The sequence below is a fragment of the Streptomyces sp. NPDC003635 genome (assembly GCF_053587635.1).
Genome location: NZ_JBSFOK010000003.1, coordinates 1 through 337,922, shown reverse-complemented (window position 1 = coordinate 337,922; position 337,922 = coordinate 1). Strand labels below are relative to the sequence as shown.

Annotated in this window: 310 protein-coding genes, 3 tRNA genes, 2 pseudogenes and 1 riboswitch; of the genes and pseudogenes, 177 read left to right on the top strand and 138 right to left on the bottom strand. The window is 70.6% G+C overall.

All coding sequences use genetic code 11. The annotated features are described in order from the left end of the window. Positions 1–443: pseudogene (locus tag ACWDRW_RS05290) on the bottom strand (IS5 family transposase); the annotation flags it as partial. A 38-nt stretch (positions 444–481) separates the two neighbouring features. Between ACWDRW_RS05290 and ACWDRW_RS05285 the strand changes: the two are divergent. Next, on the top strand, positions 482–1,345 hold the full coding sequence (locus tag ACWDRW_RS05285) for a class I SAM-dependent methyltransferase (protein WP_451720341.1): 864 nt from the start codon (positions 482–484) through the stop codon (positions 1,343–1,345). On the opposite strand, the gene ACWDRW_RS05280 is transcribed toward ACWDRW_RS05285, so the two are convergent. Genes ACWDRW_RS05280 through ACWDRW_RS05265 form a run of 4 tightly spaced genes read right to left on the bottom strand, consistent with a single transcriptional unit; the run spans position 1,337 to position 5,240 of the window. Beyond that, complete coding sequence (locus ACWDRW_RS05280) at positions 1,337–2,113, bottom strand: succinate dehydrogenase/fumarate reductase iron-sulfur subunit (RefSeq protein ID WP_451720338.1); 777 nt, start codon at positions 2,111–2,113, stop codon at positions 1,337–1,339. The genes ACWDRW_RS05285 and ACWDRW_RS05280 overlap by 9 nt on opposite strands. Continuing rightward, positions 2,110–4,059: a fumarate reductase/succinate dehydrogenase flavoprotein subunit gene (locus ACWDRW_RS05275; protein WP_451720335.1), complete on the bottom strand. Its 1,950-nt coding sequence runs from the start codon at positions 4,057–4,059 to the stop codon at positions 2,110–2,112. The genes ACWDRW_RS05280 and ACWDRW_RS05275 overlap by 4 nt, the downstream gene beginning before the upstream one ends. Continuing rightward, entirely contained in the window at positions 4,059–4,892 is an 834-nt protein-coding gene (locus ACWDRW_RS05270; protein WP_451720332.1) for a hypothetical protein, read from the bottom strand. The genes ACWDRW_RS05275 and ACWDRW_RS05270 overlap by 1 nt, the downstream gene beginning before the upstream one ends. Positions 4,893–4,940: 48 nt before the next feature. Next, the gene (locus ACWDRW_RS05265; RefSeq protein ID WP_451720329.1) at positions 4,941–5,240 is read right to left on the bottom strand and encodes a hypothetical protein; all 300 of its coding nucleotides are present in this window, start codon (positions 5,238–5,240) and stop codon (positions 4,941–4,943) included. Between the two features lie 287 nt (positions 5,241–5,527). Here ACWDRW_RS05265 and ACWDRW_RS05260 point away from each other — a divergent pair, with 287 nt between their 5' ends. From ACWDRW_RS05260 to ACWDRW_RS05230, 7 genes are all read left to right on the top strand, one after another. Further along, positions 5,528–7,567 carry an ABC transporter family substrate-binding protein gene (locus ACWDRW_RS05260; RefSeq protein ID WP_451720327.1) on the top strand — a complete coding sequence of 680 codons (2,040 nt, stop codon included), beginning with the start codon at positions 5,528–5,530 and terminating at the stop codon, positions 7,565–7,567. Between the two features lie 218 nt (positions 7,568–7,785). Next, the gene (typA, locus tag ACWDRW_RS05255) at positions 7,786–9,693 is read left to right on the top strand and encodes a translational GTPase TypA (protein ID WP_451720324.1); all 1,908 of its coding nucleotides are present in this window, start codon (positions 7,786–7,788) and stop codon (positions 9,691–9,693) included. 662 nt (positions 9,694–10,355) lie between these two features. Continuing rightward, entirely contained in the window at positions 10,356–11,390 is a 1,035-nt protein-coding gene (locus ACWDRW_RS05250; protein ID WP_451720321.1) for an ABC transporter permease, read from the top strand. A gap of 107 nt (positions 11,391–11,497) precedes the next feature. Further along, positions 11,498–13,306: an ABC transporter substrate-binding protein gene (locus tag ACWDRW_RS05245; RefSeq protein WP_451720319.1), complete on the top strand. Its 1,809-nt coding sequence runs from the start codon at positions 11,498–11,500 to the stop codon at positions 13,304–13,306. 90 nt (positions 13,307–13,396) lie between these two features. Further along, positions 13,397–14,377: an ABC transporter permease gene (locus tag ACWDRW_RS05240; protein WP_451720317.1), complete on the top strand. Its 981-nt coding sequence runs from the start codon at positions 13,397–13,399 to the stop codon at positions 14,375–14,377. 19 nt (positions 14,378–14,396) lie between these two features. Further along, positions 14,397–15,458 (top strand): ABC transporter ATP-binding protein, encoded by a 1,062-nt coding sequence (locus tag ACWDRW_RS05235; RefSeq protein ID WP_451720314.1) that lies wholly within the window; start codon positions 14,397–14,399, stop codon positions 15,456–15,458. A gap of 17 nt (positions 15,459–15,475) precedes the next feature. After that, positions 15,476–16,594, top strand: coding sequence for an ABC transporter ATP-binding protein (locus ACWDRW_RS05230; protein ID WP_451720311.1), 1,119 nt, complete (start codon positions 15,476–15,478; stop codon positions 16,592–16,594). 135 nt (positions 16,595–16,729) lie between these two features. On the opposite strand, the gene ACWDRW_RS05225 is transcribed toward ACWDRW_RS05230, so the two are convergent. The 5 genes from ACWDRW_RS05225 to ACWDRW_RS05205 form a co-directional block, all read right to left on the bottom strand. Next, positions 16,730–17,776 carry an ABC transporter ATP-binding protein gene (locus tag ACWDRW_RS05225; protein WP_451720308.1) on the bottom strand — a complete coding sequence of 349 codons (1,047 nt, stop codon included), beginning with the start codon at positions 17,774–17,776 and terminating at the stop codon, positions 16,730–16,732. Positions 17,777–17,802: 26 nt separating this feature from the next. After that, a complete protein-coding gene (locus ACWDRW_RS05220; protein ID WP_451720306.1) occupies positions 17,803–18,840 on the bottom strand; it encodes an ABC transporter ATP-binding protein in 1,038 nt (345 codons plus the stop codon). A gap of 50 nt (positions 18,841–18,890) precedes the next feature. Next, positions 18,891–19,871 carry an ABC transporter permease gene (locus ACWDRW_RS05215; protein WP_451720303.1) on the bottom strand — a complete coding sequence of 327 codons (981 nt, stop codon included), beginning with the start codon at positions 19,869–19,871 and terminating at the stop codon, positions 18,891–18,893. A 126-nt stretch (positions 19,872–19,997) separates the two neighbouring features. Further along, entirely contained in the window at positions 19,998–21,761 is a 1,764-nt protein-coding gene (locus tag ACWDRW_RS05210; RefSeq protein ID WP_451720301.1) for an ABC transporter substrate-binding protein, read from the bottom strand. A gap of 85 nt (positions 21,762–21,846) precedes the next feature. Then, positions 21,847–22,875, bottom strand: a complete 1,029-nt coding sequence (locus ACWDRW_RS05205) for an ABC transporter permease (RefSeq protein ID WP_451720299.1) — start codon at positions 22,873–22,875, stop codon at positions 21,847–21,849. A gap of 472 nt (positions 22,876–23,347) precedes the next feature. Here ACWDRW_RS05205 and ACWDRW_RS05200 point away from each other — a divergent pair, with 472 nt between their 5' ends. Genes ACWDRW_RS05200 through ACWDRW_RS05180 form a run of 5 tightly spaced genes read left to right on the top strand, consistent with a single transcriptional unit; the run spans position 23,348 to position 28,890 of the window. Then, complete coding sequence (locus ACWDRW_RS05200) at positions 23,348–24,976, top strand: peptide ABC transporter substrate-binding protein (protein WP_451720296.1); 1,629 nt, start codon at positions 23,348–23,350, stop codon at positions 24,974–24,976. A 9-nt stretch (positions 24,977–24,985) separates the two neighbouring features. Beyond that, positions 24,986–25,909 carry an ABC transporter permease gene (locus ACWDRW_RS05195; RefSeq protein WP_451720294.1) on the top strand — a complete coding sequence of 308 codons (924 nt, stop codon included), beginning with the start codon at positions 24,986–24,988 and terminating at the stop codon, positions 25,907–25,909. Further along, positions 25,902–26,882 carry an ABC transporter permease gene (locus tag ACWDRW_RS05190; protein ID WP_451720291.1) on the top strand — a complete coding sequence of 327 codons (981 nt, stop codon included), beginning with the start codon at positions 25,902–25,904 and terminating at the stop codon, positions 26,880–26,882. The genes ACWDRW_RS05195 and ACWDRW_RS05190 overlap by 8 nt, the downstream gene beginning before the upstream one ends. A 3-nt stretch (positions 26,883–26,885) precedes the next feature. Then, positions 26,886–27,860 (top strand): ABC transporter ATP-binding protein, encoded by a 975-nt coding sequence (locus tag ACWDRW_RS05185; RefSeq protein WP_451720289.1) that lies wholly within the window; start codon positions 26,886–26,888, stop codon positions 27,858–27,860. Then, positions 27,853–28,890, top strand: a complete 1,038-nt coding sequence (locus ACWDRW_RS05180; protein WP_451720287.1) for an ABC transporter ATP-binding protein — start codon at positions 27,853–27,855, stop codon at positions 28,888–28,890. The genes ACWDRW_RS05185 and ACWDRW_RS05180 overlap by 8 nt, the downstream gene beginning before the upstream one ends. Before the next feature lie 120 nt (positions 28,891–29,010). Here ACWDRW_RS05180 and ACWDRW_RS05175 read toward each other — a convergent pair whose 3' ends face one another. Continuing rightward, positions 29,011–31,125 (bottom strand): prolyl oligopeptidase family serine peptidase, encoded by a 2,115-nt coding sequence (locus ACWDRW_RS05175; RefSeq protein WP_451720285.1) that lies wholly within the window; start codon positions 31,123–31,125, stop codon positions 29,011–29,013. 187 nt (positions 31,126–31,312) lie between these two features. On the opposite strand from ACWDRW_RS05175, the gene ACWDRW_RS05170 reads away from it, so the two are divergent. From ACWDRW_RS05170 to ACWDRW_RS05155, 4 genes are all read left to right on the top strand, one after another. Further along, positions 31,313–31,507 (top strand): hypothetical protein, encoded by a 195-nt coding sequence (locus tag ACWDRW_RS05170; RefSeq protein ID WP_186280602.1) that lies wholly within the window; start codon positions 31,313–31,315, stop codon positions 31,505–31,507. Between the two features lie 33 nt (positions 31,508–31,540). Next, positions 31,541–32,437 (top strand): N-acetyl-1-D-myo-inositol-2-amino-2-deoxy-alpha-D-glucopyranoside deacetylase, encoded by an 897-nt coding sequence (gene mshB / locus ACWDRW_RS05165; protein ID WP_451720283.1) that lies wholly within the window; start codon positions 31,541–31,543, stop codon positions 32,435–32,437. Continuing rightward, positions 32,434–32,835, top strand: coding sequence for a DUF6113 family protein (locus tag ACWDRW_RS05160; RefSeq protein WP_451720280.1), 402 nt, complete (start codon positions 32,434–32,436; stop codon positions 32,833–32,835). Before mshB ends, ACWDRW_RS05160 begins: the two co-directional genes overlap by 4 nt. A 158-nt stretch (positions 32,836–32,993) precedes the next feature. Further along, positions 32,994–35,225 (top strand): hypothetical protein, encoded by a 2,232-nt coding sequence (locus ACWDRW_RS05155; protein ID WP_451720278.1) that lies wholly within the window; start codon positions 32,994–32,996, stop codon positions 35,223–35,225. 109 nt (positions 35,226–35,334) lie between these two features. Here ACWDRW_RS05155 and ACWDRW_RS05150 read toward each other — a convergent pair whose 3' ends face one another. Beyond that, positions 35,335–36,186, bottom strand: a complete 852-nt coding sequence (locus ACWDRW_RS05150; RefSeq protein WP_451720275.1) for a transglutaminase family protein — start codon at positions 36,184–36,186, stop codon at positions 35,335–35,337. Between the two features lie 30 nt (positions 36,187–36,216). Beyond that, positions 36,217–37,227: a GNAT family N-acetyltransferase gene (locus ACWDRW_RS05145; RefSeq protein ID WP_451720272.1), complete on the bottom strand. Its 1,011-nt coding sequence runs from the start codon at positions 37,225–37,227 to the stop codon at positions 36,217–36,219. Between the two features lie 140 nt (positions 37,228–37,367). On the opposite strand from ACWDRW_RS05145, the gene fdxA reads away from it, so the two are divergent. Next, positions 37,368–37,688 carry a ferredoxin gene (gene fdxA / locus ACWDRW_RS05140; protein ID WP_003985062.1) on the top strand — a complete coding sequence of 107 codons (321 nt, stop codon included), beginning with the start codon at positions 37,368–37,370 and terminating at the stop codon, positions 37,686–37,688. 99 nt (positions 37,689–37,787) lie between these two features. Continuing rightward, the gene (locus ACWDRW_RS05135) at positions 37,788–38,879 is read left to right on the top strand and encodes a bifunctional succinyldiaminopimelate transaminase/glutamate-prephenate aminotransferase (protein WP_451720269.1); all 1,092 of its coding nucleotides are present in this window, start codon (positions 37,788–37,790) and stop codon (positions 38,877–38,879) included. A gap of 91 nt (positions 38,880–38,970) precedes the next feature. Here ACWDRW_RS05135 and ACWDRW_RS05130 read toward each other — a convergent pair whose 3' ends face one another. Then, positions 38,971–39,423, bottom strand: a complete 453-nt coding sequence (locus ACWDRW_RS05130; protein ID WP_451720267.1) for an ATP-binding protein — start codon at positions 39,421–39,423, stop codon at positions 38,971–38,973. Between the two features lie 313 nt (positions 39,424–39,736). After that, complete coding sequence (locus ACWDRW_RS05125; RefSeq protein WP_451720264.1) at positions 39,737–40,702, bottom strand: heavy metal transporter; 966 nt, start codon at positions 40,700–40,702, stop codon at positions 39,737–39,739. A gap of 92 nt (positions 40,703–40,794) precedes the next feature. On the opposite strand from ACWDRW_RS05125, the gene dapE reads away from it, so the two are divergent. Both dapE and ACWDRW_RS05115 read left to right on the top strand, forming a co-directional pair. Beyond that, positions 40,795–41,874, top strand: a complete 1,080-nt coding sequence (gene dapE, locus ACWDRW_RS05120; RefSeq protein ID WP_451720262.1) for a succinyl-diaminopimelate desuccinylase — start codon at positions 40,795–40,797, stop codon at positions 41,872–41,874. 103 nt (positions 41,875–41,977) lie between these two features. Beyond that, entirely contained in the window at positions 41,978–42,736 is a 759-nt protein-coding gene (locus tag ACWDRW_RS05115; protein ID WP_451720259.1) for an LOG family protein, read from the top strand. A 28-nt stretch (positions 42,737–42,764) separates the two neighbouring features. Here the strand turns inward: ACWDRW_RS05115 and folP are convergent, their stop codons facing one another. Further along, a complete protein-coding gene (folP, locus tag ACWDRW_RS05110) occupies positions 42,765–43,625 on the bottom strand; it encodes a dihydropteroate synthase (RefSeq protein WP_451720256.1) in 861 nt (286 codons plus the stop codon). Positions 43,626–43,747: 122 nt separating this feature from the next. Here folP and ACWDRW_RS05105 point away from each other — a divergent pair, with 122 nt between their 5' ends. Continuing rightward, the gene (locus ACWDRW_RS05105) at positions 43,748–44,092 is read left to right on the top strand and encodes a DivIVA domain-containing protein (protein WP_451720379.1); all 345 of its coding nucleotides are present in this window, start codon (positions 43,748–43,750) and stop codon (positions 44,090–44,092) included. After that, positions 44,089–44,670: a DNA-3-methyladenine glycosylase I gene (locus ACWDRW_RS05100; protein WP_451720253.1), complete on the top strand. Its 582-nt coding sequence runs from the start codon at positions 44,089–44,091 to the stop codon at positions 44,668–44,670. Before ACWDRW_RS05105 ends, ACWDRW_RS05100 begins: the two co-directional genes overlap by 4 nt. Positions 44,671–44,686: 16 nt before the next feature. Here the strand turns inward: ACWDRW_RS05100 and chcB are convergent, their stop codons facing one another. Beyond that, positions 44,687–45,478: a 2-cyclohexenylcarbonyl CoA isomerase gene (gene chcB, locus ACWDRW_RS05095; RefSeq protein ID WP_451720250.1), complete on the bottom strand. Its 792-nt coding sequence runs from the start codon at positions 45,476–45,478 to the stop codon at positions 44,687–44,689. A gap of 368 nt (positions 45,479–45,846) precedes the next feature. On the opposite strand from chcB, the gene ACWDRW_RS05090 reads away from it, so the two are divergent. Further along, complete coding sequence (locus ACWDRW_RS05090; protein WP_003966491.1) at positions 45,847–46,014, top strand: DUF3117 domain-containing protein; 168 nt, start codon at positions 45,847–45,849, stop codon at positions 46,012–46,014. A gap of 86 nt (positions 46,015–46,100) precedes the next feature. On the opposite strand, the gene ACWDRW_RS05085 is transcribed toward ACWDRW_RS05090, so the two are convergent. Beyond that, positions 46,101–46,799 (bottom strand): O-methyltransferase, encoded by a 699-nt coding sequence (locus tag ACWDRW_RS05085; protein WP_451720376.1) that lies wholly within the window; start codon positions 46,797–46,799, stop codon positions 46,101–46,103. Positions 46,800–46,961: 162 nt separating this feature from the next. On the opposite strand from ACWDRW_RS05085, the gene sigE reads away from it, so the two are divergent. The 5 genes from sigE (at position 46,962) to ACWDRW_RS05060 (ending at position 52,122) form a co-directional block, all read left to right on the top strand. Further along, the gene (gene sigE / locus ACWDRW_RS05080) at positions 46,962–47,732 is read left to right on the top strand and encodes an RNA polymerase sigma factor SigE (RefSeq protein WP_451720247.1); all 771 of its coding nucleotides are present in this window, start codon (positions 46,962–46,964) and stop codon (positions 47,730–47,732) included. Beyond that, complete coding sequence (locus ACWDRW_RS05075) at positions 47,729–48,703, top strand: zf-HC2 domain-containing protein (RefSeq protein WP_451720245.1); 975 nt, start codon at positions 47,729–47,731, stop codon at positions 48,701–48,703. Before sigE ends, ACWDRW_RS05075 begins: the two co-directional genes overlap by 4 nt. Positions 48,704–48,844: 141 nt before the next feature. Beyond that, positions 48,845–50,662 carry a trypsin-like peptidase domain-containing protein gene (locus ACWDRW_RS05070; protein WP_451720243.1) on the top strand — a complete coding sequence of 606 codons (1,818 nt, stop codon included), beginning with the start codon at positions 48,845–48,847 and terminating at the stop codon, positions 50,660–50,662. A 153-nt stretch (positions 50,663–50,815) separates the two neighbouring features. Further along, the gene (locus ACWDRW_RS05065) at positions 50,816–51,226 is read left to right on the top strand and encodes a sec-independent translocase (protein ID WP_451720240.1); all 411 of its coding nucleotides are present in this window, start codon (positions 50,816–50,818) and stop codon (positions 51,224–51,226) included. Positions 51,227–51,465: 239 nt separating this feature from the next. Continuing rightward, positions 51,466–52,122, top strand: coding sequence for a hypothetical protein (locus ACWDRW_RS05060; protein WP_451720238.1), 657 nt, complete (start codon positions 51,466–51,468; stop codon positions 52,120–52,122). Between the two features lie 78 nt (positions 52,123–52,200). On the opposite strand, the gene ACWDRW_RS05055 is transcribed toward ACWDRW_RS05060, so the two are convergent. The 3 genes from ACWDRW_RS05055 to ACWDRW_RS05045 are packed head-to-tail and all read right to left on the bottom strand — an operon-like array spanning position 52,201 to position 55,253. Further along, positions 52,201–53,334, bottom strand: coding sequence for an Mrp/NBP35 family ATP-binding protein (locus ACWDRW_RS05055; RefSeq protein ID WP_451720235.1), 1,134 nt, complete (start codon positions 53,332–53,334; stop codon positions 52,201–52,203). A 43-nt stretch (positions 53,335–53,377) separates the two neighbouring features. Further along, a complete protein-coding gene (locus tag ACWDRW_RS05050; RefSeq protein WP_451720232.1) occupies positions 53,378–53,965 on the bottom strand; it encodes a DUF1003 domain-containing protein in 588 nt (195 codons plus the stop codon). Further along, entirely contained in the window at positions 53,955–55,253 is a 1,299-nt protein-coding gene (locus ACWDRW_RS05045) for a magnesium transporter MgtE N-terminal domain-containing protein (RefSeq protein WP_451720229.1), read from the bottom strand. Before ACWDRW_RS05045 ends, ACWDRW_RS05050 begins: the two co-directional genes overlap by 11 nt. A gap of 211 nt (positions 55,254–55,464) precedes the next feature. On the opposite strand from ACWDRW_RS05045, the gene ACWDRW_RS05040 reads away from it, so the two are divergent. Further along, positions 55,465–56,154 carry a hypothetical protein gene (locus ACWDRW_RS05040; RefSeq protein ID WP_451720374.1) on the top strand — a complete coding sequence of 230 codons (690 nt, stop codon included), beginning with the start codon at positions 55,465–55,467 and terminating at the stop codon, positions 56,152–56,154. Here ACWDRW_RS05040 and ACWDRW_RS05035 read toward each other — a convergent pair. Both ACWDRW_RS05035 and ACWDRW_RS05030 read right to left on the bottom strand, forming a co-directional pair. Then, positions 56,151–56,672: a hypothetical protein gene (locus ACWDRW_RS05035; protein ID WP_451720227.1), complete on the bottom strand. Its 522-nt coding sequence runs from the start codon at positions 56,670–56,672 to the stop codon at positions 56,151–56,153. The genes ACWDRW_RS05040 and ACWDRW_RS05035 overlap by 4 nt on opposite strands. Before the next feature lie 34 nt (positions 56,673–56,706). Further along, the gene (locus tag ACWDRW_RS05030; RefSeq protein ID WP_451720224.1) at positions 56,707–57,837 is read right to left on the bottom strand and encodes a magnesium and cobalt transport protein CorA; all 1,131 of its coding nucleotides are present in this window, start codon (positions 57,835–57,837) and stop codon (positions 56,707–56,709) included. 464 nt (positions 57,838–58,301) lie between these two features. On the opposite strand from ACWDRW_RS05030, the gene ACWDRW_RS05025 reads away from it, so the two are divergent. Further along, positions 58,302–58,886, top strand: coding sequence for a suppressor of fused domain protein (locus ACWDRW_RS05025; protein WP_451720221.1), 585 nt, complete (start codon positions 58,302–58,304; stop codon positions 58,884–58,886). Between the two features lie 30 nt (positions 58,887–58,916). Here the strand turns inward: ACWDRW_RS05025 and ACWDRW_RS05020 are convergent, their stop codons facing one another. Continuing rightward, positions 58,917–60,140 carry an MFS transporter gene (locus tag ACWDRW_RS05020; RefSeq protein ID WP_451720218.1) on the bottom strand — a complete coding sequence of 408 codons (1,224 nt, stop codon included), beginning with the start codon at positions 60,138–60,140 and terminating at the stop codon, positions 58,917–58,919. Positions 60,141–60,312: 172 nt separating this feature from the next. On the opposite strand from ACWDRW_RS05020, the gene ACWDRW_RS05015 reads away from it, so the two are divergent. The 3 genes from ACWDRW_RS05015 to ACWDRW_RS05005 all read left to right on the top strand — a co-directional run bounded on the left by ACWDRW_RS05015 (position 60,313) and on the right by ACWDRW_RS05005 (position 62,670). After that, a complete protein-coding gene (locus tag ACWDRW_RS05015) occupies positions 60,313–60,954 on the top strand; it encodes a DUF6758 family protein (protein WP_451720215.1) in 642 nt (213 codons plus the stop codon). Positions 60,955–61,156: 202 nt separating this feature from the next. Next, positions 61,157–62,014: a PHP domain-containing protein gene (locus ACWDRW_RS05010; RefSeq protein WP_451720212.1), complete on the top strand. Its 858-nt coding sequence runs from the start codon at positions 61,157–61,159 to the stop codon at positions 62,012–62,014. Positions 62,015–62,064: 50 nt separating this feature from the next. Beyond that, positions 62,065–62,670, top strand: coding sequence for a MarC family protein (locus ACWDRW_RS05005; protein WP_451720209.1), 606 nt, complete (start codon positions 62,065–62,067; stop codon positions 62,668–62,670). A 77-nt stretch (positions 62,671–62,747) separates the two neighbouring features. Here ACWDRW_RS05005 and ACWDRW_RS05000 read toward each other — a convergent pair whose 3' ends face one another. Next, positions 62,748–62,900 carry a hypothetical protein gene (locus tag ACWDRW_RS05000; protein ID WP_015658004.1) on the bottom strand — a complete coding sequence of 51 codons (153 nt, stop codon included), beginning with the start codon at positions 62,898–62,900 and terminating at the stop codon, positions 62,748–62,750. A gap of 175 nt (positions 62,901–63,075) precedes the next feature. Between ACWDRW_RS05000 and ACWDRW_RS04995 the strand changes: the two genes are divergently transcribed. After that, complete coding sequence (locus tag ACWDRW_RS04995) at positions 63,076–63,966, top strand: NYN domain-containing protein (RefSeq protein WP_451720206.1); 891 nt, start codon at positions 63,076–63,078, stop codon at positions 63,964–63,966. On the opposite strand, the gene ACWDRW_RS04990 is transcribed toward ACWDRW_RS04995, so the two are convergent. After that, positions 63,963–64,832, bottom strand: a complete 870-nt coding sequence (locus ACWDRW_RS04990; RefSeq protein ID WP_451720203.1) for an alpha/beta fold hydrolase — start codon at positions 64,830–64,832, stop codon at positions 63,963–63,965. The two genes, ACWDRW_RS04995 and ACWDRW_RS04990, sit on opposite strands and share 4 nt — an antisense overlap. 676 nt (positions 64,833–65,508) lie before the next feature. Then, positions 65,509–68,220, bottom strand: coding sequence for a DEAD/DEAH box helicase (locus tag ACWDRW_RS04985; protein ID WP_451720200.1), 2,712 nt, complete (start codon positions 68,218–68,220; stop codon positions 65,509–65,511). 469 nt (positions 68,221–68,689) lie between these two features. Between ACWDRW_RS04985 and ACWDRW_RS04980 the strand changes: the two genes are divergently transcribed. After that, entirely contained in the window at positions 68,690–69,427 is a 738-nt protein-coding gene (locus ACWDRW_RS04980; RefSeq protein ID WP_451720197.1) for a ferritin-like fold-containing protein, read from the top strand. A gap of 89 nt (positions 69,428–69,516) precedes the next feature. Here ACWDRW_RS04980 and ACWDRW_RS04975 read toward each other — a convergent pair whose 3' ends face one another. The 4 genes from ACWDRW_RS04975 to ACWDRW_RS04960 form a co-directional block, all read right to left on the bottom strand. After that, positions 69,517–69,786, bottom strand: a complete 270-nt coding sequence (locus ACWDRW_RS04975) for a hypothetical protein (protein WP_451720194.1) — start codon at positions 69,784–69,786, stop codon at positions 69,517–69,519. A gap of 192 nt (positions 69,787–69,978) precedes the next feature. Beyond that, the gene (locus ACWDRW_RS04970) at positions 69,979–70,206 is read right to left on the bottom strand and encodes a DUF3107 domain-containing protein (RefSeq protein ID WP_361527432.1); all 228 of its coding nucleotides are present in this window, start codon (positions 70,204–70,206) and stop codon (positions 69,979–69,981) included. Positions 70,207–70,352: 146 nt separating this feature from the next. Next, on the bottom strand, positions 70,353–70,997 hold the full coding sequence (locus ACWDRW_RS04965; protein ID WP_451720191.1) for a TetR/AcrR family transcriptional regulator: 645 nt from the start codon (positions 70,995–70,997) through the stop codon (positions 70,353–70,355). Positions 70,998–71,194: 197 nt separating this feature from the next. Next, positions 71,195–71,419, bottom strand: coding sequence for a hypothetical protein (locus ACWDRW_RS04960; protein WP_451720188.1), 225 nt, complete (start codon positions 71,417–71,419; stop codon positions 71,195–71,197). A 221-nt stretch (positions 71,420–71,640) separates the two neighbouring features. On the opposite strand from ACWDRW_RS04960, the gene ACWDRW_RS04955 reads away from it, so the two are divergent. From ACWDRW_RS04955 to moeZ, 7 genes are all read left to right on the top strand, one after another. Then, positions 71,641–72,654, top strand: a complete 1,014-nt coding sequence (locus ACWDRW_RS04955; protein WP_451720185.1) for an alpha/beta fold hydrolase — start codon at positions 71,641–71,643, stop codon at positions 72,652–72,654. A 7-nt stretch (positions 72,655–72,661) separates the two neighbouring features. Further along, positions 72,662–74,155 carry a DUF3152 domain-containing protein gene (locus ACWDRW_RS04950; protein ID WP_451720182.1) on the top strand — a complete coding sequence of 498 codons (1,494 nt, stop codon included), beginning with the start codon at positions 72,662–72,664 and terminating at the stop codon, positions 74,153–74,155. A 201-nt stretch (positions 74,156–74,356) separates the two neighbouring features. After that, positions 74,357–76,183 (top strand): DUF3492 domain-containing protein, encoded by a 1,827-nt coding sequence (locus ACWDRW_RS04945; RefSeq protein ID WP_451720179.1) that lies wholly within the window; start codon positions 74,357–74,359, stop codon positions 76,181–76,183. Beyond that, on the top strand, positions 76,180–77,604 hold the full coding sequence (locus tag ACWDRW_RS04940) for a hypothetical protein (protein ID WP_451720176.1): 1,425 nt from the start codon (positions 76,180–76,182) through the stop codon (positions 77,602–77,604). The genes ACWDRW_RS04945 and ACWDRW_RS04940 overlap by 4 nt, the downstream gene beginning before the upstream one ends. 114 nt (positions 77,605–77,718) lie before the next feature. Beyond that, on the top strand, positions 77,719–78,678 hold the full coding sequence (locus ACWDRW_RS04935) for an NAD-dependent epimerase/dehydratase family protein (protein ID WP_451720173.1): 960 nt from the start codon (positions 77,719–77,721) through the stop codon (positions 78,676–78,678). Between the two features lie 94 nt (positions 78,679–78,772). Next, positions 78,773–79,522, top strand: coding sequence for a spherulation-specific family 4 protein (locus ACWDRW_RS04930; RefSeq protein ID WP_451720170.1), 750 nt, complete (start codon positions 78,773–78,775; stop codon positions 79,520–79,522). A 63-nt stretch (positions 79,523–79,585) separates the two neighbouring features. Further along, a complete protein-coding gene (gene moeZ / locus ACWDRW_RS04925; protein ID WP_451720167.1) occupies positions 79,586–80,764 on the top strand; it encodes an adenylyltransferase/sulfurtransferase MoeZ in 1,179 nt (392 codons plus the stop codon). Between the two features lie 62 nt (positions 80,765–80,826). On the opposite strand, the gene ACWDRW_RS04920 is transcribed toward moeZ, so the two are convergent. The 3 genes from ACWDRW_RS04920 to ACWDRW_RS04910 all read right to left on the bottom strand — a co-directional run bounded on the left by ACWDRW_RS04920 (position 80,827) and on the right by ACWDRW_RS04910 (position 86,958). Further along, complete coding sequence (locus ACWDRW_RS04920; RefSeq protein ID WP_451720164.1) at positions 80,827–82,380, bottom strand: alpha/beta hydrolase; 1,554 nt, start codon at positions 82,378–82,380, stop codon at positions 80,827–80,829. Between the two features lie 134 nt (positions 82,381–82,514). Further along, on the bottom strand, positions 82,515–84,059 hold the full coding sequence (locus ACWDRW_RS04915; RefSeq protein ID WP_451720161.1) for an alpha/beta hydrolase: 1,545 nt from the start codon (positions 84,057–84,059) through the stop codon (positions 82,515–82,517). A 73-nt stretch (positions 84,060–84,132) separates the two neighbouring features. Further along, complete coding sequence (locus ACWDRW_RS04910; RefSeq protein WP_451720158.1) at positions 84,133–86,958, bottom strand: lysylphosphatidylglycerol synthase transmembrane domain-containing protein; 2,826 nt, start codon at positions 86,956–86,958, stop codon at positions 84,133–84,135. 186 nt (positions 86,959–87,144) lie between these two features. On the opposite strand from ACWDRW_RS04910, the gene ACWDRW_RS04905 reads away from it, so the two are divergent. From ACWDRW_RS04905 to ACWDRW_RS04880, 6 genes are all read left to right on the top strand, one after another. Continuing rightward, a complete protein-coding gene (locus ACWDRW_RS04905; RefSeq protein ID WP_451720155.1) occupies positions 87,145–87,573 on the top strand; it encodes an MGMT family protein in 429 nt (142 codons plus the stop codon). A gap of 257 nt (positions 87,574–87,830) precedes the next feature. Next, entirely contained in the window at positions 87,831–91,196 is a 3,366-nt protein-coding gene (locus ACWDRW_RS04900) for an ATP-dependent helicase (protein WP_451720152.1), read from the top strand. A 91-nt stretch (positions 91,197–91,287) separates the two neighbouring features. After that, on the top strand, positions 91,288–94,908 hold the full coding sequence (locus ACWDRW_RS04895; RefSeq protein WP_451720149.1) for a UvrD-helicase domain-containing protein: 3,621 nt from the start codon (positions 91,288–91,290) through the stop codon (positions 94,906–94,908). 10 nt (positions 94,909–94,918) lie between these two features. After that, a complete protein-coding gene (locus tag ACWDRW_RS04890) occupies positions 94,919–96,331 on the top strand; it encodes a dipeptidase (RefSeq protein WP_451720147.1) in 1,413 nt (470 codons plus the stop codon). A 156-nt stretch (positions 96,332–96,487) separates the two neighbouring features. Then, entirely contained in the window at positions 96,488–97,432 is a 945-nt protein-coding gene (gene nudC / locus ACWDRW_RS04885; protein ID WP_451720144.1) for an NAD(+) diphosphatase, read from the top strand. A 1-nt stretch (position 97,433) separates the two neighbouring features. After that, positions 97,434–97,622, top strand: coding sequence for a hypothetical protein (locus tag ACWDRW_RS04880; RefSeq protein WP_451720142.1), 189 nt, complete (start codon positions 97,434–97,436; stop codon positions 97,620–97,622). Positions 97,623–97,681: 59 nt separating this feature from the next. On the opposite strand, the gene ACWDRW_RS04875 is transcribed toward ACWDRW_RS04880, so the two are convergent. Beyond that, on the bottom strand, positions 97,682–97,924 hold the full coding sequence (locus ACWDRW_RS04875) for a mycoredoxin (RefSeq protein ID WP_451720140.1): 243 nt from the start codon (positions 97,922–97,924) through the stop codon (positions 97,682–97,684). A gap of 216 nt (positions 97,925–98,140) precedes the next feature. On the opposite strand from ACWDRW_RS04875, the gene ACWDRW_RS04870 reads away from it, so the two are divergent. The 5 genes from ACWDRW_RS04870 to ACWDRW_RS04850 all read left to right on the top strand — a co-directional run bounded on the left by ACWDRW_RS04870 (position 98,141) and on the right by ACWDRW_RS04850 (position 102,050). Further along, on the top strand, positions 98,141–100,336 hold the full coding sequence (locus ACWDRW_RS04870) for an ATP-dependent DNA helicase UvrD2 (protein WP_451720137.1): 2,196 nt from the start codon (positions 98,141–98,143) through the stop codon (positions 100,334–100,336). Between the two features lie 164 nt (positions 100,337–100,500). After that, positions 100,501–100,839 (top strand): hypothetical protein, encoded by a 339-nt coding sequence (locus ACWDRW_RS04865; RefSeq protein ID WP_451720135.1) that lies wholly within the window; start codon positions 100,501–100,503, stop codon positions 100,837–100,839. Positions 100,840–101,012: 173 nt separating this feature from the next. Continuing rightward, entirely contained in the window at positions 101,013–101,381 is a 369-nt protein-coding gene (locus tag ACWDRW_RS04860) for a WhiB family transcriptional regulator (protein ID WP_019072119.1), read from the top strand. Then, the gene (locus tag ACWDRW_RS04855; protein ID WP_451720133.1) at positions 101,378–101,704 is read left to right on the top strand and encodes a hypothetical protein; all 327 of its coding nucleotides are present in this window, start codon (positions 101,378–101,380) and stop codon (positions 101,702–101,704) included. The genes ACWDRW_RS04860 and ACWDRW_RS04855 overlap by 4 nt, the downstream gene beginning before the upstream one ends. A 136-nt stretch (positions 101,705–101,840) precedes the next feature. Further along, positions 101,841–102,050, top strand: a complete 210-nt coding sequence (locus ACWDRW_RS04850; protein WP_451720130.1) for a hypothetical protein — start codon at positions 101,841–101,843, stop codon at positions 102,048–102,050. A gap of 73 nt (positions 102,051–102,123) precedes the next feature. Here ACWDRW_RS04850 and ACWDRW_RS04845 read toward each other — a convergent pair whose 3' ends face one another. Together ACWDRW_RS04845 and ACWDRW_RS04840 are read right to left on the bottom strand one after the other, a co-directional pair. Beyond that, the gene (locus ACWDRW_RS04845; protein ID WP_451720127.1) at positions 102,124–103,491 is read right to left on the bottom strand and encodes an ABC1 kinase family protein; all 1,368 of its coding nucleotides are present in this window, start codon (positions 103,489–103,491) and stop codon (positions 102,124–102,126) included. Further along, entirely contained in the window at positions 103,484–104,704 is a 1,221-nt protein-coding gene (locus ACWDRW_RS04840; protein ID WP_451720123.1) for a TOMM precursor leader peptide-binding protein, read from the bottom strand. The genes ACWDRW_RS04845 and ACWDRW_RS04840 overlap by 8 nt, the downstream gene beginning before the upstream one ends. Positions 104,705–104,944: 240 nt before the next feature. Here ACWDRW_RS04840 and ACWDRW_RS04835 point away from each other — a divergent pair, with 240 nt between their 5' ends. From ACWDRW_RS04835 to ACWDRW_RS04820, 4 genes are all read left to right on the top strand, one after another. Then, positions 104,945–105,541 (top strand): M48 metallopeptidase family protein, encoded by a 597-nt coding sequence (locus tag ACWDRW_RS04835; protein WP_451720121.1) that lies wholly within the window; start codon positions 104,945–104,947, stop codon positions 105,539–105,541. Positions 105,542–105,673: 132 nt separating this feature from the next. Next, positions 105,674–107,359 (top strand): TerD family protein, encoded by a 1,686-nt coding sequence (locus tag ACWDRW_RS04830; RefSeq protein WP_451720118.1) that lies wholly within the window; start codon positions 105,674–105,676, stop codon positions 107,357–107,359. A gap of 13 nt (positions 107,360–107,372) precedes the next feature. Beyond that, positions 107,373–108,053, top strand: coding sequence for an AIM24 family protein (locus ACWDRW_RS04825; RefSeq protein ID WP_015657951.1), 681 nt, complete (start codon positions 107,373–107,375; stop codon positions 108,051–108,053). Between the two features lie 17 nt (positions 108,054–108,070). Beyond that, positions 108,071–108,826, top strand: a complete 756-nt coding sequence (locus tag ACWDRW_RS04820; protein WP_451720115.1) for an AIM24 family protein — start codon at positions 108,071–108,073, stop codon at positions 108,824–108,826. A 51-nt stretch (positions 108,827–108,877) separates the two neighbouring features. Here the strand turns inward: ACWDRW_RS04820 and ACWDRW_RS04815 are convergent, their stop codons facing one another. Together ACWDRW_RS04815 and ACWDRW_RS04810 are read right to left on the bottom strand one after the other, a co-directional pair. Next, on the bottom strand, positions 108,878–109,393 hold the full coding sequence (locus ACWDRW_RS04815) for an NUDIX hydrolase (protein ID WP_451720112.1): 516 nt from the start codon (positions 109,391–109,393) through the stop codon (positions 108,878–108,880). Beyond that, positions 109,390–110,826 carry a zinc-dependent metalloprotease gene (locus ACWDRW_RS04810; protein ID WP_451720110.1) on the bottom strand — a complete coding sequence of 479 codons (1,437 nt, stop codon included), beginning with the start codon at positions 110,824–110,826 and terminating at the stop codon, positions 109,390–109,392. The genes ACWDRW_RS04815 and ACWDRW_RS04810 overlap by 4 nt, the downstream gene beginning before the upstream one ends. A gap of 193 nt (positions 110,827–111,019) precedes the next feature. Here ACWDRW_RS04810 and ACWDRW_RS04805 point away from each other — a divergent pair, with 193 nt between their 5' ends. The 4 genes from ACWDRW_RS04805 to ACWDRW_RS04790 all read left to right on the top strand — a co-directional run bounded on the left by ACWDRW_RS04805 (position 111,020) and on the right by ACWDRW_RS04790 (position 114,221). Then, positions 111,020–112,132, top strand: coding sequence for an SDR family oxidoreductase (locus ACWDRW_RS04805; RefSeq protein ID WP_451720108.1), 1,113 nt, complete (start codon positions 111,020–111,022; stop codon positions 112,130–112,132). 207 nt (positions 112,133–112,339) lie between these two features. Beyond that, positions 112,340–112,801, top strand: a complete 462-nt coding sequence (locus tag ACWDRW_RS04800; RefSeq protein ID WP_451720105.1) for a molybdenum cofactor biosynthesis protein MoaE — start codon at positions 112,340–112,342, stop codon at positions 112,799–112,801. 130 nt (positions 112,802–112,931) lie between these two features. Further along, positions 112,932–113,090, top strand: coding sequence for a hypothetical protein (locus ACWDRW_RS04795; protein ID WP_451720103.1), 159 nt, complete (start codon positions 112,932–112,934; stop codon positions 113,088–113,090). 36 nt (positions 113,091–113,126) lie between these two features. Continuing rightward, positions 113,127–114,221 (top strand): YlbL family protein, encoded by a 1,095-nt coding sequence (locus ACWDRW_RS04790; protein WP_451720101.1) that lies wholly within the window; start codon positions 113,127–113,129, stop codon positions 114,219–114,221. 61 nt (positions 114,222–114,282) lie between these two features. Here ACWDRW_RS04790 and ACWDRW_RS04785 read toward each other — a convergent pair whose 3' ends face one another. Next, the gene (locus tag ACWDRW_RS04785) at positions 114,283–114,825 is read right to left on the bottom strand and encodes a PPA1309 family protein (protein WP_451720099.1); all 543 of its coding nucleotides are present in this window, start codon (positions 114,823–114,825) and stop codon (positions 114,283–114,285) included. Positions 114,826–114,989: 164 nt separating this feature from the next. Between ACWDRW_RS04785 and ACWDRW_RS04780 the strand changes: the two genes are divergently transcribed. From ACWDRW_RS04780 to ACWDRW_RS04765, 4 genes are all read left to right on the top strand, one after another. Then, positions 114,990–117,923, top strand: coding sequence for a UPF0182 family membrane protein (locus tag ACWDRW_RS04780; RefSeq protein WP_451720371.1), 2,934 nt, complete (start codon positions 114,990–114,992; stop codon positions 117,921–117,923). 41 nt (positions 117,924–117,964) lie between these two features. Beyond that, a tRNA-Met gene (locus tag ACWDRW_RS04775) sits at positions 117,965–118,038 on the top strand. Between the two features lie 207 nt (positions 118,039–118,245). After that, positions 118,246–120,054: a tetratricopeptide repeat protein gene (locus ACWDRW_RS04770; protein ID WP_451720096.1), complete on the top strand. Its 1,809-nt coding sequence runs from the start codon at positions 118,246–118,248 to the stop codon at positions 120,052–120,054. Positions 120,055–120,225: 171 nt separating this feature from the next. After that, a tRNA-Met gene (locus ACWDRW_RS04765) sits at positions 120,226–120,299 on the top strand. Positions 120,300–120,445: 146 nt separating this feature from the next. On the opposite strand, the gene ACWDRW_RS04760 is transcribed toward ACWDRW_RS04765, so the two are convergent. Continuing rightward, positions 120,446–120,865 carry a Fur family transcriptional regulator gene (locus ACWDRW_RS04760; protein ID WP_451720093.1) on the bottom strand — a complete coding sequence of 140 codons (420 nt, stop codon included), beginning with the start codon at positions 120,863–120,865 and terminating at the stop codon, positions 120,446–120,448. A gap of 153 nt (positions 120,866–121,018) precedes the next feature. Here ACWDRW_RS04760 and ACWDRW_RS04755 point away from each other — a divergent pair, with 153 nt between their 5' ends. Continuing rightward, a complete protein-coding gene (locus ACWDRW_RS04755) occupies positions 121,019–122,473 on the top strand; it encodes a catalase (RefSeq protein ID WP_451720091.1) in 1,455 nt (484 codons plus the stop codon). Positions 122,474–122,545: 72 nt separating this feature from the next. Here the strand turns inward: ACWDRW_RS04755 and ACWDRW_RS04750 are convergent, their stop codons facing one another. Together ACWDRW_RS04750 and hisN are read right to left on the bottom strand one after the other, a co-directional pair. Further along, the gene (locus tag ACWDRW_RS04750; RefSeq protein ID WP_451720088.1) at positions 122,546–122,938 is read right to left on the bottom strand and encodes a CBS domain-containing protein; all 393 of its coding nucleotides are present in this window, start codon (positions 122,936–122,938) and stop codon (positions 122,546–122,548) included. Between the two features lie 124 nt (positions 122,939–123,062). Then, positions 123,063–123,863, bottom strand: coding sequence for a histidinol-phosphatase (gene hisN / locus ACWDRW_RS04745; RefSeq protein ID WP_451720086.1), 801 nt, complete (start codon positions 123,861–123,863; stop codon positions 123,063–123,065). A gap of 179 nt (positions 123,864–124,042) precedes the next feature. Here hisN and ACWDRW_RS04740 point away from each other — a divergent pair, with 179 nt between their 5' ends. After that, positions 124,043–124,651 (top strand): TetR/AcrR family transcriptional regulator, encoded by a 609-nt coding sequence (locus tag ACWDRW_RS04740; protein ID WP_451720083.1) that lies wholly within the window; start codon positions 124,043–124,045, stop codon positions 124,649–124,651. Positions 124,652–124,669: 18 nt separating this feature from the next. Here ACWDRW_RS04740 and ACWDRW_RS04735 read toward each other — a convergent pair whose 3' ends face one another. The 4 genes from ACWDRW_RS04735 to ACWDRW_RS04720 form a co-directional block, all read right to left on the bottom strand. Next, positions 124,670–124,993, bottom strand: a complete 324-nt coding sequence (locus ACWDRW_RS04735) for a DMT family transporter (RefSeq protein WP_451720080.1) — start codon at positions 124,991–124,993, stop codon at positions 124,670–124,672. A gap of 120 nt (positions 124,994–125,113) precedes the next feature. Then, positions 125,114–126,124 (bottom strand): ribosome small subunit-dependent GTPase A, encoded by a 1,011-nt coding sequence (gene rsgA, locus ACWDRW_RS04730; RefSeq protein WP_451720077.1) that lies wholly within the window; start codon positions 126,122–126,124, stop codon positions 125,114–125,116. Between the two features lie 16 nt (positions 126,125–126,140). Continuing rightward, the gene (gene aroA, locus ACWDRW_RS04725) at positions 126,141–127,457 is read right to left on the bottom strand and encodes a 3-phosphoshikimate 1-carboxyvinyltransferase (RefSeq protein ID WP_451720074.1); all 1,317 of its coding nucleotides are present in this window, start codon (positions 127,455–127,457) and stop codon (positions 126,141–126,143) included. A gap of 66 nt (positions 127,458–127,523) precedes the next feature. After that, a complete protein-coding gene (locus ACWDRW_RS04720) occupies positions 127,524–128,237 on the bottom strand; it encodes a M50 family metallopeptidase (protein ID WP_451720069.1) in 714 nt (237 codons plus the stop codon). A 50-nt stretch (positions 128,238–128,287) separates the two neighbouring features. Here ACWDRW_RS04720 and ACWDRW_RS04715 point away from each other — a divergent pair, with 50 nt between their 5' ends. The 10 genes from ACWDRW_RS04715 (at position 128,288) to ACWDRW_RS04670 (ending at position 138,243) form a co-directional block, all read left to right on the top strand. Beyond that, positions 128,288–129,103, top strand: coding sequence for an SOS response-associated peptidase (locus tag ACWDRW_RS04715; protein WP_451720067.1), 816 nt, complete (start codon positions 128,288–128,290; stop codon positions 129,101–129,103). A gap of 1 nt (position 129,104) precedes the next feature. Continuing rightward, a complete protein-coding gene (locus ACWDRW_RS04710; protein ID WP_451720064.1) occupies positions 129,105–129,734 on the top strand; it encodes an alpha/beta hydrolase family protein in 630 nt (209 codons plus the stop codon). Positions 129,735–129,991: 257 nt separating this feature from the next. After that, entirely contained in the window at positions 129,992–130,687 is a 696-nt protein-coding gene (gene sigR / locus ACWDRW_RS04705) for an RNA polymerase sigma factor SigR (RefSeq protein WP_451720369.1), read from the top strand. Further along, complete coding sequence (gene rsrA / locus ACWDRW_RS04700; protein WP_451720061.1) at positions 130,684–130,986, top strand: mycothiol system anti-sigma-R factor; 303 nt, start codon at positions 130,684–130,686, stop codon at positions 130,984–130,986. The genes sigR and rsrA overlap by 4 nt, the downstream gene beginning before the upstream one ends. A gap of 124 nt (positions 130,987–131,110) precedes the next feature. Beyond that, positions 131,111–132,433, top strand: a complete 1,323-nt coding sequence (locus ACWDRW_RS04695) for an HD-GYP domain-containing protein (protein WP_451720058.1) — start codon at positions 131,111–131,113, stop codon at positions 132,431–132,433. After that, positions 132,430–133,671: an HD-GYP domain-containing protein gene (locus ACWDRW_RS04690; protein WP_451720055.1), complete on the top strand. Its 1,242-nt coding sequence runs from the start codon at positions 132,430–132,432 to the stop codon at positions 133,669–133,671. Before ACWDRW_RS04695 ends, ACWDRW_RS04690 begins: the two co-directional genes overlap by 4 nt. 117 nt (positions 133,672–133,788) lie before the next feature. Further along, positions 133,789–134,769: a tetratricopeptide repeat protein gene (locus ACWDRW_RS04685; protein WP_186284740.1), complete on the top strand. Its 981-nt coding sequence runs from the start codon at positions 133,789–133,791 to the stop codon at positions 134,767–134,769. Between the two features lie 74 nt (positions 134,770–134,843). Continuing rightward, positions 134,844–135,494, top strand: a complete 651-nt coding sequence (gene def, locus ACWDRW_RS04680; protein WP_451720052.1) for a peptide deformylase — start codon at positions 134,844–134,846, stop codon at positions 135,492–135,494. Between the two features lie 290 nt (positions 135,495–135,784). Continuing rightward, positions 135,785–136,870 carry an epi-isozizaene synthase gene (cyc1, locus tag ACWDRW_RS04675; RefSeq protein WP_451720049.1) on the top strand — a complete coding sequence of 362 codons (1,086 nt, stop codon included), beginning with the start codon at positions 135,785–135,787 and terminating at the stop codon, positions 136,868–136,870. Further along, positions 136,867–138,243 carry a bifunctional albaflavenone monooxygenase/terpene synthase gene (locus tag ACWDRW_RS04670; protein WP_451720046.1) on the top strand — a complete coding sequence of 459 codons (1,377 nt, stop codon included), beginning with the start codon at positions 136,867–136,869 and terminating at the stop codon, positions 138,241–138,243. Before cyc1 ends, ACWDRW_RS04670 begins: the two co-directional genes overlap by 4 nt. Before the next feature lie 4 nt (positions 138,244–138,247). On the opposite strand, the gene ACWDRW_RS04665 is transcribed toward ACWDRW_RS04670, so the two are convergent. The 9 genes from ACWDRW_RS04665 to ACWDRW_RS04625 form a co-directional block, all read right to left on the bottom strand. Then, positions 138,248–139,213 carry a GlxA family transcriptional regulator gene (locus tag ACWDRW_RS04665; protein WP_451720043.1) on the bottom strand — a complete coding sequence of 322 codons (966 nt, stop codon included), beginning with the start codon at positions 139,211–139,213 and terminating at the stop codon, positions 138,248–138,250. A gap of 241 nt (positions 139,214–139,454) precedes the next feature. Next, positions 139,455–140,468, bottom strand: coding sequence for a ribonucleotide-diphosphate reductase subunit beta (locus ACWDRW_RS04660; protein WP_451720041.1), 1,014 nt, complete (start codon positions 140,466–140,468; stop codon positions 139,455–139,457). Then, positions 140,468–142,819: a ribonucleoside-diphosphate reductase subunit alpha gene (locus tag ACWDRW_RS04655; protein ID WP_451720039.1), complete on the bottom strand. Its 2,352-nt coding sequence runs from the start codon at positions 142,817–142,819 to the stop codon at positions 140,468–140,470. Before ACWDRW_RS04655 ends, ACWDRW_RS04660 begins: the two co-directional genes overlap by 1 nt. Before the next feature lie 122 nt (positions 142,820–142,941). Further along, positions 142,942–143,065, bottom strand: a riboswitch (cobalamin riboswitch). Positions 143,066–143,118: 53 nt separating this feature from the next. Next, positions 143,119–143,625: a GNAT family N-acetyltransferase gene (locus ACWDRW_RS04650; RefSeq protein ID WP_451720036.1), complete on the bottom strand. Its 507-nt coding sequence runs from the start codon at positions 143,623–143,625 to the stop codon at positions 143,119–143,121. A gap of 73 nt (positions 143,626–143,698) precedes the next feature. After that, the gene (gene mctP, locus ACWDRW_RS04645; RefSeq protein ID WP_451720033.1) at positions 143,699–145,294 is read right to left on the bottom strand and encodes a monocarboxylate uptake permease MctP; all 1,596 of its coding nucleotides are present in this window, start codon (positions 145,292–145,294) and stop codon (positions 143,699–143,701) included. Beyond that, on the bottom strand, positions 145,291–145,548 hold the full coding sequence (locus tag ACWDRW_RS04640; protein WP_451720031.1) for a DUF3311 domain-containing protein: 258 nt from the start codon (positions 145,546–145,548) through the stop codon (positions 145,291–145,293). Before ACWDRW_RS04640 ends, mctP begins: the two co-directional genes overlap by 4 nt. Before the next feature lie 110 nt (positions 145,549–145,658). Further along, entirely contained in the window at positions 145,659–145,856 is a 198-nt protein-coding gene (locus ACWDRW_RS04635; RefSeq protein WP_451720028.1) for a CstA-like transporter-associated (seleno)protein, read from the bottom strand. Further along, positions 145,831–147,966, bottom strand: coding sequence for a carbon starvation CstA family protein (locus ACWDRW_RS04630; protein ID WP_451720025.1), 2,136 nt, complete (start codon positions 147,964–147,966; stop codon positions 145,831–145,833). Before ACWDRW_RS04630 ends, ACWDRW_RS04635 begins: the two co-directional genes overlap by 26 nt. A gap of 140 nt (positions 147,967–148,106) precedes the next feature. Continuing rightward, the gene (locus ACWDRW_RS04625; protein ID WP_451720022.1) at positions 148,107–148,871 is read right to left on the bottom strand and encodes a GntR family transcriptional regulator; all 765 of its coding nucleotides are present in this window, start codon (positions 148,869–148,871) and stop codon (positions 148,107–148,109) included. Between the two features lie 307 nt (positions 148,872–149,178). Here ACWDRW_RS04625 and ACWDRW_RS04620 point away from each other — a divergent pair, with 307 nt between their 5' ends. The 4 genes from ACWDRW_RS04620 to ACWDRW_RS04605 all read left to right on the top strand — a co-directional run bounded on the left by ACWDRW_RS04620 (position 149,179) and on the right by ACWDRW_RS04605 (position 153,836). Then, entirely contained in the window at positions 149,179–150,456 is a 1,278-nt protein-coding gene (locus tag ACWDRW_RS04620; protein ID WP_451720019.1) for an extracellular solute-binding protein, read from the top strand. Between the two features lie 75 nt (positions 150,457–150,531). Then, positions 150,532–151,524, top strand: coding sequence for a carbohydrate ABC transporter permease (locus tag ACWDRW_RS04615; RefSeq protein WP_451720016.1), 993 nt, complete (start codon positions 150,532–150,534; stop codon positions 151,522–151,524). Then, positions 151,521–152,351, top strand: a complete 831-nt coding sequence (locus tag ACWDRW_RS04610; protein ID WP_451720013.1) for a carbohydrate ABC transporter permease — start codon at positions 151,521–151,523, stop codon at positions 152,349–152,351. Before ACWDRW_RS04615 ends, ACWDRW_RS04610 begins: the two co-directional genes overlap by 4 nt. Positions 152,352–152,360: 9 nt before the next feature. Then, positions 152,361–153,836 carry a glycoside hydrolase family 3 protein gene (locus tag ACWDRW_RS04605; protein ID WP_451720011.1) on the top strand — a complete coding sequence of 492 codons (1,476 nt, stop codon included), beginning with the start codon at positions 152,361–152,363 and terminating at the stop codon, positions 153,834–153,836. Between the two features lie 62 nt (positions 153,837–153,898). Here the strand turns inward: ACWDRW_RS04605 and nagB are convergent, their stop codons facing one another. Continuing rightward, positions 153,899–154,684, bottom strand: a complete 786-nt coding sequence (gene nagB / locus ACWDRW_RS04600) for a glucosamine-6-phosphate deaminase (RefSeq protein WP_451720009.1) — start codon at positions 154,682–154,684, stop codon at positions 153,899–153,901. Positions 154,685–154,863: 179 nt separating this feature from the next. Continuing rightward, positions 154,864–155,617, bottom strand: a pseudogene (locus ACWDRW_RS04595) (SDR family oxidoreductase). A 92-nt stretch (positions 155,618–155,709) separates the two neighbouring features. On the opposite strand from ACWDRW_RS04595, the gene ACWDRW_RS04590 reads away from it, so the two are divergent. After that, positions 155,710–156,360, top strand: coding sequence for a TetR/AcrR family transcriptional regulator (locus ACWDRW_RS04590; protein ID WP_451720006.1), 651 nt, complete (start codon positions 155,710–155,712; stop codon positions 156,358–156,360). Positions 156,361–156,697: 337 nt separating this feature from the next. Then, entirely contained in the window at positions 156,698–158,164 is a 1,467-nt protein-coding gene (locus tag ACWDRW_RS04585) for a sensor histidine kinase (RefSeq protein WP_451720366.1), read from the top strand. A gap of 150 nt (positions 158,165–158,314) precedes the next feature. Here ACWDRW_RS04585 and ACWDRW_RS04580 read toward each other — a convergent pair whose 3' ends face one another. Both ACWDRW_RS04580 and ACWDRW_RS04575 read right to left on the bottom strand, forming a co-directional pair. Further along, entirely contained in the window at positions 158,315–158,572 is a 258-nt protein-coding gene (locus ACWDRW_RS04580) for a WhiB family transcriptional regulator (protein ID WP_016639615.1), read from the bottom strand. 318 nt (positions 158,573–158,890) lie between these two features. After that, positions 158,891–159,859 (bottom strand): diacylglycerol/lipid kinase family protein, encoded by a 969-nt coding sequence (locus tag ACWDRW_RS04575; RefSeq protein WP_451720004.1) that lies wholly within the window; start codon positions 159,857–159,859, stop codon positions 158,891–158,893. Positions 159,860–160,005: 146 nt separating this feature from the next. Between ACWDRW_RS04575 and ACWDRW_RS04570 the strand changes: the two genes are divergently transcribed. Then, entirely contained in the window at positions 160,006–160,446 is a 441-nt protein-coding gene (locus ACWDRW_RS04570) for a hypothetical protein (protein WP_451720002.1), read from the top strand. Between the two features lie 15 nt (positions 160,447–160,461). Here the strand turns inward: ACWDRW_RS04570 and ACWDRW_RS04565 are convergent, their stop codons facing one another. The 3 genes from ACWDRW_RS04565 to ACWDRW_RS04555 all read right to left on the bottom strand — a co-directional run bounded on the left by ACWDRW_RS04565 (position 160,462) and on the right by ACWDRW_RS04555 (position 162,498). Continuing rightward, complete coding sequence (locus ACWDRW_RS04565; protein ID WP_451719999.1) at positions 160,462–161,547, bottom strand: RNA polymerase sigma factor SigF; 1,086 nt, start codon at positions 161,545–161,547, stop codon at positions 160,462–160,464. 17 nt (positions 161,548–161,564) lie between these two features. Next, positions 161,565–161,978, bottom strand: coding sequence for an ATP-binding protein (locus tag ACWDRW_RS04560; protein WP_004925829.1), 414 nt, complete (start codon positions 161,976–161,978; stop codon positions 161,565–161,567). 259 nt (positions 161,979–162,237) lie between these two features. Beyond that, entirely contained in the window at positions 162,238–162,498 is a 261-nt protein-coding gene (locus tag ACWDRW_RS04555) for a UBP-type zinc finger domain-containing protein (RefSeq protein WP_451719997.1), read from the bottom strand. Positions 162,499–162,584: 86 nt separating this feature from the next. Between ACWDRW_RS04555 and ACWDRW_RS04550 the strand changes: the two genes are divergently transcribed. Beyond that, positions 162,585–164,180: a Na+/H+ antiporter gene (locus ACWDRW_RS04550; protein ID WP_451719994.1), complete on the top strand. Its 1,596-nt coding sequence runs from the start codon at positions 162,585–162,587 to the stop codon at positions 164,178–164,180. A gap of 16 nt (positions 164,181–164,196) precedes the next feature. On the opposite strand, the gene ACWDRW_RS04545 is transcribed toward ACWDRW_RS04550, so the two are convergent. Both ACWDRW_RS04545 and ACWDRW_RS04540 read right to left on the bottom strand, forming a co-directional pair. Then, on the bottom strand, positions 164,197–165,090 hold the full coding sequence (locus ACWDRW_RS04545) for a 1-aminocyclopropane-1-carboxylate deaminase/D-cysteine desulfhydrase (RefSeq protein WP_451719992.1): 894 nt from the start codon (positions 165,088–165,090) through the stop codon (positions 164,197–164,199). A 46-nt stretch (positions 165,091–165,136) separates the two neighbouring features. Continuing rightward, complete coding sequence (locus ACWDRW_RS04540) at positions 165,137–165,727, bottom strand: N-acetylmuramoyl-L-alanine amidase (RefSeq protein WP_451719989.1); 591 nt, start codon at positions 165,725–165,727, stop codon at positions 165,137–165,139. A gap of 293 nt (positions 165,728–166,020) precedes the next feature. On the opposite strand from ACWDRW_RS04540, the gene ACWDRW_RS04535 reads away from it, so the two are divergent. The 9 genes from ACWDRW_RS04535 (at position 166,021) to ACWDRW_RS04495 (ending at position 172,875) form a co-directional block, all read left to right on the top strand. Next, positions 166,021–167,427, top strand: coding sequence for a family 2B encapsulin nanocompartment shell protein (locus ACWDRW_RS04535; protein ID WP_451719986.1), 1,407 nt, complete (start codon positions 166,021–166,023; stop codon positions 167,425–167,427). A 64-nt stretch (positions 167,428–167,491) separates the two neighbouring features. Then, complete coding sequence (locus tag ACWDRW_RS04530) at positions 167,492–168,658, top strand: family 2 encapsulin nanocompartment cargo protein polyprenyl transferase (protein WP_451719983.1); 1,167 nt, start codon at positions 167,492–167,494, stop codon at positions 168,656–168,658. A 199-nt stretch (positions 168,659–168,857) separates the two neighbouring features. Then, entirely contained in the window at positions 168,858–169,460 is a 603-nt protein-coding gene (locus ACWDRW_RS04525) for a GNAT family N-acetyltransferase (protein ID WP_451719981.1), read from the top strand. Positions 169,461–169,617: 157 nt separating this feature from the next. Further along, positions 169,618–170,202 carry a dihydrofolate reductase family protein gene (locus ACWDRW_RS04520; RefSeq protein ID WP_451719979.1) on the top strand — a complete coding sequence of 195 codons (585 nt, stop codon included), beginning with the start codon at positions 169,618–169,620 and terminating at the stop codon, positions 170,200–170,202. Between the two features lie 19 nt (positions 170,203–170,221). Next, positions 170,222–170,563: a hypothetical protein gene (locus ACWDRW_RS04515; RefSeq protein ID WP_451720382.1), complete on the top strand. Its 342-nt coding sequence runs from the start codon at positions 170,222–170,224 to the stop codon at positions 170,561–170,563. A gap of 94 nt (positions 170,564–170,657) precedes the next feature. Continuing rightward, a complete protein-coding gene (locus ACWDRW_RS04510; RefSeq protein ID WP_451719976.1) occupies positions 170,658–171,071 on the top strand; it encodes a YciI family protein in 414 nt (137 codons plus the stop codon). Positions 171,072–171,094: 23 nt separating this feature from the next. Further along, positions 171,095–172,294: an RNA polymerase sigma factor gene (locus ACWDRW_RS04505; RefSeq protein ID WP_451719974.1), complete on the top strand. Its 1,200-nt coding sequence runs from the start codon at positions 171,095–171,097 to the stop codon at positions 172,292–172,294. Positions 172,295–172,303: 9 nt separating this feature from the next. Further along, positions 172,304–172,621, top strand: coding sequence for a DUF952 domain-containing protein (locus tag ACWDRW_RS04500; RefSeq protein WP_451719972.1), 318 nt, complete (start codon positions 172,304–172,306; stop codon positions 172,619–172,621). Between the two features lie 32 nt (positions 172,622–172,653). Then, entirely contained in the window at positions 172,654–172,875 is a 222-nt protein-coding gene (locus tag ACWDRW_RS04495) for a hypothetical protein (RefSeq protein ID WP_451719969.1), read from the top strand. Here the strand turns inward: ACWDRW_RS04495 and ACWDRW_RS04490 are convergent. The 4 genes from ACWDRW_RS04490 to sodN all read right to left on the bottom strand — a co-directional run bounded on the left by ACWDRW_RS04490 (position 172,872) and on the right by sodN (position 174,918). Beyond that, positions 172,872–173,603, bottom strand: a complete 732-nt coding sequence (locus ACWDRW_RS04490; RefSeq protein ID WP_451719966.1) for a VOC family protein — start codon at positions 173,601–173,603, stop codon at positions 172,872–172,874. The two genes, ACWDRW_RS04495 and ACWDRW_RS04490, sit on opposite strands and share 4 nt — an antisense overlap. A gap of 28 nt (positions 173,604–173,631) precedes the next feature. Then, positions 173,632–174,045: a VOC family protein gene (locus ACWDRW_RS04485; RefSeq protein ID WP_451719964.1), complete on the bottom strand. Its 414-nt coding sequence runs from the start codon at positions 174,043–174,045 to the stop codon at positions 173,632–173,634. 17 nt (positions 174,046–174,062) lie between these two features. Beyond that, positions 174,063–174,455 carry a helix-turn-helix transcriptional regulator gene (locus tag ACWDRW_RS04480; protein ID WP_451719961.1) on the bottom strand — a complete coding sequence of 131 codons (393 nt, stop codon included), beginning with the start codon at positions 174,453–174,455 and terminating at the stop codon, positions 174,063–174,065. A gap of 67 nt (positions 174,456–174,522) precedes the next feature. Next, positions 174,523–174,918, bottom strand: a complete 396-nt coding sequence (gene sodN, locus ACWDRW_RS04475; RefSeq protein ID WP_020123534.1) for a superoxide dismutase, Ni — start codon at positions 174,916–174,918, stop codon at positions 174,523–174,525. Positions 174,919–175,063: 145 nt separating this feature from the next. Here sodN and sodX point away from each other — a divergent pair, with 145 nt between their 5' ends. Next, positions 175,064–175,498, top strand: a complete 435-nt coding sequence (gene sodX, locus ACWDRW_RS04470; protein WP_451720363.1) for a nickel-type superoxide dismutase maturation protease — start codon at positions 175,064–175,066, stop codon at positions 175,496–175,498. Here the strand turns inward: sodX and ACWDRW_RS04465 are convergent. Beyond that, complete coding sequence (locus tag ACWDRW_RS04465; RefSeq protein ID WP_451719959.1) at positions 175,402–176,031, bottom strand: CGNR zinc finger domain-containing protein; 630 nt, start codon at positions 176,029–176,031, stop codon at positions 175,402–175,404. The genes sodX and ACWDRW_RS04465 overlap by 97 nt on opposite strands. Before the next feature lie 100 nt (positions 176,032–176,131). Here ACWDRW_RS04465 and ACWDRW_RS04460 point away from each other — a divergent pair, with 100 nt between their 5' ends. Continuing rightward, a complete protein-coding gene (locus ACWDRW_RS04460) occupies positions 176,132–176,890 on the top strand; it encodes a class I SAM-dependent methyltransferase (RefSeq protein ID WP_451719957.1) in 759 nt (252 codons plus the stop codon). 60 nt (positions 176,891–176,950) lie between these two features. Here ACWDRW_RS04460 and ACWDRW_RS04455 read toward each other — a convergent pair whose 3' ends face one another. From ACWDRW_RS04455 to ACWDRW_RS04445, 3 genes are read right to left on the bottom strand one after another with little or no spacing between them, the layout of a single operon-like run. Beyond that, positions 176,951–177,712, bottom strand: a complete 762-nt coding sequence (locus tag ACWDRW_RS04455; protein ID WP_451719954.1) for an amino acid ABC transporter ATP-binding protein — start codon at positions 177,710–177,712, stop codon at positions 176,951–176,953. Beyond that, positions 177,709–178,671 carry an amino acid ABC transporter permease gene (locus ACWDRW_RS04450; protein ID WP_451719952.1) on the bottom strand — a complete coding sequence of 321 codons (963 nt, stop codon included), beginning with the start codon at positions 178,669–178,671 and terminating at the stop codon, positions 177,709–177,711. The genes ACWDRW_RS04455 and ACWDRW_RS04450 overlap by 4 nt, the downstream gene beginning before the upstream one ends. 30 nt (positions 178,672–178,701) lie before the next feature. Then, entirely contained in the window at positions 178,702–179,670 is a 969-nt protein-coding gene (locus ACWDRW_RS04445; RefSeq protein ID WP_451719949.1) for an ABC transporter substrate-binding protein, read from the bottom strand. Positions 179,671–180,276: 606 nt separating this feature from the next. Here ACWDRW_RS04445 and ACWDRW_RS04440 point away from each other — a divergent pair. From ACWDRW_RS04440 to ACWDRW_RS04425, 4 genes are all read left to right on the top strand, one after another. Continuing rightward, positions 180,277–181,500: an NAD(P)-dependent malic enzyme gene (locus ACWDRW_RS04440; protein ID WP_451719947.1), complete on the top strand. Its 1,224-nt coding sequence runs from the start codon at positions 180,277–180,279 to the stop codon at positions 181,498–181,500. Positions 181,501–181,699: 199 nt separating this feature from the next. Then, on the top strand, positions 181,700–182,665 hold the full coding sequence (locus ACWDRW_RS04435) for a zinc-binding dehydrogenase (RefSeq protein WP_451719944.1): 966 nt from the start codon (positions 181,700–181,702) through the stop codon (positions 182,663–182,665). Between the two features lie 114 nt (positions 182,666–182,779). Continuing rightward, complete coding sequence (locus ACWDRW_RS04430; RefSeq protein WP_451719942.1) at positions 182,780–182,989, top strand: helix-turn-helix domain-containing protein; 210 nt, start codon at positions 182,780–182,782, stop codon at positions 182,987–182,989. Next, positions 182,989–183,546 (top strand): Clp protease N-terminal domain-containing protein, encoded by a 558-nt coding sequence (locus ACWDRW_RS04425; protein WP_451719939.1) that lies wholly within the window; start codon positions 182,989–182,991, stop codon positions 183,544–183,546. Before ACWDRW_RS04430 ends, ACWDRW_RS04425 begins: the two co-directional genes overlap by 1 nt. Positions 183,547–183,620: 74 nt before the next feature. Here ACWDRW_RS04425 and ACWDRW_RS04420 read toward each other — a convergent pair whose 3' ends face one another. Together ACWDRW_RS04420 and ACWDRW_RS04415 are read right to left on the bottom strand one after the other, a co-directional pair. Beyond that, the gene (locus tag ACWDRW_RS04420) at positions 183,621–184,682 is read right to left on the bottom strand and encodes a helix-turn-helix transcriptional regulator (RefSeq protein ID WP_451719936.1); all 1,062 of its coding nucleotides are present in this window, start codon (positions 184,680–184,682) and stop codon (positions 183,621–183,623) included. Between the two features lies 1 nt (position 184,683). After that, entirely contained in the window at positions 184,684–185,652 is a 969-nt protein-coding gene (locus ACWDRW_RS04415; protein ID WP_451719934.1) for a DUF4097 family beta strand repeat-containing protein, read from the bottom strand. A 146-nt stretch (positions 185,653–185,798) separates the two neighbouring features. Between ACWDRW_RS04415 and ACWDRW_RS04410 the strand changes: the two genes are divergently transcribed. After that, positions 185,799–186,608 carry a hypothetical protein gene (locus tag ACWDRW_RS04410; protein WP_451719931.1) on the top strand — a complete coding sequence of 270 codons (810 nt, stop codon included), beginning with the start codon at positions 185,799–185,801 and terminating at the stop codon, positions 186,606–186,608. A 69-nt stretch (positions 186,609–186,677) separates the two neighbouring features. On the opposite strand, the gene ACWDRW_RS04405 is transcribed toward ACWDRW_RS04410, so the two are convergent. The 5 genes from ACWDRW_RS04405 to ACWDRW_RS04385 all read right to left on the bottom strand — a co-directional run bounded on the left by ACWDRW_RS04405 (position 186,678) and on the right by ACWDRW_RS04385 (position 193,652). Continuing rightward, positions 186,678–186,857 (bottom strand): DUF6104 family protein, encoded by a 180-nt coding sequence (locus ACWDRW_RS04405; RefSeq protein WP_003992906.1) that lies wholly within the window; start codon positions 186,855–186,857, stop codon positions 186,678–186,680. Positions 186,858–186,924: 67 nt separating this feature from the next. Then, positions 186,925–190,722, bottom strand: a complete 3,798-nt coding sequence (locus ACWDRW_RS04400; RefSeq protein ID WP_451719928.1) for a multifunctional oxoglutarate decarboxylase/oxoglutarate dehydrogenase thiamine pyrophosphate-binding subunit/dihydrolipoyllysine-residue succinyltransferase subunit — start codon at positions 190,720–190,722, stop codon at positions 186,925–186,927. 281 nt (positions 190,723–191,003) lie between these two features. Continuing rightward, entirely contained in the window at positions 191,004–192,107 is a 1,104-nt protein-coding gene (locus ACWDRW_RS04395) for an ATP-binding protein (RefSeq protein WP_451719925.1), read from the bottom strand. Continuing rightward, positions 192,104–192,841, bottom strand: a complete 738-nt coding sequence (locus tag ACWDRW_RS04390; RefSeq protein ID WP_451719922.1) for a response regulator transcription factor — start codon at positions 192,839–192,841, stop codon at positions 192,104–192,106. Before ACWDRW_RS04390 ends, ACWDRW_RS04395 begins: the two co-directional genes overlap by 4 nt. Positions 192,842–192,974: 133 nt before the next feature. After that, positions 192,975–193,652, bottom strand: coding sequence for a spermine/spermidine synthase domain-containing protein (locus tag ACWDRW_RS04385; protein ID WP_451719919.1), 678 nt, complete (start codon positions 193,650–193,652; stop codon positions 192,975–192,977). Between the two features lie 430 nt (positions 193,653–194,082). Between ACWDRW_RS04385 and lon the strand changes: the two genes are divergently transcribed. After that, positions 194,083–196,497, top strand: coding sequence for an endopeptidase La (gene lon / locus ACWDRW_RS04380; RefSeq protein WP_451719917.1), 2,415 nt, complete (start codon positions 194,083–194,085; stop codon positions 196,495–196,497). A gap of 67 nt (positions 196,498–196,564) precedes the next feature. On the opposite strand, the gene ACWDRW_RS04375 is transcribed toward lon, so the two are convergent. Continuing rightward, positions 196,565–197,374: a lysozyme gene (locus ACWDRW_RS04375; protein ID WP_451719915.1), complete on the bottom strand. Its 810-nt coding sequence runs from the start codon at positions 197,372–197,374 to the stop codon at positions 196,565–196,567. Positions 197,375–197,655: 281 nt separating this feature from the next. On the opposite strand from ACWDRW_RS04375, the gene ACWDRW_RS04370 reads away from it, so the two are divergent. Next, complete coding sequence (locus tag ACWDRW_RS04370) at positions 197,656–198,165, top strand: MarR family winged helix-turn-helix transcriptional regulator (protein ID WP_451719912.1); 510 nt, start codon at positions 197,656–197,658, stop codon at positions 198,163–198,165. A 911-nt stretch (positions 198,166–199,076) separates the two neighbouring features. Here the strand turns inward: ACWDRW_RS04370 and ACWDRW_RS04365 are convergent. Further along, complete coding sequence (locus ACWDRW_RS04365; RefSeq protein WP_451719909.1) at positions 199,077–199,862, bottom strand: hypothetical protein; 786 nt, start codon at positions 199,860–199,862, stop codon at positions 199,077–199,079. Positions 199,863–200,232: 370 nt separating this feature from the next. On the opposite strand from ACWDRW_RS04365, the gene ACWDRW_RS04360 reads away from it, so the two are divergent. The 5 genes from ACWDRW_RS04360 to ACWDRW_RS04340 are packed head-to-tail and all read left to right on the top strand — an operon-like array spanning position 200,233 to position 205,838. After that, positions 200,233–203,058 (top strand): sensor histidine kinase, encoded by a 2,826-nt coding sequence (locus ACWDRW_RS04360; RefSeq protein WP_451719907.1) that lies wholly within the window; start codon positions 200,233–200,235, stop codon positions 203,056–203,058. Continuing rightward, positions 203,055–203,555, top strand: a complete 501-nt coding sequence (locus tag ACWDRW_RS04355) for a roadblock/LC7 domain-containing protein (protein WP_451719904.1) — start codon at positions 203,055–203,057, stop codon at positions 203,553–203,555. The genes ACWDRW_RS04360 and ACWDRW_RS04355 overlap by 4 nt, the downstream gene beginning before the upstream one ends. After that, entirely contained in the window at positions 203,552–203,968 is a 417-nt protein-coding gene (locus ACWDRW_RS04350) for a DUF742 domain-containing protein (RefSeq protein ID WP_451719902.1), read from the top strand. The genes ACWDRW_RS04355 and ACWDRW_RS04350 overlap by 4 nt, the downstream gene beginning before the upstream one ends. Further along, entirely contained in the window at positions 203,949–204,575 is a 627-nt protein-coding gene (locus ACWDRW_RS04345) for a GTP-binding protein (RefSeq protein ID WP_451719899.1), read from the top strand. The genes ACWDRW_RS04350 and ACWDRW_RS04345 overlap by 20 nt, the downstream gene beginning before the upstream one ends. Before the next feature lie 15 nt (positions 204,576–204,590). Next, entirely contained in the window at positions 204,591–205,838 is a 1,248-nt protein-coding gene (locus tag ACWDRW_RS04340) for a styrene monooxygenase/indole monooxygenase family protein (protein ID WP_451719897.1), read from the top strand. Here ACWDRW_RS04340 and ACWDRW_RS04335 read toward each other — a convergent pair. From ACWDRW_RS04335 to ACWDRW_RS04320, 4 genes are all read right to left on the bottom strand, one after another. After that, complete coding sequence (locus tag ACWDRW_RS04335; protein ID WP_451719894.1) at positions 205,762–206,958, bottom strand: NlpC/P60 family protein; 1,197 nt, start codon at positions 206,956–206,958, stop codon at positions 205,762–205,764. The two genes, ACWDRW_RS04340 and ACWDRW_RS04335, sit on opposite strands and share 77 nt — an antisense overlap. Before the next feature lie 102 nt (positions 206,959–207,060). Beyond that, positions 207,061–207,363, bottom strand: a complete 303-nt coding sequence (locus ACWDRW_RS04330; protein ID WP_451719891.1) for a hypothetical protein — start codon at positions 207,361–207,363, stop codon at positions 207,061–207,063. A gap of 10 nt (positions 207,364–207,373) precedes the next feature. Then, the gene (locus tag ACWDRW_RS04325) at positions 207,374–208,027 is read right to left on the bottom strand and encodes a TetR/AcrR family transcriptional regulator (protein ID WP_451719889.1); all 654 of its coding nucleotides are present in this window, start codon (positions 208,025–208,027) and stop codon (positions 207,374–207,376) included. A gap of 96 nt (positions 208,028–208,123) precedes the next feature. Beyond that, on the bottom strand, positions 208,124–209,062 hold the full coding sequence (locus ACWDRW_RS04320) for an AurF N-oxygenase family protein (RefSeq protein ID WP_451719886.1): 939 nt from the start codon (positions 209,060–209,062) through the stop codon (positions 208,124–208,126). Between the two features lie 127 nt (positions 209,063–209,189). Between ACWDRW_RS04320 and ACWDRW_RS04315 the strand changes: the two genes are divergently transcribed. Further along, positions 209,190–210,296, top strand: coding sequence for a ferritin-like domain-containing protein (locus ACWDRW_RS04315; protein WP_451719884.1), 1,107 nt, complete (start codon positions 209,190–209,192; stop codon positions 210,294–210,296). A 1-nt stretch (position 210,297) separates the two neighbouring features. On the opposite strand, the gene ACWDRW_RS04310 is transcribed toward ACWDRW_RS04315, so the two are convergent. From ACWDRW_RS04310 to ACWDRW_RS04280, 7 genes are all read right to left on the bottom strand, one after another. Then, positions 210,298–210,798, bottom strand: a complete 501-nt coding sequence (locus ACWDRW_RS04310) for a DUF3291 domain-containing protein (protein ID WP_451719881.1) — start codon at positions 210,796–210,798, stop codon at positions 210,298–210,300. A 45-nt stretch (positions 210,799–210,843) separates the two neighbouring features. Further along, a complete protein-coding gene (locus ACWDRW_RS04305; RefSeq protein ID WP_451719878.1) occupies positions 210,844–212,301 on the bottom strand; it encodes a penicillin-binding transpeptidase domain-containing protein in 1,458 nt (485 codons plus the stop codon). Beyond that, positions 212,298–213,665: an FtsW/RodA/SpoVE family cell cycle protein gene (locus ACWDRW_RS04300; RefSeq protein ID WP_451719875.1), complete on the bottom strand. Its 1,368-nt coding sequence runs from the start codon at positions 213,663–213,665 to the stop codon at positions 212,298–212,300. Before ACWDRW_RS04300 ends, ACWDRW_RS04305 begins: the two co-directional genes overlap by 4 nt. Positions 213,666–213,708: 43 nt before the next feature. Next, positions 213,709–214,074: an SH3 domain-containing protein gene (locus tag ACWDRW_RS04295; protein ID WP_451719872.1), complete on the bottom strand. Its 366-nt coding sequence runs from the start codon at positions 214,072–214,074 to the stop codon at positions 213,709–213,711. Between the two features lie 112 nt (positions 214,075–214,186). After that, positions 214,187–215,434 (bottom strand): ATP-binding protein, encoded by a 1,248-nt coding sequence (locus ACWDRW_RS04290; protein ID WP_451719869.1) that lies wholly within the window; start codon positions 215,432–215,434, stop codon positions 214,187–214,189. Continuing rightward, positions 215,431–216,162, bottom strand: a complete 732-nt coding sequence (locus tag ACWDRW_RS04285) for a hypothetical protein (protein WP_451719866.1) — start codon at positions 216,160–216,162, stop codon at positions 215,431–215,433. The genes ACWDRW_RS04290 and ACWDRW_RS04285 overlap by 4 nt, the downstream gene beginning before the upstream one ends. Positions 216,163–216,242: 80 nt before the next feature. After that, a complete protein-coding gene (locus tag ACWDRW_RS04280) occupies positions 216,243–216,749 on the bottom strand; it encodes a protein-tyrosine phosphatase family protein (protein WP_451719863.1) in 507 nt (168 codons plus the stop codon). A gap of 103 nt (positions 216,750–216,852) precedes the next feature. Here ACWDRW_RS04280 and ACWDRW_RS04275 point away from each other — a divergent pair, with 103 nt between their 5' ends. After that, complete coding sequence (locus tag ACWDRW_RS04275) at positions 216,853–217,656, top strand: nuclease-related domain-containing protein (protein WP_451719860.1); 804 nt, start codon at positions 216,853–216,855, stop codon at positions 217,654–217,656. Positions 217,657–217,669: 13 nt separating this feature from the next. Here the strand turns inward: ACWDRW_RS04275 and ACWDRW_RS04270 are convergent, their stop codons facing one another. Continuing rightward, positions 217,670–218,947: a vanadium-dependent haloperoxidase gene (locus ACWDRW_RS04270; protein WP_451719857.1), complete on the bottom strand. Its 1,278-nt coding sequence runs from the start codon at positions 218,945–218,947 to the stop codon at positions 217,670–217,672. Positions 218,948–219,164: 217 nt separating this feature from the next. After that, the gene (ligD, locus tag ACWDRW_RS04265) at positions 219,165–220,052 is read right to left on the bottom strand and encodes a non-homologous end-joining DNA ligase (protein WP_451719854.1); all 888 of its coding nucleotides are present in this window, start codon (positions 220,050–220,052) and stop codon (positions 219,165–219,167) included. Between the two features lie 72 nt (positions 220,053–220,124). Between ligD and ku the strand changes: the two genes are divergently transcribed. Together ku and ACWDRW_RS04255 are read left to right on the top strand one after the other, a co-directional pair. After that, complete coding sequence (ku, locus tag ACWDRW_RS04260) at positions 220,125–221,177, top strand: non-homologous end joining protein Ku (RefSeq protein ID WP_451719851.1); 1,053 nt, start codon at positions 220,125–220,127, stop codon at positions 221,175–221,177. A 75-nt stretch (positions 221,178–221,252) separates the two neighbouring features. Beyond that, positions 221,253–222,146 carry an arginase family protein gene (locus ACWDRW_RS04255; protein ID WP_451719848.1) on the top strand — a complete coding sequence of 298 codons (894 nt, stop codon included), beginning with the start codon at positions 221,253–221,255 and terminating at the stop codon, positions 222,144–222,146. 1,853 nt (positions 222,147–223,999) lie between these two features. Here the strand turns inward: ACWDRW_RS04255 and ACWDRW_RS04250 are convergent. Then, positions 224,000–224,071 (bottom strand) — tRNA-Arg (locus ACWDRW_RS04250). 103 nt (positions 224,072–224,174) lie between these two features. Between ACWDRW_RS04250 and ACWDRW_RS04245 the strand changes: the two genes are divergently transcribed. The 26 genes from ACWDRW_RS04245 to ACWDRW_RS04120 all read left to right on the top strand — a co-directional run bounded on the left by ACWDRW_RS04245 (position 224,175) and on the right by ACWDRW_RS04120 (position 252,171). Then, complete coding sequence (locus ACWDRW_RS04245; protein ID WP_451719845.1) at positions 224,175–224,681, top strand: response regulator; 507 nt, start codon at positions 224,175–224,177, stop codon at positions 224,679–224,681. 165 nt (positions 224,682–224,846) lie between these two features. Continuing rightward, complete coding sequence (nrtL, locus tag ACWDRW_RS04240; RefSeq protein ID WP_451719842.1) at positions 224,847–226,187, top strand: ArgS-related anticodon-binding protein NrtL; 1,341 nt, start codon at positions 224,847–224,849, stop codon at positions 226,185–226,187. Between the two features lie 16 nt (positions 226,188–226,203). Beyond that, positions 226,204–227,595 (top strand): diaminopimelate decarboxylase, encoded by a 1,392-nt coding sequence (gene lysA / locus ACWDRW_RS04235; protein WP_451719839.1) that lies wholly within the window; start codon positions 226,204–226,206, stop codon positions 227,593–227,595. A 156-nt stretch (positions 227,596–227,751) separates the two neighbouring features. After that, complete coding sequence (locus ACWDRW_RS04230; protein WP_451719836.1) at positions 227,752–229,044, top strand: homoserine dehydrogenase; 1,293 nt, start codon at positions 227,752–227,754, stop codon at positions 229,042–229,044. Positions 229,045–229,050: 6 nt separating this feature from the next. Further along, positions 229,051–230,109 (top strand): threonine synthase, encoded by a 1,059-nt coding sequence (gene thrC / locus ACWDRW_RS04225; RefSeq protein WP_451719833.1) that lies wholly within the window; start codon positions 229,051–229,053, stop codon positions 230,107–230,109. 225 nt (positions 230,110–230,334) lie between these two features. Beyond that, positions 230,335–231,252: a homoserine kinase gene (gene thrB / locus ACWDRW_RS04220; RefSeq protein ID WP_451719830.1), complete on the top strand. Its 918-nt coding sequence runs from the start codon at positions 230,335–230,337 to the stop codon at positions 231,250–231,252. 405 nt (positions 231,253–231,657) lie between these two features. Further along, positions 231,658–233,670, top strand: a complete 2,013-nt coding sequence (rho, locus tag ACWDRW_RS04215; RefSeq protein WP_451719828.1) for a transcription termination factor Rho — start codon at positions 231,658–231,660, stop codon at positions 233,668–233,670. A 123-nt stretch (positions 233,671–233,793) separates the two neighbouring features. After that, positions 233,794–235,563, top strand: a complete 1,770-nt coding sequence (locus ACWDRW_RS04210) for a trypsin-like serine protease (protein ID WP_451719826.1) — start codon at positions 233,794–233,796, stop codon at positions 235,561–235,563. Between the two features lie 203 nt (positions 235,564–235,766). Then, the gene (locus ACWDRW_RS04205) at positions 235,767–236,906 is read left to right on the top strand and encodes an LCP family protein (RefSeq protein ID WP_451719823.1); all 1,140 of its coding nucleotides are present in this window, start codon (positions 235,767–235,769) and stop codon (positions 236,904–236,906) included. Positions 236,907–237,053: 147 nt separating this feature from the next. Next, positions 237,054–237,278 carry a 50S ribosomal protein L31 gene (gene rpmE / locus ACWDRW_RS04200; RefSeq protein WP_019753312.1) on the top strand — a complete coding sequence of 75 codons (225 nt, stop codon included), beginning with the start codon at positions 237,054–237,056 and terminating at the stop codon, positions 237,276–237,278. Between the two features lie 106 nt (positions 237,279–237,384). Then, the gene (gene prfA, locus ACWDRW_RS04195) at positions 237,385–238,461 is read left to right on the top strand and encodes a peptide chain release factor 1 (RefSeq protein ID WP_451719820.1); all 1,077 of its coding nucleotides are present in this window, start codon (positions 237,385–237,387) and stop codon (positions 238,459–238,461) included. Between the two features lie 32 nt (positions 238,462–238,493). Next, positions 238,494–239,339: a peptide chain release factor N(5)-glutamine methyltransferase gene (gene prmC / locus ACWDRW_RS04190; protein ID WP_451719817.1), complete on the top strand. Its 846-nt coding sequence runs from the start codon at positions 238,494–238,496 to the stop codon at positions 239,337–239,339. Between the two features lie 49 nt (positions 239,340–239,388). Beyond that, positions 239,389–240,036: an L-threonylcarbamoyladenylate synthase gene (locus tag ACWDRW_RS04185; protein WP_451719815.1), complete on the top strand. Its 648-nt coding sequence runs from the start codon at positions 239,389–239,391 to the stop codon at positions 240,034–240,036. Next, positions 240,033–240,713, top strand: coding sequence for an arsenate reductase/protein-tyrosine-phosphatase family protein (locus ACWDRW_RS04180; RefSeq protein WP_451719812.1), 681 nt, complete (start codon positions 240,033–240,035; stop codon positions 240,711–240,713). The genes ACWDRW_RS04185 and ACWDRW_RS04180 overlap by 4 nt, the downstream gene beginning before the upstream one ends. A gap of 66 nt (positions 240,714–240,779) precedes the next feature. Continuing rightward, complete coding sequence (locus ACWDRW_RS04175; protein WP_451719810.1) at positions 240,780–242,018, top strand: serine hydroxymethyltransferase; 1,239 nt, start codon at positions 240,780–240,782, stop codon at positions 242,016–242,018. Between the two features lie 129 nt (positions 242,019–242,147). After that, complete coding sequence (locus ACWDRW_RS04170) at positions 242,148–243,479, top strand: MraY family glycosyltransferase (protein WP_451719807.1); 1,332 nt, start codon at positions 242,148–242,150, stop codon at positions 243,477–243,479. A gap of 297 nt (positions 243,480–243,776) precedes the next feature. Further along, the gene (locus ACWDRW_RS04165; protein WP_451719805.1) at positions 243,777–244,214 is read left to right on the top strand and encodes a hypothetical protein; all 438 of its coding nucleotides are present in this window, start codon (positions 243,777–243,779) and stop codon (positions 244,212–244,214) included. A gap of 273 nt (positions 244,215–244,487) precedes the next feature. Further along, complete coding sequence (gene atpB, locus ACWDRW_RS04160; RefSeq protein WP_451720360.1) at positions 244,488–245,258, top strand: F0F1 ATP synthase subunit A; 771 nt, start codon at positions 244,488–244,490, stop codon at positions 245,256–245,258. 77 nt (positions 245,259–245,335) lie between these two features. Next, a complete protein-coding gene (locus tag ACWDRW_RS04155; protein ID WP_250075997.1) occupies positions 245,336–245,578 on the top strand; it encodes an ATP synthase subunit c family protein in 243 nt (80 codons plus the stop codon). A 38-nt stretch (positions 245,579–245,616) separates the two neighbouring features. After that, complete coding sequence (locus ACWDRW_RS04150) at positions 245,617–246,165, top strand: F0F1 ATP synthase subunit B (RefSeq protein WP_451719802.1); 549 nt, start codon at positions 245,617–245,619, stop codon at positions 246,163–246,165. Continuing rightward, positions 246,162–246,977, top strand: a complete 816-nt coding sequence (locus tag ACWDRW_RS04145) for a F0F1 ATP synthase subunit delta (RefSeq protein ID WP_451719799.1) — start codon at positions 246,162–246,164, stop codon at positions 246,975–246,977. Before ACWDRW_RS04150 ends, ACWDRW_RS04145 begins: the two co-directional genes overlap by 4 nt. A gap of 126 nt (positions 246,978–247,103) precedes the next feature. Continuing rightward, entirely contained in the window at positions 247,104–248,711 is a 1,608-nt protein-coding gene (atpA, locus tag ACWDRW_RS04140; RefSeq protein ID WP_451719796.1) for a F0F1 ATP synthase subunit alpha, read from the top strand. 21 nt (positions 248,712–248,732) lie between these two features. Next, positions 248,733–249,650 carry a F0F1 ATP synthase subunit gamma gene (locus ACWDRW_RS04135; protein WP_451719793.1) on the top strand — a complete coding sequence of 306 codons (918 nt, stop codon included), beginning with the start codon at positions 248,733–248,735 and terminating at the stop codon, positions 249,648–249,650. Beyond that, on the top strand, positions 249,650–251,086 hold the full coding sequence (atpD, locus tag ACWDRW_RS04130) for a F0F1 ATP synthase subunit beta (protein WP_451719790.1): 1,437 nt from the start codon (positions 249,650–249,652) through the stop codon (positions 251,084–251,086). The genes ACWDRW_RS04135 and atpD overlap by 1 nt, the downstream gene beginning before the upstream one ends. A 112-nt stretch (positions 251,087–251,198) precedes the next feature. Beyond that, positions 251,199–251,573, top strand: coding sequence for a F0F1 ATP synthase subunit epsilon (locus ACWDRW_RS04125; RefSeq protein WP_186284963.1), 375 nt, complete (start codon positions 251,199–251,201; stop codon positions 251,571–251,573). Between the two features lie 151 nt (positions 251,574–251,724). Continuing rightward, positions 251,725–252,171: a DUF2550 domain-containing protein gene (locus ACWDRW_RS04120; RefSeq protein WP_451719786.1), complete on the top strand. Its 447-nt coding sequence runs from the start codon at positions 251,725–251,727 to the stop codon at positions 252,169–252,171. Between the two features lie 13 nt (positions 252,172–252,184). Here ACWDRW_RS04120 and ACWDRW_RS04115 read toward each other — a convergent pair whose 3' ends face one another. From ACWDRW_RS04115 to ACWDRW_RS04105, 3 genes are all read right to left on the bottom strand, one after another. After that, positions 252,185–254,011: a glycosyl hydrolase family 18 protein gene (locus ACWDRW_RS04115; RefSeq protein ID WP_451719783.1), complete on the bottom strand. Its 1,827-nt coding sequence runs from the start codon at positions 254,009–254,011 to the stop codon at positions 252,185–252,187. Positions 254,012–254,158: 147 nt separating this feature from the next. Further along, complete coding sequence (locus tag ACWDRW_RS04110; protein WP_451719780.1) at positions 254,159–254,800, bottom strand: response regulator; 642 nt, start codon at positions 254,798–254,800, stop codon at positions 254,159–254,161. Next, positions 254,797–255,981, bottom strand: a complete 1,185-nt coding sequence (locus ACWDRW_RS04105) for a sensor histidine kinase (RefSeq protein WP_451719777.1) — start codon at positions 255,979–255,981, stop codon at positions 254,797–254,799. The genes ACWDRW_RS04110 and ACWDRW_RS04105 overlap by 4 nt, the downstream gene beginning before the upstream one ends. A 152-nt stretch (positions 255,982–256,133) precedes the next feature. On the opposite strand from ACWDRW_RS04105, the gene ACWDRW_RS04100 reads away from it, so the two are divergent. After that, the gene (locus ACWDRW_RS04100; RefSeq protein WP_451719774.1) at positions 256,134–256,757 is read left to right on the top strand and encodes a hypothetical protein; all 624 of its coding nucleotides are present in this window, start codon (positions 256,134–256,136) and stop codon (positions 256,755–256,757) included. Here ACWDRW_RS04100 and ACWDRW_RS04095 read toward each other — a convergent pair. Genes ACWDRW_RS04095 through ACWDRW_RS04085 form a run of 3 tightly spaced genes read right to left on the bottom strand, consistent with a single transcriptional unit; the run spans position 256,674 to position 258,799 of the window. Next, positions 256,674–257,246 (bottom strand): cob(I)yrinic acid a,c-diamide adenosyltransferase, encoded by a 573-nt coding sequence (locus ACWDRW_RS04095; RefSeq protein WP_451719771.1) that lies wholly within the window; start codon positions 257,244–257,246, stop codon positions 256,674–256,676. The genes ACWDRW_RS04100 and ACWDRW_RS04095 overlap by 84 nt on opposite strands. A gap of 13 nt (positions 257,247–257,259) precedes the next feature. Next, the gene (locus tag ACWDRW_RS04090) at positions 257,260–258,009 is read right to left on the bottom strand and encodes an ABC transporter permease (protein ID WP_451719768.1); all 750 of its coding nucleotides are present in this window, start codon (positions 258,007–258,009) and stop codon (positions 257,260–257,262) included. A 7-nt stretch (positions 258,010–258,016) separates the two neighbouring features. After that, the gene (locus tag ACWDRW_RS04085; protein ID WP_451719765.1) at positions 258,017–258,799 is read right to left on the bottom strand and encodes an ABC transporter ATP-binding protein; all 783 of its coding nucleotides are present in this window, start codon (positions 258,797–258,799) and stop codon (positions 258,017–258,019) included. Between the two features lie 79 nt (positions 258,800–258,878). Here ACWDRW_RS04085 and ACWDRW_RS04080 point away from each other — a divergent pair, with 79 nt between their 5' ends. The 4 genes from ACWDRW_RS04080 to ACWDRW_RS04065 all read left to right on the top strand — a co-directional run bounded on the left by ACWDRW_RS04080 (position 258,879) and on the right by ACWDRW_RS04065 (position 263,771). Next, positions 258,879–259,520, top strand: coding sequence for a TetR/AcrR family transcriptional regulator (locus ACWDRW_RS04080; RefSeq protein ID WP_451719762.1), 642 nt, complete (start codon positions 258,879–258,881; stop codon positions 259,518–259,520). A 126-nt stretch (positions 259,521–259,646) separates the two neighbouring features. Continuing rightward, positions 259,647–260,495, top strand: a complete 849-nt coding sequence (locus ACWDRW_RS04075) for a 3-hydroxyacyl-CoA dehydrogenase family protein (RefSeq protein WP_451719760.1) — start codon at positions 259,647–259,649, stop codon at positions 260,493–260,495. Positions 260,496–260,652: 157 nt separating this feature from the next. Beyond that, on the top strand, positions 260,653–260,976 hold the full coding sequence (locus ACWDRW_RS04070) for an STAS domain-containing protein (RefSeq protein WP_451719757.1): 324 nt from the start codon (positions 260,653–260,655) through the stop codon (positions 260,974–260,976). 254 nt (positions 260,977–261,230) lie between these two features. Next, complete coding sequence (locus tag ACWDRW_RS04065; RefSeq protein WP_451719754.1) at positions 261,231–263,771, top strand: ATP-binding protein; 2,541 nt, start codon at positions 261,231–261,233, stop codon at positions 263,769–263,771. A 105-nt stretch (positions 263,772–263,876) separates the two neighbouring features. Here ACWDRW_RS04065 and nucS read toward each other — a convergent pair whose 3' ends face one another. Next, complete coding sequence (nucS, locus tag ACWDRW_RS04060; RefSeq protein ID WP_451719751.1) at positions 263,877–264,548, bottom strand: endonuclease NucS; 672 nt, start codon at positions 264,546–264,548, stop codon at positions 263,877–263,879. Positions 264,549–264,791: 243 nt separating this feature from the next. Here nucS and ACWDRW_RS04055 point away from each other — a divergent pair, with 243 nt between their 5' ends. Next, on the top strand, positions 264,792–265,184 hold the full coding sequence (locus tag ACWDRW_RS04055; RefSeq protein WP_015657788.1) for an SCO5389 family protein: 393 nt from the start codon (positions 264,792–264,794) through the stop codon (positions 265,182–265,184). A 104-nt stretch (positions 265,185–265,288) separates the two neighbouring features. Here the strand turns inward: ACWDRW_RS04055 and ACWDRW_RS04050 are convergent, their stop codons facing one another. Further along, a complete protein-coding gene (locus ACWDRW_RS04050) occupies positions 265,289–266,317 on the bottom strand; it encodes an LLM class flavin-dependent oxidoreductase (protein ID WP_451719748.1) in 1,029 nt (342 codons plus the stop codon). A 223-nt stretch (positions 266,318–266,540) separates the two neighbouring features. Here ACWDRW_RS04050 and ACWDRW_RS04045 point away from each other — a divergent pair, with 223 nt between their 5' ends. After that, entirely contained in the window at positions 266,541–266,882 is a 342-nt protein-coding gene (locus ACWDRW_RS04045; protein ID WP_451719745.1) for an ATP/GTP-binding protein, read from the top strand. A 2-nt stretch (positions 266,883–266,884) separates the two neighbouring features. Here ACWDRW_RS04045 and ACWDRW_RS04040 read toward each other — a convergent pair whose 3' ends face one another. From ACWDRW_RS04040 to mce, 7 genes are all read right to left on the bottom strand, one after another. Next, on the bottom strand, positions 266,885–267,757 hold the full coding sequence (locus ACWDRW_RS04040) for an ABC transporter permease (protein WP_451719742.1): 873 nt from the start codon (positions 267,755–267,757) through the stop codon (positions 266,885–266,887). Further along, on the bottom strand, positions 267,754–268,977 hold the full coding sequence (locus ACWDRW_RS04035) for an ABC transporter ATP-binding protein (protein ID WP_451719739.1): 1,224 nt from the start codon (positions 268,975–268,977) through the stop codon (positions 267,754–267,756). Before ACWDRW_RS04035 ends, ACWDRW_RS04040 begins: the two co-directional genes overlap by 4 nt. A gap of 157 nt (positions 268,978–269,134) precedes the next feature. Next, complete coding sequence (locus ACWDRW_RS04030) at positions 269,135–269,905, bottom strand: ABC transporter permease (RefSeq protein WP_451719736.1); 771 nt, start codon at positions 269,903–269,905, stop codon at positions 269,135–269,137. Between the two features lie 3 nt (positions 269,906–269,908). Beyond that, a complete protein-coding gene (locus tag ACWDRW_RS04025; protein WP_451719733.1) occupies positions 269,909–270,868 on the bottom strand; it encodes an ABC transporter ATP-binding protein in 960 nt (319 codons plus the stop codon). A gap of 85 nt (positions 270,869–270,953) precedes the next feature. After that, positions 270,954–271,889 (bottom strand): cellulose-binding protein, encoded by a 936-nt coding sequence (locus ACWDRW_RS04020; protein ID WP_451719730.1) that lies wholly within the window; start codon positions 271,887–271,889, stop codon positions 270,954–270,956. Positions 271,890–272,072: 183 nt separating this feature from the next. Further along, positions 272,073–275,954: a polarized growth protein Scy gene (gene scy, locus ACWDRW_RS04015; protein ID WP_451719727.1), complete on the bottom strand. Its 3,882-nt coding sequence runs from the start codon at positions 275,952–275,954 to the stop codon at positions 272,073–272,075. A 210-nt stretch (positions 275,955–276,164) separates the two neighbouring features. After that, positions 276,165–276,605: a methylmalonyl-CoA epimerase gene (gene mce, locus ACWDRW_RS04010; RefSeq protein WP_451719725.1), complete on the bottom strand. Its 441-nt coding sequence runs from the start codon at positions 276,603–276,605 to the stop codon at positions 276,165–276,167. Positions 276,606–276,753: 148 nt separating this feature from the next. On the opposite strand from mce, the gene ACWDRW_RS04005 reads away from it, so the two are divergent. Together ACWDRW_RS04005 and meaB are read left to right on the top strand one after the other, a co-directional pair. After that, a complete protein-coding gene (locus ACWDRW_RS04005; RefSeq protein ID WP_451719722.1) occupies positions 276,754–277,947 on the top strand; it encodes an acetyl-CoA C-acetyltransferase in 1,194 nt (397 codons plus the stop codon). Between the two features lie 30 nt (positions 277,948–277,977). Continuing rightward, on the top strand, positions 277,978–278,934 hold the full coding sequence (meaB, locus tag ACWDRW_RS04000) for a methylmalonyl Co-A mutase-associated GTPase MeaB (RefSeq protein ID WP_451720357.1): 957 nt from the start codon (positions 277,978–277,980) through the stop codon (positions 278,932–278,934). 61 nt (positions 278,935–278,995) lie between these two features. Here meaB and ACWDRW_RS03995 read toward each other — a convergent pair whose 3' ends face one another. Beyond that, positions 278,996–279,613, bottom strand: coding sequence for a PepSY domain-containing protein (locus ACWDRW_RS03995; RefSeq protein ID WP_451719719.1), 618 nt, complete (start codon positions 279,611–279,613; stop codon positions 278,996–278,998). 118 nt (positions 279,614–279,731) lie between these two features. Here ACWDRW_RS03995 and ACWDRW_RS03990 point away from each other — a divergent pair, with 118 nt between their 5' ends. Together ACWDRW_RS03990 and ACWDRW_RS03985 are read left to right on the top strand one after the other, a co-directional pair. Continuing rightward, positions 279,732–280,397 carry a response regulator transcription factor gene (locus ACWDRW_RS03990; protein WP_451719715.1) on the top strand — a complete coding sequence of 222 codons (666 nt, stop codon included), beginning with the start codon at positions 279,732–279,734 and terminating at the stop codon, positions 280,395–280,397. Further along, positions 280,394–281,788, top strand: coding sequence for an ATP-binding protein (locus ACWDRW_RS03985; protein WP_451719713.1), 1,395 nt, complete (start codon positions 280,394–280,396; stop codon positions 281,786–281,788). The genes ACWDRW_RS03990 and ACWDRW_RS03985 overlap by 4 nt, the downstream gene beginning before the upstream one ends. 3 nt (positions 281,789–281,791) lie before the next feature. Here ACWDRW_RS03985 and ACWDRW_RS03980 read toward each other — a convergent pair whose 3' ends face one another. From ACWDRW_RS03980 to ACWDRW_RS03965, 4 genes are all read right to left on the bottom strand, one after another. Further along, positions 281,792–282,268: a MarR family winged helix-turn-helix transcriptional regulator gene (locus ACWDRW_RS03980; RefSeq protein ID WP_451719710.1), complete on the bottom strand. Its 477-nt coding sequence runs from the start codon at positions 282,266–282,268 to the stop codon at positions 281,792–281,794. A 95-nt stretch (positions 282,269–282,363) separates the two neighbouring features. After that, entirely contained in the window at positions 282,364–283,158 is a 795-nt protein-coding gene (locus ACWDRW_RS03975) for an AIM24 family protein (RefSeq protein WP_451719708.1), read from the bottom strand. After that, a complete protein-coding gene (locus ACWDRW_RS03970) occupies positions 283,155–283,805 on the bottom strand; it encodes an AIM24 family protein (protein WP_451719706.1) in 651 nt (216 codons plus the stop codon). The genes ACWDRW_RS03975 and ACWDRW_RS03970 overlap by 4 nt, the downstream gene beginning before the upstream one ends. Position 283,806: 1 nt before the next feature. Next, a complete protein-coding gene (locus ACWDRW_RS03965) occupies positions 283,807–284,439 on the bottom strand; it encodes an AIM24 family protein (RefSeq protein WP_451720354.1) in 633 nt (210 codons plus the stop codon). Between the two features lie 192 nt (positions 284,440–284,631). Between ACWDRW_RS03965 and ACWDRW_RS03960 the strand changes: the two genes are divergently transcribed. The 5 genes from ACWDRW_RS03960 (at position 284,632) to ACWDRW_RS03940 (ending at position 287,502) form a co-directional block, all read left to right on the top strand. After that, positions 284,632–284,979: a DUF3817 domain-containing protein gene (locus tag ACWDRW_RS03960; protein ID WP_451719703.1), complete on the top strand. Its 348-nt coding sequence runs from the start codon at positions 284,632–284,634 to the stop codon at positions 284,977–284,979. Further along, positions 284,976–285,275, top strand: coding sequence for an MTH1187 family thiamine-binding protein (locus ACWDRW_RS03955; RefSeq protein ID WP_451719701.1), 300 nt, complete (start codon positions 284,976–284,978; stop codon positions 285,273–285,275). The genes ACWDRW_RS03960 and ACWDRW_RS03955 overlap by 4 nt, the downstream gene beginning before the upstream one ends. Before the next feature lie 144 nt (positions 285,276–285,419). Continuing rightward, positions 285,420–286,181 carry a hypothetical protein gene (locus ACWDRW_RS03950; protein WP_451719698.1) on the top strand — a complete coding sequence of 254 codons (762 nt, stop codon included), beginning with the start codon at positions 285,420–285,422 and terminating at the stop codon, positions 286,179–286,181. Next, positions 286,178–286,858 (top strand): DUF4166 domain-containing protein, encoded by a 681-nt coding sequence (locus tag ACWDRW_RS03945; protein ID WP_451719696.1) that lies wholly within the window; start codon positions 286,178–286,180, stop codon positions 286,856–286,858. Before ACWDRW_RS03950 ends, ACWDRW_RS03945 begins: the two co-directional genes overlap by 4 nt. Further along, on the top strand, positions 286,855–287,502 hold the full coding sequence (locus ACWDRW_RS03940) for a TetR/AcrR family transcriptional regulator (RefSeq protein WP_451719693.1): 648 nt from the start codon (positions 286,855–286,857) through the stop codon (positions 287,500–287,502). The genes ACWDRW_RS03945 and ACWDRW_RS03940 overlap by 4 nt, the downstream gene beginning before the upstream one ends. Here ACWDRW_RS03940 and ACWDRW_RS03935 read toward each other — a convergent pair. After that, on the bottom strand, positions 287,482–287,760 hold the full coding sequence (locus ACWDRW_RS03935) for a hypothetical protein (protein WP_451719690.1): 279 nt from the start codon (positions 287,758–287,760) through the stop codon (positions 287,482–287,484). The two genes, ACWDRW_RS03940 and ACWDRW_RS03935, sit on opposite strands and share 21 nt — an antisense overlap. Continuing rightward, entirely contained in the window at positions 287,706–287,945 is a 240-nt protein-coding gene (locus ACWDRW_RS03930) for a hypothetical protein (protein WP_451719688.1), read from the bottom strand. Before ACWDRW_RS03930 ends, ACWDRW_RS03935 begins: the two co-directional genes overlap by 55 nt. Before the next feature lie 421 nt (positions 287,946–288,366). On the opposite strand from ACWDRW_RS03930, the gene ACWDRW_RS03925 reads away from it, so the two are divergent. From ACWDRW_RS03925 to ACWDRW_RS03915, 3 genes are all read left to right on the top strand, one after another. Continuing rightward, on the top strand, positions 288,367–288,651 hold the full coding sequence (locus ACWDRW_RS03925; RefSeq protein ID WP_451719685.1) for a helix-turn-helix domain-containing protein: 285 nt from the start codon (positions 288,367–288,369) through the stop codon (positions 288,649–288,651). Positions 288,652–288,755: 104 nt separating this feature from the next. Beyond that, positions 288,756–290,540, top strand: coding sequence for a glycosyltransferase family 2 protein (locus ACWDRW_RS03920; RefSeq protein WP_451720352.1), 1,785 nt, complete (start codon positions 288,756–288,758; stop codon positions 290,538–290,540). 3 nt (positions 290,541–290,543) lie between these two features. Continuing rightward, positions 290,544–292,499, top strand: a complete 1,956-nt coding sequence (locus tag ACWDRW_RS03915) for a galactose oxidase-like domain-containing protein (RefSeq protein ID WP_451719683.1) — start codon at positions 290,544–290,546, stop codon at positions 292,497–292,499. A gap of 4 nt (positions 292,500–292,503) precedes the next feature. Here the strand turns inward: ACWDRW_RS03915 and ACWDRW_RS03910 are convergent, their stop codons facing one another. Both ACWDRW_RS03910 and ACWDRW_RS03905 read right to left on the bottom strand, forming a co-directional pair. After that, a complete protein-coding gene (locus ACWDRW_RS03910; protein WP_451719680.1) occupies positions 292,504–293,505 on the bottom strand; it encodes a glycoside hydrolase family 6 protein in 1,002 nt (333 codons plus the stop codon). Between the two features lie 78 nt (positions 293,506–293,583). Then, positions 293,584–293,724: a hypothetical protein gene (locus tag ACWDRW_RS03905; protein ID WP_451719678.1), complete on the bottom strand. Its 141-nt coding sequence runs from the start codon at positions 293,722–293,724 to the stop codon at positions 293,584–293,586. A 112-nt stretch (positions 293,725–293,836) separates the two neighbouring features. Between ACWDRW_RS03905 and ACWDRW_RS03900 the strand changes: the two genes are divergently transcribed. The 3 genes from ACWDRW_RS03900 to ACWDRW_RS03890 all read left to right on the top strand — a co-directional run bounded on the left by ACWDRW_RS03900 (position 293,837) and on the right by ACWDRW_RS03890 (position 296,567). After that, the gene (locus ACWDRW_RS03900; RefSeq protein WP_451719676.1) at positions 293,837–294,346 is read left to right on the top strand and encodes a MarR family winged helix-turn-helix transcriptional regulator; all 510 of its coding nucleotides are present in this window, start codon (positions 293,837–293,839) and stop codon (positions 294,344–294,346) included. Between the two features lie 63 nt (positions 294,347–294,409). Beyond that, positions 294,410–294,748, top strand: a complete 339-nt coding sequence (locus ACWDRW_RS03895; RefSeq protein WP_451719673.1) for a DUF3817 domain-containing protein — start codon at positions 294,410–294,412, stop codon at positions 294,746–294,748. Positions 294,749–294,866: 118 nt separating this feature from the next. Beyond that, entirely contained in the window at positions 294,867–296,567 is a 1,701-nt protein-coding gene (locus ACWDRW_RS03890; protein ID WP_451719671.1) for an acyl-CoA mutase large subunit family protein, read from the top strand. 31 nt (positions 296,568–296,598) lie between these two features. On the opposite strand, the gene ACWDRW_RS03885 is transcribed toward ACWDRW_RS03890, so the two are convergent. Beyond that, positions 296,599–297,222, bottom strand: coding sequence for a TetR/AcrR family transcriptional regulator (locus tag ACWDRW_RS03885; RefSeq protein WP_451719668.1), 624 nt, complete (start codon positions 297,220–297,222; stop codon positions 296,599–296,601). A 218-nt stretch (positions 297,223–297,440) separates the two neighbouring features. On the opposite strand from ACWDRW_RS03885, the gene ACWDRW_RS03880 reads away from it, so the two are divergent. The 4 genes from ACWDRW_RS03880 (at position 297,441) to ACWDRW_RS03865 (ending at position 301,692) form a co-directional block, all read left to right on the top strand. Next, a complete protein-coding gene (locus tag ACWDRW_RS03880) occupies positions 297,441–298,418 on the top strand; it encodes a tetratricopeptide repeat protein (protein WP_451719665.1) in 978 nt (325 codons plus the stop codon). 652 nt (positions 298,419–299,070) lie between these two features. Then, positions 299,071–299,709 carry a DUF6230 family protein gene (locus ACWDRW_RS03875; protein WP_451719662.1) on the top strand — a complete coding sequence of 213 codons (639 nt, stop codon included), beginning with the start codon at positions 299,071–299,073 and terminating at the stop codon, positions 299,707–299,709. Positions 299,710–299,840: 131 nt separating this feature from the next. Further along, a complete protein-coding gene (locus ACWDRW_RS03870) occupies positions 299,841–300,407 on the top strand; it encodes a DUF6114 domain-containing protein (protein ID WP_451719659.1) in 567 nt (188 codons plus the stop codon). Continuing rightward, complete coding sequence (locus ACWDRW_RS03865; protein ID WP_451719656.1) at positions 300,397–301,692, top strand: hypothetical protein; 1,296 nt, start codon at positions 300,397–300,399, stop codon at positions 301,690–301,692. Before ACWDRW_RS03870 ends, ACWDRW_RS03865 begins: the two co-directional genes overlap by 11 nt. A gap of 95 nt (positions 301,693–301,787) precedes the next feature. Here the strand turns inward: ACWDRW_RS03865 and pyk are convergent, their stop codons facing one another. From pyk to pta, 3 genes are all read right to left on the bottom strand, one after another. Further along, the gene (pyk, locus tag ACWDRW_RS03860; protein WP_451719653.1) at positions 301,788–303,218 is read right to left on the bottom strand and encodes a pyruvate kinase; all 1,431 of its coding nucleotides are present in this window, start codon (positions 303,216–303,218) and stop codon (positions 301,788–301,790) included. Between the two features lie 74 nt (positions 303,219–303,292). Then, positions 303,293–304,516 (bottom strand): acetate kinase, encoded by a 1,224-nt coding sequence (locus ACWDRW_RS03855; RefSeq protein WP_451719650.1) that lies wholly within the window; start codon positions 304,514–304,516, stop codon positions 303,293–303,295. Beyond that, complete coding sequence (pta, locus tag ACWDRW_RS03850) at positions 304,513–306,621, bottom strand: phosphate acetyltransferase (protein ID WP_451719648.1); 2,109 nt, start codon at positions 306,619–306,621, stop codon at positions 304,513–304,515. Before pta ends, ACWDRW_RS03855 begins: the two co-directional genes overlap by 4 nt. Before the next feature lie 213 nt (positions 306,622–306,834). On the opposite strand from pta, the gene ACWDRW_RS03845 reads away from it, so the two are divergent. Then, complete coding sequence (locus ACWDRW_RS03845) at positions 306,835–307,860, top strand: ATP-dependent 6-phosphofructokinase (protein WP_451719645.1); 1,026 nt, start codon at positions 306,835–306,837, stop codon at positions 307,858–307,860. 142 nt (positions 307,861–308,002) lie between these two features. Next, on the top strand, positions 308,003–309,340 hold the full coding sequence (locus tag ACWDRW_RS03840; protein ID WP_451719643.1) for a DUF3500 domain-containing protein: 1,338 nt from the start codon (positions 308,003–308,005) through the stop codon (positions 309,338–309,340). A 57-nt stretch (positions 309,341–309,397) separates the two neighbouring features. On the opposite strand, the gene ACWDRW_RS03835 is transcribed toward ACWDRW_RS03840, so the two are convergent. Further along, entirely contained in the window at positions 309,398–310,123 is a 726-nt protein-coding gene (locus tag ACWDRW_RS03835; RefSeq protein ID WP_451719640.1) for a helix-turn-helix domain-containing protein, read from the bottom strand. A gap of 525 nt (positions 310,124–310,648) precedes the next feature. Between ACWDRW_RS03835 and ACWDRW_RS03830 the strand changes: the two genes are divergently transcribed. Continuing rightward, entirely contained in the window at positions 310,649–312,739 is a 2,091-nt protein-coding gene (locus ACWDRW_RS03830) for an ATP-binding protein (protein WP_451719638.1), read from the top strand. On the opposite strand, the gene ACWDRW_RS03825 is transcribed toward ACWDRW_RS03830, so the two are convergent. From ACWDRW_RS03825 to ACWDRW_RS03805, 5 genes are all read right to left on the bottom strand, one after another. Next, positions 312,729–313,556: a carbohydrate ABC transporter permease gene (locus tag ACWDRW_RS03825; RefSeq protein ID WP_451719635.1), complete on the bottom strand. Its 828-nt coding sequence runs from the start codon at positions 313,554–313,556 to the stop codon at positions 312,729–312,731. The genes ACWDRW_RS03830 and ACWDRW_RS03825 overlap by 11 nt on opposite strands. Positions 313,557–313,564: 8 nt before the next feature. Beyond that, positions 313,565–314,437 (bottom strand): carbohydrate ABC transporter permease, encoded by an 873-nt coding sequence (locus tag ACWDRW_RS03820; protein WP_451719632.1) that lies wholly within the window; start codon positions 314,435–314,437, stop codon positions 313,565–313,567. Between the two features lie 10 nt (positions 314,438–314,447). Next, the gene (locus tag ACWDRW_RS03815) at positions 314,448–315,803 is read right to left on the bottom strand and encodes an ABC transporter substrate-binding protein (RefSeq protein ID WP_451719629.1); all 1,356 of its coding nucleotides are present in this window, start codon (positions 315,801–315,803) and stop codon (positions 314,448–314,450) included. Between the two features lie 69 nt (positions 315,804–315,872). Beyond that, positions 315,873–317,810 carry a tetratricopeptide repeat protein gene (locus ACWDRW_RS03810; protein WP_451720349.1) on the bottom strand — a complete coding sequence of 646 codons (1,938 nt, stop codon included), beginning with the start codon at positions 317,808–317,810 and terminating at the stop codon, positions 315,873–315,875. Between the two features lie 82 nt (positions 317,811–317,892). Then, the gene (locus ACWDRW_RS03805) at positions 317,893–318,747 is read right to left on the bottom strand and encodes a 5'-methylthioadenosine/S-adenosylhomocysteine nucleosidase (protein ID WP_451719627.1); all 855 of its coding nucleotides are present in this window, start codon (positions 318,745–318,747) and stop codon (positions 317,893–317,895) included. A gap of 46 nt (positions 318,748–318,793) precedes the next feature. Here ACWDRW_RS03805 and ACWDRW_RS03800 point away from each other — a divergent pair, with 46 nt between their 5' ends. Together ACWDRW_RS03800 and ACWDRW_RS03795 are read left to right on the top strand one after the other, a co-directional pair. Then, the gene (locus tag ACWDRW_RS03800) at positions 318,794–319,366 is read left to right on the top strand and encodes a hypothetical protein (protein WP_451719624.1); all 573 of its coding nucleotides are present in this window, start codon (positions 318,794–318,796) and stop codon (positions 319,364–319,366) included. A gap of 20 nt (positions 319,367–319,386) precedes the next feature. After that, on the top strand, positions 319,387–321,834 hold the full coding sequence (locus tag ACWDRW_RS03795; protein WP_451719622.1) for a tetratricopeptide repeat protein: 2,448 nt from the start codon (positions 319,387–319,389) through the stop codon (positions 321,832–321,834). Here ACWDRW_RS03795 and ACWDRW_RS03790 read toward each other — a convergent pair. Together ACWDRW_RS03790 and ACWDRW_RS03785 are read right to left on the bottom strand one after the other, a co-directional pair. Beyond that, positions 321,804–322,496: a response regulator gene (locus tag ACWDRW_RS03790; RefSeq protein WP_451719619.1), complete on the bottom strand. Its 693-nt coding sequence runs from the start codon at positions 322,494–322,496 to the stop codon at positions 321,804–321,806. The two genes, ACWDRW_RS03795 and ACWDRW_RS03790, sit on opposite strands and share 31 nt — an antisense overlap. Continuing rightward, complete coding sequence (locus ACWDRW_RS03785; protein WP_451719616.1) at positions 322,493–324,151, bottom strand: ATP-binding protein; 1,659 nt, start codon at positions 324,149–324,151, stop codon at positions 322,493–322,495. Before ACWDRW_RS03785 ends, ACWDRW_RS03790 begins: the two co-directional genes overlap by 4 nt. Positions 324,152–324,272: 121 nt before the next feature. On the opposite strand from ACWDRW_RS03785, the gene ACWDRW_RS03780 reads away from it, so the two are divergent. Beyond that, complete coding sequence (locus ACWDRW_RS03780; protein ID WP_451720347.1) at positions 324,273–325,676, top strand: cation:dicarboxylate symporter family transporter; 1,404 nt, start codon at positions 324,273–324,275, stop codon at positions 325,674–325,676. A gap of 168 nt (positions 325,677–325,844) precedes the next feature. On the opposite strand, the gene ACWDRW_RS03775 is transcribed toward ACWDRW_RS03780, so the two are convergent. Then, the gene (locus tag ACWDRW_RS03775; RefSeq protein WP_451719613.1) at positions 325,845–326,285 is read right to left on the bottom strand and encodes a MarR family winged helix-turn-helix transcriptional regulator; all 441 of its coding nucleotides are present in this window, start codon (positions 326,283–326,285) and stop codon (positions 325,845–325,847) included. A gap of 103 nt (positions 326,286–326,388) precedes the next feature. Between ACWDRW_RS03775 and ACWDRW_RS03770 the strand changes: the two genes are divergently transcribed. Next, the gene (locus ACWDRW_RS03770) at positions 326,389–326,976 is read left to right on the top strand and encodes a maleylpyruvate isomerase family mycothiol-dependent enzyme (protein ID WP_451719610.1); all 588 of its coding nucleotides are present in this window, start codon (positions 326,389–326,391) and stop codon (positions 326,974–326,976) included. A 120-nt stretch (positions 326,977–327,096) separates the two neighbouring features. Further along, positions 327,097–327,738, top strand: coding sequence for a TetR/AcrR family transcriptional regulator (locus tag ACWDRW_RS03765; protein WP_451719608.1), 642 nt, complete (start codon positions 327,097–327,099; stop codon positions 327,736–327,738). Positions 327,739–327,790: 52 nt separating this feature from the next. Here the strand turns inward: ACWDRW_RS03765 and ACWDRW_RS03760 are convergent, their stop codons facing one another. Continuing rightward, positions 327,791–328,687 carry an aldo/keto reductase gene (locus ACWDRW_RS03760; protein ID WP_451719605.1) on the bottom strand — a complete coding sequence of 299 codons (897 nt, stop codon included), beginning with the start codon at positions 328,685–328,687 and terminating at the stop codon, positions 327,791–327,793. A 1-nt stretch (position 328,688) separates the two neighbouring features. Beyond that, a complete protein-coding gene (locus ACWDRW_RS03755) occupies positions 328,689–329,600 on the bottom strand; it encodes an NAD-dependent epimerase/dehydratase family protein (RefSeq protein ID WP_451719602.1) in 912 nt (303 codons plus the stop codon). A 111-nt stretch (positions 329,601–329,711) separates the two neighbouring features. Between ACWDRW_RS03755 and ACWDRW_RS03750 the strand changes: the two genes are divergently transcribed. The 4 genes from ACWDRW_RS03750 to ACWDRW_RS03735 all read left to right on the top strand — a co-directional run bounded on the left by ACWDRW_RS03750 (position 329,712) and on the right by ACWDRW_RS03735 (position 333,279). Beyond that, complete coding sequence (locus tag ACWDRW_RS03750; RefSeq protein WP_451719599.1) at positions 329,712–330,155, top strand: Lrp/AsnC family transcriptional regulator; 444 nt, start codon at positions 329,712–329,714, stop codon at positions 330,153–330,155. 29 nt (positions 330,156–330,184) lie between these two features. Then, complete coding sequence (locus tag ACWDRW_RS03745; protein ID WP_451719596.1) at positions 330,185–330,574, top strand: MerR family transcriptional regulator; 390 nt, start codon at positions 330,185–330,187, stop codon at positions 330,572–330,574. Between the two features lie 14 nt (positions 330,575–330,588). Next, complete coding sequence (locus ACWDRW_RS03740; RefSeq protein WP_451720344.1) at positions 330,589–330,903, top strand: thioredoxin family protein; 315 nt, start codon at positions 330,589–330,591, stop codon at positions 330,901–330,903. A 165-nt stretch (positions 330,904–331,068) separates the two neighbouring features. Beyond that, a complete protein-coding gene (locus tag ACWDRW_RS03735; protein WP_451719593.1) occupies positions 331,069–333,279 on the top strand; it encodes a HelD family protein in 2,211 nt (736 codons plus the stop codon). Here the strand turns inward: ACWDRW_RS03735 and glgB are convergent. The 3 genes from glgB to ACWDRW_RS03720 all read right to left on the bottom strand — a co-directional run. After that, on the bottom strand, positions 333,276–335,906 hold the full coding sequence (glgB, locus tag ACWDRW_RS03730) for a 1,4-alpha-glucan branching enzyme (RefSeq protein WP_451719591.1): 2,631 nt from the start codon (positions 335,904–335,906) through the stop codon (positions 333,276–333,278). The genes ACWDRW_RS03735 and glgB overlap by 4 nt on opposite strands. After that, on the bottom strand, positions 335,903–337,321 hold the full coding sequence (locus ACWDRW_RS03725; protein WP_451719589.1) for a maltokinase N-terminal cap-like domain-containing protein: 1,419 nt from the start codon (positions 337,319–337,321) through the stop codon (positions 335,903–335,905). Before ACWDRW_RS03725 ends, glgB begins: the two co-directional genes overlap by 4 nt. A gap of 85 nt (positions 337,322–337,406) precedes the next feature. After that, positions 337,407–337,922, bottom strand: a 516-nt coding sequence (locus ACWDRW_RS03720; RefSeq protein WP_451719586.1) for an alpha-glucosidase C-terminal domain-containing protein, incomplete at its 5' end; no start/stop codon positions are given.

The window sequence follows — 337,922 nt, the reverse complement described above, 5'->3', positions numbered from 1 at the left end:
GAGCGGGCGCCCGAAGGCATCGCAGGCCAGGTGAATCTTGCTGGTCAGGCCGCCCCGCGAGCGTCCGAGGCCCGGATTGCGCTGCCCCCTTTTCGAGCCCCGGCAGCGTGCTGGTGGGCCCGCACCACGGTGGAGTCGACCGACACCAGCCAGTCGATGTCTCCGGCCGCGTCCGCCTGTGCCTGCGCGGCCCGCAGCATCTGCTCAAAGGTCCCGTCCAGGGCCCACCGGCGGAAGCGGGTGTGCAGCGTCTGCCACGGCCCGTACCGCTCGGGCACATCCCGCCAGGCTGTACCAGTGCGGAACTTCCACACGATCCCATTGAGGACCCTTCGGTCGTCCAACCGCTTCCGGCCCCGCAGGGACGCGGGCAGCAGCGGCCGGACGAACTCCCACTCTGCATCAGACAGTTCATGGCGACGAATCACCCGACCATGATCCACTAAGCAAGATCAATTGAAGACACGACCTAGTGCAGCTGATGGACCAGCGGATCGAACGCGAGGTCCGCCGCCACATCGAGATCGCCTCGAAGGACGCGCTCCAGAAGGAGCTGCGGACGCTGCGCAACCGCCAGCGCCCCCTGGAACTCTTCTTCGACGGCACCGGACGCGGCGCGTCCCGGCTGCCCTCCGCGCCCCATCTCAACCGCACGATCACGGAGCTGGAGCAGGCCGCGGGCGTCGACCGGCAGGCCGCCGAGCGCAACGTCGCCCAGGCCTTCCGGCTGCTGATCGCGATGGAGGCGCTCGGCGTCGGCCGGATCGCCGGCGGCACGATGAACATCGTCGGCAAGCTCTCCGCCGTCCCCCTGCTCGACCCGCCGAACGACGAGATCCTCGAGATCGGCACGCTGTACGGCATGTTCGGCGCCGCGCTCATCCGGATGATGGAGCGCGCCGGGCGGGCACCGAGCCTGACCATCGTCGACCCGCTCGCCGGCACCCAGCTCCAGCCCGGCGCGAGCATGGGCGCCGACGCCTCCGGCACCCCGGTCGACCTGGCCGCCGTACGCACCAATCTCGGCCTCGCCGGAGCGGCTGGCCAAGCCGCCCGCATCCAGCAGGGCTTCTCCGAGGACCCCGAGGTGCGGGCCCTGGTCGCCGATCGTTCCTACGGAGTGGTCGTCGTTGACGGCGACCACTCCGCCGCCGGTGTCGCGGCCGACCTGGAGTGGGCCGAGCAGATCGTCGCGCCGGGCGGCATCGTGGTCCTGGACGACTTCGGGCACCCCAAGTGGCCCGGTATCAAGGAGGCGTTCGAGAAGCACATGACCACGGGCACCCGGTTCACGTTCCTGGGCCAGGTGGCCCACTCGGGGTACCTGCGGGCCGCCTCAGCCTGATCCCGACCGCCTGCGGATCCTGGATCCCAGCCACACCAGCGGGTCGTACTTGCGGTCCACGGCCCGCTCCTTCAGCGGGATCAGCGCGTTGTCCGTGATCTTGATGCCCTCGGGGCACACCTCCGTACAGCATTTGGTGATGTTGCAGTAACCGAGGCCGTGTTCGTCCTGGGCGGTGCTCTTGCGGTCCAGGCCGGACTCGGCGGCGGCGTCCAGCGGGTGCATGTCCAGCTCGGCCACCCGCATCAGGAAGCGCGGACCGGCGAACGCCTGCTTGTTCTCCTCGTGGTCGCGGACCACATGGCAGGTGTCCTGGCACAGGAAGCACTCGATGCACTTGCGGAACTCCTGCGAGCGGTCCACGTCCTCCTGCATCATCCGGTACTCGCCGGGGCCCAGCTTCTCCGGCGGGACGAACGAGGGGACCTCCCTGGCCTTCCGGTAGTTGAAGCCGACGTCCGTGACGAGGTCCCGGACCACCGGGAAGGCGCGCAGCGGAGTGACGGTGATCGTCTCCTCCCGCCCGAACACCGACATCCGCGTCATGCACATCAGCCGCGGGCGGCCGTTGATCTCCGCCGAGCACGAACCGCACTTGCCCGCCTTGCAGTTCCAGCGGACGGCCAGATCGGGCGCCTGGGTGGCCTGGAGGCGGTGGATGATGTCCAGGACCACTTCGCCGTCGTTCACCTCGACCTCGAAGTCCTCCAGGCCGCCGCCGCCGACGTCACCCCGCCACACCTTGAAGCGGGCCTCGTAGCTGCTCACTCGTACAGCTCCTCTTCGGCGAGGTACTTGACCAGCTCCTCCTTGTCGAAGAGGGCGAGCAGGTCAGAGCGGATGGGGTCGGTGGTCTCCCGGGTGAGGTCGATCTGGCCGCGCACCGGGTCGGTGGCCGCGAGCCCGCCGGTGGGATCGGCGAGTCGGCACAGCAGGTTGACGTTGCGCCAGGTGCGCTCCATCGTCGGATGGTCCTCGCGGGTGTGGCCGCCGCGCGACTCGGTGCGCTCCAGGGCGGCCCGTGCCACGCACTCGCTGACCAGCAGCATGTTCCTGAGGTCCAGCGCCAGATGCCAGCCCGGGTTGAACTGCCGGTGCCCCTCGACCCCGGCCCTGCGGGCCCTGACCCGCAGCTCGGCCAGCTTCTCCAGCGCGTGCGCCATCTCGCCCTCGCGACGGATGATGCCGACCAGGTCGTTCATGGTCTGCTGGAGCTCCTGGTGGAGGGTGTACGGGTTCTCCGGCGCGGCCTCGTCGGGGCTCTCCGCGGAGAAGGGGCGCAGGGCCTCGGCCGCCGCCGTGTCGACCTGGACGTCGTCCACCTCGGGCCGCTCGGAGAGGGCCGCCGCGTACTCGGCCGCGTGCCAGCCCGCCCGGCGCCCGAACACCAGCAGGTCGGACAGGGAGTTGCCGCCGAGCCGGTTCGAGCCGTGCATCCCGCCCGCGACCTCACCGGCCGCGAACAGGCCCGGCACGCCGCGCGCGGCCGCGGTGTCCGACTCGACCGCGATCCCGCCCATCACGTAGTGGCAGGTCGGCCCGACCTCCATCGCCTCCGCGGTGATGTCGACGTCCGCCAGCTCCTTGAACTGGTGGTACATCGACGGCAGCCGGCGCTTGATCACCTCGGCGGGCATCCGCGTCGACACGTCCAGGAAGACCCCGCCGTGCGGGGAGCCCCGGCCCGCCTTCACCTCGGCGTTGATGGCGCGGGCCACCTCGTCGCGGGGGAGCAGCTCGGGGGGCCGCCGGTTGTTGTCCGGGTCCTCGTACCAGCGGTCCGCCTCCTCCTCGGACTCGGCGTACTTCTCCTTGAAGACGTCCGGGACGTAGTCGAACATGAACCGCTTGTCCTCGGAGTTCCGCAGCACCCCGCCGTCGCCGCGGACGGACTCCGTGACGAGGATGCCCTTCACCGACGGCGGCCAGACCATTCCCGTGGGGTGGAACTGGACGAACTCCATGTTCAGCAGGGGCGCTCCCGCGAGCAGCGCCAGCGCGTTGCCGTCGCCGGTGTACTCCCAGGAGTTCGACGTCACCTTGAAGGACTTGCCGATGCCACCGGTGGCGATGACGACGGCAGGCGCTTCCAGGACGAAGAAGCGGCCGGTCTCACGGTCGTAGGCGAAGACACCGGAGACGCGACCCGCGGCGGAACCGCTGTCGGATGCCGTGTCCTTGAGGACCCGGGTGACGGTGCACTCCTGGAAGACCTTCAGGCGGGACTCGTAGTCGCCGGTCTCCTTGAAGTCCTCCTGCTGGAGGGCGACGATCTTCTGCTGGAGCGTGCGGATGAGCTCCAGTCCCGTGCGGTCGCCGACGTGCGCGAGGCGCGGATACTCGTGGCCGCCGAAGTTGCGCTGGGAGATCCGGCCGTCCTTCGTACGGTCGAACAGGGCGCCCCAGGTCTCCAGCTCCCACACCCGGTCCGGGGCCTCCTGCGCGTGCAGTTCGGCCATCCGCCACTGGTTGAGGAACTTGCCGCCGCGCATGGTGTCGCGGAAGTGCACCTGCCAGTTGTCGTGCTCGTTGGCGTTGGCCATCGCGGCCGCGATCCCGCCCTCGGCCATCACCGTGTGCGCCTTGCCGAACAGCGACTTGCAGATCACCGCCGTACGGGCGCCCCGCTCGCGCGCCTCGACAGCCGCGCGCAGGCCCGCGCCGCCCGCGCCGACCACGACGACGTCCCACTCCTGCCGGTCCACCACGGACATCAGAACAACCTCGGATCGTCGAAGGCACCGGACGCGACGAGATAGACGTAGAAGTCGGCGAGCGCCACGCTCACCAACGACGACCAGGCGAGCAGCATGTGCCGGGCGTTGAGCTTCCCGACCCACTGCCACATCCGGTAGCGCACGGGGTGCTTGGAGAAGTGCTTCAGCTTGCCGCCGACGATGTGCCGGCAGGAGTGGCAGGAGATCGTGTAGGCCCAGATCAGCACGATGTTGACGAGGAACACGAGGGTGCCGAGGCCCATGTGGCCCCACTCGTAGTGCTCATCGCGGAAGGCCAGCACGGTGTCGTAGGTCAGGATTCCGGCGACCGGGATCGCGGCGTAGAAGAAGTACCGGTGGATGTTCTGCAGGATCAGCGGGAAGCGGGTCTCGCCGGTGTACTTCTTGTGCGGCTCGGCCACCGCGCAGGCCGGCGGGGACGCCCAGAAGCCCCGGTAGTAGGCCTTGCGGTAGTAGTAGCAGGTCAGCCGGAAGCCCAGCGGGAAGATCAGGATGATGATCGCGGGCGAGATGCCCCACCAGCCGCCGAAGATCTCCCAGTTGGGGCCGCCCCGCATCGGCTCGCAGTTCTCCGCGAGACAGGGGGAGTAGAACGGCGAGACGTACGGGGCCGCGTAGTAGTCGGCGTTGGCGAAGGCGCGCCACGTCGAGTAGACGATGAAGGCGAGCAGCCCGGCCGCGGTGGCGGCGGGCGCCAGCCACCAGCGATCGGTTCGCAGATGCGGGGCGCTGATGGCGGCGCGCGTAGGCGTACGCACGCCGCCGGGCGGATGGGGGTCGGTGTCAGGGGGTTCCGTACCAGTGGCCAACTTTTGACTCCGGTCGGTTCGGCTGAGGGTCAGTCGCCGGACAGACCCTCAGGGGGCTCGCCGGTCGCGGGCGCCGAGGCCCTCGTCGTCCGTGTCGATCCAGAGCGAGCCGTCGTATGGGGTGTCGGGGATCGTGACGAGGTCGGGGCGCCGCTGGGTCTGCTGGGCCCCGGGAGCCGAGGCCGCCGCGCGCAGCAGCGCCACGCTCTCGCGCAGGTGATCGCAGTCGGTACGGACGCGGCGGATGTCCAGACCGCCGCTGCCGAGCTGCTGTTCCAGACGGCTCACCGACCGGTTCAGATCGTCGAGACACCGCTGGACTGCCGTCAGGTCGTCGTGCACGGACATGACGTGACCTCACTTCCGTCGGCTCTGCGGCCGTGGGCGGCAACGTTCATGCGCCTGCGAGTGTTGCGCGTCACACCTGTCGCTGTGAAGGGACGTGCACCGATTGGCCGAGGCGCGTAGGTGCATCCCGTGGTGCGTTGCGCCGCACGGGTGGGCTTCCCGGCGTCCCCCGCCGTGTCGCCGCCCGCTGCCGAACCCTTTCCTCTTCAGTGGCCGCATAGATGTGATCAGCTCCATATACCGCCAAAAGTGATCATAACCCCCGCGGCTCCCGGAGGTAAGCAGAGATGTCCTACGACGGCCCCGGACCACGTGCTGTGACGCGTTCGGTCCTCTTCCTCACCGCCGGCGCGCTCGCGTTGGCCGGATGTGCCACCGAGGACCCCGCGGGCAGGCCGCTCGCCGAGCAGGACATCGCCCCCGCCGCCCGCTCCCTGGTCGCCGACGGCGGCTCCCTGCGCTGGGCCGTGGACGCCGTACCGGACACCCTGAACACCTTCCAGGCCGACGCCGACGCCACCACCACCCGCGTCGCCCAGGCCGTACTGCCCTCCCTGTACCGCCTCGACGGGACCGGGCGGCCGGAGCTGAACCCCGACTACCTGGAGTCCGCGAGGGTCGTCGAGACCGAGCCGAAGCAGGTCGTGCTGTACAAGCTGAACCAGCAGGCCGTCTGGAGCGACGGCCGGGAGATCGGCGCCGCCGACTTCGCCGCCCAGTGGCGGGCGCTGTCCGGCAAGGACTCGGCGTACTGGACCGCGCGCAACGCCGGTTACGACCGCATCCAGCGCATCGAGCGCGGCGAGAACGACCTGGAGGTCAAGGTCACCTTCGCCCGGCCCTACGCCGACTGGCGCTCGCTGTTCTCGCCGCTGTACCCGAAGGACGTCATGGGCACCCCGGACTCCTTCAACGACGGCGCCCGGCGCAAGCTCAAGGTCACCGCGGGACCCTTCGCCGTGCGCAAGGTCGACCGCAAGGACGACGAGATCACCCTCGCCCGCAACCCGCGCTGGTGGGGCGCCGCGCCCAAGCTGGACGAGATCGTGCTGCGCGCGGTGCCGCGTGACGAGCGGGCCTCGGCGCTGGCCGCCGGAAAGCTCGACCTCGCCGAGATCGACCCCGGGACGGTGCACCGCATCGGATTCTCCGGGCGGGCCGGGGGCAAGGGCACGGCCGCCCCGCTGCCCGGCCCCGCCAAGGGCGCCAAGGCCAAGGACCCCGCTTTCCGCGATGTCGAGGTGCGCCGCTCCCTGGAACCCGCCTTCACCCAGCTCGCCCTCAACGGCGCGGACGGTCCGCTCGCCGACGAGCGGGTCCGTCGGGCGGTGGCCCGGGCCCTGGACCGGGACAAGCTCGCCGCGGCCGTACTGAAGCCGCTGGGGCTGCCCGCCGAACCCGTCGGCAGCCACCTGGCGCTGGCCGGGCAGGCCGCCTACGCCGACAGCAGCGGGGCGCTGGGCGACCAGGACACGGCCGAGGCGCAGGCGCTGCTCGCCGACGCCGGGTGGGTGCTCGGTGGCCCGGTGAAGGAGAAGGGCGAGAAGGCGGCCGGGTCGGAGGGGGAGAAGGAGAAGAAGAAGGGCTCCGAGAAGGAGTCCGAGGGCGGCGAGGACGGCACCTACATCGTCGGCGAGGACGACAAGGCGCCCGCGGAGGCGGACCGGGAGAAGAAGCGGCACGACCTGAAGCAGGGCGGGGCGCCGGGCGCGTACGCGCCGAAGGGCACGGCCGCTCCCGCGGCGGCGGCGCCCGCGGCGCTGGCGAAGGACGGCAAGCCGCTGACGCTGCGGTTCGTGCTGCCCTCGGGGCCGGGCTCGGAGACGCTGCGGACGGTGGCGGAGCGGATCCGGCGGATGCTGGACCGGGTCGGGATCCGCACCGAGCTGTCGAAGGTCTCGGACGAGAGCTACTTCAAGGACCACATCGCCTCCGGCGAGTACGACCTGGCGCTGTACTCCTGGCCGGCCTCCGCCTTCCCGGCGACCGACGCGCGGCCGATCTACGCCAAGCCGGTCCCGGCGGCGGACGGCTCCCTGAACGTCGAGCAGAACTACACCCGGGTCGGCACGGACCAGGTGGACCAGCTCTTCGACCAGGCGATCTCCACCCTGGACGAGGGCGAGACCAGGAGCCTGATCCGCAAGGCCGACTCCCGGATCTGGGCGGCGGCGGGCTCCATCCCGCTCTACCAGCGCCCCCAGCTGACGGCTGCCAGGAAGAGCCTCGTCAACGCGGGCGCCTTCGGCTTCCGTACCCCGGTCTACGAGGACATGGGCTTCCTGAACAAGGGCGCGCGCCCGGCGGCGGGGCCCAGCAAGAAGTAGCGAGGCGGCCGGACGGCTCCAGGGGGTCCCGGGCCGGTCCGAGGGATCCCTCGGGTCCGCCCAAACCCCCTCCGACCTGCGCAGAAGGGACCCGGCGCGCCCCCGCTCCCGTAGCCCCGTACCATGGGGTGAGGCCGTGGCATGTCAAGCCCGGCAGGGCCCGCGTAGACACAGACGTACGCGCAGGCCGTCCTCACACTCCGGGAGAACGCCGCAATATGGCCACGCGCCACGACATTCGCAACGTCGCCATCGTCGCCCACGTCGACCACGGCAAGACCACCATCGTCGACGGCATGCTGAAGCAGGCCGGTGCCTTCGCCGCGCACCAGCTCGACTCCGTAGACGACCGCATGATGGACTCGAACGACCTGGAGCGTGAGAAGGGCATCACGATCCTCGCCAAGAACACGGCGGTGAAGTATCACCCCAAGGACGGCGGGGACCCCATCACCATCAACATCATCGACACCCCGGGCCACGCCGACTTCGGTGGCGAGGTCGAGCGCGGTCTGTCGATGGTCGACGGCGTGGTGCTCCTGGTCGACGCCTCCGAGGGCCCGCTCCCGCAGACCCGCTTCGTGCTGCGCAAGGCGCTCCAGCAGCGGCTGCCCGTCATCCTGTGCATCAACAAGACGGACCGCCCGGACTCCCGGATCGACGAGGTCGTCAACGAGACGTACGACCTCTTCCTGGACCTGGACGCCGACGAGGACCAGATCGAGTTCCCGATCGTCTACGCCTGCGGCCGCGACGGTGTCGCCTCGCTGACCAAGCCGGAGGACGGGACCGTTCCCGCGGACTCCACCAGCCTGGAGCCCTTCTTCTCGACGATCCTGGAGCACATCCCGGCCCCGAACTACGACGAGGCCGCCCCGCTCCAGGCCCACGTCACCAACCTGGACGCCGACAACTTCCTCGGCCGTATCGCGCTGCTCCGCGTCGAGCAGGGCGAGCTGCGCAAGGGCCAGACCGTCACGTGGATCAAGCGCGACGGCACCATGTCCAACGTCCGCATCACCGAGCTGATGATGACCGAGGCGCTCACCCGCAAGCCCGCCGAGATGGCCGGCCCCGGTGACATCTGCGCCGTCGCCGGTATCCCGGACATCATGATCGGTGAGACCCTCGCCGACCCCGAGAACCCGATCGCGCTCCCGCTGATCACGGTCGACGAGCCCGCCATCTCCATGGTCATCGGCACCAACACCTCGCCGCTGGTCGGCCGTGGCGCCACCGGCAAGGGCGCGGACGCCAAGGCCGTGGTCAAGGACCGCAAGGTCACCGCCCGTCAGGTCAAGGACCGCCTGGACCGCGAGCTGATCGGTAACGTCTCCCTGCGCGTGCTCGACACCGAGCGTCCGGACGCCTGGGAGGTCCAGGGCCGTGGTGAGCTCGCGCTCGCCATCCTGGTCGAGCAGATGCGCCGCGAGGGCTTCGAGCTGACCATCGGCAAGCCCCAGGTCGTCACCAAGGAGATCGACGGCAAGACCTACGAGCCCGTCGAGCGCATGACGATCGACGTGCCCGAGGAGCACATGGGCGCGGTCACGCAGCTCATGGGCGTCCGCAAGGGCCGGATGGACAACATGTCCAACCACGGTTCCGGCTGGGTCCGCATGGAGTTCGTCGTGCCCTCGCGCGGTCTGATCGGATTCCGGACGGAGTTCCTGACCCAGACCCGCGGCACCGGCATCGGCCACTCCATCCACGAGGGCTTCGAGCCCTGGTTCGGCACGCTCCAGACCCGGAACAACGGCTCGCTGGTGGCCGACCGGGCCGGCGCCGTCACCGCGTTCGCGATGACGAACCTCCAGGAGCGCGGTGTGCTGTTCACCGACCCCGGCACCGAGGTGTACGAGGGCATGATCGTCGGCGAGAACTCGCGCTCCGACGACATGGACGTGAACATCACCAAGGAGAAGAAGCTCACGAACATGCGGTCGTCCTCGGCCGACTCGTTCGAGGCGATCGTCCCGCCGCGCAAGCTCTCGCTGGAGCAGTCCCTGGAGTTCTGCCGCGACGACGAGTGCGTCGAGGTGACCCCGGAGGCCGTTCGCATCCGCAAGGTCGTACTCGACCAGCGGGACCGCGCCCGTACCGCGAGCCGCGCCAAGCACGGCTGATCCACCGCCAGGCGCACGCCTGGCACCGGCACTTGAGCCCGGGTCCCCTCATGGTGAGGGGATCCGGGCTTTTTGCAACCGGTTTTCCGACCCCTCAGTGTCCGAAATGCGGAGATCCTCGCCCGATAGCCATGTAACACGTCCGTTTCGCGCCCTTCTCGGGGCGAACAGTTTGTCCAGATTTTGGAAGGTCTACGCGCCAGCTGTGACTGAATTGAGATTTAAAGACAGTGGTCGGTAGTTGGCACATGGCAGATAGTTAGCCGCGTAGCGCTCGGGTCAATGGGTCTCGCGCTGTGGGGACAGCGCCGGCTCACGAGCACCAGGGGGTGTCTGACCCTCCGTCAGGGGTGTCGGAGGAAAGACACGTTTCCCCTCCAGTCGGTGAACGCGTTGAGTCACGAGGAGGAACCCATGTGCGGTGTCCTGTGCACCAGGTGGGTCATGCCGTCCGTTTTCGTCGCACCACGCTCCGCTCGGGGCAGTTGCCGCTGACATGGCCGTCGGCGGGCTAGAGCCGCCGCTCGCCTACGCGCGTCCGGCTGCGGATTTTCCGCAAGCCCCGGGGTGCCCCGACGTTTCTTCATGATCCGATCCGCGACCACGCACACCCTGCGCCGGTCGTGGGTTCGGCACACCCACACCTGTGAAACGGACGAACTGTGACAAGTCCTATCGACATCGAGGGCGGCGGGAGTTCGGTCCTCGTCGACGGCGAACCAGAGCCGAAGACGAAGCCCGAGGACGAGCAACTCGTCGGCCGTTCCCCCGGCCAGCTGATGTGGATCCGCTTCAAACGCGACCGCACCGGCGTGATCTCGGCCTACGTGGTCATCTTCTTCTTCGTGGTCGGACTGCTCGCCCCGCTGATCTCCAAGCTGTACGGCAAGGACCCGTACACGGTGTTCGCCGACGAGCGTCCGGAGCTGTTCGACAGCGCGGGTGTGCCGGTGCAGCCCAACGGCGGCATCAGCGGCGAGTTCTGGTTCGGCCTCGAACCGGGCAACGGCTACGACGTCTTCACCAAGCTGCTCTACGGCATCCGCAACTCGCTGGGCATCTCGCTCGCGGTGACCCTGGCCACCGTGCTCACCGGCATCGTCCTCGGTGTCGCGGCGGGCTACCTGGGCGGCAAGACGGACTTCTGGATCAGCCGGGTGATCGACTTCCTGCTCGCCATCCCCTCCCAGCTGTTCTTCATCGCGAGCATGCCGGTCGTGGTCTCCCTGTTCGTCAGCCCACGCGACGAAACCCCGGTCTACGTCCGGGTGGTGGCGCTGATCGCGGTGATGTGGGTGCTCGGCTGGATGAGCCTCGCGCGCATTCTGCGCGGCACCGCGCTCGCCCTGCGAGAACGGGAGTTCATCGAGGCCGCCAAGGTGAGCGGGGCGCCACCGGGCCGCATCATCCGCAAGGAGATCCTGCCCAACCTGGTCACCCCGATCCTGGTGCAGGCCACCTACATGCTGCCCAACTTCGTGACCGCGGAGGCGGGTCTGTCCTTCCTCGGAGTGGGACTCGTCGAACCGACCCCGGACTGGGGCCAGATGTTCTCCAAGGCGGCCACCGAGCTCGTCATGCAGAACGACATCACCTACATGTTCTTCCCGGGCATCTCGATGATCATCTTCATCGTGGCCTTCAACCTGCTCGGGGACTCGGTCCGGGACGCCTTCGATCCCAAGACGGCCCGCTGACCGAGCAATTGAGGGGCGTCCTCGCCCGAACCGGCCGACGGCACGACCGTCGGCGGGACAGCACTTCATCGGCACTGGTGAACACAAAGATGGGTGGGAATTGAGTGATGGGTAAGGGTGGACGCCACGCGTACGCCGCGATCTCCCTGCTCGCGGCGGGAGCTCTTGTGCTCACCGGCTGCAGCGAGGGCGGCAGTGAAGGCACCAACAACGACAAGCAGGACAAGGAGAACGCCGAGCGGCAGCAGTCCGGCATCGAGTTCGGCGACGAGAAGGCCTCGACCGGGCCCGCCGAGGAGGTCGCGGGCGCCAAGCCGGGCGGCACCATCACGGTGCTCCAGCGCGACAGCTTCGCGCACCTCGACCCCGGCCAGATCTACGTCTCCGACGAGATGGCGCTGTCGCAGCTGATCCACCGAGGGCTCACCGGCTACAAGGCCACCAGCGACGACGGCAAGGAGCACGAGGTCGTCGGCGACCTCGCCACCGACTCCGGTACCACCACGGACGGCGGCAAGACCTGGAAGTACACGCTGAAGGACGGGATCAAGTGGGCCGACGGCTCCGCGATCACCTCCGCCGACATACGGCACACCTTCGAGCGCCTGTTCGCGCCGTTCATCTCCAACGGCCCGACCTACATCCAGCAGTGGCTCGCCGACACCCCGGGCACCGACTACCGCGGTCTGCTCAAGGACGGTCCGTACAAGGGCAAGCACCTGCCGGACACCATCCTCGAGACCCCGGACGACAAGACGATCGTCTTCAAGTTCAAGACCGCCAAGCCTGACCTGCCGTACGCGCTGGCCATGGCGGGCTACTCGATCGTCTCGGAGAAGAACGACACCAAGGAGAAGTACGACAAGGAGCCGATGACGGCCGGTCCGTACAAGATCCAGGAGTTCAAGTCCGGCAAGTCGATGACCCTGGTGAAGAACACCAACTGGGACGGCAACACGGACCCGATCCGCCGGCAGTACGTCGACCAGTTCAACTTCCAGTTCAACAAGCAGTACGAGGACTCCACCAAGGCCATCCTCGACGACTCCGGCAGCAACGCCACCGCGGTCAGCTTCAGCAACCAGGTCGACGCGGGCAACCTGTCCAAGGTGCTCGGGGACGCCTCGCTGAAGAACCGTACGATCTCCGGCTACCAGCCGTACGTGGGCCAGATCAACGTCAACCTGTCCCAGAAGGAGATGCAGGACAAGACGGTCCGCGAGGCCATCGCCTACGCCCTGCCGATCACGCCGTTCGTGCGGGCCTACGGCGGCACCGACGCGATGGAGGTCGCCGGCGGTCTGATCAGCCCGACCGTCTCCGGCTACGACGCGAGCTTCGACCCCTTCGGCAAGAAGAAGAAGCCGGCCGGTGACCCGGAGAAGGCCAAGGAGCTGCTGGAGAAGGCCGGCAAGAGCGGTATGAAGCTGACCTTCGGCTACATCAACACCCCTGAGGGCCAGCAGTACTCCACCGCCATGGCGGCGGGCCTGGAGAAGGCCGGCTTCGACGTGCAGCGCCAGGACATCCCGGCCGAGACCTACTACGACCAGGTCTCCAAGGTGAAGAACAACTTCGACATCTTCCACACCGCGTGGGGTGCCGACTGGCCGAGCGCCTCGACCGTCATCCCGCCGCTGTACGACGGCCGCCAGATCCAGGACGGCGCCTCGAACTACTCGCACATCGACGACCCGAAGGTCAACGCGGACATCGACAAGGCCGGCACCATCACCGACCCGGTGAAGGCCGCCGAGGCGTGGAACGCGATCAACGAGTACATCGTCAAGGACGTCGTCTCCAACATCCCGACGGCGTACTACAAGCAGACCCAGATCGCCGGTTCCAAGATCGGCGGCTTCGTCTACGACGACGTCATCGGCGGCGTCGACCCGCGCCGGCTGTTCGTGAAGTAACCCCTTCCCGACCGCGGTGCCCGGTGCGCCCCGTCCCGTGACGGGGCGCACCGCGCCGCACGGCCTTCGAGTTCGAAAGCTGCCACTGAGATGCTGCGCTTCCTCTTCCGCCGGATCCTCGGCTCGATCGTGATCCTGATCCTGCTGACCGTCGTCGCCTTCCTGCTCTTCTTCGGCATGCCCCGAGACCCGGCGCTGCTGATGTGCGGCAAGACGTGTACGCCCGAGGCCCTGGAGAACATCCACCGCACGCTCGGCATCGACAAGTCGATCCCCGAGCAGTTCTGGATCTTCATCTCGGGGGTCGTCATGGGCCGCGACGACTTCTCCCAAGGCCCCTGCGACGCCCCCTGTTTCGGCTACTCGTACCACACCAACGAGCAGGTCTGGTCGACCCTGCTGGACCGGCTGCCGCTCACCGCCTCGCTCGCGCTCGGCGCCACCGTGGTGTTCCTCTTCGTCGGGCTCGGCACCGGCATGATCGCCGCCTGGCGGCGCGGAACGCTGGTGGACAAGTCGTTCACGGCGGGCTCCATGGTGCTCAGTTCCATGCAGATCTACTTCCTGGGCCCGCTGGCCATGGCCGTGCTGGTGTACCAGACCCATATCTTCGACGAGCCCCGCTACACCGAGCTCACCAAGGATCCGATCGCCTGGTTCACCGGGCTGATCATCCCCTGGGTCGTGCTGTCCACGATCTTCGCGGCGCAGTACACCCGTATGGCGCGCTCCTCGATGATCGAACAGCTCCAGGAGGAACACGTCCGCACCGCCCGCGCCAAGGGCATGAGCAGACGGTACGTCTTCTTCCGCTACGCCTGGCGTGGCTCGCTCATCCCGATCGTCACCATCCTCGGTATCGACCTCTCCTCGATGCTGGGCGGCGCGATCATCACCGAGTACACCTTCGGACTGCCCGGACTCGGACATCTGGCGGTGGAGTCGGTGCAGTTCAGCGACCTTCCGCTGCTGCTGGGCGTGATGCTGTTCGCCGCCACCATGATCCTGCTGTGCAACATCATCGTCGATGCCGTGTACGCCGTGATCGACCCGCGCGTGCGGCTTTCCTAGCCGCCCTTAGGAGCACTTCGTGACCACTTTGACCAAGGAGGCCGGGGCGCCCGTCCCGGCCGGCGCGGGCGCGTTCCTCTCGGTGCGGGACCTGCACGTCAGCTTCAAGACCGAGGACGGCGTCGTCCGGGCCGTCGACGGGCTCTCCTTCGACCTCGAACGCGGCCGCACCCTCGGCATCGTCGGGGAGTCGGGATCCGGCAAGTCCGTCACCAACCTGACCGTCCTGGGCCTGCACAACCCCATGTTCACCACCGTCGAGGGCGAGATCCTGCTGGAGGGGCAGGAACTCACGACGGCACGCGAGTCGGAGCTGGAGAAGCTGCGCGGCAACAAGGTCGCGATGATCTTCCAGGACCCGCTGACCGCGCTCTCCCCGTACTACACGGTGGGCCGGCAGATCGCCGAGCCGTTCATGAAGCACCGGGGCGCGTCCAAGCGGGAGGCCTGGGACCGGGCCGTGGAGATGCTCGGCAAGGTCGGCATCCCCAACCCCAAGGAGCGGGCGAAGGACTACCCGCACCAGTTCTCCGGCGGTATGCGCCAGCGCGCGATGATCGCCATGGCCCTGGTCTGCGACCCGGACCTCCTGATCGCCGACGAGCCGACCACCGCCCTGGACGTGACGGTCCAGGCGCAGATCCTCGACCTGCTCAAGGACCTCCAGCAGGAGTTCGGCTCGGCGATCATCTTCATCACGCACGACCTCGGGGTCATCGCCGACATGGCCGACGACATCATGGTGATGTACGCGGGCGGCGCGATCGAGCGCGGCTCGGCCCGCGAGGTGCTCCGGGCGCCGCAACACCCGTACACCTGGGGTCTGTTGAACTCGATGCCGCGGATCAGCTCGGACATCGGCGCACCCCTCGCGCCCATCCCCGGCTCGCCGCCCTCGCTGCTCAAGCCGCCCCCGGGCTGCCGGTTCCATCCGCGCTGCACCTTCCAGGGCCGGGTGGGCGGCAACCGCTGCGTCACCGAACGCCCGCTGCTGGGCCCGGACCGGGCCTCCGCCTGTCATCTGACGGCGGACCAGAAGCGGACCATCTTCATCGAAGAGATCAAGCCCCGGCTGGGCTAGGGCCAGGAGGACACGTCATGACAGAGGACCTCGTCCTCCCCGCTCCCCGGCAGGCCGTGACGGCCGGGGAGCCCCTGCTGAAGGTGGAGGGGCTGACCAAGCACTTCCCGGTCAAGGGCGGGTTCCCGATCCGCCGGACGGTCGGCCATGTGCAGGCCGTCGACGGCATCGACCTGACCGTGAACGTCGGTGAGAGCTTCGGCCTGGTGGGGGAGTCGGGCTGCGGCAAGTCGACGACCGGTCGGCTGATCACCCGCCTGATGGAACCGACCGCGGGCTCGATCGCGTACCGCGGCCAGGACATCACGCACGCCAACCGCAAGCAGCTCGCCCCCATCAGGTCCGAGATCCAGATGATCTTCCAGGACCCGTACTCGTCGTTGAACCCCCGACAGACGGTCGGCAAGATCATCGCGGGTCCGATGGAGATCAACGGCATCAACCCCGAGGGCGGCCGGGAGAAGCGCGTGCGCGAACTCCTGGAGATCGTCGGTCTCAACCCCGAGCACTACAACCGCTTCCCGCACGAGTTCTCCGGCGGCCAGCGCCAGCGCATCGGCGTGGCACGGGCCTTGGCGCTGGAGCCGAAGCTGATCGTGGCGGACGAGCCGGTCTCCGCCCTGGACGTCTCGATCCAGGCCCAGGTGGTGAACCTGCTCCAGAAGGTGCAGCAGGAACTCGGCATCGCGTTCCTGTTCATCGCCCACGACCTGGCCGTCGTACGGCACTTCTCGCAGCGCGTCGCGGTCATGTACCTCGGCAAGGTGATCGAGGTCGGCGACCGCGATTCGATCTACGCCCGTCCCCGTCACCCGTACACCCACGCCCTGCTCTCCGCGGTGCCCGAGGTGAACCTCGCGGAGGAGGAGGCGGCCCCCCGGGAGCGGATCCGCCTCGCCGGCGACGTCCCGTCGCCCATCTCCCCGCCCTCCGGCTGCCGGTTCCGCACCCGCTGCTGGAAGGCGCAGGACAAGTGCGCGGCGGAGGAACCCCCGCTGGTCCGCCTCTCCGGCAACCACGAGGGCCACCTGACGGCCTGCCACTTCCCGGAGGACCCGACGACCGAGGCGAGGGCGGAGGACATCGTCCTGGACCCGGCGCTGGCGGCGCTGGAGGAGCAGCTGGAGGAGGACTGACACCGTCCGGAGACGACAACGGGGCCCGTGCCGGGGAGGCACGGGCCCCGTCCCCTTGGAGCGGACGTTCGCGGGCTCGGGTCAATGGGCCATGCAAAGTCCGTTCCGGGGGCGACGGTTGACGAAAGGGGTGTGTCAGACCGCCGCCTCGGGGTCCTTGGACAGACGGGGCGCGGGAATGGTTCCCTCCGTCTCCGGGTAGTGGCACGCGGTCAGGTGACCGGGCTTGTTGCCCTCGACCTGGACCAGCGGCGGCGCCTCCGTGGCGCACTTCTCGGTCGCCTTCCAGCAGCGGGTGCGGAAACGGCAGCCGGTGGGCGGGTTGATCGGGGAGGGCACGTCGCCGGTCAGGCGGATGCGCTCGCGGGCGGGCTTGTCGTCCGCCGACGCCTCCGGTACGGCGGACAGCAGGGCCCGCGTGTAGGGGTGGCGCGGGTTGCCGTACAGGTCATCGCGGTCGGCGATCTCGACGATCTTACCCAGGTACATGACCGCGACGCGCTGCGAGAAGTGCCGTACGACGGCCAGGTCGTGGGCGATGAAGACGAACGCGATGCCGAGTTCGCGCTGCACCTTCTGGAGCAGGTTCACCACCTGGGCCTGGATCGAGACGTCCAGGGCGGAGACCGGCTCGTCCGCCACGATCAGCTTCGGCTCCAGCGCGAGCGCGCGGGCGACGCCGATGCGCTGGCGCTGGCCGCCGGAGAACTCGTGCGGGAAGCGGTTGTAGTGCTCGGGGTTGAGCCCGACGATCTCCAGGAGTTCGCGCACGCGCTTCTCCCGGCCGCCCTCGGGGTTGATGCCGTTGATCTCCATCGGACCCGCGATGATCTTGCCGACCGTGTGTCGCGGGTTCAGCGAGGCGTACGGGTCCTGGAAGATCATCTGGATCTCGGAGCGGACCGGCGCCAACTGCTTGCGGTTGGCGTGGGTGATGTCCTGGCCCTGGTAGGAGATCGTGCCACTGGTCGGTTCCAGCAGGCGGGTGATCAGTCGGCCGGTCGTCGACTTGCCGCAGCCCGACTCGCCGACCAGACCGAGGCTCTCGCCCTCGTGGACCTGGAAGTCCAGGCCGTCGACGGCCTGCACATGGCCGACGGTCCGACGGATCGGGAAACCGCCCTTGATCGGGAAGTGTTTGGTCAGCCCGGAGACGTCCAGGAGGGGAGTGGTGCTGCTCATGGTGGTGAAATCCCGTCTTGAGTACGTCAGTTGGCGCGGCTGCCGGCGAGGTCGGTGAAGAACTCACGGCGCTGTTCGGCGGTCAGGTGGCAGGCGGAGCCGCGTCCGTCGACGATCTCCAGCGTGGGCCGCTCGGACGAGCACAGCCCGCCCTCGACCTTCTCGGTGAAGGCGCACCGCGGGTGGAAACGGCAGCCCGACGGCGGGTTCAGCAGTGAGGGCGGCGAACCCGGGATCGGGTTCAGCGGTACGTCCACCGGACCGTCCAGGCTCGGCATCGAGCCCAGCAGACCCCAGGTGTAGGGGTGCTGCGGGTTGCGCAGCACCTCCTCCTTCGTACCGCGCTCCACGCACCGGCCGCCGTACATCACCAGCACGTCGTCGGCGACGTCGGCGATGACGCCCAGGTCGTGCGTGATGAAGATGATCGCGGTGCCGAACTCCTTCTGGAGGTCCTTGAGCAGGTCCATGATCTGGGCCTGCACGGTGACGTCCAGCGCGGTGGTCGGCTCGTCGGCGATCAGCAGCTCGGGGTCGCAGACCAGGGCCATGGCGATCATCGCGCGCTGGCGCATACCGCCGGAGAACTGGTGCGGGTAGTCGTCCACACGCACGTCGGGCTGCGGGATGCCGACCCGGGTCAGCATCTCGATCGCGCGCTTGCGCGCTTCCTTCTTGGAGCAGCCGGTGTGCTTGCGGTACGTCTCACCGATCTGCTGGCCGATGGTGTGGTACGGCGACAGCGAGGTCAGCGCGTCCTGGAAGATCATCGACATCTTGTTGCCGCGCAGCTTCTCCAGGGTCTTCTCCGGCGCCCCGTTCAGCTCCTCGTCGTCGAGGACGATCGAGCCCTCGACCTTGGTGCTGTCCGGGTTGTGCAGACCCAGGATGGTCAGGTTGGTGACCGACTTGCCGGATCCCGACTCACCCACGATGCCGAGCGTCTTGCCGCGTGCGAGGTCGAAGGAGAGACCGTCGACGGCCTTGACGGTGCCGTCCTCGGTCGAGAAGTGCACCTTCAGGTCCTTGATGGACAGGAAGGGCTGCTGTTCGGTGCTCGTCACGGGGACGCTCCAGTGAGGGGTGATGCGGGGTAGCTGGTGGGGGCGGCGGGTCAGGCGAGCCTGATGCGCGGGTCGATGAGGGCGTAGCAGGCGTCAACCAGGATGTTGGCGATCACCACGAAGGACGCGGTGAGGACCATGACACCGAGCAGCATCGGAAGGTCGTTGGTGAACACGGACTTCACCGCGAGCATGCCGATGCCCTGGAGGCTGAAGGTCTGCTCGGTGATCATCGCGCCGCCGAGCAGGACGCCCATGTCGATGCCGAAGATGGTGACGATCGGGCCCATCGCGCCGCGCCAGGCGAAGCGGAAGAACACGGTGCGCCGGGACAGGCCCTTGGCGCGGGCGGTACGGACGAAGTCCTCGTTGAGCGTCTCGACCATCTGGGAGCGCGTCATACGGGTGTAGTTGGCGGTGAAGATCAGAGCGAGCACCAGCCAGGGGAGCAGCAGTCCGCTGAACCAGGCGCCCGGGTTCTCGGAGAACGGCGTGTAGCCGGGCTGGTCCAGGATCTGCCACTGGTACACGAAGAAGTAGAGGGCCAGGGTGCCGACGAAGTAGATCTGCATCGAGGAGGCGACCAGCGAGGCGCCGGAGGCGAACTTGTCGATGGCCTTGCCCTGGTGGCGCGCGGCCAGCATGCCCATACCGACACCGAACACGACGAAGACCACGGCGGCCCCCATGCCCAGGGAGAACGTCGTGGGGAAGCGGTCCAGCACGGTCGCGAGCACCGGCTCGCGGTTGACGAAGGAGTAACCCAGGCACGGCGCTTCGCAGTTGCCGAAGCCGGGGTAGTTGCGGCCCATGAAGATGCCGGCCAGCCAGTCCCAGTACTGCTGCGGAAGCGGGTCGGAGATCCCCATGTTGTGGCGGATCAGCTCAAGCGTCTCCGGCGTGCACAGCTTGCCGCAGGCCATCCGTGCCGGGTCGCGCGGCACCGAGTAGAACAGCATGAACGTGACCGCGCTGATGATCAGCAGCGTGATCACGGCGCCGAGGAGCCGGCGCGTGAGGAAGCGAAGCATGGGGAGTGGCTTTCCTGGGAGGGCCGTCGTGCGGATCGGGCCGGGCCGGGGGTGACCGGTGGCCCGGGGGACACGTGCCGAGGGTGGGGGGCGGGGTGAACCGCCCCCCACCGCTCAGGTGCTGGATCAGGCCTTGACGTACATCTTGTAGAGCATGCTGCCGTCGAAGTTCGGGTCCATCTTCACGTTGCCGAGCTTCGAGCCGTGCAGGTAGATGCGCTTCATGTAGACGTCGGGGATGAAGGCACCGGTCTCCGTGACCTGCTTGTCCAGGGCGGCCCACATCTTGTTGGCCTTGTCCTGGTCGACCTCGGCGGTGGCGGCCTTGATGGCGGCGTCCACGGCCGGGTCCTTCAGGTGGGAGTAGTTCTGGCCCTGGTCCTTGACCTGGGTGGACTCGAACAGCGGCTGGAAGACCGAGTAACCGGTCGGCCAGTCGGAGGACCAGCCGCCCCAGTAGATGTCGAAGCCGTTGTCGAGCTTGCCGACCTGGTCGTACCACGTGGTGGAGTCGACCGCCTTGGTGACGACGTCGAAGCCGGCCTTCTTCAGGGCCTGCTCGACGACGACCTTGACCTTCGCGTTGGTCGGGTCGTTCTGGTAGGCGTAGACGACCTTGTAACCGGTCTTGCCGGCCTTCTCCAGGACCTTCTTCGCCGCGGCCGGGTCACCCGCCGGGTTCTTCAGCTTGCCCCAGACGTCCTGCGACTCGTAGCCGGCGACGAGCGGGCTCATGATGCCGGTCGCGTAGTCACCGCGGTTGGCGCCGCCCTGGAGCTGACGGATCTGGGCCGTCGGCCAGGCGCGGATGATGGCCTCGCGGACGGGCAGGTCCTTCACCCGGGTGGTGTTGATCCAGTAGACGCTGGTGCCGTTGGACAGGCCGGAGATGACCCGGTCCTTGGCCTCGGTGGTGGCCTTGGCGACGCGCTCCACCGGGACGGTGCGCCAGGAGGTGGCGTACTGGTCCTTGCCCGCGTCCGCGAGCAGGCGGTCGGCGGCGGTGAGCTGCTCGATGCCGAAGGTGAAGTCGAACTGGTCCGGGTAGGCGTTGCGGATCGGGTCCGTCGCCGGGTCCCAGTGCTCGTTGCGGACCAGGACCATCGACTTGTCGGTCGTGTGGCTCTTGATCTTGTACGGGCCGTTGGAGACCGGCTTCTTGTCGTAGTCCTGCTTGGTGTCCTTCTTCTCCGGGGTCGGCGCGTAGGAGTGCATCGCGAGGACGTAGTTGAAGTCCGGACGAGCCTCGGAGAGGTGGAAGGTGATGGACTTGCCGCTGGTCTCGATCGACTTCAGGTGCTTGCCCTTGTACGGACCCGTGTACGACTTGCGGTAGTCCGTGGAGCCGGTCAGCCAGGTCTGGACGTAGAAGGCACCCTCGGTGATGAAGGTGTCGAAGGCACGCTCGATGCCGTGGCGGACGTCATCGACGGTGACGTCGGAGCCGTCCTCCCACTTGACGCCGTCCTTCAGGGTGAAGGTCCACTTCTTGCCGCCGTCCTCCATCTTGCCCGTGTCGGTGGCGAGGTCGCCGACGAGGGTCTGGGAGCCGTCGTCCGCGATCTTGTAGCCGGTCAGGGTGCGGGACAGCACGACCGCCGCGAGCGAGTTCCAGGCGTAGTAGATGCGCTGCGGGTCGAGGTGCGAGAAGTCGTCGTCGTTCAGAAGGTAGACCGTGCCGCCCTTCTTCGCGCCGGAGACCTCGGGGGCCGGGCCCTTGGAGTCCTCCGCGGTGCCGATCTTGACCGTGGTCGCGTTGGCCTTGGCGGCCTCGGCCTTCCCGCCGCCGGAGTTGCTGGTGGAGTCGCCGCTGCTGCACGCGGTCAGCACGGAGCCGGAAGCGGCGGCCACACCGGTGGCTATCAGGAAGTTTCTACGCGAGAAGGACATCGCAATCCTGCCTAGGTAAGTGAGTGGATGAGAGAGAGGATCCGGCACCCCGGCACCTTCGCCGTGGTCCTGAAAAGGGCCGGAGTCAGCGCTTGGTCTTCGGGTCGAGCGCGTCGCGTACCGAGTCACCGAGCAGGTTGAACGCCAGTACGAAGATCACCATGGCCACGCCCGGGAAGAGCAGGAAGGTGATGTCGTCCTGGTAGAACTTGGCGGCGTAGCCGATCATGACGCCCCAGTCGGGGGTCGGGTCCTGAAGGCCGACGCCGAGGAAGGCGAGACCCGCCTCCGTGGTCACCATCGCCGGGAGCGTGAGGGTCGCCTGGATGAGGATCGGCGTCCACAGGTTCGGCAGCAGCTCCTTGAAGATGATGCGGGCCGGCGAGGCGCCGGTGACCTTGGCGGCCTCCACGAACTCGCGCTCACGCAGGGCCAGTACCTGGCCGCGCAGCAGACGGGCGATGGAGGACCAGCCGAAGAGCGTGAGCAGACCGATCAGACAGGTGACGGTCAGCCAGACCGGCGTGTTCTCGTCGGCCCCGACGAACAGGGCGATCACCACGGGGGTGAAGGCGACGAAGAACAGCTGGGACGGGAACGCCAGCAGGATGTCGATGACCCGGCCCAGGAACCAGTCCGTCTTGCCGCCCACGTAGCCCGCGGTCACGCCGATCACCACACCGACGATCACCACGAGGAGCGTGATGGCGGTGGAGATCAGCAGCGAGTTGCGGATCGCGTAGAGCAGGAAGGTGAAGACGTCACGGCCGAGCTGGGGGTCGATGCCGAACCAGAACTCGCCGCTCATGCCGCCGTTGGGGCCGACGGGGAAGCCGTTGTCCCCCAGCAGGCCGGGCGTGTTGATGCCGTACGTCTCGTACGGATTCTTCCCGTACAGCTTGGCGATCAGCGGGGCGCACAGGGCGACCACGAAGAACGAGATCACGATGCACGCGGAGGCGACGCCCGCGCGGTCCCGCTTGAAGCGACGCCAAGCGAGCTGTCCCGGGGACCTGCTCTCGTTGGCCGCCGGTGCGGGAGAAGTGATCGACTTCTCGACGCTCTCGTCGGTCGCCTCGAGCGGGGCAGCCGCTGATGGAGTTGGGGGGGTCATGGTGCTCCTGGCCCAGGGAGGGTCTGAATGACTCCGCAGGGCACTCCCCTACGGGCTACGCCGGACTTTTTCAACGCAATTCATTCAAGGTCAATAAATTCTCGGTCGGCTTGGTTGTCTCTTTACCTTCTTTACTCTGCCTTGACTGTCTCGTAGCTACGCGGGTAGCTCAATGTGATCGAGTTGTGCCTTGACTCGGACCAACTGGACTAATCGGGCAAGGAGTTCGTTATGCGGACGCCGTAGTGTCGAAATGCGTACATCGGCGCGTCCCAATCCAACGGTTCGGCATCGGATGCCAAAGATCCATTGCGCTCCACCGTGAAGATCCATTCGCGCGGGTCCGAATGGGTAACCGCGGCCCCCGAACGGGGGGCTAGGTGTGCGGATTGCCGCTTTTGCCTCGATATTTGCCGGTAACGGATCAGCGCCGCGGCGCTGGAGGCACAGCGCAGTCATGAGGAGGCACTCCATGCGTGGAGCCACGCACGCCAAATGGGCCGCTTGCGCGGCGGCGGTAGCGCTCGCGGCGACGGCCTGCGGAGGCGGGGACGGCGACAGCGGAGGTGACACCAGCGCGGTGCTGAGCTCCTCCTGGGGCGATCCGCAGAACCCGTTGGAGCCGGCGAACACCAACGAGGTGCAGGGCGGCAAGGTCCTCGACATGATCTTCCGCGGGCTGAAGCGCTACGACCCGGAGACCGGCGAGGCGCTGGACATGCTCGCCGAGAGCATCGAGACGACCGACTCGCAGAACTTCACCGTCACCATCAAGGACTGGACCTTCAGCAACGGTGAGAAGGTCACCGCCCAGTCCTTCGTGGACGCCTGGAACTACGGCGCGAGCCTGAAGAACAACCAGAAGAACGCGTACTTCTTCAGCTACATCGAGGGCTACGACAAGGTCCACCCCGAGGACGGCTCCAAGCAGAGCGCCGACACGCTCTCCGGTCTGAAGGTCACCGGCGACAAGACGTTCACCGTCAAGCTCAACCAGAAGTTCTCGACCTTCCCCGAGACGCTCGGCTACCCGGCCTTCGCCCCGCTGCCGCAGTCCTTCTTCGACGACCACGACGCCTGGCTGAGCAAGCCCGTCGGCAACGGCCCGTACACCATCGACTCCTACGCCAAGGGCTCGCAGATGTCCCTGCGCGCCTGGGACGGCTACCCCGGCGAGGACAAGGCCCAGAACGGCGGGGTCGACCTCAAGGTCTACACCGACAACAACACCGCCTACACCGACCTGCTGGCCGGCAACCTCGACCTGGTCGACGACGTCCCCGCCTCCCAGCTCAAGAACGCCCCGGCCGACCTCGGCGACCGCTACCTCAACACCCCCGCCGGCATCATCCAGACGCTCGCCTTCCCCTTCTACGACGACGACTGGGACAAGCCCGGTTCGGAGAAGGTCCGCACCGGCCTGTCCCGGGCCATCGACCGCAAGCAGATCACCGAGACCATCTTCCAGAAGACCCGCACCCCGGCCACCGACTGGACCTCCCCGGTGCTCGGCGAGGACGGCGGCTTCCAGGACGGTCTGTGCGGGGACGCCTGCGAGTACGACCCCGCGGCGGCCAAGCAGCTCATCGAGGAGGGCGGTGGACTCCCCGGCGGACAGGTCAAGATCACGTACAACGCTGACACCGGCTCGCACAAGGACTGGGTGGACGCCGTCTGCAACTCCATCAACAACGCCCTCGACAACGAGAAGGCCTGCGTCGGCAACCCGGTCGGCACCTTCGCCGACTTCCGCAGCCAGATCACCGACCTGAAGATGAGCGGGCCCTTCCGGGCCGGCTGGCAGATGGACTACCCGCTCATCCAGAACTTCCTCCAGCCGCTCTACTACACCAACGCCTCCTCCAACGACGGCAAGTGGTCGAACAAGGAGTTCGACGACCTGGTCGACCAGGCCAACGCCGAGACGGACACCACCAAGGCCGTCGAGACCTTCCAGCAGGCCGAGGAGGTCGTCCGGGACAACATGGCCGCGATCCCGCTCTGGTACCAGAACGGCAGCGCCGGCTACTCGGAGCGGCTGTCGAACGTCAAGCTCAATCCCTTCAGCGTGCCGGTGTACAACGAGATCAAGGTCGGCTGAGGCGGCGCCATGGGACGGTACGTCGTCCGGCGGCTGCTTCAGATGATCCCGGTCTTCATCGGGGCGACCCTGCTGATCTTCCTCATGGTGAACGTGATGGGCGACCCCATCGCGGGACTCTGCGGTGACCGGCAGTGCGACCCGGCGACGGCCGCCCAGCTGGAGAAGGAGTTCGGCCTCGACAAGCCGGTGTGGCAGCAATACCTGACGTACATGGGGAACGTCTTCACCGGCGACTTCGGGACCGCCTTCAACGGGCAGCCGGTCACCGAGCTGATGGCCTCGGCGTTCCCGGTGACCATCCGGCTGACGATCGTCGCCATCCTCTTCGAGATCGTGATCGGCATCACCCTGGGCGTCATCACGGGCCTCAAGCGCGGCCGGCCCGTCGACACCGGGGTCCTGCTGATCACCCTCGTGGTGATCTCGGTGCCCACCTTCGTCACCGGTCTGCTGCTCCAGCTGCTGCTCGGCGTCGAGTGGGGCTGGATCAAACCGTCGGTCTCCACCGACGCCACCTTCGACGAGCTGATCGTGCCGGGTCTGGTCCTCGCGTCCGTGTCGCTCGCCTACGTGACCCGGCTGACCCGTACCTCGATCGCGGAGAACAAGCGCTCCGACTACGTCCGTACGGCCGTCGCCAAGGGCCTGCCCCGGCGCCGCGTGGTCACCAGGCACCTGCTGCGCAACTCACTCATCCCCGTGGTCACGTTCATCGGCACCGACATCGGCGCGCTGATGGGCGGCGCCATCGTCACCGAGCGGATCTTCAACATCCACGGTGTGGGCTACCAGCTCTACCAGGGCATCCTGCGGCAGAACACCCAGACGGTGGTCGGCTTCGTCACCGTCCTGGTCCTGGTCTTCCTGGTCGCCAATCTGCTCGTCGACCTTCTCTACGCCGTACTCGATCCGAGGATCCGCTATGCCTGAACCACCTCGCGAACCCGAGGGCGTCATCGCCTCGACCGGCATGGGAGGCGCCATGGATCTGGCGACGTCGGAGGGGGAGAGCCTGGAGAAGACGCCCGGTGGGCCGGAGGGCACCGGCCCCCAGGAGAAGCCCCGCTCCCTGTGGTCCGACGCCTGGCGCGACCTGCGCCGCAACCCGGTCTTCATCATCGCCGGCCTGGTCATCCTCTTCCTGGTCTTCATCTCCCTGTGGCCGGGCTCCATCACCTGGATGAGCCCCCTCAAGTGCGACCTGGCCAAGGCCCAGCAGGGCTCCCAGCCCGGTCACCCGTTCGGCTTCAACGGCCAGGGCTGCGACGTCTACACCCGGACCGTCTACGGCGCCCGTACGTCCGTGGCCGTCGGCGTCTGCGCCACGCTCGGGGTGGCGATCCTCGGCAGCGTGCTCGGCGGGTTCGCCGGATTCTTCGGCGGGGCGTGGGACTCGGTGCTGTCCCGGATCACCGACATCTTCTTCGCGATCCCCGTCGTCCTCGGCGGACTCGTGCTGCTGTCGGTCGTCACCAACAACAGCATCTGGCCGGTCATCGGGTTCATGGTGCTGCTGGGCTGGCCGCAGATCTCCCGGATCGCCCGCGGCTCGGTCATCACCGTCAAACAGAACGACTACGTCCAGGCCGCCCGCGCCCTCGGCGCCTCCAACTCCCGGATGCTGCTGCGGCACATCACGCCCAACGCGGTCGCCCCGGTGATCGTCGTGGCGACCATCGCGCTCGGCACCTACATCTCCCTGGAGGCGACCCTCTCCTACCTCGGCGTGGGCCTGAAGCCGCCGAGCGTCTCCTGGGGCATCGACATCTCCTCGGCCTCCCCCTACATCCGCAACGCGCCGCACGCCCTGCTCTGGCCCTCCGGCGCCCTGGCGATCACCGTCCTGGCCTTCATCATGCTCGGCGACGCCGTACGCGACGCCCTCGACCCGAAGCTGAGGTGAGTCGTGCTCCTCGAAGTGCGTGATCTGCACGTGGAGTTCCGGACCAGGGACGGTGTCGCCAAGGCGGTCAACGGCGTCGACTACGCGGTCGACGCGGGGGAGACCCTCGCCGTGCTCGGTGAGTCCGGCTCCGGGAAGTCGGTCACCGCGCAGACCGTGATGGGCATCCTCGACATGCCGCCGGGCCGGATCACCGGCGGCGAGATCCTCTTCCAGGGCAAGGACCTGCTGAAGCTGAAGGAGGAGCAGCGGCGGAAGATCCGCGGCGCCGAGATGGCGATGATCTTCCAGGACGCGCTGTCCTCCCTGAACCCGGTGCTCTCGGTCGGCGACCAGCTCGGCGAGATGTTCACCGTGCACCGGGGGATGTCGAAGAAGGACGCCCGCGCCAAGGCCGTGGAGCTGATGGACCACGTCCGCATCCCCGCCGCCAAGGAGCGGGTCAAGCAGTACCCGCACCAGTTCTCCGGCGGGATGCGCCAGCGCATCATGATCGCGATGGCGCTGGCCCTGGAACCCGCCCTGATCATCGCCGACGAGCCCACCACCGCCCTGGACGTCACGGTCCAGGCCCAGGTCATGGAACTCCTCGCGGAGTTGCAGCGCGAGTACCACATGGGGCTGATCCTCATCACCCACGACCTCGGCGTGGTCGCGGACGTCGCGGACCGGATCGCCGTGATGTACGCGGGGCGGATCGTGGAGACGGCCCCCGTGCACGACATCTACAAGTCGCCCGCCCACCCCTACACCCGCGGCCTGCTCGACTCCATCCCGCGCCTGGACCAGAAGGGCCAGGAGCTCTACGCCATCAAGGGCCTGCCGCCGAACCTGATGCGCATCCCGCCGGGCTGTGCCTTCCACCCGCGCTGTCCCATGGCCCAGGACGTGTGCCGCACCGACGAACCTCCCCTGTACGAGGTCGACGAGGAGCGGGGCAGCGCCTGCCACTTCTGGAGGGAGTGCCTGCATGGCTGAGCCGATCCTCCGGATCAACGGTCTGGTCAAGCACTATCCGCTGACCACGGGCATCCTCTTCAAGAAGCAGGTCGGCGCGGTGAAGGCCGTGGACGGCGTGGACTTCGAGGTGGAGCAGGGCGAGACGCTCGGCATCGTCGGCGAGTCCGGCTGCGGCAAGTCGACGGTGGCGAAGATGCTGGTCAACCTGGAGCGCCCGACGGCGGGTTCGATCCAGTACAAGGGCGAGGACATCACCACGCTCTCCGGCAAGGCCCTGAAGTCGGTGCGCCGCAACATCCAGATGGTCTTCCAGGACCCCTACACCTCGCTCAACCCCCGGATGACCGTGGGCGACATCATCGGAGAGCCCTACGACATCCACCCCGAGGTGGCCCCGAAGGGCGACCGGCGCCGCAAGGTGCAGGACCTGCTGGACGTGGTCGGCCTCAACCCCGAGTACATCAACCGCTATCCGCACCAGTTCTCCGGCGGCCAGCGCCAGCGCATCGGCATCGCCCGGGGACTGGCGCTGCGCCCGGAGGTCATCGTCGCGGACGAGCCGGTCTCCGCGCTGGACGTCTCGGTGCAGGCCCAGGTGATCAACCTGATGGACCGGCTCCAGAACGACTTCGACCTGTCCTACATCTTCATCGCCCACGACCTGTCGATCGTCCGGCACATCTCCGACCGGGTCGGCGTGATGTACCTGGGCCGGATCGTGGAGATCGGCAAGGACGCCGAGATCTACGACCATCCCACCCACCCCTACACCCAGGCGCTCCTCTCCGCGGTCCCCGTCCCCGACCCCGAGGCCCGGGAACACCGCGAGCGGATCATCCTCGCCGGAGACGTGCCCTCCCCGACGAACATCCCCTCGGGCTGCCGCTTCCGCACCCGGTGCTGGAAGGCGCAGGAGCGCTGTGCGGTGGAGGTCCCCCTGCTCGCGGTCCCGCCCCACCTGCGCACCCTGAAGGGTCCGGCGGCCCATGACTCGGCCTGTCACTTCGCGGAGGAGAAACAGGTGGTCCCGCCGGAGGAGCCGGAGTAACACGGCGGCAACTCCCCTGTCGCCGTTCCGATATACGGACGCGCCAGTCTGAACACCGTACGGCCGTGCGGGTGCCGTAAACGGGCCGGGGGCGCCATGTCTCCCGGCCCGTTGCCGTGTCTACATCCGCAACGACCGCTTCAGGAAGTCCACTTGGAGCAGCAACAGGTTCTCCGCGACCTGCTCCTGGGGCGTCATGTGGGTCACCCCGGTCAGCGGGAGCACCTCGTGCGGGCGGCCCGCGGACAGCAGGGCCGAGGACAGGCGCAGGGCGTGCGCGACCACCACGTTGTCGTCGGCGAGGCCGTGCACGATCATCAGCGGGCGGTGCTGCTCGGCCGGCTCCGCCAGCCCTTCGTCGGTGACCAGGGAACTCCTCGCGTACGACTGCGGACGCGTGGCCGGGTCGCCCAGGTACCGCTCCGTGTAGTGGGTGTCGTACAGCCGCCAGTCGGTGACCGGGGCGCCCGCGATGCCGGCGTGGAAGACGTCCGGGCGGCGCAGTACCGCGAGGCCCGCCAGCCAGCCGCCGAAGGACCAGCCGCGGATCGCGACGCGGGACAGATCGAGCGGGTACGTCTTCGCGAGGTCGTGAAGGGCGTCGATCTGGTCGTCCAGCGTGACCGTCAGATCGTGGTGGATCTCCTTCTCCCAGGCGGGCGAGCGTCCCGGCGTGCCCCGGCCGTCCGCCACGATCACCGCGAACCCCTGATCGGCGAACCACTGGGAGGTCAGGAGCGCGTTGTGCGCGGCCACCACCCGCGGACCGTGCGGACCGCCGTAGGGGTCCAGCAGAACCGGCAGGGAGGTGTCACCGCGGTAGTCCGTCGGCATAAGCACGGCGCACGGGACGCGCCGTGCGCCCCCCTCGGTGAGCGTCACGCGCGGGGACAGACCGGGATCTTCCGCGTACGAGGGGACAGTCGCGAGCTGCTTGCCGTCCCGGAAGACGCGTACCCGCGCCCCCGGCCGGTCCAGTGACGCGGAGACCAGCACGGTCACGCCCCCGGCGCGCACCGCCGAGTGCACGCCGGGCTCCTGCGACACGCGCTCCACCCCGAGCTCGTTCACCCGGTAGACGTGCACCTCGCCGATCTCCGGCTCCGCCGCCCTCTCGCCGGCCGAGGCCGAGACCAGCACGTCGTGGTCGGAGACGTCCAGCACCGCGCGGACGTGCAACTGCGCCCCGGTCAGCGGGCGTTCCCCCACCGCGAGCACCCGCGCCCCGCCCTCGTCGGCGATGCGCACCAGGCGTCCCGAGGGGGTCCAGCACGGCACCCCGGCGAAAAGTTCCAGCCAAACTGGATCTTCGTCCGCGTGCACCATCCGGGTCGCCCCCGACTCCGGGTCCACGGCCAGGAACAGCTGGCTGCGCTGGTCGCGCGCCTGGACGAGCAGAAGCGGGGCCCCCGCCGCTGACCAGTGCACATGCGCCAGATACGGATAGCGGGCGCGGTCCCACGCAACCTCCGTGCGCCCTCCGTCGAGGCCGATCACGAACAGCCGTACATCCGCGTTGGGGGTGCCCGCCGCCGGGTACGGCACGTGCTGTGGGTCACGTTCCGGATGGGCGGGGTCGGAGATCCACCACCGGCTCACCGGCGTGTCGTCCACCCGCGCCACCAGCAGCCGGTCCGACTCCGGGCCCCACCAAAAGCCCCGCGAACGCCCCATCTCCTCGGCCGCGATGAACTCGGCGAGCCCGTAGGAGACTTGCTCCGAGTCCTCCTCGGCGAGCGCGCGGTCACCCTCGCCCTCGGCACCGACCACGTGCAGGGCGCCCTGGGTGACGTAGGCGACATGACGCCCGTCGGGGGAGGGGCGCGGGTCGATCACCGGGCCCTGCACAGGGAGTTCACGCGCCGTCCCGGCCCGCAGCTCGGCCACGAAAAGCCGCCCTGACAACGCGAAAGACGCCAACTCCACGGCGGCGTCGGTGGCGTAGCCGACGATGCCGGCGCCACCCTCGCGGCTGCGTTCGCGCCGGGCGCGCTCCTGCGGGGAGAGACGCTCCGCCGTGCTCCCCAGGAGGGTGCGCGGGTCTGCCGCCACGCGCTCCCGGCCGCTGTCGGGGTCGAGCACCCACAGCGCGCCCGCCCGGTCGGTGCCGGAGGAGGAGCGCAGGAACGCGACTCGCGAACCGTCGGGCGCCACGGTGAAGGCCCGCGGCGCGCCGAGCGTGAAACGCTGGGTGCGGGCGTGCCGTCGGGGGAAGGAGTCAGACCTCGTCGTCATGCCCCGACCATATTGGCCATGCGCCCCCTTGTGCGGCCGTGCGCCGATCGATGCGCGCGTACGGATAGTTATGATCGTTAGCGCATAGTGGGTATGAACCTGCTGGCCGTTGTATGGATTTATCTGCCCCCTTAGTTCCGTCCTGTCCGACCCCCCACGTCCCTGGGTTCTTTGGAGGTGAGCCGCCGTGGCACTCTCGATTTCGGCGGTGGTGCTGCTGGCGATCATCGTCTTCCTGCTCATCAAGAAGTCAGGACTGAAGGGCGGGCACGCGGTCGTCTGCATACTGCTCGGCTTCTATCTCGCCTCGTCCACGATGGCGCCCACGATCAGCGACCTGACCACGAGCGTGGCCAGCATGATCGGCAGCATCAAGTTCTGATCACCCCCGGGCCTCACGTTTAGGGTGGGGCCCATGACGGAACTGCCTGCCCGGCGTCTGCTGCTCGTGCACGCGCACCCGGACGACGAGTCGATCAACAACGGCGCGACGATGGCCGCGTACGCCGCCGACGGTGCCCACGTGACCCTCGTCACGTGCACGCTCGGCGAGCGCGGCGAGGTCATCCCGCCCGGCCTCGCCCACCTGTCCGGCGCGGCTCTCGGAGAGCACCGCCTGCGCGAGCTCACCGCCGCCATGCGTGCCCTCGGCGTCGACGACTTCCGTCTCCTCGGCGGCCCCGGCCGCTACAGCGACTCGGGGATGATGGGACTGCCCGACAACGACGACCCCGACTGCTTCTGGCAGGCCGACGTCGACGAGGCCGCCGGTCACCTCCTGGAGGTGATCCGCGAGGTCCGCCCCCAGGTCCTGATCACCTACGACGACAACGGCGGCTACGGCCACCCCGACCACATCCAGGCCCACCGGGTCGCCATGCGCGCCGCCGAGCTGGCCGCCGACGCGGGCCTGCCGATCGCCAAGGTCTACTGGAACCGGGTCCCGCGCACCGTCGGCGAGCAGGCCTTCGCCCGTCTGCGGGCCGCCCTGCCCGACCTGCCGTTCACCACGGCGGCCGCCCTCGACGACGTCCCCGGAGTGGTCGACGACGAGCGGATCACCACCGTCGTCGACGGCACCGCGCACGCCGCCGCCAAGACCGCGGCGATGGCCGCCCACGCCACCCAGATCACGGTGTCCGGCGAGTACTTCGTCCTCTCCAACGAGCTGGCGCAGCCCGTCTTCACCACCGAGTACTACGAGTTGGCGCGCGACGAGCGAAGCGAGAGGGGGGTCCCCCCGGCCGAAGGCCCAGGGAGGGCCGCGGCGCCCGAGACCGACCTGTTCGCGGGAATCGAGGACATGCCATGAAGACCGACCTCGCCCAGCCCCTGGCCCTGCCCTCCGCCGCCCGGATCGCCCTGTTGTTCGGGCTCCTCGTGCTCGGCGCGGTCGTCGGCGCCGCGGGCGCGCTGATCCAGAGCGCCTGGTTCCCCGGCGGGCTGCTGCTCGCGCTCGCCGGCGAGATCGGGCTCTGCCTCGGCGGCGCCCTCCTCGTCCGCGGCCGGGCCGGGGCCGTCGCTCCGGCCGGCGGCTGGATGGTCGCCGTCATCCTGCTCACCGCCAGCCGACCCGAAGGCGACTTCGTCTTCGCCTCGGACGGCGGGTCCTACCTCTTCCTGCTCGGCGGGATGGCCGCGGCTGTGATGTGCGCCACCCTGGCACCGACGCGGCAACCGGACGGCGACGGCGTCCGACTTGGCAAGTGACGTACCACTTCTCCGCGCCGCGCACGTGCGAGTCCCGTGTGGGTTTCCCCGGCGGTCGTGGGATACGCGCCAGAAGTGGCCAGTATGGTGGTGCGCGCCGCCGCCGCCCGAAGCAGTGAGGTCGAAACGGGCGGCGGAGCCAACCGGGAGAACCTGCCTTGAGTCGTGAAACTGAGAGTCCGTCCTCCGGGCCCAACGGGCGCGGCGGAGCCGCATACCCCTCGGGCACGCCGCCGTACGGGACGCCCGCGGTTCCCGACGGCGGTACGGATGCGGGCCGTTCGGCCGCGCGGCCGGAGGAGCGCAAGACCGAGACCACGCTGACGACCCGGATCCGGATCAACATCCCCGGATCACGGCCCATTCCGCCGGTCGTCGTGCGCAAGCCCGTCGGGGACGCCGACAGTTCCGAGGGCACCTCCGACAAGGAGCCGCCCGCGCCGGGCGCCGCCACCGCCACGCGCGCCCCCGAGCCGTCCCCCGAGGCGGCGGCACCGGCCGCTCCCGCCGAGGAGAAGCCCAGCGACTGGTTCGCACCGCGCAAGTCCTCGGCCCCCAAGGCCGGTCCGGGCGGCGGCCAGAGCAACGGCGCCGGGACGCCGGGTGGTTCGGGCCCGGCACCGGCGGGCGCTTCGGGCGCCGCTCCCTCGGGTACGGCGCCGTCCGGCGCGCGTCCGGGCGCCGCGCCCTCGGCTCCGCGACCCGGCGGGGTCGTCGGCTCCATGAACACACCGGGCGGCTCGCGCCCCGGCGCCGGCAACGGCTCGGGCGTCGCGGGCGCGACCGGCGGACCCGTGGCGCCCGGACACGGCGGCGGCACCGGCTCCTTCGATGTCACCGAGGCGCTGGCCGCGGGCCCGCTGAGCGGCGGCTCCCGCCCCGGCGACGAACCGCGCCGCGACGACCTGCCGTACTTCTCCGAGAACTTCCCCGACAACGGCGGGCCGAACGGCTACGGCGGCCCGGGCCTCCCCGGCGGGCCCAACGGCGGACCCGGTGGCCCGGGCGGTCCCACCGGCTTCAACGGCCCGGGCGGACCCGGTGGTCCCGGCGGCCCGGGCGGCCAGCACGGGCCCGCGGGCCCGACCACCGGTCCGGTGACCGGGGACGGCCCGCTGGTGCCCCCGGTCGGCGGCGGCCCCGGCCCGATGGGCGGCCCCGCGGTTCCGGGTGCGCCGGGGATGCACGCCCCCGGTGGGGGCCTGAGCGACGACACCGCCATCCTCACCCCGCAGAAGCCGGCCCCCGAGCCCGGCACCCCCGGCTACGGCAATCCCGCGGACAACGTCTCCGGGCACACCGTCACCAGCGGTATCCCCGTCGTGCCGCCCCCCGCGCAGAACGCCCCGTTCGGGCCGGGCGCGCACCCCGAGGGCCCCCTGCCGCACACGCCCCCGAAGCTCCCCGAGCCGGTCGCCCGGCCCGCGGCTCCCGCGCCGAAGAAGAAGGGCCGCGGCAAGCTCGGCCTGCTCACCGGCGGAGTGATCGTGCTGGCCGGCGGTCTCTACGGCGCCGGGCTGCTGATGAACCACTCCGACGTGCCCAAGGGCACCACCGTGCTCGGCGTCGACATCGGCGGCGGCACCCGCGACGACGCGGTCAAGAAGCTCGACGACGCCTTCGAGAAGCGGATCAACCAGGAGCTGAAGCTCTCGGTCGCCGGTGAGACCGTCGCGCTCAAGCCGGACCAGGCCGGGCTCCAGTTCGACGCCACGGCCACCGTCAGCGAGGCAGCGCAGAGCGACTACAACCCCATCTCCGTGGTCGGCTCGCTCTTCGGCCAGGAACGCGTCGTCGAGCCGGTCATGCCGGTCGACGAGGAGAAGCTGCAGGCCGCGCTGAAGAACGCCGCGGGCGGCTCCGGCTCGGTCACCGAGGGCACGGTCTCCTTCAAGTCCGGCAAGGCGGTCGCCGTCTACGGCAAGCCCGGCCAGGGCATCGACGTGGCCAAGTCGACCGACGCGGTCGAGGAGGCGTACCGCGCCCAGGTGGAGACGGGCACGGCCGCCCCGGTGAAGGTCGCGACGACCGCCCAGCAGCCGACGGTCTCCGACGCCGAGGTCGACCGGTTCATGAAGGAGTTCGCCGAACCGGCGATGTCCCAGAACGTCACCGTGCAGACGGACGCGGCGCACAGCATCCCGTTCGGCTCCCTGTCCCTGCCGAAGATCCTCGGCGTCAAGGCGGTCGACGGAAAGCTCGTCGACACCTACGACCTCGACGCGCTGAAGAAGGCGTACGGCAGCACCTTCGACGGCGTGCTGATCACCCGGGCCACCGGGGACAAGACGCCCGTCACCCCGCAGGACGTCGCCGGGGCCCTGAAGCAGGCGCTGCGCGGCAAGACGGCGGCGGAGCGCGTCGGAGTCATCGACACCGACCCGAGCTGACCCGGCCCGCTGTGCCGCATGACATCTGCCGTGCGGCACAGCGGTCGCCCGATAAGGAGTGCGGGCGCGACCAGCCGTGGCGCACCCGCAGACCCCTGCGGTCGGTCGGTCAGTTCAGCATCGCCCGCGCGGCCTGAGCCTGCTGCCGGACGCGAGCCGAGGTCGCCTCGTCCACCGCGTCGACCACCTCCGCGTACGCCTCCAACTCCACCGCACCCCGCAGGAAATCCCCCCGCTGCACGAGCAACTGAGCCCGCTCGTACCGCAGCCGAGCCGGATGCGAGGGCAGCAGCAACGCCAGCTCGACCGCCCACAGAGCCACATCCGACCGCTCGGGCCGAGTCGCGGCCCAGGCCCGGATATTGTTGAGGATCCGCGACACCACCTCCAGCGGCGTCGCGGGCACCAGCATCGACGGCTGCAGCGCCGCCCCCGTCGCCCCGGCCACCAACAGCTCCGCGTCCGCCCCGGTCAGCGCGCGCCCCCCGTTGAACGGATCCGCGAGCACCTGCTCCTCCGGCTCCCCGAACCCGACCACGAAGTGCCCCGGCAGAGCCACGCCGTACACCGGAGCCCCGGCCCTGCGCGCCACCTCCACCCACACCACCGACAGCAGGATCGGCAGCCCGCGCCGCCGTCGCAGCACCTCGTGCAGCAGTGAGGACTCCAGCCGCTGGTAGTCGCCCGGCGCGCCCCGGAACCCGAGCCGGTCGCCGAGCAGTTCCCGCAGGGACACGGCCCAGGAGCGCGGCCCGCCCGGCCGGAACGGCAGCTGCCCCGCCAGCCGGTCCAGTTCCATCTGCGCCGCGTCCATGCCCGCCTCGTCCAGCGAGCCGTCCGCCTCGGCGCCCACCAGCAGGCACAGCGTCGACAGATCGGGCCGCTCGGAGCGGGCCTCCTCGGCGAACCTCAGGCGCAGTTCGGTGGAGCGTTCGGGAGACGGGGGATTGGGGGGAGGCATAGCAGGCTCGTGCCCTCTCACGGCGATCGGTTACCGGCCGGAGCCGGAGTTCCCCGGCGCGCGGTAGTGGTGGTACGCGTGGTGCGCGGCGAAGCCCATCCTGGCGTACAGCGCCCGTGCTCCCGCGTTGTCCGTCTCGACCTGGAGCCAGGCCGCCGACGCGCCCTCCTCCAGGGCCCGCCCCGCCAGCGCGGCCATCACGGCGGAGGCGAGCCCCCGTCGCCGTAGCGCCGGATCGACCTCGACCGCGGCGAAGCCCGCCCAGCGTCCGTCGACGACACACCGCCCGATGGCCGCGGGCATACCGCCCTCACCGGGGACGCTCGCGAACCACACCGAGGCCCCGCTGCCCAGCACCTTCAGGGCCACCTCACCGACGCCCTTGCGCTGGTAGCGCGCGAGCCACGCCTCGTCCGCCGTCCGGGCCAGCACGACCTCGGCCGGCTCCTCCCGGTCGGCGAGCGGGGCCAGCGCCCCGACCCACAGCTCGGCGGACACCTCACGCGTCCAGCCCCGCCGCTCCAGCTCCGCGCACAACAGCTCCTGCGTGCCCTCGGCGCCGGTCGCGGTCTGGATGTACGCGGGCAGCTCGCGTGCGTCATACCAATGGCGTACGGCGGACAGGGCCTCGTCCAGGGGGGTGCCCGGGTCGCCCAGCGGGAGCACGGAGTTGGCGCGCCGGGTGAACCCGGCGGCGGCCCGCAGCTCCCAGTCGCCGAGCCGCTCGCTCTCCACCGGCCGCCAGGCGCGCGCGGTCACCCGCGCCAGTTCCTCGTAGGAGGCGGCGGGCCCCCGGCGGCGGGCCGGAGCGCTCGGCACCACCTTGCCCGCCACCAGCGAGGATTCCGAAATACGGACGGTCTCGCCACTCTTCCGTGTGATCAGCAGCACACCGTCGTCCCATGATGCGAGAACACCCACCGTGTCGGTGAACTTCTCACCCCCGCGCGCCGGATCGTTCAGGCGTCGCACCGATACCCGTTTGCCCACGTCAGCAGCGGTGATACGGACCTCAAGGCGCCCCGTCGCAGAGATTTCCACAGGTCAGTTCACCCCTCCTGTTCGGATCATGCCCAAGAACGGAGATACTAGGGGCGGGCATCGACGACGCCGCGCTCCCGCGCGCCAGGCGGCGGAGCCTGTGGAGGCCCGCCAGCGCCCTATCGAGGAGGAACGACAGCGTGACCTACGTCATCGCGCAGCCTTGTGTCGACGTCAAGGACAAGGCGTGCATCGAGGAGTGCCCGGTCGACTGCATCTACGAGGGCTCCCGGTCCTTGTACATCCACCCGGACGAATGCGTCGACTGCGGTGCCTGTGAGCCGGTCTGCCCGGTCGAGGCGATCTTCTACGAGGACGACACTCCGGAGGAGTGGAAGGACTACTACAAGGCGAACGTCGAGTTCTTCGACGAGCTCGGCTCCCCCGGCGGCGCCAGCAAGCTCGGTCTGATCGAGCGGGACCACCCCTTCATCGCCGCGCTGCCGCCGCAGAACGGCTGAGAGCGGCCTGCATCATCGCGCCGCCTCGGTCCCGCACGGCCTGATCGCCTGCGGGACCGGGGCGTTTGCCGTACGGACGAGAAAGAGAGCCAGATCCCCGTGTCCGCAGTCTCCGACCGTCTCCCCACGTTTCCCTGGGACAAGCTGGCGCCGTACAAGGCGACGGCCGCAGCGCACCCGGGCGGCATCGTCGACCTGTCCGTCGGCACGCCGGTCGACCCGGTACCCGAGCTGATCCAGAAGGCGCTGATCGCGGCGGCCGACTCGCCGGGCTATCCGACGGTCTGGGGCACGCCGGAACTGCGTGACGCGATCACGGGCTGGGTGGAGCGCCGGCTGGGCGCCCGCGAGGTCACCCACCGGCACGTCCTCCCGATCGTCGGCTCCAAGGAACTCGTCGCCTGGCTCCCCACCCAGCTGGGCCTCGGCCCCGGCGACCGCGTCGCCTACCCCCGCCTGGCCTACCCGACCTACGAGGTCGGCGCCCGCCTGGCCCGCGCCGAGTACGAGGTCTACGACGACCCGACCGAGCTGGACCCGAGGGGCCTGAAACTCCTCTGGCTGAACTCCCCGTCGAACCCGACGGGCAAGGTGCTGTCGAAGGAGGAGCTGACGAGGATCGTCGCCTGGGCCCGCTCCCACGGCATCCTGGTCTTCTCCGACGAGTGCTACCTGGAGCTGGGCTGGGACGCCGACCCGGTCTCGGTGCTCCACCCGGACGTGAACGGCGGATCCTACGACGGTCTCGTCACGGTGCACTCGCTCTCGAAGCGCTCGAACCTGGCGGGCTACCGCGCGGCCTTCCTGGCAGGTGACCCGGAGGTGCTGTCGCCCCTCCTGGAGATCCGCAAGCACGGCGGCATGATGACCTCCGCCCCGACCCAGGCCGCCGCGATCGCGGCCCTGGGCGACGACGAGCACGTCAGGATCCAGCGCGAGCGGTACGCGGCCCGCCGCGACGCCCTGCGCACGGCGCTGGTCCACCACGGCTTCCGTATCGAACACAGCGAGGCCAGCCTCTACCTCTGGGCCACCCGCGGGGAGTCCTGCTGGGACACGGTCGGCCACCTGGCCGACCTGGGCATCCTGGTGGCCCCGGGCGACTTCTACGGCGAGGCGGGCGGACAGCACGTCCGCGTGGCCTTCACGGCGACGGACGAGAGGGTGCGGGCGGCCGTTGCCCGCCTCTGACCGGCGCCCGGCGCCGGACACGGACCCAGAAACGCCGACGGGACGCAGGGAGCTGCGAGCTCCCTGCGTCCCGTCGGCGTTCAAGCGGGCGTCAGCCGCCCAGCGGGAGGCTCCCGACCGGCAGGGACTCCGCCGCCGGCAGCCCGCCCTTGGTGAGGGACTCCGTCGGCAGCCCACCCTTCGTCGCGGTGGACGTCGTGTCACCCACGATGTCCCCGGCCGAACCGGCCGCGTCACCCGCGGTCCGCTGCGCTGCCGGAGCCGCCTTCTTGACGGCCTTGCCACCGGTCTTGCCCGCGGCCGGCACCGACTTCTCGACCGCCTTGCCGCCGGTCTCGCCCGCGAGCTCGCTGACGTTCTGCGCCGCTCCGTCGACCGTGTTGCCCATGTTCGCCGCGTCCAGGGCGGTCAGACCGCCGAGGTTCTTGGCGGCGGGCAGTTCGGGGGCCGCGCTGGCGGAGCCGGCCGCACCTACCCCGGCGGCCGCTCCCGCAGCTACGAGCAGCGCGGCACGGGCGATCCGGCGGGTCAGGGGGAGGGTCATGATGCTCCTTCGACGGGTCTGTTGGGTGAGAACGGTGTTTCCGTCCGACCGGAGGTGATCTCCGGCCTCGGACGCAGTGACTACCGCTCGAAGTCCGCGAAGGTTGCGGCGGAGTAACGTAAAGAGTTGGTAATGCGTCGCATTATCGGCTGTGGATAAAAACGGGCAAAGAGTCCGGGCCCGGAAAGCCTGCCGAATCCTTACAGCCCTTTGCCGGCAAGGGTTTTGCGCGATGAGGGGACGTGGGCCCCAAAACCCCTGTACATCGTCAGGCGCCGCAGCCGCCGGTAACCCTCGCGGAGGACCTCCCGCACTACTGCGCGGTGACGATCCGGACGGACCCGGTGTTCTTCTCCGCCCCCGACGCGCCCTCGGACTCGCTCTGGCGCCACTGACTGTCCGTGTTCCCCGCGGTCCACTCACGCCCGGCGTACGCCACGCGTTCGATGCGCAGGGCGGAGGCATTGGCCACGGCCCAGTGCGCGAGCTGCCAGCCGCGCTGGGTGACGCCGAGCTTGCCGGAGCCCCCGGTCACCGGCAGCGTGAGGCTCCGCCCGCCGCTCGCGGTGCTCGGGGAGGGCGTGGCGGCGGACTCCCGCTCGCCCACGACCGCACCCGCCGACTCCAGCACGTCCTGTCCGAAGTCCCGCGCGAGCGCGGTGCGCACCGCGTCCGGCCCCGCCACCGCGGCCGCGCCCGGGCGGCCGTCGCAGGTCAGCGTGGCGGCCGCGCGGCCGGTCAGAGCGGCGGCGAGCAGTGCGGCGTCCGGCTCGTGCTTGGCGTACGCGTCCGGGAAACCGCTGCGCTGCACGCGCTGCGCGGCGACGGTGAGCGGCAGCTCCGTGTAGCCGTCCACCTTGACCAGGTGGTCGTAGAAGATCCCCGCCGAGTAGGTCGGGTCCATGATCTCCTTCTCGGTGCCCCAGCCCATCGAGGGCCGCTGCTGGAACAGGCCGATCGAGTCCCGGTCGCCGTGGTCGATGTTGCGCAGCGTCGACTCCTGGAGCGCGGTGGCGAGCGCTATGGTCACGGCCCGCTCGGGCAGGCCGCGGCCGGTGCCCACGGCGGCGATCGTCGCCGCGTTGACGGCCTGCTCCGGCGTGAACTCGTACCTCGCCCCGTCCTCCTCGGCCGAGACGACCTCACAGCCCGGCGCCCCCGCGCCTCCGGTGACGTACTGCACCACGAGATAGCCCGCGACGGCGAGCAGGACCACGAAGGCCGCCCCGAAACGGAAGAGGCGGCCACGACGTCGGGAAGTGGGGGACGGCTCTGGCACGCGTACAAGGTACTGGAGAGTAGAGCGCTCTCCGAGACCGGTGGGGAAACTGGTTCGAGGGCCCACGACCCAGGAGCGCTAGGGTCGAGGACATGCCCGATACCGCGCTTGACCTCACCCTGGACGCCGCGCGCCTGACCGCGCGGCTCGTCGACTTCCCCTCCGAGAGCGGATCCGAGAAGCCGCTCGCGGACGCGATCGAGACCGCCCTGAGGGCCCTGCCGCACCTGACGGTCGACCGGTACGGCAACAACGTCGTGGCGCGCACGAACCTCGGCCGCGCCGAGCGGGTGATCCTCGCCGGCCACATCGACACCGTCCCGATCGCGGACAACGTGCCCTCCCGGCTCGACGACGACGGCGTCCTGTGGGGCTGCGGCACCTGCGACATGAAGTCCGGGGTGGCGGTACAACTGCGGATCGCCGCGACCGTCCCCGCCCCCAACCGGGACCTGACCTTCGTCTTCTACGACAACGAAGAGGTCGCCGCACACCTCAACGGCCTGCGGCATGTGGCCGAGACCCACCCCGACTGGCTCGCCGGTGACTTCGCGGTGCTGCTGGAGCCGTCCGACGGCCAGGTCGAGGGCGGCTGCCAGGGCACCCTGCGGGTGCTGCTGAGGACGAAGGGCGAGCGGGCGCACTCGGCGCGCGGCTGGATGGGCTCCAACGCGATCCACGCGGCGGCCCCGATCCTGGCCCGCCTCGCCTCGTACGAGCCGCGCTGGCCGGTGATCGACGGTCTCGAGTACCGGGAGGGCCTGAACGCGGTCGGCGTCTCGGGCGGGGTGGCGGGCAACGTGATCCCCGACGAGTGCGTGGTGACCGTCAATTTCCGGTACGCCCCCGACCGGACGGAAGCGGAGGCGCTGGCCCACGTCCACGAGGTGTTCGCGGACTGCGGGGTGGAGGAGTTCGTGGTGGACGACCACAGCCCCGGCGCGCTGCCCGGCCTCTCCCACCCCGCGGCCGCGGCCTTCATCGAGGCGGTGGGCGGGACGCCGATGCCGAAGTACGGCTGGACCGACGTGTCCCGGTTCTCGGCCCTCGGGGTTCCGGCGGTGAACTACGGCCCCGGCAACCCGCACCTGGCGCACAAGCGCGACGAGCGGGTGGAGACGGCGAAGATCCTCGACGGCGAGGAGCGCCTGCGGTCCTGGCTCACGGCGTAGGGCGCTTTCGGGGCCGGGGAACGCCGGTCACGCCGATGTCCCCCGTCCGTAACCCGCGTAGATCTACGCTGAGGTGGAACAAACGCAAGCGGAGGGAGCGCACATGGCTACCGGGAACCCCGAGGGCAAGAAGCAGCCGCCGGAGGAGCAGCGCCTGGGACCGGTCCTCCGACGGCGGGACCAGGTCACGGCGAGCACCACGGACCAGCGGCTGCTGGACGCGGGCGGTCCGTCGGACTGGGTCCACACGGACCCCTGGCGCGTCCTGCGCATCCAGTCGGAGTTCATCGAGGGCTTCGGCACGCTGGCCGAACTGCCGCCCGCGATCAGTGTGTTCGGCTCGGCGCGGACGCCGGTGGACTCCACCGAGTACGAGGCGGGGGTGCGGCTCGGCCGCGGCCTGGTGGAGGCCGGCTTCGCGGTGATCACGGGCGGTGGCCCGGGGGCGATGGAGGCGGCGAACAAGGGCGCCTGCGAGGCGAAGGGCATCTCGGTCGGGCTCGGCATCGAGCTCCCCTTCGAGCAGGGCCTCAACCCCTACGTCGACATCGGCCTGAACTTCCGCTACTTCTTCGTCCGCAAGATGATGTTCGTGAAGTACGCGCAGGGCTTCGTGGTCCTGCCCGGCGGCCTCGGCACCCTGGACGAGCTCTTCGAGGCCCTGACGCTGGTCCAGACCCAGAAGGTCACCCGCTTCCCCATCGTCCTCTTCGGCACGGAGTACTGGGGCGGCCTGATCGACTGGCTCCGCAACACCCTGGTGGCCCAGGGCAAGGCCTCGGAAAAGGACCTGCTCCTCTTCCACGTCACGGACGACGTGGACGAGGCGGTGGCCCTGGTCTCGAAGGAAGCGGGCCGCTAGCGCGGGGCCCCGGCGGGGGGGGGAGGGCCTACGCCAGCCCCCGCCGGGCGACCGCCGGAGGGCGATGGCCGGCGATGGACGCCACCATGTCCACCACCTGCCGTGTCTCCGCGACCTCGTGCACCCGGTACACCTGCGCCCCCAGCCACGCCGACACCGCCGTCGTGGCCAGGGTCCCCACCACCCGCTCCTTCACCGGCCGGTCCAGCGTCTCTCCCACGAAGTCCTTGTTGGACAGGGACACCAGCACCGGCCACCCCGTCGCGACCATCTCCGACAGCCGCCGCGTCGCCTCCAGACTGTGCCGCGTGTTCTTCCCGAAGTCATGCCCGGGATCGATCATCACCGACTCCCGGGGAACCCCCAGCGCCACGGCCCGCTCCGCCAGCCCCACGGTCACCCGGAGAATGTCCGCCATGACGTCGTCGTACGTCACCCGATGCGGCCGCGTACGCGGCTGGGCCCCGCCCGCGTGCGTACACACCAGACCCACCCGATACCGCGCCGCCACCTCCGCGAGCCGGGGATCCACCCCGCCCCACGCGTCGTTCAGCACATCCGCCCCGGCCTCGCAGACCGCCTCGCCGACATCGGCCCGCCAGGTGTCCACCGAGATGACGACGTCGGGAAACCGCCGCCGCACCTCCGCCACGAACCCCACGGTCCGTCGCGCCTCCTCGGCCGCTGACACCTCTTCCCCGGGCCCGGCCTTGACCCCACCGATGTCGATGATGGCGGCCCCCTCCGCCACGGCCTGCTCCACGCGCGCGAGGGCCGGTTCGTCCTGGAACGTGGCCCCCTGGTCGTAGAAGGAGTCCGGGGTCCGGTTCACGATCGCCATGATCACCGGCTCGTGCGTGTCGAACTCACGCCTGCCCAGCCTGAGCATCCCCTGTGAACCTCTCCCGTACGTCCTGATCATCGGCCGCCTGCGACCCTAACCGTCAGAGTCGCATGGCACGATCGGACCCTGACACAATCGCACCGACCGTGGGGACCTCAGCGATGGTTATGTTCTTGTTCCTGGTCGTCGCGCTCGCCGTCGTGGTCGCCGCGGTGACCCTCGCGGTGGTGGGCGGCGGCGAGGGCGGCGGCCCGCTGCCGGAGGCCGCGCCCGAGCGCCTCCAGGACCCGCTCCCGCTCGACCGTCCGGTGAGCCGCGCCGACGTCGACGGCCTCCGCTTCCCCCTCGCCGCCCGCGGCTACCGCATGGCGGATGTCGACGACGCCCTCACCCGCCTCGGCGCGGAGCTCGCCGAGCGCGACGCCCGTATCGCCGACCTGGAGTCCGCCCTGGCCGGTGCCCGGGCGGGAGCCCACGTCTCCATGGAGAAGCGCGCCGAGGAGGACCAGTGACCGACGGCACGGCCCTCGCGGGTCCGGACGGCGTCCTGCGCTGTCCCTGGGCCCTGTCCACGCCGGACTACGTGACGTACCACGACGAGGAGTGGGGCCGCGCGGTCCACGGCGACGACGCCCTGTTCGAACGCCTCTCCCTGGAGGCGTTCCAGTCCGGCCTGTCCTGGATCACGATCCTGCGCCGCCGCCCCGGCTTCCGCGCCGCCTTCGCCGAGTTCAGGATCGAGAAGGTCGCCGCCTTCACGGACGAGGACCGTGAGCGCCTGCTCGCCGAGCCGGGCATCATCCGCAACAGGGCCAAGATCGACGCCACCCTCGCCAACGCGCGCGTGCTGGCCGACTGGGCCCCGGGCGACCTGGACGACCTGATCTGGTCCCACGCCCCCGAGCCGGGCCCGGCCCCGAAGTCCCTCGCGGACGTCCCGGCGGTCACTGCCGAGTCGACGGCCCTGTCGAAGGCCCTGAAGAAGAAGGGCCTCCGATTCGTGGGCCCGACGACGGCGTACGCGCTGATGCAGGCCTGCGGCCTGGTGGACGACCACCTCGCGACCTGCGGGGCCAGAAACCGGTCCTAGCGGCTCCTCGAAGCCCCTACCGCCCCAGGTACTTCGGCTTCTCCTTGTTCACGAAGGCCTGCACGGCGATGGCGTGGTCCTCGGACGCCCCCGCCCGGGTCTGGAGCTCGTCCTCCTTCTCCAGGGTCTCGGCCAGCGAGTGGGAGAAGCCGAAGGCCACCGCCTCCTTGATCGCCGCGTACGCCACCGTCGGCCCCTCGGCCAGGGCCCGGGCCACCTTCTCGGCCTCGTCCCGCAGCTCGGCGCTCGGCACGACCCGGTTGGCGATGCCCAGCTCGTACGCCTCCTGAGCCTTGACGCTGCGGGGGAAGAGCAGCAGGTCGGCGGCCCGCCCGGGGCCGACCACGCGAGGCAGCGTCCAGGAGATGCCCGAGTCCGCGGTCAGCGCCACCCCGGCGAAGGACGTGTTGAAGGCGGCCGAGTCGGCCACGACCCGGTAGTCCGCGGCGAGGGCGAAGCCGAACCCCGCGCCCGCCGCGACTCCGTTCACCCCGGCCACGACCGGCTTGGCCATCTCCGTCAGCGCCCGGGCGATCGGGTTGTAGTGCTCACGCACCGTGCTCATCACCTGTCCGGACCCCTCGGCCAGCAGTCCGATGTGCTCCTTGAGGTCCTGCCCCACGCAGAACGCCCGGTCACCGGCCGCGGTGAGCAGCACGGCCCGTACCGAGGAATCCGCGCCCGCCGCCGTCACGGCCTCCCGCAGCGCGACCTTCGTCTCGATGTTCAGCGCGTTCATCGCCTCGGGGCGGTTGAGCGTGATCGTCGCGAGCCCGTCGCTCACCTCGTAGAGCACGGTGTCGGCCATGGCGTATCCCCTCCGGTGTCGCGGTTGACGTCCGCGGCCGCTGTCCGGCCGCCGCCTGAGGAACAGCATGGCGGAGATCGCCGGGAGCGCTCGTGTGACCTGCGTCTAAGAAATCGGGCCCGTTTCCGTTCGGCGGACATGCGAGCGGCGGCGCAGTATCGCAGTCACATCGCCGAATTGAGTGGTTTTGCTCGCGCGCGTTGCCCAAGCGATGCCGACCGATGTTGGTCATCGGGTCCTGCGATGCGGGATAATGGCTTGGAAGCAATGTGTTCGATGCCGGTGTCGCGTGTCCTTCCGGGACCGCGCATGCCCTCCATGGGGCCGTCGGCTTTGACTATGAGCTGGTTTCAGGAAGGGGAACGAGCATGGCGGCCATGAAGCCGCGGACGGGCGACGGCCCGCTCGAGGTGACCAAGGAGGGGCGGGGCATCGTCATGCGCGTTCCGCTCGAAGGCGGCGGTCGGCTCGTCGTCGAGCTGACCCCTGACGAGGCCGACGCGCTCGGCGACGCCCTCAAGAAGGTCGTCGGCTGACGCGCAAGCGACCATACCCTTTCAGCTGCCCCGGCATCCCATGAGGTGCCGGGGCGGCTGTTTTCCCGGGTGTGTGCCCTAATGGCTCAGCGCTTGACCGCGCACAGCAGCCCGTCGCCCACCGGCAGCAGCGACGGCACCAGGTCCTGGCTCTCGCGCACCGCGCGCAGCAGCTCGCGCAGCCGCAGCACCTCGGTCGGCTGCGGGCCCGAGTCGACCGTACGGCCGTTCGCGAAGACGCCCTCGAAGACCACCAGGCCACCCGGACGCAGCAGGCGCAACGATTCAGCGAGGTAGTCGAGGAACTCGAGCCGGTCGCCGTCGCAGAAGACGAGGTCGTAGCCGACGTCCGCGAGCCGGGGCAGGACCTCCAGCGCCCGGCCGGGGATGAACCGGGCCCGGTTGCTGGCGAAGCCCGAGGCGCGGAAGGCCTGCCGGGCGAACTGCTGGTGCTCCGGCTCGGGGTCCACGGTGGTCAGGACGCCGTCCGGGCGCATGCCGTGCAGGAGGTGGATGCCGGAGACACCGGTGCCGGTACCGATCTCCGCGACCGCCTTCGCGTCCACGGTGGCGGCGAGCATCCGCAGCGCGGCGCCCGTGCCGGGGGACACCGAGCGCAGGCCCGCCTCACGGGCCCGGTCCCGGGCCCAGCGCAGGACGTCGTCCTCGGCGACGTAGGCGTCGGCGAACGCCCAGCTCGTCTGCCGGTTGCCGGTAATGACCCTCTCCTGTCCCCGTGGTTGCCTGGGCGTGACTGTATCCGTTGCGCCCGGGAACCCGCAGATGGGACCAGGCGTTTAGAAGGGTGGGAGACGCGAGGGGGGACACGGTTGGATCACGACGGCGGGCCGGAGGACGAGCACATGCTGACGCAGTCGCATGAGCCGTATCAGCCCAGATCAAATTCTCGTAAAACCGCTTATCCGGAGCTAACGGGCGAGGTGGCTATGGTAGGGGCTCCACTGGACACCACCAGAGCCGACAGGGGAGGTGCGGCTGCGCCTGTGGATCGGGGAGGAGTGCTGAGGCGCTTTCTCGGATCGGCGGGCAGGCCGAAATCCGTGAACGACACCGCTGCTGACCACCACGCCGACGACTACGCCCAGACCGCGACCTTCTCCACCGACGCGGACGGGCAGGCGTGGACTCCGCCCACGTGGGAGGAGATCGTCAGCACGCACAGCGGCCGCGTCTACCGCCTCGCGTATCGCCTCACCGGCAACCAGCACGACGCCGAGGACCTCACCCAGGAGGTCTTCGTCCGCGTCTTCCGCTCGTTGTCCACCTACACGCCGGGCACCTTCGAGGGCTGGCTGCACCGCATCACCACCAACCTCTTCCTGGACATGGTCCGGCGCAAGCAGCGCATCCGCTTCGACGCCCTCGGCGAGGACGCGGCCGAGCGCCTGCCCAGCCGCGAGCCGTCCCCGCAGCAGGTCTTCAACGACGCGCACTTCGACGCCGACGTCCAGCAGGCCCTCGACACCCTCGCGCCCGAGTTCCGGGCCGCGGTCGTCCTGTGCGACATCGAGGGCCTGTCCTACGAGGAGATCGCCGCGACCCTCGGCGTCAAGCTCGGCACCGTCCGGTCCCGGATCCACCGCGGCCGCTCGCAGCTGCGCAAGGCCCTCGCGCACCGCTCCCCGGAGGCCCGGGCCGAGCGCCGGTCCTTCGTCCCACGGGTGCCCGCCCTGGGGGGAGGGGGCGCGACCGCGTGACTGGATCCCGACCCGAACCCGCCGAGCGACGCCTCGCGGAGCAGCATCTTGGGGACCGACTCTCCGCCCTGGTGGACGGAGAGCTCGGTCATGACACGCGCGAGCGGGTCCTCGCCCACCTGGCCACCTGCGCCAAGTGCAAGGCGGAGGCCGACGCCCAGCGCAGGCTGAAGAACGTCTTCGCGGAAGCGGCCCCGCCGCCTCCCTCCGAGAGCTTCCTGGCCCGCCTCCAGGGGCTGCCGGGAGGCGACCCCGGCAGCGGCTCGGCGCTGGGCGGGGGCCCGTTCGGCGGGCTCTCCGACCAGCCCGCCGCCGGCGCCTTCGGAGTGAAGCGGGGCGAGCGCTTCGAGTTCGGTTACGTCCCCGCCCGCCCGCACACCTCCGCGCTCACCGGCTCCCCGGCCGGCGGCGGCTTCCGTGTGCACCCCGTGGGCCGCACCGACGCCGACCGGCCCTCCTCGCGGGGGCTGCGGTTCGCCTTCGTCGCCGCCGGAGCGGTGTCGCTGGCGGCCATCGCGCTCGGCGGCGTCACCACCGGTGTGCCGACCGAGACCGACGCGCGCGGCTCGGGCGCGGGCAGCAAAGTGACGCCGACGCGCACTCAGGGCACGGGTGCCGCGACAGCCCCCGAGAACCAGCGCCGTCGTGGCGTCGGGCCCCTGCTCGTCCAGGGCCAGGGCCAGCGGGCGCTCGGTGACACCCCGGCCGCCGCGACCTCGGTGTCCGCGCCGCTGCTGCCCGGAGTGCCCGCGTCGGGCGCCGGTCGGCTCCAGGAGTCGGCCACGCCGGTCGTGGCGGGAGCGACCGTCACGTCACCGCTCATACGTCCGCTCAGCGCGACCCCGCCGCTCACCCTGACCTCCTGGCACACCGCCCCGGAGGTGGCCACTCCGGGCCTGCTCGCCGCACCCGTCCCCGACCCGACCGCGTCCCCGTCCGCCTCCGCCACCTCGTTCACCACCGGCCGCTGACCGGGCCTCTGCGCGGCGGCCCACGAACCTGGTTGAATCCAGGGTGGGCCGCGCCCACGGCAGAAGCCGGGTGCGGCGGCGGAGTTCGAGGAGCCGTGGCCACCGCCGATGAGTCGTGCCGCGGCCGGCTGTGGGGAGAGCATGGACGAGGGGAAGCCCACGAAGGCGAAATGGTGGAGCCGTCCTCGGCTCCAGGGGCCTTCGGGCCGGACGGACGGGGCGACGACGGAGGCGCCGCCGCCCGGACCCACCCCGGCCCCGAACGCCGACGGTGACTTCGAGCTGGAGCGGCCCCTCGCGGACGGCGCCGCCACCGAGGGCGACTACGAGCTGAGCCGACCGACGGACCAGAGGGCACCGAAGGCCCCGGCCGACTCCGGTGCAGGGGACGCGCTCGCGGTTGCCGAGGTCCCGCCGGTTGCCGACTCCGGCGCCGCGCCCGCCGTGGACACCGTTACGTCCGCCGCCGCCGAGGAGGCCGCGGCGCCCCCCGAGCGCCCGCGCCCGCTGCACGACCCCGACCCCTACAGCACCCCGCCCTACGGCGAGCCAGGCCCCTGGGCCCCCGCCCCTCCGGTACAGCACCCGGCGACGACCCCGGCCCACGGCACAGCCCTACCGGCGCCTGCCCCGGCACCAAACCCGGCCCCGGTGCCTGCGTCCGCGCCGCCCTCAGGAACCGCCCCGGCGCACACCCCGCCACCTGGGACCGCGCCCGCCCCCACCCACGGCCCCCTGCAAGCGGCTGCCCCCGCCCCCTGGCAGAACTACGACCCCTGGGCCCCGGGCCCCCTCGCCGGTCCCCTCCAGCAGAACGGGGCCGTCGTGCCCAGTGAGGGGCAGCGGCGCAAGCGGGCCAAGAAGCTGCTGCTCGTCGGGGTGCTGCTGCTCGCGGTCGTCTCCGGTGGCGTCGGAGGCGTCGTAGGGACGTATCTGGAGCGGAACGGCGGGGTGGGGGACGTGGAGCTGCCGCAGGCCGCCGCCGAGCCCGCCGGGCGGGCTCCGGACAGCGTCGCCGGGATCGCCGCGCGGGCGCTGCCCAGCGTGGTGACCCTGCATGTCTCCGGCGGCGGGGAGCAGGGCACCGGCACCGGCTTCGTGCTGGACGACCGGGGCCACATCCTGACCAACAACCATGTCGTGGAGCCCGCCGGATCCGGCGGCGAGATCTCCGTGACCTTCCACAGCGGCGACACCGCCAAGGCCACCGTCGTCGGACGGGACAGCGGCTACGACCTCGCCGTGGTGAAGGTGAAGGGCGTCAGCGGGCTGACCCCGATGACGCTCGGCAACTCCGACAACGTCCAGGTCGGCGACCCCGTCGTCGCCATCGGCGCCCCCTTCGACCTGGCCGGCACCGTCACCTCCGGCATCATCAGCGCCAAGGAACGGCCCATCACGGCCGGCGGCGAGAGCGGGGACGCCAGCGATGTGTCCTACGTCGACGCCCTCCAGACCGACGCACCCATCAACCCCGGCAACTCCGGCGGGCCCCTGCTGGACGCCAAGGCCCGGGTCATCGGCATCAACTCCGCGATCCGCTCCGCCGACAGCGGCTCCGAGCCGGACGGCGGACAGGCCGGTTCCATAGGACTCGGGTTCGCCATCCCGATCAACCAGGGCAAGCGGGTGGCAGAGGAGCTGATCAACACCGGCAAGGCGACCCATCCGGTCATCGGCGTCACCCTCGACATGGACTACTCCGGCGACGGCGCGCGGGTCGGCACGAAGGGCAGCGAGGGCGGCTCGCCGGTCACCTCGGGCGGTCCCGGCGACAAGGCCGGTATCGAGCCCGGGGACGTCATCACCGCGATCGACGGCCAGCGGGTGCACTCCGGCGAGGAGCTGATCGTCAAGACCCGCGCCCACCGCCCCGGCGACCGGCTGGAGCTGACCCTGCGGCGGGACGGCGAGGAGCTCACCCTCTCGCTGGTCCTCGGTTCCTCGGCCGGCGACTGACAGAAACCTCACAGGTGCGGGCGCGTACCGCCTCCCACAAGGCAAACAACCGGAAAACCCTCGATCCGCGCACACTCGGAACCGGCGGGACAGTACCGGTCGTACGGGAACGGCAGGTACCGTGGACCCGGCCCGGATCGCAAGGAGCTTCAGGTGTTCAATGACATAGGACCGCTCGAGCTGGTGACGCTCATCGTCCTCGCCGTGCTCGTCTTCGGTCCGGACAAGCTCCCGAAGGTCATCCAGGACGTGACGCGGACGATCCGTAAGATCCGCGAGTTCTCGGAGAGCGCCAAGCAGGACATCCGGCAGGAACTCGGCCCGGAGTTCAAGGACTTCGAGTTCGAGGACCTCAACCCCAAGACGTTCATCCGCAAGCAGCTGGACAACGACGAACTGGGGCTCAAGGAGATCCGCAACGGCTTCGACCTGAAGAAGGAGATGGCCGAGGTCACCGACGCCGTCCACGGCCGCGACTCCGACTCCTCCTCTTCCTCGGGCGACCGCGTCGACATGACGAAGAAGCCCGACGAGCGTCCGCCCTACGACGCGGACGCCACCTGAGCCGTACGCGAGACACGCGACGCACGCGTGCGGACGTGACGCGTTTCATAGCCTTCACAGGCGCCCGAGCGGCCTGAACGCGTCGCTCGGGCGCCTCGTGCGCCGGGCGCTTTCCCGGCTGCTCTCAGCGGTGTGGATATGCTGCCGTGTTGTTGTGCGGACCGTACGCCAAAAAGCGAGGCCGCCCGAAGGGGGGCGGGCCGCCCCGGTCCGCCGAGAGCGAGGAGGCGTCCGGGCACATGGAGACGACGAGTCAGGCGGTCGCGCAGGCGCCGGCCGCGGAGGGCGGACAACAGGTCCCCTCCGCCCGGCGTACGGTCGACGGCTACCTGCTGGCGCCCTTCCCTTGGTACGGCCTCGACGAGGCGTTCACGGGACCGCGCTGGCTGATGCAGGTCGGTACGGCGGCCGACGGGGCCGTCGAGCACGGGTCGATCGGACACGGCGACGAGCCTTCGGTGCGCAACGAAGCCACGGAGGACCGGGAGAAGTTCGCGGTCGTGGTGACCGTCGCGGCCAGTCCGTCCCGCCGCAGCGCCGACGGCACGGGGCTGCTGGAGGCCACGTCCGTCTCCTCGGCGGCCTGGCTTGCGGGGGTGGGGCTGCTGTCCTTCACCTGGCCCGGGCAGATGGACCACTCGCTGCGGGACGACTGGCTGGAGCAGCAGACGGAGACCGCGTGGGCGCTGGCCGACGACCTGGAAGGGGCCGAGTGGTCGACGCTGTCCCTGCCCGTCGACGGGGTGCCCACGCCCTTCCACTACCGGGAGTCCGAGTTCGGCTGGGTGCTCGCCGGGTCCACGCAGGAAGGCGTGCACGTGGGGGCGTACGGCAGAGGGATGAGCGCCTACGGTCTCGGCTTCGCCATGATCAAGGACATCGCCGAGTACGCGTGATCGCCGCGTACGCATGACAAAGGGGCGCCGCACGGAAGCGGCGCCCCCCACGCCTTGATCGCGTTCTTCGGAGCGGGACTAGAACTTGTTCTTCGGAGTGATTCCCAAGGACAGTCCCGAAAGGCCTCGCTGCCGACCGCCCAGCTTGCCGGCGATCGCGCGCAGCGCGCTGCCGGCCGGGCTGTCCGGGTCCGTCAGGACCACCGGCTTGCCCTCGTCGCCGCCCTCGCGGAGACGGACGTCGATCGGGATGTTGCCGAGGACGGGGACCGTCGCGCCGGTGGTGCGGGTCAGGCCGTCCGCGACCAGCTGGCCGCCGCCCGTGCCGAAGACGTCGACCATCTCGCCGCAGTGCGGGCAGGGCAGGCCCGACATGTTCTCGACCACGCCGACGATCTTCTGGTGGGTCTGCACGGCGATGGAACCGGCCCGCTCGGCCACCTCGGCGGCCGCCTGCTGCGGAGTCGTCACGACCAGGATCTCGGCGTTCGGCACCAGCTGGGCGACCGAGATCGCGATGTCACCGGTGCCGGGCGGCAGGTCCAGGAGCAGGACGTCCAGGTCACCCCAGTACACGTCCGCCAGGAACTGCTGGAGCGCGCGGTGCAGCATCGGGCCGCGCCACACCACGGGTGCGTTGCCCGGCGTGAACATGCCGATGGAGATCACCTTCACGCCGTTCGCGGACGGCGGCATGATCATGTTCTCGACCTGGGTCGGACGGCCGTCGGCGCCCAGCATGCGGGGCACGGAGTGGCCGTAGATGTCGGCGTCCACGACACCGACCTTCAGACCGTCCGCGGCCATCGCCGCCGCCAGGTTGACCGTCACCGACGACTTGCCCACGCCGCCCTTGCCGGAGGCGACCGCGTACACGCGGGTCAGCGAGCCCGGCTTGGCGAAGGGGACCTCGCGCTCGGTCTGGCCGCCGCGCAGCGCGGTCGCCAGCTCCTTGCGCTGCGCGTCGCTCATGACGTCCAGCGTGACGTCGACCCGGGTGACGCCCTCCACGCGGGAGACCGCCTCCGTGACGCGCTGCGTGATCGTGTCCCGCATCGGGCAGCCGGACACGGTCAGGTACACGGTGACCGCGACCGCTCCGTCCGCGCCGATCTCCACCGACTTGACCATCCCGAGTTCGGTGATGGGGCGGTTGATTTCGGGGTCGTTCACCGTCGACAGTGCTTCGCGCACCGCGTCTTCCGTAGCCATAAGGACGATGGTACGGCGATTCCGGGGGCCTTCGGGATGCCCGTCAGCGGTCGTCTGCGTCACGTCCGGTGGACCGTTCTGCCGGGAATACGACATGGCCGTCCGCGCGGTGGCCGTCCAGTTCCTTGAGCACGTCCTGGAGCTCGGAGCGGATCCAGTCGCGGGTGGCGACCTCGCCGAGGCCGATCCGCAGGGCGGCGATCTCCCGGGTCAGGTACTCGGTGTCCGCGATCGACCGCTCGTTCTGCTTGCGGTCCTGCTCCAGGTTGACGCGGTCGCGGTCGTCCTGCCGGTTCTGGGCGAGCAGGATCAGCGGGGCCGCGTAGGAGGCCTGGAGCGAGAGCATCAGGGTCAGGAAGATGAACGGGTACTCGTCGAACTTCAGGTCCTTCGGCGCGAACACGTTCCACAGCACCCAGACGATGATGACGACCGTCATCCAGACGATGAACCGCCCGGTGCCGAGGAAGCGCGCGATCCGCTCCGAGAGCCGTCCGAAGGCCTCCGGGTCCCATTCGGGCAGGATCCGCCGGCGCGGCGGCCGCGGCTGGTCCAGCCGGGCGCGCGGCCGGGTGGCGGCCGTCGCCCCGGACACCGCGCGCTCGCGTCCGCCCTCCCGCTCAGGAGCCATGCGCCGCCCCCTCGCCCGCGGTCTCGTCCTCGTCGAGGTGGAACTCCGTCTCCCGCCAGTCCTCGGGCAGCATGTGGTCCAGTACGTCGTCCACGGTGACCGCGCCCAGCAGCGACCCGGACTCGTCGACGACGGGCGCCGCGACCATGTCGTACGTGGCGAAGAACCCGGCGACCACCGGCAGCGCGGCGTCCGGGTCGAGGGCCTGGAGGTCGTCGTCGATGATCGCGCTGACCAGCGTGTACGGCGGATCGCGCAGCAGACGCTGGAAGTGGACCGTGCCGAGGTACTTGCCGGTGGGTGTCTCGTCGGGCGGGCGGCAGACGTAGACCTGGGCGGCGAGCGCGGGGGAGAGGTCGGGGTTGCGGACCCGGGCCAGGGCGTCGGCGACGGTGGCGTCGGGCCGCAGCACGATCGGCTCGGTGGTCATCAGACCGCCGGCGGTGTGTTCCTCGTACGCCATCAGCCGCCGCATGTCGGCCGCGTCGTCCGGCTCCATCAGGCTCAGCAGCCGCTCCTGGTCGTCCTCGGGCAGCTCGGAGAGCAGGTCGGCCGCGTCGTCGGGGTCCATGGCCTCCAGGACGTCGGCGGCCCGTTCCTCCTTCAGCTTGCCGAGGATCTCGATCTGGTCGTCCTCGGGCAGTTCCTCGAGCACGTCGGCGAGGCGGTCGTCGTCGAGGGCGGCGGCGACCTCGGCGCGCCGCTTGGGGGAGAGGTGGTGCAGCACGTTGGCGAGGTCGGCGGGGCGCAACTGCTCGAAGGTGGCGAGCAGGCTCTCGGCGCCCTGGCCCTTCTCCTCCAGCGAGAACCCGGTGACGGCGGACCACTCGACGGTCAGCGACTCGCCCCGGGCGCGCCGGAGCGGCCCGCTCTTGCCGCCCTTGCGGACGAACACCCGGTCGATCTCCCAGTCCCGCCGGGCCGGCAGCTGCTGCACCGACAGATCCAGGACGGTGACCTCCTCGCCGGTCTCGACGAGCGTGACCCGGCGGTCCAGCAGCTCGCCGAAGACCAGCCGCTCGGTGGGCCGTTGCTCGAAGCGGCGGACGTTGAGCACGCCGGTGGTGATGACCTGGCCCGACTCGATGCTGGTCACCCGGGTCATCGGCAGGAAGATGCGGCGCCGGGTGGCGAGTTCGACGACCAGACCGAGCAGGCGTGGGGGACGGCGGCCCACCCGCAGCATGACGACCAGGTCGCGGACCCGCCCCACCTGGTCGCCGTTCGGGTCGAAGGCGGCGACGCCGGACAGGTGCGAGACGAAAACCCGGGGCGTGCCCCCTGCCATGACCGCACCTCCTTGTCCGCCTTAGCCTGTTCTGTCCCGCTCGGATGGGCTTCAGGCTAGCCCGTCCGGATCCGATACGCCCTGGTGAGCGGTCCGGACGGACTGACTCCGCCGCGCTCTCCGGACCCCGGTACGCTGCCGTACGCCGGTCAGGACCCCCGTCAGAAAGGCAGCGCCACCTGTGACTGCGAGCACCCGCAGGGCTGTGCTGATGAGCGCGCTGTGCGCCCTGGTCGTGACGGGCCTGACGGGATGCAGCAGCGAGGATCCCGACGCGGGGACGAACGGGGTCGGCAAGCTGTCCGCCGACCAGATCCAGCGCAAGACGCTCACCGCCGCCGGGGCCGCCGACGCCGTGCACCTCGCGGGGAACGTCGTCACCAGTGGCCGCACCTACAAGCTCGACATGCGGCTGAAGGCCGACGGCGGCATGGGATCGGTCACCGCCGAGGGGGCGACCTTCCGGCTGCTGCGGATCGACGAGCAGCTGTTCCTGATGGCGGACGCGGACTTCTGGAGCGACGGGGACGCGGACGCGGCGGCGGCAGCCAAACTCAACGGCAAGTACGTGAAGGTGCCCGCGGGGGATCCCTCGTACAAGAAGTTCAGCGGGTTCACGGACATGGACGTGCTCCTCGACGGGCTGCTGACCCTGCACGGCAAGGTCGAGACCGACGGACGTCATGAACAGTCCGGCGTCCGCACGGTCCGCATCACCGGCGACCAGGGCTCCGGCGGCTCGCTCGACGTCTCCCTGGAGGGCACGCCGTACCCCCTGCGCCTGGTCCGCGGCGGCGGCGCCGGCACCCTGACCTTCTCCTCCTGGGGCGAGAACTTCACCCTGGAGGAGCCGAAGAAGGACGAGACGGTCGACTACGGCAAGCAGCTGCCGACGTCCTAGGCGTTCTTCTTCCGCCCGCGCCCCTTGAACAGCAGCTTCGGCAGACCCGCGGGGATCGGGCGGCGGGTGGTCGCCGGGGACGGCAGCGGCGCCGCGGACAGGTCGGCGTCCGGCAGCGGAGCGGTGGACCCCGTCGGCTCCAGGCGCAGCACCCGGCACTCGCGGCCCCAGCGCTCCGGCATGGCCTCGCCGTCGGGCGCGTTGAGCCGCTTGCCCTTGAGCTCCGCGACCGTCGCCTGCCACTGCTCGGACCCCGAGGCCAGCTCCACGACCTTCGCCGACCACGAGACCAGCCGGCCGCCTTTGTCCTTGCTGCGGACGGTGACCTCGGCCGCGCCGCCGTCGGAGAGCCCCGGCAGCGGCTGTTCGCCGGGCCCGTCGCCGACGACACAGGCCGCGCCGTCGTGCCACACGTGCCACAGCGCCCGGGCGGGGACCGAGGGCCCCTTGACCCAGATCAGCCCGGACTTCTTCGTGGCCTCCTCGACGAGGGCCTGATCGAGCAGCTCACTTGTCATGAGCCCAGCCTAGCCAGCGCCGCTAGAGCCGCCCCTAGAGCCAGCCGTTGCGCTTGAGCGTGCGGTGGATGCCCAGACAGATCGCCACCGTCACCCCGAGCACCAGCGGATAGCCGTACTTCCAGTGCGTCTCGGGCATGTGGTCGAAGTTCATGCCGTACACACCACAGACCATCGTCGGTACGGCGATGATCGCGGCCCACGAGGTGATCTTCCGCATGTCCTCGTTCTGCGCCACGGACGCCTGCGCGAGGTTGGCCTGGAGGATCGAGTTGAGGAGCTCGTCGAAGCCGACGACCTGCTCCTGGACGCGGGCCAGGTGGTCGGCGACGTCCCGGAAGTACTTCTGGATGTCCGGGTCGATCAGCCGCATCGGCCGCTCGCTCAGCAGCTGCATCGGCCGCAGCAGCGGCGACACCGCCCGCTTGAACTCCAGGATCTCGCGCTTGAGTTGGTAGATCCGGCCGGCGTCCGTACCGCGCGGGCTGCCCTTGCGGCCCGGCGAGAAGACGTCCGTCTCCACGTCGTCGATGTCGTCCTGGAGCGCGTCGGCGACGGCGATGTAGCCGTCCACGACATGGTCGGCGATGGCGTGCAGCACCGCCGAGGGGCCCTTGGCGAGCAGCTCCGGGTCGTCCTGCAGCCGGTGCCTGAGCGCCCGCAACGAGCCCTGCCCGCCGTGCCGGACGGTGATGAAGAAGTCCCGGCCGGTGAAGCACATGACCTCGCCGGTCTCCACCACCTCGCTGGTGGCGGTGAGTTCGTCGTGCTCGACGTAGTGGACCGTCTTGAACACGGTGAACAGCGAGTCGTCGTAGCGCTCCAGCTTGGGCCGCTGGTGGGCCTGGACGGCGTCCTCGACGGCCAGCGGGTGCAGCCCGAACTCGGCGGCGATACCGGCGAATTCGGCCTCGGTCGGCTCGTGCAGGCCGATCCAGACGAACCCTCCGTCGCGCCGCACATGGCGCATCGCCTCGTGCGGGCTGAGCTGCCGTCCGCTCTCGACGCGCGCGCCGTCGCGGTAGACGGCGCAGTCGACGACGGCGGAGGGCGTCGCGGGGTCACGGGTGGTGTCGTACGGGCCGCTGCTGTCCAGGTGGATCCCCTTGCGCAGCGAGGTACGGGTCGGGCGGACCGCGGCACGCAGGTCACGGATCATCGACATGGCAGGCTCCTTCGCGAGCAGGCAACGAAAGGCCGCTGCGACGGGTGGAACTACCCGGAATGGGGACGTCCAGGCCTTTGATGTTTGGCACGTCCACAAAGCGGGGAGCACCGCACCGTCGCGGTGGCGAGCTTCGCTGCTGGTTCAGCTACTGCTGCTGACTGACAGATCAGGCGAAACGAAACGAAGGCTCTTCCACGGTGAAAGGCAGGCGAGAGGTGGCAGCCGGCTAGAAGCAGAGCAGCTACGTCAGCGGCGGGAAGAGCGGGTGCTACTGCACGGGCGACTTCGATCCATTGCAGCCCCACCTCCTCCGGCCGGTCCCCCGTAGGGGAGTGTCGTCGGCGTCGGGGCCTGACCGCTACGCTTCTGCGTGCTGCCCCGAACCACCGGGCAAGAGTATCAGCCGACTGAAGTGTCAAGGCGCTGCTTTGCCCGGTACTGACGAGTTCTATGCTCGCCGCATGGCTGATGTTCTTCCTCTGGTCGAGGCCCGGTTGCGCTCCGCGCTGGGCGAACCGGACGCCCGCGCCGCGGTCACCTTCCTCGGCACGGACCGCGTCGAGGTACTGCGTTTCCACGAGGACGACATCGTCCGCTACGCCACCCTCGGCATGTCCGCGCACCCCATGACCGACCCCACCGCCATGGTCGCCGATCCCGTCAAGGGCCCTCGCGCCGAGCTGGTCATCTCGGTCCGCGCGGGCCTCGCCGACACCGACAAGGTGCTCCGCGCCCTCGCGGTACTGGCCGCGTCCCCGCAGGTCGAGGGCGTCGTCGTGGCCCCCGGCGCCTCGCTCGACGTGGGTGAACCCCTGTGGCCCGGGGCGCCGTTCACCTCGGTCCTGGTCGCCGAGCCCGGCGGTCTGGTCGAGGATCTGGAACTGGACGAGCCCATAAACCCCGTCCACTTCCTGCCGCTGCTCCCCATGACGCCGAACGAGGCCGCCTGGAAGCGCGTGCACGGCGCCCAGGCGCTCCAGGAGCGCTGGCTGACCCACGGGACGGACCTCCGGGATCCGTCCCGCGCGTCGGTCTCCCTGGCGTGAGCAACGTCACCAATCAGCCACCGCCACAGGTCAGTTGGCAAAGACGGCGACACCGTCCTCGATCGCGTGCCGCGGCTCCGGCTCCTCGGCCTCGCTCGTGAGCGCCTTGCGCCGTACGACGACCACGCCCGCACCCAGGACGGCGGTGACCGCCGCCACCACGAACGGCATGTGGACGTCGGTCCACTCCTCGATCTTCGGCGCGAAGTAGGGCGCCGCGGCGGCGGCGAACCAGCGCACGAAGTTGTAGCCCGCGCTCGCCACCGGGCGCGGGGCGTCCGACACGCCGAGCGCCAGCTCCGTGTAGACGGTGTTGTTCACCCCGATGAAGGCGCCGGACAGGATCGTGCAGACGACGGCGGTGGTGTGGTCTCCGTAGCCGAGGACGAGGACGTCGGCCGCGACCAGCACCAGCGAGCCGCCGAGCACCTTCAGCGAACCGAACCGCTTCTGCAGCCGCGGTGCCACGAGCACCGAGAAGACGGCGAGCAGCACACCCCAGGCGAAGAACACCGCTCCCGACTTGTACGGGGTCATGTCCAGCACGAACGGGGTGAAGGCCAGCACGGTGAAGAACGTGTAGTTGTAGAAGAACGACGAGACCGCGGCGGAGGCCAGGCCGCCGTGGCCGAGTGCCTTGACCGGGTCGAGCAGTGAGGTCTTCCGGGCCGGCTTGGGCTGCTCCTTCAGGAACGCCGTGATGCACAGGAAGCCGACCGCCATCAGGAAGGCCGTGCCGAAGAACGGGTAGCGCCAGCTGGCGTCGCCGAGCAGGGCGCCCAGCAGCGGGCCGCAGGCCATGCCGAGGCCGAGCGCGGACTCGTAGAGCAGGATCGCCGCCTCGCTGCCGCCCGCCGCCGCGCCGACGATGACGGCGAGGGCGGTGGAGACGAAGAGCGCGTTGCCGAGGCCCCAGCCCGCGCGGAAGCCGACCAGTTCGGCGACCGAGTCCGAGGTGCCCGCCAGGCCCGCGAAGACCACCACGAGGGCGAGGCCGAGCAGCAGTGTCCTGCGGCCGCCGATCCGGCTGGAGACGAAGCCGGTGACCAGCATCGCCACGGCCGTGATCAGGAAGTACGAGGTGAACAGCAGGGAGACCTGGCTCGCCGAGGCGTCCAGGCCCCGGGCGATCGACGGCAGGATCGGGTCGACGAGGCCGATGCCCATGAAGGCGACGACGGACGCCCCGGCCGTCGCCCACACGGCCCTGGGCTGCCGCAGGAGACCGCCGGTTCCCGCGTTGAAGGGGTCCATGGTGACTCCAATCCCGGAGATTCCCCGGGTCGAGATGGTTGGTGTTTACACATGATAAGTTAGCTCGGCTAATTAATGTAAACTACATCTAGTTTGGCGTCGGTCCGGCGGTTCCGTCCGGACGGGTGATCGTCCTTGACGTGGCGGAGAAGGGGTAGGACCGTGGAGCCCTATGAGGGGCGAACCCAGTTGCCCGAAGTGTGGTGGCCGGGTCAGGGCTCCCGGACTCTTCGCCGATTCCTGGCAGTGCGATGTGCACGGCACTGTGCATCCGCTGCAGCCCGTGATCCCGCCCAGCGTCGAGGCCCTCAGCGTCGTCGTGCATCGCACGCAGGTTCCGGTGTGGATGCCGTGGCCGCTGCCGGTCGGCTGGCTGTTCACGGGGGTCGCGTGCGCGGGGGACGACCGCAGCGGGGGCCGCGCGACGGCGGTCGCCTGCACCGGTCCCGGCCCGCTCGGCGGGATGGGCGAGCTGATCCTGGTGGCCGAGGAACTGGGCGTCGGGCTCGGCGCGCGGTACGCGGGGATCGACGGGCCGGATCCGGGTCCGTACATGAACGTCGAGAAGCCGCCCCAGGCGAAGGTGCTCGCGGCGGGCCGGCCGACTCCGCTCTGGCATGTCACCGGCTCGCCCGACGACCGGGCCGTGTTCGCCGGTGAGGCGCGAGGGCTGTGGCTGTGGGCCGTGGTGTGGCCCGAGCAGACGGGCCTGCTGATGTACGACGAACTGGTGCTGACGGATCTGCGCGACGCGGGGGCGGAAGTGGATCTGGTGCCGTGCGGTGCCTTGTCGCCGCGCTTGCTCGAGCCGTAGAAGCCCTGGCGGGTGGGGGCGCGCGGCGTCGGGCGGGGGCGGGCTCGTCGTGGCTGCTCGCGCAGTTCCCCGCGCCCCTGCCGGAGTCTCACACGGCGAGTTCGTAAGAACCGAAACCCCATGACGGGTGTGACAGGACCCCTTCCTTTTGACGCTATCCTTGGCGTGTCCGCTTTCCGTCCGTCCCCGTTGGAGTCCGCGCGTGCGTATCGATCTGCACACCCACTCCACCGCTTCCGACGGCACGGACACGCCCGCCGAGCTGGTGCGCAATGCCGCCGCTGCCGGGCTCGACGTCGTGGCGCTCACCGATCACGACACCACCCGTGGGTACGCCGAGGCCGTCGCCGCGCTCCCCGAGGGGCTGACGCTGGTCACCGGGGCCGAACTGTCCTGTCGTGTCGACGGGATCAGCATGCACATGCTGGCCTACCTCTTCGACCCCGAGGAGCCGGCGCTGCTCGCCGAGCGCGAGCTCGTGCGGGACGACCGGGTGCCGCGGGCCAAGGGCATGATCGCCAAGCTGAACGCGCTGGGCGTGCCGGTGACCTGGGAGCAGGTCTCGCGGATCGCCGGTGACGGCTCCGTCGGACGGCCGCACGTCGCCTCCGCGCTGGTCGAGCTGGGGGTCGTCCCGACCGTGGGCGACGCCTTCACCCAGGACTGGCTGGCCGACGGCGGGCGGGCCTACATGGAGAAGCACGAGACGGATCCGTTCGAGGCGATCCGGCTGATCAAGGGCGCCGGCGGAGTCGCCGTGTTCGCGCACCCGGCGGCCGCCAAGCGGGGCCGTACCGTGCCCGAGTCGGCCATCGCCGAGCTCGCCGCGGCCGGACTCGACGGCATCGAGGTCGACCACATGGACCACGACCCGGACACCCGGGCCCGGCTGCGCGGCCTCGGCAAGGAACTCGGGCTGCTGACCACCGGCTCCAGCGACTACCACGGCAGCCGCAAGACCTGTGTCCTCGGCGAGTACACCACCGACCCCGAGGTGTACGGCGAGATCACGCGCCGCGCGACCGGTGCCTTCCCCGTCCCGGGGACCGGCGGAGCCTGAGCCCTCACCCTCGCGCTCACCCGTACGTTTCTCAGCAAGGCCCTTCACTGATGTTCGACGTTGCCGTCTTCGGCTCTCTCTTTCTGACCCTTTTTGTCATCATGGATCCCCCTGGGATCACCCCGATCTTCCTGGCGCTCACCTCCGGCCGGCCCGCCAAGGTGCAGCGGCGGATGGCGTTCCAGGCCGTCTGTGTGGCCGGCGGTGTGATCACCGTCTTCGGGCTGCTCGGGCACCAGATCCTGAACTACCTGCACGTGTCCGTGCCCGCGCTGATGATCGCGGGTGGGCTGCTGCTCCTGCTCATCGCGCTCGACCTGCTCACCGGCAAGACGGATGAGCCGAAGCAGACCAAGGACGTCAACGTCGCCCTCGTACCGCTGGGCATGCCGCTGCTCGCCGGACCGGGTGCGATCGTGTCCGTCATCCTGGCCGTGCAGAAGGCCGACAGCGTGACCACGCAGGTCTCGGTGTGGACGGCGATCCTCGCCATCCATGTCGTGCTGTGGCTGGTCATGCGGTACTCGCTGCTGATCATCCGGGTCATCAAGGACGGCGGCGTGGTGCTGGTGACCCGGCTCGCGGGCATGATGCTCTCCGCGATCGCCGTGCAGCAGATCATCAACGGCGTCACGCAGGTGATCCAGGCGAGCTGACCGCCGCCGCGGACACGCGCAGGGCCCCGTACGGCGTTTCCGTACGGGGCCCTGAAGCTTGGTGGGTGGGATCCGGGTTACGAGGCGGAAACCTCGGCCGGGCGGATCCACAGCCGCTGTCCGATCGCCGCGGCCTGCTGAACGATCCGGTTGACGGAGGCGGCGTCCACGACGGTGCTGTCCACGGTCGTGCCGTTGACCTCATCCAGTCGCATGATCTCGAAGCGCATCGCTTCTCCCTTCGTCTGGTTCCTTGGTACGTACGAGTCAACGGTTTGCTTGTTACAAACATTCCCTACGCTAAGGAAATTTTTCGAACGACTAATTACTGACCGGTAAGCGGTGGTCGTGAGACCGAGCGGGACCGGTTGTGTTCGCAGCGTGACCGCCGGGACAATGGAGCTGATGAACGACGACCTCGCGGCGCTCGGCGCCCGTATCGACCGCACCAACGAGTTGCTCCAGCGCATGCTCGCCGAGGTGGCGAAGACACCCTCGACCCATGCGATCTTCGTCGACGCGGGATATCTGTACGCGGCCGCGGGCCGGCTCGTCGCCGGCACCGAGGACCGGCGCGCCTTCGACCTGGACGCGGAGGGACTGATCGAGGCGCTGATCGACCGCGCCCGCACGATCTTCGCGGACAGCAGACTGCTGCGCGTCTACTGGTACGACGGCGCCCGGCGCCGTATCCACACCGCCGAGCAGCAGTCGATCGCCGAGCTGCCGGACGTGAAGGTGCGGCTCGGCAACCTCAACTCCAACAACCAGCAGAAAGGCGTCGACTCGCTGATCCGCACTGACCTCGAGTCGCTCGCCCGGCACCGCGCCATCAGCGACGCGGCGCTCCTCGGCGGCGACGAGGACCTGGTCTCCGCGGTCGAGGCGGCCCAGGGGTACGGCGCCCGGGTCCATCTCTGGGGCATCGAGGCCCCGGAGGGGCGCAACCAGGCCGAGCCGCTGCTCTGGGAGGTCGACAGCCAGCGCACCCTCGACCTCGACTTCTTCAAGCCGTACGTGTCCCGGCGCACCGCCGCCTACGAGGTGCCGGTGGCCCGGCCCACCCGCGAGGACGTGCGGTTCGTCGGCGCCCAGATCGCGGCGAAGTGGCTCGCGGCGAGGGGCCGGGAGTCACTGGTGGAACTGCTGCCGGGGCATCCGTACCTCCCGGGCTCCGTCGACCAGGACCTGCTGGTGGAAGCGGAGGGCCTGCTGCAGTACTCGCTGCGCGGCCAGGCGGATCTGCGGCGGGCGCTGCGGGACGGGTTCTGGGAGCACTTGCAGGCGCAGTACTAATTCCGGTCCCAGAAGTCGGCGAGGGCTTCGGCCGTGGGGCCGGGGCGGTCCGTGTTGGGGGAGTGCTCGGCGCCGGGGACGACCGTGCGGCGCGCGTGCAGCCGTACGGCCATCTCGTCCAGGATGCGCACCGGCCACGTGTCGTCCTGCTCGCCCGACAGGACGTGGAACGGCAGGGGTGCGGCGGCCAGTTCGGCGACGCGGTCCGGCTCGGTGCACAACTGCCGACCGGTCGCTTTGAGTTGGGCGGGTTTGTTGCCCAGCCAGCGGCGGCGCAGGTGGTCGAGTCCGCCGAGTCCGCGTGCCGGGCCGCCGACCTCCTCGGGCGGGCCCATGGCCAGGATCGCGTCCCAGACCTCCGGCATCGTCATCACGGCGAGCGCGTCGCTCAGCAGCTTGACGCGCTGCTGCTGGGGGACGGAGATCTCGGCGGGGCCGGACGCGACGAGGGTGAGGGACCGGAAGGGGGAGGGGTCGAGCAGGACGGCGGCGCGGGCGATCTGACCGCCGAGGGAGTGCCCGACGAGATGGACCGGGGCGCCCAGGGCTTCCGTCTGCGCGAGCACGTCCTTCGCCAACTCCCCTTGAGCGTAGGCCGATTCGTCATCGGCGGGCCCGTCGGACTCGTACTGTCCCCGCCCGTCCACGGCGACCGTACGGTACCCGCGTGCGGCGAGCGGCACATGCAGCAGACCGAAGTCCTCCTTGCTGCCGGTGAACCCGGGCAGCAACACGGCGACACCCCGCCGCGCGACGCCGTCCGGCACGGGACAGTCGACGACGGCGAACTCCCCGCGCGCGGTACGCAGAGAGTAGGCGCGGGCGCCGGGGGGCGGGGTGAGCGGGGCGGGGGCGGGGGTGGTCACGGGGGTGAGGGTAGCGGGGGACGGGGAGAGGAGGGCGACCGGCCGGTGCGCGGTGCGCGGTGCGGGAGGTGGGCGGGGTGGAAGGGGTGCCGGGCGGGGGTGCTGGGCGGGCCTGGAGGGTGGGTTTGGGCCGGGCGGCAGGGGTGGGTGGGGTGAGGAGTCCGGGGTCCGGGCGGTCGTGGGTCGTGGCGCGTGGGGTGGGCGGGGTGGAAGGGGTGCCGGGCGGCAGGGGTGGGTGGGGTGAGGAGTCCGGGGTTCGGGCGGTCGTGGGTCGTGGCGCGTGGGGTGGGCGGGGTGGAAGGGGTGCCGGGCGGCAGGGGTGGGTGGGGTGAGGAGTCCGGGGTCCGGGCGGTTGTGGGTCGTGGCGCGTGGGGTGGGCGGGGTGGAAGGGGTGCCGGGCGGCAGGGGTGGGTGGGGTGAGGAGTCCGGGGTTCGGGGTCCGGGCGGTTGTGGGTCGTGGCGCGTGGGGTGGGGGCCGGGATCCGAGCTGGGCCGGGGCGCGTCGGGCGAGTGGTCCGGCGGGCCGGGCAGGGGTGTCGGGGCAGATCCGACGGGTGGTTGTGGGCCTGCGCGTCGGGGGCGGCTCGTCCTGGAGGCGGGCAGGGTGTTGGGCGGGTCCTGAGACGGCGAACGGCCCGTCCCCCTGTGGGTGGGAACGGGCCGTTCGGTGCGGAGATCAGCTCTCCGTGGGCTCTGCGGCGACCGTGGCCTTGCGGGTGCGGCGCGGCTTGGGCTCCGCCGCCTCCTCGGTGGCTGCCGTCGCCTTCCGGGTCCGGCGGCGCGGGGCCGTCGGCTCGTCCGCGGCCTGGGCCGGGATCTCGGCGGTCGCGGCGGTGGCCGCGGCCTTGCGCGTCCGGCGCGGCTTGGCCACGGCGGCGGCCTCCGTCGACTCCGGCGTCGGCTCCGCCGTCTTGCGCGTCCGGCGCGTCTTCGGCGCGGCCTCGGCGGTGTCGACCGCGGTCTCGGCGGGCGCCGCAGCCTTGCGGGTGCGGCGCGGCTTGGCCTCGGTCGCCTCCGACTCCGGCGCGGCCTCGACGGCCTTGCGCGTCCGGCGGACCTTCGGCTTCGCCTCCGTGCCCTCGGCCGTGTCGACCGCGGCCTCGGCCGCGGCGGTCGCCTTACGGGTCCGCCGGGGCTTGGCCTCGGCGGTCTCCGGCTCCTGGGCCGCCTGGGCCGGGATCTCGGCGGTGGCCGTGGCCTTGCGGGTGCGGCGCGGCTTGGTCTCGGCGGTGTCGACCGCGGTCTCGGCCGGTGCCGTGGCCTTGCGGGTGCGCCGGGGCTTGGCCTCGGTCGCCTCCGCGGTGTCCACCGCGGCCTCGGCGGCCTTGCGGGTCCGGCGACGCGGCGCGGCCTCGACGGCCGCCTCCGTCGACTCCGGCGTCGGCTCGGCGGCCTTGCGGGTGCGGCGCGTCTTCGGCTTGGCCTCTACGGCCTCGGCCGTGTCGACCGCGGCCTCGGCGGCTGCCGTCGCCTTGCGGGCGCGCCGGGGCTTGGTCTCGGCGGTGTCGACGGTGGTCTCCGTCGCCGCCGTGGCCTTGCGGGTGCGGCGCGGCTTGGCCTCGGTCGCCTCCGCGGTGTCCACCGCGGCCTCGGCGGCCGGCTCGGTCGCCTTGCGGGTGCGGCGGCGCGGCTTGGCCTCGGTTTCCGTGGGCTCCGCCGGCGTCTCCACGGCGTGCTCGGCCGCGATCTCCGTCGGCTCGGCCGCCTTAGGCGTACGGCGGCGCGGCCTGGGCTCGGCCTCCGTGGGCTCGGCGAGCGGCGCGGGCGTCTCGGCGACCACCTGCTCGGCCGCGATCTCCGTCGGCTCCGCGGACTTGCGGGTACGGCGGCGGCGTGGCTTGGCCGGGGCCTCCAGGGACTGCGGGGCCGCCTCCGCCGTAGGAGCCGTGCCCTCGGCGGTGTCGACGGCGGCTTCCGCCCACTCCGTCGCCGTGGGAGTCGTCGCGACCGACTCGGGCGCGGCTCCGCCGCGGGTGCGACGGCGGCGGCGCGGGGTGCGGGTCGTGGCGGACTCGTCCGTGGCCGACTCGGTGGTCTCCGCGGCCGGCGCCGTGGTCGCGTCCAGCGCGGCACCGCCACGGGTGCGGCGGCGGCGGCGAGGCGTGCGCGCCGGGCGCTCGCGCTCGGCCGTACGGGACTCGTCGCGGCCGTCGCCACGACCGCCCCGGCCACCGCGACCGCGCGCACCGCGGCCACCGGTCTCGCCGAGGTCCTCCAGCTCCTCCGCGTCCAGACCCGCGCGCGTACGCTCCGAGCGCGGCAGGACACCCTTGGTGCCCGCGGGGATGCTCAGCTCCTCGAAGAGGTGCGGGGAGGTGGAGTACGTCTCCGGCGGATCGCTGAAGTTCAGCTCCAGCGCCTTGTTGATCAGCTGCCAGCGCGGGATGTCGTCCCAGTCGACGAGCGTGATCGCCGTACCCGACGCGCCCGCGCGGCCCGTACGGCCGATGCGGTGCAGGTAGGTCTTCTCGTCCTCGGGGGACTGGTAGTTGATGACGTGCGTCACGCCCTCGACGTCGATGCCGCGGGCGGCGACGTCGGTGCAGACGAGGACGTCCACCTTGCCGTTACGGAAGGCGCGCAGCGCCTGCTCACGGGCGCCCTGGCCCAGGTCGCCGTGGACCGCGCCCGAGGCGAAGCCACGCTGCTTGAGCTGGTCGGCGAGATCGGCCGCGGTGCGCTTCGTACGGCAGAAGACCATGGCCAGTCCCCGGCCGTCGGCCTGCAGTATGCGCGCGACCATCTCGGGCTTGTCCATGTTGTGCGCGCGGTACACGTGCTGCGCGATGTTGGCGACCGTCACGCCCTCGTCGTCCGGCGCGGTGGCGCGGATGTGGGTGGGCTGGGACATGTAGCGGCGCGCGAGACCGATCACCGCGCCGGGCATGGTCGCCGAGAACAGCATGGTCTGGCGGCGGGCCGGAAGCATGGCGATGATCTTCTCGACGTCGGGCAGGAAGCCCAGGTCGAGCATCTCGTCGGCCTCGTCGAGGACGAGCGCCTTGACGTGCTGGAGGTTGAGCTTCTTCTGGCCCGCGAGGTCCAGCAGTCGGCCCGGGGTGCCGACGATGACGTCGACGCCCTTCTTCAGGGCCTCGACCTGAGGCTCGTAGGCCCGGCCGCCGTAGATCGCGAGAACGCGGACGTTCCGCACCTTGCCGGCGGTCAGCAGGTCGTTGGTGACCTGGGTGCACAGCTCGCGGGTGGGGACGACGACGAGCGCCTGCGGGGCGTCGGTCAGGTCCTCGGGCTTGGCGCGGCCGGCCTCTACGTCGGCGGGGACGGTGACGCGCTCCAGGAGCGGGAGACCGAAGCCCAGCGTCTTGCCGGTACCGGTCTTGGCCTGGCCGATGACGTCGGTGCCCGAGAGGGCGACGGGGAGCGTCATCTCCTGGATGGGGAAGGGGTTGACGATGCCGACGGCCTCCAGGGCCTCGGCGGTCTCGGGAAGGATTCCGAGCTCTCGGAAAGTCGTAGTCAGGGTGCTGCCTCTTCTGTGAGCGCGGTGCGAGGCGAGCGCGGGGGTCTTGACGGACCGTGCCGGGGACGTCGGCTGCCTTACGGGCGAAGCCGTAGGGCACGGGACCACTGCCGACGCTCTAGCGCTCGTACCGCTGAGGGTGTCCCCCCGGGAATCCGTACGCACAGTGCCGTACGGACGAGGGGCTGTCGGGTCGGAGCCGATCGGGCCACCGACCGGGCATCCTCATACGTGCGGCCCGTCGAATACTCGGCAGGCGCATTACCACCATACCCCGGAATCACGCACACGTGATGGCCGATTTGGTCACGTAGCCGTCGTCACACTGATTGACCAGGGACTTCCGTGGCACGGCGAGCGGACTATTGTGCGCTTCATGACGACGCCTGACAACACCTCTGACGCACCCGCCGAGCACACCGGAGTGGCCGCCCGGGACTGGGCCCAGGCCTCCGCCGACCCGCAGTACCAGGCCGCGGTCGTCGATCTCCTCGGCGCGCTCGCGTACGGCGAGCTCGCGGCGTTCGAGCGGCTCGCGGAGGACGCCAAGCTGGCGCCGACGCTGGCGGACAAGGCGGAGCTGGCGAAGATGGCGTCGGCCGAGTTCCACCACTTCGAGCAGCTGCGCGACCGGCTGACCTCGATCGGTGAGGAGCCGACGGCCGCGATGGAGCCGTTCGTCGCCGCGCTGGACGGCTTCCACAAGCAGACGGCGCCGTCGGACTGGCTCGAAGGGCTCGTCAAGGCGTACGTCGGCGACTCGATCGCCAGCGACTTCTACCGGGAGGTCGCGGCTCGCCTCGACTCGGACACGCGCGAGCTGGTCCTGGCGGTGCTGGACGACACCGGCCACGCGGGGTTCGCGGTGGAGAAGGTGCGGGCCGCCATCGACGCCGATCCGCGGGTGGGCGGGCGGCTCGCCCTGTGGGCCCGGCGGCTGATGGGCGAGGCGCTGTCGCAGTCCCAGCGGGTGGTCGCCGACCGTGACGCGCTGTCGACGATGCTGGTCGGCGGGGTCGCCGACGGTTTCGATCTCGCCGAGGTGGGGCGGATGTTCTCCCGGATCACCGAGGCGCACACGAAGCGGATGGCCGCGCTGGGCCTGGCGGCGTAGCGCTTCCCGAGGGCGGCTCGGGGCGTTGCGCGGCTCGCGGTCGTGTGTGGCCGGTCGCGCGGTTCCCCGCGCCCCGGGGCGTTATCGCTTCACGCCGTCGCCCGACGGCCCAGTCTGCCCCCCGAAGGGCGGAGCAGGAGCGAGAGGGATGCCGCCGAGAGCGCCGCGGCTCCCACGAGGATCAGGAACAGGTTGCCCAGGTCCAGCGCCGTGTGGGTGACGAAGGCGCCGAAGAGGGCCCCGGCGACTCCCGTCGCGAAGACGAGGGAGCGGGCGGGCAGACGGTGTGGCAGTCGGGCCGTCGCCGCCCATGACAGGGCCAGGCCGAGGATCGCGGCACTCAGCGCTTCCAAGAGCATGTTGGGGTCCCTCCCAATGGCCGGCCTGCTCGGTACGGTCGTCGTCCGTCATACCCCTGACCTGCGGAATCCAATCCTCCCCTGTGTTGGACTTGTGCTCCATCCGTGAAGGAGGGCGGGTGGGGACGGAGTCGAGGAACGACGAAGGGCCCGGCGGTTCGAAACCGCCGGGCCCTTCTGTGCAGCTGCCGCTTACAGCGCGCCGAAGCCCACCTTGCGCGGGGCCGCCTCGCCGAGCTCGACGTACGCGAGACGGTCGGCCGGGACGAGGACCTTGCGGCCGTGCTCGTCCACGAGGCTCAGCAGCGCCGACTTGCCGGCCAGCGCCTCCGACACGGCCCGCTCGACCTCCTCGGCGCTCTGACCGCTCTCCAGAACGATCTCGCGGGGCGCGTGCTGCACGCCGATCTTGACCTCCACGGCTATGTCCCTCCGACGGTCAGTGAAGTGCGCGACAGTCCGCGCCGTACCCAGCACACATTAGCCCGGTGAGGGGACGTACACGCTCCGCCCGGGAACGCCAGGAGCGAACACCGGGTGGGAACAGAACGTCGGGGAGCCGCTTCTCAGTGGTGCTGGTCGGTCCCGTGCAGCGGGAAGCCCGCGATGCCCCGCCAGGCGAGCGAGGTCAGCAGCTGCACCGCCTGGTCGCGCGGGACGCTGCGGTCGCTGTGCAGCCACGAGCGGGCCACGACCTGGGCGAGGCCGCCGAGTCCGGAGGCCAGCAGCATCGACTCCGCGCGGGACAGGCCCGTGTCCTCGGCGATGACGTCGCAGATCGCCTCGGCGCACTCGTTCGTGACCTTGTCCACGCGCTCGCGCACGGCGGGCTCGTTGGTCAGGTCCGACTCGAAGACCAGCCGGAAGGCGCCGCCGTCGTCCTCGACGTAGGCGAAGTAGGCGTCCATGGTCGCGCGGACGCGCTGCTTGTTGTCCGTCGTCGACGCGAGCGCGTTGCGTACCGACTGGATCAACGACTCGCAGTGCTGGTCCAGCAGGGCGAGATAGAGGTCGAGCTTGCCCGGGAAGTGCTGGTAGAGCACGGGCTTGCTGACGCCGGCCCGCTCGGCGATGTCGTCCATCGCGGCCGCGTGGTAGCCCTGCGCCACGAAGACCTCCTGCGCGGCGCCCAGCAGCTGATTGCGTCGGGCACGGCGCGGCAGGCGCGTCCCTCGCGGGCGTGCCGCCTCTGTCTGCTCGATGGCTGTCACGCCGCCTCCCAAAGTCGTCCACATGCGGTGTGCGCCGCGCCGCCATCGTACTTTTCGGTAACCCGGGTGTGCGCGGTGCGAGCGCAGAATTTCACGGACCGGACGGTGACGAAAGCCGTGCGGAAGGTTTCAAAGCCGGGTGAGCGGGGCAAAAACCGGCCTCCCTTCTGCTCAGTGGTGCCCTTCGGCATCACCGGTCACCGATAGTCGTCCTCGTCGTGCGAGACGACCCGGGCCTGTTCCGCCAGGTCGGCGACGTTGGCGCGGTCCTGGTTGAGGTCGGTCAGCGGGTCGTCGCGGTTCGGCGCGATGTCGGCGTGCTGCTCGGCGGCGTCCGCCGGCGGCGCCTCGACGTCGAACTCCTCGGCTTCCTCGGTCTCCTCGGCCTCGAACGTCTCGGGGTCGGTGGGGTCTACGGCCATGGTGGGCTCCCTTCCTTCGAACGTCCCTGGGGAAAGCAGGGGCCACATCCGGGTGCCCTCTGTATGAGGTTAGGAGACACCCGATTCGGACGCTATGCGATCCGCGTCCGTGACGTCACTCCCCGCGCACCCGCCCCCGTAGCGTCAACCACGGGGACACACGGCCCTCTTGTGACGGCGAACACATGAACCACTGCGTGATCGTCTCGTAACATTGCCGCATGTCTTCGACCGAGCTGCCGTCCGCCGCACCGGCGGCCAACGTCCTGCCGAAGGTAACGCCCGTCAGGGTCGCGGAGGGCGAGCGGCTGCGCTCGGTCGGGCTGCCGGGGATCACCCTGACGGTACGGTCCAGGCCGCCGGCCCGCGAAGGGCTGCCGCCCGCGCTGTTCGTCCATGGACTCGGCGGTTCGTCGCAGAACTGGTCGGAGCTGATGCTCCAACTGGAGGCCGTCGTCGACGGCGAGGCGGTTGACCTGCCCGGCTTCGGGGACTCGCCGCCGCCGGACGACGGCGACTACTCGATCACCGCCCACGCACGGGCGGTGATCCGTTATCTCGACGCCTCGGGGCGCGGCCCCGTCCATCTCTTCGGCAATTCGCTCGGTGGCGCGGTCGCCACGCGCGTCGCCGCCGTACGGCCCGATCTCGTCCGTACCCTCACGCTCGTGTCGCCCGCCCTTCCGGAGATCCTCGTCCAGCGCACCGCCGTGCCGACCGCGCTGCTGGCGCTGCCCGGAGTGGCCACGCTCTTCACCCGGATCACCCGCGAGTGGTCGGCGGAGCAGCGGGTCCGCGGGGTGATGGCGCTCTGTTACGGCGACCCCGGGCGGGTGACCCCCGAAGGGTTCCGCAACGCCGTCGAGGAGATGGAGCGGCGGCTGCGACTGCCGTACTTCTGGGACGCGATGGCGCGCTCCGCGCGGGGCATCGTCAACGCCTACACACTCGGCGGCCAGCACGCCCTCTGGCGCCAGGCCGAGCGGGTCCTCGCCCCGACGCTCCTCGTCTACGGCGGGCGGGACCAGCTCGTCGGCTACCGCATGGCGCAGCGGGCGGCCCGCGCGTTCCGCGACTCCCGGCTGCTGACCCTGCCGGACGCGGGACACGTGGCGATGATGGAGTACCCGGACGTGGTGGCCCGGGCCTTCCGTGAACTGCTCGCGGAGAGCGAGGGCGGTGCCGATGCCGTCCCCGAGGACAGAGGAACCCTGACCGAGACCACGGGGAGCTGAGGCGCGCGTGGGACGCCACAGCCGGCGCGGGCCCGCGCCCAAGGCCCCCAAGGGCGACGCCGCCGCCCGGCGCGGCACTCCGGCCCCGCAGCCGATTCCCCGTCCCCCTGACGGGACGCCCGCGCGCGGGGGCCCCCGGTTGCCGGACGGGACTGCGGCGCATGGGTTTCCTCGGTTGGCGGACGGGACCCCGGCTCATGGTCTTCCGCTGCTTCCCGATGGGACACCCGCGCGCGGGGTTCCCCGGTTGCCGGACGGGACTGCGGCGCATGGGTTTCCTCGGTTGCCCGAGGGGACTCCGGCGCATGGTTTTCCACGGTTGGCGGACGGGACCCCCGCTCATGGCAGCCCTCGCCTTCCCGACGGGACGCCCGCGCACGGCTTCCCGCCGGTGCGTGGGGGGCACCCCGAGCAGCGTGAACGCGGTGGTGGCTGGGGGGAGTTGAGGCGCGGGCCGGTGGCGCCGGGTGCCGAACCGGCGGGGGTCGGGATACCGCGTCCGCGGCCCGCCGGGCTCAGGAGCGGACCCCGGCAGGAGTATCTCGACGCCTTCGGTGCGGACGTCGACGTCTTCACGCCCCGTACCTCCGCCGATCCGTACGCCTCCGTCACCGACTGGTCCGCCGATGGTGCCGGTGTTCCCAGCCGGACGGGGTACGACGATGCGCCGCCAACGGGTGCACCCGCCGTGGGCAAGGGCTCCAAGGGGCGCGCCTTCGCCGGTATCGCGGCCGCCGCCGTCACCACCGTGCTCGCGGTCGTGGTCGCCGGGCAGGTCACGTCCCGCGGCGACGACGCCGACGTACAGCCGCAGGCCGCCACCGACCAGGCGCGGGACGCGCGTGACCCCGCCTCGCGGAGCGACGGGCGGCCGACGCCGTCCGAGCCGGCGGTGGTGCCGCTGACGTACGAACAGAAGATCGGCCAGAGGTACGAGCTCAGCGCCACGCTCGACGGCTCGGGGGAGTTCGACGCGGTGAAGGGTGTCGACAAGGCGCCCGGCAAGGGGCAGAAGTTCACCTACCGCGTGGACGTGGAGCAAGGGCTCGGCCTGGACGGCGAGCTGTTCGCGCAGGCCGTGCAGAAGACGCTGAACGACGACCGGAGCTGGGCGCACAACGGCGCCCGAACCTTCGAGCGTGTCTACTCGGGCAAGCCCGATTTCGTGATCACTCTGGCCAGCCCGGGGACCACCGCCGAGTGGTGCGCCAAGTCGGGCCTGGACACCACCGTGGACAACGTCTCCTGCGACTCGGCCGCCACCGAGCGGGTGATGATCAACGCCTATCGGTGGGCGCAGGGGGCGGAGACGTACGGCGACGAGATCCACGCCTACCGGCAGATGCTGATCAACCACGAGGTCGGCCACCGGCTCGGCTTCAGCCACGTCACCTGCGACAAGGACGGCGACCTCGCGCCGGTCATGCAGCAGCAGACCAAGTTCCTGGACCACGACGGGATCAGCTGCCGTCCCAACCCCTGGGCCTACCCGGGGAGCTAGCCGCCTCCTGACGAAGCGTGATCGCTTGATCCCGTAGCGCGACCGAACGTTACCCGCGCGGGAAAGTTACGACCGTTCACCCCTTTTGGTGGCGCGATGGACAACCGTCCGTCGCGCCACCGCCTTGTCCGCATACGTTCGTCCCGCTGCGAGCCGCCGGCCCAACGGCGGCTCCCCTTACGGGAGATCGGGGGTGCACTCGTGCGGATCGGACTGCTTACGGAGGGTGGCTATCCGTATGTGAGCGGTGACGCCAGGCTCTGGTGCGACCGGCTCGTGCGCGGGCTCGGGCAGCACGAGTTCGACGTCTACGCGCTCAGTCGCAGCGAGCGCCAGGAGGACGAGGGCTGGGTTCCGTTGCCGTCGCAGGTCAGGCGGGTGCGGACGGCGCCGCTGTGGAGCGCCCCCGATGACGGGGCGGTGTTCGGGCGGCGGGCGCGCCGGCGTTTCGTGGAGCATTACGGCGCACTGGTGGGGGCGTTGTGCGCCGGAGCCGATGACGGGCGTGCGGATGCTGTCGCGGCTCGCGAGGGTGCGTCGTCCGCCGGTGCGTTGTCCGCGGGTGCGTTGTCCGGGGGTGCGTCGTTCGGGGGTGTCGCGGCCGCGGGTGTGTCGTCCGCGGCCCCGTCCGATGATGTGGCGGACCGTTTCGGCAGTGCCCTGTACGGGCTCGCCGAGCTCGCCCGCGACGAGGGCGGCCTGGCGGACGCACTCCGCTCCGAGACCGCCGTACGGGCGCTGGAGCGCGCCTGTCGTGCGCCGGGCGCCCTTCGTACGGCGCGCGAGGCGCGCGTGCCTGATCTGCTCACCGTCGCCGCGCACCTGGAACGCGCGCTGCGCCCCCTCTCGCTCGACTGGTACGAGGACGACGGCCTGGGCGAGGTCGACCTCTGTCACGCCGCATCCGGCGGCACGGCGGCCCTGCCGGGGCTGCTCGCCCGGCACTTCTCCGGCGTGCCCCTGCTGGTGACGGAGTACGGCGTGCGGCTGCGTTCGCACTACCTGGCGGCCTCCGACGCCCCGCCCGCCGTACGGGCGCTGCTCGCAGCCTTCCACGGCCGGCTCGCCGCCGAGATCTACGGCCGGGCCGAGATCGTCACCCCCGGCAACGCCCATGCCCGCCGCTGGCAGGAGCACTGCGGCGCCGACCGCGCCAAGCTGCGCACCGTCTACCCCGGGATGGACGCCTCCCGGTTCGCGGAGGTCGGCGAGGCGCCACAGGGCGCGGACCCGGACACCGTTGTCTGGGTCGGCCGGGTGGAACCCGCCAAGGACCTGGTGTCCCTGCTCCACGCCTTCGCCGAGATCCGCAAGGAGGAGCCGAAGACACGGCTGCGCGTCGTAGGCGCCCCCGCCGGTGCCGAGGGCGAGGCCTATCTCGGCCACTGCAAGGCGCTGGCCGCGCAGCTCTTCCCCGACGAGGCGGACGGGCTGCACACCGTCGGCGACAACCCGGTCTCCTTCGAGGAGATCGGCGGTCCGGAGCTGCCGACGCTCGCCGAGGCGTACGCCGCGGGCGCCCTGACCGTCCTGTCCAGCGTCGTCGAGGGGTTCCCGATCAGTCTGGTCGAGGCCATGTTCTGCGGCCGTGCCACGGTGTCCACGGACGTCGGGGCGGTGGTCGAGGTCATCGGCGGCACCGGGCTCGTCGTGCCCCCGCGCAACCCGCGGGCTCTCGCGGAGGCGTGCGTGGCGCTGCTGCGCGACCCCGAGCGCCGTGCGCGCCTGGGCGCGGCGGCACGCGCGCGTGCCCTGGAACTCTTCACCGTCGAGCAGAACATCGCGGCATTTCACGGCATTTACCTGGAGATCGTCGCGCGCTGCCCGGTGCGCCGGGTCGTCCTCGACGAGACCGGCGAGCCCCTGCCGTTCGCCGTCCCCGCCGAGGCGCATGTACCCGGCCGCTGGACGGGTCCTGTCGCGCGGCTGATCGGTCGCGGTGGGCCCGGCGGACCCGGCGGACCCGCTTGGGCCGCGGGCCCGCCTGTACGGGCCACTCCCCACGTGGCCGCGGAGGGAGCGCGATGAGCGGACTCGGCGAACTGGACCACCCCGGCACTCCGACCAGCCCCGGGGGCTGGGACGCGCGGTCGCAGGGGTGGCTGGGGGCGGAGACGGACGGCTCGGGGGTGGGGGAGTCGGACGTGCGGAAGCCGGACGTACGGAAGCCGGTCGTAGGGGAGTCAGGGGTACGAAAGCCGGTCGTAGGGGAGTCGCCGGAGTCGGAGTTCTCGGCGCCGGAGTCGGGCGGGCCGGATTCCCTCGTACTGGAATACGGCGTACCGGATTCACCCGCCCCCGGGGCGGACGCGCCGGGTTGTGCGCCCTCGGTGGAGCGGACGCGCCAGGCCTCCGCGCCCGCGCGCCGAACCGCCGTGGACCCCGTGAAGGCGCTGATGCATCGTCATCGCGAGCTGTGCGAACGGGCCGTGGACCCCCTGGAGATCGCCGCCGGACTGGAGGCGCACGGTGTCACCGACCGCACCGCGGCCCGCTTCCGGCACCGGGACGTCTTCTCCCTCGCGGAGGAGATCTACGCGCGCGTGCCCCGCGACCGGGACACCGAGGCGCCCACCACGACCCCGGCGCCTCCCCGCGCGCGGGCCGACTGGGCCGTACTCACCCTGCTTCCCGGAGTCCTGTGCGCCGCCGCCGTCACCGCACTGCGGCACACCGACGGGCAGGCGCGCCTGGCCGTCGCCGTCGTGGGCACCGTGGCCGTGGCCGGGGCGGTGCGCGCGGCCCTGTCGCGCGGACCCCTGCGCGGCGCGGACCGCGGCCGGCGCCCCACCGCCGTCTGGGTCTGCTGGCTGATCGCCTACGCGGCCCTGGGCGACGGACTGCTCCGCTCGGCCCTCTCCGGCGGCCCCGACACCCTGCCCACCGGGTCGCCCGACGACGGCTGGCCCCTGGCCACCGCCGCGGTCCTGGCCCTCGCCCTCGCCTGCGCCCCCGCCGCCTGGTGTGCCCACCTCTTCGCCGTCCGCGCCCGCCGCAGACTCGCGGCCAGCCGGGGCCTGCAGGAGTACGCCACCTCCGTACAGCCCCTGCTGCTCGGCGTGTTCGCATTGTTCCTGGGCTCCCTCACCGCCCTGCTGGCCCTGTCCGCCGTCACCCTGGACGAGCCCGCCGCCCCCGCCCAGGTCCTCTCGCTGGGCGCCCTCCTGCTGCTCGCCCGCCTCCTCGCCGCCCACGGCTTCACCCACGCCCCCGCGGCCGTGCTCGCCGTCGCGGCGGCCGCCGAGGCCGGTGCCCTCGCCTCGGTGTTCGCCGCCCGTCTGCCCGGGTGCGGCTTCCTGGCCGGCCCCGTGGAGTCCCTCGTCAGCGCGTGGGGCTCGGGGGCCGTCCCCGCGCTCGTCTGCGGGACGGGCGCACTGACCCTGATCGTCCATTCCTCCCGCACCCTCACCCGGGCCTCGGCCCACGCCACGCCGGACGCGCCGTGCTGACCCGGCGAGCGAGCGCGGGCTCCCTCCCCGCGCCGAGCCTCCCGACCAACCCTTCGAAGGAGAACCGCACATGATCACCTCCCGACCCGAGACCTCGGCCCCGGGAGCCGCGCGATGAGAGTCCTGCTGATCGGAGCCAACGGCTACCTGGGCCGCTTCGTCGCCGACCGCCTGCTCGCCGACCCCGCCGTCCAGCTCACCGCCCTCGGCCGCGGCGACGACGCCGACGTCCGCTTCGACCTCGCGTCCGGCAGCCCCGGCGCCCTCACCCGCTTCCTCGACGCGGTCCACCCGGGCGTGGTCGTCAACTGCGCCGGTGCCACCCGCGGCGGGGCCCGTGAACTCACCCGTCACAACACCGTCGCCGTCGCCACCGTCTGCGAGGCGCTGCGCCGCAGCGGCTGCGGAGCGCGTCTGGTGCAGATCGGCTGCGGCGCCGAGTACGGCCCCAGCCAGCCCGGCTCCTCCACGGCCGAGGACGCCGTCCCCCGCCCCGGCGGGCCGTACGGCGTGAGCAAACTCGCCGCCACCGAACTCGTCCTCGGCTCCGGCCTGGACGCCGTGGTGCTGCGCGTCTTCTCCCCGGCGGGCCCCGGCACCCCCGCCGGATCGCCGCTCGGCCGGCTCGCCGAGGCGATGCGCCGCGCGATGCAGTCCGGCGACGGCGAGCTCAAGCTCGGCGGGCTCGGCGCCCAGCGCGACTTCGTCGACGTACGCGATGTCGCCCGCGCCGTCCACGCGGCCTCCCTCTCCGCCGCGCAGGGCGTCATCAACATCGGCTCCGGCCGCGCCGTCCGGTTGCGCGACGCCGCCGCGATCCTCGCCCGCGTGGCCGGGTACGGCGGCGCCCTCCACGAACTCGACGGCCCTCCAGGACCGCTGCGGGCGTCCATCGGCCACCCCCGCACCGATTCGGACCACGCCGCCCCCGTCGCCTACCCGTACCCGGACGGCTGCGGCAGCTGGCAGCAGGCCGACGTGCGCACCGCGCGCGACCGACTCGGCTGGCGCCCCCGGATCAACCTCGAGGAATCACTCGCCGACATCTGGATGGAGGCGGCATGCCGCATCTGACCAGCGCCAGCGTCAGCACTGGGACGAGGGGCGGGGGCGGCATGCCGCGCCTGCCCGGCACCGGCACGCGAACCGGGACTAGGACGGAGGCGGGATGTCGCGGCTGACCAGCATCGAACTCGGCACCGCCCACACCGATCTGCGGACCGGTCTCGGTGTGCCCGGTTTCGCGCACCCGCTCGTCGCCCCGGCCGAGTGGGCCGAACTCACCCGTCCCGGCACCCCCGTCCACTGGGCCGCCCTCGACGTCGCCGACGGTCCCGGCAGCCGCCCCGACCCGCACTGCCTCCAGGCGGCGGCCCGGCTGCGCACCGCCGGGGTCCGGGTCCTCGGCCGGCTGGACACCACCTACGGCGCCAGTGCCTTCGGGGAGGTGATCTCCGAGGCCCACCGCTACCTCGACTGGTACCAGGTCGACGGCTTCCTGGTGGACCGCTGTCCCACGGAGCGGACAGCGCTCGCCGAGGTGCGGCGCACGATCACCGCACTGCGCGCGCTGCGTGACGACGCCCACATCGTCCTCGGCCACGGCACCCACCCCTACCCGGGTTATGCCGAGCACGCCGACCAACTGGTCACCTTCTCCGGCCCGTGGAGCGACTACCGCTGGTCGCAGGTGGCGGAGTGGACGGCCGAGTATCCGCCCGACCGCTTCTGCCACTTCGTCCACGGCCTGCCCCGCGGCCATCTGGAGGAGGCGCTGCGGGTCGCCCGCTGGCAGGGGGCCGCCACGATCTGGTTCACGGACCGTACGGACGACGGCGGCCGGACCGATCCCTGGGAGACCATGCCCGGCTACTGGGACGAAATCGTCTCGCGGATCGGAACAGGTGTCTCGGAATGAAAAAGGCCATGGCACTGTTACGGAGAGAACAACCGTAGTGATGAACCGACCAACGGAGCCCCCGTGTCGCTGCCACCCCTGGTCGAGCCAGCCTCTGAGCTCACCGTAGACGAGGTCCGCAGGTACTCCCGCCACCTGATCATCCCCGACGTGGGGATGGACGGGCAGAAGCGGCTGAAGAACGCCAAGGTGCTCTGTGTGGGCGCCGGCGGCCTCGGCTCGCCCGCGCTGATGTACCTGGCCGCCGCGGGCGTCGGCACCCTCGGCATCGTGGAGTTCGACGAGGTCGACGAGTCGAACCTGCAGCGGCAGATCATCCACAGCCAGGCCGACATCGGTCGGTCCAAGGCCGAGTCCGCCCGTGACTCCGTCCTCGGCATCAACCCGTACGTGAATGTGATCCTTCACGAGGAGCGGCTCGAGGCCGACAACGTGATGGACATCTTCAGCCAGTACGACCTGATCGTCGACGGCACGGACAACTTCGCCACGCGCTACCTGGTGAACGACGCCTGTGTGCTGCTGAACAAGCCGTACGTCTGGGGTTCGATCTACCGCTTCGACGGCCAGGCCTCGGTCTTCTGGTCGGAGCACGGTCCCTGCTACCGCTGCCTCTACCCGGAGCCCCCGCCGCCGGGCATGGTCCCCTCCTGCGCCGAGGGCGGCGTCCTCGGCGTCCTGTGCGCCTCGATCGGCTCCATCCAGGTCACCGAGGCCATCAAGGTCCTCACCGGCACGGGTGAGCCCCTGGTCGGCCGTCTGATGATCTACGACGCCCTGGAGATGCAGTACCGTCAGGTCAAGGTCCGCAAGGACCCGAACTGCGCGGTCTGCGGCGAGAACCCGACCGTCACCGAGCTCATCGACTACGAGGCCTTCTGCGGCGTCGTCTCCGAGGAGGCCCAGGAGGCGGCGGCCGGCTCGACGATCACTCCCAAGCAGCTCAAGGAGTGGATCGACGACGGCGAGAACCTCGAGATCATCGACGTCCGTGAGATCAACGAGTACGAGATCGTCTCGATCCCCGGCGCCAAGCTGATCCCCAAGAACGAGTTCCTCATGGGCACCGCCCTGGAGGGCCTGCCGCAGGACAAGAAGATCGTCCTGCACTGCAAGACGGGTGTCCGCAGTGCCGAGGTCCTCGCGGTCCTGAAGTCCGCGGGCTTCTCCGACGCCGTCCACGTCGGCGGCGGCGTGATCGGCTGGGTCAACCAGATCGAACCGCACAAGCCGGTCTACTGACCTCAGGTCTCCCTCGCGTCGGGGGCCGTGTGCACCAGGGGTGCGCGCGGCCCCCGACGTCGTCAGGAGCAGACCTTGCCGTCCTTCGGGACCGTGCCCGACAGCAGGTAGTCGTCCACCGTGGAGTCGACGCAGTCGCTGCCGCTGCCGTAGGCGCCGTGGCCCTCGCCCTTCCAGGTCAGGACCACACCGACGTCCTCGCCCAGTTCGTCCGCCATCTTCCGGGCGCCCTCGTAGGGGGTCGCCGGGTCGCCGGTGTTGCCGACCACCAGGACCGGCTCCGCGCCCGGCGCGCTCACCTCCGCGGTGTCGTGCTGACCGGGTACCGGCCAGTCGTGGCACCAGCCGGCCGTGTCCCAGCCCAGGAAGGTGCCGAACACCGGCGAGATCTTCTCGAACTCGGGCAGCAGCTTCTTCGTCTCCTCGGCGGTCGGCCGCTGCTTGGCGTCCAAGCACGATATGACGCGCTGCGAGTGGGTCGTCGTGCCGTAACGCCCGGACGCGTCACGCTCGTTGTAGCCGTCGGCCAGCGTCAGCAGCTCCGAGCCGTCGCCCGACTCCGCCGCCTCCAGCGCGCTGGTCAGCGTCGGCCAGCTGGACTCGCTGTACAGGGGCAGCACGATGCCGGTGACGGCCAGCGTCTGCGTGAGCTCGCGCTCCGAGGACGTCGGCAGCGGGTCCGCGTCGATCCGCTTCAGCAGGTCCGCGATCTTCCGCGTGCCCTCCTGCGGGTCCTGCCCGGTGGACTTCAGGTAGTTGTTCAGCGCCCGCTGGAACCCCCGGGCCTGGTTCTTGGCGTGGGCCACGGTGTCGGCGGAGGGGTCGACGACCGCGTCGAGGACCAGTCGGCCCACCTTCTCGGGGAACAAGTGGGCGTACACGCCGCCGAGTTCGGTGCCGTAGGAGATGCCGAAGTAGTGCAGCTTGTCGTCGCCGAGGACCTGGCGCATCAGGTCCATGTCGCGGGCGGTGTCGGTGGTCGAGACGTGGGCCAGCAGCGGCCCCGCCGCCTTTTCGCAGCCCTTGCCGAAGGCGGCGGCGTCCTTGAGGTACGCCGTCTCCTCGGCCGCGGTGTCCGGGGTGGCGTCCACGGCCTCGGCGGCCTGGATCTCCTTGTCGCTGCGACAGCGCACGCCCTCGCTGGCGGCGACCCCGCGCGGGTCGAAACTCACCAGGTCGTAGCGCTCGCGCAGGGCGGACGCGGTGGAAGCGTAGTAGGGCATCATCGACACCCCCGAGCCGCCCGGGCCGCCGAAGTTGAACAGCAGCGAGCCGATGCGGTCGTCGCCGGTCGCCTCGGCGCGGATCAGCGCGATCCCGAGCGTCTCGCCCTCGGGCCGTGCCCAGTCCAGCGGCACCTCGAGCGTCGCGCACTGCCAGTCACCGCCCGGTGCGGCGGAGTCCTCGGTGGCCTCGCACTCATCCCAGTCGAGCTTCTGCGAGGTCAGGTGGGCGGGCAGCGGCGCCGCCGCGTCGGAGGAAGCGGCTGACGGGCTCTTGCTGCCGCTCTTCTCGCCGCCCTTGCCGTCACCGCCTTCGTCGTCTCCCGAGCTGCACCCCGTCACCAGGAGTGCGGTGGCGGCCGTCAGAGCCGCCCACCGTACGAAACGCGCCATGTGCCTACCCCCTCGTATGCCGTCCGCGCCGTGCAGCGGATGGCGGTCAGGCCATAGTAGGCGGAGTCCACGTGCCCTGCTCCGGCCTGTGGATAACCCTCTGACCTGCGGTTTTGTGAAGGGTTGCGCAGGTGTCAGGAACAGACGGTGCCGGCCGCGGGCACCTTTCCGTCCAGGAGATAGCCGTCCACCGCGTTCTGCACGCACTTGTTCTTGCTGTCGTAGGCCCCGTGCCCCTGCCCCTTGTACGTCAGCTCGACGCCCACCCCCTCGCCCAGCGCCTCCACCATCTTCCGGGCGCCCTCGTACGGGGTGGCCGGGTCGCCGGTGTTGCCCACGACGAGGATCGGCGCCGATCCGGGGGCGCTCACGTCGGGGTGATCGGCGGCGCCGGTCACGGGCCAGTCGGTGCAGCTGATCATGCCCCAGGCGAGGAAGTCGCCGAAGAGGGCCGAGGCCCGCCGGAATTCCGGCAGCTTCGACTCGACGAACTCGGCGGTGTAGCGCGGCTTGTCGTCGGCGCAGTTGATGGACACGTTGGCCGCGGTGATGTTGCTGTACTCGCCGTTCTCGCTGCGGCCGTTCATGGAGTCGGACAGCAGCATCAGGATCCTGCCGTCACCGTCGTACGCCTGCTGCAGGCCCTCGGTGAGGTACGGCCAGAAGTCCTGGGAGTACAGGGCCTGCGCGATGCCGTTGGTGGCGGCGGTCTGGGTCAGGTCGCGCGGGAAGATGCCCGGCAGCGGTGTGCGGTCGAGCTCCGTCAGCAGCGCGGCGATACGGTCCTTCACGTCCTGCGCGCTGTCGCCGATCGGGCAGTCCTCGACCTGTGAGGTGCAGTCCTCGGCGAAGTTGTCGAGCGCCCGCTGGAAGCCCTTGGCCTGACCGAGCGAGCCCTGTTCGGGGGTCTGCGTCGGGTCGACGACCGCGTCGAAGACCGCACGGCCGACGCGCCGGGGGAACAGATGCGCGTACACGCCGCCGAGTTCGGTGCCGTAGGAGATGCCGAAGTAGTGCAGCTTGTCGTCGCCGAGGACCTGGCGCATCAGGTCCATGTCGCGGGCGGCGTCGGTGGTCCGTACCCGCGGCAGCATCTTCTCGGAGTTCTTCTCGCAGGCCGCGTTGAACTCCTTGGTGTTGTCCAGCAGCTCGGTGCGCTCGGCGGCGTCGTCGGGAGTCGCGTCCTGCTGGAAGTAGGCGTCGAGCTGCTGGTCGTTCTCGCACCGCACGGGTGCGCTGCGGCCGACCCCGCGCGGGTCGAAGCTGACCAGGTCGTACCGGGTGCGCAAGGTGGCGTAGTCCTCGCCGAAGGCGGGCAGCGTGGTGACGCCCGAGCCGCCGGGGCCGCCGAAGTTGAACAGGAGCGAGCCGATGCGCCGGCTGTCGTCGCCGCTTGCCTCCGCGCGGATCAGCGCGAGGCCGATCGTGTCCCCTTCGGGCTCGTCCCAGTTCAAGGGCGCCTTCATGGTGGCGCACTGCCACTCGTCGCCGTTCGGCAGCGGAGAGGGTGGGTTGCCGCCGCCCTCCGCCTGGGAGGGGGCCGGGCAGTCCTTCCAGCTCAGCTTCTGGGCCGTCAGATCCTCGTCCTGGGAGTCGTCGGAGCACCCCGCCAGCAGCGAGGAGAGCAGCAGGGCGGTGGCGGCGAGGACGGCGGTGCGCAGGCGGGAGGGGTTCGGCATGATCCCATCCTGCGGTCGCGCACGACGGGACGCTCGGGGCACGGGCCGTACGAGGTACGGGCCGTGCCCGTCGCTACAGCGCGCCCTTGCGGGTGAGCTGGTTGAAGGCCAGCCAGCCCGGCAGGACGGGCAGCCACAGGGTCAGCAGCCGGAACAGCAGGACCGAGGGAGCGGCGACCTCGCTGGGCAGGCCGACGGCGATCAGACCGACCGTCAGCGTGGCCTCGACCGCGCCCACACCGCCCGGTGTCGGGGCGGCCGAGCCGAGCGCGTTGCCCGCGAGGAAGACGACGGCGACGCTGGCGATGCTGATCGACGTCTGCTCGTCGCCGAACGCGCGGATCGACGCGTCCAGGCACATCACGAAGCACGCCGTCAGCAGCAGCATGCCGCCGATGCCCGTGATCAGCTTCTGGGGCCGCTGGAGCACGTCGAGCATGCGCGGCACCACGCCCGCGAAAAGTGACCGCACGCGCGTGACGACGAACTTGCGCAGGAACGGCACCGAGGTCACCACGAGCATCAGCACCGCGACCGTCAGCAGACCCGCGATGACCGTCCGGGACGGCGACAGCGACGGCGTCTTCTCCGTACCGGTCAGATAACCGAAGGACAGCAGCATCAGGATGTGGCAGCCGAGCCCGAACAACTGGCTCGCGCCCACACTCGCCACCGCGAGCCCCGGCCGTACGCCCGAGCGTTGCAGGAAGCGCGTGTTGAGGGCCACACCGCCCACCGCGGCGGGCGCGACGATCTTCACGAAGGATCCGGCGACCTGCGCCCCCACGGTCCGCATGAACGGCACCCGCTCCGGCACGAACCCGAGCAGTGCCATCGCCGCCGCGAAGTAGCTGGCCGCCGAGAACAGCACGGCCGCGGCGACCCAGCCCCACTCGGCGTTGGCGACGAGCGGACCGAACTCGATGTGGGTGAGCTGGGTCAGCAGGAAGTACGCGCCGATCGCGCCGGCGATGAAACTGATCAGCGTGCGCGGCCGGACCCGCTCCAGACGGGCCGGCTCGACCGGCGCCTGCGGCCTGATCAACAGCACCTCGTGCCGGATCTGGGTGAGCAGATCCTCCTCGCGGGCTTCCTCGATGGCCTCGTCGATGGCCCGCTTCTCGGCCCGCGCCTGCGCGCGTACGGCCTTTTTGGCGGCCTTCTCCAGCACTACGGGCGTCCCGGAAGCCTCCTCCGCCTTCTCCGAAGCGGCCTCCGCGCGCGCGTGCTTGGCCTGCCGGGAGGCCTCCAGGACCGCCTCGCGCTCGCGTTCCGCCCGCTCCCGGGCCAGTCGGCGCAGCGTCGCGCGCGTGGAGCGCGTCAGCGCGATGGGCTGGAGCATCGGCAGGCAGTCGGCCACCGTGTCGGGGCCGAGGACGGCGACCGCGGAGGCGACGGCGCGCTCGGCGCCCACCCGGAGCCCGAGCGTGGTCACGAGCTGGGCGATGTCCATGCGCAGCAGCAGTTCGCCGGCCGCGATCTCGCCGCCGCGCAGATCGGTGAGGATCACCGTGCCGGAACGATCCACCAGAATCGCGTCACCCGCGAGCCTGCGGTGCGCGATCCGGCGGGACTGCAGCGCCCGCACCTGGTGCCAGGTGTTGTGCAGCAGTTCGTCGGTGATCTCCTCGTCCGCGAGCGAGTCCAGCGTGCGTCCGCCGCTGTGCTCGTAGACCAGCATCACCGCGTCGGGGCCGAGCTCGGAGGTCGCGATCAGCTTGGGCGCGTTGGCGCCGGCCGCGATGGCCGCGTAGGCGAGCAGCGCCTCCTGCTCCAGGGCCTGGCGCAGCGACTGCAGGCTGCGGCGGGTGGCGATGCCGCGCAGGGTCAGATTGCGCCAGACACGGTAGAAGAAGCCCTGCGCCTGCTGTTCACGGTCGACCACCGTGACGTCCAGCGGTGGGCCGTCCTCCAGGGTGACGAAGTAGCGTCGGCCGCGGTCGCCGCTGTCGCCGTGGTCCCCGGTCTCGTCGCGGGCCGCGCTCACCGGGCGGAATCCGACGGTCCGCAGGCCCGCCATCAGCGTCCGGCCGGTGGGCCGGACGTTGGGGGAGCCGACCGCGTACAGCGTGCCGTAGGCCACCGTCCAGCCGATCAGCACTGTCAGGATGATCGAGAACGGGGTGGTGTACCCCGTGACGAGCATCGAGAAGGCGTCGAGCAGCAGCACGATCCACAGCACGGCGCGCCATCTGGGTCGGCGGGACATGCCGACGGCGGTCATGTACGCGATGACCGGGGCCAGGTAGCCGTGCACAGGGTCGGTGAGCGCCGCGATGTCGCCGGGGGAGGGCTGGGTGAGCGCCTCCTGGATCGAGTCGGGCGCGGCCTCGGCGACCCAGAGGTCGGTGGCGAGCGTCACACCGTGCGCGAGGACAGCCGCGAGCACGCCGTCGGCGATGCGCAGCCCGTCGCGTTTGATCAGCCGTTCGATCGCGAAGGCGACCGGGACGAGCAGGATCGCGATGCTGGAGGCCAGCCCCGCGATCTTGATGAGAAGGTCGGGCGCCTGTCCGGTGCCCTTGTTGATGTCCTGTTCGAGGCCCGAGGTGGTGCCGTGCGCGAAGGCGGCGACGGCGAGCAGCACGGCCACCGCGAGCACGCCCACCAGCAGGCGCATGAGGTCGGAGGGGCGGTGCACGCGCGCGGGGAGCAGCGGTTCGTCGCCCTCCACCTCCTCGGTGTACACCTCGTCGGGGTCCGGTTCGGGAACCTGCCCGACGGGCTTGTCCGCGTCGTTCGTGTCCCCGCCCTTCCGGTCGGTGGCGGCGCCCTGCGCGTCCTCGGAGACACCGGGAGTGCCCTCGGAGGCGCCTGGGGTGCCCTCGGCGGCGTCCGGGCGCGACGAAGCCTCAGAGGTGCTCTCCGCATCCTCGGGGTGCACACCCTGCTGCTTCATCGTCTCTTCTTGATCTCGTATCAACGGTCACCGCCCGCATGATGGTGGCATGCCCCACCGACACGCGGGGGCGTCAGGGTGCAGGTGCGGGGGCGCACAGTCTGCCGGAAGCGCCGCCCGGGGGCGAGGGCCACGCACCGTCGCGGGCCCGTCACATTGTCGGTGGGGTGGGGCAGGATGGGGCGGATGAGCGAGGAGAGCCTGCCGGAGGACGCCCGCCCGGAGTACCCGGACGCCCGCCCGGAGTACCCGGATGCCCGCCCGGAGCACGCGGACGCGCTGCCCGAGTACGCCGAGCGGGTCCTCGAGGTCGCCGAACTGATCCCGCCCGGACGCGTCATGACCTACGGCGACGTCGCCGAGTGGCTTCAGGAGGGCGGCCCGAGACAGGTCGGCCGCGTGATGGCCCTGTACGGCGGGGCCGTGCCGTGGTGGCGGGTCGTCCGCGCGGACGGCGCGCTGCTCCCGGGCCATGAACTGCGGGCGCTCGGGCACTATCGCGCGGAGGGCACGCCCCTGAAGGAGGCCGGCCGGTCGACCGAGGGGCACCTGCCACGCCTCGACATGAGACGGGCGCGATGGGACGGCGACGAACGCGCGGAAGGTCACACCTGACAGCTTCCGCCATCCGACCGGCCGCCGTGTGACCTGTGATCCGTACGGGGGAAGAAGGGCACGTCCGTGGCATGACGTACGTTCGTGAGTCGAGGGACGCAGGTGACGTGTGCGCCCCGAGGGATGAATCGGAAGCCCTGCTTCCGCTGGATCCGTCGGCGTAGCGTCGGCTGAACGCGTCCCCCTCATCCCGCCGCCACCGCCCTCCACACGCGGTGGCCACTCAACCAGCACACCCACCAGGACCGGCGAACCACGTGAGCTCCTCTTCCTCCACCAGGCGCCTGCCGCACCCCCAGGTGCGGCAGGGGAGTCGTGGCGCTTACCGACTGGTCCGTACCCCGCCGGCGAGGGTGGACCCCCCTCGTCTGGACGCCACACAGCGCTCCGTGGTTGACCACGGCACCGGCCCGCTGCTCGTTCTCGCAGGTCCGGGCACCGGGAAGACCACCACGCTGGTGGAGTCCGTGGCCCGCCGGATCGCCCGTGGCGGCGACCCCGCGCGCATCCTGGTGCTGACGTTCAGCCGTAAGGCGGCCGTCGAGCTGCGCGACCGCATGGCTCTGCGCACGGGCGCCGCGCGTGCCCCGCAGGCGACCACCTTCCATTCGTTCTGCTACGCCCTGGTCCGCGCCCACCAGGACAGCGAGCTGTTCGTGGAGCCGCTGCGGCTGCTGTCGGGGCCCGAGCAGGACGTCGCCGTACGCGAACTGCTCGCGGGCCAGCCGGACCTGGAGCGGCTCGGCCTCGCCCATGTGCGCTGGCCCGACGAACTGCGCGCCTGCCTGACCACACGTGGCTTCGCCGACGAGGTCCGGGCGGTCCTCGCCCGCAGCCGCGAACTGGGCCTCGGCCCCGAGGCGCTGGACGCCTTCGCCCGCCGGATCGGCCGCCCCGACTGGCGGGCCGCGGCCGCCTTCCTCGCGGAGTACCTCGACGTCCTCGACCTCCAGGGCGTGCTCGACTACGCCGAACTCGTCCACCGCGCGGTACTGCTCGCTCACCGCCCCGAGGTCGCCCGGCAGCTCGCCGACCGGTACGACGCCGTCTTCGTCGACGAGTACCAGGACACCGACCCCGCCCAGGTACGGCTGCTGCACGCGCTCGCCGGCGGCGGTCGCACCCTGGTCGCCTTCGGCGACCCGGACCAGTCGATCTACGCGTTCCGGGGCGCCGACGTGGGCGGCATCCTGGAGTTCCCGCGGGACTTCCCGCGCGCGGACGGCCGCCCGGCGCCCGTCGCGGTGCTGCGTACCTCCCGCCGCTCCGGCGGCGCCTTGCTGGCCGCGACCCGGCTGCTGACCCAGCGGATGCCGCTGACCCGGCTCCCGGCCGACAAGGTCCGTGCCCACCGTGAACTCGCTCCGGTCCGGGACGGCGGCCGGGTCGAGGTGTACACGTACCCGACGCCCGGCACCGAGGTGGACAACATCGCCGACATCCTGCGCCGGGCCCACCTGGAGGACGGCGTCCCGTGGCGTGAGATGGCCGTCCTGGTCCGCGCGGGCTCCCGCACCATTCCGACGGTCCGCCGCGCGCTCACGGCCGCCGGGGTCCCCCTGGACATCGACGGCGACGACCTGGCCCTGCGCCACGAGCCGGCGGTGGCACCCCTGCTGACGGCCCTGCGGGCGGTCGCGGAGGCGGAGGCGCGGGGCAGCGAGGGCGGGCGTACGGCCGTACAGGACGCCCAGGAGCCCTTGGAGGAGTCCCTGGAGGCGCGGCAGGACGAGCGGGTGGCCGACGGCGGATGCTGGCTCGACACCGAGACCGCTCTGACCCTCCTTTCCTCCCCCCTCGCCGGCATGGACGCGGCCGATCTGCGCCGTCTCGGACGCGCCCTGCGCGACGAGGAGCGGGCCGCCGGAGTCGCCCTGCCGGCGCCCTCGGACGACCTGCTCGCGCGGGCGCTGGCCGAGCCGGAGCGGCTGGTCGCGCACGACCCCGCGTACGCGCGTGGCGCGCAGCGGCTCGGCGCGCTGCTGCGCAAGGCCCGCGAGCGCCTCGCCGGCGGTGGTACGGCCGAGGAGGCGCTCTGGGACCTGTGGGAGGGCACGCCGTGGCCCACGCGCCTGGAGCGGGCCGCCCGGCGCGGCGGCGCGGCGGGCCGCAACGCCGACCGCGACCTGGACGCCGTGTGCGCGCTGTTCGCGACCGCCGCCCGCGCCGAGGAGCGCACCGGCGGCACGGGCGCCCTGAACTTCCTGGCGGAGATCGAGGCCGAGGACATCGCCGCCGACACCCTCACCCGGCGCGCCCTGCGCCCCGACGCCGTCCGCTTGATGACCGCGCACCGCTCCAAGGGTTTGGAATGGCGGCTGGTCGTCGTCGCCGGGGTCCAGGAGGGCCTGTGGCCCGACCTGCGCCGCCGCGGCTCCCTGCTGGAGGCCGACCGGATCGGCCGTGACGGACTCGCCGAACCCCTCACCCCCGGCGCGCTGCTCGCCGAGGAGCGCCGTCTGTTCTACGTGGCCGCCACCCGCGCGCGGGAACGCCTCGTCGTCACCGCGGTGAAAGCCCCCGCGGACGACGGCGACCAGCCCTCCCGCTTCCTGACCGAACTCGGCGTCGAACCCAAGGACGTGACGGGCCGGCCCCGGCGCCCGCTGTCGGTCGCGGCGCTGGTGGCCGAGCTGCGCGCCACGACCGTCGACCCGCGCGTGTCCGACGCCCTCAGGGAGGCGGCCGCCCGCCGTCTGGCCCGGCTCGCCGCGCTCACCGACGACGGCCGCCCCCTGGTCCCGTCGGCCCACCCCTACCGCTGGTGGGGCATGTTCGAGCCGACGGAGAGCAAGGTTCCGCTGCGCGACCGCGACCAGCCCGTCGTCCTCTCCGGCAGCGCCCTCGACCAGCTCGCCAACACCTGCGCCCTGCAGTGGTTCCTGGGCCGTGAGGTGAAGGCGGACGCGCCCGCTACCGTCGCCCAGGGCTTCGGCAACGTCGTGCACGTCCTCGCCGACGAGGTCGCCTCCGGGCACACCCCGGCCGACCTCGCCGTCCTCATGGAGCGCCTGGACTCCGTGTGGAACGCGCTCGCCTTCGACGCGCCGTGGAAGTCGGCGCAGGAGAAGGAGCACGCGCGCGTGGCGCTCGAACGCTTCCTGACGTGGCATGTCACGGAACGCGCCGGCCGTACGCCCGTCACGAGCGAGCACGACTTCGACGTCACCCTCGAAGCGGGCGACTACGAGGTCCGCATCCGCGGTCAGATGGACCGCGTCGAGGCCGACGGCGAAGGCCGCGCCTACGTCGTCGACTTCAAGACCGGCAAGCACGCTCCGACCGCCGCGGAGGTGGCCCGCCACCCGCAGCTCGCCGTCTACCAGCTCGCCGTCCGCGAGGGCGCCGTGGACGAGGCCTTCGACGGCGAGCGCCCCGAGCCGGGCGGCGCCGAACTCGTCCACCTGCGCCAGGGCGCGGCCAAGCGGGACGGCGGGGAGACCCTGCCCAAGGTGCAGGCCCAGGAGCCGCTCGAAGGCGAGTGGGTCGGCGACTTGCTGGCCACCGCCGCCGGCAAGGTCCTCGACGAGCGGTTCACGCCGACGGCCGGGCAGCACTGCGCCCACTGCGCGTTCCGCGCCTCGTGCAGCGCACGTCCCGAGGGGCGGCACGTGGTGGAGTGACGCACGGCACCACAGGTGCTGACCTGCGCTTCCTCCTTCCCGACAGTCGATTCGGCCACCGCTGTCAGTGGCCGCGGCTAGCCTCTCTGAGGTGTCACCACGCATCACCGATCCCGAGCAGCTCAAGGAGCTCCTCGGCATCCCCTTCACCCCGGAGCAGACGGCCTGCATCATCGCGCCGCCCGCCCCGCAGGTGATCGTGGCCGGAGCCGGGTCGGGCAAGACCACGGTGATGGCCGCGCGCGTGGTGTGGCTGGTCGGCACCGGCCAGGTGGCCCCCGAGCAGGTCCTCGGCCTGACCTTCACCAACAAGGCCGCGGGAGAGCTCGCCGAGCGGGTCCGCAAGGCGCTGGTCAAGGCGGGCGTCACCGACCCCGACGTCATCGACCCGGACCACCCGCCGGGCGAACCCGTGATCTCCACGTACCACGCCTTCGCGGGGCGCCTGCTGACCGACCACGGCCTGCGCATCGGCCTCGAACCGACCTCCCGGCTGCTCGCCGACGCCAGCCGCTACCAGCTGGCCGCGCGGGTGCTGCGCGAGGCCCCGGGCCCGTACCCGGCACTCACCCGCTCCTTCGCCGACCTGGTCAGCGACCTCCTCGCGCTCGACGCCGAACTCGCCGAACACCTCGTACGCCCCGAGGCCCTGCGCGCCCACGACGCCGAGCTGCTGCTGACGCTGCGGGGCGTCAAGCTCACCAACGCCGATCTGCGCAAGATCCCCGAGACGGCCGCCGCGCGCCGTGAACTGGCCGACCTCGTGGTCCGTTACCGCGCCGCCAAGCGCGAGCGCGACCTGCTCGACTTCGGCGACCAGATCGCCCTGTCGGCCCGGCTCGCCGGGATTCCCGAGGTGGGGCGCGTTCTGCGCGAGGAGTTCCGGGTGGTCCTCCTCGACGAGTACCAGGACACCTCGGTCGCCCAACGGGTCCTGCTGGCGGGGCTGTTCGGCGCCGGTACCGGCCATCCGGTGACCGCCGTCGGCGACCCCTGCCAGGCGATCTACGGCTGGCGCGGGGCGTCCGTGGCCAACCTGGACGACTTCCCCGAGCACTTCGCGCGCGCCGACGGCCGCCCGGCCACCCGGCAGGCCCTCAGCGAGAACCGCCGCAGCGGCGGCCGCCTCCTCGACCTCGCCAACGGCCTCGCCGAGCCCCTGCGCGCCCTGCACGCGGGCGTGGAGGCGCTCCGCCCGGCCCCGGGCGCCGAGCGCGACGGCACGGTACGCTGCGCGCTGCTGCGCACCCACGCCGAGGAGATCGACTGGATCGCCGACTCCGTGGCCCACCTCGTGAACAGCGGCAAGGCGCCCGGCGAGATCGCCGTCCTGTGCCGTACGGCCACCGACTTCGCCGAGATCCAGGGCGCGCTGGTCGCCCGGGACGTCCCCGTCGAGGTGGTGGGGCTGTCCGGGCTGCTCCACCTGCCCGAGATCGCCGACCTGGTCGCCGTCTGCGAGGTCCTCCAGGACCCCGGCGCCAACGCCTCCCTGGTGCGCCTGCTGACCGGCCCGCGCTGGCGCATCGGCCCGCGCGACCTCGCCCTCCTGGGCCGCCGCGCCCGGCGTCTGGTGTTCCACGCGCGCGTGGACGGCGACGACGACCCGGACCGCCGGCTCGCCGAGGCCGTCGAGGGCGTGGATCCCGCCGAGGTGGTCTCCCTCGCGGACGCCCTCGACACGTTCCTGGAGACACCCTTCGACGGGGCGGGGGACGACGACGGGCTGCCCTTCTCGCCGGACGCGCGCGTGCGCTTCGCCCGGCTGGCCACCGAACTGCGCGACCTGCGCCGCTCGCTGTCCGACCCGCTGATGGACGTCCTGCACCGCGTCCTCGCCGTCACGGGCCTGGAGGTCGAGCTGTCGGCGTCCCCGCACGCCCTGGCGGCCCGCCGCCGCGAGACCCTGTCGAACTTCCTGGACATCGCCGCCTCCTTCGCCGCCGGCGACGGCGAGGCGAGCCTGCTGGCCTTCCTCGGCTTCCTGCGCACCGCCGCGCAGTACGAGAAGGGCCTCGACAACGCCCTCCCGGGCGGCGAGAACACCGTCAAGGTGCTCACCGCGCACAAGTCCAAGGGTCTCGAATGGGACGTCGTCGCCGTACCGGGCCTGGTCACCGGCACCTTCCCGAGCGCCCAGGGGCGCGAGAAGTGGACCTCCCAGGGCAAGGTGCTGCCGCACGCCCTGCGCGGTGACGCCGACACCCTGCCCGATGTCGCGAGCTGGGACTCACGCGGCCTGAAGGCCTTCCACGAGGCCATGAAGGAGCACCAGCACACCGAGGAACTCCGCCTCGGCTACGTCACCTTCACCCGCCCCCGCTCCCTGCTGCTCGGCTCCGGCCACTGGTGGGGTCCGAGCCAGAAGAAGCCCCGCGGCCCCTCCGACTTCCTCCAGGCCCTCTACGAGCACTGCGCGGCCGGGTACGGCGAGATCGAGGCCTGGGCGGACGAGCCGGCGGAGGACGAGGAGAACCCCGCGCTCCACGCGACCGCCGCCGACCAGGTGTGGCCGCTTCCCCTCGACGACGCCGCCCTGGCCCGCCGCAGGGCGGCCGCCGAGACGGTCCTCGCCCACCTGGAGGACCTCGCCTCGCACGTGGACGCCCACCCCTCGGCAGCGCAGGACCCGGACTGGCCCGCGCCGCCGGACGACGAGGACCTGGAGGCTCCGTACGACGTCCTCGACGAGGACCCCTTCGCGGACGAAGCCGACATCGCGCACGAGGGTGACGGGGTCCCGTTCGAGGACGACCCGACCGACTGGGACTCCTGGACCGCGGACCGCCCCACCGTCCCCCACCAGGCGCCGCCGCCCACGGTCCCTCACCAGCCGCCACCCGAGGCCGAACCGGCGCACACGCGCCTCGGCCCCGAGCCTGCGCACCCGCGCCTCCACCCGGAGCCCGAACCGGCGCGCACGCGCCGCGGTCCCGAGCCTGCGCACCCGCGCCTCGACCCGGAGCCCGCGCACCCTCGCCTCACTCCGGAGGAGGCTCGCACCGTCGCCTCCTGGGACCGGGACCTCGACGCCCTCGCCGGAGAGCTCCTCCGCGCGCGGGACAGCGTCACCGAGGTCCCCCTGCCGGCCTCCCTGACCGCCTCCCAGGTGCTGCGCCTTGCCGCCGACCCGGACGGCCTGGCGCAGGAGCTGGCCCGCCCCATGCCCCGCCCGCCGCAGCCTGCGGCCCGCCGCGGCACCCGCTTCCACGCGTGGGTGGAGGCCCGCTTCGAGGCGCTGACCCTGCCCCTGCTGGAGCCGGACGAGCTGCCCGGCAGCGAGGCCGAGATCGCCGACGAACGCGACCTGGAGGGGCTCAAGGAGGCCTTCGAGCGCACCGAGTACGCCCACCGCACGCCGTACCGCGTCGAGGCGCCCTTCCAGCTCACCCTGGCGGGCCGTGTCGTCCGGGGCCGGATCGACGCCGTCTACAAGGACGGCGAGGGCGAGCGGGCGACGTACGAGATCGTCGACTGGAAGACCAACCGCGCCCACGACGCCGACCCGCTCCAGCTCGCGGTGTACCGGCTCGCCTGGGCGGAGCAGCAAGGGGTGCCGTTGGAGTCGGTGACGGCCGCCTTCCTCTACGTCCGGGGCGGTGAGGTCGTCCGTCCCGAGGATCTCCCCGACCGGGCGGCGCTGGAGCGGCTGCTGGCCGGGGAGCCGTCGTGTGACGAACCGCCCAACGAGGATGTCGGTGCGGGCCGATAGGCTCGTGACCATGAGCCATCCCGTTGACAGCGTCGTCAGCGACGTCCGTACGTACGTCCAGCAGCACCGCGCCGCCTTCCTCGACGACCTCGCCGAATGGCTGCGCATCCCGTCCGTGTCGGCCCAGCCCGACCACGCACCCGACGTACGGCGCAGCGCCGACTGGCTCGCCGCCAAGCTCACCGAGACCGGCTTCCCGACCGTCGAGGTCTGGCCCACGCCAGGCGCCCCGGCCGTCTTCGCCGAATGGCCCTCCGAGGACCCCGAGGCCCCGACGGTCCTGGTCTACGGCCACCACGACGTGCAGCCCGCCGCCCGCGAGGACGGCTGGGACAGCGACCCCTTCGAGCCCGTCGTCCGGGACAACCGCCTCTACGCGCGCGGGGCGGCCGACGACAAGGGCCAGGTGTTCTTCCACACACTCGGCGTCCGCGCCCACCTCGCGGCGACCGGCCGCACCGCCCCGGCCGTCCATCTGAAGCTGCTCGTCGAGGGCGAGGAGGAGTCCGGCTCACCGCACTTCGACGCCCTCGTCGCCGAGCGCGCGGACCGGCTCGCCGCCGACGCCGTGATCGTCTCCGACACCGGCATGTGGTCCGAGGACACCCCCACCGTGTGCACCGGCATGCGCGGCCTCACCGAGTGCGAGATCCGGCTGTACGGCCCCGAGCAGGACATCCACTCCGGCTCCTTCGGCGGCGCCGTGCCCAATCCGGCCACCGCCGCCGCCCGCCTGGCCGCCGCCCTGCACGACGACCACGGGCGCGTGGCCATCCCCGGTTTCTACGACGGCGTGGTGGAGCTGACGGACCGGGAGCGGGAGCTCTTCGCCGCGCTGCCCTTCGACGAGGGACGCTGGCTGCGCACCGCGAAGTCGCACGCCCCGAGCGGGGAGGCCGGGTACTCCACCCTGGAGCGCATCTGGGCCCGCCCCACCGCGGAGGTCAACGGCATCGGCGGCGGCTACCAGGGCCCCGGCAGTAAGACGATCATCCCGTCGAGCGCCATGATGAAGCTGTCCTTCCGCATGGTGGCCGGCCAGGAGCCCGAGCACATCGAGAAGGTCGTCCGCGCGTGGGCCGCCGAGCAGGTGCCCGCCGGAATCCGCTGCGAGGTCGTCTTCGGCTCGGCCACCCGACCCTGCCTGACGCCGCTGGACCACCCCGCCCTCCAGTCCGTCGCCCGCGCGATGGGCCGCGCCTTCGAGCAGCCGGTCGGATTCACCCGCGAGGGCGGATCGGGGCCCGCCGCCACGCTCCAGGAAGTCCTCGGCGCCCCCGTCCTCTTCCTGGGCATCTCGGTGCCCTCCGACGGCTGGCACGCGCCGAACGAGAAGGTCGAGCTCGATCTCCTGCTCAAGGGAGTGGAGGCCACCGCGTACCTGTGGGGTGACCTGGCGCAGAACTGGCGCCATGCGCCCTGAGCACCGCGTACCGTCCGGAGCGGTACCCCGCGCGGGGCACACTGGTAGGGCCGCCCCGCACCGCGCCGCCCCACCGGACCCGGTCCCCTCCCGTCCCACGTCCCGCTGAACCGCCCGCCGAAACCAACCGTTCCACCGGGGGAGTTGGAAGCACCCGTGACCACCTGGACCGACCACACCGCCGATCGCCCCATCTCGCTCACCGCCCCGAGCGGCATCGACCGCGCCGCCCACCACCGCCTCGACGAGGCGTGGCTGGCGGCGGCATGGAGCCACCCCACGACCCGCTGTTTCGTGGTCTCCGGCGGCCAGGTCCTGATCGACGAGACGGCGGACGGCCGTACCGAACTCGTCATGACCCCCTCCTTCGAGGCGCCGCTCACCGAGGCGCACCGCTACTTCCTCGGCAACGACGAGGACGGCGTCAGCTACTTCGCCCTCCAGAAGGACGCCCTGCCCGGCCGTATCGACCAGTCGGCGCGCCCGGCCGGGCTGCGCGAGGCGGGCCTGCTGCTCTCCGCGCGCGACATCGGCCTGATGGTGCACGCGGTCGGCCTGGAGAACTGGCAGCGCACCCACCGCTTCTGCTCCCGCTGCGGGGAGCGGACCGTGATCGCCGCGGCCGGTCACATCCGCCGCTGCCCGGCCTGCGGGGCCGAGCACTACCCGCGCACCGACCCGGCCGTGATCATGGCTGTCACCGACGAGGACGACCGCATCCTGCTGGGCCGCCAGGTCCACTGGCCCGAGGGCCGCTTCTCCACGCTCGCCGGATTCGTCGAGCCCGGTGAGTCCATCGAGCAGACGGTGCGCCGCGAGGTCTTCGAGGAGGCCGGCATCACCGTCGGCCAGGTCGAGTACGTCGCCAGCCAGCCGTGGCCCTTCCCGTCCAGCCTGATGCTGGGCTTCATGGCCCGCGCCACCTCGACCGAGGTCGACGTCGACGGCGACGAGATCCACGAGGCCCGCTGGTTCTCCCGAGACGAGCTGGGCGCCGCCTTCGAATCGGGCGAGGTGCTGCCGCCCTACGGCATCTCGATCGCGGCTCGCCTGATCGAGCTCTGGTACGGCAAGCCGCTGCCGACGAGGACGTTCGTCTGACATGGCGGACGACGACACGGCGCGCGACTACGACCTGGAGTTCGCCCTCCAGGTCACCGGCTTCGAACTGGCCACCGAGCCACCGGCCCCCGACACCCCGCTCGGCCGCATCCGGGCCTTCGTCGCCGAGCACGGGTACGAGGCACTGACGGACGAGCACTTCGAGGCGGCGATCCGCGGCACGCTGTGACGCCAGGACATACGAAGGCCCCCGACCGGTCGGTCGGGGGCCTTTGGCGCGCTCCGGGGTCAGACCGCGATCTTCTGCTTGACCTGAGCCAGCGACGGGTTGGTGAGGGTCGAGCCGTCCGCGAAAAGCACGGTCGGGACCGTCTGGTTTCCGCCATTGGCCTTCTCGACGAACGCCGCGGACTGCGGGTCCTGCTCGATGTTGATCTCGGTGTACGCGATGCCCTCGCGGTCCAGCTGCTTCTTCAGCCGCTGGCAGTAGCCGCACCACGTGGTGCTGTACATCGTCACAGTGCCCTGCATGTCTCGCGCGCTCCTTCGATGACTCGGGGACGGGGGTCTAGCGGGTCGTCCAGAGGGGGAACGCACGCGATCGGGCGGCCATTCCCGCCGGGGGTATGCCGGGCGACGTGATGCCTGCCTCATCAGGACGTGATGCCTGCCGCATTAGTACGACTGCGAGACCCTGCCTGTGGACAACCGGCTCACCCGTCTCCGGCGACCTGGCAGCATGGCGGGGTGACAGCAGCAACGCACTCCCCGCTCTTCCCGCAGGCACCGGACTCGGCCGACGCGGTGCTCGACGGGCTCGACCCCGAGCAGCGCGAGGTGGCCACCGCCCTGCACGGCCCGGTGTGCGTGCTGGCCGGAGCCGGTACGGGCAAGACGCGGGCGATCACCCACCGCATCGCCTACGGCGTGCGCGCCGGCATCCTCCAGCCCTCCAGCGTGCTGGCCGTCACCTTCACCAACCGCGCGGCCGGCGAGATGCGCGGCCGGCTGCGCCAGCTGGGCGCCACAGGCGTTCAGGCCCGGACCTTCCACTCGGCGGCCCTGCGCCAGCTCCAGTACTTCTGGCCGAAAGCGGTCGGTGGCTCCATGCCCCGGCTCGTCGACCGCAAGATCCAGCTCGTCGCGGACGCGGCCGCCGCGTGCCGGATCCGCCTGGACCGGGGCGAGCTGCGGGACACCACCGCCGAGATCGAGTGGTCCAAGGTCACCCAGACCGTCCCCGCCGACTACGCCCTCGCCGCCGTCAAGGCCGGCCGCGAGGCCCCCCGTGACCCCGCCGAGATCGCCCAGCTCTACTCCGCCTACGAGGACCTCAAGCGGCAGCGCGGCGTCATCGACTTCGAGGACGTCCTGTTGCTGACCGTGGCGATCCTCCAGGACCGCCACGACATCGCCGAACAGGTCCGCGCCCAGTACCAGCACTTCGTGGTCGACGAGTACCAGGACGTCAGCCCTCTTCAGCAGCGGCTGCTGGAACTGTGGCTCGGCGAGCGCGACAACCTGTGCGTGGTGGGCGACGCCAGCCAGACGATCTACTCGTTCACGGGAGCAACCCCCGACCATCTGCTCGACTTCCGCACCCGCCACCCCGGCGCCACGGTCGTCAAACTGGTCCGCGACTACCGCTCCACCCCCCAGGTCGTCCACCTCGCCAACGGTCTGCTCGCCCAGGCCCGGGGCCGCGCCGCCGACCACCGGCTGGAGCTGATCTCCCAGCGCGAGGCGGGCCCCGATCCCGTCTACACCGAGTACACCGACGAGCCCGCCGAGGCCGAGGGCGCCGCCCGGCGCATCCGCGAGCTCCTCGACTCCGGCGTGCCGGCCAGCGAGATCGCCGTCCTGTTCCGCACGAACTCCCAGTCCGAGACCTACGAGCAGGCCCTCGCCGACGCCGGAATCCCCTACCAGCTGCGTGGGGCGGAGCGCTTCTTCGACCGGCCCGAGGTGCGCAAAGCCGGTATCGCCCTGCGCGGAGCGGCCCGCTTCGGGGGCAACGACTCCCTCCTCGACGACGCCGTCGACCTGCCCTCCCAGGTGCGTGCCGTGCTCTCCGGAGAGGGCTGGACGTCCGAGCCCCCGGCCGGCTCCGGCGCGGTCCGGGAGCGCTGGGAGTCATTGGCCGCCCTGGTCAACCTCGCCCAGGACTTCGCCGCCGCCCGGCCCGGCGCCACCCTGGGCGACCTGGTCGCCGAACTCGACGAACGGGCCGGCGCCCAGCACGCCCCGACCGTCCAGGGCGTCACCCTCGCCTCCCTGCACTCGGCCAAGGGCCTGGAGTGGGACGTCGTCTTCCTCGTCGGAGTGGCCGAGGGCATGATGCCGATCACCTACGCAAAGACCGACGAACAGATCGAGGAGGAGCGCCGCCTCCTCTATGTCGGTGTCACCCGGGCCCGGGAGCACCTCCATGTCTCCTGGTCCCTCTCCCGTTCACCCGGCGGCCGCGCGAACCGGCGCCCCAGCCGCTTCCTCGACGGACTGCGCCCCGGCTCCGGCGCCGGCGCGGGCCGAGCCGTCGCCGGGCGCTCCGGGGGCGTCGAGCGCGGCTTCACCAGCAGACCCGACGCCGCCCCCAGCCGCACGCAGCGCACCGTCGCGCGCTGCCGGGTCTGCGGACGCACCCTCACCGACGCCGGTGAGATGAAGCTGATGCGCTGCGAGGACTGTCCCTCCGACATGGACGAGGGACTGTACGAGCGGCTCCGGGAGTGGCGCGCGGAGCAGGCGCGGCGCAGCGGGCAGCCCGCCTTCTGCGTCTTCACCGACAAGACCCTGATGGCGATCGCCGAATCGAGCCCCGACGAGGAGGGGGACCTCGCGCGGATCCCCGGTGTCGGCGTGCGCAAGCTCAACCGCTACGGAGCCGATGTCCTGGCCATCTGCGCAGGCCGGGAGCCCGGGGGAGAGAAAGACGGGGACTGATGCGAACTCGTCGAAAAAATAGTTTGCGCATGCCCCAGCAATCCCCATAGGTTCTTAAGCACGGAAACGGAGGCCTTCCTGAGGCCCCGATTCCGTGTTGTACTTGCATACCCGTCGGACTGGCTCACCCCAGTCCCCTTAGACGCCGAGAGGAGGCGAGTCCAGTGATCAGCATCTACACCAGCTCCACCGTCAGCACCGTGAAAATGACCGATCCCTCGGTCGTCGCCTCCCTGTGCCTGCTCGGCGCCTCTGACCAGGGCACCGGTCTGTCCGGCATCCGTGCCGTCCGTCCGGCTGCCTCCCTGTCCCTCGCGGGTCTTCCCATCCGTGAGCGCGACGAGCGCAATGAGCGACCGACCAAGGCACTGGAAGCGGCAGTAGTGGCACAGGCGAAGGCCTATGCCTTTACGGCGACCGGTGCCGGATTCCGGAAGCAGACGACGCAGCACCACCAGATGTGGGCCTTCCGTGGGCCAGAACCCTGGAGTGATCCAGCCTGATTGATCAGGCCGGCGCCTTCAGGGCCGCGGAACCCCATCCGGGATCCGCGGCCCTTCTGTTTGTCCCTGAACCGGGGACAGACGGGCGAAGGGGCCTCGGGACAAGAAAAGAACCCGGTACCACCGCCACCCGGTCCAACCGGACCGGAACGACCAGACGAGGAAGACCAACCGTGCAACTCGAAGCGCACGCCCCGTCCGTACCGCCTTCCGAAACGATCCCCCCGCCCGGCCTCACGGAGGACTCCACCTTGACCCCGCTCACCGCGCTCACCGCGCTCGACGACGCCATCGAGAACCTCGGCGTACCCGTCCCCTGCCGCTCCTACGACCCGGAGGTCTTCTTCGCCGAGTCGCCGGCCGACGTCGAGTACGCCAAGTCCCTCTGCCGCACCTGCCCGCTGATCGAGGCCTGCCTCGCCGGCGCCAAGGAGCGGCGTGAGCCCTGGGGCGTCTGGGGTGGCGAGCTGTTCGTCCAGGGCGTTGTCGTCGCCCGGAAGCGGCCGCGTGGCCGCCCGCGCAAGAACCCGGTCACGGCATGAACACCCCAGGAACGATCGACCGCCCCCTCACGCACGACCCCAAGAAGCAGGCCCCGATGAAGCCGTCCACCAACGAGCACGCAGCAGGCACCACGCCTGAAGACTTCACCACCACCGGCGTGATCGACTCGCGCCAGAACAGGACCCGCGAAATGCAACTCATCCCAGAAGCCCTGGCCCGTGCGCATATGCACGAGCGCCTGCATGAGGCCGAGCGGGAACGCCGGGCGCTGCGCCTGGTGACCGCGCGCCGGATGCAGCGCCGCGCCGAGCGCGCCTCGCTGCGCGCCCGCCGTGCCATTGCCATGGCGGTCATGCAGTAATCCACCCGACTGAGGCGACGGCCTCCCGCCGAGGGAGGAAAACAGCTTCCCCGCGGGGGCCGGTCCGGCCGAACGGACCGGCCCCCGCGGTGCGTTGTGCGCGCGAGGACGCGGACGACGGCGTTATCGTCACGAGGTGACGAGTCTTCCCGGAGGCAGTGAGGACGCCGACTCCGCCTCGGAGCCGCAGATCCTGGTGTGCGCCGGCTGCGGCGCCAAGGCCGAGGGCCCGCGGCCCACCTGGACCTGTTCCGTGGAGAACGGCGAGCGCCGCTACTTCTGCGACACCTGCTCCCGGGAGAACCTCAGGGCGATCGAGGGCCGGCTCGACTCGGCCTGGTGGTAGCCCCGCCGCCCGTCACCCCGTCGCCCGTCACCCCACCGACCCTCAACCCACCGACCCTCCGGGCCTCCGCCTCTCAGGCCTCCGCGACGGACTCCTCCGGGTCCTCCTCCTCCGGGACGAACCCGGGCAGCCACTCCTCCAGCTCCTCCCGCAGCCCGACCGTCGCTCCCAGCTGGCACAGGACACCGATGGTGCTCAGCGTCACGCGGTGTATCAGCAGATAGGCGGGCGGCAGATTGAGCTGCTTGCCGAGCTGGTAGGCGGGGGAGCGGGGGTCGGCGACGCGGGCCGCCTGACTGCGCATCCAGCCCCGGGTGAAGGTGAATGCGTCGACCTGGGCCGGTTCGATGATCGGCAGGAGGTAGTCCAGAACGGCGTCCGGGTCCAGCGCGATGGACTCCTTGACGAACCCTTCCCGGCACAGCAGCTCGTAGACGGCCTCGGCGTCGCCGTCGAGGGTCATGCGCAGCGACTCGCCGATCGGGGTGGGCAGACCACCGGGGAGGCGGTCGACCGTGCCGAAGTCCAGGACGCCGAGGCGCCACTCCTCCTCGTCGTCCGGGCCGCCGGGCAGAAGCCGGAAGTTGCCGGGGTGCGGGTCGGCGTGGAGCAGGCCGGTGCGGGCCGGGCCCGAGAAGAGGAACCGGGCCAGCAGCTGGCCGGCGCGGTCGCGCTGCTCCTCGGTGCCGTCGGCGATGATCTCCGACAGGGGGATCCCGTCGATCCACTCGGTCACCAGGACCTGGTCGCACTGGTGGACGACGTCGGGCACCACGAAGTCCGGGTCGTCCGCGAACTCCTCCGCGTGGACCTGCTGGGCCTGCGCCTCCAGGGCGTAGTCCAGTTCCTCGGAGACCCGGTCCTTCAGCTCCGTGATCAGCGGCTTGATGTCCATGCCGGGGACCAGCGGACCCAAGAGCCGGGCGAACCTGCTCAGTTGGTTGAGGTCGGAGAGCAGGGCCTCGCCGGCGCCCGGGTACTGGACCTTGACCGCCACCGCACGGCCGTCCTGCCACACCGCCCGGTGCACCTGGCCGATGGAGGCCGCCGCAGCGGGCTTGTCGTCGAACTCGACGAACAGCTCGCGCCAGTCCTGCCCGAGCCGCTCGGCCAGCACGGCATGCACCGAGCGGGTCGGCATCGGCGGCGCCGCCTCCTGGAGCTTGGTCAGTGCCGCGCGGTAGGGGCCCGCGACCTCTTCGGGCAGCGCCGACTCGAAGACGGACAGGGCCTGCCCGAACTTCATCGCGCCGCCCTTGAGCTCGCCGAGCACCTTGAACATCTGCTCGGCGGTGCGCTGCTGCAGCTCTCTGCCGACGAGCTCCGCGGACTCGCCCACGATTCGCTTGCCCAGTCCCCAGGTGGCCCGTCCGGCGAAGCCGAGCGGGAGCGCGGCGAGCTTGGCGGTCCGGGTGACCGCCTTCCGGGGAAGATCAGACATGCGCCCTCCAGGTCCCAACGGGACGAGCGTTCGCCTGACGGCGTGACGTTCTCGACGGCCGTTGTTCCGCCATTGTCTCGTGCCCCTCCCCGTCCTTGGAGGTGGTGTGTCCTTCCTTACCTTTCTCCGCGGCCCCGCACGGACATGCGGGATGCGCCCAGACCGGACGCGCGTGCCAGGTCAGACCGGGCAGCGACACCTCCCAGCGGGCGCCCGCGCTGGACGGGGTCCGGCCGTCGAGGAAGGCCAGCGCGTGTGCCGCCGCCAGTCCGGCGACCGTCGTGGCCAGCGCCAGATCGCAGGCCGGCACCGGCCGCGCCCTGCCCGCGCCCGAACGCCATTGGGCGACCAGGCGTGGCCAGACCGGATCGCGGTCGGCGCGGCCCTCCTGAAGACAGCCGGCGCAGCTTGTCTCGCCCGGCAGGACGAGCGGGCCCACGACCCCGGTTCCCTCGACCACCCCGGCGTACAGATGAGGGGTGCCGGAGGCGATGAGGTCATCGGCGGCGGACGGGACGGGTGCGTGGACCGAGACATCGTCCCGTGGGGCGAGGACCACCAGGGAATGGCCCGGGTCGGCGTCGTCGGGCGGTGACTGGGGGCCGCGGCGGGGCGGGCGGGCCGGGGCGGCACGCCGCACGGCCCGGCGGGCGGCCTCGTCCCGGCGCTCGCCCACCGCCTCCGCGGGCAGTCCGCCTGGTGCCACGTCCCACGGCTCGACCCGGCCGCCGTCGCGGACGTCGATCTCGCCGACGCCCGCGCCCGCCAGCAGCGAGGCCAGCACGGCGCCCACCCGGCCCGCGCCGCGCACCTGTACCCGCAGGGAGCGGCGGGCGGACAGCCGGTGCATGGCCTCGCCCGGCTCGGACGTGGTCAGGGAGAGCGAGGCCAGATCCGGGCGGAGCCGGTCCAGGACCTCCTTGTCGGCACGCAGTTCGGCCCCGCGCGGCCCGCCCCCGCGCGCGTCGTCGAGCAGCCCCGCCCGGGACAACCGCGTCACCAGCGCGTCGACATGGCCGTCGGGCAGCCGCATTCGGCGCCCCTCGGCGCGCAACAGGTCAACGCCCCGGGTGCCGTTGAGCGCGTCGAGGAAGCTGCCCGTCGCCGTGTCCATCGGGCCGAGCGTCATGGCGTGCGCGGGAGTCATCCCGAACTGCACGGTGTTGAGGTCGCGCCAGCCGCGCCTGAGCGCCGGCTTCACCATCGGATGCATGACAGACCCCCGTGAATAAGTCATGGTTCGTCCCCGTTCGCCGGAGTGGTCGGGCGCGACCTCGTGGCGTCGGTCACGGCTGCCCCGGCGAGAGCCAGCATGCCCGGATGCGCGGTCCGGCGCCGAAAGTTGTCCACAGGCCCACGAATTATTCGTACAAATCAAACGCATGGTGGGGTCTGGGCGCCGAACCGTACCGGAGGCGGGACTTCCCCCGTGTGCAGCGGGTAACGTCGGGGCGTGTCCGTCGACCCACTGCACCGCGCCGGAATGCCACAGCGCAGTACGACGAGCCCGCCGCCGAGCGGTTCGGGGGCGAGCGCGATCGAGGTGCGCAGAAGTGCCCGTCGCCGCAGGACGGTCTCCGCCTACCGCGAGGGGGATCGGACCGTCGTCCTCATCCCCGCCCGGATGTCCGAGGCGGAGGAGCGGCGCTGGGTGAGCGTCATGCTGGACAAGCTGGCCGCCCAGGAGAGCAGGCGGGTCCTCGGTGACACCGAGTTGGCGGAGCGCGCCGAACGCCTCTCGGCCCAGTACTTTGACGGCCGTGCCCGGCCCAGCTCGGTCCGCTGGGTCACCAACCAGAACACCCGCTGGGGCTCGTGCACGCCCGCCGAGGGCAGCATCCGTCTCTCGCACCGCCTCCAGGGCATGCCGGAGTACGTCGTCGACTACGTCCTGCTGCACGAGCTCGCGCATCTGCTCGTGCCCGGACACGGGCCCCGCTTCTGGCGGCTGCTGGAGGCGTTCCCGCGCACCGAGCGGGCCCGGGGCTACCTCGAAGGAGTGGTCGCCGCCGACCGGTTGCCGCATCTGCCCGGCGCACGCGGAGAGTGACCGCTTCCCGACCTTGCGGTACCGCGGGGCACTGGTTCTGTACCGGCTCTGTACCGACGTCGTTCGCTGTCGGGGTTTGCCGTTAGCCTGGCGCGACGCACTCGCATTCGGGATGGGGGACGGTCGTTACGCATGGCCAGGGAATTCCAACGCGGCCACAAGGCCAAGATCAGTGACCTCACCGCGGGCACGGATCTGTACGTAGGTGTGCAGATCGCCGCCCCCGGACTGACGTTCGACATCAGCTGCTTCGGCCTCGACGCCGACGAACGGCTCTCGGACGACCGCTACTTCGTCTTCTTCAACCAGCCGAAGTCCCCCGAGGAGTCCATCCAGCTCCTGGGCGCCCAGGCAGGCGACACGGAGTCCTTCCGGATCACGCTGGACCGGATCCCGCCGCAGATCCAGAAGCTGTCGTTCACCGCGACGATCGACGGCGCCGGGCAGATGTCGCAGGTCAGCCCCGGATACATCCGTATCGTCGCCGGTGGCGAGGAAGTCGCCCGCTATGCGTTCAACGGCTCGGAGTTCACCACCGAACGGGCCGTCATGCTGGGTGACTTCTATCTGAAGGACGTCTGGCGGTTCGCCGCGGTCGGACAGGGGTTCGACGGCGGCCTCGAGGCGCTGCTGAGGAACTTCGGCGGCGAGGTCGCCGAGGAGGAGGCGCCCGCAGCGGCTCCGCAGCAGCCGCAGCCCGGCGCCACCCCCGGTTTCGCGCCCCCGGCGCAGGCCGCCGCGCCGCCCGCCTTCGGCGCCCCGGCGCCCGCCCCGCAGCCCGCCCAGGGCTTCGCGCCCCCGCCGGGGTCCACGCCCCCGCCGGCCCCGGCTCCCGCGCCCTCCGTGCACGCCCAGCCGACGATCATCGCCCCGATGACCCCGCCGGGCGGCACCTCGGTGCCCCCGCCGGCCCCGGCACCCGCGCCCTACGGCCAGCCGCCCCAGCCGCAGCAGCCCTACGGCCAGCCCCCCGCCCCCAGCGCGCCGATGCCCCCCGGCTACGGCCAGGCACCGACCGCGCCGCCGGGTTACGGCCAGCCGACGCCGCCCCCCGGCTACGGCCAGACCCCGCCCCCCGGCTACGGCCAGCAGCCCGCGTACGGGCAGGTCCCGGGCCAGCCGGCGCCCTACGGCGCACCCCAGGGCGCGTCCCAGGCCCCCGGTGTGGCCGCCGCGCTGGAGCAGTTCCGGGAGACGCCGACCGGGCAGCGCTGGACGCAGCAGAACAAGAAGATGGTCCGCGTCGACCTCGGCATCGGCGGCCAGCCCGTGCTCGCCCGGCAGGGCAGCATGGTGCTCTACCAGGGCAAGGTCGACTTCAGCTACAAGGGCGCCGGGTTCGCCGGCCGGGTCGTGGGCAACGCCACGGGCCAGGAGATGCAGCTGATGCGCTGCACCGGCCAGGGCCAGGTGTTCCTCGCCGAGAACTCCACGATGCTGCACCCCATCGAGCTCCAGGGCGACGGAGTGTGCGTCTCCGCGGAGAACGTCCTCGCCTTCGACGAGAGCCTCCAGCACGAGGTTCGCCGCATCGAGGGCCACGGCATCCCCGGCGGCGCGCTGTTCACGATGCAGTTCACCGGCACCGGCACGATCGTCGTCAAGACGCACGGCACGCCCGTCGTCCTGCCGGTCACGCCGACCACGTTCGCCGACTGCAACGCCGTGGTCGCCTGGTCGGCCGCCTCCCAGGTGGTCGTCTCCAGCCAGGTCCGGATGCGGCGCAACGCCTACCCCGGCGACACCGGAGAGAGCGTCAACCTGCAGTTCCGTGGCGCTCCCGGCAACTTCATCGTCGTCCAGCCGTACGAGATCTGAGGGAGAGCCCGTCATGAACCAGCCGCTCGCGGGCTACGCTCCCGCCCCCGTCACGGCCCGCATGGAGAACCACGGCAACCACATGCTGAAGGTCGCCATGCAGACCGGGAACGACCTCCTCGCGCGCGTGGGGTCGATGGTCGCCTACGAGGGGTTCGTGCAGTACGAGCCCAACCCGCCCGCCGTCCGCCAGATCGCCAAGGACTGGATGACCGGCGAGGGCGCGCCCCTGATGAAGTGCTCCGGGGACGGACTGCTCTACCTCGCCGACTACGGCGCCAATGTCGTCGTGATCAACCTCAACGGCGACGGCATCTCCGTCAACGCCACCAACCTGCTCGCCTTCGACGCCCACCTCACGTGGGGCGTGGAGCGGGTGAAGGGCCTGGCGAAGTTCGCCGGGCAGGGCCTGTGGAACACCAAGATCTCCGGGCAGGGCTGGGTCGCGCTGACCTCCCGGGGCAAGCCGATCGTCGTGGACTGCGGCGGCGGCGAGAACGAGACGTACGTCGACCCCGACGCGCTCGTGGCCTGGTCCCCGAACCTCAAGGTGAAGGGCAAGCGCAGCTTCAAGGCGCAGTCGCTCATCGGCCGGGGCAGTGGTGAGGCCTACCAGATGGCCTTCTCAGGCCAGGGCATCGTCGTCGTCCAGCCCAGTGAGGACAGCACCGACCGCCTCCGGGTCCGGGGCTGAGGGGGAGCCAGAACGCCATGCAGAGTCCGCTTTTCGCCTACAACGACCAGCAGACCCAGGACCGCTGGAGCCTGCAGAACAAGCAGATGCTCCGGCTCACCCTGGAAGGTCACGACGACATCCTCGCCCGCAAGGGCACGATGGTCGCCTACCAGGGCCTGGTCGAGTTCGACGCCGAGTTCCAGAGCAACAACCAGGGACGCGCGCGTGCCCACACCGGTGAGGGCCTGGACCTCATGCGCTGCCACGGGCAGGGCACGGTCTACCTCGCCAACCTCAAGCAGCACATCCACCTGATGGACGTCGACCAGGACGGGCTGACCGTCGACAGCAGCTATGTGCTGGCGATGGACTCCTCGCTGCACCACGAGGTCATCGCCGTGGACAGCCTGTACGGCATCTCCGGCTCCGGGAAGTACCAGCTCAACATCACCGGCCGCGGCAAGGTCGCCCTGATGACCTCCGGCATGCCGCTGATGATGCAGGTCACGCCCGACAAGTACGTCAACTGCGACGCCGACGCGATCGTCGCCTGGTCCACCGGCCTGCGCGTCCAGATGCAGGCCCAGACGCACTCCTCCGGGGTGTGGCGCCGCCGGGGCAACACCGGCGAGGGCTGGGAGCTCAGCTTCATGGGCAGCGGCTACGCGCTCGTGCAGCCCAGCGAGCTGCTGCCGCCGCAGAACGCCCAGATCGGCTCGGGCCTCGCCGCCCAGTACGGCATGGGTCAGCAGGGCGCGCGTGCCCAGAACCAGGGCAACGTCTGGAGCTGACGGACCGGACCGGTAAGGGGCGAGCACCATGGGTGATCGCCCCTTACGCGTTCACAGCCGCGCGCGGGTCGCGTCGAGCAGTCGTACGACGGACTCGTCGGCGACCTCCGCCACCTCGTCGTAGGCGAACCAGCGCAGGTCCAGGGACTCGTCGCTGATCGCTTCCAGCGCGCCGGGACGCGCCACGGCGGCGTACTGCACGTCCAGGTGCCAGGCGCACGGCGTCAGGTGGCGGTCCAGGCGCACCGGGCCGCCGGGCAGCAGGGTCAGGCCCGCGATGCCCGACTCCTCGGTGCCCTCGCGCAGGGCGGCCGCCGCCAGCGTCTCGTCCACGGGCTCGCAGTGACCGCCCATCTGCAGCCACATCCGCAGCTTCTTGTGGAGGGTCAGCAGCACCCGCCCGCGCGACGGGTCGATCACCAGGGCGCTCGCCGTGATGTGCCCGGCCTCGCAGGCCTTCCACATGCCGTCCGGATGGGCGGCGAGATGGTCCAGGTAGACCTGGCGCAGGTCGGCCTGGTCCTCGTAGCCCTTCAGCACGAGGACCGCGTCGTCGTACAGGCTCACTCGGTCTCGTCGTCCTCGGAGTCGTCCTTCTTCTTCAGATCGGGCTTGCCCGCCGCCTCGCCGAGCATCTTGTCCAGCTCGGAGAAGTCCAGCTGTTCGCGGTGGACGAAGCCGTCCGGGTCGTCCAGGTCGGTCGCCGTCGGCAGCATGTCCGGGTGGGCCCACAGGGCGTCCCGGCCGTCGACCCCGCGCGCGTCGGTGAGCGAGGCCCACAAACGCGAGGCGTCGCGCAGGCGGCGCGGGCGCAGCTCCAGACCGATCAGCGTGGCGAACGTCTGCTCGGCAGGACCGCCCGAGGCGCGGCGGCGGCGCAGGGTCTCGCGCAGCGCGTCGGCGGACGACAGCCGCGGCTTCGCGGCCGCGTGCACCACCGCGTCCACCCAGCCCTCGACCAGCGCGAGCGCCGTCTCCAGACGGGCCAGGGCGGCCTTCTGCTCGGGCGTGTCCTCCGGCTGGAACATGCCCTGCTGAAGGGCGTCCTGCAGCTGTTCGGGGTTCTGCGGGTCGAACTGGCCGACCACGTCCTCCAGCTTGGCGGTGTCGACCTTGATCCCGCGCGCGTAGCCGTCGACCGCGCCGAACAGGTGCGAGCGCAGCCACGGCACGTGCGCGAACAGGCGCTGGTGGGCGGCCTCGCGCAGGGCGAGATACAGCCGCACCTCCTCCTTGGGCACGCCCAGGTCCTTGCCGAACGCCTCGACGTTGACCGGCAGCAGCGCGGCCTTCCCGGCCGGGCCGAGCGGCAGGCCGATGTCGGTGGAGCCGACGACCTCGCCCGCGAGCACGCCGACGGCCTGCCCGATCTGCGTGCCGAACATGGCGCCGCCCATGGAGCGCATCATGCCGATCAGCGGGCCGGCCATGGCCTGCATCTCCTCCGGCAGGACGTCACCCATGGCGGTGCCGACGCGCTCCGCGACCGGGTCCACGAGCTCCTTCCAGGCCGGCAGGGTCGCCTCGACCCACTCCGCGCGGGACCAGGCCACGGCGGAGCCGGCGCCGGACGGCAGCGAGGTGGCGTCGTCGAGCCACAGGTCCGCCAGGCGGACGGCCTCCTCGACGGCGGAGCGCTCGGCGGGCCCGACGCTCGAGTCCTTGGTGCCGTCCGACGTGCCCTGGGAGACCGTCTGGCGGGCGATCTGCTTGGCCATGTCCCAGTTCACCGGGCCGCCCTCGTACGAGAGCATCTGGCCCAGCTGCTGGAACGCGGCGCCCAGGTCGGTGGGGTTCAGGGAACCGAACATGGCGGCGAACGGGTTGTCGGCGCCCGGACCGCCGGGGCCACCGAAGCCACCGGCTCCGGGCAGCCCGCCGAAACCGAACGGGTTGGCCGGGCCCTGACCACCACCGCTCTGCTGGTCCTTCTTCTTGCCCTCGTCGCCGTCGTCCGGCTCCTCCGGCGGAAGGCCGAATCCGAATGGGGTGTCACTCACGGGATTCCTCGGCTGGTAAGGCCGCCGGTTTCACTCCGGCGGCGCGACTGCCCGATAACACCACCCAGCGTAGACACCACGGGCGCTCGGGGCCTCGGTGCTTCGCCGACAGTCGGCCTGCGGCAGGATGGATGCCACCTGGTACGTACGCGTCACTCGCGTCCGTACTGAAGACAACCGCTGGAGACGCCCGGTGAGTTCCCCTGATCCGCAGGTTCGCGCAGCGCGAAACCAGTCAACCAGTCCCGCCCCCCGCGGGCCCGTCGTGGCGGTCACCGGTGCCGCGTCCGGCGTAGGAGCCCTGCTCACCGAGCGGCTGGCCGCGTCGGAGGAGATCAAGCAGGTCATCGCCATCGACGAGCGGCGCGGCGAGTGCGCGGGTGCGCAGTGGCACATCCTGGATGTGCGGGATCCGGCCATCGCGGAGAAGCTGCGGGGGGCCGATGTGGTGGTCCATCTGGCCCTCGACCTCGATCTGGAGACCGACGGTGCCGCCCGGACGGCGTACAACGTCCGGGGGACCCAGACCGTGCTGACGGCCGCGGCGGCCGCCGGCGTGCACCGGGTCGTGCTGTGCACGTCCTCCATGGTCTACGGCGCCCTGCCCGACAACGAGCTGCCGCTGTCGGAGGACGCCGAGCTGCGGGCGACTGCCGAGGCGACGGGCGTGGGGGACCTGCTGGAGGTCGAGCGGCTCGCGCGGCGGGCTCCGCGGGCGCATCCCGGGCTGAATGTGACCGTGGTGCGGCCCGCGGTGCTGGTGGGCGGCACGGACACCGCGCTGACCAGGTACTTCGAGTCTCCCCGGCTGCTGGTCGTGGCCGGTTCGCGGCCCGCGTGGCAGTTCTGCCATGTCGAGGACCTGGTGAGCGCTCTGGAGTACGCCGTCCTGGAGAAGGTCGACGGCGAGCTCGCCGTCGGGTGCGACGGGTGGCTGGAGCAGGAGGAGGTCGAGGAGCTGAGCGGGATCCGCCGGATGGAGCTGCCGTCCGCGGTCGCGCTGGGCGCGGCGGCTCGCCTGCACCGGATCGGGCTCACTCCGTCTCCGGCCGGGGATCTCGCGTACACGATGTACCCCTGGGTGGTGAGCGGGAGCCGGCTGCACGACGCGGGGTGGCGGCCGCGGTGGACGAACGAGGAGGTGCTGGCCGAGCTGCTGGAGGAGGTGGCCGGGCGGCACACGGTGGCCGGGCGGCGGCTGGGTCGGAAGGACGCGACGGCTGCGGGTGCCGCGGGTGCGACGGTGGCGCTGCTCGGCGCGGCGGCGGTCGTGCGGCGGGCCCGGAAGGCACGGCGCCGGATCTGACGGGGCCGGATCGGGCTGGGCCGGGTCTGTCGATCGGGGCCGGGTCGGTCGAGGCCGGGTGGTGCGGGGCTGGGTGGGACGGGACCTGGTGGGGCCGCACGGCGCCCGCAGCCACGTGGGTCCTGTAGGAGGCTCCAAAGCCGCACGCGTGTGTGCCGGGTGATTTCGGTATTCCCCGCCGTCGCGCGCGTGCGGCACGATGGAGGCATGGCACCCATGAACGATCACCCCGGTGAGCAGGCCGCGCAGGATCCCATCAAGCTGCTCTCCATCAGGGAGACCGCGCTCTCGCTCGACGAGGTCTTCCGTGCCGTGGGGGACGATGCCGCCGGGGGGACCGCCCTGTTCGTCGGGACCGTGCGGAACCACGACGGGGGTGCCGACGTCGACGAGCTCGGATACTCCTGCCATCCCAGTGCCGAGAGCGAGATGCGGCGGATCGCCGAGAAGGTCGTCGCGGAGTTCCCGGTGCGCGCCCTCGCCGCCGTGCACCGCGTCGGGGACCTCGGGGTCGGCGATCTCGCCGTCGTCGTCGCCGTGTCCTGTCCCCACCGGGGCGAGGCCTTCGAGGCCTGCCGGAAGCTGATCGACGATCTCAAGCACGAGGTGCCGATCTGGAAGCACCAGAAGTTCTCCGACGGCACCGAGGAGTGGGTCGGGGCCTGCTGACGGGACCCCGCCGGGTACCCCCACCCCCCTCCGGTTGCGTAACCGCACCCCTGGGCCGAGCGTTGTCAGTGCGGATGGTTAATCTGCTGATCAGTCAGTTGCGGTCGCTCAATGGGGTTGGGAGGACGGCATGGCGGCGCTCGCCTGGTTGCTGATTCCGCTTGTAGCTGCGATCGGCGCCGGTCTGTGGGGCAGTTGGGCCAACCGGACCCGCAGGGTCCGCGGCGACGGTCCCGAGCTGGACGGATACGCCCGCTTCCGTGCCGCCATGGAGAAGACGCGGCCCTGACGGGACGCTGACAGGACCGTCCCGTACTGTCGAGGCATGCCACGCCGCACCGCGACGATGCTCGCCTCCACCCTGATGCTGATCGCGCTTCTGTGCGCGGGAGTGTTCATCCCCGTGCCGTACTCGGAGATGTCCCCGGGGCCGACGGTGAACACGCTCGGGGACCACGACGGCGAGCCGGTGCTCCAGATCTCGGGCCGCAAGACGTACGCCACCAGCGGCCACCTGAACATGACCACGGTCCGGGTGACCAGCGCCGACTACAAGATGAACCTCGTCGAGGCCGTCTACGGCTGGCTCGCGCACGACAACAAGGTCGTCCCGCACGAGACGCTCTACCCGGACGGCAAGACCGAGGAGCAGTCCACCCAGGAGAACGCCGAGGAGTTCAGCCAGTCCCAGGAGAGCGCGAAGGTCGCGGCCCTGGAGGCGCTGGACATCCCCGTGCAGTCCTGGGTGATCGTCTCCACCGTCGTCAAGGACTCCCCGGCCGAGGGCAAGCTGCACGCCGGCGATGTGATCAAGGCGGTCGACGGCACCGCAGTGAAGGAGCCGGCGGACGTGGCCGAACTGGTCACGAAGCACAAGCCCGGCGAGGACGTGCGGTTCACGATCGTGCCCGCCAAGGAGCAGGCCGCGGCCGAGAAGGAGCAGCGGGCCCCGGTCAAGACGGAGAAGGTCACGATCACCACCGCGACCTCCGACGACGCCGGCGAGAAGCGGGCCATCGTCGGGATCTCCGCCGGGACCGACCACACCTTCCCGTTCACCATCGACATCAAGCTCGCCGACGTGGGCGGGCCGAGCGCGGGTCTGATGTTCGCGCTCGGCATCTACGACAAGCTCACCCCGGGCAGCCTGACCGGCGGCTCCTTCGTGGCCGGAACCGGCACCATCGACGACGACGGCAAGGTCGGCCCCATCGGCGGCGTCGAGATGAAGACCGTGGGCGCCCGGGACAAGGGCGCCCAGTACTTCCTGACGCCGGCCGACAACTGCGCGGCCGCCGCCAAGGACACCCCCGACGGGCTCACCCTCGTCAAGGTCGGCACCATCGACGACGCGCTCGGCGCCCTGGCGGACATCCGCTCCGGCGACACCGCCGACCTGCCGAAGTGCTCCGCGAGCTAGTGCCTGACGCGGCACTAGCGGCCCGTCCGGCGGATCACGCCGCAGCCGCCCGCACCCGCGACTACTCCTCGAACGTCGCCGCCAGCGCCTCCGCCAGCCCCGGCACCAGGTCCGAGCCGGTGAGGACCTCCGTCGGCGAGTCCTTCTCCCGCAGCCGCAGGGCCGACTCGCGAGTGCCGTCCCGCAGGACGGCGACGGTCATCCGGACCTCCTGACGCTCCGGGTGCCGGGCCACCCACTTCGTCAGCGCGGCCTCGTCCAGGTCCTTCGGAACCTGGGCCTCCGCCGACGGCGGCAGCATCAGGCGCTCCACCGTGAGGGCGCAGCCGACGACCGCGTCGGGCCAGGCGATGGTGCCGAGGAACTCGTCGAGCGGCTTGCCCGTTGGAATCTCATCCTGCTCGATGGGGGTCAGGCCGGAGTTCTCCTGTTCGCCCTCCAGGCCGAGCTGGGCGGCGAGGCCGGGTTCCTGGGCCCGCAGCCGTGCGGTGTCTACGAGGGCGAACAGACGGGCGGGCTGGTCCCAGCCGAGGCCGGAGGCGTACTCGTCGATCTCGAGCACGGCCCGGGTGAGCGGGCTCGCCGCCATGGGAGTGTTGGACATGGTCACAATCCTGCCTCGTTCCCACCCGGAATCGGGAACCGAGTAAAGCGTGAGTAAGTTGCATAGGTGTGGGCCTACGATCACGAGGCCCCCCGGAGGGCCCGAAAAGGCAAGGGCCTGACGGATCGACAGCGAACTTCGAGGTGCGCACCTTGGCTTTCCAGATGCCGGACCGCGGCGGAGGCCCGACGGGGCCACGGATCAGAGTGGGCCGCCCGTCCCGGCGTGTCCGGACCCTGCTCATGACGCTGGGCGTCCTTGCCGTACTCGGCATGGCGTTCACCATGTTCGCGGGCTTCTGGACGGACTGGCTCTGGTACCGCTCGGTGAACTACTCGTCCGTCTTCACCACCACCCTGTGGACGAAGATCGGTCTCTTCTTCGTCTTCGGCCTGCTCATGGCCCTCTCGGTCGGCTTCAACATCTGGCTGGCCCACCGGCTGCGCCCGCCGCTGAGCGCCATGTCGATGGAGCAGCAGAGCCTCGACCGGTACCGGATGGGCATCGCGCCGTACAAGAGGTGGCTGCTGCTCGGGATCACCGCGCTGGTCGGGCTGATCGCCGGTGCCTCCGCGTCGGGGCAGTGGCGGACCTGGCTGATGTGGGTCAACGGCGTGTCGTTCGGGCAGAAGGACCCCCAGTTCGATCTGGACGTCTCCTTCTACGCCTTCGACCTGCCCTGGTACCGCTTCCTGCTCGGGTTCGGCTTCGCCGCCGCGATCCTGTCCCTGATCGCCGCCGCGCTGACCCACTACCTGTACGGCGGGCTGCGCATCACCAGCCCCGGCGCGCGTGCCACCGCCGCGGCCACCGGGCATCTGTCGGTGCTGCTCGGCATCTTCGTCGCGTTGAAGGCGGTCGCCTACTGGCTCGACCGGTACGGCCTGGCCGTGAAGTCGAGCGACTTCAAGGCGACGGACAACTGGACGGGCCTCAGGTACGTCGACGCCAACGCCTATCTGCCGGCCAAGACGATCCTGTTCTGCATCGCGGTCATCTGCGCCCTGCTGTTCTTCGCCACCCTGTGGCGGCGCACCTGGCAGCTGCCCGTCATCGGCTTCGGCCTGATGGTGCTCTCGGCGATCCTCATCGGCGGTCTGTACCCGGCGATCGTCCAGAAGTTCCAGGTCCAGCCGAACGAGCAGGCCAAGGAAGCGCCGTACGTCAAGAAGAACCTCGAGGCGACCCGCAAGGCGTACGGCATCGACGACGCCAAGGTCACCGAGTACTCGGGGCAGAGCAACACCGACGACAAGACCAAGCTGCGGGACGACGTCGACAAGACCGCGTCCATCCGCATCATGGACCCGAACGTCGTCTCGCCGACCTTCCAGCAGCTCCAGCAGATCCGGAACTACTACGGCTTCCCGACCAACCTGGACGTCGACCGGTACAGCAAGGACGGCAAGGACCAGGACACCGTCATCGGTCTGCGTGAGCTGAACCTCAACGGCATCCCGAAGAACAACTGGATCAACGACCACTTCCGCTACACGCACGGCTACGGCGTGGTCGCCGCCGAGGGAACCAGCGCCGACTCCCAGGGCCGCCCGGTCTTCACCGAGTCCGACCTGCCCTCCAAGGGCGACCTCGGCCAGTACCAGCAGCGTGTCTACTACGGTGAGAAGACCACCGAGTACTCGATCGTCGGCGGTCCCCAGAAGGAGATCGACTACTCCGACGACAGCGGCGAGAAGACCTACAGCTACGAGGGCAAGAGCGGGGTCAACCTCTCCAACCCGATCAACCGCGCCGCCTACGCGGTGTCGTTCAGCGAGCCGCAGATCCTGTACTCCGGGGCGATCGGCGAGGGTTCGCGGATCCTCTACAACCGCACGCCCAAGGAGCGGGTCGAGGCGGTCGCGCCGTGGCTGACCATCGACGGTGACGCCTACCCGGCGGTCGTGGACGGCAAGATCCAGTGGATCGTCGACGCCTACACGACCACCAACGGCTATCCGTACGCCTCGCGGACCACCCTCGGGGACACGACGGCCGACTCGCTGACCGCGACGAACGACTCCCGCGCGGTGGTGGCCCAGCAGAACCAGGTCAACTACATCCGCAACTCGGTGAAGGCGACCGTCGACGCGTACAGCGGCGAGGTCAAGCTCTACCAGTGGGACACCCAGGACCCGGTCCTGAAGACCTGGATGAAGGCCTTCCCGAACACGGTGGAGCCCAAGAGCGACATCTCCGAGTCGCTGATGGCCCATCTGCGTTACCCGCAGGACCTGTTCAAGGTGCAGCGCGAGCTGCTCACCCGCTACCACGTGGACGACGCGAACACCTTCCTCAGCGGCAGCGAGGTGTGGCAGGTGCCGGACGACCCGACCAACAAGGCGGGCGACGCGGTGCCTCCGTACTACCTGAGCATGAGGATGCCCGACCAGCAGTCACAGGTGTTCTCGCTGACGACGACGTTCACGCCGAACGGCCGGGACAACCTCAGCGCGTTCATGGCCGTGGACGCGGAAGCGGGCACCAGTGACTACGGCAAGATCAGAATCCTGAAACTGCCGACGAACACCACCGTCAACGGACCCAAACAGGTCCAGAGCCAATTCAACTCCGAACAGGACATCGCCGAGACGATCAGTCTCCTCAGCAGAGGCGACTCGAACGTCGAGTACGGCAACCTGCTCGCGGTGCCACTGGACGGCGGGCTCCTGTACGTCGAACCCGTCTACGTCCGCGGTGGCGGGCTCAAGTACCCGCTGCTGCGCAAGGTGTTGGTGACCTACGGCGGCAGTACCGCCTTCGAGGACACCCTCGACCAGGCCCTCAACAAGGTGTTCGGGGCCGAGGGAACGACCCCCGAGCCACCGGAGGACGGCGAGGACGGCACCGACAAGCCGACGCCACCGCCGACGACCGACGACCCCACGGTCCAAGAGGCGTTGAACGACGCCCAGAAGGCCTTCGAGGACGGTCAGCAGGCGCTGAAGGACGGCGACTGGGAGGCGTACGGCAAGGCCCAGGAGGAACTGGAGGACGCCCTGCGCCGGGCCGAGGACGCGCAGGCCGGCGACTCCGGTGACGGTGGTGACGGCGGCGGCGCGAGTCCCAGCCCCACCTCCAGCCCGGACAGCGGCTGATCAAGCCCACCCCGCGCCGTGATACGGTTGCAACACAACGGCGCGGGGTGGAGCAGCTCGGTAGCTCGCTGGGCTCATAACCCAGAGGTCGCAGGTTCAAATCCTGTCCCCGCTACTGATTGCGAAGGCCCGGATCCTGATCAAGGATCCGGGCCTTCGTGATGTGCGAACGCATGTGCCGGGGGGCGGTACCGCCGCGCCCCTGTGGGGAGTTGGGGGAACTGTGTTTGACTTGTCTCTCTGTGGGCATGTCGACAAAACGCTGAAGTGACCTCACTGGCTGCGGTATACCAGGTGTACCCAGGTTGCAGGTGGTGCGACGATGGACGTTATGGGGGACAAGGCAACTCTGTTGGAGACAGGGCCTTTTGTGCAGTCTTCCGACCCGGACGAGGCCGGTGAGGCTGCCGAGGAGCTGCGCCTGCGACTTGCCGCCGAGGCCGGTGACGCCGAGGCGATGAGCGTCCTCGGCGCGATGCTGCTGCGCCGCGGTGATCTCGACGGAGCCGAGCCCCAGTTGCGTGCCGCCACCGCCGCGGGCGACCGGGCCGCCGCCAACAATCTGGGAGTCCTCCTCCATCAGCGCGGGTACGCCGACGAGGCCGCGGGCTGGTGGCGGATCGCCGCCGTCGCCGGATCGGCCGCGGCCGCGCACGCGCTGGGCCGGCATCACCGTGAGCGCGGCGACGAGCCGGCCGCCGAATACTGGCTGCGCCAGTCCGCCGAACAGGGACACGCGCTCGGCGCGTACGCGCTCGCCGATCTGCTGGAGCACCGCGGCGACGCCGGAGCCGAGCAGTGGATGCGGGCGGCGGCCGAGCGGGGGCACCGGGAGGCCGCGTACCGGCTGGCGCGAGCGCTGGACCGGCGGGCCGCGGGGGAGGCCGACGGTGACAACGGTGTCGAGGACGCGGACGACTCCGTGGCGGAGGCCGAGCAGTGGTACCGGCAGGCCGCCGCGCGCGGTCACCGGCGGGCCGCGTTGCATCTCGGCGCGATCCTGGAGCGGCGCGGGGAGCTCAAGGAGGCCGGCCGCTGGTACCTGACGTCCGCCAAGGACGGCGAGGCACGGGCCGCCTGCGCCCTCGGGTTCCTGCTGCGGGACGCCGGGGACGAGGAGAGCGCCGCCGTGTGGTGGCTGCGGGCCGCTCAAGAGGGCGACGGGAACGCGGCGAACGCGCTGGGCGCGCTGCACGCCGAGCGGGGCCAGACCCAGACCGCCGAGCGGTGGTACCGGGCCGCGATGGACGCCGGTGACGTGAACGGCGCGTACAACCTCGGGCTGCTCTGCGCCGAGCAGGGACGGACCGCGCAGGCGGAGCAGTGGTACCGCCGGGCCGCGTACGCCGGGCACCGGGAGGCAGCGAACGCGCTGGCGATCCTGCTGCTCCAGGGCGGCGACGCGGGCGGCGCCGAGCCCTGGTTCTCCAAGGCCGCGGAGGCGGGGAGCGTGGACGCCGCCTTCAACCTCGGGATCCTGTTCGCCGGGCGGGGCGAGAGTGCCGTCGCGCTGCGCTGGTACGAGCGGGCGGCCGCCGCCGGACACACGGAGGCCGCGCTCCAGGTCGGTATCGCCCTGCTGCGGGACGGTGACGACGCCGAGGCCGAGCGGCATCTGCGGTGCGCGGCGGGAGGCGGCAGCGCGGAGGCGGCGTACCGGCTGGCCACCGTGCTCGACGCCCGGCGCCCCGCGGAGCCCGCTCACGAGTTGGGGGAGCCGGTGCACTGCCCGAAGACCGAGTGCGAGGAGTGGTACGAGCGGGCGGCCGGGCAGGGGCACCGTCGGGCGCAGGTGCGGGTGGGGATGCTCGCCGCCGCGCGGGGCGATGTCGTGGAGGCGGCCCGCTGGTACCGGGAGGCGGCGGAGGCCGGCTCCCGCAACGGCGCCTTCAACCTGGGACTGCTGCTCGCCCGGGAGGGGAGCGAGCCGGAGGCGGCCGTGTGGTGGACACGGGCCGCCGACGCCGGTCACGGTCGGGCGGCGTTGCGGCTGGCCCTGGTCTACGCGCGTCGCGGCGAGCTGGCGGAGGGGCAGAGATGGGCGGACCGCGCGGTGGCCCTGGGGCCCGGGGAGGTCACGGAGCGCGCGGCACGGCTGCGGGACGCGCTGCGGGAGGAGCTGTCGGCGTAGGGCAGGGCGGGGGCGGGATTCCGTGTGGCGGACCGCGTGGAGTCCCCGCTGGTGAGGCGGACCGACCTGCTACCGACCTGCTTCTCTGCCAGTGGTCCGGGGGCGTCCCCAGGGAAAACGCAGCGCGATTTGCCTCCGTCCGCGTCCTTGACGTAACGTTGCATTCACCGACGCGGGGTGGAGCAGCTCGGTAGCTCGCTGGGCTCATAACCCAGAGGTCGCAGGTTCAAATCCTGTCCCCGCTACTGAAGGCCAAGGGCCGGAATCCGAAAGGGTTCCGGCCCTTGGTGTTTCCCGTGCGGTGTCCCCACGCGCCGGCAGAAGCCCAAGCAAAAGCCCCGGCACCGATTCGGTCGGTGCCGGGGCTCCTCGCGGGCGTCTGTGGGGGTGGTTACGCGGCCGCCGCGCAGTTGGGGCAGAGGCCCCGGTAGGTCACCTCGACGTCCGAGACCGTGAAGCCGAAGCGCTCGGAGGAGGGCAGGTCGGCGAGCGGGTTCCCGGTCGGGTGGACGTCCCGGATCGCGCCGCACTGGGCGCAGACCAGGTGGTGGTGCGGCCGGTGCGCGTTCGGGTCGTACCGCTTGGCGCGCTTGTCGGTGGCGACCTCGAGCACCTCGCCGAGGGAGACCAGCTCGCCCAGCGTGTTGTAGACGGTCGCCCGGGAGATCTCGGGCAGTTTGGCGACAGCCCTGGCGTGGACCTCGTCGGCCGTCAGGTGGACGTGTTCGCCGTCGAGGACCTCGGCCACGACGCGCCGCTGCGCGGTCATCCGCCATCCACGTCCGCGCAGCCGTTCCAGAAGGTCACTCATGCGCTACAGCCTAACAGCAGGGGGACCAGGTCCCGAATGGGTGTGACTTTGGAACCTTATTTGACTTAGACATTGTCCATTGTAGGATCGGGAACGGCTTTAGCCAAGGGACAGGAACGGCTTCAGCCGTGGAACAGCAAGCAGGAGGCGCACGTGACGCAGGGACCGCTCACTACGGAAGCCGGTGCACCGGTGGCCGACAACCAGAACAGCGAGACCGCGGGCGTCGGTGGCCCCGTGCTCGTGCAGGACCAGCTCCTTCTGGAGAAGCTGGCCCACTTCAACCGTGAGCGCATTCCGGAGCGTGTGGTGCACGCCCGCGGCGCCGGTGCCTACGGCACCTTCACGGTGACCGCCGATGTCACGCCGTACACGCGTGCCGCCTTCCTCTCCGAGGTGGGCAAGCAGACCGAGACCTTCCTGCGTTTCTCCACGGTCGCGGGCAACCTCGGTGCGGCCGACGCGGTGCGCGATCCGCGTGGCTGGGCGCTGAAGTTCTATACCGAGGAGGGCAACTACGACCTCGTCGGCAACAACACCCCGGTGTTCTTCATCAAGGACGCCATCAAGTTCCCCGACTTCATCCACACCCAGAAGCGCGACCCGTACACGGGCTCGACCGAGGCGGACAACGTCTGGGACTTCTGGAGTCTGAGCCCTGAGTCCACCCACCAGGTGACCTGGCTGTTCGGCGACCGCGGCATCCCGGCGTCCTACCGCCACATGGACGGCTTCGGCTCGCACACGTTCCAGTGGAACAACGAGGCCGGTGAGGTCTTCTGGGTCAAGTACCACTTCAAGACCGACCAGGGCATCAAGAACCTCACCCAGGCCGAGGCCAACCGGCTCGCCGGTGAGGACCCCGACTCCCACCAGCGCGATCTGCGCGAGGCCATCGAGCGGGGCGAGTTCCCGAGCTGGACCGTGTACGTCCAGATCATGCCGGCGGCCGAGGCGGCGAACTACCGCTTCAACCCCTTCGACCTCACCAAGGTGTGGCCGCACGCGGACTACCCGCGCATCGAGATCGGCAAGCTGGAACTCAACCGCAACCCGGAGAACGTCTTCGCCGAGGTCGAGCAGTCGATCTTCAGTCCGGCGCACTTCGTGCCCGGCATCGGCCCGTCCCCGGACAAGATGCTCCAGGGCCGTCTCTTCGCCTACGGCGACGCCCACCGCTACCGCGTCGGCATCAACGCGGACCACCTCCCGGTGAACCGCCCGCACGCCACCGAGGCGCGCACCAACTCCCGTGACGGCTTCCTCTACGACGGCCGCCACGGCGGGGCGAAGAACTACGAGCCGAACAGCTTCGGCGGCCCGGCGCAGACCGGCCGCCCGCTGTGGCAGTCGTACGACGGTTTCGGCGGCGGCACGGGCAACCACCCGGCGCCGGTGCACGCCGAGGACGACGACTTCGTGCAGGCGGGCAACCTGTACCGGCTGATGTCCGACGACGAGAAGGAGCGCCTGATCGACAACCTGGCGGGCTTCATCGCCAAGGTCTCCCGGACGGAGATCGTCGAGCGGGCGATCGGCAACTTCCGCAACGCGGACGAGGACTTCGGCAAGCGGCTGGAGGCCGCGGTCCAGGCCCTGCGCGGCTGATCATCACACCAGCACTGGATCGCTTGCCGAAGCGGGCCGGACCCCGGGACACGGGGTCCGGCCCGTTCGCGTCTACGCCGGGATCCGCTGCCGCAGGGGTGCCCAGCAGCGGATGATGTCGCGGACCGAGACGATGCCGACGGGTTCGTCGTGGTCGAGAACGATCAGATGGCGGAAGCCGCCGTGCGCCATCGCGTGGGCCGCCTCCTCCAGCGTCCAGGCCGGGGCCGCGAACACCACGTCGGTGGTGGTGTGGGCGTGGGCGCACTCCGAGTCCGGGTTCTGGCCGAGGCCGACGGATACCAGGATGTCGCGTTCGGTGATGATGCCGATCCCGCCGGCGTCGGGATCGAGGACGACGGCGGCGCCCACCCTGCGGGTGGACATCAGCGCGGCGGCCTGGCGAAGGGTGTGGGTGGGGCCGATGGTGAGGACCACGGTGCTCATGGCGTCGCGGACGAGCATGGATGCAGCCACCTCCTGAGGGGGGGGTTCCCGGGCCCCCTTGTTCACGGTTTCACAAGTTCACAAGGGGCGGGACTCTCAGAGTGGCAGGCAAAGAGAGGGTCAACAAGGGGGCGCGTGAGGCTCAGTAGCGCGCGTTCAGGTAGCCCAGGAGCTCGTCGTGGAGGAGGCCGTTCGAGGCGGCCGCGTTGCCGCTGTGCGGGCCCGGGCGACCGTCGAGGCCGGTGAAGGTGCCGCCCGCCTCGGTGACGACGATGGCGGTTGCGGCCATGTCCCACAGGGAGAGTTCCGGTTCGGCGCAGAGGTCGACGGAGCCCTCGGCGACCATCATGTACGGCCAGAAATCGCCGTACGCGCGCGTGCGCCAGACCTCGCGGGTGAGGTCGAGGAAGCCGTTCAGGCGCCCCCGCTCCTCCCAGCCGCTGAGAGAGGAGTACGCGAAGGAGGCGTCGCTCAGCTTCGAGACGCCGGAGACCTTCAGCCGGGTCGCGGAGGACAGGCTGCGGCCGGTGAAGGCGCCGTGGCCCTTGGCGGCCCACCAGCGCCGGCCGAGGGCGGGGGCGGAGACGACACCGACGACCGGCTGGAAGCCGCCTTCGGCCGCCTCCATCAGCGCGATGAGGGTGGCCCAGACGGGGACGCCCCGCACGTAGTTCTTGGTGCCGTCGATGGGGTCGATGACCCAGCGGCGGGGTCCGGTGCCCTCCACGCCGTACTCCTCGCCCAGGATCGCGTCGCGGGGGCGGGCGCGCTGGAGCTGGCCGCGGATGAGCTCCTCGGCCGCCTTGTCCGCTTCGCTGACCGGGGTCATGTCCGGCTTGGTCTCGACCTTGAGGTCGAGCGCCTTGAAGCGGTCCATGGTGGCCGCGTCGGCGGCGTCCGCGAGGACGTGGGCGAGGCGGAGGTCGTCAAGGTAGTCCGGCATGTGACGAACGGTATCCGCCGGGGGTCACGCGGGGCCACCGGGGCCGGAGTGTGGACCGCGGGCGGGACAGGGGGCGCCCTGGGGCGAGCCGGGCGCCGGGGCAGTGCGCTCGCGAACCCTTGACAGTGCCGTCATGCGCGTCAAATCTGGGCGCAGAGCCGGGGCCCTGGGAGGCGACGATGCCTGCAGCACGGGAATCTCTGCTGGATGCCGCTTATACGGCGCTCGCGCGTCGGTCTTGGTCTGCCGTCCGGATGGTGGACGTGGCCGCGGCGGCCGGGGTCTCGCGGCAGACCCTCTACAACGAGTTCGGGAGCAAGGAAGGGCTCGCCCGGGCGCTGGTGCGGAGGGAGGCCGACTCCTATCTCGCCGGTGTGGAGCGGGCGTTGAACACCCAGTCCGACGCCCGGGACCGGCTCACCGCCACCGCCGAGTGGACCACCACGGCCGCGCGCGACAACGCCCTGGTCCGCGCCATGCTCACCGGCTGCTGGAGCGAGCGGCTGCCCGCGCCCACGCTGTCGGCCGTCCCGTCCTCCTCCGCCGTACCGGCCCAGCGTCGCGCGGACGGCCCGCTGCCCTCGCCCGGTGACTTCGTGGCCATCGTCCGCGACCGTGCCGTGGCCGCGCTGGCGGGACCGGGCGCCAACAAGGACGGCGGGGAGTTGGCCCGGTCCTGCGAGTTGGTCGTCCGGATCGCGCTGTCCTGCGTGGTCGCCCCGCCCGGTGAGGGAGGCGTCGCCGATCTCGTGCGCACGGCGCTGCTCCGGCAGTTACCGGTCGGCTGATGGTCGGGCCGTCGCCGCCTAGTGCGCCGAGCCCGACAATTGGAGTCCGACGACCCCCACGATCACCAGGCTGATCGACACGATCTTCAGCGTCGAGACGATGTCGCCCAGGAAGATCATCCCGTAGATCGCGGTGCCGGCGGCGCCGATGCCGGTCCACACCGCGTACGCCGGGCCGACGTCGAGCTTCTTCAGCGACAGGGTCAGCAGTCCGAAGCTGCCGAGCGCGAAGATGCAGAACGCGATCGTCGGCCAGAGTCTCGTGAAGCCGTGGGAGAGTTTCAGACACACCGCGAAGCCGGTTTCCAGGAACCCCGCCACGATGACCAGCAGCCACGCCATGTGCTGTCCTCCCGTATCCCCACGAACTGTGACCGCTTCATCAGGCTTTGGTCAGGCTTGGTTCCGGCTCGGTGCGATTATGCCCTTACCGGACTCGTGCGGAGTCAAACAACGCGGAGGTCAGTCGCCTTCCTTGCGCTCCCGGGTGGCCAGCAATCGCCGCAGCGAGTACAGCCGCGCGGGGTCCGCGTGACCCTCGGCGACCCAGTCGTCGAGAGCGCAGTCCGGCTCGTCATGACTGCACGCGCGCGGGCAGCCCTCGGTTCCCGCTTCCAGGTCCGGGAAGGCGTGGATCACCCGGGACGGATCGATGTGGGCGAGGCCGAAGGACCGTACGCCCGGGGTGTCCACGACCCAGCCCTCGGCGCCGTCGAGGGGGAGGGCCAGGGCGGAGGTGGTGGTGTGCCGGCCGCGGCCCGTCACCGCGTTCACATGGCCGGTCAGCCGGCGGCGCTCCTCGGGCACCAGCGCGTTCACCAAGGTCGTCTTGCCGACTCCCGAGTGGCCGACGAACGCCGTTACCCGGCCGTCCAGTTCGGCGCGCACCCGCTCCGCCGCGTTTCCGGTCTCCAGCTCCGCGCGGCTCGTGACGACGAACGGGATGTCCAGATCGCCGTACAGCTCAAGGATCTTGTCGGGCGGGGCGAGGTCCGACTTGGTCAGCACCAGCAGCGGTTCGAGACCGCCGTCGTAGGCCGCCACCAGGCAGCGGTCGATCAGTCGCGGGCGCGGTTCGGGGTCGGCGAGGGCGGTGACGATGGCCAGTTGGTCGGCGTTGGCCACGACCACCCGCTCGTACGGGTCATCGTCGTCCGCCGTGCGCCGCAGCACCGACGTGCGCTCCTCGATGCGGACGATCCGCGCGAGGGTGTCCTTCTTGCCGGACATGTCCCCGACGAGGGCCACCCGGTCGCCGACCACCGCCGCTTTACGGCCGAGTTCGCGGGCCTTCATCGCCAGTACCACCCGGTCCTCGACCAGGCAGGTCAGCCGGCCCCGGTCCACGGTGAGCACCAGCCCCTCGGCCGCGTCCTCGTGCTTGGGGCGGATGTTCGTACGCGGCCGGTTGCCCTTGCGATTGGGGCGGCTGCGGATGTCGTCCTCGTCGGTGTGCTTGCCGTAGCGGCGCATGATCCTGGTCCGCCCGTCAGTTCCCGAGCATCCCGGCCCACAGTTCGGGGAAGTCCGGCAGCGTCTTGGCCGTCGTCGCCACGTTCTCGATCTGCACGCCCTCCACGGCCAGGCCGATGATCGCGCCGGCGGTGGCCATGCGGTGGTCCTCGTAGGTGTGGAAGATCCCGCCGTGCAGGCGGCGCGGGCGGATGTGCAGTCCGTCGGCGGTCTCGGTGACGTCACCGCCGAGTTCGTTGATCTCCTTGGTGAGCGCGGCCAGCCGGTCCGTCTCGTGCAGCCGCAGATGCGCGACCCCGCGCAGGGTCGAGGGGGAGTCCGCCAGGGCGGCGACCGCCGCGATGCCCGGGGTCAGCTCGCCGACGTCGCCCAGGTCCACGTCGATGCCGTGCACGGCACCCGATCCGGTGAACTCAAGGCCGTACTCGGTGAGTTCGCAGGAACCACCCATCTCGGTGAAGATCTCGCGCAGCCGGTCACCCGGCTGGGTGGTGCGGGACGGCCAGTCGGGGATCAGCACCTTGCCGCCGGTGACCAGGGCGGCCGCCAGGAACGGCTGGGCGTTGGAGAGGTCCGGCTCGATCGTCAGGTCCCGGCCGAGCAGGGCGCCCGGGGTGACCCGCCAGACGTTCGGCTCGCCGCCCGACTCGGGGGTGTCCACCTGGGCGCCGACCGCGCGCAGCATGTCCACCGTCATGCGGATGTGCGGCATCGAGGGCAGGGTGGAGCCGGTGTGGCGGACCTCGACGCCCTGGTTGAAGCGCGGGCCCGAGAGCAGCAGCGCCGAGACGAACTGCGACGAGGAGGAGGCGTCGATCTCGACCGGACCGCCGTCCAGGGCGCCGCCGCCGTGCACGGTCAGCGGCAGCGCGCCGCGCCCGTCGTCGTCGATCCGGGCGCCGAGCACACGCAGCGCGTCGATGACGCCGTTGAGGGGGCGCTCGTACGACCTCGGGTCGCCGTCGAAGCGGATGGGGCCGTCGGCGAGGGCGGCCACGGGGGGCAGGAAGCGCATCACGGTGCCGGCGTTGCCGACGTCCACGGTGGCGGGGCCCCGCAGGCCCGTGGGCAGGACGCGCCAGGCCTCGCCGGAGCCGTCCGGGCCGACGCCCTCCTCGATCTCGACGCCCATGGCGCGCAGGGCGCCGAGCATCAGGAGGGTGTCGCGAGAGCGGAGGGGACGGCGGAGCCAGCCGGGTTCACTGGCGAGGGCCGCGAGCACGAGGGCTCGGTTCGTGACCGACTTGGACCCGGGCACGTGGACGGTCGCGTCGACGGCACCGCGCGCGTGAGGGGCGGGCCAGAGGGCGTTTTGTGCGTGGTTCGGGGCCATGGACCCACTCTATAAGCAGGCCGTCGTCCGAGTGCGGCGCCGTTGTGGCTGGTCGCGCCCGGCTTCTCACACCTCCAGGAGCCACCGTCCGCCGCCTATCAGCGAACAGAGCGACACCGCGTGGAACAGAAACAGCCACAACCCCGCCGGCACATGCGTCAACCTCGACAACTGGTCCGCGTCCGAGTCCCCCGCCCCGCCCCTCGACCTCTTCGCCTGGAGTTCGAAGGCGGGGCGCACTCCGCCCAGCAGGAGGAACCACACCACCGCGTACGCGAAAGCCGCCTGTACCTGAGGGCCCGCCAGCCACGACACCACGACGAAGGTGCTGCCCGTCAGGACGACCGTCAGGGCGCCGTACGCGTTGCGGATCATCACCAGCATGGCCAGCAGCAGGGCGGTCGCCAGCCACAGCAGGAGCGTGATGCGGCCCGCGCCCAGCAGTGCCGCGCCGCCGAGGCCCAGCAGTGGGGGAGCCGTGTAGCCGGCCGCCGCCGTGAGGATCATGCCGAGGCCGTGCGGCTTGCCGCGGCTCACGGTGAGGCCGCTGGTGTCGGAGTGCAGCCGTATGCCGGTGAGCTGACGGCCGGTGAGCAGGGCGACCAGGCCGTGCCCGCCCTCGTGGGCGATGGTGATCGTGTTGCGGGCGATCCGCCACAGGCCCTGCGGGACGACCACCACAAGGGCGGCGACCAGGGTCGCGATCACGATCCACAGGTCGGGATCGCTCTGGGTGCCGACGAGTTCGTCCCAGAGAGAGGTCGCGGTGCTGCTGTCCATGTTTTCGGGGTGCTCCCTCTCGTCCTGCGGAGTCTGGCAGTGTGGCACGTATGTGCGGACGGTATGCATCGAGTCGTAGGCCCGAGGATCTCGCAGGAATCTTTGAGATCGAGAAGTGGGAGCCCGAGGAGACCCTGGAGCCCGACTACAACGTGGCCCCGACCAAAGAGGTCTACGCGGTCCTGGACCGTCCTGTGAAGGACGCCGACGACAAACGGCCGGTTCGCCAGCTGCGCAAGCTCAAGTGGGGGCTCGTCCCGTCCTGGTCCAAGACGCCCGAGGGCGGCGCCCGGATGATCAACGCGCGCGCCGAGACGGTCCACGAGAAGCCCTCGTACCGCCGCGCCTTCGCCGCCCGCCGCTGCATCCTGCCCGCCGATGGCTACTACGAGTGGGTCACCGGCACCCAGGAGCGGGACCTGGAGGTCGAGGGGAAGAAGAAGCGGCCCCGCAAGCAGCCGTACTTCGTGCTCCCCGCCGACGGCTCGGTCTTCGCGATGGCCGGTCTGTACGAGTTCTGGCGGGACAGGACCCTGCCCGACGACCATCCGCGGGCCTGGTGGGTGACCTGCTCGGTGATCACCACCGAGGCGGAGACGAGTCCGCTCGCCGTGTCCCCTGCCGAGGGTCCGCACGCGCTGGCCGAGATCCACCCCCGGATGCCGCTGATGCTCACCCCGGACCGCTGGGACGCCTGGCTCGACCCCGCCCGCACCGATCCCGACGGCCTCCGCGAGCTGCTCGCCCCGCCGCCCGCCGGACTGATGCGCGCCTACCCGGTGACCACCGCCGTCAGCAACGTCCGCAACAACGGCCCGGAGCTGCTGAAGGAGCTGGAGGGGCCCGAGGAGGGCACACTCTTCTGATGTGACAGAAGAGATCATCGGCACCGAGGCCGGAGACGCCCGCATCACCTGGCACCGTGCGAGGAAGCCACGGTTCGTGCTCGCCGTGAGCCATGGCGCCGGCGGCGGGATCGGCGCCCGCGACCTCCAGGCCCTGGCCCACGCCCTCCCCGCGCACGACGTGAGCGTGGCGCTCGTCGAGCAGCCCTGGCGGGTGGCCGGGAAGAAGGTCGCCCCCGCCCCGAAGACCCTCGACGTCGGCTGGCGGGGCGTGTGGGCCGCCCTCGCCGGGGCCGGGCTGCCGGTGATCTCCGGCGGCCGCAGCGCGGGCGCCCGCGTCGCCTGCCGTACCGCCGCGGAACTCGGCGCGCACGCCGTTCTCGCGCTCAGCTTCCCGCTCCATCCGCCGGGCCGGCCGGAGAAGTCCCGCGCGGGGGAACTGCTCGGATCCGGGGTGCCCACCCTCGTCGTCCAGGGAGGCAACGATCCCTTCGGGAAGCCGGAGGAGTTCCCCGAGGGCGACTACGAGCTGGTCGAGGTCCCTTACGGCGACCATGGCTTCGCGGTGCCCAAGCGGGCGGACGTCACCCAGGAGCGGGCCGTGGCGATCGTCACCGACGCGGTGGTCAAGTGGGCCGGGTCACTGGGGTGAAGGCTCGGGAATGTTGCGCCCCGGACCACTGTTGTGGCGGACAGAAGTGCTGAGCCACCAGCACCGACGTCGTAGGAGAGGAAGTCCGCCGCATGGGTTCGACCATCTGCGCGAGCCGCAGCAGCCGCACTGACCTGGACTGGACGGTGCTGCACGCGGCGAAGACCGCTCCTATTCGAGCGGCGGGCGGACCGGAGGTTCGTCTATCCTCCGATTCTGGTGACACCGGCTTCGGTGGCACCCGGAATCTTGAGGAGGTGGGTCCGGTCACCGGTACCGACGCAGGGACCGACGACGGCCAGGCGGAGCTGCCCGAGGGCCAGGGCACGAGCACGGACACGTCCGCGGAGTCCACCGCGGAGCGCAGCGCGCGCTTCGAGCGGGACGCGCTCGAATTCCTCGACCAGATGTACTCGGCCGCGCTGCGCATGACGCGCAACCCGGCCGACGCCGAGGACCTGGTGCAGGAGACGTACGCCAAGGCGTACGCGTCCTTCCACCAGTTCCGCGAGGGCACCAACCTCAAGGCCTGGCTGTACCGGATCCTCACCAACACCTTCATCAACTCGTACCGCAAGAAGCAGCGTGAACCCCAGCGCTCCGCGGCCGAGGAGATCGAGGACTGGCAGCTGGCGCGTGCCGAGTCGCACATGTCGACGGGTCTGCGCTCCGCGGAGTCCCAGGCGCTCGACCACCTGCCCGACTCGGACGTGAAGGAAGCCCTCCAGGCGATCCCCGAGGAATTCCGCATCGCCGTCTATCTCGCGGACGTCGAGGGCTTTGCGTACAAGGAGATCGCGGACATCATGGGGACACCCATCGGTACGGTGATGTCCCGGCTGCACCGGGGCCGCCGTCAACTGCGCGGAATGCTGGAGGACTACGCGCGTGAGCGCGGGCTGGTCCCGGCGGGCGCCGGAGAGTCGAACGAAGCGAAAGGCTCGGGCTCATGAGCTGCGGAGAGCCGCACGAGACGGACTGCAGTGAGGTCCTGGACCATCTGTACGAGTTCCTCGACAGTGAGATGCCGGACGTCGACCGCGACAAGTTCAAGCAGCACTTCGACGAGTGCTCGCCGTGCCTGGAGAAGTACGGCCTGGAGCAGGCCGTGAAGAAGCTGGTCAAGCGGTGCTGCGGGCATGACGACGTGCCCACCGACCTGCGCGCCAAGGTGCTCGGACGGCTGGACCTGATCCGTTCGGGTCAGGCCGTGCCCGAGCACGATGTGACCGCGACCCCGCAGGAGTCCTGAACTCCCGCCTCGGTAAGGGGCAGTCGTCACTCGAACGTGCTAATCAGCGGGTGATACGCCCGCACCTTCCCCCTGGTCCTCCTAGGCTCCGGAGCCTGGACAGGCATGGTCAGGGGAGGGGCACATGGAGGGGATTCCCGCGCGGGCGCGGGTCTACGTGGCCTGCGCCGCCCTCGGTGCCCTGCTCTGTCTGCTGCCGCTGCCGGCCGTCCGCACGCCCTGGTGGGCCCTCGCCCTCCTGGCCGCGCTGTACGCCGGCTGCGAGCAGATCGCCCGTCGGCGCTTCGCCGGCACCTGCTATCCGGTCCTGCTCGCCGGCGCCTTCCTGCTGCCCCCGCCCGCCGCGGCGCTGGTGGCGGTGCCCGGCGCCCTGCTCTCCCAGGGCGCGCCCGTACGGCGGATCTGGCGGGCCGCCCAGCTGGCGCTCGCCGTCTGGGCCGCCGCCCGCGTGCACTGGGCGCTCGACGGCCGGGACGCGGTCGTCGCCTCGGACTTCCCCTACGCCCTGCTCCCCGCCGGAGCCGCGGTCCTGGCCTTCTGCCTGGCGCTCACGCTCCTCGACGGGGGCATCCTCGCCCTCGGCGTCGGGGCACCTCCCGCGCCTTCGGGGCAGCGGGGGAGGGCGCCCGTCCGCCGGGCCTGGCGCGGGCTGTTCCTGCGCTCGCTCGCCCCGGTCGCCGTGCACGGGCTCGCCGGGCTGATGATGGCCGTCCTGTGGCGCAGCCCGTACGGTCCGGTCGCCGCGCTGCTGGTGCTCCTGCCGATGTGCGTCTCCTGGTGGGTGTTCGCCCAGGTCCACCGGGAGCGGGCCGCCCATCAGGCGACCATCCGGGCGCTGGTGCAGGCCGTCGACATCAAGGACGGCTACACCCGCGGGCACAGCGAGCGCGTCGGACAGGCCTCGATGATGATCGCCCGCGAGCTGGGCATGGACGCCGAGCGCGTCGAGGTGCTGCGGTTCGCCGGGATCCTGCACGACGTCGGCAAGCTCGGGGTGCCCACCCGGCTGCTGCGCAAGGACGGACCCCTCACCCCGGAGGAACGCCGGATCATCGAGCTGCACCCGGAGTACGGGCACGAGATGGTGCGCGGCATCTCCTTCCTCGGCGAGGCCCGGGCCGCCGTCCTGCACCACCACGAGCGGCTCGACGGCAGCGGGTACCCGTACGGCCTGGTCGGCGGGCAGATCCCGGAGTCCGCGCGGGTCGTCGCCGTCGCCGACGCCTTCGACGCGATGACGTCCACCCGGTCCTACCGGCGGGCCCGGCCGGTCGCGGTCGCCCTGGCGGAGCTCGAGCGGTGCGCGGGCTCGCAGTTCGACCCACGGATGGTCACGGCCCTCGCACGCGTCATCGAGCGCGGCGGATGGCATCCGGCGGTCACCGCCGACGAGGTGCCCGCGCCGCCCGTCCCGTCCGTGCCCAGCCGTCCGGGGGCGCGCCGATGAGCCGTCCCCGGTCCCTCCACGTCCTCATCCATGCCTCGGCCGCCCTGCTGGCCGCCGTCGCTCTCCTCGGCACTCTCCGGCACGGTCTGGAGGAACGTCCCGTCGCGCTCGCGTTCGGGCTCCTCATCACCGTGGGCGAACTCACCCGGTGGACCGGCGCCGAGGTCCGCGAGGCCGCGCCGCTCGGGGCCGCGGGCGCGCTGTCGTACGCCCTGCTCGGCGAGGACGCGGGTCAGCCCACCCACCACGGCGTGCTCCAGGTCGTCACCGTCGTGCTCCTCGCCGGTCTGCTCGGCGGGGCCCCGCACATCGCCCGCGGCCGCGGCCCGGACCCCGACCATCTGGTCCGGCGGCTGCTCACCGTCGGCTTCGCCGCCGTGTGCTTCCAACCCCTGTACAACCGGGGTGTGTTCGACGAGTGGAGCGGCGCCGCCTACGCGCTGCTGCTGCTGGCGCTGCTCGCCCTCACCGCCCTGTGCGACGCCGTGCTCGTCGCCGCGCTCGCGCACTCCAGGACCGGCTGGCCGTTCGGCCCGCTGCTCCGGGACGAGCTGCGGGCGCTGCTCGGGATCGGTTCGGCCGTCTGCGCCACGGGCGCGGTCATGGCGCTCGCGGTGGCCGTCGTCGGCCTGTGGGCGCTGCCCGTGTTCTGTCTGCCGCTGCTGCTCACCCAGATCTCCTTCCGCCGCTACGCCGCCGTCCGCGCCACCTACCGCCAGACCATCGCCTCCCTCGCCCGCGCCACCGAGGTCGCCGGATACACCCCCGCGGGGCACGCCCGGCGGGTCGCCGCGCTCAGCGTCGCCGTCGGCCGCGACCTCGGCCTGTCCGGTGCCGACCTCACCGTCCTGGAGTACGCCGCCCTCATGCACGACATCGGACAGCTCAGCCTGGTCGACCCGGTCCCGGGGGGCGCCACCGCGGACCTGCCCGCCGCCGAACAGCGCAGGATCGCCCTGCTCGGCGGTGCCGTCGTACGGCAGACCGGGGTGGACGGCGCGGTCGCCGTGATCGTCGAGCGCCAGGCCGACCCCTGCCGGGAGCAGCCGCGGGCCGCGCGGATCGTCCGGGCCGTGAACGCCTACGAGGAGAAGGCCCAGGGCGCGGGGCCGGGTGGCCCGCTGAAGGCGCTGGAGGAGCTGCGCCTGGCCACCGCGGGCGACTATGCGCCGGATGTTGTCGAGGCCTTGGCCAGGGTGCTGTCAAGAGACTGTCTGACCTTGGGGCGAGTGGGGTAACCCATGGGTAATGAGCGCCCCTCCAGCGGTACGTGGTTGGATGCGAAGGGAGAGGGTCTCCGAGAGGTTGTCCGGGGGCACAGCCGGCCCACTCCACGGAACTGGCAGGCGGGAATCGTGAGGATCTTCGGCAAGGGACGGCACCGGCCCTCCGCCTCCTGGCGGCAGGCCACCGATCGCGCGTTCACGCTGATCGGCGACGGTCGGTACGAGGACGCGGGCGCGCTGCTGACACGCGCCGCCGATCTGGAGCCCTGGCTGTCCGAGTCCTGGTTCAACCTCGCCCTGCTGCACAAGTTCCGGCACGACTGGGAGCAGGCGCGGGCGGCGGGTCTCCGGGCCGTGGCCCTGCTCGACCGGGAGACCGGGGCGCCCGACTGGTGGAACGTCGGCATCGCGGCCACCGCCCTGCAGGACTGGCCGCTGGCCCGGCGGGCCTGGCAGGCCTACGGGCTGCGGGTGCCGGGCGGCGCGACCGACTCCGGGGAGCCGGTCGGCATGGACCTCGGCAGCGCGGCCGTACGGCTGTCCCCCGAGGGGGAGGCGGAGGTCGTGTGGGGGCGGCGGCTCGATCCCGCGCGGATCGAGGTGCTGTCGATCCCGCTGCCGTCGTCCGGACGGCGCTGGGGCGAGGTCGTGCTGCACGACGGTGTCCCGCACGGCGAGCGGACCACGGCCGCCGGGCACGCCTACCCCGTCTTCGACGAGATCGAGCTGTGGGCGCCCTCTCCGGTGCCGACCTGGGTGGTGCTGCTGGAGGCGGCGACCGAGGCGGACCGGGACGCGCTGGAGCAGCTCGCCGCGGACGCCGGGTTCGCCGCGGAGGACTGGTCCTCGTCGGTCCGGCTGCTGTGCCGGACGTGTTCCGAGTCGCGGATGCCCTCGGACGAGGGTGACGGGGAACACCTGGACCCGCACGACCACAGCGAGCCGGGCCACCCCGGGCCCCTGGGGCACCGGACGGACGGGCAGCTGTGGGTGCCGGAGCGGGAGTGCGGGGTGGCCGCGCCGGCTTCGCTGGTACGGGGGCTGCTGGACGGGTGGGTCGCCGACTCGCCTGATTCGAGGGACTGGCGGGACCTGGAAGAGGTCTGCTAGGCCGTCGCCCGGCCGCGGCTTTGTACCCTGTATTCGCAGAAATTCACTTGGTTGCAGGAAGGCATACGTCGGTCATGGCGCAGCAGGACACCGATCAGCAGCACGCGGGCGTGCTCCCCGTGGACGACGAGGGCTTCGTCATCGACACCGAGGAGACCGAGGAGCGGGAGAACGCCTGGCGTGCGCGGGGCACCTCGCGGCCGATCACCGTCGTCGGGAACCCGGTCCTCCACAAGGAGTGCAAGGACGTCACCGAGTTCGGTCCCGAGCTCGACCAGCTGGTCGCGGACATGTTCGCCTCGCAGCGCACCGCCGAGGGCGTGGGCCTGGCCGCCAACCAGATCGGCGTGGACCTGAAGGTCTTCGTCTACGACTGCCAGGACGACCAGGGCGAGCGGCACGTCGGCGTGGTCTGCAACCCCAAGCTGGTGGACCTGCCCGCCGAGCAGCGCCGGCTGGACGACAGCAACGAGGGCTGTCTGTCGGTGCCGACCGCGTACGCGCCGCTGGCCCGCCCCGACTACGCCGAGGTCACCGGGCAGGACGAGAAGGGCAACCCGATCAGGGTGCGGGGCACCGGCTACTTCGCGCGGTGTTTGCAGCACGAGACGGATCATCTCTACGGCTATCTCTACATCGACCGGCTCTCCAAGCGGGAACGCAAGGACGCGCTGCGGCAGATGGCCGAGAACGAGCCTCGCTACCCGGTGGTCGCGAACAACTGAAGCCGACTGGTTTCCCTCAAGTCACATACGGACGGCGTCTGTTCAGGAACCCCTTCCTGACCAGGCGCCGTTCGTCTGTACGTCGTATGTTCGATCCCCTGTGCGCAGCTGCTGATCCATAATCAGTCACACAAGGGGAGATTCTCGGCACTGTGGGGTAGTGAATGGAGCAAATCCGTTCCCAGATCGGTCAGTTGTAGGGCTGAATGGGAAGTGCGGGGATACGCAACGGCGCACGCCCGGCACGGCGGGAGGGGTGTGCGCAACTGGCGGCTGAGAGGGGTTTGTTCGTGCATGCTTTCTCACACAGCACCACATCGACGCCGACGGCGGTCGCGGTCCCACCATCACTGTCTCTCCCGGTGATCGAGGCGGCGTTTCCCAGGCAACTCCATCCGTATTGGCCCCGGCTTCAGGAGAAGACCCGCACCTGGCTGCTGGAAAAACGGCTCATGCCGGCGGACAAGGTGGAGGAATATGCCGACGGCCTTTGCTACACCGACCTCATGGCGGGCTACTACATTGGCGCCCCCGACGAGGTGCTGCAGGCGATTGCGGACTACAGCGCGTGGTTCTTCGTCTGGGACGACCGCCACGACCGTGACATCGTGCACCGCCGCCCGTCCGCCTGGCGGCGGCTGAGGTTCCGGTTGCACACGGCACTCGACGCACCCGAGGACCACCTGCACCACGAGGATCCGCTGGTGGCCGGGTTCGCGGACTGCATGACGCGGCTGTACGCCTTCCTGCCGCAGACCTGGAACGACCGGTTCGCCCGGCACTTCCACGCGGTGATCGAGGCCTACGACCGGGAATTCCACAACCGCACGAACGGAATCATCCCCACCGTCGAGGATTACCTGGCCCTGCGCCGCCTCACCTTCGCGCACTGGATCTGGACCGATCTGCTGGAGCCGAGCGCCGGCCGTGAACTCCCGGACTCGGTGAGGAAACACCCGGCATATCGGCGGGCGGCGCTGCTGAGCCAGGAATTCGCCGCCTGGTACAACGATCTCTGCTCGCTGCCGAAAGAAATAGCGGGCGATGAGGTGCACAATCTCGGAATCAGTCTCATCAAGCACGAGGGACTGACCCTCGAAGAATCGGTGGTGGAAGTAAGGCGGCGCGTCGAGGAATGCATTTCCGAATTCCTGGTCGCGGAACGGGCCGCCCTTCGACTGGCCGACGATCTCGCCGACGGCACCCTGCGGGGAAAAGAACTGAGTGCCGCCGTACGGGCCTGTGTCCGCAATATGCGCAACTGGTTCAGCACCGTCTACTGGTTCCATCACGAGTCCGGCCGGTACATGGTCGACAACTGGGACGACCGGTCCACGCCCCCGTACGTCAACAACGAAGCGGCAGGTGAGAAATGACCGTCGAGTCTGTGAAGCCCGACGCGCAGATATATGCGGAATCCGGGCTGCGTGAGCCGCCTTGCGCGGGCGGCGGTGTTCCGCTTCTGGGGCACGGCTGGAAGCTGGTGCGCGATCCGCTCTCCTTCATGGCGGGGCTGCGCGAGCACGGCGACGTCGTCCGGCTGAAGCTCGGCCCGAAGACCGTGTACGCGGTCACCACTCCCGCCCTCACCGGCGCCATGGCGCTCAGCACCGACTTCAAGATCGACGGACCGCTGTGGGAGTCCCTCGAAGGCCTGCTCGGCAAGGAGGGCGTGGCCACCGCGAACGGCCCCCGGCACCGGCGCCAGCGGCGCACCATCCAGCCCGCGTTCCGGCTCGACGCCATCCCCGCCTACGGGCCGATCATGGAGGAGGAGGCACACGCCCTCACCGAGCGCTGGCGGCCCGGCGAGACCGTCGACTGCACCTCGGAATCCTTTCGGGTGGCCGTCCGGATCGCCGCCCGCTGTCTGCTGCGCGGCGACTTCATGGACGAACGGGCCGAACGTCTGTGCATCGCACTCGCGACCGTGTTCCGTGGTATGTACCGCCGCATGGTGATTCCGGCCGGACCGCTCTACCGGCTGCCGCTTCCGCCCAACCGAAAATTCAACCGAGCCCTGGCCGATTTGCATCTCCTGGTCGACGAGATCGTCGCCGAGCGCCGGGCATCTGGTCAAAAGCCGGACGATTTGCTGACGGCCTTGCTGGAGGCGAAGGACGAGAATGGCGAGCCGATCGGGGAACAGGAGATCCACGACCAGGTCGTCGCGATACTCACCCCCGGAAGCGAAACCGTGGCGTCCACGATCATGTGGCTGCTGCAGGTGCTCGCGGAACATCCGGAGCACGCCGACCGGGTGGCCGCAGAGGTCGAAACCGTGACCGGCGGGCGGCCCGTCGCATTCGCGGATGTGCGCGCGCTGAGGCACACGAACAATGTCGTCGTCGAGGCCATGCGTTTGCGCCCGGCCGTCTGGATATTGACGCGCCGGGCGGTGACCGACACCGAGCTCGGCGGGTATCGCATTCCGGCAGGCGCCGACATCGTATACAGCCCGTATGCGATCCAGCGGGACCCGAAGTCCTACGCGGACAACCTCCGGTTCGATCCCGACCGCTGGCTTCCGGAACGCGTGAAGGATGTGCCGAAATACGCCATGAGCCCCTTCAGTGTGGGCAACCGCAAGTGCCCGAGCGATCACTTCTCCATGGCGCAGCTGACGCTGATCACGGCGGCGGTGGCCACGAAGTACCGCTTCGAGCAGGTGTCCGGATCCAACGACGCCACCCGGGTGGGCATCACCCTCAGGCCGCACAACCTGCTGCTCAGGCCGGTGCCCCGGTGACGGCTCAGGCCGCCTCCGGGCCCCGGAAGGTGCGCCGGTAGGCGTTCGGAGTGGTCCCCAGCGCCCGTACGAACTGGTGGCGCAGTGCCGCCGCGGTGCCGAACCCGGTCCGGCCCGCGACGGCGTCCACCGTCTCGTCCGTCGTCTCCAGCAACTGCTGCGCCAGCAGGACGCGCTGACGCAGGATCCAGCGGTAGGGAGTGGTGCCCGTCTCCTGCTGGAAGCGGCGGGCGAAGGTGCGCGGTGACATGTGCGCGAGGTCGGCGAGCTGTTCGACGGTGACCTCCTCGGCGAGATGCCGCTCCATCCAGGTCAGGACGTCGCCGACCGTGTCGCACTGGGAGCGGGGCAGCGGGCGGTCGATGTACTGCGCCTGCCCGCCGTCCCGGTGCGGCGGCACCACCATGCGCCGGGCGATGGCGTTGGCGACCTCCACACCGTGCTCCTTGCGCACGAGGTGCAGGCTCGCGTCGATCCCGGCGGCCGTGCCCGCCGAGGTGATCACCGGGTCCTCGTCCACGTACAGCACATCGGGCTCGATGGCCGCGCGCGGGTGGCGCCGGGCCAGCTCCTCCGCCTGCCGCCAGTGCACCGCGCACCGTCGGCCGTCCAGCAGCCCGGCCGCGCCCAGCACGAAGACGCCGGAGCAGACGCTGAGCACTCGGGCCCCGCGCTCCACGGCCCGCACCAGGGCGTCGAGCAGCGCGGGCGGATAGTCCCGGTCGATGTAGTCGCTGCCCGCCGGTACGGCGATCAGGTCGGCCTCGTCGAGCCGGTCCAGGCCGTAGGGCGTGGAGACCGTGAACCCCGGGACATGGGTGCGCAGCGCGGGGCCTTCCGCCGAGACGACCGCGAAGTCGTACACCGGAAGCCCCTCGTCACCGCGGTCGAGTCCGAAGACCTCGCAGACGACACCGAGTTCGAAGGGGTGCACGCCGTCGAGCAGGGCGACGGCCACGTTCTTCAGCATGCCGCCAGTGTGGCACGGTTCTGGCAGTAAATCGATGGTGCGCGGCAGTCCTGCCACTGTCCGTCAGGAGTGTTCAGCGCGACAGTGGTGACATGACCAGTGAACAGACAGAAGCACTCATCGGAATGACCGTCGTCCTCGGGATCCTCGTCCTTCTCGTCCTCCCGTCACTGCTCGGCATCGCGCACGACCGGCGCATCGACCGTCAGCTCCGGGAGGCCGAGGAGGGGCGGCCCGAGGCTCAGAAGTCCTCGTCCAGGTCCACCGTGCCCTCCACCGCGACCTGGTACGCCGAAGGGCGCCGCTCGAAGAAGTTGGTGAGTTCCTGAACTCCCTGCAGCTCCATGAAGGAGAAGGGGTTCTCCGAGCCGTACACCGGAGCGAAGCCGAGCCGGGTCAGCCGCTGGTCGGCGACACACTCCAGGTACTGGCGCATCGAGTCGGTGTTCATGCCCGGGAGGCCGTCACCGCACAGGTCGCGCGCGAACTGCAGCTCGGCCTCGACGGCCTCCCGCAGCATGTCGGTGACCTGCTGCTGGAGCTGGTCGTCGAACAGCTCCGGCTCCTCCTTGCGGACGGTGTCCACGACATCGAACGCGAAGCTCATGTGCATGGTCTCGTCCCGGAACACCCAGTTGGTGCCGGTGGCCAGGCCGTGCAGCAGACCCCGGCTGCGGAACCAGTAGACGTACGCGAAGGCGCCGTAGAAGAACAGGCCCTCGATGCACGCGGCGAAGCAGATCAGGTTGAGCAGGAAGCGGCGGCGGTCGGCCTGGGACTCCAGGCGCTCCAGCTTCTCGACCTCGTTGATCCACTTGAAGCAGAACCCGGCCTTCTCACGGATCGAGGGGATGTTCTCCACGGCGTCGAAGGCCGCCGCCCGGTCCTCCGGATCGGGGAGGTAGGTGTCCAGCAGCGTCAGGTAGAACTGGACGTGCACGGCCTCCTCGAAGAGCTGACGGCTCAAGTACAGCCGCGCCTCGGGGGAGTTGATGTGCTTGTACAGCGTCAGCACGAGGTTGTTCGCGACGATCGAGTCGCCGGTCGCGAAGAAGGCGACCAGCCGGCCGATGAGGTGCTGCTCGGCCGGGCTGAGCTTGGCGAGGTCGGCGACGTCCGAGTGGAGGTCGACCTCCTCCACGGTCCAGGTGTTCTTGATGGCGTCCCGGTAGCGCTCGTAGAAGTCGGGGTAGCGCATGGGGCGCAGGGTCAGCTCGAAGCCCGGGTCGAGGAGATTCTGGTTACGGCTGGTCATTACTGGCATGCCTCGCAGGACTCGGGGTTCTCAAGGGAGCAGGCGACGGCCTCTTCGGAGGTCACCTGCTGGACGGGGACGGAAGCCTGTGCCGCGCGGGCGATGCGGGTCGCCGGGCGCGAGCGCAGGTAGTACGTCGTCTTCAGCCCGGACTTCCAGGCGTACGCGTACATCGAGGAGAGCTTGCCGATGGTCGGCGTCTCCAGGAACAGGTTCAGCGACTGGGACTGGTCGAGGAACGGGGTCCGCGCCGCCGCCATGTCGATCAGACCGCGCTGCGGGATCTCCCACGCCGTGCGGTACAACGCCCGTACGTCCGCCGGGATCCACGCGAAGTCCTGCACCGAGCCGTTCGCCTCGCGCAGCGCCTCACGGGTGCGGGCGTCCCACACGCCGAGCCGCTTCAGGTCCTGCACCAGATAGGAGTTGACCTGGAGGAACTCGCCCGACAGCGTCTCGCGCTTGAACAGGTTGGACACCTGCGGCTCGATGCACTCGTACACACCGGCGATGGAGGCGATGGTCGCCGTGGGCGCGATGGCCAACAGCAGCGAGTTGCGCAGGCCCACCTCGGCGATACGGCTGCGCAGTGCCGCCCACCGCTCCGGCCAGGTGAGTTCGGCGTCGTAGTGGTCGGGGTGCAGGACGCCCCGGGCGGTACGGGTCTTCTCCCAGGCCGGCAGCGGGCCCTCGCGCTCGGCGAGGTCGGCGGAGGCCTCGTAGGCGGCGAGCATGATGCGCTCGGCGATCCGGGTGGACAGCGCCCTGGCCTCCGCCGAGTCGAAGGGCAGCCGCAGCTTGAAGAACACGTCCTGAAGGCCCATCGCGCCCAGGCCCACCGGCCGCCACTTGGCGTTGGACCGGCCCGCCTGCTCGGTCGGGTAGAAGTTGATGTCGACGACCCGGTCGAGGAAGGTGACGGCCGTGCGGACGGTCGCGTCGAGGCGCTCCCAGTCGATGTCACCGTCCGCGACGAACGAACCGAGGTTCACCGAGCCCAGGTTGCAGACCGCCGTCTCCCCGTCGTCGGTGACCTCCAGGATCTCCGTGCAGAGGTTGGAGGAGTGCACGACATGGCCCGGCAGGGCCGTCTGGTTCGCGGTGCGGTTGGCGGCGTCCTTGAAGGTCATCCAGCCGTTGCCGGTCTGCGCGAGGGTCCGCATCATCCGGCCGTACAGATCACGGGCGGGGATGGTCTTGCGCGCGAGTCCGGCGGCCTCGGCCTTCCGGTAGGCCGCGTCGAACTCCTCGCCCCACAGGTCGACCAGCTCGGGCACGTCGGCCGGGGAGAAGAGGCTCCACTGCTCGTCGGCGTTGACCCGGCGCATGAACTCGTCCGGGATCCAGTGGGCGAGGTTCAGGTTGTGCGTCCGCCGGGCGTCCTCACCGGTGTTGTCGCGCAGCTCCAGGAACTCCTCGATGTCGGAGTGCCAGGTCTCCAGGTACACCGCGGCGGCACCCTTGCGCCGGCCGCCCTGGTTCACGGCGGCGACCGAGGCGTCGAGGGTCTTCAGGAACGGGACGATGCCGTTGGAGTGCCCGTTGGTGCCGCGGATCAGCGAACCCCGGGAACGGATACGGGAGTACGAGAGCCCGATGCCGCCGGCGTGCTTGGAGAGCCGGGCGACCTGGTGGTAGCGGTCGTAGATGGAGTCCAGCTCGTCCAGCGGCGAGTCCAGGAGGTAGCAGGACGACATCTGGGGGTGCCGGGTGCCGGAGTTGAAGAGCGTGGGGGAGGAGGGGAGGTAGTCGAGGCGGCTCATGAGCCCGTAGAGCGCGGCGACTTCGTCCACCGACCTGGTGGTGTCGTCCTCGGCGAGACCGGCGGCGACGCGGAGCATGAAGTGCTGCGGCGTCTCGACGACCTTGCGGGTGAGGGGGTGCCGGAGCAGGTAACGGCTGTGCAGGGTACGCAGGCCGAAGTAGCCGAAGCGGTCGTCGGCGTCGGTGTCGATCAGCGCGTCGAGCCGGACGCCGTGGATCCGGACGAACTCGGCGGTCCGGTCGGCGATCAGGCCCTCCCGGTGCCCGACCGCGACGGACTCGGTGAAGGACGTGACGCCCTGCGAGGCGGCCTCGGCCGCGACGGTGACCGTCAGCAGCCGGGCGGCCAGCCTGCTGTAGGCGGGGTCCTCGGAGATGAGCCCGGCCGCGGCCTCGGTGGCCAGCTCGCGCAGCTCCGCCTCGTCGGCCCGGGCGGACCGGCCGCGCAGCGCGGCGGCGGCGACCCGGCCGGGGTCGGCGTCGGGGAGGTCGGCGGTCAGCTCGGTCAGGGTCCGCAGCAGGGCGGTGCCCGGGGCGTCCTCGGCGGTCGGGACGGCTGAAGCCGGATCGGCTGGCGCGATGGTCACGTGGGGCTCTCCCTCGCTCGGCACAGGGCCTTGCGGAGGGCAGGCGGCAGCTCACGAGCGCACGGGGCGTCGCGTCCACCGGCCCACTCCACGAGGCCCGGACGTCAGTCACCCGGACCGGACGGCCGGGCGCACTGTCGGCAGGTCCTCGGACTGACCATGTGCACAGACGTGCACAAGTACACCGTTGCGGGACAGTTCCGGATTCGCACCGGATTCCCCTGCGGCGACAGCGAGCATGAGCATACATCTTGTGCCGGGCCGCGGTGACACCCCCAGATGTTGTGTCGGAGTCGACTTCAGAGCGTCAACTCGTAGGTGAGGAGAGTGAACTCGGGGTGGTCCGGAATCGGGTTCCAGTCGCGTTCCGGGGCGCGTCGGAAACCGAGGCGTTCGTAGATGCGGTGGGCGCTGTGCATCAGGGGCTGGGTGGACAGGACGATGCCGGTGCGGTCGCCCGCGGCGCTCGAGCGGTCGACGCACGCCTGCACGAGGGCTTGTCCGACGCCTCTGCCCCGGGCCTCGTGGGCCACCGCGAGCATGCGGACCTCGGCCTCGCCGGGGCGGGCGAGGTCGGCCATGGGGCCGGGAGAGGGGACGTAGGTGACTCCGCCGAGGAGGCGGCCTTGTTCCACGGCGACGAGCACGTCGGCGGCGGCCGCCCGCTTGGCCACGTCTCTCAGTTCGCCGAGGTACCAGTCGGCTTCGCCGAAGGCGAGAAGGCCGTCCTGGAGGTAGGCCTGGGCGGTGATCTCGCCGAGTTCGTCGTATTCGGTGGGTTCCGCCGCGCGGATCCGGAAGTCCATACGGATGAGTGTGTACGACGGCGGGCCGCCGACAGTCCTGCATGTCGGCGGCCCGCTGCGGAACGGCCCGGTATCAGTGGAGGGGCGACAGTTCCTTCTGCACACCCGGGTCGCCCGCGTCCGCCGTGTAGTCCTCGGGGCTGGTCTCGTCGATGCCCTCGGGGGCCTTCGCCGCCTTCAGGACGAAGGTCAGGACCACCGTGACGACCAGGTTCAGCACGAACGCCGTGAGGCCGATGTAGCCGATCTCCCCGATGCCGGGGATCTCCTTCGAGGAGCCGCCGAAGTGCTTCTGCGTCGGCGAGGCGACGCCGTACGCCGCCACCGTGCCGTAGATCATGCCGACCGCCCAGCCCGCCAGCAGCGCCCAGCGGTGGAACCAGCGGGTGAACAGGCCGCCGACCAGGGCCGGGAAGGTCTGCAGGATCCAGATGCCGCCGAGGAGCTGGAAGTTGATGGCGACCGTCTTGTCCATGGTCAGGACGAAGGCCAGCGCGCCCACCTTCACCAGCAGGGAGACCACCTTGGAGACCTTGGTCTCCTCGGCCGCCGTCGCGTCCGGCTTGATGAAGTCCTTGTAGATGTTGCGGGTGAAGAGGTTCGCCGCCGCGATCGACATGATCGCCGCCGGGACGAGCGCGCCGATGCCGATCGCCGCGAAGGCCACGCCCGCGAACCAGTCCGGGAACATGTTCTCGAACAGCTGCGGGATCGCCAGCTGGCCGTTCTCCACCTTCACCCCGGCCGCGACGGCCATGAAGCCCAGCAGCGCGAGCAGGCCGAGCATCAGGGAGTACAGCGGCAGGATGGTGGTGTTGCGGCGGATCACGTCACGGCTCCTGGAGGAGAGGGTCGCGGTGATCGAGTGCGGGTACATGAACAGCGCCAGCGCCGAGCCCAACGCCAGCGTGGCGTACGTCCACTGACCGGCCTCCGCCGGAATCAGACCGCCCGCCCCGGTGGTGGTGAACTTCTCGTTCGCCTCGGCGAAGATGTCGTCGAACCCGCCCAGCTTGATCGGGATGTAGATGATCGCCACCGCGATCACCAGGTAGATCAGGGTGTCCTTGACGAAGGCGATCAACGCCGGGGCCCGCAGACCCGAGGAGTAGGTGTACGCCGCCAGCACACCGAAGGCGATCAGCAGCGGCAGGTCCTTGATGAACCAGTTCGTGTTCTCGCCGCCGCCGACGCCCATCACGTCCAGCACCGCCTGGATGCCGACGAGTTGCAGCGCGATGTACGGCATCGTCGCCAGGATGCCGGTCACCGCCACGGCGAGCGAGAGGCCCTTGGAGCCGAACCGCCCGCGCACGAAGTCCGAGGTCGTCACGTACCCGTGCTTGTGCGAGACCGACCAGAGCCGGGGCAGGAAGGTGAAGATCAGCGGGTAGACGAGGATCGTGTACGGCACCGCGAAGAAGCCCGCCGCGCCGGCCGCGTAGATCGCCGCCGGGACCGCCACGAAGGTGTACGCCGTGTAGAGGTCGCCGCCGAGCAGGAACCAGGTGACCCAGGTGCCGAACGACCGGCCGCCCAGGCCCCATTCGTCGAGGCTGTGCTCGTTCTCGGCCTTGCGCCAGCGCGCGGCCAGGAAGCCCATGACCGTGACGGCCAGGAAGAAGAAGATGAAGACGGCGAGTGCGACGCCGTTCACGCCGTCGTTCACTTGGCGCCCTCCGACTTACGGGCGCGCTGGTCACGCTGCCACAGCTTGTACGCGATCATCGTCAGCGCGGTCGACAGGAGCACCCAGGCCATCTGGTACCAGTAGAAGAACGGAATGCCGATGAAGGCCGGGTCGGCCTTCGCGTAGGACCCCACCCACAACATCGCCACGAAGGGCGCGAACAGGCAGAGGGCGATGACGACCCGAACAGGCGTCACCACCGGTTCTCTGCGCACTTCCGGGGCTTCTGACATCCGACGGCTCCGTCCCCTTGCCGATCACCTGGTGTAATGCGCAGGCAATCTAGGTCACGGCGTCGCGTAAACGGAACCCCTCGTCCGCATATCGGTCCCGGAAGATCCGCTCAGCAGCAGCGGAACCCCTGGCGGGGGTCCGACTCCTGGCGGTCCGTCCGCATCCGTTCGAAGGCGCGCCTGGTCGGCACGGGTGCCAGGGGGTGGTCCCGGCGCAGGTGCGCGACATAGCGGTCGTAGGCCGATTCGTCGGTCAGTTCACGGACGTACCACCGCACCGCCCTAGCCACCCGCCGCAGTGACCGCATTGCGCTGCTCCTCCTTCTCCTCGCGGGTCGGGAACAGGCCCGCCGGGGCGACGAGTTCGGACTCGACGTAGGGTGCCTCGCTCAGGGTGGACAAAGCGGGGCGCCGGACGTGCCGGACGCAGACCCGGGCCGCGTCCACGATGACCACGACGATGAGCAGGGCCAGCACCGCCGTGAGGACGCCGTCCACCGTGGAGTTGGTGACCACGGTGTGCATGTCGTCCATGGACTTGGCGGGCGGCAGGACCTTGCCCTCGTCGATCGCGTCCTGGAACACCTGGCGCTGCTTGAAGAAGCCGACCTTGGGGTCGCTGGAGAACACCTTCTGATAGCTGGCGGTCAGCGTGACCGTCGCGTCCCAGGCGAGCGGGATCCCGGTGATCCAGGCCCACTTGAGGCGGCCGGACTTCACCAGCAGGGTCGTGCAGACCGCGAGGGCGACGGCGGCCAGTAGCTGGTTGGAGATGCCGAAGATCGGGAAGAGCTGGTTGATCCCGCCGAGGGGTTCATGGACGCCCACCCACAGGAAGTACCCCCACAGCCCGCACACGAGCGCGCTGCAGATGACCAGTCCGGGCTTCCAGCTGACGTCCTTGAACGGCCGGTAGACGTTGCCCAGGGTGTCCTGGAGCATGAAGCGCCCCACGCGCGTGCCGGCGTCCAGCGCGGTCAGGATGAACAGCGCCTCGAACATGATCGCGAAGTGATACCAGAAGGCCCGCAGACTGTCCCCGGTGATCTGGGAGAAGATGTCGGAGATTCCGACGGCGAGCGTGGGCGCCCCGCCGGTGCGGTGCAGCAGGGACGCCTCCTCGACGTTCTTCGCGGCCTGGGCCAGGTCCTCCGGGGAGATCTGGTAACCCCAACTCCCGACCACCTGGGAGGCGTTCTGCACGGAGTCACCGATGACCCCCGCGGGGGCGTTCATCGCGAAGTACAGGCCCGGGTCGATGACGCTCGCGGCGACCAGCGCCATCACGGCGACCGATGACTCCATCAGCATGGAGCCGTACCCGATCATCCGGACCTGCGTCTCCTTCTGGATCATCTTCGGCGTCGTACCGCTCGATATGAGCGAGTGGAAGCCGGACAGGGCACCGCAGGCGATCGTGATGAAGACGAAGGGGAACAGGGAGCCCGCGAAGACCGGGCCGTCGCCGCGGGAGGCGAAGTCGGTGACCGCGTCCATCCTCAGCGTCGGCAGCGCGATGACGACCCCGAGGGCGAGCAGCAGGATCGTGCCGATCTTCATGAAGGTGGAGAGGTAGTCGCGGGGCGCGAGCAGCATCCACACGGGCAGAATCGAGGCGACGAAGCCGTACGCCACCAGCCAGACGACCAGCGTGGACGGCGCGAGGGTGAAGGCCTCGGCCCATGAGGACTCGGCGACCCAGCGGCCCGCGACCAGCGCGAGCAGCAGCAGGCCGACGCCGATCAGGGAGACCTCGCTGACCCGGCCGGGGCGCAGCACGCGCAGGTAGAAACCCATCAGCAGGGCGATGGGGACGGTCATCGCGATGGAGAAGGTGCCCCAGGGTGACTCGGCCAGGGCGTTGACGATGACGAGGGCCAGCACCCCGAGCAGGATGATCATGATGGCGAAGGCCGCGAGGAGGGCCGCCGCGCCGCCGAAGGGGCCGATCTCCTCGCGGGCCATCTGGCCGAGTGAACGGCCGTCGCGGCGGGTGGAGAAGAACAGCACCACCATGTCCTGGACCGCGCCCGCGAAGATGACGCCCGCGATGATCCAGATGGTGCCGGGCAGATACCCCATCTGCGCCGCGAGGACCGGTCCGACGAGCGGTCCGGCGCCGGCGATGGCCGCGAAGTGGTGGCCGAGCAGGACGCGGCGGTCGGTCGGGTGGAAGTCGATGCCGTTGTCGAGCCGTTCCGCCGGGGTGGCCCGGGTCTTGTCGACCTTGAGGACCCTGTACGCGATGAACTTGGCGTAGAAGCGGTAAGCGATGGCGTACGAGCCGAGGGCCGCCGCGACCATCCAGGCGGCGGAGACGTCCTCGCCGCGGGCCAGTGCGAGCACCGCCCAGCCGGTGGCGCCGATCAGCGCGACGAGGGTCCAGATGACGATGGTTCGAGTGTTCGCGGTGCGCACCGGGTCGTCCTCCCGTCCATGCGATGACGGGAGGACCGTAGAACAGGAATGTGAGCCGCGCTACACCACGTGCACCACCACTGTCGAACCTTCAACAGGCCTACTCCTGCGACCGCTTCGGTCTTGCTCCTCGGCCGGCCTCAGCCCTGTGGCCGCTTCAGCCTCGCCACGAACTTGTAGCGGTCCCCGCGGTACACCGAGCGCACCCACTCCACCGGCTGGCCGTCCCGGTCCAGGGAGTGGCGGGAGAGCATCAGCATCGGCAGGCCCACGTCCGTGCCGAGCAGGCCCGCCTCGCGCGGGGTGGCGAGCGAGGTCTCGATGGTCTCCTCGGCCTCGGCGAGGTGGACGTCGTAGACCTCGGCCAACGCGGTGTACAGCGAGGTGTACTTGACCAGCGAGCGGCGCAGGGCCGGGAAGCGCTTGGCGCTCAGGTGGGTGGTCTCGATCGCCATCGGCTCGCCGTTGGCCATGCGCAGCCGCTCGATGCGCAGCACGCGCCCGCCCGCGGTGATGTCGAGCAGCCCGGCGAGCCGGTCGTCGGCCGTGATGTAGCCGATGTCCAGCAGCTGGGAGGTCGGTTCGAGGCCCTGGGCCCGCATGTCCTCGGTGTACGAGGTGAGTTGGAGCGCCTGGGAGACCTTCGGCTTGGCGACGAAGGTGCCCTTGCCCTGGATGCGTTCGAGGCGGCCCTCGACGACAAGCTCCTGGAGGGCCTGGCGCACGGTGGTGCGGGAGGTGTCGAACTCGGCCGCCAGGGTCCGCTCGGGCGGAACCGGAGTGCCGGGCGCCTGGGTCTCCGTCATGTCGAGCAGGTGCTTCTTCAGGCGGTAGTACTTGGGCACGCGCGCGGTACGGACACTCGCCCCGCCCTCGTTCTCAGCACTGCTGACGTCGGTGCTCATGGTCTGCCTTCCCGGCTCCGGATGCGGGTCACATCGTGATCCCCTCTGTATACCGTCGCCACTTGTTTTGGTCTAGTCCATAGGCCCAAGTGGTCTAGTGGAAGAGACTACTCCGGTGGCGCCCTTTTCGCTGGCTTCTTACTTAAAGGTTCTTGCATATGTACGTCGGATAACACCTGGTCAGAGCCTTTCCGAGCACCCTTGACACGGTTCATGGTCTGGTCCAAGCTCCCGGTACTGGTCTACACCATTGGTCCAGGTCCCGGCCCATGGGCAGGGGGGTGTGGGCATCCCTGAGGAGGGTGGCGTGAAGCGCAAGCTGATATCCGCGATCGGTGTCGCGGCAATGATGGTCTCCATCGCGGCGTGCGGGGGCGACGACGGCGACGAGGGCGGCAAGGCCGGCGCGGACGGTTACGCGGGCCAGACCCTCACCGTCTGGGTGATGGACGGTTCCTCCCCGGACCAGTGGCAGAAGGACGTGGCCGCCGCCTTCGAGAAGAAGACCAAGGCGAAGGTCAAGTTCGAGGTCCAGCAGTGGAACGGCATCCAGCAGAAGCTGACGACCGCCCTGTCGGAGGAGAACCCGCCGGACGTCTTCGAGATCGGCAACACCCAGACCCCGGCCTACGCCAAGACCGGCGGCCTCGCCGACCTGGCCGACCTCAAGACCGAGATCGGCGCCGACTGGACCGAGTCCCTGAACAACTCCTCGGTCTTCGAGGGCAAGCAGTACGCGGCGCCCTGGTACTTCGCCAACCGTGTCGTCCTCTACAACAAGAGCATCTGGGCGGACGCGGGCATCAAGGACACCCCCAAGACCCGGGACGAGTTCTACGAGGACCTGAAGACGATCGGCGAGAAGACGGACGCCGAGCCGATCTACCTGCCCGGCCAGAACTGGTACCACTTCGTCGGCCTCACCATCGCCGAGGGCGCCGAGCTGGTGAAGAAGGACGGCGACAAGTACGTCTCCAACCTCGACGACCCCAAGGTCGCCGCCGCCATGGAGACGTACAAGAAGTTCCAGTCCCTCTCCAAGGCCCCGAAGGACAAGGACGAGGCCACCCCGCAGCAGGGCGAGGTCTTCGGCAAGGGCAAGGTCGGCGCCTTCATCGGCATGGGCTGGGAAGCCGGCATCGCCATCGAGGCCAACCCGGAGATCGAGAAGGAGATCGGCTACTTCACCATCCCGGGTGCCACGGCCGACAAGCCCGAGGGTGTCTTCCTCGGCGGCTCCAACCTCGCCGTCGCCGCGGGCAGCAAGAAGCAGGAGCTGGCCAAGGAGTTCCTGCGGATCGCCCTGAGCGACAAGTACGAGGGCCAGCTCGCCAAGGAGAACGGCGTCATCCCCAACAAGGAGTCGCTGCAGAGCAACCTCAAGGGCAACGCCGTCGCCGAGGCCGCGGCTCCCGCCGCCGCCGGTGGTGGCACGACCCCGCTGATCGCCGAGTGGGCCGCCGTCGAGAACGCGCCCAACCCGATCAAGACCTACATGACCGCCGTGCTGAACGGAAAGTCCCCGGCCGAGGCCGCCGCCCAGGTCGAGGAAGAGTTCAACAAGCGCCTTTCGCAGCAGCAGTAAAGGCACCGGGCTGGGGGTCGCGTCGGCGGCCCCCCGCCCGTGTTCAGGCAGGTCTAGGAGGAAGAGAACGCGAGCATGACCGTGCAGACCGAACGGCCGCCCTCGGGCCCGACGGACGTCCGCAAGTCGGACCCCTCAGGAGCAGGGCCCGCCCCGAGAGCCGCGTCCCGCCTCGGCGCGCTCGCCCCCTACCTTCTGCTGCTTCCCGCCGTCGCGGCCTCCGTGCTGCTGCTCGGCTGGCCGCTGCTGAAGGACGCGCTGCTGTCGTTCCAGAACCTCAACATGGCGCAGCTGATCCAGCACGTCACCGAGTGGAACGGCGTCGACAACTACACCGAGGTCCTCGGCAGCGAGGACTTCTGGCGCGTCACCCTGCGCTCGATCCTGTTCACGGCGGTCAACGTCGCCCTGACCATGGTCATCGGCGCCCTCGTCGGCCTGCTCCTCGCCCGCCTCGGCCGACGGATGCGGTTCACCCTGCTGATCGGCCTGGTGCTGGCCTGGGCCATGCCCGTGGTCGCCGCCACCACCGTCTACCAGTGGCTCTTCGCCCAGCGCTTCGGCGTCGTCAACTGGGTGCTGGACAAGCTCGGCTGGCACTCGATGGCCGACTACAGCTGGACCAGCGGCCAGATGTCCACGTTCTTCGTGGTCACCATGCTGATCGTGTGGATGTCGATCCCGTTCGTGGCGATCAACCTCTACGCGGCCACCACGACCATCCCCGTCGAGCTCTACGAGGCCGCCGCGCTGGACGGCGCCGGCGCCTGGAAGAGCTTCATGACGGTCACCTTCCCGTTCCTGCGGCCCTTCCTCTACGCGACCACGTTCCTGGAGATCATCTGGATCTTCAAGGCGTTCGTGCAGGTCTACACGTTCAACCAGGGCGGCCCGGACCGGCTCACCGAGATCCTGCCCGTGTACGCCTACATCGAGGGCGTCGGCAACCAGCACTACGGCATGGGCGCGGCCATCGCCCTGCTGACCATCCTGATCCTGCTCGGCCTCACCGCCTACTACCTGCGGATCGTCCTGAAGCAAGAGAAGGAAGAGGAGGCCGGGCTGTGAAGCGCTCGCTCTTCGGCCGCATCTGGCCCAACGCCACGGCCGTCATCCTGTTCATCGGCTTCGTCTTCCCCGTGTACTGGATGTTCGCCACGGCCTTCAAGCCGACCGGCGACATCATCTCGGAGAACCCCGTGTGGTTCCCGACCGACATCACCTTCGAGCACTTCAAGACGGCGACCGGCGTCGACAACTTCTGGACCCTGGTCGCCAACTCGCTGACCGTGACGGTGTGCGCGGTCGTCTTCTCCCTGACCATCGCGCTCGCCGGCGCCTTCGCCCTGGCGCGGATGAAGTTCAAGGGGCGGCGCGGCTTCATCATCGGCTTCATGCTGGCCCAGATGGCGCCCTGGGAGGTCATGATCATCGCGATGTACATGATCGTCCGGGACGCCGACATGCTGAACAGCCTCGTCCCGCTGACGGCCTTCTACACGATGATGATCCTCCCCTTCACCATCCTCACCCTGCGCGGCTTCGTCGCCGCCGTACCGGCCGAGCTGGAGGAGGCGGCCATGGTCGACGGCTGCACCCGCGCACAGGCCTTCCGCCGGGTCATCCTGCCGCTGCTCGCGCCCGGTCTGATGGCCACCTCGCTGTTCGGCTTCATCACCGCCTGGAACGAGTTCGCGCTCGTCCTGGTCCTGAACAAGGAGGCCGAGGCACAGACCCTGCCGCTGTGGCTGACCAGCTTCCGCACGGTCTTCGGCGACGACTGGGGCGCCACCATGGCGGCCTCCTCCCTCTTCGCCGTCCCCATCCTCATCCTCTTCGTCTTCCTCCAGCGCCGGGCCGTCAGCGGTCTGACCGACGGTGCCGTGAAGGGATAACGCTCACCGATGACGACATTCGCCAGCGACACCCTGACGCGGAACGCGCTGACCGTCCTCCAGCCCGGCTTTCCCGGCACCACCGCCCCCGACTGGCTGCTGCGCCGGATCGGCGAGGGCCTCGCCTCCGTCGGCCTGTTCGGCCGCAACATCGCCGGCCCCGAGCAGGTCGCCGCGCTCACCGCGCAGTTGCGCGCCGAGCGCGAGGACGTCCTCGTCGCGATCGACGAGGAGGGCGGCGACGTCACGCGCATGGAGGTGCGCACCGGCTCCTCCTTCCCGGGCAACCACGCCCTCGGTGCCGTCGACGACGTCGACCTCACCCGCGAGGTCGCCCGGGAACTCGGCCGCCGGCTCGCCGCCTGCGGGGTCAACTTCAACTGGGCCCCGTCGGCCGACGTGAACTCCAACCCCGCCAACCCGGTCATCGGTGTCCGCTCCTTCGGCGCCGACACCGCGCTGGCCGCCCGGCACACGGCCGCCTACGTCACCGGCCTGCAGGCCGCGGGCGTGGCCGCCTGTACCAAGCACTTCCCCGGCCACGGCGACACCGCGATCGACTCGCACGAGGCGATGCCGCGGATCGAGGTGGGCCGCGAGGTGCTCGCCGAGCGTGAACTGACCCCGTTCCGCGCGGCGATCGCCGCCGGCACCCGCGCGATCATGACGGCGCACATCCTGGTCCCGGCCCTGGACGCCACCCGCCCGGCCACGCTCTCCCGCCCGATCCTCGGCGACCTGCTGCGCGGCGAACTCGGCTACGACGGCCTCATCGTCACCGACGGCATGGAGATGCAGGCCATCGCCGCCACCTACGGCATCGAACGCGGCAGCGTCCTGGCCCTCGCGGCGGGCGCGGACGCGATCTGCGTGGGCGGCGGTCTGAACGACGAGCAGACGGTACGGCGCCTGCGCGACGCCCTGATCACCGCGGTCCGCACCGGCGAACTCGCCGAGGAGCGCCTCGCGGACGCCGCGGAACGCGTCCGCGCCCTGGCCCGCTGGACGGTGAGCGCGACTCCGGCGCGGGACACGGCCCCCTCGGACATCGGCCTGGTGGCCGCGCGCCGAGCTCTGCGGGTGACGTCGACCGAGGCCCACACCCCGCTGACCGAGCCCCCTTACGTCGCCGCCCTCACCCCGGTCGCGAACATCGCGGTGGGCGACGAGACCCCCTGGGGCCTGGCGGCCGAACTGACGGAACTGCTCCCCGGCACGGAAACGGCCACCTGCACCGACGACTCCGCGGCCCGGGCCGTCCTGGACGCGGCAGGCACCCGCCGCATCGTGGTGGTGGTCCGCGACGAGCACCGCCACGAGTGGATGGCGAAGACCCTGGACACCCTCCTGTCGGCACGCCCCGACACGATCGTGGTCGAGATGGGCGTCCCGCAGTCCGCCCCCCGAGGCGCCCTCCACATAGCGACCCACGGAGCGGCAAGGGTCTGCGGCAGGGCGGCGGCGGAAGTCATCGCCGGGAAGTAGGAGGTACGACGACGAAGGCGCCGGTCCCAGGCGGGGGACCGGCGCCTTCGTGCGGTTCGCCGCTAGATCCCCTGCCAGGCGGGCTTGTTGGCGTAGGTGTGCCGGAAGTAGTCCGCGAGCTTCAGCTTGGAAGCCGCGGCCTCGTCCACGACGACCGTCGCATGCGGATGCAACTGCAACGCCGACGCCGGACACACCGCCGCGACCGGCCCCTCGACGGTCGCCGCGACCGCGTCGGCCTTCCCCTCGCCGGTGGCGAGGAGCACCAGGTGCCGGGCCTCCAGGATCGTGCCGATCCCCTGAGTGATCACATGGTGCGGCACCTGCGCGATGTCCCCGTCGAAGAAGCGCGCGTTGTCCACCCGGGTCTGCTCGGTCAACGTCTTGATCCGCGTACGGGACGCGAGCGAGGAACAGGGCTCGTTGAACCCGATGTGCCCGTCCGTGCCGATCCCGAGCAGCTGCAGGTCCACGCCCCCGGCCCGCGCCAGCGCCGCGTCGTACGCCGCGCACGCCGCCTGGACGTCCTCGGCCGTGCCGTCCGGCCCCATGAACGCGTCCATGCCGATCCCGAGCGGCTCCAGCACCTCGCGCCGCAGCACCGAGCGGTACGACTCGGGGTGCTCGGCCGGCAGCCCCACGTACTCGTCGAGCTGGGCGATCCGCGCCCGTGAGGCGTCCACGGCACCGGAGCGCACCTTGGCGGCCAGCGCCTCGTAGATGGGCAGCGGGGTCGAGCCGGTGGCCACGCCGAGCACGGCGTCGGGCCTGCGCCGCAGGAGCTGTGCCATGGCCTCGGCGATGAGCTCGCCGCCCGCCTGGGCGTCCGGAACGATGACAACTTCCACGCTGGGCCTGCCGATCTGAAGAGGGGACTCAACCGGTTCCCGAGAGGGCTATGTGGTTTAGACCAATCTAACAGAGGAGGGCTCTCGCTCCCAGGTGAACCCGGAGGCCGGGACCGTAGCCGGAGCCCGCGCCGAAGCCGGTCCGGGACCCATGCCCGAGACCCGCGCCGGACGCGGATCTACTGAAGGCTCAGCAGCGAGCCTCCCGTCGCGTCCACGTGCTGCCCGGTCACCCAGCGGGAGTCGGGGGAGGCGAGGAAGGCCACCACGTCGGCGACCTCGGCCGCCCGTCCCCACCCGGCCGAACACCGAGAGTGCCTCGGCGTGCGCCCTTATCCCCGGATCCGCCAGGACCGCGCTGGTGAGATCGGTGTCGATGAACCCGGGCGCGACGGAGTTGGCGGTGATCCCGCGCGGCGCCAGCTCGACCGCGAGGGAACGGGTCAGGGCGGTGACCGCGCCCTTGGCCATGTGCGTGGCCGCGATGCCGGGTATCCCGGCGTCCGTGGCCGCCGTGACGTTGATGATCCGGCCGTCGTCGCGCAGGCGGCGCAGACCCTGCCGGACGATGAAGAACGGTGCCTTGGCGTTGAGCGCGTGCGCCCGGTCGTAGAGCTCCTCGTCCGTCTCGCCGATGGTCGCGAAGGTGGCCGCGCCCGCGTTGTTGACCAGGATGTCCACCCCGTCCGCCTGCCGGTCGAAGGCCTCCCAAAGGGTCCGCGCGTCCCCCGGCACCCCCAGCTCCGCCCGGAGGGCGAAGGCGCTCCCGCCCGCCGCCTCGATCCCCGCGACCGTCTCCTTCGCCGCCGCCTCGCTGCTGCCGTAGTGCACGGCGACCCGCGCCCCGTCCCGCGCCAGCCGCTCGGCCACCGCCCGTCCGATCCCCCTGCTCGCCCCCGTGACCAGTGCCGTCCTGCCCGTGAGCACACCCATGCCACACCCCCGCATTTGTTTATCGAGCGTTACAGAAAGAACGTACAACAACGCCGGGAAGTTTCTCTAGTGCCCGCTATAAAATGCACTCCATGGTGAGCACCGAGGACCCGCGGCCGGCAGGGCCGCCCCCCACCACCGCACGCCGTGGCCGCCCCCGCTCCTTCGACCGGGAGACCGCGCTGGAGAAGGCGATCATGGCCTTCTGGGAGCACGGCTACGAGGCCACGTCCGTCTCCGACCTCACCCGGATCATGGGCATCGGCGCCCCGAGCCTGTACGCGGCCTTCGGTGACAAGCGGGCCCTGTTCGACGAGGCCGTGGACGCGTACGGCAAGCGCTACGCGGCCTTCGGTGAGCGCGCCCTGGCCGAGGAGCCCACCGCGCGGTCCGCCGTGGAGCGCATCCTGCGCGAGGCCGCCGTCCGGTACACCACCCCCGGCCGCCCGCCCGGCTGCCTCTACGCCCACGCGGCCACCAACTGCACCAGTCCCGAAGTGGGGGAGGCGCTGCGGGACCGGCGCAACGCCACCATCGCCGCCGTCGAGAGCCGGATCCGCGCGGGCATCGCCGCAGGTGAGCTCCCGGCCGACACCGACGCCCGCGCACTCGCCCGGCACACCGGCGCCATCGTCCACGGCATGTCGCAACAGGCGCGCGACGGCGCGAGCCGCGCGGAACTGGCGGCGCTCGCCGAAATTGCCCTGTCCATCTGGCCCCGCGCGGGAACCCACCCGGGTTAGGCTGCGTGCTGAATGAACACCTCTCAACACATGGACACACCGAGTGGTCTAGTCCACAATGGTGGTGCGAGACCATGTGATACGAGGACGCCAGACTTCCGCCTTCCCCGCACAGGAGGGCGGACCGAGGAACCGAGGCTCTCTGCCCTGACTGCCCCGGCTCCTCATCCTTCGGCCGACCGGGACCGCACACCCCACGGCCGATATTGCTCCGGGCTGCGGTGCCGGGAGGGTTGAGGGTCCCTCTCAGGCGCCGCGGCCCGCGGGTGTTTCCGGCCACCGCGGGTGTATTTAGGTCACCCACATACCCCCAGGTACGCTCACACTCGTGCCCTCCATGAACGAGCTGGTCCACCAGCACACCGCCCTCGACGAGTCCGACCTCGAGTGGCTCCATCTGCTGGTCTCGGAGTGGCAGCTGCTCTCCGACCTCTCCTTCGCCGACCTCGTTCTGTGGGTCCCCACCCGTGACGGCACCCGCTATGTGTCGGTGGCCCAGATGCGCCCCAACACCGGCCCCACCTCCTACCAGGACGACATGGTCGGCCACCTTGTCCCGCGCGGCCGCCGCCCCATGCTGGACGCGGCGCTCGACGAGGGCCGCATCGTGCGCGAGGGCGACCCGGAGTGGCGCGAGGAGGTCCCGGTCCGGGTCGAGTCGATTCCGGTACGACGGGACGGGCGCGTCCTCGGAGTCATCGCGCGCAACACCAACCTGCTGACCGTGCGCACCCCGAGCCGGCTCGAACTGACGTATCTGCAAAGCGCCTCGGACCTCGCGCAGATGATCGCGGCCGGCTCCTTCCCGTTCGCGAACCAGCAGGTCGACATGGACGCCTCGCCCCGCGTCGGCGACGGACTGATCCGCCTCGACGCGGACGGCACCGTCCAGTACGCCTCGCCGAACGCCCTGTCCGCCTACCACCGGCTCGGCCTCGCCGCCGACCTCGTCGGCCACCACCTGGGCAAGACCACCGCCGAACTCGCCCCGACCCACGGGCCGGTGGACGAGGCGCTCGCCAAGGTGGCCAGCGGCTGGGCGCCCCGGGAGTTCGAGATCGAGTCCGACGACGGGGTCATCCAGTTCCGGGCGATCCCGCTCAAACCCAAGGGCACTCGCATCGGTTCGCTCGTCCTGCTCCGGGACGTCACCGAACTGCGCCGCCGCGAACGCGAGTTGATCACCAAGGACGCCACCATCCGGGAGATCCACCACCGGGTGAAGAACAACCTCCAGACGGTCGCCGCCCTGCTGCGCCTCCAGGCCCGGCGCATCGAGTCCGACCGCGGCCGGGAGGCCCTGGAGGAGGCGGTGCGCCGGGTCGGCTCGATCGCGATCGTGCACGAGACGCTCTCCCAGAACCTCGACGAGCGCGTGGAGTTCGACGAGATCGCCGACCGGGTGCTGGCCATGGTCGCCGAGATCTCACCCGGCAAGGTCACCGGCCGACGCACCGGCCGCTTCGGCATCCTCGACGCCGAGGTCGCCACCCCGCTCTCGATGGTGCTGACCGAGGTGCTCCAGAACGCCCTGGAGCACGGCTTCCGGCAGGGCGAGACCGGCACGGTCGAGGTCTCCGCGGTTCGCGGCGGCACCACCAAGGAGGCCCGACTCCTGGTCACCGTCCAGGACGACGGCGTAGGACTGCCCGAGGGATTCGACCCGCACACCGCCGGAAATCTGGGTCTGCAGATCGTACGGACCCTGGTGGAAGGGGAGTTGGGCGGTACGTTCGACATGGTCCCGGCGCCGGAGCGCGGGACGCAGGTCGTCCTCGACATTCCGGTGCGGGCGCAGAAGTGAGGCGCAGAAGCAAAGCAATGAGCCCCGGACCAGGAAGGTCCGGGGCTGAAAGCTCGTGCTATGCGCATCGGGGGTACTGCGCGCTGCGGCTCGGGGGCGGGAGATGCGTACTCGCTGTACGCGCCGCCAAGCTCAAGCGGGGTGGGTGTGTCAGGCGGAGGCCTGACGGGCCCGGTTGCGGGCGGCACGGCGCTTCATCGCGCGACGCTCGTCCTCGCTGAGACCACCCCAGACGCCGGAGTCCTGACCGGACTCGAGCGCCCACTGCAGACACTGCTCCATAACCGGGCAGCGACGGCAGACGGCCTTGGCTTCCTCGATCTGCAGCAGCGCAGGACCGGTGTTGCCGATGGGGAAGAAGAGCTCGGGGTCTTCCTCGCGGCAAACGGCGTTGTGACGCCAGTCCATGGCTGCTACCTCTCCTTGTATGACATGCAGGTTGCTTGTGAATGTGAACGCTTTCACGAATCCCTCAACAAGTGAAGGGCCGACCGTCAGGTTTCCCTGGCGTGGTCCTGGGTTTTGAAGAGGGGTTCCGGTGATCTGTGGAGCCGGTGTTGCGGGCTGTCCCGATCGCCACGTAGAGACTCGCAAACCTCAGCGGCGGATACAACCCCTTCCGGAAAGTTTTTTTTGATTCCTCGGTGTCGACTAGGTCACAGCCGTACTTCCATGGGGTGGATCCTGGTCTAAACGTTCGAGTGAAAGGACTTTGGCCCGTTCTGCTCACACAATCACACGCAGTGCACGGCGTACGCCTGTGAACGTCACGCTCGTACGCAGCCCCAGGTGGTCACCGTCCATCTGGAGGGGCAGCGGGGCCTTCGAATGCAAGGTGAACTGGTCAAGGTCGTGCAGTGAGGCGGCGTGCTTGCCATGGGGGCCCCGCTCGGGGGACGAAGTGAGCAACTGGGTCGCATACCGGGCAACCGACACGGTGGACATACGGCTGAGACCGAGTACGTCGAGCCCCGTATCGAACGAGGCCTTAGGTGCCGCGTACACCGGGCGATTGCCCAGATACGTCCACGGAGCGGTGTTGCAGACTATGGAAAGCACCAAATCGGTCACCGGTTCGGCGCCCGGCCGCTCCAGGGTGATCGTGCCGTGCCGGCGGTTGGGCTCCTGGAGGAACTGGCGCAGGGCCTGACGCATGTAGAGGGCGTGGGTGGACCGCTTGCCCCGCTCGCGCTGCTGTTCGACCCGGCCGACCACGCCCGCGTCGAAGCCGAGTCCCGCGCAGAAGGTGAACCATCGCGCCGGCACCCCCTCGTCCTCGGTGCCCGGCGTACCGGCGGCTATGCCCATGCCGACCGTCCGCTCACTGCCCTCGCGCAGCGCGTCCAGCAGGGCGCCGGTCGCCTCGACCGCGTCGTTGGGCAGGCCCAGGGCGCGGGCGAAGACATTGGTGGAGCCGCCGGGGACCACCGCGAGGCGCGGCAGCCGCTCGGGGTCGGGGCCCGCGTGCAGCAGACCGTTGACCACCTCGTTGACCGTGCCGTCGCCGCCGAGCGCCACCACCAGGTCGATGTCCTCGCTGTCCGCCGCCTGCCGGCCGAGGTCGCGCGCGTGGCCGCGGTACTCGGTGGTGACCGCCTCCAGCTTCATCTCACTGGCCAGCGCGTGGATCAGGACATCGCGCGTACGTGCGCTTGTGGTGGTTGCCGCCGGATTGACCACGAGAAGTGCACGCATGGACTGCAGAGTACCTACTGGGGGGTACTGGGCCCACATCGAACAGGGATCCAGTATGAGAATCGGTGCGTGAACCTCGCCACGAGTGCCCCGGCCGCGCCCCGGGTGCCCGTGGGCGCCTGCCGGGCGAGGGCTACTCTTCAGGGGTGAGCGCTGAGCAGAACCCCGCCCCGGAGACCGGACCCCGCCCGCGGCGGCTGACCTACGCGGCCGGGCTGGCCGCGCTGGAGGGGCTCGCCCTGCTGGTCGGCGGGGTCTGGATCCTCGTCCTGGGGCTCACCGGCGACCCGGACGACCGGCAGCAGGCCGTCACCGGTGGAGTGACGCTGGTGGTGCTCGCGCTGCTGCCGCTGCTCGCCGCCCGCGGACTGCTCGCCCGGCGCAGCTGGTCCCGCGGTCCGGCCGTGATCACCCAGATCATGGCGCTGCCGGTGGCCTACAACCTGCTCCAGGCCGACAGCATGGCCATCCCGGCCGGGATCGCCCTCGCGGTGGTGGCCGTCGCCGCGCTGGTGCTGCTGGTGAACGCCGAGACCACCCGGGCCCTCGGGATCCGGGGGCCCGGCAGCGTGCAGGACCAGAAGTAGCGTCCGGCGGCGGACTCACTCCTCGACGAGCAGCTTCTCCCGCAGCTGGGCCAGGGTGCGCGCCAGCAGGCGCGACACGTGCATCTGGGAGATGCCGACCTCCTGCGCGATCTGCGACTGGGTCATGTTGCCGAAGAACCGCAGCAGCAGGATGCGCTTCTCGCGCGGCGGAAGATCCTCCAGCAGCGGCTTGAGCGACTCGCGGTACTCGACGCCCTCCAGCGCCTCGTCCTCCGCGCCCAGGGTGTCCGCCACGGCCGGCGACTCGTCGTCGGTGTCGGGCACGTCCAGCGACAGCGTGGAGTACGCGTTGGCGGACTCCAGGCCCTCCAGGACCTCCTCCTCCGAGATGGCCAGCTTCTCGGCGAGCTCATGGACCGTGGGGGAGCGGCCGTGCAGCTGGGACAGCTCCGCCGTGGCCGTGGTCAGCGCCAGGCGCAGCTCCTGCAGCCGGCGCGGCACGCGCACCGCCCAGCCCTTGTCCCGGAAGTGCCGCTTGATCTCGCCCACGACCGTCGGGGTCGCGTACGTGGAGAACTCCACCCCGCGCTCCGGGTCGAACCGGTCGACCGACTTGATCAGGCCGATGGTGGCGACCTGGGTGAGGTCGTCCAGCGGCTCGCCGCGGTTGCGGAAGCGGCGGGCGAGGTGCTCGACGAGCGGCAGGTGCATCCGGACCAGCTGGTTGCGCAGCTCCGCGTACTCCGGGCTGCCGTCCTTCAGCTTGCGCAACTCGACGAACATGGCGCGCGCGCCGCTGCGGTCCTGCGGCTCGCGGTGCTGCCCCTCGTGCTGCGTGGCCGGCACGGCCTGATCGTCGTCTCGCTCGTGCTCGCTCATCGTCCCGCCCGTCGCCCTCTGTCGAGCCCTTGTCTCAGCCCGGCCGGGGGTGCCCCCGATCCGCCTCTGTCGAGGCGAGCCCTGCGCGGCGCTGTCCGGGAGACCCGCCCGCGCCGAGGCCGCGTCGTCCTCAGGGTGCGGCCTGGCCTGCTCGGGAATCCCGTCGACGCCGTCCGCCAAGTGTCGGGAACCGCCCGGAGCGACTGCCTCGTCGGCGTTCTCGGCCGGCAGCTCCCGTGTGCCGCGCTCTTCGTCCCGCACCGGCCCGTCCCCGTTCCTCACGCCGGCCCGGGTCCCGCGCCGCGCTGTTTGTAGAGGCTGATCGAAACGGTTTTGTCCTCGTCCACGGCGGAGGAGACCTTGCCCGCGAGGGCGGACAGCACGGTCCAGGCGAAGGTGTCCCGTGACGGTGCGTGACCGTCCGTGGTCGGCGCGGAGACGGTGACCTCCAGCGAGTCGTCGACGAGCCGGAAGACGCAGCTGAGCACCGAGCCGGGCACGGCCTGCTGAAGCAGGATCGCGCAGGCCTCGTCCACCGCGATGCGCAGGTCCTCGATCTCGTCGAGGGTGAAGTCCAAACGGGCCGCGAGTCCGGCAGTGGCCGTACGCAGCACCGACAGGTAGGCACCCGCGGCCGGCAGCCGGACTTCCACGAAGTCCTGGGTCGCGGGCTCGCCTGCGATCTGGGACACCCTCACCTCCAAGGTGGTACAAGCTTTACGGGGCCGAGGGTCGCCCCCCGGGGTAACGCGATGAGTGGTTCAGCGGTGACGCTATCGCGCTCCGAACTGTCCTGTCCCCGGGACCCCAACCCCCTGCTGTCACTCATAGTAAACCTTCGGATACGCTCCGTGGCTAGGGGTTCGGCGGGCCCAAATGGGAAGAGCGCGCGCCGGGTTGACGTACCCACGCGTCAGACGGTCGAACCGTCCGGATCCGCAGTGGCGCCGGTCACACCAGGACGTGATCCACGAAGCACCACCGCCAGCTCTCGCCGGGCTCGAAGGTCCGCATCACCGGATGCCCGGAATCCTTGTGATGTGCTGTCGCGTGCCGTCCCGGCGAGGAGTCGCAGCAGCCGACGTGACCACAGATGAGGCACAGCCGAAGCTGTACCGGATGGCTGCCGTCCGCCAGGCACTCCAGACACGTCTCGCTCAGCGGGTCGGGCTCCGGGTGGGGCAGCACGTCGGCATGCGTGCACTGTTTCATGATTGCCAGGTTACGACGGCCGCGCGGAAGGCCGCGCGGAAAAGCAAGGGTGGGCGAGCAGTGATGAGTGAGGGCGGGCGAGATCCATGGACGTGATGCCGCTGCTGTTGTTGGTGGCGGGCAGCGCCGCGGTCGCCGCGGCCGCGAGACGCACCCCGGTGCCCGCGCCCCTGCTGCTGGTCGCGGCGGGCCTCGCCGTGTCGTACGCGCCCGGCGTGCCCGACTACACGCTCGACCCGCACATCGTGCTGCCGCTCATCCTGCCGCCGCTGCTGCACACGGCCGCCACCGACAGCTCCTATCTCGACCTGCGCGCGCAACTGCGGCCCGTCGCGCTGCTGTCGGTCGGGTACGTGCTCTTCGCGACCTTCGTGGTGGGCTGGGCCGCGTACATGATCGTGCCGGGACTGCCGCTGACGGCGGCGCTGGTTCTGGGTGCGGTGGTGGCGCCGCCCGACGCGGTCGCCGCCACGGCCGTCGCCCGCCGCGTGGGGCTGCCGTCGAGGATCACGACGATCCTCCAGGGCGAGTCCCTGGTGAACGACGCGACCGCGATCACCGCCTACCGGGTGGCGCTCGCGGCCGCGGTCGGCGAGGGCGCCACCTGGGCCGGCGGGATCGGCGAGTTCCTGCTCGCCGCCTTCGGCGGCATCGGCATCGGAGTGCTGCTGATGGTGCCGATCCACTGGCTGCGCACCCATCTCAAGGAAGCGCTGCTGCAGAACACGCTGTCGCTGCTCATCCCGTTCGTCGCCTACGCGGTCGCCGAACAGGTGCACGCCTCCGGGGTGCTCGCGGTCGTGGTCGTCGCACTCTGGCTGGGGCACCGCGCGTGGGAGGTCGACTTCGCGACCCGCCTCCAGGAGGAGGCCGTGTGGAAGATGGTCGCCTTCGTCCTGGAGTCGGCGGTCTTCGCGCTCATCGGACTCCAGCTGCCGGTTGTCCTCAAGGGCCTCGGGCAGTACGAGGGAGGCCGGGCCGCCTGGTATGCGATCGTCGTGTTCCTGGTGGTCGTCGTCTCGCGGTTCGTGTGGGTCTATCCGGCGACGTTCCTGCCGCGCCTGATGTCGGCGCGGATCAGGGAACGGGAGCCGAACCCGACCTGGAAGGGGCCGTTCATCATCTCGTGGGCCGGGATGCGCGGGGTGGTCTCCCTGGCCATCGCCTTCTCCATCCCGCTCACCGTGCACGGCGGCGAGGAGTTCCCCGAGCGCAATCTGATCCTCTTCCTGACCTTCACCACGGTCATCGGCACCCTCGTCATCCAGGGCGTGACACTGCCGCCGCTGATCCGCCTGCTGAAGCTGCCGGGACGCGACGTGCAGGCCGAGACCCTCGCCGAGGCCAATGCGCAGGCGCAGGCCTCCCGGGCCGCCGAACGGCGCCTCGACGAGCTCCTGTCCGACGAGCGCAACGCCCTGCCGCCGCCGCTCGCGGACCGCCTCCGCACGGTCCTGGAGCGCCGCCGCAACGCCGTCTGGGAACGCCTCGGCCAGGTCAACCCGGTCACCGGGGAGACGGTGGACGACACCTACCGACGGCTGTCCCGGGAAATGATCAGCGCCGAGCGCGAGGTGTTCGTCAAGCTCCGGGACGGCCGCTACATCGACGACGAGATGCTCCGCACCCTGCTGCGCCGTCTGGACCTGGAGGAGGCGGCCGCGTTCCGGGAGGCGGCGTGAGCGACGTCGGCCGCCCCTACGGGAAGGGGCGGCCGGTGACGACGGCCGCGATCGTCGTCCCGCGCGGGAAGGCTCCCTCGTCCGCGAGGGCGACAAGTCCGTACAGCAACTTGGCGACATACAGACGCTCGACGGGTACGCCGTGCCGCTCCTCGAAGTCCTCGGCGCAGGCTTCCAGTTCGGGGGTGGTGCGGGCGTAGCCGCCGAAGTGGAAGCGGTCGTCCAGGGTCCAGGTGCCGCGGGGGCCGCCGAAGGCCCGGCGTTGCAGCGCCTGTATCTCGGCCGCCAGGAACCCGCCCTTCAGCACGGGGATGCCGAGGGCCCGCTGGCCCGGGGCCAGTCCGGCGGCGAGGCCCGCGAGGGTGCCGCCGGTGCCGCAGGGCAGGGCGACCACGTCGGCCTGGCCGCGCAGCTCCCGGCCGAGGTCCTGGCAGCCGCGCACGGCGAGGGCGTTGCTGCCGCCCTCCGGGACGACATGCGCGCCCTCGGCGCCGGCCGCGCGGAGAACGGCCGCCAGAATGTCGGGTTCGGACTTGCGGCGGTACGTCGACCTGTCGACGAAGTGCAGGCGCATGCCGTCGGCCGTGCACCGCGCGAGGGAGGGGTTGAGGGGGCGGTCGGCCAGTTCCTGACCGCGGACCACACCGACGGTCTCCAGGCCGAGGAGGCGGCCCGCGGCGGCCGTGGCGCGCAGATGGTTGGAGTAGGCGCCGCCGAAGGTGAGGACGCTCCGGCCGGCCGCCGCGGTGAGGTTCGGGGCGAGTTTTCGCCACTTGTTGCCGATGAGCTCCGGGTGGATCAGATCGTCCCGCTTGAGCAGCAGCCGGACACCGGAGCGGGCGAAACGGTCGTCGACGAACTCCCGGAGCGGCGAGGGAAGCCGGGGCTGGAGGGCGTCGAGGCTGGTCACCGCACCATTGTCGCCCGGCCCCGGGTGGCTGTCGCCGCTGGTCGGATCAGTTCAGACGGCCCGCGATCCGGTCCCTCATCGAGGCCATCGTGAAGCCCTTGGGGTCCACCTTGCCCGGCTGCCATTCCAGGTGGCCGATGACCGAGCGCTCGGTCCAGCCGTGGTGGCGGCAGATGGCCGCCGAGACGCGCTCGATCGCCTCCAGCTGAACCTCCGGCCAGGGGTCCAGGCCGTCGCCCAGGTTCTCGCACTCGAAGCCGTAGAAGTGGCGGTTGCCGTCCGTGTTGGCCTCGTTGTCGGCGGGGAGGGGGCCGTCGTCGATCACCGCGCGCAGGACGTCGTCGTCGCCCTTGCCCGCGTGGTTGGCGCGGCCGTAGCCGACCAGATGGACGGTGCCGTCCTTCGTGATGACGCCGTGGCACAGGGGGCCCGGAAGGTCCGCGTGGCCGTCGCGGCAGAGTTTCACGGTCAGCCGACTGCCTTTGGTCACGGTGTGATGGATCATCACGCCGTGGACCGGGCCCCAGGGCCCTTTGTGATCGCGGTTGTGGTTCTCCCAGTCGCCGACCTCGACGACCGTGACGCCTTCGTCCCGCAGCCGCTCCAGGAATCTCGCCGCGGGCATGGGTGAGGCCATGACCGCCTCCTTCGTGCTGTGCGTCGGCCGCCGACCGCGGCCGCCTCGTAGTCGCAGCTTCTATCGAAAAGGGACGATCGTGGACCAACCGTTCGTACAGTGTGCGAGCGGTTTCGGACAACAAGCGGAATGGGCGTCGCGGTCCGGGGCGCCCATGTGCCCAGACCCTTCGTGATCCATTCCCGCTCGTTCGTGTAATAGCACCGGCACACTCCGTGAGGAAGGCTTGGTCGTGCGAATCGATGCCCGGCGCAACAAGCGGTGCCGGTGCATGACCGGGAGGGCAATTCCTTATGTCGGTAGGCGAAGAGATCCGCACTGACGAGAGCAGGCCGCAGCAGAGCCTCGGTACTGCCGCCGCGCGGAACCTGGCCACCACGACCAAGTCCGCACCCCAGATGCAGGAGATCAGCTCGCGCTGGCTGCTGCGCATGCTGCCGTGGGTGAACGTGCAGGGTGGCACATACCGAGTGAACCGCCGCCTGAGCTACGCCGTCGGGGACGGCCGTATCACCTTCGTCAAGACCGGTGACCGAGTCGAGGTCATCCCCGCGGAGCTGGGCGAACTGCCCACGCTGCGTACGTACGAGGACCAGGACGTGCTCGCCGAGCTCGCCCGGCGCTGTGAGCAGCGCGAGCTCGCCGCCGGTGAGGTGCTCGCCTCGTTCGGCAGCCCCGCCGACGAGGTCTATCTGCTGGCGCACGGCCGCGTGGAGAAGGTCGGCACCGGCCCTTACGGCGACGACGAGTCCCTGGGTGTGGCCGCCGACGGCGCCTACCTCGGCGAGCAGGCGCTGCTCGCGGAGGACGCCATCTGGGAGTACACCGTCCGCACGGTCACCGCCTGCACGGTGCTCGTCCTGGCCCGCCAGGACGTCGAACAGGTCGCGGAGCGGGCCGACTCGCTGCGCGAGCACCTTCAGGAGCAGCGCGCGATCCCCGCCCAGCGCGCCAACAAGTACGGCGAGAAGGAGATCGACCTCGCGGCCGGCCACAGCGGCGAGGCGGACATCCCGCACACCTTCGTCGACTACGAGGCGCGCCCCCGTGAGTACGAACTGAGCATCGCCCAGACCGTGTTGCGGATCCACTCGCGCGTGGCCGACCTCTACAACCAGCCGATGAACCAGACCGAGCAGCAGTTGCGGCTGACGGTCGAGGCGCTCAAGGAGCGCCAGGAGCACGAGCTGGTCAACAACCGCGAGTTCGGGCTGCTCAACAACTGCGAGTACGACCAGCGGATCCAGCCGCACGACGGAGTGCCCGGGCCGGACGACATGGACGAACTGCTCAGCAGGCGCCGCGGCACCAAGCTGTTCCTGGCCCATCCGCGCGCGATCGCCGCGTTCGGGCGTGAGCTCAACAAGCGCGGACTCGTCCCCGAGACCATCGAGATGGCCGGAAATCGGATCCCCACCTGGCGCGGGGTGCCGATCTTCCCGTGCAACAAGATCCCGGTCTCCGACGCCCGTACGACCTCGATCATCGCCATGCGTACCGGCGAGGCCGAGCAGGGGGTCATCGGGCTCCAGCAGTCCGGGATCCCCGACGAGATCGAGCCGAGCCTGTCGGTGCGGTTCATGGGCATCAACGAGCAGGCGATCATCAAGTACCTGGTGACCGCGTACTACTCGGCCGCGGTGCTCGTGCCGGACGCGCTCGGCGTGCTGGAGAACGTCGAGATCGGGCGCTGGCGGTGAGCCACCCTCGGCCTTGCGGTGTCCCCGCCCTGCCGGGCGGGTACATCCTGGGGGTACGCGCCTTGTGGGCGAGTGCATGACAGACATGGCTCAGCCGCGGCAACTCCCCGCGGGGAGGCGGCGAGCGACCGAGACGCGTGAAAGGCGGAGGCCCATCGGGACCCAGACACACGCCGGACCGGGTTCGCTCGACGGGCAGGAGGCGATGGCGATCCTGGAGCGCGCGCGGGGGGCCGTCGACCCCGAACTGCGTGCCGCCATCGATTCGTTGCCCGCCGCCATGCGCCGCGTCGCGCTGTACCACTTCGGATGGCAGCACGCGGACGGCTCACCGGCGGAGGGCAGCACCGGCAAGGCGATCCGTCCCGCGCTCGTCCTCGCGGCGGCCGAGGCGCTCGGCGGTCCGGCGGCTCGCAGGGCCGCCGTACGGGCCGCCGCGGCGGTGGAGCTGGTGCACAACTTCACGTTGCTGCACGACGACGTGATGGACCGGGACCCCACCAGGCGGCACCGGCCCACCGTCTGGACCGTCTTCGGTGACCCGGCCGCGATCCTCGTCGGGGACGCCCTCCAGGCGCTCGCCCTGCGACTGCTCGCCGAGGATCCGCATCCGGCGGCCACCGCGGCCACCGCCCGGCTCACCGCGTGCGTCGTCGAGCTGTGCGAGGGTCAGCACGCGGACACGGCCCTGGAGACACGCCCCTGCGCCGACATCGGCCTCGACGAGACGCTCGCCATGGCCGAGGCCAAGACGGGGGCACTGCTGGGCTGCGCCTGCGCCGTCGGCGCGTTGTACGCGGGCGCGGCGGGGGAGGACGTCGAGGCGATGGACTCCTTCGGGCGGGAGGCCGGGCTCGCCTTCCAGCTCATCGACGACGTGATCGGCATATGGGGCGACCCCCGGCGCACGGGCAAGCCGGCCGGCGCGGACCTGGCCGCCCGGAAGAAGTCGCTGCCGGTCGTCGCCGCGCTGACCTCCGGCACCCCGGCGGCGGCGGAGCTGGCCGAGCTGTACGAAGTGCCGTACGGAAAGGGCGGGTTGACGGCGGAGGAGGAGACCGCGCGCACGGCACTCGCCGTGGAGCAGGCGGGCGGGCGGGACTGGGCGCAGGTCCAGGCCGCCGACCGAATGGCCCGCGCGATGCAGGAGCTGGCCCGAGCGATTCCCGACCCGGAGGCAGCGGGTGCCCTGCTGGCCCTGGCCGAGTTCGTCACCCGCCGCAGCACGTGAAGACCCCGGACCGGTGGCCGTGCGGCTCCTGACCCCGCACGGTCGCCGGCTCCGGTTCAGCGGGTCCCGCACATCCCCACGGTGTGCGGGGCTCGCGCATTCCCACGACGGAACGTAATCCCGTCAATGTCCGGGCGCCCCCGCCACGCCACCCCCAACCCCCTTACGATCAAGGCCGATTGCGACGAAGGGGCGGAACATGGGTGTGGCGATCCGGACGGCGACCGCGGCGGACCGGGAGCTGGTGGTGCGGCTGCTGGACGAGGCCTTCCAGGACGATCCGGTCAGCGGCTGGGTCTTCCCCGGAGCCGAGTACCGCAGGGCGACCCACCACCGGCTGATGGCGGCGTTCACCGACATCGTGCTGGCCGACGGCCGCATCGACGTGACCGCGGACGGCTCGGCCTGCGCACTGTGGCTGCCGACCCCCGCCGGGGACGGGGACCACGACGCCGACGACGGGGCCGCCCAGGTCCGCGAGGCGGTGGACCCGGAAAACGAACGCGTCGAGCTGATAGCCAGGCTCACCGCCGAGATCCACCCCGCGGACCGCGCCCACGAGTACCTGTGGATGATCGGCGTCCGTCCCGACCGGCAGGGCGAGGGCCTCGGCACCGCGCTCATGGGCGCGGTGCTCGACCGCTGCGACAGCGACGGTGTGCCCGCGTACCTGGAGGCGAGCAGCGACCGCAGCCGCAGGCTGTACGAGCGTCTCGGCTTCGCGCTCCTCGGCGGTGCGCTCGACCTGCCCGACGGCCCGCAGATGTACCCGATGTGGCGGGAGCCGCAGGCCGCGCGCTGAGCCGCAGACCGCGCGCGCTGAGCCGGGGCCGCGCGCTGACTCGTAGCGGAATGGTCTCTCCCACTTCAAGCCCGCCCTCGATATGGGCTTGCGACCACTACAACCGAAGTACTACAACTGAAGCACTTCACTTCGCAGCCCACGAAAAGAGACCCGCTTGCGCAAGCTCACGTACTTCGTCGCCTGCTCCATCGACGGCTTCATCGGAGACCCGGACGGCGACGCCACGTCGATGTTCACCTATTTGGACGAGGAGTTCGTCGGTTACCTCGCCTCGACCTGGCCCGAGACCATCGCCGTCCACGGCCGGGACCAGCTCGGCCTCAAGGGCGCCGAGAACCTGCACTTCGACACCGTGATCCAGGGCCGGGGCAGTTATCAGCTCGGCCTCGACGCGGGCATCCCCAGCCCGTACGGCCATCTGCGCGAGTACGTCGCCTCGAGCACCCTCGGCGCCTCCCCGGACCCGAACGTCACCGTCATCGAGGGCGACCTGGTCGCCCGGATCAAGGAGCTGAAGGCCGAGGACAGCGAGCTCGGCATCTGGCTCTGCGGCGGCTCCCAGGTGGCGGGCGCACTGCTCGACGAGATCGACGAACTGGTGATCAAGACCTACCCCCAGGTGTACGGCGCGGGCATGCCGATGTTCGGCACCGACTTCTCCGCCACCGACTTCACCCTGGAGGACGTCCGGACGTTCGGTAACGGAGTGCTGGTCCGCACCTACGCACGGAAGCGCTGACCGGCCTACCCTGGATGGCATGGACAGCGAAGAACACGCCTGTCCCGTCTGCGGACAGTCCGTCGAAACGGTCGTCCGGCGCCACAAGACGCTGGGCACGTGGGTACCGCGCTGGGTGGCCGGCCCCTGCCACAACCCCAAGTGCGAGGCCTTCGTCGTGGAGGGCGCCGAGGAAGAGATCCAGGATCACCACTCCCACTACCACCACCGGCGCCGCCTCCACCGCGAGCGTCTCGCGGAGCTGGGGGGTCACGCGGCGCCCGAGCGCGGAGAGGAGTCCGGGCGTCCCGAGGAGGCCGGGCGCCCGGAGGAGCCCGCGCCTCGGGAGGAACCCGAGGAACCCGCCGCGAGCAGTCCCTGAAACTCCGACCCGAACCATGTCGAGAACGCGGGCCCGGCTCCGACGTCCCCTGTGAGAGCCGCCCCAACGGCGGCGCGAGACGAAGGAGCGAGTCATGAAGTACTTGGTCATGGTGCAGGGCAGCCAGGTGGACTACGAGGCGATGAAGGGCCGGGCGTCCGAGAACTCCCCGGCCTGGACCGAACAGGACGTCCAGGCGATGTTCGCGTTCATGGGCGCTCTCAACGACGAGCTCGCCGAGAGCGGCGAAATGATCGACGCCCAGGGCCTGACCGAGCCCGCCCGGGCCCGGCACGTCAATCTCGGCGCGGACGGCAAGCCTGTCATCACCGATGGCCCGTACGGCGAGACCAAGGAGCTGCTGGCCGGCTACTGGGTCCTGGACTGCGCGAGCCTGGAGCGCGTCACCGAGATCGCCGCCCGGGTCCTGGAGTGCCCCCAGCCCGAGGGCGCCCCGGTGTACCCGGTCGTCATCCGGCCGATCGGCGAGGACGCCGGAGACGTCTGAGCCCGGCGAACGACACGACTCCCGTGAGCGACTCCGTCGAGGACCTGCTGCGCCGTAACGCGCCGCAGGTCCTCGGCGCGCTCGTACGGCGGTACGGCCATTTCGACACCGCCGAGGACGCCGTACAGGAGGCGCTGCTCGCTGCGGCCGGGCAGTGGCCGTCGGCCGGGGTGCCCGGCAATCCGCGCGGCTGGCTCATCCGGGTGGCCTCGCGGAAGCTGGTCGACGCGCTGCGGGCGGAGGACGCCCGGCGGGCGCGGGAGGAGCGGGCGGTGGCCCTCGGCGAGCGCCTCGCCTCCGGTGCCGACCGAGCTCCCCGCGAGGACGACAGCCTGTCGCTGCTGTTCCTGTGCTGCCATCCCGATCTGACCGCGCCCGCGCAGGTCGCGCTGACCCTGCGTGCGGTCGGCGGTCTCACCACGGCGGAGATCGCCCGCGCGTACCTGGTGCCCGAGGCCACCATGGCCCAGCGCATCAGCCGGGCCAAGCAGAAGGTGCGCGGGGTGAGCTTCGGGCGCCCCGACAACTGGGCCGAGCGGCTGCCCGCCGTCCTGCACACCCTCTACCTGATCTTCAACGAGGGCTACACGGCGACCTCGGGCCGGAGTTTGCAGCGCCGCGAGCTCGCGGGCGAGGCGATCCGGCTGGCCCGGATGGTCCACCGGCTGCTCCCCGACACTGGCGAGGTGACCGGGCTGCTCGCGCTGATGCTGCTCACCGACGCCCGCCGTGACGCCCGCACCGGCCCGCACGGCGACCTCGTGCCCCTCGACGAACAGGACCGGGAGCGCTGGGACAAGGCCGCGATCGAGGAGGGCGTCGCGCTGGTCACGCGGGCGCTCGGCTCGGGCCCGGCGGGGCCGTACCAGCTCCGCGCGGCCATCGCCGCGGTGCACGACGAGGCGCCGACCGCGGACGCCACGGACTGGCGGGAGATCCTCGGCCTGTACGACGTCCTGGTGGGCCTCGTGCCCGGTCCCGTGGAGCGCCTGAACCGCGCGGTCGCCGTCGCCATGGTGCTCGGACCGGAGGCGGGGCTCGCGGAGGTGGACGCGCTGGAGGGGGAGTTGGGGCACCGGCGGGATGCCGTACGGGGACATCTGCTGGAGCGGGCCGGGGCCCACGACGAGGCCCGCGCCGCCTACGAGTCGGCGGCCGCGCAGACCATGAGCCTGCCGGAGCAGCGGTACTTGCGCGGGCGGGCGGCGCGGCTGACGCCGTAACGTGAACACATGAGCGAGCCGATCCTGCATCTCACCCGGCGCTCCCAGTGGGACGCGGCCCGGGCGACGGGCACCTACGAGATCTCCACGCGCGGGCGGACCCTCCGGGAGGAGGGGTTCATCCACTGCTCGACGCGCGTCCAACTCCCGGGAGTGGCGGCGTCGTTCTTCTCCGATCTCGACGATCTCGTGGTCCTGGTCGTGGACCCCGACCGCCTCCGCGTGCCCGTGCGCTACGAGGCCGCCGAGCCCGGCGGCGAGGAGTTCCCGCACGTGTACGGGCCGATCCCGGTCGACGCCGTGGTGGGGGTGGAGCCGTGGGCGTGACACGGTGGCGCCGGTTATGGCGGTGGGCCGTTGTGCTGTGGGCGGTCGCGGTGGCCGTCGCCGGCGGGCTCACGCTGTGGCTCCAGGACACCGGGGAGCCTCAGGGGCCGTACCAGTGGCAGGAGGCGGAACACGACCCCGCGGACGCACACGACCCCGTGCACGACGACTCCGACTGCCCGGGGCCGGACGAGACACCGTCCCCCCGGCCGGACGGGACAGTGGTGCTGTGCGCCTACTCGACGGCCCGCTAGGGCAGGCCGCCCGTGTGCGGGTCGCGGCCGGTCAGGCAGTACGTGCCGCCCGCGGGGTCGCGCAGCACCAGCCAGTGGCCGCCGCGGCGCACCAGCCTGGCGCCGAGCTCCTCGTGGGCCGCCCGGGTCGCCTCCAGGTCCGCGCAGGCCAGGTCGAGGTGGGCCGAGGCCGGGCGTTCCTCGCCGAGTCGCTGGAGCAGGATGCGGATCGGCAGTCCCGGCGGCGGCTTGACCACGTGGAACTCCGGGAGGGAACCCGGCGCCGACTCCCACTCGGGCAACAGGACGTTCCAGAAGGCGACTTCGGCGTCGTAGCGCGAAGGCGGGGTGTCGAGGCAGACCTGGTCGAGGCGGGTGCCGCGCACCACGGGCGGCCGTACCGCCTCCCCGGCCCAGGGCACCGCGCAGAACAACTGCCCGGCCGGGGAGCGCAGCACGGACCAGCCGTCGTGCTCGGCGACCTGTTCCGCGCCGGTGCGCAGCGCCCGTTCCACGAAGCCCGGCACGTCCTCCACGGCGAAGTCCAGATGGGCCCCGCCGTCCCCCTCGGCGACCCCTTGGACCTTGACGCAGGGGTCGGCCGATGCGGGCAGCAGGGTCACGAACTCGCCCTGATCGCCCCGGAGTCCGGACAGGCCGGTGTCCGTGACGACGGTCCAGAAGTCGCAGGCGGGGCCGAAGGCGGCGACCGGGCGGTCGACGAAGGCGTACGTCCAGCGGATGGTCATGGACGCGATCGTAGATCAGTTGTTCGGGTCAGCCGTTCGGTTCCATGAACCGCAGCATGTTCCCCGCGGGGTCCCGGAACGCGCAGTCGCGCATGCCGTACGGCTGGTCCATCGGCTCCTGGATGACGTCGGCGCCGGCTTCCCGCACCCGGGCGAAGAGGGCGTCGCAGTCGTCGGTGGTGAAGTTGACCCCGTGCAGCACCCCCTTGGCGAGCAGGCCGGCCATGGCCTCCCGGTCGGCGGGGGAGATGTTCGGGTCCGCGCCCGGCGGCTCCAGCACGATGTCCACGTCGGGCTGGGCCGGCGAGCCCACGGTCACCCAGCGCATGCCCTCGAACCCGACGTCGTTGCGGACCTCCATGCCCAGCACGTCCCGGTAGAAGGCGATCGCCTTGTCGTGGTCGTCGACGGCGAGGAAACAGTTCTTGAGCTTGATGTCCATGGCAGCAGGCTAGGCCGCTACGAGCGTTTCGGCCGGGTGAAGCGGCGGGCCACACAAGGGGGGATCTGCGCGCTGTCCTCATGGGAGCGGGCCCGGTACGCGCTCGGCGTCTCGCCCACCAGCTCGGTGAAGCGGGCGCTGAAGGAGCCGAGGGAGGTGCAGCCGACCGCCATGCACACCTCGGTCACGCTCAGGTCGCCGCGCCGCAGCAGGGCCTTGGCCCGCTCGATCCGGCGCGTCATGAGATAGGCGTACGGGGTCTCGCCGTACGCGGCGCGGAAGCTGCGCTGGAAGTGGCCCGGCGACATCAGCGCGGTCCGGGCGAGCGCGGTGACGTCGAGGGGCTCGGTGTACTCCCGGTCCATACGGTCACGCGCGCGCCGCAGGCGGACCAGATCCTCGGTGTTCACCCCGCCAGCATGACAGTCGAGGGGCCCGGCCGGCCGGCCGGACCCCTCGACCGAGACCTTGTGACGCTCAGGCCTTCTTGGTCTCCCAGAAGATCTTGTCGATCTGGGCGATGTAGTCCAGGGCCTTCTGACCGGTGGCCGGGTCGGTGGACGCCTTCGCGGCCGAGAGGGCCTTCAGGGCGTCGTTGACCAGCTGGTGCAGCTCCGGGTACTTCTCGAAGTGCGGGGGCTTGAAGTAGTCGCTCCACAGGACCGACACGTGGTGCTTGGCGAGCTCGGCGCGCTGCTCCTTGATGACGGTCGCACGGGCCTGGAAGTGCGGGTCGTCGTTGGCGGCCATCTTCTCCTGCACGGCCTTGACCGACTCCGCCTCGATGCGGGCCTGGGCCGGGTCGTACACACCGCAGGGCAGGTCGCAGTGCGCGCTGACCTTGACCTTGGGGGCAAACAGGCGGGAAAGCATGGAGCATTCCTTCCTCGTGATCGTCTTCTCAGGTGGGACATTACTCCCTGCGGGACTGGTTTTCGCGAGTGCCCCCATGGGCTTAGGACAAAAGTCCAGGGTCAGACTGAGACTGGTGGAGGATAGGACCGGGGAGGTGCCGGTGATGCCGGAACTGTCGCAGGAGACCGAGCGCGGGCGGCCGTTGCTGCCCTTCGGGCCGGCCGAGGTGACCGGGCCGTCGATGGTGCCCACGCTGAACCACGGGGACCGCCTGCTGGTGCACTACGGGGCCCGGATCCGGCCCGGTGACGTGGTCGTCCTGCGTCATCCGTTCCAGCAGGACCTGCTGGTCGTCAAGCGGGCGGCGGAGCGCCGCGAGGGCGGCTGGTGGGTGCTCGGGGACAACGCGTACGCGGGCGGGGACAGCACCGACTACGGCACGGTGCCGGCCGAACTGGTGCTGGGCAAGGTGCGGATGAGGTTCCGGCCGCGCAAGGCGGCTCAGCGATCGCCGTTCGCGCTGGTGCTCTGGGCACTGTCCGCCGTCCGGCCCGTGCTCTCCGACCGGTCCGCCTCCAGGCGCTTGCGGGCGCGGTAGGCGGCCACGTTCGCGCGGGTGGCGCAGCGGTCGGAGCAGTAGCGCCGAGAGCGGTTGGTGGAGGTGTCGAGGTAGGCGTTGCGGCACGGCGCCGCCTCGCACAGGCCGAGCCGGTCCACGCCGTACTCGGTGAGGTGGAAGGCGAGGCCCATCGCCGCGATGGCCGCGTAGCCCGCGGTCACGTTCGACGGGTGGTCCGCGAGGTGCATGTGCCACAGCGGGCGGCCGTCGTCGTCCCGGAAGTCGTGCCCGGAGATCTGCGGGCTGACCGGGAACTCCAGCAGCAGTGAGTTGAGCAGGTCGACGGCGAGGGTCTCGTCCCCGGTGTCCGCCGCCTCGAAGACCGCGCGCAGCCGCGCCCGGACCGAGCGGAACCGGGTCACGTCGGCGTCCGTGGCGCGGCGGGCCGCCGACTGGTTCACGCCGAACAGCTCGCGGACGGCCTCGACGGACGTCAGCGTGTCCTTGCCCCGGGCCGGGTCCTCGCTGTTGACGAGACGTACGGCGTAGTCCGAGTAATAGGCCAGTTCCACTTGTAGTCCTTACGGAGGCGTTCTATGGTCGTGGTGCGGTCGGGGTAACAGACGATCGTGCTTCCAGGGTATTACGTACGCGTCCGCGGAGGGGGCTTCCATGACCACGAGTACCGGAACCGACTGGCAGGCCTGGCAGGAGAGCTGGGACCGGCAGCAGGAGTGGTACATGCCCGACCGGGAGGAACGCTTCCGGATCATGCTCGACATGGTCGAGGCGCTCGTCGGGCCCGCGCCCCGGGTGCTCGACCTGGCCTGCGGCACCGGCTCGATCACCGCCCGGCTGCTCGCCCGGTTCCCGGACGCGGTGAGCACGGGCGTCGACCTCGACCCGGCTCTCCTCGCCATCGCCGAGGGCACCTTCGCGGGCGACGAGCGGGTCACCCTCGTCACCGCCGACCTCAAGGACGCCGACTGGCCGGCGAAGCTGCCGTACGACTCCTACGACGCCGTGCTGACCGCGACGGCCCTGCACTGGCTGCACAGCGAACCCCTCGCGGATCTCTACGGCCAGGTCGCGGACCTCGTACGCGACGGCGGTGTCTTCCTCAACGCGGACCACATGATCGACGAGTCGACGCCCCGGATCAACGCGGCCGAGCGGGCGCAGCGGCACGCCCTCATGGAGCGGGCCAAGCGGGACGGGGCCCTGGACTGGGCCGAGTGGTGGGAGGTCGCCGCGCAGGACCCGGTTCTCGCCGCCCCGACCGCCCGCCGCTTCGAGATCTACGGCGAGCACGCCGACGGCGACACCCCCTCGGCGCAGTGGCACGCGCGCGTACTGCGCGAGAAGGGGTTCGGGGAGGCGCGGCCGGTGTGGTGCTCGCCCTCGGACACCCTGCTGCTGGCGCTGAAGTAGCCCGCGCAGCGAGAAGGGGCGGTACGGGAGACCCGTACCGCCCCTTCGTCGTGTTCCGCGTCAGAGGACCTTCGACAGGAACGCCTTCGTGCGCTCGTGCTGCGGGTCCGTCAGGACGTCGCGCGGGTTGCCGGACTCGACCACCACACCGCCGTCCATGAAGACGAGGTTGTCGCCCACCTCGCGGGCGAAGCCCATCTCGTGGGTGACGACGACCATCGTCATGCCGGACTCGGCGAGGTCGCGCATGACGTCGAGGACGTCACCGACCAGCTCCGGGTCCAGCGCCGAGGTCGGCTCGTCGAACAGCATCAGCTTCGGCTCCATCGCCAGCGCGCGGGCGATCGCCACGCGCTGCTGCTGACCGCCGGAGAGCTGCGAGGGGTAGTTCCCGGCCTTGTCACCGAGGCCGACCTTCTCCAGCAGCTCCCGCGCCCGCTCCCTGGCCTGGGTCTTGCTCACTCCCTTGACCTGGATCGGCGCCTCCATGACGTTCTCCACGGCCGTCATGTGCGGGAACAGGTTGAACCGCTGGAACACCATGCCGATGTCCCGGCGCTGGAGCGCGACCTCGCTGTCCTTGAGCTCGTACAGCTTGTCGCCCTTCTGGCGGTAGCCGACCAGCTCGCCGTCGACGTACAGCCGACCGGCGTTGATCTTCTCCAGGTGGTTGATGCACCTGAGGAACGTCGACTTGCCGGAGCCGGAGGGGCCGATGAGGCAGAACACCTCGCCGGTCTGCACCTCCAGGTCGATGCCCTGGAGGACCTTCACGGCACCGAAGGACTTGTGGACGCCCTCGGCCTTCACCATGGCGGTCATGCCGCACTCCTTCCGCGGCTGAGCGTGCCCAGGTTCGCCTTGATCTTCTGCCACGGCGTCGGCGGCAGGCTTCGGGTCGAACCACGGGCGTAACGGCGCTCCAGGTAGTACTGGAAGACGCTGAACACGCTGGTCATGACCAGGTACCAAATGCACGCCACGAACAGCATCTCCATCACGGCGTAGCTCGTGGAGCCGATCGTGGAGGTGGCGCGCAGCAGTTCGTTGTACGTCACCGCGTACACCAGCGACGAGGTCTTCAGCATGTTGATGAACTCGTTGCCGGTCGGCGGCACGATCACCCGCATCGCCTGCGGGATCACGATCCGGCGCAGGGTCTTCGCGTGGCTCATGCCGAGCGCGTGCGAGGCCTCGGTCTGACCCTCGTCGACGGCCATCAGGCCGGCGCGGCAGATCTCCGCCATGTAGGCGGCCTCGTTCAGACCCAGGCCCAGCAGGGCGGCCATGAACGGGGTCATCACGTCCACCATCTCGTCCTTGTAGAACGGACCGAGATTCAGGACCGGGAAGATCAGCGCCAGGTTGAACCACAGGAGCAGCTGGACGTAGACCGGCGTCCCGCGGAAGAACCAGATGTAGACCCAGGCCACCCAGCTCGTCACCGGGTTCTTGGAGAGCCGCATGACGGCCAGGATCACGCCCAGGACCACGCCCATGATCATGGCGAGGACGCTGATCAGCAGGGTGCGGCCGGCGCCCGCGAGGACCGTGGAGTCGAAGACGTAGTCGCCGACCGCGCTCCACTGGATCTTCTCGGCGGTCGCGAACGCGTTGACCAGCAGGGCCACCAGGGCCAGCACGACCACACCGCTGACCCAGCGGCCGTAGTGGCGGACCGGGATCGCCTTGATCGCCTCGGGCGGGAGGGCCGAGCCCTCCTTGGAGACCCCGGCCGACGGCTTCGCGTCGGCCGGCTCCTTGTCGAACTTGTCAGTCACGGTGACTGCCCTTCAATGGTGCTCGGACCGTCACTTGCCGCCGTTGACCGTGGCCTTGTCGATGGCACCGGTCTCGGCGCCCCACTTCTCGAGGATCTTCGTGTAGGTGCCGTCCTCGATGATGGCGTTGACGGCCGCTTCGAGCGCCTCGGTGAGCTGCTTGTTGTCCTTGTTCACGGCGATGCCGAAGGGGCCGGCGTCGATCTGCTCGCCGACGACCTCGAAGGCGTTGCCGCCGTCGGCCTTGCGGGCCAGGTCGACAGCGACCGGGTAGTCGTTGACGCCCGCGACCGCGCCGCCCGACTTCACTCGGGTCTGGGCCTCGGTGTCATTCTCGAACGACTCGATCTTGATCGCCTTGTCGCCGCCGTCCGTGCACTTCTTGGACTGGTCCTTCAGCGCCTGCTCGTACGTCGTGCCGCGCTGGACGGCCGCGGTCTGGCCGCAGAGGTCCTCGATCGAGTTGATCTTCTTCGGGTTGCCCTTCTGGACGTACACGGCCGTGCCGGCGACGAAGTAGTCGACGAAGTCGACACCCGGGCCGAGCTTCTTGCCCTTGTCGTCCAGGCCCTCCTGGCGCTGCTTGTTGTCCGTGATGGAGGACATGGCGATGTCGTAGCGGCCCGAGTTCAGGGACGTGATCAGGCCGTCGAACGATCCGGAGGTGAACTTGAACTCGACGCCCAGCTGCTCGCCCAGCGCGGCGGCGATGTCGGGGTCGACACCGACGATCTTGCCGCCCTCCTGGTACTCCATGGGGGCGTACTCGGCGTTGGTCCCGACCTGGATCTCGCCGGCGTCCTGGATCTTCTTGGGCAGCTTGGAGAAGAGGGGAGCGGTGCTGGACTTCCCGGTCTCCTTCGACTCCGAGCTGTCGCTGCCGCTGTCGGTCTGGTCACCGCAACCGGTGAGAATCAGTGCGCCTGCGACCGCGATCGAGCCGACCGCTGCCAGCCGGCGGCGCGTGGCGGTCGTACGACGGGTGGAGCTTGCGGTCATGGTGGGTTCCTCCGGCGGATGGGTGGAGTTGCCGATGGGTCGACGAGAGCACACGTCTTCGAGTGTCGCGACCTCGTGTGATTACGGCATCTTGCCATTCGGACTGAGCGATTCAGGGGGCCAGCTATGTCAAAATCGGATAACGGGTTACCCCCGAACCCCACCAGGTCGGTACATCGTGACCGCATCATCTGCGGGAATCCCCGCTTCCGGCCGGAAGATCTTCGGCGCATCTCAGTATGCGGATCACCGGACGGCCCCGCCCTCATCGCACCTGAGTCCGAGTGGCGCGCGCGTCAAGGGGGTTCGGGCAATTGTCCTTATGACATCGCATGATTCATGTCACCGGTATGCGGTGATCGATGATCGTTCTTCGTTCCGCCATGTGAGCTTGCACGTATTGGACTCGTCCCCGACGCCGTCCGTCCGGTAAGAAGGTGCTTTACACCCCTCATCCGGGGCTCAGGGCGCGTGTGCGGCGCGCCCGTCGCGTATGTGCCCTCAAGTGACCGTACGTATCGGTAACTGGGCTGTGCGCGGTGCCCGCCCACCCCTCACCTGGGAGTGGTCACCCTCAAACCATGAATACTTAAGGGGTCAGACAAAGTGGCAGCGGAGATCGTCAATCCTCGCAGCGACAGCGATACGGGTCAGGACGGCGGGGCGGAGCCCCTGGATTCCTTCGACCCCGCGTTCGCGCTGCACCGCGGCGGCAAGATGGCAGTGCAAGCCACCGTGCCGGTCCGCGACAAGGACGACCTGTCCCTCGCGTACACGCCCGGCGTGGCGAAAGTGTGCAGCGCCATCGCCGAGCAGCCCGAGCTCGTGTACGACTACACGTGGAAGTCGTCGGTCGTCGCCGTCGTGACGGACGGTACGGCCGTGCTGGGACTCGGTGACATCGGTCCTGAGGCCTCCCTTCCGGTGATGGAAGGCAAGGCCATCCTGTTCAAGCAGTTCGGCGGCGTGGACGCGGTGCCGATCGCGCTGAACTGCACCGACGTCGACGAGATCGTCGAGACGGTGGTCCGTCTCGCGCCCTCCTTCGGCGGCGTCAACCTCGAGGACATCTCGGCGCCCCGGTGCTTCGAGATCGAGCGGCGGCTGCAGGAAGCCCTCGACATCCCGATCTTCCACGACGACCAGCACGGTACGGCGGTCGTGACGCTGGCGGCGCTGCGGAACGCGGCGCGGCTGAGCGGGCGGGAGATCGGGCAGCTCCGGGCGGTCATCTCGGGCGCCGGTGCGGCCGGGGTCGCCATCGCCAAGATGCTGGTCGAGGCCGGTATCGGCGATGTCGCGCTGGCGGACCGCAAGGGCATCATCTCGGCGGACCGTGCGGATCTGACCGACGTGAAGCGCGAGGTCGCCTCCTTCACCAACAAGGCCGGGCTCACCGGGTCGCTCGAGGACGCCCTGGCCGGCGCCGACGTCTTCATCGGCGTCTCCGGCGGCACGGTGCCGGAGCCCGCGGTGGCCTCCATGGCGGAGGGTGCCTTCGTGTTCGCGATGGCCAACCCGAACCCCGAGGTGCACCCGGAGGTCGCGCACAAGTACGCGGCGGTCGTGGCGACGGGCCGGTCGGACTTCCCGAACCAGATCAACAACGTGCTGGCGTTCCCGGGCATCTTCGCGGGCGCGCTCCAGGTGCGGGCCTCCCGCATCACGGAGGGCATGAAGATCGCGGCGGCGGAGGCGCTGGCGTCCGTGGTCGGCGACGACCTGGCCGCCGACTACGTCATCCCGTCGCCCTTCGACGAGCGGGTCGCTCCGGCGGTCACGGCGGCGGTCGCCGCCGCGGCGCGTGCCGAGGGTGTGGCTCGGCGCTGAGTGAGCGCTGACCGAGGTGGCCCCGGCCGGGATCTTCGGCCGGGGTCATTTTTTTACCCGGGGGTTGGGCCGGTCGGGTGGTCTGGGGCCATGGGCCTGCGACGGGTGGAGTGACGCGGACCCCTGTCTGCCGCAAGAGGGCATGTGTCACACGGTCCCTCGGTTCCCCGCGCCGCCGCCGGAGCCTATCGTCAAGGTCATGTTCGCCGTCTACGCCGCCCGCATCGACCGCGACCAGCCGCTCACCGGGCTCGAGTTGGGGGAGCGTCCCGCCCCCGAGGCCCGTTCCGGCTGGAGTGTCGTCAATGTCAGGGCCGCCTCCCTCAACCATCACGACCTCTGGTCCCTGCGGGGCGTCGGCCTCGCCGAGGACAAGCTGCCGATGATCCTCGGCTGCGACGCCGCCGGCGTCGACGAGGACGGCAACGAGGTCGTCCTGCACTCCGTCATCGGTCAGAGCGGGCACGGGGTCGGCCCCAGGGAGCCCCGCTCCATCCTCACCGAGCGCTACCAGGGCACCTTCGCCGACCAGGTCGCCGTACCGACGTGGAACGTCCTGCCCAAGCCGAAGGAGCTGTCCTTCGAGGAGGCCGCCTGTCTGCCCACGGCCTGGCTGACGGCGTACCGGATGCTCTTCACCAACGCGGGCGTACGGCCCGGTGACTCCGTCCTGGTGCAGGGCGCCGGCGGCGGGGTGGCCACGGCCGCGATCGTGCTCGGCAAGGCGGCGGGGCTGCGGGTCTTCGCCACCAGCCGGGACGAGGCCAAGCGGAAGCGAGCCCTGGAGCTCGGCGCCCTGGAGGCGGTGGAGTCGGGTGCGCGGCTGCCGGAGCGGGTCGACGCGGTCATCGAGACCGTGGGCGCCGCGACCTGGTCGCACTCGGTGAAGTCGCTCAAGCCCGGGGGCACGCTGGTCATCTCCGGTGCCACCAGCGGCGACCGGCCCTCGCACGCCGAGCTGACCCGGATCTTCTTCCTGGAGCTGAAGGTCGTCGGCTCCACGATGGGGACCAAGGACGAGCTGGAGGACCTCCTCGCCTTCTGCGCCGCCACGGGTGTGCGGCCCGTCATCGACGACGTGCTGCCGATGGACCGGGCGCGTGAGGGCTTCGAGCGGATGGCCACGGGAGAGCTGTTCGGAAAGATCGTGCTCACCAACTCCTGAGCGCGGTTCGGGGTTCGGCCAGGCGGGTCCGGGTGTTGTCCGGGCCCGCCTTTCGCGTCCCGGGTGTGTCAACTCTGGTTGACATACCTCGGGCTGTCAACGTAGGTTGACGTCATGAGTGAGGCAACGGATCTCGCCGAGCGTGCGGGTGACCACGACCCCCGGGTCGGCCTGCGGGCCGTCGCCGCGCTGCGCCGGCTGCTGGAGCAGCTGGAGGCGGTGCAGGTGCGCAGTGCGCGCAATCAGGGGTGGTCGTGGCAGGAGATCGCCGCGGAGCTCGGTGTCAGCAGGCAGGCCGTGCACAAGAAGTACGGGAGGCATTGATGTTCGAGCGGTTCACGAAGGATGCCCGGGCGGTCGTCCTGGGCGCGGTCGAGCACGCGGAACGGTCAGGGGCCGGCACGGTGGACGCCGAGCATCTGCTGCTCGCGCTGCTGGACCGGGAAGGCAGCCGCGCCTCCTTCGCGCTGGCCGCGGCGGGACTCGCGGAGCGCAAGGAGTCGGTGCGGGAGGCGCTCGGCGCGGCCCGGCGGCGGGCCGGTCTGTCCCGGGCCGACGCCGACGCCCTGGCGGGTCTCGGCATCGACGTCACGGAGATCGTCGCCCGGGTCGAGGAGGTGCACGGCGTCGGGGCGATGTCCGGGGGCCGGAAGGGCAAGGGACGCCCCTCGTTCGGCCGGGAGGCCAAGAGGACGCTGGAGCAGTCGCTGCGGATCGCTCTCGCCCACAGCGACCGCCACATCGGCGACGAGCACATCCTCCTCGCCCTCACCGCCCGTCCCGGAGTGGCGGCCGAGACCCTGGCCGACCACGGCGTGACCAACCTGTCCCTCACCCGGGTGCTGTACGGAGAGGGCGGGGGCCAGGCCAAGGCCGGGTGACCGGCCGGTGCCTTCCGGGCAGACCTTCCGGGGGGACCTCAGTGCCCTCCGGGTTCGGTCTTCGGGGCCGGGGGTCAGGCCTTCGGTGTCTTGAGCAGTGCCGCTATGTGGGCCGCCGCTGTCGACAGATGACGGCGGGCGTCGCGGAGCTGGTCCGGGGTGACACCGTGGTCGCGGGCCGCGTCGCGGATGTCGTCCCGGAAGCGGTCCAGGAGGCGGTCCAGGTCGCGGGCCGGGTCGGCGGTGGGGGCCTCATGGGCCCAGGACGGTTCGTAGGTCCCGGGGAAGTCCTCCGGGGTGTCCGTGTACTCCGGGGTGTCCGAGGGCTGGGGCTTGGGCGCGGTGGCGGGGCGGCCGAAGCCGAAGTCCCAGTCCCTGCCGAAGCCCTTGCCGTAGTCCTTCCCGAACTCGCCGAACTCCTTGGCCAGTTCCGTCAGGCCCTCGCGCACACCGGTCGGCCAGTCGCCCCGGGTGAAGTGGTCCTGCACATGCTCCTGGACCCGCTTGGCGATGCGCTGCATCTCCTCCTGGGCCTGGGCGCGGGCCCGGTCCTGCGCCTCCTTGGCCTGGCGCCGGGCGCGCTGGGCCTCCTCGCGGGCACGGCGGCTCTCGTCCTTGGCGCGCCGGGCCTGCTCCTTCCACTCCTGCTTGGCGCGGCGCATCTCCTCCTTCGCCGCCCGCCAGGCCTCCTTGTCGGTGTACTCCGTGAAGTCACCGAAGGGGGCGTCCCCCTTGGCGCCGTTGCCCTGGCGGGCCTCGGACGCCGCCTCCCGCATCTCGCGCCGCAGATCCCCGGCGGCGCCACGCACATCGGCCCGGATCTCGGCGGCGAGCTCCGCGACCGACTCCCGGATCTCCAGCTCCAGGTCGGCCAGTTCGCCACTGCGGTCGGCCAGTTCGGCCCGCCCCGCGTCCGTGATGGCGTACACCTTCCTGCCGCCCTCGGTGGTGTGCGTGACCAGCCCTTCGCTCTCCAGCTTCGCCAGCCGGGGGTAGACCGTGCCCGCCGAGGGGGCGTACAGGCCCTGGAAGCGCTCCTCCAGGAGGCGGATCACCTCGTAGCCGTGGCGCGGGGCCTCGTCCAGCAGCTTCAGCAGATACAGGCGCAGGCGGCCGTGGGCGAAGACGGGAGGCATGTCAGAGCACCTTCTTGTCGGTCGTGCCGTCGGCCCGGTCGTCGCCCGAGTCGGCTTCGGTGGAGGGCGTCGTACCCGCGCCGGAGTCGGAATTCTCTCCCGCGCCGGCCGGTGTGCTCTCCACCGGGGCCTCCTCCCAGCCCTCCGCGTCCCAGGGTTCCTCCTCGCGGGGTGGTCTGCGCAGCAGGGCGATGGAGCCGGAGACGGTGGTCGCCCGCAACTTGCCGTTGCCCGCGCCCAGTCGGCCGGTGATCTTGTGGGCGCCCCACTGGCCGTGCACCCGGAGTCCGTCGAAGGCGTTGGAGATGGTGCCGCTCGCGGTGTTGGCCTCGACGTCGGCGTCGGCCGGCTGGGGCAGCCGGATGGCGATCTCGCCGGAGACGCTGGTGAGCCGGACGTCCGTCGGGCCGTCCGGGTCGAGGTCGACGATCATCGAGCCGCTGACCGAGTCCGCCCGCACCGAGGACCCCGCCCCCTCGACGACCGTCAGATCCCCGGAGACGGAGTTGAAGCGGAGGTCCCCGGTGACCGCCTGCGCCTCCAGATTCCCCGAGACAGTGTCGGCCCGCACCGGGCCGGAGAGCCCCACCAGGGTGGTGTCGCCGGTGACTCCCTTCACCACCGAGGGACCGCGCACCCCGGAGACCACCGCCCCCGCGCCGACCACGCCCACCTCGACGCGGGTGTCGGCCGGCACCGCGAGCGAGACCACGGCACTGCGCCGCCAGCCCTTGCGGTCCAGCCACTTCAGGAAGCCCTTCCAGGGCAGGTCCTCGTAGGCGACCGTCAGGGTGCCGCCCTCCTGCGTGACCAGCAGGGGAGGGCCTTCGAGCCGGGAGACCTCCAGGCGGGCGGAACCCTCGTCGGTGCCCACCACGTTCACCGTTCCATTGACGATCCGTACGTGCAGTTCCCGCACCGGTTCGTCGAAGGTGAGCTTTTGCGGCTCCTCGACCGACCACTCGGACATGGTGACGACCTCCCCTGACAACACGCCATATCGCGTCTCCTGTCAATCACGATATATCGCGCGCACGGAAAGTCAAGACACTCTTTCGGGGAGCATGAGGGCCTTCGAATATGACGAACCACGACAAAACGCCCTAGCGTGTGACCATGTCGACTCCCGGAGCCCTGCTGCTCTGCCGGGCGGTGCCGGATTACGTCGCCCCCGCCGCCCACCTGCTGCGCGAACGCATGCTGCTCACCCCGGCGGGTGAACAGTGGAGCGTGCTCGTCCCCGAAGGCAGGCCGTGGACGGACGGCGGCGAGCCGGTCGACCGTGTGCTCACCGGCTGGGCCACCGCCCTCGCCGTCGGCGCCCCCTGGCCCGTCGTCGCCCTGTGGTGGGACGAGGACCGCGCCGGCTACCTCCTGGCGTCCGGCTTCCGCCGTCCCGTCGGCTACGTCTGGCTCACCAACGGCACCCCGGTCGGCGAGGACGAGGCCATGCGCACCTTCGCCGCGCGCCTGGGCCTCGATCCCGTCCTGGACATGGAGTCCCTGGAGGCGCTCACCAAGCCGGACCCCCAGGCCGACGCCCGCGCCCGCCTCGGCGGCCTGCTCGCCGTCCTCACGCGCGCGGGGGTCTCCCTGCCGCCCGGCCTGATTCCGGGCGACCCCGCCGACAGCCTGCGCCACGCCGCCCGCCTCCAGCCCCACGCGCGGGCGGTCGAGTGGCCGGGCTGGCGGCAGACGGTCCGCACGGAGCTCGACGCGGTCGACGCGAGCCGTCTGGGCCCCTGGCTCCCCTGGTCCGGCACCCCCAAGGCCCGCCTGCTCGCCGCCGTCCAGCTCGCCGCGGGCCTCCCGCTCGCGGCCCTCGGCCTACGGCGGCGCAGCGCGGGCTGGACCGCGGCGGGGGTGCTGCTGCTGGCGCACGGCGCGCTGGGGCTGGCGTACGACGTGACGCGCCCGCGGGACTGAGAGGCCCGCGGGACCGACGAACGGGGCGCCCTCAGGGCACCCCGCTCAGTACGGCCGTACAGCCGACGACTACTCGTCGTCCTCGTCGTCCAGCCGCGCCAGCCACGTCGCCAGCCGCTCCACCGGGACCTCGAAGTCCGGGTTGAGGTCCACGAACGTCCGCAGCTGCTCGGCGAGCCACTCGAACGTGACCTCCTCCTCGCCGCGCCGCTTCTCCAGCTCTTCGATGCCACGGTCCGTGAAGTACATGCCCACCAGGATAAACGGCAGGGCCGCACCCCCCTCGGGGTGCGGCCCTGCCACGTACGGGACAGGCTTACGCCTCGAACACCTCACGCACCAGCTGCTCCTGCTCGGCCTGGTGGCGCTTGGCCGAACCGACCGCCGGGGACGAGCCGTGCGGGCGGGAGATGCGGCGCAGGCGCTCGCCGTGCGGGACGTCCGCGCCGACCGCCAGGTCCAGGTGGTCGATGAGGTTCAGGGCGATGAACGGCCACGCGCCCTGGTTCGCCGGCTCCTCCTGGGCCCACAGGTACTTCTCGGCGTTCGGGTACTTGGCGATCTCGGCCTGGAGCTCGGCACCCGGCAGCGGGTACAGGCGCTCGATGCGGATGATCGCGGTGTCCGTCACGCCGCGCTTCTGACGCTCGGCCTCGAGGTCGTAGTAGACCTTGCCCGCGCAGAACACGACCTTCTTGACCGCCGCCGGGTCCACCGACGCGTCGCCGATGACCGGGCGGAACTGGCCCGTGGTGAACTCCTCCGCCTTCGATGCCGCGGCCTTCAGACGCAGCATCGACTTCGGGGTGAAGACGACCAGCGGCTTGTGGTGCGGGTTGTGCACCTGCCAGCGCAGGAGGTGGAAGTAGTTCGACGGGGACGTCGGCATCGCGACCGTCATGTTGTTCTGGGCGCACAGCTGCAGGAACCGCTCCGGGCGCGCGGACGAGTGGTCCGGGCCCTGGCCCTCGTAACCGTGCGGGAGGAGCAGGGTGACGCCGGAGGTCTGGCCCCACTTCTGCTCCGCCGAGGAGATGAACTCGTCCACGACCGTCTGGGCGCCGTTGACGAAGTCGCCGAACTGCGCCTCCCACATCACGAGGGACTCGGGGCGGGCCAGCGAGTAGCCGTACTCGAAGCCCATCGCCGCGTACTCGGAGAGCAGGGAGTTGTAGACGTTCAGCCGCGCCTGCTCCTCGGAGAGGTACATCAGCGGAGTGAACTCGTCGCCCGTCTCACGGTCGATGATCACCGCGTGCCGCTGGCCGAAGGTGCCGCGCTGGGAGTCCTGGCCCGCGAGGCGGACCGGCACGCCCTCCAGGAGCAGCGAACCGATGGCCAGGGTCTCGCCCATGCCCCAGTCGATCGTGCCGTCCTCGACCATCGCCGCCCGGCGCTGCAGCTGCGGCAGCAGACGCGGGTGGACGGTGATGCTGTCCGGGATGTTGACCTGGGACTCGGCGATCCGCTTGACGACCTCGGCGGTGACCGCGGTGTTCACCGCGACCGGGAACTCGGCCTGCGGGTCCGACGGCTCGGCCGTGGCCGGCTGCGAGGTGGCCTCACGGACCTCCGTGAAGACCTTCTCCAGCTGGCCCTGGTAGTCCTGCAGCGCCTGCTCGGCCTCTTCCAGGGTGATGTCGCCGCGACCGATCAGGGACTCGGTGTAGAGCTTGCGCACCGAGCGCTTCTTGTCGATCAGGTCGTACATCAGCGGCTGGGTGAAGGCCGGGTTGTCCGACTCGTTGTGACCGCGGCGGCGGTAGCAGATGAGGTCGATGACCACGTCCTTGTTGAACGCCTGGCGGAACTCGAAGGCCAGCCGGGCCACCCGGACCACGGCCTCCGGGTCGTCGCCGTTCACGTGGAAGATCGGGGCCTCGATCATCCTCGCCACGTCCGTCGCGTACATCGACGAGCGGGAGGACTCCGGCGCGGCCGTGAAGCCGACCTGGTTGTTGATGACGATGTGGACCGTGCCGCCGGTGCGGTAGCCGCGCAGCTGCGACATGTTCAGGGTCTCGGCCACCACGCCCTGGCCCGCGAAGGCCGCGTCGCCGTGGATCGCCACCGGCAGGACCGTGAAGTCCGTGCCGCCCTTGTTGATCACGTCCTGCTTGGCGCGCGCGACGCCCTCCAGGACCGGGTCCACCGCCTCCAGGTGCGAGGGGTTCGCGACCAGGGAGACCTTGATCTGCTCGCCGTCGAGGCCCGTGAAGGTGCCCTCGGCGCCCAGGTGGTACTTCACGTCACCGGAGCCGTGCATCGACTTCGGGTCGAGGTTGCCCTCGAACTCGCGGAAGATCTGGGCGTACGACTTGCCGACGATGTTCGCCAGCACGTTCAGCCGGCCGCGGTGGGCCATGCCGATGACGACCTCGTCCAGCCGGGACTCGGCCGCCGAGTCGATGACCGCGTCCAGCAGCGGGATGACGGACTCGCCGCCCTCCAGGGAGAAGCGCTTCTGGCCGACGTACTTCGTCTGCAGGAAGGTCTCGAAGGCCTCGGCCGCGTTCAGCCGGCGCAGGATGCGCAGCTGCTCCTCGCGCTCCGGCTTGGTGTGGCCGCGCTCCACGCGGTCCTGGATCCACTTGCGCTGCTTCGGGTCCTGGATGTGCATGAACTCGATGCCGGTGGTGCGGCAGTACGAGTCGCGCAGGACGCCGAGGATGTCGCGCAGCTTCATCAGGGACTTGCCGGAGAAGCCGCCGACGGCGAACTCCCGCTCCAGGTCCCACAGGGTGAGGCCGTGCTCGGTGATGTCCAGGTCGGGGTGCTTGCGCTGGCGGTACTCCAGCGGGTCGGTGTCGGCCATGACGTGGCCGCGGACCCGGTAGGAGTGGATCAGCTCGAAGACGCGGGCGGCCTTGGTGACGTCGTCGTCGTGCGACGCGTCGATGTCCTTCAGCCAGCGGACCGGCTCGTACGGGATCCGCAGGGCCTCGAAGATGTCGTCGTAGAAGCCGTTCTCGCCCAGCAGCAGGTTCGCGACCTGGCGCAGGAACTCGCCGGAGGCGGCGCCCTGGATGACCCGGTGGTCGTAGGTCGAGGTGAGCGTCATGACCTTCGAGATGCCGAGCTTGTTCAGGGTGTCCTGGGAGGTGCCCTGGAACTCCGCCGGGTAGTCCATGGAGCCGACGCCCATGATCACGGACTGGCCGGGCATCAGACGCGGGACCGAGTGGACGGTGCCGAGGCCGCCGGGGTTGGTCAGGGAGACCGTGACCCCGGTGAAGTCGTCCATCGTCAGCTTGCCGTCGCGGGCGCGGCGGACGATGTCCTCGTAGGCCTGCCAGAACTCGAAGAAGTTCAGCGTCTCGGCCTTCTTGATCGCCGCGACGACCAGCTGGCGGTCGCCGTTGGGCTTGACCAGGTCGATGGCGAGGCCGAGGTTGACGTGCGCCGGCTTGATCAGCGTCGGCTTGCCGTCCTTTTCGCCGAACGCGTAGTTCATGGCCGGCATGGCCTTGATGGCCTGCACCATCGCGTAGCCGATCAGGTGCGTGAAGGAGATCTTCCCGCCCCGGGCGCGCTTCAGGTGGTTGTTGATGACGATGCGGTTGTCGAACAGCAGCTTCACCGGGACCGCGCGGACCGAGGTGGCGGTCGGCAGCTCCAGCGAGGCGTTCATGTTCTTCGCGACCGCGGCGGCCGGGCCGCGCAGCGTCACCAGCTCGGGGCCCTCGGGGGCTGCGGCGGCGGGTGCGGCCGGAGCGGCCTTCGCGGCCGGCTTGGCGGCGGGAGCGGCCTTGGCCGCCGGCTGAGCGGGCGCCTGTGCGGGCTGCGCCGGCTTGGCCGGGGCGGGGGCCGCGGCCTGCGCCGCGGGAGCCGGGGCGGGAGCGGCGGGCGCCGGAGCCGCGGGGGCGGCCGGAGCCGCCGGCGTGGCCGGAGCGGCGGCGGGCGCCGCCGGAGCCGAGGCGGCGGGCGCTCCCGGCTTGTAGTCGGCGAAGAAGTCCCACCAGGCGCGGTCTACCGAATTCGGGTCCTGGAGGTACTGCTGATAGATCTCGTCGACGAGCCACTCGTTCGGACCGAACGCGGCAGCGGGATTCTTACCCGCTTGGTCTGCGTCGGTCGAGATGCTCGATGCGTTACTGGGGGACTGTGGCGACACGGCGGCAACCGCCCTCTTCCGCTTCACAAGGTGATGGACAGCGGGAATAAAGGCTACGCCTCCATGGCCGGGTAGGTCAGGCTGAGCAAGGTCATCGTCGCGTAAGTCACATCAAAGAGCGTGTTTCGTGCCGGGAAATGGCGGGAAACAAGCGTGGTTCCGCTCTCCGAGGTACGGGTCGCCCCAGGCCGGACGCGCTGACAGCGCGGGCCTCTGCCTGATCACACGTGTCCGGCTGCGCGGACGTCCGTGGATCTTGTGGCTCCGGTTCGAACCCTACGTCAACTCGACGCGGAAGGCTCTCCCGGAAGAGTGACAAGAATCCGGCAACCCCGCTGGGATTCGGCCACTCCGATCCGGCCGCCGTGCAGATCCACCGCCCAGCGGGCGATGGCGAGCCCCAGACCCGTGCCGCCGTCGCTGCCCGGGCCGTGCGGCGCCGACACGGCACCGCGGTTGAACCGCTCGAACACCCGGTGCCACTCCGACCGGGGGATGCCGGGACCCTCGTCCAGCACCTCCAGCTCCAGCGACTCGGGCAGGGCGCCCCGGCGGGCCTTGACCGTGACCCGGCCGTGCGGCGGGCTGTGCTTGACCGCGTTGTCGATCAGGTTCGCCACGACCTGGTGGATGCGCTCGGGGTCCGCGTTCGCGGTGAGCTCCGGCGGCGAGACGTCGAGGTGCAGATGGACGTCCGTACGTGTGTGCCCGCCCGAGCCGGAGGCGATCCCCGCGCGCGTGGAGGCGACCATGTTGGCCTCCTTCAGGACGCCGGAGAGGTACGGCCACACCTCGAAACGGCGCTTCCTGAGCGGGACGACGCCGTTGTCCAGGCGGGACAGGTCCATCAGGGTGTCGACCAGCCGGCCGAGGCGCTCGGTCTGCTTCAGCGCCGTACGCATCGTCTCCGGGTCGGCCTCGGTGACCCCGTCGACGATGTTCTCCAGCACCGCGCGAAGGCCCGCGATGGGGGTGCGCAACTCGTGCGAGACATTCGCGACCAGCTCTTTTCGCTGCTGGTCCTGCGCCTCCAGCTCATCGGCCATGACGTTGATCGTCTCGGCCAGGTCGCCCAGCTCGTCCCTGCGGTTCTCGCGCACCCGGCGCGAGTAGTCCCCGTGCGAGATCGAGCGGGCGACCGTGTTCATCTCGTCCAGCGGCGCGGTGAGGGAGTGCGCCACGAACTGGGTGATCAGCAGGGTGGCGATCATCGAGAAGACCGTGATGAAGCGCAGCTCGGTCTTGGTCTGCACGGCGATCATCGACAGACCCGTGGTGATCAGGACCGAGATGACGACCAGCGCGCCCAGCTTGGTCTTGATCGAGAACGGACGTACGCCGCCCCAGGGCTCCCCGGGGCCTCTCCGCGCCGGCCCGTCGCTCATGGCGTCGGGGTCTCCAGGGCGTAGCCCACGCCGTGCACCGTACGGATGCGCTCGGCGCCGATCTTCCGGCGCAGCGCCTTGATGTGGCTGTCGACGGTCCGGGTGCCGGAGGCGTCCGCCCAGTCCCAGACCTCCGCGAGCAGCTGCTCACGGGAGAGCACCGCGCGCGGGGTGTTCGCCAGGCACACCAGGAGGTCGAACTCGGTGGGCGTGAGGTGGACGTCCTCGCTGCGGACGCGCACCCGGCGCTGGGCGTGGTCGATCTCCAGCTCGCCGAGGCGCAGGATGCCCGAGCGCGGGGTGGACGCGGCGATCGCCGCCCGCTCCACCCGGCGCAGCAGCACGTGCACGCGGGCCGCCAGCTCGCGCATCGAGAACGGCTTCGTCATGTAGTCGTCGGCGCCCACGCCGAGGCCGACCAGCATGTCGGTCTCGTCGTCGCGTGCCGTCAGCATCAGCACCGGCACCGGCCGCGCCGCCTGGACCCGCCGGCAGACCTCCAGGCCGTCGAAGCCCGGCAGCATGATGTCGAGGATCAGCAGGTCGGGCTGCCAGGCCTCCGCGGTGTCGACCGCCGCGGGTCCGTCGCCCGCGGTCTGCACGAGGAATCCCTCGGCGCGCAGGCGGGCCGCGATGGCGTCCACGATGGTCGGGTCGTCCTCGACCACGAGGACCCGGCGCTGTGCGCCCGGGGTCGCCGCCGTGCCGTTGTGGGAGGTGTGTGTCTGCTCCATCGCCCGCCCCTGAAGTTGCTTTCCGGAATCCGTGGGGTGATCCGTTTACTGGCACATGCCTGCGCATGCTTGCGATTGACGCTTGAATGATCCGCGCCAGGGAAGCAGCGTACGGGGAGTCACCGCAGCTCGGCTATCCAGGTCCGACGGCGAGGTGCACGACGTCGGGAACGCCCCGGGCAACGGGGATCTCTTCGGTACGCACCTGTTTGAACCCGGCATTCCACAAGGTTTCTTCGAATTCCGGAGAGGGCCGCGCGGACCATACCGCGAGTACCCCGCCGGGGTTCAACACCCTTGCGCAGCTTGCCAGTCCGGGCGCCGAGTACAGGCTGTGGTTGCCCTCGGTGACGGTCCAGTCGGGGCCGTTGTCGATGTCCAGGCAGAGCGCGTCGAACGTGGCGGAAGTCTCATTGACGTACTCGATCAGATCACTCTCGACAATCTCGGTACGGGGGTCCGCGAGAGCTTGTTCGGTGAGGTCGTGGAAGGGTCCCGCGCGGTGCCAGTCGATGACCGCGGATTCGCGTTCCACGACGGTGATGCGGCCCCAACGGCCGTCGGCGGCGGCGTGTGCGAGCGAGAACCCGACGCCGAGACCTCCGATCAGCACCGTTGGCTCCGGGCGGTCGTCGAGGGCGTCCCGGGCCGCGTCGACGAGCCGTCGCTCCGAGCGGCCGTCCGAGGTGTCCATCAGGAAACAGCCGTTGGCGATGATCTGGAGCAACTCGCCGTGCCGGCGCAGCACTACCTCGCCGTGGGGTCCCTCGCGACGGTCCAGGACTTCGGGGATGTCGTACGAAGTGGGCATCCGTTCATCTTGGCAGGTCCGGCACCGGAAAACCGTTGGGTGCGCGGACCCGGCGGCTGGCAGGACCCCTTGTGGCGAGGGGGAGTTCGGGCCGTGTTCCTGTGCGCCGGGTGCGGGACGACGCCGACGGCACCGGTTGGGCGGGGCGCGCCCGGCAGGTGGTCGCACCGGTTGTGACCGAGCTTGCGATGCGTGCCTGTGGGCGTTGTCGCGGAACGGCCGCGGGAATCCCGCGACCGCCGCCGAGGCGTGGCTCGCCCCCGGCCCCGCCCGGGAATGGTGTGGCCCCCTCGCCTGGTTGACCGGGAAAAGCCCCAGTTCACCGCAGGGCGTCCGGCTGATCGCTCAGAGCGAACGACGGTCGGGGAACATTCAAGGACTCCCGTGCATTGAGTCGGCATAACTCAACTTGACTGCCGAAGGGGAGATCATGGCTTCGACGTCTACCTCGCTCACCCTGCCTGTGCTGCCGCTCGACGACGAGGTCGTGCTGCCCGGAATGGTGGTCCCGCTGGACTTGAACGACGCCGATGTACGCGCCGCCGTGGAGGCCGCCCAGGTCGCCGCCCGGTCCCAGCCGGGAAAGCCCCGGGTGCTGCTGGTACCGCGGATCGACGGCACCTACGCGAGCACCGGTGTGCTCGGTACCGTCGAGCAGGTCGGCCGGCTCGCCGACGGTGACCCGGGCGCCCTGATCCGCGGCCGCGGCCGCGTGAAGATCGGCGCCGGGACGACCGGCCCGGGCGCCGCGCTGTGGGTCGAGGGCCTGCGGATCGACGAGAGCGCGCCGGACCCGCTGCCGGGTCATGTCGCCGAACTGGTGAAGGAGTACAAGGCCCTCGCCACCGCCTGGCTGCGCAAGCGCGGCGCCTGGCAGGTCGTGGACCGGGTGCAGGCCATCGACGACGTCTCCGCGCTCGCCGACAACTCCGGCTACTCGCCCTTCCTCACCACCGAGCAGAAGGTGGAGCTGCTGGAGACCGCCGATCCGGTGGCCCGGCTGAAGCTCGCCACCCAGCAGCTGCGCGACCACCTCGCCGAGCAGGACGTCGCCGAGACGATCGCCAAGGACGTCCAGGAGGGCGTCGACAAGCAGCAGCGCGAGTTCCTGCTCCGCCGCCAGCTGGAGGCCGTGCGCAAGGAGCTGCGCGAGCTCAACGGCGAGGCGGAGGGGGAGGAGTCCGACGACTACCGCGCCCGCGTCGAGGCCGCCGACCTGCCCGAGAAGGTCCGCGAGGCGGCCCTGAAGGAGGTCGACAAGCTGGAGCGGTCCAGCGACCAGTCGCCCGAGGGCTCGTGGATCCGCACCTGGCTGGACACGGTTCTCGAACTGCCGTGGAACGAGCGGACCGAGGACGCGTACGACATCCAGGGCGCCAAGGGCGTGCTGGACGCCGAGCACGCCGGTCTCGAGGACGTGAAGGAGCGGATCACCGAGTACCTGGCGGTGCGCAAGCGCCGCAGCGACCGCGGCCTGGGCGTCGTCGGCGGACGGCGCGGCGGCGCGGTGCTGGCCCTTGTGGGGCCGCCCGGCGTGGGAAAGACGTCGCTCGGTGAGAGCGTGGCCCACGCCATGGGCCGCAAGTTCGTCCGCGTCGCCCTCGGCGGCGTCCGCGACGAGGCGGAGATCCGCGGCCACCGGCGTACGTACGTCGGCGCGCTGCCCGGGCGGATCGTGCGGGCCATCAAGGAGGCCGGGTCGATGAACCCGGTGGTCCTGCTCGACGAGATCGACAAGGTGGGCTCCGACTTCCGGGGCGACCCGGCGGCGGCCCTGCTGGAGGTCCTGGACCCGGCGCAGAACCACACCTTCCGGGACCACTACCTGGAGGTGGAACTGGACCTGTCGGACGTCGTCTTCCTCGCGACGGCCAACGTCCTGGAGGCCATCCCCGAGGCCCTGCTCGACCGTATGGAGCTGGTCCGCCTCGACGGCTACACCGAGGACGAGAAGGTCGTCATCGCCCGGGACCACCTGCTGCCGCGCCAGCTGGAGCGGGCGGGCCTGAGCACCGACGAGGTCGTCATCGACGAGAGCGCGCTGCGCAAGCTCGCCGGCGAGTACACCCGCGAGGCGGGCGTCCGCACCCTGGAGCGCTCGATCGCACGGCTGCTCCGCAAGGTCGCGGCCCAGCACGAACTCGGTGAGCGGGAACTGCCCTTCACCGTGACCGACGGCGATCTGCGCGGTCTGATCGGGCGCCCGCACCACGTGCCCGAGTCGGCCCAGGACCCGGCGGAGCGCCGTACGGCGGTGCCGGGCGTGGCGACCGGCCTCGCGGTCACCGGAGCGGGCGGCGACGTGCTCTTCGTGGAGGCCTCCCTGGCCGACCCGGAGACGGGCGCGGCGGGTCTGACGCTGACCGGCCAGCTGGGTGACGTGATGAAGGAGTCGGCACAGATCGCGCTGTCCTTCCTGCGCTCGCACGGCGCCGAACTGGAGCTGCCCGTCGGCGACCTGAAGGACCGGGGCGTGCACATCCACTTCCCGGCGGGCGCGGTGCCGAAGGACGGGCCGAGCGCGGGCATCACGATGACGACGGCACTGGCGTCGCTGCTGTCGGGCCGCCTGGTCCGCACGGACGTCGCCATGACGGGCGAGGTCTCCCTGACCGGCCGGGTGCTGCCGATCGGCGGGGTGAAGCAGAAGCTGCTGGCCGCGCACCGGGCGGGCGTCACGACCGTCATCATCCCCAAGCGCAACGAGCCCGACCTCGACGACGTCCCCGCCGAGGTCCTGGACAAGCTCGACGTCCACGCCGTGACGGACGTCCGCCAGGTCCTCGACCTGGCCCTGTCCCCGGCCACGAACGGCGCGACGCCGGAGGTTCCGGTGGCGGCGTGACGGACGCTGCCGGACAACGGCGAAGGCCCGGCTCCCCGTGCGGGAGGCCCGGGCCTTCGTCGTGCGCTCAGCCGTAGGCCAGGGCCTGGACCCGGTCCAGGGCGCCGTTGAACTTGTCGTGGTCACCGACCGTCGGCCCGGTCGAGGTGTACTGCCACATCGTGTGGTAGCTCCAACCGGCGGGCAGCGTTCCCACCGTCGTCGCGTAGCGGGCGATCCACAGGGGGTTGACGGCCCCGAAGCCGGAGTAGTTGCCCGTGCACTGGGTCCACCAGCTCGTGGCCGTGTAGATCACGGCGTCGCGGCCCGTGCGGGCCTTGTACTGGTTCAGGAAGTCACGGATCCAGGCGACCATGCCGGTCTGGGTCTTGCCGTAGCAGGCGGCGCCGTAGGGGTTCCACTCGATGTCCAGCGCGCCGGGGAGGGTCCTGCCGTCGCGGGACCAGCCGCCGCCGTGGTCGACGAAGTAGTTCGCCTGGGTCGCGCCGGACGTGGTGTCCGGGGTGGCGAAGTGGTAGGCGCCGCGGATCATGCCGACGTTGTAGGAGCCGTTGTACTGCTGGCCGAAGTAGGGGTTCGTGTAGTACGTGCCCTCCGTGGCCTTCGCATAGGCCCACCTCACCCCGCTGCTCCAAAGGGTGGACCAGGCCACGTTGCCCTGGTGGGAGGAGACGTCGACGCCCTCCGTCTGGGTGGCGCGGGTCTCCCGGGGCAGACCGTGGACGCCGTCGTGGGCCGGGACGCCCACACCCATGTAGGCGGAGCCCCGGGCCGGGGAGTCGGCGGCCGGAGAGGGGGTGGCGAGTACCAGCGAGAGCGCGGTGAGCAGTGCTCCGACGAGGAGGAGACGGAGCGGGCCGGGTCTGTGCACGGGCATGACGTGCCTCCGAAGGCTCGGTAGATGCGCTGAGACGCACGGGTGCGCGAGGGACGGATGCCGGTCGGGTCGTCGTTGGCCCGCTGTTGGTCCACCGTCCGAAGATGCTGGCGTGGGCATGCCAGGCAGTGCCTGTTGAAGACGCTACGGACGGGGACCTGCGGGTGGAAGAGGGCCTGGAGGCTGCCGTTGGTCTACGCCTGAGAAATACTGACGGAGCTGCGGCGATGACGCCATTTGACGGAAACTTTCAGAGCTGGGAAACCGAGGCAGGGGCTGACGTGCGCGAAGAGGGAAACGGCGACGGACGTCGAGTCGGCTCCGGGGTGCCCGCGGGGTCGCCCGGACCCGGTGTGGAGCAGCCCGAGTTCCTGTCCCTGGAGCGGGAGTTGACCGTGCTGCTGCGCCGGGCCCGGGCCAGTCAGGGGGAGATGGCCCGGGAGGTCCATCCGGACCTGGAGTCGGCGGCGTACGGGCTGCTGATCCGCCTCGACGAGTGCGGGCGGCAGCGCGCGACCGAGCTGGCCGCCTACATCGGAGTCGGCAAGGCCACCATGTCCCGTCAGCTGCGCGCCCTGGAGGACCTCGGCCTGGTCGCCCGCGAGCCCGACCCCGCCGACGGCCGGGCCTGGCTGGTCCATCTCACCGAGGAGGGCCGCGGGCGGGTGAGCAAGGTGCGGGAGGCCCGGCGGGCGCGGTACGCCCGCCGGCTCTCCGGCTGGGACCCGCGTGAGGTCTCGGAACTGGCCCGGCTGCTCAACCAGCTGAACCAGGAGATGGAACAGGGCTGAGCCCTGCTTGCCCCGGACCGGTCTGGGACCGGCTTGTCGTGCCGGGCTGAGGCGTGTGCCGGGCGGGACTGGGATCGCGTGTCGGTGCCGGGCTGAGCCTTGTCTCGGGCCGGCCTGATGTCCGTTAACCGGTACCGGTCTGAGATCGCTTGTCCGCCCCCACGGTGATCCGCTTGTCCGCCTCCCCCACGGCGATCCGCTTGTCCGCCCTCCACGGTGATCCGCGGCCCGCGCCGCACGGTGATCCGTGGCCCGCGCAGCAGGGGGGTCCCCGGCCCGTCGTCCGCCCGCATGGTGATCCGTGGCCCGCGCAGCAGGGGCCCCGGCCCGTCGGCCCGCACGGTGATCCGTGGCCCGCGCCGCAGGGGGCCCCGGCCCGTCGTCCGCCCGCATGGTGATCCGTGGCGCGCGCCGCACGGGCCCGGGCCCGTCGGCCCGCACGGTGATCTGCGACCCGCGCCGCACGGTGATCTGTGACCCGCGCCGCACGGCGATCCCCGGCCCGTCGGCCCGCACGGTGATCCGTGGCCCGCCCCGCAGGGGGTCCCCGCCCCGTCGGCCCGCACGGTGATCTGTGACCCGCGCCGCACGGCGATCCCCGGCCCGTCGGCCCGCACGGTGATCCGTGGCCCGCCCCGCACGGCGATCCCCGCCCCGTCGGCCCGCACGGTGATCTGTGACCCGCGCCGCACGGCGATCCCCGGCCCGTCGGCCCGCACGGTGATCCGTGGCCCGCGCAGCAGGGGGTCCCCGACCCGTCGTCCGCCCGCATGGTGATCCGTGGCCCGCGCCCCACGGCGATCCGCGGTCCGCGCCGCACCGTGATCCGTGGCCCGCGCCGCACGGGCGTCCCCGGCCCCTCCGCCCGCGCCGCGCGGTGATCCGGTTGTCCGGACCCCGAAGGCGTCGGGCTAGAACTCCACGAACACCACCGTCGCGTCGTCGTGCGTCTTGCTCCGTCGCAGGAACCGCCGCTCGGTGTCCGCCAGCTCCAGCGCCCGCACCCGGTCGACCAGCGCCTGCGCTCCCTCCTTGCGTACGACGCCGAAGAGGTCCCCCCAGTCGCCGGCGCCGAACCTCTCCACCCATCGCGTCGCGCCGTCCGTGAAGGAGGCCAGGGCGCGGACGCCGGAGCGGGGCAGGGTCCCGGTCACCGCCCTGGCCGCCACCGAGGGATCGGCGGCGGCCGTGAAGAAGCCACCCTCCTTGTTGCGGAGGTTCGCGTCGACCATCGCGTCGGTGGCCAGGGCGGAGCGGGGCAGCCGGGAGAGCCGGTCGTCGAGGTACGGCGTCACGGTGCCGTCGGGCGACTCCACCAGGAGGGCCGAGTCCGACAGGATCAGGTACTCGACGGTCTCGGGTGACCAGCGGACCGTGACGACCGTTGCCTGCGGCGTCCGAGGGTGAGAAAGGTCACAGGTTCCCCGGTGCGCCTCGGCGGTACGCGCGAGGGCGAGTGACAGGGCGTCGGCGAGAGGAACATCCGGGAGTGAAACGGTCAGTTCGGTCAGCGCCCCGCCGAGGCGCGCGGTGAACCAGGGAACGGAATGCAGACAGCCGGTGCCCGTCCGGGGCGGGGTCACCCCGTCCAGGAGGACCACCGTTCCGCCCTGTCCGGAAGCGGGCAGTCCGACACTTGCGAAGTCCTCGTTAGGGCGGGCGGGATCGCCGGGCTCCGAAACAAGTTCAGTACGCATCCGGCCAGTCTGCACGAGCCCTTCACAACGTTCGTCAAAGGCTGGCAACCGTCCCGGAATTGGCGTGCTTCCGCAGGTCAGCCGCCTGGTTTGGGCGGTAATGATTCACTCCGGGCATACGTGGTGGCGAATCCTGCCACCGCCCGCCGCAGACGTCCAACCGGCCCGCCGGACACGGTCGTCGCAAGCGCCACGGGAACTTGCCCGCCAACTTCCCTTCGAGGTTCACTCCTTCGGGTGGCGGGTCAGGTGATGGGAGAGAACCGCCCACCGGCACTGGGAGGGTCGGGAAGCGTACCGGGCGTATGCGCCAGTTGACGGAGCGTCACCCGGGCCCATGGGTATCACGAGTTCAGGAATGCGAGCACCGGTGCAGATGACGCGGCCTCGTCGCTCAGGCAAGCAGAAGGCCTCCGCTGGGGGCCCGGAGCACACGCCCGGCACCACGACAGGGACCGGCACCACCTCGGCCGGCAAAGGGCGGCCCACCCACGTACGCAACCGGCTCATCATCGCCGTGGCCGTCGTCGCCGCCGCCATCGCCGCGGCCGGCGCCCCGTCGATCGTCACCGCCTCCGCGCAGCTGCACGACACCCAGGAGCTGGTGACCCTCTCCGAGCAGACCGAGGACGCCCTCGCGCTCGCCCACTCGCTGGCCGACGAACGCGACGAGGTCACCGTCTACGTCGCCGCGGGCCGCACCAAGTCCAAGGCCCCCTCGGAGCAGCGCAGCGCCCGCGTGGACCGCCTGGTCGAGGAGCTGCGCGCCGACCCCGACATCCCGGCCTCCCTGCGCGCCGACCTGGACGACATCGCGGCCCTGCGCAGAGCGGCGCTCACGGGCAAGAGCGGCGCTCTCGACACGCACAAGGCGTACTCCGCCGCCCTCACCGAACTGCACGGCCTCGCCGAGCGGCTGGCCGAGGAGATGCCGCCCCGCGCGGGCTCCGGCGCGCACGCCCTCACCGAGCTCGACACCGCCGTGCAGCAGGCCGCCTCCACCCGGGGCCTGCTGCTCGCCGCACTGAGCGTCCCGCGCTCCACCCAGACCGTCATCGACCCGATCACCGGTCTGCCCAGCACGGTCACCTCCTCCTCCGACGCCGACCGCAAGCAGCGTGACGCGCTCGCCGCCGCCGCCCAGGAGGCCAGGCTGCGGTCCGACGCGGCCCTCGCCGACTTCCGCGAGACCGCGCCGAAGAAGTCGGTCACGTCGTACGACTCCACGGTGACCGGGCCGGATGCCGAGGCCGCCGAGAAGTACCTCGCCTCCCTCACCGACCAGCCCACCCTGTCCGACGCCGAACTCGCCACGAACGTCAAGAAACTGGACGAGGCGCTCTCCGCCCGCGTGGAGATGATGCGCGGGGCCGAGTCCGCCCTGCACGACCGGCGCACCAAGGACCTGGCCCTCCTCCGGGACGACGACGTCACCGAGCTGGAGATCCGGATCGCGATCCTCGGCGTCCTGGTGCTGCTCGCGATCGGCGTCGCGACGGGGATGGCCCGCAGCCTGACGCGACCCCTCGCGGTGCTGCGGCTGGGCTCCGCGCGGCTGGCGGGAGCGGAGGAGCCGGCGGCACAGGAGCCGGTGCGCTTCACGGGCCGCAAGGACGAGTTCGCGAAGGTCGTCGACTCGGTCAACAGCCTCCACGCCCAAGCGGTGGGCCTGCACGAGCGCATCGCGACGCTGGAGTCCGACCGCAAGCACCTCGTGGGCCAGCGCCAGAAGATGGCCGAGGCCAGGGACGAACTGCGCGCGGAACTCGCGGAGTCGACGGCCCAGCTGGAACGCCTGCGCACGAGCATCGGCTCGACCTTCGTGAACCTCGCCCTGCGCACGCTGGGCCTGGTGGAACGCCAGCTGGCGGTGATCGAGGGCCTGGAGGAGCGGGAGCAGGACCCGGAGCGCCTGGCCACGCTCTTCAAGCTGGACCACTTCGCCACGGTGATGCGCCGCCACAGCGAGAACCTCCTGGTGCTGGCCGGTACGGAACACGTCCAGCACAGCGCGGGTCCGGTCCCGCTGGTGGACGTGGTCCGGGCGGCGGTGAGCGAGATCGAGCGCTACGAGCGGGTCCGCATCGCGGCCCTCCCTCCCCACGCGCACATCGCGGGCTTCGCGGCGGACGACCTGTCGCACCTGCTGGCCGAACTGATGGAGAACGCCACCTCGTTCTCCCCGCCGGACCTGCCGGTGGAGGTCTCCGGCTGGCTCCTGGAGAACGGCGAGGTGATGCTCTCCGTCCAGGACGAGGGCATCGGCATGACGGACGACCGCATGACCCGCCTCAACGCCCGCCTGACCGACTTCGACCCCGAGGCCTCCTACGACCAGGAGGGCGAGGAGGGGCTGGGTCTCGGCCTGTACGTGGTCGCCCGCCTGGCCCACCGCCACGGAGTCCGGGTCCAGTTGCGCGAGCAGAAGCAGGGCGGCGTCGCGGCGGTGGCGGTCCTGCCCCAGCAGCTGCTCTCCCCGGCCCCGTCCACAGCGGTTCCGGCCCCGGCCGCTCCCACCCCCGGCGCCACCCACACCTTCTCCCTCCCCGGCGCCGACGCGGAGGCCAACTCCAACGTCCTCCACGGCGCCAGGGGCCACGACGACCACTTGGTCGCTCTGGCGGAGAGGGCGGTCCGCGAGTCGGAGGAGCAGCAGCAGGAATCCCCGGAGGAGAACCCGACGGCAGCACCCGCGGGTGCGTCGGCTCAGGCTCAGGCCGTCGCGGCAACCCCGGCGGACACGTCGGCGAAGGCCCCGCGCCCGACCGAGACTCCGGCGGAGACGACGATGGAGCTCCTGATCCCGGCCCAGCCCGAACCCTCCTCCGAAGCCGCACCCGCCGAGCGCGCCCCGCACGCGACCTCGACCACCGAACCCGAGGGCGCCGAACCCGAGGGCGCCGAACCCGAGGCCGCCGAACCCGAGGGCGCCGAACCCGAGGGCGCCGACGCAGAACACGCACGCGCCGACGACGAGGACCAGCTCACCGCGAAGGGCCTCCCCAAGCGCACCCCGAAGATCACCGCCCCCACGGAGCCGCCCCGCCAGCGCGGCGGCTCCGTGGACGCCGACGCCCTCCGCCGGAGGCTCGGCGGCTTCCGCCGGGGGGCGGAGGCCGGCTACCGCGAGGTACAAGCCGAAATCGCAGAATCCGAAGAAGCCACGGGGGGCACAGTCGAGGAGGCAAGCAGTTGACCGCGCCCAGTACCTTCGGACTGAGCAGTGAGGCCCGCAACCTGCACTGGCTGCTGACGAACCTGGTCGAGGAGGTGCCGGGCATCGAGTCGGTCGCCGTGGTCTCCTCCGACGGCCTGCTCCTGCTCTCATCGGACCCGGGAAGAAACGAAGAGGCCAAGGCAGCCAAACCCACCCGCACCGGCCCGCGGGGCTCCTCCGCCGACCTCGCCACCATCGTCTCCGGCATCGGCAGCCTCACCGTCGGCGCCGCCCGCCTCATGGAGTACGGCGGAGTGAAGCACACGATGGTCGCCATGGACGAGGGCAGCCTCTTCGTGATGTCGATCAGCGACGGCTCCCTGCTCGGCGTCCACGGTTCCGCCGACTGCGACATGAGCGTCGTCGCCTACCACATGGCCCTGTTCGTCGGCCGCGCCGGCCATGTGCTGACGCCCGAACTCCGCAGCGAGCTACGAAAATCCCTGGAAGCCGAGTCGACCGGGAGTCCCCGATGAGCAGCAGCGCACCGAAGAAGCTCCCCGTCCGCGGCGGCGACCGCAAGCCCGCGCGGGTCCGCCCCTACTCGCTCACCGGCGGCCGTACCCGGTTCGGCCACGTCCTCCTCGTGGAGACGTTCGTGGCGGCCCTGGAGGCCCCCCCGGAGCGCAAGGAACTGACTGGGGGAGGTGCCCTCAGCACCCGGGTCATGCCGGAGATGCGGGCCATCGTCGAACTGTGCCGCCGCATGCGCACGGTGGCCGAGATCGCCGCGCTGCTGAAGATGCCGCTCGGCGTGGTCCGGGTGTTGCTCAGCGACCTCGCGGACCAGGGAAAGATCCGTGTGTACGGCACCGGCACCGGTCACGGCACCGGTCGCCCGGACCGCGCTCTGCTCGAAAGGGTGCTGAGTGGACTCCGTCGTCTTTGAAGACACCGATGTTGCGGACCCGGATGAGGACCTGAAGTCCTGGCAGACGGACCGCACCCGGGCCCCCATAGCCACGAAGATCGTCGTGGCGGGCGGGTTCGGCGTCGGCAAGACCACGCTGGTCACGGCCGTCTCGGAGATCACGCCTCTGCAGACCGAGGCGCTGATGACCGAGGCGAGCGAGGAGACCGACGATCTCACCGCCACGCCGCAGAAGCTGACCACCACCGTGGCCATGGACTTCGGCCGCCTCACGCTCGACGACGACCTGGTGCTCTACCTGTTCGGCACGCCGGGCCAGCAGCGGTTCTGGTTCATGTGGGACGACCTGGTGCGTGGGGCGATCGGCGCGGTCGTGCTGGCCGACACCCGGCGCCTGAAGGACTGCTTCCCGGCCCTGGACTACTTCGAGAGCTGCGGGCTGCCGTACGTCGTCGCGGTCAACCACTTCGACGGCAGCGAGCGGTTCGAGCCCGAGGACGTGCGGGAGGCGCTCACCATCCCCGCCCACATACCTGTCATGATCATGGACGCGCGGCGCCGGATCTCGGTCATCGAGACCCTCCTGTCCCTGGTGGGACACGCGCTGGACGAAACACCCGAGTAGGAGATCAGACCCCGTATGCGGAAGATACTCGTCGTCGGAGCCGGCCAGTCCGGACTCCAGCTCGCCCTCGGACTCCAGTCGCACGGGTACGAGGTCACCCTCATGTCCAACCGGACCGCGGACGAGATCCGCACCGGCCGGGTCATGTCGACGCAGTGCATGTTCCACACGGCTCTCCAGCACGAGCGCGATCTCCAGCTGAACTTCTGGGAGTCCCAGGCCCCGAAGATCGAAGGACTCGGTGTCTCGGTGGCGGCGCCGGGCTCGTGGGCCGAGGGTCCCGCGGCCCGCGCGATCGACTGGGTGGGGCACCTCGACGGGTACGCGCAGTCCGTGGACCAGCGGGTGAAGATGGCCGGCTGGATGGAGACCTTCGCCCAGCGCGGCGGCCAGCTGGTCATCCACGGCGCGGCCGTCGGCGACCTCGACTACTTCTCCCGTACGTACGACCTGGTGCTGGTGTCGGCCGGCAAGGGCGAGCTGGTGTCGATGTTCGCCCGGGACCCGGAGCGCTCCCCGTACAGCGAGCCGCAGCGCGCCCTCGCGGTGGCCTACGTGCACGGCCTCGGCCCGCGCCCGGAGCACCCGGAGTTCGACGCGGTGCGCTGCAACCTGGTCCCCGGTGTCGGCGAGCTGTTCATCATGCCGACGTTCACCACCTCCGGCCGCGCGGACATCCTGTTCTGGGAGGGCATACCCGGGGGCCCGCTGGACGTCTTCAACGGCGTCAAGGACCCGGCGGAGCACCTCTCCCTGACCCTGGAACTCATGGAGCGGTACACGCCCTGGGAGTACGCGCGGGCGACGAAGGTCGAACTGACGGACGCGGGCGGCACGTTGGCGGGCCGCTACGCGCCCACGGTCCGCAACCCGATCGGCCGGCTGCCCGGCGACGGGCTGGTGCTGGGCGTGGCCGACGTGGTCGTGGCGAACGACCCGATCACCGGCCAGGGCTCCAACTCGGCGTCCAAGTGCGCCGCCGCCTACCTCGCGTCCATCGTCGAGCACGGTGACAAGCCGTTCGACGAGGAGTGGATGCGGTCCACGTTCGACCGCTACTGGGACACCGCCCAGCACGTCACCAAGTGGACGAACGCGATGCTGGCCCCGCCGCCGGAGCACATCCTCAACCTCATCGGCGCGGCGGGCCAGATCCAGCCCGCGGCGGACCGCTTCGCCAACGCCTTCAACGACCCGGCGGACTTTGAGAACTTCTTCTACGATCCGGCGAAGACAGAGGCGTATCTGGCGTCCTTGGCCTGATCGGGTCCGGGCGTACGGCTCCCAGGATCGGGTGGGACGCGATCGGCGAGATCTTGATCCGCTCGCCGGTCCTGGGAGCCTCGACCACCTCGCCCTTGCCCAGGTACAGGGCCACATGCGTGGCGTCGCGGTGGTAGATCACCAGATCGCCGGGGCGCAGCTCCTTCAGTGGCACCCTCGGCAGTCGGGCCCACTGTTCCTGGCTGGTGCGGGGGATGGGGGTGCCGGCGTCGTTCCAGGCCTCGGAGGTGAGGCCTGAGCAGTCGTACGTCCTCGGGCCCTCCGCGCCCCACTCGTACGGCTTCCCGAGCTGCCGCAGGGCGTAGCGCACCGCCCGTTCACCGCCGCGCGAGGGTTCGCGCTCACTGCTGAGGGCGCCCGAGGTGACGAGGTTCCGCTGGGCCCTGGCGACGCCCTGGTTCTCCAACTCGGCGATCGCGGCCAGCTGTTCGGCGCTGAGCGCGACCAGCATCTCCTGGACGTTCTTGAGCCGTCCCGTCACCTCCGCCCGGTCCTTCTTCTGCCGCTCGGCCAGCGCGAGTTGTTTGTCGAGGGCCGCGCGGGCCTTGCGGGCGAGTCCGTCAGCCCTGCGTTCGCTGCCGGTCAGCCGTCCCACCGTCTCGGCCCGCTCACGCGCCAACTGACCGATCACATGCCCCTGGTCGAGCGCGTGCTGGGGATCGCGGGCGAGCAGCAGCCGTACGTACGAGGAGATCTCGCTGCTGTTCTGGTACTGCTGCCGGGCCAGCCGTCCCGCCGCGCCCCGGCTGTCGTGCAGCGAGAGGCGGACGCGGGCGAGTTCACCGTCCAGGCGCCTGACCTCGGCGCGCTGCTTGTCGAGCTTCTCCTCGGTGGCGTTGTAGGTCTCGGAGGCGCGCTCGGCGTCCCGGTAGAGCCGCTGAAGCTCCGTCAGCAACTCGGCGACGGACGGCTGCTCGGCGTCGGACGACGGGTCGGAGACGGCGGGCTCCTCGGCGTCGGACGGCTGCTCGGACAAGGCCGGCTGCTCGGACATGGACGGCTCACCGGGTTCGGGTACGGCGAGGGCGGGGGCGGGCGCGAGGGCGGTGCAGGCGGCCACCGCCGCCGTACACGCCAGACGCAGAAGCCTTCCTGACACGTCATCACCTCCGGTGCGGGCAGCCTCTCTGCCCCGCACCGCGAGCATCAGGCGGGCGCGCGACCCGCGCGCGCCGAATGTGCGCGGTTCGGCGCAACCACGTCACCCGTCCGCGTCGTCCGGCTTGCCGCCCGGCGTGGCGTCTGGCTTCGACCACGGCCACTTGCGCTTCGGGGCCAGGAGCCCGTCGGGGTCGTACGCGTACTTCCAGCGGCGGCTGAGCCCGACGGGCCGGCCCTCGACGCGGGGGACGCGCCGGTAGACCAGCACGGTGGGCGGGCCGCCGTCGGGGGCCGGGACGGGGATGCGGTACGTCTTGGGCGGGTGCCCGGTGATCCCCAGCAGCACGGGCAGGACGCGCCCGTCCATGGGCCCGCCCTCGAAGGGGGTGTCTTCGCTCTTCACGGCACCAGTGTCAGCCATCTCCGGCGAGCGCCCGGACCAGCGCGTCGGTCTGCGGGTCGCGGGCGCCGGTCACCGAGAGCACGGCGACGAACTGGTCGACGAGCCAGTCGCGGAGCTCGTCGACCGGGGGTTGCTTGCCCTCGTCCAGCCACAGGAGGGAGGCGGCCTCGACGGCGGTGATCCACACCTTGACGGTCATCCGGAGCCGCAGCCCGGGATCGGTGACGCCGAGGTGGCGGAGGATGTGCTCGGCGGCGGCGCGCCGGACTCCGTCGACGATGCTGGTGGTCCGGGACGTCTCGACGACACTGCCGCCCTGCAACAGCGCGCTGAACCCGGCGTCGTGCTCGTCGACGAAGGTGAGATACCGGTCGAGTGCCCGCCCGAGCCGGGGCAGCAGGGGCCCTTCCCGAGGCTCGTCGAAACAGAGCCGGAGTTCCTCGGCGGCGGACCGCAGCGCGGCCTCGTAGAGCTGCTGCTTGCCCCCGGGGAAGTACCGGTACACCAGCGGCCGCGACACCCCGGCGGCCTCCGCCACGTCATCCAGCGACACCTCTTCGGGCGCCCGGTGCGCGAACAGCGACAAAGCGGCGGCGAGCAACTGACTGCGCCGCTCCTCGACACTCAGACGGCGATAAGCGGGCGTAGGGGCCGGGGGGCTCATGACGTGCAGCGTAACCGTTCTCGCCCCCGCCGGTCCCAGCCCTCGGCCCCAGACCCCGGAGCCCGGCCCCAGTCCCCGCCCGGCCCCAGCCCTCACCTACGCCAGCAGCCCCGAGGACTTCCACAGTCGTCGCCCGACACCCCGCAGCACGCCGATGTCGTCCAGGAAGTCCGTCAGCCGCTTCGCTCCCGTCTGCATGACCTCCCGCCGGTGGCCGCTCGCCCGCACCTGGGCCATGGCCTCACGCTTGTCGAGGCCCACGTTCGTGTAGACCTCGGGGTTCACGAAGGCCACCGAGAACACCCGGGCGAACTCCCCGGACGTCACGCGCGTGAACTCCTGCGACCACTTCGGCGCCGTCACCATCTGCCGTCGCAGCTCCTCACGGGCGTACCGGACATGCCGGGCCTCCTCCACGACATGGATCCGCGTCACGCCCCGGATCAACGTCTGCACCCGCTCGTCCGGGAACGTCAGCCGCTGCATCCAGTCCAGCACCTCCTCGCCGAGCAGCGTCGCCGTGAAGGAACCCGGAGTGGTGGAGATCGTCTTGAACAGCCGGCCCAGCTGCTGGTGCGACCGGCTCACCGGGTACCACGGCGTCTCACCGCGGGAGATCAGCCGCGCGAACATCTTCGAGTGCCGGCACTCGTCCTCGATCTCGGTCAGCGCGTACCGCACATGCGCGCTCGTCGCCGCCTTGTCGTAGATGTGCCGCACCAGCAGCTGCATCAGGATCAGCTCGAACCAGATCCCCAGCGACGCCAGCGCCGCCGACTCGTGCTGCGAGAGCAGAATCCGCTGCTCCTCGCCCATCCGCTTCCACAGGGGCGTGTCGTACAGCGACACCAGCTCCGGCGGCCAGAACCACTTCCCCTCCTCGAAGGGCGCGTCCCAGTCGAGCTCCTTGTCGGGATCGAAGGAGTGCTTGGCGGACGAGTCGAGCAGCCGCTCGGCCACCTGCTCCCGGTCCTTGAGCAGGCCCAGCGCGTCGCGCAGGCCCGCGAGCGCGTCGGCTTCCGTGAGCGTCGTCATGGTTCTCCCAACCTGTTACCCGGGGTCACATCGTCCGTAGTCTTATGAGACTGCTTGTCAGCAAGCTCGTCAATCCCTCACGCGCCACTTGTTGACCCCGCGTCTACCGCGCGGGAGCCTGCGAGACATGCCGACACACGACCTGTACGCCAACCCCCCGGGAGATTCCCTCTGGCAGGTACCGGCCACCGGCCAGGCGCGCTTCTCCTGGGAGTACGACGACGGCCGCGACCGCCTTCTCGCCCTCTACCAGAAGGGCAAGGACAAACAGTGGGACGGGCGCAAGCGCATCGACTGGGACCTGGAGGTCGACCCCTACGACCCCCTCGGCGTCCCGGACGAGTCCATCTCCCTGTACGGCACCAGGTATTGGGCCAGGTTCAGCGACCGGGACAAGGCCGAGCTGCGCCGGCACCTCGCCTCCTGGCAGTTCAGCCAGTTCCTGCACGGCGAACAGGGCGCGATGGTCTGCGCCGCGCGCATCGTGGAGTCCGTCCCCGACCTGGACGCCAAGTTCTACTCGGCCACCCAGACCATGGACGAGGCCCGGCACGCGGAGATCTACGGCCGCTTCCTGCACGAGAAGATCGGCATGCTGTACCCGATCAACGACAACCTCCGGTCGCTGCTCGACGACACCCTCCGCGACTCCCGCTGGGACATGCCGTACCTCGGGATGCAGGTGCTGATCGAGGGCCTCGCTCTCGCCGCCTTCGGCCTGATCCGCGACACCACCGACAAGCCGCTGCCGAAACAGATCCTCGCCTACGTCATGCAGGACGAGGCCCGCCACGTGGCCTTCGGCCGCATGGCCCTGCGCGACTACTACCGGCAGCTCACGGACGCCGAACTGCGCGAGCGCGAGGAGTTCGTCATCGAGGGCTGCCACCTGATGCGCGACCGCCTCAGGGGCGTCGAGGTCCTGGAGAACTTCGGCATCCCCACCGCCGAGGCCGAGGAGTACACCGAACAGTCCGAGTTCCTGGCCCTGTTCCGGCAACTGCTCTTCTCCCGCATCGTTCCCTGTGTCAAGGACATAGGCCTGTGGGGCAAACGCCTCCAGCAGGCCTATGTCGACATGGGCGTCTTCGAGATGGGCGACTCCAACCTGGATCTCCTCATGGCCGAGGACGAGGAGATCGCCGAGAAGCTCGACGCCGAACGCTTCGCCGCGGAGGAACGGGACCGGATGGCGGAGGTGAGCCGGGCGATCGAGGACGGTCGCCGGGCCTGACCTACACCGAGCAGCCGAGGTCCTCCGGCACCTCGCCGAGCAGCGGCTTCGACTCGCCCGGCGGGAAGGACGTGCGCAGGGTGAAGGCGTACGGCGTCGGGCCGTTCGTGCGCAGGTGCAGCAGCCGGGACTCCGCCTCCGCCACCGACGGGCGGTGCCCGGCCGGGACCCACCACATCGCCACCATCGCCTCCTGGACCTTCTCGAACCACTCCCGGCGGCGGGCCAGCATCTCCCGGTGCCGGCCCTGGTACATGTACGCCGCCAGCGAGTCGGTGTCCCGCCACACCGACATGTTGATGATCAGCCACTCGTCCCCGAGGACGGGGATGTCCGTCGCGTCGCCCCCTTCGGACTGAAGGCGCCACACGAATCCGTCCGCGCTGTCGGCGTCGGCGTTCACGGGGTCCAGCGCGTCCACGAAGTCCTTCAACTCCGGTGAGTCCAGCGGGAATCTGAGGCGGGCGATGTTGACTTCGGCGAGTTCGAATGCGGCAGTCATGGACCGAACGTTAGGTCGGTCGCCCCTACCGTGGAACCCCCCGTCTCACCCATCGAGCACCGCTCGCATCACCGCCCGCGCGATCGGCGCCGCGTCCCCGCCCCCGCTGATCTCGCCCCGGTCCGCCTCCGCGTCCTCCACCACGACCGCGACCGCCACCTTCGCCTCCAGGTCCCGCTCGCCCTGCGCCCACGACACGAACCAGGCGTAGGGCGTACCGGAGTTGCCGATGCCGTGTTGGGCGGTGCCGGTCTTGCCGCCGACGGTCGCCCCCGGGATCGCCGCGTTGGTGCCGGTGCCCTTGCGCACCACGTCCGTCATCAGCTCCCGCAGCTGCAGCGCCGTCGACGGGTGCATCGCCTGCCGGACCGGACGGGAACCCGCCGTGGCGATGGTCGCGCCGCCCGGCCTCGTCGTCCGCTCCACCAGATACGGCTCACGCACCTGGCCCCCGCTCGCCACCGCCCCCGCCACCATCGCCATCTGCAACGGCGTCGCCCGCGTGTTGTACTGCCCGATCGCCGACAGCGCGAGCTGCGCCCGGTCCACCGTCGTGTCGAAGGTGCTCGGCGCCACCGAGTACGGGATCCGCACTCCCGTGTCGTTGAACCCGAAGGCCTGCGCGGTGGCCGCCAGATCGGTCACCCCGACCCGCACCCCCAGCTTCGCGAACACCGTGTTGCACGACCACTCGAACGCGGCCCGCAGGGAGGCGTCCGCACAGCCCTTCGCCTCGTTGGTCAGACTCGTCGAGGTACCGGGCAGGGTGTAGGGGTCGGGGGAGTCGGTCGGTTCGTCGAGGTCCGTCACCACCCCCGCGTCCAGCGCCGCCGCGGCGGTCACCACCTTGAAGGTCGACCCCGGCGGATAGGTCTGCCGCGCCGCCCGGTTGAGCATCGGCTTGTCCGGGTCCTCGTTCAGCCCGATCCAGGACCGGGACACCGCCGGACCGTTCCCCGACAGCGCCTCCGGGTTGTAGGAGGGCGTGGACACCAGCGCCAGGACGCGTCCGGTGGACGGTTCGATCGCCGCCACCGCGCCCTTGCGGCCGCCGAGTCCGTCGTAGGCCGCCCGCTGTGCCCGCGCGTTGAGCGTGGTCACCACGTCGCCGCCCGGCGCGCGGGCCCGGGTCAGGTCGCCCAGGAGCGGGAACGGCGACAGCATCGGATCCGTGCCCGACAGCACCCCGTCCTCGGTGTGCTCCAGGAACGTCGTGCCGTACACCTGCGAGGCGAAACCGGTCACCGGCGCGTACAAAGGGCCGTCCAGGTAGGTGCGTTCGTGCCGCAGCTGCTCACCGGTGTCCTTGGACCCGGTGACCGGCCGGCCGCCGACCAGGATGTCGCCGCGCGGTGCCGCGTACCGGGCGATGGTCTGCCGACGGTTGGCGGGGTTCTCGTCGTAGGCGCCGGACTCCACGACCTGCACGCGTGCGGCGTTCACCATCAGCGCGGCCAGCAGCAGCGCGCAGAAGACGGCCGCCAGCCGGATGTGCCGGATCACCGGGTGTCCTCGGCGGGAGTGTCGTACTGCCGTCGCGCCGAGTCGCTCACCCGGACCAGCAGCGCCACGATCGCCCAGTTGGTGACGACCGAGGAGCCTCCCTGGGCCAGGAACGGCATCGCCATCCCGGTCAGCGGGATCAAGCCGGTCACCCCGCCCGCGATCACGAAGACCTGGAGCGCGACGATGGAGGCGAGCCCCACCGCGAGCAGCTGCCCGAAGGGGTCGCGCAACGCGAGCCCGGCCCGGTAGCCCCGCTCCACCAGCAGGCCGTAGAGCAGGAAGATCGCGGACAGGCCGGCCAGGCCCAGCTCCTCGCCCGCCGTGGCCAGGATGAAGTCCGACTTGGCGGCGAAGCCGATGAGCACCGAGTGGCCGAGCCCGAGGCCGGTGCCGAGCATGCCGCCCGCCGCGAAGGCGAACAGGGACTGGGAGAGCTGGTTCGGGCCCTGGCCCGCCTCGATGGACGCGAAGGGGTGCAGCCAGTCCTCGACCCTGCTGTGCACATGCGGCTCCAGCCACCCGACGGCCACCGCCCCCAGCGACGCGAGCAGCAGCCCCACGGCGATCCATCCGGTGCGCCCGGTGGCGACGTACAGCAGGACCACGAACAGGCCGAAGAACAACAGCGAGGTGCCGAGGTCGCGTTCCAGGATCAGGACGCCGACGCTCAGCAGCCAGATGGCGACGATCGGGCCCAGCACCCGTCCCGTCGGCAGTTGCAGCCGCCAGACCCGGCGGCCCGCGTAGGCCAGCGCCCCCCGGTTGGCGGCCAGATAGGCGGCGAAGAACACCGCCAGCAGCACCTTCGCGAACTCGCCCGGCTGGATGGAGAATCCGGCGATCCGGATCCAGATCCGGGCGCCGTTCACGGCGGGGAACAGGATCGGCAGGATCAGCAGGGCCAGGGCGGCGACCACGCTGACGTAGGCGTAGCGCTGGAGCACGCGATGGTCGCGCAGGAGCACCACCGTCACGATGAACAACGCCACCCCGAGCGTGGACCAGACGAGTTGGGCGGGGGCCGCCCGGTCGCCCGGTGTCTCCAGGTCGAGCCGGTAGATCAGGACCAGGCCGAGGCCGTTGAGCAGCACCCCGATCGGCAGCAGCAGCGGGTCCGCGCACGGCGCCCGCAGCCGCACCGCCAGATGGGCGACGAGCGCCAGCACACCGAGCCCGGCGCCGTAGCCGACGGCGCCGGGCGGGACCGTGCCGTCCTGGGCGAGGCCGACAGCGCAGTAGCCGTACACGGAGAGCAGGACGGCCACGACGATGAGGGCCAGTTCGATGCCACGGCGCCGGGGGAGGCGTACGGCGGGAGCGGGGGTGTCCGCTCGTGCCACGGTGGTTCCGGCCTTGCTCATGTCCGGAACTTACCCAAATAGGGCGTCTTGTGTGCCTTGCGGCTCAGCACCAGCGTGGCGCGGGCCCGATGTTGTCGATGTACCGGGCGGCGCCCCAGGCCCAGGTGCCGTCCGTGAGGAGGTACCAGAGCGGGTTGCCCTGGATGTTCTGGCCGACCGTCTTGCAGAAGATCTTGACGATCTCCCCGCGGTGCGCGGTCCGGATGACCTGGCCGCCCCGGTTCGGAGCGCTGCGCAGCAGCAGGGTGTTCGCGGTGACCACGCCCTTGTACAGGCGCTGCTGGCTCTGGTGGTGGCCGCTGTCGCCGCGGTGGTTGCCCCAGTCGTCGTTCGCGACGGCGGGGGTGGCGGCCGCGGCCACGAGGGCGCAGGCGGCGACGGATATGGAGAGGCGGGAGCGCAGGGACATGGGAGAACCTCCACGAAGGGGGCGAACTTGACTATTCGCCACATTAGGAGCGACTCCGGCCCGGCGCCCCTCACAGTGCGCCATCAGGGACGCGGGCCCCGCCGGTGCTGCCTCAGGCCGGGCCTTGAGGAAGCGTCAGTACGGCCAGGGCGCCGCCGTCGGGCGCGTTCCTGAACTCCAGTCGCGCGCCCAGCACCTCGGACTGGCCCAGCGCGATGGTGAGGCCGAGGCCGTGCCCCTTCGTCCCGCCCTCGGTCCGGAACCGCTGCGGCCCGTGCTCCACCAGGTAGTCCGGGTACCCGTCCCCGTGGTCCCGCACGGTGACGACCGGACCGTCGACCGTCAGCACCACCGGCGCCCGCCCGTGCCGGTGCGCGTTCGCGACGAGATTCCCGAGCACCCGCTCCAGCCGCCGGCGGTCGGTCTCCACCGTCACATCCCGCTCGACCACGACCTGCGTACGGTCCCCGGCCGCCCGCACCGCCCGCTCGGCCAGCGGTCCCAGCTGCTCGGCGTCCACGTCGAGGCGCTCGCGGCCCATGTCCAGCCGGGAGATCTCCAGCAGGTCCTCGGTGAGCGTCCGCAGCGCCGCCACCCGGTCCCGCACCAGCTCCGTGGGCCGCCCCGCGGGCAGCAGCTCCGCCGCCGCGTGCAGCCCCGTCAGCGGGGTGCGCAGCTCGTGCGCCACGTCCGCGGTGAACCGCTGCTCGGCCTGGAGCTTGCCCTGCAACGAGGCCGCCATGGAGTCCAGCGCGGCGGCCACCGCGGCCACCTCGTCCTGAGGGCGCGTCGGATCCTTCGTCCGGGGGTCGTCGACGCGCGCGTCCAGGTCGCCGCCGCTGATCCGCCGGGCCACCTGGGCCGTGGTGTGCAGCCGCCGGGTCACCCGGGTCACCGCGAGGGCGCCCACCAGCAGCGTGGCCCCGATCGCCAGCGCCGAGGACCACAGGATCGCCCGGTCCAGGCCGTCGATCGTGCGGGCCTGCTGCGAGTAGTCCACCCGCACCGCCAGCGCCCGTCCACCGTCGGCCGGGCCCGCCGCCCACATCGTCGGCCGGCCCTCGTGATCGGCGACCATCGTGCCCCGGTCCCCGGCCACCGCGAGCTCCCGCAGCGACCCTGGCAGCCCCGCCGGATCGACGCCCGCCCCCGGCATCAGCCGGTCCCCGGCCTCGAAGGCCGTCGTCGCGTCGGTCAGCCGGTCCAGCGCCTCGCCGCGGGCCCGCCCCACGGTCTGGTTGGTGACCGAGACATGCACCAGCACACCGAGCAGCGCCGTGAGCGCACAGCACATGACGGTGATGAACACGGCGGCCTTGGTGAAGAGCGTGCCGGCCCAGCGGGGCAGCGCGAGCCTCATCGGCCGCTCACGGACTCGGACGGCCGCGCGCTCGCGGAGGGCGACGGCTTCACCGAGCTCTTGTGCTCCCCGGTGCGCAGCATCTCGTCGTGGGTCAGCAGCATCGCGTTGGCGTCGGCGTCCCAGGTCCACTGGAGCCGGTACTCGTACCCGGCGACCTCCGAGGGCGCGCGGACGATGACGGACCGCCCGGCCAGCTCGACCGCGCTGACGGCGTCGTCGTAGGACATGACCCGCACCAGCCGGTGCTTCTGGACGGTGTAGACGCGGATGGCGGTCAGCTCGTCCGGCAGCAGCCGGAAGCCGAGCGTCAGGTCCTCGCGGCCGTTGCCGTTCAGGTCGCGGTAGTACGGCGTGAGCACGGGGCAGCGGGCCCTGTCGCCGCCCGGGTCGCAGTCGGCCATCCGGTCGGCCGTCTGCCGGTACGGCGCCTTCGCCCCCGCGTAGTCGTCGGGGTGGTCGGCGATCTCGGCGCGCACGACCGCGACCGGGTCCACCTTGCGGATGTCGTCACCGGGCACCTCGACGCCCTTGACGACCTCGGTGGTCACCTCGCCGATCTCGAAGGCGGGACTGGACGCCGGGGTCAGCTCCGGCCACAGCCGGGCCGGACTGACCGCGGTCGGGGTGGCGCCCGCGCCCTGGAGTCCGCCGGCGTCACCGCAGCCCGCCGCGGTCGCCAGGAACAGGGCGACGGCGACGGTCGTACGGACACGGCTGAGGGGCACGGTGCTCCTGTGGTTCTGAGGTGAGCGGCGGCCCCGTACACCTTATTCGGAGGGAAGTCCCTTTTGCCCGTCCAGGTCGATCACTCCGTGAGCTCCTCCAGGAGGCGGGCGGTCGAGAGCCCGGCGCGCAGATACTCGACGAAGAGGTCATTGTGCAGGGCCCAGGGCGAGCGCCGGGACCGTATCAGCCGGATCGCCTCCTCCGCGGAGTGCCCCCGCCGCACCAGCGTCTGGGCGATGACGAGCCCCGACCGGTTGTAGCCGTGGAAGCAGCGCACGAGCACGGACCGCCCCGCGTCCAGCGCCTCTCCCGCGGCCTGCGCGAGGCGTATGACCCCCGCGAGCTGCGTCCCGTCCAGCGGCCCGTCCGGGATGGGCCACACATGGTGCTCCACCTCGCTGTCGGGCCCGTGCCCGGGCAGTCGCAGCAGGGTCTGCACGAGATCGAACTCGTCCCGCACGACGACGAACTCCACCTGTCCCGACACCGCCCGGAACTCGTGCCCGCCCATCCACAGGCCGGGCACGATCTCGTCCCACGGGGTGTCCGGAGCAGGAACGTCGGGTTGCTTCCCGCGGGTACGCAATTGGCGCCTCCCCCAACTTCCCCTCCCAACTCCTCTCAAAGGTAACCGGGTTCTTGCCCCTGGAGCACCCCGCCTGTTCCCATGGTCAAAGGGGTGATGGTGCATGAGCGGACTGCGTGTCGTGCCGGCCTGGCGCCACGGTCAGGAACGTTTGTACGTCTGCCTCACGGACGGCAGGAACATCGCGTGGTACGACCGTGAGGCGGCCAGGGTCAACCTGCTCAGCGACGAGCGCAGAGAGGACGTCCTGGAGGCCCTGGGACCCTTCCTGACCGGCCCGGTGACCGTGGGCCCGCCACCGGTCCCGACCCCGGCGGAGCTGGCCCGCCTCACGCTCCACCCGGACGACGACCTGGCGCCCAACCGCCCCGGCGAGGCGCTCCTGGTCGCCCTGGAGCGGGACCCGGGCCCGGCCCGCCGCCTGCGCACGGACCCCAGGCGCCACGCGCTCACCGCCGAACAGACGGTCGGCGAGGCCCTGGACCGCCTGGACGGCGCGGGCTGGCACACCCTTCACTCGATCCCGCTGCCCGGCGGCGCCCGCATCCACCATCTGGCGATCGGCCCGGCGGGCCTGTTCGCGATCCACGCGCTCTACGCCCGCAAGCAGCGCGTGAGGGTGGCGGACCCGGTGGTCACGGCGGCCCGACGGGACCCCCAGCCGCTGCTGCGCCGGCTGCGCGCCGAGGCGGACCGGGCCTCCTACGCCCTGACCGCCGAGGTCCACCCGGTCCTGTGCCTGGTGGGCCCGGCGGACGTCTCCGTGACGACCCCGGTCCGCGAGGTCCGCATCCTCCAGGACACGGGCCTCGGCGAACTGGCGAGGCAGGGCGGGGTCCTCAAACCGGCGGACGTGGAGGCGCTGCACGCGATGGCGCGGGACCGGAACACGTGGGGCAGGGTCTAGGTCCAGGCCTGGTCTAGGCCCTGTCCTCGTGCAGCGGCTTGAAGTAGTGGGCGACCGCGAATCTGCCGATCTTCCGTCCGACCCGGTTGCCCACCACGTCCGCGGTCCGGAAGTGGATGCCCTCCCACACCCGGGCGTCGATCGCGTCCCGGTTGAAGTCGGCCGAGTTCTTGTACGTCCTCGTGGTGCCCGTCACCGCCGAGTGGACCCGCAGATCGATGTCACCGCCGGTCAGCCGGTCCAGTACGGCCATCACGGCCCCGTCATTGGCACAGTGCCCGCCCATGTACTCGGGGTACGGCGGCGTGTTGGTCAGCGGCAGCCACGACGGGTCGGCCTCGGTGGCCGGGTTCCCGTCCGTGTCCGCCAGCCGGATCGCGCTGATCGGCCGCCACAGCGCGTAGGTCAGCTTGGAGTTCCAGGTGGTGATCGTGGCGTCCACGGACGCGGTGTTCGCCGCCGCGAACAGCCGGGCCGCCTCCACGATGTCCATGTTCCGTCGGGTGACGCGCTCGCGGTACGCGGCCTGCAGCTGCTGCGGCAGCGGATCCGTGAAGAACAGCGCCGTCTCGGTCTGCTCGGCCGTCCGCACGGTGCTGTCCTTCGCGCCCATCGCCCGCACCTCGGCGAGATCCCGCGCGTACCGCCTGGAGGTCAGCTCGGGTGGCGGCCCCGGCATGAAACGGTCGGGCGAGTCGGCCAGCATCGGCTGCATCCTCGCCATCCACGGGTTGGCGAAGGGGCGGTAGCCGGGCAGCTCGGGCCGCCACACGCCGGGCGCGGGTGTCCGGTCGTACGTCAGCGTCGCGTCCCGCCCGTCGCCCCGGCGCAGCTCGACGAGGCGCTCGGCGGCCCGCTCCCCGAAAGCCACGCCCTCCTCCTCGGCGCTCCCGTCGGGGATCTTCGCCAGCGAGGCGGTGTAGGCGGCCTCGATCCGAGCCCCGGAGTTCGGGAAGTACGTCAGCAGCACCCGGCGGGCGGCAGCGGCGGCAGCGGCCTCCGAGGAGGCGTGCCGCGGCCCCCGCACGTCCCACTTGTACGGCGTGTAGCGGCCCTCGATGCCGACGACCGCGTTGTACACGGCGGCGGAGACGAACCCGTACCAGACGAACGGCTCGGCCGCGGGCCGTTGGGCGTCACCGCTGACCACCTCGACGGCGGTCCGGTTCCAGTCGGTGATCACTTCGGCGTCCGGGACGGGCGGGGTCGCTTCGCGGGCCGGGGCGTGGGGGAGCGCGGCACCGAGGGTGAGCGCTGACAGCCCGACGAGGAGGGTGCGACGGACAGGCATGGTGCTCCTTCGTTACTCGTGTGATGGGGGAGGGGTGGGGGGTCGGAGGTCGTGTGATGGGGGATGAGCCGGACGGTCGGAGCTCGTGTGATGGGGGATGGGCGGGGAGTCGGAGCTCGTGTGCTGGGGGATGGGCGGGGAGCGGAGTTCGTGTGATGGGGGATGAGCCGGACGGTCGTAACTCGTGCGACGAGGGATGAGCGGAGGGTCGGACCGGTCAGCGCTGGGGGAGTGCCGAGGCCCGGTCCGGGTCCAGCAGCGGCGCCAGCAGGTCGCCGTAGTCCTGGATCCGGGGGGCGAGGTCCGGTGCGGTGAAGGCGAGCTGCGCGGGGGAGCCGCACTGCTCGACCTCGGCCCAGGTGACGGGCGCGGAGACCCAGGGCTCGGGGCGGGCGCGCAGGGTGTAGGGGGTGGCCGTGGTCTTCCGGGCGGCGTTCTGGCTCCAGTCCACGAAGACCTTCCCTGGCCGCAGGCTGCGGGTCATCCGGTGCAGGGCGAGCCGGGGCATGGCCTGCTCGGCCTCCACGGCGAGCTCCTTGGCGTACTCCGACACCTCGTCGGAGGACGAACCCCGGACCGCGGCCAGCAGATGCAGCCCCTTGGAGCCGGAGGTCTTCGCGTGGGCCTCGATCCCGTCCGCCGCGAGCCGTTCGCGCAGCCACAGGGCGACCTCGCAGCACTCCACGACGGTCGCGGGGGTGCCGGGGTCCAGATCGAGGACAAGCCGGTCGGCGGTGCCGGGCGCCTGGGCGACCCACTGGTGGGTGTGGAACTCGGTGACCAGGTTCGCGGCCCACATCAGGCTCGGCAGATCCTGCACGAGGACCATCCGGGCGGGCCCCTCCGAACGGGGGACCTCGGCGGTGGTGACCCACTCGGGCGTACCCGGCGGCACGTTCTTGGTGAAGAAGACCTGTCCGTCCGGTCCGTCCGGGTAGCGCAGGAAGGAGACCGGCCGGTCACGCAGATGGGGCAGCAGCACCTCGGCGGTGGTGGCGTAGTAGTGCAGCACCTCGCCCTTGGTGAAGCCGGTCGCCGGATACAGCACCTTCTCCAGGTTGCTGAGCGCGAGCCGTCGCCCCTCCACCTCTGTGATCGGCGTCATACGATGAGAATCCCATGGAAATGGGATGAAGATATCTTGAGTTGCCCCAAACCTGGCGAAAGGGTGCTGCACGTGAGATCCATCTGGAACGGCGCCATCTCGTTCGGTCTGGTCAGCATCCCGATCAAGGTGGTGAACGCGACCGAGAGCCACGCGATCTCCTTCCGCCAGATCCATACGGAGGACGGCGGCCGCATCCGGTACCGGAAGTTCTGCGAGCTGGAGGACCGGGAGGTCACCCAGTCGGAGATCGGCAAGGGGTACGAGGACGCGGACGGCACGATCGTGCCGATCACCGACGAGGATCTGTCCCAGCTGCCGATCCCGACGGCGAAGACGATCGAGATCGTGGCGTTCGTGCCGGAGGACCGGATCGATCCGCTCCAGATGGACGCGGCGTACTACCTGGCGGCCAGCGGGGCCCCGGCGGCGAAGCCGTACACGCTCCTGCGGGAAGCCCTGAAGCGCAGCAACAAGGTGGCGATCGCGAAGTTCGCCCTGCGGGGCCGGGAACGCCTGGGCATGCTCCGGGTCGTGGGCGACGCGATCGCCATGCACGGTCTCCTCTGGCCGGACGAGGTCCGCGCCCCGGAAGGCGTGGCGCCGGACGTGGACGTGACGGTCCGCGACAAGGAACTGGACCTCGCGGACGCCCTCATGGACACGCTCGGCGAGGTGGACCTGGAGGACCTCCACGACGAGTACCGCGAGGCGGTGGAGGAGGTCATCGCGGCGAAGGCCGCCGGCGAGACCCCGCGCGAGACCCCCGAACCGGCCAAGGGCGGCAAGGTCCTGGACCTGATGGCGGCCCTGGAGAAGAGCGTCCGCGAGGCCAAGGAGTCCCGGGGCGAGGAACCGGCGGAGGTACGACAGCTCCCCCGCCGCAAGTCCACCCCGAAGGAGCCGGCGGGCAAGAAGTCGACGGCGAAGAAGACAGCGGCGAAGAAGACGACGTCGGCCAGGAAGTCGACCTCGAAGTCGGCGTCGAAGTCGACCTCGACCTCGACCTCGACCTCGAAGTCGGCCCAGTCGGCCAAGAAGACGACGGCGAAGAGCACGACGGCGAAGAGCACGGCGAAGAAGACGCCGGCGAAGAAGACGACGTCCCGAAAGCGCTCGGCGTAGGTTCCGGGGCGGGGCGGGGCGGGGCGGCCGCCTTCTTCCTGCGGCCGCACGTACCCCTTGCCCGAGGAGACGACCGTGCAGAGCCTGGCGATCATCGAGGCACCGTCCGTACTCGGCCTGCGCCCAGGTGGTGTGTCCCATCTGCCGACGGCCCTACGGCGGGCAGGACTGCTGGACGGCTTCCGGCCGGTCCTGGAGCAGCACCTCGAACCCCCCGAGTACGACCCCGTCCGCGACCCGGAGACGGGCGTACTCAACCCCACCGGAATCACACGCTATGCGACCGAGCTGGCCGACGCCGTGACCACCGCCCTCGACCAGGACCTCTTCCCCGTGGTGCTCGGCGGCGACTGCACCGTCCTGCTGGGCAACCTCCTGGCCCTGCGCCGCCGCGGCCGACCCGGCCTGCTGTTCCTGGACGGCCACACGGACTTCTACCAGCCGTCCGCCGAGCCGAACGGCGAGGCCGCGTCGATGGCACTGGCCCTGGCCACCGGCCGGGGCCCGGCGGTCCTGACGGACCTGGAAGGCCGGGGCCCGCTGCTCCGGGACGAGGACGCGGTGGCCTTCGCCTTCCGGGACGAGACGGAGTCGGCGGAGGCGGGCATGCAGCCGCTGCCCCCGGCCCTGCACGCGATGAACCTGACCGAGGTCCGCGCACTGGGCATCGAGGCGGCGACGGCCCAGGCCCTCACCCACCTCACCACCCCCTACTGGACCCACCTGGACGCCGACGTCCTGGACGACACCCTCATGCCGGCCGTCGACTACCGCCTTCCCGGCGGTCTGAGCTGGGCGGAACTCGGCCACGTCCTGACCACGGCACTCGCCGACGACCGCTGCTGGGGTCTGGACGTCACGATCTTCAACCCCCACCTGGACCCCACCGGCACGATCACGGCCCGCTTCACGGAGTGCCTGCGCGGGGCGCTGGCCACGAGGGCGGTGAGTCGGCCCGAAGGGGCGTGAACGGCGGTAGTGGCTCAGTCTGCGGGGGCGCCGCCCTCGCGCGTAGGCGGGCCAACAGTGCGGTGCTGGCCTCATTCCGTGACTACTGAGTCCGCAGCTACTGAGGCGGAACCCCGCCACTTCCCCAACGGCTGTCCATGGGTTCCTCGGTCACCGCGCAAACTACGGAGGCATCCTCCGCCGAATTCGCACCATTCAGACACAGCGGCTTCAACGCAGTGTTGACCAGGGCTGTCCAAACGGTTTGGGCAATGTCGAAGTTGATATTCAGACCTTCGCCGCTCCCACCCGCGCCGATCGGTTCGTCGGCGGAAGCCGACGGCGCCGGGGTGCCCAGGGCGAGCACGGCAGTGGTGAGCAGAGCGGCGACTCGGGCGCAGTTCCGCTTGCGTGTGCTTGGCGACATTCTTGTCCGTTCGATAGGACGGGCTGGCCTGTGACTTCTCCAGCAGGACGTTGATCGTTTCCGTGGGTGATCATGTCCCGGCACCCTCAGGCATCCCCGCCCACGACATGCGGCCGAACAGGTAATGATTATCGAGCCGCTGATCAATGGACTGAATCTCGGTTTCTTCCGGGCGGGTTACGCGCGACGCAATCCCGCAGCAATTCGCGTTCCGAGATCTTGCGAAACCGAGACAACGCGACACGACAGCTAGAGGCTGTCCAGGATCCTCGCGACGGCTCTCAGCAACCCGAATTTGCGGCGGTGCTCTTTGGAGCAGTAGCGCCGCGTGCGCCACCGCCGTCGCTGCGGCACCGGCGTGCCGCACCACCGGCACGGCACCGACTCCGCTGATTCCCCACTCACGCCGCTCACCGTAACGGCCGCTGTTGGGGTCGGCCGCTCACCTCCTACAGCGTAGGCCGGGCCCACCCTCCCCGAGAGAAGGAAGCCCAGTGAAGCATCCCGACGACGATCACGAAGGGTTCAACCGGCTGGAAGCCGAGATGGCCGCCGACTCCGGCGGCGAGGTGGTCGACCCCGCCCCGACTTCCGGCCGACCGAGTCGGCCATCCCGAGCGGCGATCGGCCGGTCGACGGTCCGTCCCCAGCCGCCGGGCTACGGACCGGCTGAAGTCGGGACAGCGGCGCGAGGTGATCCCGGCGTGAGCCAAGTCCAAGCTAGAGTTCCTCACCGCGCTCGGCCGACTCGGCGGGTACGCCCGCACACCACCGCCTATGACCCGGTGCTCCTGCCCTGGTACCCCGCACCGTTGGTCCGCCAGGCCCCCCGGGCGTGGCGAAGTTCATCGCTGGCACCATGCGCTGGGTCGCCAACGCCGAGGGCGAGCCGCTGCGGCAGGTCGCCGCGCGCCGCGAGAACGTCGAGGAACCTGAAGCTGTCGCGGCAGCGCGACCACCGGGCGCCGACCTATTGGGAGTTCTCTCGCGAATACATGGGCGTGCGTCGGCGCACGGCCGCGGCCAAGACCTGTGAAGGGCTGGCGGACAGCCTTGCCACCGCAGCACTCGGCATGCCGGGGGAGGGCCCTGGAACACCGGACCCGGAACACGTACAGCGCGCCTCAGGGACGGCAGCTCCTCACGGCCGTCTCCTATGTCGGCTCGGTGACGTCTTTCACGTCCACGGGCTGTGGGCTACTCAGATGTGCGAGGCGCTCGTCAACAGGACCACGCAGCCCGCCCCGGATGGGCTGGACGACAGTCGAGAGCGGTTCTAACGCCATGCTGGGACGATCATCAAGGACGCCTCGGCTTGATCCACACGCTCTCACACGCGAACCGTGAGAGACAACGAGAGAGGGCGGGAGTCAGTAAGACTGACTCCCGCCCTCTTCTGCTGACATCCGCCCTGGTCAGCGCTTGATTTCTGCTGTTCCTAGGCGAGTGCCCCCGGCAGGATTCGAACCTGCGCACACGGCTCCGGAGGCCGTTGCTCTATCCCCTGAGCTACGGGGGCGTGTCGGGCGCCTTGCTTGGCGGCGACGGGTAGAACCCTACCAGCTCTGACAGGGTGTTCATGAACGGTTTCCGGGGGGTCGGGTCGCCCGCACGGGGTGGAAGTGGGCAAAACCCGGACGCGGTGGCCGGTCCGGACCTACTCTCGACTTGTGCCAGGCGCGTCGGGCCGGGTGCTTGTTGTGGACGACAACAAGGTCATCCGGCAGCTGATCAGGGTCAATCTCGAGCTGGAGGGCCTCGAGGTCGTGACCGCGGCCGATGGTGCCGAGTGTCTGGATGTGGTGCATCAGGTGCGTCCCGACGTCGTCACCCTCGACGTCGTCATGCCCCGGCTGGACGGACTCCGCACCGCCGCGCGGCTCCGCGCCGATCCCCGTACCCGGGACCTGCCCCTCGCCATCGTCAGCGCCTGTACCCAGTACGAGGTCGACAGCGGCCTCGATGTCGGCGTCGACGCCTTCCTCGCCAAGCCCTTCGAACCCGCCGAACTGGTCAGCCTCGTACGCAAGCTGATCGAGCGGAAGCGGAGCGGGAGTGAGGACTCCGAGGGTGAGGGGGACGGGCCCCTCTTCGGAGGTGTTCTGGGGGCCGCCGCCGATCGGCGCTGACGTGTGGCTCGCGCCGGTCGGGCTCCTGTGGCGGCTGCCGACGTCTTCACGCCTGGACTGCCCCGTCCATCGTCCAGTCACCCGCCTCTCCACATCAGTCCACATCCCGGACCATCGTCCAAACCCGCTCGCTTACCCACCCCCCTTCTCCCATACGCTTGTCCCGTGACCCCCGTCGAGCTCTCCCGCACCGTGCTGCGCGCGGTGCGTCGTGCTGTCGATGACGGGGAGCTGGACGTGGCCGTGCCGGAGCGGGTTCTCGTGACCGTGCCCGGGGCCGGTGGCTGTGGGGACTACGCCACCAACGTCGCCCTTCAGCTCGCTCGGTCCGCCGGGCAGCCGCCCCTGCGCGTCGCCGAGATCCTGCGCCCCCACCTCGTCGGGGCCGACGGTGTCGCCGACGTCGTCGTCACCGGGCCCGGCTTCATCAACTTCAGCATCGACGGCCATGGCACCCAGGGCGCCGGACTCGTCGAGGAAATCCTGCGGCGCGGACCGCGGTACGGGTTCGTCGAGCGGCCCACGGGGAAGGTCGTGCAGCTCCACTGTCCCCATGAGGTCCGGGCCGTCGTCGTCATGGAGGCCTGCGCACGGTTGCTGCGGGCTCAGGGCACCCTCGTACGTACCAGCTGCGTGGCCCCTCCCGAGGCCGCCTGGGAGGACGTGCTCGGTGTGCGCGTCGACGCGTTCGGACGGCCGCCGGACGCCCCCGCGCCCCTCGACGTCAACGTACGACCCGTTCCCGCCCCCGCTGATCCGCTCCCGCTCGGGCGGGACGCCGCCCGCTGGGCCCTGCTCCACCCGGCCGCCCACGACCGGCCCCGCATCACCGACGAGCACCTCGTCCAGCGCGAGGCCAACCCCCTCTTCCGGGTCCGTTACGCCCACGCCCGCACCCGGGCCCTGACCCGCAACGCCGCCGACCTCGGCTTCACAGCGGAACCCGGGCCGACCGACGCGGAGACTGAGCCGGCCCAGGCCGAGGCCCACGTCCCCACCGGACCGGTGGATGCGGTGACTGGGTCGGCCCGGGCCCAGGTTCCCACCGGACCGGCCGACGCCACGGCCAGGGCGGCAGAAGCCCGGGCCCTCACCCGGCCGGCCGACGCCGTGACCCGGGTGACCGGGGCGGCCGAGGCCCATCCCCTCACCGACCCGCCCCGGGGCAAGACCGGGGCGCCCCCGGCCCAAGCCCTCACCGCCCTCACTGCACCCCCCAACGCCCCCGCCGCCCCCAACACCCCCACCACCCCCCTCCTCACCCTCCTCGCCGACCACCCCCGCGTCCTCGCCCACGCGGCCGCGCACCGCGCCCCCGATCGTCTCGCCCGGCACCTCGTCAGCGTTGCCGATGCCGTGCTCGTCCTTCTGCCCGCCGTGCTGCCGCGTGGGGCGGAGAAACCCTCGGCCGCCCACCGTGCCCGGCTCGCGCTCGCCGAAGCCGCCGGGGCGGTGCTGGCCGGTGGCCTGTCCCTGCTCGGCATCGACGCACCCGAACACCTCTGAGGAAGCCAGAAGAGTCATGAGCCGTTCCGCACACCCCGCCGGGCCCCGGCACGCCGATGTCCTGCCCGAGGGGCACTACTCCGCGCCGCCGGCGGACCTCAACGCCCTCGACGCCAAGGTGTGGGCCCAGACCGTCACCCGCGACGAGAACGGCGTCGTCACGGTCGGCGGCATCGACGTGAACACCCTCGCCGAACAGCACGGCACCCCCGCCTACGTCGTCGACGAGGCCGACTTCCGGGCCCGGGCGCGGGCCTGGCGCACCGCGTTCGGTCAGGACGCGGACGTCTTCTACGCAGGCAAGGCCTTCCTCTCCCGCGCCATCGTGCGCTGGCTGCACGAGGAGGGGCTCAACCTCGACGTGTGCTCGGGCGGTGAGCTCGCCACCGCCCTCTCCGCCGGGATGCCCGCGGACCGCATCGCCTTCCACGGCAACAACAAGTCCCCCGAGGAGATCCGCCGGGCGATCACCGAGGGCGTGGGGCGGATCGTCCTCGACTCCTTCCAGGAGATCGTCCGCGTCGCCCACATCGCCCGCGAGCTCGGCAAGCGGCAGCGCGTGCAGATCCGTATCACCGTCGGCGTCGAGGCCCACACCCACGAGTTCATCGCCACCGCCCACGAGGACCAGAAGTTCGGCATCCCGCTGGCCGGGGGACAGGCCGCGGAGGCCGTGCGGCGGGCGCTTCAGCTCGACTCGCTGGAACTGATCGGCATCCACTCCCACATCGGATCGCAGATCTTCGACATGAGCGGGTTCGAGGTCGCCGCGCACCGCGTGGTCGGGCTGCTGAAGGACATCCGCGACGAGCACGGTGTCGAGCTGCCCGAGATCGACCTCGGCGGCGGTCTCGGCATCGCGTACACCAGCGACGACGACCCCCGCGAGCCCCACGAGATCGCCAAGGCGCTCACCGAGATCGTCACCCGCGAGTGCGAGGGCGCCAGGCTGCGGACTCCGCGGATCTCCGTCGAGCCGGGGCGCGCCATCGTCGGTCCGACGGCCTTCACGCTCTACGAGGTCGGCACCGTCAAGCCGCTCGACAACCTTCGTACCTACGTCTCCGTCGACGGCGGCATGTCCGACAACATCCGTACGGCGTTGTACGACGCGGAGTACAGCGTCGCCCTCGTCTCGCGCACCTCCGACGCCGGGCCCATGCTGGCCCGGGTCGTCGGCAAGCACTGCGAGAGCGGGGACATCGTGGTCAAGGACGCGTTCCTGCCGGCCGACCTGGCACCGGGTGACCTGATCGCCGTACCGGCGACCGGGGCGTACTGCCGGTCCATGGCCAGCAACTACAACCACGTGCTCCGGCCGCCCGTCGTCGCCGTGCGCGACGGCGAGTCCCGGGTGATCGTCCGCCGGGAGACGGAGGAGGACCTCCTGCGTCTCGACGTCGGCTGAGCGCCGTGGTGAGCACGGGGGAGAGCGGCGGAAGATCTTCCGGTCACCGCCCTCCAACATACTGAAATAGACGTCTCACGATCCGGACCGGGCATAGAAACTCCGGTCCGGTGAGTGAGACTGGTCCAACCGCAGAAGTAAAGGAAACGAGGTCGGATGATGCGTACGCGTCCGCTGAAGGTGGCGCTGCTGGGCTGTGGAGTGGTCGGCTCAGAGGTGGCGCGCATCATGACGACGCACGCCGACGACCTCGCCGCCCGCATCGGAGCTCCGGTGGAGCTCGCCGGGGTGGCCGTGCGGCGGCCCGACAAGGTGCGCGAGGGCATCCGGCGAGAGCTGATCACCACCGACGCCACCGCGCTCGTCAAACGCGGCGACATCGACGTCGTGGTGGAGGTCATCGGCGGTATCGAGCCCGCCCGCTCCCTCATCACCACCGCCTTCGAGCACGGCGCCTCCGTGGTCTCCGCGAACAAGGCGCTGCTCGCCCAGGACGGCGCCGCCCTGCACGCCGCGGCCGAGGAGCACGGCAAGGACCTCTACTACGAGGCCGCCGTCGCCGGCGCCATCCCGCTGATCCGTCCGCTGCGCGAGTCCCTCGCCGGCGACAAGGTCAACCGCGTGCTCGGCATCGTCAACGGCACCACCAACTTCATCCTCGACAAGATGGACAGCACGGGGGCCGGCTACCAGGAGGCCCTCGACGAGGCCACCGCCCTCGGCTACGCCGAGGCCGACCCGACGGCCGACGTCGAGGGCTTCGACGCCGCCGCCAAGGCGGCCATCCTCGCCGGAATCGCCTTCCACACGCGCGTGCGCCTCGACGACGTCTACCGCGAGGGCATGACCGAGGTCACCGCCGCCGACTTCGCCTCCGCCAAGGAGATGGGCTGCACCATCAAGCTGCTCGCCATCTGCGAGCGGGCCGGGGACGGCCAGTCCGTGTCGGCCCGGGTGCACCCGGCCATGATCCCGCTCACGCACCCGCTCGCCTCCGTGCGCGGCGCGTACAACGCCGTCTTCGTCGAGTCGGACGCCTCCGGGCAGCTCATGTTCTACGGCCCCGGCGCGGGCGGCTCCCCGACGGCCTCCGCCGTCCTCGGCGACCTCGTCGCCGTCTGCCGCAACCGGCTCAGCGGCACCACCGGACCCGGCGAGTCCGCCTACGCCGCCCTCCCGGTCTCGGGCATGGGCGAGGTCGTCACGCGCTATCACATCAGCCTTGACGTCGCCGACAAACCGGGTGTTCTCGCCCAGGTGGCGACCGTCTTCGCCGAGCACGGTGTCTCGATCGATACGGTTCGGCAGCAGGGCAACAACGGCGAGGCGTCCCTCGTCGTCGTGACCCACCGAGCGTCCGACGCGGCCCTCGGCGGCACCGTCGAGGCGTTGCGCAAGCTCGACACCGTGCGCGGTGTCGCCAGCATCATGCGGGTTGAAGGAGAGTAACCAGCAATGACCCACCAGTGGCGCGGAATCATCGAGGAGTACCGGGACCGGCTGCCGGTATCCGACACCACGCCGGTCGTGACGCTCCGCGAGGGCGGCACGCCGCTCGTGCCCGCGCAGGTGCTCTCCGAGCGCACGGGCTGCGAGGTCCACCTGAAGGTGGAGGGCGCGAACCCCACGGGTTCCTTCAAGGACCGCGGGATGACCATGGCCATCACCCGGGCCAAGGAGGAGGGCGCGAAGGCGGTCATCTGCGCCTCCACCGGCAACACCTCGGCCTCCGCGGCCGCTTACGCCGTACGCGCGGGCATGGTTTCGGCCGTTCTCGTACCGCAGGGCAAGATCGCGCTGGGCAAGATGGGCCAGGCGCTCGTCCACGGCGCGAAGATCCTCCAGGTCGACGGCAACTTCGACGACTGCCTGACGCTCGCCCGCGCGCTGAGCGACAACTACCCCGTGGCGCTGGTCAATTCGGTCAATCCGGTGCGTATCGAGGGTCAGAAGACGGCCGCGTTCGAGATCGTGGACATGCTCGGGGACGCCCCCGACATCCACGTCCTGCCGGTCGGCAACGCGGGCAACATCACCGCGTACTGGAAGGGCTATACGGAGTACGCCGCCGACGGCGTGGCGACCCGCACCCCGCGCATGTGGGGCTTCCAGGCCTCCGGTTCCGCGCCCATCGTGCGCGGTGAGGTCGTCAAGGACCCGTCGACGATCGCCACCGCGATCCGGATCGGCAACCCCGCCTCCTGGCAGTTCGCGCTCGCGGCCCGGGACGAGTCGGGCGGCCTCATCGACGAGGTGACGGACCGTGAGATCCTGCGCGCCTACCGGCTGTTGGCCTCCCAGGAGGGTGTCTTCGTCGAGCCGGCGTCCGCCGCGTCCGTCGCCGGTCTGCTGAAGGCCGCCGAGCTGGGCAAGGTCGACCCGGGCCAGAAGATCGTGTGCACCGTCACCGGCAACGGCCTGAAGGACCCCGACTGGGCCGTCGCGGGCGCCCCGCAGCCCGTCACCGTCCCCGTCGACGCGGCCACCGCGGCCGAGCGGCTGGGCCTGGCCTGATCAGCAACGGCACGGGGGTGCACAGGGGGCTTACGACACGCATCGTGCGCCTCCTGTGCGCCCTATGTCGCCACAGAACCTTCCTTCGATAGGCTGTACTGAACCCGCCCGCTGCATATGCCTCCGCGTATGGCGGGGTGTCGCGCCGTCTCCACGGCCCGCAGGGTCTTCGTACGTCATCGAATGTCTTCGACAATCACGCAGCTCAAGGAGAGTCATCGAGCGATGGCCGGTCCAGCCTTCCGCGCCGCCGCCGTCCGGGTGCGCGTCCCCGCCACCAGCGCCAACCTCGGCCCGGGCTTCGACGCCCTCGGCCTCTCGCTGGGGCTCTACGACGACGTCGTCGTCCGGGTGGCCGACTCCGGGCTGCACATCGACATCGCGGGTGAGGGCAGCGAGACGCTGCCGCGTGACGAGAGCCACCTTCTCGTACGCTCCCTGCGCACCGCCTTCGACCTGCTGGGCGGACAGCCGCGCGGTCTGGAGATCGTCTGCGCCAACCGCATCCCGCACGGCCGCGGCCTCGGTTCCTCCTCCGCCGCCATCTGCGCCGGCATCGTCGCCGCGCGGGCGGTGACCATAGGAGGCGAGTCCCGTCTGGACGACGCCGCGCTGCTGGAGCTCGCCACCGAGATCGAGGGCCACCCCGACAACGTCGCGGCCTGTCTGCTCGGGGGTTTCACGCTCTCCTGGATGGAGTCCGGCGCCGCCCGGGCGATCAGGATGGATCCCGCCGATTCCATCGTTCCGGTGGTTTTCGTGCCTGGAAAGCCGGTCCTCACCGAGACCGCGCGCGGCCTTCTCCCGCGCACTGTGCCGCATGTCGACGCCGCCACCAACGCGGGCCGTGCCGCCCTGCTCGTCGAGGCCCTGACCCGGCGCCCCGAGCTGCTGCTGCCCGCCACCGAGGACCGTCTGCACCAGGAGTACCGCGCCCCGGCCATGCCGGAGAGCGCCGCGCTGGTGGAGCGGCTGCGCGCCGACGGGATCCCCGCGGTGATCTCCGGAGCGGGCCCCACCGTGCTGGCGCTGGCCGACGACGACAGTGCCGACAAGGTCGCTGATCTGGCAGGCGAGGGCTGGGCCGCGAACCGGCTCGAGCTCGACGCCCAGGGAGCGAGCGTGCTGCCGCTTGCGCCCTGACACACGGTTGCCGGATTTCGAGAGGGGGAATGTTTGTTGGATCCGGTAGTGTTAACCTCAAGTCTGCACCCGACCCCACCATGGCGAGGTGCTTTGTGTCCCCGTCCGGGACAGACATTCTTCCGGGAGCCTCCCAAGCCGCACTGTGTTCCGTACGACGTACGCGGGCAGTACCTCGTACACGAGCACTGAGCGACTCGCCGGGCACGCTCCGGAACCGGTGCGACCAAGCCACGTGACACGGACACTCGGTGCCACGGCTTTGGGAAGCGCCATCACCAGATATCTCTTCCGCCGCTTTGGCGGACCACCGCCCCGGCCGGTCCACGACAAGGACCGAAGCCGGACAGCACAACCGGTCGCCGAGCCAGACAGGCCGACGTCCGCTCCAGGGAAGGACCCTTCGTGAGCGACACCACCGATCTGATGGGCGCACGTGTCGAGGAGACCGCTGCCGCGCCCGCCACGGACGCCTCCGCGCCTGCCACCGGTGCCGGCTCCCGGCGGCGCCGCGGTACCGGCCTCGAGGGCATGGTGCTGGCCGAGCTGCAGCAGGTCGCATCCGGCCTCGGCATCAGGGGCACCGCGCGCATGCGCAAGAGCCAGCTGATCGAGGTCATCAAGGAAGCGCAGGCCGGAGGGGGTGCCGCGGCCCCGAAGGCTGCATCTTCCCCCGCCGGGGACGCCACCGAGACCAAGCCGAAGCGTCGGGCCACCTCCAAGGCCCGTACCGGCGATGACGCGCCCGCCAAGAAGGCGGAGAAGGCCGAGGCGCCCGCCGAGAAGGCCGTGGCGCAGCAGCAGATCGAGATCCCCGGCCAGCCGGCCTCCGACGACGCGCCCGCCGAGCGCCGTCGTCGCCGCGCCACCGCCGAGGCCGGCGCCCCCGTGGCCGCCGCGCCGGAGACGGTCGCCGCCGAGGCCAAGAGCGAGCCGAAGGCCGAGACGCCGGCGCAGCCGCAGGGCGACGCCGGTGAGGGCGGCGAGGGCCGCCGCCGGGACCGCCGTGAGCGGGGCCGGGACCGTGACCGCGGCGACCGCGGCGACCGCGGCGACCGCGGCGACCGCCGCAAGGGCGACGACCAGCAGGGCGGCCAGCGCGGCCAGCAGCAGGGGCAGCAGCAGGGCGGCGGTCGTCAGGACCGTGGTCAGCAGCGGGCCGACGAGGACGGGGACGACTTCGAGGGCGGCCGTCGCGGCCGTCGCGGGCGTTACCGCGACCGCCGGGGCCGTCGTGGCCGCGACGAGATCGGCCAGGAGCCGCAGATCGCCGAGGACGACGTCCTGATCCCGGTCGCGGGCATCCTCGACATCCTCGACAACTACGCCTTCATCCGTACGTCGGGCTACCTGCCCGGCCCGAACGACGTCTACGTCTCCCTCGCCCAGGTCCGCAAGAACGGCCTGCGCAAGGGTGACCACGTCACCGGTGCCGTGCGTCAGCCGAAGGAAGGCGAGCGCCGCGAGAAGTTCAACGCGCTGGTGCGGCTGGACTCCGTCAACGGCATGGCGCCCGAACACGGCCGTGGCCGACCGGAGTTCAACAAGCTCACCCCGCTGTACCCGCAGGACCGGCTCCGTCTGGAGACCGACCCGGGCGTGCTGACGACCCGCATCATCGACCTCGTGTCGCCGATCGGCAAGGGCCAGCGCGGTCTGATCGTGGCCCCGCCGAAGACCGGTAAGACCATGATCATGCAGGCTATCGCCAACGCGATCACGCACAACAACCCCGAGTGCCACCTGATGGTCGTCCTGGTCGACGAGCGGCCGGAAGAGGTCACCGACATGCAGCGGTCGGTCAAGGGCGAGGTCATCTCCTCGACCTTCGACCGCCCGGCCGAGGACCACACCACGGTCGCCGAGCTCGCCATCGAGCGCGCCAAGCGTCTGGTGGAGCTGGGTCACGACGTCGTCGTGCTGCTCGACTCGATCACGCGTCTGGGCCGTGCGTACAACCTCGCCGCCCCGGCCTCCGGCCGCATCCTGTCCGGTGGTGTCGACTCGACCGCCCTGTACCCGCCGAAGCGCTTCTTCGGTGCGGCCCGCAACATCGAGGACGGCGGCTCGCTGACCATCCTCGCCACCGCGCTGGTGGACACCGGGTCCCGCATGGACGAGGTGATCTTCGAGGAGTTCAAGGGCACCGGCAACATGGAGCTCAAGCTCGACCGGAAGCTCGCCGACAAGCGCATCTTCCCGGCGGTGGACGTGGACGCGTCCGGTACCCGTAAGGAAGAGATCCTGCTCGGCAACGAGGAGCTCGCGGTCGTCTGGAAGCTGCGCCGGGTGCTGCACGCGCTCGACCAGCAGCAGGCGATCGAGCTGCTGCTCGACAAGATGAAGCAGACCAAGTCGAACGTCGAGTTCCTGATGCAGATCCAGAAGACGACGCCGACGCCCGGCAACGGCGACTAGTCGCCGCCGCTTCTCGAAAAGCCGATCCCCGTCACAGCAGTGACGGGGATCGGCTTTTCGGCGCTGAGAGGAAGGGGTGCATCAGGCGCCTCTTCCGACTCATGCACCTCTGGGGGGACTTCCTTGTCCACGACCCGGTCCGGCAGTGGCCGTCACAGACGCCGGATACGTATCGCGCTTCCCGTCGCCGCCGCAGGCATTGCCGCGGCCGTCGGCGCCGCGCTGCTGACCTCGACCGCGGGCGCCGCCTCGGCGGAGCCGAACCCGCCCGCCGTGCCGACCGCCGGCTCGCCCACGCTCGCCGAGCTGGAGCAGCGCGTCCTGGGGGCCGCCGCCCACGACGACACCAGGGACTCGGCCAAGTCGTCCTACAGCAGCTCCTCGACGATCGACGCGAAGATCATCGGCGGCACCACGACGACCATCACGAACGCGCCGTGGATGGCCCAGCTCTGGTACCAGGACGAGACGAACGGGATCTACTTCTTCTGCGGCGGCACCGTCGTCTCCCCGACGAAGATCCTCACCGCCGCGCACTGCGTCCAGGGCTACAACTGGAAGGCGTACGGCGCCGTCGTCACCGGCACCGCGCAGCTGCCCGACACCGACCTGAACGGCGGCACCGCCACCGCGGTCCGGCGCCAGTGGAACCACCCGTCCTACAGCTCGCGGACGATCGACAACGACATCGCGGTCCTCACGCTGGGCAGTCCCGTCACGGTGTCCCCGATCCGGATGGCGACCTCCACCGAGACCGCCGCCTACACGGCCGGCACCAGCGCCAAGGTCTACGGCTGGGGCCGGACCAGCTCCACCAGCCAGGACATCTCCCCGACGCTGAAGACGGCCACCCTGCCGATCCAGTCCGACACCACCTGCTCCGGCGCCTACGGCGCGGACTTCGTCCAGGGCCACATGGTCTGCGCCGGCAACCCGGCCAGCGGCAGCGACGCCGGTACGACGTCCGCCTGCAACGGCGACTCCGGCGGCCCGCTCGTCGTCAACAACCGCATCGTGGGCGTCGTCTCCTGGGGCGTGCAGGACTGCGTGGCCAAGGGCGCCTACAGCGTCTTCGCCAAGGTGCGGACGTACGTCGGCGCGGCCTACCCGCGCGTCGACGACAGCAATCTCAGCCTCGACCACAAGGCCGACCTGTGGGTGCGCAGCTCCTCCACCAAGACCGGCTACGAACTGGACTCCACGGGCAGCGCCTTCGGCGCCCGGGAGTCGTGGGGCAACTGGAGCGCGTACAACGTCGTCCTGCAGAACGACCTGAACCGCGACGGCTTCCAGGACCTGCTGGTCCGCCGGAGCTCCGACGGAGACGTCTACTGGAAGCACTGGGTGCCCGCGAGCGGCTCCTGGGCCACCTCGAAGGTCGCCGACAACTGGGCGACCCGCACCCGGATCGTCACGCCCGGCGACCTCACCGGCGACTACCTGCCGGACCTGGTGTCCGTGGACTCCGCCGGCAAGGCGTGGCTCTACCCGGGCAAGGGCAACGGGACCTTCTCGTCGCGCGTGCAGATCGGCACCGGCACCGGCTGGAGCCAGTACGACGTCCTCGTCGGCCACGGGGACTTCTCCGGCGACGGCAGGGCCGACCTGATCGCCCGCACGCGCAGCAACGGCTACGTCTACCTGTACAAGGGCACCGGCTCGGCCTCGGCGCCCTTCTCGTCCCGTGTGAAGGTGCGGGCGTGGAGCAGCACGTCGTACAACAAGGTCGCCGCGGTCGGCGACGTCAGCGGTGACGGCAAGGCCGACCTGCTGGCCCGTACGCCCGGCGGCACGCTGTACCTCTACAAGGGCACCGGCAAGGCCACCAGCGAGATCTTCGCCACAAGGATCTCGGTCGGGACGACGTACCAGCAGTACGACATCTTCGGCTGAAAACGCAGGTGAGGGACGTTCGCCCGAAATAATTCGGTACGCGCTGTGGCCACCTTTTCACAGGGTGGCCACAGTGCGTTGTGCAACCCTTTCCCGGGTTTCGCCGTCTGACCTGGCGGAGCGACGATGGTGCGGTACGGGTCTTTGACCACGCCTGGCCCTGAAAGCAGGGGGTAACCGACCGGACGAGAACCGAGGAGCACATGTCCGCCGAGAGCACGCCGGAATCCGGCATACCGGGTGACACCGGCACCGCGGGTGCGCGCCGCCGCGCCAAGGGCAGGCGCCGCAAGCCCCGCGACAAGAAGCGCAAGGGTCTGCTGATCATGGCCTGGACGGCCGCTGGAATCGTCGTCCTGGGCGGCACCGGAGCCGGTTTCCTGTACTTCAAGCTCAACGGCAACATCAACAGCGTCGACATCGACCAGGCCCTCGGCACCGACCGTCCGGACAAGGTCGACAACGGCTCCGAGAACATCCTCGTCCTCGGCTCCGACACCCGCTCGGGAAGCAACCAGAAGCTCGGCGGCGGCCCCGACGACGGCAGCGCCCGCTCCGACACCGCGATGATCGTCCACATCTACAAGGGCCACAAGAAGGCCAGCGTGGTCTCCATCCCGCGGGACACCCTCATCGACCGCCCCGAGTGCACCGACACCGACGGCAACACCCATGACGCGGCGTCCGGCGTGATGTTCAACTCGGCGTACTCCACCGGCGGTGCCGCCTGCGCGGTGAAGACCGTCGAGTCGATCACCGATCTGCGCATGGACCACTACCTGGAGGTCGACTTCAGCGGCTTCCAGAAGCTGGTCGACGACCTCGGCGGCGTCGAGATCACCACCACCGAGGACATCAACGACGACGACAGCCACCTGAACCTGAAGGCCGGCACCCACAGGCTGGACGGCGAGCAGGCCCTCGGCCTGGTCCGCACCCGGCACGGCGTCGGCGACGGCTCCGACCTCGGCCGGATCCAGCTCCAGCAGGCCTTCATCAAGGCGCTGATCAACCAGGTCAAGGACGTCGGCCTGTTCACCAACCCGAAGAAGCTCTACGACCTGGCGGACACCGCGACCAAGACCGTCACCACCGACTCCGACCTCGGCTCGGTCAACAAGCTGATGTCGTTCGCGAACGGCCTCAAGGGCATCAGCGCGAGCAAGATGACGATGGTCACGATGCCGGTCCAGTACGACCCGGCCGACGGCAACCGCGTCCTGGTCGAGAAGGCCAAGGCCGCCCAGGTCTGGAAGGCCCTGAAGGACGACCGGGCGATCCCGAAGTCGGCGACCGAGGGCACGGCCACGGGCACCGCGAAGGGCGTCGTCAGCTCCTCCTGAGCCGTCGCGAGGGCCCTGGGAATAGATCACTTGTACCCCCCGTTTTGGGGGATGGCCCCAGTCCTGGCAGACTGGTACGTCGGCTCCGGTTCACGCCTTCGCATCCCGCGGCGGCGACCCGGCGCCCTCCCGAAACTAGGAGACACCTTGAAGCGCGACATCCACCCCGAGTACGTCGAGACGCAGGTCAGCTGCACCTGTGGCGCGTCGTTCACCACCCGCAGCACGATCTCCAGCGGCACCATCCGCGCCGAGGTCTGCTCCGAGTGCCACCCGTTCTACACGGGTAAGCAGAAGATCCTCGACACCGGTGGCCGTGTGGCCCGCTTCGAGGCCCGCTTCGGCAAGGCTGCCGCCGGCTCCAAGAAGTAGCGAGCCCCTTTTCGCCGGTCCACGGCCACACCCTCCCGGGGTGTGCCCGGGACCGGCGTTTTTGGTCGCCCGCCACTTCCCTTCGTACGCATTTCAGGAGCCCAAGATGTTCGAGGCCGTCGAGGAACTCGTCGCCGAGCACGCCGATCTGGAGAAGCAGCTCGCCGACCCGTCGGTCTTCGCCGACCAGGCGAACGCGCGCAGGCTGAACAAGCGCTACGCCGAGCTCACCCCGATCGTCGCCACGTACCGCACCTGGAAGCAGACGGGCGACGACATCGAGACCGCGCGCGAACTCGCCGCGGACGACCCGGACTTCGCCGCCGAGGTCAAGGAGCTGGACAAGCAGCGCGAGGAGCTGACCGAGAAACTGCGGCTGCTGCTCGTCCCGCGTGACCCCAGCGACGACAAGGACGTCATCCTCGAGATCAAGGCCGGCGCCGGCGGCGACGAGTCCGCCCTGTTCGCCGGTGATCTGCTGCGCATGTACCTGCGCTACGCCGAGCGCGTCGGCTGGAAGACCGAGATCATCGACGCCACCGAGTCCGAGCTGGGCGGCTACAAGGACGTCCAGGTCGCCGTGAAGACCAAGGGCGGCCAGGGCGCCACGGAGCCCGGACAGGGCGTGTGGGCCCGGCTGAAGTACGAGGGCGGCGTGCACCGCGTGCAGCGCGTCCCGGCGACCGAGTCCCAGGGCCGCATCCACACCTCCGCGGCCGGTGTGCTGGTCACGCCGGAGGCCGAGGAGGTCGACGTCGAGATCAACCCCAACGACCTCAGGATCGACGTCTACCGCTCCTCCGGACCCGGCGGACAGTCCGTCAACACCACGGACTCCGCCGTGCGCATCACGCACATCCCCACCGGAGTGGTCGCTTCCTGCCAGAACGAGAAGAGCCAGCTGCAGAACAAGGAGCAGGCACTGCGTATCCTGCGCTCCAGGCTGCTCGCCGCGGCGCAGGAGGAGGCGGAGAAGGAAGCCGCCGACGCCCGCCGCAGCCAGGTCCGTACCGTCGACCGCTCCGAGAAGATCCGTACGTACAACTTCCCGGAGAATCGCCTCTCGGACCACCGCGTCGGCTTCAAGGCGTACAACCTGGACCAGGTCCTGGACGGCGACCTCGACGCGGTGATCCAGGCCTGTGTGGACGCGGACTCGGCCGCGAAGCTGGCCGCCGCATAGAAGGCACGTACGAGTACTTCCGGAGGACTTGCGTGAACCTGCTGCTCGCAGAGGTGGCCCAGGCCACCCAGCGGCTGGCCGACGCCGGCGTGCCCTCGCCGCGCAACGACGCGGAGGAGCTCGCCGCGTTCGTGCACGGCGTGAAGCGGGGCGAGCTGCACTCCGTGAAGGACGCGGACTTCGACGCCCGGTACTGGGAGGTCATCGCGCGCCGTGAGCAGCGCGAGCCGCTCCAGCACATCACCGGACGCGCCTTCTTCCGGTACCTGGAACTCCAGGTCGGCCCCGGCGTCTTCGTGCCCCGCCCCGAGACCGAGTCGGTGGTGGGCTGGGCCATAGACGCCGTCCGCGCGATGGACGTCGTGGAACCGCTCATCGTCGACCTGTGCACCGGCTCCGGCGCCATCGCGCTCGCCCTCGCCCAGGAGGTGCCGCGCTCGCGCGTGCACGCCGTGGAGCTGTCCGAGGACGCCCTGCGCTGGACCCGGAAGAACATGGAGGGGTCCAGGGTCGACCTGCGCCAGGGCAACGCCCTCGACGCCTTCCCGGACCTGGACGGCCAGGTCGACCTGGTCATCTCCAATCCGCCGTACATCCCGCTGACCGAGTGGGAGTACGTGGCGCCCGAGGCACGCGACTACGATCCCGAACTCGCCCTGTTCTCAGGGGAGGACGGCCTCGAACTCATCCGCGGCCTGGAACGCACCGCGCACCGGCTGCTGCGCCCGGGCGGTGTCGTCGTCATCGAGCACGCCGACACCCAGGGCGGCCAGGTGCCGTGGATCTTCACCGAGGAGCGGGGCTGGGCCGACGCGGCCGACCACCCCGACCTCAACAACCGCCCCCGGTTCGCCACGGCACGCAAGGCCCTGCCGTGAGCACCCCCGAGATCTTTCCGAAGCACGTGTACGAGGAGGCCCGCTAGATATGGCACGGCGATACGACACCAATGACGCGACCGACCGCACGACCGGTCTGCGTGAGGCCGCGTCCGCCGTCCGCCGTGGCGAGCTCGTGGTGCTGCCGACGGACACCGTGTACGGCATCGGCGCGGACGCCTTCTCCAAGGAGGCCGTGGGCGATCTGCTGGAGGCCAAGGGCCGGGGCCGCAACATGCCCACGCCCGTGCTCATCGGCTCCCCGAACACGCTGCACGGTCTGGTCACCGACTTCTCCGAGCTGGCCTGGGAACTGGTCGACGCGTTCTGGCCGGGCGCGCTGACGCTGGTCGCCAAGCACCAGCCGTCCCTGCAGTGGGACCTGGGCGAGACCCGGGGCACGGTCGCCGTGCGGATGCCGCTGCACCCCGTCGCCCTCGAACTGCTGACCGACGTCGGTCCGATGGCGGTCTCCTCGGCGAACCTGACCGGGCACCCGGCGCCGGAGGACTGCGACGCGGCCCAGGGCATGCTCGGCGACTCCGTCTCCGTGTACCTCGACGGCGGTCCGACCCCGGGCAACGTCCCCTCCTCGATCGTCGACGTCACCGGCGAGGTGCCCCTGCTGCTGCGCGCGGGCGCGCTCTCGGCCGAGGAGCTGCGCAAGGTCGTACCCGACCTCGAGGTGGCGAATTGACAGCCCCTGACGCGGGGCGTGGCATAGGCAACGGGGAACGTGCTGCGGAGATCACGACCACCTTCGTCGGGCTTCCGCGCGACACCTTCCGCATCCTCCATGTCAGCACCGGCAACGTGTGCCGCTCGCCGATCACCGAGCGGCTGACCCGCCATTTCGTGGCGCAGCGGCTCGGCGTGCTCGGCGGGGCGCTGATCGTGGAGAGCGCGGGCACCTGGGGCCACGAGGGCGCGCCCATGGAGGCCAACGCGGAGACGGTCCTCGCCGACTTCGGCGCGGACTCCTCCGGCTTCGTCGGACGGGAGCTCCTGGACGAGCACGTGATCCGGGCCGACCTGGTCCTGACGGCCACCCGTGACCACCGCGCCCAGGTCGTCTCGATGGGCCACTCGGCGGGCCTGCGCACCTTCACCCTGAAGGAGTTCACCCGCCTGGTGCGGGCCATCGATCCGGCGACGCTGCCTCCGCTGGAGGACGGCGTCGTCGAGCGCGCCCGCGCCCTGGTCCGCGCCGCCGCGGCCCTGCGCGGCTGGCTGCTCGCCCCCACGGCGGAGGCGGACGAGGTCTTCGACCCGTACGGCGCCCCGCTGACCTTCTTCCGCTCGATCGGCGACGAGATACACCAGGCCCTGGACCCGGTGGTGACGGCCCTGACCGGAGTACCCACCCGGACATAGCCGAGCGGACCGCCCATACCGGGCCTACATTGGGCATACGTCACCGTCGACGCCCCGGAGCCCACCATGTCGGTCACCCCTGTCCTAGAGGCCGATGCCCTGCGTCGGCAGGATCCCGAGCTGGCGGAGATCCTGCTCGGTGAACGGGAGCGGCAGGCCACCACCCTGCAGATGATCGCCGCCGAGAACTTCAGCTCGCCGGCCGTGCTGGCCGCGCTCGGCTCGCCGCTCGCCAACAAGTACGCGGAGGGCTATCCCGGGGCCCGGCACCACGGCGGCTGCGAGATCGTGGACGTCGCCGAGCGGATCGCCGTGGACCGGGCGAAGGCGCTGTTCGGGGCCGAGCACGCCAATGTGCAGTCCCACTCCGGCTCGTCGGCCGTGCTGGCCGCGTACGCCGCCCTGCTCCGGCCCGGCGACACCGTCCTCGCCCTCGGCCTGCCCTACGGCGGCCATCTCACCCACGGTTCGCCCGCCAACTTCTCCGGCCGCTGGTTCGACTTCGTGCCCTACGGCGTCGACGCGGAGACCGGGCTCGTCGACCACGACCAGGTGCGCGCCCTCGCCCTGAGCCACCGTCCGAAGGCGATCGTGTGCGGGTCCATCGCCTACCCCCGCCACCTCGACTACGCCTTCTTCCGCGAGGTCGCCGACGAGGTCGGGGCGTATCTCATCGCCGACGCCGCCCATCCCATCGGACTCGTCGCCGGGGGAGCGGCGCCCAGCCCGGTGCCGTACGCGGACATCGTGTGCGCCACCACCCACAAGGTGCTGCGCGGACCGCGCGGCGGGATGATCCTGTGCGGCGCCGAGCTGGCCGAGCGGGTCGACCGGGCGGTGTTCCCCTTCACTCAGGGCGGCGCGCAGATGCACACCATCGCCGCCAAGGCCGTCGCGTTCGGCGAGGCGGCAACACCGGCCTTCACCGCGTACGCCCATCAGGTGGTCGCCAACGCCCGCGTGCTCGCCGCCGGTCTCGCCGCCGAAGGGTTCGTCGTCACCACCGGCGGCACCGACACCCACCTGATCACCGCGGACCCGGCGCCCCTCGGCGTCGACGGCCGCACCGGCCGCGGACTGCTCGCCGCCGCCGGGATGGTCCTGGACTGCTGTGCCCTGCCGCACGGCGACGCCCGCGGCCTGCGCCTGGGCACGGCCGCCCTGACCACCCAGGGCATGGGGGAGGTGGAGATGGCCCGGATCGCCGTGCTCATGGCGGGGGTGCTGCGCGGGGAGATTGACGCGGTGCGGGCCCGTGAAGAAGTACGGGAGCTGACCCGGGGATTTCCGCCCTATCCCGGCTGAGCCGGGGTAGGCGGTCGGGCATGCACAGCCACTCGTGCAACCATCGTCGCTACCCGGAAGTCCCCAACCATATGCGCGCATCGCTAGTGTGTGGGGCTGAGATGGCCAGCGAGACCTGTGGGGAAGCCCGTGCGTGAATACCTGCTGACGCTCTGCATCACGGCCGCGGTGACGTACCTGCTCACAGGGCCGGTGCGGAAGTTCGCGATCGTGGCCGGGGCGATGCCGGAGATCCGGGCGCGTGACGTGCACCGGGAACCCACTCCGCGGCTCGGCGGTATCGCCATGTTCTTCGGCCTGTGCGCGGGCCTGCTGGTCGCCGACCATCTGGCGAACCTCAGCACGGTCTTCGAGAACTCCAACGAGCCGCGCGCCCTGCTCTCGGGCGCCGCGCTGATCTGGCTGATCGGTGTCCTCGACGACAAGTTCGAGATCGACGCCCTGATCAAGCTGGGCGGCCAGATGATCGCCGCCGGCGTCATGGTCATGCAGGGTCTGACGATCCTGTGGCTGCCCATCCCGGGTGTGGGCTCGGTCGCGCTCACCCAGTGGCAGGGCACCCTGCTCACCGTCGCGCTGGTGGTCATCACCATCAACGCGGTCAACTTCGTCGACGGCCTCGACGGCCTCGCGGCCGGCATGGTGTGCATCGCCTCGGCCGCGTTCTTCCTCTACGCCTACCGGGTCTGGGTGTCGTACGGCATCGAGGCCGCCGCTCCGGCGACCCTGTTCTCGGCCATCCTCATGGGCATGTGCCTGGGCTTCCTGCCGCACAACATGCACCCGGCGCGGATCTTCATGGGCGACTCCGGCTCGATGCTGATCGGGCTGGTGCTGGCGGCGGGCGCGATCTCCATCACGGGACAGGTCGACCCGGACGCGCTGAAGTTGTTCGCGGGCTCGGAGAAGGCGGCCGTGCACCAGACGGTGCCGGTGTACATCCCGCTCCTGCTGCCGCTGACGATCATCGCGATCCCGGCCGCGGACCTGGTGCTGGCCATCGTGCGGCGCACCTGGCGGGGCCAGTCCCCGTTCGCCGCGGACCGGGGCCACCTCCACCACCGGCTGCTGGAGATCGGCCACTCCCACAGCCGGGCCGTCCTCATCATGTACTTCTGGTCCGCGCTGATCGCCTTCGGGGCGCTGGCCTACTCGGTCAACTCGGCGTCCATGTGGATCGTGCTGGGTGTGGTGTTCCTCAGCGCCATCGGTCTGGTCCTGCTGCTCCTGCCGCGCTTCACGCCGCGCACCCCGCGCTGGGCCGAGGCCTTCGTGCCGCCGCGGTACCGCCGTCGTGGAGCCGTGGCGGAACCGGCGGCGGCCACTCCGCAGACCGGCGGCGAGGAACCGCACGAGGAGCGCACTCCGGTGGCCGCTGGCATCGCCTCGGTCAACGGAGCCACCGCGATGGGCGCCCGTTCGCGCTTCCTGGACCGGCGGAAAGCCGAGTCGTCGCGCTGACGGCAAGGTAAGAATCTGACTAGAGCATTGCCAAACCGTGGGGGAGCGAAGCGGCGCAATACCAGACAAAGGGGCGCCGTTCCTGCACATACGCGCACTGTCACTCTCATGTGTGACAGCGAGCACACCTGCCAGGTAAAGACCTCATCAAATAGTTTGTGATACGGTTCACGAGAACCCGGGACAGTGCCGAAGGACCTCAGTGCGAGGGTCCATCGGAGTGAGGTTCTCTCTCAGTCCGGGACTACGCTCGTCCATGACGACACCCCTGCCCCCTGTGAAAGCGGAGTTGCCGCCATGCCGTCCAATGACGCCCGGAATCTTCTGCAGATCGCTGTGCCCACAGCGGCTGCCGGCGCGATCGTCGTCGCCGTCAGCGCTGCGGTGGCCGGCGGCAAGGGCGCGCTCGGTGCGGTGATCGGCACGCTGCTGGCCATCCTGTTCATGGGAATCGGCCTATACGTCCTGCAGTGGACGGCAAAAACGCTCCCGCAGCTGTTCCAGGCCATGGGGCTGATGCTCTACGTCGCCCAGCTCCTGCTTCTCCTGATCTTCGTCGCCCTCTTCAAGGACACCTCTCTCTTCAACGCGAAGACGTTCGCGATCTCGCTCGTCGTCGCAACCGTCGTGTGGATGGCCGCGCAGGCTCGCGCGCACATGAAGGCCAAGATCTTCTACATCGACCCGGACTCCGCGAAGAGTGAGAAGACCGAGAAGACAGGGCCGTCGTCGTGAGGGGTAGGGGCGGGATAAAGGGCGGGGAGAACTCCTGCTATCGTCCGGTGCCAACTGCGGCATCGCGGGCGCGGGCATCTGAGCTGACGCCTGCTCGATCGCGAGGCTTGATGCCCCAGAGCCGCCCCCACATCCGTTACACCAGTCCGGTGCCGACCCGCGGCTGCGCGCCGCGCCGACACAACGAGGTTGCCGTACCCATGCGTCACGCCGAAGGAGCCCGCGGTGAGTGCTGACCAGACCCAGCTCGCCTTTGACTGGAGCTGTCGGATCATGTCCGACAACGGGTGTGGTTTTCCGGCTCCGGGCCTGCACTCGTTCCTCTTCAAGCCGATCGCCACGGTGGGAGGGTTCGAGTTCAACAAGGTGATGCTGCTCGCGCTCATCACCACCCTCCTTGTCGTCAGCTTCTTCTGGGCTGCGTTCGGCAAGGCCAAGGTCGTACCGGGCAAGCTGCAGATGGTCGGCGAGGCCGGTTACGACTTCGTGCGCCGCGGCATCGTCTACGAGACCCTCGGCAAGAAGGAGGGCGAGAAGTACGTCCCCCTGATGGTCTCGCTGTTCTTCTTCATCTGGATCATGAACATCTGGTCCGTGATCCCGCTGGCTCAGTTCCCGGTGTCGTCGATCATCGCGTACCCGATCATCCTCGCGGGGATCGTCTACATCGTCTGGATGTCGCTGACCTTCAAGAAGCACGGCTTCGTCGGCGGCTTCAAGAACCTCACCGGCTACGACAAGTCGCTGGGCGCGGTTCTCCCGCTCGTGGTCGTCATCGAGTTCTTCTCGAACGTCCTGGTCCGCCCGTTCACGCACGCGGTGCGACTCTTCGCGAACATGTTCGCCGGCCACCTGATGCTGGTCATGTTCACCGTCGCCTCCTGGTACCTGCTGAACAGCTGGATGATCCCGGCGGCCGGCGTCTCCTTCGTGATGACCATCATCATGATCCTCTTCGAGCTTTTCGTGCAGGCGGTCCAGGCGTACGTCTTCGTGCTCCTCGCCTGCTCGTACATCCAGGGCGCTCTGGCCGAGCACCACTGAGCCCCTACCCGCCCGCACATCCCAAGTCGTCCGGTGGCCAACCCCCACCGGTCCGTAACAGAGAAGGAAGAACCGGCATGTCCGCTCTCCAGACCCTCGCCGCCGAAGGCGTCACCGGCTCCCTCGGTTCCATCGGCTACGGCCTTGCCGCCATCGGCCCCGGCGTCGGCGTCGGCATCATCTTCGGTAACGGCACGCAGGCGCTCGCCCGTCAGCCCGAGGCTGCCGGTCTGATCCGCGCCAACCAGATCCTGGGCTTCGCGTTCTGTGAGGCGCTCGCCCTCATCGGCATCGTTATGCCGTTCGTGTTCGGTAAGTGATCAACCCTTACTGACACGAATCGACGAAAGGCACTGATGTGATCGCCAACCTGGTACAGCTGGCGGCCGAGGAAGAGCAGAACCCGCTCGTTCCGCCCGGCCCCGAGCTGCTCGTCGGCACCATCGCCTTCGCCATCGTGTTCTTCTTCTTCTGGAAGAAGCTGCTTCCGAACATCAACAAGGTTCTGGAGGAGCGCCGCGCGGCGATCGAAGGCGGTATCGAAGAGGCCGAGGCCATGAAGGTCGAGGCCCAGAGCGTCCTTGAGCAGTACAAGGCACAGCTCGCCGAGGCCCGGCACGAGGCCGCGCGTCTGCGCCAGGAGGCGCAGGAGCAGGGCGCCGCGCTCATCGCCGAGATGCGTGCGGAAGGCCAGCGGCAGCGCGAGGAGATCGTCGCCGCCGGTCACGCCCAGATCGAGGCCGACCGCAAGGCCGCCGCGTCCGCGCTCCGTGGAGACGTCGGCAAGCTCGCCACCGACCTGGCCGGCAAGCTCGTCGGCGAGTCCCTCGAGGACCACGCCCGCCAGAGCCGTGTCATCGACCGCTTCCTCGACGAGCTCGAGGAGAAGGCCGAGGCCACGCGATGAACGGAGCGAGCCGCGAGGCCCTGGCAGCCGGACGTGAGCGTCTCGACGCGCTGACGGACTCGACGTCCGTGGACGCGGCGCAGCTCGCCGACGAGCTGGCGGCCGTCACCGCGCTGCTCGACCGCGAGGTGTCGCTGCGTCGGGTCCTCACCGACCCGGCGCAGGCCGGTGAGGCCAAGGCAGAGCTGGCCCAGCGGCTGCTCGGCGGCCAGGTCGGCGGCGAGACCGCGGACCTGCTGGCCGGTCTGGTGCGCTCCCGCTGGTCGCAGTCCCGCGACCTGGTGGACGCCCTGGAGCAGCTGGCGAACACCGCCGACCTCACCGCCGCGCAGAAGGCGGGCACGCTCGACAACGTCGAGGACGAGCTGTTCCGGTTCGGCCGGATCGTCTCCTCCAGCACCGAGCTGCGGGCCGCGCTGACCAACCGCTCGGCGAGCAAGGCGGCCAAGAGCGAGCTGCTGCGCAGCCTGCTCGGTGGCCGGGCCGACGCCGTGACCGAGCGTCTGGTGACGCGCCTTGTGACCGCGCCGCGTGGACGTAGCCTGGAGACGGGCCTCGAGGCCCTGTCCAAGCTCGCCGCCGAGCGCCGGGACCGGATGGTCGCCGTGGTCACCTCCGCGGTGCCGCTGAGCGACGGCCAGAAGCAGCGCCTCGGCGCCGCGCTGGCGAAGCTCTACGGCCGTCAGATGCACCTCAACCTCGACGTGGACCCCGAGGTCCTCGGCGGGATCCGGGTGCAGGTCGGTGACGAGGTCATCAACGGCTCCCTCGCCGACCGCATCGAGGACGCCGGCCGCCGACTGGCGAGCTGAGCAGCAACTTCATAGCAGTACGTACTTACGACGGCCCTGGTTGGGCCGTACATGAAGAATCCTGGGGGTCGCCCCCAGACCCCCAAAGTGAAACTTCGGGCCCAACAAGGAGAGCAGGGAACCCAGATGGCGGAGCTCACGATCCGGCCGGAGGAGATCCGGGACGCACTGGAGACCTTCGTCCAGTCGTACAAGCCGGACGCGGCCTCGCGCGAGGAGGTCGGTACGGTCACCCTTGCCGGCGACGGCATCGCGAAGGTCGAGGGTCTTCCCTCGGCCATGGCCAACGAACTGCTGAAGTTCGAGGACGGCACCCTCGGCCTCGCCCTCAACCTCGAGGAGCGCGAGATCGGTGCCATCGTCCTCGGTGAGTTCAGCGGCATCGAGGAGGGACAGCCGGTGCAGCGCACCGGTGAGGTTCTCTCCGTGGCCGTCGGCGAGGGCTACCTCGGCCGTGTCGTCGACCCCCTCGGCAACCCGATCGACGGTCTCGGCGAGATCGAGACGTCCGGTCGCCGCGCCCTGGAGCTGCAGGCCCCCACGGTCATGCAGCGCAAGTCGGTGCACGAGCCGATGGAGACCGGCTACAAGGCCGTCGACGCGATGACCCCGATCGGCCGTGGTCAGCGTCAGCTGATCATCGGTGACCGCCAGACCGGCAAGACCGCCCTGGCCGTCGACACGATCATCAACCAGCGTGACAACTGGCGCACCGGCGACCCGAACAAGCAGGTCCGCTGCATCTACGTCGCCATCGGTCAGAAGGGCTCGACGATCGCGTCGGTCCGCCGCGCGCTGGAGGAGAACGGCGCGCTGGAGTACACGACCATCGTCGCCGCCCCGGCGTCCGACCCGGCCGGCTTCAAGTACCTGGCGCCGTACACCGGTTCGGCCATCGGTCAGCAGTGGATGTACGAGGGCAAGCACGTCCTCATCATCTTCGACGACCTCTCGAAGCAGGCCGACGCCTACCGCGCCGTGTCGCTGCTGCTGCGCCGCCCGCCGGGCCGTGAGGCCTACCCGGGTGACGTCTTCTACCTGCACTCCCGTCTGCTGGAGCGCTGCGCGAAGCTCTCCGACGACATGGGCGCCGGCTCGATGACCGGTCTGCCGATCGTCGAGACCAAGGCCAACGACGTCTCGGCGTTCATCCCGACCAACGTCATCTCCATCACCGACGGCCAGTGCTTCCTGGAGTCGGACCTGTTCAACGCCGGTCAGCGCCCCGCGCTGAACGTCGGTATCTCCGTCTCCCGAGTCGGTGGTTCCGCGCAGCACAAGGCGATGAAGCAGGTCTCCGGTCGTCTCCGCGTGGACCTCGCCCAGTTCCGTGAGCTGGAGGCGTTCGCCGCGTTCGGTTCCGACCTGGACGCCGCGTCGAAGGCCCAGCTGGAGCGCGGTCAGCGCATGGTCGAGCTGCTGAAGCAGGCTCAGTACCAGCCGATGTCGACCGAGGACCAGGTCGTCTCCGTGTGGGCCGGCACCACCGGCAAGATGGACGACGTGCCGGTCGCGGACATCCGCCGCTTCGAGAAGGAGCTGCTGGAGTACCTGCACCGCAAGGAGCAGGGCCTCATGACCTCCATCAAGGAGGGCGGCAAGCTGTCCGACGACACGCTGACGGCCGTTGCCGACGCGATCGTCGACTTCAAGAAGCAGTTCGAGACGTCGGAAGGCAAGCTTCTCGGCGAAGAGGCACCGGCCGCCCCGAAGGCGACCAGCGCCTCCAAGTGACGTAAGGAAGGGACCTGACTCATGGGAGCCCAGCTCCGGGTCTACAAGCGTCGCATCCGATCCGTCACCGCGACCAAGAAGATCACGAAGGCGATGGAGATGATCGCCGCCTCGCGCGTCGTCAAGGCGCAGCGCAAGGTGGCGGCCTCCACGCCCTACGCGACCGAGCTCACCCGCGCGGTCACGGCGGTCGGCACCGGCTCGAACACCAAGCACCCGCTGACCACGCAGGCCGAGACGGTCACGCGGTCCGCGGTGCTGCTCCTGACGAGCGACCGCGGTCTGGCCGGCGCCTTCAACTCCAACGCCATCAAGGCCGCGGAGCTGCTGACGGAGCGCCTGGAGCGCGAGGGCAAGCAGGTCGACGTCTACATCGTCGGCCGGCGTGGTCTGGCGCACTACAACTTCCGTGAGCGCAAGGTCTCGGAGTCGTGGACCGGGTTCACGGACGAGCCGTCGTACGCGGACGCCAAGAAGGTCGCGGCGCCGCTCATCGAGGCCATCGAGAAGGACACGGCCGAGGGCGGCGTGGACGAGCTCCACATCGTCTTCACCGAGTTCGTCTCGATGATGACGCAGACGGCGCTCGACGACCGTCTGCTGCCGCTCAGCCTCGACGAGGTCGCGGCGGAGGCCGCCCCCAAGGGCGAGATCCTCCCGCTGTACGACTTCGAGCCGTCGGCGGAGGACGTCCTCGACGCCCTGCTGCCGCGCTACGTGGAGAGCCGTATCTACAACGCGCTGCTCCAGTCGGCCGCCTCCAAGCACGCCGCCACGCGGCGCGCGATGAAGTCGGCGACCGACAACGCCGGAGAGCTCATCGAGAACCTCTCCCGGCTTGCCAACGCGGCCCGCCAGGCCGAAATCACCCAGGAAATCAGCGAGATCGTCGGTGGCTCCGCAGCCCTGGCCGACGCGAGCGCGGGGAGTGACAGGTAATGACGACGACAGTTGAGACGGCCGCTGCCACGGGCCGCGTCGCCCGGGTCATCGGCCCGGTCGTCGACGTGGAATTCCCCGTCGACGCGATGCCGGACATCTACAACGCCCTTCACGTCGAGGTGGCCGACCCGGCCAACGCCGGCGAGAAGAAGATCCTGACCCTGGAGGTCGCCCAGCACCTGGGTGACGGCCTGGTCCGGACGATCTCGATGCAGCCCACCGACGGTCTGGTGCGCCAGGCCCCGGTGACCGACACCGGTGCCTCCATCACGGTGCCGGTCGGCGACTTCACCAAGGGCAAGGTGTTCAACACCCTCGGTGAGGTGCTGAACGTCGACGAGTCCTACGACGGCGAGCGCTGGGGCATCCACCGCAAGGCGCCGAACTTCGACGAGCTCGAGTCGAAGACCGAGATGTTCGAGACCGGCGTCAAGGTCATCGACCTTCTCACCCCGTACGTCAAGGGTGGAAAGATCGGTCTGTTCGGCGGTGCCGGCGTCGGCAAGACGGTGCTCATCCAGGAGATGATCTACCGCGTCGCCAACAACCACGACGGTGTGTCGGTGTTCGCCGGTGTCGGTGAGCGCACCCGTGAGGGCAACGACCTCATCGAGGAGATGTCGGACTCCGGCGTCATCGACAAGACCGCGCTGGTCTTCGGTCAGATGGACGAGCCCCCGGGCACCCGTCTGCGCGTGGCCCTCGCCGGTCTGACCATGGCGGAGTACTTCCGCGATGTGCAGAAGCAGGACGTGCTGTTCTTCATCGACAACATCTTCCGCTTCACCCAGGCCGGTTCCGAGGTGTCGACCCTGCTCGGCCGGATGCCCTCCGCGGTGGGCTACCAGCCGAACCTGGCCGACGAGATGGGTCTCCTCCAGGAGCGCATCACCTCGACCCGTGGTCACTCGATCACCTCGATGCAGGCGATCTACGTCCCCGCGGACGACCTGACCGACCCGGCCCCGGCCACCACCTTCGCCCACCTCGACGCGACGACGGTTCTGTCCCGTCCGATCTCCGAGAAGGGCATCTACCCGGCCGTGGACCCGCTGGACTCCACGTCCCGCATCCTGGACCCGCGCTACATCGCGCAGGACCACTACGACGCCGCCATGCGCGTCAAGACGATCCTGCAGAAGTACAAGGACCTCCAGGACATCATCGCGATCCTCGGTATCGACGAGCTCGGCGAGGAGGACAAGCTCGTCGTCCACCGTGCCCGTCGCGTGGAGCGCTTCCTGTCCCAGAACACCCACGTCGCCAAGCAGTTCACCGGCGTCGACGGGTCGGACGTCCCGCTGGACGAGTCGATCGCGGCCTTCAACGCGATCTGCGACGGCGAGTACGACCACTTCCCGGAGCAGGCGTTCTTCATGTGCGGTGGCCTCGAGGACCTCAAGGCCAACGCCAAGGAGCTGGGCGTCTCCTGAGCCACGTGCTCTTGGTGAGGGGGCGGGGCACGTCCCGCCCCCTCACGCACGCCCACTAGACTTGTAACCAACACCCGGCACAACCGCCGGGTGGTGACCCGAGGAGCCTCCCTTGGCTGCTGAGCTGCACGTCGCGCTGGTCGCCGCCGACCGAGAGGTCTGGTCCGGCCAGGCCACCCTGGTCGTCGCGCGCACCACGTCCGGCGACATCGGCGTCATGCCCGGTCACCAGCCGCTGCTCGGTGTGCTGGAGTCGGGCCCGGTGACCATCCGTACGAGTGAAGGTGGAACGGTCGTCGCCGCGGTGCACGGCGGTTTCATCTCGTTCGCGGACAACAAGCTGTCGCTGCTGGCCGAGATCGCCGAGCTGTCGGACGAGATCGACGTCCAGCGCGCGGAGCGCGAGCTGGAGCGTGCGAAGGCGGAGGGCGACGCCGCCGCCGAGCGTCGCGCCGATGTCCGCCTGCGTGCCGCGGCGGCCCGCTAGATTCAGCGGGATCGCGCCACGCGATGACGTCACTCAGCCGCGGCTGGGACCGGAGCGATCCGGTGCCCGCCGCGGCTGAGGCAGATATGGATGTTTTTTCCGTTCCGTTACCTGATCTGAAGGTACCTAGGAGACGAGGAGGTCGGTGTCGATGGTCCTCGCTCTGACTGTGTGCGGAATCGTCGTGGCCCTTGTGGTGCTCGGGCTGTTCGTCTTCGGGCTGCGCCGCAGGCTCATCCAGCGCTCCGGCGGCACCTTCGACTGCTCCCTGCGCTGGGACACCCCGGAGAAGACCGACACCAGCGGCAAGGGCTGGTCCTACGGCGTCGCCCGCTACAACGGCGACCGCATCGAGTGGTACCGCGTCTTCTCCTACGCGTACCGGCCGCGCCGGGTCCTGGAGCGCGCCGCCATCGAGGTCGCCGGACGCCGGCTGCCCGAGGGCGAGGAGGAGCTGGCGCTGCTCTCCGACGCCGTCATCCTGACCTGTCTGCACCGGGGCATGCGTCTGGAGCTCGCGATGAGCGAAGACGCGCTGACCGGTTTCCTCGCGTGGCTTGAGGCAGCCCCGCCCGGTCAGCGCGTCAATGTCGCCTAGTAGCTGATGGTGCTTACTTCAGTCCGTTACTGATGGCGCTCACCAGTTCACCGTTGCTGGTGTCGCCGCTGAACTCCCAGAAGAAGGCACCGCCCAGGCCCTGGCTCTTGGCCCAGCTCATCTTGGTGCCGATGGTGGCCGGGGTGTCGTAGGACCACCAGTTGCTGCCGCAGTGCGCGTACGCCGTGCCGCCGACGGTTCCGGTGGCGGGGCAGGAGTTCTTGAGGATCTTGTAGTCCTCGATGCCGGCCTCGTAGGTGCCGGTCGCCGGGCCGGTCGCCGTGCCGCCGGGGGCGGACTGGGTGACGCCGGTCCAGCCGCGGCCGTAGAAGCCGATGCCGAGCAGGAGCTTGCTCGCCGGGACGCCCTTGGCCTTGAGCTTGGCGATGGCGTCGGCCGAGTTGAAGCCCGCCTTCGGGATGCCCGAGTACGAGGTGAGCGGGGAGTGCGGGGCCGTCGGGCCCGTCTTGTCCCAGGCACCGAAGTAGTCGTACGTCATCACGTTGTACCAGTCGAGGTACTGCGCGGCGCCGCCGTAGTCGGCCGCGTCGATCTTGCCGCCGCTGGAGGCGTCGGCCGTGATGGCCGCCGTGATGAGGTAGTTCGAGCCGAACTCGGCACGCAGCGCCTGGGAGAGGTTCTTGAAGGCAGCGGCGCCCGAGGTGTCGCAGGTCAGACCGCAGGCGTTCGGGTACTCCCAGTCGATGTCGATGCCGTCGAAGACATCGGCCCAGCGCGGGTCCTCGACCACGGCCTTGCAGGACTTGGCGAACGCGGCCGGGTTCTGCGCGGCCTGGCCGAAGCCGCCGGAGTAGGTCCAGCCGCCGAAGGAGTACAGCACCTTGATGTGCGGGTACTTGGCCTTCAGCTGACGCAGCTGGTTGAAGTTGCCGCGCAGCGGCTGGTCCCAGGTGTCGGCGGTGCCGCTGACCGACTGGTCGGCGGTGTAGGCCTTGTCGTAGGCGGCGTAGGTGTCATCGACGGTGCACTGACCGTTCTTGACGTTGCCGAACGCGTAGTTGATGTGCGTGATCTTCGACGCGGAGCCGGAGGACACCAGGTTCTTGACGTGGTAGTTGCGGCCGTAGACGCCCCACTCGGTGAAGTAGCCGAGGTTGACCTTGGAGCCGGGCTCCGGGTCGGGGTCGGTGCCGCCGCCGGTGGTGCGGACCGCGACCGCGCCGCTGACCGGTCCGGTCTGGTCGGCGGTGTCCCGGGCCTGCACGGTGTAGGAGTAGTCCGTGCCGGCGGTCAGGCCGGTGTCCGTGTACGACGTGGTCGTCACCGTCGCGACCTTGGTGCCGCCGCGCAGGACGTCGTAGTTCTTGATGCCCTTGTCGTCGGTGGCCGCGCTCCAGGCGAGCTTCACCGAGGTGTTGGTGACGTCGGAGGCGGTCGGGGTGCCCGGCGCGGAGGGAGCCGCGTCGCCGGGGACCGAGCCGCCGTCACAACTGCCGCCGTTGAGCTTGCAGTTGGCGGGGGAGCCGGAGCCGGTGCCGTTGAAGCCGAAGGAGACGGACGCGCCGGGGGCGAGGGTGCCGTTCCAGGACTTGTTCTTGGCGGTCCAGTGGGTCCCGGAGGAGCTGAAGTCGGCGTCCCAGCCGGAGCCGACGGAGGTGCCGGAGGGGAAGTCCCACTCGACGGTCCAGGAGGTGAGGGTGGTGGTGCCGGTGTTCTTCACCGTCCACTTGCCCTCGAAGCCGGAGCCCCAGTCCTGGGTCTTGACGTAGGTGGCGGTGGCCTCGGTGGCCGCCTGGGCGGGGCTCGCGAGGCCGACCAGGCCGGCGAAGGGGAGCAACAGGGTCGCGAACCCTGCCGCGGCTCTGTGTCTGAAGCGCATGCTGCGCCTCCCTTTTCTGAAAGGGGTGTTGGGGCGGGACTGAGCCTTCTCGCCCACGGTGCCGCGAGAATAGAAAGGTCTGGACCACAGGTCAATAGGTCCAGACCACATGCGTCTTCGGCGCCGCCCCGGCGACCCCCGTGCTCGCTAGATCCCCAACTCCTGTGCCAGCACCGCCGCTTGCACCCGGCTGCGCAGCTCCAGCTTCCCCAGCAACCGGCTGACGTGCGTCTTCACCGTCGCCTCCGCCATCTCCAGGCGGGTCGCGATGTCCGCGTTGGACAGCCCCTCGCCGAGGCAGGACAGCACCTCGCGCTCCCGCCGGGTCAGCGACTCGAGCACGGCCGGATCGGCTCTCGGCTCGCGCACGGGCCCCGCGGCGAACTCGGCGATCAGCCGCCGGGTGACGGCGGGGGCGACGACGCCCTCACCGCGCGCCACCGTCCGTACGGCTTCCAGAAGGTCCCGGGCGTCGGTGTTCTTCAGCAGGAATCCGGACGCGCCCGCCCGCAGCGCCCCGAACACATACTCGTCGAGATCGAAGGTGGTCAGCACCAGCACGTCCGCGAGCTGTTCACCGACCACCTTCCGGGTCGCCGACACCCCGTCCAGACGTGGCATCTGCACGTCCATCAGCACCAGGTCGGGGCGCAGCTCGCGGGCCAGCGTCACCGCCTGCTCGCCGTCCGCCGCCTCGCCGACCACCTCGATGTCGGGCGCGCTGCGCAGGATCAGGACCAGTCCGGCGCGGACGGCGGACTGGTCCTCGGCGACGAGGACGCGGATCATTCTCGGTCTCCTTCGGTCACGGGAAGCGTGGCACGCACGGCCCAGATCCTGCCCTCCGCCGACGTCTCCGGGGCCGCCTCGAAGCTGCCCTCCAGCAGCGCGGCCCGCTCCCGCATCCCGACCAGACCGGCTCCGGAACCGGGGGCGCGAGGGCCGTCATGGTCGCCGTAGGGGCTGGTGATCCGCACGTCGAGGACGCCGTCGCGCTGGGCGAGGGTGACCGTGACCCGGCCGGGGGAGGCGTGCTTGAGGGCGTTGGTGAGGGACTCCTGGACGATGCGGTAGGCGGCGAGTTCGACGGGGGCGGGGAGCCTGCCGTGCTCGGTGGTCAGACGGACGTCGAGGCCGTTGGTGCGGGCGCCCTCCACGAGCGCGCCGAGTCCGTCGAGCGTGGGGGCCGCCGCCGGTTCGAGGTCGCCGCTGCTGTCGCGCAGGATGCCGATCAGTCGGCGCATCTCGGCGAGTCCCTCGACGCTGTTCTCCCGGATCACCGTGAGCGCCTCCTGGGAGGTCCTCGCATCGTTCAGGGAGAGCGCGGCGGTGGAGTGGATGGCGATGGCGGAGAGATGGTTGGCGACCATGTCGTGCAGTTCGCGGGCCATCCGGGCGCGTTCGGCGGTGACCGCCTGGGCGCGGTCCATCTCGGCGAGCAGCGCGGTCTGTTCGGCGTGCAGGCGGGCGGCCTCGGCGGCGTCCCGGTGGTTGCGGACGATCCAGCCGGTGGCGGCGGGGGTGAAGGCGACGATCCCGGTGGCCACGCCGATCAGCAGCGCCTCCGGCTCCTGCCAGACCGCGACGGGCACCACCGTGCCGACCACCGTCAGCAGGCCGGTGATCCAGGGCACCCGGCGTGCGGTGGCGGGCGGGCCGTACAGGACGGCCGCGTAGATCAGGTCGGTGAACATGACGACCGTCGCCAGGTTGCCCTGGGTGAGGGTGTCCGCGACGATCGCGACCGTTCCGACGATCAGGCCGGCCCGGGGGCGGGTGCGGCGCAGCAGCTCGCAGGCGGCCATGACGGTGAGCGGCACCAGGATCGGCCAGCGGCCCTCCCAGAGCACGATCGGGTCGTCGGAGGCGCGGGTACCGAGCCCGACGCCCCAGATGAGCAGCCCGCCGAGCAGCCCGGCGAACGCGATCCGGACGTCGTCCCGGTGCGGGCGGGGGAGCGGAACGGCCATGGAGCCATCCAACACGGCCCGCGGCCTCGCCGCCTGATCCCGGGGAAGGGTCCCGTACTGCATCTTTCGATGTACCGCCGGTTCGTCACCGGCGACGACGAAAGCTGCGCCGCGCGCCGGGAGCCTGGAAGGGTGACCGAGAGGAGCGTGTCGTGATCGTCGGACTGATCATCGCCTGTGAGGTCGGCTTCTGGGTGCTGCTGGCGGCGGGGCTCGCCTTCCGCTATCCGCTGCGGATGCCGCGCACCGGGCTCGCCCTGCTGCTGTGCGAGCCCTTGCTGGAGGTCGTGCTGCTGGTGGCCACCGCGGTGGACCTCAAGAACGGCGCCGACCCGAGCTGGAAGCACGGCCTCGCCGCGCTGTACATCGGCTACACGGTCGGCCACGGGCATCGCACGGTGACATGGCTCGACGGTCATGCCGCGCACCGCCTCGGCGGCGCCGAGCGGCCGGTGGGCCCGCCCCGCTACGGCATGGCCCGGGCCCGCCACGAGGGCAAGGTGTGGCTGGGCAGTGTCACGGCCGCCGCGGTCGCGAGTGCGCTGCTGCTGATCGCCATGTGGTACGTCGACGACCCGGGCCGCACGGGTTCCCTGGAGAGCTGGATCCTCATCGCATGGCGGGCGGCGGGCATCCACGGCCTGATCGCGCTGTCCTACGCGATCTGGCCGAAGAAGGCGCCTTCCGCGAGGTCAGCGCTCCCCACCGGGGACCCAGAGCACGTCCCCGACCGTTTTGTTGGCCGTGCGCGCCAGGATGAAGAGCAGATCCGATAGCCGGTTGAGGTAGGTCGCCGTGAGGGGGTTCATGACCTCGCCGTGGACCTCCATCGCGGCCCAGGTCGACCGCTCCGCCCGGCGCACCACCGTGCAGGCCTGGTGGAGCAGGGCCGCGCCCGGGGTGCCGCCGGGAAGGATGAAGGACCGCAATTTCTCCAGGCGCTCGTTGAAGCGGTCGCAGTCGGCCTCCAGCTTGTCGACGTAGAACTGCTCGACCCGCAGCGGTGGGAACTCGGGGTTCTCCACCACCGGGGTCGACAGGTCCGCGCCCACGTCGAACAGGTCGTTCTGCACGCGGGTGAGGACCTTCACGACCTCCTCGTCCAGGCCGCCGAGCGCGATCGCCGTCCCGATCACGGCGTTCGCCTCATTGGTGTCGGCGTACGCCGAGATCCGCAGATCGGTCTTGGCGACCCGGCTCATGTCACCGAGCGCCGTGGTGCCCTGGTCGCCGGTCCTGGTGTAGATGCGCGTCAGATTGACCATGAGCCCAGCGTAGTTACGCTCCGGCGGTTCGGAACACGCGTGTGCCGACCGTCACGGCCAGGGCGGCGAAAGCGCCCGCGACCAGGACGCCGTAGAGCATGTGCTGCGTGGCGTACGCGCCGACGTAGGCGTCCCGCACCGCGTCCACCAGATATCGGAACGGGACGAAGTGGGACAGGACGTCCAGCCATGCCGGCCCCAGTGTCATCGGCAGCATCAGGCCCGACAGCAGCATCATCGGCATCGTCATGGCGTTGACCGCCGGGCCGAACGTCTGCGGGGTGCGGACCTTCAGGGCGAGCGCGTACGACAGCGAGGCCAGCGACAGCGTCAGCAGTGCGACGAACCCGAAGCCGATCAGCACGCCGACCAGTGGCGCCCGCAGCCCCATCACCAGCGCGGCCAGCACCAGCAGCACCGCCTGGAAGACGAACACGGTGGCGTCGCGCAGGACGCGCCCGAGCAGCAGCGCGAGGCGGCTGACGGGGGTCACGCGCATACGCTCCACCACGCCCTGACCCGACTCGATGATGACCGAGAAACCCGCGAACGACGCCCCGAACAGGCCCAGTTGCAGCAGCAGCCCGGGCACGAGCACCTGCCAGGAACTGCCCGGCGCGCCCAGCGGCAGATCGGTGAGCAGCGGTCCGAAGAAGAGCAGGTACAGCAGCGGCATCAGCACCCCGAAGAGCAGCGCGAACCGGGAGCGCAGGGACTGGCGGAGGTACCGGCCGTAGATGAGCGCGGTGTCGTGAAGGAGCATCGGTTTCCTATACGGCTACGGGGGCGGCGTCGGCCGGGGCGGGACCGCGGCCGGTGATGGCGAGGAAGGTGTCCTGGAGGGAGGCGTCGATCGAGCCGCCGTACCTCAGCTTCAGGGCGCTCGGGGTGCCCTCGGCGACGACCACGCCCTGGTCGACGACGACCAGCCGGTCGGCGAGGGCGTCGGCCTCGTCGAGGTAATGGGTGGTCAGGAAGACGGTCGTGCCGTGCTCGTCGCGCAGCCGCCGCACCAGTTCCCACAGGTCGGCCCGGCTCGCGGGGTCGAGACCGGTGGTCGGTTCGTCGAGGAAGAGCACCTTCGGCCGGTGGGTGAGGGCCATCGCGATGTCGAGACGGCGCCGCTGACCTCCGGAGAGCGCGGCGCACTTGCGGTCCAGCAGCTCGGCGAGGCCCAGATCGCGGGCGAGTTCGGCGGCTCGCCGGGTCGCCTGGTCCTTCGTCAGCCGGTACAGCCGTCCCTGGGTGACCAGTTCCTCGCGCACCGAGATCTGCGGGTCGACTCCGCCCGACTGGGCCACGTAACCGCAGGCCCGGCGCACCCCCGCGGGGTCGGTCGCGAGGTCGTGCCCGGCCACGGTGGCGGCGCCGCCGGTCGGTTCGAGCAGGGTCGTCAGCATCCGCAGGGTGGTCGTCTTCCCGGCGCCGTTCGGCCCGAGAAAGCCGAGGATCTCCCCTTCGCGGACGGTGAGGTCGACCCCGCGGACGGCTTCCACCGCGCCGGTCTTCGTCTGGAAGGTGCGGGCCAGCGAGGCCGTACTGATGATGGGCATGACCCAAGAAAAACAGAGTCTCTTAAAGTTTGCAATGACCCCAAAATTTAAGAGAGCCCATCGAAGCTAGGATGGAGGTATGGCGGAAGGGCTCAGGGAGCGGAAGAAGCGCGAGACGAGACAGCGGATCTCGGACATCGCCACCGGGCTGTTCCTGGAGCACGGCTTCGTGACCGTGACCATCGCGGAGGTGGCGGAGGCCGCGGACGTCTCCGTGAACACCGTCTACAACTACTTCCCGGCCAAGGAGGACCTGTTCTTCGACCGTTCCGCCGGTGTCGTCGAGCAGCTCTCGCGCTGGGTGCGCGGACGGGACGTGGGGGAGTCGGCCGCCCGCGCGGTACTGCGCGAGCTGCGCGCCGAGGCCGAGGCGGTCTCGCCGCGGATCGGCCTCATGGAGGGCTACGACCGCTTCATGCGCGTCATCCACGAGGCGCCGACGCTGCGGTCCCGGCTGTGGAGTCTCCAGCAGGAGATCAACGACCACCTCGAGGCCACCCTGCGCGCGGAGGTCCGCGCGTCCGACGCCGACCGGCTCCCGGGGCTGGTCGCCGGTCAGATCGCCTGGACCCATCACACGGTCTTCGTCTCCGTCGGCCGCGAGATGCTCAAGGGGCGCAATCCGGACGAAGTGTCACGCGAAGTGCTCGTCCTTCTCGACGACATCGAGGACCTGTTGGGCGAGAAGGTGCTCAACTACGCCGTCCGTGGCGCGGAATGACCCCTGCCGGTGTGATGTCCGTCAGATGAGACGTGACTCGCGTTACTAACCGGTCACACAGCGCCTCACGAACGCTAGGGTCCGCCGGAGAGGCAACGTAAACAGCGTGTAATGGGGAGTCGCACAGTGGCACGGAAGCTTGCCGTCATCGGCGCCGGCTTGATGGGTTCCGGCATCGCCCAGGTCTCCGCTCAGGCGGGCTGGGACGTCGTTCTGCGCGACGTCACCGACGAGGCCCTGAAGCGGGGCACCGACGGCATCAAGGCCTCGTACGACAAGTTCGTCAGCAAGGGCAAGCTGGAGGCGCACGACGCCGACGCCGCCCTCGGCCGGATCACCGCCACCACCGACCTGGACGCCTGTGCCGACGCCGACATCGTCGTCGAGGCCGTGTTCGAGAAGCTCGAGGTCAAGCACGAGATCTTCCGCGCGCTCGACAAGATCGTGCGGGACGACGCGGTGCTCGCCTCCAACACCTCCGCCATCCCGATCACCAAGATCGCGGCCGTGACGGAGCGCCCCGAACGGGTCGTCGGCACGCACTTCTTCTCGCCGGTGCCGATGATGCAGCTGTGCGAGCTGGTGCGCGGCTACAAGACCAGCGACGAAACCCTCGCCACCGCGCGGGAGTTCGCCGAGTCCGTCGGCAAGACCTGCATCGTCGTGAACCGCGACGTCGCCGGCTTCGTCACCACCCGCCTGATCTCCGCCCTCGTCGTCGAGGCCGCCAAGCTCTACGAGTCGGGCGTCGCGACCGCCGAGGACATCGACCTCGCCTGCAAGCTGGGCTTCGGCCACGCCATGGGCCCGCTCGCCACGGCGGACCTCACCGGCGTCGACATCCTGCTGCACGCCACCAGCAACATCTACACCGAGTCCCAGGACGAGAAGTTCGCTCCGCCGGAGCTGATGCGCCGGATGGTTGACGCCGGTGACATCGGCCGCAAGAGCGGGCAGGGCTTCTACAAGCACTGAGCCACTGAAACCGCACACGCCCCGGGAGTATCACTCCTCGGGGTGAATTCGGTATCGGTTCGCTTACAGACGGCAACCTCTGACCGCTTCTCGCCGTCAGAGGTTGCATCACCGGACACACATCGCGGAGCACGAGACGCACGCTTAGGGGAGCGCTATGCACATCAGGGGCGACCACGCCGAGCTGGTCGTCGGGGGCCGCCTCGACGTCCGCAGCGCGGCGGACGCCCGTACGGTCCTGCACTCGGCCGTCGACGACGGAGTCGGCGATCTCGTGCTGGACCTGTCCGAGCTGGAATTCTGGGACGCCACCGGACTTGGGGTGATCATGGGGGCGCACCGGCGGGCCGGCCGCTGCGGCAGACGCCTGGTGCTGCGCGCGGTGCCGCCGCAGATGCAGCGCCTGCTGGTGGCCACCCGGCTGCACCGGATCCTCGCCATCGAGGGCGGTATCGGGGTGGAGTCGCTGCCGCGCGTGTGACGACCGGCGCGGGAGGGGTCCAGCGGCCGGACGTTCCGGTTGCGAAGTGCGCCTCGCGCACAATCCTCACGAAGCTGTGACGTCTCGGACGGCGCGGTACCCCGGCCTGTCGTAGATACTGTGCGAAGGTTTAGGGTTCGGTCGCCCGCTGCGTGACAACCCTTCGAGCGGGCCCGGACCAGAAGCGACAGCGCGGTGTGCACAACGGCCGGGAGGGGTCAGCACACACGACGCTTTTGGGGGGCTTGAAACCTATGGACCCGAACAACCGGGGACCCGAGGAGTACGGCCAGGACGACGGCGCCGACGCGCCGCGCCAGCGCCCGCCCAGGGACCCCCTCACGCCCGACTTCGGACACCACACGCCCGCACTGGCCCGTACCGTCCAGCTGGTCTCGGGCGACTTCCTGCTCACCGTCAACCCGGTCGACGGCAGCGAGATCGAGGCCTGCCCGCCCGGCGAGCGCCCGACCCGTCCGGCGAAGCTCACCGCGGCCGCCCGCGCCGAGGCCGACCGCACGGCCAGGCCGCCGGTCCCGCCCGGACCGCCCCAGCCGGAACTGCCCCTGCTGGCCCGCCAGGAGGAGCGCGAACGGCTCGTCCGGCTGCTCGCCCGCGGCCGCTCCGTACGCCTGACCGGTCCCGGCGGTTCCGGCCGCACCAGCCTCCTCGACGTCGTCGCCGAGGACTGCGCGGACCTCGCCCCCGACGGCGTCGTCCGGCTGAACGGCTTCCACCGCACCGCGAGCGACCTGCTCCACGACCTTCTCTACGCCGTCTACGACGCACCCCTGCACCGCCCCGACCGGGACGAACTGCTCGCCTGCGTCGGCGAGATCGGCGCGGTCGTCGTCCTCGACGACATCGAGATCGGCGGCGCCGCCCTCGACGAACTGCTCGACGCCACGCCCGAGTGCGCGTTCCTGATCGCGGCCACCCCCGAGGTGCCCGCACCGTCCGCCGACTCCGCGCTGGAAGAGGTCTTCCTCAGCGGCCTGGAGCGGGCCGACGGACTGGATCTGCTGGAGCGGGCCGTCGGCCGGGCACTCACCGAGGACGAGGCCAACTGGGCCGGCGACCTCTGGTTCGAGTCCGAGGGCCTGCCCCTGCGCTTCGTCCAGGCCGGTGCCCTGCTGCGCCAGCGCGACCAGTTGCGGGCCGGGGCCGGGGCGGTCGACGAGTACGGCGTGTTCGAGGACTCGCTGCCCCTGGACGCGCCCCTCGACGTGCCGTTCGACGCCGAGGACGGGGAGGAGATACCCCTGCCGGCGCTCGGTGAGGCGGCCGCGCCCGCCCCGCTGCTCGCCTCCCGGCTCAGCGCCTCCGCCCGCGCCGCCCTGCGCATCGCCGTCGCACTGGGCGGCGAGGTGCCGCATCAGGCCCATCTGCCCGCCCTCGTCGGCGACACCCACGCGGACGCCGCGCTGGGCGAACTGGCCGCCTGCGGCCTGGTCTCCCCGGTCGGCGCGCGCTACCGCCTCGCCGCGGGCGTGCGCACCCAGCTGGAGGCCGCCGGATACGCCGAGGGCGTCGAGGCCGGCGCCCTGGCCGCCGCCCAGCACTACGCCTGGTGGGCCGGCCACCCCTCGGTCACCCCGGAGCGGGTGTGCGCCGAGGCGGACGCCCTGCTCGCCGCCCTGAGCGTGCTGGTGCCGACCTCCACAGCGCCCGAGGAGGGCGAGGAGAGCGCGACGGTCCTGCTCGCCCGGACCGCGGCTCCCGCCTTCGCCGCCGGGTTGCACTGGAGCGCCTGGGAGCGGGCCCTGCGGTCCGGTGCCGAGGCCGCCAGGCTCGCCGGGGACGTGGGGGAACAGGCCTATTTCCACCATGAGTTGGGCATCCTCGCGCTCTGCGGCGGACAGTTCGACCGGGCCCGTGCCGAGTTGGAGGCCTCCATCGGTCTGCGGGGCGCCCTCGCGGACAAGCGGGGCACCGTCGCGGGCCGCCGGGCCCTGGCGCTGGTCGCCGACCGCACCGGGGACACGCCCGGCGTCGGCTTCGTGGCGGGGATCGGCGCCACGGCGGGGGAGGAGGTGCCGGACGCCCGGCACGAGGAGTCGCAGTCGCCGCCCGGTGGTGTCCCGGCCCCGTTCCCGCCGCTCCAGCCGCCCGCGAGCGAACCGCCCCTGGTCATCCACCGCACCTCGGCCCCCGGCCCCTCGCGCAAGGCGCGGGGCGGTCTGAAGGGTCTCGCCAAGCGCAACCTCGTCGCGGCCGGCGCCGGGGCGCTGCTGGTGGCGGTGCTCGGCACGGTCGTCACCCTCGGCGCCACGTCCGAGGGCGAGACCGGCGCCCCGTCCGACCAGGTGGGCGTCAACCCCTCGGCCAGCCAGGACCCGGGCGACGACAGCCTGGGCGCCGACAAGGCGGACGACGGCGAGGGGTCGGGCGACACCGGCACGGCGACGAGCCGGCCGACGGACCCGGGGCCGGACGGCACCCTCGGCACGTCCGACGACCCGACGCCGACGGACGACCCCGCGGAGCCGTCGGACGACCCGAGCGGCTCGGACGGACCGGGCGAGGATCCGACCAAGCCGACGACCAAGCCGCCGAGTTCGACGACGAGGCCGCCGTCGACCACCAGGCCGCCGACGTCCTCGACCCCGACCCCGACGCCGACCGAGACCGAGACGACACCGACCCCGACTCCTACGCCGACCGAGACGGAGCCGTCCACGACGCCGTCCACCTCGGACTCGGCCAGTGGTCCCGCCACCTCCAGCGCCCCCGCGGAGACGAGCAGTTCCGCGAGCGCGCCGGAGAGCCCCGGCACCTCGGCCGACGTGATCTGAGGCACCGCACGGCACAGGAAGGCCGGGTCCTTTCCCAGGACCCGGCCTTCGTCGTCGTGGAGGCGCCGCAGGAGGGGGCGCGGAAGCGAAGCGTGGAAGAAGGGCTCAGAACAGCCGCAGCTTGTCGTCCTCGATGCCCCGCAGCGCGTCGTAGTCGAGCACCGCGCAACCGATCCCCCGGTCCGTCGCGAGCACCCGGGCCTGGGGCTTGATCTCCTGGGCCGCGAAGATGCCGCGGACCGGAGCCAGATGGGGATCGCGGTTCAGCAGCTCCAGATAGCGCGTGAGCTGTTCCACGCCGTCGATCTCGCCCCGGCGCTTGATCTCCACCGCGACCGTCTGACCTTCGGCGTCCCGGCACAGGATGTCCACCGGGCCGATGGCCGTCATGTACTCGCGCCGGATCAGCGAGTAGCCCTCTCCCAGCGTTTCGATGCGGTCCGCGAGCAGTTCCTGGAGGTGTGCTTCCACGCCGTCCTTGATCAGGCCCGGATCGACGCCGAGTTCGTGCGAGGAGTCGTGGAGGATCTCCTCCATCGTGATGATGAGCTTCTCGCCCGCCTTGTTGGTGACGGTCCACACGCCGTCCTCGTCACCGGTGCCCTCCTTCAACGAGCACGGCGGGGACATCCAGTTCAGGGGCTTGTAGGCCCGGTCGTCCGCGTGGATGGACACGCTGCCGTCCGCCTTCACCAGGATCAGACGGGGTGCGGACGGGAGGTGGGCGGTGAGCCGGCCCGCGTAGTCGACGGAGCATCGGGCAATGACGAGACGCATGGTCGGCAACGCTACTCGACGGGCTGGTGTGCACGCGATTCGCCCTGGATAAGCCCTGTTCGGTTGTGGCCGATTGTGAGCACACCGGGAGTTGCCCATGCACGCATTCTTCTGGTGCCGTCACGGCCTGTTGCCTACCGTAGTAAACGGGAGGTCGCGATCCGTGCACGCAGCGTGTTCGGGAAGTGAACTCCCGTCCCTGTCCGGCAACCCCTGTTGTTCGGGGGTGCGAGAGGAGAACTCATGTCGCTCGACGTCTCACCGGCCCTACTGGAACAGGCCGAGCGAGGCGAGGTCGATGAAGCCGCCTTCGTCGACTGCGTCCGGACCTCCCTGCCCTACGCGTGGGAGATGATCAGCTCCCTGGTGGCTCAGCTGAAGGTCGACGGTGGAGAGTTCGCCGACAACCAGACGCCCCCGCCGGACGAGCAGGCGCGTGGCCAGCTGCTGCGTGCGCTTGCGAGTGACGCGATACGCGGCGCGCTGCAGCGGCACTTCGGTGTGCGGCTGGCCTTCCAGAACTGCCACCGGGTGGCGGTGTTCCCGTTGGACTCCTCGGTCGACGAGACGCTGGCTCGCTTCACCTCGGTGCGCAACCAGCTGTTGAACCAGTCTCCGGAGCTCCGGGACTGCTGACCCCGTGAGCCGCTTGCTTGCCGCTCCGTACGCGGGAGGTGCATGGAGTACCGGGGCGGCAAGCGTCCGGCCGGACAGGTCCAGGGCCTGTCGCGGGTCCTGGTTCAGCCGAGGTGCGGGAGCACCTCGGCGCCCAGCCGGCGTACGTTCTCCTCGGTGGCGGCGAGGTCGCCCGAGCCCTCGACGAGCAGGGCGAAGCGGGAGATGCCGGTCCGCTCGCTCGTCGCCGCGAGACGGTCCGCGCACAGCCGGGGCGTGCCCACCGGGTGCAGCCCGCAGAGCAGTTCGGTGTAGGCCAGCGGGTCCCGCATCGTGCGGTGCCGGCCGTCCACCGTCACATGGGCCTCCAGGCCCTGCTTCAGCCAGCCCGGCATCGCCTTCATGAGGGTCTCCGCCGCGTCCGTGCGCCGGTCGGCGATCTGACAGACGCCGGCCGAGACATGGGCCGCCGCCCGGATCTCGTCCGGTGTCCGTCCGCCCGCGCGCGCGTGCTCCCGCCACAGGCCGACCATCTCCGCCTTCTCCTCGTCGCCCACATGCATCCCGAGCAGCATCGGCAGCCCCCGCTCGGCGGCGAGCCGCACGCTCTTCGGCGAGGTGCAGGCGACGACGACCTCGGGACCGGGTGGGCCCGACAGGGACTCCGAGGGCCGTGGGACGACCGGGACCTCACGGAAGGAGAAGCGGTCCCCGCGGGCCGCCACCGACGGTTCGCGCAGCCAGCGCACCAGCAGATCGAGTGATTCCGGGAACCCCGTCTCGTAGGCCTCCAGACCGGAGCCGAAGACCTCCAGGTCGACCCAGGGGCCGCCGCGCCCGACGCCCAGCGAGAAGCGCCCACCGCTCGTCAGGTGCAGCAGCGCCGCCTGTTCGCCGACGGCGACCGGGTGGGCGGTGGGCAGCACGGTCACGGCGGTGCCGATCCGGATCCGGCGGGTGCGGCCGAGCAGCAGCGCGGCCAGGGTGATCGCCGACGGACAGGTGCCGTACGGCACGAAGTGGTGCTCGGCCAGCCAGACCGAGTCGAGCCCCGCCTCCTCCGCGACCTCGGCCGAGCGGACCGCGCGATGCAGCGCCTCCCCCTCGCCCTGCCCCGGGAACTGGGCCGCCAACACGAAACTTCCAACGCGCATTGCTTTTTCCTGCTTCCTTGGCTCCGACGCGGAGCTCCCCCACCCGGCATAACCGTCTGACACGTGCCGAGGACACGGCTTGACGGAGGGATTTGCGGATTGTCTGCAGAATGCGTCGCGACGGCAGGGGACTTGTGGCGTTTGGCGCCCTACGCGTACCCCTGTCCGCGCCGCGTAGGCTGGACACGGCCCCTGCTTCCTGTATAGCCCCGTGAGGTGTCCCGTGTCCCCGCGTCGCAACCGTCCCAAGGCCGGCGGTGCGTCGGCCTCGTCCGGCCGGAGCGCCGAGGACGACCGCTCCGGGCGCTACGGCGGCTGGCAGTCCTCGGAGGAGTGGCAGGGCGAGGACTGGAACGTACGGCATGTGGCGGGCGCCAGCGCGCAGGGCAAGGCGTACCGCTGCCCCGGCTGCGACCAGCTGATCCCCGACGGCGTCCCGCATGTCGTGGCCTGGCCCGCCCACGCGGGCGTCGACGACCGCAGGCACTGGCACAAGTCCTGCTGGAACGCGAAGGACCGCCGCACCACGCGGGTGCAGCGGTCCCGGAACGCGCCGAAGTTCTAGGCCTAGACGTCCCGCTTCTCCAGCAGCGCGTACGCGCCGGCGAACGCGGCCGCGGTCAGGCCGAGCATGACCCACAGCGGGTCCCAGCCGGAGGGGCCCGTGTCGGTGAGGGACTGCGTGTAGAACACGCTGAGCTGGTTCGGGATCGAGTACTCGAACAGGAACTCGCGCAGGTCCTCCAGCGACTCCGAGAACATGAACAGCGCGATCACCAGCGGCGCCAGCACGACGCCGATCATGATGGTGATGGCGCCCGCGGAGTGCCGGATGATGGAGCCGATGACCAGCGAGAGCAGGCCGATCAGGGCGATGTAGAGCGAGACGCCGACCGTGCCCTTCAGCCACTCGGAGCTGGTCGGCTCCCGGGCGTCGGTCAGCATGGAGACGTCCGCGAGCGCGACCAGCACCGACGAGCACAGCGTCACGGTGAAGGCGAGAGCGAAGAACACGAGCGACTTCGCCGCCAGCACCCGGCCCCGGGTCGGGCACGCGGTCATCGTGGTGCGGATCATGCCGGTGCCGTACTCCGACGCCGTGGTCAGCACGCCCAGCGTGATGACGCACATGATGCCGAGCAGCAGCCCGAAGAAGCCGAAGGACAGCGGGTTCTCGCCCGCCAGCTCGCCCTCGCCGGCGTTGGCGGAGACCAGCGCGGCGGTCGCCAGGCCGATGCCGACGACCAGCACGACGAACACGCCGAGCGTCCACATCGTGGAGCGCACCGACCGGATCTTCGTCCACTCCGAGGCGAGGGCGTGGCCGAGGTGGGTGCGCGTCACGGGGATCGGCGAGGTGTAACCGGGGTGCGAAGCGCCGGGCGCCGGCTGCCAGTTCGGTGCGGCGGTCTGCGGCATCGGGGGCTGCGGGGTGCTCATCGGGCGTCCTCGGGCTTGGTCGTGTCGACTGCGGGAGCGGGGGAGGGGGCGGCGGTGGGCGCGGGCGCGGGCTGCGCGTAGGGGTTGGGGGCCGCCGCGGGCGCCGCGGGGGCGCCGTACGGGCCCTGGGCGGGCTGCGGGGGCTGTCCGGGGGCCGCGGGGGCGCCCTGGGGCATCGCGAACGGCTGGCCGCCCTGCTGCGGCGACGGAGGCGCGTACCAGCCCGGCTGGCCCTGCCCCGGCACCGGCATCGGCGGCTGTGCGCCGGGCGGCATCGGCTGCTGGAGCCCGGCCTTCTGGTCGATGGTCGAGCGGTAGTCGACGGCGCCCTGCGTCATCCGCATGTACGCCTCCTCCAGCGAGGCCTGGTGCGGCGACAGCTCCCACAGCCGTACGTCCGTCTCGTGGGCGATGTCGCTGATGCGGGGCAACGCGAGGCCCGTCACCCGCAGCGCGCCGTCCTGCTCGGGCAGGACGTGCCCGCCCGCCTCGGCCAGTGCCGTGGACAGCTTCTCGCGCAGCTGCGGCTCGGTGTCGGGGGTCCGCACCCGTGCGAAGCCGGCGGAGTTCGCGGCGATGAAGTTCTGCACGCTCATGTCGGCGAGCAGCTGGCCGCGGCCGATGACGATCAGATGGTCGGCGGTCAGCGCCATCTCGCTCATCAGGTGCGAGGAGACGAAGACCGTACGGCCCTCCGCGGCGAGGGACTTCATCAGGTTGCGCACCCAGAGGATGCCCTCCGGGTCGAGGCCGTTGACCGGCTCGTCGAAGAGCAGTACCTGGGGGTCGCCGAGCAGTGCCGCGGCGATGCCGAGCCGCTGGCCCATACCGAGCGAGAAGCCCTTGGAGCGCTTGCGGGCCACGTCCTGGAGGCCCACGACCCCGAGCACCTCGTCGACCCGGCGGGCCGGGATGCCGGAGAGCTGGGCGAGGCTCAGCAGGTGGTTGCGGGCGCTGCGGCCGCCGTGCACCGCCTTGGCGTCCAGCAGGGCGCCGACCTGGCGGGGGGCGTTGGGCAGTTTGCGGTACGGGTAGCCGCCGATCGTCACCTGCCCCGAGGTGGGGTTGTCCAGGCCGAGGATCATCCGCATCGTCGTCGACTTGCCGGAGCCGTTGGGCCCCAGGAAGCCGGTGACGGCACCGGGCCGCACCTGGAAGGAAAGGTTGTACACAGCGGTCTTGTCGCCGTAGCGCTTGGTCAGGCCGACTGCCTCGATCATGCTCCGCACCCATCGAAAGGTTCAGGACAGCGGGGCACACGCCCCCGTAAGGGTTAGGAGGATATCCGGGCGCTGACGGTTCCCTTCAAGACAGGGCAAAGACAGAATCCTCCGGACGCCTCTCTTCGTCACCCTCGGGTGCGCCCGTCCATCACCCTCAGGCGTCCCTCTTCTTCAGCAGCGCGAAACCGCCCGCGAGCGCCGCGATCACCCACAGCACCATGATCCCGAGACCGCCCCAGGGGCCGTAGGGAGTGTCGTTGTCGACCGGGGGGACCACCTGCATGATCTTGCTGCCGGCCTGGTCGGGCAGATAGCGGCCGATCTTCTTGGTGGCCGGGACATTGCCGAGGATGTTGGAGACCAGGAAGAAGAACGGCATCAGGATGCCCAGCGAGAGCATCGGCGAGCGCAGCATAGCGGCGACGCCCATGGAGAACATCGCGATCAGCGTCATGTAGAGGCCGCCACCGATCACCGCCCGCAGCACTCCCTCATCACCGATGACGGCCTTGTGCTCGCCGAGCATCGCCTGGCCCAGGAAGAAGGTGACGAAGCTGGTGACCAGACCCACCGCGAGCGCGAGCCCGGTCGCCACCGCGATCTTGCTGAACAGGAAGGAGCCGCGCTGCGGCACCGCGGCCAGCGAGGTGCGGATCATGCCGGTGCTGTACTCGTTCGACACCACCAGCACCCCGAACACGATCATCGCGAGCTGGCCGAGGCTCATCCCGGCGAAGCTGATGAAGGTCGGGTCGAAGGAGAGCTGGTCCTCGCGGTCCATGTTGTCGAACTCGTTCTTCGACAGCAGCGAGATCAGCATCCCCAGCGCGACCGTCACCACTACCGCGAGGGAGAGGGTCCACACCGTCGACGCCACGGACCGGATCTTCGTCCACTCCGAACGGACGACCTGACTCGTCGCCATCGCTCAGCCCTCCACGCGCCAGCCGTCGCCCCACGGCTGCCGCTGCCCGGGCGGCGCCTCGGTATGGGCGTGGTACTCCACCGACTCCGCGGTCAGCCGCATGAACGCCTCCTCCAGAGAAGCCCGCTGAGGGCTCAGCTCGTGCAGCACGATCTGCTGCTGCGCGGCCAGCTCCCCGATCCGCTCCGACTTCTCCCCGTCCACCTCCAGCGTTCCGCTCCCGGTCTGTACGACGGTCATGCCGGCCCGCTGCAGCACGTCGAGCAGCCGCTCGCGCTGCGGGGTGCGGATGCGGACGTAGGAGCGCGAGTTCTGCGCGATGAAGTCGGCCATGGAGGTGTCGGCGAGCAACCGGCCCTGGCCGATGACCACCAAGTGGTCGGCGGTGAGCGCCATCTCGCTCATCAGGTGACTGGAAACGAACACCGTCCGGCCTTGAGCGGCCAGTGACTTCATCAGATTGCGGATCCAGTGGATGCCCTCGGGGTCGAGTCCGTTGACCGGTTCGTCGAACATCAGGATCCGGGGATCGCCGAGCAGCGCGCCCGCGATACCGAGCCGCTGGCCCATCCCGAGCGAGAAGCCCTTGGCCTTCTTCCGCGCGACCGCCGTCAGACCGACGGTGTCCAGGACCTCGTGCACCCGCGCCTTCGGGATGCCGTTGCTCTGCGCCAGACAGAGGAGATGGTTGAAGGCGCTGCGGCCGCCGTGCACGGCCTTCGCGTCCAGCAGGGCGCCGATGTACGTGAGCGGATCCTTCAGCTGGTCGTAGTGCTTGCCGTCGATCCGGACGTCACCCGCCGTCGGCCGGTCCAGGCCCAGCATCATGCGCATGGTGGTGGACTTGCCGGCGCCGTTGGGGCCGAGGAACCCGGTCACGATGCCGGGTCTGACGGTGAAGGTGAGATTGTTGACCGCCACTTTCTCGCCGTACCGCTTGGTCAGCCCCTCGAGCTCGATCATGCCGACACGCTAAAACGGGACAAAGCCCTCTGCCACCGGAGTGACAGAGGGCTTCGCCGGTGTTCAGCGGTTGTACGCCGAGGCGTTACCGGGACTGCTGAGCGGGGACCCCGCGGGAGATCGGCTCGTCCTCGGCCGGGGTGCCGGCGGCGGCCACCGCGGCACCGGTGAGGGTGGCCAGCATCTCGCGGACGTTCGTCAGCTGGGCGTTGATCGAGTCGCGGCGGTTGGTCAGCGCCGCGAGCTCGCGCTCGGATTCCGAACGGATGCGGTCGGCCTTGGCGTTGGCGTCGGCGACGATGTCCTCGGCCTGGCGCTGCGCGGTCTCCACGGTCTGGCGGGCGCGGCGCTCGGCGTCCGTGCGCAGCTTCTCGGCCTCCAGGCGCAGCTGCTCGGCGCGGTGCTCGATCTCCGCGAGGCGCTTCTCGGCCTTCTGCTGCCGGGAGGCCAGGTCGCGCTCGGACTGCTCGCGGCGCTTGGCCAGGTTGGTCTCGAAGTCGGCGGCGGCCTGCGCGGCCTTGGCCCGGGTCTCCTCGAAGAGGGCGTCCGCCTCCTCGCGCTTGGACTGCGCGTCCTTCTGCGCCTCGGCACGCAGCTGGGAGGCGTCGCTCTTGGCCTTCTCGACGATCCGGACGCCCTCGTCCTCCGCCTTGGCCTTGCGCTCCGCCGCGAACGATTCCGCGTCGTTGCGGACCTGCTGGGCCGCCGACTCAGCGAGCTCGCGGTGCTGCTCGGCCGCGCGCCGGGCCTCTTCGCGCAGATCCTTGGCCTCTTCCTCGGCGAGGCGGAGGATCTTCTCGACACGCGCGCCGAGACCGGCGTACGACGGCTCGGCGTCGGTTACCTGGGCCTGGGCGTTCTGCGTCTCGAGGTGGAGCTCCTCGATGCGCTTTTCCAGAGCGGTGATGCGGGCGAGAGCGCTGTCACGGTCGGAGACGAGCTTGGAGATCCGTTCGTCCACCTGAGCGCGGTCGTACCCACGCCGCACTAGCTCGAAGCCGTAGGGGGAAGTGTCGCTCATGGGGTTCCTGTCGAATGAGACCGGTGAGGTGATAGGGGGAATCCTAGGGGCCGAAGCGGTGTGTCATCGAGCGGATACGTGTTTGATCTGGAGAATGACACCCCTTTTGAGTGGCTAACCGCCGGAGCGCTTGCCAAAAAGTTGGTCAAAGGCCCCAGAAGACACCGGAATCACTTCGCTTGGCTAGCTCTCCGAGGACTTGCCACCCGATCGAGGGGCGCCGACGGTGGCGCCCGCCTTGACGCCCCCGTCCTTGCCGGCCGCCGGGGCCTCAAAGGACTCCAACGCCTCCAGCACGTCCTGGACACGGGAGATCTCGGCGTTGATGTCCTCACGCCGACGCACGAGCACCTCCAGCTCGCGCTTGCCCTCCTCGACCGTCCGCTTCGCCTCGCGGATCGCCTCGGCCCGCAGCTCCTCGGCCTCCTTGACCAGCGAGGACTTCTTCTGCTCGGCCTCCTTCAGCAGCCCCTCGGCCTTCTTCACCGCGGCGATACGGACCTTGCCCGCCTCGGAGTTGGCCTCCGAGACCAGCTCCTTGGCCTTCGCCTGGGCCTTGGCCAGCTGCTCCTCGGCGGCCTTGATGAGCGCGTCGCAGCGGTCGCCGGTCGACTTCATCGTCTCAGCGGCCTCGCGGCGGGCCCGCTCGTGCAGCTCCTCGATCTCGCTGGTGATGCGGTCGCGCAGCTCCTCGGCCCGCTCCCTTATCGCGGTGGCGTCCCGGCGGGCGCCGACCAGCAGCTCGTCCGCGTCCGTGCGGGCCTTCTCCACCAGGGAGTTGCCCTCGACCGTCGCCTCCGAGACCAGCCGCTCGGCCTCCTTGCGGGCGGCGCCCACCATCGTGTCGGCCTGGCCCTCGGCGTCCGCGGTGGTCTTGTGCGCCTGCGTCTGGGCCTCGGTGAGCAGCTTGTCGGCCTCGGCGGCGGTCTCCGTGATGAGCGTGTCGACCTGCTCCGCGGCCTCCGAACGCCGCTTGTTGGCGTCCTTGCGGGCCTCGTCCAGGGTCCGCTCGGCCTCCTCGCGCGCGGCGCCGACCGTGCGTTCGGCCTCGGCCAGCGCCTCGGCCTTGACCCGCTCGGACTCGGTACGGATCCGCTCGGCGTGCGCCTGCGCGGAACCGACCGTCTCGGCGGCCTCGGCGCGCAGCCGCTCGGCGTCACCGGTGGCGTCCGCGATGAGCTTGTCGGCCTTCGCGACGGACTCGACGCGGACCCGCTCGGCCTCGGCGACCGTCTCCTGGCGCAGCCGGTCGGTGTCCTCCAGGGTCTCCGTGGTCAGCCGCTCGGCCTCGTTGCGCGCCTCGGTGATGAGGGTGTCGGCCTGAGTCGCCGCGTCCGAACGGATGCGGTTGGCGTCCTCGCGGGCGTCCGCCCGGGTGCGCGCCGCCGCCTGGTCGGCCTCGGCGATGGTGTCCGAGGCCTGGGTGCGCACCCGCTGGGCGTGCTCGGCGGCGTCCGCGCGCAGCCGCTCCGCCTCGCCGATCGCCTCCGAGACCGTACGCTCGGCCAGCGCCTTGGCGGCCTCGGTCTCCTCCGCCGCCTCGCGCCGGATCCGGCCCGCGTCCTCCGCGGCCCGCTCCCGCTCGGAGTAGGCGTCGCCGCGGACCCGGTCCGCCTCCTCCTCGGCCTCCCGCCGGGTGCGCTCGGCCGCGTGCTCGGCGGCGCTGCGCAGCCCCTGGATCTCCTCCTGGGCCTGCTCGTGCAGTCCGGTGACCGAGTCGCGCACCTGCTGGGCGTGCTGTTCGGCGGCGGAGACCATCTCGGTGGCGCGCCGGTCCGCCTCCTCGACCAGCCGTACCGCCTCGGTCTGCGCCTCCTCCACCCGCTTGCGCGCGGAGGCCAGCAGCTCCTCGCTCTGCTCGCGGGCCCGCTCGCGCTCCTGATCGGCCTCCTGCCGGGCCGACCCCAGCGTCTCCTCGGCCTCCCGGCGGCGCCGTGAGGCCTCCTCCTGGGCGGCGGCCAGGGTCTCCGACGCCTCGGTGGCGAGCCGCTCGGCGGCGGCCTGAGCCTCGGCCCGGACCCGGTCGGCGGTGTCCTGCGCCTCCGACTTCAGCCGCTCGGCCTCGGCGGCGGCCTCGGAACGCAGGCGTACGGCGATGGCCTCGCCCTCCGCGCGGGAGGCGGAGGCGTCCGCTGCGGCCTCGGTGCGCAGCCGGTCGGCCTCGGCCTCGGCCTGCTGCTGGAGGGCGCGGATCCGCTCGGCGGCCTCCGCGCGCAGTCGCTCGCTCTCCTCGGCGGCCTCGCGGCGGATCCGCGCGGCCTCCTCCCGGGCGTCGGTGAGGGCCTGCTCGGCGGCCGTCAGCCGCTGCTCGGCCTCGGTCTGAAGCCGGGTCAGCTCCTCGGCGGCCTCCGCGCGGCGGACCTCTATGGCCTGCTCGGTCTCCTCACGCAGCTCGCGCGCGGCCCGCTCGGCCTCGGCCCGGATGCCCTCGGCCTGCTCGACGACCTCGTCCCGGTGCCGCTCGGCCTCCTGCCGGGTGCGCTCCAGGGTCTCCTCGGCCTGTCGGCGCAGCGTCGTGGCGCGCTCGATGGCCTCGGTACGGACCTTCTCGCTGTCCGCCGTGGCGCCCTGACGCAGCTCGTCCGCGTCCGCCTTGGCCTTCGACAGCAGTTCCTCGGCGGTCTTGGCCGCCTCCTCGATCTGCTGGACGGCCTCCCTGCGGGCCTCCGCGCGGATCTTCTCGCCCTCGGCCACCGCGTCGGCGCGCAGCTGCTCGGCCTCGCCGCGCAGCCGGCGCGCCTCCTCCTGCAGCTCGACCGTCTTGGCGCGGTACTCCTTGGTGTCGTCCTTCGCCGCGCCCTTGAGCTGCTCGGCGATGTCATGCGCCTCGGCCCGCAGCCGGTCCGCCTCGGTCTCCGCCTCGCGGCGGATCCGCTCGGCCTCCTCGGCGGCGGCCTTGGTGGTGTTCCGCGCGTCCTCCTGCGCCTTGTTGAGGACGTCCTCGGCGGTCTTGGCCGCCTTCGACAGCTGGGTCGCGCTCTCCTCGGCGGTGAGCGTACGGGCCTTCTCGGCGGCCTCCGCCAGGACCTTCTCGGCCTCGGCGCGGGCGTCCGCGACGACCTGCTCGGCCTCCGCCCTGGTGGCCTCGGCCTCCTTGGTGGCCTCGCTGACCAGCCGGGCGACCTGCTCCTTGGCCGTACGGGTGCGCTGTTCGTTGGCCGACTCGGCGCTGCTGAGCGCCTTGCTCGCCGCCTCCTTGGCCTCGGTGAGGACCTTCTCCGCCTCGGACTGCGCCTTGCGCAGCGCCTCCTCGGCCTCCGCCATCCGCTGCTCCGCGGCCCGGCTCAGCTCACCGGCCTGACGGCGGGCCGCGTCCGACTCGGTGGCGGTGGAGCTGCGGAGCTGCTCGGCGTGGTCGGTGGCCTCCTGGGCCTGGGTGGAGGCGGCGTTGAGCAGCCGCTCGGCGTCGGTACGCGCCCGGCGCAGCAGCTGCTCGGCCTCGGCGCGGGCGGCCTCCGCCTCGCTCTGGAGCCGCTGGCGGGCCTCCGCGGTGAGCCGCTCGGCCTCCGCGCGGGCGGCCGCCATGGCCTGCTCGGCCTCGGCGCGGGACTCGTCGAGGAGCCGACGGGCCTGGGACTCGCTGCGGGCGCGCAGCTGCTCGGCCCAGGCCACGTTCTCGTTGACATGGCTCTCGACGGTCTGCCGGCGCTCGGCGAGCTCCTGGTCGAGCTGCTGTCGGCGGGTGACCGCCTCCTGGTGCAGCTCCGCCTGGAGCCGCGCGGCCTGCTCGGCGTGCTCCTGGAGGATGCGCTGCGTCTGCGCGCGGGCCTGGCTCAGCTCGCGCTCGGCGTCCTGCCGCAGCTGATCGGCCTGGATCTGCGCGTTCCGCAGCAGCTGTTCGGCCTGATAGCCGATGTCACCGCCGCCGAAGTCCGGCCGGGACATGATGGTGCGCCGCGCCTCGTGCAACTTGGCGCGCAGCACCTCGACCTGGTAGCCGAGGTCCTCGGCGTGCTGGATCGCCTTTTCCCGCTCGGTCTTCAGCCGCTCCATCTCGGCCTCGAACCGAGAGAGGTGGTCGACGTCAGCCGCCGGCTCTCGCTCCTGGCGTTCGTAGCCCCGCACTGCGCGGTCCCATCCGTCCCCTGGTCGCAAGTCTCTCCATACGAGCTCCGTCCATCCGCCGAACGGGGCCCCCGGGGAATGGTGTCAGATCAACGACGGAGCATGGGCTGCTGCCCCGACGCTCGTCCCCCGAAACCCGGACCCCGGCCCGCGGTCGAACGCCCGAGAGCGACGACCGACCCCAACCCTACCGGCCCATATGTACGAGGGTCAGTGCTCAGGTGACTCAACGGGCGCCGAAGTGACCAGTTCTGTCAGTACTCCATGACAATCCTTGGGGTGCAGGAAGGTGATCCGTGACCCCATGGAGCCGCGTCGGGGCTCCTCGTACAGGACGCGTACGCCCTTGCCCTTGATGTCCGCGGCGTCCCCGTCGACGTCCGCCGTACCGAAGGCGATGTGGTGCACGCCCTCGCCGTTCTTGGCGAGCCACTTGGCGACGGTGGAGTCCTCGCGGGTCGGCTCCAGCAGCTGGAGGTAGGTCGCGCCGCCGTCCGACGTATCGTTGATCTTGAGCATGGCCTCGCGGACCCCCTGCTCCTCGTTGACCTCCGAGTGGTACACCTCGAAGCCGTAGGTGGCCCGGTAGAACTCGACGGTCTTGTCGAGGTCGAAGCAGGCGATCCCGATGTGGTCGATTCGCGTCAGCATGGTGTTAGTGCAGCGCTCCCGAGGTGGTTACGCAACGTGCCAGCGATCACACCGACAGCCCGGTGACGGCACGGAGTGCCACTCAGTACATTCGAAGTAAACCCTCGTTCACTCCTCGGCTGTGCAAGCTGGAAGGGGATCGCACGACATGTCTTCCGCAACTTCGGTGATCGTCGCGGGCGCTCGGACGCCCATGGGCCGCTTGCTGGGCTCCCTCAAGTCCTTCTCCGGAGCCGACCTCGGCGGCTTCGCGATCAAGGCCGCCCTCGACCGTGCGGGGATCGGCGGCGACCAGGTGCAGTACGTGATCATGGGCCAGGTCCTCCAGGCGGGCGCGGGCCAGATCCCGGCCCGCCAGGCCGCGGTCAAGGCCGGCATCCCGATGAACGTGCCCGCCCTGACCATCAACAAGGTCTGTCTCTCCGGCCTCGACGCCATCGCGCTCGCCGACCAGCTGATCCGCGCCGGCGAGTTCGACGTGATCGTCGCGGGCGGCCAGGAGTCGATGACCAACGCCCCGCACCTGCTGCCCAAGTCCCGTGAGGGCTTCAAGTACGGCGCCATCGAGATGCTCGACGCGATGGCCTACGACGGACTGACCGACCCGTGGGAGAACATCCCCATGGGCCAGTCCACCGAGAAGCACAACAGCCGACTCGGCATCGCCCGCGAGCCGCAGGACGAGGTGGCCGCCCTCTCGCACCAGCGCGCCGCCGCCGCCCAGAAGAACGGCATCTTCGAGGCCGAGATCACCCCGGTCGAGATCCCGCAGCGCAAGGGCGAGCCGGTCGTCTTCAGCAAGGACGAGGGCATCCGCGCGGAGACGACGGCGGAGTCGCTGGGCAAGCTGCGTCCCGCGTTCACCAAGGACGGCACCATCACCGCCGGTTCGTCCTCGCAGATCTCCGACGGCGCGGCCGCGGTCGTCGTGATGAGCAAGGCCAAGGCGCAGGAGCTGGGCCTGGAGTGGATCGCCGAGATCGGCGCCCACGGCAACGTGGCGGGTCCGGACAACTCGCTGCAGTCCCAGCCGTCCAACGCCATCGTGCACGCCCTGAAGAAGGAGGGCCTGGAGGTCTCCGACCTCGATCTGATCGAGATCAACGAGGCGTTCGCGGCGGTCGCGGTCCAGTCAATGAAGGACCTCGGGGTGTCCACGGAAAAGGTGAACGTCAACGGTGGTGCGATTGCCCTCGGCCACCCGATCGGCATGTCGGGCGCGCGACTCGTCCTGCACCTGGCGCTGGAGCTCAAGCGCCGGGGCGGTGGCGTGGGCGCGGCCGCGCTGTGCGGTGGCGGTGGCCAGGGTGACGCGCTGATCGTGCGGGTCCCCAAGGCCTGAGCTGTTCTCTTCTAGGTGATCGGAGCTGTGATGCAGGACGTCTCCACGCTGGTGGCCCAGGCACGGGAGGGCAGGCCGCGGGCCGTGGCTCGGCTGATCTCCCTGGTGGAGGGGGCGTCCCCGCAGCTCAGGGAGGTCATGGCGGCTCTGGCCCCGCTGACGGGCGGGGCGTACGTGGTGGGCCTGACGGGGTCGCCGGGTGTCGGCAAGTCGACGTCGACCTCCGCCCTGGTGACCGCCTACCGCAAGCAGGGCAAGCGGGTGGGCGTCCTGGCCGTGGACCCCTCCTCCCCCTTCTCCGGCGGGGCGCTGCTCGGTGACCGGGTCCGGATGTCGGAGCACGCCTCGGACCCCGGTGTGTACATCCGCTCCATGGCGACGCGCGGCCACCTGGGCGGTCTCGCCTGGGCGGCCCCGCAGGCGATCCGGGTGCTGGACGCGGCGGGCTGTGACGTGATCCTGGTCGAGACGGTCGGGGTGGGCCAGTCGGAGGTCGAGATCGCCTCGCAGGCGGACACCTCGGTGGTGCTGCTGGCGCCGGGCATGGGCGACGGGATCCAGGCGGCCAAGGCGGGCATCCTGGAGATCGGCGACGTGTACGTCGTGAACAAGGCCGACCGGGACGGCGCCGACGCTACGGCTCGCGAGCTGAACCACATGCTGGGTCTGGGCGAGTCCCGGGGGCCCGGTGACTGGCGGCCCCCGATCGTGAAGACGGTCGCGGCGCGCTCGGAGGGCGTGGACGAGGTGGTCGAGGCGCTGGAGAAGCACCGGGCGTGGATGGAGGAGCGGGGGGTGCTGGCGGAGCGCCGCCGGGCCCGGGCCTCCCGTGAGGTGGAGACCATCGCGGTGACGGCGCTGCGGGAACGGATCGGCGACCTGCACGGAGACCGGCGCCTGAGCGCACTCGCGGAGAAGATCGTCTCGGGCGAGCTGGACCCGTACCGCGCGGCGGACGAACTGGTCGAGGGCCTGACGCGGGGCTGAACCGCGCTCCTCGAACGCCGGAGAAGCTGGATCGGCCTCTCCGGCGTTCGAGACCTGGCCGTCAGTCGTCCGATGCGTCGTCGCTCCTGTCGGCCGTGACCTTCGCCGTGTTCAGGTCGATGTTCCAGTGGCTCTCGGCACCCCGGGCGTTCCGCGTCTCCGCGTCCCAGGTCGTCGTGCGGTCGTCGTCCTCCAGGTCGAGCGACGTCACGAAGCCCTCGGCCGCCGCTGCCTCGGCCGCCTCCTGGGCCGTCGTGCCCGAAGCCGCGCGGTCCCGGTCGTCCTCGTCGTCGTCATCGTTCTCCACCTGCGTGCCGACGATCTTCGCCGTCGCCGGGTCCACCTGGACCGTGTACGACTTCGCTCCCGCGCCGAGGATCTCGACCTCCCAGCCACGGAAGTCGTCGGAGTCGCCCGAGTCGCCCGAGTCGTCGGAGTCGTCCGAGTCGTCGACGTCCGCGTCCAGGTCCGCCCCGACCGCCGTCCCCGGCTGAGCCTTCAGCGCCGCCCCGATCGCCTCGGCCGCCGTCACCTTCGCGGTGCGCGCCTCCGCGGAGTCGTCCCGCACGTCCACCGCCCGTTCCTGCCGCGCCTCGTCCCCGCCGGCGAAGGCGACCGCCGTTCCCCCGCCCACCAGGGCCGCCGCGGCGACGGTGGCGATGAGGATGTTGCGCTTCATGGGTCCTCCAGAAGGTGTGAGTGCTCCGCTCGTTCGCCACCAAGGTCCGTCATCCGACCTGAAGCCACCCTGAACCCACCTGAAGATCACTTCAGCTTCGCTCTGCCACCCTTGGGACATGCGCCTGTTGATCGTGGAGGACGAGAAGCGGCTGGCCCTGTCGCTGGCCAAGGGGCTGTCGGCCGAGGGGTTCGCCGTGGACGTCGTGCACGACGGGCTGGAAGGGCTGCACCGGGCCGCTGAACTGCCGTACGACCTCGTCGTGCTCGACATCATGCTGCCGGGAATGAACGGCTACCGGGTCTGCTCCGCGCTCCGCGCGGCCGGCAACGACGTGCCGATCCTCATGCTCACCGCCAAGGACGGGGAGTACGACGAGGCCGAGGGCCTGGACACGGGGGCCGACGACTACCTCACCAAACCGTTCTCGTACGTCGTGCTCGTCGCCCGGGTCAAGGCGTTGCTGCGCCGGCGAAGCGGCGGTGCCGGATCGCCGGTGCTCACCCTCGGGACCCTGCGCGTCGACACCGGCGCCCACCAGGTCTTCCGGGACGGCGCCGAGATCCCGCTCACCACCAAGGAGTTCGCCGTACTGGAACAACTCGCCCTGCGGGCCGGGCAGGTCGTCTCCAAGGCCGAGATCCTCGACCACGTCTGGGACTTCGCCTACGACGGCGACCCCAACATCGTCGAGGTCTACATCAGCACCCTGCGCCGCAAACTCGGCGCCGGTCTCATCCACACCGTGCGCGGCGCCGGGTACCGGCTGGAGTCCGGGCGATGAGGCGCCTGTTCGGGTCCGTCCGCGCCCGGGCCACCCTCGCCGCCACCCTGGTCGTCGCCGTCGCCCTGGTCGCCGCCGGTGCCGTCGTGCTGGTCACCCTGCGCGGCGACCTCACCGCCCAGGCGGACTCGGAGGCCGACGACGCGGCCCGCTCGGTCGCCACCCAGATCGCGCAGGACGTGCCGTACCGCGAACTCGACCTGGACGAGGACCACCCCGTGCAGGTGGTGGACGGGGACGGGCGGGTGCTGGCCGTGAGCGAGGGGCTGGAGGCCGTCAGCGGCACCGGTGTGGACGGAGTCACGCCGGTCCGCAGCCCCGCGGCCGGACACCAGGACGAGGACGACGAGGACGATCCGGAGCTGGGCGAGGTCGGTGACATCGAGGGGCACACGCGGGGGTGGGCCACCGTCGACGGGGAGCGCACCGAGTACCGGTTCGCCGAGCTCGAGGTCACCGACCCGCGCGGCGAGACCGTCGTCGTCCACGCCGGCGCCTCGCTGGAGGCCGAGCGGGACGCCGTGTCCACCGCGTCCACCGTCATGCTGATCGGGCTGCCCGCGCTGCTCGGGGTCGTCGGCTCGGTGACCTGGCTCGTCACGCGGCGGGCGCTGCGCCCGGTGGAGGGCATCCGGCGCGAGATGGCGGAGATCACCGCCTCCGAGGACCTGTCCCGGCGGGTTCCCGAGCCGGACACCCATGACGAGGTCGCGCGGCTGGCCCGTACGACCAATGAGACCCTTTCCGCCCTGGAGACCTCGGTCGAGCGCCAGCGGCGCTTCGTCGCGGACGCCTCCCACGAGCTGCGCAGCCCCATCGCCTCGCTGCGCACCCAGCTCGAAGTGGCCGCCGCACACCCGGAGTTGCTGGATCTGGAAGGGGCCGTCGAGGACACCGTACGGCTGCAGCACCTCGCCGCCGATCTGCTGCTGCTCGCCCGGCTCGACGCGGGGGAGCGGCCCGGTGACGCCCAGCTGGATCTCGCCGCCCTGGCCGCGGCGGAGGCCGGGGGGCGGGCCGGGGTGAGCGTGGTGGCCGACGGGCCGGTGCAGGTCGCCGGATCCCGCGGGCAGCTGGGGCGGGTGCTCGGCAATCTGCTCGACAACGCCGCCCGGCACGCCCGTTCGGCGGTCGTGGTGACCGTCCGACGGGCGGGCGACCGAGCCGTCCTTCAGGTCGCCGACGACGGGGACGGGGTGCCCGAGGAGGACCGGGAGCGGATCTTCGAGCGGTTCGTACGGCTCGACGAGGCCCGCAGTCGCGACGACGGCGGCGCCGGTCTGGGCCTCGCCATCGCCCGCGATGTCGCCGAGCGGCACGGCGGCACCCTCACCGTGGGCGACGCCCCGGCGGGCGGAGCCCTGTTCGAACTCCGCCTGCCGATCGCCTAGGGATCAGGGGCGGCCGCGCTGGCCGCGCAGGTGCTCCGCGATCGGCTTGAGGGCCTTGTCCAGCTCCACCAGCGCCTCCGGCGTCAGCAGATCGATGAAGTGCCGGCGCACGGACGCCACGTGATGCGGCGCGACCTTCTTCATCGTCTCCATGCCGTGCTCGGTGAGGACGGCGTAGAGGCCGCGGCGGTCGGACTCGCAGTTCTCGCGCCGGACCAGGTTCGCGTTCTCCATGCGCGTGATCTGGTGGGAGAGGCGGCTCTTGGACTGGAGGGTGGCGGAAGCGAGGTCGCTCATCCGCATCCGAACGTCCTCCGACTCGGAGAGGTTCACCAGGATCTCGTAGTCGTTCATTGTCAGGCCGAACGGCTGGAGGTCCCTCTCGAGCTGGTACGTCAACAGCCTGTTGACCTCCAGGTGGGTGCGCCAGGCGCACTGCTCCGCATCGCTCAGCCAGCGCGTGGCCGTCTCGGTCTCCATGAATGAAGTCTACCTAAAATGTTGAAAAGCGAACTAGTGAGGGCAGTGTGACAGTGCGCACGCGTTCGAAGTCGTCACACTCCGCAGACTACCGCTCACAGCCCGAAGCGACGCTGGAGGTCCCCCAGCTGTCCGGGAAGACGCGGTGCGCCGGCTTGCTGTGAGCCACCTGTGGAGCCTCCGCTTCCGGGCACACCCGCCTGGTGCGGAACGGCCCCCGTCGCCTGCTCGGCCATGAGGCTCTCGGAGGACTGCAGGAGCACGGTGCCGGCTCCCACGAACTCGAACTGGTGCTCCTCTCCGGAGGCCCCTCCGAGGCCTGTCATCGCACGTAGGCCGCCCATCAGGCCGGTCATGTACTGGTAGTCGTAGTGATGGCACGGGGAGGGGCAGTCGGCCCAGCCGACGAGCGCCTGCGGATCCACCCGGATCGGGGGTTCCATGAACACCACCGGGCCGTTAGACGCGGCCACGAACTTTCCGGTTCCGATGAGGGTCAGAAAACCCGGCACAATCGACTGCTTCAGCGAAAGACTTGGCTGAAAAGCGAGCAGGTTGCCTGAGCGAATGGTCAGATTGCCGTCTTCCAGGTCGTAGGAGTTCACGTCGAAGGCCCGGTCGGCGAGCAGCATCTTGCCCGAGCCCTCGGCGACGACCCAGTCGCTCGCGTGCAGAGGCGAATGGAAGGACGTACGGACGAGGCGGTCGAGCCGGCCGTGCCCGATGCCGTTGAAGTCGATCGAGCCGTAGTAGGCGATCATCTTCCCCTTCTGCAGGAACCACTGGGTCCCCTTGAGCTCGACGCAGAAGGTGTAGTTGTCGACGTTGTCGTCGGACGGCAGGGTCATCGGGTCGTGGACGACCGGACCCGCACCCGGGTAGGTGCTCACAGCTTCTCCTCCGAGGCCTGGACGTACACCGCGCCGCTACCGCTCAGCTCCAGCTGGAAGGCCTCGCCGGAGCCCCGGCCCACCATGTCCCGCCAGCCGAGCGCGGTCGACAGCTTGTTGCGTACGTCGCCGTGGTGGGCGACGTAGGCCTGCGGGTCGACATGGACCGGGCGCTGCGGGCTGATGGGGATCTCCAGGACGCCGCCGTGTGCCATGACGGCGACCGAGCCGTGTCCCTTCAGGGTGGTCGTGAACAGTCCCTGGCCGGTGACCTGGCCGCGGACCATGCCCATCACCCCGCCCTGGGAGCCCATGAACATCGTGCCCTGCTCCAGCGTGCCCTCGAAGGCCAGCAGCCGGTCCGCCTCGACGTAGAGGGTGTCCCCGGTGAGGCCGATCACCTGGACGTGATGGCCGCCGTGCCCGAACAGGACGGTCCCGCTGCCCTCGACGGTCATCAGCGGGGTGGCCTCGTTGGCCACCCGGCGTCCGATCATCGACATCAGGCCGCCCTGGCCGCCGGTGGTGCTGGGGGTGAAGGACACGTCGCCCTGGTACGCGAGCATCGCGCCGCGCTGGCTGAACAGCCGCTGCCCGGGCAGCACGGTCGCCTCGATCATCTTGGAGTTGATCTCACGGAAGGCCATGTCAGACGTCCCCCGCGATCGTGTTCCGCTCGCTGGGCTGGACGTAGACCAGGCCGTCGCCCTCGAACCGGATCTGGAAGGCCTCGCCGCCGCCCTCGCCGAGCAGGGTGCGGAAGGTGACGCCGGACTGGAAGGACTGCCGGAGGTCGCCCTGGTGGGCGATGTACGCGCCGGGGTCGACCGTCAGCGGGTACTGCGCGCTGACCCGCAGCACGACCGCCGGGCCGTCCGAGGTGATCGCCGCCTGTCCGTGCCCCTCCACCGTCGTGGTGAACAGGCCGTTGCCCTGCGAGGCGCCGCGCATCCCGGTGAAGGACGTGCCGGTCCTCAGTCCCGCGTCGGTCGCGAGCAGATTGCTCGATTCCACGTACAGCTTGTCCCCCTGAAGGCCGACGAGGTTGATCTCGGACGCCCGGTCCGCGAACCAGCAGGTCCCGTGCCCCTTCACCTCCATCACCGTCATCTGCTCGCCGGTGAGGCGCCGGGTCACCATGCCCCGGATGCCCTCACCGCCGCCGCTGAGCTTCTTGAACGCCATCTGTCCGTCGTACGCGACCATCGAGCCGTTCTTCGCCTTCACGGCGTCCCCGGTCATCTCGACGGCGAGCACCTTGCTGCCTTGAAGTCGGAACATCGCCACGCAGCGAAGGTAACGGCGCCGGCCCGGCGCCGACAGAGCCCGTAGGTGGAGATGCACCCTGAACGTCCCTCAGGGACGGAGGGACCGCGACCCCCGGGCCGGAGCACCCCCGCCCGTTTGCCACAATGGACGAACGTTTGTGCTTGCGTTCACAAACCCCTACGTCTCTCCCACCGAAGGTGACCCGTGGACATCAAGACCGCCTCCGCCCTCCGCCGCCTCCGCCTCGTCTCCGGGCCCGAGGCGGTCTCCTTCCTCCTCCTGCTGGTCTGCTCGGTGCTGAAGCGGACCACCGACTTCAACGCGGTGCCCGTGATGGGCGCGATCCACGGCTTCCTGTTCGTCCTGTACGTGATCTTCTGGGCCGACGCCTGGAACCGCGCGAAGTGGTCCCTCGGCACCGGCGCCCTCTACTTCGTCCTCTCCGTGCTGCCCGCCGGCGGCTTCTTCGCCGAGCGCAGGCTCAAGCGCGAGGCCGAGGACGCGGTCATCGCCTTCCGCGCGCGTCAGGAGGACGCGGTGAGGACGTCGTGATCGTCGCCTTCTCCGTGACGCCCCTCGGCGTCGGCGAGGACGTGGGGGAGTACGTCGCCGAAGCCGTCCGTGTCGTGCGTGAGTCCGGTCTGCCGCATCGCACCGACGCGATGTTCACCTCGATCGAGGGCGAGAGCTGGGACGAGGTCATGGACGTCGTCAAGCGTGCCGTCGCCGCCGTGGAGGCACGCGCCCCGCGCGTGTCCCTGGTGCTCAAGGCCGACATCCGCCCCGGAGTGACCGACGGTCTCACCTCCAAGGTGGAGACCGTGGAGCGGTACCTGGCCGCCGAGTAGCGGCTCCGTACAGGAAAACCCCGGCCCCGCGCGGGCCGGGGTTTTCTCGTGCCCGCTGTTTGAGCAGTCGCTCAAAACCGTGTAGCTTCCTCCTCAGAAAGTTTGAGCAGTCGCTCAAACTCCTTGCCGACCTGGGGGATTCGCGTGAGGCACACCGGTCTGTACATAGAGGCGCGGATCCGCGCCGATCTCGACGACCTCTGGTCACGTACGCAGGAGCCGTCCCAGCACCAGCGCTGGGATCTCCGCTTCACCGAGATCGACTACCTCCCGCGCGCGCAGGGCGAACCACAGCGTTTCCGCTACGCCACGCGCGTGCTGCCCTTCCTCACCGTCGCCGGTACCGGAGTCTCGGCCGGCGAGAAGGAACGCCCCGACGGCACCCGTACCTCCGCCCTGCGCTTCGCCTCCCCGCACCCCCTCTCCCTGCTCGCCGAGGGCAGCGGCTACTGGCGGTACGTCCCCGACGGCGACGGGGTCCGCTTCCTCACCGGGTACGACTACCGGCCCCGCTGGGGCGCCCTGGGCGCGCTCGCCGACCGGCTCGTGTTCCGTCCGCTCATGGGCTGGGCGACGGCCTGGTCCTTCGACCGGCTGCGGCTGTGGCTGGAGCGGGGCATCACCCCCGAGCGGGCCCGCCTGAACTGGCTGGCCGAGCTGACGGTCCGCGCGCTCGTCATCGCCTTCGCCTGCACCGGCCTGGGTCTGGAGTCCCTGCTGCGGCTGTTCGGACCCTTCGCCGCCTCGATGGCGTACCTCTGCCCGCTGCTGCTCACCGTCGCCGTGTGCGTGGCGCTCTTCAAGGCGCCCCTGTCCCACACCCCGGCCGCCCGCCGCTGCCTGCGCCGCCCGCCGACCCGCGCGTGCGCCCCCCGACTCCTCAAGGCCCTGGAGAACCCGCGATGACCTCGATCTTCCGCACCGCGATGGGCGCCGACTTCGACCGGCTGCACCCGCAGCTCCAACGGCGCTTCTCGGTCGGCCTGACGAGCGGGGAGGCCTGCACGGGCCGAGGTGTCATGGACCGCATCTGGCACGGCGGGGCGTTCGTGAAGCCGTTCCTCGCTCTCGGCGCCACTCGCAACATCCTCGTCCCGCGCGAGGGCCGCCGGGTGCCCTTCGTCATCGAGAACGTGCCGTACACCGACACCTTCGGCCGTGAGACGGTGAGCTTCGTGCGCACCTTCGACCTGCCGGGCCGCTCCCGCCGCTTCGACGCCCAGATGGTGCTGGGCCCCCGGGGCGACCGGGTCCTCGACTACCTCGGCACCCACCAGCACCTCGCCACCGACCTGTACTTCCGGGCCGAGCCCGACGGCTCGCTCCTCATCCGCTCCGGCGAACACCGGTTCCGGGAAGGGGCCGTGGACGTCCGGGTCCCCGAACTGATCGGCGCCACGGCCGAGGTGCGCGAGTCCTTCGACGACGCCACGGGCCGCTTCCGCGTCAAGGTCCGGGTGGTGAACCGGTACTTCGGGCCGCTCTTCGGTTACGAGGGCTCCTTCCGCGCCACCTACGGCGACCTCCGCCAGTGCGGCGTACGGCCCGGTCTGCGCCCCGTGCGCGAGGAGGCGCGCGCGTGAGCCCGGAGACCGCCAAGTCCCTGGAGACCAAGACGAAGCTCCTCGACGGCGCGCTGCGGACGCTGACCGAGCAGGGGATCGCCAAGACCTCGGCCCGTACGGTCGCGGCCACCGCCGGGGTCAACCAGGCGCTGGTCTTCTACCACTTCGGCTCCCTGAACGACCTGCTGGCGGCGGCCTGCCGGTACGGCGCCGAGCAGCGCGTCGCCCGCTACCGCGACCGCTTCGCCACCATCACCTCGCTCTCCGAACTCCTCGCCTTCGGCCGGGAGATGCACGAGGAGGAGAGGGCGTCCGGCTATGTCTCCCTCCTCGGCCAGCTGCTGGCCGGCGCCCAGACCCATGAGAGCCTCGGCCCGGCCACGGCCGCCGGACTCGATCTGTGGATCACCGAGATCGAGCAGGTCCTGACCCGGGTCCTGGCGCGGACGCCGTTCGGCGAGTTCGTGGACCCGGAGGGCCTCGCGCGAGCCGTGGCGGCCTCCTTCGTGGGGATCGAGCTGTACGAAGGCGTGGACGCCCAGGGCGCGGGTGCGGCCCTGGACGCGCTGGAACAGCTCGCGCGCCTGGTCGCCGCGCTGGACGACCTGGGCCCGGTGGCCCAGCGCGCGGTCCGGCACCGCCTACGGCGTACGCAGCGCTGACCCGTCCGAGCACATCGCCTCGCCGTACAGCGCCGTCAGTGCGTGGTCGATGGGGTGTTCCGTCACGGCGTCCCGCCGGTTCCAGCGCTGGAGGTTGATCGCGAGGGACATCTGCCGCCGGCCCTCGGCCCGGGTCAGGGACACGGTGCCGGCGCCCCAGGCCGTGCCGGCGTGGCCCCGGAAGGTCCCGCAGCCCGGGACGGTCAGCTGGTGCAGACCGAGGCCGTACTCGATCGTCGAGCCGTCCAGGGCGACCACGGGACCGTCCGCCGCATCTCGGCCGGCGAGGCCCTGCTGACGACCCCGCCGTCCAGCAGCCTGCCGGAGAAGCGGTTGAGGTCCTCCATGGTGGAGGTCGGACCAGCGCCCGACATCACCCAGGACATGTTGTGGACGCTGTAGTCGCGCGGCGGGTCGATGCCGCCCCAGAGCGCCTCGTACATCCGCGAGTGCGGTCCCTCGACGCGTGGTCCGGTCGGGAAGCACGTGTGTCGCAGCCCGGCGTGCTCGATGACGTTCCGGGCGATGTACTTCGGCGATCGGCGCCGACACCGACGAGGCGGCCCGGGGCGGGGCGCTCGGGCTGCTGGGCTTCGCCGCGCAGTCCCCGGTCCACGTCGTCGCCGTACGCTCCGACCTGCCGCTCGACCGGATCGGCGCCCAGCTCTGCCCCACCCGGCTGGTGAAGGCCGCCCCGCTCGCCGACGTGGGCGTCCGCATCGCCGTCGCCCCGGACCCCGCCCGCCTCCCGGCCGGTGTCCGCGCGGGCATGGGCGCCCCGGCAGCCCTGACCGGTCCCGGCGGGAGGGGCGTACCGCCCTGCGCTTCACCAGCGCGCGGGAACCGGTCGTCAACCACACCGACTTGGGTGCCCTGACGCTCCTCGCCGAGCTGCCCGAGGGCGCGGTGCGCGCCGATCCCGACGTGGCCGCCATCGGCCGTATGCACCCCGGAGACCTGCGCACCCTGGACCTCTACCGCGCCGCCGGCTCCCCGCGCCGGGCCGCCGAGCTGCTTCATCCACACCACAGCAGCGTGGCCCGCGGAATCGAACAGCTCGGCCGGAGCCTGGGCCTGGACCTCACCGAGCCCACCGGCCTGACCCGCGCCCGAATCGCCCTCACCGCCTGGCGGCTGCTCGCCGAGTGACGGGCACCCACCTGGACGCCTCCAGTTCGACACGCCCATGAATGTCCCTTTGTGTGGGGGTATCGGCACGACCGTCGATGACTCCTCGATCACTGGAGGGCGCTGTGCGGCCGGAGGCCTATGACTACGAAACCCACAGCCGACTCGCCGGACCGCTCACGGAGCCGGCCGGTGCTTCGTACCGGGTGCAGTACACCTCGCTGCTGTCCCGCGAGCCCCGCCGCATACGCGCGATCCTCCTGATGGCCCTGGCGCCCCTGCTCACCGGCGCCCTGCTCGTCTACCTCGTCTGGCCCACGCACTGGGTCGAACGCGAGGGTGCCGACCGCTGGCTGGTCTGGCTCGACGTCACCATGCTCATATCCATCGGGCTCATCGAGTTCTTCATGGTCGTCAACGTCGCCTCCGTCGCCCACGCCACCCTCGTGGCCCGCGACCCCGTCCCGGTCGTGCCCGAATCCGGCACCCGTGTCGCCTTCCTCACGACGTACGTCCCGGGCAAGGAGCCCCTCGCCATGGTCCGCGCCACCCTCGAAGGCGCGAAGCGGATCACCCACGACGGCCCCCTCGACGTCTGGCTCCTCGACGAGGGGGACGACGCGCAGGCGAAGGCCCTCTGCGCGGAACTCGGTGTCCGTCACTTCACCCGCCGGGGCGTCCCGGAGTGGAACCGCGCCAAGGGCGCCCACAAGGCCCGCACCAAGCACGGCAACTACAACGCGTGGATCGCGATGCACGGCGACGACTACGAGTTCTTCGCCTCCGTCGACACCGACCACGTCCCGCTCCCGAACTTCCTCGAGCGGATGATGGGCTACTTCCGCGACCCGGACGTCGCCTTCGTGGTCGGTCCGCAGGTGTACGGCAACTACCACAACCCCGTCACCAAGGCCGCCGAGTCCCAGCAGTTCCTCTTCCACGCGCTCATCCAGCGCGCCGGCAACCGCTACCGCGCCCCCATGTTCGTCGGCACCAACAACGTCGTACGGATCTCCGCCGTCCAGCAGATCGGCGGCCTGTACGACTCCATCACCGAGGACATGGCCACCGGCTTCGAACTGCACCGGCGCCGCAATCCGCGCACGGGCGCGCACTGGCGGTCCGTCTACACCCCGGACGTGCTCGCCGTCGGCGAGGGGCCCGCCTCCTGGACCGACTTCTTCACCCAGCAGATGCGCTGGTCGCGGGGAACCTACGAGACCCTCTTCAAGCAGTACTGGAAGGCGCCGTTCACCATGCCTCCGGGCCGCCTCTTCTCGTACACGCTGATGCTCGTCTACTACCCGATGACGGCCGTCAACTGGTTCCTCGGCATCCTCAGCTGCTTCCTCTTCCTCTGGTTCGGGGCCTCGGGCACCCAGGTCACCGCCTCCGTCTGGCTGATGCTCTACAGCGACGCGGCCGCCCTCCAGATCGGCCTGTATCTGTGGAACCGGCGGCACAACGTCTCGCCGCACGAACCCCGGGGTTCCGGCGGACTCGCGGGCATGGCGATGTCGGCCCTGTCGGCGCCGATCTACCTGAAGTCCTTCGGCGAGGCGCTGATCCGCAGGCCCAGCCGGTTCGTCGTCACCCCCAAGGGCGGCGACGCCAGCCCGGACCGGCTGCTCACCTTCCGCATCCATCTGGGCTGGGCGGTCCTTCTCGCCACCTCGCTGGGCGCCTCCATGGCCCTCGACCACACCCATGTGGCCATGCGGACCTGGGCGGTGCTCGCCATGACGATCTCGCTGGCGCCGGTCGCGGTGTGGGCCCTCACGCTGCTGAAGGGCCGCCGCCAGCGCGGGTCGTCGGTTCCGGCCGCACGGTCCGTCGAGGGCTCCGAACCGGCCCTCGCCACCAGCGGAGCGACCTCCCCCGTCCCCGGCACCTCGACAGGAGGCAACTAGGCCATGGCCTACCAGCCCTCGCAGAAGACCAAGAAGAGAGTCCTCGGCATCGGCGGCATCGCGGTCCTGGCCGGCCTCAACGCCCCGGCGGCGCTGGACTTCGCGGGCGAGAAGTACCACGCGTACAAGATCGCCCAGCCCGCCTACCAGGCCCGGTACGGCTCCTGGAGCCAGGTCGACATCCCCGAGGAGTACCGCACCAACGCCATCCACGCGGCCCTGCTGCACACCGGCAAGGTGCTGATCGTCGCCGGCTCGGGCAACGAGCAGAAGAAGTTCGACAAGGGGTCCTTCGACACCGTCCTGTGGGACCCGGGGAAGAACACCTTCAAGAAGATCCCCACACCCGACGACTTCTTCTGCTCGGGCCACGCCCAACTCCCCGACGGACGGCTGCTGGTGGCCGGCGGCACCGCGCGCTACGAGCTCCTCGACGGCGAGGTCGAGCGGGCCGGCGGCGGGATGCGGGTCAAGAACGAGAACCCCGACAAGGCGGTGTTCCTGAAGAAGGGCACCCGCTTCCGCTCACCCGCCGGAGTCGAGTACGTCACCCGGTTCGACGTCACCGTGCCCAAGGCCAAGCGCACCTTCAAGGTGACGTACAACCAGGCCGGAGTGATGCAGCCCTGGAAGACGAAGGTCACCGCCGCCGAGACCCGCGTCTTCGTCGAGGCCGTCGAGAAGGGCCCCCTGTCCGTCACCGACCGGCAGGCGCAGTACGAGGTCGTCGGGCTGACCGGTGAGGACGCGGCCAACACCTACGGCCTCTCCGAGAAGATCACCCTGGAGAAGCAGGACTTCCAGGGCATCCGCGCCGCCTACGAGTTCGACCCCGTCGCGGAGAAGTACATCCCGGTCGACCCGATGGACAAGGCCCGCTGGTACCCGACCCTGGTGGGCCTGGACGACGGACGGGTCCTCGCCGTCTCGGGCCTCGACGACGTCGGCGTGGTCGACCCCGGGGACAACGAGATCTACGACCCGAGGACCAAGAAGTGGACCCCGGGCCCCAAGCGCTACTTCCCCACCTATCCCGCCCTGTTCCTCACCAAGGGCGGCAAGCTCTTCTACCCGGCCGCCAACGCCGGTTACGGACCCGACAACATGGGCCGCGAACCGGGCCTGTGGGACCTGAAGACCAACACCTTCCAGAAGGTGCCGGGCCTGCGCGACCCGGACGAGACCGAGACCGCCGCCTCCCTCCTGCTGCCCCCGGCCCAGGACCAGAAGGTGATGATCCTCGGCGGCGGAGGCGTCGGCGAGTCCAGGAAGTCCACACCGCGCACGGCCGTGGTCGACCTGAAGAAGGACAACCCCGTCTTCGAGGACGGCCCCGACCTCCCCCAGGGCACCCGCTACCTGAACAGCGTGATCATGCCGGACGACACCGTCTTCACCGCGAACGGCTCCGAGGACTACCGCGGCCGCAGCGCCAGCAACATCCTCAAGGCCCAGTTCTACGTCCCCAAGGACAACGTCTTCAGGGAGGCGGCCGCGCCCAAGGTGGGCCGCAACTACCACTCCGAGGCGCTGCTGCTGCCCGACGGCCGGGTCGCCACCTTCGGCTCGGACCCGCTCTTCGACGACCAGCAGAACACCAAGCTCGGCCACTTCGAGCAGCGCATGGAGATCTTCACCCCGCCCGCCCTGCACAAGAACGGCGCCGCCCGGCCCGTACTGAAGGACGGCCCCCGGCTCCTGGCCGACGACCGTCGGGCCACGTACCGCACCGATCACCCCGAGCGGATCGTCAAGGCTCGCCTGATGCGCCCGAGCGCGGTGACGCACACGACCGACGTCGAGCAGCGCTCCATCGAGCTGGGGCTGACCAAGTCCGAGGACTCCGTCACCGTCACCGTGCCGGAGGACCCCGCGCTGGTGCCGCCCGGCTGGTACATGCTCTTCGTCACCGACGCCGAGGGCACCCCGTCGACGGCACAGTGGATCCAGGTGAAGTGACCGGCTAGGACTGCGAGTTGCGGGCCAGTGTCAGCGCGTACTCCGGCCACCACCGGCCGGCCGCCGGACCGCCCTCGCAGGTGCCGTCCGACTCGCCGGGCCGCTTGACCCACAGATAGGCGTCGAGCGCGGGCTCGCCGGTGTCCGTCGTGGGCGGGGTGCCCAGCGCGCGGCCCGGCGGGTTGCACCAGACACCGGGCAGCGGGCCGTTGCCGTTGCGGCTGGTGTCGATGACGAAGTGCTTGCCGCCGAGGCTCTTGGACAGCTGACGGCCGTACGCCTTGGTGTCCTCGGTCGTCTGGAAGTTGGAGACGTTGAGCGCGAAGCCGTCCGCCTCGGCGATCCCGGCCCGCCGCAGCGGCTCGACCAGCTTCCAGGGCTCCTTGATCCAGGACGGGTTGCCCGCGTCCAGGTACACCCGGGTGTTCGGCTGCCGCTTGAACCGGCGGATCGCCTCGGTCAGCAACTGCTCCCGCTCGGCGTGCAGCTCGGCCGGGGTGCAGCCGTCCACCATGTGCGCGATCGCGTCCGGCTCCAGCACGACCAGCGCCTTGCTCTCGCCGAGCGCGTCGGCGAACTTCCCCGTCCACTCCCGGTAGGCGTCCGCGTCCGCGGCCCCGCCCGCGGAGTGCTGGCCGCAGTCGCGGTGCGGAATGTCGTACGCCACGAACAGCGCCGTACGTCCCTCGGCGGAGGCCGCGGCGGTCGCCGAGCGGACCCGGGGGCCCGGGTCGGTCTCACCGGCCGGCCACAGCGCGGCGGGCCGGTCGGCGATCCGGCGCAGCACCTGCGCGTCCCGCGTACGGCCCGCCCGCTCCCACACCTCGATCTGGCGCGCGGCCGGGCTGTCGGGATCGACCCAGAACGGAGAGGAGGGGATGGCGCGGCTCGCCTTCTTGGACGCGGCGCCGGCGACGGAGGCCTCGTCGACGTCGGAGGCGGCGGTGCAGCCCGCCGTGAGTCCGAGCACCGCGAGAGCCGCGAGGGGGTGGATCAGCCGGGGCATGCTGCTCCCTTGAGCGAAGGTGACGTTCCGTCACCAATCGTTTCACGAAGATGTGATTTATCCCGGAATAGACATGGATCAGCCGCCCCCGCGGCGAGCGCGATCCCCAGTGGTGTGCAGCAGCTCGTCGAGCAGGGCCGCCCGGCCCCGGCCCCGCAGCCGTACGAGTGCCTCGCGAGTGCGGTCCGTCGGCATCATGACCATCCAGGGCGTCGGCATGGTGATGGCCTGGGCCGCGGCCGAGTCGTCCGGGAGGTCCGGCGGACCTCCCGGGGACCGAGGGGCGAGACGGGGCTGACCGCCATATGACCGGCCGGTAAGGTCTGGTGCCGTGCCGAAGCCGCTCAGCCTTCCCTTCGATCCCATCGCCCGCGCCGACGAACTCTGGAAGCAGCGCTGGGGAAACGTGCCGTCGATGGCCGCGATCACCTCGATCATGCGCGCCCAGCAGATCCTGCTCGCGGAGGTCGACTCGGTCGTCAAGCCGTACGGCCTGACCTTCGCGCGCTACGAGGCGCTGGTGCTGCTCAACTTCTCCAAGGCCGGGGAACTGCCGATGTCCAAGATCGGCGAGCGGCTGATGGTGCACCCCACGTCGGTGACGAACACGGTCGACCGGCTGGTGAGGTCGGGCCTGGTGGACAAGCGCCCCAACCCCAACGACGGACGCGGCACGCTCGCCTCCATCACGGAGAAGGGTCGCGAGGTGGTCGAGGCGGCCACGCGCGACCTGATGGCGATGGACTTCGGGCTCGGGGTGTACGACGCCGAGGAGTGCGCGGAGATCTTCGCGATGCTGCGGCCGCTGCGGATCTCCGCGCACGACTTCGAGGAGCAGTGACCCGGTTGCGGGACCGGTGACCCGGGGAAAGATCGCCCGGAACGTGCCGTTACGCTCGTCGGCATGAAAAAGAGCGTGCTGACCCGCTACCGCGTCATGGCCTACGTCACCGGTGTGCTCCTGGTACTGCTGTGCCTCTGCATGATCGGCAAGTACGCGCTGGACCTGGACGGCGCCGCCGACGCGACCCGGGTCGTCTCGATCGCGCACGGCTGGCTGTACGTCGTCTACCTGGTCTTCGCCTTCGACCTGGGCTCCAAGGCGAAGTGGCCGGTCGCCAAGCAGCTGTGGGTCCTGCTCGCCGGGACGATTCCGACGGCCGCGTTCTTCGTGGAGCGGAAGATCAGCCGCGAGCTGGACGCGCAGGTCGGCGAGGACGCGCCGGCGGTCGCGAAGGCGTGACCGCATCCCGCCGGACGCCTCGAGCGTCCGGCGGTTCTTGCTGCCGCGTTACTAGGACGTCCTAGTTGATCACCGTCAGCCGTCGACATTTACTAGGACGTCCTAGTAATTTGGAGGTATGGACGCTGACGCCCTCGAGGAAGGCCGCCGTCGCTGGCAGGCCCGGTACGACGCCGCGCGCAAGCGCGACGCTGACTTCACCACGCTCTCCGGAGACCCCGTGGAGCCGGTGTACGGCCCCCGCCCCGGGGACACCTATGACGGCTTCGAGCGGATCGGCTGGCCGGGGGAGTACCCCTTCACGCGCGGGCTGTACCCGACCGGATACCGAGGGCGCACCTGGACGATCCGGCAGTTCGCCGGGTTCGGCAACGCCGAGCAGACCAACGAGCGCTACAAGATGATCCTCGCCAACGGCGGCGGGGGCCTGTCGGTCGCCTTCGACATGCCGACGCTCATGGGCCGCGACTCCGACGACCCGCGCTCACTGGGCGAGGTCGGCCACTGCGGGGTGGCGATCGACTCGGCGGCGGACATGGAGGTCCTGTTCAAGGACATCCCGCTGGGCGATGTCACCACCTCGATGACGATCAGCGGCCCGGCGGTGCCGGTGTTCTGCATGTACCTGGTGGCGGCGGAGCGGCAGGGCGTGGACCCGTCGGTGCTGAACGGCACGCTCCAGACGGACATCTTCAAGGAGTACATCGCGCAGAAGGAGTGGCTCTTCCAGCCCGAGCCGCATCTGCGCCTGATCGGCGACCTCATGGAGTACTGCGCGGCCGGCATCCCCGCGTACAAGCCGCTGTCGGTCTCCGGCTACCACATCCGCGAGGCGGGCGCGACGGCCGCGCAGGAGCTGGCGTACACGCTGGCGGACGGCTTCGGGTACGTCGAACTGGGCCTGTCCCGTGGCCTGGACGTGGACGTGTTCGCCCCCGGCCTGTCCTTCTTCTTCGACGCCCACGTCGACTTCTTCGAGGAGATCGCCAAGTTCCGCGCGGCGCGGCGGATCTGGGCGCGCTGGATGCGGGACGTGTACGGCGCGCGGTCGGAGAAGGCGCAGTGGCTGCGGTTCCACACGCAGACGGCGGGTGTCTCGCTGACGGCGCAGCAGCCGTACAACAACGTCGTGCGTACGGCCGTGGAGGCGCTGGCGGCGGTGCTGGGCGGGACGAACTCGCTGCACACGAACGCGCTGGACGAGACGCTGGCGCTGCCCTCGGAGCAGGCGGCGGAGATCGCGCTGCGGACGCAGCAGGTGCTGATGGAGGAGACGGGCGTCGCGAACGTGGCGGACCCGTTGGGCGGCGCCTGGTACGTGGAGCAGCTCACGGACCGGATCGAGGCGGACGCGGAGAAGATCTTCGACCAGATCAAGGAGCGGGGGCTGCGGGCGCACCCCGACGGCCGGCACCCCATCGGTCCGATCACCTCCGGCATCCTGCGCGGGATCGAGGACGGCTGGTTCACCGGCGAGATCGCCGAGTCCGCCTTCCGCTACCAGCAGTCCCTGGAGAAGGGCGACAAGAGGGTGGTGGGCGTGAACGTCCATCACGGCTCGGTCACCGGGGATCTGGAGATCCTGCGGGTGAGCCATGAGGTGGAGCGGGAGCAGGTGCGGGTGCTGGGCGGCCGGAAGGCGGCGCGGGACGAGGCGGCGGTGCGCTCCTCGCTGGACGCGATGCTCGCGGCGGCGCGGGACGGTTCCAACATGATCGAGCCGATGCTGGACGCGGTGCGCGCGGAGGCGACGCTGGGCGAGATCTGCGGCGTGCTGCGCGACGAGTGGGGGGTGTACACGGAGCCGGCCGGCTTCTGACCTGACCCTTCGGTGGCCGGCACGGCCGCGGTCAGGAAGCCGCTGCCGCCAGGCCGGCCACCAGCACCGTCGTAAAGCTTCGGACCCACTCCTCGTCCGCCGGTTCCGCGCTGACCAGGCAGCGGTGGACCACCGCGCCCGCCACCACGTCGAAGATGAGGTCGACCGTGCGGGCGGCCTCCGACTCGTCCGTGGACGGGGGGAGTTCGCCTCGGGCCTGGGCTCGGGACCTGCCCTCCAGGACCAGGCGTTTTTGCCGGTCGACGATGGAGGCGCGGATGCGTTCGCGGAGCGCTTCGTCGCGCGTCGACTCCGCGACCACCGCCATCAGGCCGCTCTTGGCCTCCGGGCGGGCCAGGATGGCCGCGAACTGCAGGACCACGCCCTCGATGTCCGCGCCCAGCGTTCCGCGGTCCGGCAGTTCGAGTTCGTCGAAGAGTTCCGCCACCGCGTCGACCACCAGTTCGTTCTTGCCCGACCAGCGGCGGTACAGCGTCGTCTTCGCCACCCCTGCCCGGACCGCGACGTCCGACAGGGTCAGTTTCGACCAGCCCAGCTCCACCAGCGCCTCCCGCGTCGCCGCGAGGATCGCGGCGTCGGCCGCGGCGCTGCGGGGGCGCCCTGTGGCGCGCGGGGCGGGAGTGCTGCTCTGCATGCCCAGACCTTAACCACGTCCGGTTCCCGTTGACGCCGTGAGGGAGATCACCAGGACCCGGTGTACCGGAGGCACCCGGTGCCATTACGCTACGACTCGTAGCGAAACCACTGGCGTGGGGTGGGGACCCGGCGTCGAAAACAGTCGAACAACAGAGAAGCTCGACCGGCTTTCTCATCGCTTTTCACTCGCGCGCGAGAACGGGGGAGGATAGGCGCATGCAGCCACGGAACATGTCCATGAGCGGAGTCGTCGACCTCGCCGCGGTGAAGGCGGCCCAGGAGGCCAAGGCGAAGGCGGAGCAGGCGCGCGCCGAAGCGGCCCGGCAGGGCGGGGGAGGGGCCGTCTCGCCCGCCGACCTCGTCATCGACGTCGACGAGGCCGGGTTCGAGCGAGACGTACTTCAGCGGTCCACCGAGGTGCCCGTCGTCATCGACTTCTGGGCCCAGTGGTGCCAGCCCTGCAAGCAGCTCAGCCCGGTGCTGGAGCGGCTCGCCGTCGAGTACAACGGCCGTTTCGTCCTCGCCAAGATCGACGTCGACGCCAACCAGATGCTGATGCAGCAGTTCGGCGTGCAGGGGATCCCCGCGGTCTTCGCCGTCGTCGCCGGGCAGGCGCTGCCGCTCTTCCAGGGTGCCGCCGGTGAGGCGCAGATCCGCGAGACCCTCGACCAACTGGTGACCGTGGCCGAGCAGCGGTTCGGGCTCACCGGACTGGCCGTCGACCCGGACGCCGAGCCCGGCGCGGGCGCCCAGGCGGCCCCCGCGACTGAGGCCGGTCCGTACGACGCGCTGCTGGAGGCCGCCGTACAGGCCCTGGACGCGGGGGACTTCGGCGGGGCGGTCCAGGCGTACCGGAACGTGCTGAGTGAGGACCCGGCGAACACCGAGGCCAAACTCGGTCTCGCGCAGGCCGAGTTGCTGCAGCGGGTGCAGGGTGCCGATCCGCAGCAGGTACGCAAGGACGCGGCCGCCAATCCCGGGGACGCGCGGGCCCAGATCGCCGCGGCCGACCTGGACTTGGTGGGCGGACATGTGGAGGACGCCTTCGGGCGGCTCATCGAGACGGTGCAGCGCACGGCGGGCGACGAGCGGGAGGCCGTACGACTGCGGCTGCTCGAGCTGTTCGAGGTTGTCGGGGCCGAGGACCCGCGGGTCGCGGCGGCGCGCAGGGCACTTGCGCGCGCCCTGTTCTGATCGGGTCGGCAGCCCCGTTCTGACCAGTCACTAAACGCGAGGGCACGTGTTGCCCGAGTGAAAGAACTGCCGACGGAGCGTCAGTGCGGCCGCGCTTTACCAAATCTTGGTAATCGCGGCCGCTGTTACTTGCAGTAAGTCCAGGGCGTTGTTCTGTCGGATTCTGTCCGGCCATTCAGGCATTTGTCCGCCCGCTTGACGCCACCCTGTGTGGCTGTCCGAGACCCACGGGTCGTTGTTCGGTTATCCGCCCGTTACTACCGAGTAACGAAGCCCCTTGTGCGGGCGGCGAGAATGCACCACGATCGGCGACGCTCGGTCCATTCCCGTACTACCCGACAGCCGGTCGGGTCGCCGGGAGCCCAGGGTCCCCACCGAGCAGAGCCGGCGGCAGTGGCGCCGGCTCTTGGACAGGGGGGTCTTCGCCCACTCGGCGAAGCCTGTCCAGCAAGGTTGTGCGTGATGCGTGTCAGGCGCGACCAGTGGTTGTCGCTCGGGGGTGATCGCCGGTGATTCGGGCGCGGTTCGCGCCGTCGACCGCGGGCGCTCTCCTTACCGAGGACGTAGCACTTCTCCCATCCCTGCCCGGCTGAGCCGTCGAGTCGAACAGGCCAGTCAGGGCCAGGAGATGTACGTCCGAGAAGGAGGAAATATGGAGTCCCAGGTGCGTGGCGGGACCAGATGGAAGCGGTTCGCCGTCGTGATGGTGCCCAGCGTGGCCGCCACGGCAGCGATAGGTGTCGCCCTCGCGCAGGGCGCTCTCGCCGCGTCGTTCAGCGTGTCGGGCCAGTCGTTCAAGGTGACGACCAAGCAGCTCGACGGTACGGGCTTCGCCCAGTACGGCGCCCTCGATGAGGGCTACACGCTCACCGGCAAGAAGACGGTTCACCCCGTCGCGGTCTCGGCGTTCAAGTCCGCGACCATCAACAGCCTGTGCCAGTCGGTTGTCACGCCTGACATCCCGCTGCTCGGGAGCGTCAGCCTCATCCTGCGAGCCGGCCAGGACCCGGACAAGCCGGTCGAGGCCGAGAACCTGTACATCGACGTCGCCGACCTCGAGGCCGATGCCACGTTCAAGGGCATCGACATCGGTGTGGCCGCCAAGGACGCCACCAAGGGTCCGGGCATGAAGGGCGGCAAGGAGCAGGCCAACCCGTTCGGGTTCGCCCAGCAGGCCGACTCGGTCGTCCTGAAGGACGTGAAGCAGACGGCGTGGGCGACCACCGCCGGAACCTTCAAGCTCAGCGGTCTGTCGATGAAGCTGTCGACGGGTGTCAAGGAGTGCTACTAAGCACTCGCTGACGGGCGGGGGAGCCGGTGGCGCCCCCGCCCGTCCACCGTACGGGCGTCCTCTTCACACGTCCGCACCCCGAGCATCACAACTCACCACCACAGCAACGCCGCAGCAGGGAGCTGTTTTCCATGAGCGCCGAGACTCCTGCCGTACCCGGCCGTGACGAGCACTACATCCGGGTCATCCGGCGGCACTTCCGCGCCTGGCGGGGCGAGAGGCCTTTCTGGGCCGGTCTGTTCGTCATCCTCGGCGGACTCCCGATCGCCTACTTCCCGTACGCGAACCTCCAGATCGGTCATCTGACGCTGGCGATGTCCACCACCGCGGGCGCCGGGTCCCTGATCATCGGTGTGCTGCTGGTCGTCCTCGGCATCAGCCTCTGGTTCCAGAAGCACGTACGCACCTTCGCGGGCGTCGCGGCGATCCTGCTGGCGCTGGTGTCCATCCCCGTGTCCAACCTCGGCGGCTTCCTGATCGGCTTCCTGTTCGCCCTCGTGGGCGGCGCGATGGCCGTCGCGTGGGCGCCCGGTGCGCCGACGCAGCCGCAGCCGGCGCAGGACGACACGGTCAAGCAGGGAGCCGCCCCCGAGGGCGCCGTCCCGGCGCAGACGGACACGGACCCGGTGGACGAGCCGAACGATCTGTCAGGAACGAGCCCGGCGAACGGGGCGAACGGGAGGCACAGTGCCGGCTGACGAGGTGACCCACGGGACTGACGTGGACGCGTCCCGTGCGAGAACCGGGCCGCGGCACGCGGCTCCCAAGAAGCCGCTGTTCACCAGGTTCCACGTGCCGGCCGGCAAGGCGATAGCCCTGGCGGCGATGCCGACCGCGGTCCTCATGGGGATGGGGTTCACGCCGACGCTCGCCAACGCGGAGGACCAGCCGGCCGCCAAGAGCCTGACGGCCGACGAGTACAAGGACTGCGTGGCCGCCCTGGAGGGCGAGTCCGCGTCCCCGTCGCCGTCCGCGAGCGAGAGCACCAGCGAGTCTCCCGCCGCCGAGGACACGGCCGAGCCGACCCCCACCCCGTCGGCCTCCGCGGGCGGTTCCTCTTCGCCGGATTCAGGTTCCGACGACGAGGCCGAGCCCACGGCGGCCCCGACCGAGAGCAAGACCACCGAGCCGCAGTCCGGCGCGGGCGAGGACACCGCCACGGCGTCCCCCTCGCCCTCGCCCTCGGAGTCCGACGGCACCGTGCTGGAGGACATCGGCAACGCCCTCGAGGACATCTTCACCGGCGGCGAGGACGAGACGGCGAGCGCGAGCCCGTCACCGTCGGCCACCCCGTCGGCCTCCGCCTCGCCGAGCGCCGAGGAGGAGACCGCCTCCGAGCCCGTCAAGGAGACCACCGACACGGTCTCCGACACGGTCGAGGACGCGGTGAAGGACACCACCGAGACGGTCGAGGACGCCGGTGAGGCGGTCGAGGAGACGGCGGAGGAGGCGGCCGACGAGGCCACCGCCACCCCGAGCCCGTCGGCGAGCGCCACCACCGACCCGGAGGACTGCCCGGTCGCCACGGACGACAAGGGCGGGGTCGACAACTCCGTCCCGCTGCCCGACGATCCGTGGTACCTGAACGCCAGCTCGCTGCTGCTCAAGGGCGCGGACTACCAGGGCATCGTCAAGGTGAAGACGGCCAACGGCACCACCAAGGAAGTGCTGAAGTACGTCATCTCCGACGGTACCGACATCGGCGATCTGCACCAGACGGTGAAGGACCCGCAGTCGGGCAAGACGTACCACGTGCAGGCCGGTTCGGGGACGACGTCCACGATCCGCGACGGCAAGACGATCATGTACACCGAGTCCATCTCCGGCAATCTGCTGGGGCTGATCCCGGTGACGTTCAGCCCGGAGAACCCGCCGCCGCTGAACATCCCGCTCATCTACTTCACCAAGGTGAAGGTCGTGCAGGCCGGCCAGTTCGGCGGCACCCTGCACGTGCCCGGGCTGCACCAGTTCATCACCGACTGACGCCCGCACAAGCCCGTTCGGGAGCCGCACAACGCCTGAGGGCGCCCCCTGGTCCAGGGGGCGCCCTCAGCGCCGTACGAGGCCCTTCGCGGGCGTCAGTTGTGGTGGTCGCCGCCCAGGTGGTGGACGCGGACCATGTTGGTGGTGCCGGGGACGCCGGGGGGCGAGCCGGCCGTGATGATGACGATGTCGCCGTCGTTGAACCGGCCCAGCTTGACCAGTTCGCCGTCCACCAGGTCGACCATCTCATCGGTGCTGTTCACGAACGGGACGACGTGCGACTCCACGCCCCAGCTGAGGGTGAGCTGGTTGCGGGTGGACTCGTCGGTGGTGAAGGCCAGGATCGGCTGGGCGACGCGGTAGCGGCACAGCCGGCGGGCGGTGTCACCGGACTTGGTGAAGGCGATCAGGCCCTTGCCGCCGAGGAAGTCGGCGATCTCGCAGGCCGCGCGGGCGACCGAACCGCCCTGCGTGCGCGGCTTCTTGCCCGGCACGAGCGGCTGCAGGCCCTTGGCGAGCAGCTCCTGCTCGGCCGCCTGGACGATCTTCGACATCGTCTTGACGGTCTCGATCGGGTACGCGCCCACGCTCGACTCGGCGGACAGCATCACCGCGTCGGCGCCGTCCAGGATCGCGTTGGCCACGTCGGAGGCCTCGGCGCGGGTCGGACGCGAGTTGGTGATCATCGACTCCATCATCTGGGTCGCCACGATCACCGGCTTGGCGTTGCGGCGGCACAGCTCGATGAGCCGCTTCTGCACCATGGGGACCTTCTCGAGCGGGTACTCGACGGCCAGGTCGCCACGCGCGACCATCACACCGTCGAACGCCATCACGACGTCCTCCATGTTGTTCACCGCCTGCGGCTTCTCCACCTTGGCGATGACCGGGACGCGGCGGCCGACCTCGTCCATGACCTTGTGCACGTCCTGGACGTCGTTGGCGTCCCGCACGAAGGACAGCGCGACCATGTCGCAGCCCATGCGCAGCGCGAACCGCAGGTCCTCGACGTCCTTCTCGGACAGGGCCGGCACGTTCACCGCCGCGCCGGGCAGGTTGATGCCCTTGTGGTCGGAGACGACACCGCCCTCGATGACGATGGTCTTGACCCGGGGGCCCTCGACGTCCAGGACCTTCAGCTCGACGTTTCCGTCGTTGATGAGGATCTGGTCGCCGCGCGAGACGTCGCCCGGCAGGCCCTTGTAGGTGGTCCCGCAGATCTGCTTGTCACCCGGGACGTCCTCGGTGGTGATGACGAACTCGTCACCACGCTCCAGCTCCACCGGGCCCTCGGCGAAGGTCTCCAGACGGATCTTGGGGCCCTGGAGATCGGCGAGGACACCGATGGCCCGGCCCGTCTCCTGAGCGGCGGCCCGGACGCGGTCGTACCGCCCCTGGTGCTCTTCGTGCGTGCCGTGGCTGAAGTTGAAACGGGCCACATTCATGCCCGCCTCGATCAGCGCGACGAGTTGTTCATGGGAGTCGACCGCGGGGCCGAGAGTACAGACGATTTTCGAACGGCGCATGGGGGCGATCCTATCGGTTTGTTTCGCTACGGAATATTCCGTCTGGCGGAAAATACAAAGGGGCGGGATGCCGCTCAGGTGAGGTTCCGTGAGCCTTTTACAAGCGCGTACGTCTGTGTGGCAATCTCCAGTTCCTCGTCGGTCGGCACCACGGCCACAGCTACCCGTGAGTACTCCGGCGAGATCAGCCGCGGTTCGTCACCGCGTACGGCGTTCAGCTCGCCGTCCACCGCCAGCCCCAGCTCCTCCAGGCCGGCGACCGCAGCTTCTCGCACCGGACTCGCGTTTTCCCCGACTCCCGCTGTGAAGGCGACCGCGTCCACCCGCCCGAGTACGGCGTAATAGGCGCCGATGTACTTCTTCAAGCGGTGAATGTAGATGTCGAAGGCGAGTTGCGCCTGTTCGTCACCTTCGTCTGTCCGGCGGCGGATCTCGCGCATGTCGTTGTCACCGCACAGGCCGATCAGTCCGCTCTTCTTGTTGAGAAGAGTGTCGATCTCGTCGGCGGACATTCCCCCAACGCGCATCAAATGGAAGATGACGGCCGGGTCCATGTCTCCCGAGCGGGTACCCATCACCAGCCCCTCCAAGGGCGTCAGTCCCATGGAGGTGTCCACGCACCGCCCGCCGCGCACGGCCGAGGCGGAGGCGCCGTTGCCGAGGTGCAGCACGATCACGTTCACCTCTTCCGGTGACTTGCCCAGCAGTTTCGCCGTCGCCCGGGAGACGTAGGCGTGCGAGGTGCCGTGGAAGCCGTAGCGGCGGATGCGGTGCGCGTCGGCGGTCTCGACGTCGATCGCGTAGCGGGCGGCCGACTCCGGCATCGTCGTGTGGAACGCGGTGTCGAACACGGCGACCTGCGGCAGATCGGGGCGCAGCGCCTGGGCGGTGCGGATGCCGGTGAGGTTCGCCGGGTTGTGCAGCGGGGCGACCGGGATCAGCCGCTCGATCTCGGCGAGCACGGCGTCGTCGATCACGGTCGGCTCGGTGAAGCGCCGGCCGCCGTGCACCACCCGGTGCCCGATCGCGGCCAGCTCCGGGGAGTCGAGCCCGAGACCGTCCCTGGACAGCTCCTCCGACACGGCCTTCAACGCGGCCTCGTGATCGGCGATCGGGCCGGTCCACTCCCGGGACTCGGCGTCCTTGGGGGAGTGCTTGAGCCGGGAGGTCTCCTCGCCGATGCGCTCGACGAGGCCCACCGCGAGCCGGCTGCCGTCGTTCATGTCGAGCAGCTGGTACTTCACGGACGACGAGCCGGAGTTGAGGACCAGGACGCGGGTGCCGCGGGACGAGCTCACTGCTGGGACGCCTTCTCTTCGGGGGACTGGGCCTGGATCGCCGTGATGGCGACGGTGTTGACGATGTCCTGCACCAGCGCGCCGCGGGACAGGTCGTTGACGGGCTTGCGCAGCCCCTGCAGCACCGGTCCGACGGCGATGGCGCCGGCCGAACGCTGGACGGCCTTGTAGGTGTTGTTGCCCGTGTTGAGGTCGGGAAAGATCAGAACCGTCGCCTGTCCCGCGACATCGGAGTCGGGCAGCTTCGTGGCCGCCACCGACGGCTCGACGGCCGCGTCGTACTGGATCGGGCCCTCGATCCGCAGATCGGGCCTGCGCTGCCGTACCAGCTCGGTCGCCTCGCGCACCTTGTCGACGTCGGCGCCGGACCCGGACGTGCCCGTGGAGTACGACAGCATCGCGATCCGCGGCTCCACGCCGAACTGGGAGGCGGTGGCGGCGGACTGGATGGCGATGTCGGCCAGCTGCTCCGCGTTCGGGTCCGGGTTCACCGCGCAGTCGCCGTAGACGAGGACCTTGTCGGCGAGGCACATGAAGAAGACGGACGAGACGATGGACGCTCCCCCGGAGGGGGGACCCCCCGGCCTGGTCTTGATGATCTCGAAGGCCGGGCGGATGGTCGCGGCCGTGGAGTGCACGGAGCCGGAGACCATGCCGTCGGCGAGGCCCTCCTGGACCATCAGGGTGCCGAAGTAGTTCACGTCCGAGACGACGTCGTAGGCCAGTTCCACGGTCACGCCCTTGTGGGCACGGAGGTCGGCGTACTTCTCGGCGAAGGAGTCGCGCAGCTCGGAGGTGGCCGGGTCGATGAGCTGGCAGCCGCCCAGGTCGATGCCGAGGTCGGCGGCCTTCTTGCGGATCCGGTCGACGTCACCGAGCAGCGTCAGATCGCACACCCCGCGCCGCAGCAGCACCTCGGCGGCGTGCAGCACCCGGGGTTCGGTGCCCTCGGGCAGGACGACCCGCCGCAGCTCGGAACGGGCCTGCTCCAGCAGCTTGTGCTCGAACATCATCGGCGTCACCCGGTCGCTGCTCGGGGCACTCACCCGCTTGACCAGGTCGCCGCTGTCGGCGTACCGCTCGAACAGGCCGAGCGCGGTCTCCGCCTTGCGCGGGGTCGCCGCGTTCAGCTTCCCCTCCAGGGAGAAGAGTTGCTCGGCGGTCGGGAAGCTGTTGCCGGACACCGAGAGCACCGGCGTGCCGGGGGCCAGCCGGGCGGCGAGGGTGAGGACGTCGTCGCTCGGCACCTCGTCGAGGGTGAGCAGCACCCCGGCGATCGGCGGAGTGCCGGCGCTGTGCGCGGCGAGCGCGCCGACGACCAGGTCGGCGCGGTCCCCCGGGGTCACCACCAGACAGCCCGGGGTCAGGGCGCCGAGGAAGTTCGGCAGCATCGCGCCGCCGAAGACGAAGTCCAGCGCGTCCCGGGCGAGCCCCGAGTCGTCGCCGAGGAGCACCCTCGCGCCGAGGGCGTGGGAGATCTGCGCGACCGTGGGCGCGGACAGGGCCGGCTCGTCGGGCAGCACGAAACACGGGACCGGCAGCCGTCCCGAGAGCCGCTCGGCGATGGCGTCGCGGTCCTCCCGGGCCACCCGGTTGGTCACCATGGCGAGGACGTCGCAGCCGAGGCCGTCGTAGGCGCGGTAGGCGTTGCGGGTCTCGGCGAGCACCGACTCGGCGGTCTGCCTGCGGCCGCCGACGACGGGTATGACGGAGGCCCCGAACTCGTTGGCGAGCCGCGCGTTGAGGGAGAGTTCCTCCGGGAACTGGGTGTCGGCGTAGTCGGTGCCGAGGACGAGGACGACGTCGTAGTCGCGGGCGACCAGATGGAAGCTGTCGACGAGGGTGGAGACCAGCTCGTCGGTGCCCCGCTCGGCCTGCAGCGCGGACGCCTCGTGGTAGTCCATGCCGTAGACCGTCGCCGGGTCCTGCGTCAGCCGGTAGCGGGCGCGCAGCAGATCGAACAGCCGGTCCGGCCCGTCGTGGACGAGAGGCCGGAACACACCCACCCGGTCGACCTGCCGGGTCAGGAGTTCCATGACCCCCAGTTCGACGACCTGGCGGCCGTCACCGCGGTCGATACCGGTCACGTACACGCTGCGCGTCACGCGTGGTCTCCCCTTCATCGAGTGAACGTCGTCGGGCGAACGTCGTCGGGCGAACGTCATAAAAATCGCCCACCGAGGTGAGCAGAACCCTCTTGACAATACCTCCGCCGCTAGATAAGGCGCCCGTCAGTTCGGGATGCGGCATCCCCCTCGGGGACGTGAAACAATCGGACTGGCTCACCGGTATCAACAGCGAGCAGGAGACACAGCACGATGCGTATCGGAGTTCTCACCGCAGGCGGCGACTGCCCCGGCCTGAACGCAGTGATCCGGTCGGTCGTGCACCGGGCCGTCGCGCAGTACGGGGACGAGGTCATCGGCTTCGAGGACGGGTACTCGGGCCTCCTGGAGGGCCGCTACCGCACCCTCGACCTGGACAGCGTCAGCGGCATCCTGGCCCGCGGCGGCACCATCCTCGGCTCTTCCCGCCTGGAGCGCGACCGGCTGCGCGAGGCCTGCGAGCGGGCCGGCGACATGGTCGAGGACTTCGGCATCGACGCGCTGATCCCGATCGGCGGCGAGGGCACGCTCACCGCGGCCCGGATGCTGTACGACGCGGGCCTGCCCGTGGTCGGCGTCCCCAAGACGATCGACAACGACATCTCCTCCACCGACCGCACCTTCGGCTTCGACACCGCGGTCGGCGTCGCGACGGAGGCGATGGACCGCCTCAAGACCACCGCCGAGTCCCACCAGCGCGTGATGGTCGTCGAGGTCATGGGCCGTCACGCGGGCTGGATCGCGCTGGAGTCCGGCATGGCCGCCGGCGCCCACGGCATCTGCCTGCCCGAGCGCCCGTTCGACCCGGCCGACCTGGTCAAGATGGTCGAGGAGCGCTTCGCCCGCGGCAAGAAGTTCGCCGTCATCTGCGTCGCCGAGGGCGCCCACCCCGCCGAGGGCACCATGGACTACGGCAAGGGCGAGATCGACCAGTACGGCCACGAGCGCTTCCGCGGCATCGGTACGGCCCTGGCGTTCGAGCTGGAGCGCCGGCTCGGCAAGGAGGCCAAGCCGGTCATCCTCGGCCACGTCCAGCGCGGTGGCGTGCCGACGGCGTACGACCGTGTCCTCGCCACCCGCTTCGGCTGGCACGCGGTGGAGGCGGCGCATCGGGGCGAGTTCGGCCGGATGACCGCGCTGCGCGGGACGGACGTCGTGATGGTGCCGCTGGCGGAAGCGGTGACCGAGCTGAAGACGGTGCCGAAGGATCGTATGGACGAGGCGGAGTCGGTCTTCTAGGTCGGGGGATTCCCGGTCTTCCAGGCCTGGGGGGTCCGGGCTCGGGTTTCCGGGCTCGGGGTTCGCGCCCAGGGGTTCGCGCCCAGGGTTCTCACAGGTCCGCCCCAGCAGCGCTTCAGGTGCGGGGCGGACCGTGGTGCGCATGCACGCATACGACCACGGGCACCGGCCCCGCACCCCCGAGACCGAGCGCACCCGCCGCTGGTTCATGAACAAGTCCCTGCTCGTCGGCGGCGCCGCGGCGGTGGCGACGATGACGGGTTGTTCGAGCGGTTCCTCCTCCGAGGCATCCTCGGAGGCCGCCTCCTCCGCCCCCGGCGGAATGCCCTCCGGCGGACCCGGCGCGGGCGGCGGCGGGGGCATGGGTCCCGGGGCCGTCCAGGTCAAGTACGCCGACGTCAAGGGCGTCACCACCGACGGCACGGTCGTCGAGGACCTGTTCTCGATCCACTCCACCGGCGTCTCCACGGACGCGCTGGTCAAGGCGGCGCAGGCGTTCCTCGACGGGCTCTCCACCAAGGAACGCCGGTCCTGCTCCTTCGACATCGACGCCGACGAGTGGACGGCGTGGAGCAACGTCGACGGCTACGAGCGCGAGGGCGTTCGGATGGGCGACCTGACGACCGAGCAGCGCGACCTCGGTTACGCGCTGCTCGGCACGGCCCTGTCGGCGGACGGCCTGAAGCAGACCCGCGGGATCATGAAGCTGAACGCGTTCCTGGGGGACTCGAGGGGCGGCGGTCAGGAGACCCTGACCGAGGGCCACTACTACTTCACCTTCATGAGCACCCCGTCGACGACCAAGCCGTGGGGCTTCCAGTTCGAGGGCCACCACGTCGCCATCAACTACTTCGTCCTGGGTGACCAGGTCGTCATGACCCCGACCTTCATGGGCTCGGAACCGACGTCGGCGACGTACCAGGGGGAGAGGATCACCCTGTTTCGCCCGGAGACGCAGGCGGGCCTGGCCCTGGTCCGCTCCCTGGACAAGACCCAGCGCTCCAAGGCGGTCTCGTCCCAGGCCAACGGCAACGAGGACATGAAGTCCGGAGCCGGCCAGGACAACCTGGAGCTCGCCTACGAGGGCGTCCCCGGCTCCGACCTCACCTCCGCGCAGCGGCAGAAGCTCCTCGACCTCGTCGGCGTGTACGTCGGATACGTCAGCGAGGGGCACGCCGAGGTCAGGATGACCGAGGTCGAGAAGCACCTGGACGACACGTACTTCTTCTGGATGGGGGAGACGAAGGACGACTCGGCCTTCTACTACCGGGTGCACAGCCCCGTGGTCCTGATCGAGTACGACGCGCAGGCGCCGCTGTTCTACAGCGAGGACGGGTCGACGAACTCCGGCGAGGGCGGCGGTATGGGCATGGGCGGCGGGGAGCCGAGCCAGCAGCACATCCACACCATGATCCGCACGCCGAACGGGGGCGACTACGGGGTGGACCTGCTCAAGCTGCACCTGGAGAACGACCACTGACGCCGATCGCCGGCGTGGACCACTGATATCGGCCGCTGACTGTGATCGCGGCGCGGATCACTGACCTCGGTCGCTGACCTTGGTCCAGAAGTGGTCCACGATCCGGTCGAGGAACTCGCGGCCCGACGCGCTGGATCCGCTGTCGCCGCCGCCCCAGCTGAGGGTGGCGACCATCTGGCCGTGGTAGTCCGCGTGCAGATCCTGGAGGGCGTCCTCCAGCAGCCTCCGGTCGAGGGGGGCGAGCTTGCCGATCGGGCGTACGTACGCCTGCCAGCGTGTCGTGACGGCACTGCGCAGGAGGTCGCCGAGCTTGCCGTCCCGGCCGGTGACGGTGACGAAGTCGGCCAGGGAGAGCCCGAGGAGATCGGCGAGGGCGGCGGACTGGCGGTCGGTGCCACGCCAGTCGTCGGTCTCCTCCATCCGGAGATAGGAGTGCAGCTCGTGCCCCACGGCACGGGCGACGTCCTCGGCGGCGAGCCCGCGGGACATGCGGTGCTCGCGCAGGGTCCGCGGACGGCCGAGCAGCTCACCGGGCGAGCACCACAGGACGCCCGCGAGGGCGGTGAGTTCGGGGTTGGAGGGGGAGGTGACCCCGCGTTCCCAGGCGACGACGAGGTCGGGGGTGACGTAGGGGAGTCCGTACGAGACGCGCATGCCGTAGGCGACATGCTCGGGGCCCATGTTCAGGGCGGCACGGAGTCTTCTGGCGGCGGGGGCGTTGAACGGGGGAGTCGAAGGGGAGGGCTGGTTCGGTTGAGCTGGGGGTCGGCGCACGGGCCACAAGCTAGGGGCGCCGGCGTGCGATGACTACGGGCTGTTCGGCCAGGATTACGGATTGTAGGAACGTACGGTTCCGGGCGTCGCGACTACGGTGGCCGAAGATTACCGGTTGGTCGGGTCGCGGAACGGTGAAGATCACGCCGGGGCGCCCGCGTGGACGCCTGGGCAAGGCGCCCCTCCGTGAACGGCAAGCTCAGCGGGCATATTCGCGAATGCCTCCCGGCCTCGAACCCCTGGCACCTCGCGACGGTCGGCCCCGACGGCGCACCCCGCGTCTCGCCCGTGCGGGCGGACATCGAAGACGAGTTCGTCATGGTCAACACGTCGACAGGCCTCGTGGAGGTGGACAGCCTGCGGCGCAATCCGTACGCATCCCTCCCCCACCATGCGGCTGACACCCCTACGACAGGGCCGAGATCCGGGGTACGTGGTCCGCTTCGCCGAGGGGGAGGCGGCGGATCGGGCGATGGACCGGCTGGTACCGCCAAGCGGGCCGGCCAGGGCGGGGGTTGGGCGTACCGTGCGGGTGTGGGAGGTGCGATGGGTGGTGGCGGAGACCATGTCGACTTTCGGGGCGGGGAGTTTCACGGGCCCGTCGTTGCCCAGGGGCACTTCTACCAGCAGGCGGCTGTTCCCACGGCACTGAGCGCGCTCCCCGCGAGGCCTGCCGGATTCACCGGGCGGGGCGAGGAGCTGGAGCGGTTGCTGCAGGCCTTCGACCCTTCCGGGCAGGGTGGGACGGAGACGGTCGTCGTTGCTGCCGTGTCCGGGCTCGGGGGCATCGGGAAGACCGCGCTGGCCGTGGAGGCCGCTCACGTCGCGTGCGGGCGGGGGTGGTTTCCGGGTGGGGTGCTCTTCCTGGACCTCGACGGGTACGGCGACGATCCCGTCACCGGGGAGCAGGCCCTGGAGGCACTGCTGCGGGCGCTCGGCGTGGAGCCGGAGCACATTCCGGTGCGGGCGGACGAGCGGGCGGCGCTGTATCGGTCGGTCCTGGCGGAGCGCGGGTCCGTGCTGGTGCTCGCCGACAACGCGTCTTCGGCGGAGCAGGTACGGCAGTTGACGCCGGGGGACGCGCGGCATCGGCTGCTGGTCACCTCGCGAAGCAAGCTTCCCCAACTCGGAGCCCGGCTGCTGGCATTGGGGGAGCTGCCGCCGGGAGAGGCGGTCGAGCTGCTCGATCGGGCGCTGCGGATCGCCGATCCGGGCGACGGGCGGGTCGGGGCGGAGGGGGAGGCGGCTGCACAGGTCGCCGCGCGCTGTGGGTGTTTGCCGCTGGGTCTGCAGATCGCGGCGGCGCTGCTGGTGCTGGACCGGGAGAAACCGGTGAGCGAACTTGCAGACACACTCGCCGCGTTGCGGCACCGGCTCGTTCACCTTGACGACGGAGAGCGTAGCGTCCGGGCTGCCTTCGACCTTTCGTATCGGACTCTGCCAGCGGATCAGGCCCGCGTGTTCCGACTGCTCGCGCTGGCGCCGGGAGCCGAGGTGACCAGCGAGGCGGTGACCGCGATGGCAGGGGAAGACATCCCGCTGAACCGGTCCCTGGATGCGTTGGCCCGTGCTCATCTCGTGGAGCGGGGGAGCGGGCGGGGACGGTGGCGGTTGCATGATCTTGTGCGGGTGTTCGGCGGAGACCTTGTTGGTCAACAGGAGGCTGAGGCAGCTCGGCTGAGGCTGCTGGAGTTCTATCACCGGTGGGCAACTGCGGCCGAACAGCGCCTGGAGTGGTTTCCGGGACAGCCGGAGCCGGAACGGTTCAGAGATCGGGCGGCTGCGTTCGAGTGGCTCGACGCGGAGCGGGAGGGGGCCGTGGCCGCCGTGCAATGGGCTGATGAGGCCTTGTGCCGGGACACCGCGGTGGCGTTGGCCGAACGGTTGGCGTCATACCTGAGCAGGCGGAGGTACTACGACGACTGGCTCACCGTCGCCCGTACCGCTCGCGAAGCGGCGCACCACTCGGGTGACCGGCTTGCCGAGGCGGGGGCTTGGGAGAGCCTGGGGAGTGGGTTACGTATGGCGGGACGGTGCGAAGAGGCTGTCGTCGCCCTTGACCGGGCCTGCGCCCTCTTCCGTGCGGGCGGTGACGCCGGTCGTGAGGTATCCGCGATGAACAAACTCGGCATCGCCCTCCATGTAGCGGGCCGAGTGGACGAGGCGATCGACGTTCACAGGGGTGACCTGATGCTGTTCCGGGCAGCGGGCGATCGGCGTGGCGAAGCCATCGCATGGATCAACCTCGGAGACTCGCTGGCGGAAGCGGGACTCCTGGACGATGCGATCCACGCTCAGACTCGCGCCTGTGAACTCCTGCAGATCGTCGGGGATCGCCACCACGAGGGCTATGCGTGGAGCTTCCTCGGCAGCGCGCTGCGACGGAAGGGGCATGGACGGCGGGCGATCGAGTCGTATCGGAAGTCTCTGGAGTTCTATGCGGAGTTCGAGGACTGGTACGCACAGGGCACGAGCCTGGAAGAGCTGGCTCTGGCCCACGACGATGCCGGGGAACCCTCCGAGGCGCGGTTGTGCCGCCTTCGAGCCGCAGATTCCTTCGCAAAGGCCGATGCACCAGACAGGGCAGCCGCGGCTCGTGCCGCGGCCGGAAACCTCACCCCTTGACCGCCCCACCCAGCGCGAACCCCCCGCCCAACCGCCGGGCCACCAGCACGTACAGCAGGATCACCGGTGTCGAGTAGATCACCGAGAAGGCGGCCAACTGCCCGTACACCACCGTCCCCCGGTTGCCGAAGAACTCGTTGATGCTCACCGCCGCCGGCATCTGGTCCGGGGTGAGGAGGAGCATAAAGGGGACGAAGAAGTTCCCCCACATCATCACGAACGAGAAGACGGTCACCACCGCGAGCCCCGGGCCCATGAGCGGGAGCACGATGCGGAGGAGGGACTGGAAGGAGTTCGCCCCGTCCGTCCAGGCCGCTTCCTCCAGTTCCTTCGGGACGCCGTCCATGAAGTTCTTCATCAGCCAGATGGCGAAGGGCAGTTGAGAGGCGGCGAAGAAGAAGATCGTGCCCTGCGTCGTGTCGATCAGGTTCACCCGGACGTACAACGCGTACACCGGGACCATGATCGCCGTGATCGGCAGGCAGGTGGCGAACAGGATCGTCAGGAGGAAGGGACGGTTCAGGCGGGAGCGGAAGCGGGACAGGGGGTACGCGGCGAGGGCCGCGCAGGCCACGGTCAGCGCGGTTCCGCCGCCGCACAGCAGCAAGCTGTTCAGCAACGGGGTGAAGGTGATGTCCTCCGTCAGTACCGCGTCGAAGTTGTCCCACGTCACCCCGTCCGGCACCTTCACCGTCAGGTCGGCCCGCGGGTCCAGCGACGACAGGACCACCCACGCCAGGGGCAGCACGAAGGCCGCCGACACCGCCAACAGGCCCGCGTCGGCGGCCAGTCGGCGAGTTGTTCTGCGGGATCGCATGGCGCGCCCTACACCTCCGTCCGCAGCAGCCGCAGATACACCACCGAGAAGAGCGAGCCCACGACCAGCAACAGCAGCGCCACCGCGGTGCCGTAGCCGATCATGCTCTTCTGGAACGCCTCCTCGTACATGAAGAGGGGCAGGGTCTGGCTCTTTCCGGCCGGGCCGCCCCTCGTCATCACCCAGATCAGGCCGAAGACGGAGAGGGTCTGGAGCGTGATCAGCATCAGGTTCGTGCCGATGGAACGGCGGATCATCGGCAGCGTGATGTGCCAGAGGCGGCGCCAGCCGCCCGCGCCGTCGACCTCCGCCGCCTCCGTGATCTCCTTCGGGATCTCGCTCAGGGCGGCCGCGTAGACCAGCATCGAGAACGCCGTGCCCCGCCACACGTTCGCGAACGACACCGCCAGGATCGGGAGCGTGAACAGCCAGTCCTGGGTGGGGAGATGGAGCCAGTCCAGGATGGCGTTCAGGGTGCCTTCGCGGCGGAAGAAGGCGTAGAGCAGGAAGCCGGCCACGACCTCCGGGAGGACCCAGGCCGCGATCACGATCCCGCCGGTGAGCGTGCGGATCGGCTTGGAGGCGCGTCGCATCAGGGCCGCCAGGGCCAGGCCCAGGGTGTTCTGGCCGATCAGCGCCGATACGACGGTGAAGACGAGCGTCAGCCATACGGCGTTCAGGAACGCCTCGTCCTCGAACGCCGTACGGAAGTTCTCGAACCCGACGAACGACTCCTCGGCCTGGCCGGTGAGCTGGAGGTCGGTGAAGGCGATCCAGGCGCAGTAGGCGATCGGGCCGGCGAGGAAGAGGAGGAGAAGGACGAGGGCGGGGGTGAGGGGCAGCGCGCGGGGGAGGGCGCGGGTGAGCGTCCGCGGCCTCATGCGCGACGGCTCATTTCTCGATCACCTGGTCGTCGGTCGCGCTCTTCAGCTCCTCGTCGTAGTGCGCCGCCGCCTCCTCCACCGACGCGTCCCCTGTCGTCACGCTCTCCATCGCCTCCTGGATGGCGGTGGAGACCTTCGGGTACGCCGGGTACGCCGGGCGGTAGTGGGTGCTCGCCACCAGGTCCGTGAAGAACTTGATGCCGGGCTGGGCGTCGGCGTACGCGGGATCGTTCGCCACGTCCTCGCGGACCGCGATGCCGGAGTTGGCGATGTACCACTTCTGGGCGTTCGCCTTGGTCTGCATCGTCTTGATGAAGTCGAAGGCGAGGTCGGGGTTGGCGGCCTTGGCGGGGATCGCCCAGGTCCAGCCCCCGGACATGCTCACCTTGCCGGGCGCCTGGCCGTGCTGGGTCGGCATGGCGGCGAGGCCGAGCTTCTCGGACCACTCGGGCCATTCGTGGCCGCTGCCCTCCAGCCAGTCCTGCGGGAGCCAGGAGCCGTCGAGGTCGATGCCGAGTTTGCCCTGGGGGAGGAGCTCACCGCGGACGCGGGTGCCGAAGTTGGGGTCGAGGGCGTCGGCGACGTCGGGGCCGAGTTTTTCCCTGTACACGGTCTCGACGAAGGCGAGGGAGTCCTTGAAGCCCTGGCTTCCGGCGATCCACTTCTTCGACCGGTCGTCGTAGAGACGGTCCTCGGTGCCGTAGAGGAGCATCTCGAAGCCCTGCATGGTGGCCGCCTCGCCGGCCGGTTTGCCCGTGTAGACATTGATCGGCGTGACGTCCGGGACCTTCTCCTTGATGGTCCGGGCCGCTTCGAGGACGTCGTCCCACGTCTTGGGCTGCCAGGTGGCGGGGAGGCCGGCCTTCTCGAAGACGGCCTTGTCGTACCAGAGCCCGCGGGTGTCGGTGCCGTCCGGGACGCCGTACGTCTTGCCGTCCTCGCCCTTGGCCGCGGCCTTCGCGGTGTCGATGAACCGGTCCCAGTCGTCCCATTCAGCGAGGTAGTCGTCGAGGGGTTTCAAGTAGCCGCTGGTGATGTCGGAGTTGATGAGGAAGGTGTCCTCGTAGACCAGGTCCGGGGCGGTCTTGGGGGAGCGGAGCATCTGCTGGAGCTTGGTGTAGTACTCCGAGTCCGGGGCCTTGATGGGGATGAACTCGACCTTCTTGCCGGGGTACTTGTCCTCGAACTGCTTCTTGATGTCCCCGAGGAAGTTGTCCATCACCTTGATGTTGTTGTCCGTCGACTGCTTGAAGGAGACCTTCACGGTGTCCGGATCGTCTCCGGAACCGCCGCCGCACGCGGTGAGGGTCGTGGCGGCGAGGACGGTGGCGAGGAGTAAGGCGGCGGTGGGGCGCACGGGCATGACCTCCTGCGAACTCACTTCGTGGTGGCGCGGGGGTGGCTGCCGTGTGAACGTAGGTGGGGTGGTCTGTCAGGTCAATGCGTCTGCGGAGGATTGGGCTTCGGCTGCTTCTGTGGGGGCGTTGGCTTTGGTGTAGGCGTCGGCTGCCTGGAGGTAGTGCGTGCGGGCTTCGACGGTGTGATGAGTGTCCTCGTAGGCAAAGGCCAGGTTGAACAGAGTTTGGCCTTCCCCGTACCAGTCCTCCACCTCGCGGCAGATCTCCAGGTCCTTGCCAAACGCCTCGACCGCCTCGTCGAACCGGCCTGCCCGCCGCAGGGAGATGCCGAGGTTGTGCCATGCCGTCCCTTCGCGGTGACGGTCGCGGGCGGTCTGGTGCAGGTCGAGGGCGCGCGAGAGGGCGTCGATCGCGTCATCCGTCCGGTCTGCATCCTGAAGCGCAATGCCGAGGTTGTTCCACGCGGCGCCTTCTTGATTGCCACGCCCGATCTCCTGGTACAGATCGATGGAGCGTGTGTGGGCCTCGATCGCCTCCTCGACTTGGCCTGCCGCGCGCAGGGCGATGCCGAGGTTGTGCCACGCGTCGGCCTCGCCGTGGCGGTCCTCGATGGCCTGTGACAGGCCGCGGGCGTGGGTGTGGGCCTCCCTGGCCGAGTCGACCCGGCCCACCAGCCTTAGGGCGAAGCCGAGGCTGTTCCACGCTTCCGCCTCAGTCCGGGGGTCCTTGGTGCGGTGTGCGGCCTCCTGCGCGGCACGCGCCACGGTGATCCAGTCGGCGAAGTGCCTCCGCCATTCGAGAAACGCCTCCAGGCGCAGGGCCAGGCGCATCGCCGCATCCGCATGCCGTTCCTCCGCCGCCCATTGGGCCGCCGCCACCAGCGCCGTCTGCTCCGAGTCCAGCCAAGCCAGCGCCTGCGCTCGATCAGCGAACCGCTCCGGCTCCGGCCTCCCCGGCAACCACCGCAACCGGTCCTCCGCCGCGTCCGCCCACCGCAGATAGAACTCCAGCAACCGCCCCCGCCCCGCCTCCCCTTCTTCCTCCGACACCACCCCGACCCCGAACGCCCGCACCAGGTCATGCACCCGCCACCGCTCACCCGAATGCACGGGAGAGACCAGTGATGCCGCCGCCAGATCCTCCAGCAGCCGCACCACCACCCCCTCCTCACGATCTGCCAGCGCGGCCAACGCCTCCGTCCCGCAATCCGCCCCGGGCGCGAGGCACAGCAGCCGCAGCAATCGAGCCTGCTCCGCACCCAGTCGGCGGTACGACGTTTCCAGCACCGGACGCAGAACCAGTGACCGCCCGTACAGATCCGTACCAGGGCTGCCGTTGTCGAGAACGGCAGCCGGGTCCCCGGCGTCTTGGATCTCGGTCACCAGTCCGGCGATGGAGCGGAGCCTGCGTCTGCGCAGCATCGCCGCAGCGATCTGAAGAGCGAGTGGCAAATGGCCGCACAGGGACGCCAGCTCGTGCAGGGCCTCCGGCTCCCGCGCCGGCCGGTCGTCCCGTTCGTCCGCCTCGTGCAGAGCCCGCTTCACCAGAGCCACGGACTCCTCCGGATCCAGGGTCTCCAGGTCGATCAGGCGTACCGGAAGGGAGTCCGGCCGGTCCCGCGACGTGATCAGGACCCGGTGCTGGTCGGTCCCCGGCAGCAGTTCAAGGAACTGCGCCGGATCCGACGCGTTGTCGAGGATCAGCAGCGTCCGATCACGCCGCTCGGTGAGCAGGACGCGGTACACGTCGTACTGCCGGGCCGCCGTGGACGGCAGTTCGGGCCCCTGTACGCCTAGTGCGTCCAGCAGCGCCAGCACTGCCTGGTCGGCGGTGACCGGGTTGTCGTCGTACCCGCGAAGGTCCACGAACAGCGTGCCGCCGGGGAACCAGCCCCGCCCGCGGCCCCGATGCGCAGCCTCCACCACCAGCGCCGTCTTCCCGATGCCGCCCATCCCGGTCACGGCGAAGATCAGTACCGCCTCGCCGGTGGCCTCCGGCGCCAGTTGCCCCAGCAACCGTTCCAGCTCCGCCGTACGCCCAGTGAATCCCCGTGGCCTCGGCGGCAGCGTCGCCGTGGCCCGCGGCACCGGGCCCCTACCCCTCCCGGTCGACCCGCTTGCCGACAACAGGCCCGTTGAAGACCCCGCCCCGGAAGTCGATGTGGTCGCCACCGTATTGGGGCCCCTCCTGGGAGTCGGAGGGCGAGCCGCTGCCCCCGCCACCACGCGGCCGGTGCTTCCGCAGCACCCCCACCGCGACCTCCGCAGCCCGCGCCGCTGCCCGCTTCTGCGAGCCCCCCTTGTCCGCCTTGGCCTTCCCGGGGTTGGCACGGTCGCTGATGCCGCGGATCACCAGTGCGTCCAACTGCCCGCTCACATGCGCCGCATGAACGGCCCCCGCGCCCTCCATCTCGATGGCGTTCGCGTCGTTGTAGTTGCGTCTGATGAACTCGGCGAACGCCGACCTGTCGTCCGTCAGGACGACATCCCCGCACGCGATCGGCTTCAGATGACCCCGCACCCCGTCCAGACCCCGAAGCGCCGAACGCGCCGCCTGCACCAGCCGGTTCGAGCCGTGCCAGACCTCCGGGCGGGCCTGGAAACCGTCCTGTGTCACCTTGCCGCCCTGGACCGCGTACACCTTCGTGCCGACGACGACGTGACCGATCGCCACGTCGTCCTTCAACGACCCGGCCACGCCCACGAACAGCACCGCCTCGGGGCGCAGCCAGCCGATGATCTGGGTCGTCAGGGCGGACGCGTTCACCGCGCCCTCGCCGAGCTCCGCGACAGCCAGTCGCCAGTCCGTGCCCGTGAGCGGACCGACCTCCACGCGCATGCCGTCCTCGTGGACCAACTCCTCGACGTCATTGCCGAGATGGGCTCGTACGGCGTCGTACTCGACGGGCAGCGCGGTCACGACGACGACGGTGTGTGAAGTCTGCGGCACGCATTTAAGGTACTGCCAAGCACGCGCACCGGGGGAAGGAAACAACGTGGCGGAGCCCGACGTCACCATCGGCCAGCTGCTCCTCACCGAGTACCAGACCGTCAAGGACGAGCAGAAGACCCGTATCGGCTTCCGCGACAACCTCCTCTACGTCACCCTCACCGTCGTCGCCGCCGTCATCGCCGCGGCGGCCCAGGCCGAGCAGGCGTCGATGCTGCTGGCGCTGCCGCCCGTGTGTGTCGTTCTCGGGTGGACGTACCTGGTCAACGACGAGAAGATCTCGGCGATCGGGCGTTATGTGCGGGGGGAGTTGGGGCCTCGGCTCGCCCGACTCGCCCAGCCCGGCGAGGGGGATTTCGTCGCCTTCGGGTGGGAGCAGGCCCATCGCGGCGACGCGCGCCGCAAGTCCCGTAAGGCGATACAGGGAGCCGTGGATCTCACGGCGTTCTGCGTCGTACCGCTCGCCGCGCTCGTCGTGTTCTGGGCGGCCGGCGAGGGCGGGGGACTGCTCGTCACGCTGTCCGTGCTGGAGGCCCTCGCCGTGATCGGGCTCGGCGCGCAGATCGTGCTGTACGCGCGGCCGGAGCGGGCGGCGGGCGCGGGGACAACTGCCCCGTGAGGTCGTACCGTTGACCGCACGTGAGGATCGGGGGACAGGGCGAGCAGATGAGAGCGGCGCTATTGGCGGCCCTGGCGGAGGGCGCGGGCGGGGAGGCCGGACGGCGGGTTCTGGACGACCTTGCGGTGGTGCTCGGTCTGGATCCGGGGGCTTCCGCGCAGGTTCTCGCCGAGGCGGCGGAGCGGCCGGGGCGGCAGGAGGCCGTTCGGGGCTGGGGCGAGCGGGTGGCCGAGCTGCTGGGCGGGGATGAGCGGGTCGCCGTCGCCGTCAAGGACGCCATGGAGCGGCATGCGCCGGGTAGTGGGGTCGCCTGGTACGACGGGGATCACAGCGACTTCCGGGGCGGGGTGTTTCTGCGGGAGGTCGTCGGCGTTCAGGTCGTCGTGCAGCAGAGCGGGGCCGCCGCGCCGGAGGCCATGGCTTCGCTGCCGCCTCGGCCTGGGGGCTTCACCGGGCGGAGCGGGGAGACGGAGGCGCTGTTGCAGGCGCTGGATCCGGTTGCGGAGCCCCGGTCACCGGACCACGCGGCCGTCCTCGTGGCCGCCGTCTCCGGGCTCGGTGGAGTCGGCAAGACGGCCCTCGCCGTCGAGAGCGCCCACCTCGCCTGCGGGAAGGGGTGGTTCACCGGTGGCGTTCTCTTCGTGGACCTCCATGGGTACGACGAGGAACCGGTCACCGCCGACCAGGCGCTCCAGTCCCTGCTGCGGGCCCTGGGCGTACCGCCGGAGCAGATTCCCGCCACTGCCGACGACCGTGCCGCTCTCTACCGCTCCGTGCTTGCCGAGCGTGCTCGGGAACACGGACCGGTGCTGATCCTCGCCGACAACGCGTCGTCGCCCGATCAGGTACGGCCGCTGCTGCCGGGGGACACCCGGCATCGCGTGTTGGTCACCTCGCGCGACCGGCTGGCTCAACTCGGCGCCCGGCTGGTGCCCTTGGAGCAGCTCACGCCGCAGGCCGCGTACGAGCTGCTTGACCTCGCTCTCCGGATCGCCGCCCCGGACGACAACCGCGTGGCGGTCGACGCGGACAAGGCAGCGCAACTGGCCTCCCTGTGCGGCCATCTGCCGCTGGCCCTCCAGATCGCGGCCGCGCTGCTGGCGGAGGATCCCGGCATGCCGGTGGCGGAACTCGTCGACGAACTCACCGAGTCGCACGATCGGCTCGGCCACCTCGACGACGGTGACCGCAGTGTGCGGGCGGCCTTCGACCTCTCGTACCGCCGCCTGCCGACAGGTCAGGCTCGTCTGCTCCGTCTGCTCGCCCTCGCACCGGGGCCCGAAGTGAGCAACGAGGTCGCCGCCGCGTTGATCGGCGCCGACACTCCTCCGCTCCGGGACCTGAAGGAACTGGCCCGCGCACACCTTGTCGAGCGGGGGAGTGGGCGCGGGTGGTGGCGGTTGCATGACCTGGTGCGGGCGTACGGGGCGGGGGTGGTTGCGGGGGACGCGGGGTTGCGAGAAGAGGGCGAGGCCGCGCGGGAGCGGGTGCTGGATCTCTACCTGCGTTGGGCGGATGCCGCGGACGACCGGTTGCGGTGGCTTCCGGGGGACGCCGAGCCGGAGCGGTTCGCCGATCGCGAGCAGGCGTTGACGTGGTTCGACGGAGAACGGGCGGGGCTGGTGGGGGCCGTGTCGTGGGCGCGGGAGGAGCGCTTTGCGGATGCGGCGGTGAGGCTGGCCGAGTGTCTGGCGGTCTACGTCGAGTGGCGGCGGCACTTCGACGACGGTGTCTCGGTCGCCGGTGTCGCGCGGGAGGCTGCCCGCCGCGCCGGGGACCATCGACGTGAGGCCGTCGCGTGCAACAGCCATGGCAATGCCCTGGAAGAGGTGGGCCGGCTGGAGGAGGCGATCGAGGCGCACACCCATGCCCGCGACCTCTGCCACAGCAACGGCGACCGTTACGGCGAGGCCGTGGCGTGGAACAACCTTGGACTCGCGCTGCGCAACGGCGGCCGGGTGGAAGACGCGATCAGGGCGCACACCCATGCCCGCGACCTGTTCCAGGCCGTCGGAGAGCGCCTGTGCGAGCCCATGGCATGGAACAACCTCGGCATCGCCTTGCAGGCGGATGGACAGGTGGCGGAGGCGATCAAGGCGCACATTCGTGCCCGTGACCTGTACCAGGCCATCGGTGACCGGCACCGCGAGGCCACCGCATGGAACAACGTGGGTATCGCGCTACGGAAGGCGGGCCGGGCGGAGGAAGCGAGCGAGGCCCATGGCAGGGCCTTGCGGATCTACCAGGAGTTCGGGGACTGGTATCGAGCAGGCACGGCCCTGCAGAACCTGGCCCTCGTCCATGAGACAGGCGGCCGCCTCACCGAGGCCCGTGACCACCTCCGCCAGGCCGCCGACGCCTACGCCCGAGCCAACGCCCACACCGAAGCCGCCAAGGCCCGCACCTGGGCCGCCGACCTCCCGACCGCGCCCCTTGTCTACGCGCCCCCACCCCGAACCCACCGATAAACCAACTCAGGCCTCCCCACCTGCCCATACAACGGACTGCGCCCCGCCCTCCCCGCATCGACCAGATGCTCCAGGTACCGCCGAGCCGTGATCCGGGAGATCCCCACCGCCTCGGCCACCCCCGCCGCGGTCAGGCCCTCCCCGCAGTCCCGCAGCGCCACGGTCACCCGCTCCAGAGTCGGCGCGCTCAACCCCTTGGGCAGCGCCGCGGGCGATGGTGCCCGAAGGGCGGCCAGGGCCCGGTCCACCTCGTCCTGCCCGCTCGCCTCACCCGCGGCACCCCTGAACTCCGCGTACCGCACGAGCCGGTCTCGCAGCGTCGCGAAGGTGAACGGCTTCAGCACGTACTGCACGACCCCCAGCGAGACCCCCTCCCGCACCACCGCCAGATCCCGCGCCGACGTCACGGCGATGACGTCCGCGTGGTACCCGGCGGCCCGCAAGGACCGCGCCAGTTGCAACCCGTGCCCGTCCGGCAGATGCAGATCCAGCAACAGCAGATCCACCGCCGTACGCTCCAGCATCCGCCGCGCATCCGCCCCCGTGTGCGCCTTGCCGACCGCGACGAACCCCGGCACCCGCCCCACGTACATCACATGCGCGTCCGCGGCGACGGGATCGTCCTCCACGACCAGAACACGGATCGGATTCTCGCTGCTCATACGGCGCCTCCAGAGACAGTGCCCCCAGAAGCTACGCCCTCACTCACCCGCACGGCTCCCGTCCCCAACGGCAACCGCACCTCGAACTCCGCCCCGCCCCCCTCGGCCTCCGCCACCGTCAGCCCCCCGTCATGCCGCCCCACCGCCTGCCGTACCAGAGCCAGTCCCAGGCCCCGCCCACCGGGTTCCGCCGCCGGCTTCGTGGAGAAGCCCCGTACGAATACCTCCTCCGTGTGCGCCGGGTCCAGCCCCGCCCCCGTGTCCGACACCCGCAGGACCAGGTCCGAACCTGCCGTGTACGCCGTCACCGTCACCCGCGCCCGCACACTTCCCTGCGCCGCGTCGACCGCGTTGTCGATGAGGTTGCCGAGGATGGTCACCAGGTCACGGGCCGGAAGCGTCGGCGGCAGCAAGCCGTCGTCCAGGCGGCTGTCCTCCGACACCACCAGCTCCACACCCCGCTCGTTCGCCTGCGCGGTCTTCCCCAGCAGCAGAGCCGCCAGCACCGGCTCACCCACGGCCGCCACCACCTGATCCGTCAGCGCCTGGGCCAGTTCCAGCTCCGCCGTGGCGAAGTCCACCGCCTCCTCGGAGCGACCCAGTTCGATCAGGGACACCACCGTGTGCAGACGGTTGGCCGCCTCGTGCGCCTGGGAGCGCAGCGCCTGCGTGAAGCCGCGCTCCGAGTCCAACTCGCCCATCAACGACTGGAGTTCGGTGACGTCGCGCAAGGTCACGACCGTGCCGCGGCGCTCGCCGCCCGACACTGGTGACGTGTTCACCACCAGCACCCGGTCCGCCGTCAGGTGCACCTCGTCCACCCGGGGTTCGGAGGACAGCAGCGCGCCGGTGAGGGACGGCGGCAGGCCGAGGTCGGCGACCGACGTGCCCACCGCCTCCTCCTCCGACAGGCCGAGCAGCTCACGGCCACCGTCGTTGATCAGCGCCACCCGGTAGCGGCCGTCCAGCATCAGCAGGCCCTCGCGCACGGCGTGCAGCGCGGCCTGGTGGTAGTCGTGCATCCGGCTCAGCTCGGCCGCGTTCATACCGTGGGTGTGACGGCGCAGGCGGGCGTTGATGACGTAGGTGCCCACCGCGCCGAGCGCGAGCGTGCCGCCCGCCACGCCGATCATCGCCGTCAGCTGATCCTGGACCCGTTGGCTGATCGCCTCGACCTTGATGCCCGCGCTGACCAGGCCGACGATCTTCCCGCCGGACCAGATGGGCGTGACCGCCCGGACGGACGGCCCGAGCGTGCCGGTGTACGTCTCGGTGAAGGACTCGCCCTTCAGCGCCGGCTCGATGTGACCGATGAAGCGCTGGCCGATCTCCGCGGGGTCGGGGTGGGTCCAGCGGATGCCCTGCGGATTCATGATCGTGACGAAGTCGACCCCGGTGTCCTGCTGGACATGGAGGGCGTACGGCTGGAGCGAGGACGTGGGGTCGTCGGTGCCGATGGCCTGCCGTACCGAAGGGGAGTCCGCTATCGAGCGGGCCACGGCCAGCGCCTGGCGGCCCGCCGCGTCCTCGGCCTGGCTGCGGTCGCTGACGTACGTGAACAGCGCGTACCCGGCGACGAGCACCGCGATCAGCACGGCCTGCATGGCGAAGAGCTGGCCGGCCAGGCTGCGGGGTCGGGGGAGGGGGATGCGCATGCCGTCAGTGTGCATCCCACGTCGAGCGTGAACTAAATGAACGGAAGCGTGACCGCCCTCACAGGGCGGGAGATAGTCACGGCATTCCTCAAAACCCCCGGACGTGAGCCGCACGCCGGTGATGCCGACGAAGACGTCAAGGAGGGCAGCCGTGGCCGCCAGTACCCCCGTAACGGCACCCGCAGCCAAAAGGGACCGCACGCACTATCTCTACATCGCGGTGATCGTCGCGGTCGCCCTCGGCATCGCCGTCGGTCTGGCCGCGCCCGACTTCGCGGTCGAGCTGAAGCCGATCGGGACCGGCTTCGTGAACCTGATCAAGATGATGATCTCGCCGATCATCTTCTGCACGATCGTGCTGGGCATCGGCTCGGTACGCAAGGCCGCCAAGGTCGGTGCCGTCGGCGGTATCGCCCTGGTCTACTTCCTGGTCATGTCGCTGGTCGCCCTCGGGATCGGCCTGGTCGTCGGCAACATCCTCGACCCGGGCTCCAGCCTCGCGGTGACCGACGCGGTCAAGGAGGCCGGGCACGCGCAGGTCGACGCCGAGGCCAAGGACACCACCGAGTTCCTGCTCGGCATCATCCCCACCACGATCGTCTCCGCCTTCACCGAGGGCGAGGTCCTGCAGACCCTGCTCGTCGCGCTGCTCGCCGGTTTCGCGCTCCAGGCCATGGGCTCGGCGGGACAGCCGATCCTGCGCGGTGTGGAGCACATCCAGCGGCTGGTCTTCCGTATCCTCGCGATGGTCATGTGGGCCGCGCCGATCGGTGCCTTCGGCGCCATCGCCGCCGTCACCGGTTCCGCGGGTCTGGACGCGCTGAAGAGCCTCGCGGTCCTGATGCTGGGCTTCTACGTCACGTGCGTGCTGTTCGTCTTCCTGGTGCTCGGCGCGCTGCTGCGGGTGGTCGCGGGCCTGAACATCCTCTCCCTCTTCAAGTACCTGGGCCGTGAGTTCCTGCTGATCCTGTCGACGTCGTCGTCCGAGTCCGCGCTGCCGCGGCTCATCGCGAAGATGGAGCACCTCGGTGTCAGCAAGCCGGTGGTCGGCATCACCGTCCCGACCGGCTACTCCTTCAACCTCGACGGCACGATGATCTACATGACCATGGCCTCGCTGTTCATCGCGGACGCCATGGGGACGCCGATGTCCATCGGTGAGCAGATTCCGCTGCTGCTGTTCCTGCTGGTGGCCTCGAAGGGCGCGGCGGGTGTGACCGGTGCGGGTCTGGCGACGCTGGCCGGCGGTCTTCAGTCGCACAAGCCGGCGCTGGTGGACGGCATCGGTCTCGTCGTCGGCATCGACCGCTTCATGAGCGAGGCGCGGGCCCTGACGAACTTCGCGGGCAACGCGGTGGCGACGGTGCTGATCGGCACCTGGACCAAGGAGATCGACCGCGGGCGGGTGGACCAGGTGCTGGCCGGTCAGCTCCCGTTCGACGAGAAGACGCTGCTGGACGACGGGGACGAGGTTCCGGCGGAGGTTCCGGAGCAGGGCGGCGAGAAGGAACTGGCGAAGGCGTAGCCCCGCGGGCCCTTCCGGGCCCGCCGCCCCGAGAGAACACCCGAGCGGTCAGGCACTCCCCCCATTGGCCTGACCGCTCGGGCTTTTCCGCGTTCGCGCGGTCGCCTGCACAGAATCACGGTCGCGTGCACAGGATCGCAGTCGCGTGCACAGGATCGCGGTCGCGTTTCACGCCCACGGATCGGTGATCTCCCGGAGCAGTGCCAGCGCCTCGCGCATCTGCTGCATACGGCGCTTGCCGAGGTGCTCCTCCCACTCCCGTTCCACCTCGGCGACCACGGCGTCGGCCACCGCCTTGGCGGCCCAGGCCTTCTCCGCGCCGCACACCAGCCGGGCCCGCTTGTCGGTCGGGTCCGGGATCCGCCGTACGTAACCCGCCTTCTCCAACTGGTCGACCAGGAAGCCGGCCGTCTGCTTGGTGATCTGGGCCTGCTCGGCCAGTTCGGTGAGCCGGGTGCCGTCGGGGCCGATGCGCTGCATGACCCGGGCCTGGGCGGGGGTGAAGTCGTCGAAACCGGCCTCGGCGAGGGCGGCGAAGACGCGGTTCTCCAAGGCGCGGTAGGGGAGGAAGAGCAGCACGCCGGTGTTGAGCTCGCTCTCGACGGCCACCGGCGGTCCCTCCTCACTTGTTCGATTGACAGTGGTCAGAGTCTCTGACTAATTTGGTCAGAGAAGCTTACCACTTGAGTGGGCGGTGATTCCCGTGGGTGTGGTGCTGGGGACGGATGAGCGCTGGCGGATCGTCGACGCGGAACGGGCCGGTCTGGCCGACCTGCTGGAGGGGCTGACCCCGGCGGAGTGGGAGACGCGGACGGCGTGCGGCGACTGGCGGGTCCGGGATGTGGCGGCCCATCTGACGCTGGCGCCGCGCTTCTCGTACGGCGATCTGGTGCGGGACTGGGTGCGGGCGCGGGGGAACATGGACCGGCTGATCCATGACACGGCGGTGCGCGAGGCGGATCGGCCGGTCGCGGAGATCGTGTCCAACCTCCGCGGCGTCGTCGGCTCCCGCCGGCTGGCTCCCACGACGACTCCCCGGGAGCCGCTGCTGGACATCCTGGTCCACGGTCAGGACATCGCGCTGGCGCTGGGCCGTACCCGCGCGATGCCTCCGCCGGCGGCCCGGGACGCGGCGGACCGGGTCTGGACGATGCGCTTCCCGCTCCGCCCCTGGCCCCTGCCGAAGGCCCGCCTGGTGGCGACCGACATCGAGTGGACCCGAGGTGAGGGAGAGGAGCTCCGGGCCCCGATCGCCGTACTGCTGATGCGGCTCACGGGCCGCGGGACCCCGGCCGAGTAGCAGCCGCGGAAGTTCCGCGCCCTTGCTCCCCTTCCCTGCGGGCGCAGTCCGCCGTCTACCTGTTGGTGATAGCCTCTAGCTAAACCTTGATGCTATATCCCGACCGGTCAGGAGGCGCTCGTGCCCGATTCCGATCCCAAGACTCCTCGCGAGCGCTACCGCGCCCAGGTGCGGGACGAGATCAAGAGCCGGGCCTGGGAGCAGATCGCCGGGGCCGGGGCCTCCGCGCTCTCGCTGAACGCCATCGCCAAGCAGATGGGCATGAGCGGCCCCGCCCTCTACCGGTACTTCGCCAACCGCGACGAGCTGATCACCGAGCTGATCAAGGACGCCTACCGCAGCCTCGCCGACCACTTCCAGGCCGCCGCCAAGTCCGGCCCGAGCCTCACCGAGCTCGCGGGGACCATGCGTCGCTGGGCCCTGGACGACCCGCACCGGTACTTCCTCCTCTACGGCACCCCCGTCCCGGGCTATCAGGCGCCCCCCGACACCACCCTGATCGCCTCCGAGATCATGGCCGTGATCCTCGATGCCAGCGCGGCCGAGGAGATTACAGAGGACGCCCTGCACGCGCACCTCGCCGAGCACCGCTCCTGGGCCGGTGACCATCCCGCCCCGGCCCCCGCCCTCCACCGCGCCCTCACCTTCTGGACCCGCATTCACGGCGTGCTCTCCCTCGAACTCGCCGGACACTTCCACGGCATGGGCTTCGACCCCGCCGAGCTCTACGCCGCCGAGACCCGATCCCTCACCGGCTCCTGACGGCGTCGTCCAGCCGCCCTCACCGGCTCCTGACGCCGTCGTCCAGCCGCCCTCACCGGCTCCTGACGGCGTCGTCCAGCCGCCCCCGCTCCTCGGCGCTCAAGTCCAGGTCCGCCGCCCCCGCCGAGTCCCGGATCGTCTCCGGACGGCTCGCCCCGGGGATCGGGACCACCGTCGGCGACAGTCCCAGCAGCCAGGCGAGGCAGACCTGTTGAGGGCTCACCCCCCGCTCCCGCGCCACCGCGTGGAACGCGCTCAGGGGGCCGTCGTCGGCCTCGGTCCGCGACGGCCCGTCCAGCGAGCTGCGCGAGACACCGCCCAGCGGGCTCCACGGCAGGAAGCCCAGACCCAGTTCCGCGCACAGCCTCAGCTCCGCCTCGCTGTCCCGCACCGCGGGCGAGTACCGGTTCTGCACCGAGACCAGCCGGTCGCCGAGGATCTCGCGGGCCACCCCGATCCGGCCGGCGTCCGTGTTGGAGATTCCGGCCAGCCGGATCTTCCCCTCGTCGAGCAGCTCGCTCAGCGCGCCCACCGACTCCTCGAAGGGGACCGCCGGATCGGGCTTGTGGAGCTGGTAGAGGCCGATCGCCTCCACCCCCAGCCGCTTCAGGGACGCCTCCGCGGCCGACTTCAGCCACCCGGGGTCGCCGTTCACCGTCCAGCCGCCGTCGGCCGAGCGGCCTCTGCCGCCCTTGGTGGCCACCAGCACCTCGCCCGTGTCGCCGCCGTAGGCGGCGAGCGCGCGGGCGACCAGCAGTTCGTTGTGGCCCAAGGCCTCGCCCGGGCGGTGGTAGGAGTCCGCAGTGTCCAGCAGGGTCACTCCCGCGTCGAGCGCCGCGTGCACGGTGGCCATGGCCCGTGCCTCGTCGGGCCGGCCCTCGATGGACAGCGGCATCGCGCCGAGCCCGATCGCGCTCACACGCAGGCCGCCAAGGGTGCGGTACCGCATGTCAGTCGCCCTTTCCGAGGGTCTCGGCGACCGCCTTCGGCAGCCACTGCCGTACGTCGCCGAAGGTGAAACCGAGCCCGGTGGCACGGGAGTTGTCCATGCCGTAGGAGCGGGCGAACGACAGGGGCGAGACCTCGCCGACCTCCACGCCCCGCAGCACCACCCGGCCCCCGGTCAGGTGCGCGGCCACCGCCTCGCACAGTTCCTCCGTGCCCACCAGGCCGTGGGAGGCCGCGTTGACCGGTCCGGTGAACTCCTCGCCCGCCGCCCAGAAGAGGAAGTCGGCGATCTCCTCGACGTGGATGTAGGTGGCGGGCCGGTTCACCACCGGCACGGCGATCGGGGTGCCGGAGCGGATCCGGTCGGCGTAGTGGACGAGCCGTCCGGTGAAGTCGTCGTCCCCGCCCAGCACATGGGCGACCCGTACGGCCACGAAAGGGAAGTCGGGGTCGGCGGCCAGGACCGCCTCCGCCTGGCGCTTGCCCTCGCCGTAGTGACGCTCCAGGAACTCCGTCTCGTCCCAGGGGAGTTCGTGGTCGACGGCGACCGAGTGCGGGTCGACGGCCGACTCCACGACGGGGGCGGGGGAGTCCTGGTACTCGTACACCTCCACCGTCGACGTCATCACATAGCGCCTGGCGCGGCCGGCGAACACCCGCCGTGCGAGGGCCGCTTGGCGCGGGGTGTAGCAGACCTGGTCGACGACGACGTCGAAGGTGCGGGAACCGAGCGCCTCGCGCAGGGACTCCTCGTCGTCGCGGTCGGCGATCAGATGAACAGCGTCGGTGGGTGGTGGTGCGGAACCGCGATTGAGGACCGTGACGTGGTCACCGGCCGCCAGCAGCCGCCGGATCAGCCGCTTGCCGAAATAGCGGTTGCCGCCGATGACCAGTACCTCTCGTGCCTTTTCCATGACCATAATTCTCTTCGCGTGCTACCAGGTACTGAAGGGGGAACCATGGGAGTTCAGGCGGTCCCGGCAAAAGAACCACGGCGCCCACGCGCCATCGCCGAGGAAACCTCAGTGGCCTTCGACGCGCTCGACCGGCAGATCCTCGGTCTCCTCCAGACGGACGGCCGGATCAAGCTCAGTGAGCTGGGCCGCCGGGTGCGGCTGAGCCCGGCGGCGGTCACCGAGCGGGTGCGCCGACTGGAGTCGGCGGGGGTGATCGGCGGATACGGCGCCAGGGTCGTCCCCGCCCGGCTCGGCTACGGCATCCAGGCCTTCATCCGGGTCAATCCGCACGGCGGCTACAACCTGAAGCACCCGAGGACCCTGGAGCTCGTCGAGCGCCCCGAGATCACCGAGGTGCACCACGTGGTCGGCGAGGACTGCTGGATCCTCAAGGTCGCCGTGCGGGACACCGTCCATCTGGAGGAGGTCCTCGAAGAGGTCTCCGCGCTCGGCCGGACGACGACGTCGATCGTGCTCACCTCGCCCGTGGCCCACAAACCGCTGTTGCCTTGACGTCGGGGTGAAGGCTTACGTTCGTACGCATGCGAATCGGCGAGCTGGCCGAGCGCGCCGGGACGACGACCCGGGCGCTTCGGTACTACGAGTCCCGGGGCCTGTTGCCCGCACGGCGCACCGGCAACGGCTACCGGACCTACGACGAGAGCGATCTGAAGCTGCTTCGGCAGATCAGGACGCTCCAGGACTTCGGGTTCGACCTGGAGGAGACCAGGCCGTTCGTGGAGTGTCTGCGGGCCGGTCATCCCGAGGGCGACGAGTGCCCGGCCTCGCTCGCGGTCTACCGGCGCAAGCTGGACGAGCTCGACGCGCTGATCGGCGAGCTGCAGGCCGTACGGGCGCGGATCGGGGTGCGGCTCGCCGCGCTGGACGAGACGGACGAGCCGTTGTGCGAGATGGGAGGGGTCGGCCAATGATCAGGGCAGCGGGTGTGGCCGAGGTGACGGACGCGGACTTCGCGGCGGAGGTGATCGACGCGGAACTGCCGGTGCTGGTGGAGTTCACCGCCGACTGGTGTCCGCCGTGCCGGCAGATGGGGCCGGTGCTGAGCGCGCTGGCGGCGGAGGAGGGGGAGCGGCTGAAGGTGGTCCAGCTGGATGTGGACACCAACCCCGAGACGACGAACGCCTACAAGGTGCTGTCGATGCCGACCTTCATGGTCTTCCGCGCGGGAGAACCGGTGAAGGCGATGGTCGGGGCCCGGCCCAAGCGGCGGCTGCTGGAGGAGCTCGCGGAGGTGCTCTGAGCGCCGGCAGCAAAGAAATCCCCCGAGCAATTGCGCTCGGGGGATTTCTCTGCGTATATTCAATGATTCGCGACTTCAAGAGAATTGCATCGCGAAGAAGCTGAGTAAGCGCAGTATATCCGGGCGGGAGTGGAATTGTCAAACAGCGAATTTCCGGACGATGAAATGCGCCGCGAGCAGAAATTCATCGACGGCCTGTACGCGCGCGTCGACGTGCTGCGCGGTGACACCGAGACCTCCGTCGCGGACGCGCTCGCCCAGGGCAACACGCCCATGCAGGCCCGCCTGGAGCGGGACATCCTCGTCGCCGAGCGCTCGGGCCTGCTCGCCGCTCTGAACGCGGTGGACGGCTCGCTCTGCTTCGGCCGGATCGACCTCGCCTCCGGCGTCGTCCACCACATCGGCCGGATCGGACTGCGCACCGAGGACGCCGCGCGCACCCCGATCCTCATCGACTGGCGCGCCGATGTCGCCCGCCCCTTCTACCTGGCCACCGGGCACACCCCGATGGGTCTGCGCCGGCGTCGGCACATCAGCACCAGCGGCCGTACCGTGACGGCGCTGCACGACGAGATCCTCGACCTCGGGGACCGGGAACGCACCGGCCACGAGGATCCGAGCGGCGACGCCGTGCTGCTCGCGGCGCTCAACTCCGCCCGCACCGGCCGGATGGGCGACATCGTGCGGACCATCCAGGCCGAACAGGACGAGATCATCCGCGCCCCGCACCGCGGAGTCCTGGTCGTCGAGGGCGGCCCCGGCACCGGCAAGACCGCGGTGGCCCTGCACCGGGCCGCCTACCTCCTCTACGAGCACCGGGAACTCCTCGCCCGGCGGGCCGTCCTGATCGTCGGCCCCAACCCCGCCTTCCTGGGCTACATCGGCGAGGTGCTGCCCTCGCTCGGCGAGACGGGCGTGCTGCTGGCGACCGTCGGCGAGCTGTTCCCGGGCGTTCGGGCGACGGCGACGGACACCCCGGAGGCGGCCGCCGTGAAGGGCCGCGCGGACATGGCGGAGGTGCTCGCCGCCGTCGTGCGCGACCGGCAGGCGCTGCCCGATCCGGTGATCGCGATCGAGCACGACCGGGAGATCCTGATGCTCGACGACGGTCTGGTGAGCGTCGCCCGCGAGCGCACCCGGGCGGCCGAGCTTCCGCACAACTCGGCCCGCGAGCACTTCGAGGGCCACATCCTCAACACCCTCACCGACATGGTCGCCGAGCGCATCGGCACCGACCCCTACGACGGTTCCAACCTGCTCGACCCGAGCGACATCACCCAGATCCGCGACGAACTGGCCGAGAACCCCGAGGTCTGGTCCGCGATCGACCAGTTGTGGCCGCTGCTCACCCCGCAGCGCGTGGTCGCCGACTTCCTCGCCGAGCCGGAGGGGTACCTCGACGACGCCGACGCGGCGGCCGTTCGCCGGCCGGTGACCCGGTCCTGGACGGTGGCGGACGTACCGCTGCTCGACGAGGCGGCCGAACTCCTCGGCGACGACGACCGGGTGGCGCGGCGGCGGGCCGAGCGCGAGCGGGAGACGCAGGTCGCGTACGCGCAGGGCGTGCTGGACGTGTCGTACGCCTCGCGGACGTACGAGTTCGACGACAAGGAGGACGAGGACAGCGAGATCCTGTCCGCGCACGACATCATCGACGCCGAGCGGTTCGCCGAGCGGCAGGAGGAGGACGACCACCGCAGCGCCGCCGAGCGCGCGGCGGCCGATCGCACCTGGGCGTTCGGGCACATCATCGTCGACGAGGCGCAGGAGCTGTCGCCGATGGCCTGGCGCCTGCTCATGCGACGCAGCCCGACCCGTTCGATGACCCTGGTCGGCGACCCGGCCCAGACCGCCGAGGCGGCGGGCGTCGGCTCCTGGGCCGACATCCTCGAGCCGTACGTGGAGGACCGCTGGGAGCACACGCGCCTCGGCGTCAACTACCGCACCCCGGCGGAGATCATGGAGCTGGCGGCGGCGGTCGTCCGCGCCGAGCAGCCGGACTTCGAACCGCCGAGCTCGGTGCGTTCGACAGGCGTACGGCCGTGGATCCGCGCGACCGACGACCTGCCCGGCGCGGTGGCCGGGGCGGTCGGCGAACTCACCCCGACGGAGGGGCGGCTGGCGGTCATCGCCCCCCGCGACCTGCACCGGCGCATCGCCGCCCGGCTGGACGGCGTGACGGCGGGCGCGGAACCGGACCTCACCCGGGCGGTCGTCCTGCTGGACCCCCGCCAGGCGAAGGGCCTGGAGTTCGACTCGGTCCTGGTCGTGGAGCCGGGCCGCTACGGCACCAGCGACCTCTACGTCGCCCTGACCCGGGCGACGCAGAGGCTGGGCGTACTGCACACGGGCCCGCTGCCCTCAGGCCTCGGCTAGGCGGGGCGCAGCCACACGGTCGCCAGGGGCGGCAGGGTCAGGCGGATGCTGGTCGCCCGGCCGTGCCGGCCCTGGGGCTCCGGCTTGATCGGGTCGGGGTTGGTGACGTCGCTGCCGCCGTACCGCGCCCCGTCCGTGTTGAGGGTCTCGTGCCAGGCCGGTACGTCCTCGGGCACGCCCAGGCGGTAGTCCTGCCGTACCACCGGCGCGAAGTTGGACACCGACAGCAGCGGGACGCCCTCCGTGTCGTACCGCAGGAACGCGAGGACGTTGTCGTCTGCCGCGTCCCCCACGACCCACCGGAAGCCGTCCGGGTCGGTGTCCCGCTGCCACAGCGCGGGGGTGTCCCGGTAGACGACGTTCAGGTCCCGCACCAGATCGCGCACCCCCCGGTGGTCCGGCTCGGCGCCGTACGCCGGGTCCAGCAGCCACCAGTCCGGACCGTGCGCCTCCGACCACTCCGCGCCCTGCGCGAACTCCTGGCCCATGAAGAGGAGCTGCTTGCCGGGGTGCGCCCACATGTAGCCCAGGTACGCCCGGTGGTTGGCGCGCTGCTGCCACCAGTCGCCCGGCATCTTCGACACCAGTGACCGTTTGCCGTGCACGACCTCGTCGTGGGAGATCGGCAGCACGTAGTTCTCGCTGTAGGCGTACACCATCGAGAACGTCATCTCGTGGTGGTGGTGCTTGCGGTGGATCGGCTCGTGGGACATGTAGCCCAGCGAGTCGTGCATCCAGCCCATGTTCCACTTCAGGCCGAAGCCGAGACCGCCGAATCCGCCCGGGCCGGCGTGGTGGGTGGCGCGGGTGACGCCATCCCAGGCCGTGGACTCCTCGGCGATCGTCACCACACCGGGCACCCGCCGGTACACGGTGGCGTTCATCTCCTGGAGGAACGCCACCGCGTCCAGGTTCTCCCTGCCGCCGTGCTCATTGGGGACCCACTGCCCCGGCTCGCGCGAGTAGTCGAGGTACAGCATCGAGGCGACCGCGTCCACGCGCAGTCCGTCGATGTGGAACTCCTCGCACCAGTAAATGGCGTTCGCGACCAGGAAGTTGCGCACCTCCCGGCGCCCGAAGTCGAACTCCAGCGTCCCCCAGTCGGGATGAGCCGAGCGCAGCGGGTCCTCGTGCTCGTACAGCGGGCGCCCGTCGAACTCGGCCAGCGCCCAGTCGTCGCGTGGGAAATGGGCCGGCACCCAGTCCATGATCACGCCGATCCCCGCCTGGTGCAGGGCGTCCACCAGGTACTTGAAGTCGTCCGGCGTGCCGAGCCGGGCCGTGGGCGCGTAGAAGCCGGTGACCTGGTAGCCCCAGGAGCCGCCGAAGGGGTGCTCGGCGACCGGCATCAGCTCCACATGTGTGAAGCCCAGGTCCTTGACGTAGGCGGGGAGTTGTTCCGCCAGCTGGCGGTACGTCAGTCCAGGTCGCCAGGAGGCCAGATGGACCTCGTAGACGGAGAAGGGTCCCTCGTGGGCCGGTACCCGGCCGCGCCGCTCCAGCCACTCCTCGTCCTGCCACACGTGGTGCGAGGCGTGCACGACCGACGAGGTGTTCGGCGGCGCCTCGGTACGGCGGGCCAACGGGTCGGCGCGCAGGGTGTGCGAGCCGTCCGGCCGGGTGATCTCGAACTTGTACAGCTCGCCCTCTCCTATGGCCGGGACGAACAGCTCCCACACCCCGGTTCCGCCCAGCGACCGCATCGGGTACCCGGTGCCGTCCCAGTAGTTGAAGGTGCCGGCGAGCCGCACCCCGCGCGCGTTCGGCGCCCACACGGTGAACCGGGTGCCGGGGACGCCCTGGTGGGTCATCGGCTCGGCCCCGAGCGCCGTCCACAGCTGCTCGTGCCGGCCCTCGCCGATCAGATGCAGGTCCAGGTCGCCCAGCGCGGGCAGGAAGCGGTACGGGTCCTCGGTGTGCAGCTCGGAACCGTCGTAGGCGACGAGGATCCGGTACTCCGGCACGGACTTGAGCGCCGTGAGCCCCGAGAAGAAGCCGTCGCCGTCGTCGTGCAGCTCGGCCCGCAGGTCCCCGGCGAGGACGGTCACGGAACGGGCGTACGGCCGGAAGACCCGGAAGGCGACTCCGCCGGGCACGGGGTGCGCGCCGAGCACGGAGTGCGGGTCGTGATGGGTGCCGGCGAGCAGGCGGGCACGGTCGTCGGCGGCCACGGCGGGGGAGACGGCGGGCGGCGCGGGCTCGGCCACGACCGGCCGCACGGCCTTCTGCGCGGCCGTCTTCCTCGTGGCTGTCTTTTTGGCGGGGGCTTTCTCGGCGGTCTTCTGCGCGGCGATCGTCTTCTTGGCGGGAGTCTTCTTCGCGGTGGCCTTCTTCACGGCGGTCGTCTTGCCGGCCGTCGCCTTGGTGGCGGCCTTCTTGGCCACCGCCTTCTTCGCGGTCTTCTTCGCTGCGGCCTTCTTCTCCACCGCCTCCTTGGCCACCGCCTTCTTGGCCACCGCCTTCTTCGTTATCGCCTGCTGAGGCACGGCGTTCTTCGCCGCCGCCTTCTTCGCTGCCTTCTGGGTGGGGGCCTTCTTGGCCGCCTTCTTCGCGACGCTCTTCTCCTCGGCCGTCTGCTCGGCCGACTGTTGCGGATCCGGACCGGGGGACGGGGGGCGGGGAGTCACGGGTGGAGCCTCCTGGACGAGGGTGAGGTAAGAGTGGAGGGAGCGGGGGTGCCGTCGTCGGTGGCGAGACGGCGCACGGCGGAGAGCGGGACCGGGAGCCAGTCCGGGCGGTGCCGGGCCTCGTACACGACCTCGTATATCGCCTTGTCCGTCTCGCACGCCCGCAGCAGCACCGGGTCGGTCCGCGGGTCGACGCCGGAGACCTCGGCGTACCCGGAGCAGTAGGCGGCCCGGCAGGTCTCGGCCCACCCGGGTATCGGCGGGTCGACCGAGTGGGCCGCGTAGTCGAAGGAGCGCAGCATCCCCGCGATGTCCCGCAGCGGGGGCTGCGGCATCCGCCGTTCGGCGAGCGGTTTGGCCGGTTCGCCCTCGAAGTCGATCAGCCGCCACTGGCCCGCGGGCGAGCGCAGACACTGGCCGAGATGCAGATCGCCGTGCACCCGCTGGGCGGTCCAGGTGTGGCCCTCGGCCGCGAGGGCGCCCAGCGCCTCGAAGGCGGACCGCAGCCCGGGCGCGTACGGACGCAGCGCCGGCACCGCCTGCTCGGCGCTGTCGAGGCGCTCCAGCATGCCGTCGACCATCAGCTCCAGCTGGGTGTGGCCGAGGGTGACCGTGGGCAGCGCGCGGGCCAGGGCGGTGTGCACCTCCGCGGTGGCCCGCCCGAGCGCCCGCGCCTCCATGGCGAAGTCCTCGCCCTTGGCCAGCTCGAGCAGCGCCAGCTCCCAGCCGTCCGACGCGCCCTGCACGAACGGCTGGAGCACACCGAGGACCCAGCTCTCCCCGGCCTGCTCGGCGCGGATCCACGCCGTCGGCGCCGGTACCCGTGGGCAGCCCTCCCGGGCCAGCGCCAACGGCAGCTCCAGGTCCGGGTTGACGCCCGGCACGACCCGGCGCAACAGCTTCAGGATGAACGTATCGCCGTAGACGATCGAGGAGTTGGACTGCTCGGCGGTCATCACCCGCGGCACCAGGCCCGGGCGGATCTCCTGGTCCGGTTCCCGTTCGAAGCGCAGCCCGCCGATGCGGGCCTGGGTGCGCAACGCCTCCAGGAGCACCTCGGCGGGCCGGGGGTCGTACAGGGCCTCGTACACCGTGCGTCCGGCGAGCGGGCCCCGGTCCACGTGTCCGATCAGCGCGGGCGCCAGCCGGGGCGGCAGCGCCTCGCGCACGCCTATGAGGAGCTGGTAGCAGTCGCCGGGCAGGGGGGACTGATGGGCTTGGACCAGCAGGTGGTAGAGGCCCAGCTTGCTCTCCGCCGGCAGCAGCTCGGTGGCGGCGACCAGGGAGAACCCGGTGACCGGACGCCCCTTCCCGGCGAACCACCGCTGCCGTGGCAGCCACTCCCGCAACAGGGGATCCAGGGACGCCAGGAAACCCGGAGAGGAAGTGAGGGTACGGGTGACGGCTTCCGACATGACGTCGCGTCCTTTCCCCGGGGGGGATCGGGGTGTGAGTGATGCGTGCCCCGGGCGGGGCGGAGGAAACCGCCCCGCCGGGCTTCTAGACGTTCTCCTTACGGAGCCGGAACCAGTAGAAGCCGTGTCCCGCCATGGTCAGCAAGTACGGCAGTTCGCCGATGGCCGGGAACCGCACCCCGCCGAACAGCTCCACCGGATGCCGCCCGTTGAACCTCCGCAGATCCAGCTCGGTGGGCTGCGCGAACCGCGAGAAGTTGTGCACGCACAGGACGAGGTCGTCCTCGTACTCCCGCAGGAACGCGATCACCGCCGGGTTGGACGACTGGAGTTCGGTGTACGAGCCCAGTCCGAACGCCGGGTTCTGCTTGCGGATCTCGATCATCCGCCGGGTCCAGTGCAGCAGGGACGACGGGGAGGACATCGAGGCCTCGACGTTCGTCACCTGGTAGCCGTAGACCGGGTCCATGATCGTGGGCAGATAGAGGCGGCCCGGGTCGCACGAGGAGAAGCCCGCGTTGCGGTCCGGTGTCCACTGCATCGGGGTGCGGACCGCGTCCCGGTCGCCGAGCCAGATGTTGTCGCCCATGCCGATCTCGTC

What these genes read in the sequence shown, in the direction of transcription:
- ACWDRW_RS03905 (WP_451719678.1), bottom strand. Translation starts at nt 293,724, where the DNA reads ATGCCGACGCCCTGGATGGTCATGATGCCGACGGACCGCACTCGCGAG.
- ACWDRW_RS04340 (WP_451719897.1), top strand. Translation starts at nt 204,591, where the DNA reads ATGCGGAAGATACTCGTCGTCGGAGCCGGCCAGTCCGGACTCCAGCTC.
- ACWDRW_RS05230 (WP_451720311.1), top strand. Translation starts at nt 15,476, where the DNA reads ATGACAGAGGACCTCGTCCTCCCCGCTCCCCGGCAGGCCGTGACGGCC.
- ACWDRW_RS04930 (WP_451720170.1), top strand. Translation starts at nt 78,773, where the DNA reads ATGTCGCGGCTGACCAGCATCGAACTCGGCACCGCCCACACCGATCTG.
- ACWDRW_RS04095 (WP_451719771.1), bottom strand. Translation starts at nt 257,246, where the DNA reads ATGGTCAATCTGACGCGCATCTACACCAGGACCGGCGACCAGGGCACC.
- ACWDRW_RS03970 (WP_451719706.1), bottom strand. Translation starts at nt 283,805, where the DNA reads ATGGCCTTCCGTGAGATCAACTCCAAGATGATCGAGGCGACCGTGCTG.
- ACWDRW_RS04090 (WP_451719768.1), bottom strand. Translation starts at nt 258,009, where the DNA reads ATGCTCCTTCACGACACCGCGCTCATCTACGGCCGGTACCTCCGCCAG.
- ACWDRW_RS05115 (WP_451720259.1), top strand. Translation starts at nt 41,978, where the DNA reads ATGGCTACCGGGAACCCCGAGGGCAAGAAGCAGCCGCCGGAGGAGCAG.
- ACWDRW_RS05050 (WP_451720232.1), bottom strand. Translation starts at nt 53,965, where the DNA reads ATGGCTCCTGAGCGGGAGGGCGGACGCGAGCGCGCGGTGTCCGGGGCG.
- ACWDRW_RS05150 (WP_451720275.1), bottom strand. Translation starts at nt 36,186, where the DNA reads ATGCCTCCCCCCAATCCCCCGTCTCCCGAACGCTCCACCGAACTGCGC.
- ACWDRW_RS05215 (WP_451720303.1), bottom strand. Translation starts at nt 19,871, where the DNA reads ATGCTTCGCTTCCTCACGCGCCGGCTCCTCGGCGCCGTGATCACGCTG.
- ACWDRW_RS04550 (WP_451719994.1), top strand. Translation starts at nt 162,585, where the DNA reads ATGGACGTGATGCCGCTGCTGTTGTTGGTGGCGGGCAGCGCCGCGGTC.
- ACWDRW_RS04455 (WP_451719954.1), bottom strand. Translation starts at nt 177,712, where the DNA reads ATGACCGCCATGGTGAAGGCCGAGGGCGTCCACAAGTCCTTCGGTGCC.
- ACWDRW_RS04295 (WP_451719872.1), bottom strand. Translation starts at nt 214,074, where the DNA reads ATGTCCCTGCGCTCCCGCCTCTCCATATCCGTCGCCGCCTGCGCCCTC.
- ACWDRW_RS04300 (WP_451719875.1), bottom strand. Translation starts at nt 213,665, where the DNA reads ATGAGCAAGGCCGGAACCACCGTGGCACGAGCGGACACCCCCGCTCCC.
- folP (WP_451720256.1), bottom strand. Translation starts at nt 43,625, where the DNA reads ATGCTCAGGCTGGGCAGGCGTGAGTTCGACACGCACGAGCCGGTGATC.
- ACWDRW_RS03990 (WP_451719715.1), top strand. Translation starts at nt 279,732, where the DNA reads ATGCGCCTGTTGATCGTGGAGGACGAGAAGCGGCTGGCCCTGTCGCTG.
- mce (WP_451719725.1), bottom strand. Translation starts at nt 276,605, where the DNA reads ATGCTGACGCGAATCGACCACATCGGGATCGCCTGCTTCGACCTCGAC.
- ACWDRW_RS04395 (WP_451719925.1), bottom strand. Translation starts at nt 192,107, where the DNA reads ATGAGCGACGGGCCGGCGCGGAGAGGCCCCGGGGAGCCCTGGGGCGGC.
- ACWDRW_RS04735 (WP_451720080.1), bottom strand. Translation starts at nt 124,993, where the DNA reads ATGGCGTGGCTGCTGGTCATCGTGGCGGGGTTCCTGGAAACCGGCTTC.
- ACWDRW_RS04185 (WP_451719815.1), top strand. Translation starts at nt 239,389, where the DNA reads ATGGCACGGCGATACGACACCAATGACGCGACCGACCGCACGACCGGT.
- ACWDRW_RS03780 (WP_451720347.1), top strand. Translation starts at nt 324,273, where the DNA reads ATGCCGACGAAGACGTCAAGGAGGGCAGCCGTGGCCGCCAGTACCCCC.
- ACWDRW_RS03930 (WP_451719688.1), bottom strand. Translation starts at nt 287,945, where the DNA reads ATGTACGAGGCGCTCTGGGGCGGCATCGACCCGCCGCGCGACTACAGC.
- ACWDRW_RS03840 (WP_451719643.1), top strand. Translation starts at nt 308,003, where the DNA reads ATGCACGCATACGACCACGGGCACCGGCCCCGCACCCCCGAGACCGAG.
- ACWDRW_RS04855 (WP_451720133.1), top strand. Translation starts at nt 101,378, where the DNA reads ATGAACACCCCAGGAACGATCGACCGCCCCCTCACGCACGACCCCAAG.
- ACWDRW_RS04375 (WP_451719915.1), bottom strand. Translation starts at nt 197,374, where the DNA reads ATGCCCGTGCACAGACCCGGCCCGCTCCGTCTCCTCCTCGTCGGAGCA.
- ACWDRW_RS04800 (WP_451720105.1), top strand. Translation starts at nt 112,340, where the DNA reads ATGGCACCCATGAACGATCACCCCGGTGAGCAGGCCGCGCAGGATCCC.
- ACWDRW_RS04670 (WP_451720046.1), top strand. Translation starts at nt 136,867, where the DNA reads ATGACCGTCGAGTCTGTGAAGCCCGACGCGCAGATATATGCGGAATCC.
- ACWDRW_RS04430 (WP_451719942.1), top strand. Translation starts at nt 182,780, where the DNA reads ATGAGTGAGGCAACGGATCTCGCCGAGCGTGCGGGTGACCACGACCCC.
- thrB (WP_451719830.1), top strand. Translation starts at nt 230,335, where the DNA reads ATGGCCGGTCCAGCCTTCCGCGCCGCCGCCGTCCGGGTGCGCGTCCCC.
- ACWDRW_RS04385 (WP_451719919.1), bottom strand. Translation starts at nt 193,652, where the DNA reads ATGCCCACTTCGTACGACATCCCCGAAGTCCTGGACCGTCGCGAGGGA.
- ACWDRW_RS04875 (WP_451720140.1), bottom strand. Translation starts at nt 97,924, where the DNA reads ATGCAGGGCACTGTGACGATGTACAGCACCACGTGGTGCGGCTACTGC.
- ACWDRW_RS04625 (WP_451720022.1), bottom strand. Translation starts at nt 148,871, where the DNA reads ATGAGCACCGACGTCAGCAGTGCTGAGAACGAGGGCGGGGCGAGTGTC.
- ACWDRW_RS04575 (WP_451720004.1), bottom strand. Translation starts at nt 159,859, where the DNA reads ATGCGTGCACTTCTCGTGGTCAATCCGGCGGCAACCACCACAAGCGCA.
- ACWDRW_RS04605 (WP_451720011.1), top strand. Translation starts at nt 152,361, where the DNA reads ATGACGACATTCGCCAGCGACACCCTGACGCGGAACGCGCTGACCGTC.
- ACWDRW_RS05000 (WP_015658004.1), bottom strand. Translation starts at nt 62,900, where the DNA reads ATGCGCTTCGAGATCATGCGACTGGATGAGGTCAACGGCACGACCGTG.
- ACWDRW_RS04040 (WP_451719742.1), bottom strand. Translation starts at nt 267,757, where the DNA reads ATGAGCACCCCGCAGCCCCCGATGCCGCAGACCGCCGCACCGAACTGG.
- ACWDRW_RS04020 (WP_451719730.1), bottom strand. Translation starts at nt 271,889, where the DNA reads ATGAGCGACACTTCCCCCTACGGCTTCGAGCTAGTGCGGCGTGGGTAC.
- ACWDRW_RS03980 (WP_451719710.1), bottom strand. Translation starts at nt 282,268, where the DNA reads ATGGAGACCGAGACGGCCACGCGCTGGCTGAGCGATGCGGAGCAGTGC.
- ACWDRW_RS03820 (WP_451719632.1), bottom strand. Translation starts at nt 314,437, where the DNA reads ATGAGGCCGCGGACGCTCACCCGCGCCCTCCCCCGCGCGCTGCCCCTC.
- ACWDRW_RS05180 (WP_451720287.1), top strand. Translation starts at nt 27,853, where the DNA reads ATGGCTGAGCCGATCCTCCGGATCAACGGTCTGGTCAAGCACTATCCG.
- ACWDRW_RS04910 (WP_451720158.1), bottom strand. Translation starts at nt 86,958, where the DNA reads ATGAAGCAGCAGGGTGTGCACCCCGAGGATGCGGAGAGCACCTCTGAG.
- ACWDRW_RS04585 (WP_451720366.1), top strand. Translation starts at nt 156,698, where the DNA reads ATGAACGAGCTGGTCCACCAGCACACCGCCCTCGACGAGTCCGACCTC.
- ACWDRW_RS04230 (WP_451719836.1), top strand. Translation starts at nt 227,752, where the DNA reads ATGATGCGTACGCGTCCGCTGAAGGTGGCGCTGCTGGGCTGTGGAGTG.
- ACWDRW_RS05260 (WP_451720327.1), top strand. Translation starts at nt 5,528, where the DNA reads ATGTCCTACGACGGCCCCGGACCACGTGCTGTGACGCGTTCGGTCCTC.
- ACWDRW_RS04915 (WP_451720161.1), bottom strand. Translation starts at nt 84,059, where the DNA reads ATGCCGAACCCCTCCCGCCTGCGCACCGCCGTCCTCGCCGCCACCGCC.
- ACWDRW_RS04660 (WP_451720041.1), bottom strand. Translation starts at nt 140,468, where the DNA reads ATGACCAGCCGTAACCAGAATCTCCTCGACCCGGGCTTCGAGCTGACC.
- ACWDRW_RS04955 (WP_451720185.1), top strand. Translation starts at nt 71,641, where the DNA reads ATGTCTTCGACCGAGCTGCCGTCCGCCGCACCGGCGGCCAACGTCCTG.
- ACWDRW_RS04275 (WP_451719860.1), top strand. Translation starts at nt 216,853, where the DNA reads ATGAGCGGACTGCGTGTCGTGCCGGCCTGGCGCCACGGTCAGGAACGT.
- ACWDRW_RS04880 (WP_451720142.1), top strand. Translation starts at nt 97,434, where the DNA reads ATGGCGGACGACGACACGGCGCGCGACTACGACCTGGAGTTCGCCCTC.
- ACWDRW_RS04650 (WP_451720036.1), bottom strand. Translation starts at nt 143,625, where the DNA reads ATGGACTTCCGGATCCGCGCGGCGGAACCCACCGAATACGACGAACTC.
- ACWDRW_RS04310 (WP_451719881.1), bottom strand. Translation starts at nt 210,798, where the DNA reads ATGACTGCCGCATTCGAACTCGCCGAAGTCAACATCGCCCGCCTCAGA.
- ACWDRW_RS04960 (WP_451720188.1), bottom strand. Translation starts at nt 71,419, where the DNA reads ATGGCCGTAGACCCCACCGACCCCGAGACGTTCGAGGCCGAGGAGACC.
- lon (WP_451719917.1), top strand. Translation starts at nt 194,083, where the DNA reads ATGGCTTCGACGTCTACCTCGCTCACCCTGCCTGTGCTGCCGCTCGAC.
- ACWDRW_RS04135 (WP_451719793.1), top strand. Translation starts at nt 248,733, where the DNA reads ATGGGAGCCCAGCTCCGGGTCTACAAGCGTCGCATCCGATCCGTCACC.
- ACWDRW_RS03760 (WP_451719605.1), bottom strand. Translation starts at nt 328,687, where the DNA reads ATGCGGTACCGCACCCTTGGCGGCCTGCGTGTGAGCGCGATCGGGCTC.
- ACWDRW_RS04920 (WP_451720164.1), bottom strand. Translation starts at nt 82,380, where the DNA reads ATGGCGCGTTTCGTACGGTGGGCGGCTCTGACGGCCGCCACCGCACTC.
- ACWDRW_RS04035 (WP_451719739.1), bottom strand. Translation starts at nt 268,977, where the DNA reads ATGATCGAGGCAGTCGGCCTGACCAAGCGCTACGGCGACAAGACCGCT.
- ACWDRW_RS04405 (WP_003992906.1), bottom strand. Translation starts at nt 186,857, where the DNA reads ATGTACTTCACGGACCGTGGCATCGAAGAGCTGGAGAAGCGGCGCGGC.
- ACWDRW_RS03875 (WP_451719662.1), top strand. Translation starts at nt 299,071, where the DNA reads ATGGAGTCCCAGGTGCGTGGCGGGACCAGATGGAAGCGGTTCGCCGTC.
- ACWDRW_RS04785 (WP_451720099.1), bottom strand. Translation starts at nt 114,825, where the DNA reads ATGTCCAACACTCCCATGGCGGCGAGCCCGCTCACCCGGGCCGTGCTC.
- ACWDRW_RS05240 (WP_451720317.1), top strand. Translation starts at nt 13,397, where the DNA reads ATGCTGCGCTTCCTCTTCCGCCGGATCCTCGGCTCGATCGTGATCCTG.
- ACWDRW_RS04690 (WP_451720055.1), top strand. Translation starts at nt 132,430, where the DNA reads ATGAGCCGTCCCCGGTCCCTCCACGTCCTCATCCATGCCTCGGCCGCC.
- typA (WP_451720324.1), top strand. Translation starts at nt 7,786, where the DNA reads ATGGCCACGCGCCACGACATTCGCAACGTCGCCATCGTCGCCCACGTC.
- ACWDRW_RS05265 (WP_451720329.1), bottom strand. Translation starts at nt 5,240, where the DNA reads ATGTCCGTGCACGACGACCTGACGGCAGTCCAGCGGTGTCTCGACGAT.
- ACWDRW_RS03885 (WP_451719668.1), bottom strand. Translation starts at nt 297,222, where the DNA reads ATGCAGAGCAGCACTCCCGCCCCGCGCGCCACAGGGCGCCCCCGCAGC.
- ACWDRW_RS04490 (WP_451719966.1), bottom strand. Translation starts at nt 173,603, where the DNA reads ATGACCATCCGCTGGACGTACGCCTTCGTCGACCGCCCGGTCGCCGCC.
- ACWDRW_RS05160 (WP_451720280.1), top strand. Translation starts at nt 32,434, where the DNA reads ATGAAGACCGACCTCGCCCAGCCCCTGGCCCTGCCCTCCGCCGCCCGG.
- ACWDRW_RS04535 (WP_451719986.1), top strand. Translation starts at nt 166,021, where the DNA reads ATGTCGGTAGGCGAAGAGATCCGCACTGACGAGAGCAGGCCGCAGCAG.
- ACWDRW_RS04640 (WP_451720031.1), bottom strand. Translation starts at nt 145,548, where the DNA reads ATGTCAGAAGCCCCGGAAGTGCGCAGAGAACCGGTGGTGACGCCTGTT.
- ACWDRW_RS04005 (WP_451719722.1), top strand. Translation starts at nt 276,754, where the DNA reads ATGTCTTCCGCAACTTCGGTGATCGTCGCGGGCGCTCGGACGCCCATG.
- rsgA (WP_451720077.1), bottom strand. Translation starts at nt 126,124, where the DNA reads ATGCGCCGCTACGGCAAGCACACCGACGAGGACGACATCCGCAGCCGC.
- ACWDRW_RS05210 (WP_451720301.1), bottom strand. Translation starts at nt 21,761, where the DNA reads ATGTCCTTCTCGCGTAGAAACTTCCTGATAGCCACCGGTGTGGCCGCC.
- ACWDRW_RS03785 (WP_451719616.1), bottom strand. Translation starts at nt 324,151, where the DNA reads ATGCGCATCCCCCTCCCCCGACCCCGCAGCCTGGCCGGCCAGCTCTTC.
- ACWDRW_RS04780 (WP_451720371.1), top strand. Translation starts at nt 114,990, where the DNA reads ATGCCGGACCGCGGCGGAGGCCCGACGGGGCCACGGATCAGAGTGGGC.
- ACWDRW_RS05020 (WP_451720218.1), bottom strand. Translation starts at nt 60,140, where the DNA reads ATGGACCCCTTCAACGCGGGAACCGGCGGTCTCCTGCGGCAGCCCAGG.
- ACWDRW_RS04390 (WP_451719922.1), bottom strand. Translation starts at nt 192,841, where the DNA reads ATGGAGCAGACACACACCTCCCACAACGGCACGGCGGCGACCCCGGGC.
- ACWDRW_RS04030 (WP_451719736.1), bottom strand. Translation starts at nt 269,905, where the DNA reads ATGGCGACGAGTCAGGTCGTCCGTTCGGAGTGGACGAAGATCCGGTCC.
- atpD (WP_451719790.1), top strand. Translation starts at nt 249,650, where the DNA reads ATGACGACGACAGTTGAGACGGCCGCTGCCACGGGCCGCGTCGCCCGG.
- ACWDRW_RS04065 (WP_451719754.1), top strand. Translation starts at nt 261,231, where the DNA reads ATGGACCCGAACAACCGGGGACCCGAGGAGTACGGCCAGGACGACGGC.
- ACWDRW_RS05245 (WP_451720319.1), top strand. Translation starts at nt 11,498, where the DNA reads ATGGGTAAGGGTGGACGCCACGCGTACGCCGCGATCTCCCTGCTCGCG.
- ACWDRW_RS04290 (WP_451719869.1), bottom strand. Translation starts at nt 215,434, where the DNA reads ATGAGGCTCGCGCTGCCCCGCTGGGCCGGCACGCTCTTCACCAAGGCC.
- ACWDRW_RS03745 (WP_451719596.1), top strand. Translation starts at nt 330,185, where the DNA reads ATGCGAATCGGCGAGCTGGCCGAGCGCGCCGGGACGACGACCCGGGCG.
- ACWDRW_RS04080 (WP_451719762.1), top strand. Translation starts at nt 258,879, where the DNA reads ATGGCGGAAGGGCTCAGGGAGCGGAAGAAGCGCGAGACGAGACAGCGG.
- ligD (WP_451719854.1), bottom strand. Translation starts at nt 220,052, where the DNA reads ATGACGCCGATCACAGAGGTGGAGGGGCGACGGCTCGCGCTCAGCAAC.
- pyk (WP_451719653.1), bottom strand. Translation starts at nt 303,218, where the DNA reads ATGCGCCGTTCGAAAATCGTCTGTACTCTCGGCCCCGCGGTCGACTCC.
- ACWDRW_RS05040 (WP_451720374.1), top strand. Translation starts at nt 55,465, where the DNA reads ATGAGCGCGCTGTGCGCCCTGGTCGTGACGGGCCTGACGGGATGCAGC.
- rsrA (WP_451720061.1), top strand. Translation starts at nt 130,684, where the DNA reads ATGAGCTGCGGAGAGCCGCACGAGACGGACTGCAGTGAGGTCCTGGAC.
- ACWDRW_RS05105 (WP_451720379.1), top strand. Translation starts at nt 43,748, where the DNA reads ATGTTCTTGTTCCTGGTCGTCGCGCTCGCCGTCGTGGTCGCCGCGGTG.
- ACWDRW_RS04270 (WP_451719857.1), bottom strand. Translation starts at nt 218,947, where the DNA reads ATGCCTGTCCGTCGCACCCTCCTCGTCGGGCTGTCAGCGCTCACCCTC.
- ACWDRW_RS04425 (WP_451719939.1), top strand. Translation starts at nt 182,989, where the DNA reads ATGTTCGAGCGGTTCACGAAGGATGCCCGGGCGGTCGTCCTGGGCGCG.
- ACWDRW_RS05175 (WP_451720285.1), bottom strand. Translation starts at nt 31,125, where the DNA reads ATGACGACGAGGTCTGACTCCTTCCCCCGACGGCACGCCCGCACCCAG.
- mshB (WP_451720283.1), top strand. Translation starts at nt 31,541, where the DNA reads ATGACGGAACTGCCTGCCCGGCGTCTGCTGCTCGTGCACGCGCACCCG.
- lysA (WP_451719839.1), top strand. Translation starts at nt 226,204, where the DNA reads ATGAGCCGTTCCGCACACCCCGCCGGGCCCCGGCACGCCGATGTCCTG.
- ACWDRW_RS04740 (WP_451720083.1), top strand. Translation starts at nt 124,043, where the DNA reads ATGCCTGCAGCACGGGAATCTCTGCTGGATGCCGCTTATACGGCGCTC.
- ACWDRW_RS04975 (WP_451720194.1), bottom strand. Translation starts at nt 69,786, where the DNA reads ATGCTCTTGGAAGCGCTGAGTGCCGCGATCCTCGGCCTGGCCCTGTCA.
- ACWDRW_RS04155 (WP_250075997.1), top strand. Translation starts at nt 245,336, where the DNA reads ATGTCCGCTCTCCAGACCCTCGCCGCCGAAGGCGTCACCGGCTCCCTC.
- ACWDRW_RS03985 (WP_451719713.1), top strand. Translation starts at nt 280,394, where the DNA reads ATGAGGCGCCTGTTCGGGTCCGTCCGCGCCCGGGCCACCCTCGCCGCC.
- chcB (WP_451720250.1), bottom strand. Translation starts at nt 45,478, where the DNA reads ATGGCCGACACCGTGCTCTACGAGGTGAGCGACGGGCTCGCGACGATC.
- ACWDRW_RS04750 (WP_451720088.1), bottom strand. Translation starts at nt 122,938, where the DNA reads ATGCTCGTCCGCGACGCCATGAGCACCGTGGTCCTCACCATCGGCCCC.
- ACWDRW_RS04175 (WP_451719810.1), top strand. Translation starts at nt 240,780, where the DNA reads ATGTCGGTCACCCCTGTCCTAGAGGCCGATGCCCTGCGTCGGCAGGAT.
- ACWDRW_RS03725 (WP_451719589.1), bottom strand. Translation starts at nt 337,321, where the DNA reads ATGTCGGAAGCCGTCACCCGTACCCTCACTTCCTCTCCGGGTTTCCTG.
- ACWDRW_RS03945 (WP_451719696.1), top strand. Translation starts at nt 286,178, where the DNA reads ATGACCTCGATCTTCCGCACCGCGATGGGCGCCGACTTCGACCGGCTG.
- ACWDRW_RS04105 (WP_451719777.1), bottom strand. Translation starts at nt 255,981, where the DNA reads ATGGCCGTTCCGCTCCCCCGCCCGCACCGGGACGACGTCCGGATCGCG.
- ACWDRW_RS04115 (WP_451719783.1), bottom strand. Translation starts at nt 254,011, where the DNA reads ATGCGCTTCAGACACAGAGCCGCGGCAGGGTTCGCGACCCTGTTGCTC.
- ACWDRW_RS05035 (WP_451720227.1), bottom strand. Translation starts at nt 56,672, where the DNA reads ATGACAAGTGAGCTGCTCGATCAGGCCCTCGTCGAGGAGGCCACGAAG.
- ACWDRW_RS04905 (WP_451720155.1), top strand. Translation starts at nt 87,145, where the DNA reads ATGAGCGAGGAGAGCCTGCCGGAGGACGCCCGCCCGGAGTACCCGGAC.
- nucS (WP_451719751.1), bottom strand. Translation starts at nt 264,548, where the DNA reads ATGCGTCTCGTCATTGCCCGATGCTCCGTCGACTACGCGGGCCGGCTC.
- ACWDRW_RS04995 (WP_451720206.1), top strand. Translation starts at nt 63,076, where the DNA reads ATGAACGACGACCTCGCGGCGCTCGGCGCCCGTATCGACCGCACCAAC.
- ACWDRW_RS05090 (WP_003966491.1), top strand. Translation starts at nt 45,847, where the DNA reads ATGGCGGCCATGAAGCCGCGGACGGGCGACGGCCCGCTCGAGGTGACC.
- ACWDRW_RS04540 (WP_451719989.1), bottom strand. Translation starts at nt 165,727, where the DNA reads ATGGCCTCACCCATGCCCGCGGCGAGATTCCTGGAGCGGCTGCGGGAC.
- sigE (WP_451720247.1), top strand. Translation starts at nt 46,962, where the DNA reads ATGGTAGGGGCTCCACTGGACACCACCAGAGCCGACAGGGGAGGTGCG.
- ACWDRW_RS04555 (WP_451719997.1), bottom strand. Translation starts at nt 162,498, where the DNA reads ATGAAACAGTGCACGCATGCCGACGTGCTGCCCCACCCGGAGCCCGAC.
- ACWDRW_RS03790 (WP_451719619.1), bottom strand. Translation starts at nt 322,496, where the DNA reads ATGAGCAGCGAGAATCCGATCCGTGTTCTGGTCGTGGAGGACGATCCC.
- sodX (WP_451720363.1), top strand. Translation starts at nt 175,064, where the DNA reads ATGCCGGAACTGTCGCAGGAGACCGAGCGCGGGCGGCCGTTGCTGCCC.
- ACWDRW_RS03965 (WP_451720354.1), bottom strand. Translation starts at nt 284,439, where the DNA reads ATGTTCCGACTTCAAGGCAGCAAGGTGCTCGCCGTCGAGATGACCGGG.
- ACWDRW_RS05015 (WP_451720215.1), top strand. Translation starts at nt 60,313, where the DNA reads ATGAGGGGCGAACCCAGTTGCCCGAAGTGTGGTGGCCGGGTCAGGGCT.
- ACWDRW_RS04055 (WP_015657788.1), top strand. Translation starts at nt 264,792, where the DNA reads ATGTCGCTCGACGTCTCACCGGCCCTACTGGAACAGGCCGAGCGAGGC.
- ACWDRW_RS04110 (WP_451719780.1), bottom strand. Translation starts at nt 254,800, where the DNA reads ATGATCCGCGTCCTCGTCGCCGAGGACCAGTCCGCCGTCCGCGCCGGA.
- ACWDRW_RS04510 (WP_451719976.1), top strand. Translation starts at nt 170,658, where the DNA reads ATGAAGTACTTGGTCATGGTGCAGGGCAGCCAGGTGGACTACGAGGCG.
- ACWDRW_RS04050 (WP_451719748.1), bottom strand. Translation starts at nt 266,317, where the DNA reads ATGCGCGTTGGAAGTTTCGTGTTGGCGGCCCAGTTCCCGGGGCAGGGC.
- ACWDRW_RS05225 (WP_451720308.1), bottom strand. Translation starts at nt 17,776, where the DNA reads ATGAGCAGCACCACTCCCCTCCTGGACGTCTCCGGGCTGACCAAACAC.
- ACWDRW_RS05005 (WP_451720209.1), top strand. Translation starts at nt 62,065, where the DNA reads ATGTTCGACGTTGCCGTCTTCGGCTCTCTCTTTCTGACCCTTTTTGTC.
- ACWDRW_RS05130 (WP_451720267.1), bottom strand. Translation starts at nt 39,423, where the DNA reads ATGACCCTCCCCCTGACCCGCCGGATCGCCCGTGCCGCGCTGCTCGTA.
- ACWDRW_RS04615 (WP_451720016.1), top strand. Translation starts at nt 150,532, where the DNA reads ATGACCGTGCAGACCGAACGGCCGCCCTCGGGCCCGACGGACGTCCGC.
- ACWDRW_RS03880 (WP_451719665.1), top strand. Translation starts at nt 297,441, where the DNA reads ATGCAGCCACGGAACATGTCCATGAGCGGAGTCGTCGACCTCGCCGCG.
- ACWDRW_RS04085 (WP_451719765.1), bottom strand. Translation starts at nt 258,799, where the DNA reads ATGCCCATCATCAGTACGGCCTCGCTGGCCCGCACCTTCCAGACGAAG.
- ACWDRW_RS03825 (WP_451719635.1), bottom strand. Translation starts at nt 313,556, where the DNA reads ATGCGATCCCGCAGAACAACTCGCCGACTGGCCGCCGACGCGGGCCTG.
- ACWDRW_RS04590 (WP_451720006.1), top strand. Translation starts at nt 155,710, where the DNA reads ATGGTGAGCACCGAGGACCCGCGGCCGGCAGGGCCGCCCCCCACCACC.
- ACWDRW_RS04940 (WP_451720176.1), top strand. Translation starts at nt 76,180, where the DNA reads ATGAGCGGACTCGGCGAACTGGACCACCCCGGCACTCCGACCAGCCCC.
- ACWDRW_RS04635 (WP_451720028.1), bottom strand. Translation starts at nt 145,856, where the DNA reads ATGCGGTCACTGCGGCGGGTGGCTAGGGCGGTGCGGTGGTACGTCCGT.
- ACWDRW_RS04500 (WP_451719972.1), top strand. Translation starts at nt 172,304, where the DNA reads ATGAGCGAGCCGATCCTGCATCTCACCCGGCGCTCCCAGTGGGACGCG.
- ACWDRW_RS05205 (WP_451720299.1), bottom strand. Translation starts at nt 22,875, where the DNA reads ATGACCCCCCCAACTCCATCAGCGGCTGCCCCGCTCGAGGCGACCGAC.
- ACWDRW_RS04515 (WP_451720382.1), top strand. Translation starts at nt 170,222, where the DNA reads ATGGACAGCGAAGAACACGCCTGTCCCGTCTGCGGACAGTCCGTCGAA.
- ACWDRW_RS04460 (WP_451719957.1), top strand. Translation starts at nt 176,132, where the DNA reads ATGACCACGAGTACCGGAACCGACTGGCAGGCCTGGCAGGAGAGCTGG.
- ACWDRW_RS04205 (WP_451719823.1), top strand. Translation starts at nt 235,767, where the DNA reads ATGTCCGCCGAGAGCACGCCGGAATCCGGCATACCGGGTGACACCGGC.
- ACWDRW_RS03910 (WP_451719680.1), bottom strand. Translation starts at nt 293,505, where the DNA reads ATGCCCCGGCTGATCCACCCCCTCGCGGCTCTCGCGGTGCTCGGACTC.
- ACWDRW_RS04325 (WP_451719889.1), bottom strand. Translation starts at nt 208,027, where the DNA reads ATGAGCCCCCCGGCCCCTACGCCCGCTTATCGCCGTCTGAGTGTCGAG.
- ACWDRW_RS03890 (WP_451719671.1), top strand. Translation starts at nt 294,867, where the DNA reads ATGGACGCTGACGCCCTCGAGGAAGGCCGCCGTCGCTGGCAGGCCCGG.
- ACWDRW_RS04580 (WP_016639615.1), bottom strand. Translation starts at nt 158,572, where the DNA reads ATGGACTGGCGTCACAACGCCGTTTGCCGCGAGGAAGACCCCGAGCTC.
- aroA (WP_451720074.1), bottom strand. Translation starts at nt 127,457, where the DNA reads ATGGCCCCGAACCACGCACAAAACGCCCTCTGGCCCGCCCCTCACGCG.
- ACWDRW_RS04695 (WP_451720058.1), top strand. Translation starts at nt 131,111, where the DNA reads ATGGAGGGGATTCCCGCGCGGGCGCGGGTCTACGTGGCCTGCGCCGCC.
- ACWDRW_RS04820 (WP_451720115.1), top strand. Translation starts at nt 108,071, where the DNA reads ATGCAGAGTCCGCTTTTCGCCTACAACGACCAGCAGACCCAGGACCGC.
- ACWDRW_RS05025 (WP_451720221.1), top strand. Translation starts at nt 58,302, where the DNA reads ATGGCTGATGTTCTTCCTCTGGTCGAGGCCCGGTTGCGCTCCGCGCTG.
- ACWDRW_RS04320 (WP_451719886.1), bottom strand. Translation starts at nt 209,062, where the DNA reads ATGACGACGCTCACGGAAGCCGACGCGCTCGCGGGCCTGCGCGACGCG.
- ACWDRW_RS04525 (WP_451719981.1), top strand. Translation starts at nt 168,858, where the DNA reads ATGGGTGTGGCGATCCGGACGGCGACCGCGGCGGACCGGGAGCTGGTG.
- ACWDRW_RS04845 (WP_451720127.1), bottom strand. Translation starts at nt 103,491, where the DNA reads ATGTCTGATCTTCCCCGGAAGGCGGTCACCCGGACCGCCAAGCTCGCC.
- ACWDRW_RS04350 (WP_451719902.1), top strand. Translation starts at nt 203,552, where the DNA reads ATGAGCAGCAGCGCACCGAAGAAGCTCCCCGTCCGCGGCGGCGACCGC.
- prfA (WP_451719820.1), top strand. Translation starts at nt 237,385, where the DNA reads ATGTTCGAGGCCGTCGAGGAACTCGTCGCCGAGCACGCCGATCTGGAG.
- ACWDRW_RS04435 (WP_451719944.1), top strand. Translation starts at nt 181,700, where the DNA reads ATGTTCGCCGTCTACGCCGCCCGCATCGACCGCGACCAGCCGCTCACC.
- hisN (WP_451720086.1), bottom strand. Translation starts at nt 123,863, where the DNA reads ATGCCGGACTACCTTGACGACCTCCGCCTCGCCCACGTCCTCGCGGAC.
- ACWDRW_RS04935 (WP_451720173.1), top strand. Translation starts at nt 77,719, where the DNA reads ATGAGAGTCCTGCTGATCGGAGCCAACGGCTACCTGGGCCGCTTCGTC.
- ACWDRW_RS03870 (WP_451719659.1), top strand. Translation starts at nt 299,841, where the DNA reads ATGAGCGCCGAGACTCCTGCCGTACCCGGCCGTGACGAGCACTACATC.
- ACWDRW_RS04420 (WP_451719936.1), bottom strand. Translation starts at nt 184,682, where the DNA reads ATGCCTCCCGTCTTCGCCCACGGCCGCCTGCGCCTGTATCTGCTGAAG.
- atpA (WP_451719796.1), top strand. Translation starts at nt 247,104, where the DNA reads ATGGCGGAGCTCACGATCCGGCCGGAGGAGATCCGGGACGCACTGGAG.
- ACWDRW_RS04120 (WP_451719786.1), top strand. Translation starts at nt 251,725, where the DNA reads ATGGTCCTCGCTCTGACTGTGTGCGGAATCGTCGTGGCCCTTGTGGTG.
- ACWDRW_RS03915 (WP_451719683.1), top strand. Translation starts at nt 290,544, where the DNA reads ATGGCCTACCAGCCCTCGCAGAAGACCAAGAAGAGAGTCCTCGGCATC.
- ACWDRW_RS04760 (WP_451720093.1), bottom strand. Translation starts at nt 120,865, where the DNA reads ATGAGTGACCTTCTGGAACGGCTGCGCGGACGTGGATGGCGGATGACC.
- ACWDRW_RS04665 (WP_451720043.1), bottom strand. Translation starts at nt 139,213, where the DNA reads ATGCTGAAGAACGTGGCCGTCGCCCTGCTCGACGGCGTGCACCCCTTC.
- dapE (WP_451720262.1), top strand. Translation starts at nt 40,795, where the DNA reads ATGCCCGATACCGCGCTTGACCTCACCCTGGACGCCGCGCGCCTGACC.
- ACWDRW_RS04985 (WP_451720200.1), bottom strand. Translation starts at nt 68,220, where the DNA reads ATGACGCTCCCCGTCGCCCTCTCGGGCACCGACGTCATCGGCCAGGCC.
- ACWDRW_RS04410 (WP_451719931.1), top strand. Translation starts at nt 185,799, where the DNA reads ATGTCGACTCCCGGAGCCCTGCTGCTCTGCCGGGCGGTGCCGGATTAC.
- ACWDRW_RS04980 (WP_451720197.1), top strand. Translation starts at nt 68,690, where the DNA reads ATGACGACGCCTGACAACACCTCTGACGCACCCGCCGAGCACACCGGA.
- ACWDRW_RS04790 (WP_451720101.1), top strand. Translation starts at nt 113,127, where the DNA reads ATGCCACGCCGCACCGCGACGATGCTCGCCTCCACCCTGATGCTGATC.
- ACWDRW_RS04145 (WP_451719799.1), top strand. Translation starts at nt 246,162, where the DNA reads ATGAACGGAGCGAGCCGCGAGGCCCTGGCAGCCGGACGTGAGCGTCTC.
- ACWDRW_RS03845 (WP_451719645.1), top strand. Translation starts at nt 306,835, where the DNA reads ATGCGTATCGGAGTTCTCACCGCAGGCGGCGACTGCCCCGGCCTGAAC.
- ACWDRW_RS04770 (WP_451720096.1), top strand. Translation starts at nt 118,246, where the DNA reads ATGGACGTTATGGGGGACAAGGCAACTCTGTTGGAGACAGGGCCTTTT.
- ACWDRW_RS05275 (WP_451720335.1), bottom strand. Translation starts at nt 4,059, where the DNA reads ATGTCCGTGGTGGACCGGCAGGAGTGGGACGTCGTCGTGGTCGGCGCG.
- ACWDRW_RS05070 (WP_451720243.1), top strand. Translation starts at nt 48,845, where the DNA reads ATGGACGAGGGGAAGCCCACGAAGGCGAAATGGTGGAGCCGTCCTCGG.
- atpB (WP_451720360.1), top strand. Translation starts at nt 244,488, where the DNA reads ATGTCCGACAACGGGTGTGGTTTTCCGGCTCCGGGCCTGCACTCGTTC.
- ACWDRW_RS04485 (WP_451719964.1), bottom strand. Translation starts at nt 174,045, where the DNA reads ATGGACATCAAGCTCAAGAACTGTTTCCTCGCCGTCGACGACCACGAC.
- ACWDRW_RS04825 (WP_015657951.1), top strand. Translation starts at nt 107,373, where the DNA reads ATGAACCAGCCGCTCGCGGGCTACGCTCCCGCCCCCGTCACGGCCCGC.
- ACWDRW_RS05030 (WP_451720224.1), bottom strand. Translation starts at nt 57,837, where the DNA reads ATGTCGATGATCCGTGACCTGCGTGCCGCGGTCCGCCCGACCCGTACC.
- ACWDRW_RS03815 (WP_451719629.1), bottom strand. Translation starts at nt 315,803, where the DNA reads ATGCCCGTGCGCCCCACCGCCGCCTTACTCCTCGCCACCGTCCTCGCC.
- ACWDRW_RS05060 (WP_451720238.1), top strand. Translation starts at nt 51,466, where the DNA reads ATGGAGACGACGAGTCAGGCGGTCGCGCAGGCGCCGGCCGCGGAGGGC.
- meaB (WP_451720357.1), top strand. Translation starts at nt 277,978, where the DNA reads ATGCAGGACGTCTCCACGCTGGTGGCCCAGGCACGGGAGGGCAGGCCG.
- ACWDRW_RS04025 (WP_451719733.1), bottom strand. Translation starts at nt 270,868, where the DNA reads ATGATCGAGCTCGAGGGGCTGACCAAGCGGTACGGCGAGAAAGTGGCG.
- ACWDRW_RS04840 (WP_451720123.1), bottom strand. Translation starts at nt 104,704, where the DNA reads ATGCATCCGATGGTGAAGCCGGCGCTCAGGCGCGGCTGGCGCGACCTC.
- ACWDRW_RS04415 (WP_451719934.1), bottom strand. Translation starts at nt 185,652, where the DNA reads ATGTCCGAGTGGTCGGTCGAGGAGCCGCAAAAGCTCACCTTCGACGAA.
- ACWDRW_RS04070 (WP_451719757.1), top strand. Translation starts at nt 260,653, where the DNA reads ATGCACATCAGGGGCGACCACGCCGAGCTGGTCGTCGGGGGCCGCCTC.
- ACWDRW_RS04315 (WP_451719884.1), top strand. Translation starts at nt 209,190, where the DNA reads ATGCCGACACACGACCTGTACGCCAACCCCCCGGGAGATTCCCTCTGG.
- ACWDRW_RS05195 (WP_451720294.1), top strand. Translation starts at nt 24,986, where the DNA reads ATGGGACGGTACGTCGTCCGGCGGCTGCTTCAGATGATCCCGGTCTTC.
- ACWDRW_RS05045 (WP_451720229.1), bottom strand. Translation starts at nt 55,253, where the DNA reads ATGGCAGGGGGCACGCCCCGGGTTTTCGTCTCGCACCTGTCCGGCGTC.
- ACWDRW_RS03895 (WP_451719673.1), top strand. Translation starts at nt 294,410, where the DNA reads ATGAAAAAGAGCGTGCTGACCCGCTACCGCGTCATGGCCTACGTCACC.
- ACWDRW_RS04720 (WP_451720069.1), bottom strand. Translation starts at nt 128,237, where the DNA reads ATGGACAGCAGCACCGCGACCTCTCTCTGGGACGAACTCGTCGGCACC.
- ACWDRW_RS04795 (WP_451720103.1), top strand. Translation starts at nt 112,932, where the DNA reads ATGGCGGCGCTCGCCTGGTTGCTGATTCCGCTTGTAGCTGCGATCGGC.
- ACWDRW_RS04445 (WP_451719949.1), bottom strand. Translation starts at nt 179,670, where the DNA reads ATGACCGCAAGCTCCACCCGTCGTACGACCGCCACGCGCCGCCGGCTG.
- ACWDRW_RS04830 (WP_451720118.1), top strand. Translation starts at nt 105,674, where the DNA reads ATGGCCAGGGAATTCCAACGCGGCCACAAGGCCAAGATCAGTGACCTC.
- ACWDRW_RS04165 (WP_451719805.1), top strand. Translation starts at nt 243,777, where the DNA reads ATGCCGTCCAATGACGCCCGGAATCTTCTGCAGATCGCTGTGCCCACA.
- ACWDRW_RS04715 (WP_451720067.1), top strand. Translation starts at nt 128,288, where the DNA reads ATGTGCGGACGGTATGCATCGAGTCGTAGGCCCGAGGATCTCGCAGGA.
- sodN (WP_020123534.1), bottom strand. Translation starts at nt 174,918, where the DNA reads ATGCTTTCCCGCCTGTTTGCCCCCAAGGTCAAGGTCAGCGCGCACTGC.
- ACWDRW_RS05285 (WP_451720341.1), top strand. Translation starts at nt 482, where the DNA reads ATGGACCAGCGGATCGAACGCGAGGTCCGCCGCCACATCGAGATCGCC.
- ACWDRW_RS05200 (WP_451720296.1), top strand. Translation starts at nt 23,348, where the DNA reads ATGCGTGGAGCCACGCACGCCAAATGGGCCGCTTGCGCGGCGGCGGTA.
- def (WP_451720052.1), top strand. Translation starts at nt 134,844, where the DNA reads ATGGCGCAGCAGGACACCGATCAGCAGCACGCGGGCGTGCTCCCCGTG.
- ACWDRW_RS03995 (WP_451719719.1), bottom strand. Translation starts at nt 279,613, where the DNA reads ATGAAGCGCAACATCCTCATCGCCACCGTCGCCGCGGCGGCCCTGGTG.
- ACWDRW_RS03755 (WP_451719602.1), bottom strand. Translation starts at nt 329,600, where the DNA reads ATGGAAAAGGCACGAGAGGTACTGGTCATCGGCGGCAACCGCTATTTC.
- ACWDRW_RS04890 (WP_451720147.1), top strand. Translation starts at nt 94,919, where the DNA reads ATGAGCCATCCCGTTGACAGCGTCGTCAGCGACGTCCGTACGTACGTC.
- ACWDRW_RS05055 (WP_451720235.1), bottom strand. Translation starts at nt 53,334, where the DNA reads ATGGCTACGGAAGACGCGGTGCGCGAAGCACTGTCGACGGTGAACGAC.
- ACWDRW_RS04365 (WP_451719909.1), bottom strand. Translation starts at nt 199,862, where the DNA reads ATGCGTACTGAACTTGTTTCGGAGCCCGGCGATCCCGCCCGCCCTAAC.
- ACWDRW_RS05190 (WP_451720291.1), top strand. Translation starts at nt 25,902, where the DNA reads ATGCCTGAACCACCTCGCGAACCCGAGGGCGTCATCGCCTCGACCGGC.
- ACWDRW_RS03735 (WP_451719593.1), top strand. Translation starts at nt 331,069, where the DNA reads ATGCGCCGCGAGCAGAAATTCATCGACGGCCTGTACGCGCGCGTCGAC.
- thrC (WP_451719833.1), top strand. Translation starts at nt 229,051, where the DNA reads ATGACCCACCAGTGGCGCGGAATCATCGAGGAGTACCGGGACCGGCTG.